At 60.4% G+C, this 454,810-nt stretch carries 404 protein-coding genes, 4 tRNA genes, 11 pseudogenes and 1 riboswitch (2 of these 420 only partly in view); of the genes and pseudogenes, 198 read left to right on the top strand and 221 right to left on the bottom strand.

Annotation, left to right across the window (positions count from 1 at the left end):
* From ACYZTK_RS25720 to ACYZTK_RS25695, 6 genes are all read left to right on the top strand, one after another.
* A protein-coding gene (locus ACYZTK_RS25720; protein ID WP_462012395.1) for an N-acetyltransferase crosses the window boundary here: on the top strand, positions 1 to 177 show its 3' portion. Its footprint begins 510 nt before the window's first position; the window shows 177 of its 687 coding nt (coding positions 511-687); its start codon lies off the left edge, out of view; it ends in the stop codon at positions 175 to 177.
* 4 nt (positions 178 to 181) lie between these two features.
* The gene (locus ACYZTK_RS25715) at positions 182 to 1,507 is read left to right on the top strand and encodes a GNAT family N-acetyltransferase (protein ID WP_462012394.1); all 1,326 of its coding nucleotides are present in this window, start codon (positions 182 to 184) and stop codon (positions 1,505 to 1,507) included.
* Positions 1,479 to 2,270: a ChbG/HpnK family deacetylase gene (locus tag ACYZTK_RS25710; protein ID WP_462012393.1), complete on the top strand. Its 792-nt coding sequence runs from the start codon at positions 1,479 to 1,481 to the stop codon at positions 2,268 to 2,270. The genes ACYZTK_RS25715 and ACYZTK_RS25710 overlap by 29 nt, the downstream gene beginning before the upstream one ends.
* Before the next feature lie 115 nt (positions 2,271 to 2,385).
* Positions 2,386 to 3,078, top strand: coding sequence for an N-acetyltransferase (locus ACYZTK_RS25705; protein ID WP_462012392.1), 693 nt, complete (start codon positions 2,386 to 2,388; stop codon positions 3,076 to 3,078).
* 563 nt (positions 3,079 to 3,641) lie between these two features.
* On the top strand, positions 3,642 to 4,130 hold the full coding sequence (locus ACYZTK_RS25700) for a PaaI family thioesterase (protein ID WP_462012391.1): 489 nt from the start codon (positions 3,642 to 3,644) through the stop codon (positions 4,128 to 4,130).
* Between the two features lie 215 nt (positions 4,131 to 4,345).
* Positions 4,346 to 6,046, top strand: a complete 1,701-nt coding sequence (locus ACYZTK_RS25695) for an amidase (RefSeq protein ID WP_462012390.1) — start codon at positions 4,346 to 4,348, stop codon at positions 6,044 to 6,046.
* A 163-nt stretch (positions 6,047 to 6,209) separates the two neighbouring features.
* On the opposite strand, the gene ACYZTK_RS25690 is transcribed toward ACYZTK_RS25695, so the two are convergent.
* The 3 genes from ACYZTK_RS25690 to ACYZTK_RS25680 are packed head-to-tail and all read right to left on the bottom strand — an operon-like array spanning position 6,210 to position 9,967.
* A complete protein-coding gene (locus ACYZTK_RS25690; RefSeq protein ID WP_462012389.1) occupies positions 6,210 to 7,289 on the bottom strand; it encodes a DUF2955 domain-containing protein in 1,080 nt (359 codons plus the stop codon).
* Positions 7,279 to 8,427: an HlyD family secretion protein gene (locus ACYZTK_RS25685; RefSeq protein WP_462012388.1), complete on the bottom strand. Its 1,149-nt coding sequence runs from the start codon at positions 8,425 to 8,427 to the stop codon at positions 7,279 to 7,281. Before ACYZTK_RS25685 ends, ACYZTK_RS25690 begins: the two co-directional genes overlap by 11 nt.
* Positions 8,420 to 9,967 (bottom strand): efflux transporter outer membrane subunit, encoded by a 1,548-nt coding sequence (locus ACYZTK_RS25680; RefSeq protein ID WP_462012387.1) that lies wholly within the window; start codon positions 9,965 to 9,967, stop codon positions 8,420 to 8,422. Before ACYZTK_RS25680 ends, ACYZTK_RS25685 begins: the two co-directional genes overlap by 8 nt.
* A 138-nt stretch (positions 9,968 to 10,105) precedes the next feature.
* Between ACYZTK_RS25680 and ACYZTK_RS25675 the strand changes: the two genes are divergently transcribed.
* Positions 10,106 to 10,624, top strand: coding sequence for a transporter suffix domain-containing protein (locus tag ACYZTK_RS25675; RefSeq protein WP_462012386.1), 519 nt, complete (start codon positions 10,106 to 10,108; stop codon positions 10,622 to 10,624).
* 4 nt (positions 10,625 to 10,628) lie between these two features.
* Here the strand turns inward: ACYZTK_RS25675 and ACYZTK_RS25670 are convergent, their stop codons facing one another.
* Positions 10,629 to 11,642, bottom strand: a complete 1,014-nt coding sequence (locus ACYZTK_RS25670; protein WP_462012385.1) for a GlxA family transcriptional regulator — start codon at positions 11,640 to 11,642, stop codon at positions 10,629 to 10,631.
* 170 nt (positions 11,643 to 11,812) lie between these two features.
* Here ACYZTK_RS25670 and ACYZTK_RS25665 point away from each other — a divergent pair, with 170 nt between their 5' ends.
* The 3 genes from ACYZTK_RS25665 (at position 11,813) to ACYZTK_RS25655 (ending at position 12,961) form a co-directional block, all read left to right on the top strand.
* The gene (locus tag ACYZTK_RS25665) at positions 11,813 to 12,253 is read left to right on the top strand and encodes a hypothetical protein (RefSeq protein WP_462012384.1); all 441 of its coding nucleotides are present in this window, start codon (positions 11,813 to 11,815) and stop codon (positions 12,251 to 12,253) included.
* 138 nt (positions 12,254 to 12,391) lie between these two features.
* A complete protein-coding gene (locus tag ACYZTK_RS25660) occupies positions 12,392 to 12,646 on the top strand; it encodes a DUF6555 family protein (protein WP_462012383.1) in 255 nt (84 codons plus the stop codon).
* Between the two features lie 75 nt (positions 12,647 to 12,721).
* Positions 12,722 to 12,961 carry a hypothetical protein gene (locus tag ACYZTK_RS25655; protein WP_462012382.1) on the top strand — a complete coding sequence of 80 codons (240 nt, stop codon included), beginning with the start codon at positions 12,722 to 12,724 and terminating at the stop codon, positions 12,959 to 12,961.
* Positions 12,962 to 13,022: 61 nt separating this feature from the next.
* Here ACYZTK_RS25655 and ACYZTK_RS25650 read toward each other — a convergent pair whose 3' ends face one another.
* The 3 genes from ACYZTK_RS25650 to ACYZTK_RS25640 are packed head-to-tail and all read right to left on the bottom strand — an operon-like array spanning position 13,023 to position 14,937.
* A complete protein-coding gene (locus ACYZTK_RS25650) occupies positions 13,023 to 13,871 on the bottom strand; it encodes a DUF3618 domain-containing protein (RefSeq protein ID WP_462012381.1) in 849 nt (282 codons plus the stop codon).
* Entirely contained in the window at positions 13,868 to 14,299 is a 432-nt protein-coding gene (locus ACYZTK_RS25645) for a phage holin family protein (protein ID WP_462012380.1), read from the bottom strand. Before ACYZTK_RS25645 ends, ACYZTK_RS25650 begins: the two co-directional genes overlap by 4 nt.
* Positions 14,299 to 14,937 (bottom strand): hypothetical protein, encoded by a 639-nt coding sequence (locus tag ACYZTK_RS25640; protein WP_462012379.1) that lies wholly within the window; start codon positions 14,935 to 14,937, stop codon positions 14,299 to 14,301. Before ACYZTK_RS25640 ends, ACYZTK_RS25645 begins: the two co-directional genes overlap by 1 nt.
* 209 nt (positions 14,938 to 15,146) lie before the next feature.
* On the opposite strand from ACYZTK_RS25640, the pseudogene ACYZTK_RS25635 reads away from it, so the two are divergent.
* Positions 15,147 to 15,359, top strand: a pseudogene (locus tag ACYZTK_RS25635) (low affinity iron permease family protein); the annotation flags it as partial.
* A 115-nt stretch (positions 15,360 to 15,474) separates the two neighbouring features.
* Here ACYZTK_RS25635 and ACYZTK_RS25630 read toward each other — a convergent pair.
* A complete protein-coding gene (locus ACYZTK_RS25630) occupies positions 15,475 to 15,876 on the bottom strand; it encodes a VOC family protein (protein WP_462012378.1) in 402 nt (133 codons plus the stop codon).
* A gap of 188 nt (positions 15,877 to 16,064) precedes the next feature.
* Positions 16,065 to 16,259, top strand: a riboswitch (cobalamin riboswitch).
* Positions 16,260 to 16,396: 137 nt separating this feature from the next.
* On the opposite strand from ACYZTK_RS25630, the gene ACYZTK_RS25625 reads away from it, so the two are divergent.
* The 3 genes from ACYZTK_RS25625 to ACYZTK_RS25615 are packed head-to-tail and all read left to right on the top strand — an operon-like array spanning position 16,397 to position 19,193.
* Positions 16,397 to 17,410, top strand: coding sequence for an ABC transporter substrate-binding protein (locus ACYZTK_RS25625; protein WP_462012377.1), 1,014 nt, complete (start codon positions 16,397 to 16,399; stop codon positions 17,408 to 17,410).
* On the top strand, positions 17,407 to 18,423 hold the full coding sequence (locus ACYZTK_RS25620; RefSeq protein WP_462012376.1) for a FecCD family ABC transporter permease: 1,017 nt from the start codon (positions 17,407 to 17,409) through the stop codon (positions 18,421 to 18,423). Before ACYZTK_RS25625 ends, ACYZTK_RS25620 begins: the two co-directional genes overlap by 4 nt.
* Positions 18,420 to 19,193 (top strand): ABC transporter ATP-binding protein, encoded by a 774-nt coding sequence (locus ACYZTK_RS25615; RefSeq protein ID WP_462012375.1) that lies wholly within the window; start codon positions 18,420 to 18,422, stop codon positions 19,191 to 19,193. The genes ACYZTK_RS25620 and ACYZTK_RS25615 overlap by 4 nt, the downstream gene beginning before the upstream one ends.
* Positions 19,194 to 19,203: 10 nt before the next feature.
* Here the strand turns inward: ACYZTK_RS25615 and ACYZTK_RS25610 are convergent, their stop codons facing one another.
* Positions 19,204 to 20,304, bottom strand: a complete 1,101-nt coding sequence (locus tag ACYZTK_RS25610; protein ID WP_462012374.1) for a polyamine ABC transporter substrate-binding protein — start codon at positions 20,302 to 20,304, stop codon at positions 19,204 to 19,206.
* Between the two features lie 82 nt (positions 20,305 to 20,386).
* Complete coding sequence (locus tag ACYZTK_RS25605; protein WP_462012373.1) at positions 20,387 to 21,199, bottom strand: carbon-nitrogen hydrolase family protein; 813 nt, start codon at positions 21,197 to 21,199, stop codon at positions 20,387 to 20,389.
* Positions 21,200 to 21,994: 795 nt separating this feature from the next.
* On the opposite strand from ACYZTK_RS25605, the gene ACYZTK_RS25600 reads away from it, so the two are divergent.
* Positions 21,995 to 22,342: a DUF6124 family protein gene (locus ACYZTK_RS25600; RefSeq protein WP_462012372.1), complete on the top strand. Its 348-nt coding sequence runs from the start codon at positions 21,995 to 21,997 to the stop codon at positions 22,340 to 22,342.
* A gap of 63 nt (positions 22,343 to 22,405) precedes the next feature.
* Here ACYZTK_RS25600 and ACYZTK_RS25595 read toward each other — a convergent pair whose 3' ends face one another.
* The gene (locus tag ACYZTK_RS25595; protein ID WP_462012371.1) at positions 22,406 to 23,737 is read right to left on the bottom strand and encodes an aminotransferase-like domain-containing protein; all 1,332 of its coding nucleotides are present in this window, start codon (positions 23,735 to 23,737) and stop codon (positions 22,406 to 22,408) included.
* A gap of 82 nt (positions 23,738 to 23,819) precedes the next feature.
* Here ACYZTK_RS25595 and ACYZTK_RS25590 point away from each other — a divergent pair, with 82 nt between their 5' ends.
* The 3 genes from ACYZTK_RS25590 to ACYZTK_RS25580 all read left to right on the top strand — a co-directional run bounded on the left by ACYZTK_RS25590 (position 23,820) and on the right by ACYZTK_RS25580 (position 26,017).
* Positions 23,820 to 24,716 carry a DMT family transporter gene (locus tag ACYZTK_RS25590; protein WP_462012370.1) on the top strand — a complete coding sequence of 299 codons (897 nt, stop codon included), beginning with the start codon at positions 23,820 to 23,822 and terminating at the stop codon, positions 24,714 to 24,716.
* A 63-nt stretch (positions 24,717 to 24,779) separates the two neighbouring features.
* Complete coding sequence (locus ACYZTK_RS25585; RefSeq protein WP_462012369.1) at positions 24,780 to 25,688, top strand: alpha/beta fold hydrolase; 909 nt, start codon at positions 24,780 to 24,782, stop codon at positions 25,686 to 25,688.
* A gap of 23 nt (positions 25,689 to 25,711) precedes the next feature.
* On the top strand, positions 25,712 to 26,017 hold the full coding sequence (locus tag ACYZTK_RS25580) for an NIPSNAP family protein (RefSeq protein ID WP_462012368.1): 306 nt from the start codon (positions 25,712 to 25,714) through the stop codon (positions 26,015 to 26,017).
* Positions 26,018 to 26,053: 36 nt separating this feature from the next.
* Here ACYZTK_RS25580 and ACYZTK_RS25575 read toward each other — a convergent pair whose 3' ends face one another.
* Entirely contained in the window at positions 26,054 to 26,725 is a 672-nt protein-coding gene (locus ACYZTK_RS25575) for a DUF2268 domain-containing putative Zn-dependent protease (RefSeq protein WP_462012366.1), read from the bottom strand.
* An 81-nt stretch (positions 26,726 to 26,806) separates the two neighbouring features.
* On the opposite strand from ACYZTK_RS25575, the gene ACYZTK_RS25570 reads away from it, so the two are divergent.
* Positions 26,807 to 28,219 (top strand): M15 family metallopeptidase, encoded by a 1,413-nt coding sequence (locus ACYZTK_RS25570; RefSeq protein ID WP_462012365.1) that lies wholly within the window; start codon positions 26,807 to 26,809, stop codon positions 28,217 to 28,219.
* Between the two features lie 3 nt (positions 28,220 to 28,222).
* On the opposite strand, the gene ACYZTK_RS25565 is transcribed toward ACYZTK_RS25570, so the two are convergent.
* From ACYZTK_RS25565 to ACYZTK_RS25545, 5 genes and pseudogenes are all read right to left on the bottom strand, one after another.
* Complete coding sequence (locus tag ACYZTK_RS25565) at positions 28,223 to 28,681, bottom strand: GNAT family N-acetyltransferase (protein WP_462012364.1); 459 nt, start codon at positions 28,679 to 28,681, stop codon at positions 28,223 to 28,225.
* Positions 28,682 to 29,272: 591 nt separating this feature from the next.
* Positions 29,273 to 30,235 (bottom strand): annotated as a pseudogene (locus ACYZTK_RS25560) (sterol desaturase family protein); the annotation flags it as partial.
* A 111-nt stretch (positions 30,236 to 30,346) separates the two neighbouring features.
* Positions 30,347 to 30,880, bottom strand: coding sequence for a cysteine hydrolase family protein (locus ACYZTK_RS25555; protein WP_462012362.1), 534 nt, complete (start codon positions 30,878 to 30,880; stop codon positions 30,347 to 30,349).
* An 83-nt stretch (positions 30,881 to 30,963) separates the two neighbouring features.
* A complete protein-coding gene (ggt, locus tag ACYZTK_RS25550; RefSeq protein ID WP_462012361.1) occupies positions 30,964 to 32,691 on the bottom strand; it encodes a gamma-glutamyltransferase in 1,728 nt (575 codons plus the stop codon).
* A gap of 355 nt (positions 32,692 to 33,046) precedes the next feature.
* Positions 33,047 to 33,493, bottom strand: coding sequence for a hemerythrin domain-containing protein (locus ACYZTK_RS25545; protein WP_462012360.1), 447 nt, complete (start codon positions 33,491 to 33,493; stop codon positions 33,047 to 33,049).
* Between the two features lie 146 nt (positions 33,494 to 33,639).
* Here ACYZTK_RS25545 and ACYZTK_RS25540 point away from each other — a divergent pair, with 146 nt between their 5' ends.
* Positions 33,640 to 34,071: a GNAT family N-acetyltransferase gene (locus ACYZTK_RS25540; RefSeq protein WP_462012359.1), complete on the top strand. Its 432-nt coding sequence runs from the start codon at positions 33,640 to 33,642 to the stop codon at positions 34,069 to 34,071.
* Between the two features lie 126 nt (positions 34,072 to 34,197).
* Here ACYZTK_RS25540 and ACYZTK_RS25535 read toward each other — a convergent pair whose 3' ends face one another.
* Positions 34,198 to 34,548: a hypothetical protein gene (locus tag ACYZTK_RS25535; protein WP_462012358.1), complete on the bottom strand. Its 351-nt coding sequence runs from the start codon at positions 34,546 to 34,548 to the stop codon at positions 34,198 to 34,200.
* A 160-nt stretch (positions 34,549 to 34,708) separates the two neighbouring features.
* Here ACYZTK_RS25535 and ACYZTK_RS25530 point away from each other — a divergent pair, with 160 nt between their 5' ends.
* The 9 genes from ACYZTK_RS25530 (at position 34,709) to ACYZTK_RS25490 (ending at position 39,700) form a co-directional block, all read left to right on the top strand.
* Complete coding sequence (locus tag ACYZTK_RS25530) at positions 34,709 to 34,957, top strand: hypothetical protein (RefSeq protein ID WP_462012357.1); 249 nt, start codon at positions 34,709 to 34,711, stop codon at positions 34,955 to 34,957.
* A 20-nt stretch (positions 34,958 to 34,977) separates the two neighbouring features.
* Positions 34,978 to 35,307 carry a DUF6388 family protein gene (locus tag ACYZTK_RS25525; protein ID WP_462012356.1) on the top strand — a complete coding sequence of 110 codons (330 nt, stop codon included), beginning with the start codon at positions 34,978 to 34,980 and terminating at the stop codon, positions 35,305 to 35,307.
* Between the two features lie 25 nt (positions 35,308 to 35,332).
* A complete protein-coding gene (locus ACYZTK_RS25520; protein ID WP_462012355.1) occupies positions 35,333 to 36,037 on the top strand; it encodes a YoaK family protein in 705 nt (234 codons plus the stop codon).
* Positions 36,038 to 36,234: 197 nt separating this feature from the next.
* Positions 36,235 to 36,627 (top strand): sulfurtransferase complex subunit TusD, encoded by a 393-nt coding sequence (tusD, locus tag ACYZTK_RS25515; protein WP_462012354.1) that lies wholly within the window; start codon positions 36,235 to 36,237, stop codon positions 36,625 to 36,627.
* Between the two features lies 1 nt (position 36,628).
* Positions 36,629 to 36,985: a sulfurtransferase complex subunit TusC gene (tusC, locus tag ACYZTK_RS25510; protein ID WP_462012353.1), complete on the top strand. Its 357-nt coding sequence runs from the start codon at positions 36,629 to 36,631 to the stop codon at positions 36,983 to 36,985.
* Positions 36,985 to 37,278, top strand: coding sequence for a sulfurtransferase complex subunit TusB (tusB, locus tag ACYZTK_RS25505; RefSeq protein ID WP_462012352.1), 294 nt, complete (start codon positions 36,985 to 36,987; stop codon positions 37,276 to 37,278). The genes tusC and tusB overlap by 1 nt, the downstream gene beginning before the upstream one ends.
* On the top strand, positions 37,275 to 37,610 hold the full coding sequence (locus tag ACYZTK_RS25500) for a TusE/DsrC/DsvC family sulfur relay protein (RefSeq protein WP_462012351.1): 336 nt from the start codon (positions 37,275 to 37,277) through the stop codon (positions 37,608 to 37,610). Before tusB ends, ACYZTK_RS25500 begins: the two co-directional genes overlap by 4 nt.
* A complete protein-coding gene (locus ACYZTK_RS25495; RefSeq protein WP_462012350.1) occupies positions 37,607 to 38,608 on the top strand; it encodes a glycosyl transferase family protein in 1,002 nt (333 codons plus the stop codon). The genes ACYZTK_RS25500 and ACYZTK_RS25495 overlap by 4 nt, the downstream gene beginning before the upstream one ends.
* 90 nt (positions 38,609 to 38,698) lie before the next feature.
* The gene (locus tag ACYZTK_RS25490) at positions 38,699 to 39,700 is read left to right on the top strand and encodes a glutathione S-transferase family protein (RefSeq protein ID WP_462012349.1); all 1,002 of its coding nucleotides are present in this window, start codon (positions 38,699 to 38,701) and stop codon (positions 39,698 to 39,700) included.
* Between the two features lie 134 nt (positions 39,701 to 39,834).
* On the opposite strand, the gene cysG is transcribed toward ACYZTK_RS25490, so the two are convergent.
* The 6 genes from cysG to ACYZTK_RS25460 all read right to left on the bottom strand — a co-directional run bounded on the left by cysG (position 39,835) and on the right by ACYZTK_RS25460 (position 47,470).
* Complete coding sequence (gene cysG / locus ACYZTK_RS25485; protein ID WP_462012348.1) at positions 39,835 to 41,229, bottom strand: siroheme synthase CysG; 1,395 nt, start codon at positions 41,227 to 41,229, stop codon at positions 39,835 to 39,837.
* A complete protein-coding gene (serS, locus tag ACYZTK_RS25480) occupies positions 41,230 to 42,510 on the bottom strand; it encodes a serine--tRNA ligase (RefSeq protein ID WP_462012347.1) in 1,281 nt (426 codons plus the stop codon).
* A gap of 15 nt (positions 42,511 to 42,525) precedes the next feature.
* On the bottom strand, positions 42,526 to 42,900 hold the full coding sequence (gene crcB / locus ACYZTK_RS25475) for a fluoride efflux transporter CrcB (RefSeq protein WP_266017139.1): 375 nt from the start codon (positions 42,898 to 42,900) through the stop codon (positions 42,526 to 42,528).
* Complete coding sequence (locus ACYZTK_RS25470) at positions 42,900 to 44,222, bottom strand: replication-associated recombination protein A (protein WP_462012346.1); 1,323 nt, start codon at positions 44,220 to 44,222, stop codon at positions 42,900 to 42,902. Before ACYZTK_RS25470 ends, crcB begins: the two co-directional genes overlap by 1 nt.
* A gap of 147 nt (positions 44,223 to 44,369) precedes the next feature.
* Positions 44,370 to 44,993 (bottom strand): outer membrane lipoprotein chaperone LolA, encoded by a 624-nt coding sequence (lolA, locus tag ACYZTK_RS25465; protein WP_462012345.1) that lies wholly within the window; start codon positions 44,991 to 44,993, stop codon positions 44,370 to 44,372.
* Positions 44,994 to 45,058: 65 nt separating this feature from the next.
* Positions 45,059 to 47,470 carry a DNA translocase FtsK gene (locus ACYZTK_RS25460; protein ID WP_462012344.1) on the bottom strand — a complete coding sequence of 804 codons (2,412 nt, stop codon included), beginning with the start codon at positions 47,468 to 47,470 and terminating at the stop codon, positions 45,059 to 45,061.
* A gap of 466 nt (positions 47,471 to 47,936) precedes the next feature.
* Between ACYZTK_RS25460 and aat the strand changes: the two genes are divergently transcribed.
* From aat to infA, 3 genes are all read left to right on the top strand, one after another.
* Positions 47,937 to 48,617, top strand: coding sequence for a leucyl/phenylalanyl-tRNA--protein transferase (aat, locus tag ACYZTK_RS25455; RefSeq protein ID WP_462012343.1), 681 nt, complete (start codon positions 47,937 to 47,939; stop codon positions 48,615 to 48,617).
* Between the two features lie 56 nt (positions 48,618 to 48,673).
* Positions 48,674 to 49,381 carry an arginyltransferase gene (locus tag ACYZTK_RS25450; RefSeq protein WP_462012342.1) on the top strand — a complete coding sequence of 236 codons (708 nt, stop codon included), beginning with the start codon at positions 48,674 to 48,676 and terminating at the stop codon, positions 49,379 to 49,381.
* A gap of 111 nt (positions 49,382 to 49,492) precedes the next feature.
* On the top strand, positions 49,493 to 49,711 hold the full coding sequence (infA, locus tag ACYZTK_RS25445) for a translation initiation factor IF-1 (RefSeq protein ID WP_002553999.1): 219 nt from the start codon (positions 49,493 to 49,495) through the stop codon (positions 49,709 to 49,711).
* Between the two features lie 263 nt (positions 49,712 to 49,974).
* Here the strand turns inward: infA and clpA are convergent, their stop codons facing one another.
* Positions 49,975 to 52,245: an ATP-dependent Clp protease ATP-binding subunit ClpA gene (gene clpA, locus ACYZTK_RS25440; RefSeq protein WP_462012341.1), complete on the bottom strand. Its 2,271-nt coding sequence runs from the start codon at positions 52,243 to 52,245 to the stop codon at positions 49,975 to 49,977.
* A 30-nt stretch (positions 52,246 to 52,275) separates the two neighbouring features.
* Positions 52,276 to 52,659, bottom strand: coding sequence for an ATP-dependent Clp protease adapter ClpS (gene clpS / locus ACYZTK_RS25435; protein WP_045062280.1), 384 nt, complete (start codon positions 52,657 to 52,659; stop codon positions 52,276 to 52,278).
* 225 nt (positions 52,660 to 52,884) lie between these two features.
* Here clpS and cspD point away from each other — a divergent pair, with 225 nt between their 5' ends.
* Positions 52,885 to 53,151 carry a cold shock domain-containing protein CspD gene (cspD, locus tag ACYZTK_RS25430; RefSeq protein ID WP_462012340.1) on the top strand — a complete coding sequence of 89 codons (267 nt, stop codon included), beginning with the start codon at positions 52,885 to 52,887 and terminating at the stop codon, positions 53,149 to 53,151.
* An 85-nt stretch (positions 53,152 to 53,236) separates the two neighbouring features.
* Here cspD and icd read toward each other — a convergent pair whose 3' ends face one another.
* On the bottom strand, positions 53,237 to 54,493 hold the full coding sequence (gene icd, locus ACYZTK_RS25425; protein ID WP_462012339.1) for an NADP-dependent isocitrate dehydrogenase: 1,257 nt from the start codon (positions 54,491 to 54,493) through the stop codon (positions 53,237 to 53,239).
* Between the two features lie 495 nt (positions 54,494 to 54,988).
* Here icd and ACYZTK_RS25420 point away from each other — a divergent pair, with 495 nt between their 5' ends.
* From ACYZTK_RS25420 to ACYZTK_RS25305, 24 genes are all read left to right on the top strand, one after another.
* Positions 54,989 to 57,214: an NADP-dependent isocitrate dehydrogenase gene (locus ACYZTK_RS25420; protein ID WP_462012338.1), complete on the top strand. Its 2,226-nt coding sequence runs from the start codon at positions 54,989 to 54,991 to the stop codon at positions 57,212 to 57,214.
* Between the two features lie 170 nt (positions 57,215 to 57,384).
* On the top strand, positions 57,385 to 57,831 hold the full coding sequence (locus tag ACYZTK_RS25415) for an NUDIX hydrolase (RefSeq protein WP_462012337.1): 447 nt from the start codon (positions 57,385 to 57,387) through the stop codon (positions 57,829 to 57,831).
* Between the two features lie 59 nt (positions 57,832 to 57,890).
* Complete coding sequence (gene mnmA / locus ACYZTK_RS25410) at positions 57,891 to 59,015, top strand: tRNA 2-thiouridine(34) synthase MnmA (protein WP_462012336.1); 1,125 nt, start codon at positions 57,891 to 57,893, stop codon at positions 59,013 to 59,015.
* Positions 59,012 to 59,635 (top strand): high frequency lysogenization protein HflD, encoded by a 624-nt coding sequence (gene hflD, locus ACYZTK_RS25405; protein ID WP_462012335.1) that lies wholly within the window; start codon positions 59,012 to 59,014, stop codon positions 59,633 to 59,635. The genes mnmA and hflD overlap by 4 nt, the downstream gene beginning before the upstream one ends.
* A 126-nt stretch (positions 59,636 to 59,761) precedes the next feature.
* The gene (gene purB / locus ACYZTK_RS25400; RefSeq protein WP_462012334.1) at positions 59,762 to 61,132 is read left to right on the top strand and encodes an adenylosuccinate lyase; all 1,371 of its coding nucleotides are present in this window, start codon (positions 59,762 to 59,764) and stop codon (positions 61,130 to 61,132) included.
* A gap of 86 nt (positions 61,133 to 61,218) precedes the next feature.
* On the top strand, positions 61,219 to 62,388 hold the full coding sequence (locus ACYZTK_RS25395; protein WP_462012333.1) for a ribosomal protein uL16 3-hydroxylase: 1,170 nt from the start codon (positions 61,219 to 61,221) through the stop codon (positions 62,386 to 62,388).
* Positions 62,381 to 62,806 (top strand): GNAT family N-acetyltransferase, encoded by a 426-nt coding sequence (locus ACYZTK_RS25390; RefSeq protein WP_462012332.1) that lies wholly within the window; start codon positions 62,381 to 62,383, stop codon positions 62,804 to 62,806. The genes ACYZTK_RS25395 and ACYZTK_RS25390 overlap by 8 nt, the downstream gene beginning before the upstream one ends.
* 304 nt (positions 62,807 to 63,110) lie before the next feature.
* Positions 63,111 to 63,872 carry a secretin N-terminal domain-containing protein gene (locus tag ACYZTK_RS25385; protein WP_462012331.1) on the top strand — a complete coding sequence of 254 codons (762 nt, stop codon included), beginning with the start codon at positions 63,111 to 63,113 and terminating at the stop codon, positions 63,870 to 63,872.
* A gap of 475 nt (positions 63,873 to 64,347) precedes the next feature.
* A complete protein-coding gene (aceA, locus tag ACYZTK_RS25380) occupies positions 64,348 to 65,673 on the top strand; it encodes an isocitrate lyase (protein ID WP_461954783.1) in 1,326 nt (441 codons plus the stop codon).
* Positions 65,674 to 66,190: 517 nt separating this feature from the next.
* Positions 66,191 to 66,604, top strand: a complete 414-nt coding sequence (locus ACYZTK_RS25375; protein ID WP_003223812.1) for an NADH-quinone oxidoreductase subunit A — start codon at positions 66,191 to 66,193, stop codon at positions 66,602 to 66,604.
* A gap of 10 nt (positions 66,605 to 66,614) precedes the next feature.
* Complete coding sequence (locus ACYZTK_RS25370) at positions 66,615 to 67,289, top strand: NuoB/complex I 20 kDa subunit family protein (RefSeq protein WP_462012330.1); 675 nt, start codon at positions 66,615 to 66,617, stop codon at positions 67,287 to 67,289.
* Positions 67,290 to 67,361: 72 nt separating this feature from the next.
* Entirely contained in the window at positions 67,362 to 69,146 is a 1,785-nt protein-coding gene (nuoC, locus tag ACYZTK_RS25365; protein ID WP_462012329.1) for an NADH-quinone oxidoreductase subunit C/D, read from the top strand.
* A 2-nt stretch (positions 69,147 to 69,148) separates the two neighbouring features.
* Complete coding sequence (nuoE, locus tag ACYZTK_RS25360; protein WP_461954785.1) at positions 69,149 to 69,646, top strand: NADH-quinone oxidoreductase subunit NuoE; 498 nt, start codon at positions 69,149 to 69,151, stop codon at positions 69,644 to 69,646.
* Positions 69,643 to 70,998, top strand: a complete 1,356-nt coding sequence (nuoF, locus tag ACYZTK_RS25355; protein ID WP_462012328.1) for an NADH-quinone oxidoreductase subunit NuoF — start codon at positions 69,643 to 69,645, stop codon at positions 70,996 to 70,998. Before nuoE ends, nuoF begins: the two co-directional genes overlap by 4 nt.
* Positions 70,999 to 71,136: 138 nt before the next feature.
* On the top strand, positions 71,137 to 73,851 hold the full coding sequence (gene nuoG, locus ACYZTK_RS25350; RefSeq protein WP_462012327.1) for an NADH-quinone oxidoreductase subunit NuoG: 2,715 nt from the start codon (positions 71,137 to 71,139) through the stop codon (positions 73,849 to 73,851).
* Positions 73,848 to 74,855: an NADH-quinone oxidoreductase subunit NuoH gene (nuoH, locus tag ACYZTK_RS25345; protein ID WP_462012326.1), complete on the top strand. Its 1,008-nt coding sequence runs from the start codon at positions 73,848 to 73,850 to the stop codon at positions 74,853 to 74,855. The genes nuoG and nuoH overlap by 4 nt, the downstream gene beginning before the upstream one ends.
* Before the next feature lie 9 nt (positions 74,856 to 74,864).
* Complete coding sequence (gene nuoI / locus ACYZTK_RS25340) at positions 74,865 to 75,413, top strand: NADH-quinone oxidoreductase subunit NuoI (RefSeq protein WP_462014973.1); 549 nt, start codon at positions 74,865 to 74,867, stop codon at positions 75,411 to 75,413.
* Between the two features lie 9 nt (positions 75,414 to 75,422).
* Entirely contained in the window at positions 75,423 to 75,926 is a 504-nt protein-coding gene (gene nuoJ, locus ACYZTK_RS25335; protein ID WP_462012325.1) for an NADH-quinone oxidoreductase subunit J, read from the top strand.
* 2 nt (positions 75,927 to 75,928) lie between these two features.
* Positions 75,929 to 76,237 (top strand): NADH-quinone oxidoreductase subunit NuoK, encoded by a 309-nt coding sequence (nuoK, locus tag ACYZTK_RS25330; RefSeq protein ID WP_010458852.1) that lies wholly within the window; start codon positions 75,929 to 75,931, stop codon positions 76,235 to 76,237.
* Positions 76,234 to 78,087 (top strand): NADH-quinone oxidoreductase subunit L, encoded by a 1,854-nt coding sequence (gene nuoL, locus ACYZTK_RS25325; RefSeq protein ID WP_462012324.1) that lies wholly within the window; start codon positions 76,234 to 76,236, stop codon positions 78,085 to 78,087. The genes nuoK and nuoL overlap by 4 nt, the downstream gene beginning before the upstream one ends.
* 40 nt (positions 78,088 to 78,127) lie before the next feature.
* The gene (gene nuoM / locus ACYZTK_RS25320; protein ID WP_462012323.1) at positions 78,128 to 79,660 is read left to right on the top strand and encodes an NADH-quinone oxidoreductase subunit M; all 1,533 of its coding nucleotides are present in this window, start codon (positions 78,128 to 78,130) and stop codon (positions 79,658 to 79,660) included.
* 7 nt (positions 79,661 to 79,667) lie between these two features.
* Positions 79,668 to 81,131 carry an NADH-quinone oxidoreductase subunit NuoN gene (gene nuoN / locus ACYZTK_RS25315; protein WP_462012322.1) on the top strand — a complete coding sequence of 488 codons (1,464 nt, stop codon included), beginning with the start codon at positions 79,668 to 79,670 and terminating at the stop codon, positions 81,129 to 81,131.
* 214 nt (positions 81,132 to 81,345) lie between these two features.
* A complete protein-coding gene (locus ACYZTK_RS25310) occupies positions 81,346 to 81,777 on the top strand; it encodes a type II toxin-antitoxin system Phd/YefM family antitoxin (protein WP_462012321.1) in 432 nt (143 codons plus the stop codon).
* The gene (locus tag ACYZTK_RS25305; protein WP_462012320.1) at positions 81,774 to 82,151 is read left to right on the top strand and encodes a type II toxin-antitoxin system VapC family toxin; all 378 of its coding nucleotides are present in this window, start codon (positions 81,774 to 81,776) and stop codon (positions 82,149 to 82,151) included. Before ACYZTK_RS25310 ends, ACYZTK_RS25305 begins: the two co-directional genes overlap by 4 nt.
* A 748-nt stretch (positions 82,152 to 82,899) precedes the next feature.
* On the opposite strand, the gene ACYZTK_RS25300 is transcribed toward ACYZTK_RS25305, so the two are convergent.
* Genes ACYZTK_RS25300 through ACYZTK_RS25275 form a run of 6 tightly spaced genes read right to left on the bottom strand, consistent with a single transcriptional unit; the run spans position 82,900 to position 88,837 of the window.
* On the bottom strand, positions 82,900 to 84,642 hold the full coding sequence (locus ACYZTK_RS25300) for an ABC transporter substrate-binding protein (protein WP_462012319.1): 1,743 nt from the start codon (positions 84,640 to 84,642) through the stop codon (positions 82,900 to 82,902).
* 48 nt (positions 84,643 to 84,690) lie between these two features.
* Positions 84,691 to 84,963, bottom strand: coding sequence for a DUF2160 domain-containing protein (locus tag ACYZTK_RS25295; protein ID WP_462012318.1), 273 nt, complete (start codon positions 84,961 to 84,963; stop codon positions 84,691 to 84,693).
* Positions 84,964 to 84,973: 10 nt separating this feature from the next.
* Entirely contained in the window at positions 84,974 to 85,774 is an 801-nt protein-coding gene (locus ACYZTK_RS25290; RefSeq protein ID WP_017339615.1) for a carbohydrate ABC transporter permease, read from the bottom strand.
* A gap of 8 nt (positions 85,775 to 85,782) precedes the next feature.
* Positions 85,783 to 86,649: a carbohydrate ABC transporter permease gene (locus ACYZTK_RS25285; protein ID WP_462012317.1), complete on the bottom strand. Its 867-nt coding sequence runs from the start codon at positions 86,647 to 86,649 to the stop codon at positions 85,783 to 85,785.
* Entirely contained in the window at positions 86,646 to 87,743 is a 1,098-nt protein-coding gene (locus tag ACYZTK_RS25280; protein ID WP_462012316.1) for an ABC transporter ATP-binding protein, read from the bottom strand. The genes ACYZTK_RS25285 and ACYZTK_RS25280 overlap by 4 nt, the downstream gene beginning before the upstream one ends.
* On the bottom strand, positions 87,743 to 88,837 hold the full coding sequence (locus ACYZTK_RS25275) for an ABC transporter ATP-binding protein (RefSeq protein ID WP_462012315.1): 1,095 nt from the start codon (positions 88,835 to 88,837) through the stop codon (positions 87,743 to 87,745). Before ACYZTK_RS25275 ends, ACYZTK_RS25280 begins: the two co-directional genes overlap by 1 nt.
* Positions 88,838 to 89,211: 374 nt before the next feature.
* Between ACYZTK_RS25275 and ACYZTK_RS25270 the strand changes: the two genes are divergently transcribed.
* Positions 89,212 to 91,047: a sigma-54-dependent Fis family transcriptional regulator gene (locus ACYZTK_RS25270; RefSeq protein WP_462012313.1), complete on the top strand. Its 1,836-nt coding sequence runs from the start codon at positions 89,212 to 89,214 to the stop codon at positions 91,045 to 91,047.
* 147 nt (positions 91,048 to 91,194) lie between these two features.
* On the opposite strand, the gene cysS is transcribed toward ACYZTK_RS25270, so the two are convergent.
* Complete coding sequence (cysS, locus tag ACYZTK_RS25265; protein WP_462012312.1) at positions 91,195 to 92,577, bottom strand: cysteine--tRNA ligase; 1,383 nt, start codon at positions 92,575 to 92,577, stop codon at positions 91,195 to 91,197.
* An 18-nt stretch (positions 92,578 to 92,595) separates the two neighbouring features.
* Positions 92,596 to 94,296, bottom strand: coding sequence for a glutamine--tRNA ligase/YqeY domain fusion protein (locus ACYZTK_RS25260; protein ID WP_462012311.1), 1,701 nt, complete (start codon positions 94,294 to 94,296; stop codon positions 92,596 to 92,598).
* A gap of 266 nt (positions 94,297 to 94,562) precedes the next feature.
* Here ACYZTK_RS25260 and ACYZTK_RS25255 point away from each other — a divergent pair, with 266 nt between their 5' ends.
* The gene (locus ACYZTK_RS25255) at positions 94,563 to 95,066 is read left to right on the top strand and encodes a peptidylprolyl isomerase (RefSeq protein WP_462012310.1); all 504 of its coding nucleotides are present in this window, start codon (positions 94,563 to 94,565) and stop codon (positions 95,064 to 95,066) included.
* The gene (gene lpxH, locus ACYZTK_RS25250) at positions 95,063 to 95,815 is read left to right on the top strand and encodes a UDP-2,3-diacylglucosamine diphosphatase (protein ID WP_462012309.1); all 753 of its coding nucleotides are present in this window, start codon (positions 95,063 to 95,065) and stop codon (positions 95,813 to 95,815) included. The genes ACYZTK_RS25255 and lpxH overlap by 4 nt, the downstream gene beginning before the upstream one ends.
* A gap of 124 nt (positions 95,816 to 95,939) precedes the next feature.
* Here the strand turns inward: lpxH and ACYZTK_RS25245 are convergent, their stop codons facing one another.
* The 7 genes from ACYZTK_RS25245 to ACYZTK_RS25215 all read right to left on the bottom strand — a co-directional run bounded on the left by ACYZTK_RS25245 (position 95,940) and on the right by ACYZTK_RS25215 (position 107,093).
* Positions 95,940 to 97,469 (bottom strand): DHA2 family efflux MFS transporter permease subunit, encoded by a 1,530-nt coding sequence (locus tag ACYZTK_RS25245; RefSeq protein ID WP_462012308.1) that lies wholly within the window; start codon positions 97,467 to 97,469, stop codon positions 95,940 to 95,942.
* 137 nt (positions 97,470 to 97,606) lie between these two features.
* Positions 97,607 to 98,809, bottom strand: a complete 1,203-nt coding sequence (locus tag ACYZTK_RS25240; protein WP_462012307.1) for an HlyD family secretion protein — start codon at positions 98,807 to 98,809, stop codon at positions 97,607 to 97,609.
* A gap of 14 nt (positions 98,810 to 98,823) precedes the next feature.
* The gene (locus ACYZTK_RS25235) at positions 98,824 to 100,287 is read right to left on the bottom strand and encodes an efflux transporter outer membrane subunit (protein ID WP_462012306.1); all 1,464 of its coding nucleotides are present in this window, start codon (positions 100,285 to 100,287) and stop codon (positions 98,824 to 98,826) included.
* Positions 100,284 to 100,757: a MarR family winged helix-turn-helix transcriptional regulator gene (locus ACYZTK_RS25230; protein ID WP_462012305.1), complete on the bottom strand. Its 474-nt coding sequence runs from the start codon at positions 100,755 to 100,757 to the stop codon at positions 100,284 to 100,286. The genes ACYZTK_RS25235 and ACYZTK_RS25230 overlap by 4 nt, the downstream gene beginning before the upstream one ends.
* A 221-nt stretch (positions 100,758 to 100,978) precedes the next feature.
* Entirely contained in the window at positions 100,979 to 104,653 is a 3,675-nt protein-coding gene (locus ACYZTK_RS25225) for a translocation/assembly module TamB domain-containing protein (protein ID WP_462012304.1), read from the bottom strand.
* Entirely contained in the window at positions 104,650 to 106,377 is a 1,728-nt protein-coding gene (locus ACYZTK_RS25220; RefSeq protein ID WP_462012303.1) for an autotransporter assembly complex protein TamA, read from the bottom strand. The genes ACYZTK_RS25225 and ACYZTK_RS25220 overlap by 4 nt, the downstream gene beginning before the upstream one ends.
* Positions 106,378 to 106,442: 65 nt before the next feature.
* Positions 106,443 to 107,093, bottom strand: a complete 651-nt coding sequence (locus ACYZTK_RS25215) for a GNAT family N-acetyltransferase (RefSeq protein WP_462012302.1) — start codon at positions 107,091 to 107,093, stop codon at positions 106,443 to 106,445.
* A gap of 459 nt (positions 107,094 to 107,552) precedes the next feature.
* On the opposite strand from ACYZTK_RS25215, the gene xthA reads away from it, so the two are divergent.
* Positions 107,553 to 108,365 (top strand): exodeoxyribonuclease III, encoded by an 813-nt coding sequence (gene xthA, locus ACYZTK_RS25210; RefSeq protein WP_462012301.1) that lies wholly within the window; start codon positions 107,553 to 107,555, stop codon positions 108,363 to 108,365.
* A 180-nt stretch (positions 108,366 to 108,545) separates the two neighbouring features.
* The gene (locus tag ACYZTK_RS25205) at positions 108,546 to 109,886 is read left to right on the top strand and encodes a phosphate ABC transporter substrate-binding/OmpA family protein (protein ID WP_462012300.1); all 1,341 of its coding nucleotides are present in this window, start codon (positions 108,546 to 108,548) and stop codon (positions 109,884 to 109,886) included.
* Positions 109,887 to 109,917: 31 nt separating this feature from the next.
* On the opposite strand, the gene ACYZTK_RS25200 is transcribed toward ACYZTK_RS25205, so the two are convergent.
* Positions 109,918 to 110,436, bottom strand: coding sequence for an ankyrin repeat domain-containing protein (locus ACYZTK_RS25200; protein WP_462012299.1), 519 nt, complete (start codon positions 110,434 to 110,436; stop codon positions 109,918 to 109,920).
* A gap of 97 nt (positions 110,437 to 110,533) precedes the next feature.
* On the bottom strand, positions 110,534 to 112,372 hold the full coding sequence (locus ACYZTK_RS25195; RefSeq protein ID WP_462012298.1) for a long-chain-acyl-CoA synthetase: 1,839 nt from the start codon (positions 112,370 to 112,372) through the stop codon (positions 110,534 to 110,536).
* A 343-nt stretch (positions 112,373 to 112,715) separates the two neighbouring features.
* Between ACYZTK_RS25195 and ACYZTK_RS25190 the strand changes: the two genes are divergently transcribed.
* Positions 112,716 to 112,994 (top strand): DUF3509 domain-containing protein, encoded by a 279-nt coding sequence (locus ACYZTK_RS25190; protein WP_462014972.1) that lies wholly within the window; start codon positions 112,716 to 112,718, stop codon positions 112,992 to 112,994.
* 189 nt (positions 112,995 to 113,183) lie between these two features.
* Here the strand turns inward: ACYZTK_RS25190 and mtnC are convergent, their stop codons facing one another.
* Genes mtnC through aroC form a run of 5 tightly spaced genes read right to left on the bottom strand, consistent with a single transcriptional unit; the run spans position 113,184 to position 117,332 of the window.
* The gene (mtnC, locus tag ACYZTK_RS25185) at positions 113,184 to 113,867 is read right to left on the bottom strand and encodes an acireductone synthase (RefSeq protein ID WP_462012297.1); all 684 of its coding nucleotides are present in this window, start codon (positions 113,865 to 113,867) and stop codon (positions 113,184 to 113,186) included.
* A 4-nt stretch (positions 113,868 to 113,871) separates the two neighbouring features.
* Positions 113,872 to 114,417, bottom strand: coding sequence for a 1,2-dihydroxy-3-keto-5-methylthiopentene dioxygenase (locus ACYZTK_RS25180; RefSeq protein WP_462012296.1), 546 nt, complete (start codon positions 114,415 to 114,417; stop codon positions 113,872 to 113,874).
* Between the two features lie 20 nt (positions 114,418 to 114,437).
* Positions 114,438 to 115,064: a methylthioribulose 1-phosphate dehydratase gene (locus tag ACYZTK_RS25175; RefSeq protein ID WP_462012295.1), complete on the bottom strand. Its 627-nt coding sequence runs from the start codon at positions 115,062 to 115,064 to the stop codon at positions 114,438 to 114,440.
* Positions 115,061 to 116,212: an MFS transporter gene (locus tag ACYZTK_RS25170; RefSeq protein ID WP_462012294.1), complete on the bottom strand. Its 1,152-nt coding sequence runs from the start codon at positions 116,210 to 116,212 to the stop codon at positions 115,061 to 115,063. The genes ACYZTK_RS25175 and ACYZTK_RS25170 overlap by 4 nt, the downstream gene beginning before the upstream one ends.
* A 28-nt stretch (positions 116,213 to 116,240) precedes the next feature.
* Entirely contained in the window at positions 116,241 to 117,332 is a 1,092-nt protein-coding gene (gene aroC, locus ACYZTK_RS25165; RefSeq protein ID WP_099758435.1) for a chorismate synthase, read from the bottom strand.
* A gap of 129 nt (positions 117,333 to 117,461) precedes the next feature.
* Between aroC and ACYZTK_RS25160 the strand changes: the two genes are divergently transcribed.
* A complete protein-coding gene (locus ACYZTK_RS25160; protein ID WP_462012293.1) occupies positions 117,462 to 118,415 on the top strand; it encodes an alpha/beta hydrolase in 954 nt (317 codons plus the stop codon).
* A gap of 99 nt (positions 118,416 to 118,514) precedes the next feature.
* On the top strand, positions 118,515 to 119,306 hold the full coding sequence (locus ACYZTK_RS25155; protein ID WP_462012292.1) for a hypothetical protein: 792 nt from the start codon (positions 118,515 to 118,517) through the stop codon (positions 119,304 to 119,306).
* Between the two features lie 139 nt (positions 119,307 to 119,445).
* Here the strand turns inward: ACYZTK_RS25155 and prmB are convergent, their stop codons facing one another.
* A complete protein-coding gene (gene prmB / locus ACYZTK_RS25150; protein ID WP_462012291.1) occupies positions 119,446 to 120,354 on the bottom strand; it encodes a 50S ribosomal protein L3 N(5)-glutamine methyltransferase in 909 nt (302 codons plus the stop codon).
* A gap of 240 nt (positions 120,355 to 120,594) precedes the next feature.
* Here prmB and ACYZTK_RS25145 point away from each other — a divergent pair, with 240 nt between their 5' ends.
* The 5 genes from ACYZTK_RS25145 to ACYZTK_RS25125 all read left to right on the top strand — a co-directional run bounded on the left by ACYZTK_RS25145 (position 120,595) and on the right by ACYZTK_RS25125 (position 123,377).
* A complete protein-coding gene (locus ACYZTK_RS25145; RefSeq protein WP_462012290.1) occupies positions 120,595 to 121,185 on the top strand; it encodes a cysteine hydrolase family protein in 591 nt (196 codons plus the stop codon).
* Between the two features lie 131 nt (positions 121,186 to 121,316).
* Positions 121,317 to 121,637: a hypothetical protein gene (locus ACYZTK_RS25140; RefSeq protein WP_462012289.1), complete on the top strand. Its 321-nt coding sequence runs from the start codon at positions 121,317 to 121,319 to the stop codon at positions 121,635 to 121,637.
* A gap of 85 nt (positions 121,638 to 121,722) precedes the next feature.
* Complete coding sequence (locus tag ACYZTK_RS25135) at positions 121,723 to 122,280, top strand: Smr/MutS family protein (RefSeq protein WP_162437481.1); 558 nt, start codon at positions 121,723 to 121,725, stop codon at positions 122,278 to 122,280.
* A 77-nt stretch (positions 122,281 to 122,357) separates the two neighbouring features.
* A complete protein-coding gene (gene folE, locus ACYZTK_RS25130; protein ID WP_045059149.1) occupies positions 122,358 to 122,903 on the top strand; it encodes a GTP cyclohydrolase I FolE in 546 nt (181 codons plus the stop codon).
* 102 nt (positions 122,904 to 123,005) lie between these two features.
* On the top strand, positions 123,006 to 123,377 hold the full coding sequence (locus tag ACYZTK_RS25125) for a glutathione S-transferase N-terminal domain-containing protein (RefSeq protein ID WP_462012288.1): 372 nt from the start codon (positions 123,006 to 123,008) through the stop codon (positions 123,375 to 123,377).
* A gap of 158 nt (positions 123,378 to 123,535) precedes the next feature.
* Here ACYZTK_RS25125 and ACYZTK_RS25120 read toward each other — a convergent pair whose 3' ends face one another.
* Complete coding sequence (locus ACYZTK_RS25120) at positions 123,536 to 124,705, bottom strand: aminotransferase-like domain-containing protein (protein WP_462012287.1); 1,170 nt, start codon at positions 124,703 to 124,705, stop codon at positions 123,536 to 123,538.
* Between the two features lie 80 nt (positions 124,706 to 124,785).
* Between ACYZTK_RS25120 and ACYZTK_RS25115 the strand changes: the two genes are divergently transcribed.
* The 7 genes from ACYZTK_RS25115 to ACYZTK_RS25085 all read left to right on the top strand — a co-directional run bounded on the left by ACYZTK_RS25115 (position 124,786) and on the right by ACYZTK_RS25085 (position 137,547).
* The gene (locus ACYZTK_RS25115; RefSeq protein ID WP_462012286.1) at positions 124,786 to 125,229 is read left to right on the top strand and encodes a MarR family winged helix-turn-helix transcriptional regulator; all 444 of its coding nucleotides are present in this window, start codon (positions 124,786 to 124,788) and stop codon (positions 125,227 to 125,229) included.
* A 315-nt stretch (positions 125,230 to 125,544) separates the two neighbouring features.
* Positions 125,545 to 126,894, top strand: coding sequence for an NCS2 family permease (locus ACYZTK_RS25110; protein ID WP_462012285.1), 1,350 nt, complete (start codon positions 125,545 to 125,547; stop codon positions 126,892 to 126,894).
* A gap of 72 nt (positions 126,895 to 126,966) precedes the next feature.
* Positions 126,967 to 127,596: a LysE family translocator gene (locus tag ACYZTK_RS25105; RefSeq protein ID WP_462012284.1), complete on the top strand. Its 630-nt coding sequence runs from the start codon at positions 126,967 to 126,969 to the stop codon at positions 127,594 to 127,596.
* 160 nt (positions 127,597 to 127,756) lie between these two features.
* Entirely contained in the window at positions 127,757 to 131,332 is a 3,576-nt protein-coding gene (locus tag ACYZTK_RS25100) for a calcium-binding protein (protein WP_462012283.1), read from the top strand.
* Between the two features lie 163 nt (positions 131,333 to 131,495).
* On the top strand, positions 131,496 to 133,313 hold the full coding sequence (locus ACYZTK_RS25095; protein ID WP_462012282.1) for a hypothetical protein: 1,818 nt from the start codon (positions 131,496 to 131,498) through the stop codon (positions 133,311 to 133,313).
* Positions 133,314 to 133,402: 89 nt separating this feature from the next.
* The gene (locus ACYZTK_RS25090) at positions 133,403 to 135,229 is read left to right on the top strand and encodes a hypothetical protein (protein WP_462012281.1); all 1,827 of its coding nucleotides are present in this window, start codon (positions 133,403 to 133,405) and stop codon (positions 135,227 to 135,229) included.
* A 53-nt stretch (positions 135,230 to 135,282) separates the two neighbouring features.
* The gene (locus tag ACYZTK_RS25085) at positions 135,283 to 137,547 is read left to right on the top strand and encodes a hypothetical protein (protein WP_462012280.1); all 2,265 of its coding nucleotides are present in this window, start codon (positions 135,283 to 135,285) and stop codon (positions 137,545 to 137,547) included.
* An 83-nt stretch (positions 137,548 to 137,630) separates the two neighbouring features.
* Here the strand turns inward: ACYZTK_RS25085 and uraH are convergent, their stop codons facing one another.
* The gene (gene uraH, locus ACYZTK_RS25080; protein WP_008031462.1) at positions 137,631 to 137,984 is read right to left on the bottom strand and encodes a hydroxyisourate hydrolase; all 354 of its coding nucleotides are present in this window, start codon (positions 137,982 to 137,984) and stop codon (positions 137,631 to 137,633) included.
* A 419-nt stretch (positions 137,985 to 138,403) separates the two neighbouring features.
* Between uraH and puuE the strand changes: the two genes are divergently transcribed.
* The 8 genes from puuE (at position 138,404) to ACYZTK_RS25040 (ending at position 146,580) form a co-directional block, all read left to right on the top strand.
* Positions 138,404 to 139,330 (top strand): allantoinase PuuE, encoded by a 927-nt coding sequence (puuE, locus tag ACYZTK_RS25075; RefSeq protein ID WP_462012279.1) that lies wholly within the window; start codon positions 138,404 to 138,406, stop codon positions 139,328 to 139,330.
* Positions 139,327 to 139,842 (top strand): 2-oxo-4-hydroxy-4-carboxy-5-ureidoimidazoline decarboxylase, encoded by a 516-nt coding sequence (uraD, locus tag ACYZTK_RS25070; RefSeq protein WP_462012278.1) that lies wholly within the window; start codon positions 139,327 to 139,329, stop codon positions 139,840 to 139,842. The genes puuE and uraD overlap by 4 nt, the downstream gene beginning before the upstream one ends.
* A gap of 89 nt (positions 139,843 to 139,931) precedes the next feature.
* Entirely contained in the window at positions 139,932 to 140,927 is a 996-nt protein-coding gene (gene alc / locus ACYZTK_RS25065; RefSeq protein ID WP_462012277.1) for an allantoicase, read from the top strand.
* Between the two features lie 138 nt (positions 140,928 to 141,065).
* The gene (locus ACYZTK_RS25060; RefSeq protein ID WP_162437492.1) at positions 141,066 to 141,569 is read left to right on the top strand and encodes an ureidoglycolate lyase; all 504 of its coding nucleotides are present in this window, start codon (positions 141,066 to 141,068) and stop codon (positions 141,567 to 141,569) included.
* 50 nt (positions 141,570 to 141,619) lie between these two features.
* Entirely contained in the window at positions 141,620 to 142,924 is a 1,305-nt protein-coding gene (locus tag ACYZTK_RS25055) for a urate hydroxylase PuuD (protein WP_462012276.1), read from the top strand.
* Positions 142,925 to 143,118: 194 nt separating this feature from the next.
* On the top strand, positions 143,119 to 144,471 hold the full coding sequence (locus ACYZTK_RS25050; RefSeq protein ID WP_462012275.1) for a nucleobase:cation symporter-2 family protein: 1,353 nt from the start codon (positions 143,119 to 143,121) through the stop codon (positions 144,469 to 144,471).
* A 162-nt stretch (positions 144,472 to 144,633) separates the two neighbouring features.
* On the top strand, positions 144,634 to 145,419 hold the full coding sequence (locus ACYZTK_RS25045) for an outer membrane protein OmpK (protein WP_462012274.1): 786 nt from the start codon (positions 144,634 to 144,636) through the stop codon (positions 145,417 to 145,419).
* Between the two features lie 375 nt (positions 145,420 to 145,794).
* A complete protein-coding gene (locus ACYZTK_RS25040; protein ID WP_462012273.1) occupies positions 145,795 to 146,580 on the top strand; it encodes an outer membrane protein OmpK in 786 nt (261 codons plus the stop codon).
* Positions 146,581 to 146,761: 181 nt separating this feature from the next.
* Here ACYZTK_RS25040 and ACYZTK_RS25035 read toward each other — a convergent pair whose 3' ends face one another.
* Together ACYZTK_RS25035 and ACYZTK_RS25030 are read right to left on the bottom strand one after the other, a co-directional pair.
* Positions 146,762 to 147,919 (bottom strand): patatin-like phospholipase family protein, encoded by a 1,158-nt coding sequence (locus ACYZTK_RS25035; RefSeq protein WP_462012272.1) that lies wholly within the window; start codon positions 147,917 to 147,919, stop codon positions 146,762 to 146,764.
* Positions 147,920 to 147,946: 27 nt separating this feature from the next.
* Positions 147,947 to 148,879 (bottom strand): lipid A biosynthesis lauroyl acyltransferase, encoded by a 933-nt coding sequence (locus ACYZTK_RS25030; RefSeq protein WP_462012271.1) that lies wholly within the window; start codon positions 148,877 to 148,879, stop codon positions 147,947 to 147,949.
* A 118-nt stretch (positions 148,880 to 148,997) separates the two neighbouring features.
* Here ACYZTK_RS25030 and minC point away from each other — a divergent pair, with 118 nt between their 5' ends.
* From minC to ACYZTK_RS24995, 7 genes are all read left to right on the top strand, one after another.
* Positions 148,998 to 149,735, top strand: coding sequence for a septum site-determining protein MinC (gene minC / locus ACYZTK_RS25025; protein WP_045060241.1), 738 nt, complete (start codon positions 148,998 to 149,000; stop codon positions 149,733 to 149,735).
* 202 nt (positions 149,736 to 149,937) lie between these two features.
* Positions 149,938 to 150,750 (top strand): septum site-determining protein MinD, encoded by an 813-nt coding sequence (minD, locus tag ACYZTK_RS25020; RefSeq protein WP_045060222.1) that lies wholly within the window; start codon positions 149,938 to 149,940, stop codon positions 150,748 to 150,750.
* Complete coding sequence (gene minE / locus ACYZTK_RS25015) at positions 150,750 to 151,004, top strand: cell division topological specificity factor MinE (protein ID WP_007944431.1); 255 nt, start codon at positions 150,750 to 150,752, stop codon at positions 151,002 to 151,004. Before minD ends, minE begins: the two co-directional genes overlap by 1 nt.
* Before the next feature lie 180 nt (positions 151,005 to 151,184).
* Positions 151,185 to 151,820: an RluA family pseudouridine synthase gene (locus tag ACYZTK_RS25010; protein WP_462012270.1), complete on the top strand. Its 636-nt coding sequence runs from the start codon at positions 151,185 to 151,187 to the stop codon at positions 151,818 to 151,820.
* Positions 151,821 to 152,065: 245 nt separating this feature from the next.
* On the top strand, positions 152,066 to 153,355 hold the full coding sequence (locus tag ACYZTK_RS25005) for a M18 family aminopeptidase (protein ID WP_462012269.1): 1,290 nt from the start codon (positions 152,066 to 152,068) through the stop codon (positions 153,353 to 153,355).
* Positions 153,356 to 153,388: 33 nt separating this feature from the next.
* Positions 153,389 to 153,565: a hypothetical protein gene (locus tag ACYZTK_RS25000; protein ID WP_462012268.1), complete on the top strand. Its 177-nt coding sequence runs from the start codon at positions 153,389 to 153,391 to the stop codon at positions 153,563 to 153,565.
* Positions 153,566 to 153,642: 77 nt separating this feature from the next.
* Complete coding sequence (locus ACYZTK_RS24995; RefSeq protein ID WP_462012267.1) at positions 153,643 to 155,817, top strand: mechanosensitive ion channel domain-containing protein; 2,175 nt, start codon at positions 153,643 to 153,645, stop codon at positions 155,815 to 155,817.
* Between the two features lie 193 nt (positions 155,818 to 156,010).
* Here ACYZTK_RS24995 and ACYZTK_RS24990 read toward each other — a convergent pair whose 3' ends face one another.
* Positions 156,011 to 157,684, bottom strand: a complete 1,674-nt coding sequence (locus ACYZTK_RS24990) for a DEAD/DEAH box helicase (RefSeq protein WP_045060217.1) — start codon at positions 157,682 to 157,684, stop codon at positions 156,011 to 156,013.
* 432 nt (positions 157,685 to 158,116) lie between these two features.
* Between ACYZTK_RS24990 and ACYZTK_RS24985 the strand changes: the two genes are divergently transcribed.
* Positions 158,117 to 158,908, top strand: a complete 792-nt coding sequence (locus tag ACYZTK_RS24985; RefSeq protein ID WP_462012266.1) for a crotonase/enoyl-CoA hydratase family protein — start codon at positions 158,117 to 158,119, stop codon at positions 158,906 to 158,908.
* A gap of 135 nt (positions 158,909 to 159,043) precedes the next feature.
* On the opposite strand, the gene ACYZTK_RS24980 is transcribed toward ACYZTK_RS24985, so the two are convergent.
* Positions 159,044 to 159,799, bottom strand: a complete 756-nt coding sequence (locus ACYZTK_RS24980; protein ID WP_462012265.1) for a spermidine synthase — start codon at positions 159,797 to 159,799, stop codon at positions 159,044 to 159,046.
* A gap of 135 nt (positions 159,800 to 159,934) precedes the next feature.
* Between ACYZTK_RS24980 and ACYZTK_RS24975 the strand changes: the two genes are divergently transcribed.
* On the top strand, positions 159,935 to 161,281 hold the full coding sequence (locus tag ACYZTK_RS24975; protein WP_462012264.1) for a class II 3-deoxy-7-phosphoheptulonate synthase: 1,347 nt from the start codon (positions 159,935 to 159,937) through the stop codon (positions 161,279 to 161,281).
* 174 nt (positions 161,282 to 161,455) lie between these two features.
* Here ACYZTK_RS24975 and ACYZTK_RS24970 read toward each other — a convergent pair whose 3' ends face one another.
* The 3 genes from ACYZTK_RS24970 to ACYZTK_RS24960 all read right to left on the bottom strand — a co-directional run bounded on the left by ACYZTK_RS24970 (position 161,456) and on the right by ACYZTK_RS24960 (position 163,355).
* Entirely contained in the window at positions 161,456 to 162,685 is a 1,230-nt protein-coding gene (locus tag ACYZTK_RS24970) for a winged helix-turn-helix domain-containing protein (protein ID WP_462012263.1), read from the bottom strand.
* Positions 162,686 to 162,752: 67 nt separating this feature from the next.
* The gene (locus tag ACYZTK_RS24965) at positions 162,753 to 162,989 is read right to left on the bottom strand and encodes a DUF1127 domain-containing protein (protein WP_462014971.1); all 237 of its coding nucleotides are present in this window, start codon (positions 162,987 to 162,989) and stop codon (positions 162,753 to 162,755) included.
* A gap of 144 nt (positions 162,990 to 163,133) precedes the next feature.
* Positions 163,134 to 163,355 (bottom strand): DUF1127 domain-containing protein, encoded by a 222-nt coding sequence (locus tag ACYZTK_RS24960; RefSeq protein ID WP_462012262.1) that lies wholly within the window; start codon positions 163,353 to 163,355, stop codon positions 163,134 to 163,136.
* Positions 163,356 to 163,451: 96 nt separating this feature from the next.
* Between ACYZTK_RS24960 and ACYZTK_RS24955 the strand changes: the two genes are divergently transcribed.
* Positions 163,452 to 164,306, top strand: coding sequence for a LysR family transcriptional regulator (locus tag ACYZTK_RS24955; RefSeq protein ID WP_462012261.1), 855 nt, complete (start codon positions 163,452 to 163,454; stop codon positions 164,304 to 164,306).
* Here ACYZTK_RS24955 and ACYZTK_RS24950 read toward each other — a convergent pair.
* The gene (locus tag ACYZTK_RS24950; protein ID WP_462014970.1) at positions 164,296 to 165,030 is read right to left on the bottom strand and encodes a sulfite exporter TauE/SafE family protein; all 735 of its coding nucleotides are present in this window, start codon (positions 165,028 to 165,030) and stop codon (positions 164,296 to 164,298) included. The two genes, ACYZTK_RS24955 and ACYZTK_RS24950, sit on opposite strands and share 11 nt — an antisense overlap.
* A 122-nt stretch (positions 165,031 to 165,152) precedes the next feature.
* Between ACYZTK_RS24950 and ACYZTK_RS24945 the strand changes: the two genes are divergently transcribed.
* The 3 genes from ACYZTK_RS24945 to ACYZTK_RS24935 all read left to right on the top strand — a co-directional run bounded on the left by ACYZTK_RS24945 (position 165,153) and on the right by ACYZTK_RS24935 (position 167,322).
* Positions 165,153 to 166,109 carry a LysR family transcriptional regulator gene (locus tag ACYZTK_RS24945; RefSeq protein WP_462012260.1) on the top strand — a complete coding sequence of 319 codons (957 nt, stop codon included), beginning with the start codon at positions 165,153 to 165,155 and terminating at the stop codon, positions 166,107 to 166,109.
* A 69-nt stretch (positions 166,110 to 166,178) separates the two neighbouring features.
* Complete coding sequence (locus tag ACYZTK_RS24940) at positions 166,179 to 166,640, top strand: MarR family winged helix-turn-helix transcriptional regulator (RefSeq protein WP_462012259.1); 462 nt, start codon at positions 166,179 to 166,181, stop codon at positions 166,638 to 166,640.
* Positions 166,641 to 166,902: 262 nt separating this feature from the next.
* Positions 166,903 to 167,322 (top strand): organic hydroperoxide resistance protein, encoded by a 420-nt coding sequence (locus ACYZTK_RS24935; RefSeq protein ID WP_027925717.1) that lies wholly within the window; start codon positions 166,903 to 166,905, stop codon positions 167,320 to 167,322.
* Between the two features lie 136 nt (positions 167,323 to 167,458).
* Here ACYZTK_RS24935 and ACYZTK_RS24930 read toward each other — a convergent pair whose 3' ends face one another.
* Together ACYZTK_RS24930 and earP are read right to left on the bottom strand one after the other, a co-directional pair.
* Complete coding sequence (locus tag ACYZTK_RS24930) at positions 167,459 to 168,028, bottom strand: elongation factor P (RefSeq protein ID WP_223483792.1); 570 nt, start codon at positions 168,026 to 168,028, stop codon at positions 167,459 to 167,461.
* 48 nt (positions 168,029 to 168,076) lie between these two features.
* Positions 168,077 to 169,219, bottom strand: coding sequence for an elongation factor P maturation arginine rhamnosyltransferase EarP (earP, locus tag ACYZTK_RS24925; RefSeq protein ID WP_462012258.1), 1,143 nt, complete (start codon positions 169,217 to 169,219; stop codon positions 168,077 to 168,079).
* Positions 169,220 to 169,343: 124 nt separating this feature from the next.
* On the opposite strand from earP, the gene ACYZTK_RS24920 reads away from it, so the two are divergent.
* Positions 169,344 to 169,760, top strand: coding sequence for a hypothetical protein (locus tag ACYZTK_RS24920; protein WP_462012257.1), 417 nt, complete (start codon positions 169,344 to 169,346; stop codon positions 169,758 to 169,760).
* Positions 169,761 to 169,771: 11 nt separating this feature from the next.
* A complete protein-coding gene (locus tag ACYZTK_RS24915; protein ID WP_462012256.1) occupies positions 169,772 to 170,254 on the top strand; it encodes a GreA/GreB family elongation factor in 483 nt (160 codons plus the stop codon).
* Positions 170,255 to 170,261: 7 nt separating this feature from the next.
* On the opposite strand, the gene cysB is transcribed toward ACYZTK_RS24915, so the two are convergent.
* From cysB to ACYZTK_RS24890, 5 genes are all read right to left on the bottom strand, one after another.
* The gene (gene cysB, locus ACYZTK_RS24910; protein ID WP_008148549.1) at positions 170,262 to 171,236 is read right to left on the bottom strand and encodes an HTH-type transcriptional regulator CysB; all 975 of its coding nucleotides are present in this window, start codon (positions 171,234 to 171,236) and stop codon (positions 170,262 to 170,264) included.
* A 112-nt stretch (positions 171,237 to 171,348) separates the two neighbouring features.
* Positions 171,349 to 171,852, bottom strand: a complete 504-nt coding sequence (locus ACYZTK_RS24905) for a universal stress protein (RefSeq protein WP_462012255.1) — start codon at positions 171,850 to 171,852, stop codon at positions 171,349 to 171,351.
* A gap of 94 nt (positions 171,853 to 171,946) precedes the next feature.
* Positions 171,947 to 172,852, bottom strand: a complete 906-nt coding sequence (locus ACYZTK_RS24900; RefSeq protein ID WP_462012254.1) for a 5'-nucleotidase — start codon at positions 172,850 to 172,852, stop codon at positions 171,947 to 171,949.
* A 24-nt stretch (positions 172,853 to 172,876) separates the two neighbouring features.
* A complete protein-coding gene (locus ACYZTK_RS24895) occupies positions 172,877 to 173,833 on the bottom strand; it encodes a putative 2-dehydropantoate 2-reductase (RefSeq protein WP_462012253.1) in 957 nt (318 codons plus the stop codon).
* The gene (locus tag ACYZTK_RS24890; protein WP_462012252.1) at positions 173,830 to 174,216 is read right to left on the bottom strand and encodes a YbbN family protein; all 387 of its coding nucleotides are present in this window, start codon (positions 174,214 to 174,216) and stop codon (positions 173,830 to 173,832) included. The genes ACYZTK_RS24895 and ACYZTK_RS24890 overlap by 4 nt, the downstream gene beginning before the upstream one ends.
* Between ACYZTK_RS24890 and ACYZTK_RS24885 the strand changes: the two genes are divergently transcribed.
* Positions 174,215 to 174,658 (top strand): PilZ domain-containing protein, encoded by a 444-nt coding sequence (locus tag ACYZTK_RS24885; RefSeq protein ID WP_462012251.1) that lies wholly within the window; start codon positions 174,215 to 174,217, stop codon positions 174,656 to 174,658. The two genes, ACYZTK_RS24890 and ACYZTK_RS24885, sit on opposite strands and share 2 nt — an antisense overlap.
* A 128-nt stretch (positions 174,659 to 174,786) precedes the next feature.
* Positions 174,787 to 175,863, top strand: a complete 1,077-nt coding sequence (locus tag ACYZTK_RS24880; protein WP_462012250.1) for a 3-deoxy-7-phosphoheptulonate synthase — start codon at positions 174,787 to 174,789, stop codon at positions 175,861 to 175,863.
* Positions 175,864 to 175,937: 74 nt separating this feature from the next.
* On the opposite strand, the gene ACYZTK_RS24875 is transcribed toward ACYZTK_RS24880, so the two are convergent.
* Positions 175,938 to 176,225, bottom strand: coding sequence for a GNAT family N-acetyltransferase (locus tag ACYZTK_RS24875; protein ID WP_462012249.1), 288 nt, complete (start codon positions 176,223 to 176,225; stop codon positions 175,938 to 175,940).
* 637 nt (positions 176,226 to 176,862) lie between these two features.
* Here ACYZTK_RS24875 and oprI point away from each other — a divergent pair.
* Positions 176,863 to 177,114 (top strand): outer membrane lipoprotei OprI, encoded by a 252-nt coding sequence (oprI, locus tag ACYZTK_RS24870; protein ID WP_003199355.1) that lies wholly within the window; start codon positions 176,863 to 176,865, stop codon positions 177,112 to 177,114.
* Between the two features lie 123 nt (positions 177,115 to 177,237).
* On the opposite strand, the gene ACYZTK_RS24865 is transcribed toward oprI, so the two are convergent.
* The 3 genes from ACYZTK_RS24865 to ACYZTK_RS24855 all read right to left on the bottom strand — a co-directional run bounded on the left by ACYZTK_RS24865 (position 177,238) and on the right by ACYZTK_RS24855 (position 180,231).
* Positions 177,238 to 178,209, bottom strand: a complete 972-nt coding sequence (locus tag ACYZTK_RS24865; protein WP_462012248.1) for a L,D-transpeptidase family protein — start codon at positions 178,207 to 178,209, stop codon at positions 177,238 to 177,240.
* Between the two features lie 1,066 nt (positions 178,210 to 179,275).
* Positions 179,276 to 179,569 (bottom strand): hypothetical protein, encoded by a 294-nt coding sequence (locus ACYZTK_RS24860; protein ID WP_123432651.1) that lies wholly within the window; start codon positions 179,567 to 179,569, stop codon positions 179,276 to 179,278.
* 56 nt (positions 179,570 to 179,625) lie between these two features.
* Positions 179,626 to 180,231 carry an arylesterase gene (locus tag ACYZTK_RS24855; protein ID WP_462012247.1) on the bottom strand — a complete coding sequence of 202 codons (606 nt, stop codon included), beginning with the start codon at positions 180,229 to 180,231 and terminating at the stop codon, positions 179,626 to 179,628.
* A 10-nt stretch (positions 180,232 to 180,241) separates the two neighbouring features.
* On the opposite strand from ACYZTK_RS24855, the gene ACYZTK_RS24850 reads away from it, so the two are divergent.
* Positions 180,242 to 180,925: an ABC transporter ATP-binding protein gene (locus ACYZTK_RS24850; RefSeq protein WP_028619977.1), complete on the top strand. Its 684-nt coding sequence runs from the start codon at positions 180,242 to 180,244 to the stop codon at positions 180,923 to 180,925.
* Positions 180,925 to 183,429, top strand: coding sequence for an ABC transporter permease (locus tag ACYZTK_RS24845; protein WP_462012246.1), 2,505 nt, complete (start codon positions 180,925 to 180,927; stop codon positions 183,427 to 183,429). The genes ACYZTK_RS24850 and ACYZTK_RS24845 overlap by 1 nt, the downstream gene beginning before the upstream one ends.
* Before the next feature lies 1 nt (position 183,430).
* On the opposite strand, the gene greB is transcribed toward ACYZTK_RS24845, so the two are convergent.
* Positions 183,431 to 183,946, bottom strand: coding sequence for a transcription elongation factor GreB (gene greB / locus ACYZTK_RS24840; RefSeq protein ID WP_462012245.1), 516 nt, complete (start codon positions 183,944 to 183,946; stop codon positions 183,431 to 183,433).
* A gap of 284 nt (positions 183,947 to 184,230) precedes the next feature.
* Here greB and ACYZTK_RS24835 point away from each other — a divergent pair, with 284 nt between their 5' ends.
* Complete coding sequence (locus tag ACYZTK_RS24835) at positions 184,231 to 184,896, top strand: GNAT family N-acetyltransferase (protein WP_462012244.1); 666 nt, start codon at positions 184,231 to 184,233, stop codon at positions 184,894 to 184,896.
* 22 nt (positions 184,897 to 184,918) lie between these two features.
* Here the strand turns inward: ACYZTK_RS24835 and ACYZTK_RS24830 are convergent, their stop codons facing one another.
* The 3 genes from ACYZTK_RS24830 to ACYZTK_RS24820 all read right to left on the bottom strand — a co-directional run bounded on the left by ACYZTK_RS24830 (position 184,919) and on the right by ACYZTK_RS24820 (position 187,438).
* Positions 184,919 to 185,227, bottom strand: coding sequence for a class I SAM-dependent methyltransferase (locus tag ACYZTK_RS24830; RefSeq protein ID WP_462012243.1), 309 nt, complete (start codon positions 185,225 to 185,227; stop codon positions 184,919 to 184,921).
* Positions 185,228 to 185,476: 249 nt separating this feature from the next.
* Positions 185,477 to 185,911: a DoxX family protein gene (locus ACYZTK_RS24825; protein ID WP_462012242.1), complete on the bottom strand. Its 435-nt coding sequence runs from the start codon at positions 185,909 to 185,911 to the stop codon at positions 185,477 to 185,479.
* Positions 185,912 to 186,016: 105 nt separating this feature from the next.
* Positions 186,017 to 187,438, bottom strand: a complete 1,422-nt coding sequence (locus ACYZTK_RS24820; protein ID WP_462012241.1) for an MltF family protein — start codon at positions 187,436 to 187,438, stop codon at positions 186,017 to 186,019.
* 222 nt (positions 187,439 to 187,660) lie between these two features.
* On the opposite strand from ACYZTK_RS24820, the gene ACYZTK_RS24815 reads away from it, so the two are divergent.
* Complete coding sequence (locus ACYZTK_RS24815) at positions 187,661 to 188,467, top strand: TatD family hydrolase (protein WP_462012240.1); 807 nt, start codon at positions 187,661 to 187,663, stop codon at positions 188,465 to 188,467.
* Positions 188,468 to 188,577: 110 nt separating this feature from the next.
* Here the strand turns inward: ACYZTK_RS24815 and ACYZTK_RS24810 are convergent, their stop codons facing one another.
* Positions 188,578 to 189,807 (bottom strand): acyl-CoA dehydrogenase, encoded by a 1,230-nt coding sequence (locus tag ACYZTK_RS24810; protein WP_462012239.1) that lies wholly within the window; start codon positions 189,805 to 189,807, stop codon positions 188,578 to 188,580.
* A gap of 175 nt (positions 189,808 to 189,982) precedes the next feature.
* On the opposite strand from ACYZTK_RS24810, the gene ACYZTK_RS24805 reads away from it, so the two are divergent.
* The 3 genes from ACYZTK_RS24805 to ACYZTK_RS24795 all read left to right on the top strand — a co-directional run bounded on the left by ACYZTK_RS24805 (position 189,983) and on the right by ACYZTK_RS24795 (position 192,422).
* Entirely contained in the window at positions 189,983 to 190,912 is a 930-nt protein-coding gene (locus tag ACYZTK_RS24805; protein WP_122839321.1) for a LysR family transcriptional regulator, read from the top strand.
* Between the two features lie 62 nt (positions 190,913 to 190,974).
* Positions 190,975 to 191,373 (top strand): MerR family transcriptional regulator, encoded by a 399-nt coding sequence (locus ACYZTK_RS24800; protein WP_462012238.1) that lies wholly within the window; start codon positions 190,975 to 190,977, stop codon positions 191,371 to 191,373.
* 149 nt (positions 191,374 to 191,522) lie between these two features.
* A complete protein-coding gene (locus ACYZTK_RS24795; protein WP_462012237.1) occupies positions 191,523 to 192,422 on the top strand; it encodes a hydroxymethylglutaryl-CoA lyase in 900 nt (299 codons plus the stop codon).
* A gap of 727 nt (positions 192,423 to 193,149) precedes the next feature.
* On the opposite strand, the gene ACYZTK_RS24790 is transcribed toward ACYZTK_RS24795, so the two are convergent.
* The gene (locus tag ACYZTK_RS24790; protein WP_462012236.1) at positions 193,150 to 194,844 is read right to left on the bottom strand and encodes an AMP-binding protein; all 1,695 of its coding nucleotides are present in this window, start codon (positions 194,842 to 194,844) and stop codon (positions 193,150 to 193,152) included.
* A gap of 325 nt (positions 194,845 to 195,169) precedes the next feature.
* Here ACYZTK_RS24790 and ACYZTK_RS24785 point away from each other — a divergent pair, with 325 nt between their 5' ends.
* The 4 genes from ACYZTK_RS24785 (at position 195,170) to ACYZTK_RS24770 (ending at position 200,847) form a co-directional block, all read left to right on the top strand.
* On the top strand, positions 195,170 to 196,333 hold the full coding sequence (locus ACYZTK_RS24785) for an isovaleryl-CoA dehydrogenase (RefSeq protein WP_462012235.1): 1,164 nt from the start codon (positions 195,170 to 195,172) through the stop codon (positions 196,331 to 196,333).
* Positions 196,334 to 196,345: 12 nt separating this feature from the next.
* Positions 196,346 to 197,953 carry a carboxyl transferase domain-containing protein gene (locus tag ACYZTK_RS24780; RefSeq protein ID WP_462012234.1) on the top strand — a complete coding sequence of 536 codons (1,608 nt, stop codon included), beginning with the start codon at positions 196,346 to 196,348 and terminating at the stop codon, positions 197,951 to 197,953.
* Positions 197,954 to 198,076: 123 nt separating this feature from the next.
* A complete protein-coding gene (locus ACYZTK_RS24775; protein ID WP_462012233.1) occupies positions 198,077 to 198,892 on the top strand; it encodes a gamma-carboxygeranoyl-CoA hydratase in 816 nt (271 codons plus the stop codon).
* Positions 198,892 to 200,847 carry an acetyl/propionyl/methylcrotonyl-CoA carboxylase subunit alpha gene (locus ACYZTK_RS24770; protein WP_462012232.1) on the top strand — a complete coding sequence of 652 codons (1,956 nt, stop codon included), beginning with the start codon at positions 198,892 to 198,894 and terminating at the stop codon, positions 200,845 to 200,847. Before ACYZTK_RS24775 ends, ACYZTK_RS24770 begins: the two co-directional genes overlap by 1 nt.
* A 39-nt stretch (positions 200,848 to 200,886) precedes the next feature.
* On the opposite strand, the gene ACYZTK_RS24765 is transcribed toward ACYZTK_RS24770, so the two are convergent.
* Positions 200,887 to 201,534, bottom strand: a complete 648-nt coding sequence (locus ACYZTK_RS24765) for a S24 family peptidase (protein WP_462012231.1) — start codon at positions 201,532 to 201,534, stop codon at positions 200,887 to 200,889.
* Between the two features lie 131 nt (positions 201,535 to 201,665).
* Here ACYZTK_RS24765 and ACYZTK_RS24760 point away from each other — a divergent pair, with 131 nt between their 5' ends.
* Positions 201,666 to 202,007, top strand: coding sequence for a DUF6124 family protein (locus ACYZTK_RS24760; protein WP_462012230.1), 342 nt, complete (start codon positions 201,666 to 201,668; stop codon positions 202,005 to 202,007).
* A 470-nt stretch (positions 202,008 to 202,477) separates the two neighbouring features.
* On the top strand, positions 202,478 to 203,629 hold the full coding sequence (locus ACYZTK_RS24755; RefSeq protein ID WP_462012229.1) for a M14 family metallopeptidase: 1,152 nt from the start codon (positions 202,478 to 202,480) through the stop codon (positions 203,627 to 203,629).
* Between the two features lie 37 nt (positions 203,630 to 203,666).
* Here ACYZTK_RS24755 and ACYZTK_RS24750 read toward each other — a convergent pair whose 3' ends face one another.
* Together ACYZTK_RS24750 and ACYZTK_RS24745 are read right to left on the bottom strand one after the other, a co-directional pair.
* Positions 203,667 to 204,212, bottom strand: coding sequence for a cytochrome b (locus tag ACYZTK_RS24750; protein ID WP_462012228.1), 546 nt, complete (start codon positions 204,210 to 204,212; stop codon positions 203,667 to 203,669).
* Positions 204,209 to 205,294, bottom strand: a complete 1,086-nt coding sequence (locus ACYZTK_RS24745) for a catalase family peroxidase (RefSeq protein ID WP_462012227.1) — start codon at positions 205,292 to 205,294, stop codon at positions 204,209 to 204,211. The genes ACYZTK_RS24750 and ACYZTK_RS24745 overlap by 4 nt, the downstream gene beginning before the upstream one ends.
* A gap of 136 nt (positions 205,295 to 205,430) precedes the next feature.
* On the opposite strand from ACYZTK_RS24745, the pseudogene ACYZTK_RS24740 reads away from it, so the two are divergent.
* The 3 genes and pseudogenes from ACYZTK_RS24740 to ACYZTK_RS24730 all read left to right on the top strand — a co-directional run.
* Positions 205,431 to 205,526 (top strand): annotated as a pseudogene (locus ACYZTK_RS24740) (RNA polymerase sigma factor); the annotation flags it as partial.
* A gap of 96 nt (positions 205,527 to 205,622) precedes the next feature.
* On the top strand, positions 205,623 to 206,744 hold the full coding sequence (gene zapE / locus ACYZTK_RS24735; protein WP_462012226.1) for a cell division protein ZapE: 1,122 nt from the start codon (positions 205,623 to 205,625) through the stop codon (positions 206,742 to 206,744).
* Between the two features lie 194 nt (positions 206,745 to 206,938).
* Positions 206,939 to 208,252, top strand: coding sequence for a protein kinase (locus ACYZTK_RS24730; protein WP_462012225.1), 1,314 nt, complete (start codon positions 206,939 to 206,941; stop codon positions 208,250 to 208,252).
* Between the two features lie 128 nt (positions 208,253 to 208,380).
* Here the strand turns inward: ACYZTK_RS24730 and ACYZTK_RS24725 are convergent, their stop codons facing one another.
* A complete protein-coding gene (locus tag ACYZTK_RS24725) occupies positions 208,381 to 209,088 on the bottom strand; it encodes a YebC/PmpR family DNA-binding transcriptional regulator (RefSeq protein WP_462012224.1) in 708 nt (235 codons plus the stop codon).
* Between the two features lie 229 nt (positions 209,089 to 209,317).
* Between ACYZTK_RS24725 and ACYZTK_RS24720 the strand changes: the two genes are divergently transcribed.
* Positions 209,318 to 210,676 carry a type VI secretion system Vgr family protein gene (locus tag ACYZTK_RS24720; protein WP_462012223.1) on the top strand — a complete coding sequence of 453 codons (1,359 nt, stop codon included), beginning with the start codon at positions 209,318 to 209,320 and terminating at the stop codon, positions 210,674 to 210,676.
* Between the two features lie 264 nt (positions 210,677 to 210,940).
* On the opposite strand, the gene ACYZTK_RS24715 is transcribed toward ACYZTK_RS24720, so the two are convergent.
* The gene (locus ACYZTK_RS24715; protein ID WP_462012222.1) at positions 210,941 to 211,801 is read right to left on the bottom strand and encodes a LysR substrate-binding domain-containing protein; all 861 of its coding nucleotides are present in this window, start codon (positions 211,799 to 211,801) and stop codon (positions 210,941 to 210,943) included.
* Positions 211,802 to 211,910: 109 nt separating this feature from the next.
* Here ACYZTK_RS24715 and ACYZTK_RS24710 point away from each other — a divergent pair, with 109 nt between their 5' ends.
* The 3 genes from ACYZTK_RS24710 (at position 211,911) to ACYZTK_RS24700 (ending at position 214,737) form a co-directional block, all read left to right on the top strand.
* A complete protein-coding gene (locus ACYZTK_RS24710) occupies positions 211,911 to 213,020 on the top strand; it encodes a 2-aminoethylphosphonate--pyruvate transaminase (RefSeq protein ID WP_462012221.1) in 1,110 nt (369 codons plus the stop codon).
* A 155-nt stretch (positions 213,021 to 213,175) separates the two neighbouring features.
* Positions 213,176 to 214,003 (top strand): phosphonoacetaldehyde hydrolase, encoded by an 828-nt coding sequence (phnX, locus tag ACYZTK_RS24705; protein WP_462012220.1) that lies wholly within the window; start codon positions 213,176 to 213,178, stop codon positions 214,001 to 214,003.
* A 185-nt stretch (positions 214,004 to 214,188) separates the two neighbouring features.
* Entirely contained in the window at positions 214,189 to 214,737 is a 549-nt protein-coding gene (locus tag ACYZTK_RS24700) for a cytochrome b (RefSeq protein ID WP_462012219.1), read from the top strand.
* A 16-nt stretch (positions 214,738 to 214,753) separates the two neighbouring features.
* Here the strand turns inward: ACYZTK_RS24700 and ACYZTK_RS24695 are convergent, their stop codons facing one another.
* The 19 genes from ACYZTK_RS24695 to ACYZTK_RS24605 all read right to left on the bottom strand — a co-directional run bounded on the left by ACYZTK_RS24695 (position 214,754) and on the right by ACYZTK_RS24605 (position 234,575).
* Positions 214,754 to 215,677, bottom strand: coding sequence for a 1-aminocyclopropane-1-carboxylate deaminase/D-cysteine desulfhydrase (locus tag ACYZTK_RS24695; RefSeq protein WP_462012218.1), 924 nt, complete (start codon positions 215,675 to 215,677; stop codon positions 214,754 to 214,756).
* 192 nt (positions 215,678 to 215,869) lie between these two features.
* The gene (locus ACYZTK_RS24690) at positions 215,870 to 217,909 is read right to left on the bottom strand and encodes an oxidoreductase (protein WP_462012217.1); all 2,040 of its coding nucleotides are present in this window, start codon (positions 217,907 to 217,909) and stop codon (positions 215,870 to 215,872) included.
* 204 nt (positions 217,910 to 218,113) lie between these two features.
* Positions 218,114 to 218,287 (bottom strand): hypothetical protein, encoded by a 174-nt coding sequence (locus ACYZTK_RS24685; protein ID WP_462012216.1) that lies wholly within the window; start codon positions 218,285 to 218,287, stop codon positions 218,114 to 218,116.
* Between the two features lie 37 nt (positions 218,288 to 218,324).
* Positions 218,325 to 219,365, bottom strand: a complete 1,041-nt coding sequence (locus ACYZTK_RS24680; RefSeq protein WP_462012215.1) for a Rieske 2Fe-2S domain-containing protein — start codon at positions 219,363 to 219,365, stop codon at positions 218,325 to 218,327.
* Positions 219,366 to 219,545: 180 nt separating this feature from the next.
* Positions 219,546 to 220,922, bottom strand: a complete 1,377-nt coding sequence (locus ACYZTK_RS24675; RefSeq protein ID WP_462012214.1) for a DUF1329 domain-containing protein — start codon at positions 220,920 to 220,922, stop codon at positions 219,546 to 219,548.
* A 105-nt stretch (positions 220,923 to 221,027) separates the two neighbouring features.
* The gene (locus ACYZTK_RS24670) at positions 221,028 to 222,233 is read right to left on the bottom strand and encodes a helix-turn-helix transcriptional regulator (RefSeq protein ID WP_462012213.1); all 1,206 of its coding nucleotides are present in this window, start codon (positions 222,231 to 222,233) and stop codon (positions 221,028 to 221,030) included.
* Between the two features lie 64 nt (positions 222,234 to 222,297).
* Positions 222,298 to 223,506 carry an acetyl-CoA C-acyltransferase gene (locus ACYZTK_RS24665; protein ID WP_462012212.1) on the bottom strand — a complete coding sequence of 403 codons (1,209 nt, stop codon included), beginning with the start codon at positions 223,504 to 223,506 and terminating at the stop codon, positions 222,298 to 222,300.
* Positions 223,507 to 223,513: 7 nt separating this feature from the next.
* Positions 223,514 to 223,984: a MaoC family dehydratase gene (locus ACYZTK_RS24660; RefSeq protein WP_462012211.1), complete on the bottom strand. Its 471-nt coding sequence runs from the start codon at positions 223,982 to 223,984 to the stop codon at positions 223,514 to 223,516.
* Between the two features lie 10 nt (positions 223,985 to 223,994).
* Positions 223,995 to 224,780: an SDR family oxidoreductase gene (locus tag ACYZTK_RS24655; protein WP_462012210.1), complete on the bottom strand. Its 786-nt coding sequence runs from the start codon at positions 224,778 to 224,780 to the stop codon at positions 223,995 to 223,997.
* Between the two features lie 90 nt (positions 224,781 to 224,870).
* Positions 224,871 to 225,749: an SDR family oxidoreductase gene (locus tag ACYZTK_RS24650; RefSeq protein ID WP_462012209.1), complete on the bottom strand. Its 879-nt coding sequence runs from the start codon at positions 225,747 to 225,749 to the stop codon at positions 224,871 to 224,873.
* A gap of 59 nt (positions 225,750 to 225,808) precedes the next feature.
* The gene (locus tag ACYZTK_RS24645) at positions 225,809 to 226,960 is read right to left on the bottom strand and encodes an acetyl-CoA C-acetyltransferase (RefSeq protein ID WP_462012208.1); all 1,152 of its coding nucleotides are present in this window, start codon (positions 226,958 to 226,960) and stop codon (positions 225,809 to 225,811) included.
* Between the two features lie 3 nt (positions 226,961 to 226,963).
* The gene (locus tag ACYZTK_RS24640) at positions 226,964 to 228,022 is read right to left on the bottom strand and encodes an acyl-CoA dehydrogenase family protein (protein ID WP_462012207.1); all 1,059 of its coding nucleotides are present in this window, start codon (positions 228,020 to 228,022) and stop codon (positions 226,964 to 226,966) included.
* 9 nt (positions 228,023 to 228,031) lie between these two features.
* The gene (locus ACYZTK_RS24635; RefSeq protein WP_462012206.1) at positions 228,032 to 229,195 is read right to left on the bottom strand and encodes an acyl-CoA dehydrogenase family protein; all 1,164 of its coding nucleotides are present in this window, start codon (positions 229,193 to 229,195) and stop codon (positions 228,032 to 228,034) included.
* Between the two features lie 9 nt (positions 229,196 to 229,204).
* Positions 229,205 to 229,957, bottom strand: coding sequence for an enoyl-CoA hydratase family protein (locus ACYZTK_RS24630; RefSeq protein ID WP_462012205.1), 753 nt, complete (start codon positions 229,955 to 229,957; stop codon positions 229,205 to 229,207).
* A complete protein-coding gene (locus tag ACYZTK_RS24625; protein WP_462012204.1) occupies positions 229,954 to 231,066 on the bottom strand; it encodes an NAD(P)H-dependent flavin oxidoreductase in 1,113 nt (370 codons plus the stop codon). Before ACYZTK_RS24625 ends, ACYZTK_RS24630 begins: the two co-directional genes overlap by 4 nt.
* Positions 231,063 to 231,971: an enoyl-CoA hydratase gene (locus tag ACYZTK_RS24620; RefSeq protein ID WP_462012203.1), complete on the bottom strand. Its 909-nt coding sequence runs from the start codon at positions 231,969 to 231,971 to the stop codon at positions 231,063 to 231,065. The genes ACYZTK_RS24625 and ACYZTK_RS24620 overlap by 4 nt, the downstream gene beginning before the upstream one ends.
* 15 nt (positions 231,972 to 231,986) lie before the next feature.
* Positions 231,987 to 232,784: a CoA-transferase subunit beta gene (locus ACYZTK_RS24615; RefSeq protein WP_462012202.1), complete on the bottom strand. Its 798-nt coding sequence runs from the start codon at positions 232,782 to 232,784 to the stop codon at positions 231,987 to 231,989.
* Positions 232,785 to 232,796: 12 nt separating this feature from the next.
* Positions 232,797 to 233,672: a CoA transferase subunit A gene (locus tag ACYZTK_RS24610; RefSeq protein WP_462014969.1), complete on the bottom strand. Its 876-nt coding sequence runs from the start codon at positions 233,670 to 233,672 to the stop codon at positions 232,797 to 232,799.
* Between the two features lie 12 nt (positions 233,673 to 233,684).
* Positions 233,685 to 234,575, bottom strand: coding sequence for a VOC family protein (locus ACYZTK_RS24605; RefSeq protein WP_462012201.1), 891 nt, complete (start codon positions 234,573 to 234,575; stop codon positions 233,685 to 233,687).
* 214 nt (positions 234,576 to 234,789) lie between these two features.
* Here ACYZTK_RS24605 and ACYZTK_RS24600 point away from each other — a divergent pair, with 214 nt between their 5' ends.
* Both ACYZTK_RS24600 and ACYZTK_RS24595 read left to right on the top strand, forming a co-directional pair.
* Complete coding sequence (locus ACYZTK_RS24600; protein WP_462012200.1) at positions 234,790 to 235,962, top strand: acyl-CoA dehydrogenase family protein; 1,173 nt, start codon at positions 234,790 to 234,792, stop codon at positions 235,960 to 235,962.
* Positions 235,959 to 237,152: an acyl-CoA dehydrogenase family protein gene (locus tag ACYZTK_RS24595; protein WP_462012199.1), complete on the top strand. Its 1,194-nt coding sequence runs from the start codon at positions 235,959 to 235,961 to the stop codon at positions 237,150 to 237,152. The genes ACYZTK_RS24600 and ACYZTK_RS24595 overlap by 4 nt, the downstream gene beginning before the upstream one ends.
* A 161-nt stretch (positions 237,153 to 237,313) precedes the next feature.
* Here the strand turns inward: ACYZTK_RS24595 and ACYZTK_RS24590 are convergent, their stop codons facing one another.
* The 3 genes from ACYZTK_RS24590 to ACYZTK_RS24580 are packed head-to-tail and all read right to left on the bottom strand — an operon-like array spanning position 237,314 to position 239,471.
* Positions 237,314 to 237,949: a nuclear transport factor 2 family protein gene (locus ACYZTK_RS24590; protein WP_462012198.1), complete on the bottom strand. Its 636-nt coding sequence runs from the start codon at positions 237,947 to 237,949 to the stop codon at positions 237,314 to 237,316.
* Positions 237,949 to 238,722 carry an SDR family NAD(P)-dependent oxidoreductase gene (locus ACYZTK_RS24585; RefSeq protein WP_462012197.1) on the bottom strand — a complete coding sequence of 258 codons (774 nt, stop codon included), beginning with the start codon at positions 238,720 to 238,722 and terminating at the stop codon, positions 237,949 to 237,951. The genes ACYZTK_RS24590 and ACYZTK_RS24585 overlap by 1 nt, the downstream gene beginning before the upstream one ends.
* A 14-nt stretch (positions 238,723 to 238,736) precedes the next feature.
* Positions 238,737 to 239,471 (bottom strand): SDR family NAD(P)-dependent oxidoreductase, encoded by a 735-nt coding sequence (locus tag ACYZTK_RS24580; protein ID WP_462012196.1) that lies wholly within the window; start codon positions 239,469 to 239,471, stop codon positions 238,737 to 238,739.
* 260 nt (positions 239,472 to 239,731) lie between these two features.
* Here ACYZTK_RS24580 and ACYZTK_RS24575 point away from each other — a divergent pair, with 260 nt between their 5' ends.
* Complete coding sequence (locus ACYZTK_RS24575) at positions 239,732 to 240,568, top strand: alpha/beta fold hydrolase (RefSeq protein ID WP_462012195.1); 837 nt, start codon at positions 239,732 to 239,734, stop codon at positions 240,566 to 240,568.
* Between the two features lie 121 nt (positions 240,569 to 240,689).
* Here the strand turns inward: ACYZTK_RS24575 and ACYZTK_RS24570 are convergent, their stop codons facing one another.
* The 5 genes from ACYZTK_RS24570 to ACYZTK_RS24550 form a co-directional block, all read right to left on the bottom strand.
* Positions 240,690 to 241,922: an NADH:flavin oxidoreductase gene (locus ACYZTK_RS24570; RefSeq protein ID WP_462012194.1), complete on the bottom strand. Its 1,233-nt coding sequence runs from the start codon at positions 241,920 to 241,922 to the stop codon at positions 240,690 to 240,692.
* Positions 241,923 to 241,995: 73 nt separating this feature from the next.
* Positions 241,996 to 243,642 (bottom strand): DUF1302 domain-containing protein, encoded by a 1,647-nt coding sequence (locus tag ACYZTK_RS24565; RefSeq protein WP_462012193.1) that lies wholly within the window; start codon positions 243,640 to 243,642, stop codon positions 241,996 to 241,998.
* 24 nt (positions 243,643 to 243,666) lie between these two features.
* Positions 243,667 to 245,283, bottom strand: a complete 1,617-nt coding sequence (locus tag ACYZTK_RS24560; protein WP_462012192.1) for a FadD3 family acyl-CoA ligase — start codon at positions 245,281 to 245,283, stop codon at positions 243,667 to 243,669.
* Between the two features lie 16 nt (positions 245,284 to 245,299).
* Positions 245,300 to 246,322: a 2Fe-2S iron-sulfur cluster-binding protein gene (locus ACYZTK_RS24555; protein ID WP_462012191.1), complete on the bottom strand. Its 1,023-nt coding sequence runs from the start codon at positions 246,320 to 246,322 to the stop codon at positions 245,300 to 245,302.
* A 79-nt stretch (positions 246,323 to 246,401) separates the two neighbouring features.
* Positions 246,402 to 247,589 carry an acyl-CoA dehydrogenase family protein gene (locus tag ACYZTK_RS24550; RefSeq protein WP_462012190.1) on the bottom strand — a complete coding sequence of 396 codons (1,188 nt, stop codon included), beginning with the start codon at positions 247,587 to 247,589 and terminating at the stop codon, positions 246,402 to 246,404.
* Between the two features lie 180 nt (positions 247,590 to 247,769).
* On the opposite strand from ACYZTK_RS24550, the gene ACYZTK_RS24545 reads away from it, so the two are divergent.
* The 4 genes from ACYZTK_RS24545 to dmpG all read left to right on the top strand — a co-directional run bounded on the left by ACYZTK_RS24545 (position 247,770) and on the right by dmpG (position 251,416).
* Positions 247,770 to 248,543, top strand: a complete 774-nt coding sequence (locus tag ACYZTK_RS24545; RefSeq protein WP_462012189.1) for a glucose 1-dehydrogenase — start codon at positions 247,770 to 247,772, stop codon at positions 248,541 to 248,543.
* A gap of 86 nt (positions 248,544 to 248,629) precedes the next feature.
* Positions 248,630 to 249,421 carry a fumarylacetoacetate hydrolase family protein gene (locus ACYZTK_RS24540; protein WP_462012188.1) on the top strand — a complete coding sequence of 264 codons (792 nt, stop codon included), beginning with the start codon at positions 248,630 to 248,632 and terminating at the stop codon, positions 249,419 to 249,421.
* 29 nt (positions 249,422 to 249,450) lie between these two features.
* A complete protein-coding gene (locus ACYZTK_RS24535; RefSeq protein WP_462012187.1) occupies positions 249,451 to 250,377 on the top strand; it encodes an acetaldehyde dehydrogenase (acetylating) in 927 nt (308 codons plus the stop codon).
* A 10-nt stretch (positions 250,378 to 250,387) separates the two neighbouring features.
* Complete coding sequence (gene dmpG / locus ACYZTK_RS24530; protein WP_462012186.1) at positions 250,388 to 251,416, top strand: 4-hydroxy-2-oxovalerate aldolase; 1,029 nt, start codon at positions 250,388 to 250,390, stop codon at positions 251,414 to 251,416.
* 149 nt (positions 251,417 to 251,565) lie between these two features.
* On the opposite strand, the gene ACYZTK_RS24525 is transcribed toward dmpG, so the two are convergent.
* The 11 genes from ACYZTK_RS24525 to ACYZTK_RS24475 form a co-directional block, all read right to left on the bottom strand.
* Positions 251,566 to 252,399: an SDR family NAD(P)-dependent oxidoreductase gene (locus ACYZTK_RS24525; RefSeq protein ID WP_462012185.1), complete on the bottom strand. Its 834-nt coding sequence runs from the start codon at positions 252,397 to 252,399 to the stop codon at positions 251,566 to 251,568.
* A gap of 11 nt (positions 252,400 to 252,410) precedes the next feature.
* Entirely contained in the window at positions 252,411 to 253,178 is a 768-nt protein-coding gene (locus ACYZTK_RS24520; protein WP_462012184.1) for an SDR family oxidoreductase, read from the bottom strand.
* A 90-nt stretch (positions 253,179 to 253,268) separates the two neighbouring features.
* Entirely contained in the window at positions 253,269 to 254,504 is a 1,236-nt protein-coding gene (locus tag ACYZTK_RS24515) for a helix-turn-helix transcriptional regulator (protein WP_462012183.1), read from the bottom strand.
* Positions 254,505 to 254,685: 181 nt separating this feature from the next.
* Complete coding sequence (locus tag ACYZTK_RS24510) at positions 254,686 to 257,112, bottom strand: efflux RND transporter permease subunit (protein WP_462012182.1); 2,427 nt, start codon at positions 257,110 to 257,112, stop codon at positions 254,686 to 254,688.
* A gap of 14 nt (positions 257,113 to 257,126) precedes the next feature.
* Positions 257,127 to 258,113, bottom strand: coding sequence for a WD40/YVTN/BNR-like repeat-containing protein (locus ACYZTK_RS24505; protein ID WP_462012181.1), 987 nt, complete (start codon positions 258,111 to 258,113; stop codon positions 257,127 to 257,129).
* A gap of 303 nt (positions 258,114 to 258,416) precedes the next feature.
* On the bottom strand, positions 258,417 to 259,367 hold the full coding sequence (locus ACYZTK_RS24500) for a bifunctional OB-fold nucleic acid binding domain-containing protein/MaoC family dehydratase (RefSeq protein WP_462012180.1): 951 nt from the start codon (positions 259,365 to 259,367) through the stop codon (positions 258,417 to 258,419).
* Positions 259,368 to 259,371: 4 nt separating this feature from the next.
* Positions 259,372 to 260,583, bottom strand: coding sequence for a thiolase family protein (locus ACYZTK_RS24495; RefSeq protein WP_462012179.1), 1,212 nt, complete (start codon positions 260,581 to 260,583; stop codon positions 259,372 to 259,374).
* 93 nt (positions 260,584 to 260,676) lie between these two features.
* Complete coding sequence (locus ACYZTK_RS24490; RefSeq protein ID WP_462012178.1) at positions 260,677 to 262,344, bottom strand: DUF1302 domain-containing protein; 1,668 nt, start codon at positions 262,342 to 262,344, stop codon at positions 260,677 to 260,679.
* A gap of 67 nt (positions 262,345 to 262,411) precedes the next feature.
* Positions 262,412 to 263,497, bottom strand: a complete 1,086-nt coding sequence (locus tag ACYZTK_RS24485) for an MBL fold metallo-hydrolase (RefSeq protein WP_462012177.1) — start codon at positions 263,495 to 263,497, stop codon at positions 262,412 to 262,414.
* Positions 263,494 to 265,344, bottom strand: a complete 1,851-nt coding sequence (locus ACYZTK_RS24480; protein ID WP_462012176.1) for a long-chain-acyl-CoA synthetase — start codon at positions 265,342 to 265,344, stop codon at positions 263,494 to 263,496. Before ACYZTK_RS24480 ends, ACYZTK_RS24485 begins: the two co-directional genes overlap by 4 nt.
* Positions 265,341 to 266,426, bottom strand: coding sequence for an alkene reductase (locus tag ACYZTK_RS24475; protein WP_462012175.1), 1,086 nt, complete (start codon positions 266,424 to 266,426; stop codon positions 265,341 to 265,343). Before ACYZTK_RS24475 ends, ACYZTK_RS24480 begins: the two co-directional genes overlap by 4 nt.
* Before the next feature lie 247 nt (positions 266,427 to 266,673).
* Here ACYZTK_RS24475 and ACYZTK_RS24470 point away from each other — a divergent pair, with 247 nt between their 5' ends.
* Complete coding sequence (locus tag ACYZTK_RS24470; protein WP_462012174.1) at positions 266,674 to 268,002, top strand: spinster family MFS transporter; 1,329 nt, start codon at positions 266,674 to 266,676, stop codon at positions 268,000 to 268,002.
* An 80-nt stretch (positions 268,003 to 268,082) separates the two neighbouring features.
* Here ACYZTK_RS24470 and ACYZTK_RS24465 read toward each other — a convergent pair whose 3' ends face one another.
* From ACYZTK_RS24465 to ACYZTK_RS24420, 10 genes are all read right to left on the bottom strand, one after another.
* On the bottom strand, positions 268,083 to 269,465 hold the full coding sequence (locus ACYZTK_RS24465) for a DUF1329 domain-containing protein (protein ID WP_462012173.1): 1,383 nt from the start codon (positions 269,463 to 269,465) through the stop codon (positions 268,083 to 268,085).
* A 92-nt stretch (positions 269,466 to 269,557) separates the two neighbouring features.
* Positions 269,558 to 271,240, bottom strand: coding sequence for a class I adenylate-forming enzyme family protein (locus ACYZTK_RS24460; protein WP_462012172.1), 1,683 nt, complete (start codon positions 271,238 to 271,240; stop codon positions 269,558 to 269,560).
* A gap of 145 nt (positions 271,241 to 271,385) precedes the next feature.
* Positions 271,386 to 272,528, bottom strand: coding sequence for an acyl-CoA dehydrogenase family protein (locus tag ACYZTK_RS24455; RefSeq protein WP_462012171.1), 1,143 nt, complete (start codon positions 272,526 to 272,528; stop codon positions 271,386 to 271,388).
* Positions 272,525 to 273,730, bottom strand: a complete 1,206-nt coding sequence (locus tag ACYZTK_RS24450) for an acyl-CoA dehydrogenase family protein (RefSeq protein WP_462012170.1) — start codon at positions 273,728 to 273,730, stop codon at positions 272,525 to 272,527. The genes ACYZTK_RS24455 and ACYZTK_RS24450 overlap by 4 nt, the downstream gene beginning before the upstream one ends.
* A 64-nt stretch (positions 273,731 to 273,794) precedes the next feature.
* Positions 273,795 to 274,964, bottom strand: coding sequence for an acyl-CoA dehydrogenase family protein (locus ACYZTK_RS24445; protein WP_462012169.1), 1,170 nt, complete (start codon positions 274,962 to 274,964; stop codon positions 273,795 to 273,797).
* Positions 274,965 to 274,974: 10 nt separating this feature from the next.
* On the bottom strand, positions 274,975 to 276,153 hold the full coding sequence (locus ACYZTK_RS24440; protein ID WP_462012168.1) for a lipid-transfer protein: 1,179 nt from the start codon (positions 276,151 to 276,153) through the stop codon (positions 274,975 to 274,977).
* 17 nt (positions 276,154 to 276,170) lie between these two features.
* Positions 276,171 to 276,590 (bottom strand): MaoC family dehydratase, encoded by a 420-nt coding sequence (locus tag ACYZTK_RS24435; protein ID WP_462012167.1) that lies wholly within the window; start codon positions 276,588 to 276,590, stop codon positions 276,171 to 276,173.
* Complete coding sequence (locus tag ACYZTK_RS24430) at positions 276,562 to 277,695, bottom strand: acyl-CoA dehydrogenase family protein (RefSeq protein WP_462012166.1); 1,134 nt, start codon at positions 277,693 to 277,695, stop codon at positions 276,562 to 276,564. The genes ACYZTK_RS24435 and ACYZTK_RS24430 overlap by 29 nt, the downstream gene beginning before the upstream one ends.
* Before the next feature lie 8 nt (positions 277,696 to 277,703).
* The gene (locus ACYZTK_RS24425) at positions 277,704 to 278,672 is read right to left on the bottom strand and encodes a bifunctional MaoC family dehydratase N-terminal/OB-fold nucleic acid binding domain-containing protein (RefSeq protein ID WP_462012165.1); all 969 of its coding nucleotides are present in this window, start codon (positions 278,670 to 278,672) and stop codon (positions 277,704 to 277,706) included.
* Between the two features lie 56 nt (positions 278,673 to 278,728).
* A complete protein-coding gene (locus ACYZTK_RS24420) occupies positions 278,729 to 279,511 on the bottom strand; it encodes an SDR family oxidoreductase (protein ID WP_462012164.1) in 783 nt (260 codons plus the stop codon).
* Between the two features lie 152 nt (positions 279,512 to 279,663).
* On the opposite strand from ACYZTK_RS24420, the gene ACYZTK_RS24415 reads away from it, so the two are divergent.
* Positions 279,664 to 280,449, top strand: a complete 786-nt coding sequence (locus tag ACYZTK_RS24415) for an enoyl-CoA hydratase (protein WP_462012163.1) — start codon at positions 279,664 to 279,666, stop codon at positions 280,447 to 280,449.
* Here the strand turns inward: ACYZTK_RS24415 and ACYZTK_RS24410 are convergent, their stop codons facing one another.
* The 4 genes from ACYZTK_RS24410 to ACYZTK_RS24395 all read right to left on the bottom strand — a co-directional run bounded on the left by ACYZTK_RS24410 (position 280,450) and on the right by ACYZTK_RS24395 (position 286,983).
* Positions 280,450 to 282,120, bottom strand: a complete 1,671-nt coding sequence (locus ACYZTK_RS24410; RefSeq protein ID WP_462012162.1) for an FAD-binding protein — start codon at positions 282,118 to 282,120, stop codon at positions 280,450 to 280,452. It lies immediately after the preceding gene.
* Between the two features lie 8 nt (positions 282,121 to 282,128).
* On the bottom strand, positions 282,129 to 283,844 hold the full coding sequence (locus ACYZTK_RS24405) for an FAD-binding protein (protein ID WP_462012161.1): 1,716 nt from the start codon (positions 283,842 to 283,844) through the stop codon (positions 282,129 to 282,131).
* A 60-nt stretch (positions 283,845 to 283,904) separates the two neighbouring features.
* Positions 283,905 to 285,473 (bottom strand): amidase, encoded by a 1,569-nt coding sequence (locus ACYZTK_RS24400; RefSeq protein ID WP_462012160.1) that lies wholly within the window; start codon positions 285,471 to 285,473, stop codon positions 283,905 to 283,907.
* Between the two features lie 73 nt (positions 285,474 to 285,546).
* Positions 285,547 to 286,983, bottom strand: a complete 1,437-nt coding sequence (locus ACYZTK_RS24395; RefSeq protein ID WP_462012159.1) for a coniferyl aldehyde dehydrogenase — start codon at positions 286,981 to 286,983, stop codon at positions 285,547 to 285,549.
* A 198-nt stretch (positions 286,984 to 287,181) separates the two neighbouring features.
* Here ACYZTK_RS24395 and ACYZTK_RS24390 point away from each other — a divergent pair, with 198 nt between their 5' ends.
* The 5 genes from ACYZTK_RS24390 (at position 287,182) to ACYZTK_RS24370 (ending at position 292,423) form a co-directional block, all read left to right on the top strand.
* On the top strand, positions 287,182 to 288,165 hold the full coding sequence (locus tag ACYZTK_RS24390) for a flavin reductase (protein WP_462012158.1): 984 nt from the start codon (positions 287,182 to 287,184) through the stop codon (positions 288,163 to 288,165).
* Positions 288,162 to 289,490, top strand: a complete 1,329-nt coding sequence (locus ACYZTK_RS24385) for a spinster family MFS transporter (protein ID WP_462012157.1) — start codon at positions 288,162 to 288,164, stop codon at positions 289,488 to 289,490. The genes ACYZTK_RS24390 and ACYZTK_RS24385 overlap by 4 nt, the downstream gene beginning before the upstream one ends.
* A 37-nt stretch (positions 289,491 to 289,527) precedes the next feature.
* On the top strand, positions 289,528 to 290,154 hold the full coding sequence (locus ACYZTK_RS24380) for a TetR/AcrR family transcriptional regulator (protein ID WP_462012156.1): 627 nt from the start codon (positions 289,528 to 289,530) through the stop codon (positions 290,152 to 290,154).
* Positions 290,155 to 290,248: 94 nt separating this feature from the next.
* A complete protein-coding gene (locus ACYZTK_RS24375; RefSeq protein ID WP_462012155.1) occupies positions 290,249 to 291,379 on the top strand; it encodes a carbon-nitrogen hydrolase family protein in 1,131 nt (376 codons plus the stop codon).
* Between the two features lie 3 nt (positions 291,380 to 291,382).
* Positions 291,383 to 292,423 carry an AraC family transcriptional regulator gene (locus ACYZTK_RS24370; protein WP_462012154.1) on the top strand — a complete coding sequence of 347 codons (1,041 nt, stop codon included), beginning with the start codon at positions 291,383 to 291,385 and terminating at the stop codon, positions 292,421 to 292,423.
* Positions 292,424 to 292,725: 302 nt separating this feature from the next.
* On the opposite strand, the gene ACYZTK_RS24365 is transcribed toward ACYZTK_RS24370, so the two are convergent.
* From ACYZTK_RS24365 to ACYZTK_RS24315, 11 genes are all read right to left on the bottom strand, one after another.
* On the bottom strand, positions 292,726 to 293,571 hold the full coding sequence (locus ACYZTK_RS24365) for a DUF2242 domain-containing protein (RefSeq protein ID WP_462012153.1): 846 nt from the start codon (positions 293,569 to 293,571) through the stop codon (positions 292,726 to 292,728).
* Between the two features lie 816 nt (positions 293,572 to 294,387).
* Entirely contained in the window at positions 294,388 to 296,259 is a 1,872-nt protein-coding gene (locus tag ACYZTK_RS24360; RefSeq protein WP_462012152.1) for a SurA N-terminal domain-containing protein, read from the bottom strand.
* Between the two features lie 234 nt (positions 296,260 to 296,493).
* Positions 296,494 to 296,766 carry an HU family DNA-binding protein gene (locus tag ACYZTK_RS24355; RefSeq protein WP_002552737.1) on the bottom strand — a complete coding sequence of 91 codons (273 nt, stop codon included), beginning with the start codon at positions 296,764 to 296,766 and terminating at the stop codon, positions 296,494 to 296,496.
* A gap of 149 nt (positions 296,767 to 296,915) precedes the next feature.
* Entirely contained in the window at positions 296,916 to 299,312 is a 2,397-nt protein-coding gene (gene lon, locus ACYZTK_RS24350; protein ID WP_462012151.1) for an endopeptidase La, read from the bottom strand.
* A gap of 228 nt (positions 299,313 to 299,540) precedes the next feature.
* Positions 299,541 to 300,824 carry an ATP-dependent Clp protease ATP-binding subunit ClpX gene (clpX, locus tag ACYZTK_RS24345; RefSeq protein WP_007946893.1) on the bottom strand — a complete coding sequence of 428 codons (1,284 nt, stop codon included), beginning with the start codon at positions 300,822 to 300,824 and terminating at the stop codon, positions 299,541 to 299,543.
* A gap of 112 nt (positions 300,825 to 300,936) precedes the next feature.
* Complete coding sequence (gene clpP / locus ACYZTK_RS24340) at positions 300,937 to 301,572, bottom strand: ATP-dependent Clp endopeptidase proteolytic subunit ClpP (protein ID WP_462012150.1); 636 nt, start codon at positions 301,570 to 301,572, stop codon at positions 300,937 to 300,939.
* Positions 301,573 to 301,664: 92 nt separating this feature from the next.
* Positions 301,665 to 302,975 (bottom strand): trigger factor, encoded by a 1,311-nt coding sequence (tig, locus tag ACYZTK_RS24335; RefSeq protein ID WP_462012149.1) that lies wholly within the window; start codon positions 302,973 to 302,975, stop codon positions 301,665 to 301,667.
* A gap of 386 nt (positions 302,976 to 303,361) precedes the next feature.
* A tRNA-His gene (locus ACYZTK_RS24330) sits at positions 303,362 to 303,437 on the bottom strand.
* 76 nt (positions 303,438 to 303,513) lie between these two features.
* Positions 303,514 to 303,598 (bottom strand) — tRNA-Leu (locus ACYZTK_RS24325).
* A 58-nt stretch (positions 303,599 to 303,656) separates the two neighbouring features.
* Positions 303,657 to 303,732: transfer RNA gene (locus tag ACYZTK_RS24320), tRNA-His, on the bottom strand.
* 32 nt (positions 303,733 to 303,764) lie between these two features.
* Positions 303,765 to 303,841, bottom strand: a tRNA-Arg gene (locus tag ACYZTK_RS24315).
* Positions 303,842 to 304,116: 275 nt separating this feature from the next.
* On the opposite strand from ACYZTK_RS24315, the gene folD reads away from it, so the two are divergent.
* Both folD and pbpG read left to right on the top strand, forming a co-directional pair.
* Positions 304,117 to 304,971 carry a bifunctional methylenetetrahydrofolate dehydrogenase/methenyltetrahydrofolate cyclohydrolase FolD gene (gene folD, locus ACYZTK_RS24310; RefSeq protein WP_462012148.1) on the top strand — a complete coding sequence of 285 codons (855 nt, stop codon included), beginning with the start codon at positions 304,117 to 304,119 and terminating at the stop codon, positions 304,969 to 304,971.
* A 238-nt stretch (positions 304,972 to 305,209) separates the two neighbouring features.
* On the top strand, positions 305,210 to 306,154 hold the full coding sequence (pbpG, locus tag ACYZTK_RS24305; protein WP_462012147.1) for a D-alanyl-D-alanine endopeptidase: 945 nt from the start codon (positions 305,210 to 305,212) through the stop codon (positions 306,152 to 306,154).
* A 114-nt stretch (positions 306,155 to 306,268) separates the two neighbouring features.
* Here pbpG and ACYZTK_RS24300 read toward each other — a convergent pair whose 3' ends face one another.
* From ACYZTK_RS24300 to ACYZTK_RS24290, 3 genes are all read right to left on the bottom strand, one after another.
* Positions 306,269 to 306,475 carry a hypothetical protein gene (locus ACYZTK_RS24300; RefSeq protein ID WP_462012146.1) on the bottom strand — a complete coding sequence of 69 codons (207 nt, stop codon included), beginning with the start codon at positions 306,473 to 306,475 and terminating at the stop codon, positions 306,269 to 306,271.
* Between the two features lie 16 nt (positions 306,476 to 306,491).
* Positions 306,492 to 306,698 (bottom strand): DUF6021 family protein, encoded by a 207-nt coding sequence (locus tag ACYZTK_RS24295; protein WP_462012145.1) that lies wholly within the window; start codon positions 306,696 to 306,698, stop codon positions 306,492 to 306,494.
* 90 nt (positions 306,699 to 306,788) lie between these two features.
* Positions 306,789 to 307,460 carry a peptidase C39 family protein gene (locus ACYZTK_RS24290; RefSeq protein ID WP_462012144.1) on the bottom strand — a complete coding sequence of 224 codons (672 nt, stop codon included), beginning with the start codon at positions 307,458 to 307,460 and terminating at the stop codon, positions 306,789 to 306,791.
* 224 nt (positions 307,461 to 307,684) lie between these two features.
* Here ACYZTK_RS24290 and ACYZTK_RS24285 point away from each other — a divergent pair, with 224 nt between their 5' ends.
* Positions 307,685 to 307,840: a hypothetical protein gene (locus tag ACYZTK_RS24285; RefSeq protein WP_462012143.1), complete on the top strand. Its 156-nt coding sequence runs from the start codon at positions 307,685 to 307,687 to the stop codon at positions 307,838 to 307,840.
* 77 nt (positions 307,841 to 307,917) lie between these two features.
* Here the strand turns inward: ACYZTK_RS24285 and ACYZTK_RS24280 are convergent, their stop codons facing one another.
* Complete coding sequence (locus ACYZTK_RS24280; RefSeq protein WP_462012142.1) at positions 307,918 to 308,667, bottom strand: TerC family protein; 750 nt, start codon at positions 308,665 to 308,667, stop codon at positions 307,918 to 307,920.
* A gap of 27 nt (positions 308,668 to 308,694) precedes the next feature.
* A complete protein-coding gene (locus tag ACYZTK_RS24275; protein ID WP_462012141.1) occupies positions 308,695 to 308,937 on the bottom strand; it encodes a hypothetical protein in 243 nt (80 codons plus the stop codon).
* A gap of 312 nt (positions 308,938 to 309,249) precedes the next feature.
* Here ACYZTK_RS24275 and nhaR point away from each other — a divergent pair, with 312 nt between their 5' ends.
* Positions 309,250 to 310,149 carry a transcriptional activator NhaR gene (nhaR, locus tag ACYZTK_RS24270; RefSeq protein ID WP_462012140.1) on the top strand — a complete coding sequence of 300 codons (900 nt, stop codon included), beginning with the start codon at positions 309,250 to 309,252 and terminating at the stop codon, positions 310,147 to 310,149.
* 4 nt (positions 310,150 to 310,153) lie between these two features.
* Here the strand turns inward: nhaR and ACYZTK_RS24265 are convergent, their stop codons facing one another.
* On the bottom strand, positions 310,154 to 311,308 hold the full coding sequence (locus tag ACYZTK_RS24265) for an MFS transporter (protein WP_462012139.1): 1,155 nt from the start codon (positions 311,306 to 311,308) through the stop codon (positions 310,154 to 310,156).
* Between the two features lie 259 nt (positions 311,309 to 311,567).
* On the opposite strand from ACYZTK_RS24265, the gene sstT reads away from it, so the two are divergent.
* Complete coding sequence (gene sstT, locus ACYZTK_RS24260) at positions 311,568 to 312,800, top strand: serine/threonine transporter SstT (protein ID WP_462012138.1); 1,233 nt, start codon at positions 311,568 to 311,570, stop codon at positions 312,798 to 312,800.
* A gap of 146 nt (positions 312,801 to 312,946) precedes the next feature.
* On the opposite strand, the gene ACYZTK_RS24255 is transcribed toward sstT, so the two are convergent.
* Positions 312,947 to 313,456 carry a DUF1993 domain-containing protein gene (locus ACYZTK_RS24255; RefSeq protein WP_462012137.1) on the bottom strand — a complete coding sequence of 170 codons (510 nt, stop codon included), beginning with the start codon at positions 313,454 to 313,456 and terminating at the stop codon, positions 312,947 to 312,949.
* A gap of 149 nt (positions 313,457 to 313,605) precedes the next feature.
* Here ACYZTK_RS24255 and ACYZTK_RS24250 point away from each other — a divergent pair, with 149 nt between their 5' ends.
* The gene (locus tag ACYZTK_RS24250; RefSeq protein ID WP_462012136.1) at positions 313,606 to 314,799 is read left to right on the top strand and encodes a GAF domain-containing sensor histidine kinase; all 1,194 of its coding nucleotides are present in this window, start codon (positions 313,606 to 313,608) and stop codon (positions 314,797 to 314,799) included.
* Between the two features lie 43 nt (positions 314,800 to 314,842).
* Complete coding sequence (locus ACYZTK_RS24245) at positions 314,843 to 315,487, top strand: YceH family protein (RefSeq protein ID WP_462012135.1); 645 nt, start codon at positions 314,843 to 314,845, stop codon at positions 315,485 to 315,487.
* A 133-nt stretch (positions 315,488 to 315,620) separates the two neighbouring features.
* Here the strand turns inward: ACYZTK_RS24245 and ACYZTK_RS24240 are convergent, their stop codons facing one another.
* Positions 315,621 to 316,439 (bottom strand): shikimate 5-dehydrogenase, encoded by an 819-nt coding sequence (locus ACYZTK_RS24240; protein WP_462012134.1) that lies wholly within the window; start codon positions 316,437 to 316,439, stop codon positions 315,621 to 315,623.
* Between the two features lie 245 nt (positions 316,440 to 316,684).
* Between ACYZTK_RS24240 and ACYZTK_RS24235 the strand changes: the two genes are divergently transcribed.
* The 3 genes from ACYZTK_RS24235 to ACYZTK_RS24225 all read left to right on the top strand — a co-directional run bounded on the left by ACYZTK_RS24235 (position 316,685) and on the right by ACYZTK_RS24225 (position 317,774).
* Positions 316,685 to 317,062: a hypothetical protein gene (locus tag ACYZTK_RS24235; protein ID WP_462012133.1), complete on the top strand. Its 378-nt coding sequence runs from the start codon at positions 316,685 to 316,687 to the stop codon at positions 317,060 to 317,062.
* A gap of 234 nt (positions 317,063 to 317,296) precedes the next feature.
* Positions 317,297 to 317,491 (top strand): hypothetical protein, encoded by a 195-nt coding sequence (locus tag ACYZTK_RS24230; protein ID WP_462012132.1) that lies wholly within the window; start codon positions 317,297 to 317,299, stop codon positions 317,489 to 317,491.
* A 100-nt stretch (positions 317,492 to 317,591) separates the two neighbouring features.
* Positions 317,592 to 317,774, top strand: a complete 183-nt coding sequence (locus ACYZTK_RS24225; RefSeq protein ID WP_462012131.1) for a hypothetical protein — start codon at positions 317,592 to 317,594, stop codon at positions 317,772 to 317,774.
* On the opposite strand, the gene ACYZTK_RS24220 is transcribed toward ACYZTK_RS24225, so the two are convergent.
* Positions 317,771 to 318,832 (bottom strand): AI-2E family transporter, encoded by a 1,062-nt coding sequence (locus tag ACYZTK_RS24220; protein WP_462012130.1) that lies wholly within the window; start codon positions 318,830 to 318,832, stop codon positions 317,771 to 317,773. The genes ACYZTK_RS24225 and ACYZTK_RS24220 overlap by 4 nt on opposite strands.
* A gap of 123 nt (positions 318,833 to 318,955) precedes the next feature.
* Positions 318,956 to 319,819, bottom strand: coding sequence for a LysR family transcriptional regulator (locus ACYZTK_RS24215; RefSeq protein WP_462012129.1), 864 nt, complete (start codon positions 319,817 to 319,819; stop codon positions 318,956 to 318,958).
* Between the two features lie 96 nt (positions 319,820 to 319,915).
* On the opposite strand from ACYZTK_RS24215, the gene ACYZTK_RS24210 reads away from it, so the two are divergent.
* Complete coding sequence (locus tag ACYZTK_RS24210) at positions 319,916 to 320,809, top strand: DMT family transporter (RefSeq protein WP_462012128.1); 894 nt, start codon at positions 319,916 to 319,918, stop codon at positions 320,807 to 320,809.
* Positions 320,810 to 320,848: 39 nt separating this feature from the next.
* Here ACYZTK_RS24210 and ACYZTK_RS24205 read toward each other — a convergent pair whose 3' ends face one another.
* The 3 genes and pseudogenes from ACYZTK_RS24205 to ACYZTK_RS24195 all read right to left on the bottom strand — a co-directional run.
* Complete coding sequence (locus ACYZTK_RS24205; RefSeq protein ID WP_462012127.1) at positions 320,849 to 321,397, bottom strand: hypothetical protein; 549 nt, start codon at positions 321,395 to 321,397, stop codon at positions 320,849 to 320,851.
* 226 nt (positions 321,398 to 321,623) lie between these two features.
* Entirely contained in the window at positions 321,624 to 321,854 is a 231-nt protein-coding gene (locus ACYZTK_RS24200) for a hypothetical protein (RefSeq protein WP_462012126.1), read from the bottom strand.
* An 89-nt stretch (positions 321,855 to 321,943) separates the two neighbouring features.
* A pseudogene (locus tag ACYZTK_RS24195) lies at positions 321,944 to 322,078 on the bottom strand (GntR family transcriptional regulator); the annotation flags it as partial.
* 566 nt (positions 322,079 to 322,644) lie between these two features.
* Between ACYZTK_RS24195 and ampC the strand changes: the two are divergent.
* Positions 322,645 to 323,811: a class C beta-lactamase gene (ampC, locus tag ACYZTK_RS24190; protein WP_462012125.1), complete on the top strand. Its 1,167-nt coding sequence runs from the start codon at positions 322,645 to 322,647 to the stop codon at positions 323,809 to 323,811.
* A 20-nt stretch (positions 323,812 to 323,831) separates the two neighbouring features.
* Here the strand turns inward: ampC and ACYZTK_RS24185 are convergent, their stop codons facing one another.
* On the bottom strand, positions 323,832 to 324,128 hold the full coding sequence (locus ACYZTK_RS24185) for a DUF6429 family protein (RefSeq protein WP_462012124.1): 297 nt from the start codon (positions 324,126 to 324,128) through the stop codon (positions 323,832 to 323,834).
* 106 nt (positions 324,129 to 324,234) lie between these two features.
* Entirely contained in the window at positions 324,235 to 324,771 is a 537-nt protein-coding gene (locus ACYZTK_RS24180; RefSeq protein ID WP_462012123.1) for a DUF4174 domain-containing protein, read from the bottom strand.
* Between the two features lie 230 nt (positions 324,772 to 325,001).
* Between ACYZTK_RS24180 and ACYZTK_RS24175 the strand changes: the two genes are divergently transcribed.
* Positions 325,002 to 325,259 (top strand): GNAT family N-acetyltransferase, encoded by a 258-nt coding sequence (locus tag ACYZTK_RS24175; RefSeq protein WP_462012122.1) that lies wholly within the window; start codon positions 325,002 to 325,004, stop codon positions 325,257 to 325,259.
* A 12-nt stretch (positions 325,260 to 325,271) separates the two neighbouring features.
* Here the strand turns inward: ACYZTK_RS24175 and ACYZTK_RS24170 are convergent, their stop codons facing one another.
* The 3 genes from ACYZTK_RS24170 to ACYZTK_RS24160 form a co-directional block, all read right to left on the bottom strand.
* A complete protein-coding gene (locus ACYZTK_RS24170) occupies positions 325,272 to 326,057 on the bottom strand; it encodes a sulfite exporter TauE/SafE family protein (RefSeq protein ID WP_462012121.1) in 786 nt (261 codons plus the stop codon).
* A 743-nt stretch (positions 326,058 to 326,800) separates the two neighbouring features.
* A complete protein-coding gene (locus ACYZTK_RS24165; RefSeq protein ID WP_462012120.1) occupies positions 326,801 to 328,015 on the bottom strand; it encodes an MFS transporter in 1,215 nt (404 codons plus the stop codon).
* Positions 328,016 to 328,040: 25 nt separating this feature from the next.
* Positions 328,041 to 328,319, bottom strand: a complete 279-nt coding sequence (locus ACYZTK_RS24160; protein WP_462012119.1) for a hypothetical protein — start codon at positions 328,317 to 328,319, stop codon at positions 328,041 to 328,043.
* A gap of 133 nt (positions 328,320 to 328,452) precedes the next feature.
* Between ACYZTK_RS24160 and ACYZTK_RS24155 the strand changes: the two genes are divergently transcribed.
* The gene (locus ACYZTK_RS24155) at positions 328,453 to 329,274 is read left to right on the top strand and encodes an aldo/keto reductase (protein ID WP_462012118.1); all 822 of its coding nucleotides are present in this window, start codon (positions 328,453 to 328,455) and stop codon (positions 329,272 to 329,274) included.
* Between the two features lie 28 nt (positions 329,275 to 329,302).
* Complete coding sequence (locus ACYZTK_RS24150) at positions 329,303 to 329,773, top strand: DUF1810 domain-containing protein (protein ID WP_462012117.1); 471 nt, start codon at positions 329,303 to 329,305, stop codon at positions 329,771 to 329,773.
* Here the strand turns inward: ACYZTK_RS24150 and ACYZTK_RS24145 are convergent.
* The gene (locus ACYZTK_RS24145; protein WP_462012116.1) at positions 329,738 to 332,098 is read right to left on the bottom strand and encodes a DNA polymerase II; all 2,361 of its coding nucleotides are present in this window, start codon (positions 332,096 to 332,098) and stop codon (positions 329,738 to 329,740) included. The two genes, ACYZTK_RS24150 and ACYZTK_RS24145, sit on opposite strands and share 36 nt — an antisense overlap.
* Positions 332,099 to 332,285: 187 nt before the next feature.
* On the opposite strand from ACYZTK_RS24145, the gene ACYZTK_RS24140 reads away from it, so the two are divergent.
* Entirely contained in the window at positions 332,286 to 332,726 is a 441-nt protein-coding gene (locus ACYZTK_RS24140) for a CBS domain-containing protein (protein WP_462012115.1), read from the top strand.
* A gap of 100 nt (positions 332,727 to 332,826) precedes the next feature.
* On the opposite strand, the gene ACYZTK_RS24135 is transcribed toward ACYZTK_RS24140, so the two are convergent.
* A complete protein-coding gene (locus tag ACYZTK_RS24135; RefSeq protein WP_462012114.1) occupies positions 332,827 to 333,450 on the bottom strand; it encodes a glutathione S-transferase in 624 nt (207 codons plus the stop codon).
* A gap of 157 nt (positions 333,451 to 333,607) precedes the next feature.
* Between ACYZTK_RS24135 and ACYZTK_RS24130 the strand changes: the two genes are divergently transcribed.
* From ACYZTK_RS24130 to ACYZTK_RS24120, 3 genes are all read left to right on the top strand, one after another.
* Positions 333,608 to 334,129 carry a DUF3455 domain-containing protein gene (locus ACYZTK_RS24130; RefSeq protein WP_462012113.1) on the top strand — a complete coding sequence of 174 codons (522 nt, stop codon included), beginning with the start codon at positions 333,608 to 333,610 and terminating at the stop codon, positions 334,127 to 334,129.
* Between the two features lie 205 nt (positions 334,130 to 334,334).
* On the top strand, positions 334,335 to 334,913 hold the full coding sequence (locus tag ACYZTK_RS24125; RefSeq protein WP_462012112.1) for a sigma-70 family RNA polymerase sigma factor: 579 nt from the start codon (positions 334,335 to 334,337) through the stop codon (positions 334,911 to 334,913).
* Positions 334,910 to 335,629, top strand: coding sequence for an anti-sigma factor (locus ACYZTK_RS24120; RefSeq protein WP_462012111.1), 720 nt, complete (start codon positions 334,910 to 334,912; stop codon positions 335,627 to 335,629). Before ACYZTK_RS24125 ends, ACYZTK_RS24120 begins: the two co-directional genes overlap by 4 nt.
* A 115-nt stretch (positions 335,630 to 335,744) precedes the next feature.
* Here ACYZTK_RS24120 and ACYZTK_RS24115 read toward each other — a convergent pair whose 3' ends face one another.
* Complete coding sequence (locus tag ACYZTK_RS24115) at positions 335,745 to 336,836, bottom strand: DUF1615 domain-containing protein (protein WP_462012110.1); 1,092 nt, start codon at positions 336,834 to 336,836, stop codon at positions 335,745 to 335,747.
* Between the two features lie 288 nt (positions 336,837 to 337,124).
* On the opposite strand from ACYZTK_RS24115, the gene ACYZTK_RS24110 reads away from it, so the two are divergent.
* A complete protein-coding gene (locus ACYZTK_RS24110) occupies positions 337,125 to 338,660 on the top strand; it encodes an FAD-dependent oxidoreductase (protein ID WP_462012109.1) in 1,536 nt (511 codons plus the stop codon).
* Positions 338,661 to 338,865: 205 nt separating this feature from the next.
* On the opposite strand, the gene hemB is transcribed toward ACYZTK_RS24110, so the two are convergent.
* The 3 genes from hemB to ACYZTK_RS24095 all read right to left on the bottom strand — a co-directional run bounded on the left by hemB (position 338,866) and on the right by ACYZTK_RS24095 (position 341,550).
* On the bottom strand, positions 338,866 to 339,840 hold the full coding sequence (hemB, locus tag ACYZTK_RS24105) for a porphobilinogen synthase (protein ID WP_462012108.1): 975 nt from the start codon (positions 339,838 to 339,840) through the stop codon (positions 338,866 to 338,868).
* 141 nt (positions 339,841 to 339,981) lie between these two features.
* Positions 339,982 to 340,824, bottom strand: a complete 843-nt coding sequence (locus tag ACYZTK_RS24100) for a PhzF family phenazine biosynthesis protein (protein ID WP_462012107.1) — start codon at positions 340,822 to 340,824, stop codon at positions 339,982 to 339,984.
* A 27-nt stretch (positions 340,825 to 340,851) separates the two neighbouring features.
* Entirely contained in the window at positions 340,852 to 341,550 is a 699-nt protein-coding gene (locus ACYZTK_RS24095; protein WP_462012106.1) for a glutathione binding-like protein, read from the bottom strand.
* A 396-nt stretch (positions 341,551 to 341,946) separates the two neighbouring features.
* Here ACYZTK_RS24095 and ACYZTK_RS24090 point away from each other — a divergent pair, with 396 nt between their 5' ends.
* Positions 341,947 to 342,621: a histidine phosphatase family protein gene (locus ACYZTK_RS24090; RefSeq protein ID WP_462012105.1), complete on the top strand. Its 675-nt coding sequence runs from the start codon at positions 341,947 to 341,949 to the stop codon at positions 342,619 to 342,621.
* 229 nt (positions 342,622 to 342,850) lie between these two features.
* Here ACYZTK_RS24090 and ACYZTK_RS24085 read toward each other — a convergent pair whose 3' ends face one another.
* The 5 genes and pseudogenes from ACYZTK_RS24085 to ACYZTK_RS24065 all read right to left on the bottom strand — a co-directional run.
* Complete coding sequence (locus tag ACYZTK_RS24085) at positions 342,851 to 343,558, bottom strand: hypothetical protein (protein WP_462012104.1); 708 nt, start codon at positions 343,556 to 343,558, stop codon at positions 342,851 to 342,853.
* 363 nt (positions 343,559 to 343,921) lie between these two features.
* Positions 343,922 to 344,962, bottom strand: coding sequence for a hypothetical protein (locus ACYZTK_RS24080; protein WP_462012103.1), 1,041 nt, complete (start codon positions 344,960 to 344,962; stop codon positions 343,922 to 343,924).
* Between the two features lie 24 nt (positions 344,963 to 344,986).
* Positions 344,987 to 347,029 carry a lipase family protein gene (locus tag ACYZTK_RS24075; RefSeq protein ID WP_462012102.1) on the bottom strand — a complete coding sequence of 681 codons (2,043 nt, stop codon included), beginning with the start codon at positions 347,027 to 347,029 and terminating at the stop codon, positions 344,987 to 344,989.
* Positions 347,030 to 347,568: 539 nt separating this feature from the next.
* Complete coding sequence (locus ACYZTK_RS24070; RefSeq protein WP_462012101.1) at positions 347,569 to 348,204, bottom strand: contractile injection system protein, VgrG/Pvc8 family; 636 nt, start codon at positions 348,202 to 348,204, stop codon at positions 347,569 to 347,571.
* A gap of 303 nt (positions 348,205 to 348,507) precedes the next feature.
* Positions 348,508 to 348,819, bottom strand: a pseudogene (locus ACYZTK_RS24065) (autotransporter domain-containing protein); the annotation flags it as partial.
* A gap of 10 nt (positions 348,820 to 348,829) precedes the next feature.
* Here ACYZTK_RS24065 and ACYZTK_RS24060 point away from each other — a divergent pair.
* Both ACYZTK_RS24060 and ACYZTK_RS24055 read left to right on the top strand, forming a co-directional pair.
* Positions 348,830 to 349,294, top strand: a pseudogene (locus ACYZTK_RS24060) (histidine phosphatase family protein); the annotation flags it as partial.
* 64 nt (positions 349,295 to 349,358) lie between these two features.
* Complete coding sequence (locus ACYZTK_RS24055; protein WP_462012100.1) at positions 349,359 to 350,414, top strand: permease; 1,056 nt, start codon at positions 349,359 to 349,361, stop codon at positions 350,412 to 350,414.
* Positions 350,415 to 350,444: 30 nt separating this feature from the next.
* Here ACYZTK_RS24055 and tssF read toward each other — a convergent pair whose 3' ends face one another.
* The 12 genes from tssF to selD form a co-directional block, all read right to left on the bottom strand.
* Complete coding sequence (gene tssF, locus ACYZTK_RS24050) at positions 350,445 to 352,211, bottom strand: type VI secretion system baseplate subunit TssF (protein WP_462012099.1); 1,767 nt, start codon at positions 352,209 to 352,211, stop codon at positions 350,445 to 350,447.
* Positions 352,212 to 352,298: 87 nt separating this feature from the next.
* On the bottom strand, positions 352,299 to 355,550 hold the full coding sequence (locus ACYZTK_RS24045; RefSeq protein WP_462014968.1) for an ImcF-related family protein: 3,252 nt from the start codon (positions 355,548 to 355,550) through the stop codon (positions 352,299 to 352,301).
* Positions 355,551 to 355,644: 94 nt separating this feature from the next.
* Complete coding sequence (locus ACYZTK_RS24040; protein ID WP_462012098.1) at positions 355,645 to 356,706, bottom strand: hypothetical protein; 1,062 nt, start codon at positions 356,704 to 356,706, stop codon at positions 355,645 to 355,647.
* A gap of 151 nt (positions 356,707 to 356,857) precedes the next feature.
* Positions 356,858 to 357,388: a DUF3304 domain-containing protein gene (locus ACYZTK_RS24035; RefSeq protein WP_462012097.1), complete on the bottom strand. Its 531-nt coding sequence runs from the start codon at positions 357,386 to 357,388 to the stop codon at positions 356,858 to 356,860.
* Complete coding sequence (locus ACYZTK_RS24030) at positions 357,376 to 357,933, bottom strand: DUF3304 domain-containing protein (RefSeq protein ID WP_462012096.1); 558 nt, start codon at positions 357,931 to 357,933, stop codon at positions 357,376 to 357,378. The genes ACYZTK_RS24035 and ACYZTK_RS24030 overlap by 13 nt, the downstream gene beginning before the upstream one ends.
* Positions 357,921 to 358,442 (bottom strand): DUF3304 domain-containing protein, encoded by a 522-nt coding sequence (locus tag ACYZTK_RS24025; protein ID WP_462014967.1) that lies wholly within the window; start codon positions 358,440 to 358,442, stop codon positions 357,921 to 357,923. The genes ACYZTK_RS24030 and ACYZTK_RS24025 overlap by 13 nt, the downstream gene beginning before the upstream one ends.
* A 28-nt stretch (positions 358,443 to 358,470) precedes the next feature.
* On the bottom strand, positions 358,471 to 360,780 hold the full coding sequence (locus ACYZTK_RS24020; RefSeq protein WP_462012095.1) for a T6SS phospholipase effector Tle1-like catalytic domain-containing protein: 2,310 nt from the start codon (positions 360,778 to 360,780) through the stop codon (positions 358,471 to 358,473).
* The gene (locus tag ACYZTK_RS24015) at positions 360,768 to 361,238 is read right to left on the bottom strand and encodes a DUF3304 domain-containing protein (protein ID WP_462014966.1); all 471 of its coding nucleotides are present in this window, start codon (positions 361,236 to 361,238) and stop codon (positions 360,768 to 360,770) included. Before ACYZTK_RS24015 ends, ACYZTK_RS24020 begins: the two co-directional genes overlap by 13 nt.
* An 86-nt stretch (positions 361,239 to 361,324) precedes the next feature.
* Complete coding sequence (locus ACYZTK_RS24010; protein ID WP_462012094.1) at positions 361,325 to 362,086, bottom strand: DUF4123 domain-containing protein; 762 nt, start codon at positions 362,084 to 362,086, stop codon at positions 361,325 to 361,327.
* Positions 362,087 to 362,091: 5 nt separating this feature from the next.
* Positions 362,092 to 364,488, bottom strand: coding sequence for a type VI secretion system Vgr family protein (locus tag ACYZTK_RS24005; protein ID WP_462012093.1), 2,397 nt, complete (start codon positions 364,486 to 364,488; stop codon positions 362,092 to 362,094).
* Positions 364,489 to 364,860: 372 nt separating this feature from the next.
* The gene (gene mnmH, locus ACYZTK_RS24000; RefSeq protein WP_462012092.1) at positions 364,861 to 365,964 is read right to left on the bottom strand and encodes a tRNA 2-selenouridine(34) synthase MnmH; all 1,104 of its coding nucleotides are present in this window, start codon (positions 365,962 to 365,964) and stop codon (positions 364,861 to 364,863) included.
* The gene (selD, locus tag ACYZTK_RS23995; RefSeq protein WP_462012091.1) at positions 365,964 to 366,998 is read right to left on the bottom strand and encodes a selenide, water dikinase SelD; all 1,035 of its coding nucleotides are present in this window, start codon (positions 366,996 to 366,998) and stop codon (positions 365,964 to 365,966) included. Before selD ends, mnmH begins: the two co-directional genes overlap by 1 nt.
* A gap of 226 nt (positions 366,999 to 367,224) precedes the next feature.
* Here selD and ACYZTK_RS23990 point away from each other — a divergent pair, with 226 nt between their 5' ends.
* Positions 367,225 to 368,181: a nucleoside-specific channel-forming protein Tsx gene (locus ACYZTK_RS23990; RefSeq protein WP_462012090.1), complete on the top strand. Its 957-nt coding sequence runs from the start codon at positions 367,225 to 367,227 to the stop codon at positions 368,179 to 368,181.
* A gap of 476 nt (positions 368,182 to 368,657) precedes the next feature.
* The gene (locus tag ACYZTK_RS23985) at positions 368,658 to 368,885 is read left to right on the top strand and encodes a DUF6555 family protein (RefSeq protein ID WP_045060943.1); all 228 of its coding nucleotides are present in this window, start codon (positions 368,658 to 368,660) and stop codon (positions 368,883 to 368,885) included.
* A 66-nt stretch (positions 368,886 to 368,951) separates the two neighbouring features.
* Here ACYZTK_RS23985 and ACYZTK_RS23980 read toward each other — a convergent pair whose 3' ends face one another.
* From ACYZTK_RS23980 to ACYZTK_RS23970, 3 genes are all read right to left on the bottom strand, one after another.
* Positions 368,952 to 369,119, bottom strand: coding sequence for a metallothionein (locus tag ACYZTK_RS23980; RefSeq protein ID WP_462012089.1), 168 nt, complete (start codon positions 369,117 to 369,119; stop codon positions 368,952 to 368,954).
* 212 nt (positions 369,120 to 369,331) lie between these two features.
* Positions 369,332 to 369,784: a DMT family transporter gene (locus ACYZTK_RS23975; RefSeq protein ID WP_462012088.1), complete on the bottom strand. Its 453-nt coding sequence runs from the start codon at positions 369,782 to 369,784 to the stop codon at positions 369,332 to 369,334.
* Between the two features lie 2 nt (positions 369,785 to 369,786).
* Entirely contained in the window at positions 369,787 to 370,278 is a 492-nt protein-coding gene (locus ACYZTK_RS23970; protein WP_462012087.1) for a DMT family transporter, read from the bottom strand.
* 296 nt (positions 370,279 to 370,574) lie between these two features.
* Between ACYZTK_RS23970 and ACYZTK_RS23965 the strand changes: the two genes are divergently transcribed.
* Complete coding sequence (locus ACYZTK_RS23965; protein WP_462012086.1) at positions 370,575 to 371,510, top strand: LysR family transcriptional regulator; 936 nt, start codon at positions 370,575 to 370,577, stop codon at positions 371,508 to 371,510.
* 65 nt (positions 371,511 to 371,575) lie between these two features.
* Here ACYZTK_RS23965 and ACYZTK_RS23960 read toward each other — a convergent pair whose 3' ends face one another.
* Complete coding sequence (locus ACYZTK_RS23960) at positions 371,576 to 372,892, bottom strand: Na+/H+ antiporter family protein (RefSeq protein ID WP_462014965.1); 1,317 nt, start codon at positions 372,890 to 372,892, stop codon at positions 371,576 to 371,578.
* Between the two features lie 344 nt (positions 372,893 to 373,236).
* On the opposite strand from ACYZTK_RS23960, the pseudogene ACYZTK_RS23955 reads away from it, so the two are divergent.
* Both ACYZTK_RS23955 and ACYZTK_RS23950 read left to right on the top strand, forming a co-directional pair.
* Positions 373,237 to 374,478: pseudogene (locus ACYZTK_RS23955) on the top strand (methyl-accepting chemotaxis protein); the annotation flags it as partial.
* 150 nt (positions 374,479 to 374,628) lie between these two features.
* A complete protein-coding gene (locus ACYZTK_RS23950) occupies positions 374,629 to 375,384 on the top strand; it encodes a methyl-accepting chemotaxis protein (protein ID WP_462014964.1) in 756 nt (251 codons plus the stop codon).
* A gap of 177 nt (positions 375,385 to 375,561) precedes the next feature.
* Here ACYZTK_RS23950 and ACYZTK_RS23945 read toward each other — a convergent pair whose 3' ends face one another.
* From ACYZTK_RS23945 to ACYZTK_RS23930, 4 genes are read right to left on the bottom strand one after another with little or no spacing between them, the layout of a single operon-like run.
* Entirely contained in the window at positions 375,562 to 376,875 is a 1,314-nt protein-coding gene (locus ACYZTK_RS23945) for a sensor histidine kinase (protein ID WP_462012085.1), read from the bottom strand.
* The gene (locus tag ACYZTK_RS23940; protein WP_462012084.1) at positions 376,872 to 377,540 is read right to left on the bottom strand and encodes a response regulator transcription factor; all 669 of its coding nucleotides are present in this window, start codon (positions 377,538 to 377,540) and stop codon (positions 376,872 to 376,874) included. Before ACYZTK_RS23940 ends, ACYZTK_RS23945 begins: the two co-directional genes overlap by 4 nt.
* A 3-nt stretch (positions 377,541 to 377,543) precedes the next feature.
* Complete coding sequence (locus tag ACYZTK_RS23935; RefSeq protein WP_462012083.1) at positions 377,544 to 377,867, bottom strand: PepSY domain-containing protein; 324 nt, start codon at positions 377,865 to 377,867, stop codon at positions 377,544 to 377,546.
* Positions 377,867 to 378,175 carry a PepSY domain-containing protein gene (locus ACYZTK_RS23930; protein ID WP_462012082.1) on the bottom strand — a complete coding sequence of 103 codons (309 nt, stop codon included), beginning with the start codon at positions 378,173 to 378,175 and terminating at the stop codon, positions 377,867 to 377,869. The genes ACYZTK_RS23935 and ACYZTK_RS23930 overlap by 1 nt, the downstream gene beginning before the upstream one ends.
* Before the next feature lie 251 nt (positions 378,176 to 378,426).
* On the opposite strand from ACYZTK_RS23930, the gene ACYZTK_RS23925 reads away from it, so the two are divergent.
* From ACYZTK_RS23925 to tynA, 6 genes are all read left to right on the top strand, one after another.
* Positions 378,427 to 379,506, top strand: a complete 1,080-nt coding sequence (locus ACYZTK_RS23925) for a patatin-like phospholipase family protein (protein WP_462012081.1) — start codon at positions 378,427 to 378,429, stop codon at positions 379,504 to 379,506.
* Between the two features lie 74 nt (positions 379,507 to 379,580).
* Positions 379,581 to 379,937, top strand: a complete 357-nt coding sequence (gene queD, locus ACYZTK_RS23920; RefSeq protein WP_462012079.1) for a 6-carboxytetrahydropterin synthase QueD — start codon at positions 379,581 to 379,583, stop codon at positions 379,935 to 379,937.
* 208 nt (positions 379,938 to 380,145) lie between these two features.
* Positions 380,146 to 380,967: an alpha/beta fold hydrolase gene (locus ACYZTK_RS23915; RefSeq protein WP_462012078.1), complete on the top strand. Its 822-nt coding sequence runs from the start codon at positions 380,146 to 380,148 to the stop codon at positions 380,965 to 380,967.
* 186 nt (positions 380,968 to 381,153) lie between these two features.
* The gene (codA, locus tag ACYZTK_RS23910) at positions 381,154 to 382,398 is read left to right on the top strand and encodes a cytosine deaminase (RefSeq protein WP_462012077.1); all 1,245 of its coding nucleotides are present in this window, start codon (positions 381,154 to 381,156) and stop codon (positions 382,396 to 382,398) included.
* 270 nt (positions 382,399 to 382,668) lie between these two features.
* Complete coding sequence (locus ACYZTK_RS23905) at positions 382,669 to 383,820, top strand: MFS transporter (RefSeq protein ID WP_462012076.1); 1,152 nt, start codon at positions 382,669 to 382,671, stop codon at positions 383,818 to 383,820.
* Between the two features lie 198 nt (positions 383,821 to 384,018).
* A complete protein-coding gene (gene tynA, locus ACYZTK_RS23900) occupies positions 384,019 to 386,295 on the top strand; it encodes a primary-amine oxidase (RefSeq protein WP_462012075.1) in 2,277 nt (758 codons plus the stop codon).
* Positions 386,296 to 386,406: 111 nt separating this feature from the next.
* On the opposite strand, the gene feaR is transcribed toward tynA, so the two are convergent.
* From feaR to paaY, 3 genes are all read right to left on the bottom strand, one after another.
* Complete coding sequence (gene feaR / locus ACYZTK_RS23895; protein ID WP_462012074.1) at positions 386,407 to 387,321, bottom strand: transcriptional regulator FeaR; 915 nt, start codon at positions 387,319 to 387,321, stop codon at positions 386,407 to 386,409.
* An 84-nt stretch (positions 387,322 to 387,405) separates the two neighbouring features.
* Positions 387,406 to 388,329, bottom strand: coding sequence for a phenylacetic acid degradation operon negative regulatory protein PaaX (paaX, locus tag ACYZTK_RS23890; RefSeq protein WP_462012073.1), 924 nt, complete (start codon positions 388,327 to 388,329; stop codon positions 387,406 to 387,408).
* 46 nt (positions 388,330 to 388,375) lie between these two features.
* Complete coding sequence (gene paaY, locus ACYZTK_RS23885; protein WP_462012072.1) at positions 388,376 to 388,972, bottom strand: phenylacetic acid degradation protein PaaY; 597 nt, start codon at positions 388,970 to 388,972, stop codon at positions 388,376 to 388,378.
* Positions 388,973 to 389,343: 371 nt separating this feature from the next.
* Between paaY and paaF the strand changes: the two genes are divergently transcribed.
* The 14 genes from paaF (at position 389,344) to paaZ (ending at position 404,831) form a co-directional block, all read left to right on the top strand.
* Positions 389,344 to 390,117 carry a 2,3-dehydroadipyl-CoA hydratase PaaF gene (gene paaF, locus ACYZTK_RS23880; RefSeq protein WP_462012071.1) on the top strand — a complete coding sequence of 258 codons (774 nt, stop codon included), beginning with the start codon at positions 389,344 to 389,346 and terminating at the stop codon, positions 390,115 to 390,117.
* 45 nt (positions 390,118 to 390,162) lie between these two features.
* The gene (paaG, locus tag ACYZTK_RS23875; protein WP_462014963.1) at positions 390,163 to 390,954 is read left to right on the top strand and encodes a 2-(1,2-epoxy-1,2-dihydrophenyl)acetyl-CoA isomerase PaaG; all 792 of its coding nucleotides are present in this window, start codon (positions 390,163 to 390,165) and stop codon (positions 390,952 to 390,954) included.
* A 3-nt stretch (positions 390,955 to 390,957) separates the two neighbouring features.
* The gene (gene paaH, locus ACYZTK_RS23870; RefSeq protein ID WP_462012070.1) at positions 390,958 to 392,475 is read left to right on the top strand and encodes a 3-hydroxyacyl-CoA dehydrogenase PaaH; all 1,518 of its coding nucleotides are present in this window, start codon (positions 390,958 to 390,960) and stop codon (positions 392,473 to 392,475) included.
* Positions 392,468 to 392,917 (top strand): hydroxyphenylacetyl-CoA thioesterase PaaI, encoded by a 450-nt coding sequence (paaI, locus tag ACYZTK_RS23865; RefSeq protein ID WP_462012069.1) that lies wholly within the window; start codon positions 392,468 to 392,470, stop codon positions 392,915 to 392,917. Before paaH ends, paaI begins: the two co-directional genes overlap by 8 nt.
* Positions 392,910 to 394,121: a 3-oxoadipyl-CoA thiolase gene (pcaF, locus tag ACYZTK_RS23860; protein WP_462012068.1), complete on the top strand. Its 1,212-nt coding sequence runs from the start codon at positions 392,910 to 392,912 to the stop codon at positions 394,119 to 394,121. The genes paaI and pcaF overlap by 8 nt, the downstream gene beginning before the upstream one ends.
* A 99-nt stretch (positions 394,122 to 394,220) precedes the next feature.
* Entirely contained in the window at positions 394,221 to 395,546 is a 1,326-nt protein-coding gene (gene paaK / locus ACYZTK_RS23855; RefSeq protein ID WP_462012067.1) for a phenylacetate--CoA ligase PaaK, read from the top strand.
* 1,233 nt (positions 395,547 to 396,779) lie between these two features.
* The gene (gene paaA / locus ACYZTK_RS23850; protein WP_462012066.1) at positions 396,780 to 397,769 is read left to right on the top strand and encodes a 1,2-phenylacetyl-CoA epoxidase subunit PaaA; all 990 of its coding nucleotides are present in this window, start codon (positions 396,780 to 396,782) and stop codon (positions 397,767 to 397,769) included.
* A gap of 156 nt (positions 397,770 to 397,925) precedes the next feature.
* The gene (gene paaB / locus ACYZTK_RS23845; protein ID WP_003208899.1) at positions 397,926 to 398,207 is read left to right on the top strand and encodes a 1,2-phenylacetyl-CoA epoxidase subunit PaaB; all 282 of its coding nucleotides are present in this window, start codon (positions 397,926 to 397,928) and stop codon (positions 398,205 to 398,207) included.
* Between the two features lie 8 nt (positions 398,208 to 398,215).
* Entirely contained in the window at positions 398,216 to 398,977 is a 762-nt protein-coding gene (gene paaC / locus ACYZTK_RS23840) for a 1,2-phenylacetyl-CoA epoxidase subunit PaaC (RefSeq protein WP_462012065.1), read from the top strand.
* Positions 398,964 to 399,497: a 1,2-phenylacetyl-CoA epoxidase subunit PaaD gene (gene paaD, locus ACYZTK_RS23835; RefSeq protein ID WP_462012064.1), complete on the top strand. Its 534-nt coding sequence runs from the start codon at positions 398,964 to 398,966 to the stop codon at positions 399,495 to 399,497. Before paaC ends, paaD begins: the two co-directional genes overlap by 14 nt.
* Before the next feature lie 33 nt (positions 399,498 to 399,530).
* Positions 399,531 to 400,607 (top strand): 1,2-phenylacetyl-CoA epoxidase subunit PaaE, encoded by a 1,077-nt coding sequence (paaE, locus tag ACYZTK_RS23830; protein ID WP_462012063.1) that lies wholly within the window; start codon positions 399,531 to 399,533, stop codon positions 400,605 to 400,607.
* Between the two features lie 172 nt (positions 400,608 to 400,779).
* Entirely contained in the window at positions 400,780 to 401,088 is a 309-nt protein-coding gene (locus tag ACYZTK_RS23825; RefSeq protein WP_462012062.1) for a DUF485 domain-containing protein, read from the top strand.
* Entirely contained in the window at positions 401,085 to 402,731 is a 1,647-nt protein-coding gene (locus ACYZTK_RS23820; RefSeq protein WP_462012061.1) for a cation acetate symporter, read from the top strand. Before ACYZTK_RS23825 ends, ACYZTK_RS23820 begins: the two co-directional genes overlap by 4 nt.
* Before the next feature lie 30 nt (positions 402,732 to 402,761).
* Positions 402,762 to 404,831, top strand: coding sequence for a phenylacetic acid degradation bifunctional protein PaaZ (paaZ, locus tag ACYZTK_RS23815; RefSeq protein ID WP_462012060.1), 2,070 nt, complete (start codon positions 402,762 to 402,764; stop codon positions 404,829 to 404,831).
* A gap of 91 nt (positions 404,832 to 404,922) precedes the next feature.
* On the opposite strand, the gene ACYZTK_RS23810 is transcribed toward paaZ, so the two are convergent.
* Genes ACYZTK_RS23810 through ACYZTK_RS23800 form a run of 3 tightly spaced genes read right to left on the bottom strand, consistent with a single transcriptional unit; the run spans position 404,923 to position 408,352 of the window.
* Entirely contained in the window at positions 404,923 to 405,774 is an 852-nt protein-coding gene (locus ACYZTK_RS23810) for a helix-turn-helix transcriptional regulator (protein WP_462012059.1), read from the bottom strand.
* 53 nt (positions 405,775 to 405,827) lie between these two features.
* Entirely contained in the window at positions 405,828 to 407,237 is a 1,410-nt protein-coding gene (locus ACYZTK_RS23805) for an aminotransferase (protein ID WP_462012058.1), read from the bottom strand.
* Between the two features lie 32 nt (positions 407,238 to 407,269).
* The gene (locus ACYZTK_RS23800) at positions 407,270 to 408,352 is read right to left on the bottom strand and encodes a polyamine ABC transporter substrate-binding protein (RefSeq protein ID WP_462014962.1); all 1,083 of its coding nucleotides are present in this window, start codon (positions 408,350 to 408,352) and stop codon (positions 407,270 to 407,272) included.
* A gap of 248 nt (positions 408,353 to 408,600) precedes the next feature.
* Between ACYZTK_RS23800 and ACYZTK_RS23795 the strand changes: the two genes are divergently transcribed.
* From ACYZTK_RS23795 to ACYZTK_RS23785, 3 genes and pseudogenes are all read left to right on the top strand, one after another.
* A complete protein-coding gene (locus tag ACYZTK_RS23795) occupies positions 408,601 to 409,383 on the top strand; it encodes an enoyl-CoA hydratase (protein ID WP_462012057.1) in 783 nt (260 codons plus the stop codon).
* Positions 409,380 to 410,561: an acetyl-CoA C-acyltransferase family protein gene (locus ACYZTK_RS23790; RefSeq protein ID WP_462012056.1), complete on the top strand. Its 1,182-nt coding sequence runs from the start codon at positions 409,380 to 409,382 to the stop codon at positions 410,559 to 410,561. The genes ACYZTK_RS23795 and ACYZTK_RS23790 overlap by 4 nt, the downstream gene beginning before the upstream one ends.
* Positions 410,562 to 411,160: 599 nt before the next feature.
* Positions 411,161 to 411,694, top strand: a pseudogene (locus ACYZTK_RS23785) (AraC family transcriptional regulator); the annotation flags it as partial.
* Positions 411,695 to 411,883: 189 nt separating this feature from the next.
* Here ACYZTK_RS23785 and ACYZTK_RS23780 read toward each other — a convergent pair.
* A complete protein-coding gene (locus ACYZTK_RS23780) occupies positions 411,884 to 412,138 on the bottom strand; it encodes a hypothetical protein (RefSeq protein WP_462012055.1) in 255 nt (84 codons plus the stop codon).
* 35 nt (positions 412,139 to 412,173) lie between these two features.
* Positions 412,174 to 412,554: a DUF6124 family protein gene (locus tag ACYZTK_RS23775; RefSeq protein WP_462012054.1), complete on the bottom strand. Its 381-nt coding sequence runs from the start codon at positions 412,552 to 412,554 to the stop codon at positions 412,174 to 412,176.
* Positions 412,555 to 412,994: 440 nt separating this feature from the next.
* On the opposite strand from ACYZTK_RS23775, the gene ACYZTK_RS23770 reads away from it, so the two are divergent.
* Complete coding sequence (locus ACYZTK_RS23770) at positions 412,995 to 413,594, top strand: helix-turn-helix transcriptional regulator (protein WP_462012053.1); 600 nt, start codon at positions 412,995 to 412,997, stop codon at positions 413,592 to 413,594.
* Positions 413,584 to 414,456: a queuosine precursor transporter gene (locus ACYZTK_RS23765; protein ID WP_462012052.1), complete on the top strand. Its 873-nt coding sequence runs from the start codon at positions 413,584 to 413,586 to the stop codon at positions 414,454 to 414,456. The genes ACYZTK_RS23770 and ACYZTK_RS23765 overlap by 11 nt, the downstream gene beginning before the upstream one ends.
* A gap of 53 nt (positions 414,457 to 414,509) precedes the next feature.
* On the opposite strand, the gene queC is transcribed toward ACYZTK_RS23765, so the two are convergent.
* The 3 genes from queC to ACYZTK_RS23750 form a co-directional block, all read right to left on the bottom strand.
* Positions 414,510 to 415,199 (bottom strand): 7-cyano-7-deazaguanine synthase QueC, encoded by a 690-nt coding sequence (gene queC, locus ACYZTK_RS23760; RefSeq protein WP_462012051.1) that lies wholly within the window; start codon positions 415,197 to 415,199, stop codon positions 414,510 to 414,512.
* A 302-nt stretch (positions 415,200 to 415,501) separates the two neighbouring features.
* Positions 415,502 to 420,016, bottom strand: coding sequence for a hemagglutinin repeat-containing protein (locus tag ACYZTK_RS23755; protein WP_462012050.1), 4,515 nt, complete (start codon positions 420,014 to 420,016; stop codon positions 415,502 to 415,504).
* Between the two features lie 89 nt (positions 420,017 to 420,105).
* Positions 420,106 to 421,830 carry a ShlB/FhaC/HecB family hemolysin secretion/activation protein gene (locus ACYZTK_RS23750; protein WP_462012049.1) on the bottom strand — a complete coding sequence of 575 codons (1,725 nt, stop codon included), beginning with the start codon at positions 421,828 to 421,830 and terminating at the stop codon, positions 420,106 to 420,108.
* 274 nt (positions 421,831 to 422,104) lie between these two features.
* Here ACYZTK_RS23750 and ACYZTK_RS23745 point away from each other — a divergent pair.
* Together ACYZTK_RS23745 and ACYZTK_RS23740 are read left to right on the top strand one after the other, a co-directional pair.
* Positions 422,105 to 422,995 (top strand): annotated as a pseudogene (locus ACYZTK_RS23745) (HlyD family secretion protein); the annotation flags it as partial.
* A gap of 34 nt (positions 422,996 to 423,029) precedes the next feature.
* Positions 423,030 to 423,926: pseudogene (locus ACYZTK_RS23740) on the top strand (MFS transporter); the annotation flags it as partial.
* A gap of 197 nt (positions 423,927 to 424,123) precedes the next feature.
* On the opposite strand, the gene ACYZTK_RS23735 reads toward ACYZTK_RS23740, so the two are convergent.
* The 6 genes from ACYZTK_RS23735 to ACYZTK_RS23710 form a co-directional block, all read right to left on the bottom strand.
* Complete coding sequence (locus tag ACYZTK_RS23735; protein WP_462012048.1) at positions 424,124 to 424,444, bottom strand: type II toxin-antitoxin system YafQ family toxin; 321 nt, start codon at positions 424,442 to 424,444, stop codon at positions 424,124 to 424,126.
* A complete protein-coding gene (locus ACYZTK_RS23730; RefSeq protein ID WP_462012046.1) occupies positions 424,383 to 424,700 on the bottom strand; it encodes a type II toxin-antitoxin system RelB/DinJ family antitoxin in 318 nt (105 codons plus the stop codon). The genes ACYZTK_RS23735 and ACYZTK_RS23730 overlap by 62 nt, the downstream gene beginning before the upstream one ends.
* 203 nt (positions 424,701 to 424,903) lie before the next feature.
* Positions 424,904 to 425,344 (bottom strand): carboxymuconolactone decarboxylase family protein, encoded by a 441-nt coding sequence (locus ACYZTK_RS23725; RefSeq protein ID WP_462012045.1) that lies wholly within the window; start codon positions 425,342 to 425,344, stop codon positions 424,904 to 424,906.
* A 184-nt stretch (positions 425,345 to 425,528) separates the two neighbouring features.
* Positions 425,529 to 426,977, bottom strand: a complete 1,449-nt coding sequence (locus tag ACYZTK_RS23720; protein WP_462012044.1) for a mechanosensitive ion channel domain-containing protein — start codon at positions 426,975 to 426,977, stop codon at positions 425,529 to 425,531.
* Between the two features lie 143 nt (positions 426,978 to 427,120).
* A complete protein-coding gene (gene ycaC, locus ACYZTK_RS23715) occupies positions 427,121 to 427,747 on the bottom strand; it encodes an isochorismate family cysteine hydrolase YcaC (RefSeq protein WP_462012043.1) in 627 nt (208 codons plus the stop codon).
* 127 nt (positions 427,748 to 427,874) lie between these two features.
* Positions 427,875 to 428,741, bottom strand: coding sequence for a pirin family protein (locus tag ACYZTK_RS23710; RefSeq protein ID WP_462012042.1), 867 nt, complete (start codon positions 428,739 to 428,741; stop codon positions 427,875 to 427,877).
* A gap of 104 nt (positions 428,742 to 428,845) precedes the next feature.
* On the opposite strand from ACYZTK_RS23710, the pseudogene ACYZTK_RS23705 reads away from it, so the two are divergent.
* Positions 428,846 to 429,753, top strand: a pseudogene (locus ACYZTK_RS23705) (LysR substrate-binding domain-containing protein).
* 537 nt (positions 429,754 to 430,290) lie between these two features.
* Here ACYZTK_RS23705 and ACYZTK_RS23700 read toward each other — a convergent pair.
* The 9 genes from ACYZTK_RS23700 to ACYZTK_RS23660 form a co-directional block, all read right to left on the bottom strand.
* A complete protein-coding gene (locus tag ACYZTK_RS23700) occupies positions 430,291 to 433,536 on the bottom strand; it encodes a transporter substrate-binding domain-containing protein (RefSeq protein WP_462012041.1) in 3,246 nt (1,081 codons plus the stop codon).
* Positions 433,537 to 434,160 (bottom strand): response regulator, encoded by a 624-nt coding sequence (locus ACYZTK_RS23695; RefSeq protein WP_462012040.1) that lies wholly within the window; start codon positions 434,158 to 434,160, stop codon positions 433,537 to 433,539.
* 111 nt (positions 434,161 to 434,271) lie between these two features.
* A complete protein-coding gene (locus ACYZTK_RS23690) occupies positions 434,272 to 434,685 on the bottom strand; it encodes a PleD family two-component system response regulator (RefSeq protein ID WP_462012039.1) in 414 nt (137 codons plus the stop codon).
* 112 nt (positions 434,686 to 434,797) lie between these two features.
* Positions 434,798 to 436,000, bottom strand: a complete 1,203-nt coding sequence (locus tag ACYZTK_RS23685) for an EAL domain-containing response regulator (RefSeq protein WP_462012038.1) — start codon at positions 435,998 to 436,000, stop codon at positions 434,798 to 434,800.
* A gap of 124 nt (positions 436,001 to 436,124) precedes the next feature.
* On the bottom strand, positions 436,125 to 439,730 hold the full coding sequence (locus ACYZTK_RS23680; protein ID WP_462012037.1) for a transporter substrate-binding domain-containing protein: 3,606 nt from the start codon (positions 439,728 to 439,730) through the stop codon (positions 436,125 to 436,127).
* Complete coding sequence (locus tag ACYZTK_RS23675) at positions 439,731 to 440,357, bottom strand: response regulator (protein ID WP_462012036.1); 627 nt, start codon at positions 440,355 to 440,357, stop codon at positions 439,731 to 439,733.
* A gap of 172 nt (positions 440,358 to 440,529) precedes the next feature.
* The gene (mgtA, locus tag ACYZTK_RS23670) at positions 440,530 to 443,232 is read right to left on the bottom strand and encodes a magnesium-translocating P-type ATPase (RefSeq protein WP_462012035.1); all 2,703 of its coding nucleotides are present in this window, start codon (positions 443,230 to 443,232) and stop codon (positions 440,530 to 440,532) included.
* 228 nt (positions 443,233 to 443,460) lie between these two features.
* Entirely contained in the window at positions 443,461 to 444,798 is a 1,338-nt protein-coding gene (locus ACYZTK_RS23665) for a lysine N(6)-hydroxylase/L-ornithine N(5)-oxygenase family protein (RefSeq protein ID WP_462012034.1), read from the bottom strand.
* Between the two features lie 139 nt (positions 444,799 to 444,937).
* Positions 444,938 to 445,420: a sigma-70 family RNA polymerase sigma factor gene (locus ACYZTK_RS23660; RefSeq protein WP_462012033.1), complete on the bottom strand. Its 483-nt coding sequence runs from the start codon at positions 445,418 to 445,420 to the stop codon at positions 444,938 to 444,940.
* A gap of 321 nt (positions 445,421 to 445,741) precedes the next feature.
* Between ACYZTK_RS23660 and ACYZTK_RS23655 the strand changes: the two genes are divergently transcribed.
* From ACYZTK_RS23655 to ACYZTK_RS23645, 3 genes are read left to right on the top strand one after another with little or no spacing between them, the layout of a single operon-like run.
* Positions 445,742 to 446,914 carry an efflux RND transporter periplasmic adaptor subunit gene (locus ACYZTK_RS23655; protein WP_462012032.1) on the top strand — a complete coding sequence of 391 codons (1,173 nt, stop codon included), beginning with the start codon at positions 445,742 to 445,744 and terminating at the stop codon, positions 446,912 to 446,914.
* Positions 446,915 to 448,876: a MacB family efflux pump subunit gene (locus tag ACYZTK_RS23650; RefSeq protein ID WP_462012031.1), complete on the top strand. Its 1,962-nt coding sequence runs from the start codon at positions 446,915 to 446,917 to the stop codon at positions 448,874 to 448,876.
* Between the two features lie 7 nt (positions 448,877 to 448,883).
* Positions 448,884 to 450,278, top strand: a complete 1,395-nt coding sequence (locus ACYZTK_RS23645; protein ID WP_462012030.1) for an efflux transporter outer membrane subunit — start codon at positions 448,884 to 448,886, stop codon at positions 450,276 to 450,278.
* 378 nt (positions 450,279 to 450,656) lie between these two features.
* Here ACYZTK_RS23645 and pvdP read toward each other — a convergent pair whose 3' ends face one another.
* The gene (gene pvdP / locus ACYZTK_RS23640; RefSeq protein WP_462012029.1) at positions 450,657 to 452,285 is read right to left on the bottom strand and encodes a pyoverdine maturation tyrosinase PvdP; all 1,629 of its coding nucleotides are present in this window, start codon (positions 452,283 to 452,285) and stop codon (positions 450,657 to 450,659) included.
* Positions 452,286 to 452,536: 251 nt separating this feature from the next.
* Here pvdP and pvdM point away from each other — a divergent pair, with 251 nt between their 5' ends.
* Both pvdM and pvdN read left to right on the top strand, forming a co-directional pair.
* Complete coding sequence (gene pvdM / locus ACYZTK_RS23635) at positions 452,537 to 453,886, top strand: pyoverdine-tailoring dipeptidase-like protein PvdM (protein WP_462012028.1); 1,350 nt, start codon at positions 452,537 to 452,539, stop codon at positions 453,884 to 453,886.
* 30 nt (positions 453,887 to 453,916) lie between these two features.
* Positions 453,917 to 454,810, top strand: the 5' portion of a protein-coding gene (gene pvdN, locus ACYZTK_RS23630; protein ID WP_462012027.1) for a pyoverdine-tailoring periplasmic protein PvdN. It continues 387 nt past the right edge of the window; the window shows 894 of its 1,281 coding nt (coding positions 1-894); it begins with the start codon at positions 453,917 to 453,919; its stop codon lies beyond the right edge, outside the window.

Raw genomic sequence — 454,810 nt, 5'->3', positions numbered from 1 at the left:
CACAATATCCCGGCGCTGAAACTGCATATCCGCATGGGCTACCGGGAGCAAGGACGGATCATGAATGTGTACAGCCTGTTTGGCCGGCGTTTCTATCGGGAAACCCATTACAGCGGCTCGCGCCTGGATGTCTTGCGCAAGCCGACCCGTGAACCTGTTACAGCATCGGTGACCTGATCCTATGGCGGCACGATTTGAATGGCGTACTTCCCTGTGTGCACCCGACTTCCCGGCAGCGGCTTATGAAGCGCTGCGCCTGCGGGTGGCGGACCACACTCCGTTCAACACACTGGCCTGGATGTGCGCCTCGGAACAGGCGTTGACCGCCGGCTCCGCGGTGCACGTGCTGCTTGCCTGGCAAGGCGATGAATTGCAGTTGTGCCTGCCGTTGGTGGCGTCCGTCGAGCGCTTCGGCGGGCTGCCCTTCAAAGTGCTCCATCATCTGGGTTACCCCCTGGCCGACCGTCTGGCGCTGCTCGCCTGCCTGGACGCCGAGGATGTGCGCAAGGCCCTGGTGGAAGTGCGCCGCAAGCTGCCGCATGCCTTGCTGCAATTGAACGAGCTGGGCGAAGCGGCCGATGCACAAAGTGCTGCCCTGACGCAATGGATGGCCCACAGCTCCACCGGTGAACGGCGCCTGAGCTGCCGGGCGCCGGTGCACCTGATCAGCGAGGCCGATCACCAGGAAGTCTCCGGCGACCCGCGCTACAAACTGCGCCGTGCGCGCAAACGCATCGCTGCCTGTGGCGCCGAGGTGCGGCGGATCATCCCGGATGCCGCGACCATGGGTCCATTGTTGCAGGCCATCAGCGAAGTCGAGGCGGTGAGCTGGAAAGGTGATGAAGGCGTGGGGATTTTTGCCGATGAACGCCACCGCCGATGGATGGACCGCGCCTTTACCGCCCTCGCCGCCCAGGGACTGGTGCGGGTGGTGGTGCTGGAACTGGAGGGGCGTTGCATCAGCTATCGCCTGGGTTTGCTCGAACAGGGGCGGTTGTACGATTACAACCTGGCCTTCCTGCCGCAATACGCCGACCTGGGCAGCGGTCGGGTGTTGCTTGAAGAGTGGATTCGCTGGGGCCTGGAAGACAATTGGCGCTGGATCGATGCCTCGCGCGTCAGCCTGGAAAACTCCAGCCATCAGCTGCACGAACGCATGACCGGGCAGGTGGAGCACTGGCGCTGGAGTTTCTACTCCTGGCGTCCCAGTGGTGTTGCCCTGGGGCTGGCCCTGCGGGTATGGCAGGCGCTCAAGCCGAGGTTGCAGGAATGGAAAGCGCGACGTGCGGCCAAGGCTGCAAAACCGGCGGTGGCGGAGCCGGTAGTGGTTGCTGTGGCTGCTGCTGCTGCTGCTGCTGCTGCCAAGGCTGCCGCTTCTGCTCCATTTGAGCCTTCTGCGCCTAATGCGCCTTCTGCCAAACCAGCTAAACCGGCCAAGCCGGCCAAGGTCAAGAACACCGTCACCCTGGAGGGCGAACATGCCGCGCCAAGTCATAGTCAACGCTGATGATTTCGGGCTCAGCCCGAACGAAAACGCCGTAATCCTCGGTGCGTTCCAGGCGGGCGTGATCAGCTCTGCCACCGCCATGGCCAACATGCCCGCCTTCGAAGCCGCGTGCGTGATGGCCCAGCATCCGCTGCTGACCGGGCGCATCGGCCTGCACTTCAATCTCACTTACGGCCAGCCGTTGAGCCTGGGCATTCTTGCGCGCCCGAACTTCTGCGATAACGCCGGGGTGTTCGACCTCAACCTGCCCCGCCACCGCCTGTGGCTCGGCCGCCAGGATCGCGCGGCGGTGCTGGAGGAACTCGAAGCGCAATGGCAGCGCTGCCTGGACAACGGCGTGCGGCCCAGCCATCTGGATTCCCATCAGCACGTGCACAACATCTGGCCGATCGGCGAGATCGTCGCGCGCTTTGCGGCCCGTCAGGGCGTACCGGTGCGCCTGGCACGCAACCTGGGGCAAAACCTCAGCCTGCCCAAGCGCCTGTTCAAGAATTTGCTTAACGCTCGCCTGCAGCAACTGGCCGGCGCCACCGCCGATTATGTGTGCACCCCAGTCGACCTGCGCAACGAGGCAATGCCGACCGACGGCGTGCTGGAAATCGTCGCCCATCCGAACCAGATCGGTGCGGATTTCGGCGATGCCTACCTGCACCCCGGCGAGTCCCTGACCCAGGTGCTAGAGCGGCGGCTGCAAGGTGTACCGCGGGTTTCCTACGCTGCCGTGAGCGCGGTTTTGGCAGGCGGCGCGACGGCAATGGAATGAGATACACAAGTTGCAACATATTCAAAGCTGGCGCTTTGACATTATTTGTAAGGGTTGATCTATACCCAAATTGAACGTCATCCACTTGATCCTGGCTCCGGCTAAAGAGGGCTTTATGAACGTCATTGACAAGCTTCGCGCACGCATTAAACAGAAGGGTCTGGGCCGCACGTTCAAGACACTGTGGGAACGTTATGTGTTTTTTCATTGGGAGCTGTTGTGGATGGAGCGCGACCTGGTCACACCGGTAGCCCCGCACAAGCTTCGGCCCTATTCCGGTTTGCGGCTGGTGGCGATCACGCCGGAAAACGCCAAGGCGTTCACCAAGCATTTTGGTGATCGCGTCGAGACCATGGCCGAGCTCGCGGCTGAAGGTCATACCGGGCAGATGTATCTGGATGCCGACGACCACGCCGTGGCTTTTATTTGGGGCAGCAAGCGCGATTATCACGATCGGCACTATTACGGCTGCTGGTTTCCAGTCAAGCCTGGAGAGTTTTTCGAGTTCGGCGGTGAGATGATCCGCGCCTATTTCGGGACCAGCCTGTCGGTAGATGCGCAGATCGCCATTTGGGGGGCGATGGCGGCCCAGGGCTGTGACAAGGTGGTGGACGTGTGTGAGACGCACAATATTCCAGCGTTGAAATTGCACATTCGCATGGGCTACCACGAGCAAGGCCGCGTGACTCACGTCTACGGATTGTTTGGCCGCTGGCGGTTTTTCCGCGAGACGCAGTACACCGGGTCGCGCCTGGATCCGCTGCGTAAACCGGGGCGCCCAGTGGTTGCGGATGCGGCCCGGGCTTGACTGGGTTGGCCGATTATCTTGGGGGCTATTGGCTGTGACTTGCGGGTTGTAGGCTAAGGGCTGTGATTTGCGGGCTGTCACCTGTGATTTGAGGGCTAAGGGTTAAAGCTGTGAATTGGGAGTTGTGACCTGTGGGAGCAAAGCTTGCTCGCGACGGCGGCTTTTCAGGTGTACATATCCATTTTTGCGGTGAAGGCTACTATTGGTTCCGCCCTGACGGCGGGTCACTTTGAAAAAGCGCAAAGTAACCAAACGCTCTTGCCCCACCACTCGGCACCTCGCCCAGGCTCGGTGTGCCCTCACTCCGGCATTGCTCCGCGGGCCGCTGCGACGGGCCATCCATCGCCCAACGCAGCTAAACCGGCATCCATGCCGGTTTACCCGCTACGCAATACCTGCGCTCGGCCAGCGTGGTCAACGGGGCGCCCGCAATCAAAAGCCAGGCCGTGGCGGCCTCCGGGCCGACCAAGGCATCAAGCCGGCGCGCTGCGCTTGGTTGATCGTGCACATCCTCTGGTTTCTCCCCCTGTAGGAGCTGCCGAGTGAAACGAGGCTGCGATCTTTTGATTTTGTTGCAAGACAGCGCCGCGCCAGAAGGCGTCTGCTACGGCTGTGGCGGCAAAAATCCCCATGGTCTGCACATCAAGAGCTTCTGGCATGAAGACGGCATTCACGTCATGGCCGAGCACCTGCCCGATGCCCGCTACAGCGGCTGGCCGGATCTGGTGTATGGCGGGCTGATCGCCATGCTGGTCGACTGTCATTCCAACTGGACGGCCATGGCCTATCACTATCGCGCTGAAAACCGCGACGCCAGCAGCCTGCCGCGCATCGACTGCGTGACCGGCAACCTGGGTATCAAATTCATCAAGCCGACCCCGATGGGTGTGCCGCTAAGCTTGCGCGCGCGAGTTGAAGGCGACGTTGGGCGCAAGACCCGGGTGATCTGCGAGGTGTATGCCGATGGAGTGCTGACGGCAGTGGGCGATTCGGTGTTTGTGCGGGTCGATACCGGGCAACTGGCGGCAGCGGCGCATGGCCGCGAGGGTTGATCGCGCGATACCTGCACGTGCGGGTCAGGGCTTTTTTTGATTGGGCTCAGGTGCAAAACGAGCGCTCGGCCGATAAGCTTCGATCCTGTCGCGCAACGCAGTGCAATGAGAAGTTATATGAACAGCCAAATTCAGAAGTGTGATGCCCTCAAGTCCAGGACTTCGCGCGCTGGTCTGCTCCAGCGCATCATCCAGCCAATGTCAGGGGTAGCCGCATGATCGAAGTCACTGAAGTTTCCATTGCCCAACTGCGGGCAGCGCTCGAGTCGGGCCAGACCACTGCTGTGGAGCTGGTCCAGGCGTATCTCGCCAGGGTCGATGCCTATGACGGTCGGGACACGCCTACCGCGCTCAATGCAGTGGTGGTGCGTAACCCTGAAGCCCTCGCTGAAGCGCAGGCATCTGACGAGCGTCGGGCCAAGGGCCAGGTGCTCGGCCCGCTCGATGGCATTCCCTATACGGCCAAGGACAGTTATCTGGTCAAGGGGCTGACGGCCGCTTCCGGCAGCCCGGCCTTTGTCGACCTGGTGGCTTACCGTGATGCGTTCACCATCGAACGCCTGCGCGGCGCCGGGGCGATCTGCCTGGGCAAAACCAATATGCCGCCGATGGCCAATGGCGGCATGCAGCGTGGGGTCTATGGCCGGGCGGAGAGTCCGTACAACGCCGACTATCTGACTGCGCCCTTCGCCTCGGGTTCGTCGAATGGCGCGGGTACTGCGACTGCCGCCAGTTTCGCCGCATTCGGCCTGGCGGAAGAAACCTGGTCGAGTGGTCGGGGCCCGGCATCGAATAACGGCTTGTGCGCCTACACGCCCTCGCGTGGGGTGATTTCGGTGCGCGGTAACTGGCCGCTGACGCCGACCATGGACGTGGTCGTGCCGTTCGCCAGGACCATGGCCGATCTGCTTGAGGTACTCGACGTGGTGGTCGCGGAAGATCCCGACACCCGCGGCGATCTGTGGCGCCTGCAGCCCTGGGTGCCGATTCCGAGTGTCGCTTCGGTTCGTCCGGCGAGTTATCCAGCATTGGCTGCGAACGCAGAAGCGCTGGCTGGCAAACGCCTGGGTGTGCCGCGCATGTATATCAATGCCGACCCCGAGGCCGGCACAGCGGAAGCGCCGGGCATCGGTGGGCCGACCGGGCAGCGGATCATCACTCGCGATTCGGTGATCGGGCTGTGGCAGCAGGCGCGCCAGGCACTGGAAGCTGCGGGCGCTGAAGTGATCGAGGTGGATTTCCCGCTGGTTTCCAATTGCGAGGGGGATCGTCCTGGTGCGCCGACGGTGTTCACCCGTGGGCTGGTGTCGAAGGAGTTTCTGCACCATGAACTCTGGGACCTGACGGCCTGGGCGTTCGATGATTTCCTGCAGGCCAACGGCGATCCTAAACTGAACCGACTGGTCGACGTCGACGGCGCGCTGATTTTCCCGCACGACCCGGGCACCCTGCCCAACCGCGAGGGTGACCTGGTGGCGGGCATGGACGAGTACGTGCGCATGGCCGAGCGCGGCATTACGCCGTGGGACCAGATCAGCACGGTGCCTGACGGCCTGCGCGGGCTGGAGCAGACACGGCGCATCGATCTGGAAGACTGGATGGATCGCCTGGGGCTGGATGCGGTGCTGTTTCCGACAGTCGCCGATGTGGCACCGGCGAACGCTGATTTTGATCCGCGCTCTGCGGATATCGCCTGGAGCAATGGCGTGTGGGTGGCTAACGGCAACCTTGCCATCCGCCACTTGGGCGTGCCGACGGTCACCGTTCCGATGGGTGTGATGCCGGACATCGGCATGCCGGTCGGGCTGACATTTGCTGGGCGAGCGTATGATGATTCGGCGTTGCTGCGCCTGGCTTCGGCGTTTGAATCCACAGGTTCTAAGCGCCTGATCCCGCCGCGTACGCCTGTTCTGTAGGAGTGAGCCTGCTCGCGATTGCGGCAGGCCAGCCAACATCGATGTCGGCTGGTAGATCGCGATCGCGAGCAGGCTCACTCCTACAGGGGATTGGGACAACATGAGAGTGACGGGTTCGGCGCCGGCGATCAAAAGATCGCAGCCTCGTTTCACTCGACAGCTCCTACAGGGGGTTGGGGTTGGGGTTGGGGTTGGGCTTGGGCTTGGGCTTGGGGTTGGGGTTGGCGGCGATAGATGTTGCGCGGCGCGGCTCCAGCAGGTTGACCATCAGGCATGCATACAGCGTGACTGCGATGAACAATCCCATGCGGATGGCAAACGCCGTGTAGACGTCCTTGCCCGCGGCGCTGTCCTGCACTGACTGGCCCAACAGGATGATCATGGTGATCAGGCTGTTGAGCCAGAAGCCCGGACTCAGGCGGGTCGGGGTCAGGCGGTAGAGTTTGCGCGCCAGCAGCAGGCCGAACAGCAGTGTCCACAGGAAGAACATCCACAGGTGCACAAACAGGCTCAGCGCACACCAGAACAGGATGGCCAGCAGGCCACCCAATAAGGTGGAGCCGACCAGTTCACGACCGGCGCTGCGCGCGCTGGTGGTTGAGCTCTGCTGGCCGAGGCCGACCGCCTTGAGGATGATCGGCAGATAACTCGCCGGGTCGATCAATGCCAGCAGGAACGCAGGCATGACGATCAGCGTGGCTCGTAGCGCCACTCGTGCAGTCTCCTCCGGTGGCAAGCCCGGGACGCTCGGCGCGGGTGGCGCATCCGCGGGTTCGGGAAACAGCCAATGGCTGCACGCCACCGCGAGTACTGCCAGCAGCAACCCCTTGACCAGCGCCCCGATCACCATCGCCGCCAGACCGAAGTCAGCCACCCCGGCCGATGAAATCATCGTCAGGCCGATCACCAGGAACGTGACGATCAGGTTATTGCCACCACGCAAGCCGAAGCGGAACACCAGGAACAGACTGAGGCCAATCAACAGCACGCCGCTGACGGGGTAATAACGCAGGACCGGAATCAACAGCAGCCCGCTGCCGGTGGTCAGCAAAGCAGCCAGGGCCAACACCAGCGCCGCTTTGAACGGCAGCGGCCGATTCAGTGTCGCCAGCAGCAACACCGCCAGCACGGGTGCCACGAAAGGGATCGGCAAACCCAGGCCAAAACTTGCCGCCAGGCACAGCGCGGTGCCCGAGGCCAGGCGCAATGCGCGCCGCGCCCGGATCGTCGACTCAGTAGACATACGACAGCCAGCTCATGAACCCCAGGAACACGCGGCCGAGCGGGTTCAGCAGATTGCCTTCACGGGGAAATGCCATGACCTCAGCCTGCCCACCGGCCCGAATCCCGCGACTGTCGCGCAGCTGCTGCTTGGCTTCGGCAGAGAACTCGATGATCACCGGAAAGCGTTGCGCCGGACGCAACCAGTCGCGGCTGTTTTGCACACTGGGCAAGGTCCCGGGTGCCGGCGCCTGACCGACGCTGACCCCGTAACCCACGCTGCGCACGCGCCCCTCCAACACTTCGCCGGGCAGTGCATCCAGGACGATGGCCACCGGCGTATCGAGCTGGACCAGGCCCAGATTGTTCTCGGTCATATCGGCACTGACCCACACATCGTGAATCGCGATCAGGGTCATCACCGGCCCTCCGGCTGCGGCAAACTGTCCGGCGTCAGTGCGCAGGTCCGTGATCAATCCGGGGGATCGGGCGCGCACCTGGGTGTTGGCCAGGTCCAGTTCGGCTTTCGATAAAGCGGTGGCAGCACTACGTAGCGTTGCGTTCTCCGCCTCGCTACCGCCCTCCTGTTCCCGGGCGCGCTGCACTTCGGCGCGGGCGGCGGCGACCTGGCTGAGGGCCTGCTCGCGATTGGCCCGGGAGACTTCCAGCAGGCGCACGGAGATGGTCCCCGGATCGTCCCGGTACAAGCCTTCCAGGCGCTGATTGTCCTGACGCGCCTTGAGTTCGTTGGCCTGGGCCGCGCGCAGATTGGCCTGGGCGGCGGCAATCCCGGCGGTGCCAGCGCCGATCTGTCGACGAGTCGACTCCAGGTCGGCCCGCGCCCGATCAACCGCAATCTGGTAAGGCTGCGGATCGACCTCGAACAGCACATCGCCCGCCTTCACGTCCTGGTTGTTGCGCACATTGACCCGAGTCACCCGCCCCGCCACCTCCGCCGCAACCGGAATCACAAAGGCGCCCACCCGCGCCTGCTGGGTATAGGGCGTGAACCGATCCGCCAGCAGGTACCAGACCAGGCTCAGGACAATCAACAGCAGCACCCACTTGATGCCTTTGCGGCTGGGATCAGCCGCGGGTGCAGGCGCGGTCTCTAGCGGCTCGGTTGAGGTCGAGGTCGAGGTCGGGACGGTATCAGTCATGGGTCTTTACCTCGTTAGCCACGGGGGGTACAGCACCGGCCTCGTCCAGCAGATCGCCCCAGTCGGTGCGCTTTTCCATCAGCTGGCGCGTGGCGGGATCGACGATCGGTTGGGCGCTGTACCAGCCACCGCCCAAGGCCTTGTACAGCGCAATAACATTGCTCACGGCATTGCTGCGCGCCACCAGGTAATTGTCCTGTTGCTCCAGCAGCGCCCGTTGCGCGTCCAGCACCCGCTGAAAGTCCGAATAACCTTCACGATACTGCGCGCTGGCCAGCACCAGCGAGCGCTTGGCGGCCACCTCCGCCTCACCCAGGATCCGCTCGCGCTCGAGGGATCTGATCAGCCCGCCAGCGGCATCATCGGCTTCCCGTGCCGCCTGGCGAACCTTGTCGCGATAGGCTTCGATCAGCTGCTGCAACCGTGCATCCTGCACCCGCACGTTGTTGCTGATCTGGCCATGGTCGAACAGATTCCAGCGCAGGCTCGGCCCTCCGATCAGGTCCAGGCTGCGCGGGGTGCCATCCAGCGAGTCAGCCGACCAGACGATGCTCCCGAGCAAGGTCAGCGAGGGGTAGAAATCGCTCTCGGCCACGCCGATCAGCGCTGACTGCGCTGCGACATTCAGTTCGGCGGCGCGCACGTCGGGGCGTCGCAGCAGCAGGTAGGCTGGCACATCCTGCAGCACCGCACGGTCCACCAGCGGGATCAACCCATGGCTCTCGGCCAACTGCGGCATGCCGCCGGGAGGTTGACCGACCAGCACGCCCAAGGCATTGCGGGTGCGCTGCAACTGGTCTTCCAGATTGGGGATAGTGCTGAGGGTGCCCAAGTACTGGGTGCGGGCCTGCTGCAAGTCCAGTTCGGCACTCTGGCCGCTTTTGAACAGCTTCTCGGTGATCTCGAAATTGCGCTGCTGCTGCCGGGCGTTTTCCCTGGCTACCCGCAGGCGCGCCTCGGTAGTGCGCAACGAAAAATAGGTGTCCGCCACTTGCGCGCGCAACAGCACCAGCACGTCCTCATAGTTGGCCTGCGCGGCGAAATAGCTGGCGTCGGACGACTCGATGGCTCGGCTGAAGCGCCCCCAGAAGTCCAACTCCCAGCCCACGTCGAAGCCCACACTGTGCTGCCAGAAGTGGCTGTCCTGCGGATTGCTGCCGCCGGATTGGCGGCGGTTGAAGTAGAGGCTGTCGGCACTGGCTTGCTGCAGCTGCGGATAACGCCCGCTTTCAGCAATCCCCAGTCGCGCCCTGGCTTCCATCACCCGCAGCCCGGCGATTTTAAGATCCGAATTGTATGCGTCAGCATCAGCTATCAGTTGATCGAGCAGCGGATCGTTGAAGACGTGCCACCACTGCCGGATGTCCGGATTCAGCTCGCGATGGCTGGCCTGCTCAATGGATGGGCTGCTCCACTGCTTGCTCCACGCCTCGCCCGGCGCCTGGAAATCCGGTCCCAGGCGCACGCAACCGCTTAAGCCGAGTACAACCAGAATCAGCAGCTGGGGCGAGCGTTTGAGCAGGACAACACTGATAAGCATGGATGACTTCCACTGCGACGGTCAGTCAAGCATAGCCACAGAAATCCGAAGCCAACGGCCACTTCAGCGATCCTGCTGCTACGCTTTTTCCAGGTGAGCACGCATGTGATCCGAATCCGCCAAAAAGAGGTGAAAACCATGGACTCCGTTCCTCCCACAGCGGCGCCCCATTCGGCCGGCTGGCGATTTAAACTGGGCATCGCGATCATCTGCGTGATGGCGGGTTCCTGGCTGCTGGTGCCGATTCTTGCCGCAGCCGGGGTCCCCGGCTCGAGGATCGCGGCGCTGACTGGGGTGTTGTTTATCAGCAACAAAGTGCTGCTGCTTCTGGTCATTGCAATCATGGGCAAGTCGGGGTTTCAGCAGCTCAAGCGCAGTCTGTTCGGCTACGTGACTTCACTGACACCGAGTATGGACACCGAAGTCGGCACCTGGCGCCATCGCATCGGCATCGTGATGTTTTGCCTGCCGTTGATTTCGGCCTTTCTGGAACCCTACGTCGACAGCATCTGGCCCGGCCTGCGCCCCAATCTGTGGCAGCTGCAGGCGCTGGGTGATGCCATGCTGATTGCCAGCTTTTTCGTGTTGGGCGGCAACTTCTGGGAGAAATTGCGCGCACTGTTCATCAGGACCGCGCGGATTACCAACCCCGGGTGATCAGTCACTTGACCAGACGCTTTTCCTTTGAAGGCCGGTAGCCAAAATAGGCGCTGTAGCACTTGCTGAAATGACTCGGCGACACAAACCCGCAGGCCACCAGCACCTCCACCTGGGACAACTCGGTGTGCTGCAGCAGCCGCCGCGCCTCGGTGATGCGCAGCTCCAGGTAATAACGTTGCGGCGTGGTGCCCAGTTGCTCCTTGAACAGGCGCTCAAGCTGGCGCCGTGACCGACCGGCGTACACCGCCAGTTGCTCCAGCTCCAGCGGCTCTTCGAGATTGGTATCCATGAGTTTGACCACTTCGCGCAAGGGCGCGCTGACGCAGATATTTTCCGTCGGCTTGATCCGCCGGTAACGCGACTCCTCGAACGCCAGGATGTCCTCGACGCCTTCGACCAGGGCTTTGTCGTACAACCCCTTGATCCAGTCCAGGGCCATATGAAACGCCCCTGAAGGGCTGGACGCGGTGAGTCGGTCGCGATCGATGACGTAGGGTTCGCTACTGACCTGGGTCGCCCGGGCAATCTCCGCCAGCGCCGGACGGTGTTCCGGATGGATGGCGCAACGGTAGCCGTCGAGCAGGCCCGCCTTGCCGAGAAACCAGGCACCGTTCCACAATCCTGCGAGCATCACACCCTGTTCTGCGGCGGACTTCAGCAGTGTAATGAATGCTTCATTGGCCTTGAGTTCGGTGCGATAACCGCCACACACCACCAGCAGGTCCAGCGCCTTGAGCGCAGCACAGTCGATACGGGAATCCGGGCGAATAACCAGCCCCAGATCACTGACCACCTCGCTTTCACTCAAGCCAAACGTACGGGTGGTAAATACACCGGGGCGCAGCAGATTGGCAGTGATAAGCGTATCCAGCACCTGAGTGAAGGCCGGTAGCGAGAAATTCTCGAGCAGCACAAAGCCAGTGCGCACCACTTGCGGCGCGGCGCTGGGGTTGTCATTCAGATAACGAAGGTTCTTGCCCTTCACACCTGCGCTGAACTGGCGTCGTTCGATCAATGCTCGACCTGCTGTGTGCCAAAAATCAACACGTTATGGGGTGCGCTGGCAAAGCGCAATGCCTACACCAGCACAAACAACTGCTCTTTCTGCAGGCGTATTCCAATGCTACGCTTTCCAGGCGTCGTTCGAGCTGATGCCAGGTCAGCCACCCAGTCGAGAGTGTTGCCATGAAGCCGATCCTGATAAGTGCAATCACCCTGGCGATGGTCGGCACGCTGACCTATTCCCTGTTGCAGTGGCGCGATGTGCAGAATCACACCCAGGAATTACGCTGCGGTGAAGCCAGGCAAACGTTGAAAGGTATCGAAGTGCGGGCGCGGGCATTGGCGGCGGGACTGTCCGTGGATGCATATGCCAAGGCCGAGGAAGACGACGTGGCCAAACTCGTCGTCGCCCTGGACGCTGCAAAGAGTGATGTCGAGATTGATTCGGTCATGGAGTCCCACGCCTCGGCAATCGGCGCGGAGGACGCGGCGATTGATGCCGAGGTCGATGGCCGGGGGAACCAGGCTTTCCTCGAACAACGCATGCGCAGGCAGCGCATCCCGGTCGACGTCAAACAGGAGCTGGAACGCGCCGCCAAGGCGGTAAAACTCATCTGCAGCTAAGCCTGCCGGCTGCGTCCTCCAGACCTGCAAAAAGTGCATTTTATTTCCTGAAAATAACAGCTTAAGGTCGCTGGTAAATTCGTTTGAATTTTTTCTGACACCGCCACTCCTTTGTCTATGAGCATAAGGAGGGTCCTCATGAACAGCACCGGTCTCTACATCATTGAATACCTGCTCCACGGAGAGCGGAGGTCTTTCATCATCCGGGCAAAAGTGATGAACAACCGCGATGCCTGGCACTGGGCGAGTTGCGATGCCGGCATCGCGCCCATCCCCAAGCCCGGGAGGCCGCCGCTCAAGGTGGTCTCAAGGCCCCAGGCGGAAAAATTCGGAGTGGCCGAAGTGCGTTGGCGCGAGTCGGCCAAGCTGGACTGGACGGAAACGATCGCTTGATGACCGACGGTGAAAAATCTCGAACTCCACCTGCACTGCTGCATCCAATTTGAAAGCCAATGGAGGAATTGCGACATGAGCAGTAACGACCGTTTGAAAGATGGTGAAGCCCGAGTGACACCCAACGCCCCGCCCACAGATACCTCGGGCAAGCCGGTGGATGTGGTGCGCAGGGACATTGAGGACGGGGACGACGATACCCGTGGTGTTGACGAAGTGATCACACCCACTTCAACCCGCACCAGAGAGCAGGATGCCGAAGAGCTGCAGAAGAAAACCGCCGAGATCGAACGCAAAGTGGCCGATGGCAATTGACCACTCGCGAGACGCAAAAAAAGGGAGGCCCATAGCAGGCCTCCCTTTTTCATCTCCGCTGTCAGGAAGTACCCATGCCCCGCGACAAGTCCGCCGGCCCCTCGGACGCCGTACGTTGTTGCCCATTCGGCGTGCTGTTCATCTCCGCCTGGCCAGCCGTTGGCGCATCCGCGTGATCGGTGGTTTTGGTCACGGTATCGCGCACCGCTTCAAACCCTTCCCGGGCGGTTTGCTTGACCTTGTCCGTCAGCCCCGCACTGGTCTTGCCTAGATAGCGTTGCTCTGTCGCGGTCGAGGGAATCGCGGCGCCCAGAAGCGCACCCAACGCGATACCCGCAGCAGCCACCATCAGTGGCTGTTCCTTGAGCAAACGACTGAACTGATCACCCGCCGCCTGTGCGCTGTGCACCAGCCGATCACTGGCGTCATGCATGGCATGGCTGACATTGTCGGTGGCGTTGCCCAAGCTGTCAGTCAGGTGGGCGGCCTTGCCCTTGACCGACTGATAGCCCTCTTTTACCGAATCTGCGGTGTGGTGCATGCGGTCCCGAGCGCTGTCGATGCCATCCGACACGCCATCGACCCATTCACCCACCTTGTTCTGATCCGGCCCGGTCCGATAGCCGACACTCGGGCTGGGAGGACGATTCTGGCTCATCATCAGCCACAGCAAACCGACTGACGTCAGCACCGCAGGCACCGGATTGTTGCGCACGCTAGTGCCCAGGTTGGAGAGAAATGCAGTGCCGTTGCCCTGCATCACGCCCCAGGCCTGGTCGAACATCTGCCCCGGAGTGAACTTGCTTTCCAGGGCATCGACGATGTTGCCGATGCTGGCGCGCTGGGCGTCTATTTCACGCTCGATGGCTTCCGGGCTTTTTTCCGATTCCAGTTCGAATTCGCTTTTCATGAGACTTTCCTCCGCAGCGCTTCCTGGTCCTTGTTCAAGGCGTCCAGGGTGCGATCAGGCTTTAAGTGGGATGGATCGAATTGTTTTTTGCCGGATTGCAGCATGGCGAATCCGATGATCATCACCACCACCCCGACAATCAGCGCCGCGAGCCAGGGCGCCATCACCATCGCCAGCGCGTAAACCGCTGACAGCAGCAGGATAATGAAGCCCGCCAGCAGCACAATTGCACCGCCGGCCACCCCGGCAATCCCGGCCTTGAGGGTGGTGACGCTGGCCTGCAACTCGGCCTTGGCCAGCGCCAGTTCCTTGGTGAACAGCGCTGGCACTTCACGGGACAGCTGGCGCAACAGGCCGACCACCGAAGCGTCGGTTTCAACCACGGGCAGCGGTCTGGTGCCCGGCAGATCTGGGTCTTCTCTGTTCATCACAATGCTCCCTTGAAGTCATTCGAACCTGGAGTCGCTGGGGTCGCGAAGTCCGTTGGGTGGTCCTGCTCGCCGGGAGCGGACGGCGTGATGCCGGTGTCCAGCCCGGCATTTGAGGCCACTGAGGTTTCGTAGGGCCGATGGGCACCGAAACCACCGGATGGGGGCATGGAGCTGCCGCCTGCGGGGTTTTTATCCGGGCTGGCAGTGTAGGCGGCCGTGGTGCCCGCCTTGAGGAATCGCGACAGGCCGAAGCCCAGCGCGACGCTGCCGGCGAGGAAAAGCGCGGGATTGTTGCGCGCCAGGTCGGCGGCGTCATGCAGCAACTGCTCGGCGCTTTTGCCGCGCAGATTGCCGGCCAGCCCGGTCATGGATTCCGCCATGTCGGCCAGGTAGTCGGACATACCCAGGGTGTCCTTGTCCTCGATTTCCGAGACAAAGGATTTGGCCCCTTTGGCCAACGCTTCGATCTGGTCGGCTGCGGTATCACGGTACTGCCCGAACTGCGCATCCGCTTGCTGTCTGGCGTCGCCGATCGCCTCGGTGACGCCCTCCTTCAAATGTTGAAAATCGGCCTCCGGTTTGCCGGAGCCCTGATGATCGTTCTGACCTTCAGTCCTGCTGTCTGGAATATTCATGACGTCCCTCGCCTTTCAAAAAGTGCGTTATCGGGTTCGCCACGACGTATTCGCAGCCCCCCTCAGTTCAGATGACGGAGGTGCATTAACAGGAGTTCCAACAAAATGATGAGCGACGCAATGCGCCCGGATGACTGAACAAGCGGTCTGAAAGGCGCATAAATAAAAAGAATTTAGAGGAATACCCGCGGTCTACGCCTGACTTCCCAATCGTGACCTTCTTAATGGTGTTCCTGATCCAGAACACCCAGAACCGCGACAACGACATTTTGCATCTGAAGATCGATGAGCTGATCCGCGCCACCAAGGAAGCGCAGAATGCGACCTTGTCGCTGGACAAGATGGGCACTCGGGAGCTTAGGAAGTTGCGCAAGCATTACAGCTCGCTGGGGGATGTGGAGGCGATTCAGCTGGATGATTGATCACGGCTGATGTAGCTATCGCGAGCAGGCTCACTCCTACAGGGATTTGGGCCAGGCACAGGTATCGGGCACACCAACGATCCCCTGTAGGAGTGAGCCTGCTCGCGATTGGTTGTCACTCCAACCCATCCGCATGCACAAAGCACAACTTATTGCCCTCCGGATCCCGGCAGTACGCGCCGAAATAATCCGGCGAGTAATGCGCGCGTATCCCGGGGGCGCCCTCATCTGTCGCTCCCCCGGCAATCGCCGCAGACCAGGCGGCCTGCACCTGATCGCGCGAGCGACAGGCAAAGCTGACCTGGGTGCCATTGCCCCAGTTGGCAGGTAACCCGTTGTAGGGCAGCTGGATGAAAAACTGTGGCCAGCTCTTGCCCGGATACTGCCAGCCCGAACCGGGCGGGCCGCCGTCGTTTTCGTCGGGCATGCGCTCCAGGCCCAGGGGTTGCAGGACTGCGTCGTAGAAGGTGGTCATGGCGACGAGATCGCGGGCGCCGATGATGATGTGGCTGAACATGGGGGCTCCTGGGATGGGCTGTTTTTGGGGATCGCGTTCAGTGTGATTAGCTTAGAGGCAAGATCAAAAGATCGCAGCCTCGTTGCACTCGTCAGCTCCTACGGGGGGACGGGACACGTTGCGGTCGCCGCTGCCGGCGATTTTGAGTGGGGGCGCGATCACACAGATTCCCCAAGTACCACCTGATCGACTACCATGCCGCCGCCGGTTTCCACATGGGATTAATAGGGAATCCGTGATGCTCTCGCAGCATCAAACGGAACTGCCCCCGCAACTGTAGGTGCTGAGCCTGCTCCACGACTGCCACTGGGATTTTTCCCGGGAAGGCCGGAGCCAGGTGATGACGCGCCAGTCAGGAGACCTGCCGGCCAAGCAAATTACTAACCGGCGGGGTGTCCGGGGAGGACATCCTTGCCGCGCGCGTCACCTTGGTGACAGGCCTTGCACTGCCCCGGCGGCAGCGTTCGATGATGTGTTTCCAGACCCTGCTACGTGTACGGTTGTTTCTGGAGATCGCCTCATGCTGCTGCCTCGCTTCGCTGCCCTCATCACTGGCCTCGGCCTGTGCGCCCTCGCCCAGGCGACACCGACCCCATATCCCCTGACGGTAGAAAACTGCGGCAGCACGCTGACCTTCCAGCATGCCCCTGCCCGGGCCGTGACCATCGGCCAGGCCGGCACGGAAATGCTCTACGCCATGGGCCTGAGCGACCGGCTGGTGGGAACTTCGCTATGGTTCAACGATGTGCTGGGCCGCTACCAGAGCGAGAACGACCGGATCGAACGCCTGGCCGACAACGAGCCGAGTTTTGAAGCGGTCATTGGCAAGCGCCCTGAGCTGGTGGCCGTCGAGCTGGAGTGGATGGTCGGCCCGCAAGGTGCGGTCGGCACCCGCGAGCAGTTTGATGAGCTGAATATTCCGACCTATCTGATGCCTTCCGACTGCGAAGCCAAGGACAATCTGGTCGGGGCCGACGGCACCCGCCTGGAAGCGTTCCGCATCGACAGCCTGTACAAGAGCGTCCACCAGCTGGCAGAAATCTTCGATGTGCAGGAGCGTGGCCAGCAGTTGACGGCCGAGCTGAAGGCGAGCCTGGCGAAGTCGATTGCCTTGGTCCAGTACAAGGACCTCAAGCACACCAGCGCGCTGTTCTGGTTCTCCAGCGCCAGCCTCGATATCGACCCCTACGTCGCCGGCCACAAGGGCATTCCCGACTTCATGCTCAACACCCTGGGCGTGCGCAACGTGGTGCAGTCCGATGAAGAATGGCCAACGGTGGGCTGGGAAACCATCGCCAAGGCCAACCCGACATTCCTGGTGATTGCCCGCATGGACCGTCGCCGGTTTCCCGCCGACGATCATGAAAAGAAACTGGCGTTCCTGCGCAGCGATCCGGTGACCCGCAACATGGACGCGGTGAAAAACAACCGCATCATCATCCTCGACGCGATGGCGATGCAGGCCAGCCTGCGGATGTTCGATGGCCTGGAAACCCTGGCCACCGCGATCAATGGCTACGACCTGCCAAAATGACCAGGTCGCTGATTCGCACGCTGTTGGCCTTCATGACCTTGCTCTTGGCAGTGGTCGCCGGCGTGGCCATTGGTGAAACGCCGATCGAGCCGGGCGTGGTGTTCAAGGTATTGGCCAACAAATTGTGGGCGGCCGGTCATGTGCTCGACCCGATCGACGAGGGCATCGTCTGGAACTACCGTCTGACCCGGGCGCTGGTGGCCGCGGCGTGTGGTGCGGGGCTGGCAACCTGCGGGGTGATCCTGCAGTCGCTGCTGCGCAATCCATTGGCAGACCCCTACTTGCTGGGCATTTCTGCCGGGGCATCCACGGGTGCGGTGCTGGTGGCGCTGCTGGGTGTGGGCGCCGGGGCGATTTCATTGTCCGTCGGGGCCTTTGCCGGAGCCGTCGCGGCCTTTGTCCTGGTGATTCTGCTGGCGCGGGTCAGCGGTTCGTCCAGTGGCACCGGGCAGATCATTCTGGCGGGCATTGCCGGCTCGCAGCTGTTCAACGCGCTTACGGCATTTCTGATCACTAAATCCGCCAGTTCCGAACAGGCGCGCGGCATCCTGTTCTGGTTGCTGGGCAACCTCAGCGGGGTGCGCTGGCCGTCAGTGTGGTTGTCGGTGCCCGTGGCCCTGTTCGGCCTCGCGGTGTGCCTGTGGCACCGGCGGGCGCTGGACGCTTTCACCTTCGGGGTCGACTCTGCGGCGTCCCTCGGCATTCCGGTGCGGCGGGTCCAGATAGTGCTGGTGGGCTGCGCAGCGCTGGTGACCGCGGTGATGGTGTCGATCGTCGGCTCCATCGGCTTTGTCGGGCTGGTGATTCCCCATGCCGTGCGCCTGTTGCTCGGCACCCGCCATGCGCGACTGCTGCCTGCCAGTGCACTGGGTGGCGCGCTGTTCCTGATTGCGGCTGATGTGTTGTCGCGCACGTTGATCAAGGGCCAGGTGATTCCGGTCGGGGTGATCACCGCATTGGTGGGCGCGCCGGTGTTTGCGTTGATCCTGGTCGGGCGGAGGAATGCGCGATGACGCCTGACGAGGTTGTACTGAGCTGTGCTGGGCTGGGCTTCAACGTGCGCGAGGCGCAGCTGCTGCATGAGGTCGATTTGCAGATTCACCGCGGGGAAACCCTGGGCATCGTCGGGCCGAACGGGTCTGGCAAATCCACTTTGCTGAAGTTGCTTGCCGGGGTGCGCGAGCCTTCCAGGGGCGAGGTGTTGCTGGGTGAGGCGCGCCTCAAGGAGCTGCCGCGCCGAACGATCGCGCAAACCCTGGCGGTGGTCGAACAGCAGGCCGATACCGACGACGCGATCAGCGTGCTGGACGCTGTTTCATTGGGCCGCACGCCCTGGCTGTCAGCGTTGCGCCCGTGGTCGCGGGAGGACGCGCAGATCGTCCGGCAGGCGCTGGTGGACGTCGACGCGGCGCACTTGAAAACCCGCACCTGGCGCGGCCTCTCCGGGGGTGAGCGCCAGCGCGTGCACATCGCCCGGGCGCTCGCCCAGCGACCGCAAATCCTGCTGCTGGATGAGCCCACCAATCACCTCGACATTCAGCATCAGCTGTCTATCTTGCAGGTGGTGCAAGCGCTGCCGGTGACGACGGTGATTGCCCTGCACGACCTCAACCAGGCCCTCACCTGCGATCGCCTCGTCGTGTTGGAACGGGGTCGGCTGGTAGCGCTGGGCGAGCCGCTGGAGGTGCTCACTCCCAAGCGCCTGCAGGACACCTTCGGCGTGCAGGCGCATTACCTGGTCGACCCGTTCGATGGCGCGCAGATCCTGCGGTTTCGCGGTTGAACTGCAGCCATCAGGTTCCACTTTTGACCTTGGTCCAGACCCGGGTGCGGATGCGCTCGGTCTTCAGTGGCAGCGGTTGTCCGGGGAACAACGTGGCCAGGGTCGCGGCCGACGGATAGGCGCCAGGGTTGTTGCGCAGCACCTCATCGACCAGCGGCGTCGCGCTCTTGTTGGCGTTGGGGTAGCCCAGGTAGTTCGAGCTTTTGGCAATCACCTCGGGACGCAGCATGTAGTTGATGAAACGCATACCCTGGGGCAAGTGAGGCGCATCCTTGAGCAGCACCAGGTTCTCCACCCACACCGACGAACCCTCTTTGGGAATGCGATAGACCAACTGGCGCCCGTTGCCCGCCTTTGCCACCGCCACCTGGGCGTCATGCACCCCGCCAGACCAGGCGACCACCGCGCAGATATTGCCGTTGGCCAGGTCGGTGATGAACTTTGAAGAGTCGAAGTAGGTGATGTACGGGCGGATCTTCAGCAACAGCGCCTCGGCCTTGCGATAGTCTTCCGGGTTCTGGCTGTCAGGCGGCAAGCCCAGGTAGTGCAAGGCGATGGGGATGATCTCGCCCGGGGAGTCGAGCATCGCCACGCCGCACTGGGCCAGCTTGGCGATGTTTTCTTCCTTGAAGATCAGGTCCCAGGAATCCACCGGGGCGTCCGCGCCCAGCACTTTTTTGATCTGTTCCACGTCATAGCCGATGCCGGTGGTGCCCCACAGGTACGGGATCGCGTACCGATTGCCCGGGTCGTTGATCGCCACCTTGGCGAGGATTTCGGGGTCCAGATTGGCGCGGTTGCTCAACTGGCTGGTGTCCAGCTCCTGCAGCACCCCGGCCTTGATCAGATTGGGCAATACGTCCGCCGTGACCACCACCACGTCGTAGCCGGTCCGCCCGACCATCAGCTTGCTCTGCATGACTTCGGAGCTGTCAAAGGTATCGAGCACCATGGAGATGCCGCTGTCCTTCTGGAATTCCTTGGGCGCGTCGGGAGCGATGAAGTCGTACCAGTTGTAGAGATTCACGCTCGGGGCATCGGCCCAGCTCGTACCCAGGTTCGAACCGCAGAGCAGAACCAGGCCAACGTGCAGCAATCGCTTGAAATTCATGAGGTGCTCCTGGCTGATCTGTCCTCGAAAAAACACATCAGCAGCTGTCATTGTTTTTATCGTTGAGCTTCGAATCCGCTGTCTAGGGGATCAACCATTCGCGACGACCGTCCGGGTGTTCGAGCAGCTCGCCTGGCAGGCCAAAACGCTTTTCCGTGTGGTAGTCGTACAGCGCGCGGGCCGCAGCAATTCGCGCCATGTCCAGCTCCACCACCTGGCGGCATTCCTGCGCGCCGGCTTCCAGCAGGCGCTGGCCGAAGGGGTCGACCACGGTGCTGCCACCGGCATAGGTTTCGCCATCGCCCTCACCCACCCGGTTGACCATGACCGCAAACACCTGGTTTTCCTGAGCCCTGGCTGCCACCGCAGTGTGATGCACCGGACCGTACGGATGCATGTTGCCGTCGCTGATCAGGATCAGCTGCGCGCCCAGTTCAGCCAGGGCCCGGGCGCTTTCCGGGAACTCGATGTCGTAGCAGATCAGCAGCCCCACGCGCACGCCGCGCCATTGCACCGTGGCGTAGCGGTCACCCGGCAGCACCAGGCCCGGCTCTGACACCCACAGGTGCGTCTTGCGATACCGCAACGCGATGCCTTGCGGGGTGATGAACAACAGGGTGTTGTAGAACTGCTCGCCATCGCGCTCGATCAGCCCCACGACCACCGCGATATCCTGCTCGCGGGCAGCCTGGCAGACCGCCTGGACGCTCGGCCCGGTCAGCGGCTCGGCCAGTGCGGCAATGTTGTCGCGATCGAGAAAGCCGGTGATCTGCGACTCGGGAAAGATCACGATATCGCTGTCGGGCGCACAGGCGGCAATCGCGTCCAGGGTGCGCTGCAGGTTGTGGGCGACATCGCCATCGCGACCCGCCAGCTGTATGAGTTCAAGCTTCATTGTCAGACCTTTGAGGTGAAGTACGTCCCGGCCAGGAAACGGATGACTTTTGCCTGAGGCCAGGCAAGTATGCGGATCGGCAAAAAAATTCCTATCACGCTGAGTGAGTAACCCCAGGGGGTAGACGATGGGCTTGACCCTTGTGCGGACAACTCTGGTCCAATGTAGGAGTGAGCCTGCTCGCGATTGCGGTGGGTCAGCTGACACAAATATTGGATGTGCCGGCCTCATCGCGAGCAGGCTCACTCCTACAGGGAATGTGCGATGGGCGCGGGAGTGGGATGTTTCCGAGACTGGTGTAGGAATTGTTTAGGCTAGCGTTGCTGGGTGACCGGGAAATTTCGGGTCTTGGCCAGCCGCTGGGTAGTTGGTTTAGAGTATTGGCGAGTAGTGTTTACTGGGTGTTAGCGGATAAATGGTCGATTTGATCTGTCGTGAATCTGGAAGCCAGTAACGGCTTGTTTAATTGCCCTGCAGATTACTTCCTGAAAGCTACAGTGCATTGCGCCGTTGCCTACAAGTACGCCAGAATCCGCCGGCTTGTGCGGCCTGGGGTCGGTCGGTAACTTCAGTCGGGTCACTGATTCGCAGTGATCGGGTTTAGTCGCCCGGATAGTTCCCTACGGTTGCACCCCTGTCATCCAGTCAGGTATCTGCCTGCACTTGATGGTGGCTGTGCGCATGGCGTCTTCGGGCGCGCCGGGTTTGGGTACTTTACCGGTCGACTAACTTGCGCATAGCCGCCTCCCTTTCGTTTAGTCGCGAGATGGTAGCGGCCCACTAAGGGAAGTGCCCATGTTCAAAGTTACGCCAAATCCGCCAATCGCTGATCCGGCAGCACCATCCGAAGATCGCGATTTCGTTAATCCCCCTGATGCCAACGATCGCGTACCTACTACGGCCGACATAAAAGCCACGCCACACAAACTCTGCACCCTCTTCACCGTCAACCCCGACCTCGATACCGAAACCCTGCTGGCCTATGCATGCGAGTCGCTGGCGTCGGCCAATGTCATGGCCACTGATCTGGTGGATCACTTGGAGGGCCAATCGCGTAATGCGCTGTTGGGGATTGCGCAGGTCATCATGCTGGGGGAGTTGGTCGTGAATCGGGTGTTGGATCGGGTTGAGGCTGCGGATTAAAAATCAAAAGATCGCAGCCTGCGGCAGCTCCTACAGGGCTGCGATCTTTTGGTCTTGAACCACCTACGAATACAACCCCACCATCCACTTAACTCGCACCAACGCCACCTCAAGCGTTTCGATATCCACCGACCCCAACGCCAACCGAATCGCATGGGGCACATGCACCGATGTAGCAAACGGCTCCGCCGTCGATACAGCGATATTCTCCTCCATCAACGCCTTGGTGATCTGGTCCGCCCGGGCATCTTCGGCCAACGGCAGCCACAGAAAATACGATGACGGATGGCTCACGCAGCGCAACCCATCCAAAGCGCGCAGCGCGACAATCTGTCTGGCCTGCGCGTCCGCCCGCTTCTCGGCTTCCAGCTGCATCACCGTGCCATCGTCCAGCCATGCGCAGGCGATCGCGGTCATTACGCCCGGGGTGTTCCAGGTGGTAGACCTGATCGCTCGCTCAATGGCCGCCACCCTGTCGAGGGGCGCCGCGACGAAACCCACACGCAGCCCGGTGGCGATGCTCTTGGATAAACCGGACACGTACACAGTCCGCTCCGGCGCCAAGGTGAACAGCGGTGGCGGCGGGTTTTCGGCGAGGAACGCGTAGGCCGCGTCCTCGATAATCAGCAGTCCATGCTTGCGCGCAACCCCCACCAACTGCTCACGCTGCCCGGCAGGCATCACCCAGCCTAGCGGATTGTGCAGCGTCGGCATGCTGTACACCGCCCTCACCCGCCGGCTGCGGCAGAGCTTTTCCAGTGCCTCAAGATCCGGCCCATCTGCACCGCAGGGGATTGGCGCGATTTCCAGGTGCAACGCTTCGGCCAGCACCTTGAAGCCCGAATAGGTCAAGGCGTCTGCGGCGATCACGTCACCCGGCTTGAGCAAAGCCATCATCGTCACCGCGAGGCCATGCTGGGCACCGCTGACCATCAGCACCTGATCCGCGTCGACGTTCAACCCGCGCTCGCCCAAATGACGCGCCACCGAAGCACGCTCGTGCAGGCGCCCCGCATGCGGCTGGTAACGCAGCAGTGCCTCCAGATCCCCCCCAGCGGCCAACTGGCGCAACGCACTGCGCAGCATCTCGCCCTGCCCCGGCAACGACGGATAGTTGAAGTTGAGATCGATCATGCCGGCCGCGACGTCCTGCTGATCGATGCCCAGATTCGGTGGCAGCGATGTTTCCCTGACAAAGGTGCCGCGCCCGGTCTCGCCACTGACCAGACCCATGGCTTCGAGCTCGCCGTAGACCCGGCTCGCGGTCACCAATGCCAAGCCTTCGCTCGTCGCCAGTTGGCGGTGAGTCGGCAAGCGAGTGCCCGGCAGCAGGCGACCGGCACGGATATCGGCGGCGAAGGTATCGACCAGAGATTTGTAACGCGAGCGCGGCATGCGAGATGTATCCATGACAATTTTTTGATTGTTCTTGATTCTCGACCCTAGGATGCAATTCTGCAAATGTGAGTGTGACGAAATGGAACGTGCATCGAACCTGCAAAACCCCGGCCTGGAAAAGACCTCCAGCGGCTGGCTCAACGGTTTCATCGGCGTGTTGATCTTCAGCGGCTCACTGCCTGCCACCCGGCTGGCGGTGTTGCAGTTCGATCCTGTGTTCCTGACGGTGGCCCGCGCCAGCATCGCCGGAGTCCTGGCGCTGTGCATGCTGTGGCTGTTCCGGGAACAGCGCCCTGCCCGGCAGCAACTGCTGCCCCTGGCAATCGTTGCGCTGGGCGTGGTTTTGGGATTCCCGTTACTGACGGCGCTGGCATTGCAGTACGTGACGTCCGCCCACTCGATTGTTTTCGTCGGCCTGCTGCCGCTGGCCACGGCGGTGTTCGGCGTGTTGCGCGGCGGTGAACGCCCGCGCCCGGTTTTCTGGTTGTTCTCGATTCTGGGCAGCTCGCTGGTGGTCGGCTTCGCCCTGGCCCAAGACGTGAGCGCCTCGCCCATCGGCGATTTGCTGATGTTGGCGGCGATCCTCGCCTGTGGCCTTGGGTATGCCGAAGGCGCAAAACTGTCCAGGACACTCGGTGGCTGGCAAGTGATCTGCTGGGCACTGGTGCTGTCGTTGCCGGTGATGGCGCCGCTGGCCTGGTGGCTGGCGCCGCCGACCTTCTCGGGCATCACGCCCTCGGCGTGGGTGTGCCTGGGCTACGTGTCGATCTTCAGCATGCTGGTGGGCTTCGTGTTCTGGTATCGCGGGCTGGCTCAGGGCGGCATCGCAGCGGTCGGCCAGTTGCAGTTGCTGCAGCCGTTTTTCGGCCTGGCGTTGGCGGCCACGCTGCTGCATGAGCAAGTCAGCCTGGCCATGCTCGCGGTAACCGTCGCGGTGATCCTGTGTGTGGCCGGGGCGAAAAAGTTTTCCCGGTAACCGGTGCCAGCCTCGGCGGCGCGTCTAAGCTCAAGACTTCCGCCCTCCCTGGAATTTCCCCCTATGCTCCGCATTCTGTTGACCGCTGTTACGTTGTCGGCGCTGAGCCTCACGGCCCAGGCGCAGGTGCCTGCCTTTCCTGCCGGTTTCCAGACCCGGGACATTGCCGTCGAGGGCGTCAAGATGCACGTGCGCGTCGGCGGCAAGGGGCCGGCGGTGGTGCTGCTGCATGGCTTCGGCGATACCGGTGACATGTGGGCGCCGCTAGCCACGGACCTCGCCAAGGATCACACCGTGGTCGTGCCGGACCTGCGCGGCATGGGCCTGTCCTCGATTCCGGAGGGCGGTTACGACAAAAAGACCCAGGCTGCAGACATTCGTGGGGTGCTGGCGGCGCTGGACATCGATCACTCGGTGGTCATCGGCCACGACATCGGCACCATGGTCGCCTTTGCCTACGCCACGCGCTATCCGGAACGGACCGATAAACTGGTGGTGATGGACGCACCGGTGCCCGGCATTCCACCCTGGAACGACATCGTGCGCTCGCCAATGCTGTGGCATTTCGACTTCGGCGGGCCGGATGCGGAACGCCTGGTGGCCGGACGCGAACGTATTTACCTGGACCGGTTCTGGAACGAATTTGCCGGCGATCCGAGCAAAGTGGATGAAGAAACCCGCCAGCATTACGCCAAGCTCTACGCCCGCCCTGGCGCGATGCACGCGGCCTTCGCACAATTTCGCGCGATTCGCCAGGATGCCGTTGACAACGAGGCGTCGATGGCGAAAAAACTGACGATGCCGGTGTTGGCCATTGGCGGGGAAAAGTCCTTCGGCAACAATGAGGCGATCGTGATGCGCAATGCCGCAGAACACGTCACCGAGGCGGTAATTCCTGGCGCTGGGCACTGGTTGATGGAAGAAGCGCCGGGGCCCACGACTAAGGTGATTCGTGATTTCATAGCACCCTGATTGCCAATAACTGAGGAAAAATCGTGGTCACTTGTTATTTAAAATACGTGCTTGATCCCTATCAGCTGAAAGCTTTTGAGTACTACGCGAAGTTGTGGATTCCGCTGGTGGAAAAATTCGGCGGCCAGCATCACGGCTATTTCCTGCCTTCCGAGGGCGCGAACAATATCGCCATGGCGATGTTCACCTTCCCGAGCCTGGCGGAGTACGAGCGTTATCGCCAGGACTCGATGCAAGACCCCGAGTGCATCGCTGCTTTCAAGTACGCCGAGGAAACCAAGTGCATCCTCAGCTATGAGCGGAGTTTTTTCCGGCCGGTGTTTGGCTAAAACTTCGCGCCGTAGCCCGGGCAGGATCAGACGTTCCTAAAGCCCGGGCGACACCATCCCAGCCCCCACTGCCAAATCGATGATGTCACTTGCAGGGACGTTGATCCATGTCACTGCATCGATCTCGCCGGCCGCAGCCAGCCACTTCCCGACCATCTGATGACCCAGGGAATAGCCCAGCCATCTTGGGTGAATTCCCGTTCCGAAAAACCACGCGCTGTGGTCGTAGTGCGTGGCCTCGAGGGCTTGGCGATCGGCCGGAGTGCGCAGCAGCTCGGCACAGTTCACCGCCCTCTCCCAGGGTTCCGCTTCGCTCCCCAGTAAATGCTGCACGAACTGCCCGGCCAAGCCCTCGCTGACCAAAGCCTCGCCAAGCGTCCAACCGTAACCAGGACCGGCCATGCGCAGGCAGTGATGAACCTCATGGATGATCTGCCGGTGCAGCGTGCCGTTGCGCAGGCTCCCTAGAAAATTCGGGTTGGCCGGATCGAGGGTCATCGAGAACATGCTGCTACGGTACGCGCGCCCGAGAATACCCATTTCCGCAATGGTTTCGCCGGGCAGTACCTGGAGCAGAATATCCAGACGCGGCGGCTCCAACAGACGCGAAAGGGTCTGATAAGCGGCAGCGAATTCGCCGGTCAGCTCGGCACGAAACTCGGCCAGATCGCCCGAGGCTTCCAGCCAATGCAGTGTCCACGAGTCCATTCATCTATCCCTCAGGTCATTGTGGAGGCTAAGCTCAGCCAGCCAAGCGGCCAATCATATCCAGCGGAAGCCACTCTGACCATGCGCCTGAGAACTGCAATCTTCGCCCTTGTTAATCTTGCCTTGGTGACCACGGCCAGCGCTGAGTCCCGGCCCGCGCACATGGTGTATTTGCGCACTGTCGATCCCAGCATCGAGCAGGACATCCGCTACGCCAGCGCCCACAATTTCACCGGGCACGCGCTGGATGGCTATGCCGCTGCCGAGTGTCTTCTGTCCCTGGAAACCGCCCAGGCCCTGGCCCGAGTGCAGACAAGCCTGCGCGCCGAGGGTTACGGTTTGAAGGTCTTCGACTGCTATCGCCCCAGCCGCGCGGTAGCCGACATGGGCCGCTTCGCGACGCAGCCGGGCGACCCGCGAAAGGCCGAGTTTTATCCGCAGGTGGACAAGCAGGACTTCTGGCGCCTGGGTTATGTGGCGCGGGTTTCCGGGCATTCCAAAGGCTCAACCGTTGACTTGACGTTGATCGGCCCGGGCGCACTGCCCGCTGCCAAATGGACGCCGGCGGCCACGCCGGTCGACTGCACGGCGCCCGTTGAACAGCGTTGGCACGACGGCGCGGTCGATATGGGCACCGGATTCGACTGCTTCGACGCGCGCGCACACACTGCCAGCACCGCGATCAATGCGACGGCACAAGCCAACCGCCAGCGGCTCACCAGCGCCATGGAAAAGGCAGGTTTTTCCGGCTACTCGAAAGAGTGGTGGCACTTCACCTACGCTGGCGCTGGGGCGAAAAGGGAGGTCATGGATTTTCCTGTCACCCCGCTGAGTACCCGCGAACTGATCGACGCCAGCCGGCAGTTGGTCGTGGTCACGGCCAAAAACTGGGATGACATCCAGGGCTATGCCCAGCGTTATGAACGCGAAGGCGGCAGCTGGCGCAAATCCGGCGAAGCCTTTGCGGTGGTGCTCGGCAAACGTGGTTTAGCCTGGGGCAAGGGTCCGTTCGAACCGGGCGCTGGCCCGGTCAAACGCGAAGGCGACGGCAAGGCTCCGGCCGGTGTATTCACCTTGGGAACGGCGTTCGGGTTCGATCCGACCGCGCCGACAAAATTGCCGTATCTGGCGCTGACACCGTCTACCGAATGCGTGGATGACGGTCAGTCAATTCGCTATAACGAACTGGTCGACGGCGCTGCCGTTGCCAGGGACTGGAACAGCTCCGAGCGCATGCGCAGCGAGGATGTGCTGTATCGCAAGGGTATCTTCATCGATCACAACACCCCGGCGACTGCTGGCGCAGGCTCATGCATTTTCTTCCACATCTGGCGCGGCCCCACTTCCCCGACAGCAGGCTGCACGGCCATGGACACGGCGGACATTTCCCGCCTGTTCAGCTGGCTGGAGCCTGCTCAGGCGCCACTGCTGGTGCAGATGCCCGAGGCGCAATACGAAGAGCTTCGCCCATCCTGGGGCCTGCCGGAACGCTGATGTTCAGCGCTGCTGCAGATCGAGGCAATAGGTGTAGTAACCCGTGTCTCGCACATAGCCCAACGACTCATACAGCCGCTGCGCGCCGAGGTTGTCGGTGGCGGTTTCCAGCACCATGGCTTTGCCGCCCGACAACACGACAAAAGAGCGCGCGGTGTTCATCAGCAACGTCCCCACGCCGCGACCGCGGGCATTGGGTGTGGTGAACAGGTCGCCGAGCAGCCAGGTGCGATGCGCGTCGATGGAAGAAAAGGTCGGGAACAGCTGGACGAATCCCAGCGCCTCGCCTGAGTCGTCCTGGGCGAGGAAAATCACCGATTCGTCCCGGGCGATGCGCTCGGCGATGAAGTCGCGCGATTGCGCCGGATTGGAGGGTTGGCGGTAGAACACGCGATAGGCGTCGAACAACGGAGCGATGAGGTCGAGGTGGCTGGCGTCGGCGCGCAGGGCCTGGAGGGACATGGTGAGTTGTCTCCTTGTGCGTGGATTCAGTATTGTTGGTAGGCAAGGATAGTAGATCAAAAGATCGCAGCCTCGTTTCTCTCGGCAGCTCCTACGGCTTGGCAAATTTCCTACGGCCCTCCTCCTGAAATGGACCTCAAATGAAAACCGACTGGCAACAAATCCGCGACATGATGAACACCGTCATCGACAGCTGTGAACAGCTCGAAGCCGCAGGTTTGCGCGAGGAGCATCGTGCCGCGACCGTGCACATCAACGGCGTCGATTGTACGGTCCAGGAATTCCTGATCAGCGCCTGGACCTTGCCGGAAAATATCCGCTACCAGATCATTCGCGAACGCCACGAAACCAGGGATGACCTGCCCTACGTACCCGAGGCGGCGCGGATTCTGGTGGCCATGGCGCAAGCATGCGCGGAGCTTGTGGGGGCCCGTGAAAGTGCTCCGGCCAAGACTGCCATTGCAGGGATGAATCATTGGTACAAGGCTTACGCGGTGCCCCATATGACGGCAGCCATTGAGCGTGCCACGAAGCCATCGGATGCTTAGTGTCGACGTCCGACATTCCTGCGCTCGATGGACCTGCAACGGGCGCGAATATCGGGCATAGTTTGCGGGCAACTTCCACAAACGGCGTGACTACCAAGCCATAGATCGTTCGGTATTGGCCCTGCCCCGGATCGCCGATACCAAACCGCAACGACTCCGGCTTCGAAGTGGTGACGTAGAGCGTGCCGAACACCCAGTCCCACAGCGACAGGTTTACCCCAAAGTTTTTGTTGAAGTGGCGCGGAGCATCGCTGTGATGAATCTGGTGCTGGGCCGGGCTGTTCAACACATGCTCGATCGCCGGCCCGAACGACAGCCACACGTGGCTGTGACGCAGGTTCGCCGCCAGCGCGTTGAGGATGAACACCAGGTAGGTCACGCCGAACAGGGTGTAGCGGCTGATCTGGCCGCCGCAGGCGTACCAGAACACCCCGGCAAAGGCGCCGACGACCAGGCTTATAGAGAGTTTCTCCAGCACTTTTTCCAGGAAATGCACGCGGCTGGCCGTCGCGGGTACCAGCACTTGCGCCGAATGGTGAACCTTGTGGAAAGCCCAGAGCCAGCGCGTATGAAAGGCGCGGTGAGCCCAGTAATGCGTGAAATCGCGCAATAGGAACACGCCCAGTCCGTAGAGCAGCGACAGTGCGAGGTGTTGCTGCAGTTGCGCGCGGGCGCCCCACAGGTTGGTGAAGAAGCCGACGTAGTCCGCCGAGCGCAGGATGTGCGGATCGACCAGGCCGATGATGGGCAGCACCAGCACCACCTTGAGGATGGCTCGCACGAAGTAGTAGCGATAATCGAGTAAGGCCGAGGGGTGAAAATGCACCCGGTTGCCACCGATGAAGTGCCAGAACGATGGTGCGTCAGTCAAGCAGCGCCGCTGGCGATAACGGAACATGCCGAAGGCGACGGAGTAGGACACGCACAGAAACACCAGGCCGAAGCGACCATTGAGATCGAAGATGCCAAGGAACTGATGAACAACGGGATCGATCACCCACGTCATCAAGTATCCGGAGAGAATCGCGACCACATCCACGACAGGTTCACCTCTGTCAAAGAACAACGTGGAGGAAGGGGCCAGGCAGCAAGTTCAGCCGCAGATCCGACGCCCGCCTCAGGGTTTGATTTTGTCGGCGGTAACGACGTCGATCCGGCCGACCGGGCCCGTCAGGTGGGCCAGGGTCTGGTTGTGTTCGGCGATGATGTCTTCGGCGGTGAGATTGCCGTTATCCACCGTGGAATGTGAATCGGCAGCGAGTACCACGTCGTAGCCCAGGGCGTGCGCCTGGCGGACAGTGGCATTTACGCAGTAATCGGTTTGCAGGCCGCAGATGATCAGGCGATCGACGTCGTGCTTGTCCAGCAACTTTTTCAGAGGGGTCTGGTAGAAGGAATCCCCGGTGGTCTTGCGTACTCGCAGGTCCTGGGGAGAGGTGTCGAGTCCCTTTGCCAGCTGCCAGCCTTCGCAGCCGTGTTGCAGCAGATCGCCCGGTTCTTCGTGCTGGATGAGAACCACCGGGATGCTCGCTTCCCGGGCCTTGCCGCTGAGGGAGTTGATGGTGGATATCACGCGCTGGATGTCGAAACATTCGTACTCGCCGGCGCACAAGGCTTGCTGTACGTCGATGATCAGCAGTGCGGTGGTCATGGGTTTCCTTCCTTGAATTGTCGGTGCTTTTACAAACAAAACGGGGGACAGAAGATAGATCTGTCCCCCTTTAAATACAACCCTCAATAACCGAGCGACAGCCCGGTATTACGCCGCGGATCGTTGGCCCCGTAGAAGCGGTTTTTACCCACCGGTTTGCCTTCCAGCGAAGGTGCGCCGACCAGGATCGCTGCCACGTGGTTGGCGTCTTGTGGCCCGGCGAATTTGTGGCCCATGCTTTCGAGCATCTTAACCGTGTCCGGACTGGTGGTGAAGGTCTCCAGATTGGTCTCTTCCGGCAACCACTGCTGGTGGAAACGCGGGGCATCGACCGCTTCCTGGATGTTCATCCCGTAGTCGATCACGTTGAGGATGGTCAGCAGGGTCGCAGTGATGATGCGACTGCCGCCGGGGGTGCCGACGACCATGACCACCTTGCCGTCCTTGGTGACGATGGTCGGGCTCATCGATGACAGCGGTGCCTTGCCGGGGGCGATGATGTTGGCCTCGCCCTGCACCAGGCCGTACATGTTCGGTACGCCGATTTTCGAGGTGAAGTCGTCCATTTCATCGTTGAGGATGACCCCGGTCTTGCTGGCCATGACGCCCGCGCCGAACCAGTCGTTGAGGGTGTAGGTCACCGAGACCGCGTTGCCCCATTTGTCGACGATGGAGTAATGGGTGGTGTTGCTGCCTTCATGGGGCGCAACGCCGGGCTTGATCTCCCGGGACACGCCGGCTTTTTTCGGATCGATGGCAGCGCGGATCTTGGTCGCGTAGTTCTTGTCCAGCAGGTGCTCGATCGGATTCTTCACGAAGTCCGGGTCGCCCAGATAGCTGTTGCGATCCACATAGGCGTGGCGCATGGCTTCGATCTGGTAGTGCATGCCCTCGGCCGAGCGGTAGCCCAGGTCCTTCATCGGGTAGCCGTCGAGGATGTTCATGATCTCGCAGATCACCACGCCGCCGGAGCTTGGCGGTGGTGCCGAGACCACGTGGTAACCGCGGTAGTCGCACTCCACCGGGGCCAGTTCGCGGGTCTTGTATTTGTCCAGGTCGGCCTGGGTGATGATGCCCTTGTTGGCCTGGCTGGAGGTGACGATGGCGTCGGCAACCCAACCTTTATAGAAGCCGTCAGCGCCCTTTTCGGAAATTTCCCGCAGGGTCCTGCCGAGGTCTTTCTGCACCAGTTTCTGGCCGACCTGCATCGGCTCGCCGTTGCTCAGGAAGATTGAACCCGAATCCTTGATGTCCTTCTTGAAGACGTCGGTGGCGTACTCCAGCATGTCAACGTCACCCGGCTCCAGGACAAAACCGTCTTCAGCAAGTTTGATCGCCGGGGCGATCACTTCCTTGCGCGGCTTGGTGCCGTATTTCGACAGGGCCAGTTCCATCCCCGACACGGTGCCCGGCACGCCGACCGCCAGATGGCCACGGGTGCTCAGGTCCGGAACGACATTGCCCTCTTTATCGAGGTACATGTCGGCGGTAGCCGCCAGCGGGGCTTTTTCGCGGAAGTCGAGGAAGGTCTTGCGCCCGTCTGCCAGCTGAATGGTCATGAAACCACCGCCGCCCAGGTTGCCCGCTGCGGGATACACCACCGCCAGCGCATAACCCACCGCGACTGCGGCGTCGACCGCGTTGCCGCCGTTCTTGAGCACATCGACGCCGACGTGGCTGGCCAGGTGCTGGGCGGTGACGACCATGCCGTTTTCGGCCGCGACCGGGGCGACGGAGGCTGCGTAAGCAGTGAGGCAGCTGAGCGCCAGGGAGGTCGCTATCAGCGATTTGGCAAAGGGTTCGAACTTCATGATTCGGTCTCTTTTTGTTTTGAGGTTCTGTGTAAACAGAGGGAGCGCTGCGAGAGCAGTAGGAAGTATGGTCGCGATTGCGTATTGCGCCTCCCTGGGGGTGGTGAATGGCGGGAATTCGCTTTCGATGGTTGTATCGGGGGATTGGCGAGCTGGGGAAAATGACCGGGTTTACCGGGGGGCTTGAGGCGAAGGCGTTGTTGTTGCGGTGAGGGGTTTCTGAGCTGATACATCACCCTGTAGGAGCTGCCGAAGGCTGCGATCTTTTGATCTTCGGCGGTCTATATGCGCGCTAGAGATCAAGATCAAAAGATCGCAGCCTTCGGCAGCTCCTACGGGGGTGCGGGCGACTATTTCAGGACGCTTGCTTCAACTGTTCGTCGAACTCCTTCAGATACTGCCCCGCCAACGTTTCCTTCTGCTTCTCGCTGAGCAATTTGCCGGCGCTCTGGAAGAATTTCTGCTCTTCTTCCTTCAAGTGATGATGAACCTTCTCGGACAATTTCTTCGCAGTGGCCAGCCAGGCCGGGCTGGACATCTCGGTTTCGTCCAGGGTCTCCATCATCTCGTCCATCTCGTGATGCTCGGAAATCGCGTGGCGGCTGAGGTCGACGCCGTTGTCGAACTCCATCAGCGGGATGTAGAAATGCCGCTCTTCAGCGGTTTCGTGAGCCTGCAGTTCGGCCTTCAGGCGCTTGTAGGCCTCGACCCGCTCCGGGGTATCGCCACTGGTCTGGATCAGCGCATCGGCGTAGGTACGTTGACGTTCGTGGCTTTCGCGCAAGGCTTCAAAAATATTCATGGTAGGTCCTCATCGGCTGCGTTCTCGAATGACGCTGTAAAGCCTAGACATTTGCGCTTGTGCGACAGTTCCCACGGAGAGCTGGATCAACCCAACCCTGCCGCGTTACGCTGCCCGACCTATTCATGGCCATAAGGATTTAGCTGATGACGCTACGCATCGAATCAACGCAAAACCCCACCGAAGATGAACACCAGGCGATTCTACTGCCGCTGCGCGCCTATAACGCCTCGAAAACCGGAATCACCAAACCGGAGCCGATTGCCCTGCTGGTGCGGGACGAAAACCAGCAGATTCTCGGCGGTTTGTATGGCCGGGTGTTTTACCAGTGGTTGTATATCGAGCTGCTGTCGGTGCCGGAGAGCGCCCGCGGGCAGGGCCTGGGCTCACGGCTGATGCAGATGGCGGAAGAGCACGCGCGGGAAAAGGAATGCGTGGGGATCTGGCTCGACACCTTTGAGTTCCAGGCGCCGGGGTTCTACCAGAAGATGGGTTATAGCGAGTTCGGGCAGATTGCGGATTACCCGCCGGGGCATAAACGTTTCTTCTTTCAGAAGCGCCTGATCAATACCGTCTGACCCGCCAGCCCCCTGTAGGAGTGAGCCTGCTCGCGATGCGTAGTGTCAGTCGACACTGATGTCGAATGATCTACCGTCATCGCGAGCAGGCTCGCTCCTACAGGGGTGGAGACGTGACTCCCTTGGTCAGAGACAAGTCGCCAACGCCGCCAACCGGCGCTTGGCCACGAAGTCATCCTGCTGGGCGTAGTAACTCAGCAACGTCCCCGACGCATCCGTGGTCACGTCAACGAACGACTCCGCCGCGCGGGTGTAGACCGTCGACCCGCCCTTCTCGCCCGGCTGCAGATAAGCGCCGGCATCTGCGCCGAACACTGCCTCGTCCTGCCAGGAAAACTGCACGCACTGGGCGACGACTTTTTCCGGTTTGTCCGACTTCAGGGTCTTGTACGGGGTTTTGGTGCGAGCATCGTTCATCACCGAGCCCGCGCAGCCCGCCAGCAAAGTGGCGGCCAGGGCCAGCAGCAGAATTCGCATTGCGTTCACTCATCAGGAAAAAGCCGACTGTATCACCCGGGCACGGCGTATCGTTCTGCTTTACTTCATTTATACCGCGACACCGCGTGACGATTCGCGCACCCTGTCGCGCCATTAACATCGCATTGCCCGATTTGCGGGCGCAATTTCTGGAAAGGTCATGACACCCAACGCCGAATTCTACAAACCCACCGCCGAATACGCCGACAAGCTGATCAGCCAGATCGGCCAGACGCCGTCCTGGATCGCCAAGCGCATCGGCGTTACCGACAAGCGCATTCGCTACATTCTCGACGGCGAACGCACCGTCAAGGGCGAGACCACGCCGATCCAGATGACCTACTGCGAGCAATTTGCCCTCGAATGCCTGGCGGCAGCTGCCAAGGCCAGCAAGAAGCAGACTTCGTAACCTCTTCCCAAGGAGCGACCATGGCGGCAACCGAACAGCAACACGAACGGGCACTGGAAAAATTTCTCGACCAGCGCCCGGAACTGCGAGTCGAGCTCGACCACCTCAACCCATTGCTGGCCCAGGCCAAGGGCGAGACTGCCGCGCACTACCGCGAGGAACGCCTGCACGAAGCCTTTGAAGCCGAAGCCGAACGCCTGAAATTGTTCGCCTGGGAGCTGACCCTGCAACTGACCGCCGCCAGTGAAGCGGACTATCAGGCGCAGCGCCTGGAAGTGCACCGCGAGGTGGCGGAAATGGCGGGCATGGACTGGCTGGAGTATTGCGAGTTATATGGGTTGGGCAAATAACCCTCCCTTAAGGATGCCACCGCCGATGCTGCCTTCGCCCTCTACCAGTCGCGCCAGTGCCGGCCACCTGCACGCTCGCAAATGGCGCGGGCGCATCGGCCTGTCACTGGTTGCCAGCCTCTCGGTGCTCGCTGGCATGACCGACGCCATTGGCTTTATGGCCAGCGGCGATTTTGTCTCGTTCATGAGTGGCAACACTACCCGCCTTGCCGTGGCGATCAGCGATGGCGACCTGGGCCTGACCTTGCGCCTGCTGATCCTGGTTGCCACCTTCGTCGTCGGCAATGCCCTGGGCATTGTCGTCAGCCGTCTCGGCGGCCGCCGGGCCATGCCTCTATTGCTATGCATCGCCACGCTCCTCTGCGGCGCTGCGGCCTGGCCCTATGACGAACAGCTGCCGGCGTTGCTGGCGGCGATCATTGCCATGGGCATGCTCAATGCCGCCGTTGAAGAAGTGAATGGTTTGCCGGTTGGGCTCACTTATGTCACCGGGGCCCTGTCGCGTTTTGGCCGTGGTTTGGGTCGCTGGATCCTGGGAGAGCGGCGCACCGGCTGGCGGGTGCAATTGATTCCGTGGACCGGGATGTTTGTCGGTGCGGTGCTGGGGGCTGTGCTGGAGCACTACCTTGGGCTCAGGGCACTGTATGTGAGCGGGTTGTTGGCGGGGGTGATCGGGGTGGTGGCGATGAAGATTCCGCGGCGTTGGCAGTTGGGGTATATGCCGCGTTGATCTTGTATTGAATGTACGGGCCTCATCGCGAGCAGGCTCACTCCTACAGGGAATGGGGCGAAGCTGCATTCTTCAGCATCACGCGATTCCCGGTAGGAGTGAGCCTGCTCGCGATGGGGCCCGCATTGGCAACATCGATTTAGCCACCCCACCGATAAAGCTTTATCATGCTCGCAGTTTCGCTGATCGAGTCCGTCATGAAGTTCGCCATCGCGCTGTTCTCCGCCGCCCATGCGCCCTCCTCGCGCCGTGCCTTGCTGTTTGCCCAGGCCGCGTTGGCCGGTGGGCATGAGATTGTCCGGCTGTTTTTCTATCAGGACGGCGTTTATAACGCGTCGGGTAGCGTGGTCACGCCGCAGGATGAACTCGACCTGCCCCGGCAATGGCGCGAATTCGTGACCGCGCATCAGCTCGACGGCGTAGTGTGCATCGCTGCCGCCCTGCGCCGGGGAGTGCTGAACGAGGAAGAAGCCAACCGTTACCAGCGCTCGGCTGTCGCGGTCACTGCGCCGTGGGAACTGTCCGGGCTCGGGCAATTGCACGATGGGGTGCAGGACGCCGATCGCCTGATCTGTTTTGGGGGCGCTTGAGATGGCCAGATCCCTGTTGATCATCAGCCGCCAGTCGCCCTGGTCCGGGCCGGGCGCACGCGAGGCGCTGGACATCGTCCTGGCTGGCGGTGCGTTCGATCTGCCCATTGGCCTGTTGTTTCTCGACGATGGCGTGTTGCAACTCGCCCCCAGTCAGGACGCCAAGGCCCTGCAACAGAAAGACCTGAGTGCCAATCTGCAGGCCCTGCCGATGTTTGGCGTTGAAGACCTGTTCGTCTGTGCCGACAGCGCCGCCGTTCGCGGCCTGGGCGGTTTTGCGCTGGAAGAAGCGCAGGCGCTGAGCGCCGCCGAAATCACCGCACTCATTGACCGTTACGACCAGGTGATCACCCTCTGATGTCGACTCTGCATGTGTTGTCTCATTCCCCGTTTGGCGACGATCGCCTGACCAGTTGCCTGCGCATCATCGGCGTCAACGATGGTTTGCTGCTGTCTGGCGATGCTGTGTACGCCCTGCAATCCGGCACCGCACCTTGCAGCGCATTGAGCGCCCGAAGCCTGAAGCTGTTCGTGCTGGCTGAAGACGCCCAGGCCCGAGCGCTGGCCATCCCGGACTGGGCCAGCAGCATCGACTACCCGGCCTTCGTCGAACTGTCGATCCACTACGACAAGGTCAACAGCTGGTTATGAATGCCCTGACAGTCGGCGCCCGCGCCATTGCCCTGGACAAGGACGGCTTTCTGGTCGAGCTCAGCGACTGGTCCGCCGAAGTGGCCAGCGCCCTCGCCGCCGCCGAAGACATCGAACTGAGTCCGGAGCACTGGGAAATCCTCGAACTGCTGCGCAGCTTCTATGCCGAATTTCAGCTGTCCCCGGCCACCCGGCCGCTGATCAAGTACACCGCACTGAAGCTCGGCCCGGACAAAGGCAACAGCCTGCACCTGAACCGACTGTTCAAAGGCACCCCTGCCAAACTCGCCGCAAAACTGGCGGGCCTGCCCAAACCGACGAATTGTTTATGACCGACTACCCAGCGCTGACCCTCGAAACGCCCGCCGAACACCCGTTCGCCCAGTTCGTACGGATTCTTGGCAAAGGCAAGCGCGGCGCCCGCGACCTGACCCGCGAGGAAGCCCGCGATGCCATGGGCATGGTGCTCGACGACCAGGTCGAGGACACCCAGCTCGGCGCGTTTCTGATGCTGCTGCGCCACAAGGAAGAAAGCGCCGAGGAAATGGCCGGCTTTACCGAAGCCTTGCGCCAGCGCTTGCAGGCACCGCAGTTGAATGTGGACCTGGACTGGCCGACCTACGCCGGCAAAAAGCGCCACTTGCCTTGGTACCTGCTGGCGGCCAAGTGCCTGGCGCAGAACGGCGTGCGAATTTTCATGCATGGCGGCGGCGCGCACACGGCCGGGCGGCTGTACAGCGAGCAATTGCTGGCCGAGTTGAACATTCCTTTGTGCCGCGACTGGCAGCAAGTCGGTGCTGCGCTGGATAACGGCGGCCTGGCCTTCATGCCGCTGGTGGATTGGGCGCCGCAACTGCAGCGCATGATCGACCTGCGCAATACCCTGGGCCTGCGTTCGCCGATCCACTCCCTGGCGCGTATTCTCAATCCGCTGGGCGCACGCTGTGGCCTGCAGAGCATCTTCCATCCTGGTTACCAGGCGGTACACCGCGATGCCAGCGGCCTGCTCGGCGACACCGCGATCGTGGTCAAGGGCGATGGCGGCGAAATCGAGATCAACCCGGATGCCGACAGCCACCTGTATGGCACCACTGCCGGCGTGAGCTGGGATGAGGAATGGCCGCAGATGTCTAGCCAACGGCACGTCAAACCGGCCGCGCTTGACCCTGAACATTTGAAGGCGGTGTGGCGCGGCGAAGTGGTCGACAGTTATCCGCAAATGGCCCTGATCGCGACTATGGCCTTGGCCCTGCGCGGCCTCGGGCAACCCCGCGAACAGGCTATGGAAACGGCCCAACAGTATTGGGACGCCCGGAACAGATCGATTTAACCGATCATAACTGCCCAACCTTTGCGCTTTTTGTTCGAACCTATCGGAATAGACTCCTCTCCAACGCTTATTGGTTGAGGAGTCTTGAACATGGGTTTGTTAGTCGAAGGTCGCTGGCATGACCAGTGGTATGAAAGCAGCAAGGACGGCGCGTTCCAGCGTGAACAGGCGCAACGCCGCAACTGGGTGACCGCCGACGGTCAGCCTGGCCCGAGCGGCGTCGGTGGTTTTGCCGCCGAAGCCGGGCGCTATCATCTTTACGTGTCCCTGGCCTGTCCGTGGGCCCATCGCACGCTGATCCTGCGCAAACTCAAGGGTCTCGAAAGCCTGATCGATGTGTCGGTGGTCAGTTGGCTGATGCTGGAAAACGGCTGGACCTTTGACCAGAAACTCGGCTCCACCGGCGACAAGCTCGATCATTTCGAATTCATGCACCAGCGCTACACCGCCGATACCGCCAACTACACCGGCAGGGTCACAGTTCCGGTGCTTTGGGACAAACAGCAGCAACGCATCGTCAGCAATGAGTCGGCGGAGATTATCCGCATGTTCAACAGCGCCTTCGACGACCTGACCGGCAATGATCTGGACTTCTACCCGGCAGCGCTGCGCAGTGAGATCGATGCGCTGAACGAGCGTATTTATCCGGCAGTGAACAATGGTGTGTATCGCGCAGGTTTTGCCACTTCGCAATCCGCCTACGAAGAAGCGTTCGATAAAGTGTTTGCGGAACTGGATCGGCTGGAATCGCTACTGGGTGCTAACCGTTATCTGGTCGGTGAATATCTGACTGAAGCGGATATTCGATTGTTCACCACGTTGATTCGTTTTGATGCGGTTTATCACGGGCACTTCAAGTGCAACCTGCGGCGGATTGCCGATTACCCGAATCTGTCGAACTGGCTGCGCGAGGTGTATCAGTGGCCGGGGATTGCCGGGACGGTGGATTTTGAGCACATCAAGAATCACTACTATGGCAGTCACAAGACTATCAATCCGACGGGGGTTGTGCCGAAGGGGCCGGAGCAGGATTTTGCTGCCGGGCATGATCGGGAGCGGTTGGGTGGGAAAGGGGTTTGGCACAGAGTTTGAGATTCATGTGGATTTTGAGGGCCCCTTCGCGGGCAAGCCCGCTCCCACAGGGTTTTGTGTGATGCCGTAGATTGCAGCTTCATCACAAATTCTGTGGGAGCGGGCTTGCCCGCGAAGGAGGCGACTCGGTCTATCTAGACCTGCGCCTGAGCCCCCTCAAACCACGCCAGCTTCTCGCGCAGCTGCACCACTTCCCCAACAATCACCAATGTCGGCGCATGCACTTCATGCTCCGCCACCAGCTGTGGAAGATCGGCCAGGGTGCCGGTAAAAACCCGCTGATTGACCGTGGTGCCCTGCTGGATCAGTGCCGCCGGGGTATCCGCTGCGCGGCCATGCTTGATCAGCTGCTCACAGATGATCGGCAAGCCTACCAGGCCCATGTAGAACACCAGGGTTTGAGCTGGCGCGACCAGGTCGGCCCACGGCAGGTCGGTGGAACCGTCCTTGAGGTGCCCGGTGACAAAGCGCACTGACTGCGCGTAGTCACGATGGGTCAGAGGGATCCCGGCATAAGCCGCGCAACCGCTGGCGGCCGTGATGCCCGGGACGACCTGGAACGGGATGCCATGAGCGGCCAGCTCCTCGATCTCTTCCCCGCCGCGACCGAAGATGAACGGATCACCGCCCTTCAACCGCACCACCCGCTTGCCTTGTTTGGCCAAATCCACCAGTTGCTGGTTGATCTGATGCTGGGGCACTGCGTGATCGGACCGGCGCTTGCCCACGTAGACCCGCTCCGCGTCGCGACGACACAAATCGAGAATGGCCGGCGCCACCAGGCGGTCGTACAACACCACGTCGGCTTGCTGCATCAGACGCAGTGCGCGGAAGGTCAGCAGGTCCGGATCACCGGGGCCTGCACCCACCAGATACACTTCACCAGTAGCCAGCGTGGCTTCGCCAGCGATTTTCGCTTGCAGCAGGCGCTCGGCTTCGGCGCCCTGCCCGGCCAGCTGCCGATCGGCGATCGGGCCCTGGAATACGTCCTCCCAGAAAGCCCGACGCTGCTGTACATCCGGGAACAGCCCTTTGACCTGACTGCGAAAACGCGCCGCCAGGCCGGCCAGCTGCCCATAGGTAGAGGGAATCCAGGTTTCCAGTTTGGCCCGCATCAGCCGCGCCAGCACCGGCGCGTCGCCGCCGCTGGAGACCGCGATGATCAGCGGCGAACGGTCGACTATCGCCGGAAAGATCACGCTGCACAGCGCAGGCGCGTCCACCACGTTGACCGGCACGCAACGCCGATGGGCATCGGCGGAGACTTGAGCGTTCAGCGGCTCGTCGTCGGTGGCAGCGATGATCAGCCCGCAACCGTCCAGATCTTTCTCGGCATAACCACGCAGTACGCACTCGCCGCCGCTGCCGGCTACCAGTTCGCGCAGTTGCGGTTCGATTTCAGGTGCAACCACGCGCAGTAGGGCACCGGCTTCGGCCAGCAGGCGGGATTTGCGCAAGGCAATTTCCCCCCCACCGACGACCAACACACGACTGCCGCGAAGGTTGTGAAACAGCGGCAGATAGTCCATTTAGCCGATGACCTCGAGGCCACCCATGTACGGCTTCAGCACTTCAGGCACGCGGATCGAACCATCGGCCTGCTGGTAGTTTTCCAGCACGGCAACCAGGGTACGACCAACGGCCAGGCCAGAACCGTTCAGCGTGTGAACCAGCTCGGGCTTGCCGGTTTCCGGGTTGCGGAAACGCGCTTGCATGCGCCGGGCCTGGAAGTCGCCGCAGTTGGAGCACGACGAAATCTCGCGGTACTTGTCCTGGCTCGGAATCCACACTTCCAGGTCGTAAGTCTTGACCGCGCTGAAGCCCATGTCGCCGGTGCACAGCGCCAGGGTGCGATAAGGCAGTTCCAGCAGTTGCAGGACTTTCTCCGCGTTGGCGGTCAGGCCTTCCAGCGCTTCCATGGAAGTCGATGGCTCGACGATCTGGACCATCTCGACCTTGTCGAACTGGTGCTGGCGGATCATCCCGCGGGTGTCACGACCCGAGGCGCCGGCTTCACTGCGGAAGCACGGGGTATGAGCAACGAACTTGATCGGCAGTAATTTCGAGTCGACGATTTCGCCGGCGACGATGTTGGTCAGCGACACTTCGGCAGTCGGGATCAGGTACAGGTCGGCTTCGCCTTCGCGGGCGATCTTGAACAGGTCTTCCTCGAATTTCGGCAGCTGGCCGGTGCCCTGCAGCGCTGGCGCCTGGACCAGATAAGGCGTGTAGGCCTCTTCGTAGCCATGCTCGCTGGTGTGCAGGTTGATCATGAACTGCGCCAGGGCGCGGTGCATGCGGGCGATCGGACCGCGCAGCAGGGCGAAACGCGCGCCGGACAGTTTGGCGGCGGTCTCGAAATCCAGCCAGCCGAACTTTTCGCCCAGGGCGACGTGGTCCTGAACCGGGAAATCGAACGCGGTCGGGGTGCCCCAGCGGCGCACTTCGACGTTGTCATCTTCATCCTTGCCGACCGGCACGGACTCGTGTGGCAGGTTGGGGATGCCGAGCAGGATCGAGTCCAGTTCGGTCTGGATGGTGTCCAGCTCGACTTTGCCGGCGCCCAGCTCGTTGGCCATGCGCTCGACGTCCGCCATCAGCGGCGCGATGTCTTCGCCGCGCTGCTTGGCCTGACCGATGGACTTGGAGCGCGCATTACGTTCAGCCTGCAGTGCTTCGGTGCGGGTCTGGACGGTCTTGCGCTGTTCTTCCAGCGCTTCGATGCGCGCAACATCCAGCGTATAGCCACGGGATGCCAGGCGGTCCGCTACGTCCTGAAGGTTGCTACGTAACAGTTTGGAATCGAGCATGTCGGTCTCTCGTTATCAAAGTTTGGTCAGGGACAGGCCGGCCCAGGTGGCGAGCAGCCCGCCGAATACGCTGATGGCCGCATAGCCCAAGGCTAGCAGCACTTGCCCGCTTTCCAGCAGGCGCACCGTATCCAGTGAAAAAGATGAAAAAGTCGTCAGCCCCCCGAGGAAGCCAACCATCAACCCGGCACGCACCTCAATGGGCACTTCCGGGCGTATCAGAAACAGGCCGTACAACACGCCAATCAGCAGACAGCCCACGATATTAACGGCCAGCGTAGCGGTATAAAAGTGCCGCGGCCAATTTGCGTTGACCCAATTGCCAGTGGCGAACCGCAACAGGGTGCCGGCAATGCCGCCGAGCGAGACACCGATAACCAGTGCAATCACTATTTTCTCCGCTGCCGGGGGCTCAGACGGTCAAGTTGGGCCAGGTGGTTGAGCTTCTCGCCGATCTTCAACTCCAGGCCACGGGGCACCGGTTGGTAGAACGGCTGCGGTTCGAGTTCGTCGGGAAAATAGTCCTCGCCGGCGGCGTAGGCGTCCGGTTCATCGTGGGCGTAACGGTATTCATCACCGTAGCCCAGTTGCTTCATCAGCTTGGTCGGTGCGTTGCGCAGGTGCAGTGGCACTTCCAGGGAGCCATGTTCGGTGGCACTGCGCAGCGCCGCCTTGAAGCCCATGTACACCGCATTGCTTTTCGGTGCACAGGCTAGATAGGTGATGGCCTGGGCCACGGCCAGCTCACCTTCCGGACTGCCCAGGCGCTCCTGCACTTCCCACGCCGCCAGGCACAGGCTCAGGGCGCGCGGGTCGGCGTTGCCGATGTCTTCGCTGGCCATGCGCACCACGCGCCGGGCCAGGTACAGCGGATCGCAACCGCCATCGATCATGCGCGCGAACCAGTACAACGCGCCGTCGGGATTGGAGCCGCGTACGGATTTATGCAGCGCGGAGATCTGGTCGTAGAACGCTTCGCCGCCCTTGTCGAAACGCCGACGGGTATCGCCGAGCAGGCTTTGCAGCAGATCGGTGCCGATCTCACTGTTGTCTTCGGCGAGGTCCGAGGCGTTTTCCAGCAAGTTGAGCAGGCGCCGGCCATCGCCATCCGCTGCGGACAGCAGCATCTGGAAGCCTTCGTCGCTGAGGGTCAGTTGCCGTTTGCCCAGGCCGCGCTCTTCGGTAAGGGCACGCTGCACCAGTTTGCGCAGGGCCGCTTCGTCGAGGCTTTTAAGCACGTAGACCCGGGCCCGGGACAGCAAGGCATTGTTGAGCTCGAACGAGGGGTTTTCGGTGGTCGCGCCGATGAAGATCAGCGTGCCGTCTTCGACGTAAGGCAGGAACGCGTCCTGCTGCGATTTGTTGAAGCGGTGCACTTCATCGACGAACAGGATGGTGCGCTTGCCGTACTGCCCGGCCTGCTGCTTGGCGATTTCCACCGCCTGGCGGATTTCCTTGACCCCGGCAAGTACCGCCGAGACCGTTTCGAAGTGCGCGTCCGAGACTTCCGCCAGCAGCCGCGCGAGGGTGGTCTTGCCAACACCCGGCGGTCCCCAGAAAATCATCGAGTGCAGCGCACCCTGCTCCAGCGCCTCGCGCAAAGGCTTGCCGCGAGCGAGCAGGTGCTCCTGACCGACGTACTCATCCAGGTTGGCCGCGCGCAAACGAGCGGCCAGGGGTTGAGCTATCGGGGCGCTGCTGAACAGGTCCATCACTACCTCTGAAACCTCACTACTTGAGCGCTGCAGGCCCCTGTAGGAGTGAGCCTGCTCGCGATGACGGCATTACATTCAACATCAGTGTTGGCTGACCGGACGCTATCGCGAGCAGGCTCACTCCTACAGGTTTTGCGGCGGCGTTTATTCCTGGATCACGTCGGCACCCTTTGGGATGTCGAACTTGAATTTCGACGCCGGGATCGGCTCGTTCGCCTTTACGCCGGTGAACAGGATATTGGTGCGCTGGCCGACGCTGTCGATCAGCTGCATGTCATTGACCAGGCCATTGCGGAACGACAGGCGCAGGCTGTCGAACAGGGTGTCCTTGGTTTTCGGCTTCAAGGTGAAGTCGATCACGCCGCCGGCTTCCTTGGCGCTGATATCGAAACTCTGGCTGATCTTGGACACATCACCGGACAGCAACAGCGCCGGAGTCTGGGTCAGGCGCTGATCGAGGTTCTTGATGGTGACCTGTTCCAGGTCCGGGTCCCACAGCGAGACTTTCTTGCCATCGGACACCATCAGCTGCTCTTGCGGCGCATCGGTGTGCCAGTAGAACAGGCCAGGACGCTGCAGTGACATCTGCCCGGCAGTTTCCTGCAACTGGGTGCCGCCGCCATCCAGGGTCAGCTGGGAGAAACGTGCGCTCAGGGTCTGGGATTTTTCCAGGAGTTGGGTCAGGCGCGCCACGTCCTTGTCATCGGCGTGGGCCGAGAGCGTGGTCAAAACCAGTACCGGCAGCAACAGCATGCGGATAAGACGCATGGGAGTCCTCTTGATATTCGTGGGAGTGCGGGCGACGCCTGATGGCGGCGCCCTTTCAAAGCAAATCAGTCGCGAACCGGGCCTGGTGCCAGGACTTCACGGGAACCGTTGGTGTTCATGGACGTCACGACCCCGGCCATTTCCATGGCTTCGATCATGCGTGCGGCGCGGTTGTAGCCGATCTTCAGCTTGCGCTGGACCGCAGAGATGGAGGCACGACGGCTTTCCAGCACGAACTGCACCGCTTCGTCGTACAGCGCATCGGTCTCAGCATCGTCATCACCGCCGCCACCGCCGCCATTTTCAAAACCGCTGCCCGCCTCTTCGACGCCGGCAAGGATATCGTCGTTGTATTCCGGCGCGCCGCGCAGTTTCCAGGCTTCAACCACCCGGTGCACTTCGTCATCGGATACGAACGCACCGTGGACCCGGATCGGCAGGCTGGTGCCCGGCGGCATGTACAGCATGTCACCGTGACCCAGCAGTTGCTCGGCGCCGCCCTGGTCGATGATGGTCCGCGAGTCGATCTTGCTCGATACCTGGAACGCCATGCGCGTCGGAATGTTGGCCTTGATCAGACCGGTGATCACGTCAACCGACGGACGCTGGGTCGCGAGAATCAGGTGGATACCGGCCGCTCGGGCTTTCTGGGCGATACGGGCAATCAGTTCTTCAACCTTCTTGCCAACGATCATCATCATGTCGGCAAATTCGTCGACCACCACGACGATGGTCGGCAGCTTGGTCAGCAGCGGCGCTTCGTCATGGATGCTTTCGCGCTTGTACAGCGGGTCGGTCAGCGGCTCGCCAGCGTCCTGGGCTTCCTTGACCTTGGCGTTGAAGCCGGACAGGTTACGTACGCCCATCTTCGCCATCAGTTTGTAGCGACGCTCCATCTCCGCCACGCTCCAGCGCAGCGCGTTGGCCGCGTCCTTCATGTCGGTAACGACCGGGCACAGCAGGTGCGGAATGCCTTCGTAGATCGACAATTCGAGCATCTTCGGGTCGATCATGATCAGCTTGGCGTCTTCCGGGCCGGACTTGAACAGGATCGACAGGATCATCGCGTTCACGCCCACGGACTTACCGGAACCGGTGGTACCGGCCACCAGCAGGTGCGGCATCTTCGCCAGGTCGGTGATGACCGGCTTGCCGCCGATGTCGTGGCCCAGGGCCAGGGTCACCGGCGATTTGAAGTTGTCGTATTCCGGGGTCGAAAGTACTTCGGAGAAGCGCACGATCTGGCGGTCCTCGTTCGGAATCTCAATGCCCACCGTGGTCTTGCCCGGGATCACTTCGACGACGCGCACGCTGGTCACTGCCAGGGAGCGCGCCAGGTCCTTGGCGAGGTTGGAAATGCGACTGACCTTGACGCCAGGCGCTGGCTGAATTTCGTAACGGGTAATCACCGGGCCGGGGTGAATCGAGTCCACCGACACTTCAACCCCGAACTCCTTGAGCTTGATTTCCAGCAAGTGGCCAACCGCAGCCAGGGACTCGGGCGAATAATTGAGTTGTTTCTTTTCCGCAGGGTCGAGGATCGAAATCGGCGGCAAGGTGCCTTCCACGGCGCTGTCGACGAACAACGGCGCCTGTTTCTCTTTTTCCACGCGTTTGCTCGGCGCTGCCGGCTTCGGCGGCGCAGGGGCAATCACCGGCGGCACCTGCTTCTCGCGCTCCGACATGTGCTTGCTCAGGGCCTGCTCGCGTTCGATCAGGCGTTCCTTGACCTTGGCCTGCTCACGTTTGTCGGTGACGGTCGGTGCCACCACGTCATGCACGCGGTCATCGACTTCACGCAATTGCGCGACCAGTTGCTTGCGCTCTACCCGAGCCGCCCACCAGCGATTGGCGGCGCCCTGGAACAGCTCGAACAGGTCGAGGGTGATCTTGCCGGTGACGTCCATCACCTTGAACCACGACAGGTCGGTGAACACCGTCAGGCCGAACAGGAACAGTGCGATCAGCAGCAAGGTGCTGCCCTGGATGTTCAGTGCATTGCGCGCCAGGTCGCCGAGGCTTTCGCCCAGCGCACCACCCGCGCCCGCCGGCAGTCCGGTGGCGGCATGAAAATGGATATGCGCCAGGGCTGCGCCCGACAGTACCAGGAACACCAGGCCGATCAGGCGCCAGGAGAACAGCCAGCCGCTCCATTCCCACGGCTGGTGGCGCTGACGGAAGATCTGGTAGGCCTTGACCGCGAGCAGCAGCGGGAAGATGTAGGCGAAGTAACCCAACACCATGAACAGGATATCAGCGCTGTAGGAACCGGCAGGACCGCCGAAATTCTGCACATCGTCGATCTTGCTGTTGTGGCTCCAGCCCGGATCGTCCTTGCCGTAGGTCAGCAAGGCCATCATCAGGAACAGGCACAAGGCACCGATGGCGATCAATGCACCTTCCTTGAGTCGGTAGTGCAATTGTTGCCGCCAGAGCGGAACGACGACTGTTTTAGGTGCTGCGGTGGATTTCTTCAAAACGCTACTTTTCCTGCGCCTATGGCGCGTCCATCTGTTGAATGACTATAAAACTGCCCAATCCGGGCAGGCAAAAAAAGTTCGCAGGCGCAACCGGGACTACTTTTTAACACTGTACCGAGCGTCTTATAAACACGGCGCACACTCAATATTATGTAACAGCCCCGCATTGTACGGGTTTGTTCGGCCGATGCCATGCTGGCAACTTCAGATTCCAGCATAGTCAACGGCGTGCGACCTGCGGTCCAATTTGAGCATGCATTGTCTTTACTGACAAAGGGTTATGACGGATTCATGTACGACCACATTCACATCGCCAAGTTGCAATGCCTCCGGCGCCATCACGGTGGTTGCAGGGTGATGCAGGATCGGGAAAACTCCGGGGACATTTGCAGCGTTTGACGGCAAACTTGATCGCGGGCCCACCGGCCCGCTACCGCCCTCCCCTTCTGCAAGCCCGGATGCCATGCTGACTTGGTTACAACGCAACTCACTGACCTTCCCGCCGCTGGAACGAGCGATGCGCGACCCCAATGGCCTGTTGGCTGCGGGCGGCGACCTGTCGGCCGATCGCCTGATCCAGGCGTATCGCCACGGCTGCTTCCCGTGGTTTTCCGAAGGCCAGCCGATCCTCTGGTGGTCGCCGGATCCACGCACGGTGCTGTTTCCCGACGAATTGCATGTCTCGCGCAGCCTGGGCAAATTGCTCCGCCAACAGCGCTACCAGGTGACTTTCGACCAGGATTTCGCCGCAGTCATCCAGGCATGCGCCGCCCCGCGGGATTACGCTGACGGCACCTGGATCACCGCCGCGATGCAGGATGCCTACCTCGAACTGCACAAGCGTGGTTTCGCCCACTCGGTGGAAGTGTGGGACCAGGGCGAGTTGGTCGGCGGCTTGTATGGCCTGGCCATGGGGCAGCTGTTTTTTGGTGAGTCAATGTTCAGCCGCGCCGACAATGCCTCCAAGTTTGGCTTCGCCTCCCTGGTGCGCCATCTGCAAGACTCGGGGTTTGTGCTGATCGACTGCCAGATGCCGACCGATCATCTGCACAGTCTCGGTGCCCGGGCGATTCCCCGCCGTGAATTCGCCCGCTACCTGGCCCAGCACCTGGACCAGCCCGGCCGCGCCAGCTGGGTTTGCTGAGCGCCTTTCGCGCGCTTGGCTTACACTTATTTAAAGTTTATCCCCGAGGGTTGATCATGACCGAGTTGGCGCGCTTGAAGTTCTATGCCACTCAGCCCCACTCTTGCAGTTATCTGCCCGAGGAGCAGGCCACAACCCTGTTTCTTGACCCTAGCCAGCCCATGGATGTGCATGTCTACGCAGACCTGTCCGAAATGGGTTTTCGTCGCAGTGGTGATCACCTTTACCGGCCGCATTGCCAGAATTGCAATGCCTGTGTACCGGCGCGCATTCCCGTGGCGCAGTTCGCGCCCAATCGCCAGCAGAAACGCATTTTCAAGCGCAACCTCGACCTTCAGGTACGCCCGGCCAAGCCGCAATTCAGCGAAGAGTATTTCGACCTCTACCAGCGCTACATCGAACAGCGCCATGCCGATGGCGACATGTACCCGCCCAGCCGCGATCAGTTTTCTACCTTCCTGGTGCGCGACTTGCCGTTTTCGCGTTTCTACGAATTTCGCTGCAACGGCCGCCTGCTGGCAGTGGCCGTGACGGACTTGCTGCCCAATGGACTGTCGGCGGTCTACACCTTCTACGAACCGTGCGAAGAGCGCCGCAGCCTGGGGCGCTATGCCATCCTCTGGCAGATTGCCGAGGCCCGGCGCCTGGGACTGGACGCGGTGTACCTGGGCTACTGGATCAAAAACTGCAAAAAGATGAGTTACAAGACGCAATATCGGCCCATCGAACTGCTGATTAACCAGCGCTGGGTTCTTCTAAGTTAGAGCAAACCTTAAACCCCTTGGCGTAAACACCATTTTTCGGGCACAATGCACGCCGCTTTTGCCTGGCGCAGTTGCACCGGGCCATTCATTGGACACCGAGGGCTTTACTGCATGTCGAAAGAAGACAGCTTCGAAATGGAAGGCACTGTCGTCGACACCCTGCCCAACACCATGTTTCGTGTGGAGTTGGAAAATGGGCACGTCGTAACCGCGCATATTTCCGGCAAGATGCGCAAGAACTACATCCGTATTCTTACCGGTGACAAAGTGCGCGTCGAGCTGACGCCCTATGACTTGAGCAAAGGGCGCATCACTTACCGCGCTCGCTAATCAGGTCAATACAAGACGCCCGGCTTATGCCGGGCGTTTTTGTTTGCAGGATTTGGAGCCCTCCCCCTGAAATTGGCTGATGTACTCGGCCAATGTGGGAGCGGGCTTGCTCGCGAAAGCGGCGGGCCGGCTTGCATTGATGTTGAATGTGCCGGCCTCTTCGCGAGCAAGCCCGCTCCCACAGGGTTATGTGGTGACTGGTAGAAATCTGGCAGACAGCAAAAAGGCGCCTCTCGGCGCCTTTTGCTTTGTTGCGGTTAACGTCAGGCCATTTCTGCCGTGGTTTCGAAGTCGAAGGTCAGCTCGCCGTCCTTGAGGTCGATGTGCACCACGCCACCATGGTCGGCCAGTTCGCCGAACAGGATCTCTTCCGCCAGCGGACGCTTGATCTTGTCCTGGATCAAACGCGCCATTGGCCGAGCGCCCATCGCCGAATCGTAACCACTCGACGCCAGCCAGGTACGGGCCGCATCGGTCACTTCCAGCTGCACGCGCTTGTCTTCCAGCTGCGCCTGAAGCTCGGTGAGGAACTTGTCCACCACGCTTTTGATGACCTCATGGCTGAGGCGACCAAACTGGATAATGGTGTCCAGACGGTTGCGGAATTCCGGCGTGAAACTTTTCTTGATCACTTCCATCGCATCGGACGAGTGGTCCTGATGGGTGAAACCGATCGAAGCACGCGCTGCAGTCTCGGCACCGGCGTTGGTCGTCATGATGACGATCACGTTACGGAAATCCGCCTTGCGCCCGTTGTTATCGGTGAGCGTACCGTGGTCCATCACCTGCAGCAGCAGGTTGAAGACTTCCGGATGCGCCTTCTCGATTTCATCGAGCAGCAACACGCAATGCGGCTGCTTGGTGATGGCTTCGGTCAGCAGACCGCCCTGATCAAACCCGACATAACCTGGAGGCGCACCGATCAGACGCGATACGGTGTGGCGCTCCATGTACTCGGACATGTCGAAACGCACCAGCTCGATGCCCAGTGCCTTGGCCAACTGACGCGCCGCTTCGGTTTTACCGACACCGGTGGGCCCTGCGAACAGGAACGAACCGACTGGCTTGTCAGGCGACTTGAGGCCGGCACGGGACAGTTTGATCGCAGTCGACAACGAGTCGATCGCGGCATCCTGGCCAAATACCGTCAGCTTCAGGTCACGCTCAAGATTACGCAGCAACTCTCGGTCGGAGGTGTTGACGTGTTTTGGCGGAATCCGCGCGATCTTCGCGACGATGTCCTCGACCTGAGGCACCTCGATGCGTTTTACGCGCTTCTCGACCGGTTGCAGGCGCTGGTAGGCCCCCGCCTCGTCAATCACGTCGATGGCCTTGTCCGGCATGTGCCGGTCATTGATGTAGCGCGACGCCAGTTCGGCAGCCGCACGCAGGGCCTCATCGCTGTACTCGATGCTGTGGTGCGCTTCGAAACGCCCCTTCAAGCCGCGCAGGATGCCGATGGTGTCTTCCACCGAAGGCTCCGATACATCGACCTTCTGAAAACGCCGGGCCAAGGCACGGTCCTTCTCGAAGATCCCGCGGAATTCCTGGAAGGTGGTCGAGCCGATGCAGCGGATATCACCAGACGACAGCAGTGGTTTGAGCAGGTTCGAGGCATCCATGACGCCACCGGACGCGGCACCCGCACCGATGATGGTGTGGATTTCGTCGATGAACAGGATCGCCTGGGGACGTTTTTTCAGCTCGTTGAGCAGCGCCTTGAAGCGCTTCTCGAAATCGCCACGGTACTTGGTCCCGGCCAGTAATGCGCCAAGGTCCAGCGAATACACCACGCTGTTGGCCAGCAGGTCCGGCACCTGGTTGTCGACAATGCGCTTGGCCAGGCCTTCGGCAATCGCGGTTTTACCCACGCCCGCCTCGCCCACCAGCAGCGGATTGTTCTTGCGACGCCGCGCGAGGATCTGCGCAACACGCTCGACTTCCATCTCGCGACCTACCAACGGATCGATACGACCCTGGCGCGCCAGTTCGTTGAGGTTGCTGGCATAAGCATCCAGAGGATTGCCTGAAGAAGAAGACTCGCCGCCCTCGTCGTCCTGCATATCTTGCTCACCTTCAGAGTGATCGCCGTGCCCTGGCACCTTGGAGATGCCGTGGGCGATGTAGTTGACGACATCGATGCGCGCAACGCTCTGCTGTTTCAGCAGGAACACTGCCTGACTCTCTTGCTCACTGAAGATGGCGACCAGCACGTTGGCGCCGGTCACTTCGCGTTTGCCCGAGCTCTGTACGTGAAACACGGCACGCTGCAGGACGCGCTGGAAGCCCAGGGTTGGCTGGGTCTCACGATCCTCGTCATGCACGGGGATCAGTGGCGTGGTGGAGTCGATGAACTCCTGCAGGTCATGTTTGAGTTTGTCGAGGTTTGCGCCGCAGGCACGCAAAACGGTGGCGGCAGCCTCATTATCCAATAGGGCCAACAGGAGATGTTCGACGGTCATGAATTCATGACGCTTCGAACGAGCCTCCTTGAAGGCTAGATTGAGGGTGACTTCGAGCTCGCGGTTTAACATAGCTTCACCTCATACCCAAGTGGTCGGCGATTAACCGTCCTTCTCGATTTCACAGAGTAGCGGATGCTGGCTTTCCCTGGCGTACTGGTTGACCTGCATGGCCTTGGTCTCGGCGATGTCGCGGGTAAACACTCCACATACTGCCCGTCCTTCTGTATGGACGGCCAACATGACCTTGGTCGCCAGCTCCCGATTCAGGTTAAAAAACACCTCGAGCACTTCGACGACGAAATCCATCGGTGTGTAGTCATCATTGAACAAAACCACCTTGTACATCGGTGGCGCCTGTAATGCAGGCTTTGCCTCCTGAACAGCAATGCCTGCGGAATCGTCGTCGTGGGTCCCCGGACTGTCTTGCTGGAGAACCGGATGATCCTGATTGAATGTTAGTCGAATCTGGCTGATTGCATGCATGGAAAGAAAGGTTCGTCAGTTGTGCGAATACAGTGGTGGGGGCGGCTATGGACGATTTCAACTGCGACTGCCCGGTCACCTTGACTATCGGCAAAACGGTGTTACAACCAATAGAGCCCACAGTGGGTAAAAAAGGTCCGCGGAGTCAATCTTATTTATGGGATTCGACTGCGGATTAACTGGATGATACTCCAGTGATGGAGTCAGTTGCAGAGGGATATGGGTATGTCAGGTGTGAAGGTCAGCGGCAAGGTCAAGTGGTTCAACAACGCCAAGGGGTACGGCTTCATCAATGAAGACGGCAAGAGTGAGGATCTGTTCGCTCATTACTCGGCGATCCAGATGGACGGGTATAAAACCCTGAAGGCCGGCCAGCCCGTGGTGTTCGAGATCATCCAGGGGCCCAAGGGCTTGCACGCGGTGAATATCGGCGCACCTCAGGACACTGTGAAAGTCGTAGCACCCGACGAGCAGCAAACAGTTACTGCATAGTTTTTCGCGCCCACCCTCCAGTTATAAAAAAAACCGCCCCGCTCATCAAATGAACGGGGCGGTTTTTTTCGTTACCGGGTGCTTCTTACATGTGCGAGATCAGCGCATCGCCGAACGCGGACGAGGACAGCAGCTTGGCGCCTTCCATCAGGCGTTCGAAGTCATAGGTCACGGTCTTGGCGGAAATCGCGCCGTTGGTGCCCTTGATGATCAGGTCGGCGGCTTCGGTCCAGCCCATGTGGCGCAGCATCATCTCGGCGGAGAGGATCAGCGAGCCCGGGTTGACCTGGTCCTTGCCGGCGTATTTCGGCGCAGTACCGTGGGTCGCTTCGAACATGGCGATGGTGTCGGACAGGTTGGCACCTGGCGCGATACCGATACCGCCTACTTCGGCCGCGAGGGCGTCGGAGAGGTAGTCGCCGTTGAGGTTCAAGGTCGCGATCACGTCATATTCGGCCGGGCGCAGCAGAATCTGCTGGAGCATGGCGTCCGCGATGGCGTCCTTGACGATGACGTTCTTGCCGGTTTTCGGGTTCTTGAACTGCATCCACGGCCCGCCGTCCAGCAGGGTCGCGCCGAATTCTTCAGCCGCCACTTCGTAGGCCCATTCCTTGAAGGCACCTTCGGTGAACTTCATGATGTTGCCTTTGTGCACGATGGTCAGCGAGTCGCGATCGTTGTCGACCACATACTGCAGCGCCTTGCGCGCCAGGCGCTTGGTGCCCTGCAACGACACAGGCTTGACGCCGATACCGCAGTTTTCGTCGAAACGGATCTTGGTGACACCCATTTCTTCTTTAAGGAACTTGATGACCTTGGTCGCTTCCGGCGAGCCGGCTTTCCACTCGATACCGGCGTAGATGTCTTCGGAGTTCTCGCGGAAGATCGTCATGTCGACGTCGCCTGGCTTTTTCACCGGGCTGGGTACGCCTTCGAACCAGCGCACCGGGCGCAGGCACACATACAGGTCGAGTTGCTGGCGCAGGGCCACGTTCAACGAACGGATGCCGCCACCGACCGGGGTGGTCAGAGGGCCCTTGATGGAAACCACGTAATCCTTGACCGCGTCCAGGGTTTCCTGAGGTAGCCAGGTGTCCTGGTCGTAAACCTGAGTCGCTTTCTCCCCGGCGTAGACTTCCATCCAGGAAATTTTGCGATCGCCGCCGTAAGCCTTCTTAACAGCAGCATCGACAACCTTGATCATGACCGGGCTGATATCAACGCCGATACCATCACCTTCGATGAAGGGGATGATCGGGTTGTTAGGAACATTGAGAGAATGGTCCGCGTTGACGGTGATTTTGTCGCCGACTGCCGGAACCTGAATCTTCTTGTATCCCATGCTGAACTCCATTGTTTGGATTGAACATCTGGCTTGGTTCGAGCGTACCCCAGTTAATTCGGCGCGCAAACCCCATGTTCCACCCATCTGCCGCAAAGCCGTACGGCTGCGGTTCTACAAGCCTGAAAGCAAAGGGAAAAGCGCCAAACTCAAGCACGGTGCAAGACTCTACGCCGCGCACCGCCCTGCGACCTTTAGACCAATGGACGACACACCTTGTGTATGAACCATCGGCAGATTGCCAGCTACCTATGTATAATGCCGCCCGCTGACCACAGAGTCACGACGGCCCGACCTCTCCAGCGCGAGAGCTCCAGCCCGAAAAAGCAGGACCGTTACCGCAGTCCACCCGCTTGCCGCTCGACTGATGCACCCAACATCACCGCGCACAAATCTCGACATTCGGCTCATGGACGACTTTGAACGAACGCGCTTACCCGGCGCCCCTCGAGTTTCTGCGCACGCTTTAGCAAAGAAGAGAGAGTTAATCCGAATATGCCCACCCGCTCGAAGATCATCTATACCTTCACCGACGAAGCCCCAGCCCTCGCCACCTATTCACTGTTGCCTATCGTAGAGGCTTTCACCGCCTCCGCTGATATCGCCGTGGAAACCCGCGATATCTCTCTTGCAGGGCGCATCCTGGCCAGCTTCCCCGAGCAACTGGGTGACAAAGCCGTAGCCGACCACCTCGCCGAACTGGGCGACCTGGCCGTTACGCCTGAAGCCAACATCATCAAGCTGCCGAACATCAGTGCCTCGGTTCCGCAACTGCAAGCTGCGATCAAAGAGCTGCAAGCCCAGGGCTTCGCACTGCCGGACTACCCTGAAACCGTTAGCAGCGACGCCGACAAAGAAGTCAAATCGCGTTACGACAAGATCAAGGGCAGCGCCGTGAACCCGGTCCTGCGCGAAGGCAACTCCGATCGTCGTGCACCGCTGTCGGTCAAGAACTACGCCCGTAAGCACCCGCACAAAATGGGCGCCTGGGCTGCGGACTCCAAGTCCCACATCGCGCACATGAGTACCGGTGATTTCTACGGCAGCGAAAAAGCTGCCCTGATCGACGCAGCTGACGCCGTTAAAATCGAACTGATCGCTCAAGACGGCACCACCACCGTCCTGAAAGAAAAGACCACCGTGCAAGCCGGTGAGATCCTCGATTGCGCAGTCATGAGCAAGAACGCCCTGCGCAGCTTCATTGCTGCCGAGATCGAAGACGCAAAAGCCAAGGGCGTACTGCTGTCGGTTCACCTCAAAGCCACCATGATGAAGGTCTCCGACCCGATCATGTTCGGCCAGATCGTTGCCGAGTTCTATAAAGACGCACTGGCCAAGCACGCTGAAGTGCTGGCGCAGATCGGCTTCAACCTGAACAACGGCATCGGCGACCTGTATGCTCGCATCAAGGCCCTGCCGGCTGAACAGCAAGCGCAGATCGAAGCGGACATCCAGGCGGTCTACGCCGTTCGTCCGTCGCTGGCGATGGTCAACTCCGACAAAGGCATCACCAACCTGCACGTGCCGAGCGACGTCATCGTCGACGCCTCGATGCCGGCCATGATCCGTGACTCCGGCAAGATGTGGGGCACCGACGGCCAGCTGCACGACACCAAGGCAGTGATCCCGGACCGTTGCTACGCGACCATCTACCAGGCCGTGATCGAAGACTGCAAGGTCAACGGTGCATTTGATCCGACCACCATGGGCAGCGTGCCAAACGTTGGCCTGATGGCGAAAAAAGCCGAAGAGTACGGCTCCCACGACAAGACTTTCCAGATCAAGGCCAACGGCGTTGTTCGCGTCACCGACAGCAAAGGCAGCCTGCTGCTGGAGCAAGCGGTTGAAGCCGGCGACATCTTCCGCATGTGCCAGACCAAAGACGCGCCGATCCAGGACTGGGTCAAGCTGGCCGTCAACCGCGCTCGCGCTAGCAGCACTCCAGCGATTTTCTGGCTGGACCCGATGCGCGCCCACGATGGCGTAGTGATCGAGAAAGTTCAGGCTTACCTGAAGGATCACGACACTGCCGGCCTGGACATCCAGATCATGGCGCCAGTCGACGCGATGAAGTTCACCCTGGAGCGTACTCGCGCTGGCAAGGACACCATCTCGGTGACCGGCAACGTACTGCGCGACTACCTGACTGACCTGTTCCCGATCATGGAACTGGGCACCAGCGCCAAGATGCTGTCGATCGTCCCGCTGATGAATGGCGGCGGTCTGTTCGAAACCGGCGCTGGCGGTTCGGCTCCGAAGCACGTTCAACAGCTGCTGGAAGAAAACTTCCTGCGCTGGGATTCCCTGGGCGAGTTCCTGGCCCTGGCCGCTTCGCTTGAGCATTTGGGTGTGACGTACAACAACCCTAAAGCGCTGGTGCTGGCCAAGACCCTGGATCAGGCCACTGGCCAGTTCCTCGACAACAACAAGTCGCCATCGCGCAAAGTCGGCAACATCGACAACCGCGGCAGCCACTTCTACCTGGCGCTGTACTGGGCCCAGGCCCTGGCCGCCCAGACTGAAGACGCAGCACTGCAGGCGCAGTTCGGCCAGCTGGCCAAGACCCTGACCGAGAACGAGGCAACCATCGTTGCCGAGCTCAATGCCGTTCAGGGCAAGCCAGTGGACATCGGCGGTTACTACCACGCCAATGCCGAACTGATCAGCCAGGCCATGCGCCCAAGCAATACTTTCAACGCGGCGATTGCTGCGTTGGTTTAAGGTTGTAAGGAAGCAAAAAAGCCCCGGCCATGTGCCGGGGTTTCTTTTTCCAGCAAAGATCAAAAGATCGCAGCCTTCGGCAGCTCCTACACCGCCCCCCCTGTAGGAGCTGCCGAAGGCTGCGATCTTGGCGATTCTGAATACACTAGAGATCTTATCGAGGAAAACCCATGGACTGGAAACCCCACATCACCGTCGCCACCATCGTCGAAGACAACGGCCGGTTCCTGATGGTCGAAGAATCCAAAGGCGGACGAGCGGTGCTCAATCAGCCGGCCGGCCACCTCGACCCGGATGAAACCCTTACCGAAGCCGCCATCCGCGAGACCCTCGAAGAAACTGGCTGGGACGTCGAACCGACCGCCATCGTCGGCATTTACCTGTACACCGCCCCCAGCAACGGCGTGACTTACCAGCGCGTGTGTTTCATCGCCAAACCGCTGAAACACCACCCCGATTATCAGCTCGACGACGGCATCCTCGGCGCCAAGTGGCTGACACGAGACGAATTACTGGAGCAGCGGGAAAACTGGCGCAGTGAACTGATCATCCGCTGCATCGATGATTACCTGGCCGGCTTGCACTTCGATCTCCAATTGATCCGTCCTTCTCTTTAGCCTTGTGGCCTTGGGCCTGCTAGAATCGCGTCCTTTTTCAAGACACTCATTGAATCCCTATGCGTGATCCAGCCCCTTCTGACACTCAAAAGAAGCGCGTCATTGTCGGCATGTCCGGCGGCGTGGACTCTTCCGTTTCCGCCCTCCTGCTGATCGAGCAGGGTTACGAGGTGGAAGGCCTGTTCATGAAGAACTGGGAAGAAGACGATGGAACGGAATACTGCACCGCCATGGATGACCTGGCGGACGCCCAGGCCGTGTGCGACAAGATTGGCATAAAGCTGCACACCGCCAACTTCGCCGCCGAGTACTGGGACAACGTGTTCGAGCACTTCCTGGCCGAATACAAGGCCGGTCGCACGCCGAACCCGGACATCCTGTGCAACCGCGAGATCAAGTTCAAGGCGTTCCTCGATTACGCCATGATGCTCGGTGCCGACCTGATCGCCACCGGCCACTACGTGCGCCGCCGTGACATCGACGGGCGCACTGAACTGCTCAAGGGCCTGGACGCGAACAAGGACCAGAGCTACTTCCTGCACGCCGTCGGCGGCGAACAGATCGCCAAGACCCTGTTCCCGGTCGGCGAACTGGAAAAGCCCGAAGTGCGCGCGATTGCCGAAAAATACCAACTCGCCACAGCGAAGAAAAAGGATTCCACCGGGATCTGTTTCATCGGCGAACGCCGTTTCAGCGACTTCCTCAAGCAATACCTGCCGGCCCAACCCGGTGAGATCAAGACCACCGAAGGTGAAGTCATCGGCCGTCACCACGGCCTGATGTACCACACCATCGGCCAGCGCCAGGGCCTGGGCATTGGCGGTTTGAAAGACGCGAGCGATGAGCCGTGGTACGTGCTGCGCAAGGATCTGGACACCAACGAGCTGATCGTCGGCCAGGGCAACAACCATCCGTGGCTGTTCTCAGGCGCCCTACTCGCTTCGGAAATCTATTGGGTCAACCCGATCGATCTGAGCCAGCCACGTCGCCTGACCGCCAAAGTGCGTTACCGCCAGGGCGATCAGGGCTGCATCCTCGAGCAAACCGCGAGCGGCTATCGTGCCGTGTTCGACGACCCGCAACGCGCGGTGACGCCAGGGCAGTCGGTAGTGTTCTATGACGGTGAAATCTGCCTCGGCGGCGGCGTGATTGAAGTTGCCGAGCCGTGGAGCGGCCAGGCATGAACCCCACTCAGGAGCAACTGACGGCACTGGGCGGGGTATTTCTTGCCGCTGTGCTGGTCGACCGCATCGCCAAGAGCGGCCAGACCAGCGAAGCAGGCCTGACTTGCATGCTCGGCAGCCTGCTGGTACGCGACCCGAAAGACACCCTGGACGTGTACGGCGGCGATGACCTCAATCTGCGTGAAGGCTATCGCGCATTGATCGGCGCCCTTGAACGCGACCCGAGCACTTTGCAGCGCGAACCCCTGCGCTACGCTTTGGCGATGCTCGGACTGGAGCGTCAATTGGCCAAGCGCAACGACATGCTCGACGTGATCGGCAAGCGTTTGCCGCAGATCCAGTCGCAGGTCGAGCACTTCGGCCCGGCTCACGAAAACGTGATTGCCGCGTGCGGCGCGCTGTATCAGGACACCCTGAGCACCCTGCGCCAGCGAATTCAGGTGCACGGCGACATGCGCAACCTGCAACAACCGAGCAATGCCTCGAAGATTCGCGCGTTGCTGCTCGCCGGGATTCGTTCGGCGCGCCTGTGGCGTCAGCTCGGCGGCCATCGCTGGCAGTTGGTGATCAGCCGGCGCAAGCTGCTCAAAGAGCTATATCCGCTGATGCGCAGCGACTGAATCGCCTGCAGCAAACGCTTTGAAGTCTGTATCGCGTAATACGCCGGTCAGTTGGCAACGGACCGGCGGAATTTTTCATGTATGATACGCGCCCCATTTCGTTGCCCGACTGTCCGAGAACACCCCATGCAGCTTTCTTCGCTCACTGCGGTTTCCCCTGTTGACGGCCGCTACGCCGGCAAAACCCAGGCCCTGCGCCCAATTTTCAGCGAATACGGCCTGATCCGTGCTCGCGTCCTGGTTGAAGTGCGCTGGCTCCAGCGCCTGGCTGCTCACCCTGGCATCAGTGAAGTGCCGGCGTTCTCCGCCGAAGCCAACGCTGTGCTTAACACCCTGGCGGACAACTTCGCTCTGGAGCACGCCGAGCGTGTCAAAGAGATTGAGCGCACCACCAACCACGACGTCAAAGCCATTGAGTACCTGCTCAAAGAGCAAGCGGCGAAGTTGCCGGAACTGGCAGCTGTCAGCGAATTCATCCACTTTGCCTGCACCAGCGAGGACATCAACAACCTGTCCCACGCCCTGATGCTGCGCGAAGGCCGTGATGACGTAATGCTGCCACTGATGCGCCAGACTGCTGAAGCCATCCGCGAACTGGCGATCCGCTTCGCCGACGTGCCGATGCTGTCGCGCACCCACGGTCAGCCGGCTTCGCCGACCACCCTGGGCAAAGAATTGGCGAACGTGGTTTATCGTCTTGAGCGTCAGATCGCTCAAGTCGCTGCCGTGCCACTGCTGGGCAAAATCAACGGCGCTGTGGGCAACTACAACGCACACCTGTCGGCCTACCCGCAGATCGACTGGGAAGAAAACGCCCGCGCCTTCATCGAAGACGAGCTGGGCCTGGGTTTCAACCCGTACACCACGCAGATCGAACCGCACGACTACATTGCCGAACTGTTCGACGCGATCGCCCGCTTCAACACCATCCTGATCGACTTCGACCGCGATATCTGGGGCTACATTTCCCTGGGTTATTTCAAGCAGCGCACCATCGCTGGCGAAATCGGTTCGTCGACCATGCCGCACAAGGTCAACCCGATCGACTTCGAGAACTCCGAAGGCAACCTGGGCATCGCCAACGCATTGTTCCAGCACCTGGCGAGCAAGCTGCCAATCTCCCGCTGGCAGCGCGACCTGACTGACTCCACCGTGTTGCGCAACCTCGGTGTCGGCTTCGCCCACAGCGTGATCGCGTACGAAGCCAGCCTCAAAGGCATCAGCAAGCTGGAGCTCAACGCCCAGAAGATCGCGGCTGACCTGGACGCGTGCTGGGAAGTATTGGCCGAGCCGATCCAGACCGTAATGCGTCGCTACAACATCGAAAACCCGTACGAAAAGCTGAAAGAATTGACTCGTGGCAAGGGCATCAGCCCGGAAGCGCTGCAAACTTTCATCGACGGCCTGGACATGCCTGCTGCCGCCAAGGCCGAGCTGAAACTGCTCACCCCGGCCAACTACATCGGCAACGCTGTAGACCAAGCCAAGCGCATCTGATCGACCGCTGTACCCGTTTGAGACGCCCGGCAGCGCCGGGCGTTTTTATTCCCGTCTGAAAAGTGCTTTTTTTCAATAGGTTACACATGAATCCTGACATTCCTCTTCAACTTCTGGGCGGTATCACGGCGCGCGAATTCATGCGCGACTACTGGCAGAAAAAACCGCTGCTGATCCGCCAGGCGATTCCCGATTTCGAAAGCCCGATCGATGCCGACGAACTGGCCGGCCTGGCGCTGGAAGAAGAAGTTGAATCGCGCCTGGTGATCGAAAACGGCGAGCGTCCCTGGGAATTACGCCGCGGCCCGTTCGCCGAAGACGAGTTCAGCAAACTGCCGGAAAAGGACTGGACCCTGCTGGTTCAGGCCGTTGACCAGTTTGTCCCGGAAGTCGCCGAGCTGCTGGAGAACTTCCGCTTCCTGCCAAGCTGGCGCGTCGACGACGTGATGATCAGCTTCGCCGCCCCCGGTGGCAGCGTCGGTCCGCACTTCGACAATTACGACGTGTTCCTGCTGCAAGGTCACGGCAAGCGCAACTGGAAAATCGGCCAGATGTGCGATTCCGAGAGCCCGCTGCTGCAACATGCGGACCTGCGCATCCTGGCTGAGTTTGAAGCCACTGATGAATGGGTCCTGGAACCGGGCGACATGCTGTACCTGCCGCCACGCCTGGCTCACTGCGGCGTGGCCGTCGACGACTGCCTGACCTATTCGGTCGGTTTCCGCGCGCCAAGTGCCGCTGAAGTGCTGACCCACTTCACCGACTTCCTCAGCCAGTTCCTGTCGGACGAAGAGCGTTACACCGACGCCGACGCCCAGCCGGTCGCCGATCCGCACCAGATTCAGCACGATGCACTTGGCCGCCTCAAAGGCCTGCTCGCCGAACACATGAGCGACGAGCGCCTGCTGCTGACCTGGTTCGGCCAGTTCATGACCGAACCGCGCTACCCGGAACTGGTAGTCGGCCCGGAAGAAATCGAAGAAGACGACCTGCTCGCCAGCCTCGAAGAAGGTGCGGTGCTGATCCGCAATCCAAGCGCGCGCCTGGCCTGGTCCGAAGTCGATGAAGACCTGCTGCTGTTCGCCAGCGGCCAGAGCCGTTACCTGCCGGGCAAGCTGCGCGAACTGTTGAAGATGATCTGCGCCGCTGATGCGCTGCACATTGATAACCTGGGCGAATGGCTGAGCGATGAAGACGGTCGCGGCCTGCTGTGCGAGCTGATCAAGCAAGGAAGCCTGGGGTTTGCCGATGAATAAAATTCACGTACGTGTCGCAGACTGGCAGAAGGACAACGCCGAGATCCGGCGCATTCGTGAGACGGTGTTCATCGCCGAGCAATCCGTTCCGCCCGAGCTGGAATGGGATGCCGATGACGCGACAGCGGTGCATTTCCTGGCCTTCGAAGGTGACTTCCCAATTGGCACTGCACGCCTTCTGCCTGACGGTCACGTCGGCCGGGTGTCAGTGCTCAAGGACTGGCGCGGTTTGAAGGTCGGTGATGCGCTGATGCAGGCGGTGATCGGCGAGGCCGAGGAGCGCGGGCTGAAGCAGCAGATGCTCAGTGCGCAGGTGCAGGCCACGGCGTTCTATGAGCGCCTGGGCTTCAACCTGGTCAGTGAGGAGTTCCTGGAAGCCGGGATTCCGCATGTGGACATGGTTCGCCATTCGGCGTGACACCGAGGTGACCCCTTCGCGAGCAAGCCCGCTCCCACAGAGATTTGTGAGTTGCCGCAGATTGCGGTGGCACCATCAATCCACTGTGGCTCCTACAGAGATTTGTGAGTTGCCGCAGATTGCGGTAACACCAACGATCCACTGTGGGAGCGGGCTTGCTCGCGAAGAGGTCCGAATGAACACCACAAAACGCCCCGCCATCCTCCCCGATGCCGGGGCGTTTTGCTGCGCGGGATTCAACTTGCCCCACCCCGAGCCGACATAATGGCAATATCAACACACCAAAATGGCGGAGATAACGGACATGTCCCTACGCACCCTGCTCACCACGCTGCTGCTGACCTGCAGTTTTTCGCTCAGCGCAGCCACCGAGATCGTGCCATTGAACTACCACACCAGTGCCGACATGCTACCGATGGCGCAGGATTTCATCGGCAAGGATGGCCAGGTCAGCGCCTACGGCAATCAGCTGATTGTCAACGCCGATCAACGCAAGATCGACGAACTTAAGACCCTTATCGGTCAGCTCGACACTGCACCAAAGCGCCTGTTGATCACCGTCGACACCAGCGAAAACAACTTCCAGGGCGATCAGGGTTATTCGATCAATGGCGCCAAGCCAAGCCAGACTCGCATCATCAACCGTAGCACCGCCAGCCGCGACGGTGGTATCCAGCAGATCCAGGCCAGCGAAGGTGCACCCGCGCTGATCCAGGTCGGCCAGAGCGTGCCGCTGACCAGCAGCCAGAGCGATTCCTACGGCGACCTGCGCAGCCAGACCGAATACCGCAACGTCACCCAAGGTTTCTACGTCACAGCCAGCGTCACCGGCGACATCGTCCACCTGGCCATCAGTACCAACCGTGACCGCATGAGCCAGGAACGTCCCGATGTAGTGAATGTGCAAAGCACCGACACAACAATCACGGGCCGCCTCGGCGAGTGGATCAACCTGGCCGGCGTGAATCGCGAGACCCAAGCCGACAAACAGGGCCTGACCCGCAGCTACTCGACCCAGGGCCGGGAAGACATGACCCTGCGGGTGAAAGTCGATACTTTGGACTAAACCCTCGAAAACTGACTGATTAGTCGTATTAGACCAAAGATGTAGTGCCTTAAAAAAAGCACTACAAAACGTTTGACGATCTAAAAAAGCAAAGGCATGATGGCCTCGCTCCCGCTAATCAGGGGCCCTGGCAAGGGCCTTCGAGGCGATGTTCGCACCTACCCCGCGAGCCGCTTCGTGTCTGTACCGCCCATAAGGTGTGTTTGACGAGATTGCCGACTGGAACGAAGTTGTCCCGAGGGACGGAAGCGTAATTAGGTAACCCGGCTCCACACTGAAGTCTGCACCACGGCCCACGATGCCCGAATGCGTTCGCCAGTTCGCCCTTACCTGCTCACTTCCCCTCGAGCCCATCGTTCATCCCGTCGCCAGTCCCGCCGAATCCGACTTGACCACCTAAGCTTCTGGTCGGCGAGCGCATGAATTTTCCACCGCAGAACAACTTTCCGTAAAAGACGCGACGAGGTTTATCTCCATGGCACTGACACGCGAACAGCAAATTGCAGCCCTCGAAAAAGACTGGGCTGAAAACCCGCGCTGGAAAGGCGTGACCCGCGCTTACTCCGCTGCTGACGTCGTCCGCCTGCGTGGCTCAGTTCAACCTGAGCACACCTTTGCAAAACTCGGCGCCGAGAAGCTGTGGAACCTGGTCACCCAGGGTGCCAAGCCGTCCTTCCGTCCAGATAAAGATTTCGTCAACTGCATGGGCGCCCTGACCGGCGGCCAGGCTGTACAACAAGTCAAAGCCGGTATCCAAGCGATCTACCTGTCTGGCTGGCAGGTTGCTGCGGACAACAACTCCGCCGAATCGATGTACCCGGATCAGTCGCTGTACCCGGTGGATTCGGTTCCAACCGTGGTCAAGCGCATCAACAACTCGTTCCGTCGTGCTGACCAGATCCAGTGGAAAGCCGGTAAAGGCCCGGGCGACGAAGGCTACATCGACTACTTCGCACCGATCGTGGCTGACGCCGAAGCCGGTTTTGGCGGCGTACTGAACGCCTACGAGCTGATGAAGAGCATGATCGAAGCAGGCGCCGCCGGCGTTCACTTCGAAGATCAGCTGGCTTCCGTGAAAAAATGCGGCCACATGGGCGGCAAGGTACTGGTTCCTACCCAGGAAGCTGTACAGAAGCTGACCGCTGCTCGTCTGGCAGCTGACGTTGCCGGTACTCCGACCATTATTCTGGCCCGTACCGACGCTAACGCAGCTGACCTGCTGACTTCCGATTGCGATCCGTATGACAAAGAGTTCGTGACTGGCGAACGTACCCAGGAAGGTTTCTACAAAGTGCGCGCTGGTCTCGACCAGGCAATCTCCCGCGGTCTGGCTTACGCGCCATACGCCGACCTGATCTGGTGCGAAACCGCCAAGCCGGATCTGGACGAGGCTCGTCGCTTCGCTGAAGCGATCAAGAAGGAATACCCGGACCAACTGCTGTCGTACAACTGCTCGCCTTCCTTCAACTGGAAGAAAAACCTGGACGACGCGACCATCGCCAAGTTCCAGCGCGAACTGTCCGCCATGGGCTACAAGCACCAGTTCATCACCCTGGCCGGCATTCACAACATGTGGCACAGCATGTTCAACCTGGCGCACGACTACGCCCGCAACGACATGACTGCCTACGTGAAACTGCAAGAGCAGGAGTTCGCAGACGCTTCCAAGGGTTACACCTTCGTGGCTCACCAGCAGGAAGTGGGCACCGGCTACTTCGACGACATGACCACCGTGATTCAAGGTGGCTCGTCCTCGGTTACCGCGCTGACCGGTTCGACTGAAGAAGAACAGTTCCACTGATCTGATTCATGCACTGCTAACGCCCCGACTGGTTCGGGGCGTTTTTTTGCCTGGGATTTCCCCTACACCGCAAACCCGTAGGAGCTGCCGCAGGCTGCGATCTTTTGATCTTGCCTCTCAAAAACAAAATCAAAAGATCGCAGCCTCGTTTCACTCGTCAGCTCCTACGTGCCTCCTACGCAACAACCCCGATATAAGACAACTTCTCAACCCACCACTCGACAAACACTTTAAAAACCCCGGCAAACAATAGTGATTATCATTCATGCAAAACTATGTTCGTTACATTTCATACAAAACAATATTGATGAAAAGCCGGCTAATGCCCGCAACGCATGGCCTCCGGCACCTTTGGCGTAGCCAATGTCCTTATTCCTATAAATAATTTCGCTATAGGAATTTTACTTGCGGGTTGATGTGCCATAAAATCAGCGGGATTGATTGCTGCGACATATCGTCACTGCGTTGTTTCTATTTCAAGCTCAGAGACCTTTGCTCTCTGTTAAGGATTTCCAGCATGCCCGAAGCGACAGGACTCATGGCCCACAACTGGGGCTTTGCCATTTTCCTTCTGGGCGTCGTCGGCCTCTGCGCCTTCATGCTTGGCGTCTCCAGCCTCCTTGGGTCAAAAGCCTGGGGCCGCAGCAAAAACGAACCGTTCGAGTCCGGCATGCTACCTACAGGTGGCGCCCGCTTGCGGCTCTCAGCCAAATTCTATCTGGTCGCGATGCTCTTCGTGATCTTCGATATCGAAGCCCTCTTTCTCTTTGCCTGGTCTGTGTCCGTCCGCGAAAGCGGCTGGACCGGATTCGTCGAAGCTCTCGTTTTCATAGCAATTCTGTTGGCAGGTCTTGTCTACCTGTTCCGAGTGGGCGCTCTTGATTGGGCTCCGGAAGCTCGTCGCAAGCGGCAGGCGAAGCTGAAACAATGAGGCTTTGGCAATGCAATACAATCTCACCAGGATCGACCCCGATGCTCCTAACGAGCAGTACCCGATTGGCGAGCGGGAAACCGTCGCCGATCCGTTAGAAGATCAAGTCCACAAAAACATTTTCATGGGCAAGCTCGAAGACGTGCTTAACGGCACCGTCAACTGGGGGCGCAAGAACTCCCTGTGGCCGTATAACTTCGGTCTTTCGTGCTGCTACGTGGAAATGACCACCGCCTTCACGGCGCCCCACGACATCGCGCGCTTTGGCGCCGAGGTTATCCGGGCATCACCGCGCCAGGCGGATTTCATGGTTATCGCCGGTACCTGCTTCATCAAGATGGCGCCGATCATTCAGCGTCTCTACGAGCAAATGCTCGAGCCGAAATGGGTTATCTCCATGGGTTCGTGCGCCAACTCCGGTGGCATGTACGACATCTACTCCGTCGTTCAAGGGGTGGACAAGTTCCTGCCCGTGGACGTCTACGTGCCTGGCTGCCCGCCTCGTCCTGAAGCTTTCCTGCAAGGCCTGATGCTGTTGCAGGAGTCGATTGGACAGGAGCGTCGTCCGCTTTCCTGGGTCGTCGGTGATCAAGGCGTGTACCGCGCCGAGATGCCTTCGCAAAAGGAACAGCGCCGCGAACAGCGAATCGCAGTCACCAACCTGCGCAGCCCCGACGAAGTCTGATCCAGATCTGCTTCTTTAATAGAACGAGAAACTGGCTTCATTCTTTACGTTGACCGAAAGCGATAAATAACCATGACTACAGGCAGTGCTCTGTACATCCCGCCTTATAAGGCAGACGACCAGGATGTGGTCGTCGAACTGAACAACCGTTTTGGCCCCGAGGCGTTCACCGCCCAGCCGACCCGCACTGGCATGCCGGTGCTTTGGGTTGCCCGCGCCAAACTCTTCGAAGTCCTGAGCTTCCTGCGCAACCTGCCCAAGCCGTACGTCATGCTCTATGACCTGCACGGCGTGGACGAGCGCCTGCGCACCAAGCGTCAAGGCCTGCCAAGCGGCGCTGACTTCACCGTGTTCTATCACCTGATGTCGATCGAACGTAATAGTGACGTGATGATCAAGGTCGCCTTGTCCGAGAGCGACCTCAGCGTACCGACCGTCACCAGCATTTGGCCAAACGCCAACTGGTACGAGCGTGAAGTCTGGGACATGTACGGGATCGACTTCAAAGGTCACCCGCACCTGACCCGCATCATGATGCCGCCGACCTGGGAAGGTCACCCGCTGCGCAAGGACTTCCCGGCCCGTGCCACCGAGTTCGATCCGTTCAGCCTGACCCTGGCCAAACAACAGCTTGAGGAAGAAGCCGCGCGCTTCAAGCCTGAAGACTGGGGCATGAAGCGGTCCGGGGTGAACGAGGACTACATGTTCCTCAACCTAGGTCCGAACCACCCTTCTGCGCACGGTGCGTTCCGCATCATCCTGCAGCTGGACGGCGAAGAGATCGTCGACTGCGTGCCTGATGTCGGTTACCACCACCGTGGTGCCGAGAAGATGGCCGAGCGTCAGTCCTGGCACAGCTTCATTCCGTACACCGACCGTATCGACTACCTCGGCGGCGTGATGAACAACCTGCCGTACGTGCTCTCCGTCGAGAAGCTGGCCGGCATCAAGGTGCCCGAGAAGGTCGACGTCATCCGCATCATGATGGCCGAGTTTTTCCGGATCACCAGCCACCTGCTGTTCCTGGGTACCTATATCCAGGACGTCGGCGCCATGACCCCGGTGTTCTTCACCTTCACCGACCGCCAGAAGGCGTACACGGTGATTGAAGCCATCACTGGCTTCCGTCTGCACCCGGCCTGGTACCGCATCGGTGGCGTCGCCCACGACCTGCCGCGCGGCTGGGAAAAACTGGTCAAGGACTTCGTCGAGTGGATGCCCAAGCGTCTGGACGAATACCAGAAAGCCGCCCTGGACAACAGCATCCTCAAAGGCCGGACCATCGGCGTCGCGGCGTACAACACCAAGGAAGCCTTTGAATGGGGCGTCACGGGTGCAGGCCTGCGTTCGACCGGTTGCGACTTCGACCTGCGTAAAGCGCGCCCGTATTCCGGTTACGAGAACTTCGAGTTCGAAGTGCCGCTGGCGGTCAATGGCGATGCCTACGATCGTTGCATCGTGCGCGTCGAAGAAATGCGCCAGAGCATCAAGATCATCGAGCAGTGCATGCGCAACATGCCGGAAGGCCCGTACAAGGCGGATCACCCGCTGACTACGCCGCCACCGAAAGAGCGCACGCTGCAGCACATCGAGACCCTGATCACGCACTTCCTGCAAGTTTCGTGGGGCCCGGTCATGCCGGCCAACGAATCCTTCCAGATGATCGAAGCGACCAAGGGCATCAACAGTTATTACCTGACGAGCGATGGCGGCACCATGAGCTACCGCACCCGGATTCGCACCCCAAGCTTCCCGCACCTGCAGCAGATCCCTTCGGTGATCAAAGGCAGCATGGTCGCGGACTTGATTGCGTACCTGGGTAGTATCGATTTCGTTATGGCCGACGTGGACCGCTAAGCATGAACAGCACGCTTATCCAGACAGACCGTTTCACCTTGAGTGAAACCGAGCGCTCGGCCATCGAGCACGAGCTGCATCACTACGAAGACCCGCGCGCGGCGTCGATCGAAGCCCTGAAGATCGTCCAGAAGGAACGTGGCTGGGTGCCTGATGGCGCCCTGTACGCCATCGGCGAGATGCTCGGCATTCCGGCCAGCGACGTTGAAGGGGTGGCCACTTTCTATAGCCAGATCTTCCGTCAGCCAGTTGGTCGTCACATCATTCGCGTCTGCGACAGCATGGTCTGCTACATCGGCGGCCATGAATCGGTGGTCAGCGAAATCCAGAGCAATCTGGGCATCGGCCTGGGTCAGACCACCGCCGACGGTCGTTTCACCCTGCTGCCGGTCTGCTGCCTCGGCAACTGTGACAAGGCGCCGGCGTTGATGATCGACGACGACACTTTCGGTGATGTGCAGCCTGCCGGCGTTGCCAAATTGCTCGAGGGCTACGTATGACCCTGACTTCCTTCGGTCCTGCCAACCGCATCCAGCGGTCGGCCGAGACCCACCCGCTGACCTGGCGCCTGCGTGACGATGGCGAGGCCGTGTGGCTCGACGAGTACCAGGCCAAGAACGGTTACGCGGCAGCGCGTAAAGCCTTCGCCGACATGGCCCAGGACGACATCGTCCAGACCGTGAAAGACGCCGGCCTCAAAGGCCGCGGCGGTGCAGGCTTCCCCACGGGTGTTAAGTGGGGCCTGATGCCGAAAGACGAATCCATCAACATCCGCTACCTGCTGTGCAACGCGGATGAAATGGAGCCGAACACCTGGAAAGACCGCATGCTGATGGAGCAACTGCCCCATCTGCTGATCGAAGGCATGCTGATCAGTGCTCGCGCGCTGAAAACCTACCGTGGCTACATCTTCCTGCGTGGCGAATACACCACCGCCGCCAAGCACCTCAACCGTGCGGTAGAAGAAGCCAAGGCAGCCGGCCTGCTGGGCAAGAACATCCTGGGCAGCGGCTTCGATTTCGAGCTGTTCGTCCACACCGGCGCCGGGCGTTACATCTGCGGTGAAGAAACCGCACTGATCAACTCCCTCGAAGGCCGCCGCGCCAACCCGCGCTCCAAGCCGCCCTTCCCTGCCGCCGTTGGCGTGTGGGGCAAGCCGACTTGCGTGAACAACGTTGAAACCCTGTGCAACGTCCCGGCGATCATCGCCGACGGCGTGGACTGGTACAAATCGTTGGCCCGTGAAGGCAGTGAAGACATGGGCACCAAGCTCATGGGTTTCTCCGGCAAGGTCAAGAACCCGGGCCTGTGGGAACTGCCGTTCGGCGTCACTGGCCGCGAGTTGTTCGAAGACTACGCCGGCGGCATGCGCGATGGCTTCAAGCTCAAGGCCTGGCAGCCAGGCGGCGCCGGCACCGGTTTCCTGTTGCCGGAACACCTCGACGCACAAATGTATGCCGGCGGCATCGCCAAGGTGGGCACCCGTATGGGTACCGGCCTGGCCATGGCGGTCGACGACAGCGTCAACATGGTGTCCTTGCTGCGCAACATGGAAGAGTTCTTCTCCCGTGAGTCGTGCGGTTTCTGCACCCCGTGCCGTGACGGTCTGCCGTGGAGCGTCAAGCTCCTGCGCGCGATCGAGAACGGTGAAGGGCAAGCCGGCGACATCGAGACCCTGCTGGGTCTGGTCGGTTTCCTCGGCCCGGGCAAGACCTTCTGTGCTCACGCACCGGGCGCCGTGGAGCCGTTGGGCAGCGCGATCAAATACTTCCGCCACGAGTTCGAAGCCGGCATCGCGCCCACCAGCGCCGCCGTCCCGCCTCTGGCCAGGCCGATCGTAGTCGGCGCGTAAACGCTTAAAAAAGGCGAAGGGTCCGTGCCCTTCGCCTTCTCGTTCGATGACGCCTTTCGAGGCTGTTCTGATTCGCACGAATAACAAGATTCCATTAGCCACGCCCGCTGACACCGGGCCAACGAAGAACTTTGAACCATGGCCACTATCCACGTAGACGGCAAAGAGCTCGAAGTCGATGGGGCAGACAACCTGTTACAGGCATGTCTGTCGCTAGGCCTCGATATCCCGTATTTCTGCTGGCACCCCGCCCTAGGCAGCGTTGGCGCTTGCCGCCAGTGTGCGGTCAAGCAGTACACCGACGAAAATGACAAGCGCGGTCGGATCGTCATGTCCTGCATGACCCCTGCTACCGACGGCAGCTGGATCTCCATCGACGACGAAGAAGCGAAAGTGTTTCGCGCCAGCGTCGTTGAATGGCTGATGACCAACCACCCCCACGACTGCCCGGTCTGTGAGGAAGGCGGTCACTGCCACCTGCAAGACATGACCGTGATGACCGGCCACAACGAGCGCCGTTATCGGTTCACCAAGCGTACTCACCAGAACCAGCAACTGGGCCCGTTCATTTCCCACGAGATGAACCGGTGCATCGCTTGCTACCGCTGCGTGCGCTTTTATAAAGACTATGCCGGCGGCACCGATCTCGGTGTGTTTGGCGCCCACGACAACGTGTACTTCGGTCGCGTTGAAGACGGCACCCTGGAAAGCGAGTTCTCCGGCAACCTCACCGAGGTCTGCCCGACCGGTGTGTTCACCGACAAGACTCACTCCGAGCGTTACAACCGCAAGTGGGACATGCAGTTCTCGCCGAGCATCTGCCATGGCTGCTCCAGCGGTTGCAACATCTCCCCGGGTGAACGTTACGGCGAACTGCGTCGGATCGAAAACCGTTTCAACGGTTCGGTCAACCAGTACTTCCTGTGCGACCGTGGCCGTTTCGGCTATGGCTACGTCAACCGCGAAGACCGTCCACGTCAGCCATTGCTGGCCAACGGCGCCAAGCTGACGCTCGACGAAGCGCTGGATAAAGCCTCCGACCTGCTGCGCGGACGCAACATCGTCGGTATCGGTTCGCCCCGTGCCAGCCTTGAAAGCAACTTCGCACTGCGCGAACTGGTCGGTGCCGAGCACTTCTACTCCGGTATCGAAGCCGCCGAGCTGGATCGCATCCGCTTGGTCATGCAGGTTCTGAAAGACAGCCCGCTGCCGATCCCGAACATGCGCGACATCGAAGACCACGACGCGATCTTCGTCCTTGGTGAAGACCTGACCCAGACTGCCGCCCGTATGGCGCTGTCCCTGCGTCAATCGGTCAAGGGCAAAGCCGAAGACATGGCCGACGCCATGCGCGTTCAGCCGTGGCTCGACGCTGCGGTGAAGAACATCGGCCAGCACGAGATGAACCCACTGTTCATCGCCAGCCTGGCTGAAACCAAGCTCGACGATATCGCCGAAGAATGCGTTCACGCGGCTCCGGACGATCTGGCGCGCATCGGTTTCGCTGTGGCTCACGCCCTCGATGCCAGCGCCCCAGCGGTTGAAGGCCTCGACACTGAAGCCCTCGACCTGGCTCAGCGCATTGCCGACGCCCTGCTCGCGGCCAAACGTCCGCTGATCATTGCCGGCACTTCGCTGGGTTCCAAGGCGCTGATCGAAGCGGCCGCCAACATCGCCAAAGCATTGAAGCTGCGCGAGAAGAACGGTTCCATCAGCCTGATCGTGCCAGAGGCCAACAGCCTCGGCCTGGCCATGCTCGGTGGTGATTCGGTCGACGACGCGTTGCAAGCCGTTATCGACGGCAAGGCTGATGCCATCGTCGTGCTGGAAAACGACCTGTACACCCGCACTGACAAGGCCAAGGTCGATGCTGCCCTGAACGCCGCGAAAGTGCTGATCGTCGCCGACCATCAGAAAACCGCCACCAGCGATCGCGCGCACCTGGTTCTGCCAGCCGCCAGCTTCGCTGAAGGCGACGGTACTTTGGTCAGCCAGGAAGGCCGCGCCCAGCGTTTCTTCCAGGTGTTCGATCCGAAGTACATGGATGCCAGCATCCTGGTTCACGAAGGCTGGCGCTGGCTGCATGCCCTGCGCGCGACCCTGTTGAACCAGCCGATCGACTGGACCCAACTGGACCACGTTACCGCTGCCGTCGCTTCGAGCACGCCGCAACTGGCGCGTATCGTTGATGCCGCTCCATCCGCCGCGTTCCGCATCAAGGGCATGAAACTGGCCCGTGAACCGCTGCGTTACTCCGGTCGTACCGCCATGCGCGCCGATATCAGCGTGCACGAACCGCGTACCCCGCAGGACAACGACACCGCGTTCAACTTCTCGATGGAAGGTTACTCGGGCTCGGCCGAACCACGTCAGCAAGTGCCATTTGCCTGGTCTCCGGGCTGGAACTCGCCGCAGGCCTGGAACAAGTTCCAGGACGAAGTCGGTGGTCATATCCGCGCTGGCGACCCGGGCACCCGCCTGATCGAAAGCAATGGTGATGCGCTGAACTGGTTTGCCGCCGTTCCTCGTGCGTTCAACCCGGCTGCAGGTACCTGGCAGGTCGTGCCGTTCTTCCATCTGTTCGGCAGCGAAGAGAACTCTTCCAAGGCCGCGCCGGTTCAAGAGCGCATTCCAGCCGCCTACGTCGCCCTGGCCAAATCCGAAGCCGATCGCCTGGGTGTCAACGAAGGTGCCCTGCTGAGCTTGAACGTTGCCGGCCAGACCCTGCGTCTGCCACTGCGTATCAATGAAGAGCTGGGTGCCGGTCTGGTGGCATTGCCAGCGGGCATCGCCGGTATTCCACCGGCGATTTTCGGCAAATCCGTTGACGGTCTGCAGGAGGCAGCTCAATGACCTGGTTCACGCCTGAAGTGATTGACGTGATCATCGCGGTCCTCAAGGCCATCGTGATTCTGCTCGCCGTGGTGGTGTGCGGCGCGCTGCTGAGCTGGGTCGAGCGTCGTCTGCTCGCCCTCTGGCAGGACCGTTACGGTCCGAACCGCGTCGGCCCGTTCGGCGCGTTCCAGATCGCGGCCGACATGATCAAGATGTTCTTCAAGGAAGACTGGACTCCGCCGTTCGCCGACAAGATGATCTTCACCCTGGCACCGGTCGTGGCCATGAGCGCCCTGCTGATTGCCTTCGCGATCATCCCGATCACCCCGACCTGGGGCGTGGCGGACATCAACATCGGCATCCTGTTCTTCTTCGCCATGGCTGGCCTGTCGGTCTACGCGGTGCTGTTCGCCGGTTGGTCGAGCAACAACAAGTTCGCCCTGCTGGGCAGCTTGCGGGCCTCGGCACAGACCGTGTCGTACGAAGTGTTCATGGGCCTGTCGCTGATGGGCATCGTGATCCAGGCCGGCTCGTTCAACATGCGCGACATCGTCGAATACCAAGCGCAAAACATGTGGTTCATCATTCCGCAGATCCTCGGTTTCCTGACCTTCTTCATCGCTGGCGTCGCCGTGACTCACCGTCACCCGTTCGACCAGCCGGAAGCGGAACAGGAACTGGCCGACGGTTACCACATTGAATACGCCGGCATGAAATGGGGCATGTTCTTCGTTGGCGAGTACATCGGCATCGTGTTGATTTCGGCGCTGCTGGTGACCTTGTTCTTCGGTGGCTGGCATGGCCCGTTCGGCATTCTGCCGCAGATCCCGTTCATCTGGTTCGCGCTGAAAACCGCGTTCTTCATCATGATCTTCATCCTGCTGCGCGCCGCGATTCCGCGCCCACGGTATGACCAAGTGATGGATTTCGGCTGGAAGTTCTGCTTGCCGCTGACCCTCGTCAACATGCTGGTGACCGCTGCGATCGTGTTGCTCAACACGCCCGCCGTCGCGGCTCAGTGAGGATAGAGAATCATGAAGTACATTATTGACATCGTGCTTGGCTTCTTCACCCAGCTTCGCAGCCTGGTGATGATCTTCGGCCATGCCTTCCGCAAGCGCGACACGCTGCAGTACCCGGAGGAGCAGGTCTACCTGCCGCCGCGCTACCGTGGCCGTATCGTCCTGACCCGCGACCCCGATGGCGAGGAGCGTTGTGTAGCCTGCAACCTGTGCGCCGTGGCGTGCCCGGTTGGCTGCATCTCGCTGCAGAAAGCTGAAACCGAAGACGGTCGCTGGTACCCGGACTTCTTCCGCATCAACTTCTCGCGCTGCATTTTCTGCGGCCTCTGCGAGGAAGCCTGCCCGACCACCGCGATCCAGCTGACACCGGATTTCGAGATGGCCGAGTTCAAACGTCAGGACCTGGTTTACGAGAAAGAAGATCTGCTGATCTCCGGCCCCGGCAAAAACCCTGATTACAACTTCTATCGTGTTGCAGGTATGGCGATTGCCGGGAAGCCGAAAGGCTCCGCGCAAAATGAAGCCGAACCGATCAACGTGAAGAGCTTGCTGCCTTAAGGAAGAAAGATGGAATTCGCTTTCTATTTCGCATCGGGTATCGCTGTAGTGGCCACGCTTCGCGTGATCACTCACACCAACCCCGTGCACGCCCTGCTCTACCTGATCATTTCGCTGATCGCCGTGGCCATGACGTTCTTTGCCCTCGGCGCACCGTTTGCCGGTGTCCTGGAGGTGATCGCCTACGCTGGCGCCATCATGGTGCTGTTCGTGTTCGTGGTGATGATGCTCAACCTTGGCCCGGCCTCGGTTCAGCAAGAGCGCGTCTGGCTCAAGCCCGGTATCTGGCTCGGCCCAACCATTCTTGGCGTGCTCCTGCTGGTTGAACTGCTGTATGTGCTGTTCGCCGATCAGAGCGGCCAGGCCATCGGCCACACCACCGTAGAAGCCAAGGCCGTGGGTATCACCCTGTTCGGTCCGTACCTGCTGGTGGTCGAACTTGCCTCGATGCTGCTGCTTGCTGCAGCCGTCACGGCATTCCACTTGGGCCGCAACGAAGCCAAGGAGCAATGACGATGCCTGCTATCCCCTTGGAACATGGCCTGGCGGTTGCCGGCATCCTGTTCTGCCTCGGTCTGGTCGGCCTGATGGTCCGCCGCAACATACTCTTCGTGCTGATGAGCCTGGAGATCATGATGAATGCCTCCGCCCTGGCCTTCATCGTTGCCGGTAGCCGCTGGGGTCAGCCAGATGGACAGATCATGTTCATCCTGGTGATCAGCCTGGCAGCCGCCGAGGCCAGTATTGGCCTGGCGATCCTGTTGCAGCTGTATCGCCGCTTCCACACTCTCGATATCGACGCTGCCAGCGAGATGCGCGGATGAATCTTCTCTATCTGACTTTCGTATTCCCACTCATCGGTTTCCTGCTGCTGTCGTTCTCCCGGGGACGCTTTTCGGAAAACCTTTCGGCGCTGATCGGCGTCGGCTCCATTGGCCTGTCGGCGATCGTCACTGCTTATGTGATCTGGCAATTCAACGTCGCCCCGCCGGAAGGCGGTCACTACACCCAGGTGTTGTGGCAGTGGATGGCGGTTGAAGGCTTCACGCCGAACTTCGCCCTGTACCTGGATGGCCTGTCGGTGACCATGCTGGGTGTGGTGGTCGGCGTCGGCTTCCTGATCCACCTGTTCGCGTCCTGGTACATGCGCGGTGAAGACGGTTACTCGCGCTTCTTCGCCTACACCAACCTGTTTATCGCCAGCATGCTGTTCCTGATCCTGGGCGATAACCTGTTGTTCCTGTACTTCGGCTGGGAAGGCGTGGGCCTGTGCTCGTATCTGTTGATCGGTTTCTACTACAGCAACCGCAACAACGGTAACGCGGCACTCAAGGCCTTTATCGTGACCCGCATCGGCGACGTGTTCATGGCCATCGGCCTGTTCATCCTGTTCGTGCAGCTGGGTACGCTGAACATCCAGGAACTGCTGGTAGTGGCACCGCAGAAGTTCCAGGTCGGTGACTTCTGGATCGTCCTGGCGACCCTGATGCTGCTGGGCGGTGCTGTTGGTAAATCGGCGCAACTGCCACTGCAAACCTGGCTGGCGGATGCGATGGCCGGTCCCACCCCGGTTTCGGCACTGATCCACGCCGCGACCATGGTGACCGCCGGTGTCTACCTGATCGCCCGTACCCACGGCCTGTTCGCGCTGGCCCCGGACATCCTGCAACTGGTCGGTATCGTTGGCGGTGTGACCCTGGTGCTGGCAGGTTTTGCTGCACTGGTGCAGACCGACATCAAACGTATCCTCGCCTACTCGACCATGAGCCAGATCGGCTACATGTTCCTGGCCCTGGGCGTTGGCGCATGGGATGGCGCGATCTTCCACCTGATGACCCACGCCTTCTTCAAGGCGCTGCTGTTCCTTGCCTCCGGTGCGGTGATCGTTGCCTGCCACCACGAGCAGAACATCTTCAAGATGGGCGGCCTGTGGAAGAAACTGCCACTGGCCTACGCCAGCTTCATCGTCGGCGGTGCGGCACTGTCTGCCCTGCCACTGGTGACCGCAGGCTTCTACTCCAAGGACGAAATCCTCTGGGAAGCGTTCGCCAGCGGCAACCACGGTCTGCTCTACGCAGGTCTGGTCGGCGCGTTCATGACTTCGCTGTACACCTTCCGCCTGATCTTCATCGCGTTCCACGGTGAAGCAAAGACCGAGGCGCACGCGGGTCACGGCATCGCTCACTGGCTGCCACTGTCGGTGCTGATCGTGCTGTCGACCTTCGTCGGCGCGATGATCGTTCCGCCTCTGCACGGCGTGCTGCCGCAAAGCGTCGGCCATGCCGGCGGCGAAGCCAAGCACAGCCTGGAAATCGCTTCGGGCGCCATCGCCCTGGCCGGGATCCTGCTGGCCGCGCTGCTGTTCCTGGGCAAGCGTCGTTTCGTCACTGCAATCGCCAACAGCGGCATCGGCCGCTTCCTTTCGGCCTGGTGGTTCGCTGCCTGGGGCTTCGACTGGATCTACGACAAACTGTTCGTCAAGCCATACCTTGCGATCAGCCACGTACTGCGCAAAGACCCACTGGACCAGACCATCGGCCTGATCCCACGTATGGCCAAGGGCGGCCACAACGCCCTGAGCCGTACCGAAACCGGTCAACTGCGTTGGTACGCGGCCTCGATGGCAGCCGGCTCCGTGCTGGTCATCGGCGCCATCGTGCTGGTAGCGGTCTGAATATGAACCTTGCGAACTTGCGAAAGGAATTGAGCCCGTCATGATTCTGCCTTGGCTAATCCTGATCCCCTTCATCGGCGGCCTGCTGTGCTGGATGGGTGAGCGCTTCGGCGCTACCCTCCCGCGTTGGATTGCGCTGATCACCATGTCCCTGTTGCTTGGCATCGGCCTCTGGCTGTGGGCAACCGGCAACTATTCATTTGCCCCGGCGCCTGGCGCCGATCCGACCTGGGCGCTTGAGTTCAAGCACACCTGGATCCAGCGCTTCGGCATCAGCGTGCACCTGGCCCTCGACGGCCTGTCGCTGCTGATGATCCTGCTGACCGGTCTGCTGGGTATCCTCTCGGTACTGTGTTCGTGGAAAGAGATTCAACGTCACGTTGGCTTCTTCCACCTGAACCTGATGTGGATCCTGGGCGGTGTCGTCGGCGTGTTCCTCGCCCTCGACCTGTTCATGTTCTTCTTCTTCTGGGAAATGATGCTGGTGCCGATGTACTTCCTCATCGCGCTCTGGGGTCACAGTTCTTCGGACGGCAAGAAAACCCGGATCTACGCGGCGACCAAGTTCTTCATCTTCACCCAGGCTTCCGGCCTGATCATGTTGGTGGCGATCCTGGGCCTGGTGCTGGTCAACTTCAACAGCACCGGCGTGATCACGTTCAACTACGCCGACCTGCTGAAAACCAAGATGTCGCTCACCACCGAGTACATCCTGATGCTCGGCTTCTTCATCGCCTTCGCGGTGAAGCTGCCCGTCGTGCCGTTCCACTCCTGGTTGCCTGACGCTCACGCCCAGGCGCCGACCGCAGGTTCCGTGGACCTGGCCGGTATCCTGTTGAAGACGGCGGCCTACGGCCTGCTGCGTTTCGCCCTGCCGCTGTTCCCGAATGCCTCGGCCGAGTTCGCGCCGATCGCCATGACCCTGGGTCTGATCGGGATTTTCTACGGTGCGTTCCTGGCGTTCGCGCAAACCGACATCAAGCGTCTGATTGCCTTCTCGTCCGTTTCCCACATGGGCTTCGTACTGATTGGCATCTACTCGGGCAGCCAACTGGCACTGCAGGGCGCAGTGATGCAAATGCTCGCCCACGGTGTTTCGGCAGCGGCACTCTTTATCCTGAGTGGCCAGTTGTACGAACGCACCCACACCCGCGACATGCGTCAGATGGGTGGCCTGTGGTCGAAGATCGCCTACCTGCCGGCTATCAGCCTGTTCTTCGCGGCAGCGTCCCTGGGCTTGCCGGGAACCGGTAACTTCGTCGGTGAATTCCTGATCCTGATCGGCACCTTCGCCAGCGCCCCATGGATCACGGCGATTGCCACGACCGGCCTGGTGTTCGGCTCGGTTTACTCGCTGATCATGATCCACCGTGCCTACTTCGGCCCGTCCAAGTCGGACGCGGTGCTGCATGGCATGGATGCTCGCGAACTGATCATGGTGCTGGGTCTCGCGGTACTGCTGATTTACCTCGGCGTGTACCCGCAACCGTTCCTCGACACCTCTGCCGCTACCATGCATGGCGTGCAGCAATGGCTCAGTACCGCCTTCACTCAACTCGCTTCGGCCCGGTAAGAGCGCTATGGAATTCACGACTCAACACTTTATCGCGCTGGCGCCGCTGTTGATCACCACCGTCACGATTATCGTGGTGATGCTGGCGATTGCCTGGCGCCGTAACCACTCGCAGACCTTCCTGATTTCCGTGGCAGGTCTGAACCTGGCGCTGCTGTCGATCCTCCCAGCCCTGAAAGTCGCGCCCCTGGCCGTGACTCCGTTGCTGCAGATCGATAGCTTCGCCTGCCTGTACATGGCGCTGATCCTGGTCGCCACCCTCGCCTGTGTAACCCTCGCCCACGCCTACCTCGGCGATGGCGGCTCGGGTTACCCGGGCAACCGTGAAGAACTTTACCTGCTGATCCTGTTGTCCGCCCTCGGCGGCCTGGTGCTGGTCAGCGCGCAGCACCTGGCCGGGTTGTTCATCGGTCTGGAACTGCTTTCGGTACCGGTCTACGGCCTGGTGGCGTATGCCTTCTTCAACAAGCGTTCGCTGGAAGCCGGCATCAAGTACATGGTGCTGTCGGCTGCCGGTTCCGCGTTTCTGTTGTTCGGCATGGCCCTGCTCTACGCCGACTCCGGCAGCCTGAGCTTCGTCGGCATCGGCCAGGCCATCGCCGCTACCGGCCTGCCAAGCTCGCTGGCGCAACTGGGCCTGGGCATGATGCTCATCGGCCTGGCGTTCAAGCTGTCACTGGTACCGTTCCACCTGTGGACCCCGGACGTCTACGAAGGTGCTCCGGCACCGGTCGCAGCCTATCTGGCTACTGCGTCGAAAGTGGCCGTGTTCGCCGTGATGGTGCGCCTGTTCCAGATCTCGCCAGCGGCGAGCAGCGGTGTACTGAGCGACGTGCTGACCGTGATCGCCATTGCGTCGATCCTGTTCGGTAACCTGCTGGCACTGACCCAAAGCAACCTCAAGCGTCTGCTGGGTTACTCGTCCATCGCCCACTTCGGCTACCTGCTGATCGCCCTGGTGGCGAGCAAAGGCCTGGCCGTGGAAGCCATCGGCGTGTACCTGGTCACCTACGTCATCACCAGCCTCGGCGCATTCGGCGTGATCACGCTGATGTCCTCGCCGTACAACGGTCGTGACGCCGACGCCCTGTACGAATACCGCGGCCTGTTCTGGCGCCGTCCGTACCTGACGGCCGTCCTGACCGTGATGATGCTGTCCCTGGCCGGCATCCCGCTGACCGCCGGCTTCATCGGCAAGTTCTACATCATCGCTACCGGTGTCGAGTCGCACCAATGGTGGCTGGTCGGCTCCCTGGTACTGGGCAGCGCCATCGGCGTTTTCTACTATCTGCGCGTGATGGTCACCCTGTACCTGATCGAGCCGAACCTGCGCCGCCACGATGCACAGCTGCACTGGGAACAACGTGCCGGCGGCGTGATGCTGCTGGCCATTGCCCTGGTAGCGTTCTTCCTCGGCGTCTACCCACAACCGCTGCTGACGCTGGTGCAGCAGGCCGTGTTGGCGGGCTGATTGGCTGGTTGATACTCGGTTGAAACAGAAACGGCACCTTCGGGTGCCGTTTTTGCGTTTTAGGGATCTGTAGGATTTTTTACCGCTGCCTTCCCACCGTCCCCGATTTCCGAAATCTCTCGCTGTTTTCCCCGCCTCGTCCTACATCCAGCAATGGGTGTCCGGCTTTATCCTGAGTGGCTTCCTGACTGAGCGTCCAACCTGAGGGTGATCGATGAACCGTGAGATTTTTTCCGAGCTGGTGGAGGGATTTGACTCGTTTATAGCCAACCGCCGGCGCACCGTCGCGCCACGAGCCTACCCAACGAAACAATGCTCTTGGGCACCTGCCATTTGCGAAGAGTCATACACCTTTGCTGTTCGACCAAATTCTGGCTATATTTGTCCAGAATATGGGAGAACTACGATGATCATCGTTCCGTTGGCCGAAGCGAAAAACAATCTGTCCAAACTCGTGGATGAGGCTGCTGCGGGAAAAATCATCACGATTGCCAAGCACGGTCGTGCACTTGCGCGACTGGTTCCAGTGGGGAAATTCTCTGGACAGCGGATCGGTGCGATGAAGGGCAAACTGGTGCTGCCAGCCGACTTCGACGCTCCCCTGCCTGACGATATGCTGGATGCCTTTGAGGGCACGGCGCGATGAGGCTGTTGATCGACACTCACATTTTGCTCTGGACGCTCAGTGATGATCCTCGATTATCTGGCAAGGCCAGAAAACTGATTGAGGGTGCTGCCGACATCTACGTAAGCGTGGCGTCTTTCTGGGAGATGGCGATCAAGGTCGGGATTGGAAAACTGGAAGTAGACCTGGAAGAAATCCGCCAGTATTGCCTCGAGAGCGGATTCATCGAACTGCCAGTGACTTCGGAACATGCCATTACTGTAAAAGACCTCGATCACCACCATCGAGATCCGTTTGACCGGCTAATAGTCGCGACCGCGATGTCAGAGCCAATGAAACTCCTTACCGCCGATCCTGTCATGGCCAAGTACACGGACCTAGCCATTCTGGTCTGAGCTTCATGCAAAAATAATGTCGACCAACCTGACGCCATCGCGAGCAGGCTCGGCTCCTACAGGGACCTGTGGTGCTCGATGGATTTGTGAGCGACACATAGTCCTGTGGGAGCAAGGCTTGCCCGCGATGGCGGTGGGTGGTTCAGCCAGCAATGGTGTTGACTGACCTGACGCCATCGCGGGCAAGCCCGGCTCCCACAATGACTGCGTTGGTGCTCAGGATTTGTGACCGGCGCAAACCCCTGTGGGAGTGAGCCTGCTCGCGATGGCGGTGGTTCAGCCAGCAATGGTGTTGACTGCCATGACGCTATCGCGAGCAGGCTCACTCCTACAGGGACCTGTGGTGCTCGATGGATTTGTGAGCGACACATAGTCCTGTGGGAGCAAGGCTTGCCCGCGATGGCGGTGGGTGGTTCAGCCAGCAATGGTGTTGACTGACCTGACGCCATCGCGGGCAAGCCCGGCTCCCACAATGACTGCGTTGGTGCTCAGGATTTGTGACCGGCGCAAACCCCTGTGGGAGTGAGCCTGCTCGCGATGGCGGTGGTTCAGCCAGCAATGGTGTTGACTGACATGACGCTATCGCGAGCAGGCTCACTCCTACAGGGACCCGTGGTGATCGCTGGATTTGTCAGCGACACATAATCCTGTGGGAGCAAGGCTTGCCCGCGATGGTGGTGGGTCAGTCAACAACAATGTCGACTGACCTGACGCCATCGCGGGCAAGCCCGGCTCCCACAGGGTTCTTTTACTTAGGCGCGTTCGCCCAGGATTTCAGCAGGTCGTTGTAGTTCACAGTTTCGCCTTTAGGCTTCTCGTTCGCCAGTTTTGGTTTCGGAGCGCCAGGCTGATCAAACCAGTACTGGGCATCCCGTTCCGGGTTCATTTTCGGACCGCACACCGGTTGAGCCTTGGAGCGCTCGAGCCGGGTCATGATCGCGTCCTGATCCTTGGCCAGGCCGTCCAGTGCCTGCTGTGGAGTTTTCTCGCCGCTGGCCGCTTCGGCGATGTGGCTCCACCACAATTGTGCGAGGCGTGGATAGTCAGGCACGTTGGTGCCGGTCGGGGTCCATTGCACACGGGCCGGGCTGCGGTAGAATTCCACCAGGCCACCGAGTTTCGGCGCGAGGTCGGTCATGGCCTGCGAGTTGATGTCCGATTCACGAATCGGCGTCAGGCCGACGATGGTTTTCTTCAGCGATACCGTTTTCGAGGTCACGAACTGCGCGTACAGCCAGGCCGCGAGTTTCTGTTTCTCAGGCGTGGATTTCATGAACGTCCACGAACCCACGTCCTGATACCCCAGCTTCATGCCCTCTTCCCAATATGGGCCGCGCGGTGACGGCGCCATGCGCCATTTCGGCGTGCCGTCGGCATTCACCACCGGCAAACCCGGTTTGGTCATGTCAGCGGTAAACGCGGTGTACCAGAAAATCTGCTGGGCGATGTTGCCCTGGGACGGCACCGGGCCCGACTCGGAGAAGGTCATGCCCGCCGCTTCCGGTGGCGCATAGGCCTTCATCCAGTCAACGTATTTCTGCGTCGCGTAAACCGCTGCCGGGCCGTTGGTGTCGCCGCCACGGGTCACGCTGGAGCCGACCGGGTGGCAGTCCTCGACACGAATGCCCCACTCGTCCACCGGCAAACCATTGGGGATGCCCTTGTCGCCGCCACCGGCCATGGAGAACCAGGCATCGGTGAAGCGCCAGCCCAGCGACGGGTCTTTCTTGCCGTAGTCCATGTGTCCGTAGATGCGCTTGCCGTCGATTTCCTTGACGTCTTCGCTGAAAAACTTGGCGATGTCTTCATAGGCCGACCAGTTCACCGGTACGCCCAACTCATAACCGTACTTTTCCTTGAACTTGGCTTTCAGGTCCGGCCGTTCAAACCAGTCGGCGCGGAACCAGTAGAGGTTGGCGAACTGCTGATCCGGCAGTTGGTAGATCTTGCCGTCCGGCGCAGTGGTGAAGGAAATGCCGATGAAATCCTTGATATCCAGGGTTGGCGAGGTGAAGTCCTTGCCTTCGTTGACCATCAGGTCGGTGATCGATTCGGTCTTGCCGTAACGGAAGTGCGTGCCGATCAAATCGGAGTCGTTGACCCAGCCGTCATAGATGCTCTTGTCCGACTGCATCACGGTTTGCAGCTTCTCCACCACATCGCCTTCCTGCAGCAGGTCGTGGGTCAGCTTGATCCCGGTGATCTCGGTGAAGGCCTTGGCCAGTACCTTGGACTCGTATTCGTGTGTAGTCAGGGTTTCCGAGACCACCTTGATATTCATCCCGCGAAACGGCTCGGCGGCCTTGATAAACCACTTCAGCTCTTCGAGCTGCTGCTCCGGCGTCAAGGTGGACGGCTTGAACTCGCTGCCAATCCACTTCTTCGCGGCGTCTTCATAGGCATCAGCCCAGGCGGCAGCGCTCAATCCGCTGAGTGCCAGCATGGCTGCCAATGAAACGCTATGTCGCAGCTTATTGTTTTTGTCGAACATAGAGACCTCCTGTTTGAGTTTTGGAGCAACTTTGCCGAGCGATGTCGACTAGCCCCAGCGCATCACAGCCAACAGCCACACCAGGGACAACGCGGACGCAACCCAGATGCTCCAGTCGGTGGCGCCGATTACCAGCAAATGCAGGTAGGCGCTGCCGAGAAGACCGATAAACAAGCGATCGCCACGGGTGGTGGCAATCGGCAACAAACCACGCCGAAGAATGCTCGGCGAACGCAATTCCCAAGTCGTCATGCCCACCAGAATCAGGCCGATGACGATAAAGAACGCTGCTGTGGGGGTGGTCCAACTCATCCATTCCATCATCAGCTCCTCAAACCCGGCCCAGGGCAAAGCCCTTGGCCACGTGGTTACGGACAAACCAGATCACCAGCATGCCCGGGAGGATGGTCAACACCCCCGCCGCCGCCAGCACGCCCCAGTCGATGCCGGAGGCGGAAACCGTGCGGGTCATCACCGCCGCAATCGGCTTGGCGTTCACCGAGGTCAGCGTGCGTGCCAGCAGCAATTCGACCCAGGAGAACATGAAGCAGAAGAACGCCGTGACGCCTATCCCGGAGCCGATCAGCGGGACGAAGATCTTCACGAAGAACTTGGGGAAACTGTAGCCGTCGATGTAGGCCGTTTCGTCGATTTCCTTGGGCACTCCGGACATGAAGCCTTCAAGAATCCACACCGCCAACGGCACATTGAACAGGCAGTGCGCCAGGGCCACGGCGATGTGCGTATCGAACAGGCCAATCGAGGAGTACAGCTGGAAAAACGGCAGCAGGAACACCGCCGGCGGCGCCATGCGATTGGTCAGCAACCAGAAGAACAGGTGCTTGTCACCGAGGAAACGATAGCGCGAAAACGCGTAGGCCGCTGGCAGCGCCACGCTCAGGGAAATCACCGTGTTCAGGCTGACGTAATACAGCGAGTTGAGGTAACCGGTGTACCACGCTGGGTCAGTGAAGATGACCTTGTAGTTGGCGAAGGTGAAATCCTGCGGAAACAGGGTCAGGCCGCTGAGGATTTCGGTGTTGCTCTTGAAGGACATGTTCAACAGCCAGTAGATCGGCACCAGCAGGAACAGGATATAAATGAGCAATGGGATCAGCTTTCTTTTACTCATGGCAGACCTCAGCGGTTGGCGTCAGAGTGAGTCATGGCGGTGTAGAACAGCCAGGACACCAACAGAATGATCAGGAAGTACACCAGCGAGAAAGCCGCAGCCGGGCCGAGGTCGAATTGGCCGATGGCCATTTGGGTCAGCGTCTGGCTGAGGAAGGTGGTGGCATTGCCCGGACCGCCGCCGGTGAGCACGAACGGCTCGGTGTAGATCATGAAACTGTCCATGAAGCGCAGCATCACCGCGATCAGCAGCACGCTTTTCAACTTGGGCAACTGGATATGCCGGAACACCGCCCAGGCCGAGGCCCGATCGATTCGCGCCGCCTGGTAGTACACGTCCGGGATCGCCCGCAAGCCGGAGTAGCACAGCAGCGCGACCAGGGAAGTCCAGTGCCAGACGTCCATCACCAGCACGGTGACCCAGGCGTCCATGGTGTTCGCCGCATAGTTGTAATTGATGCCCATGGCGTTGAGGCTGGAACCCAGCAGGCCGATGTCCGCGCGGCCGAAAATCTGCCAGATGGTGCCCACCACGTTCCATGGGATCAGCAGCGGGATCGCCAGGATAATCAGCACCAGCGACGACCAGCGTCCCTTGGTCGGCATGGTCAGGGCGATGGCAATGCCCAGCGGAATTTCGATCAGCAGCACACATCCGGAGTAGATGAACTGGCGCAGCAGCGAATCGTGCAAGCGCGGGTCCAGCAGCACCTGCTTGTACCAGTCGGCGCCGACGAAGTAGCGACTGGATTGATCGAAGATGTCCTGCACCGAATAGTTGACCACAGTCATCATCGGGATCACTGCGCTGAACGCCACCAGCAGGAACACCGGCAACACCAGCCACCAGGCCTTGTTGTTCTGCACCTTGTTCATGGCTGCGTCTCCAGCAGGTAATCATCGGCGTAGACCATCAACCACTGGGCCGGAAAACTGATCCAGGCAGTGCCTTGGGGCACCGGTTTGTCTTCGGCCAGGCGCACTTTCAGCGTCGCCCCGTCGAGGTTCAGGGTCATGATCTTGTAGGTACCGAGGTCTTCGACGTGTACGACTTTTGCCTGCATGGCGTCGTCGAACGGTTCGTCCCACACATGGATGAACTCCGGACGGATACCAACCTTCAGGGTGTGCCATTGCGATTCGGCGACTCGTTGCTGTTGCGCTTCGGACAATGGCAGGTGCGTCGAGGCAAACCCGACGCCTCCCGGTTGCGGCTGCACGTCGATCAGGTTCATCCCCGGGCTGCCGATAAAATAACCGACAAAGGTGTGGCTCGGCCGCTCGAACAGTTCCCGTGGCGTACCGAACTGCACGATCTGGCCGCCATACATCACAGCGATCTTGTCGGCGAACGTCGAGGCCTCCAGTTGATCGTGGGTGACATAGACCATGGTGATGTTGAACTGCTCGTGGATCTGCTTGAGCTTGCGCCGCAACTTCCATTTCAGGTGCGGGTCGATCACCGTCAGCGGCTCATCGAACAGGATCGCCGAGACGTCATCACGCACCAGCCCGCGGCCCATCGAGACTTTCTGTTTTTCGTCGGCGGTGAGGTTGCGCGCCTTCTTGCCGAGCAGCGGCTGCAGGTCGAGGACTTCGGCGATCTCCTGCACCTTGCTGTGGATTTTCGCTTCGGCCATGCCCTGGTTGCGCAAAGGAAAGGCCAGGTTATCGAACACCGTCATGGTGTCGTAGACCACCGGGAACTGGAACACCTGGGCGATATTGCGCTTTTCCGGGGTCAGGTCGTTGACCACTTTGCTGTCGAACAACACCTGGCCTTGGGACGGGCTGAGCAGGCCGGAAATGATGTTCAGCAAGGTCGACTTGCCGCAGCCCGAAGGACCGAGCAACGCGTAGGCGCCACCCTGCTCCCAGATGTGATCCATCTCGCGGATTGCGTAGTCCTCGGGACCGGCCGGCGTGCGGGTATAGCTGTGGGCGAGGTTCTGCAAACGGATCTCGGCCATCAGGCAACCCTCGCAATACGGCGTCCGGGAGCCTGGACCAATCGGCCCTGGGCATCGAACACAAACAGTTTATGGGTCGGGATATAGATACGAATCGGCGCGTCGACGTCGTATTCGTGAACCCCGGGCAAGTGCAGTACCAGCAGGAAGTGTTCGTTGCGCACGTGCAGGAAGGTTTCCGAGCCGCTGATTTCCGCGACCTCGACCGTCACGGCCAGCTCCAGGTCATCGTCGTTGCTGGGTACCAGTGAGATATGACTGGGTCGCACGCCGAAGCGGTATTCGCCCTCCCCGACTGGCCGCAGGTCGACGTTCAGCGGAAAGTGCACAAAGTTGGCAAAGCTCACTTCGTTGCCGGCGATGCGCCCCGGCATCAGGTTGATCGGCGGTTCGGAGAACAGCTCGGCCGCCAGCACGCTCTGCGGCTGGTGGTAGACCTCTGCAGACTTGCCGCTCTGGATCACCCGGCCCTCGTGAAGAATGGTCGTGGTACCGCCCAGCGCCAGCGCTTCATTGGGTTCGGTGGTGGCGTAGATGGCGATGGTGTGCCGCGCCTTGAACAGCTCGCGCATTTCCTGGCGCAGCTCTTCGCGCAGCTTGTAGTCGAGGTTGACCAGGGGTTCATCGAACAGGATCAGCTCGGCATCCTTGACCAGGGCGCGGGCCATGGCGGTGCGTTGTTGCTGGCCACCGGAGAGTTCCAGCGGATGGCGCTGGAGGAATTTCTCGATGCGCAGCATCCTGGCGGTTTCCAGCACCTTGCTTTCAATCAACTCCCTGGACACTCCGCCCTGGCGCAGAGGCGAGGCGATGTTTTCGAACACGGTCATGGTCGGGTAGTTGATGAATTGCTGATAGACCATCGACACATTGCGCAGGCGCACCGGGCGCTGGGTGACGTCGACGCCGTTCATGAGGATGCGCCCGCTGTCGGGCTTATCCAGGCCAGCCATCAGGCGCATCAGGCTGGTTTTGCCGGACAGCGTGCGACCCAGCAAAACGTTGAAGGAACCGGGTTCGAAACTCAGGCACGCATCGTCGATCCAGGTCTGGCCCTCGACGGTACGGCTGACGTGCTCCAGGGTGAGTGACATGGCTCGGCCTTTTTATTATTTGGAGTCAAGCGACCGAGGGTGTAGAGCGAGTTTCGTGCCAGTAAATGCAGGTTGTTGATGTGCTTGGGGAAAGATCAAATGTGCAGGATGTCGATTTTCGATGCTGAACAGAAATGAACAACTGCGAGTGAACGATTGAACAGTTGGGCGGTTGACAATGAACAATAGTGAACAACACTCTATGGACCGTTCACGGTCACGTAGGAGCTGCCAAAGGCTGCGATCTTTTGATCTTGGCGCCGGTGGGGTCTATTGAAAATCAAGATCAAAAGATCGTAGCCTTCGGCAGCTCCTACAGGGATTGCGGCCAACTGAAGAACCCATAAAAACAATAACAGCAGAGATCGACCGCCATGGCCGCACCCGCCTTGCCGCTCTCCCACGATTCGATCATCCAGAACTCCTGGTCGCGATGCCGTGCGTTCGGCCTCAATCACCAGAGCACTCCGGCCTTCGATCAACTGCCCGCCGCAGGCATCGCGCAACTGCTGGAGAGCCAGCACTCACTGGTGCAGACCACCCACCAGGAAGTCCTGCCCTACTACGAGAACATCCTCAGTAACTCCAACTGCCTGATCATGCTCGCCGACAATCAGGGCCAGGTGCTGACGTCCTGGGGTACCCAGCGCTTTATCGAGCCAGCCCTGACCCGTGGTTTCAGCGCCGGCGCCAGCTGGAGGGAGCGCTGCAGCGGGACCAACGCGATCGGCACGGCGCTGGCCTGTGAGCAGGCAGTGCACATCGAGCACGATGAGCATTTCCTAAAGGCCAACCGCTTCATGACCGGTTCCGCTGCGCCAATCTTCGATGCCGAGCGCAAGGTGATCGCGGTGCTGGACGTGTCCAGCGACAGCTACCTGCCGCCGTCGCACACCCTGGGCATGGTCAAGATGATGAGCCAGACCGTGGAAAACCGGCTGATCCTCAACCTGTTCCACGGCCAGCACTTTCAGCTCACCTTCAATACCGGCTTGAACAACCTCGACAGCCAGTGGGCCGGCCTGCTGATTTTTGACGAGAGTGGGCAGGTGCTGTCGGCCAATCGCCGGGCCGACAATCTGCTGGGTATCAGCCTGTCGCGGGTCAGCGTTGAAAGCCTGTTCAAGGTGTCGCTGCTGGAGTTGCTGAATCAGCCGGATGATTTGCCGTTCGCCCTGCAGACATCAGGGCGCAATCGCTTCCAGTGCCTGCTGAAACGGCCCAAGCAGGCACCGATCAAGGCACGGGTGTTTGCTGAGCCCGCATTAGCGCAATCAGCAGCCATCAACCTCAACACCCTGCATTTTGGCGACAGCCGGGTGGAAAAAGCCGTGCGCCAGGCCGAGCGGTTGCTGGAGAAAGATATTCCGCTATTGATCCACGGTGAAACCGGCGTGGGCAAGGAGGTATTCGTCAAGGCCCTGCACAAGGCCAGCTCACGCAGCAAACAAGCTTTTATTGCAGTGAACTGTGCAGCGATCCCCGCCGAACTGGTGGAGTCAGAGCTATTTGGCTACGAGAAAGGCGCCTTTACCGGCGCTAACCAGAAAGGCAGCATCGGGCTGATTCGCAAGGCCGACAAGGGCACCCTGTTCCTCGATGAAATCGGCGACATGCCACTGCCGACCCAGGCCCGGCTGCTAAGGGTGTTGCAGGAACGCTGCGTGCAACCGGTGGGCAGCAGTGAGTTGTTCCCGGTGGACATCCGGATTATTTCAGCGACCAACCGTTCGTTGCGCGAACAGGTGCAGTTGGGGCGGTTTCGCGAAGACCTGTATTACCGCATTGGCGGCTTGACCCTGGAGTTGCCGCCCTTGAGAGACCGGAGCGATAAGCAGGAACTGTTCAAGCGGTTGTGGGAACAGCATCGCGAGCCTTCGCAGTGGGCGGGTTTGAGTCGTGAGGTGCTGGAGTTGTTTGGTCGCCATCCGTGGCCGGGGAATTTGCGCCAGGTCAGTAGCGTGATGCAGGTGGCACTGGCCATGGCCGAGGAGCAGCCGGTGCGGCCGGAGCATTTACCGGATGATTTTTTTGTCGATCTGGAGATGGAACCGGTGGATGCGCCGGAGCCGTTGGCGGTGAATCTTGATGATGCCGAAGATCTAAATCGGCAGTTGCAGGCGGTCGGGGGAAATATTTCGCACCTGGCACGGCGGTTGGGGGTTAGTCGTAATACCTTGTATAAGCGGTTGCGTCAGTTGGAAGGTTAATAGCCCAAGATCAAAAGATCGCAGCCTTCGGCAGCTCCTACATTGGAATGCGTACTCCTGTAGGAGCTGCCGAAGGCTGCGATCTTTTGATCTTCAGCCAAACAAAAACCCGCACAAGGCGGGTTTAGTTTTTAACGACGATCGCTATCAGTCAGCCAAACGCCAGGTAGTCCCGCCCTTGCCGTCCTCCAGCACCACGCCCATGGCGGTCAGCTGGTCGCGAATACGGTCCGATTCAGCCCAGTCCTTGCCTGCCCGAGCTGCCAGACGCGCAGCAATCAACGCATCGACTTCAGCGGCATCCACCCGCCCTTCAGCACCGGCCTGCAGGAAGTCATCGGCTTCGAGCTGCAACACACCCAGCACACTGGCCAATTCCTTCAAACGCGCCGCCAGGCCCGCAGCAGCATCGAGATCAGTCTCGCGCAGGCGGTTGATCTCACGCACCATCTCGAACAGTACCGCGCAGGCTTCCGGCGTGCCGAAGTCGTCGTTCATCACCTGGGTGAATCGCTCGACAAAGGCTTCGCCGCCCGCTGGCGCCACGCTCGGCAGGCCTTTCAACGCGTGGTAGAACCGCTCGAGTGCGCCTTTGGCGTCCTTGAGGTTGTCTTCCGAATAGTTGATCGCGCTGCGGTAGTGGCTCGACACCAGCAGGTAACGCACGACTTCCGGGTGGTACTTTTCCAGCACGTCGCGAATGGTGAAGAAGTTGTTCAAGGACTTGGACATCTTCTCGCCATTGATGCGAATCATGCCGCAATGCATCCACGCGTTGGCGTAGGTCTTGCCGGTCGCCGCTTCGCTCTGGGCGATTTCGTTTTCATGGTGCGGGAACTCGAGGTCGCTGCCGCCGCCGTGAATGTCGAATGTCTCGCCCAGGCAGCAAGTGGACATCACCGAGCACTCGATGTGCCAGCCCGGACGCCCGTCGCCCCACGGCGAAGGCCAGCTTGGCTCGCCCGGCTTGGTGGCTTTCCACAGCACGAAGTCCAGCGGATCCTGTTTCGACTCGTCGACTTCGATCCGCGCGCCGATGCGCAGGTCTTCGATCTTCTTGCGCGACAGCTTGCCGTAACCCATGAACTTGGCGACGCGGTAGTACACGTCGCCATTGCCAGGAGCGTAGGCGTAACCCTTGTCGATCAGGGTCTGGATCATGTTCAGCATGCCCGGGATGTGATCCGTGGCACGCGGCTCCATGTCAGGCTTGAGGATGTTGAGGCGCGCCTCATCCTCGTGCATCGCGGTGATCATGCGCTCGGTCAGCGCGTCGAACGGCTCGCCGTTCTCGCGCGCACGGTTGATGATCTTGTCTTCGATGTCAGTGATGTTACGCACGTAGGTCAGGTTGTAACCGCTGAATCGCAGCCAGCGGGTCACCAGGTCAAACGCGACCATGCTGCGGCCGTGGCCAATGTGGCAGTAGTCGTACACGGTCATCCCGCAGACGTACATGCGCACATTGTTGCCATCCAGCGGCTTGAACACTTCTTTGCTCTTGGTGAGCGTGTTGTAGATCGATAGCACTTTAATTGTTCCCTTGAATCACTGGCCCCACGAATCACGCAAGGTCACGGTACGGTTGAACACCGGACGACCTGGTTTCGAGTCCTTGATATCCGCGCAGAAGTAACCTTCGCGCTCGAACTGGAAACGGTCTTCCGGCTGTGCATTGCCCAGCGAGGGTTCAGCACGACAACCGGTGAGCACCTGCAGCGAATCAGGGTTGATGTTGTCGAGGAAACTGGCGCTGTCTTCAGCCTTCTCCGGGTTGGCCGAACGGAACAGGCGATCGTACAGGCGCACTTCGCACTCGATGCTGGCATCGGCCGGCACCCAGTGCACCACGCCTTTGACCTTGCGGCCTTCAGGGTTCTTGCCCAGAGTTTCCGGATCGTACGAGCAACGCAGTTCGACGACGTTGCCATCGGCGTCCTTGATCGCTTCGTCGGCGCGGATCACGTAGCTGCCGCGCAGGCGCACTTCGCCGTTGGGTTCCAGGCGCTTGTAGCCCTTTGGCGGCTCTTCCATGTAGTCATCACGGTCGATGTAGATTTCACGGGCGAACGGCAACTTGCGCACGCCCAGTTCTTCTTTCTGTGGATGACGCGGCAGTTCGAGGTTCTCGACCTGGTCTTGCGGGTAGTTGGTGATCACGACTTTCAACGGATGCAGCACGCACATGGCGCGCGGGGCGTTCTGGTCCAGGTCCTGGCGGATGCTGAACTCAAGCATGCCGAAGTCGACCACACCGTCGGAACGGTTGGTGCCGACCATGTCGCAAAAGTTGCGGATCGACGCAGGCGTGTAGCCACGGCGGCGGAAACCCGACAGGGTCGACATGCGCGGGTCGTCCCAGCCAAACACGTGTTTTTCATCAACCAGTTGCTTGAGCTTGCGCTTGCTGGTGATGGTGTAGTTCAGGTTCAGGCGGCTGAACTCGTACTGACGCGGGTGCGCCGGCACTGGCAAGGCGTCCAGGAACCACTCGTACAGCGGACGATGGCTTTCGAACTCCAGGGTGCAGATGGAGTGAGTGATGCCTTCGATGGCGTCCGACTGACCGTGGGTGAAGTCGTAGTTGGGGTAGATACACCACTTGTCACCGGTCTGGTGGTGGTGCGCGTGACGGATGCGATACATGATCGGGTCGCGCAGGTTCATGTTCGGCGAAGCCATGTCGATCTTGGCGCGCAGTACCCGTGCACCGTCCTGGAACTCGCCGGCTTTCATGCGGGCGAACCAGTCGAGGTTTTCTTCCACGGAACGATCACGGAACGGGCTGTTTTTGCCCGGTTCGGTCAAGGTGCCGCGGTATTCCTTGGCCTGCTCCGGGCTCAGGTCATCGACATAGGCCTTGCCGGCTTTGATCAGCTCGACCGCCCAGTCGTGCAGCTGGTCGAAATATTGCGAGGCGTAGCGCACTTCGCCGGACCATTCAAAGCCCAGCCACTTGATGTCGCTTTCGATCGCGTCGATGTATTCCTGGTCTTCCTTGGCCGGGTTGGTGTCGTCGAAACGCAGGTGCGTGACGCCACCGAATTCCTGGGCCAGGCCGAAGTTCACACAGATCGACTTGGCGTGGCCGATGTGCAGGTAACCGTTGGGCTCAGGCGGAAAACGGGTGACGATCTGCGAGTGCTTACCCGAGTCCAGGTCCGCCTGGATGATCGGGCGCAGGAAATTGACCGGCACGGCAGGGCCGGTCTTGGCATTCGAGGTAGGGTCGACAGTGGGCTTGCTCATAGGATCCTTGAACGTACAAGTGCGCGGCCGCATACGGGGCCTGACAAAACAAAGCCGCTATCATAGCCGATGCCGTGAAGCTGCTGACAGAGCAGGCCGGAAAACGCCTGCATTTAATCGTCTGTAAATGAAAAACAGCCTCGAAATTCGTGCCTGTCGCGCTAAACTGCGCTCCTTGGCCGAAATAAGGCTGAACCGGTTGCAGGCACCCGTGCCCAAAACCAAGAATTCATTGAAAACGCTTTATCTCATAAAGAGTACCGATCATGACCCAAGTCAAACTGACCACCAACCATGGCGACATCGTCCTGGAACTGAACGCTGAAAAGGCACCGCTGACCGTTGCCAACTTCATCGAGTACGTGAAGGCCGGCCACTACGAAAACACCGTATTCCACCGCGTCATCGGCAACTTCATGATCCAGGGCGGCGGTTTTGAGCCAGGCATGAAAGAAAAGAAAGACAAGCGCCCAAGCATCCAGAACGAAGCTGACAACGGCTTGCCGAACGAGAAGTACACCGTGGCCATGGCTCGCACCATGGAGCCGCATTCGGCTTCCGCGCAGTTCTTCATCAACGTGGCTGACAACAGCTTCCTCAATCACAGCGCCAAGACTACCCAGGGCTGGGGCTACGCAGTGTTCGCCAAAGTCGTGTCCGGCACCGAAGTTGTCGACAAGATCAAAGGTGTTTCCACCACCATGAAGTCCGGCCACCAGGACGTGCCAGCAGACGACGTGATCATCGAGAAAGCCGAGATCATTGAGTGATACTGCTGATTTCAGACTTGCATCTGGAAGAGGAGCGCCCGGACATTACCCGGGCGTTTCTGGACTTGCTCGCCGGACGCGCCCGTTCGGCGAGTGCGTTGTACATACTCGGCGACTTTTTTGAGGCGTGGATCGGCGACGATGCCATGACCGTCTTCCAGCGTTCCATCTGCCAGGCCCTGCGCGATCTCAGCGACAGCGGCACGGCGATTTTTCTGATGCACGGTAATCGCGACTTCATGCTCGGCCAGGCCTTCTGCAGACAGGCGGGCTGCACGTTGTTGAAAGACCCGAGCGTCGTGCAACTCGCAGGCGAGCCGGTGCTATTGATGCACGGCGACAGCCTGTGCACCCGCGATGAAGCTTACATGAAGCTGCGTCGCTACCTGCGCAACCCCGTCACCCTGTTTATCCTGCGTCACCTGCCCTTGGGCACCCGCCACAAACTGGCGCGCAAGCTACGCAGCGAAAGCCGGGCGCAGACCCGCATGAAGGCCAATGACATTGTTGATGTCACCCCCGAAGAAGTGCCGCGGGTGATGCAGCAATTTGGCGTGAAGACCCTGATCCACGGGCACACCCACCGTCCGGCGATCCATAAACTGCAGATCGGCGAACAGGCGGCCCGGCGCATTGTGATGGGGGACTGGGACCGTCAGGGCTGGGCATTGCAGGTGGATGAGAATGGATTTGCGTTGGCGCCGTTTGATTTCGGCCCGCCGCCACAACTCGCAGCCCCGACGATCTAACGCCGACCACAAATCCCACTGTAGGAGTGAGCCTGCTCGCGATAGCGGTGTATCAGTCAACGAGTTGTTGAATGTGATACCGCTATCGCGAGCAGGCTCACTCCTACAGTTTGATAGCGTTGGGTCAATGGCCGCTGGCGGCAGGCCCGGCTTTGGCGGCAAACGGTGGTTTCGCCAGCCACACGATCAATATCAACCCCATGAAACCCCAGCCCAGCAACGTGAAGTAATCCACGGTCGAGAGCATGTACGCCTGACTCGTCAGCACATGATCGAGCTGCGCATAGGCCGGGTTGCCCGGGCCGCCCAGGGCATTCAACGCCTCGCGGGTCGCCGGCTCGTAGGTGCTGATGCTTTCGCTCATGTAGGCATGGTGCTGATCCGCCCGGCGGATCCAGATCCAGGTGGTCAGCGACGCCGCGAAACTGCCGCCCAGGGTCCGCAGGAACGTGGCCAGGCCGGCGCCATCGGCGATCTGGTTCGGCGGCAGGTCCGACATCAGGATGCTCAGCGTCGGCATGAAGAACAGCGCCACGCCAATCCCCATGAACAGCTGCACCAGGGCGATGTGCTGGAAATCCACTTCGGTGGTAAAGCCGGCGCGCATGAAGCAGCTCAGGCCAATCGCCAGGAACGCCAAGCCCGCCAGCAGGCGCAGGTCGAACTTATGCGCAAACTTGCCGACAAACGGCGAGAGGATCACCGGCAGAATACCGATCGGCGCCACTGCCAGCCCGGCCCAGGTCGCGGTGTAGCCCATCTGGGTTTGCAGCCACTGCGGCAGCATCAGGTTGATCCCGAAGAACCCGGCATACCCCAGCACCAGCACAATCGTGCCGATGCGGAAATTGCGATGGGCAAACAGCCGCAGGTTGACCACCGGATGCTGGTCGGTCATTTCCCAGATGATGAACACGGCTAGCGCGATCACCGAGATAGCCGCACCGACGATGATGAAGTTGGACTCGAACCAGTCCAGGTCGTTGCCTTTGTCGAGGATCACCTGCAAGGCGCCGACGCCAATGATTAACGTGATCAGGCCGACGTAATCCATTGGTTGACGACTGGTTTCCACCGGGCGTGCCTTGAGTTGCTGGCGCACAACCATCACCGCGAAGATCCCGATCGGCACGTTGATGAAAAAGATCCACGGCCAGCTGTAGCTGTCGGTGATCCAGCCGCCGAGGATCGGACCCGCAATCGGTGCCACCACCGTGACCAGCGCCAGCAACGCCAGGGCCATGCCGCGCCTGGCGGGGGGATAAACCGCAATCAGTAACGTCTGGGTCATCGGGTACAACGGGCCTGCGACCAATCCCTGGACTACCCGGAACAGAATCAGCTCGGGCATCGAGGTGGAGATGCCGCAGAGGAACGAGGCGATCACGAACAGCACGGTCGCCCAGAGAAACAGCTTTACCTCACCGAAGCGCCGGCTGAGCCAGCCGGTCAGTGGCAGCGCGATGGCGTTGCTCACCGCGAACGAGGTGATGACCCAGGTGCCCTGCTCCGAACTCACGCCCAGGTTGCCGGAAATCGTCGGCAACGCCACGTTGGCGATGGTGGTGTCGAGCACCTGCATGAAAGTCGCCAGCGACAGGCCGATGGTGGCGAGCAGCAGGCTGGGCGGGGTGAAAGACGCGTTATTGCTCATCGCGGATCCTTTGGAGCGTTACGGCCCCTGTGGGAGCGGGCTTGCTCGCGAAAGCGGTGATTCAGTCAACTGATATGTTGAATAGAAAACCGCTTTCGCGAGCAAGCCCGCTCCCACAGGGTTGGTGTAATGGCGACTTAGCGTTGCGCGGTCTTGCTGACGGCGGCGCTATTGTCGTGGATCAGTTGGGCGATCATCGCATCGGCTTCCGCCAACTGCCGGTCGTAGACGTTGGTGCTGAACGAAGCCTTTTGCGGCGGCTGTTGCGCCAGCACCGGACCGCTCTGGTCGTGCAGGTTCACATCGACCTGGGTCGACAGCCCAACGCGCAACGGATGTTTGGCCAGCTCTTCGGCGTTGATATGAATGCGCACCGGCACCCGCTGCACGATCTTGATCCAGTTTCCGGTGGCGTTCTGCGCCGGCAGCAGGGCAAACGCGCTGCCAGTACCGGCACCAAGGCTGTCGATGGTGCCGCTGTATTTCACGTCGCTGCCATACAGGTCGGCCTCGATGTCCACCGGCTGGCCGATGCGCATGTCCCGCAGCTGGGTTTCCTTGAAGTTGGCGTCGATCCACAGTTGATCCAGCGGAATCACCGCCATCAACGCGGTGCCCGGCTGCACCCGCTGGCCCAACTGCACGGTGCGCTTGGCCACGTAACCGGTGACCGGAGCGATCAAGGTGCTGCGGGCATTGGTCAGGTAGGCCTGACGCAGTTGCGCGGCGGCGGACATCACCTCCGGGTGCGACGAAACCACGGTGTCATCCACCAGCGCGCTGGTGGTTTTCAATTGCTGGCGGGCGTTGGCCAGGGCGTTTTGCGCCGAGGTCAGGTCGTCGCGAGCGTGGGACAGTTCTTCCTGAGAGATCGCGCCGCCGGCTGCCAGGTTCTTGCGGCGATTGAAGTTGTCCTGGGCCTTTTGCACTTCGGCCTGCTGCGCGTTGACCTGGGCCTTCATGCCGTCGACGTTGCTATACAACCCGCGAACCTGACGCACCGTACGGGCCAGGTTGGCCTGTGCACTTTGCAGCCCGACTTCGGCATCGTTCGGGTCGAAGTTGATCAGCACCTGGCCCTCATGCACCAGGTCGCCATCATCGGCGCCGATGCTGACCACGGTGCCGGTGACCAGCGGGGTAATTTCCACCACGTTGCCGTTGACGTAGGCATCGTCGGTGCTCTCGTTCCAGCGCCCGTAGAATTCGTGCCAGGCCCAGACACCGGCGCCGGCAAGGATCACCACAATGGCTAGAATCACCAGCATGATCTTGCGTTTGCGCGGGTTGCCGGTGTCCTGCGGGGATTGCGGAGCTTGGGTATTTTCGGCGGTGGCCATGACTATTACCTTGATTAGTTGTTCTGCGTGGCTGGGTTGGAGGCCGTCAGGGTTTCACCCTGGAAGCCGCCGCCCAGCGCCTGCATCAGTTGGATCGACAAGTCGATCTGCTCGGCATTCAGGTTGGCCAGCTGACGCTGGGCCTGGAGCAATTGCTGCTCGATGCTGAGCACGTCCAGGTAGTTACCGATGCCGGAACCGTACCGCTGGACCACGGTGTTGTAGGAATCCTGGGCGATGTCGGTGGCGTGCTGCTGCGCACCGATCTGCCGGCCGATATCGCGCAGTTGATTGATCGAGTCGCTGACATCGCCCAATGCTTTGACCAGGCTTTTGTTGTACTGCGCCACGGCGAGGTCGTAGTCGGCGTCGCGAGAGTCAAGGTCGGCACGCAGGCGCCCACCGTCGAATATCGGCAGGGAAATCGTCGGCCCCACATTGAAGAAACGACTGGCCGAACCGAACATCGCATCCCCCAGCAACGACTCGACACCGGCTGCGGCGCTCAGGTTGAGGTTGGGGTAGAAGCGGGTCTTGCCGGCGGCGATATTCTTGCTCGCGGCTTCGACCCGCCAGCGGGCTGCGACCAGGTCTGGCCGACGACCGAGCAGCTCTGCCGGCAATACCGATGGCAATGCCACCGCGCTGGCCTGCAGCACCTTCGGTCGAGCGATTTCATTGGCGCGATCAGGGCCTTTGCCGAGCAGCACCGCCAGGGTAATTTTCGCGCTGTTCAGGCGTTTCTCGGCATCGATCAGGCTGGCTTCGGAGCTGGCCTCCAGGCTTTCGGTTTGCTGATACTGATACTGGCTGTCGATCCCGGAACTCAGGCGGCGCTTGCTCAGGTCGAGCATCTGTCGGGTGCGTTTGAGGTCTTCGCTGGCCAGGTCATGGACGATATGGGCCTGGCCCAGATCGCTGTAGGCTCGGGCAACGTCAGCGGACAAGGTCAACTGCGCGGCCTGCTGGTCGACTTCGGCGGCGCGGGCCTCACCGAGTGCGGCTTCCCAGGCGTCACGCTGGCCGCCCCAGAGATCGAAGTTGTAATTGAAGCTGGCGCCGAGGTTGCGCAGGGTCGCATAGGTCCCGCCCTGCCCGCTCGGATCCTGGTCCCGGGCCAGGCGCGAACGGCTGACGCCGGCACTGGCGTCGAGGGTCGGCATGCGTTCGGCATCGGCGGCGTAGGCAGCGGCGCTGGCCTGATGGGCGCGGGCATCGGCGATCTGCATGTCGGGACTGTCGTGCAGGGCTTCGCGAATCAGGCCGTCGAGTTGCGGGTCACCGAGGCTTTTCCACCAGTCGCTTTTTGGCCAGGCAGCCGGCGACAGGGTGACGCCGCTGAGGGACTGTCCGGCCTGGAGATTTTTCGCATCGAGGCTGACGCCTTCGGTCCCCAGACCGCTGTAGCTGGCGCAGCCGGCCAGGGTCATGGCCACCAGCACCAGGCTCAGGCCGGTGCGCATGGTTTTACTGCTCATTTATCACCCACACGTAGCAAAGTGATCGAGTCACCCGCCGCGATCAAAATTTTCTTCAGGATCTGTTCCAGGGTCGCCAGCTCTTGCTCGGTAATGGCGCCAGCCAGTTCGTTCATCGCGGCAGCGCCGATCTCCGGCAGGCGGTCAGCGAGCTGCTGGCCTTGCACTGTGAGTACAAGCTGCACTTGCCGACGGTCAGATTCGGAACGCTGGCGCACGAGGAAGCCTTTCTGTTCCAGACGATCAAGCATCCGGGTCATCGAGCCGCTGTCCAGGGACAGGTGACGGCACAGCTCGCCGGGGCTGTCGACGCCGTACTGGGCCAGGATGATCAACACCTTGAACTGCGCGGCGGTGATGCCGTGGGGTTCCATGTGGGTGTCGATGATCCGGTCCTTGAGCAGCGCGGCACGGCCGAGCAGGAGCCCGAGGTGGCAGTTCTTGAATTCGTCCGGGGTGAAGTGTTTCATCTGGCCACCGATTAGCTGCCTAGGCAGAGAATGTATGACGAGATGTTACTGCCTAGGCAGCGAATGTCAACATAATAGTTAGGATGCTTTGTATTTTGGTGATAAATGGGGGTTCAAAAGCAAAAGATCGCAGCCTTCGGCAGCTCCTACAGGTGTACACATAACCCTGTAGGAGCTGCCGAAGGCTGCGATCTTTTGATCTTGCTGTTGATCCTTGGTGCCTAAAAATCCCGCTTGTAGAAGATATCCAGCGAACTCGCCACGCCACCCGCCGCTTCCAGGTAGACCTTCTTGCTCAGCTTGTAACGCAGCGCAATGGTATTGGCCGGCTCGAACACCCCCACCCCATAACGCAGACTGAGCTTCTCCGAGATATTGCCGCTGGCAACCACGGAGGTCTGGTCGCCGCTGCCCTGGGTGTCGAGCTGGAAGTCCTGGATGCCGAGGTTCTTTGCCAAGCCGCTGGTCACCCCGGAGCTTCCCATCAATCCCAGGCCGAGCGCCGCCTGGGCGAGCATGTTGTTGTCGCCACCGTCAGTGCTCAGCGGCCGCCCCAGTACCAGGTAGGACAATGCCTGCTCCTGGCTCAACGCAGGTTCCGAGAAGATCTGCGTGGTCGGCTGCTCGGCGCTGCCGCTCAAACGGATGCCGGCGATGACGTCATCGGTCTGGCGAATCGCCTCGATGTCCAGATACGGCTGGTCGAGCGGGCCGGCAAACAGCAACCGCGCCCGGCGCACAGTCAGGCGCTGACCGTAGGCGCGATAGCGGCCATCGTTGAGCCAGAGCTCGCCCCGGGTGTCCATGTTGTCGCCGATGTGCACGTGGCCCTGCAGGTTGGCGGTCAGGCCGAACCCGGCGAAGCTGAGTTTATCGGCGCCAACTTCCACATCAATGTCCATCTTCATCGCCAATGGCGGTTTGCCTTCCTCGGTCTGCTGACCCACGATCACCGTGTCGTCGGAGACCTTGACCGTCGAAGGCGGCAATTCGCGCACGGTGATTTCGCCCCTGGGCACCAGCACCTTGCCGGCCACCGCCAGTTCGTCGCCCTTCATCGAGATCTTCAGGTCCGGGGCGACTTCCAGCTTGGCGTAGGGCTCCACGGTCACCGGCAATTGCGAACCCTTGAGTGCCAGGTCCACCACCAGCGCCTGGCCCCAGGCGATGCTGCCGTTGAGCGTTCCCTGCCCGGTCGTGCCGCTTTTCCAGCCGCCTTTCAACTGCACGCTTTCACCGGCAATCACCGCCTGCAGCTGCAAGGCCTGCAGTTCGATCGGCAGTTCCGGCCCGGACACCTCGCCATCGCTCAACAGCAAATTGCCGTTCACCAAAGGCGCCAGCAGCGTGCCGCCAATGGTGCCGCTGCCATTCAGGCGGCCGCTGATTTTCTCCACCATAGGCACAAATGGCCGCGCCACGGACAGGTCGAGGCCATTGAGGCGGAACGTGCCACTCATGGGCTTGTTCGCCGGCAACGGGTTGATCTGCGCCTGAACCCGCAGTTCGCCGAGTTTGCCGCCGACGAAATTCAGGTCGGTGTCGATGCGCTTGGGCGTCATTTTGCTGGTGAGCAGCAGGGTCTGGTACGGAAAATCCAGCCACTGACCCTTGTCGCGCACTCGCAGGGTGCCGCCGCTGGCATCGATGCTGATCTGGCCGTTCGGACCGCTGGCCGGCAGGTCCAGTTGCAGGTCGGCGTTGAGCGCGCCTTTCCAGGCGAAGTCCTTGGGCAACCACTGCGCCAGGCTCTCGATCGGGAATTGCTTGAGGTGGTAACGCAGTTTCGGCTCAGGCATCAGGCGCTGGTCTTCTCCGCACAGGCTGGCCGGACCGGAGCGCCAGCAATGGGCGCCAAAATTGATTTTGCCATCGGCCAGGCGCTCAAGTTTCGCCGGGGCTTGTAGCCTCCAGTCCTGGCCGCCGGCCTGGATATCGCCAGTGGCCAGACGTCCGCGCCAGTTGCCTTTATCCAGCGCACCGTCGAGTCCGAGGGTGAGTTTGAGCTGCGGGCCTTGCAGATCGAGGTTCAGTTGCTGCTTTTTGATATCGCCCTGGCCGCTGGCGGTCAGCGTGCCCAACGCGGTGTCACCGGCCTGGATGCCACCGCCCTTGAGGTCGATTTTCGCCCGCTGCGCGCTGTCGAGGGTCGCGTCCAGGTTCAGGCTTTGCAGGCGATTGTCCTCGAAGGCCAGTTGCGTGCCTTGCAGGCCGAGCTTGCCTTGCGGCGCGTTGAGCGTACCGGCGACATCCACTCGGCCATTGAGCTGGCCGCGCAGTTGCGGCCACAGCTGACCAAGGCGTGGCATCTTGATATCGATCTGCCCGGCGAGTTTCTGCTGCAGGCTGCCTTTGCCATTGATGCTGTTGTCGCCCAGTCGGATCTGCAGCGCACTGAGGCTCCATTGCTCGCCGCCGCCATCGGCCTTGGCCTGGATCACCGCCGGTTGACCGCGCAGCTTGCCCTTGAGATCAAGGTCGGCGTTGAGGCTGAGCTTTTCATTCTTTATAGCACCGCTGCTGCGCAACGGGCCGGCCAGGGTGCCAGGCAATTCCGCGACCCAATACGCCGGGTTTATCGCCGACAAATCCAGCGCAGTGTCCCAGGCAATGCCATCGGCAAACTGCAGGTTCAGGTGGCCCTCGGCCTTGCCCTGCCCGGCTTCGAGTTGAATCTGCTGCAGGTAAATTTTAGTCAGGTCGCCGGCGAACGGGCTCTGCAGGCTGAAGGCGCCTGCCGGACCATCCAGCGCGGCCTTGAAATTCCCAAGGTATTTGCCGTCGGTGTAGGACACTTCGCCATTGAAGCTGCGCAATGCCACTTCCGGCTCATCGATCAGTGGATAGACGCGGTGCCAGGGGAAGTCCAGCCAGTCGATCTTCGCGTCGGCACTGAGGCCTTTGCTCCAGTCCACTTGCCCGGAGAGCTTGAGGTTCTGTTTGTCGTTCGCACTCAGATCGAGCGTGGCAATCTGCGCGCCCCCGGCGTCGACCTTGCCTTGCAGCGACAGCGCGACCGGGCCCTGTTCAGCTGGCAAGCTGGCCTTGCCGAGCAATTGATAACCGTCTTTCAGGTTGCCGGCACCCGTGAGTTCCAGCTGATTGAGCTGCAAGGTGTCCGGTAAATCGGCGCTGGGTTTGAAGCCGTCAGCGGTGATGCGCACTTTGGCCGGCAGATTCTCCACCAGCGGCTGCAGTTCGCCAGTTAACCGCCCGTTGAAATAGCCGCTGCTGTCGGCTGTAAGATTCAGGGTTTTCAGCAGGTCACCGTCGACCTTCAGGGCAAGCGCCCAGGGACCGGTGCCCGGCGCTGGCAGGGTCAAGGTGCCTTCGGCCTTAAGGGGCCAGTTGCCGCTGGGTTGCAGCAGGCCTGACAGGTTCAGGCTGAGTTCATCGCGCTGCAGCTTTACCGAATCAATCTGCAGCCCCTGGACGGTCCAGTGCGCGGCCAGTTGCAGGCCCTTGAGTTCTTCACTGCCGTTGAACAGCAGGCTGCCAATCTTGACGTCGCCCAGCTCGATGGCCAGCGGCAGGTCAAGGTCTGGCAGGCTGATCGGGCCGCTGCTTTCTTCTTCAACTTCCGGTGGAAATTGCAGGCTGACCTGATCGGCCTGTAGCTGCTCGATGCACAGGGTCCGACGCGCCAGGCACCAGGGTGACCAGGCGAAGATCGCCTTGCTCAGCTCCACCCGACTGGTGTCCTGCTGCCACACCAGATGGTCGGCGCTCCATTGGCCGCCCAGGCGCCCCTGGAAATTCTCCACGCTCAGCCCCGGCACAAAACCCAGTGCCCAGCGACTGCCCGCTGCCGTGCCGAGTACGGTGGAGACGGCCAGGATGATCAGCAGCAACAGGCCGAGGATGACCAGCAGCGTTATCTTCAAACCACGATTCACAACTCGGGCCCCATGGAAAAGTGCAGTCGAATGCCACCGTCGTCATCCAGCGCGTGGGCCAGGTCGAGGCGGATCGGCCCCACTGGCGAGATCCAGCGCACACCGATACCGACGCCGGTCTTGAGGTTCGGCAGTTCGAGCGTATTAAAGGAGTTGCCCTGATCGACGAAGGTCGCGACCCGCCATTTTTCCGCGACCGAGTACTGGTACTCGGCACTCGCGGTGACCATATAGCGGCCACCTATGCGGTCGCCCTCGGAGTTTTCCGGGGACAGGCTCTGGTAGTCGTAACCGCGCACGCTCTGATCGCCACCAGCGAAGAAACGCAGCGACGGAGGCACCGATTTGTAGCCGTTGGTGGCGCTGCCGCCGACCTGCACCCGACCAAGGAAGCGGTGTTTGTCGAACACTGTGGTCAGGCCTTTGACCAGCGCAGTGCCATACAGCAGGTTGTTGTCCGAACCCAACCCTTCCTTGGCCACCTTGGTTTCGAACTGCAGGCGATAGCCGTTGTGCGGGTCGATGCGGTTGTCGCTTTTCAGATAGGAATAGCTGACCCCAGGCATCAGCAAATTGCTGAGCCCAGAGTCGTCGCCCAGTCGATATTCCTCGCGCTGCCACTTCAGCGACACCACGCGCTGCCAACCGCTGGGCAACTTGCTGTGCCACTCCGGGCCTATGGTCAGCAGTTTGCTGAGGGAGTCCTTGTCGGCAATTTCTTCACTCTGGTAACCGCCGGCGAAGCGCAGCTTGTCGGTCAATGGCGGGTCCAGGGGAATGTCGTAGAAAATCCCGACGTTCTGCCGCGGCGCCGATATTTCGGTTTCCCAGCCATAGCTGTGGCCCTGGGGATTGACCCAGTGGCGGGTCCAGTTGGCCTTGACCCTGGGCCCGACGTCGGTTGAGTAACCCAAGCCCAGGCCCATGGTCCGCGGCTTGCGGGTGTCGAGTTTGACATCGACCGGGATCACGTTGTTTTTCGAAGCGGTGGGTGCCGCATCGACCCGCACGCTTTCAAAATAGCCGCTGGACTGCATGGCCTGGTTGAGTTCGGCAATCAGCTCGGAGTCATACGGGGCGCCTTCCTTGAAAGGCACCATGCGCATCAGCAGATCTTCGTCGAAAGGCGTGTCGCCTTCGAAACTGACCTTGCCCATGGAGTAGCGCGGACCGCTCTCGTAGACCAGGTCGATATCGGCGACACCGGCTCGCGGGTCGACTGACAATGTCTGGTGGGAGAAATGCCCGCTGAAATAACCGAAACGCGAAGCCTGGTTCTGGATCAGGCGCTTGGCGTCTTCGTAATTGCCATGGTTAAGTACGGCGCCGGTTTTCAGCGCTGCGCTTTTAGGTACACGAAAGGATTTGAGCGACGCCGCAGGGCCCTGGACCTTGATGGTGACATTGCGCAGGTGAATCGGCTCGCCAGGATCGACGTTGAGAATCAGCCGTGGGCTCTTGCCGCCCTTCACGTCCGACTCGATCTGCGGCTGGTAATAACCCAGGGCCTGGGCGGCCTTGCGCGCCTGTTCCTCGGCACCGCGGCTGAAGCGCAACAAGGCTTCTTCGTCACGATCGCCGAGGCTGCCGATATAGCCCTCTATATTGGCCTTGAGTTCATCGTTGGACGGTTTGACCCGCACATCCAATTCACTTTGCGCCAGCGCCGTGCAGCTGGTTATCAGCATCAGCACGCTACTGGTAATTCTTCCTGGAAACTTCATAGGCGCGGATGCTATCACGAGCTTGGGAGCGTGATAGAGCCTGGTTTGCGCGCAAAGTTCGTCCTTTATGCGGTCGCGGTTTGCAGGACCTGTGGATTGGCGTGGAAAAACACGTGCTCGCGCACTGGCCCGATGGCGACTTCGCCGATTTCCTCATAGCCCTGACGCTTGTAGAACTCCAGATAACGCGGGTTGCCGGTGTCCAGAACCACGCCCTGAGAGTGTTCGTCGACGGCGCACCAGTTGTGCACAGCCTGTAACAATTGTTCGCCGAAGTGTTTGCCCTGGAACTGCGGGTGAACGCCCAGCAACGGCAGCAGGTGCACAGAGTCGGACGGCACGCACGCCATGACCGCATCGTGGTATTCGAGGTAGCGGCGGGTGCAGCGAAATCCGGTGCTGAGGACCATGCGCAGACGCCAGGCCCAGCTCTCGGTAATGCCCAGGCGCCGTTGCGGCGGCGCGATGAGGGCGATGCCGATCAGTCGATCGTTGACCAGCAGGCCGATGGCGGGCAGATCCTGCAGGAAATGCTGCTTGACCAGTTCGCGCACGGTGGCGCGCACCCGTTGCTCGTAGCCGGGACGTTCGGCTTCGAACAGGTAGCTGAACGTCGGCTCATGACGATAGGCCTGATACAGCAGCGAGCGGGCTTCGCGGGAGTAGCCACTGTCGAGCATGTGGATGTCGGCAATGGCGGTCGAGGTGTCGGGCATAACGAAAAATCTCCCCGGGGCACCGCTCAAAATGGCGGCGCTCTTGTTGGTACGAGCCTCTGGGTGTGGGCACAGTTCCTTGCTGGGTTGAAAAACGGCGGTTGCGCTGGGTTTGGTTTATCAATGTATAGACCAAGTGCATAGGATGTGTGCGGGGAGCGCCTGCGATGCTGATGCTGATGTTTGGGACCTGTAGGAGCTGTAGGAGCTGTCGAGTGAAACGAGGCTGCGATCTTTTGATCTTGCTGTGTACATATCCGTTTCTGCGGTCACGGCTGCTTATGGTTTCGCTCTTACAGCGAGTCACTTGGAAAAGCGCCAAGTAACCCGCTGTAAAAGCGGAATCAATGGAAGCCGTTACCGCAGCAACGGATATGTACACAAAGCAAGACCCACCAATGGCTAGCCCCAAACAAGCATGTCAGTTAGCATCGCCCTTTTGCGCCAGGACTGCCGACCATGAAGATCGTCTCCTTCAACATCAACGGGCTGCGTGCTCGCCCGCATCAGCTGGCGGCGCTGATTGAGAAGCACCAGCCCGACGTGATCGGATTGCAGGAAACCAAGGTCCACGATGACCAGTTCCCGTTGGCCGAAGTACAAGCGCTGGGTTACCACGTGTATTTCCACGGGCAAAAAGGCCATTACGGCGTTGCCCTGCTCTCCCGCCAGGAACCGCTGCAGTTGCACAAAGGCTTCAGCACCGATGACGAGGACGCCCAGCGTCGTTTCATCTGGGGCAAATTCGCCGACGCCAATGGCGTGCCGGTGACGATCATGAACGGCTATTTTCCCCAGGGAGAAAGCCGCGATCACCCGACCAAGTTCCCGGCCAAGGAGCGTTTCTACAACGACCTGCAGCAACTGCTCGAAAGCCAGTTCAGCAACGACCAGCCGGTCGTGGTGATGGGTGACGTGAACATCTCTCCCCAAGACTGCGACATCGGCATCGGCCCGGACAACATGAAACGCTGGCTGAAAACCGGCAAGTGCAGTTTCCTGCCGGAAGAGCGCGAGTGGATGGCGCGGTTGAAAAACTGGGGGTTGGTGGACAGCTTCCGCCATCTGAATCCTGAGGTGGCAGATCGCTTCAGCTGGTTTGATTACCGTAGTCGCGGGTTTGAAGATGAACCCAAGCGTGGACTGCGGATTGATTTGATCATGGCGTCCCATGGCTTGCTGCCGCGGGTGAAGGACGCGGGGGTGGACTATGAACTGCGCGGGATGGAAAAGCCGTCGGATCATGCGCCGATCTGGCTTGAGTTGAGCTGAGCCATGTAGGAGTGAGCCTGCTCGCGATGGCGGTCTGACATTCAACATTTTTGTTGGCTGACCCACCGCTATCGCGAGCAAGCTCGCTCCTACAGTGTTCTCACAGCCAGCTACTGTCATCTTTGTGAAACCCTACTGACTTAATCTCCCGGCACTTCCTTTGCTTTGTAGGGTGCCGGCATGCTGCTGCGCGTTTTGTTCCTGTTGATGCTGAGCATCCTGGTACCTGGGTCGGCGTCTGCTGGCGCGTTACCGCTGCCCGACCACGGCCCGGTGTTGCGCATCCAGGGTTCCAACACCATCGGCGCAGCGCTGGGGCCGGCGCTGGTCGAAGGTTTGATGCGCGAGCAGGGATTGCTCAAGATTCACCGCGAGACGCCGGACAAGAGCAACGAATTGCGCATCGTCGGCGAAACCGCACAGGGGCGTCGGGTAGCGGTGGAAATCGCCGCGCACGGGTCCAGTACCGGCTTCACCGCCTTGCAAAGCGCTGCGGCCGATCTCGCAGCGTCCTCGCGCCCGATCAAGGACAGTGAGCTGGCCAGCCTGCAAAACCTGGGTGACCTGAAGAGCCCCGGCGCCGAGCAGGTTATCGCCATCGACGGCCTCGCGATCATCCTGCACCCGCACAATCCACTGAACCAACTGACCACCGAGCAACTGGCAGGCATCTTCAGCGGCGAGACCAAGACGTGGGAAGAAGTCGGTGGCATGGGTGGGACCATTCACATTTACGCCCGAGATGATCACTCCGGCACCTACGATACCTTGAAGGAACTGGTGCTCAGCGGCCGTGGGAAAAATCTCAGCGCCAGCGCCAAGCGCTTTGAGTCAAGCGAGCAATTGTCCGATGCCGTCAGCCACGATCCCCAGGGCATCGGTTTCATCGGCTTGCCTTATGTGCGCCAGGCCAAGGCCGTGGCGATCGCCGACGGTTCGTCCCAGGCGATGCTGCCCCTCAACAATCTGATTGCCACGGAAGATTATCCGCTATCGCGGCGGCTGTACTTTTACCTGCCACTTAACGCAAGCAATCCATGGGCCGAGGCATTGGTGAAGTTTGCCCAGGGCAGCCGGGGCCAGGAGATTGTTGCGGCCAACGGGTTTATCGCCCAGACCGTGCAGGCCATGGCGGTGGTACCCAATGCCCTGATGCCCGAGGGTTATCAGGCCCTCAGTCGCCATGCGCAGCGCCTGACCGTGAACTTTCGTTTCGAGGAAGGCAGCGCCACCCTGGATAACAAGGCCCTGCAGGACCTGTCGCGGGTGCTCGACTATATAAAGCAGCGTGACAAAGCCGATCGGCAGGTGACGCTGGTGGGGTTTGGGGACGCCAAGACTGATCCGGCTCGTGCCGACCTGTTGTCGAAACTGCGGGCCATGGCCGTACGCCGGGAACTGGCCAAGAGCGGCGTGGTGTTTCGCGAGATTCGCGGTTTTGGTGCGCAGATGCCGGTGGCGGCGAACAGCGCGGATGAGGGGCGGATCAAGAATCGGCGAGTAGAAGTGTGGGTGTACTGAGGCGAGCAGGAGCGCTCGCCTCAGCTTCAATTCAGCCCTGTAATTTTTCCAGCTGCGCCGTGGTATCCACCGCGCCCATGGTCTTCGCCGCATCCAGCGCCGACACCCCATTGGCATCCTTGGCCTTCGGGTCAGCACCTTTGCTGATCAGATAGTCGACGATGGCGACGCGGTTGAACATGGCCGCCATCATCAACGCGGTACGACCGTCGAAGGACGAGCCTTCGACCTGCGCCCCACCGTCGACCAGTGCCGTGACCACCGCCAGGTCACCCTTGAACGCGGCGCCGGCAATCGGGCTCTGGCCGTTGTCGTTGCGGATCTCCGGGTCGGCCTTGTGTTCCAGCAGTACTTTTACCGTCTCGACATGGCCATGGTAGGCAGCCAGCATCAGCAAGGTGTCACCCTTGTGATTGCGCAAGTTGGGCGGCAGGCCTTTGGACAGCAACGCTGCCATCATGGCCGCATCGCCCTCGCGTGCCTTGTTGAATACCTGTTCGGCAAATTCAGCGGCTTCTTCGGGGGTCATCTGGCGGCTTTGGTCTGACATGGGGGCTCCACTATCTATGTATTCGCAAAGGGCAACAGTTTCCCGAGCAGCCCGGGCACTGTCACTTCTTTTTTCTGATCAAGGGTCATAGCCACATTCAATAACGGTGTTTGCCGTCGTGAATCTCGGCCAGCACCTGTTCAGTCACCTGCACATAGGTGTGAGTTCCCGGCAGCCAGGCATAAATGGGGTCATCGCCAGTTTTTCCAGGATCAAAGCCTTCGTCCTTGAGCCGGGTTTTCTGGTACTTGAAGGTGCCGGTGGTCTCCATTTTCACTTTCACCCGCAGGAACAACGGCACTGCATACGCTGGCATCTGCTCGCGAGCGAACGCCAGCAGCTCGCTGAAATCCAGGGTTGCCAGGGATTCGGCCGGGGTGATCGCCGCCATCCCGGCGCGCCCGTTGGTGTTGCGTACTTCCACGCCATAGGCCACGGCCTCGGAAATATTCGGGTGCTGCAGCAGGATGTTCTCGACCTCGGTGGTCGAGACGTTTTCACCCTTCCAGCGGTAGGTGTCGCCCAGGCGGTCGACGAACTGCGCGTGACCAAAGCCGATATTGCGCAAAAGGTCGCCGGTATTGAAATAGCGGTCGCCCTTCTCGAACACGTCATGCAGCACGACTTTGGCGGTCTTCTGCGAGTCGGTGTAGCCGTCCAGTGGCGCCTTGTCGTCGATTTTCGCCAGTAACAAGCCCTGCTCGCCCTTGGCCACCTTGCGCATGAAACCGCCGGCGTCACGCAGGGGCTGGCCACTGTCATGGTCATACGCGGCCAACTCCCAGGACATCAGGGAAAAACCGACGGTGTTGTCGAAGTTGAGCACGTTGGTGAAGCCGATATTGCCGTCACTGGCGGCGTACAGCTCGCAGATGTGATCCACCGCGAAACGGCTCTTGAATTCGGACCAGGCGCCGGGGCGCAGGCCGTTGCCGATCATCTTGGTGACCCGGTGCTGGCTGTCATCGACGCTGGGCGGCTGATCCACCAGGTAGCGGCACAGTTCGCCGACGTAGCCGAGGGTGGTCGCGCGGTACTTGCGCACGTCGCCCCAGAACTGGCTGGCACTGAACTTGCGCCGAATGGCGAACCCCGAGGACCCGCTGATGGCCGAACCCCAGCACACGCACAGCCCGGTGGCGTGGTACAGCGGCAGGGTGCAATAGACGATGTCATCCGGGCCCATGTCCAGGGCGATGGTGCCGAAGCTGGCGGAGCTGCGCATCCAGCGCCCGTGCTTGAATACTCCAGCCTTGGGCAATCCGGTGGTGCCCGAGGTGTAAATGTAGAAACACGGATCATCGAGGAAGATTTGCTGGCTGCTCAGCGGATTATCGCCAGGACTGTCGGCGATGGCCGCCATCAGGTTGATGAAACCTTCGGGGGCCATGCCGGGGTGATGGCAGGTGTCCTGATCCGCGACATACCAGGTGCGCGCCGGATCGATTGCCACGCGCTCGCGAACTGCGGTAAACGCCGCCACCAATTCGCCGCCCACGATGATTGCCGCAGGCGCCACCAGGTTCAGGCTATGGGCCAGGGTGTCGCGGGTTTGCGAGGTATTGAGCAGTGCACTGATCGCACCGGTCTTGGCCACCGCCAGGATGCTCACCAGCAGTTCCGGACGATTCTCGATGAACACCGCCACCACATCGCCCTTGCGGATGCCCTGGGCAGTCAGGTGATGGGCGATGCGATTGGCCCACTGGTTGACTTGGGCATACGTGAGCAGCCTGTCGCCCTGAAGCAATGCCGCGCCGTCTGGATTGCGCAGTGTCGCTTGCTCGAAGCTCCAGCCGAGACCACATGATTGGGTCGGGTCCTTGACGTTGGCGGCTTTCATCCCCCTGACCACTCGGAGCAGGGCCCTGGCGATGGCAGGCAGCTTGCGGAGCATCATGCCCCAGGTAATCGTGTCGTTCAGCGCGCGGCTCATGGTTGCTCCCGTTCGATCTTTTTATTGTCGGGTGGCGGTGTCAGAGGGCGAAAGTACGTCAGCGGTTCAGGGCCTGTACACGCGGTTTTTGCAATGTTTTGTATCCGCTATTCAGCTCGGCGCAATCGTGAGCGTGATTCTTGCGATTGGTTCCATTGCAACCGCTGCAATCTTTCAAAATGCAGGATGCACGATGGCCATTCATGCAGATTGCACGAAAGCAAAAATCAGCAGTTTTGTTAACTATATGATTTATAACGTTTTTTTTATTCACAAATGCTGGCACAAAGGCTGCAACTACCTCTTCATGCTTGCCAATCAAGTGCTAACGGAGCTGATAGACATGAGCCTGATCCAAGAAAAATTTACCTCCCTGTTCTCCAACTTCGAAGTGACTACTCAGCCACGCCCGGACGGCGGTATTCTGCTGACACTGCGTGGTCAGGAAGGCAAAGTGTTCAAACGCTCGATCTCCTACCAGCAATTGCATGCTGGCGACCAGTTGTCCTGGGTGATCAGTGCCATTCGCCGTGACCTGGCGGAACAGGCCAGCGAACTGCCACAGATTTCGATGCTGCAGAGCCAGCAGCGGTTTGCTTTGCCGACTTATCATTCCGCGTAAATTGATGCAGAGTTATAAACAGACAGGCCGTGAGCGCTTCCGCTTCACGGCCTGAGTTGTTTCTGGAATACGCAATTTCGGCCACCCATGTGGGAGTGAGCCTGCTCGCGATTACGGTTTATCTGGCGACATCAGTGTTGAATGACGCACCGCAATCGCGAGCAGGCTCACTCCTACAGGGAATTTCCTTCAAAAATTGAAAGTATTGATTCGCGCGAAGCTGCTGACGGTCACGTGACCGGCGAGCTCCCCGCCTTCACGGGCCAGTCCGCAGGTAGCCATGCCGGCCGCACGCGCCGCGTCCAGTTCTTCGACGATATCCGACAGAAACAGAATCTGCGCTGCCTCGATGCCTATGGCCTGGGTGATCCGCTGGTAAGACTGCGCCTCACGTTTGGGCCCTGACGTGGTGTCGAAATAGCCGCTGAACAGTGGCGACAAATCCCCCGCCTCGGAACAGCCGAAAATCAGCTTCTGCGCCTGAATCGAGCCCGACGAATAAACATAAAGTTTAAAACCTGCCTGATACCAAGCCTTCAGCGCTTCAACGGCATCGGGGTATACATGGCCTTTCAACTGGCCGGCCTGATACCCCTGCTCCCAGACCATCCCCTGCAATGCCTTGAGCGGCGTGGCCTTGCGGTCTTCAGCGATCCAGCCCAGCAGAACCTCAATGACACGCTCAACGTCTGCGTCCGGCTCGTTGCTGTCGCGGCGCACGGCGTCCAACTGCTCTGCCACGTCAGCGCGTCCGGCCTGCTGCCTGACGAAATCCGGCATGTGTTTGGCTGCATAGGGAAACAGCACGTCGAAGACAAAACTCACCGCGCTGGTGGTGCCTTCGATATCGGTGAGGATCGCTTTGATCGGCATCGGCTCAGTCCTCCAGTCGCGGAAAGCGGTTAGCGATGTCTTCGCCAGTGAAGTTGGCTACCCAGCCTTCAGGGTTGTTGAACAGGCGGATCGCGACGAAATGCGGATGCTCACCCATGTCGAACCAGTGCGGGGTACCGGCCGGCACCGAGATCAAGTCATTCTTCTCGCACAAGACGGCGTAGACGTAATCGTCGATGTGCAGGGTGAACAAGCCACGCCCGGCGACGAAAAATCTGACTTCGTCTTCCCCATGGCGGTGCTCGTCGAGGAACTTGGCGCGCAGCTCGGCTTTTTGCGGGTGATCGCTGTTCAGGCTGATGACGTCGACGGTGACGTAACCGCGCTCGGTCATCAAGCGGTCGATCTGCTCCTGATAGGCGCCGATCACTTCTTCCTGGCTGGCGCCGGGCTGGATTTTTGCCGCAGCTTGCCAACGGTCGAAGCGTACGCCCTGCTCCGCCAGGGTCGAAGCGATGTCTTCGAAATGGGTCAGCACCTTGTTCGGAATGTCAGGGCTTGAGACGTGGTAAACGGACAGGCTGCTCATCAGGGCAACTCCTTAACGGTTCATGCGTTGCGGTTGGAGAGCGAGCGCATCTTCAACTCGCACTCAAACAAAAATTCGAAAGCCTCGATCTGCCGCAGGGCATCGCTCATGCGCGCGCCCCAGGTGTAGAGGCCATGGCCGCGAATCAGGTAGCCGACGCAATCCGGGTGCGCCTCCAGCCAAGGCTGCACCTTGGCGGCGAGACGCGCAATGTCCTGGTCATTGTCGAAGATCGGCACGCGCACCCGGGATTCGTGGGTCGATACACCGCTGAAGGCTTTCTGCAGTTCGTAATCCTCGAACTCGATGAAATCCTCCGGTGTCAGGCGCGACAGCACCGTGGCGTTGACCGAATGGGTGTGCAGCACCGCGCCGATGTCCGCGCGCCAGCTGTAGAGCTGGGTGTGCAGCAGGGTTTCGGCGGACGGTTTTTTCCCGGGTTCGAGGCTGTTGCCCGCCAGGTCAGTGGCCAGCACATCGTCCGCGCCCAACTGGCCTTTGTGCTTGCCGGACACGGTCAACAGCGCCTCGGTGGACGACAGGCGAGTCGAATAGTTGCTGCTGGTGGCCGGCGACCAGCCGCGGCCATACAGGAAACGCCCGGCATCGATGATTTCCTGGGCGAGGTGTTCACGGGTAAGGCTCATGGCCTGTCCTCTTGCATGCGTGTGGCAATGATAACGGCAGCCGCAAAGGCTGCGAGGCTGGCAATACTAAAGGTCAATGGTGCGCCAAGGGCGTTCCAGCTGTAGCCGGAATAAAGAGCGCCCAATGCGCCGCCGGTGCCGGCCAGGGCGGCGTAAAGCGCTTGGCCCTGCCCTTGCTGGCGCGCACCGAAGCTACGTTGCACGAACTGGATGGCAGCGGCGTGAAAGCTGCCGAAAGTCGCCGCATGGAGCACCTGGGCGAACAGCAGCACCCAGAGAAACTCGGCGAACGAACCGAGCAACACCCAGCGCAGCGCCGCCAGCAGGAAACTGGCCATCAGCACCCGGCGCACCGAGAAGCGCGCCAGAATCCGGCTCATTGCCAGGAACATCAGGACTTCGGCGACCACACCGAGTGCCCAGAGCATGCCGATCAGGCCGCGACTGTAGCCCAGGCGTTCGAGGTGCAAGGTCAGAAAAGTGTAATAGGGGCCGTGGCTCATCTGCATCAGCGCCACGCAGGCGTAGAACGCCAGGACCCCGGGGCTGCGCAATTGTTTGAGAAAACCGTCGCCGGCGATACGTGGTCCCTGCGCCGGCTGGGCATTGGGCACCCACAGGCTGCTGACCACGATCCCGGCCATGATCAAGACCAGTGCCAGCGGATAGATGTCCAGGCTCAGCCACTCGAACAACCGCCCCAGCGCCACCACGGTAATGATGAAACCGATGGAGCCCCACAGGCGAATCTGGCTGTAGCGCGCGGTCTGGTCCTTGAGGTGCGCCAGGGTGATGACTTCGAACTGCGGCAACACCGCGTGCCAGAAAAACGCGTGCAAGGCCATGACCATCGCCAGCCAGGCGTAGGTCTTGCTGACGAAAATCAGCGAAAAGGTCAGCAACGTGCAGACCGCACCGAAACGCACGATCGCCAGGCGCCGACCCGTGTAATCACCGAGCCAGCCCCAGATATTCGGCGCTACGCAGCGCATCAGCATCGGGATCGCCACCAGCTCGCCAATTCGCGCGCTGGAAAAACCCAGGTGGTCGAAGTACAGCGCCAGGAACGGCGCCGTCGAACCGAGCAAGGCGAAATAAAACAGATAAAAGCTGGAAAGCCGCCAGTACGGGAGTGCCACCGCCGTCATCAGACTGCGGCGGCTATGAAGTCAGCCATTAAAGCTGACCCAGCACCGGCGTGCTGACTCGCACATCGGCGTTCTGCCCGCGGTGACGCAGCAGGTGATCCATCAGCACGATGGCCATCATCGCTTCGGCGATCGGGGTGGCACGAATGCCCACGCACGGATCGTGGCGACCCTTGGTGATGACGTCCACCGGGTTGCCGTGGATGTCGATCGAACGGCCCGGCGTGGTGATGCTGGAAGTCGGCTTCAATGCCAGGTGCGCGACGATCGGCTGGCCGGACGAGATGCCACCCAGAATGCCACCGGCGTTGTTGCTGAGAAAACCTTCGGGGGTCATTTCATCGCGGTGTTCGGTGCCGCGCTGGGCGACGCTGGCGAAACCGGCGCCGATTTCCACGCCCTTGACCGCGTTGATGCTCATCAGCGCATGGGCCAGTTCAGCGTCCAGGCGATCAAAGATCGGCTCGCCCAGGCCCGGCATCACCCCTTCGGCCACTACGGTAATCTTCGCGCCGACCGAATCCTGGTCGCGGCGCAACTGGTCCATATAGGCTTCCAGCTCCGGCACCTTGTCCGGGTCCGGGCTGAAGAAGGCGTTGTCTTCCACCGAGTCCCAGGTCTTGAACGGAATTTCGATCGGACCGAGCTGGCTCATGTAGCCACGAATGACAATGCCCTGGGTCGCCAGGTATTTCTTCGCAATCGCCCCGGCCGCCACACGCATGGCGGTTTCCCGCGCCGAACTGCGACCGCCGCCACGGTAGTCGCGCTCGCCGTACTTGTGGTGGTAGGTGTAGTCGGCGTGGGCCGGGCGGAACAGATCCTTGATCGCCGAGTAGTCCTTGGACTTCTGGTCGGTGTTGCGAATCAGCAGGCCGATGGAACAGCCGGTGGTGCGGCCTTCGAATACACCGGAAAGGATTTCGACTTCGTCGGCTTCCTGGCGCTGGGTGGTGTGGCGGCTGGTGCCGGGTTTGCGGCGATCGAGGTCGCGCTGCAAATCCTCCAGGGAAATTTCCAGGCCCGGCGGGCAGCCGTCGACAATGGCGACCAACGCCGGACCATGGCTTTCGCCAGCGGTGGTGACAGTGAACAGCTTGCCGTAGGTATTGCCGGACATGCAGGACGCTCCGTGAATTGAACCTGAATACGTAATGCGCGCCAGTATACGCAGGCTACCCAAGTAGTTCATCCTCGAACCTTATGGGTGCTTGCGAGTCCAACCGGCACCTTTGTGAATGATGGCGTGATGATGCTGCGAGTTCTAGCCTTGAGCCTTACCTTGTTTACCGGATTTGTGCAGGCAACTGTGCTGCAACGTCCCATATCGCTGGATACCGGCAGCGGCGAACTGTTTGGTTCGCTGTTGCTGCCCAAGTCCGAGACGCCAGTGCCGGTGGTGCTGATCATTTCCGGCTCCGGGCCGACCGATCGCGACGGCAACAATCCCGATGGCGGGCGCAACGACAGCCTGAAGCGGTTGGCGTGGGTGCTGGCCAAGCACAACATCGCCAGCGTGCGCTATGACAAGCGGGGTGTGGCCGCGAGCCTGCCCGCCGCCCCGGACGAGCGCAATCTTTCAGTGGAAGGCTACGTAGCCGACGCCGAGGCGTGGGGCCGCAAGCTCAAGGCGGATCCGCGGTTTGGCCAGTTGATCCTGCTGGGGCACAGTGAAGGCGCGCTGATCGCCAGCCTCGCCGCGCCCAGTATCGACGCGGCGGCAGTGATCTCCATGTCCGGCAGCGCCCGGCCAATTGACCAGGTGTTACGCCAGCAACTGGGCAATCGCCTGCCGCCACCCTTGATGCTGCGAGCTAACGAATTGCTCGATACCCTCAAGGCCGGTCGCACCGATGACAATGTGCCGCCGCAGCTGCAGGTGATCTTCCGCCCGAGTGTGCAGCCGTACCTGATCTCGCTGTTTCGCCAGGACCCTGCAGCGGCGTTTGCCAAGCTGAAAATGCCGGCGCTGATCATCCAGGGCGGTAACGATATTCAGGTCGGCGTGGGTGACGCAAAGCTGCTGAAGGCGGCGAAACCGGACGCCGAGCTGGCGCTGATCGAAGGCATGAACCACGTGATGCGCATCGTGCCCAATGACGTGAAGCGCCAGCTGGCCTCCTACAGGGATCCGAATTTGCCACTGGCCGCCGAGCTGGGTGCGCGGATCCTCGGGTTTATTGACGGACTTCGTGCCAGTTAAGCGCTGTTTACCCTCCAGTCCTGCAGAAAACGGCCGATAAGCCGGTGTCGCCAGCATTAAGCCTGGCGACACGCCGAGCTTGGACAGGACCTTGCCGTTATGACTGATACGCAAACTTCACCCGAGATTCCAGCTGAGCAGGACGCGCCGCCAGCGGTCGAGCTGCCGTGGGCTGACGTGCACACTGAGCACCGCAAGATGCTGCGCCTGGCACCGCTGCAGACCGACCGCAACACCGGCGCGCGGCCGCTGCGCTTTGTCGAATTCGGCTATGCCGAGCGCAATGACAAGGAACGCAGCCTGATGCGCATGAGCATCACCCTGCCCGGCCAGCGAGTGCGCAAAGAGCAGAATCTGCTGGATGTGTGGGTCGATCATCTGGATAAAAGCGTGCGATTCGGGCCCGACAGCGGCTTGCAGACCGAACCGGTGAACCGCGGCATCGGCCGCTACATGGCCGCCCACGGGATCGACTGGGCCAAGCAGCGCTGGCCCGGCTACACCGTTCACGGCACCGACCTGAACAACAAGGACGCGCTGAACGAAGACACCCGCCTGCGTCGCGATGATTTTTTAAAGGGCCATGGGTTCGAAGTGGTCTATGCCGACGCCCAGCACCTCAAGGGCAGCATCAAGGACGCGCTGGTGGGCGACTTGAAGACCCGGTGGAACAGCGAGAAGCTGCAGGTGGTAGAGATTCTCGAGGCGGCGCAGATGCTGCAGCAGGCCGAGCAGAACCTGGCCGAGCAGGAAGTGAAACTGAAAAAGCACGAGGAAAAGGTCAGCAAATACCAGCGTGAAGACACGGCGCTGCGGTTTACCATTTCGTGCCTGGTGGCGTTTGCGGTGTTTCAGGCGGGGTTGTTGATCTGGATTGCTACGCACCGGTAACAGTCTGAGACCGAGGCGCGGCCTTCGCGAGCAAGCCCGCTCCCACAAGTATCGGGTGTCGCGCAATATCTGCGCACGACTCAAGTCCCTGTGGGAGCGGGCTTGGTCTGGGCGGCATTCCGACGATGGCGTCACCAGCTTAGACGCGAGAAGCAAACACCGCCTGATGCTCCCGGCACTGCTCGGCCGTCAACATGAACACCCCATGCCCTCCGCGCTCGAAGTCCAGCCACGCGAAGTCGACTTCCGGGTACAACGCCTCGACGTGCACCTGGCTGTTGCCCACTTCGACAATCAACAAACCCTTCTCGGCCAGGTGATCCGCCGCTTCGGCGAGCATCCGGCGCACCAGGTTCAAACCATCGTCGCCGCAGGCCAGACCCAGCTCCGGTTCGTGCTGGTACTCGTCCGGCATGTCGGCAAAATCTTCGGAATCGACGTAAGGCGGGTTGGACACGATCAAGTCAAAACGCTGACCCGGCAGACCATCAAAACCATCGCCCTGCACGGTGTACACACGCTCATCGACGCCATGGCGCTCGATATTCTGGTTGGCCACTTCCAGCGCTTCGAAGGACAGGTCGGCCAACACCACCTCGGCGTTCTGGAACTCGTAGGCACAGGCGATGCCGATGCAGCCGGAACCGGTGCACAGGTCGAGAATCCGCGCCGGCTCGCTGCCCAGCCATGGCTCAAAGCGCTTTTCGATCAACTCGCCAATCGGCGAACGCGGAATCAGCACACGCTCGTCAACGATGAACGACATGCCGCAGAACCAGGCCTCGTTCAACAGGTAGGCGGTCGGAATGCGCTCTTCGATGCGCCGCTGGAGCAAGCGCTGGACGTGGACCAGTTCATCCTCTTCCAGGTTGCAGTCGAGGTAGCTGTCCGCCATTTCCCACGGCAGGTGCAACGCACCCAACACCAGTTGACGGGCTTCGTCCCAGGCGTTGTCGGTCCCATGGCCGAAGAACAGATCCTCCCCATGGAAGCGGCTGACGGCCCAACGGATATGGTCGCGCAGGGTACGAAGTCGGGAAGTGATCACGGGGGCAAACTCTCTGGAAAAAACGACTGGTAATTCTACCAGTCAAAACGACTTGCGACGACGGCATAAATCATCCGGACCGATGTAGGACTTTTCTGTTTTTTCGCTTGGCTATTGAACAATTTGTGAGTATTGACAAGGCTGCGAGCCAATAAACACGGCACCTGCGATGGTAGCGATTCACAGAAGCGCTCAGCCAGAGGACAATGTCGCAAAAGCCCCACCCGAAGGAGCCCCAGAATGTCCGTTCCAAAAACGATGTTTCAACTCAGCGGCCGCGGTTATGCAGCAGCCAACCTGAGTCATGCGACCCTTGTCATCATCGATGCCCAGAAGGAATATCTCAGCGGTCCGCTGGCACTGGTCGGCATGGAAGCTGCCGTCGCGAACATCAAGCAACTGGTAAGCGCCGCCCGTGCAGCGGGCCGGCCGATCGTGCATGTGCGCCACCTCGGTACCGTCGGTGGGCTGTTCGACCCCCAGGGCGAGCGCGGCGAATTCATCCCCGGCCTGGAGCCACTGGCCGACGAAACCATCATCGGCAAACTGCTGCCGAGCGCGTTTCACGGCACAGAACTGCTGGAGCGCCTGCAGAATCTCGGCTCGCTGGACCTGATCGTGTGCGGCTTCATGAGCCACTCCAGCGTCAGCACCACGGTACGCGCAGCGAAGAACCTGGGCTATCGCTGCACCCTGGTCGAAGATGCCTGCGCCACCCGCGATCTGCCATACAAGGGCACCGTACTCAGCGCCGAACACGTGCAACAGACCGAAATGGCGATCATGGCGGACAACTTCGCCACCCTCGCCCTGACTCACGAACTGATTTGATCGGAGCCTGGTGAGCGGCACATACCGCCGCTCATCCGCAAAAGCCTCTCATTGCCTATAATTGTTTTAGCCTCAGGAACATCCCGGTCAACTCCCGGTCGAAGGGCCGATACCCATTGAGGAAGGTCGGAATGAAGTTATCCGATGGTTTTGACGCTCGCCGCCTGCGGCCCAAAGGCCAGAGCAACTGGCGTTTTCGATTTGGCGCCGCGTTTGCCGCGTTGCTGTCTACCTGTGGCGTGCTGCTCGCCATGGCCGGTGCCGCCAGCCTGCTTGGCCGCCCACCGGCGCTGGGCGAATTGAATGCAAGCCCCCTGGGCTCGGCAATTATCCTGGCTGTCGGCCTGTTCGTGCTGTACATCGGCGTTTGGCTGTGGCGCCGTTGCCGCCGTCGTGCGCGCCAGTCACGGCAACTGAACATGTCGCCGCACCTGATGAAAAAACACGATTGAACAAAGGCCCGGCATTCGACGGGCCTCAATTGTTATGGCTAAAGCCTCGACTTGGGTAAACTGGCCGCCCTTCGCGGAGGCTGACATGCAAGACGACGATTTTTCCCTGTTCAAAAGTGCGATCCAAGGCGTCAAGCCGATCAAGCACGATCGCGCCGAAACCGGCAAACCCAAAGCTGACCGCGCGCAAATCGCCAAGCTGCGCCAGGCGGCTACCGTGCGCACCGATGCCACCACCGTGGATGGCCTGTCTGACCAGTTCGTGATCGATGTCGGCCCCGAAGACGAGCTGATGTGGGCCCGTGACGGCGTGCAGGAAAGCCAGATGCGCAAGCTCAAGGTCGGCCAGATCCCGTTCGAAGGCAGCCTCGACCTGCATGGCATGAACGTGGAAAAAGCCCGGGAAACCCTATGGGCCTTCCTCGCCGAAGCAACCAAATTCGAAATCCGCTGCGTGCGCGTCACCCATGGCAAGGCCGTGCGCCTGGACGGCAAGCGCCCAATGATCAAAAGCCACGTCAACACCTGGCTGCGCCAGCATTCCCAAGTGCTGGGCTTCACCTCGTGCCAGGCCAGGCACGGCGGCGCCGGAGCGGTTTATGTGATGCTCAAACGGACCATGATGGAAGGTCGCGACGAGTAAACCTGTCGCTTCGCGCTTGCAGCGCCGTGTCCGCCACCGTACCCTTGCCCTTTGCGTAAAATCCCACAGGTAGTTTCATGTCCCTGGAACAGAATTACACCGCGATTCTCGGCCAACTGGGCGAGGACGTTTCCCGCGAGGGCCTGCTCGACACGCCAAAGCGTGCCGCCAAAGCCATGCAGTACCTCTGCCGCGGCTATGAACAGACACTGGAAGAGGTCACCAACGGTGCCTTATTCAGCTCCGACAACAGCGAGATGGTGTTGGTCAAGGACATCGAGCTTTACTCCTTGTGCGAGCATCACCTTTTGCCGTTCATCGGCAAGGCGCACGTCGCTTACATTCCCAGCGGCAAGGTATTGGGGCTGTCAAAAGTCGCGCGGATCGTCGATATGTACGCACGCCGCCTGCAGATCCAGGAAAACCTCAGCCGCCAGATCGCTGATGCGGTGATGGAAGTCACGGGCGCCCTGGGCGTTGCAGTGGTGATCGAGGCCAAGCACATGTGCATGATGATGCGCGGTGTGGAGAAACAGAATTCGTCGATGATCACTTCGGTGATGCTGGGTGAGTTCCGCGAAAACGCAGCGACCCGCAGCGAGTTTCTCAGCCTGATCAAGTAGTACGCAGCACGAAGAAAACCGGCATTCATCGCCGGTTTTTTTTCGTCCGGCAAAATTCAGGTAAGCTGCGCGCCTTCCGCTTGCCCCTGTGAGGCTTATACCGTGTTCGTAAAAGCGCTTCGTGTCGGCTTAGGCCAACTGATCATCTTCATCGACTTCATCACTCGCCCCGGCAAAAAACAGCGCCCGGCTGAGGTTCAGGCCCAGGTCAACACGGCCGCCAAGGGGCTGACCCTGTATCAGTTCCACGCCTGTCCGTTCTGCGTGAAAACCCGTCGCACCCTGCGCCGGCTGAATGTGCCAGTGGCGTTGCGTGATGCGAAGAACAACGAACAGGACCGCCAGGCGTTGCTGGAGCACGGCGGCAAGATCAAGGTGCCGTGCCTGCGCATTGAAGAGAATGGGCAGACGACGTGGATGTATGAGTCCAAGGTGATTATTGATTATCTGGATAAGCGGTTTGCTGCGGCCTGAACCACTGCGTTGTCTGGCCTGACGTCATCGCGGGCAAGCCTTGCTCCCCTGCTCCCTGTGGGAGCAAGGCTTGCCCGCGATGAGGCCAGCACATCCAGCACAAATCCCAGACAAAAAAAACCGGCCCTCGCGCCGGTTTATTTGTTTCTGCCCTGCCCTCAAGCCGCCACAGCCGCCCCCTGGGCCTCCCGCACCACCGCTGCCAACCTCCTCAGTCCCTCATCCAACCGCGCCGGATCAATGTGGCTGAAGTTCAGCCGTAGATGTCCGTGATGCTCATCCGGCTGTGGAAAGAATGGCTCCCCCGGCATGAACGCGACATCCGCCGCCAGCGCCGCCTGGAGCAACGTGCGAGTGTCCAGTGGCTGCTTGAGCGTCAACCAGAAAAACAGTCCACCTTGCGGCACTTCCCAGTCCGCCAGGTCGCAGAAATGCTGTTGCAGCGCTGACTGGAAGGCATCCCTGCGCACACGGTAAAAATCGCGCAAGTCACTCAAGTGCTGCTCGAACTTCTCGGTGCCGATCCATTGCAACGCTTGCCACTGCCCTATCCGGTTGGTGTGCAGGTCCGCCGATTGCTTGAGCTTGAGCAGATGAGGAAACAGGTCCGGGCTGGCGATCAGGTAGCCGACCCGCAGGCCGGGCAACAGAGTTTTCGACACGGTACCGGTGTAGATCCAGCTGCTTTTGCGCAAGCGACTGACGATGGGCGTGGCGCTACCGCCATCAAAAGTCAGTTCGCGGTATGGCTCGTCCTCGATCAGCGTCACGCCGAATTCGTCGAGCAACGCGGCCACCGCATCGCGCTTGGCCTCGCTGTAGCGCACCGCCGAAGGGTTCTGGAAAGTCGGGATCAGGTAGATGAACGCGGGTTTGTGCTGCTCCAGCCGGGAGCGTAACTGGAGCAGATCCGGACCGTCTGCCTCCAGCGGCACGGTGATGCAGTCGGCGCCGAACAGCTGAAAAATCTGCAATGCGGCCAGATAAGTCGGGGCTTCGAGAAGGATCTCGGTGCCTTTGTCGATGTATAACTTGGCCGCCAGATCCAGCGTCTGCTGCGAACCACTGACCACTAATACCTGGCTCGCCTCGCAAGGCACCCCCAGCGCCCGGGCCTGCGCTGCCAGTGCCTCGCGCAGTGCCGGCTCGCCTTCGCTCATGCCGTACTGCCCCATGGCTGTCGGCATATCGGCCCATTCGACTGGCGGCAGCATTTCCTGCGCCGGCAAGCCGCCAGCGAATGACATCACTTGCGGACGCTGGGCTGCGGCGAGAATTTCTCGAATCAAAGAACTTTTAAGGCGCGAGACACGTTCGGAAAAAGCCATGGGTCACCGGTAGCGAGGGCAGAGGAAAATGAGTCAAACTGGTTGACTGAAATTACGCCACTCCGAACGGATACGTCAATATGCTTGACCTTAAAAATCCCGGCACCCAGCAGCAGGCCATGGAAGCGTTTTTCTTTGGCTACCAGGCCTTCACCGCCAAGGCTGATGAAATGCTTGAGCGTCGCGGCTTGAGCCGGGTGCATCAGCGCATCGTGTTTTTCATCGCCCGCTATCCGCACCTGAGCGTCAAGGAGCTGCTGGAACTGCTGGGCGTGACCAAGCAGGCGCTGAACATGCCTCTGCGGCAGTTAGTGGAAATGCATCTGGTGGGAAGCGTTGCTTCCGAGTCCGACAAGCGCAAGCGGCTGCTGAAATTGACGGCTGATGGGGCTCGGTTCGAGCAGTCGTTGCGGCGTGAGCAGGTGAAGTTGCTGGAGCGGGTGTTTGCCGAGGCTGGGGAGGCGGCGGTGAATGGGTGGTTGGCGGTGAATCTGGCTTTGGGTGGGGGCCACATGGAGGACTGAGTTTTGCCTGCGGGTTATGGATTAGGCAATCTGGCCCCATCGCGAGCAGGCTCACTCCTACAGTGGACCGCGTTGAACCTGTGGGAGTGAGCCTGCTCGCGATGAGGCCCGGACAGGCGATATACTCCTATCTACAAACTTTTCGTCTACAAACGCTAAAACAATATTTGCTTTATTTGTACACAAAAGCATAATCCACTTCGTGCGAGTTCCTGACCAAGCGGTCAACAAATTCGCAAGTGCCTCAAAGGACCGCTGCCGCCCTCATGGGTCCGGTCCTGGAAATAACAATAAAACTCTTGAGGAGTACTCGCTGTGGAAAGCCGCAAATCCGAAGCATCGACGCTGGATCTCTCGCCGCCTGCCCCCACTGGCTGGCTGGAGCGCATCTTTAAACTCACCTTGCATGGCACCACGGTGAAGACCGAGCTGATTGCCGGTCTGACAACCTTCATCACCATGGCCTACATCATCTTCGTCAACCCCAACATCATGGCCGATGCCGGGATTGATCACGGCGCCGCGTTCGTTGCCACCTGCATCGCCGCCGCGCTGGGCTGCCTGCTGATGGGCCTGTACGCCAACTGGCCAGTTGGCCTGGCACCGGGCATGGGTCTCAATGCATTCTTTACCTACACCGTGGTCGGCACGATGGGCTACAACTGGGAAACCGCGCTGGGCGCGGTATTCGTGTCCGGCGTGCTGTTCATGTTCCTGACTTTCTCGCGAATCCGCGAATGGCTGCTCAACAGCATTCCAGTCAGTTTGCGCTACGCCATGGGCGCCGGCGTGGGCTTGTTCCTGGGGCTGATCGGCCTGAAAACCGCCGGCATCGTCGTCGATAGCCCGGCCACCCTGATCAAACTCGGTTCCCTGCGCGAACCCGGACCGCTGCTGGCGGCCATCTGCTTCCTGATGATTGCGATACTCAGTTATCACAAGGTGTTCGGCGCGATCCTGATCAGCATCATCACCGTGACCCTGGCCGGTTGGGGCCTGGGCCTGGTGCACTATGAGGGCATCATGTCGGCCCCGCCGAGCCTGGCCCCGACCTGGATGGCGATGGATGTTGCCGGCGTGTTCAACGTGAGCATGATCAGCGTGGTGCTGGCCTTCCTCTTCGTGCACATGTTCGACACTGCGGGCACTTTGATGGGTGTGGCCCAGCGTGCAGGCCTGGTGAACGCCGATGGCAAGATCGAAAACCTCTCCCGCGCCCTGAAAGCCGACAGCGCTTCCAGTGTATTTGGTGCCGTCGTCGGTGTTCCGCCTGTTACCAGCTATGTGGAAAGTGCCGCTGGCGTTGCCGCTGGTGGTCGGACTGGTCTTACCGCAGTGACCGTAGGTGTGCTATTTATTGCTGCGATGTTCTTTGCACCGCTGGCCGGAATGATCCCCGCCTACGCCACTGCCGGCGCGCTGATCTATGTGGCAATGTTGATGATGGGCGGCATGGCCCATATCGAGTGGGATGAGGCGACCGACAGCATTCCGGCGATCGTCACCGCGATCATGATGCCCCTGACCTTTTCGGTCGCTGACGGTATCGCGCTGGGTTTCATCACCTACGTCGCACTGAAGGCCGGTACCGGCAAGTTCAAGGACATTTCCGTCAGCCTGTGGGTGCTGTGCGCGATCTTTATCGCCAAGTTTGTTTTCTTGTAAACGTTACGCAGAAAGCGTTTCGAACCAGCCTCACCCCGTCGGGTGGGGCTTTTGCGCAAATGGAGGAAAGTGATGAGTCTGGAAACCTGGCTGCTGTTCAGCGGCGCTGCACTGGTGGTAATCCTGATCCCGGGACCGCTGTCTCTGCTGATGATCAGCAACAGTCTGAATTACGGTTTGCGTCGATCCTACCCGGCGTTCCTCGGGGGCGTGATTGCCTCGATCTGCCTGCTCAGTGCTTCCGCGCTGGGCCTGGGCGCGCTGCTGCTGGCCTCGGAACAGCTGTTCAGCGCGCTGAAGATCGTCGGTGCGCTGTACCTGTTTTACCTCGCCTGGCAAAGCTGGCAGCAATCGCGTCAACCTTCCAAAGGCGCCGAAGTGCCGCAGGCGGCGCCAGTGCCGCGCTTTCGCGCCTTGTTCGGGCGCGCGTTTGTGTTGGGTGCGAGCAATCCGAAGGACATCCTGTTCTTTGCCGCTTTCCTGCCGCAGTTCCTCAGCGCTGAGCAACCGTTCCTCCCGCAATTGCTGGTGATGATTGCCACCTGGACCGTGCTGGACCTGCAGTGCAAGCTGGCCTACGGGCTCGGAGCGCACGGTGCCGCGAGGTATCTGCGCAGCGGCAGGGGCCAGAGCTGGTTCAACCGCATCAGCGCCGGATTGTTCGGCGGCGCGGGGGCTGCCTCGCTATTGAGCAGCCATTGATTTTCTGACTGCAAACAGGCTTGTCGCCACGGATGGCGACAATTGCAGCCCGTCGCGTAACAGCCCGAAACACGCGATATAGATATGTATACTTGCCCTCTTTGAAGCTTCCCTAACATGACGTGGTGTTCCCGCACACCTGTCACGATAAGGAAATCCAATGGCAACTGCTTATGTCACCTCCGAACCAGACCAATACGCTACCGTCGAAATTACCGACATCCGTCTTAAAACCCGCCCACACCTGCCCGCCTCCATCAGCTTTGACAGCGACAGTGGCGCGCCCGCCTCTGCGGCAAACAGGTCCCAGCGCAATCAGCTGAAAGTGGTCGATGAGCTTTTCGGGCCCATCGCAATTGGCAACTATTCAATCAGCCGTCGGGCCCTGGACTCGCTTGGGGCAACCTCCAACGGTGAACGCTTAAACGGCCAGAATACGTTCTTCCGTCACGCCAGACGCTCATTCATCAACTCCATTCAGCTTGACCCTCTGCAGGTCGAAGCGCGAATGCGCACCTGCACAACAGGCGATGATTATTCACTGCCATCCCTGCTATTCGAGATGGCGAGTAGACGCCCCCTTACCGCTCCACCGCTGTTGAATGATGTTTCAACTTCATTGGCAGACTCCGAAAAGTACCAACGCAAACTGGATAAATTGCTGAAATCTGCACAGAAACTCGATGTCCACCGCAACCACATGCCCAAGCACACCCCGCACTGGATCAGCCGGGTGAAAAGCAGCAGCATGCTCGGCGTGGGTGTCGGCCTTCAGGCATTCGGCATCTACAGCGGTTTACGCGGACTGCAGGACGCAGTGGCGCGCAAGGATGAAGGTGAAATCATCTTTAACAGCCTGAGCATTGGAGGGGAAATCACCTCACTGGGCGTTGAGGTCGCGGTTACCAAACAGGCGAAATACATGATCAACGCCGGCCAAAAAGCCTACAGCGACTTTGCCCGGACCAGCATGGGAGTGCGGCTGGCGCGCGGGGGTGGATTGATAGCGGCCGCTGTGACACTGCCTTTCGATATTATCAGCGCAGTAAAATCCTTCAATAACGCGGCCAATACCACAGCTAAAGAAGCGATGGACCATTACGTCAGCGGCGGCATGAGCGTTGCCAGTGCCGTGATGTCCATTGTATTGGGTGTTGCTGCGCTGGCCGGCTTTTCCATGGCCGGCCCGGTGGGGCTGGCGGCTGGACTGCTATTGGTCGCCGGCTCTCAGGTCTACGCGGCAGTACGGGTGGTGGATGAGATCGACGACTACATCGAGCTCAGCACCCAGGAGCGTCTGCGCACCGGTTGGTTCACCTTTTGGGGCATAAGCCCTGACGTGAGCATCGAGGACCGACTGGCGATTGCCAAAGCCACGGCGGCGCATTCCAGGCTTCTCCAGGCCACGGCCAGGGAATTGCTGGAGGGGAAGTTGAAGGACCGCATGGAAGTGATCGTCAATGGAAAATTCGATGTCGAGCTTAAGCCCACCCAGGTGCGTTACTACGATTGGGGCGCGCAGCAGGATGGCCATAGGATAGAAAAGAAACCGCAGATCCTCGATGGCGACGACAACATCGATGCCCGTTATGGCGTACCCGTTGACACCCCCGGCGCGACCTTCGGCACAGAAGGTTTGGCCAAGGGAGTCGCGTGGTTTATCGGTGGCGGTAACGACAACGTTCGAGGGGTCAAGAACCGGCCCAACAGTTTTTACTTTGGCGCAGGTAACAAGCAGCTGGAGGGCGGCATAAAAGATGATGTATTCATCTTCGAATCGGCCTCGAACACCCCGCCGCAAAACTATGCCCGATCGCCCGGGAGCACGCTCAAAGGTGGGGAAGGAAACGACACCCTTGTCCTGTCCGGCAAGCTTGGGCAATCCGAACAGCAGCACCCCGGATACCTGATCGACCTCGAGAATGAAACGCTTGAAACCATGCCTTCCACCCAGCAACGTGGGCGCATCCTGGCTAGTCTGGAAAGCATCGAGAGCGTTGAGACACTCGCCGGTACCCGCAGTCGGGTAATCGGTTCGGAAGATGCCAATACTCTGGTTTCCCACGGCAACGATCACCTCCAGGCAGGGGCTGGTGATGACCAGATATCCATGCTCAGTGGTAACGGCATCGCCGATGGCGGGGCGGGCGAGGATCGCTATTTTATTGCGCACAAGCCCGGCAAGGTCATCGTTGTCGAAGATGGCCTGGAAGGCAGCGTTATCGTATTGGGCTGGAAACTGGGCCTGATCGACAACTGGCGCATCGTCGCGAACGATCTGGAGATCACCACGAAATTTGAAACGGATGATCACTTGAGGCACAAGCTGGTCATAGAGGAAATCTACAAGAACCAAGGTGCCGAGCGTCGGTTGCACAATAGACTGCTGACTTTTATCACCGATGACGGCTTCCACTTGGTACCGGATTGCCCCGAGACCATTAAAGATGGTTTCCCGCTGTACATCGACGCGATCATTACCCAGCCAGGCAAAGTAAAACAACCAAGAATTATAAATATAGCTGCCATTGACGTCACAGCGGAGGGTAACAAACAATATTTTGTCGCCGCCCATCGGGCTCGAACAACGCTCAATATAAAAACCGAAAACGAAACTGCCCTCGGTACTGTGTACATCGATCTAGCCAGCACTGACCTGACATCCGTCGAGACACACTACTCGATGGGTCTGCAGGTTCAGGCTCACAAAGAGAACCCCCTCTATAAAAGTTGTAGTCTTTATCTCAACTTTGGCAACAAGTGTGTCGTCATCGCCAACCTGGCCAGCTCCCACGACGCCGGTCATGTGCTGCTGACAGGCAAGCGCACACGGCCCACTCTGGAGCTCAATCATCAGTTCATTGTCATCATGAACGACGGAGTTTCCTGGCGCCTGCGCCCCCACGCGCTGGCCGACAGCACCATTGCGCAGATGAACCAGTTTGGACACGTAGAGGAAACGACTCCTGCAGCGATTTTTCTCAGGTCCGGCCGCTATGATTTCATCCAACCAGAGGAAAACGAAGGTTACGCCCTGGGGGCAAGTGACAAGTGCGTAAATCTCACGCCGCCTCACGAACAAACGGCCATTGAAGTGCTGGAAGGCGCGGGGGCCAGGTACCTGATTCACCTCAGTGCCGGCATGACGCTGCGCATCACCACACCGGGTGCTTATGCCAGCGCAAGTGCCAGATCACCTTGCGCGTCGACCTGGGAACTGGATGCCACCCAACTGGGTGCAGTTGCCGTGAATCTGGCTAACAATCAGCTGGTGATCGGCTCCACCACTATTCAACTGCCGCGCTATGACAGCCCCAACGATTTGATTGACCCAATTCGCGTCATTGCAGCAGACGGCATTGTGTACGTAGTGGATCTCGCATTCGACGCTCTTTATGTTGACGAATTGGATGGCAGGTATTTCAACGCCCAGCCTTCATCTGAAGCAGTTCTGCTAAATGAACTGGTTGCCAACAATAAAACAGCAATCAGTGTACGAAATATCGCAATGAAAGATGGCACTGCAGGATCGCTGTCCTACAACCCTTTCGAACGGCGCTGGATACTGGACACAGATAAGTCGCGCCTCATTAATCATATGGACTTGCGCCAGCTCAACCGCTGCGCACACCAGGCAGAGCATTGTTATGCACTAATAAAGTCCACAGTGATCACCGAGCCAGCAACCAGTGCGGCCGACCTGGAATTACAACTGCACACCTGTCTTTTGAAATGAACCGACCGTAACAAACTTGATGCACCCGTATAAATATGCAGTGCACGCAAGCATTCAAATTATCAAACACTGAATAACACTACGCATGACGCAAGCCCGTTATTTTGCGCCTGCCTAGATTTTAATCAAAACAACTAACGTGTTATTGACTGGATAAACAATCATGGCCAAACCCCCCATTAATCCCGGGATCAAGCCCAACCCCAGCGGTCCCGCCCGAGTCCCAACACCTGACGACCCGTTGACTGGAGTCAACATTGGCCGGCCTGGCTCGCCACCTCGTGACGGGGGCGCGACACCAGGCACTTCAACTACCGAAGCCCTGCCAGGCCAACCTGCTCGACAGCCAGTTGTGGTGACCGACATGCCCTCAGGGGGCACCCAACCCTCCTTCACTCTGGACGCCATGGTGTCCTGGCCCCGTGAACAGGTTGACCAGTTGATCCGGGTCGGCGACACCGGCCTGTTCATGAGCAAAGACGGGGAGTTGTACGCCGACATGGGTAACGCGGGTATCGCTCGTGCCCAGCCTGATGGCCAGGGCAACTATCAAGTCCACTTGCGCGGTGCCACGAGTGAGGCAGGGCCGACACTGAGGAAAGTCGAAGGCAGACCTGCATGGCAGATCCTGCAACCCGTGATGACCATGCCCGCAGGGCCTTCCAGCACAGCGACCTCAACTAACACGCTGCCAGTGAAACTGGTCAATCCTCAGGTGGCGCAGCGACTACCCGCCGCCAACGAGGCCGGCATTCGCTGGCATAACCTGAGAAGTTACGTCGAGCTGAAAGATGAAGGCATGGTGCAAATCGTCAGAAACACCGACGGCGAATATCAGGTGACCCACGGCCAGGAATGGGAGCCATCAGGCCCGGTACTTGAAAGAGTCGGGCATACCACGCAGTGGCAAAGGAAAGTCGCGGACACCGATGGTGCTCCAGCCAAACGTCCGCGCCTGGAGGGGAATGATGAGCCGGCCAACCCAGACGCCCGGGGTGACGATTCTTTTTCCCTTTCCAGCAGTCACCCTGCCAGTGAAAATCCTTACTTATGGGTTTCATGGGGCAAGGTGGACGAACCTGTTGCCGTGGACTCCATTCCCATCGGCGGGCTGCATTACCGGACCGTGCCAACCGGTACAAAAAATCGCCAATTCGTCGTCTATCTGCAGCATCCGGATTTCCCGCTGGCTGGTTTTGATGGCTTTGAGCAAATGTTGCACTCCAGACCCTGGATGCAGCCTTTGCCCATCATTCCAGGCGGCGGAGTAGATGCCACTCACCGCATGTTCGCCAAACCCATGGTCGAGTCGGTGGCGGAAGCCTTTCCGGATTTTTCGCCGATCACCGCACGGGCAGTCGCCAGGCAACTGTACGAACTGTCCAGCGATTCCCCGGTGATGAATCGGGACGGTTTATACACCACCGCTTTGACCCTTCGCCACTGGAAGGAGAAAGCCGGCATTTTCGACCCGGACTTTGAAAACCCGATCGATCTTTTACCCGTCGCACCGCGCGTGGTCTCCGACAACCGCGTCATCGACATGGCGCCACCGCTACCGGGTGAGTCGTTGCGCAGGCTGGACTTCAGCATCGCCAATGTGCGCACGGCATGGGACACCTACGCCACAGCACCGTCAGATCATGCCCTCAAATTGCTGGTCGCCTATGTTCTGGCCCGAAATGGATACGAGATATTCCCCCTGCAGAACCACCACCGCCCCCCCAAGCTGGTCTTCAGGCGCAAAGGCCATGAAAAGGTGTACTACCTGAAGCTTGGGGTTGCGGAGAACAATGCCATCGCCGTCAACCCTGCCCCTGTGCCAGAACTTGCCGACCCGTCTTTACCGGCCCATGTCGGCGTGGACGCCGTGCTGGAACTGGCGGCTGCCAATGCCAGGAACAATGTGGTCTGGCTGCTGGGCGGTATCCACACCTCCCCGACTGGGTGGCAATCGATTTTCATTATGAAAGAGCGTTGATCCGTCCTGTCGGCGAGCGGTTGACACACGCTGGCCGACAGCCTTGAGCCTCATCAAATCAACCATCGACATATTTAAGGTAAATCGACATGGCCAGACCACCCAAACCTGTCAAACCCTCGAGCAACACTGACACCCCATCGAACACCCTCAAGCCTTCGGTAAATGATCCAAGGGAACGAGGGGACGGCTCAGCAAACATTCCGCGAACACTGCCAGACACCGATCGCCCCTCCGGCTCTAATGGCTCGAACACTTCTGGCGAGTCAGCGGGCGCCCTGCCCCATCGTGCGGTGGTGGTTACCGATATGCCAACCTCGGCGATCAATACGGCAGAGGCGATTGGCATGATTTCCTGGCCCCGGGACCAGGTCGATCAACTGTTCCAGATCGACAACACCGGGTTGTTCATGGATAGCCAGCAGCAACTCTATGCAGATGTCGGGGCAGAGGGCATCTTTCGCATCGAGACCAACGCCCACAATGAATTTCAGATCCCCCTGCCGTTTGCTCCGGGGCAAGCGGGGCCGATATTGATGAAAGTCCCGGGGCAACCGCAGTGGCGAATCGCCCGCCCTGGCCAGACTGCGCCCACCGACCTGCCTACGTCCCCGACTGCGCTTGAGATCATTCCACGACACCTCACGCACAAACTGACAAAACCCGACTCGAACGGCCTTCGCTTCGACAAGCTGAAAAGGACCTACGTCGACCTTATAGACGGTGGCACCGTGCTGGTCCGCAGAAACGCGCAAGGTGACTACCAGGCCTCCTCGGCGAATGAAACGACACCCTCGGGACCGGTGCTGGAGAGCATGGAGGGAATGACGCTGTGGCAACGCAAGTCGCTGGATTCGCCGCCCTCGGAAGAACCCGGCCCCGGCCCGAGCAAAAAACCTCGCTTGGATAAAGAGGCACAAACATCCCCTGGAGCGGGCGTTGCAGCCAGCATAAATCCCTATTTATGGGCATCTTGGGGCAAAATCCGCAAACCTGAGACAGGGGAATTTATCCAGATAGGGCAGCTGTATTATCCAATTGTGCCCAAGGGTCCGTTGACCGACCGTTTACCGTTGGTATTCCTTCAGCACCCGAACTTTGCGCCCGCGCGCTTCGAAGCGTTCGAAAGCATGTTGCTGCACACGCCTGACCTGCAGCCGGTGATCGGTTTCCGTTCGATGCCGCAGGTTGTCAGCAGTGCCATCCGCCCGTTTGCAAAACCACTGACAAAGCATGTTGGGGACGCATTCACAGGCTTTACCGAAAACACCTCCCGCGCCGTCGCCAAGCACCTGTTCGATCTCTCCAGCGGTTCACAAGACATCGATGGCAGCGGCCTGGCGCGCATGATGCAAACATTGCGTCACTGGGAGGGCACATCGGACGTCGCCGTCAAGGGCTTCGGCGATCCACTGGATATGTTGCCCGCCGCCCTGGGTAGTGGAGAAGCCAGCCGGATAGTTCCCCTGCACTCTGCGGATTCGCTGATGCACTTGCAGCAGCTGAACTTCAACCCCGAGTTGTCTTCCGTGTGGAATCTTTACAAAGATGCGCTCGACGCACCGGGTCGGATTTCGTTGCTGCTCTCCAGCTTGCTGAGCAAAAGCAACTACAAGGTATTCCTTCCCCGTAAAGCCGAACACCTTAAGTTCAACCCGCCGACGCTGGTATTCAAGAGGAACAACCACGCCAAAGTCTATTTTCTGAAACTGGGCTATATCGAGACTGACGCCATTAAAATCAGGCCGCCGACCATGCCCGAACTGCGCGACCCGATGCTACACATGCGCATGAGTGCCGAAGGCCATCAGGCACTTCTGGGAGCAGAAGTGCGTGGCGATGTGGTCTGGCTGATCGGCGGTGTTCAGCACCTGCCTGGGCGGGAACCAGCGATTTTTATCATCAAGGAACGCTAACGCAGGTGCCCATGCACTTCGCCGTTAACGATATCTGCAGGAGCAGGAATATTATGGCTAAACCTCCAATCAAGATTAAAATACCTGCCGCTGATACATCCGGAACAATTCCAAGGCCTGGATCGGAAGGTATTCAACCGCCAGGTGGCCAGGGTACTGTCAACCTCCCTGACGTTAATTTGCCAGGCACAGATAGAACTCCCGGCACAACTGCTTCGAAAGGGACGCCTGACAACAATTCGCCAGTAGACCCGGTAGTCGTTGTTACGGATCACCCGGTGGTTGCGCGTTCGACCCCAGAACTCCCTGAAGATACTCGTCTCTTCGATCCAGCCATGGACGGGGAACTGACCTTTGCCGGCAAACCCGGTATCTTGCGCAGCACCACAGGCACGCTTTTTGCGCGACTTGAGCACATTGGGGATGTAGCAATACAGATTAACTCCAACGGACAATATGAAATTTCGACTGCGACACAACATCGCATGGTGCTGGAGCAGATAGAAGACAAACCACTCTGGAGGAGGAAAATATCCCGTCCTGACTCACTAAGTAGGGGCGAACCGGTTTCAGGTTCCGATCAACCCTTACCCCTCGATAGACTTTTCATTCCCATTCCATCCGCCAAGCGTTTAACCGCGCCCGACGTCGACGGATTTCGCCGAGACATACACGGGCGAAGATACGTCTATCTGGAAAACAGCCGCACCGTCATGGTCGTGCCCATCGACGGCGGGAAATTCCAGGCAACGCTCGCCAGTGTATTGACCCCAACCGGGCCCATTCTTGAACGAGTTGGACTTACTGCAGTGTGGCGAATCGAGCAAGATGGACCGGGACCAAGCAAGCGCCCGCGTATCGAAGAACCCGACGACTTACTACCTGTGCCTCTGGAACCGGCAACAGTATGGAACGGCAGGTGGCAGCCAAATAGAGAAGCAATTCAGCCTTTCGCGTTGCGACATTCCAGGCACGCCGCAAAATTCAGGTGGGATAGCATGTCCTGGACTTCCCTCAACCCGTTGTACCCATTTACTGCCGGGCGGGGTCAGCGCAAAGATTATATAAGTCTGCTCGCACAAGGTCCTGCCACATTGAAAGCCGAACCCAGCGCTGCCAACATCAAACAGAGAGTAGAAGCATTCACACAATGGGGCCTGAAAATTGATCTGCATGCGCTACGCTTTTTCAGGGTGCCCGGCCAGGTTTCTACCGAAGTACTGGACATAAATGGCGGACTGATAGGAGACCTTATCAACAGAAAAAAAAATGGCCAGCCTGCTATTCAACGCATCATAGAACCCATGGCTGGATCAGGCTTTTATAGCAATTACGCCAGAGCTGTCGGCTTCGAAGGACACCTCATCATAAATGATATTAATCCATTGTTCGCCTGGACTCAAAAAGAAATAATCCGCCAGCCCGACAAGGTAAATCTCTATATAAACGATATCAAGAACGATCTGATCGAGCTAGCCAGCCAGTACAATATTGAACTCGACCGTCGCGCTTTATCCTTAAAACTAGCCAGCCCCCAAGCCAGCAAGGAATATGTCAAATCCGAGAACGTCAAAAATTTCCGTGACGCAGTAAGAAATTATTTCAACGAAGTGGTTGATGTCGTCGTTGAAGTGAAAGACGGACATATCGCCATCAGCCACCCGGCTCCTGAGCGACCTTCAGTTATCGTCAGAGCGCAGGGCGACCGGATAATTGTCAGCTCTCCCCCAGACTCTGATAACGGAAAAGCATTTCTCGCCGCAGTCGTTTATATCGCCCAACACAACACTTCACGCAACTTCGGCATAATTGAAATAAGACAGCTGATCAATGGCGCTTATAGCCTGAACTTTCCCATCGCCATGATGATGACGGAAGGACCAATAGTAAAGCTATTTAAAAGTGGGTTACTCAACAACGGCCACATCAACTTCGTCAGCTACCTGCACACCAACGCCAAACAGCCGACTCAAATCTTGAATGAAGACGGCTGGCACTTGCTGGATACGCTTCGCGACACTGACAGTGAGACGAACAACAAAGGCGACTTGATTATATTAAGTGGTCACTTCAGCGATACGTATCTGGCCGAGCCGGACTTCTTCAAAAAAATCACCGAGCATGTCGTTCCACTTAGCGAAAAAGGTGCAAGTGTCATAATCACCAACTCTTACTCTCAGTATAAAGAGACTTCATATAGCACCCTCGGATTCTACACCTTCAAAAAAACCAGGGACGGTAACGATAAAGCCATGGGAGATTATCTGCTGGCACTCAACGGGCACGCCATGCAGGCAGCTCTGGACGCAACACCATAAAAAAAGCCCGCAGTGTGAGCGGGCGAAAGACCAAAGAAGCTATATGCGCAGTTGCTTCCAGGTTACGGCAGCTGCTTGGGGGCTCAGCTGCCGCGATACGTGGAATAGCTGTAAGGCGAAATCAGCAGCGGCACGTGGTAGTGATCCTGTTCTGCAGAGATGCCGAACCGCAGCACTACCACATCCAGGAATGCCGGCTCCGGCAGCTGCACGCCACGGGCGCGGTAGTAATCGCCTGCATGAAACTGCACCTGGTAAACCCCGGTACGGTAGTCATCGCCTTGCAGCAGCGGTGCATCGACACGGCCGTCGCTGTTGGTTATCGCGCTGGCGACCAATTCCAGCTGCGAACCTTCAACGCGGTACAGCTCGACCTTGATCGAGCTGCCCGGGCAACCGTGTGCTGCGTCCAAAACGTGAGTAGTCAAACGTCCCATTGATTCTGCGCGCCCGCCTGCTTTTAGCAGTCAAGCCTCGCGCCTCCCGAAGTCAGTTGAAAAGGAGACCGCACCGGTTCGGGGCACGAAACGCTGCGGCGAGGAACTGATTAAGACACTTTTCAAAAAAATTGTACACAATAAAAACGACATTTTTCGTATCGTTCCCGCCAACCGGCGATTCACGTCGCAACACCCTCCTGTGCAGACGTGTAGAGGACCTTCCATCCATTAGCTGACCAATCAGGCAGGTTTCTTGCACTACCACGTGCAGATGACAGCGGGTGAAAAATGCGAAAATTCAGACTTACAATGTGCGCTTAAAGTTGTATACAATCACTCCATCGCTGTGACGCCAGCCTGAGATTGCACAGCCAGGCCGCCACACAAACTGTCAACGAACAAGAAGGAAGACTGCAGTGAGCGCTGACTACCCACGCGACCTGGTCGGTTACGGCAGTAACCCTCCACACCCACACTGGCCGGGCAACGCCCGTATCGCCTTGTCCTTCGTACTCAATTACGAGGAAGGTGGCGAGCGCAACATCCTGCATGGCGATAAAGAGTCTGAAGCCTTCCTCTCGGAAATGGTCTCGGCGCAGCCGCTGCAAGGCGCGCGCAACATGAGCATGGAGTCGCTCTACGAGTACGGCAGCCGTGCCGGCGTGTGGCGGATCCTGAAACTGTTCAAGGAATTCGACATTCCACTGACCATCTTCGCCGTGGCCATGGCTGCCCAGCGCCACCCGGACGTGATCCGCGCCATGGTCGATGCCGGCCACGAGATCTGCAGCCACGGCTATCGCTGGATCGACTACCAATACATGGATGAAGCCGAGGAACGCGAGCACATGCTCGAAGCGATCCGCGTGCTGACCGAAATCACCGGTGAACGCCCGCTGGGCTGGTACACCGGCCGCACCGGCCCGAATACCCGGCGCCTGGTGATGGAAGAAGGCGGTTTCCTCTACGACTGCGACACCTACGACGACGACCTGCCCTACTGGGAGCCGAACAACCCGACCGGCAAGCCGCACCTGGTGATCCCGTACACCCTGGACACCAATGACATGCGCTTCACCCAGGTCCAGGGTTTCAACAAGGGCGACGATTTCTTCGAATACCTCAAGGACGCCTTCGATGTGCTGTACGCCGAAGGTGCCGAGGCCCCGAAAATGCTGTCGATCGGCCTGCACTGCCGCCTGATCGGCCGTCCGGCGCGTCTGGCCTCGCTCAAGCGCTTTATCGAATACGCTAAAAGTCATGAACTGGTGTGGTTCAGCCGTCGCGTCGACATCGCTCGCCACTGGCACGAAACCCACCCGTACCAGGGGGCCGCCAAATGAGCACCTTTCAAACCCTCAAGCCATCGACCCTGAGCCGCGACGCCTTCGTCAACGCCTTCGCCGACATCTACGAACACTCGCCATGGGTGGCCGAAAAGGCCTTCGACCTGGGCCAGGACGCTTCGATCGACCAGATCGAAACCCTGCACCAGCGCATGAGCGACATCCTGTTGAGCGCCGATCACGCCAGCCAGCTGGCACTGATCAACGCTCACCCGGACCTGGCCGGCAAAGCTGCCGTCCAGGGCCAGTTGACCGAAGCCAGCACCAATGAACAGGCTGGCGCCGGTATTCACCAATGCACGGCCGAAGAGTTTTCTCGCTTCACCGAGCTGAATGACGCCTATAAGGCCAAGTTCAAGTTTCCCTTCATCATGGCGGTAAAAGGCAGCAACCGGCATCAGATCCTCGCGGCGTTCGAAACGCGCATCAACAACTCGGTCGACACCGAATTCAAATGCGCGCTGGCGGAAATCAACAAGATCGCCCTGTTCCGATTACTGACCCTATAAGCGCGCCTGGCTCTGGTGTTTTCAAACGCAAATAGCACCCAGAGCCTTGCAAGCATCCCAAGCCAACTTATTAAAGGCAGACAAGAAGAATGAAAGCTTACGCCGTACCTTTCGAGAAGTTCGTCAACCTGGCCGACGCCCGCCTGGGCACCAAAATCATCTCGGTCACCGATGACTGGTTCGCCGACGCCAACCGTCTGTTCCAGCCGACCCCGGCCGTATGGAAGGAGGGCGTGTTCGATGACAACGGCAAGTGGATGGACGGCTGGGAGTCGCGCCGCAAGCGCTTCGAAGGCTACGACAGCGCTGTGATCCGCCTGGGCGTACCGGGTTCGATCAAGGGTGTGGACATCGACACTTCATTCTTCACCGGCAACTTCCCGCCGTCGGCCTCCCTGGAAGCCTGTTTCCTGGCCTCGGGCGAGCCGGACGAAAATACCCAATGGACTGAAGTGCTGTCGGCCGTCGAGCTGCAGGGCAACAGCCATCATTTCCATGAAATCAACAACGACCAGTCGTTCAGCCACCTGCGCTTCAACATCTACCCGGATGGCGGCGTGGCCCGTCTGCGCGTGTATGGCATTCCGTTCCGCGACTGGTCGGCGATTGGCGACAACGAACAGGTTGACCTGGCTGCAGCCCTCAACGGCGGCCGCGCCCTCGCCTGCTCCGACGAACACTTCGGTCGCATGAGCAACATCCTCAACCCGGGCCGTGGCATTAACATGGGCGACGGCTGGGAAACTGCACGTCGTCGTACGCCGGGCAATGACTGGGTGATCGTCGCGCTGGGCCACCCTGGCGAGATCGAGAAAATCATCGTCGACACCCTGCACTTCAAGGGCAACTACCCGGACACCTGCTCCATCCAGGGCGCGTTCGTGAAGGGTGGTACTGACAGCCAGATCGAAACCCAGTCGCTGTTCTGGCGCGACCTGTTGCCGGCGCAGAAGCTGGAAATGCACGCCGAACACACCTTCGCCGAGCAGATCAAGGCGCTGGGCCCGATCACCCACATCCGCCTGAACGTATTCCCGGATGGTGGTGTGAGCCGCCTGCGCGTTTTGGGCAAGGTAGCGAAGTAATGCTGAGACCGTAGGAGCTGCCGCAGGCTGCGATCTTTTGATCTTGATCTTAAATGCAAAATCAAAAGATCGCAGGCTTCGCCAGCTCCTACAGGGAATGCAGTGAATCGAACATAATTTGAAGACAAGAAGAACAGCATGCGCACACTGACGATTGAACCGCTGACCAAAGAAGCCTTCGCCCCTTTCGGTGACGTCATTGAAACCGATGGCAGCGATCACTTCATGATCAACAACGGTTCAACCATGCGCTTCCATAAACTGGCGACGGTGGAAACCGCCAAGCCAGAGGACAATGCGATCATCAGCATCTTCCGCGCCGATGCGCAGGACATGCCCCTGACCGTTTGCATGCTGGAGCGCCATCCGCTGGGCAGCCAGGCTTTCATTCCGCTGCTCGGCAACCCTTTTCTGATCGTGGTCGCGCCAGTTGGCGATGAACCTGTATCAGGCTTGGTCCGCGCCTTCGTCACCAACGGCAGGCAGGGCATTAATTACCATCGCGGCGTTTGGCACCATCCGGTGCTGACGATCGAAAAGCGGGATGACTTCCTGGTGGTTGATCGCAGTGGCACAGGCAATAACTGCGATGAGCATTTTTTCAAAGAGGATGAGCGTTTGATCCTTGCCCCCCACCAATAAGAGAAGGTCTGATCACTCGACAACAGAGTGACAGGCGAGAGGTAAAGACTGTGGAAGCACATCTGTATGAATGGCTGAACCTGAGCGTGCGCTGGGTTCACATGATCACTGGCGTGGCCTGGATCGGCGCGTCGTTCTATTTCGTCTGGCTGGAAAACAACCTCAATCGGGTCAATCCGAAAAGCGGTCTGGCGGGCGATCTGTGGGCGATCCACGGCGGCGGTATCTACCACCTGGAAAAATACAAACTGGCTCCACCGACCATGCCGGACAACCTGCACTGGTTCAAGTGGGAAGCCTACTTCACCTGGTTGTCGGGGATCGCGCTGCTGTGCGTGGTGTTCTACTCCAACCCGACGCTCTACCTGCTGGCTCCCGGCAGCAGCCTGACCGGCCCTGAAGGGGTCGCACTGGGCATTGCCTCGCTGTTCGTCGGCTGGTTCGTCTATTCCTTTCTCTGCGACTCGGCCCTGGGCAAACGCCCTGCCCTGCTGGGTTTCATCCTGTTCGTGCTGATCATTGGCGCCGCCTACGGCTTCAGCAAAGTGTTCAGCGGTCGTGGTGCTTACCTGCACGTCGGCGCGATCATCGGCACCATCATGGTCGGCAACGTGTTCCGCATCATCATGCCGGCGCAACGCGCACTGGTAGCGGCAATTGCGGAGAACCGCACGCCCGATCCGGCACTGCCGGCCAAAGGCCTGTTGCGTTCGCGACACAACAACTACTTCACCTTGCCGGTGCTGTTCATCATGATCAGCAACCACTTTCCAAGCACCTACGGCAGCCAGTACAACTGGCTGATCCTGGCCGGGATCGCGGTGCTGGCGGTGTTGGTGCGTCACTACTTCAACACCCGTCACGACAGCCACAAGTTTGCCTGGACACTGCCGGTGGCGGCGGTGGGCATGATTTGCCTGGCCTATGTGACTGGCCCGAAACCGATGTCCAGCGCGCCTGAAGTCGCCAAGGCAGCTAACGCCATCGAGTACCAGCCGCTGCCGGAAACCGCCCTGGGCGGCGACAAGAAGCCGGCCGAGGTTGCACCGGCGGCTGCTCCTGAAACAGCACCAGCCCAGGCATCGAATGCCGGCCCGGGTTTTGACAAGGTGCACAACGTGATTCAGGAACGCTGCACCGTCTGCCACTCCGCCAAGCCAACCAGCCCGTTGTTCAGCGCAGCCCCGGCGGGCGTGATGTTCGACACCCCCGACCAGATCCGCCAGAACGCCCCGCGTATTCAGGCGCAAGCGGTCACCAGCCAGATCATGCCACTGGGCAACATCACCCAGATGACCCAGCAGGAGCGTGACCTGATTGGCGCGTGGATTGTGCAGGGAGCATCCACCAATTAACCGCTAAAAGCATCGCGGGCAAGCCTTGCTCCCACAGGATTCACTGGAACCCTGTGGGAGCAAGGCTTGCCCGCGAATGCGTCGGGTCAGTCAACAGATATGTTGAATGTAATGGCCCTTTCGCGAGCAAGCCCGCTCCCACAGGTTTGCCAGATGCACAAAATCACAAGAATAAAAAAGATCCGAGGTGTTGCATGTCCGAGCTATCCGAAGCGCGCATCCCCGACGCACCCGCTATTCAGCGCTTGCCCCTGTTGCAACTGATCCTGGTCGGGCTGCAACACGTTCTGCTGATGTACGGTGGCGCCATTGCGGTGCCGCTGATCATCGGACAGGCCGCTGGCCTGAGTCGTGAAGAAATCGCCTTCCTGATCAACGCCGACCTGCTGGTCGCCGGGATCGCCACCATCGTGCAATCCCTGGGCATCGGCCCGATGGGCATTCGCATGCCGGTGATGATGGGCGCCAGTTTCGCTGCAGTCGGTAGCATGGTGGCCATGGCAGGCATGCCTGGCATCGGCCTGCAAGGCATCTTTGGCGCGACCATTGCCGCCGGGTTCTTCGGCATGATCATCGCCCCGTTCATGTCCAGGGTTGTACGCTTCTTCCCGCCCCTGGTGACCGGCACGGTCATCACCTCCATTGGTTTGTCGCTGTTCCCCGTTGCCGTGAACTGGGCTGGCGGCGGCGCTGGCGCCACGCAATTCGGCTCACCGATCTACCTGGGCATCGCTGCCCTGGTGCTGGGCACCATCTTGCTGGTGCATCGCTTCATGCGCGGTTTCTGGGTGAACATTTCGGTACTGATCGGCATGTGCCTGGGCTACGTGATCTGCGGGCTGATCGGCATGGTCGACCTCAGTGGCATGGCGCAGGCGCCGTGGGTACAGATCGTCACTCCACTGCACTTCGGCATGCCGAAATTTGAACTCGCGCCAATCCTGTCGATGTGCCTGGTGGTGGTGATCATCTTCGTCGAGTCCACCGGGATGTTCCTCGCCCTGGGCAAGATCACCGGCCAGGAAGTTTGCCCGCGGATGCTGCGGCGCGGCCTGCTGTGCGACGCCGGTGCTTCGTTCTTCGCCGGTTTCTTCAACACGTTCACCCACTCCTCGTTCGCCCAGAACATCGGCCTGGTGCAGATGACCGGCGTGCGCTGCCGCTCGGTAACCATCGTCGCCGGCGGCTTGCTGATCCTACTGAGCCTGCTGCCAAAAGCGGCTTTCCTGGTGGCGTCGATTCCACCGGCCGTGTTGGGCGGTGCAGCCATTGCGATGTTCGGCATGGTCGCGGCGACCGGGATCAAGATTCTTCAGGAAGCGGACATTGGTGACCGACGCAACCAGTTGCTGGTGGCGGTGAGCATCGGCATGGGTTTGATCCCGGTGGTGCGCCCGGAGTTTTTCGCCCACCTGCCCTTGTGGATGAGCCCGATCACCCACAGCGGCATCGCCATGGCGACCTTGAGTGCGCTGTCGCTGAACCTGCTGTTCAACATCCTGGGCGGCAAGGAACGCGCCGCGATCAACGACTGCCACGCGCACTAACAGGCGAATACGCGCCCACCCCCCTGTGGGAGTGAGCCTGCTCGCGATGACGTTATCAGGCTCAACGCTTCATTGACTGATGCACCGCCATCGCGAGCAGGCTCACTCCTACAGGGTTGGTAACCCTGCGCCTTGAACAATAAAAACAAGAGGGAGCAACAGATGTTTAGGACTCAGACAAACCTGCTGTTGAGCGGCGGTCTTCTCGCCGCCAGCCAAGCCATGGCCGGCGATCTGCTGCTGTGGCAAACCAACAGCCTCAGCTATCTGTACGGCAAGAATTTCGCGATCAACCCGTCGATCCAGCAGACGGTGACGTTCGAGCATGCCGACAAATGGAAATACGGCGACAATTTCCTGTTCGTCGACAAGATTTTCTATAACGGCAAGGAAGACCGCAACAAGGGCCCCCACGCCTTCTACGGCGAATTCAGCCCGCGTTTTTCCTTCGGCAAGATCTTTGACCAGCGCCTGGAATACGGCCCGATCAAAGACGTTCTGCTGGCCATGACCTACGAGTACGGCGAAGGCGACAGCGAGGCCTACCTGATTGGTCCGGGCTTCGACCTTGCGGTACCGGGCTTCAACTATTTCACCCTGAATTTCTATCGCCGCCAGACCGAAGGCCCACGCCCCGGTGATGGCGTCTGGCAAATCACCCCCGCCTGGTCCTACAGCATCCCCCTGGGCAATTCCAACCTGTTGTTCGACGGCTACCTGGACTGGGTGGTGGATAACGACCAGAACTCCCGCGGCACCTACCACGCCAACCTGCACATCAATCCACAGCTCAAATATGACTTGGGCAAGGCCATGGGCTGGCGCGAGAAGCAGGTCTATGTCGGCACTGAATACAGCTACTGGAAGAACAAGTATGGGGTCGAAAACAGCTCGAACCTGGACACCAACCAGAACACCGCCAGCCTGCTGGTGAAGGTGCACTTCTAAGATGACCCGCAACTGTGCGCCTGCCCTGTCGTCGGTGCGCCGTTGCGGGGCACTTGAGCCTTGGCCCGGGAGTCAGTATTCTCCGCGGCCGCCCGAATCTGGTCTAAAAAAAAGCCCGGATTTAATTCCTGACCGAAAAGCCAACTTATCCCGGCGCCGGCCAGTTTCAAGGCATTCCAAAAACCCTCTCAATCGACTGCTCCTGAGCCGCCGAACGGGAGTTTTTGTGCTTTTTGAAAGCCTTGGCTCAGCTCTTGCTAACAGCACTAAAGCTGACCGAATGGATGAATTTTGCAGCGACAGAATAAGGCGCCACACCAGAGCGCCGTTCTAGACAAAAAAAACGTGGAACACCTACTTTTTGGGAGCAACCGAATGAAACGTACGTGCACTAGCCTGATGCTTGCCGGATCCTTGCTGGTTGGGGGCCAAGCGCTGGCCGGCGACTTGTTGCAGTGGCAGGACAACAGCCTGTCCTACCTGTATGGCAAGGAATTCAAGGTCAACCCGGCGATCCAGCAGACCGTCACCTTCGAACACGCCGATGGCTGGAAGTATGGGGATAACTTCTTCTTCATCGACAAGATCTTCTACAACGGTGACAAGGATTTCAACAACGGTCCGAACACCTACTATGGCGAGTTCCAGCCGCGCATTTCCTTAGGGAAGGTGCTGGACCAGAAGATCGAGTTCGGTCCGATCAAGGACGTGCTGCTGGCGATGACCTACGAGTTTGGCGAAGGTGACACCGAGTCCTACCTGGTCGGCCCAGGCTTTGACCTGGCGATCCCCGGCTTCGACTACTTCCAGCTGAACTTCTACCAGCGCCACACCGAAGGCTCGCGCGCCGGTGACAACGTCTGGCAGGTCACGCCGGTTTGGTCCTACACCATCCCTGTCGGCGATTCGAGCATCCTGATCGACGGTTACATGGACTGGGTGATGGACAACGACTCGAACTCCAAGGGCGACTACCACGCCAACCTGCACTTCAACCCGCAGGTTAAATATGACCTGGGCAAGGCGCTGAATTTCGGCGCCAAGCAGTTGTATGTGGGTGTTGAGTACGACTACTGGAAAGATAAGTACGGGATTGATGACACCAACGCGTTTACCACCAATCAGAACGTGACGAGCTTCCTGGTGAAGGTGCACTTCTAATCAGGCGATAAACTTGAGGCCGCCATCGCGGGCAAGCCTTGCTCCCACAGGTTCTGGGGTGTTCATGAAATGTGTGAACACCACAAACCTGTGGGAGCAGGTTCTGGGGTGTTCATGAAATATGTGAACACCACAAAACCTGTGGGAGCAAGGCTTGCCCGCGATGGACGCGCCGCCGATCTCAATCTTTCAACCCCAGAAACCGACACAACTCCCCCCGCTTGGCCAACGCATCCCGCCGCCCCAGGTCGATCAATTCGCTGCAATACCCCGCCTCGAACAGCAGATAACTCAACACCCCCGCCCCACTCGTCTTGGTCGCTCCCGGACCGCGCAAGAACAGGCGCAGCGCCGCCGGCAATTCCTGGCGATGGCGCGCGGCAATCTCGTCGATCGGCTGGCTCGGGGAAATCACCAGCACATCCACCGGAGCTACCCCCAGGGCACGGGTCGGTGTCCCATCGGGTAGCAGATGACTGAACTGGTTCAAGCGCTGCAGCAATTCGATATCGCTTTCCAGGCTGTCAATGAACGTGCTGTTGAGCATGTGCCCGCCGATCTGCGCCAAGGTCGGCTGCTGGCCGGTGTAGGCGCGTTGCAGCGGTTGCTCGGGGTCGACGCCACGCGGATTGCCGCTGACGCCCACTACCAGTACGCGGCTGGCGCCCAGGTGCAGGGCCGGGCTGATCGGTGCCGATTGGCGGACTGCGCCGTCGCCGAAATACTCTTCGCCGATTTTCACTGGCGCGAACAGCAGCGGAATGGCGGAGCTGGCGAGCAGGTGTTCGACAGTTAACTGCGTCGGCACGCCGATCCTTCGATGACGCAACCATGAGTCGATGGTGCCGCCGCCCTGGTAGAACGTCACCGCCTGACCGGATTCATAACCGAACGCGGTGACCGCGACGGCCTGCAACTGTTTCTGCGCAATGGCTTCAGCGATCCCGGACAACTGCAGTTTGTCATCAAGCAGCCCGCGCAACGGCGAGCTGTTGAGCAAGGCCACCGGCACCTGGGCACCAATCCCGAGCAGGCTGTGCCCGACAAAGCGGCTGGCCTGTTGGATCACGCCCGGCCAATCGCTGCGCAGCACCAGGCGACTGCGAAAGCCTTGCCAGAAAGTGGTAAGGCGTTCGATGGCACCACGAAAATCCATCGCGCCACTGGCCAGGCTAACTGCATTGATCGCCCCCGCCGACGTACCGACGATCACCGGGAATGGATTGCTCGCGCCCTCCGGCAGCAGCTCGGCGATCGCCGCCAGCACCCCCACCTGATAGGCCGCCCGGGCCCCGCCGCCGGAGAGAATCAAGCCTGTAACCGGTTCAGCAGGACTCATCGCAACGCTCCAGGGTGCCGATTATTTTCAACCGCGTTTGGCGTACAGCTTGGGTTCGCCGGGTGGCCGGCTCTTGAAGCGACGATGCGCCCACAGGTATTGCTCCGGACAGTCGCGCAACACACCTTCGACCCATTGATTGATGCGAAGGCAATCGGCTTCCTCGGACTCGCCCGGAAATCCTTCGAGCGGCGGGTGGATCACCAGACGATAGCCGCTGCCGTCCGCCAGCCGCTCCTGGGTGAACGGTACCACCAGCGCCTTGCCCAGCCGCGCAAACTTGCTGGTGGCGGTCACGGTGGCCGCCTGGATGCCAAACAGCGGCACAAAGATGCTCTGCTTGGCGCCGTAGTCCTGATCCGGCGCATACCAGATCGCGCGCCCGGCACGCAGCAGCTTGAGCATGCCGCGTACGTCGTCACGCTCCACCGCCAGGGAATCGAGGTTGTGGCGCTCGCGACCCAGGCGCTGGATATAGTCGAACAGCGGGTTCTTGTGTTCGCGGTACATGCCGTCGATGGTGTGCTGCTGGCCCAGTAAGGCCGCGCCAATCTCCAGCGTAGTGAAATGCACCGCCATGAGGATCACGCCCTTGCCTTCGCGCTGGGCTTTTTGCAGATGCTCCAGACCTTCGACATGCGCCAGCTGGGCCAGGCGCTCGCGGGACCACCACCAGCTCATGGCCATTTCAAAAAAGGCGATGCCGGTGGAAGCGAAATTTTCCTTGAGCAGGCGTTTGCGCTCGGCGGCGGATTTTTCCGGGAAACACAGTTCAAGATTGCGCTTGGCGATGCGCCGTCTGTCGCCGGCCAGGCGATACATTGCCGCGCCCAACAGCCGACCGATGAACAGCAACGCCGGATAAGGCAGCTGGACAATCAGCCACAACAGCCCCAGGCCACACCACAGCGGCCAGAAACGCGGGGAAAGAAATGCTCTTCGAAAACGCGGGCGATCCATTAAAGGTTCCGTCAAGACAATGGCCGCGCATTCTACATCGTTAGACCCGGCTTGCGGCCCGCGGGCGTTCTCGTTATAAGTCTCGGCACTTTTAGTGACAAGTCGTTGTATGCCGACCATGAGCCAAACCGAACCGCTAGACAAAGATCCCGTGTTCCAGTTGAAGGGCAGCATGCTCGCCATTACGGTGTTGGAGCTGGCCCGTAACGACCTCGAGAACCTCGATCGACAACTGGCCGCCAAGGTCGCCCAGGCGCCTAACTTCTTCAGCAACGCGCCCCTGGTGCTGGCCCTGGACAAACTTCCACCGGGCGAAGGCGCCGTCGATTTGCCGGGCCTGATGCGCGTGTGCCGCCAGCATGGCCTGCGCACCCTGGCGATCCGCGCCAGCCGCATCGAAGACATCGCCGCCGCCATCGCGGTCGATCTGCCGGTGCTGCCGCCGTCCGGCGCCCGTGAGCGGGCACTGGACCCGAATGAAGGCGTGGTGGTGAAAAAACCGGAAAAACCACCGGAGCCGACGATCAAGCCGACCAAAATCATCACCTCACCGGTGCGCGGTGGCCAGCAGATCTACGCCCAGGGCTGTGATCTGGTGGTGATTTCCTCTGTCAGCCCGGGGGCGGAACTTCTCGCCGATGGCAACATCCATGTATACGGCCCGATGCGCGGTCGCGTGCTCGCCGGGGTCAAAGGCGACACCAAGGCCAGGATTTTCTGTCAGCAGATGAGCGCTGAACTGGTCTCGATTGCAGGCCACTACAAGGTTTCGGAGGATCTGCGGCGCGACCCTTTATGGGGTTCGGGCGTCCAGGTCAGCCTGTCGGGCGATGTGTTGAACATCATTCGTCTTTAACGGATACTGCCGCATTTTCCAAGCATCTCTAAAACGTAGCGAAAACGGCTTGAACGAAGTGGGGAAATGGCCAAAAAACAGTGTTTACCGAAGGTAAACGCCGTTCAGGGCCGGATTCCAGCCAAGGCTGTCCGACTGCAGTAGTTTTCCAGAGATGTTTTTTCAGGGGCTAAATGTCCTTTTTCCTTAGGGGTGAAACACCTTGGCCAAGATTCTCGTGGTTACATCCGGCAAGGGTGGTGTGGGTAAGACCACCACCAGTGCCGCTATCGGTACCGGCCTCGCACTGCGCGGCCACAAGACAGTGATCGTCGACTTCGACGTGGGCCTGCGTAACCTCGACCTGATCATGGGTTGCGAGCGCCGCGTGGTGTATGACTTCGTCAACGTCGTCAACGGCGAGGCCAACCTGCAGCAGGCCCTGATCAAAGACAAACGCCTGGAAAACCTGTACGTACTGGCCGCCAGCCAGACCCGCGACAAAGACGCGCTGACCGTCGAAGGCGTGGAAAAAGTCCTGATGGCGCTGAAGGAAGACTTCGAATTCGTGGTCTGCGACTCCCCGGCCGGCATCGAGAAAGGCGCTCACCTGGCGATGTACTTCGCTGATGAAGCGATCATCGTGACCAACCCGGAAGTCTCCTCGGTACGTGACTCGGACCGCATGCTGGGCCTGCTGGCCAGCAAATCGCGCCGCGCTGAGAAGGGCGAGGATCCGATCAAGGAACACCTGCTGCTGACCCGCTACAACCCGCAACGGGTGAACGACGGTGAAATGCTCGGCGTCGAAGACGTCAAGGAAATCCTGTCTGTCACGCTGCTGGGCGTGATTCCGGAATCCCAGGCTGTACTCAAGGCCTCCAACTCGGGTGTACCCGTGATTCTCGACGACCAGAGCGATGCCGGTCAGGCATACAGCGATGCAGTCGATCGTCTGCTGGGCAAAACCGTGGAGCATCGTTTTCTCGATGTCACGAAGAAGGGATTCTTCGAGCGCCTGTTTGGAGGTAGGTAATGAACATTTTTGACTTCTTTCGAGCCAACAAGAAGCCAAGCACAGCCTCGGTAGCGAAAGAGCGTCTACAGATCATCGTGGCGCATGAACGCGGCCAACGCAGTACACCGGACTACCTGCCAGCCTTGCAGAAGGAACTGGTGGAGGTGATCCGCAAGTACGTCAATATCGGGTCCGATGACGTGCATGTCGCTCTGGAGAACCAGGGCAGCTGCTCGATTCTGGAACTCAATATCACCCTGCCTGATCGCTGAGTCGATCCGGCTGGAGCCACGGCGGCTCAGGCCCTTGAAGCCTTTGTAGGAGCTGCCGCAGGCTGCGATCTTTTGATCTTGTTTTTTAAAGCCAGATCAACAGATCGCAGCCTGCGGCAGCTCCTACATTGGACACTGAGGGCCTGAGTCGCCGTTGGCGTTTGTTACGAGGCTGTTTTAATGCCGTTGTCCAATATCCAGATCATTCACCAGGACGCCGGCGTCCTGGTGGTGAACAAACCGACCTTGCTGCTCTCCGTCCCTGGCCGGGCCGATGACAACAAGGACTGCCTGATCACCCGCCTGCAGGAAAATGGCTATCCCGAGGCGCGGATCGTCCACCGTCTGGATTGGGAGACGTCCGGCATCATCCTGCTGGCCCGCGACCCCGACACTCATCGTGAGTTGTCCCGGCAGTTTCACGACCGCGAAACCGAAAAAGCCTACACCGCACTCTGCTGGGGCCAACCGGAACTGGACAGTGGCAGCATCGACCTGCCCCTGCGCTACGACCCACCGACCAAACCCAGACATGTGGTGGATCATGAATTCGGCAAAAATGCGCTGACCTTCTGGCGGGTGCTGGAACGGTGTGGCGACTGGTGCCGGGTCGAACTGACACCGATCACCGGGCGCTCCCACCAGCTGCGCGTGCACATGCTCTCCATCGGCCACCCGCTGCTGGGTGACGGGCTGTATGCCCACGAACAGGCGCTGGCCGCCTGGCCGAGGCTGTGCCTGCATGCAAGCATGCTGAGCTTCACCCATCCGCAAACCGGTGAACGGTTGCGGTTTGAGTGTACCGCCCCGTTTTAGGCAGTTGCCCAACACCGCCAATCGCGGGCAAGCCTTGCTCCCAAAGGCCTGTGCGGATCGCACAAGCTCCGAACAACTGAAAACTGTGGGAGCAAGGCTTGCCCGCGATGGCGGTCCGTCAGTCGACATCAACGCTAGCCACCAGTCCGCCTTTCCGAGCAATCCTGCTCCCACAGGTATCCGGCCCGTAGGCACAATCGCGGCCCAATACGTTAAACTGGCGCCACTGCTGTCTGGAGCTTTTTATGCGCGAAGAGTTGAACCAAGGCCTGATCGACTTTCTCAAGGCCTCCCCTACCCCCTTTCATGCCACTGCCAGCCTTGTACAGCGCCTGGAAGCGGCGGGCTATCAGCGCCTTGACGAGCGCGATGCCTGGATCACCGAGCCGAACGGTCGCTACTACGTCACCCGTAACGACTCTTCGATCGTCGCGATCAAGATGGGCCGTCATTCGCCGCTCAATAGCGGCATTCGCCTGGTGGGCGCCCACACCGACAGCCCGTGCCTGCGCGTCAAGCCGCAGCCGGAGCTGCAGCGTCAGGGTTTCTGGCAGCTGGGCGTCGAAGTCTACGGCGGCGCTTTGCTCGCGCCCTGGTTCGACCGCGATCTGTCACTGGCCGGCCGCGTGACGTTCCGCCGCGACGGCAAGGTCGAAAGTCAGCTGATCGATTTCAAGCAGCCGATTGCCACCATTCCCAACCTGGCCATTCACCTTAATCGTGAGGCCAACATGGGCTGGGCGATCAATGCCCAGACCGAACTGCCGCCGATCCTCGCGCAGTTTGCCGGTGACGAGCGCGTGGACTTCCGCGCGGTGCTGACCAACCAGCTGGCCCTGGAACATGGCTTGAACGCCGATGTGGTGCTCGACTACGAGCTGAGCTTCTACGACACCCAGAGCGCAGCGATCATCGGCCTGCACGGCGATTTCATTGCCGGCGCGCGCCTGGACAACCTGCTGTCGTGCTACGCCGGCCTGCAGGCGCTGCTCACCACCGAGACCGACGAAACCTGCGTGCTGGTGGCCAACGATCACGAAGAAGTCGGCTCCTGCTCGGCCTGCGGCGCCGATGGCCCGATGCTTGAGCAAACCCTGCGCCGCTTGCTGCCGGAGGGTGACGAGTTCGTGCGCACCATCCAGAAGTCCCTGCTGGTGTCGGCCGACAACGCCCATGGCGTGCACCCCAACTACGCGGACAAACACGATGCCAACCACGGCCCGAAACTCAACGCCGGCCCGGTAATCAAGGTCAACAGCAACCAGCGCTACGCCACCAACAGCGAAACCGCCGGGTTCTTCCGCCATCTGTGCATGGCTGAAGAAGTTCCAGTGCAAAGCTTCGTGGTGCGCAGCGACATGGGTTGCGGCTCGACCATCGGCCCGATCACCGCCAGCCACCTGGGCGTGCGCACCGTGGACATCGGCCTGCCGACGTTCGCCATGCACTCGATCCGCGAGCTGTGCGGCAGCCATGACCTGGCCCACCTGGTCAAAGTGCTGGGCGCGTTCTACGCCAGTCACGAGTTGCCATAAAACCACGTAACCCTTTTCTGACAAGGCTTCGCCATGATCACAATGCAATCCTTCCACGCCATGCTGATCCCGATCCTCACTGGCATGATCCTGCTGGCCATCGGCTTCAATTTCCGCGACAAGAATGCCGGTGTGTTCGCGATGTGGATCGGCATGCTGACGATCCTCGCCACCGTGGTGTTCAAGATCCTCGCCAAACTCAACGAATAAATACCCGCCCCGGCTCGCATTGATTTTGGCGGGCTCGTACACTCGGTCAATCTGTTCTCCGCAAGGTTGACCGCCTAGTGTTTGCTCGTTTGTTTGTCCTGCCGTATTTCCTCCTCGTCTGCCTCATGACGCTGCTGCCGCTGGCACCTGCCCAGGCGGTCGGTTTGCCGGGCCTGCTCAATGGCTCGGCGAAACCCCAGCCGGAGGCGCAAGAACCTCTAGGGCAGTCCCTGGACGAAGTGATCAAGTCGCTGGAGAACGATCAGCAGCGCAGCAAATTGCTGGCCGACCTGAAAAAACTTCGCGATGCCACCAAGCAGGCCCAGCCCGCTGCGGAACAGGGCGTACTCGGACTGATTGGCGGCACGCTGGCCAGTTTCGAGAAGCAGTTCTCCGGTGCCGACAGCCCGATCACTCGCTGGTCTGAAGAGTACGACCTGGCCAAGGAAGAGCTGCAGGCCTTGATCCTGCCGGCCAACGAATGGCTGCCGATCATCTTTGCCTTTGCCATGATCCTGATGGTCTGGAGCCTGCTCGCCGCCGTGCTGATCTGGCTCGGCCACAGGGTGCGCATGCGCTTCGGCCTGACCGAAGAGCTGCCCCAGCACCCCAAGGCGCTGGACATGTTGCGTTTCGCCCTGCGCAAACTTGGGCCCTGGCTGATCGCCCTGGTCATGACCGTCTACATGACCTACGCCCTGCCCTCGTCCCTGGGCAAAAGCCTGGCCATGGTCCTGGCCTATGCACTGGTGGTCGGCACCTTATTCTCGGCGATCTGCGTCATCGCCTTTTCCGTCCTCGACGGCCCGCACCGGCACCGCGCCTTGTACATCCTGCGCCACCAGGCCTTCCGGCCATTGTGGCTGATCGGCAGCTTTGCCGCGTTCGGTGAAGCGCTGAGCGACCCGCGCCTAGTCGAAAGCCTGGGCAGCCACCTGGCGCACACCGCCGCGACGATTGCCAATGTCCTGGCAGCACTGTCCACTGGACTGTTCATCCTGCGGTTCCGCCGGCCTATCGCGCATTTGATTCGCAATCAGCCACTGTCACGCCGCCTGACCCGTCGTGCGCTCAGCGACAGTATCGATATCCTCGGCACCTTCTGGTACGTGCCGGCGCTGGTACTGGTGGCGATCTCGCTGTTCGCCACTTTCGTCTCCGCTGGTGATACCAGCACCGCCTTGCGCCAGTCGCTGATCTGCACCGTGCTGCTGGTGTTGTGCATGGTCATCAATGGCCTGGTGCGGCGCCACTCGCTTAAGCCGCAACGCGGGGTGAAGCGCCATGCCCTGTATTCGGATCGCCTGAAAAGCTTCTTCTACACCTTGGCCCACCTGGTGGTCTGGCTGGTATTCATCGATCTTGGCCTGCGTGTGTGGGGCATGTCGCTGATTGCCTTCACCGAGGGTGAAGGGCACGAAGTCAGCGTCAAACTGTTCAGCCTCGCCGGGACGCTGATTTTTGCCTGGCTGATCTGGATTCTCAGCGACACCGCCGTGCATCACGCCCTCACCCGCTCGCGCAAAGGCCTGGCGAATGCCCGCGCGCAGACGATGATGCCACTGATTCGCAACGTGCTGTTCGTGGCGATCTTCATCGTTGCGCTGATCGTCGCCCTGGCGAACATGGGCATGAACGTCACGCCGCTGCTGGCGGGTGCCGGCGTCATCGGCCTGGCCATCGGTTTTGGTGCGCAATCGCTGGTCGCCGACCTGATCACCGGCTTGTTCATCATCATCGAGGACTCCCTGGCCATCGATGACTACGTGGACGTCGGCGGGCACCTGGGCACCGTCGAGGGCCTGACCATCCGCACGGTGCGCCTGCGCGACATCGACGGCATCGTCCACACGATCCCGTTCAGTGAAATCAAGAGCATCAAGAACTACTCCCGGGAGTTCGGCTACGCGATTTTCCGGGTGGCCGTGCCGTCCAGCATGGACATCGACGAAGCGATCAAACTGATGCGCGACGTCGGCCAGAAAATTCGCACCGACCCGCTGCAGCGACGCAATATCTGGTCACCGCTGGAGATCCAGGGCGTCGAAAGTTTCGAGTCGGGCAACGCGATCCTGCGCGCCCGGTTCAAGACGGCTCCGATCAAGCAGTGGGAAGTGTCCCGGGCGTTCAACCTGTCGCTGAAGCGGCACCTGGATGAGGCCGGGCTGGATCTGGCGACGCCGCGGATGAGTGTGCAGGTGGTCACGGCGGGTGGCGGCCCGATAGTGCAAACGACCTCGAATCCTGACTAACCGCAACCGTAGGAGCTGCCGCAGGCTGCGATCTTTTGATCTTGATCTTGTGCAATTAAAGATCAAAAGATCGCAGCCTGCGGCAGCTCCTACAGTGGGTTCGAGCAGCGGCAGCGGGCACGTATTCACGGACAAAAAAATCCCCGAACCAGTCGGGGATTTTTTATGTTCGATCAATCAACCCAAGGGCGGATCAATCTTCGCGATAGCGACGCAGCTTCAACTGCTTGCCCGCAACGCGAGTGTCCTTCAGCTTGGTCAGGAGTTTTTCCAGACCATCTTCCGGCAGCTCAACAAGGCTGAAGCTGTCACGCACCTGGATGCGACCGATGGCTTCACGAGCCAGACCGCCTTCATTCAGGATAGCGCCCAACAGGTTCTTGGCAGCGATACCATCACGCGCGCCCAGCGCGGTACGGCAGCGAGCACGGCCTTCGGCCAATGGAACCGGAGCACGACGCTCACGATCACCACGGTCCGGACGATCACCGGTACGCTCTGGACGATCGCCACGCGGTGCGTTGTTCGGCACCAGTGGACGTTCTTTCTCGATTGCAGCCAGGGTCAACGCCTGAGCGTTGGTTGCCTTGCGCAGCAGAGCAGCAGCCAGTGCACGCGGAGTGCAACCGATGTCTGCGGTCAGGCGATCGAGCAGATCACCGTGGGTCGATTCGGCATCAGCTACCAGAGGCGACAGGCTGTTGGTCAACTTCTTGATGCGAGCATCGAGAACAGCTTGTGCGTCCGGCAGGCGAACTTCGGCAACCTTCTGACCAGTTACACGCTCGATCACTTGCAGCATGCGGCGCTCACGCGGAGTCACCAGCAACAGCGCACGACCTTCGCGACCGGCACGGCCAGTACGGCCGATACGGTGAACGTAGGACTCTGGATCGTACGGCATGTCAACGTTGAACACGTGAGTGATGCGCGGAACGTCCAGGCCACGAGCGGCAACGTCGGTCGCCACAACGATGTCCAGACGACCATCCTTGAGGGAGTCGATGACGCGCTCACGTTGGTTCTGGGCAATGTCACCGTTCAGCGCAGCGGCTTTGTAGCCTTTGGCTTCCAGGGCGCTGGCCAGGTCCAGGGTCGCTTGCTTGGTGCGCACGAACATGATCAGGGCGTCGAAGTCTTCGACTTCCAGCAGGCTCAATACAGCCGAGGTCTTCTGGTCAGCGTGAACCAACAGGTGAGCCTGTTCGATCGCGGTAACGGTCTGAGTCTTGGTCTGGATCTTCACGTGTTGCGGATCGCGCAGATGGCGTTCAGCAATGGCACGGATCGACTGTGGCAGGGTAGCCGAGAACAGTACGGTCTGACGGGTAGCTGGCAGAGACTTGAAGATAACTTCGAGGTCGTCCATGAAACCCAGTTTGAGCATTTCGTCCGCTTCGTCGAGAACCAGGTGGTTCACGGTCGACAGGACTTTTTCGTCACGACGCAGGTGGTCGCACAGACGGCCCGGAGTGGCGACAACGATCTGTGCGCCATTACGGATTGCTTTCAGTTGTGGGCCCATAGGCGCGCCGCCGTAAACGGCCACAACGGTAACGCCCGGCATTTGCTTGGCGTAGGTTTCGAAAGCGGTTGCTACTTGCAGCGCCAACTCACGGGTTGGCGCCAGGATCAGGGCTTGCGGTTCGCGCTTTGCAGGATCGATGCAATGGAGAATTGGCAGTGCGAACGCGGCGGTTTTACCCGTACCGGTTTGCGCCTGACCGATCATGTCCTGGCCGGCCATGATGATCGGGATCGATTGCTGCTGAATAGCCGAAGGCTCTTCGTAGCCAGTCGCGATGACGGCTGCAAGAATGTTCGGATTAAGATTAAAAGCGGCGAATCCGCCGGTTTCCTGGGTCATGGGTCTGCCTCTAAGTGCATCCGCAAAGACCCATGCTCCAAAGCTGCGCATGCCGTGTAAGACTCTAGAGTCGCCCTGGCAGCTTTGTCGGCGGGGATTTGCGAAAACGAATGAATGAAAAAGATTCGTCAAGGGAGAGTCCGCTGTGCGGACATGCAGCCGAAGCTGACTTCGGGGAATTGCGCTACCTAAACGCGGCCCGGTTAAAGGCCGGCGCGCACTATACCGGAATTCGGCCGAAAAGGGAGCATTATTTGTCGGAAAACTGACGTATACACCGTTGTGTCACAGCCTTTGCGGATAATCCAGACAGGGTCTATTTTTCAAAGGCCCGGCCCTGCTGGGGATGGCGCTAAAACGGTTCATCTTGCCGAACCGCGCCTGCGCTCCCGGATATCTTGTCCCGCCCCTTCCCGTTCGAGGAATTGCTCCATGAATCAGCCCTGCACCCGTCGAGTCAGCCGCGAACGCCAAGGTCATGTGTTGCTGATCGGCCTGGACCGGGTGGCCAAGCGCAATGCGTTCGATCTCGACTTATTGAACGAACTGAGTCTGGCCTATGGTGAGTTCGAAGCCGACGGTGAAGCGCGAGTGGCAGTGGTGTTCGGCCATGGCGAGCATTTCACCGCCGGGCTTGATCTGGTCAGCGCCAGCGCCGCCCTGGCTGAAGGCTGGCAGGTGCCACCTGGCGGATGCGATCCCTGGGGCATATTGGCCGGTCCGCGAGTGACCAAACCGGTGATCGTTGCCGCCCAGGGCTACTGCCTGACCATCGGCATCGAGCTGATGCTGGCCGCCGACATCAACCTGTGCGCCAGCAACACCCGCTTTGCCCAGAAAGAAGTGCAGCGCGGGATCTTCCCCTTCGGCGGCGCCACCCTGCGCCTGCACCAGGTGGCGGGCTGGGGTAATGCGATGCGCTGGTTGCTGACAGGCGATGAGTTTGATGCCCATGAAGCGTTGAAGCTGGGGTTGGTTCAGGAAGTCATGGCCAGTGAGGATTTACTGCCGCGGGCACTGGAGTTGGCTGAACGAATCGCCCGGCAGGCGCCGCTTGGGGTGCAGGCGACATTGTTGTCGGCACGGCAGGCCCGGTATGAAGGGGAAACGGTGGCGGCGCAGGGGTTGGCGCCGCTGGTGAAGAAGTTGCTGGGGAGTGAGGATGCCAAAGAGGGGGTGCGGTCGATGATCGAGAAGCGGCCCGGCATTTTCAAAGGGTTGTAAATTGGTGTTGGTTTCAAGGGCCTCTTCGCGGGCAAGCCCGCTCCCACAGAGACCGGGTTGTTCACAAGTTATGTGACTCACTCCAAACCTGTGGGAGCGGGCTTGCCCGCGAAGAGGCCCGCGCCGACAACGCACTTATGTAGCCGGGCGAATCGCCTTGATCAGCGACTGCAACGAATACCCCAACTGCGGCGCCAGCCCTTCGGCGCGGGCGATCAGGCCGTGCATGTCCAGCTCCTGATCCAGCTCCGACGGCACCAGCAGAATCACATTGCCCTCCTTCACCGGCAGCTCCCAGTAATGCCGGTGATAAAGCCCCCGCAACAGCGCAGCACCCAGCGGCTTGCCGTCGTCGGTGGCCCATTGATTGATCACCAGCCAGCCACCGGGATTAAGGCGCTTCTGACAGTTTTCCAGGAAACTCCAGGCCAGGTGGCCGACCCCAGGCCCGACATCGGTGTACAGGTCGACGAAGATCAGGTCGGCAGGCTCAGCGGTATCGAGCAACTCCAGCGCATCGCCGACCCGGATATACAGCCGGGGATCGTCATCCAGCCCCAGGAACTCAATGGCCAGGCGTGGCACGTCGGGACGCAACTCGATGGCCTCAACGTCTTCCAGCGGGAGGAATTTCAAGCAGGCCTGGGTCAACGTACCGGCGCCCAACCCCAGGAACAGCGCACTTTCCGGCTGTTCATGGCACAACGCACCAATCAGCATGGCGCGGGTGTAATCGTATTCGAGCCAGCTCGGATCGGCGGTGAACACGCAGCTCTGTTCGATGGCATCACCGAACTCGAGAAAACGGTAATCGGCGACTTCCAGCACGCGAATCACGCCGAACTCGTCCTGTACCTCGGCGAGCAGATGCTCGACGCGCTCCTCAGTCATTTCGTCTCCAGATCGTCACGGGCCACGCCGCAACACAAAGCGGCAAGGGCGCGATTGTCCGCGAAGCAACGGGAACAGGTCACGCACTAATTGCTGATAACATGACGCTCCGAGCGTAAAACTACCGAGACCGTGATGAGCCAACCCTGGAGCCCTGACAGCTGGCGCGCCCTGCCGATCCAGCAACAACCCGTCTACCCCGACTCGGCGCACTTGCTGCACGTCGAGCAAACCCTGGCCAGTTATCCGCCGCTGGTGTTTGCTGGTGAAGCACGGGAGCTGCGCCGGCAGTTTGCCGAAGTAACCCAGGGTCGGGCGTTTCTGTTGCAGGGTGGGGATTGCGCCGAAAGTTTTGCCGAGTTCTCCGCCGCGAAGATTCGCGACACCTTCAAGGTGCTGCTGCAAATGGCGATCGTCATGACCTTCGCCGCCGGCTGTCCGGTGGTCAAGGTCGGGCGCATGGCCGGGCAATTCGCCAAACCCCGTTCGGCCAACGACGAAACCATTGACGGCGTGACCTTGCCGGCCTACCGCGGCGACATCGTCAACGGTATTGGCTTCGACGAGAAAAGCCGCGTGCCGGACCCGGAGCGCCTGCTGCAGTCGTACCACCAATCCACCGCCACCCTGAACCTGCTGCGTGCCTTCGCCCAGGGCGGTTTTGCTGACTTGCACCAGGTGCACAAGTGGAACCTGGACTTCATTGCCAACTCGGCGCTGGCGGAAAAGTACAGTCACTTGGCCGATCGTATCGACGAAACCCTGGCCTTCATGCGCGCCTGCGGCATGGACAGCTCTGCGCAGCTGCGCGAGACCAGTTTCTTCACCGCCCACGAAGCGTTGTTGCTCAATTACGAAGAAGCCTTCGTCCGTCGTGACAGCCTGACCAACGACTACTACGACTGCTCGGCACACATGCTGTGGATCGGCGACCGCACCCGCCAGCTGGACGGTGCCCACGTAGAGTTCCTGCGCGGGGTGAACAACCCGATCGGGGTCAAGGTCGGCCCGAGCATGAACCCTGACGACCTGATCCGCCTGATTGATGTGCTCAACCCGGACAACGATCCGGGTCGCCTGAACCTGATTGCCCGCATGGGTGCCAACAAGGTCGGCGATCATCTGCCGGCATTGATCCGCGCCGTGCAGCGCGAGGGCAAGCAGGTGCTCTGGAGCTCCGATCCGATGCACGGCAACACCATCAAGGCCAGCAGCGGCTACAAGACCCGCGACTTTGCGCAAATCCTGGGCGAGGTGAAACAGTTCTTTCAGGTGCACCAGGCCGAAGGCACTTATGCGGGCGGGATTCATATCGAGATGACCGGGCAGAATGTCACCGAGTGCATTGGCGGCGCGCGGCCGATTACCGAGGACGGGTTGTCGGACCGGTACCATACCCACTGCGATCCGCGGATGAATGCGGACCAGTCGCTGGAATTGGCGTTTTTAATTGCCGAGACGTTGAAGCAGGTTCGGCGGTAAGTCTGCATGATTTGTATTGCCTGAGAGGCAGCCATCGCGGGCAAGCCTTGCTCCCACAGGAGCTGTGTCCACCACAGATAATGTGAATGGCTCAAAACCTGTGGCAGCTCAGCCACAGCTAATGTGAATGGCTCCAAACCTGTGGGAGCAAGGCTTGCCCGCGATGGCGGTATTTCAGGCACCACCAATCCCAGCCAATGCCACCCGCAACCGCCCCGCACTCTCGCGTTGGCAATTCAACTGCACCCGCTCCAGACCCAACCAATCCGCCATCTGCCGCAAATTCAGCGCCAGCGCGAACATTCCCTGGTCATCCAGCCCCGGCACTTCTTCGTGCACAGCGTGTACTGCCAGCCGCCCCAGCGCCCGTTCGGCACGCAGATCCACTCGCGCGGCAATCCGCTCGTTGTGCAGGAACGGCAGCACGTAATAGCCGTACACGCGCTTGGCTTGCGGTGTGTAAATCTCCAGGCGGTAACGAAAGTCAAACAGCCGCTCGGTGCGACTGCGCTCCCAGATCAGTGAATCAAAAGGCGAAAGCAGCGCGCTGGCTTCGACCTTGCGCAACACCTTCGCCTGCGGCAAGCAGTAGGCCGGCTGCTTCCAGCCCTGAACCTCGCAAATTAGCAACTCTCCCGCCTCGGCCAGCTCCGCCAATCGCGGGCGAGCATCAGCGCGATTGAGTCGAAAATAATCACGCAGGTCCTTTTCGGTCGCCACACCCAGTGCAGTGGCTGCGTGCTTCAACAGTCCGCGCTGAGCCTCGGCTTCTGAAAGTTGTGGTTGCTGGAGGATCGCCACAGGAATCACTCGCTCCGGCAGGTCATACAGCCGCTCGAACCCGCGCCGTCCGGCGACGGTGACTTCACCGGCGGCAAATAACCATTCCAGTGCGTGTTTTTCCGCGCTCCAGTCCCACCATGGCCCGGCCCGCTCTTCGCGAGTTGAAAGGCTGCCCGCGCCCAACGCGCCCAGCTCCTGAACCGAGCCCAGCACCCGGCGAATGGTTTCCTGGTGCTCGCGACCGAAATGCGCCAGCTGCTGATAGATATCTTCGCCGCGAGTAGCCCGCAACATCCGCCAGCGCATCAAGGGGTACATCGACAGGGGCAACAACGAGGCTTCATGCCCCCAATACTCGAACAGCGTGCGGCGCCGCCCCTTGCTCCAGGCGGCCTGGTCGAGCAAGTCGGACGAGTAATTGCCCAGCCGGGAAAATAGCGGAAGGTAGTGCGAACGCACCAGGGCATTCACCGAATCGATCTGCAGAATGCCCAGCCGTTCGATCAAGCGATTGACCTGGGTCGATTTGACCAGCGCCGGTGGCTGACGACCGCCGAAACCTTGGGCGGTCAACGCCAGGCGCCTGGCCTGCAGCAAGGAGAAGTGCGAGGAAGTAGGCATTCAACGACTCGTCTCAAGGTCTTGACCCACCTTAGCGGTCTGCGCACTAAACGCCAATGATGCTGTTTCATCGCTTGAGTGGATCATCCCAGAAGGGTCTGGCCGACTCACGCCGGACATCACATCGACTCAAGCCGATATCCCGCAGGCGATCATCACTCAAACTCGCGATTTCGGCGCGCTCCCTATGCAACTGGCGCCAGCGTCCGATTTGCGCAAATGCATCGTTCAGTGCGCGAGCAATAGAATTGAAGGTACTGCTTCCTGTGGTAGACATCCTTTCCATGATGGTGCTCCTCAACATCGAGGCAACAGTCTTCAGCAGGCGCCCTTCACGCTCCAGCGAATGAATATGACCGTCTATTACCACCCATGAAAAACCCCATTTCCCGGGCTCTCGCCGCGCGTCATGGGGTTGTGACCAAGCATGTACCATGGCTGTTGAGCATCATTTACCGTTGCCCATCGGGTCCTGCCAGAAGTGCCGCTCAGCTTCCTGCGCAACATCTGCGCGACTCAGGCCGATGTCTTTCAGCGCCTCATCGCTCATGCCCGCCAGCATCTCCCGTTCGCGGTGCAGTTCAAACCAGCGGGTCAGCTTGTGCAGCAGATCCGATACGACGTGGATGGAGTGTTTTTCTACCGGCTTGACATCGATTTGACCTTTCATCTTGTTGCCCTCCGTTTGGGATGGCTCAAGTGTCGCGCTGGGGCTAAGATCAATCCAACGAATGTTTCTTATGCAATACATCTCGGAGATTGATGTATGCCTGCCTACCCGAGTATCGATACCGAAGTGCTGCGCACCTTCGTCGCGATCGCTGACCAAGGCGGCTTCACCCGTGCTGGCGAACAGGTCAATCGCACCCAGTCTGCGGTCAGCATGCAGATGAAACGGCTTGAAGAAGACGTGCTGCAACGCCAGCTGTTTCAACGGGACGGGCGCCAGGTACGGTTAACCGCCGAGGGCCAGGTGCTGCTTGGTTATGCCAGGCGCATCCTCAAGCTGCACAGCGAAGTGTTCAACACCCTGCGCGAACCGCACATGGTCGGCATGGTGCGGATCGGCACGCCGGACGATTATGTGATGCGTTTCCTGCCGGGGATCCTGCGCCGCTTTGCCCAATCCTATCCGCTGATCCAGATCGAAGTGCACTGCGAATCATCCAAACAATTGCTGCAGCGCCAGGACCTCGACCTGTCCATCGTCACCCGCGAACCCGGCAACGAGATCGGCCAGATGCTGCGCAAGGAGCGGTTTGTCTGGGCCGAGGCGCAATGCTTCAATGCCCACGAGCAGACGCCTTTGCCCCTGGCGATGTTCAACAGCGATTGTTTCTGCCGGTTGTGGGCCTGCAATGCGCTGGATGCCATGGGGCGCGATTATCGCGTGGCGTATAACAGTTCCAGCCTGTCGGCGATCATGGCGGTGGTCAGCGCCGGCCTGGCGGTAACCGCGCAACTGGAAAGCCTGATCACCCCCGATATGCGCATTCTCGGCGAGGCCGAAGGGCTGCCCGTGTTGCCCGAGGCCAGCATTATGCTGGTGCGCAACCTGCACAACCCTTCGCCGATCACTGAGTGCCTGGCGGAACATATCGTCGAAGGCTTCAAACTTTAAACGCGAGCATCACCGCACACAGCACCAGGAAGCCGCAGAACAGCCCGCGCAGGAGTCGCTCGGGCATCGCGTGGGCAATCTTCACCCCCCAGCTGATGCTCAGCAGACCGCCGATGGCCAACGGCACGCCGATCATCCAGTCCACCTGGTGGTGCACGGCATAGGTCACCAGCGTGACGCCGGTGCTGGGCAATGCCAACGCCAGGGACAAACCTTGGGCAACCACCTGGGTAGTGCCGAACAGACTGGTCAACACCGGCGTTGCCACCACTGCCCCGCCGACGCCGAACAAGCCGCCCATGGTCCCTGATGCTGCACCGAGTACGCCTAGCCATGGCCATGAGTAGCGCATCTGCGCAGAAGCCGGAGCATTGGTGGTGAACATCCGCACCAGGTTATAGGCCGACAAGGCCACCAGGAATGCGACAAAGCCTAGTCGCATGGATTGCGCATCAATGCCCACCGCCCAGATCGAGCCGATCCAGGCGAAACAAAAACCCATCACCGCCAGCGGCAGAGCATGGCGCAATTCGATGCGGTTGCGCTGGTGATAACGCCACAACGCCAGCATCACGTTAGGCACCACCATGACCAGCGCCGTGCCCTGGGCAATTTGCTGGTCGAGCCCGAACAACACGCCCAGCAAAGGGATCGCGATCAACCCGCCGCCAATGCCGAACAACCCGCCCAAGGTGCCAAGGGCGGCGCCAAACACCAGGTACATCAAGAACTCAATCACGGTTACATTCCCATCGACGCCAGAGCCTCATGCTACGCAATCGTGGCTGGCAGTGAAACGCACAGCAACGCACAATGGCTGTGCCAACTTCGCATAAGCGCATTGCCATGAATCCCAATCAATTAACCGAGCAGCTTGGGCTGTTTCTTGACGTACTGGAAACCGGCAGTTTTTCTGCCGCCTCGCGCCGTCATCCACTCACGCCCTCTGCTGTGGCCAGGCGAATCGATAGCCTGGAAAACGCCATGGGCAGCCAACTGTTCATCCGCAGCACCCACGCGGTGCGCGCGACGCCGGCGGGCCTGGCATTTGCCGAACGGGCGCGGCGGATCGTCGCGGAATTGCGTCTGGCCAGGGCTGAGGCGGTTTCCCTGAGCAGTGCCCCGGAAGGACTGATCCGCATTGATGCGCCTGCCGCATTTGGACGCCGGCACCTGGCGCCGGTGATTGCCGACTTTTTGATGCTTTACCCGGGGCTGGATGTGCAGTTGCATCTGATCGACAGTTTTGTCGACATGCAGGGCCTGAATCTTGGAAAAGTCGACCTGGTACTGCGCGCCGGGCAAATGGCCGATACCCGGCTGGTCGCTACGCCACTGGCACGTATGGTGCGCATCGCCTGCGCGAGTCCCGGCTATCTCCAGCGCCGTGGCGTGCCGGCCGAGCCGGCGCAACTGATCGAGCATGATGGCCTGGACTGGGACGGCCTGGCCCCGCCCTTCGCCTGGCGCTTTGAACGGGATGGCCAGATGCAGTTGCACCGCCCCGCGCGCATCCGCATGAGCGCCAACAATGCCGAAGCACTGGTGTGCGGTGCGCTGGCCGGGCTGGGTATCGCCCATTTGCCGACCTGGCTGGCCAGTGAATACCTGCTGCGCGGCGAACTGCAGCCGCTGTTTTGCGACGGTGGCCTGCCGCAACCGGAAAGTACCGGGATCTACGCGCTGCGCCTGGAGCAGCAACCCAATCCACGTAGCCGCTTGCTGCTGGAGTACCTGAAGACGCGCTTCAGCCCGATCCCACCGTGGGACCTGGCGCTTCAGAACAACCTGGGACGGCACTAGCCACGAATTATCTGGCGCATTAAAGATTCGCCCACTAGATTGATGACGATGACTGATCAAGGTTTTGACATGACTGACAAGCGCGACACCCCGGATAACTGCGACCACCTGCTGCTGGACAATCAGGTGTGCTTCGCCCTGCACTCCACTTCACTGATGATGACCAAGGTCTACAAGCCGCTATTGCAGGCTTTGGGGCTGACCTATCCGCAATACCTGGCGATGCTGGTGTTGTGGGAACGCGATGGTTTGACTGTGGGCGAAATCAGCACCCGGCTGTTGACTGATCCCGGCTCGCTGACGCCGCTGCTCAAGCGTCTGGAAGTCGAGGGACTACTAAGCCGCACCCGCAGCCGTGAGGATGAACGGGTGGTGATTGTCGAGCTGACCAAGCAGGGTCGCGCCTTGCGGGACAAGGCTCGGGATATTCCACAATGTATTTTGGGTGCGAGTGGGCAGACGCTGGAGCGATTGCAGAAGCTGCAGGCGCAGTTGCACGAATTGCGTGGGCATTTACAGGGGAGCCTCTGATACCGCATCAAAATCTGTTCGCCGTCTTGATACTTCCAGACGCGATTCTTGTGGGAGCGGGCTTGCTCGCGAAAGCGGTGCGACAGTCGACATAGATGTTGAATGAGACACCGCTTTCGCGAGCAAGCCCGCTCCCACAGGATTTGGTGGCGTTCAGAATATTTATCTTGCGGGCTAACTATTTGCGCGGTACATTCATCTCGCACTTACTTAGCGCGCAAACAGTTTGCGCAAACTATTAAAATCTGGCGAGGCCAACATCATGCAAACTCTCTACACCGCAATCGCAACCTCCACTGGCGGCCGTGACGGTCGTGCGGTTTCCAGCGACAACATCCTCGACGTCAAACTGGCCACGCCAAAAGAACTCGGCGGCGCTGGCGGTGCGGCGACCAACCCTGAACAGCTGTTCGCGGCCGGTTACTCCGCCTGCTTTATCGGCGCACTGAAATTTGTTGCCAGCCAGACCAAGCGCACTATTCCCAACGATGCATCGATCACTGCCCATGTCGGCATTGGCCAGATACCTGGTGGTTTCGGGTTGGATATCGATCTGCATATCAGCCTGCCAGGCCTTGAACAGGCCGATGCGCAGTCGTTGGTCGATGCGGCTCACCAGGTTTGCCCGTATTCGAATGCAACGCGGGGTAATGTTGATGTGCGTTTGCATGTGACCGTGTAAGTGCCATGAAGCAAAGATCGCAGCCTCGTTTCACTCGACAGCTCCTACGGAGTGAAACGAGGCTGCGATCTCTTAATCTGACAGACACAAAAAAGCCCGACTCAATGGTCGGGCTTTTTCATTCCTGAAGCTGTGCTTATTTAGCACGGCCTTTGTAGGAACCGCCTTCGCGGGTATCGATTTCGATTTTGTCACCGATTTCGATGAAGTCAGCCACTTGCAACTCAGTACCGTTGCTCAGCTTGGCAGGCTTCATTACTTTGCCGGAAGTGTCACCGCGAGCGGAGCCTTCGGTGTAGTCAACTACGCGCACGATAGTGGTCGGCAGTTCTACGGAAACCAGACGCTCTTCGAAGAAGATCGCTTCGCAAACATCGGTCATGCCTTCTTCAACGAAAGGCAGAACGGCTTCGATGTCTTCAGCGTTCAGCTCGTACATGGTGTAGTCAGTGGTGTCCATGAACGTGTAGGAGTCGCCGCTGATGAAGGACAGGGTCGCTTCTTTGCGGTCGAGGATCACGTCGTCCAGTTTGTCGTCGGCGCTGTAAACGATCTCGGTCTTGTAACCGGTCAGCAGGTTTTTCAGCTTGGTCTTCATGATCGCGCTGTTACGACCCGACTTGGTGAATTCAGCTTTCTGAACCAGCCAAGGATCGTTTTCGAGACGGATCACCATCCCAGGTTTCAGTTCTTTACCAGTTTTCATTACGAATATCCGAATTTGGATGGGATTTACAAAAATCTAGGCCGCGTATCATATCCAATTTACATAAAACTGTACCAGCGCCGCGGCAAGATCATCTTGCAAGGCCTGTTCCAGACACCACGCCTCGGCGTGCTGCTGCAGTTCTGGCGCGTGTTTTTGCGTGGCCTGCCAGTGGTCGGTCATTGTTGCACCGCTATTCCAGGCTCGCCATAGACCGCTGATCGCCTCGCAGGCCGGCGTTGATAGGCCTTTGGTGTACAGCGCGAGGAAGGCATCGAGCTTGTCCAGATGGATATCTTCGTCCTGGCGATAGATGTGCCATAGCAGCGGGCGCCCCGCCCATTGCGCCCGCACGAACGAGTCTTCGCCGCGTACCGCATTAAAATCGCAGCTCCACAGCAACAGGTCGTATTGATCTTGCCGGACGAATGGCAGCACCTGCACGGTTAAGCCACCGCGCACGTGCAAATCGCCCGCAGCCAGCCCTTCGACACCTAGCCAACGCTCGACGTCGCCAAGGATCCGCCCCTCAGGCACCAGCATGTGCGAGGGCGTCGAATCGCCCGCCAGGCAATCAAGCCAGCTGGCCAGTCCGGCATTTTCATAGGCGAATAACGAGATCAGCTGGCTGCCAGGAGCCCGATCAATTCCCAGGCCCTGAAGGAATTCGCGCTGCGCTTCGGCGTCCTGCTGGAACTGCCGACGCCGCTCGAGCAAGCCGCGCTCGCGCAGCAACCCGCCGGTACCCTGGCGAAACCCCGGGAAGAAAAAGTATTTCTGCACGTTCCGATACTTGACCGACGGCAGGCCGTGGCAGCCGATCACCCAGTCTTCCGCACTCAGGTAATCGAGGTTCAACCACAGCGGCGGTTTGTCCCGCGCGGCCATGACATCCATATAGGACCCTGGCAATTGACAGGCGAAAGCGGCAATCACCACCTCCACAGCATCGACTGCTGGCCAGTCCGCCGGCCAGTGCCGCACCTCGACGCCTTGCTGCGCTTGTTGCGCCAGGTGAATGTCGATTTCCGGACACAGGCGCTCGAAGGCGCGCAAGTCATCGACCCACAGGCGCACGTGCACCGAGTGCTCGGCCACCAGTTGCCGGGCCAGGCGCCAGGTCACCCCGATGTCGCCAAAGTTGTCGACTACGGTACAAAAAATATCCCAGCGGGTGTTCGTTTCAGGCATTCCAGGCTCCCGTTGGCAAAGGTGGCGATTGTCCGCATAAATTACCCCGCGCAGAAGAGCCGACGGCGATTAATCTTCATGCGACAATCGCCCCTCGCCCGTTACCACCCGCCAGGAAGCCGTCATGCCCTACCGTTCCAACCCGCGCCGCGCGCTAGCCGTAAGGCTCAACGCACTGCAGCTGAGTCTCAGCATCGCCTTCGGTCTGTGGCTTGGCTTCCTGGCCATCGCGCTGACCTGCTGGCTCGCCTCGCGCCTGTTGTTCAGCGAGCAGCTGGCACCCGTGGCCTCGGCGGGGGAGCAGTTGGCCAGGCCAGCAGTGCCGGAGCAGGTAAATTCGCGGCCGGACATCCCGCCGCAAAGCCCGTTGTTCGAGCAGTACGAAGATAACCTGCGCAAGGACGAGCAACAGCAGCGACTTGACCAGGCCCGTGGCAGCAGCCGCAACCTGGCCAATCCGAAATGTCAGTTCTGGCTGCAACAGGATCAGAACGCACCGAGTGAAAAAAGCCGCGCCAACGTCCAGCAATTTTGCGATTGATGAAACCAGCCATGCACAAGCCCACCGTCCACCAACTGATTCTCGACAAGTTGCGCATCGATCTTGACGTCGCCGAACGCGCAGCGCAGACCGCCTACGAAACCGCGACTCACGAAGAGAACATCGCCGAAAACAAGTACGACACTCTCGGGCTGGAGGCATCCTATCTGGCTGCTGGTCAGGCCCGGCGCGTGGAGGAAATCAGGCAGTCACTCGCCCTGTGCCAGAACCTGGCCCTGCGCCCTTACGACGAGCAACGCGGCATCGAAATCGGCGCGCTGCTGGGGCTGGAAGATGAGAGCGGTCGGGAACAATGGCTGTTCCTCGCACCTGACGCGGCCGGGCTGAAGATCGATATGGTCGGGCAGATGATCACCGTCATCACCCCCCGCTCGCCCCTGGGCAAAAGCCTGTTGGGCAAGTTCGAAGGGGACGCAGTGGAAATCCTGGTGGCGGGAACCCGGCAACAGTTTGCTGTTACCGAGGTGATCTAGACGGGGATCAATGCACCGGCAGTTCGACTCCGTCGAACAGCTCCTCCAGCTCCTGCTTGTTATGGCACTGGATGGCCTTGGCCATGACTTCGCGGGTCAGGTGCGGCGCGAATTTTTCGATGAAGTCGCACATGAAGCCACGCAGGAAGGTGCCGCGACGGAAGCCGATCTTGGTGATGCTGGATTCGAACAGGTCGCTGGCGTCGAGCATCACCAGGTCGCTGTCGAGCTTGGCGTCGACGGCCATCTTCGCCACGATGCCTACGCCCAGACCGAGTCGTACATACGTCTTGATCACGTCGGCATCGGCCGCGGTGAACACCACTTTTGGCGTCAGGCCACGGTGACTGAACGCTTCGTCGAGCTTGGAACGACCGGTGAAACCGAACACGTAAGTCACGATCGGGTATTCGGCCAGCGCTTCGAGGGTCAGCTTCGACAGCTTGGTCAGCGGGTGGCCCTGGGGTACGACCACACAACGGTTCCAGCGATAGCACGGCATCATCACCAGGTCGCCGAACAACTCCAGGGCTTCGGTGGCGATGGCGAAATCGACGGTGCCGTCAGCGGCCATTTCGGCGATCTGCATCGGCGAACCCTGGTGCATGTGCAGGGCCACGTCCGGATACTGCTTGATGAAATTGCTGATCACCGGCGGCAGCGCGTAACGTGCCTGGGTGTGGGTGGTGGCGATCGACAGGGTGCCTTTTTTCTCGTTGGAGAATTCCTGGGCAATCTGCTTGATGCTTTCTACCTTGCGCAGGATCTCGCCGGCGGTGGTAATAATACGTTCGCCTGCCGGGGTCACGCGGGTCAGGTGCTTGCCGCTGCGGGCGAAGACCTCGACGCCCAGTTCGTCTTCCAGCAGGCGGATCTGTTTACTGATGCCCGGCTGTGAGGTGTAGAGGCTTTGGGCTGTAGCCGAAACGTTGAGGTCGTGGTGCGCCACTTCCCAGATGTAGCGCAATTGTTGAAGCTTCATATGAATCCCTCAAAGCAGGTAGACGCCACGGGCATCAGCGACGGTATATAACTATATTAATGGTTTGAAGAATAAATCTAGAACTTTTTATCAGAATGCCACTAATCGTGTCCTAGCGATCCCCTTGGCGCCGACGCTCAACCAGCGGTACCAGGTAGACCGGTACCCTCGACAGTTGTAAAACTCGCGCAGCGGTGCGGCCCAACGGTGTTTCCGCACCCGTCCTGTGGCTGTGACTACCTACGATCAGCAAATCCACGGAGAGTTTCTGCGCCTGGTCGAGAATCACCTGCGAGGGGTCGCCCTGAATCACCCGCACTGCCTTGATACGCGCCAGGTCCTGGTCCCCCTCTTCGCCCAGTTCCTCGCGAAAACTGTCGAGCACCCGCTGCTCGATGCTCGCGATCACCGTGCTCAGGCCCTGGCTGTGAAAATCGTTTAGCGCCTGTTCATCAAGGTAGCTCTGCAATACCGACTCGGCGAACAGCCCCATGGGTTCCACCGCATGCACCACGTACAGGTCGGCATCGAAGGTGCGGGCCATCGCCAGGGCATGCTGCATCACCAGCGGTGCGTACAGGCCGAGGTCAGTGGCATACAGCATCGACCGAATCATATGACCTCCTCGAGTGCCAACATGGCGGAGCTTGATTCAGCTTAGCAGTGCCTTGGCGAGTACGACGTTTGGCGTAACGCGTTGAACGGCGGGCTTAAACTTTTTGCTCGTTGCTTATGCCATGGGGCACATGTCCGGTGGCAACTACTTCCCGGGCCAACTCGCAGTGCCCGGCCTGATCGTCAAAAAACACATCGGCGGCGAAGGCTTCGAGAAAAGCCGACTTGGTCAGTCCGCCGAGGAACAGCGACTCATCGAGGCGAATATCCCACTCGCGCAGCGTGCGAATCACCCGTTCATGCGCCGGCGCCGAGCGTGCTGTCACCAGCGCGGTACGGATCGGGCAGGCGTCATCCGGGAACTCGCGCTGCAACAGATTGAGCGCGGCGAGGAAGCCCTTGAACGGCCCGCCACGCAGCGGCTCGCGAGCCGACTCGCGCTCGCTGGCCTGGAAGGCTTCAAGGCCACCAGCTTGATACACCCGCTCGGATTCATCGGAGAACAGCACCGCGTCACCGTCGAAGGCGATACGCAATTCATCGCTGGCGGCGCGGCTCGCACCGCCGGACAAAATGGTCGCTGCAGCGAAGCCGGCATCCAGGGCGCTACGCACGTCTTCGGCGTGGGTCGACAGGAACAGGTCGCAGCCAAACGCTTTGAGATAGGGGTACGGACTGCGACCGCCGACAAACGCCGCACGGGAGATGGCCAGGCCGTAATGGTGGATGGAGTTGAACACTCGCAATCCGGTGTCGGCACTGTTGCGCGACACCAGGATCACCTCGACCCGGGCACGCCCGAGGCTGGAATTGAGGTTGAGGAGCTTCTGCACCAGCGGAAACGCATCGCCGGGTTCGAGGATTTCGTCTTCGTGTTCGATCTGATACTGCCGATAGGCTTCAACCCCACTGGCCAGATACACCTTGTGGCTTTCACTCAGGTCGAACAGCGCCCGCGAGGAAATCGCCAGCACCAGCTTGTCATCGATAGTCTTCGCCATACCTTTCCTCTCTTTTTGACCGACTCAGGCTTGACGTCGATCGATAAAAGCCAAACTGCGAAACAGGGCCTCGATTCGCGGCATTTCACATCCCGCAGCCTTCGCGGCCGCCAGGGGCCGGGCATAAATCGCCTCCAGTTCCAGCGGTCGCCCGTGCAGGTGATCGTGATACATGCTCGGCCAATAGTCGGGCATCTTCTCGGTCATCATGAACAGATGCTCAGCATATCCTGCGGGCACCAGATGCCCGCAGGCAGCGGCGCCCTGCACCACTTCGGCCATCAACGCCTTGATCAGTTCCCGGCTGTCGGCGTCGGCCATCAACGGCGTGGTGCTCGCGCGCAACAGCACGGAAAGTCCGTTATAGGGGATATTCCACACCAGTTTCTGCCAGCGCGCCTGGTGCAGGTTGGGCATGGCCTGGGAATCGATGCCGGCGGCGCGGAACAGTCCGGCGCCCTCCTCGACTATTGCCTGGCGAGTCTGGGGATCGGCGGCAGGGCCGCTGTGGTAGCCGATATGGACCGCGCCAAGGGCCTGATGCGTGATGACTCCGGGCGCCTCGCGATGCACGCAGATATAGCAAAGACCGCCTAGCACGTGCAGCGAATCCGGGAGCGATTCGCGCAGGCTGTCTTCGACATCCAGGCCGTTTTGCAACAGGAGCACCTTGGCGTCCGGCGCACCGGCGCGAACGATAGTGGACGTCAACTCGGCGTTGCTAGTGGTTTTTGTCCCGACCAGCAGCCAGTCACAGGGCGGCATGTCGTCGGCCGAAGAATAGGCCTGGACCGGGTTTACCGTCAGCGCCCCATGTTGCGCACTGCGCACTTGCAGGCCGTGCTCGGCCACCGCATGAAACTCGCTGCGCAACAGAAAATGCACGTCGAAACCGGCATGTGCCAGCATCGCTCCATAAAATCCACCGATCGCGCCGGTGCCGATAATGCCGATTGTCGGCTTGGCTACTGCCCCCATCATGGCAACTCCTCTGCTGTTCTTGTCAGCGCCTCGGCCACCGCTGCATTGAGCTCGGCAACCTCGATACGCGAATTCGCTGCCCCGAAGAACTCACCGTCGCGCACCACAAACAGCGCCGGCAGGTGAAAGACCTGGTAGCGCTCGACCACGCCGCCGTTGCTGCCGGCATCAATCCAGCACAATCGGTCGACGGCCAGTTCCATCCCGGGCAAGCGGGTTCGGGCGTAGCGGCAGCTGGCGCAGCCGACACTGGTGAAAATCACCAGCGAAACGCCCGGCATCGCCAGTAGCCGTTGGTCGGCATCAAAATCGGTCAGCTCCGATTCGACCACTATACTGGGGGAAACACTGTCAGATGACCGACACATGGAGTCCGTGTTCATGGGACGTTTTCTTCCTCACCCTGACGATGTGCCCGTTGAATTAACGTTGCTCAAACATGAATGCATATCACGGCAACGGCTGCACACTATCAGCCTCGGGGGCATGGCTTGCAATTACCACCGCGCCTGGCGCCATGGCACGGCGCTCGAAGTGCGCATGCCGACCCTGAACCCGGACCTGCGCTACCTGGGCTATGTGGCCTGGTGCCTGCGGCGCAAGCGCGGTTATCTGGTAGGCATTGCCTTCGTCGACGAGCAGATGCTGTTCAGCGCCCGCATGGGTGAGCAGATTTGCCAGATCGACCGGTATTGTCGCCTGCACGAGCCGCAAAGCGAGCGTCAGGATAATCAGGCACTGGCGCTTGAGTGGGTCCAGCAGCATGCCGACGAGTTCTCCCACGACACGGTGTACAAGGCTTTTGCACAGCCTGTGCTGGATTAAAGCGTTGTCTGCCCATTGTCGAGCCACGGTGTAACGCGCTAAGGTTCCGCTCCCCGACGCGCTTAATTTGCTGTGCTCCGCCGCGCGGGTTCGCTGGCGGCCGGCACCCGTGACCTGACGAGTAAACGATGGCTGATTTACCGATCAACGACCTAAACGTCGCCTCCAACGAGACGCTGATCACTCCTGACCAGCTCAAGCGTGATATTCCCCTGAGCGACGTTGCCCTGCGCACCGTCACCAAGGGTCGCGAAGTCATTCGCAACATTCTTGACGGCACTGATCACCGCCTGTTCGTCGTGATCGGGCCTTGCTCGATCCACGACATCAAGGCTGCCCACGAATACGCCGAGCGCCTCAAGGTGCTCGCCGCCGAAGTGTCCGATACTTTGTATCTGGTCATGCGCGTGTATTTCGAGAAGCCGCGCACCACCGTTGGCTGGAAAGGCCTGATCAACGATCCGTACCTGGACGACTCCTTCAAGATTCAGGACGGCCTGCACATTGGTCGTCAATTGCTGCTGGACCTGGCCGAAATGGGCCTGCCAACCGCGACCGAAGCCCTGGACCCGATCTCCCCGCAGTATCTGCAGGACCTGATCAGCTGGTCGGCCATCGGTGCGCGCACCACTGAATCCCAGACTCACCGTGAAATGGCTTCGGGCCTGTCCTCGGCCGTCGGCTTCAAGAACGGTACCGATGGCGGCCTGACCGTGGCGATCAACGCGCTGCAGTCGGTTTCCAGTCCGCACCGTTTCCTCGGCATCAACCAGGAGGGTGGCGTGTCGATTGTCACCACCAAGGGCAATGCCTACGGTCACGTGGTCCTGCGCGGTGGCAACGGCAAGCCGAACTACGACTCGGTCAGCGTCGCCCTCTGCGAGCAAGCGCTGAACAAGGCGAAGATCCAGCCGAACATTATGGTCGACTGCAGCCACGCCAACTCCAACAAGGACCCGGCCCTGCAGCCGCTGGTGATGGAGAACGTCGCCAACCAGATCCTCGAAGGCAACCAGTCGATCATCGGCCTGATGGTCGAGAGTCATCTGAACTGGGGTTGCCAGGCGATTCCAAAAGACCTCGCCGACCTGCAATACGGCGTATCGGTCACCGATGCCTGCATCGACTGGTCTGCCACCGAAACCACCTTGCGCAGCATGCATGCCAAACTCAAGGATGTGCTGCCTAAACGCGATCGCGGCTGATCGCGGCCAGGCTGGCCAGTAAAATTCGCGCATAAAAAAACGCCGGGGCAGCCCGGCGTTTTTTTGCGTTGCGTTTACTGGCTCAGCTTGGCGGCATGCCGCTGGTGACGCTCCATGTAGCGCTCCACGTAGGAGCACGAAGGAATCACCGTGTAGCCCATTTCGTCGGCGTACTGCAACGCCTGTTCGGTCAGCGCCGCAGCGATACCGCGACCACGCAGCGCATTTGGCACAAACGTACGATAAATATCCAGGGTCTGTTTACCCAGGTCCATATAGGTCAGGTAGGCACGATGACCGTCCACATTGGTCTCGAACTGATGACCAGCCTGGTCATGGTGGATGGACAACGCCTCGCTCATCACTACTCCTCGCGGGTCTGGAATTCTGACCCCTACCTTACCGATGTTTTTCCGGCGAAGGAACATCTACGCCACCCCGTGCCTGAATGGACACCGAGAAGAGCCGCACCAATCTCGCGCAACCGGGCACGTACAAATAGTAGGCACCATTGGCGAAAATGCTCAAGGTACGCTCGTCATCGCGCCCATTGGCGGGTGCTGCTCCGGGTGATGCAGCGACTTCCCGGCCAGGGATTTCCCGGGGCCGATAACCTGAACATTGCCGGATGTTGAGACTTAAGACGAGCGCCCGTTGTTAAAGTCACCTCAACTAGCAGAAAGATAGGTGACGCGCTGCGCAAATCCCGAACAAAAGAGTAGACGAAATCATTTGAACAGACTTTACCCTAGACCTTGAAAACAGCGCTGCGGCTCGGGAACTTTTTCCGGTCGGCTCGCTCAGATCGGGGCTTGCAGCTGGGTATTTTTTAAACAATGCAGTTAAAAGTTGCTCGAAAAAGAATCAACGCCTACAATTTTTTATGCTTCTTGCTACACGTCAGTTTACTTACTACAAGTAATGGGTAGTATGTACGCCGGCTATTTCCTCACTCTGAGGAGACAGCTACTTAATAGAAAGTCCTTGAAGGGGAACACGATGAACAACGTTCTGAAATTCTCTGCTTTGGCCCTGGCCGCAGTTCTGGCTACCGGTTGCAGCAGCGCATCGAAAGAAACCGAAGCACGTCTGACTGCTACTGAAGACGCAGCAGCTCGCTCCCAGGCTCGTGCAGACGAAGCTTACCGTAAAGCTGATGAAGCTCTGGCTGCTGCTCAAAAAGCACAACAGACTGCTGACGAAGCTAACGAGCGCGCTCTGCGCATGCTCGACAAAGCTAGCCGCAAGTAATAATCCCTCGGGATTGTTATCAAGCCGACCCATTTATGGGTCGGCTTTTTTATTGCCTGGATTTCCCTTTAGGCAATAAAAAACCCGCCGACGCGGCTAGCGTTGGCGGGCTCTCTGAAGGCCTTACTGCTGCAGATCGATCGGCGCACTGCTGACCATCGGCGCTGACCCATTGGGTACGGCGATTTCTACTGGCAGGCCATCTTCGGCAGCGACCACGTCCCGCACCACGTCCCAGTTCATGCGCAGGTTGTTGGTGATGTCCTCACGCTTGAGCATCGCGTTGATCACTGCCGTGTGCTTGTCGACCACGGACGGGTTGCCGTTGTCGTCCAGCGGCGTATGCGCCTCGAGGTAGACCTTGCCGCCGCTCACGCCGAACTTGTATGGGTCGTTGATGATGCGCACGGAGGTTCCCACCGGCACCATGCCCGCCATTTCCAGGACGTTGTTGTTGAACATGCGGAAGCAACCGTGACTGGTGCGCATGCCGATGCCGAACTTTTTGTTCGAGCCGTGGATCAGGTAGCCCGGGGTGCCCAGGTTGAACTTGAACGGACCCAGGGGGTTGTCCGGACCGGCCGGCACGACGTTAGGCAACGGATCGCCATCAGCCAAGTGCTCGGCCTTGATCGACGCAGGTGGCGTCCAGGTCGGGTTGGGTGTCTTGGCGGTGATGGTGGTGTGGGCAATCGGCGAGCCCCAGCCTTCACGACCGATACCCAGCGGGAAGGTGTACACCACGTTCCGGCCTTTGGGGTAGTAGTAGAGGCGGTATTCGGCCAGGTTGATGACGATGCCTTCGCGCGGCCCCGGCGGCAGGATGAAGCGCGTCGGCAAGATGATCTCGGTGCCGGCGCCCGGCAGCCAGGCGTCGACGCCCGGGTTGGCCGCGACCATTTCCGAGTAGCCCAGGTCGTAGGTGGTACCAAGGTCGGCGAAGGTATCTTCGTATTTGGCCTTGATCACTTGTACCTGGCCAATGATGTCTTCACCGGGTGGCGGAAGAGGCAACTCCAAGGCTGCCACGGGACCCGCAGCACAGAGCGCGGCGAGAGTCAGGCAGCGGGTGACGGCGGGAAAGCGCGGCAACATCCGGAAAATCCTTCGCATGATCGACAAGGGTATAAGAACGCGATTGTACACTGGCGCCTGGGTATTCGGGGAGACGCACCGATAGAGCGCGCATTGGCCTCAGGGGCTTGCTGGGTGGGGGTTGGGGGGTTGTGGTAATCCTTGCTAACGAATTTCACCTGCCCCGGTGGTCTGCACCCGTAGGAGCTGCCGAAGGCTGCGATCTTTTGATCTTGCTGTGTACATATCCTTTTTTGCGGTAACGGCTTCTATTGGTTCCGCCCTTACGGCGGGTTACTTGGAAAAGCGCCAAGTAACCAAGCGCTTTCTGCCCCACCACTTGGCACCTCGCCTAGGCTCGGTGTGCCCGCACTCCGGCATTGCTCCGCGGGCCGCCGCGATGGCCCATCCATGGGCCAGCGCGGCTAAACCGGCATCCCTGCCGGTTTACCCGCTACACAATGCCTGCGTTCGGCCATCGTGGTTAACGGGGCGTCCGCGATCAAGAACCGGGCCGTGGCGGCCTTCGGGCCGACCAAGGCATCAAGCTGGCGCGCTGCGCTTGTTTGGTCGTGCACCTTCCCTGTATTTGAAATGAGGACCTGTGGGAGGTGACATTTTGTGGGGTGCAGACCACACCTGTGGGAGCAAAGCTTGCTCCCACCGGGGGCCACAGGGGTACTTACATTCGAGGGTGTTCCATTCGCGCTGATACTGCGCCGAACTCCCGGTCAGGTCGGCTCTCAGGCCGCCTCGGCCTGGTTCTTGATCGCGGACGCCCCGTTAACCACGATGGCCGAACGCAGGTATTGCGGAGCGGGTAAACCGGCAAGGATGCCGGTTTAGCTGCGTTGGGCCATGGATGGCCCGTCGCGGCGGCCCGCGGAGCAATGCCGGAGTGCGGGCACACCGAGCCTAAGCGAGGTGCCGAGTGGTGGGGCATGAGCGCTTTGGTTACTTTCGCGCTTTTCGAAAGTGACCCGCTGTAAAAGCGGAACCAATGGAAGCCGTTACCGCAGAAACGGATGTGTACCAAGGCAAGATCAAAAGATCGCAGCCTCGTTTCACTCGACAGCTCCTACAGCTCTTACAGCTCGAACCGCAACTCCGGCCAAATCGGCGACGTCCCGCGCTTCTGCGATTCCAGAATCGCCCTGCACAAGGAGCACAGGCGCTGGTCCTGGAATACTCGGCGCTCTACGCTCGACCAACGCGGCTGAGCCGGCAGCAGGCTGCCACACAGCGTTCGGTCAGCCGAGCCGCCGAGCTCCAGCTGGCGGGTCACCAGATGCACCCGCACTTCCTGGCAGGCGAACAGATCCAGCTGCTCGTCAGGCTCGATCAGTTGATAGGCGAAAAGTGACCAGGCGGGACGCGGCATCGGGGGCTCCAAATCGGGGGCGCCACCTTAGCCGAAACGCGGCCACTAGAAAAGCGTCAAAGCAGCGGTTTCAGCGTCGGCCAGACATTTTCCAGCAACTGGCCCTGAGCCCCGGCCGCCGGGTGCAGGCCGTCGCTTTGCATCAGGTCCGGATGCCCGCCCACACCGTCGAGAAAAAACGGTACCAGAGGGATTTTTTTCTCCTCGGCGACATTGCCATAAACCTCGGCAAAAGCCTTGGTATAGCGAGCCCCATAGTTAGGGGGTAGTTGCATGCCCAGCAGCAGCACTTTCGCGCCGGTGGCCCGGGAGCTGTCGATCATTGCCGCAAGGTTTTGTTGCAATTGCGTTGGGAGCATCCCGCGCAAGCCGTCATTGCCACCCAACTCCAGGATCACCAGCGCCGGCTTGTGCTCTGCAAGCAGCGCTGGCAGGCGCGCCTGGCCTCCGGCACTGGTGTCGCCGCTGATGGACGCATTGACCACCTTATCGTCGAAACCTTCGCGCTTGAGCCGCTGCTCAAGCAAGGACACCCACCCCAAGCGGGTATCCAGGCCGAAACCCGCGCTGATACTATCGCCAACGATCAGGACTGTACCCGCCGCTGCGTTCTGGGCCATGCACATCAAGGCCAGGCCAGCACTCAAAAACCACACTCGCATCGGATTCTCCATGGGCGCAAGCATTCTCACCGCGAAGAACCTCAGCAAAGTGGTACCCAGCGCGGAAGGTGAACTGACTATCCTGCACGAACTCAGCCTGGAACTGAACAAGGGCGACAGCCTGGCGATCGTCGGCGCCTCCGGTTCGGGCAAATCCACCCTCCTCGGCCTGCTCGCCGGCCTCGACCTGCCGAGCAGTGGCGAAGTCACCCTGGCCGGCCAGGCCCTGAGCAATCTCGATGAGGACCAGCGCGCGCGCATTCGTGCCGAGCATGTCGGCTTCGTGTTCCAGTCGTTCCAGCTGCTCGACAGCCTCAATGCCCTGGAAAACGTCATGCTGCCGCTGGAACTGGACGGCCGCAAGGATGCCCGCGAACGAGCCACGCAGCTGCTGCAACGGGTTGGCCTGGGCCAACGCCTGACCCACTCGCCGCGCCAGCTCTCCGGTGGCGAACAGCAACGCGTGGCGATTGCCCGCGCCTTCGCCGCCGAACCCGACGTGCTGTTTGCCGACGAACCCACCGGCAATCTGGACAGCCACACGGGTGAGCGCATCAGCGACCTGCTGTTCGAACTCAACAAGGAACGCGGCACCACCCTGGTGCTGGTGACCCATGACGAACGCCTGGCACATCGCTGCCGGCGCCTGATCCGCCTTGAAGCCGGCCTGCTGGTCGCCCCTCTGGAGCCTTGATGGCACGCCTGCCGCTATTGCGCCTGTTCAGCCTTGCCCTGCGCCAACTGCTGCGTGACGCCCGCGCCGGAGAGCTACGGGTATTGTTCTTCGCCTTGCTGGTGGCCGTGGCCGCGAGCACTGCCATCGGTTACTTCGGTGCCCGCCTGAATGGCGCCATGCTGTTGCGCGCCACCGAGTTCCTTGGCGCCGACCTGCTGCTCGAAGGCAGCTCGCCGGCGCGACCGGAACAGATCAGCAGTGGCATCGAGCTCGGACTCGAACACGCCCAGGTCGTCGAATTCTCCAGCGTGATCGCTACCGACAACGGCATCCAGCTGTCGAGCATCAAGGCCGCCGATGCCGTCTACCCACTGCGCGGCGAGCTGAAAAGTGCGCCGGCACCTTTCGCCCCGGAAGAGTCGGGGGGCGGCCCAACACCCGGGGAAGCCTGGGTTGAAGCGCGACTGCTGACTGCCCTGGACCTGAAGATGGGCGACAGCATCGACGTCGGCATGAAGACGTTGAAACTCGCTCGCGTACTGACCTATGAACCCGATCGGGCGGGAAATTTCTACAGCCTGACGCCCCGGGTCATGATCAATCTCAGCGACCTTGAGGCGACTGGCGTAGTGCAACCCGGCAGCCGGGTCAGCTATCGGGAACTCTGGCGCGGCAAGGCCGAGGCCCTGGAACACTATCGGCAACAGGTCACGCCCAGCCTCGCGGCGAACCAGCGGCTGCAGGATGCTCGCGATGGCAACCGGCAGATCGGTGGTGCGCTGGGCAAGGCCGAGCGTTACCTGAACATGGCCAGCCTGGTCGCGGTGCTGTTGTCTGGCGTGGCGGTGGCGTTATCGGCGACGCGCTTCGCCACTCGCCGTTTCGATGCCAGCGCACTATTGCGCTGCCTCGGCCTGTCACGCCGGGAAACCCTGATGCTGTTCGCCTTGCAGCTGACAGTCCTGGGCCTGCTGGCCAGTATCAGCGGCGCGGTGATCGGTTGGCTGGCGCAGCTCGGGCTGTTCGCCTTGCTGCATGATCTGTTGCCCACTGACGTCCCACCTGGCGGCCTGTTCCCGGCCATCGCCGGGATCGGCACCGGGCTGGTGGCGCTGGCCGGTTTTGCCCTGCCGCCCCTGGCTGCATTGGGTCGGGTGCCACCGTTGCGCGTACTGCGACGAGACATGCTGCCGATTCCATCCAGCACCTGGATGGTCTACGGCGCAGCGTTGGGCGCGCTCGGGCTGATCATGTGGCGCCTGAGCCTGGACCTGGTACTGACCTTCGCCCTGCTCGGTGGGGGCGTGATTGCCGCGCTGGTCCTCGGCGGCTTGCTGTTGCTGCTGCTCAAAAGCCTGCGGCGCATGCTGGCTCGCGCCTCCCTGCCCTGGCGCCTGGGATTGGGCCAACTGCTGCGCCATCCACTGGCCGCTGCGGGGCAATCCCTGGCTTTCGGCTTGATCCTGTTGTCCATGGCGCTGATCGCCCTGCTGCGTGGTGAATTACTGGATACCTGGCAAAATCAGTTGCCGAAAAATGCACCCAACTACTTTGCGCTGAACATTCTGCCGGCAGACAAGCAGGCGTTCACCGATCGGCTGGTCGCACTGTCGGCCCAGGCGGCGCCCTTGTACCCAGTGGTGCCGGGGCGTCTGATCAGCATCAATGGCGAGCCGGTGCAGCAGATCGTCAGCAAGGATTCAGCGGGGGATCGAGCCATCCAGCGCGACCTGAGCCTGACCTGGGCCGCCGACTTGCCACCGGGCAACAAGCTCACTGCGGGCAACTGGTGGACCGAACAGACTCCCGACGAGATTCCCGGTGTATCGGTTGAGGGCAAAGTGGCCGAAAGCCTCAAGCTGAAACTGGGCGATCATCTGGTCTTCACTGTCGGTGGGGTCAATCGTGAGGCGAAGGTCACCAGTTTGCGCGACATCAACTGGGACAACTTCCAGCCGAACTTCTTCATGATCTTCCAGCCTGGCACCTTGAAGGACCTGCCGGCCACCTACCTCACCAGCTTCTACCTGGCAGCCGGGCATGATCAACAGATCGTCGACCTGTCTCGCAGCTTCCCGGCGGTGACCATCCTGCAAGTCGAAGCCTTGCTTGAGCAATTGCGCAGCATCCTTGCCCAGGTCACCCTGGCAGTGGAATACGTGCTGCTGTTCGTGTTGGCTGCAGGCATGGCGGTACTGTTTTCCGGGCTGCAGGCGACCCTGGATGAACGCATTCGCCAAGGCGCGCTGCTGCGTGCACTGGGGGCGGAACGACAGTTGCTGGTCAAGGCCCGGCGGATCGAATTTGGTTTGCTGGGGGCAGTCAGTGGTTTGCTCGCAGCGCTAGGCTCGGAACTGGTCAGCCTGGTGCTGTACCGCTACGCGTTCGACCTGCCCTGGCAGCCGCACCCATGGCTGCTGGTGTTGCCGTTGATTGGTGCGCTGCTGATTGGCGGTGCCGGCGTGTTCGGGACTCGTCGGGCGTTGAATGCCAGCCCGCTAACCGTACTGCGCGAGGGTTGATTCACCCGCTTGAGCGGTCGTCCGGTGCAGGGCGATCGCTTGGCGGTTGCCCGTAGGAGATGGAGTTGATCCACCACAGCACTTCTCCCCCCGGGGTCTGCACCACCGCCTCGTCGCCCACCTGCTTCTTCAGCAATGCGCGCGCCATCGGTGAATCGATCGAGATGTAATCGTTTCGCCCGTAGATTTCGTCATAGCCCACCACGCGAAATTTTTTCACCTCTCCTGCCTCGTTCTCAATCTCGACCCAGGCGCCGAAAAACACTTTTCCTTCTTGCTCCGGCGAATACTCCACCACCCGCACGTCTTCCAGCCGCTTGCGCAGGTAACGCACCCGCCGATCAATCTCTCGCAGCAGCTTCTTGTTGTACTGGTAGTCGGCATTCTCGCTGCGGTCACCCAGCGACGCGGCCCAGGTGACCTTGCGCGTGGTGTCGGGACGCTTCTCTCGCCACAGGTAATCGAGCTCCTGTTTCAGCGCGTCATGACCTTCCTTTGTGATGATGTTGGTACTCAAATCGGGTGTCTCCTCAAGCGAATCACCCATTGGCGGCACTGAAAAAAAGAATTCTCTCTTCTGCGCAAGCGGGCGAGCAATGAAATTCTGATGTCTCAAATAGATAGCCGCGACTGCTCAATTGTTTCTATCTTAGCGCCGAGGATCACCGATAGTTTTATGGCGTTTTCGCAGGCAAAAAATAATTACCTAGCTAACATGTTGTTACTAAGGCCAATAAATTGGCATTTGGTTGTCACGCCAACCCCCCTTTTCAACACCCTGACATCTGGTGGGAGGACGCCATGATCGTGCAGCAGCTGCTTCAGAAAAGCCAAACGAAGATTCGCCAGAATGGATTATCCAACGCGGTTCACCAGCTGTTGTTGAAGACGGTCAACGTCTTCATGCTGTTCAAGATTCTGCGCGGGGTGACCCTGCAGAAAGTCGAAGACAAGTTTCTCGACTATCCCTCGAATTTCAAGCCGATGTTTCTCAGTGAACAGACGTTGCGCCACTACTCCCGCGATCCGGTGAACGAAATGTCCGAGAGCTTCATCGACGAGTCACTGGCCAAAGGCGACCAGTGCTACGGCATATTCGATGGTGGCGTACTGGCCTCCTATGGCTGGTACTCGCAACAACCAACCCATATCGATCCACCGGAACTGTTCCTGCACTTCAGCCCATCCTTCGTCTACATGTACAAGGGCTTCACCCATCACGAATACCGTGGCCAGCGTCTGCACGCCATCGGCATGAACCTGGCGCTCAAGCACTACCTCGAAAAGGGCCACAAGGGCCTGGTCTCCTATGTCGAGTCGAGCAACTTCGATTCGTTGAAGTCCATCTACCGCCTGGGCTATTTGAACGTCGGCTCGATCTACCTGGTGCGCCTGTTCGGCCGCTATCAGAGCTTTACCAGCAAAGGCTGTGAACCCTACGACCTGGCGTTGAAGGGGCTGGCCTGAGCAGTCGATAATGCGCCGGAATTCAGCGTCGGGTAATCAGCCCCTGGCGGGCCACCCGGGTTAACTGCGCGATCACTTCGACCGCGTCTGCCAGGCTCGGCGACTGGATCACTGCCAGGTCGAAGCTGTCACTGGAGAAACGCGCCAGTGATTCCCCGTCTTCGACAAACTGGATCAGGAAAGCTGCGGGACCACCGGTGCGACGGGGCCAGCCATCGAGATAACGCAGGAGCGTCGGCTGATGTTTGCCGCCAAGCAGGATTTTTGGATTGCGCTGGGTGAGGTGTGCCGTGATCGGCGCGGGGCGTACAACGGGGCTTAGTGCATTCATCGTGTCGTGTCTCTGCCTCAAAGGTCTGCATGGCAGGTGAGAGGCAACACCGAACCAGCGCTTTAGCGGAATTTCGAAGCCTGTTTCCAAGCTTCTATCGGTGACTGATCGAGTCACCTGGCGCCCCGCAAGTAGCTGTTTAAATCGGCGCATGAGCAGCATCCTAGAGAAGCTGACTAGCCAGTGTCAAGAATGACGCGCAACAAAATAGGCCCGCAGTAGGCGGGCCTTTTCGTTGAGCCAGAGCGGTTAGCCGGCGATGGCGCGGTCTGCCGAGAGCTTGCCGGCACCTTCGATCAGGACGGCGATGCTACCGCCGAGCAGAGCCAGGGCAAATTCATAACCGTTGTTGGCCATGAACAGGCCATTGCTGATGTGCACGCTGAAGATCGCGACCAGCGACAGGAACGTCAGGCCCAGTGCTGCCGGCCGCACCAGCAGGCCGATGATCAATGCCAGGCCGCCGAAGAACTCGGTGCCCCCGGCCAGCGTGGCCATCACATAACCCGGGGTCAGGCCCAGGCTTTCCATGTACTGCGCAGTGCCGGCCAAACCGTAACCGCCAAATGCGCCAAACAGCTTTTGCGCGCCGTGGGCCGCGAAGATGATGCCGACGAAGATCCGCAGGACAGTCAAGCCGTAGCCGGCGCGGGTAAACAGTACCTTGTTGATCAGTGAGTTCATGCTGTGTCATCCATTCTTGGTTTGAGTGTTGGTTGGCCGCCATATTAATCAACTAAATTCATGATAAAAGCGGAATTATTCCACCATATCAATCAGTTTAGTCGATCATTTGCGCACGGCAACTTTTTGCCCCTGGGGCTCCAACGACTCCCGCTCCCGATCGAACGCCAGGTAATACTTGTTCACGCTATTAACATAGCTGACAGGGCCCATTCCGACCTGCTCCATGGCAATGCGCTCGACCTGGAAAAACCACTGGTTGGGATTCAGGCCTCGGCGCCGAGCCTCGGCGCGCATGCCCTGGACCCGCTCCGGCCCGATGTTGTAAGCCGCCAGCACAAACGCCATGCGCTCACGTTCATTGAGCTTGGGGCTGGCAAAAAATTTGCGGCGGATCATCGCCAGGTACTTGGCCCCTGCCAGCACATTGGCATCGAGCTCCTGGATGTTGTTGACGCCTACCCGCTGCGCCGCCGCAGGTGTTATCTGCATCAGCCCGGTGGGGCCGCTGCCGCTGCGGGCATTGGGCTGCAGGCCGGATTCCTTGAACGCCAGCGCCGCCAGGTTCAACCAGTCCATGCCCTGGGCATCCGCGTGCTTCTGCAACACCGGGCGCAACTTTTCCAGGCGCTGACGATTGGCCTTGGCCAGCGGGTAGTGCACCTGATACAGGCGCCGATAGATCCGCAGGAATGCCACGTCCTGGTCCGACGGCGTCTTGTAGGTCAGCAGGAACCGGTCGATGCTCGCCCGCAACATCGAAGCATCGCGCCGCACAAACCAGAACTCTTCCCCGGGATCGCTGATCTGCACCTGCCGGTCGAGGCGTAGCTTGGGCAGGATCTTGCCCCAGCGCTCGGCGATCGGTTGTTCGACGATGGTCAGATGGAAGATGCCGCCCTGGACCATTTCCAGCACGTCCTCGACCGCGAGGCTGGGATCGACCCACTCGACGTTCACCGGTGGCAATTTATGCAGCGCGAGCTTCTGGTTGATCTGACTGACCGCATCGCCGGCGGCGCTGCCCGTGGGCAAGGCCAGGGTCTTGCCGGACAGTTGCTCCAGGCGGGTGTAGCGCCGCTCGCCCTTGATCCCCACCAGAACCAGCGGGATATTGCTGGCAATCGGTTCGCTGGTGCTGATGGCATGACCGGGTTGCAGATCCAGCAATTCCCCCGGTGCCACCAGGTCACCCTCGCCGCGCTGCAATGCGCCGATCAACTGATCCTTGCCCTTGGGGATGATCTTGAGGGTAATTTCCTGGCCGTCACGGGCGTGCCCATTGAGGTATTGTTCAAAGGCGCGCAGGCGATGGTATTCGACGCCGATGGCTTGGCCCTCGACTTCCCCGGAGCTGTTGCGACTCTGATTGACCAGCACGCGCAACACCCGGCTGCTGCGGATCTCCGCCAGGTCACGGACCTTGGCCGCGGGCACGGCCTGCAGCGGGCCGGCCAGACGTGCAACCGCCGGCATCGGCAGCAGCAACGACAAACACAGCAGTAGCAACACCGAGGGACGGGTCATCCACTCTCCGGAAAGAATACTGGGCCGATTTCAAGGAATGAGGGAAATCGAACGTCAGAAAAACAGCTGACAAAGCGCGCAAACCGGCAGCGAACGGGTCAACCGACCTGCACGACCTGCCTCGCGGCATCAAGAGACAGCTATAACTGTTTGTAGTTCTTGGCTTTTCTTATAAATCTGGAGCTCTGATATGCTTTCCGGCCTTTGGTCCGAGGTAGCACCATGCAACTCATCGATATCGGCGTCAACCTGACCAACCCCAGTTTTGCCGACAAACACCAGGCGGTACTGGATCGCGCCTATGCGGCCGGCGTCTGCCAACTGGTACTCACGGGAACCAGCGTTGAAGGCAGCGAACAGGCTCTGGAGCTGTGCCAGCAACTCGACGAAAGCGCCCAGCGCCTGTTCGCCACTGCCGGTATCCATCCGCACTCCGCCAGCGACTGGAACGCCGACAGCGCCCGGCGCCTGCGCAGTTTGCTCAAGGAACCGAACGTGGTGGCCGTGGGTGAATGCGGGCTGGATTTCAATCGTGATTTTTCGCCACGCCCACAACAGGAAAAGGTCCTGGAGGAACACTTGGCCATGGCGGTTGAACTGCAGTTGCCGGTGTTCCTCCACGAACGCGATGCCAGCCAGCGCCTGCTGGATATCCTGCGCGACTACCGCGACCAGTTGCCGGCCGCAGTGGTGCACTGCTTTACCGGCGAGAAAAAAGCCCTGTTCAGCTACCTCGACCTGGATTTGCACATCGGCATAACCGGGTGGATCTGCGATGAGCGCCGGGGCACGCATTTGCACCCACTGGTCAAGGAGATCAAGCGCGGACGGTTGATGCTGGAGAGTGATGCCCCGTACCTGCTCCCGCGCAGCTTGCGGCCGAAGCCGAAAAACGGCCGTAACGAGCCGGCGTATCTGACTGAGGTTTTGCGTGAGGTGGCGTTGCATCGCGGGGAAAGCGAGGAAGACCTGGCAGCGCACAGCACCGCGTGTGCGCGGGCGTTTTATGGACTGCCGACGATCGGCTGACGACTGCAACCCCTGTGGGAGCGAGCCTGCTCGCGATGACGGATTCACATTCAAAATACTTTTTGACTGATAAAACCAATCGCGAGCAGGCTCGCTCCCACAGTGGATCCTTATTGACCGCTACGCATCATCTCCTTCGGCACATACTTGCCGATCTCGAATTTGCCAATCGCCGCACGGTGCACTTCGTCCGGGCCGTCGGCCAGGCGCAAGGTGCGTTGCATCGCATACATGTAGGCCAGCGGGAAATCGTTGGAAACCCCGGCGCCGCCGTGGATCTGGATCGCCCGGTCGATCACGCGCAGCGCCACATTGGGTGCCACCACCTTGATCTGCGCGATCTCGCTCTTGGCCACCTTGTTGCCGACGGTGTCCATCATGTACGCCGCCTTCAACGTCAGCAGGCGCGCCATGTCGATTTCCATCCGCGAATCGGCAATCTTGTCGATGTTACCGCCCAGGCGCGCCAACGGCTTGCCGAACGCGGTACGGCTCACCGAACGTTTGCACATCAGTTCGAGCGCCCGCTCCGCCATGCCGACTGACCGCATGCAGTGGTGAATCCGGCCCGGGCCAAGACGACCCTGGGCGATTTCAAACCCGCGGCCCTCGCCCAGCAGGACGTTTTCAAACGGTACCCTGACGTTTTCAAACAGCACTTCGGCGTGGCCGTGAGGTGCATCGTCGTAGCCGAATACCGGCAGCGGACGGAGGATTTTCACGCCCGGGGTATCTACCGGTACCAGGATCATCGAGTGCTGGGCATGCCGCGGTGCGTCGGGATTGCTCAGGCCCATGAAGATCAGGATCTTGCAGCGTGGATCACAGGCACCCGAAGTCCACCATTTCTTGCCGTTGATCACCCACTCATCACCGTCACGCACGGCGCGGGCCGCCATGTTGGTCGCGTCGGAGGACGCCACGTCCGGTTCGGTCATCGCAAATGCCGAACGAATCTCGCCACGCAGCAGAGGTTCGAGCCAGCGCTGTTTCTGTTCTTCGTTGGCATAGCGCACCAGCACTTCCATGTTGCCGGTGTCGGGCGCCGAGCAGTTGAACGGCTCTGGCCCCAAGAGCGAGCGGCCCATGATTTCCGCAAGAGGCGCGTATTCGAGGTTGGTCAGGCCGGCACCGAGTTCGGACTCAGGCAGAAACAAATTCCACAGCCCCTCAGCCTTGGCCTTGAGTTTGAGTTCTTCCATGATCGCGGTCGGCTGCCAGCGATCGCCTTCGGCGACCTGACGCTCGAACACGGCTTCAGCAGGGTAAACGTAGGTGTCCATGAACGCGGTCACGCGCTCACGCAGTTCTTGCACCTTGGGCGAATAAGCGAAATCCATGGGCAGCTCTACCTTTTAACGGGGGTTTCGATGAGTTGTTCAGGTCGTGAAATTGATGCTAGAACAGTGACGAAAATTTACCTAGCCTATTCTCGGCGTGTATTAACATTCATCACCGATATATGATCCACTGATCGTCAAGGCCATCGAGCCCACACAATAAGAGTGCAGCGCAATGAATCTGAGCAAGGTCGACCTCAACCTTTTCATCGTCTTTGACGCGATCTACACCGAAGCCAACCTGACTCGCGCCGGGCAGATCGTCGGCATCACCCAACCGGCGGTCTCGAACGCCCTGGCCCGCCTGCGCGAGACCTTCAACGACCCGTTGTTCGTGCGCACCGCCCAGGGCATGGTCCCGACCCCTATGGCGCAAAACATCATCGGCCCGGTGCGCAATGCGCTGTCGCTGCTGCGCGTGTCCGTACAGGAAAGTCGCATTTTCAACCCGCTGCAGGCGGTCAAGACCTATCGCATCAGCATGACCGACCTCACCGAGGCCGTTATCCTGCCACCGCTGTTCCAGCGCCTGCGCCGCCTGGCGCCGACCGTTATCATCGAAAGTTTCCTGTCCAAGCGTCGTGAAACCACTAAGGAACTGGCGGCCGGACGTCTCGACTTTGCGGTCGATGCTCCGCTCAATACCGATCCGCAGGTTCGCCACGTCAAATTGATGGAAGACCGTTACGTGTGCGCCATGCGCAAGGGCCATCCGCTGGCGAACAAGGAAAAGTTCAGCCTCGATGACTACCTGTCCCTGACCCACATTCATATTTCCAGCCGTCGCAGTGGCCTGGGCCATGTCGACCTGGCATTGGGCAAGATGGGCATCCAGCGCAAGATCGCCCTGCGCTCGCAGCACTACCTGATGGCTTCACAAGTGTTGCAGCAGACCGACATGGTCATGACCGTGCCGGAGCGCTTCGCCCGCCGCAACGACCTGCATGCCTTCAGTTTGCCGGTGAACGACGTGCCGCCGGTGGAAACTCACCTGTACTGGCATGAGAGCACCGACCAGGACCCGGCGAACCGCTGGATGCGCGAGCAGATGATCGAGTTGTGTCAGCAGGTGACTGCGCATGAGAAGAAGCTGGATAAGGTGTAGGCCCTTGACGTAAACGTCAACCTGCCATTAGCTTAGCGCCATGCCCCTTTTCGAGCGCGCCCATGAGCAGCCAGACCTACAGCATCTCCGACCTCGCCCGCGAGCTGGACATCACCACCCGGGCGATCCGCTTTTACGAGGAGCAAGGCCTGCTCAGCCCGGAGCGACGCGGCCAGGAACGCGTCTACTCGCCCCGGGACAAGGTCAGCCTGAAGCTGATTCTGCGGGGCAAGCGCATCGGCTTTTCGCTGGCCGAATGCCGCGAGCTTATCGAACTTTACGACCCGGCCGGCGGCAACCAGAAACAGCTGCAGACCATGTTGAACAAGATCGCCGAGCGGCGAGATCAGCTTGAACAGCAGATGCTCGACATCGAACAGATGAAGCTGGAGCTGGACACCGCGCAGGAGCGTTGTACCCAGGCGCTGGAACAGACGATCAAGAGCCAGCAGGCAGTGTAGGAACCCAACTACCCACCCTGTGGGAGCAAAGTTTGCTCGCGATTGAGGGCATCTGTTTCAACAGTGATATTGCCTGACAGGCCGCCATCGCGAGCAAGCTTTGCTCCCACAGAGTTTTCTGAACATATAGACAAAACAGGTCGATTCCCATGTCCCTACCCTCTCACGTGCGCCTGGTCGAAGTCGGTCCTCGCGACGGCCTGCAGAACGAAGCCCAACCCATCAGCGTCGCCGACAAGGTGCAACTGGTCGACGCCCTGAGCGCCGCCGGCCTTGGCTACATAGAAGTCGGCAGCTTCGTTTCGCCTAAATGGGTGCCGCAGATGGCCGGTTCTGCAGAAGTCTTCGCGCAGATCCAGCGCAAGCCCGGGGTGACCTACGGTGCACTCGCCCCCAACTTGCGCGGGTTCGAAGACGCCATCGCCGCTGGAGTCAAGGAAGTCGCGGTCTTTGCCGCCGCCTCCGAAGCCTTCTCCCAGCGCAACATCAACTGCTCGATCAGCGAGAGCCTTGATCGTTTTGTCCCGATCATGGACGCCGCCCGGCAACACGGCGTGACCGTGCGCGGCTACGTGTCCTGCGTGCTGGGCTGCCCCTATGAAGGCGCTGTAGCCCCCGAGCAGGTCGCACGGGTCGCTCGCGAGCTATACGCGATGGGCTGCTACGAGGTCTCCCTCGGCGACACCATTGGCACCGGCACTGCGGGCGCGACTCGGCGGATGTTCGACGTGGTATCGGCCGATGTGCCCCGGGAAAAACTGGCCGGGCATTTCCACGACACCTATGGCCAGGCCATGGCCAACATCTACGCCAGCCTGCTGGAAGGCATTTCGACCTTCGACAGCTCGATCGCCGGCCTCGGGGGTTGCCCCTATGCCAAAGGCGCCAGCGGTAACGTCGCTACCGAAGACGTGGTGTACCTGCTCAACGGCCTGGGCATCGACACCGGAATTGACCTGCAAGCCCTGATTCTCGCTGGCGAGCAGATCTGCAGCGTGCTGGGCCGCTCTACTGGTTCGCGAGTTGCCAAGGCGCGTAGCGCACAGTGAGCGGTCGGTTGTGTCGGGGTGTTACCGCCACCCCGGAAGCGTGGGCACAAACGAGTAACACGGAAACAAAATGTGCGATTCAGGTGTCACGCCAAAACCTCATAAATATCTAAGTACTTGTATTTAAAGGATTTTAAAAAGTTGGCACGGCTCCTGCTATCTCTATGGCATAACAAGAATAAAAAGCAGCAAACCAATAAAAATAAGACGTAACGACTCTGACATAACAAGAACAACACGGCAGAGACGCAGCTAACAGATTTTTTTGGAGAAGATGTGCTTTTCAGGGTGCTTCTCGGAGTAACCCGCAACCGGGCAGAGAACAATAAAACTACCTTCAGGTAGCTCCCGAACTGGTTGGATCGCTTGGCGAAAAAGCAGATCAGCGCTCAAAAAAATACGTTTGCTCTTGATCCCGGATGGGGATCGACAAAAACAGCGGTAAAGGGTCACGGTTACCAAAAACAACAACAGACCGCCCCTCAATAATAAAAAAAGAGCACGCGCAACGACAAATTAAAGGGGAGCATTGGCTCCCCTTTGTGCTGTCTGGCATTTAGAAAAACCGACTCCTGCAGGAGCGAGGCTTGCCCGCGAAAGCGATTTTCCATTCAACCTCGTTGTCGACTACCCCTGCACAAGTCCCCTGTAGGAGCCGGCGCAGCCTGCGATCTTTTGATCTGAACCTTCTGCGCCAAGCTCAAAAGATCGCAGCCTTCGGCAGCTCCTACGGTATCGCTTTGAGCTCCTCGATACTGATCTCACGCATGCGGAATTTCTGGATCTTGCCGGTTACCGTCATCGGAAACTCTTCCACGAACTTGAAGTAACGCGGCGTCTTGAAGTGCGCGATGCGCTCTTTGCACCAGGTCTGCAGTTCCTGCTCGGTCGCGCTGTGGCCTGGATGGAATTTGATCCAGGCGACGATTTCTTCGCCATAGCGCGAACACGGAATGCCGATCACCTGCACGTCGGCCACGGCCGGGTGAGTGAAGAAGAATTCCTCCAGCTCACGCGGGTAAATGTTCTCGCCGCCACGGATGATCATGTCCTTGTTGCGCCCGGCAATGCACACGTAACCCTCGTCATTCATGCTCGCCAGGTCACCGGTGTGCATCCAGCCCGCCTGGTCGATGGCCTCTGCCGTGCCTTGCGGATTCTTCCAGTAACCGAGCATCACGCTGTAACCGCGAGTGCACAGCTCTCCGATGGTGCCACGGGGTACCAGGTTGCCCGCCTCGTCGATGATCTTGCTCTCCAGCTGCGGCTGGGTGCGCCCGACAGTGGTCACACGCAATTCCAGTTCGTCCGAAGGGCCAGTCTGCAAGGACACCGGACTGGTTTCCGTCATGCCGTAGGCTATCTGCACCTCGCTCATGTGCATCTCGCTGATCACCCGACGCATCACCTCAATCGGACAGGTCGCGCCAGCCATGATGCCGGTGCGCAGGCTCGACAGGTCGAATTCCTGGCGCCTTGGCTGATCAAGCATGGCAATGAACATGGTCGGCACGCCGTAGAGTGCGGTGGCCTGTTCTTCCGCGACAGTGGTCAGGGTCAGCAGCGGATCGAAGCCATCGTTGGGGTAGATCATGGTGGTGCCATGGGTGATGCACCCCAGGTTGCCCATGACCATGCCGAAGCAATGGTAGAGCGGCACCGGGATCACCAGCCGATCTGCCGCAGTCAGGCCCAGGCTTTCGCCGACCATGTATCCGTTGTTGAGAATATTGTAATGACTGAGGGTAGCGCCCTTGGGGAACCCCGTAGTGCCCGAGGTGTACTGGATGTTCACGGCTTGATCGAAGTTCAGGCTGTCCTGGCGTTCGTGCAGCTGTTGAGCAGACACGCTGGCCGCAAGATCCGCCAGTTGCGACCAGGGCAGGAAACCTGAAGGGGGTTGCGCGTCCAGGCTGATCACCCCGCGCAACTCTGGCAGGCGCTCACTGTGCAATTTGCCGATGGATTGCTCGGCCAGCTCGGGCAACAGCCCCTGGAGCATTTCGTGATAGTTGGAGGTCTTGAAGGCGCCGGCGCAGATCAGCCACTGGCAGCCGGATTGCTTGAGCACGTATTCCAGTTCGGAGCTGCGGTACGCCGGGTTGATGTTGACCAGAATCACGCCGATTTTCGCGCTGGCGAATTGACTGATGCACCACTGGGCGCAGTTGGGTGCCCAGATGCCGAGCCGGTCGCCTGCCTGCAAGCCTAGCGCCAGCAGCGCCCGGGCGTGCAGGTCGACGGCGGCAGACAGTTGCTGCCAGGTGTAGCGCAGCTGTTGATGGCGCACCACCAGCGCCTCCCCTTCCGGGTAACTGGCGACGGTGTTGTCGAACGCCTGGCCCACGGTCATCGCCAACAAGGCTTTGTCCTGGGAGCCGCGGGTATAGCTGCGCTGCGGGCTTGCACTGGGTTGATCCATGACGACCCCTATTGTCTTTATTTATGGGTTGCCGACGCTTACCTGGAGGAAGTGGGACCTGTGGGAGCAAAGCTTGCTCGCGATCGCGGTATAACAGTCGCCATCAAAATGGATGCTAATCCGTCATCGCGAGCAAGCTTTGCTCCCACAGGTTTCACCATCCTCAGGGCTGGTCTGCTTTCTATCTGATCTGTCCCTACTGTCGCTCAAGTTGACGTTAACGTAAAGGGTGATTGACAGCCATTCGTCACAGGCTTACGTTAACGTAAAGGTGAGTGCCGTCACGCCACTCTCCCCATCCTACAAAAAAGCCAAAAGGTGACCCATGAGCTACCCATCCCTGAACTTTGCCCTCGGTGAAACCATCGACATGCTGCGCGATCAGGTTCAGTCCTTTGTCGCCAAGGAGATCGCCCCGCGCGCCGCCCAGATCGACATCGACAACCTGTTTCCCGCTGACCTGTGGCGCAAATTCGGCGACATGGGCCTGCTCGGTGTCACCGTCGCCGAGGAATACGGTGGCGCTGGCCTGGGTTACCTGGCCCACGTGGTGGCGATGGAGGAAATCAGTCGCGGCTCGGCCTCGGTCGCCCTGTCCTACGGTGCGCACTCCAACCTCTGCGTCAACCAGATCAATCGCAACGGCAACCATGAACAGAAAATCAAGTACCTGCCCAAGCTGATCAGCGGCGAGCACATCGGCGCCCTGGCCATGAGCGAGCCGAACGCCGGTTCCGACGTGGTATCGATGAAACTGCGCGCCGACAAACGCGGTGCCCACTACGTCCTCAACGGCAGCAAGACCTGGATCACCAACGGTCCCGACGCCAACACCTACGTGATCTACGCCAAAACCGACCTGGAAAAAGGCGCCCACGGCATCACCGCGTTCATCGTCGAGCGCGACTGGAAAGGCTTCAGCCGCAGCAACAAATTCGACAAGCTCGGCATGCGCGGCTCCAACACCTGCGAGCTGTTCTTCGACGACGTCGAAGTGCCGGAAGAAAATATCCTCGGCGTGCTTAACGGCGGCGTCAAAGTGCTGATGAGCGGCCTCGACTACGAGCGCGTCGTGCTGTCCGGCGGCCCGACCGGAATCATGCAGGCCTGCATGGACCTGATCGTTCCCTACATCCACGACCGCAAGCAGTTCGGCCAGAGCATCGGCGAATTCCAGCTGATCCAGGGCAAGGTCGCCGACATGTACACCCAGCTCAACGCCAGCCGCGCCTACCTCTACGCAGTGGCCCAGGCTTGCGAACGCGGCGAGACCACACGCAAGGACGCCGCCGGCGTGATCCTCTACAGCGCCGAACGCGCCACGCAGATGGCCCTCGACGCGATCCAGATTCTTGGGGGCAACGGCTACATCAATGAATTCCCGGCCGGACGCCTGCTGCGTGACGCCAAGCTGTACGAAATCGGCGCGGGCACCAGTGAGATTCGTCGCATGCTCATCGGTCGTGAACTGTTTAACGAAACCCGCTAACCGGAGTTGTCCATGGCTATCCTGCATACCCAGCTCAACCCGCGCTCGGCGGAGTTCGCGGCCAACAGCGCGGCGATGCTCAAACAGGTCGATGCCCTGCACACCCTGCTCGCCCAAGTCCAGCAAGGTGGTGGCCTGAAGGCGCAAGAGCGCCACACCTCCCGGGGCAAATTGCTGCCTCGTGAGCGCATCAACCGGCTGCTCGACCCCGGTTCGCCGTTCCTCGAAATCAGCCAGCTGGCCGCCTACGAAGTCTACGGCGAGGAGGTTCCAGCCGCCGGGGTGATCGCCGGGATCGGTCGCGTGGAAGGCGTCGAATGCATGATCGTCGCCAACGATGCCACGGTCAAAGGCGGCTCGTATTATCCGCTAACGGTAAAAAAACACCTGCGCGCCCAGACCATCGCCCAGCAGAATCGCCTACCGTGCATCTACCTGGTGGATTCCGGCGGAGCCAACCTGCCGCGTCAGGATGAAGTGTTCCCGGACCGCGAACACTTCGGCCGGATTTTCTTCAACCAGGCCAACATGAGCGCCATGGGTATCCCACAGATTGCGGTGGTCATGGGTTCCTGCACCGCGGGCGGAGCCTATGTACCGGCCATGGCCGACGAGGCGATCATGGTGCGCAACCAGGCGACCATCTTCCTCGCTGGCCCGCCACTGGTGAAAGCCGCGACCGGTGAAGTGGTGAGCGCCGAGGACCTGGGCGGTGCCGATGTGCACTGCAAGATCTCCGGCGTCGCCGACCACTACGCCGAAAGCGACGAACACGCCCTGGCCATCGCCAGGCGCAGCATCGCCAACCTCAACTGGCGCAAGCTCGGCGAAGTCCAGCAACGTACGCCGATCGCCCCGCTGTATGCCAGCGAAGAACTCTACGGCGTGGTATCGGCTGACGCCAAGCAACCTTTTGACGTGCGCGAAGTCATCGCACGGTTGGTGGACGGCTCGGTGTTCGACGAATTCAAGGCGCTGTTCGGGACTACGCTGGTGTGCGGTTTTGCCTACCTGCACGGTTACCCGATCGCAATCCTCGCCAACAACGGCATCCTCTTCGCCGAGGCCGCGCAGAAAGGCGCGCACTTTATCGAACTGGCGTGCCAGCGTGGTATCCCGTTGCTGTTCCTGCAGAACATCACCGGCTTCATGGTCGGCCAGAAATACGAGGCCGGCGGCATCGCCAAGCACGGCGCCAAACTGGTGACCGCCGTGGCGTGCGCCAAGGTGCCCAAGTTCACCGTGATCATTGGCGGCAGTTTCGGCGCTGGCAACTACGGCATGTGCGGACGCGCCTACGACCCACGCTTCCTGTGGATGTGGCCGAACGCGCGGATCGGCGTAATGGGCGCCGAACAGGCTGCCGGCGTGCTGGTGCAGGTCAAGCGCGAGCAGGCCGAGCGTGGTGGGCTGGGTTTCAGCGCCGAACAGGAAGCCGAGATCAAACAACCGATCCTCGACCAGTATGAACAACAGGGACATCCCTACTACTCCAGTGCCCGACTGTGGGACGACGGCGTCATCGACCCCGCGCAAACCCGTGATGTGTTGGCCCTGGCGTTGTCGGCAGCGCTGAATGCCCCGGTCGAACAAAGCCACTTCGGCGTGTTCCGGATGTGATGTTTTCTGTAGGAGCTGCCGAAGGCTGCGATCTTTCGATCTTGGCGATCTGCCGAACAAACAAAATCAAAAGATCGCAGCCTTCGGCAGCTCCTACACGATGAGTTGTGGAGACGGACAGATATGAGCGACTTCAATACCCTCGAGCTTCAGACCGACCCCCGGGGTTTCGCCACTTTGTGGCTCGATCGCGAAGACAAGAACAACGCGTTCAACGCGCAAATGATCCGCGAGCTGATCCTCGCCCTGGACAAGGTCTCGGCTGATAGCAGCCTGAGATTCCTGCTGCTGCGCGGGCGTGGCAAGCATTTCAGCGCTGGCGCCGATCTGGCGTGGATGCAACAGTCGGCCGACCTCGACTACCACACCAACCTCGATGACGCCCGGGAACTGGCGGAGCTGATGTACAACCTCGCCAAGCTGAAAATTCCGACCCTGGCCGTGGTGCAAGGCGCGGCGTACGGCGGCGCACTCGGCCTGATCAGTTGCTGCGACATGGCGATTGGCGCCGACGACGCGCAATTCTGCCTGTCGGAAGTGCGCATCGGCCTGGCCCCTGCCGTGATCAGCCCGTTCGTAGTGCAAGCCATAGGCGAACGCGCGGCGCGGCGCTACGCCCTGACCGCCGACCGCTTCAGCGGCCAGCGGGCGCGGGAAATCGGCTTGCTGGCGGAAAGCTATCCGCTGGCTGAGCTGGAAGCGAAGGTCGACCAGTGGATCGACAATCTGCTGCTCAACAGCCCGGCCGCCATGCGCGTCAGCAAGGATCTGCTGCGCGAAGTCGGTAACGGTGCGTTGACCCCGGCACTGCGCCGCTACACCGAAAACGCCATTGCGCGCATCCGCGTCAGCCCCGAAGGCCAGGAAGGCTTGCGCGCCTTTTTGCAGAAACGGGCGCCGAACTGGCTTGCCACCCCGACCACCAAGGAGCCGCGTTGATGAGCACGCCCGTCATTACCACTTTACTGGTGGCCAACCGCGGCGAAATCGCCTGCCGGGTGATGCGCACCGCCAAGGCCCTGGGCCTGACCACCGTGGCCGTGCACAGCGCGACAGATCGTGATGCCCGCCACAGTCGCGAAGCCGACATTCGCGTCGACCTGGGCGGCAGCAAGGCCGCCGACAGCTACCTGCAAATCGACAAGCTGCTGGCCGCTGCGACAGCCAGCGGCGCCCAGGCGATCCACCCAGGCTACGGCTTCCTCTCGGAAAATGCCGGGTTTGCCCGGGCCATCGAGAATGCCGGGCTGATCTTCCTCGGCCCACCGGCCTCGGCGATCGATGCCATGGGCAGCAAATCCGCGGCCAAAGCCTTGATGGAAACAGCCGGCGTGCCTTTGGTGCCGGGTTATCACGGTGAAGCCCAGGATCTGGAAACCTTCCGCGCTGCCTGTGAGCGCATTGGCTATCCGGTGCTGCTCAAGGCCACGGCAGGGGGCGGCGGCAAAGGCATGAAAGTCGTCGAGGACGTCAGCCAGCTGGCCGAAGCCCTGGCCTCGGCGCAACGTGAAGCGCAATCGTCGTTCGGCGATTCGCGGATGCTGGTGGAAAAGTATCTGCTCAAACCACGGCATGTGGAAATCCAGGTCTTCGCCGATCAGCATGGCAATTGCCTGTACCTCAACGAACGCGACTGCTCGATTCAACGTCGCCATCAAAAGGTCGTCGAGGAGGCGCCGGCTCCAGGCCTGAGTCCGCAACTGCGGCGCGCCATGGGTGAAGCGGCCGTGCGCTCGGCGCAGGCGATTGGTTACGTTGGCGCGGGCACCGTGGAATTCCTGCTGGATTCGCGCGGCGAGTTTTTCTTCATGGAGATGAACACGCGCCTGCAGGTTGAACACCCGGTAACTGAAGCCATCACCGGGCTCGACCTGGTGGCCTGGCAGATTCGCGTGGCCCGTGGTGAAGCGTTGCCGATGACCCAGGAGCAGGTGCCGCTGATCGGTCACGCCATCGAAGTGCGCCTGTACGCCGAAGACCCGGGCAATGATTTCCTGCCGGCGACCGGACGCCTTGAGCTGTATCGCGAATCGGCCGAAGGCGCCGGGCGTCGGGTCGACAGCGGAGTCGAGGAAGGCGATGAAATCTCGCCGTTCTACGACCCGATGCTGGGCAAGCTGATTGCCTGGGGTGAAGACCGCGAACAGGCGCGCATGCGACTGTTAAGCATGCTCGACGAGTTCGCGATTGGCGGCCTCAGAACCAACATCAACTTTCTGCGCCGGATCATTGGCCATCCTGCCTTCGCAGCCGCCGAACTCGATACCGGGTTTATTCCACGTTACCAGGAACAGCTGCTGCCAAAGCCGGCCCAGCTAGGTGATGACTTCTGGCAAGCGGCCGCGCAGGCATTTGCCCAAAGCCAGCGCGCAACTGCACGCATCGACGACCCGGCTTCGCCTTGGGCCAAGGGCAACGGTTTTCGTACCGGGCTGCCGGCGGAAATTACCTTGCACCTGAGTTGCGAAGGCCAGGATCGCGCGCTGACCCTGGGCACCGCCAACGCGGGCACTGCACAGCTCAAGGGCGAGCAGCTGTTGACCGAACACGCCGGCGTGCGTCGCCAGCATCGGGCAATCCGCCGCGACGGCGTGGTGTATCTGCAATGGGAAGGTGAGTTGCGCCGCATCGAGTCCTACGACCCGATCAGTGCCGTGGAAGCCAGCCATAGCCATCAGGGCGGCCTGACTGCCCCCATGAACGGCAGCATCGTGCGAGTGCTGGTCGAGGCTGGGCAAACAGTTGAAGCCGGGGCGCAACTGGTGGTGCTGGAAGCCATGAAAATGGAACACAGCATTCGCGCGCCACACGCTGGAGTGATCAAGGCCCTGTATTGCCAGGAAGGCGAAATGGTCAGTGAAGGCAGCGCGTTGGTCGAGCTGGAAGAAGCCTGAAACCAGGATCGGTCCTACTGGAGGGTAGGACCGATCCGATCAGAACTTGGCGACGGCCTGAACCACCACGCCGATGATCCGGCAGTCGGCGGCGAACAAGGCTTTCGGATAAGTCGGATTGAGCGGCAGCAGGTACCGCTGACCGCCCTCCTCGATCAATTTGCGAAAAGCGGCACCGGCACTGCCCGGCCATTGGGCGATTACCAGTTTGCCAGGCATCGCTTCAACGTCGGGGTCCACCAGAATCAGCATGTCTTCGGCGATACTCGGGCCGGTGGGTGCCGTCATCGCGTCACCCTCGACCCTCAACCAGAAAGCCCTGCCCCGGGCGTGATAGTCGGACTGCTCGAACTGCGTCGCACCGTATACCTGCAACTCGCCATCGCGCAGCAGCTCTGCTCCTCGCCAGTCACTGACCGGGTAGCGGAAGTAGGGGTTGTACTTTTGCGCAAGCGACAGATCATCATCCCCGGAAAACTCGACTTCCCTGAGCACCAGCGCCACTTCGAGAAAATCCAGGCCCAACGCTTCCAGCACACGGTTCATGTCTTCGACACCAGGCTGACGACGCTTGTTCAGCCAGTGCCCAACACCACCCTGTGACATCCCTAGACGGTCTGCGAGTATCTCCTGGGTGATGTTTAGCTCACCCATCTTGGCCTTGACCAAATCAATCCATTTATCCATGTCCGGCACGATACGCGGGCTCCTACCTGCGCTCAAAACACAAGCTGTATTATTTCAATTGTCGAAACAAATACACTTTGTACTAAGCTCTTTTTTACGGATCTGAAAATCAAAAAAGGAGTTTAAAAACGATGGCAATCACCAGCAACGACTTGCCCGACGAACCAATCGACACCTCTCTTACCTCGCCCCAGGGCTTCGCCGCAGCGCAGCGCGCGCTCGATTACTACTTGAAACCAGCTGTGTCAGCAGAACCCGGTGAAACGCGTTTTTTCGAGGTGAATCACAATGTCAGCTCTGAAGAGGCACTGGTGCACGCCTCAGACCTGATGCGTTGCGCGGCAACCATTGCTTATGAATCGGCAGTTAATCTGCAAGGCACTAGCCGGCATCTTGCTCTGTCGACGGTACACCTGATCGATATGGCGAGGGCCATGGTCGACAGGTCACTGAAAGAGGGTCAAAAAGGCTGAAAAACTAAGACGCCAGGAAAGAGTTTTCCTGGCAGGCAGCTAAAAACATTTGACTTGTAAACGAGAATGATTATTATTGCATCAGCTGGTCGCGAGATCAGTCGATGGACCAGAAGGCCTTAGGTCGGCCTCCTGGACTGTCTCCTCATCAGGCTAATCACGGTTTTTGACCCGGCTTTTTGCCGGGTCTTTTTTTGCCAGTTGTTCTGGCTTTTGGCTTCAGGCTAATGAAGTCTTTGGTGACTGCAAATTCGATGGCGCGAATGATATCAAAAGAATATCTGTTGGCAAGAGAAGCCCGACAACATTGGGCCAAACTAATGAAAATTAGCACTTGAGAATCAATCGCACAGTCTCTAAGCTGCGTCGGCGTCAAGGAGGACGCCCCCCGATTTCCCGGCAATTTCCCCGATCCCCCCTTCCCTGCGTGTAAAGTAACAGCCATAAAAAATCATATTCAGGAATCGACTATGACCGCGGCTAAATCCTCTTTCGACATCAGCGCAAATTTCGACAGCGGCAATATCGAAGTGCTCGATATCAGCAATCCACTGCAAGCGCTGCTGGCGATCCGGCCCGATACTCGCAGCCCGCATTTCCAGTGGTTTCATTTCAAGGCCAGCGGCCTGCATGTCGGACAGGAGCACTGGTTTCGACTGAGCAACGCCAGCAAGTCCTCCTATAACAAGGCATGGGACGGTTATCAGGCCGTCGCTTCATATGACCACGTCAACTGGTTCCGGGTACCGACCATCTTCGAAGGCGACTGCCTGCGCTTCAGCCTCGAAGCCACCGCTACCCATGCCTGGTTTGCCTATTTCGAACCCTACAGCCGCGGGCGTCACGACTGGCTGATCGAACAAGCGCTAACCAAGGCTGGCACCGAACTGTTGGCTACGGGGAAGAGCGTCGAAGGCCGGGACATTCAGCTGTTGCGCAAAGGCACCGGCGCTGAAGGTCGGCGCAAAGTGTGGATGATTGCCCAGCAACACCCGGGCGAACACATGGCCGAATGGTTCATGGAAGGCGTGATCGAACGCCTGGAACATCACGATGACCCGGTCCTGAACAAGCTGTTGGCTGACACCGATCTGTATCTGGTGCCGAACATGAACCCCGACGGCGCCTTCCATGGTCACCTGCGTACCAATGCCATGGGCCAGGACCTGAACCGCGCCTGGCAGAGCGCCAGCCAGGAGATCAGCCCGGAAGTACTGTTCGTGCAGCAGCAGATGGAGCACTACGGAGTCGACCTGTTCCTCGACATCCACGGCGATGAGGAAATCCCCTACGTGTTCACCGCCGGCTGCGAAGGCAACCCAGGTTACACGACACGGCTGGCAAAACTCGAAGAGCATTTCCGCAGCCACTTGAAGCACCTGACCAAGGACTTCCAGACCAAGCACGGCTATACCCTCGACGAGCCCGGCAAGGCCAACATGACCCTGGCCTGCAACAGCGTCGGCGAAAAATACGACTGCCTGTCACTGACCCTGGAGATGCCGTTCAAGGACAACAACGATGCGCCGAATCCACTGACGGGTTGGTCCGGCAAGCGTTCGAAGCAGCTCGGCAAGGACGTATTGACGACCATTGCCGACATGACTGACGTCCTGCGCTGATCGGTTGCAGCCGCAGCTTTCACTGCGACTGCCACGGTCAACCGCGATCCTTGCCCCGCAGCATGCTGTCCAACACGTCGTCGCGGCGCACCCATCCGTGGAACAGTGCCGCCGCCAGGTGCAGCAGCACCGTCAGGAACAGCAGGTAGGCGAGGTAACCATGGGCCTTGCGCAGGAAGGCGAACACTTGCGCATTGGCCGGGATGATCGAAGGCAACTGCAGCGAGCTGCCGAGCATCACCGGGTCCCCCGCCGCAGAGATCATTGCCCAGCCCAGCAGCGGCAACATCAGCATCAACGCGTACAGCAACAGGTGCGAGGCTTTCGCCGCGAGCACCTGCCAGCCCGGCAGGTCAGCGGGTAGTGGCGGTTGTCGGGTGGAAAATCGCACAACAATGCGCACAACCACCAGCAATAGAATCGCGATCCCCAGCGGTTTGTGCAGGTGAATCAGCCACTGATGGCGCTCGGACACCGAGGCGACCATTCCGGCACCGATAAACAGCATGGCGATGACCATCAGCGCCATCAGCCAGTGCAGCAACCGCGCCAATGGCGCGAAATGATTCGGTTGATTGCTCATGGGTGAGCCTCCTGGCCGGCAGTGGGCAACTGGCTGACTTCGCTGGTGCGGCGCAGGTAGGAACTGGCATACCCGGCTGAACGAGCAGCGAGCAGTGGATCAGCCGAGCCTTCGATACCGGCAGGCAATACCAGCGGGTCATAATTGATGTCCCGACACTCGCCATTGAGCTGCGGCTGGGTGCTTTCGAGCACCAGCATCCCGGCATTTACTACTTTGCGCCCTGCGGGCCAGGCCTTGCTGGCGTCGTCGACCGGATCGCCGGGATCGGCCAGGGTAATGTTCAACTGCCAGCGCAGCGGCCCTGCGGCTATCCGCTGGACCAGGTCTTTTTCGAGAAAATTGCCACCCTCAGGCGCCGTTGCACCGGGCGCATCCTGCGCAACCGGCACCATGCTCCAGCGCACCGCGTGCCGCTGGCCTGCGGCGTTGACCAGGTAAAACGCGTTCACGCTGTTGTAGGTTTCAGTCACATAACTGGCCGAAGGCTTGGCAGTCTTGATCCACGCCAGAAATGGCGCAGCTTCCGGATGGGCGCCGAAAAATGCCGGCACCGCTGCAGGATCGGGCTTGCCGGTGGCGGGCACTGGCGACTGGGCTTGTTGCAATTGATAGAAGGCTTCGGGAGTGCCCACCGGGAACACCGGCATGCTGTTCATCCCGGTGCGCCACTGTTGACCATTGGCCTGGGTGAAGCGCAGCGCCATGCTGCGGATCGGCACACTACTGTCCGGCGCATAGGGATTGCCGGCCGGCAGTGCGAAACGCCCCACGACCGGGGTTTTTGCCTGGCTGAACACCTGGGCGCTGGAGTAGTTGCGCGCCTGATCGCTGCTCTCGAAGTGCCCGATCACGCACACGCCCTTGGAGTGATTGCGCCGAAACCCCGGATGCACACCATTGTTGGTTTCCAGCACGTTGATCAGTTTCTTTGGCGTCAGGCGCTGTGGGTCAAGTGTGCCGTTGACGTAGGCAAACGTCCCGGCAACAACTGCGACCACCAGGGCGATACCGCCAAGGCGCAGTACCACGCTGGTGCTACTCAGCGGCGGCCGGCCGGGCGGTGATGAGCGATCTACCATGAAGAACTCCAGGGCCAGCGGCCACAGGTGAGAAGAACCAAGCAGACTCCGGGGCGGTTTATTCCATCACCGGGTGTTTATTTTTGCAGGCGTGGAATAACCGCGAAGGCCGGGCGTCTTCCTAGTCCACAGCGTAGTGACTCGTCAGAACTTCATGAACGATATCGGCGAACAGTTGAGTGAAACCATTCCCAGGTTGCGCCGCTTCGCGCTATCGCTGACGCGCAACCCGTAAGCCAATCAGCGCTGGAATCAAAACTACCCGATTGGTTAAACTGTGCCGCCGTCGCTCGGGGCGACGGCTTGAAGATCTCGGGGTGACATTCCAGTGACCGCTCGACCGCCCAACCGTTCGCGATTCACCCCACGCTGGCCGGCGTTGCGCCGCCTGTTCGCCAAGCCGTCGGCAATCCCCACCACCAGCGCCCGGTTGATTCACGACTATTTTCGCCAGCAGGCGCATGCCCAGGGCTACACCCTCAGCCACAGTCAGCAACGCGTCATCGATTGCATGGCGCAGTACGCCGCCGTGCTGCCAGGTTCCCCCGCGAAAATGCCCCCCGGCCTGTACTTGCATGGCGCTGTGGGACGGGGCAAGAGCTGGTTGCTCGACGGGTTCTTCCAGGCCATCCCGATCACGCAAAAACAGCGGCTGCACTTCCACGAATTCTTCGCCCGCCTGCATCAGGGTATGTTCAGCCATCGCGGCCAGCCGGACGCCTTGGAGCTGACCCTCGATCAACTGCTGGACGATTGCCGGGTGCTGTGTTTCGACGAGTTTCACGTCCACGACATCGGCGATGCGATGCTCATCAGCCGCTTGTTCCAGGCCTTGTTCAAACGCGGGATCCTGTTGCTGGTCACCTCCAATTATCCGCCGGAGGGGCTGCTGCCCAATCCGCTTTACCATGCTCGGTTCAAACCGGTGATCGACCTGATCAGCTCGGAAATGCAGGTAATGGAGGTCGGTGGGCCGCATGATTATCGCAGCCAGGCGCGGACCCACTCCCAGCAGTTGTTCACCCGGGGACGGTTCCTCTGGCCGGACACACCGGCGCAGCGCCGGGCGTTGAGTTTCCCCGAGGGTGATGCACCGCCCCTGCCATTGTCCGTCGGCACCCGGCAGTTGCAGGTTCGCTATTGCGATCGGCGCACCATCGGGTTTACCTTCGCTGACCTGTGCGAGTGCCCCACGGCGGTGATGGATTATCTGGAACTGTGCCGGCAATTCGACCACTGGATCATCGTTGACCTGCCCCGGCTCACCGACACTTCCATCGCGGCACAGCAGCGCTTCATCAACCTGGTGGATGTGCTTTACGACCAGGACAAGCACCTGATGCTGGTGGGTCAGAATTCGTTGCGCGAGAGCCTGGAGGGAGATGCCATTGATCTGGCGCGAACCCGCAGCCGGTTGGGGCAGTTGGTGGAAACGTGCGTTTCCCCGTAGGTGCTGAGCCTTGTGGGAACTCTGCCCTGTGGGAATTCAGACCTGTGGGAGCAAAGCTTGCTCGCGATGGCGGAGTACCAGGCACCACCAATGTTGAATGCAGATCCGCCATCGCGAGCAAGCTTTGCTCCTACAGGGGGAGGCGTGCCGGTATCATGTGTGCGCCTTCCATTGACCAACAGCGAAGCCATTCCATGGACACCCTTGCCCAACTGCGCGCCGGCCAACTGGCGGGCAGCACCCGCCTCGACCTCGCCTGCGGCCTGAGCGAATTCCCACGGGAAATCTTCGACCTGGCGGACTCCCTCGAAATCCTCAACCTCAGCAACAACGCGCTGACCTGCCTGCCGGATGACCTGCATCGACTGACTCGCCTGCGGGTGCTGTTCTGCTCGGACAATCTGTTCACCGAACTGCCCGCCTGCATCGGTCAATGCAGCGCACTCACCATGGTCGGCTTCAAGGCCAATCGCATCACGCAGGTGCCCGGGGTCGCGCTGCCGCCGCTGCTGCGCTGGCTGATCCTGACCGACAACTGCATTAGCGAACTGCCAACTGAACTGGGTGAGCGCCCGCATCTGCAAAAACTCATGCTCGCCGGCAATCAGCTGCAGCGCTTGCCCTCGAGCCTGCAATATTGCCATCAACTTGAGCTGATCCGGGTCGCCGCCAACCAACTCAGCGAATTGCCCGAATGGCTGCTCAACCTGCCGAGCCTGACTTGGCTGGCCTACGCCGGTAACCCGCTGGAAGCCGAAGCGGACACTGCGGTGCTGGGATCCACTACTGCTATCCCATGGCCGGCCCTGCACCTGGAACAGCAACTGGGCGAAGGCGCCTCCGGGGTGATCCATCGAGCAACCTGGACCCAGCCAGGTAAAACGGAGCAGCGCGTCGCGGTCAAGCTCTACAAAGGTGAGATAACCAGCGACGGTTCGCCGTTGCACGAAATGAGCGCCTGTATCACTGCCGGTACTCACCCGAACCTCATCCGGGTCGAGGGTCGGATTGTAGATCATCCTCAGGCACAGGACGGGTTGGTCATGGAGCTGATCGAGCCAAGCTTTCGCAACCTGGCCGGACTGCCGAGCCTGGCCTCCTGCACGCGCGACGTGTATGCCGATGACACAGGTTTCAGCGCCGACGTGGCCTTGCGCATCGCTGGCGGTATCGCCTCAGTGGCCGAACATCTGCACCAACAGGGCATTACCCACGGCGACCTGTACGGCCACAATATCCTTTACAACGCTCATGGTGATTGTCTGCTGGGAGACTTCGGCGCGGCATCTTTCCACACGACGGCTGACAGCTTCGAAAGCGGTGCCTTGCAACGACTGGAAGTGCGGGCGTTCGGGATTTTGCTGGGGGAATTGCTGGAGCAGATCAACTCCGGGTTGAGCAAAGAGCGTCGGGGCCAGCTGGAAGATTTGCAGCAGCGCTGCTGTCAGCCGCAGGTGACGGCGCGGCCGGGGTTCACAGAGATTGTGCAGGTGTTGGAAAATTTGTGACCGCTACGCGGTCAATCGCGAGCAGGCTCACTCCTACAGAGACCTTGTGTTACACACATTTATATGTACAACACAAAACCCTGTAGGAGTGAGCCTGCTCGCGATAGCGGTATCACTGGAAAAACAAATTAACCCGCCAACCCGACAAACATATCCTGCACATCATCATGGTTGTCCAGCCCTTCGAGGAAGGCTTCGACTTCAGCCATCTGCTCGTCGCTCAAACCACTCACCGGATTCTTCGGCTGGTAACCCAGCTTCGCCGCCAACACCGTGAAACCTTGCTCTGGCAGGGCTTTCTGCACGGCATCAAGGTCCGCAGGCTCGGTCAGGAACAGGGTCGTGCCCTCTTCTTCACCCGGCTCGAAATCCTGTGCGCCGGCTTCAATCGCGGCCATTTCCGGATCGGCGTCGGGGCTGTCCGGGGACGCTTCGATCATGCCGACATGGTTGAAATCCCAGGACACCGAACCCGAAGCCCCCAGTTGCCCTTTGCGAAACGCCACGCGAATCTCGGCAACGGTACGATTGATGTTGTCGGTCACGCATTCAACGATCAACGGCACCTGATGCGGGGCAAAGCCTTCGTAAGTGACGCGATGGTATTGCACGGTTTCGCCGAGCTGGCCGGAACCTTTCTTGATCGCGCGTTCCAGGGTCTCACGAGGCATGGACGCCTTCTTCGCCTGTTCCACCACCAGGCGCAAGTGCGCGTTGGTTGAAACATCGGCACCGTTGCGCGCAGCAATGGTGATTTCCTTCACCAGCTTGCCGAAGATCTTGCCCTTGGCATTGGATGCCGCTTCTTTGTGTTTAACCTTCCACTGTGCGCCCATTACTCACTCTCTTGTCTGTGGCGCCGAAACATCTATTGGCCGACGCTTTGTGCAAGTTTATACGGCCTAAAGTTGGCAATCGACCAAAAATTCCATCGGCGTGGTCGCCGTGACGAATAGGCATCTTCACCAATGGTTGTAGGCCGATTCTGAAAATACATATGCGCTGTTCCCAAGTAGTTGTGGTTTCGTACCCTCTGCGTCCCCTCTCCCAGCAGAAGCGCGCCCGATGCACAACAACAAGGAAAGTCCGTTCAGCCTGACCCTCCTCGAGGGTGACCTGCACTTGCAGGTGTTGCAGTTCAGTGGCCACGAAGCCCTGAACCAACCCTATCGATTCGAGATTGAAGTCATCGCCCTGGCACCAACCATCAACCTCGGCCAGTTGCTGCACCAGCAGGTCTTCCTCGACCTGGGCAATGGCAACGGCATTCACGGGATCATTCACTGTGCCACGGGTGAGCATCGTGGCCTGTGCCGGATCGCCTCAGTGACGGTGGTGCCGTTGCTGCAAGCGCTGGATCAAGGCCGCGTTCGCCGGGTATTTCATCACCTCGGCGTGCCGGACATCCTGCTGCAGCTGCTGACGGAACATGGCCTGCCCACCAGCAGCTTTCGCCTTGAACTGCAGGGCCAATACCCACCCCGCCCCTTCACCATTCAGTACGAGGAGAACGACCTGATCCTGTTGCAACGGCTATGCGAAGAAGAAGGCATTCATTTTCATTTTGAGCACAGCCGCGAGGGACATGTGCTGGTGCTGGCCGATGACAGCTTGAGCCTGCCCCAGGCGCCTGTGCTTATGCCGTTCCGCCCGGTTACGGACCCTCATTGTCAGCTGCCGAAAATCAGCCAGTTGTATCAACGCCACAATGCCCGGTCTTGGCCGCCTCGGCCGGACGCCCGGGACAGAAGCACTGCAGTGTCTGCCGAAAGCGCGGCCAACCACGCCTTTGCAAGCGCACCCGCAACGCCAGAAGCCCAGCGCAGCCTGCGGCAACTGGAACGCCTGCGTTGCCTCTCTCGACAGGTCCAAGGTCGCAGCAACCAGAGCACGCTGCGCAGTGCGCACATTGTCCAGGTGGCGGAGCATCCGGTCCCGGAGTTCAACGATCAATGGCTGCTGATCGATATCCGCCATCAAGGCCGGCAGACTTCGATTCTGGCCCAGGACAGCGATGTTTCGGAGTATCACAACGAGTTCACCGCCATCCCCTGGTCGACAGTGTTCCGACCATCCCTGGACCAGCCCAGGCCGAACATTGCGGCTCCCCAGCCGGCACGAGTTGTTGGGGAGTCAGGCAAGCCGGCCACCCTGGATGATCAAGGACGAATCCAGGTCTGGTTATGGCCGCAATCCACTGCGGATGCAGAATACGGGATCAGGGTGCCCGTCGCCTGCACCACGGCAAATCAGCACCCCGACACCCTGCCAGTAGCAGGCAGCGAGGTGGGTATCAGCTTTCTCGATGGGGATCCGGATCGGCCGATATTCTGCGCCAGCGGGCTTGAGTCGCAACAGTCGCGCTCCGCAGCACGACCCGGCACGCATACCGGCCTGTTACTCGATTGGTTGCTGGAAATATGAGTCAGCACTCGACTGCGAAAGCCCAAGAGGCTGGGGCCGCCGCAATGGACCCATCGCGAGCAGGCTCACTCCCACATTGGATGGATGTGGAGGCACACTATCTGATCTTCGCAGATCTCCTGTGGGAGCGAGCCTGCTCGCGATGGCATCCTCAAAATCGCCATCGCAGGCAAGCCAGCTCCACAGGGTTAGATGCAGCCACAAATCTTGCTTTCACCGCAAACCCCGTGGGAGCGAGCCTGCTCGCGATGGCCGCGCCTCGGTTTATTTGCCCGGTGCCAAAGCTAAAAATGCCTGGATCAAGCGCAAATCCCGCCGCCGCTCCATACACCCGATCATGTGCCGATTCACCAACCCCTCGCCCATGATCGGCACCGCCGCTACCCGCGGGTCATGGCTGACTTCCACCGATGACACCACCCCCACCCCCAATTGCGCCGCCACCGCTTCAGTGACCGCCTCACGACTGTCCAGCTCCAGCAGCACCCGCGGACTGACCTTGGCCCGGGTACAAGCCTGATCGAAGGTGCGGCGGGTGATCGAACTCGGTTCACGCAACACCATGATCACCTGGTCCAGTTCACTCAGCGACACCTTCAGCCGTTGCGCCCAGGGATGATTTTCCGGGACCAACGCGCAGATCCGCGACTCGCTCAACGGTTGCAGATGCAAACCCTTGCGCGGCTCGACTTCGGTGAGCACCGCCACGTCCGCATGCTCGGACAATAACGCCGCCAGCGTTTCCTGGGCATTGCCCAGGCGCAGGTTTACGGTGATCCCCGGGTAACGCGCGCGCAAGCTGGCGAGCATCGGCATGACCATGTGCGGCCCGTCCGCCGCCACCTCTAGACGCCCGGTGAGCAACTGCCGGTTCGCCTCGAGCATCACCTGGGCCTCTTCCGCCAGGCCAAACATCGCCCGGGTAATCGCCGCCAGTTTGGTGCCCTCCTCCGTCAGCTCCACCCGTCGCGCGGTGCGCCGCAACAAGGTGATCTGGTAATGCTCCTCCAGCGCCTTGATGTGCCCGGTAACCGCCGGCTGGCTGATGAACAGCCGCGCCGCCGCCCGGGTGAAACTGCCTTCGCGGGCCACGGCATCGAAGGCACGGAGCTGGAACAGATTCATGAATAACTCTCACTGATAGTTGGCATAACAACAAACAATTTGATTGATAGCACGGCAAATTGCAATTTAAGTCCCGTAGCTTCATCCCATCGATTGCGAGGACACGTGAATGAGTACTGCCGAACCCATCCTGCTCACCCCCGGCCCGTTGACGACTTCGGCCCGCACCCGCCAGGCGATGATGGTCGACTGGGGTTCATGGGATGACCGCTTCAACGAGCTGACCGCCAGCCTCTGCGAACAATTACTGGCGATCATCAACGGCGGCAACAGCCACCACTGCGTGCCTCTGCAAGGCAGCGGCACCTTTGCGGTCGAAGCGGCAATCGGCACACTGGTGCCCCGTGACGGCAAGGTGCTGGTGCTGATCAATGGCGCCTACGGCAGACGCCTGGCGAAAATCTGCGAAGTGCTCGGCCGCTCCTTCAGCACCTTCGAGACTGCTGAAGACGAGCCCACCACCGCCGCCGACGTCGACCGCCTGCTGCGGGCCGACGCCAGCATTACCCACGTCGCGCTGATCCATTGCGAAACCAGCACCGGCATCCTCAACCCGCTGGCGGAAATCGCCCAGGTCATCGCGCAGCACGGCAAACGCCTGATCATCGACGCCATGAGCTCTTTTGGCGCGCTGCCGATCGACGCACAGCAGGTGCCGTTCGACGCCTTGATCGCCGCCTCGGGCAAATGCCTGGAAGGTGTACCGGGCATGGGCTTCGTCTTCGCCCGCAAGGACTCCCTGGCAAATGCCGCCGGTAATTCCCATTCGCTGGCGATGGACCTGTTCGACCAGCACGCCTACATGGCCAAGACCGGCCAGTGGCGCTTCACCCCGCCGACCCACGTGGTCGCGGCGCTGCATGAAGCCCTGCTGCAATACAACGAAGAAGGCGGCCTGCCGGCCCGGCACCAGCGCTATGCCAACAACTGCCAGGTGTTGCTCGATGACATGGCCAGGCTGGGCTTGCGCAGCTTCCTGCCCGCCGCCATCCAGGCGCCGATCATCGTCACCTTCCACGCGCCAAAAGATCCGCGCTACCAGTTCAAGGAATTCTACGAACGGGTCAAGGCCAAGGGTTTCATTCTCTACCCCGGCAAACTGACCCAGGTCGACACTTTCCGCGTCGGCTGCATCGGCCACGTCAACCAGGCCGAGATGCACGCGGCGGTGGCGGCGGTGGCTGAGGTGCTGAGGGAAATGGAAGTACTGGATATTTAGATGACCTGTAGGAGTGAGCCTGCTCGCGATGACGACCGATCAGTCGACACATCGTTGAATGAAAGACCGCTATCGCGAGCAGGCTCACTCCTACAAAAAGTTAATCACCTGAACCGAATTATCTGAACATTGTGCTCACATAGGAATTTGTCACCATGAACTACACCAACCCAACCAAACTCCAAGCCGCCATCCTCGACTGGGCCGGCACCGTCGTCGACTTCGGCTCGTTCGCGCCCACGCAGATTTTCGTCGAAGCCTTCGCCGAGTTCGATGTCCAGGTCTCCATCGAAGAAGCCCGCGGGCCGATGGGCATGGGCAAGTGGGATCACATCCGCACCCTGTGCAATCAGCCGCAGGTTGCCGAGCGTTACCGCGCCGTGTTCGGTCGCACGCCGACCGACGATGACGTCACCGCCATCTACAAACGCTTCATGCCGCTGCAGATCGAAAAGATCGCCGAGCATTCGGCACTGATTCCCGGCGCACTGGACACCATCGCCAACTTGCGCCAGCAAGGAATCAAGATCGGTTCCTGCTCCGGCTATCCAAAGCAGGTCATGGACAAAGTGGTCGAGCTGGCAGCCACCAATGGCTACGTCGCCGACCACGTGGTCGCTACCGATGAAGTCCCGAACGGGCGCCCATGGCCCGCCCAGGCACTGGCCAACGTGATTGCACTGGGCATCGACGACGTCGCGGCCTGCGTAAAAATCGACGACACGGTGCCCGGCATTCTCGAAGGACGTCGCGCCGGCATGTGGACGGTCGCGCTGATCTGCTCAGGCAACGCACTGGGCCTGGACTACGAAGGGTATCGTGCACTTGGCAGCGATCGCCTGGACAGCGAACGCCAGCGCATTCACGCGATGTTCGAAGGTTCACGCCCGCACTACATGATCGACACCATCACCGACCTGCCGCGAGTGATCGCCGACATCAACAAGCGCCTGGCCAACGGTGAAATGCCCCAGGCCAGCTGATCACGCTGCTGTCGTTCGCCAAAAAGGCGCCAGTCCCGGCAGGGGCTGGGTTTTTTTGACTATCGATTGACCCAGAACATTTAAAGCCCACTGGCTTAAGGTAAACCAAAGGAAACCGGCTTACAGTTAACCCACACCGTCAGGCACGAACGGTGAACCTGCAAACCGCCCGTGAGGAACCCTATATGCCCTGGAAGAGCTCTGAATCGCGTTACAGCACCGTCTCCATCACCCTGCACTGGTTGATGCTGGTACTGCTGGCGCTGGTGTACGCCTGTATCGAATTTCGCGGAATCTTTCCCAAAGGCAGCGGCGGCCGGACGTTGATCACTGAATCGCACTTCATGCTCGGCCTGACAGTCTTCGTCCTGGTGTGGATTCGCCTGATCGCGCGCAGTGTCGGGCCGGCCCCGCTGATCTTTCCAGCGTCGCCGCGCTGGCAAACCGTGCTCGCCAAGGCGATGCATTGGGCGCTGTATATTTTCATGATCGCCATGCCGATGCTGGGTTGGCTGACGACCAGTGCCAAGGGGCACCAGGTGATGTTCTACGGCTTTGACCTGCCTTTGCTGATCCCGGAAGACAAGGCGCTGGCCAAACAGATCGAGGGCTGGCATGTGCTTGGCGGCACGATCGGTTACTGGCTGATCGGGCTGCATGCCCTGGCGGGGATTTATCATCATTACGTGGTGCGCGATAACACGCTGCTGCGGATGATGCCCAAGCGCGGGTGAGGCGAACGCTCGGCTTTTATTTGAGCGCAAATCCGCGCCGGCCCTGCAGGCCGCCGGTGTGGATGAAGATCAGGCGTGAGCCTTGTTTGAGTTTTCCGGCTTCAATGTGCTGTTTCAGTGCCAGCAGTGCTTTGCCGGTGTACAGCGGTTCGAGCGTAATGCCGCTGGCCTGCTCGGTCTGTTCGATGAATTCAAGTAACTGCGTATCGACCTTGGCAAAGCCGCCACGGCTGGCGTTTAGCAGTTCGTAAGCTGTTTGGGGCGAGCGCGCTTGCTGCAGGATCGATTCGACCTGCTGCGCCACGCCATGATCATCCGGCACTGCCAGCGCGCCGTAGACCGGATGCGCGCCCGCTTCGGCCAGCACCAGGCCGGCCAGGGTAGTGCCGGTTCCGCAGGCCAGCCACCAGCCGTCGTAGTCGTGCCAGCCCAAGCCGCTCAGTTGCCCGCGGACCATCGACTGCAGTTGCATGCAGCCCTGTGCCCCGGGCAACCCACCGCCACCTTCCGGCACCGCAAACAACTGTGGGTACTGCGCCCGCCAGGGCGCCCAGAAACCCGCGTCATGCCGCGCCCGATAGCCGCCATAACCGAGCCAATGCAACTGCATGCCGAAGGTCTGCAGGTCTTGCACCGTCGGGGTTTGCTGTGGATGACCGCGCAGCAATCCCACGGTGCTGAAACCGAATCGCTTGCCTGCTGCGGCTAATGCGTGGAGATGATTGGAGTGGGCTCCGCCGAGGCTGATGATGCCTTTGGCCCCGGCAAGGTCTGCGGCCTTCAGGTGCTCGGTGAGCTTGAACCATTTATTGCCGCTGATCAGAGGGTCGATCTGGTCGAGGCGCAGGATGGCGACTTCGATGCCTGATCGGGATAGCCAATCAAGTTGAAGGGGTTCGAGGGGGGCTTTAGAGAGCCAGTCGCAGGGGTGAAAAAACATTGATGCCGGCTCTGGATAAAGAGCCGGCATCTTAGCAGCCTTGAGACCGCCATCGCGGGCAAGCCTTGCTCCCACAGGATTGGTGTCCAACTTCTGGGGTGTGGATCATCCTGTGGGAGCAAGGCTTGCCCGCGATGGCCATCCTGTGGGAGCAAGGCTTGCCCGCGATGGCCATTGGCACGCTGAACCTGCTTACAACTGCGCAGCCAATCGCGAACCCTGGTTGATTGCACGCTTGGCATCCAGCTCTGCCGCGACATCCGCACCACCGATCAGATGCACGTTCTGCCCCGCTGCAACCAGTCCATCGTGCAGCTCACGCAATGGATCCTGCCCGGCGCAAATCACAATATTGTCTACCGCCAATAACTGCGGCTCGCCGGTTTCGCCGATGCGGATATGCAAACCCTGGTCGTCGATCTTCAGGTACTCGACGCTGTTAAGCATCTGCACCTGCTTGTTCTTCAACCCGGTGCGGTGAATCCAGCCGGTGGTCTTGCCCAGGCCATCGCCGACCTTGGATTTCTTGCGTTGCAGCAAGAACACTTCACGGGCCGGCGCATGCGGCTCAGCCTTGATCCCGGCCACACCGCCGCGAGCCTGCAGCTGAGTATCGATGCCCCACTCCTTCCAGAATGCATCGCGATCCAGGCTGGTCGACACGCCCTGGTGCACGAGGAACTCCGACACGTCGAAGCCGATACCGCCCGCACCGATCACCGCCACTCGCTTGCCCACCGGCTTGCGCTCCAGGATCACATCCAGGTAGCTCAACACCTTGGCATTGTCGACGCCCTCGATAGCCGGGGTTCTCGGAGCGATCCCGGTGGCAAGAATGATCTCGTCGAAATTGCCATCAACCAGTTGAGCAACATCGACCCGGGTATTCAGGCACAGCTCCACATTCGTGGTCTGCAGCTTGCGAGCGAAATAGCGCAGGGTTTCAGAGAACTCTTCCTTGCCCGGCACGCGCTTGGCAATGTTGAACTGACCGCCGATCTCGCTGGCCGAATCGAACAGGGTCACCTGATGCCCGCGCTCCGCCGCTACAGTGGCCGCCGACAAGCCGGCAGGACCCGCACCGACCACGGCAATCTTCTTGATCTGCTGCGCTGGCAGGTAGTTGAGCTCGGTTTCGTGGCACGCCCGCGGGTTCACCAGGCAGCTGGTCAACTTGCCGCCGAAGGTGTGGTCCAGGCATGCCTGGTTGCAACCGATGCAGGTGTTGATTTCATCAGCGCGGCCAGCAGCCGCCTTGTTGACGAAGTCGGCGTCGGCGAGGAATGGACGCGCCATCGACACCATGTCGGCATCGCCTTCAGCGAGAATCTGCTCGGCGACTTCCGGCGTGTTGATGCGGTTGGTGGTGATCAGGGGAATGCTCACCGAACCGCGCAGCTTGGCCGTGACCTTGCTGAATGCACCGCGCGGCACCTTGGTGGCGATGGTCGGGATCCGCGCTTCGTGCCAGCCGATGCCGGTATTGATAATGGTTGCACCAGCTTGTTCGATGGCCTTGGCCAGGGTGACGATTTCTTCCCAGGTGCTGCCGCCTTCCACCAGGTCGAGCATCGACAGGCGGAAGATAATGATGAAGTTCGGGCCTACGGCTTCACGCACGCGACGGACGATCTCGACCGGCAGGCGCATGCGATTTTCGTAGCTGCCACCCCAGCGATCGGTACGGTGGTTGGTGTGGGCCGCGAGGAACTGGTTAATGAAATAACCTTCGGAGCCCATGATTTCGACGCCGTCGTACTCGGCTTTCTGCGCCAGGGTCGAGCAGGTGACAAAATCGCTGATCTGTTTTTCGATGCCTTCCTCGTCCAGTTCCTTTGGCTTGAACGGGTTGATCGGGGCCTGGATCGCGCTTGGGGCAACCTGCTTCGGGCTGTAGGCATAACGACCGGCGTGAAGGATCTGCATGCAAATCTTGCCGCCCGCCTCGTGCACCGCACGGGTAACGATCTGGTGCTTGAGCGCCTCTTCCTCGGTGGTCAGCTTGGCGGCGCCGGAGTACACCCCGCCCTCGTCGTTCGGGCCAATACCGCCGGTGACCATCAGGCCGACGCCGCCACGGGCACGCTCGGCAAAGTAAGCCGCCATGCGCTCGAACCCACCCGGCTTCTCTTCAAGACCGGTGTGCATCGAGCCCATCAGGGTACGGTTGCGCAGCGTGGTAAAACCCAGGTCCAGCGGGGCCAACAGGTGCGGGTAATGGGCGGCGGTCATCGGTAACTCCACATCGAACGATCACGGGTAATGCGAGAGCTCTACGGCCCTCGTCAGTCATGTTCGTCAGACTAAGAGTCAGGACGCAGCCACTCAATGACCATAAGTGACAACTTAATGATCCAAATGAGCAACTGCAGGTGCAATGCTGTGCCTGAGGCGAGGGAGTTTGCTCCCCCGCCGCAGAATTTTTCTTACGCGGGCCTAGCGAAAGTTCAGAAAAGTCGGAACGCTCGCACTCATCGCCACACAACTCGCGTAGCGCTTGCAGGCCATGACGCTGGCCGATTCCGGGGGCACCGAAAACTGCACGGTCAATACCAGCAATACAAGGAACAACAACAGAACGTAGTAGCCGAGAAGACTTTTTATTTTCATTGTCTGTGCTCTCATCACTGTTAAAGCGGACCTGCTGTCAGCGCTCGTCGACGGTAATGAACTCGCGACGCAGCGCCATGAACTCGGGCACGCTGTCTTCATCGGTGAAGAACTGCTCGTACCATTCGCGCAACTGGTAGACCGGGCCGTCGGTTTCCGCCAGCACCGGCTTGTCGATACGGATCTTGTGCTTCCAGATCACCACGTCCTGATAAAACGAATCGCGGTTGCCCTGCACATAAGCCCTGGCCACTTCGAGGTTCTGTTCTTCAGTCCAGCCCGGCACGCGCTTGACCATGCAACCGAAGCGCAGGTCGAAACTGTTGGGGCTCACCGGGACGTGGCTGTTGAGCAGGATGGCGTGGATACGTGCATCGCCGAACATCGAGCTGATGTGCGTGAAATGGGTGGCAGGCCCGTAGTAAGCCGATGGCGCGATCAGGTCGCCGCCCAGGCGCTCGGAATCACCGTGGAAGATCTGATGACCGATGTGGCCCTCGAAGACGTTGGCAAAATACTTGGTCGGCGTACCGTGCACCGGCCCGAAATGCTGGGCATCCACCAGGTTATCGACCAACTCCCGCGGGTTGGTTTCGATGTGCATGGTGTCGATGTTCCAGTCGTGGATCCAGTCCGCATCGTCCATCTCCGGCAGGTGCGGGATAATCACGTTGTCTTTCGGCGGGCGGCCTTCAGGGTTGTTCCAGACGAACAGCAGATTGTTCTCCTCGCAGGCCAACCAGCTGCGAGTCTTGGCCTTGGGTGGAATGCGCTTGCAGTAAGGAATCTCCACACATTTGCCGCCGGTGTCGTACTTCCAGTGGTGGAACGGGCACACCAGCCGGTCGTTCTCAATGGTGCCCTGGGACAGGTCGGCGCCCATGTGCGGGCAGTAGGCATCCAGGATACTGATGGCGCCCTGGCTGTCGGCGAAGGCTACCAGGCGTGTGCCAAACACTTCCAGGGTATGCGGCTTGCCATCGCGGTAATCATTGGCATTGCCAAGACAGTGCCAGCCACGGGCGTAACGGTGGGTACGCTGGGCGTTCTCGATGTTGATTTCAGCGAGTTTCGTCATTGTTATTGTTCCTCGATTGCAGACTTCGGGGCCGGCTCTAACCCAAGAAATACAGGGGCCAAGAAATACAGGCCCCAAGAAATACAGGTTGATCCCATGTCAAACATCATTGAGCAGCCGCGCAAGATCCGCATCGTTCACTTGGACTAGATCAAACGCGAGCCGCTCTCGACAGCAGGTCTACTGGCCGAAACGGCGAGCGGCTTCCGGACCGAAATCCTTTGGACTGAACCCGGGCTTGTTCAACATGTAGCCGTTGCGTTGCTCGTTGATCAGGTTGAACGCCAGGTAGCTGCCGGCATTGAGGTCGTAGTACAGGCCTACGCCGGCTTGCAGTCGCTGGGTTTCATAGGCGTAGAAAAAGTTGAGCATCGAGGTGCGCCACAGCTCGCCACGGTTGTCGTAGTTGTCCGCGAGCATCGGGTACCAGGTGTCTTCGTCGATGTACAACTTGCGCTTGCCATAGAGGTGGCGATAGCCCGGCTTGAGGGTGCCTTCCAGCTCCCACACCCGATGGCGTTCGAAGCGCAAGGCCTCCGGGTTGATGTGGCCAGGGGTCAACAGGTCAGCGTATTTGAGGTTGGCCGCATGCAGGCGATAGGTGTTGTAGGGAATGAACATCTCGCGCTTGCCGACGATCTTCCAGTCGTAGCGCTGGCCCGAACCGTTGAACAGACGCACCTCGTCCACGGTCAGCGAACCTCCGCTGCCGGGGAACGACATGTCGAAGCCATAACCCGGCGACTGCCGCACCCGTCGCGTGCCTGGATCGTAACGCCAGGACTGGCGCGGCTCGGTCTTGTCGTTCCAGAACTCGGTGCCGGTGTTGATCTCGCCCTTGTCCCGTTGTGGTAACAGGGTTTCGTTGAGGTAGAACGAAGAGTTGCCAGTGGTTTCGCCGATCTTGCCCGGTTCCAGCGCCGGCGCCAGGTTACGCGAATGCACGCGACCCCAGTTGATGTTGCCGTCCTTGAGCACGTAAGCGTTGTCGGAGGTGTACTCTTCGGTCCAGGCGCGCAGGGTGAAAGTCGAGGCGTTCTTCAACAACTCCAGACCGCTGCGCGGTACCGGGAATGGTGTACCGCCGGTTTTCCCCACCACCCCTTCACCCTCGTCCACCAGACGCGCGAGGCTAGCGTTTTCGCGGGTGGCTTTGCACACTGTGTCGTCCATGCGGAAGTCGCGGTGCGAGGGATAGACCGGCATCTTGTAGGTGTTCGGGTACAACTTGAACAAGGCTTGTTGCCCGTCGGACAGCTGATCGGCGTATTGCGCCATGTTCTGCGCGGTAATCACGAACAGCGGTTTTTCGTCCGGGTACGGATCGATCGGATGGTTGCCGGTGCCCTTGAAATCAACATGGGGCGGCACGCCCAGCCATTTGCCGCCGAACGCCGGGATGCTGCCGTCGGCATTGCCAGCCTTCTGCGCGCCCAGGCAGGTCAAGTCGGTGCCTAGGCGTGCGACGTCTTCCGGTGCGGCGTGCGCCATGCCAATGGCACAGCATCCCACTAACAAAGCCAAAGCCCGGCCGGGGAACTCATTACTGCCGATCATTTTTATTCTCCTTATCAAGGTTCGACATCGGTTTCCCAGTATCGACAGGCCATGATCCCGGCAGCATCGTCCGCACGGACTAACGCATATTGGCGTGGGTCGCCATCACATCCGTGACGCCGCTGGCTGCTGCGGCGCGCCCAGTGCCACTACGCTGTTGAGCATGATCCGCACCAGTTCGGTCTGGCGCCGCACACCGGTCTTGGAAAAGATCGAACGCAGGTGGGCTCGGGCGGTATTGCGGCGAATATTCAGAGACTCCGAGGCCTCCTCCAGCGACAGGCCGTTCGCCAGTTCCAGCGCCAATGCGGTTTCCGCCGGCGTCAGGTTGTACAGTTGCGAGGTCAGTACCGAGCTCACCAGCGACTTGCCCACCGCATCGCGCACATACACCACCACCGTGGGTTTGCCGTGACCTTCGAGCAGTTCCTGAGACGGAATCAGCTCCACCACCACGCCCAGGCTGACCTGGCCCGACGGACGGGAAATCGACGTTGCCTCGGCGACCTGCACACCTGTTTCCGCGCCCTGCCTGGCGCGCTGGAAGGCGTTACGTACCAGCCGCGAAAGCTCCCGATTGTCACTGGGGTACGTCGCCTCCAGTCGCCCCCCCACCACTTTGAGGCCGTCATGGCTGTCGAGAATTTCCCGGGCCACCGGATTGAGTTGCACCACAGTGCCGTTTTCATCGAGGACGATAGTCGCCACCGCGAGGCGATTGATCGTCTGCGAATACAGGCTGCCCAGTGACTCGCTACGGTCGAGCAAAGCGTGCATGTGCAGGGCCCGGCGCAAATGTGGCAACAACATCGCGCACATAGCGCGCTCGGTGTCACTGAAACGCGGATGACTCTGAGGCCGGTTGATGCGAAACCGCACGGTGCCGCCATCCGGCATGCGAATATCGGCACCGAGCATGTGGTAGCAACCGTAGGGCTCGCAATACAGCAGATAGAATGCCGAGCGGACCCATTCGGCATCGCTCACCAGTTCATCGATCGTGAACACCTTGTCGGTGACCAGGCCGTCGAACAGGGAGGATTTGGGGTAGTAGGCGTAATGGTTGATTCCGCCCTCCCCCAGCTCGACATCGCCTGCGACGACCATCGGCGACAGCAGCGGCTCTTCCTGCTCGCGCAGGATCAAGGTGACGTAATTGGCCTTGAACAACGACCGCACCTGGTGAAGCGAAGTATTCAGGCAGCGGGTATCCATCGCCGAGTCATAGATATTGCCGATGATTCGTTCGTACTCGGCCAGTTCCAGGCCCATTTGCGCCAGGACTTGTGCATTGGGCAGACAACTTTGCATAACCATTCCCCAGCAGAGGGCCCGACCAGTAGGCCCCCATGGTTTCAGTTGAAAGTGCGATGCTTCACGGTAATTCGAATAACCCGGCGGCCCCCATGCCGCCACCGATGCACATGGCGATCACTACATAACGCACACCACGACGCCGACCTTCCAGCAAGGCGTGGCCGACCATCCGCGCGCCGGACATGCCAAACGGATGACCGATGGCTATCGCCCCGCCGTTGACATTCAGGCGATCGACTGGGATTTGCAGGGCATCGCGGCAATGCAACACCTGGCTGGCGAAGGCTTCGTTGATCTCCCACAAACCGATATCCGCCACGCTCAGGCCAAACCGCTTGAGCAACCTGGGAATTGCGATGACCGGGCCGATGCCCATTTCTTCAGGCGCACAACCGCCTACGGCAATACCGCGGTAAATGCCCAACGGCGTCAAGCCACGGCGCTTGGCCTCGGCACGACTCATCAGCAGGCTGGCCGCGGCGCCGTCGGAGAACTGCGAAGCGTTGCCAGCGGTGACGAATTCACCTTGCTCGATCCACTTGCCGTCCTTCCATACCGGTTTTAATGCCGCCAGATCTTCCAGGCGTGTACTTGGCCGATTGCACTCGTCACGCAACACCTGCACGCGCTCATGACCGTTGGGCTGGCCATCGGCGGCGAACAGTAGCTTGTCCACGCTCAGCCCGACAATTTCCTCGTCGAACAGACCGTCCCGCTGTGCGGCGGCAGTGCGCAGCTGGCTTAGCAGGGAATACTCATCCTGGGCAACACGGCTGATGCCATAACGGCACGCTACGATCTCGGCGGTTTCGATCATCGGGATATAGGCGCTGGGCATGACTTGCAGCACCGCTTCGGACTGGGAGCGGAAGGTGTTCTTGTGTTTGGTCTGGGTCAGCGACAACGACTCCACTCCGCCGCCGATGGCGATGTTCATTTCGCCGGTCATGATGCCCTTGGCAGCCACGCCGATGCTCATCAGTCCAGAGGCGCACATCCGGTCCAGGGCCATGCCCGGTACGCTGTCGGGCAGGCCACCGGTGTAGGCGCAGAGCCGACCGATGTTGTAGGCCTGGGTGCCCTGCTGCACCGCTGCGCCCATGATCACGTCTTCCACGTCAGCGGGGTCGATGTCGGCGCGCTCGACCACGGCGCGCACCACGTGCCCGCCTAGTACTGGAGCTTCGGTATCGTTGAACGATCCGCGAAACGACTTGGCCAGCGCGGTACGGGCGGTGGCGACGATAACGACTTCATTCAGGTCCATAAGCAGCTCACTCGGATATTGGATTGAAGGTGTAGCGGCTGATGGTGTCGATCACACAGCCAGGACGGGCCTGGCCCTCGACTTCCATGGTCATGCGCACCACCAGTTGTACGGCGTCGCCCAGTTGTTCGGCGCGCAGGATCAGGCCGCTGCCGCGCACCCGCGAGTCGACCCTGACGGGCGCCGGGAAGCGCACCCGGTCGCTGCCGTAATTGACGCCCATCGCCATGTTTTCGAGGATCAACAACTGCGGCATGAACAGATTCGCCAGGGACTGTGTCAGGTAGCCATGGGCAATGCAGGCGCCGAACGGGCCGCTGGCAGCGCGCACCGGATCGACATGAATCCACTGGTGATCACTGGTGGCTTCGGCGAACAGATCGATGCGCTGCTGGTCGATGGTCAACCAGTCGGTATGGCCCAGCTCCAGACCCTCTGCAGCCAGCAGATCCTGGGCGGTGCGAAACACGTGACTCATGAATGAACCCTCACGCCTGTTGCGAACTGACGGACAGCACTTCGCCAACCATGTAGGAGGCGTAGTCGCTGGCGAGGAACATCATCACGTTGGCCACTTCCCAGACTTCGGCGGCGCGGCCGAATGCCTCGCGCCCCGCGAGGCTGGCGAGCAGCTCTTCGCTGGACGCTTTCTTGAGGAAATCGTGCAACGCAATCGATGGCGAGACTGCGTTGATGCGCACCCCGAACTCGGCCGCTTCCAGGGCACTGCAGCGGGTCAGCGCCATGACTCCGGCCTTGGCGGCGGCGTAATGCGCCTGTTCCTTCTGCGCGCGCCAGCCGAGCACCGATGCGTTGTTGACGATGGCACCGGCACCGCGCTGCTGCATGTGCGGCAGCATCGCCCGGGTCATGCGGAACGTACCGGTGAGGGTGACGTCCAGCACCCGCAGCCATTCTTCGTCGGTCATGTCCACCACGCGCTTCTGACCGCCGAGTCCGGCGTTGTTGATCAGCACATCGACGCCGCCCAACACTTCTTCTGCTGCCGCTACCAGCGCCTGCACTTCGTCCTCGACGGTGACATTGCACAACTGGCCATAAATCGCCCGCAGGCCGGTCTCGGCCTTGAGGCGCTCTACCGCCTCTTCCAGCCGGCGCGGATGGACGTCGGAAATCATCAGCGCCCGGCAACCCTCCTCGGCACTGCGCCGGGCCGCCGAATAACCGATGCCGGCACCGGCTGCAGCGGTAATCAACACCGACTTGCCAGCCAGCAATTGATGTCCGGGAACATAAGGGGGGGCTTGTTTCACAGCGTCTACCTCCGAAGAAATGTATACGCTGCATTTGTACGCAAGGGGCTGGCCGGGCGCATCGTCAAAATGGGGTAGAAAGGCCCCCTCTCAGCTCCCCCAGACCTTCTGTGCCTTTGGCGCTTCGGCGAGGATTGCATCCACCACAGCACCGATTTCTTCGACCTGCCACATGGCACCCTTGTCGCGAGTGACGCCGGTGCGCCAACCGTCACCGAGGGAGATTCTTCCGCCCTGGCTTTCAAAAATCTGGCCATTGACATGGGCCGACGCCGGGCTGCCGAGCCACACCACCAACGGCGCGACGTTTTCTGCGGCCCAGGCATCGAAGCTGCCGTCCTCGGGTTTTTTCACCATGTCGGGCATCGCGCTTTCGGTCATCGAGGTGCGTGCAGCTGGCGCCAAGGCGTTGGCAGTGACGCCATAGCGAGCCAGTTCCGCCGCTTGCACCAGGGTCAGCGCCGCGATGCCGCCCTTGGCCGCCGAATAATTGGACTGCCCCACCGAGCCTTGCAGCCCGGCGCCGGAGCTGGTGTTGATGATGCGCGCGTCAACCGGCGTACCGGCCTTGGCCAGGTCGCGCCAGCGCCGACCGAGAATGTTGGCCAGGCAGTAATGCCCCTTGAGGTGCACGCGCATGACCATGTCCCAGTCTTCTTCACTGAGGCTGATGAACATGCGGTCGCGCAACACCCCGGCGTTGTTGATCAACACATGCACTTCACCAAACGTCGCCAGCGCGTCATCGACAATGCGCTGGGCGGTGGCGAGGGTGGTAATGTCATCGCTGTTGGCGATGGCCTGACCACCGTTGGCGCGGATCTCCCCCGCCACATCTTCGGCAGCCTCGGCGCGGATATCGTTGACTACCACGTTGGCGCCTTGCGTGGCGAATGCCAGGGCATAAGCGCGACCGAGCCCTCCACCGGCCCCGGTGATGATCACGGTGCGGTCTGCACACATCGTCATGTTTGACTCCTCAGGTTTTTTAGTCGGCCGCTCACTCGCAGCGGCGGCTCGCAGGAAAACTACAAGCGTTCGATGATGGTCACGTTGGCCTGGCCGCCGCCTTCGCACATGGTCTGCAGGCCATAACGACCGCCGCTGCATTCCAGCTCGTTGAGCAGCGTGGTCATCAAGCGTGCCCCGGTTGCGCCCAGCGGATGCCCCAGAGCAATCGCGCCGCCATTGACGTTGGTACGCGCCGGGTCGTAATCCAGCTCCTTGGCCCAGGCCATCACCACCGAAGCGAACGCTTCGTTGATCTCCACCCGGTCGATGTCGGCCATGCTCAGGCCGCTCCTAGCCAGGGCCCGGCGGGTAGCGGCAATCGGCGCGGTGAGGTGCCAGATTGGATCGTCACCCAGCACGGTCAAATGATGAATCCGCGCCCGTGGCGTCAGGTCATAGCGCTTGAGCGCGGCTTCCGACACCACCAACAGCGCGGCCGAGGCGTCGCATGTCTGGCTCGACACCGCCGCGGTGATCGAGGGGAATTGCGGGTCCACCGGCTGCAACTCGGACATCTTCGCCAGGCTGCTGTGACGCGGCGTTTCATCTACCGCCAGCCCTTGGCAGGCGACGATTTCCCGGGCGAAGCGGCCACTGGCGATAGCGGCCAAAGCCCTCTCGTGGCTTTGCAGGGCAAACTCCTCCATTTGCTCGCGGCTGATCTGCCAGTGATCGGCAATCCGTTGCGCAGCGTAGAACTGGTTGACTGGTTGTTGACCAAACCGCGCCTGCCAGCCGACGCTGCCCGAGAATGGATCGGCAAAGCCCAAGGGCTGACCGGCGAGCATCGCCGAGGAAATCGGAATCTGGGTCATGGTTTGCACCCCGCCCACCGCGACCACATCCTGGGTCCCGCTCATCACCGCCTGCGCGGCAAAATGCACGGCCTGTTGCGACGAACCGCACTGGCGATCCACGGTGGTACCGGGCACCGTCAGCGGCAAACCGGCGGCCAGCCAGCTGGTGCGGGCAATGTCACCGGCCTGTGAACCAATGGTGTCGACGCAACCAAATATCACGTCGTCGTAATCCTCGGCAGGAATCACATTGCGCTCAACCAGCGCCTTGAGCACATGGGCACCGAGATCAATGGCATGGATCTGGCTCAACGAGCCCTTGCGCCGGCCGGTCGGGCTGCGCAGTGCATCAACGATATAGGCTTGGGCCATGGGTCATTCCTCGAAAGTGTGCCCCGGCCCCAGGCCGGTGGTGTCGGCGAACAGGTAGTCGCTGACACGGGTTTTGTGAAAGCCGCGATCACCCCAGGATGCATCGAGGGCCCAGGCACGTTTCATGAACATCTGCAGATCCACTTCCCAGGTGTACCCCATCGCGCCGTGGACCTGGATGCCTTTGCGCGCGGCGATCCAGCTCGCTTCGTTTGCCGCCAGACGCGCCTGGGAAACCCAGACGCCGGCGTTCGCATCGCCCCGGGCGATAGCATGGGCGGCGCGGTACAGCACGGGCTTGGCCTGTTCGATGTAGCGGGCAACATCGGCCAGGTGATGCTTGACCGCCTGAAAGCTGCCGATCGGCTTGCCAAACTGTTTGCGCTGGGCGACATAGTCCACCGACAGGTCGAGCATGCGCTGTGCCAGCCCGAGCAATTGCCCGGCTACCGACAGCGCACCACGGTTCAGTACGCAGGCCAGCAAGGCACGCCCCTGTTCACCACTGGCGATGCAGGTCGTCGGCGCAGGGGTCCAGGTCACCAGGCCCAGACGCCGCGAGGCATCGATGCTTGGCTGGTTTTGCACATCCACCTGGGCGCGGGGCACCACATGGATGTCATCGCCGTCGCTGAGGATCAGCACTTCGGCCGAATGCGCATCGCTGACCCGGGCATTGACCGGATGACTGATCGCCAGGCGCAGGCTGCCGTCGGCAATCCGTGGCAGCAACGCGGCGCGGGCCGGATGCTGCGCCGGCAGACCAGCAAGCAGGCCGCAGGCGACATAAGCGGTATCGGCCAATGAGTCGGGAATGGCGTAGTAGCCCAGTTCCTGGGTCATCAACGCCCAGGTCACGTCATCCAAGCCCAGGCCACCCTCAGCCTCGGGTACCGACAGCGCCGTCAGCCCCTGCTCGGCAATTTTGTTGCGCAAATCCCGGGAACGCCCGACGTCGGTCTCCCAGATTTCCCGGAGCATCTCCGGGGCGGCTTCGGTCATCAGGAAGCGACTGATGGCTTCGCGGAACGCCAGCTGGTCATCGTTGAAAGTGAAGTCCATGGCGGTTCCTTATTTCGGCAAACCGAGCATGCGCTCGGCAATGATGTTGCGCTGGATTTCGTTGGTCCCGGCATAGATCGGCCCGGCCTGGGCAAACAGGAACCCCTCCAGCCAGCCCGCTGCATCGCCCGCCTGCGCGCCTTTTGCCAACAGCTCGGCGCGCGTACCGAGAATGCGCATGGCGGTCTCGTGCATTTTCAGGTCCAGCTCCGACCAGATGATTTTGTTGATGCTCGACTCGGCACCGATCTGCTCGCCGCGGCTCAAGCGCCCCACCGTGTGGTAGGCCGACAGCGCATAGGCTTGAGCAGTCATCCAGGTGTCCAACACCGCATCGCGCAGGCCCGGATCACGGTCGGCACTGGCGCGGTTTGTTTTGTACAGCTCGACCAGTTTGCGGGCCGGAGCCAGGAAACGTGCAGGCGAACGCAGCAGCAGACCGCGCTCGAAACCGGCGGTGGCCATCGCCACATGCCAGCCTTGCCCTTCAACGCCAATGCGGTTGGCGACCGGCACGCGCACGTCGTCAAAAAATACCTCGGCGAAGGACTCCTTGCCGTTGAGGGCCTTGATCGGGCGAATGCTGACGCCCGGCGTATCCAGCGCCACCATGACAAACGACAAGCCGTGGTGACGGGTCGATCCCGGCTCGCTGCGAAACAGGCCGAACAGCCAGTCAGCAAAAGTCGCCCGGCTCGACCAGGTTTTCTGCCCGTTGATCACGTAGTGGTCGCCATCGAGCACGGCCTTGCTGGTGATCGCTGCCATGTCGGAACCGGCATTGGGCTCCGACCAGCCTTGCGCCCACATGTCCAGGCTGGCGGCCATGCGTGGCAGAAAGCGCTGCTTCTGCTCCTCGGTGCCGAACTCCATCAGGGTCGGCCCCAGCAGTAACTGGCCGTTCTGGTTGATGCGCATCGGCGCGTCCGCACCGTAATACTCTTCTTCGAAAATCAGCCACTCGATCAAGTCGCAACCACGACCGCCGAGATCGGCCGGCCACATCACCATCGACCAGCGGCTCTCGAACAGCTTGGCCTCCCAGGCGCGGTGCTGTTCAAAACCCTCGCGGGTGTCGTAACTGGCCAGCGGTTCGCGTGGCAGGTTGGCCGCCAGCCAGGCGCGGACTTCGGCGCGGAAGGCGTTTTGCTTGGGGGTGTAAGTCAGGTCCATGGCGTTATCTCAGAACTTGGCGTCGCGTTTTTCGACGAAGGCCCGGCGCGTTTCCGCAGAGTCCGGGCTGCTGTAGGCCTGCATGGTGAAGCCCTGCTCCCAGCGGTATTTGTCTTCCAGGTTGCCGTCTTCGATGCCGTTCAAGGCTTCCTTGGCGATGCGGATCATCCCCGGGCTTTTTTCAGCAATTTTCTCCGCGATACCCAACGCGGTTTCGCGCAATTGGTCCCTGGGCACGATGCGCTCGATAAAGCCGTATCGCAGCGCATCCGCGGCGCTGATGGTGTCGCCGGTAAAAAACAGGTAGCGGACTTTTTGCACCGGGAACAGACGCTGCAGGTGCGCACCGCCACCCATGGCACCCCGGTCGACTTCCGGCAGGGCGAAGGTCGCGCACTCCGAGGCGACGACGATGTCCGCCGCGCCGGTGATGCCGATGCCACCGCCGAGGACAAAACCATGCACCGCGACAATCACCGGCACCGGGTTGCGGTGCACGGCCTTGAACGTGGCGTAGTTACCCGAGTTGACCTGGACGATGCGCTCCGGGTATTTGTCCAGTTCCTTGATGTCGACCCCGGCGCAAAACCCGCGACCTTCGGCGCGAATCACGATCACCCGCACTTCGGGGTTGGCGCCCAGGGCCTCTATCTGTTGCGCCAGCGCGTGCCATTCGCAGCTGTCGAGGGCGTTGACCGGAGGTTTGGCGATCACCAGTTCAGCGATCCCCTGATTGAGTTGTGTGGTAAATGCCTGGTTCACAGGGGTTCTCCGAGACTGGCGGGATGAGTTGAGGTGGGCGACTGACTGCGTGCCAGGAGCGCATCCAGGCATTGCCGGGCTTCGCTGGCGATGCTTTCGATCACTTCGCCACAGGTGAGCAATTCGCCAATGGCCGCCGCGACCTGGCCGCTGGACAAAATGCCTTCGTCCGGGACGCCATCGACCATCGAGCGCTGCAACAGCACCGGCTGGTTGGCCGCCATGACGACTTGCGACAGTTGCGAGGGGTCTTCACGTAAGGCCCGGATAAACACTGAAGCCATGTGACCCAGGCTCATGCCGGTCTGCTGCTTCCATTGCCAGGCGCTACCCAGGGCAATGCGCAGGCGTCCGAACGAGCCGGCACGCTCCAGTTGATTGATGAAGCGGTTTTCGATCATGCGGTGGCGCATGCCGTCCACCGCCGTGGTCACGCGGACCTGCTGCGGATCGTTGACCTTCAGGTAGCGTTCCAGCGTGGCGGCCGGTGTCGGCGATTCGCGGGTCATGAGAAACCGCGTACCCATGGCAATCCCGGCGCCGCCGGCGGCCAGCACCGACGCCAGGCCGCGACCGGTGGAGAAACCACCCGCCGCGATCACTGGCACCTTGACCGCCGCCAGCACCTGGGGCAGCAGGATCGAACTGGGTACGCCGCCGGTATGGCCGCCGCCTTCGCCGCCCTGCACGGTGATCATGTCCGCGCCCAGTTCGACGGCCTTGAGCGCATGCTTCAAGGCGCCGACCGTCGGGATGCACAACACGTTGGCCGCCTTGAAGCGCGCGATGGTCTGTTTGTCGGGGCCACGGCCATAGCTGACGGCACGCAGGCGGTATTGAATCGCCAGGTCGACGCACTGGGCGGCGTTGTCCTGGAACATATGGAAGTTGAGGCCAAAATTGCTGCCGCCGGTGGCGTCGACCACCTTGCGGATTTCATCTTCCAGTTCATCGGCGGCAATGGTCGCCCCGGCGAGGAAACCGAAGCCCCCGGCTTGGGTGGTGCCGATCACCAGGTTAGCGTCGGCGACCCAGCCCATGGCGGTTTGAATGATCGGGTAACGGCAACCCAAGGCTTCGGTCAGCGGCGTCTCCAGCCAGCGGTTCATTGGCTTTTGTCCTCGGCCTGCTTGTTGGCGCGGGCCATGCCCTTGGCGTCGAAGCCGCCCAGCTTGTCGCCGGACAACAGCTCGTTATGGGCGTGGGCAAAGTGGTGCCAGGCGAACACCGCATCCATCGCCGTGCGCTTGCCTTGCAAGTCTTCGACGTGGTTGATCGCCTGCTTGGTCAGGGCCAGGCCCATGCGGGGTTGACGGGCGATGCCGGCGGCCAGGTCGTAAGTGGCCTGCTCCAGTTCTTCGCGCGGGACCATGCGGTTGACCATGCCCACTTGCCAGGCGCGGGTGGCGCTCATGCGGTCACCGGTGAAGAGGAATTCCTTGGCAATACGCGGGTTCATTTCATAGGGATGGGCAAAATACTCCACCCCCGGAATGCCCATGCGCACCACCGGATCCTGGAAAAACGCATCGTCACTGGCGACGATCAGGTCGCACACCCAGGCCAGCATCAGCCCACCGGCGATGCACGCGCCATGGACCATGGCGATGGTCGGCTTGGGCAGTTCGCGCCAGCGCCGGCACATGCCCAGGTACACCTCTTGCTCGCGGGCATACAGTTGCTCACCGCCGGGCTTATTGGTGTGGTCCCACCACAGGTGTGCACGCTCGAACGGCTTGTCGATATCCCGTCCCGGCGTGCCGATATCGTGGCCCGCCGAGAAGTGTTTGCCGTTGCCGCGCAGAACAATGACCTTGACGTTGTCATCGTTAACCGCCTCGCGGAACGCGGCGTCGAGGGCGTAGGTCATCTGCGAGTTTTGCGCATTGTTGAAGGTCGGCCGGTTCAGCGTCAGCGTGGCGATGCCCCCGGCCACGCTGTAGAGCACCGGGGTGTCCGTCTCATAGACGGCGTTGTCCTGGCGGACGATGAACTCACTGTCGCTGCTGTGCATGCTCGCCTCCTTGGGTCAGGCCGTACGGATGCCGGACGGGTTGCCCTTGATCGCCGCGGCGCGGTAATCGTGGGGGTCGAGTCGACGGATATGTGCCAGCTGTTCCGTCGTCGGGTGCACGGTTTGATGCAGCTGCGCCGACTTGAGCAACGGGAATCCGGTGTTGTCCTGGACCTGTTCGAAGCTCACGCCGGGGTGCAGCGAGCGCACTTGTACAGCGCGCTCGGGGCCGTCGAAATCGAGGACACACAAGTCGCTGACCACACACCGGATGTCCATCAAGTCGCGGCGCGCGCCTGCAGGCCAGCGATCGGCCTTGAAGCCGACGCCGGAGACCATGTCCACTTCGCCGCTGACGAACACCCGGGTGTTGTGGCTGGGCACGAAGAACGAATTGAGGTGATTGATGCTGTTGCCGGGCAAGCCGCGCACGCCGAGAATCGCAGTCTTGGGCTTTTGATAATCACCGACACACGACAGGTTGGTCTGGCCCCAGCGGTCGATCTGGGTCGGCCCGATCATCGCGTGACGACGACCGCCCCACACGCATTCAAAAACCCGCTCGAACGACATGTAGCCGGAATAACGCGGCACATAGTCGCCACGCGGGCCCAAGGGGATAGGCTCTTCGACCAGGAACGCCTCGCTGTCGGTCATCAGCAGTTCCGGGCTGTGGGTCAGTTTGGCCAAGCTGGCGCCCAGGCGCGGAATCACGCCCAGGCCGGAGGCAATCACTTCACCGTTGCCGCGCCAGGCTTCGCAAGCGGCGACGATCATCAGTTCAGCCAGGGTGAAATCACAGGTTGCAGACATAATCGATATTCCTCAGAACACGGGAAGGGGCAAGGCGCCCATGGAGTCGGCACCGCCGTTCTGTGCCTGATAGGCCTGCTCGCCACCGGCGACGTAGGTCTGCACATAGTCTTGCCAGCCGTTTTCAGCCTGGCTGCTGGCGACGTAGTTCTTCAGGTGCTTGATGTCCCAGCCGTAATCCGGGGCGCAGAGCGTCGGGTGTGCACCAAGGGGCGCGTGCACCACGCCACTCACCAGGTAACGCTCGAACGTGTTGAAGCGGGCCATGTCGGGACTCAGCTGCAGGCGATCTTCCAGGCGTTCGCAAGAGACAAAACACTGGTTGGCAGCACGCGCGAACAGGTGATCGAAATACGGGTCCGGCCCGGTCACCAGGCAGTTGCCCAGGCGGTCGGCCACGTTCGCATGCAGGAACGCCACGTCGAGGTTGAGCGCCGGCATCGCCAGCAGCACTTCGCCATCGGCATAGGGCGACTCGATGGTCTTGATTTGCGGATTGAGGCGCGCCACATCGGTGGCCAGGCCGCAGCGCGTCGGCAGGAATGGCAAGCGCATGCCGGCGGCACGCAGGCCCCACTGGAACATGCCTTCGTCGAGTTCCATCAGCTCCAGCTCACCGGCTTCGCGGGCCTTGCGGTAGTAGGGTTCCAGTGGAATGGCGTCGAGGGTGGCGAAGCCGAACACGAGTTTTTTGACCTTGCCGGCTGCACACAGCATGCCCACTTCCGGGCCGCCATAGGCCACCACGGTCAGGTCCTTGACCGGCGACCGGAGGATCTCGCGCACGATGGCCATCGGCTTGCGCCGCGGGCCCCAGCCGCCGAAACCGATGGTCATGCCGTCGCGCAGTTGAGCGACCGCATCGGCCGCTGTCAGTTGTTTATTCATCATGACAATTCCTTACCGTTGGCCGACCGAAAAGTCGTGCCCCCAAATGCTCACGCGGGTGAACTCGAATGCCGAGTGCTCGGACCAGTCGACCTGCAACCCGCCGAAGCCGTATTCCAGATCGAAACCGGACGGCGTCTTCATGTAGAAGCTGGTCATGCGGTCGTTGAGGTGTTGCCCCAGGGTCGCCGAGAGGTTCACGTCATGGGCGTGCAGACGGTCGTGGGCACGCCCGACTTCAGTCATCGAATCGACCTCGACCATGACGTGCACGCAGCCTGACGGCGCCGGGTATTCGGCCAGCGCCAGGCTGTGATGGCGGGCGTTCTGGCAGTGCAGGAAGTGGATCCGGATCGGGGGCGCCGACGGGTCGGGACGAAAGTTGAAAATGTCTGACAGTTCGAAACCGAGCACATCCTTGGCGAAAGCCAGCGTGGCGTCGAAATTCGGCGCCGGCAGCACGGTGTGACCCAGGCCCATGTCGCCGGTGATGAAGCGCGGCACGCCTTGCGGCGAAACAAACGGCAGGCAATCGGAGCGATGCCCCCAGCTCAACTCATGGCTGTTGCCCGAGGGGTCAGTGAGTTTGACCAGCGCCTGCACGCCGCGCTGGTCGATCTCGGCGGCAGTGCCCGTTTGCCACTCGATACCGGCAGCGCTCAAATGCTCAAGCGCCGCCTGAAACGCACGCTCATTGGCCAGCTCCCAACCGGACGCCAGATACTTCGCCTCGCTGCCTTCGACGATGAGCATACGAAACGGACGCTCGTCCATTTTCACGTACAAACCACCGCCCGGTGCTGGCTGCACTTGCATACCCAGCACATCTTCGGCGTAACCCTGCCAATGGCTGAGGTTCTCGATCTGCGAGACGAAATAGCTCAAACCGCGAATGTCGATCATGCCTGGGTCCTCGTTGGCTGAAAGGCTTACGTGGCTGGCATTGTGCAAAGCGCTGACCAAGGCTTCATCGTCCGTTGAGACTAACCACCCTGTAGAAGCGCGGATTGCCGGCCTGGAACGATGGCGCGCCGGTTCTAGTCCGTTTTAGTGATTCGAACACCGGCCCCCAGCCCCAGACTTTGCGCACCCATCCGCCTTGCAGAGAAAGCCCCCCATGGAGTTCGCTTTTACCGAAGAACACCTGATGATTCGCGACAGTGCCGAGCGTTTTCTCGCCCAGGTCAGCGACACACACGCCGTGCGCGCCGCGATGATTCATCCGCACGCCCATGACCCCGAAGTCTGGCGACGGATCAGCCAGGAACTGTACTGGCCAGCCCTGATGGTGCCCGAGCGTTTTGGCGGCATGGGCCTGGGATTCGTGGAGCTGGCGATCCTGCTGGAACAAAGCGGTCGCTACCTGCTCGGTTCGCCACTTTTTGCCACGGCGTGCCTGGCCACGCCGGCCCTAATGCTCGGCCACAACGAGGCGGTGCAGGAACACTGGCTGGGGGCGATTGCCGCTGGCGAAACCCGCGCCACCCTGGCCTTCGCCAGCGTTCCCGGACTGCAAGCCAACAGCGTGCAAACTGTCGCCGAACCGCAGTCGGGAGGCTGGACGCTTGACGGTCAGTATGCCCAAGTCATCGATGGTGCCTCGGCCGACCTGCTGATCGTCGCCGCCCGTGCCCCCGGTTCCCGGGACGAACACGGCATCAGCCTGTTTGTCCTGTCGGCCGATACGCCGGGAGTGGTGCGCAGTCCGCTGGCCACCCTGGACCAAACTCGGCGCCTGGCTCGCATCGAATTGCATCGGGTGCAGGTTAGCGACGCACAACAACTCTGCGGCCCTGTTCACGGTTGGGCGGTGCTGCGCGACACCTTGCTGATAGCTGCCATCGGCCTCGCCGCCGAGCAGACTGGTGGAGCCCAACAGGCCCTCGATCTGACCCTGGCGTACATTGCCGAGCGTCGCCAGTTCAAACGTACCATCGCCAGTTTCCAGGCGATCAAACACCGCTGCGCCGACATGATGCTGCAAGTCGAATGCGCTCGATCGGCGGCGTACTACGCGGCCTGCGTGGCCCAGGAACGTCTGGACCCGCAGGGCGATGCGAAGGTAGCCGAAGAGCTTGCGCAAGCCGCAGCAACGGCGAAGATCCATGCCAGCGAGGCGTTTTTCCACTGCGCATCGGAGTCGATTCAGCTGCATGGCGGCGTCGGATTCACCTGGGAATACGATCCACACCTGTACTTCAAACGCGCTCGCGCCAGCGAGCAACTGCTGGGCAGCCCGGCGCTGCACCGTGAGCGCCTGGCCGCGCATCTTTTGGGAGAGCAAGCATGAAAATCGGTTTCAGTCGTGCCGACGAAGCGTTCCGCGAAGAGGTCGCCCAGTGGATGACCGAACACCTCTGTGGCGAGTTTGCGCCCTTGCGTTTTCGCGGCGGGCCGGGGGATGAGCACAGCTTTCCCGAAGAGCGCAAAGCCTGGGAACGCGAGTTGGCCGCTGGTGCCTGGATCGGCGTGGGCTGGTCCAGAGAACACGGCGGCCGTGGGCTGTCGATCAGCCAGCAGGTGATTTTCCACGAGGAATATGCCCGCGCCGGCGGCCCCGGACGCATGGGTCACATCGGCGAGGGCCTGGTCGGGCCGACGCTTGCCGCATTCGGCACGCCCGCCCAACAGCGGCGACTGTTGCCCGGCATTCTCGACGGCAGCCAGTTCTGGTGCCAGGGCTACTCGGAGCCGGGGGCGGGTTCCGACCTGGCCAATGTGCAAACCCGGGCGAAACTGGACGAAAGCGGCGAGCACTGGCTGATCACCGGGCAGAAAGTCTGGACTTCCCTGGCCCACGAAGCTGACTGGTGTTTTGTACTGGCGCGAACCGAGCCTGGCAGCCAGGGCCATCACGGTTTGTCGTTCCTGCTGGTGCCGATGGCCCAGGACAGCATCCGCGTGCAACCAATCCAGCAACTGACCGGCACCAGCGAGTTCAACGAAGTGTTCTTCGAGCAGACCGCCACCCACGCCGACAATCTGATTGGCCAACCCGGCGACGGCTGGAAGATCGCCATGGCGCTGCTGGGTTTCGAGCGCGGCGTATCGACCCTGGGCCAACAGATGCAGTTTCACAACGAACTCGACGAAATCATCCGTATCGCCCGCGCCAACGGTGCCTCCCGTGATCCGCTGTTGCGCCAGCGCATCGCCCAGGCCTGGGCCGGGCTCAAGGTACTGCGCTACAACTCGCTGCGCATGCTTTCCGGTCCGCAGGACGGCAACCTGGGGCGTGAAGCGATGATCTACAAACTGGCCTGGTCTACCTGGCACAGCGACCTGGGCAAGCTGGCCATGGATGTGCTGGGTGATGAAGCGGAAATCCTCGACGCGGCGCCGTATCAACTCAGTCGCCTGCAGTCGCTGTTCCTGTTCACCCGCGCCGATACCATCTACGGCGGCAGTAATGAAATCCAGCGCAATGTGATTGCCGAGAGAGCGTTGGGGATGCCGCGGGAGCCACGCATTACGAATTAACCACCCCGCCCTTTGTGGGAGCCTGCTCGCGATGGTCGTTAACGAATCCGCGTTTCTGCTGGATAAACGCGGTGTTCTGTCTTCCATCGCGAGCAGGCTCGCTCCCACAGTTCTGTGAGCCTGCCTGCAGTTCCCACAGTTCTGTGAGCCTGCCTGCAGTTTCAGCGCACGCGGATTTTCGGGGTGTCCGCCCCTCGGCGCAGGGTGTTGAGAAAGCCCTCCAGCGGCGCCGGTTCGGCGATCTGCGGCAAGGCGTCCTTGTCCGGCCGCTGTGCCCAGAACGCATCCCACGAAGGGAACAACTCATGAAAGCTGCCCGCGTAGGGCTCGCGACCTGGCCAACGCATTTTCAGACCGCCAATCGGTGGTTTGTTCAGGTCCGTTGCATACCAGTAGCACGGCAGGCGACGGCGAAAACACCAGCGCCCGTCGATGCGCTCGTAGTCATCCCAGTACAGCATCTGCATGATCACCCACTCGGGCCCGGTCTCATGCTCGTTCTTCGAATAAACCACGCCGGTGGCGTGATCGGCATCGCTGAACTCGATGATGTGCTGGCCCAGGTGATGGGCAGTACCGTGAAACTGCTTGCGCATGGTTTCATCCAGCCAGGCCTTGAGGTGCGCACGACCACTTTTGTCGCGACCCACGCGCACGTCCGGGGCAAAGCAGTTGGCCATGGCATCCATGTCGCGCATGTCCAGGGCCAGGGCGTATTTTCCGGCCAGTTGGCGGATCGCGTCCAGCGACTCCAGGCGGTCGATGCGCCCCAGCAAGGCGCTGCTGTCCTCGCCCATCACTCGAACACCGTGTACAGGTCGGAACCGCGTCCGCCGTCCACCGCGAGGCTGGCGCCGGTGACATACGAAGCTTCGTCGCTGGCCAGGAACAGAATCGCGTTGGCCAACTCCACCGGCAGGCCGACCCGTTTCATCGGGATGACTTTTTCGGTGTTGGCGCGCGCCTTGGCATCGCCAAGCATGCCGGCAGTGGCCGGGGTGTCGACCACGCCCGGGATGATCACATTGCAACGGATGTTGTGCGGTGCGCCTTCACTGGCCGCCGCCCGACTGAAGTTGATCACTGCGGCCTTGGCCGCCGAATAACCGGCCATCGACGCCGTGCCGAACACGCCGCAGATGGACGCGATGTTGACGATGGACCCGCCACCCTGCGCCTTCATCAACTGCATGGCGGTGCGGGTGCCCCAGAAGGTACCGTCGACGGTGGTGGCGAAGTTGGCGTGCCAGTCAGCGGTGGTCATCGAGTCGATGCCACCCCAGGTGTAGGCCATCGCATTGTTGACCAGGATGTCCAGGCGTCCGTGACGCTGCGCAGTGGTTTGCAGCGCGTCGACATAGGCCTGCTCATCGCTGACATCGGCGACGGCGATCTCGGCCTGGCCGCCCAGGGCGTGGATTTTTTCCTGCACACCTTGCAGGGGTTCAATGCGACGACCACAGAGCACCACCGTGGCGCCCTCTTCGGCGAATCGCAGGGCCGTGGCTTCACCGATGCCGGAACCGGCGCCGGTGACGAAGGCGATTTTTCCTTGCAGACGTTTGCTCATGAGTGTCTCCCTGATCAGATAAAGGCCATGCCGCCGTTGACGGCGATGTTCTGCCCGGTCATGAAACTGGCGTCTTCGCTGGCCAGGAATACCGCAACCCTGGCGATCTCGTCGGTTTCACACATGCGGCCCAAGGGCACGTTTTTCAGCAGCGCTTGCATGTAGTCATCCGGGATGCCAGCCATCATCGGCGTGTTGGTCGGCCCCGGCACCAGGGTGTTAACGCGAATGCCGCTGGCGGCCAGTTCGCGGGCGATCGAACGGGTCAGGCCCATGACGCCAGCTTTGGACGCGCAGTAGTGGCTCGGGCCGTCGCCGGTCAGCGCGGCGGTGCTGGACAGGTTGATGATTGCGCCTTTGCGTCCGCCCTTGACCATCAGCTTCGCGCCCTCACGGCAGCACAGGAACGTGCCGCCCAGGTTTACGCCGATCACTCGCGCCCAGCTCTCGTCCGGTGTGTCGAGGAAGCTGTCCAGCGCCCCCACGCCTGCGTTGTTGACCAGGATGTCGAGGCCACCGAAGTGCTGCTCGGCCTGGCCCATGGCATCGGCCACCGAAGCACCGTCAGCGACATTGCAGGCCACGGCCAGGACCTTGTGGCCCAGGTCGGCGAGGGTTTTGGCCAAAGCGGCCTGGTCCAGGTCGACCGCCACGACCCTGGCGCCTTCAGCAACGAAACCGCGAACGATGGCCTGGCCCATGCCCTGCGCTGCGCCGGTCACAAACGCCACTTTGTTGAGTAACTTCATTAGTAATCTCCAAATGAGCAAACACCTTGCGACCTGCTGCCCATGCAGTAGCGCCGCTTCCTGAATGATTAGCGGCAAGTGCCCTGGTACACATCGTCCGATGGGACTACCGCGACGTGGTCTGAACGGACGATGCCGGCATCCCCCCGCGCGCCCAGCATTGGCAAGTGCACGTCCCGTCAGGTGCAGCGTTCCCCTTCAACTCGCTGGCGCGCCTGACGCGGCAGTGCCTTACGAATCCGCAGAAAATGGAGAACCCCATGAACCAACCCGTAGACCTGCCACTGCCCGTCGGCCATTACGCCACGCTGCCCAACAACGGCTTGCGCCTGCACTACCTGGATGAGGGCACCGGCCCCGTGGTGCTATGGCTCCATGGCAGCGGGCCGGGCGCCAGTGGCTTCAGCAACTTCAAGGGCAACTACCCGCAGTTCGATGCCGCCGGGTATCGCAACATCGTGCTCGACCTGCCGGGTTTCGGCCGTTCGGACAAGCCCGAGGACGTGCAGTACAACCTGGATTTTTTCGTCGATTGCGTGGCCGCGTTCCTCGAGTCAATCGGCGTGCGCCGTTGCACGATCCTCGGTAACTCCCTCGGTGGCGCGATTGCCCTGGGCCTGGCCCTGCGTCTGCCGCAACTGCCGCAGAGCCTGATCCTGCTGGCACCGGGCGGTGTCGAGGAGCGGGAAACCTACTTCAAGATGGAAGGTATCGTGCGCATGGTCAGTCTGTTCGCCGCCGGCCCTATCGGCATGAGCGAAATGCGCAGCATGATGAGCCTGCAATTGTTCGATCCCTCGATCCTGCCGGAAAGCCTGCTGCAGGAGCGGGTGGCGGTTGCGCTACTGCAACCCAAGACGCTGTTCAGCACGATGATGGTGCAGAACATGGAAGCGCGCCTGGGCGAGATCCAGTGCCCGATTCTTGGGTTCTGGGGCAACAACGATCACTTCAATCCGGTCAGCGGTGCCCAGCGCATTATCGACGGGGCACCGAATGCGCGGTTCATTATCTTGAACCGTTGCGGGCATTGGGTGCAGGTCGAGCATCGTGAGTTGTTCAACCGTAGTTGCGTCGAGTTTCTGCAACACGGGTGAAACACTGCAGCCCTTTGCAGGAGCGAGCTTGCTCGCGAAGGACTCGAGGACAACGCGCTCATCCAGCAAACACGCGTTATCGTTAACGACCTTCGCGAGCAAGCTCGCTCCTACAGGGAGGTTAGCGCCCAGCCGCCGGCTGGCTGTTCAACTGCGCATCCCCTGGCTTACCCAGCACGCAAGACGTCCCACCAGGCGTATACATCATCGCCACACATCGGTTGCAAGCCGTGCAGATTGAATCACGGCTGGCGCCACTGGCCAGCTTGTTGACGTAGTCGTTTTCCGCCAGCAACACCCGTCCCATGGCGACCAGGTCAAATCCCTCGGCCATGATCTGCTCGATGCTCGCCAGGCTCTTCGCACCGCCCAGATAGGCCAGTGGCATCTTCACCGCCGCACGCACCTTGCGCGCATGCTCCAGCAAATACAGCTCGCGGAACTCTACCGTCGGCTCCTTGCGGCGCTGGATAGCCATGGCCAGGGCGATGATCTTGTTCTTCTGCTGCACGCGGTTCTCCTTGGGAAAGGAAGAACCAAACATGGTGGTGATTGACTCGGCGTTCATCCCGGCGCTGAGCACCAGCAAATGTGCACCCTCCTCCTCCAGCATGCGCGCAATCTGCGCCCCGTCCTCGGCGCTGTTGCCGGCTCTCACGCCCTCCGTAACGCTGTATTTGCAGATCACCGCCATTTCCTGGCCGACTGCATCGAGCACCGCACGAAGCACCCGGCGCGGAAAGCGCAGACGATTTTCCAGGCTGCCGCCGTACTGGTCTCCGCGCTTGTTGTACATCGGCGAAATGAACTGGCTCAGCAGGTAGCCGTGACCCATGTGGATTTCCACCGCATCAAAACCGGCCTGGCGGGCCAGCCGCGCGCCTTGCGCGAAGTCGCGCACGACTTGTTGCATGTCGGCTTCATTCATCGCCTGCTTGAGCAACATGCCGCTCATCAAGCCGATCTTGTTGAAGCCACCGCTGGCGGACAGCGGCCGCTTGGTCGAGCGCTCACGAATAAACGTAAAGCAGCCACCATGGGTGATCTGCGCACTGGCCAGACCACCGGCCTGATGGACGCCGTCGGTCAGGGCCTTGAAGTGCGGCAGGCTGGATGGGTTCAGGGTCAGTTGATTGGGCAATGTGCGGCCATCATCGCTGACCGCACAGTAGGCGACCGTGGTCAGGGCAATACCACCGGCCACCAGGTCCGAATGCAACCGCACCAGTTGCCTGGAGGGCACGCCTTGCACACTCATGCCCTCGTTGGTGGCGGCCTTGATAAAGCGGTTTTTCAGGGTCAGCGGGCCAATCGCGACAGGGCTGAACGGCGACGGGGTCGGACGAGGATTCATGACAGGCCTCTCTTTATTGTTATCAGGCTACAAAAGGCGGCTGCGTCGCCAGATCGCCACGCAGCCAGGATCATCAGAAGGTGTACTTGGCGTTGAGCGACAGGTAATCGCGATCCGCCAGCGAGCGGCCCTGGGCGACATCCGGCGAGCTCAGGTAGGCGACATAGGTCATGCCGACCTGGAAGTTGCCCAGGTACTTGAAGTCGCCACCGACGGTCAGGCGTTTCTCGTCGCGACCCAGCCCTTGATAGGCACTGCCGTCGAGGTTCTGCGTCCACACCACTTTGGTGCTCAGGTCCAGGCCGGTGGCGATGGACGGGTAGTCCAGGTAGGCGCCGATGCCCAGCAGCGTCGAGCCACGGGTCTGGGTCTTCGATTCGAAGTTATCGAACGTGCCGTCCACGCCAGGCCCGCCGCCGGTGATCGTCAAGCTGTCCACGCCGGCGATGTGTTGATGCACCACTTCGCCCACGAACGTGGTCTGTTGGGCGAGGATGCTGGGGCCGAGGATGTAGGAGGCGTTGAGGTTGCCTTGCCAGATTTGCCCGGTGGTCGGTGCGCCGTTGTCGAGGTAGACCGAGGCACCGTCGCGGTAGCTCAGGTCACCGGCGTACTGCACCGAGTCGCCGACTTTCGAGCTGAAACTGACGCCGGTCAACTCGACGTCCTCGAAGTAGCCCATGCGATAAGACAGCGCCTGTCCGGTGTGGCCAATACTTTTCATTGACGAATATTGGGTGGCGCCGCTGAAGTCGAAAAACAGCGAACCAACACGCTCGTTGTAGCGGTAATGGAACAGCCCGACTTCAGTGTTTTCGGTGATCCGGTAGCGCGCACCCAGGCCCCACTGACCGCTGTCGCTGGCGTCTGTCTCACCGGCATAGGCAACCGCAGCACCATTGGGCAGGCTGCGGACCGGGCCGCTGCCGAGACGGAAGAACTGCGCGCCCGGACCGAAGGTGTCGCTGCCGAAATAATCACCCACTGGGTTGAGCTGGGTCTTGTCCCACTCGTACTGGTAGTAGCCCACCAGCGCGAGATCTTCATTCAACGACCACGACGCCGAAACCTGGCCCACCGGCAGGTACGAATCCTTGGCCTCGGTACCCGGCACGTTGAACTTGGTGGCATCGACCGGCGCCTGACCCTGGCTGATGTTGGACCAGAACAGGCTCTCGCCCCAGGCCACCAGATGCCGACCGGCCTTGAGCGACAGGTACTGGGTTTCGCCCACATCGAAGTTGCCATACACATAGGCGTCAAGCAGGCGTGCGGTGCCGCCGCTGAGCTGGCGGGTCTTGTCGCTGAAACCGTCGTTGTGCCCGAGCTTGTTCACCGTGTCCGGCGAGTCGTTGGCGTTGCGCTGATGATAGGCGTCGTCATAGAAGTCACTGCCGCGCACCACCGCCCCGAGATTGTCGTGCTTGAGCTGCAGTTCGCCAAACAGGCTCAGGCGATTGTTGATTAACGAGCCGCGCTTGAAGTTACGGGTGCCGTCGTCGTTGTTGGGGTCGCCGAGGTACTGGTTCGCCTGCTTGGCGGTACGCATCGAGGCGGTGTAGTTGACCGTCAGCGACGAATCCAGCGTGGTGTTTTCCCCCAACTGAATGGTCGGCGCGGCGTAGGCCGTGGCACTGCCGACGGTGATGGCCGTGGCCAACAGTTTACGGCTGGCGATCAGGCGCCCCGACTGGCGCGCAACAGTGTTTCGCATAAACATGCTCCTCTCCTTTTTTGTTGTTTTTCACGGGTGCCGTTCATTGGCTACTGCGGCACGCAGTTCGTTTTTTGCCACCTTGCTCGACGGGTTCAGCGGCAAGGCGCTGAAGAAGCGCACCTGGCGCGGCACTTTGTAATTGGCCATCTGCTCGCGGCTCCAGGCGATCAGTTGCGCCTCGTCGAGCACTTCACCTTCGCGCAACACCACGCAGGCACAGCCGACCTCGCCCATGCGTTCATCGGCGATGCCGACCACCGCCACCTGGGCAATGGCCCGATGCCTGATCAGTGCGGCTTCTATTTCCGCCGGATAGCAGTTGAAACCGCCAACGATGAACATGTCTTTCAGGCGGTCGGTGATGATCAGGTTGCCGGCCTCGTCCAGGCGCCCGACATCACCGGTGTGCAACCAGCCTTCGCCGTCAATTGCCTCGCGGGTCGCTTGCGGGTCCTGGAAATAGCCCTGCATGATGTGAAAGCCACGCAGGCAGATTTCGCCGGTCTGCCCGGCGTGCAGTACCTGGTTTTGCGCATCGCGGATGCTCACTTCGGTGCCTGCAATCGGACGGCCGCTGGTACCGGCGATCACCTGCGCCGAGTCTTGCGGATCGCAGATCGTCGCCAGCCCACCGCATTCGGTCAGGCCATAGGCGGTGGTCACCACGGCAAACCCCAACTCGCTGCGCATGCGCTCGATCAGGCTCGGCGGAATGCTTGCCGAGCCTGTCACCGCGATGCGCAGGCTCGACAGGTCAGTCTGCTTCAGCTGCGGATGGGCCAGCAGTGACAGGTACAGCGTTGGCGCGCCGGGCAGCACGCTGATGCGCTCGCGGGCAATGCGCTGGAACACCTGTTCGGCATCGAACACCGCGTGAGGGAGGATGGTCGCTCCCCCGATCAGGCAAGTCAGCCAGCCGGCCTTGTAGCCGAAGGCATGGAAAAACGGATTGACGATCAGGTAGCGGTCGCCCGGCACCAGGCCGATGATCTTGACGTATTCGCTGAAGGCCCGCAGGTTCTGGGCATGGCCGCTCATCACCCCTTTGGGTTTGCCGGTGGTGCCGGACGTGAACAACAGATCGCACATGGCCTCAGGACCGATCGCCATGGCGCGGCGCTTGACGCTCTCGCCATCGATGGTCGCGGCGCCATACAAGAACTGGGATAACGTCAGGTCTGCGGGCAACCCGGGGGTGTCGCCATCGATAATCACCAGATGTTCAAGGCTGGCCGGGCGATGCGCGGCGAGCAGCGCCGGATAATCGGTGTCGAGAAAACGCTGTTGGATAAATAACAATCGGCAGCCGCTGCGCTCCAGCACATCGGCGGCCTCAAGGCCTTTCATGCGCGTGTTGATTGGCACCAGCACCGCCCCGGCGCACTGAATACCCAGCGCAGCGAGGATCCAGTCGCCACTGTTCGGCGCCCAGATACCGATGCGGTCGCCGGCCTCGATCCCCAGCGCCATCAAGCCCCGGGTGAACGCCATGACGCGCTCGGGCAACTGCGCGAAATCGAGGCATTCGCCGTTTTCCTCGATGGCAGTGCGCCCGGCAAAACGCTCGGCGCTGCTGAAGACCAATTGGGCCAGGGTGACAGGCGCTGCGCTCAATGGCGCGGCAAGGTTCAGGCTCTGATTCATCGTGGGCTCGGGCTCATCATTCGGGAAAGCGGATACGCAGTTGCGCGCTGGTGGGCACCGCCTGACAGGCCAGAATCCAGCCCTCGGCCAGTTCGCCCGCATCCAGCGCGTCGTTGTGCAGCAACTCGACATCGCCGCTTTCCAGCGTGCACATGCACGAGGCGCAACCGCCGACCCGGCAGGCGCTGGGTGGCTTGAGGCCGGCACGTTCCATGGCGGCCAGCACGGTTTCGCCGCTGTCGCAGGGCAATTCGAATTCTTCGCCATCCAGGCGCACCGCCAGCTGCGCAGCCATCGCTGCCTCGCTGCTGGTCACCAATGACTGCTCGCCTTCGCCGGGCAGCGAGACGAAACGCTCGACATGCACCCGCCGGTCCGGCATGCCCAGACTTCTGAGCGCGCTGACGGTCGCGTCCATGAACGAACCCGGCCCGCAAATGAATGCCTGGGCATCCATGAATGGACGTGCCAACTCGGCCAGCTGCCCGACACTCGGGATGCCCTGAACCGAATCGAGCCAATGGACGATCTGCAGACGTTGTGGATGAGCGCTGGCCAGGGACTTAAGTTCATCCTTGAAAATCACCGAGCCTTCATCGCGGTTGGCGTAGATCAACAAGACCCGACCGGTGCCGGCGAGCAACGCCGAACGCAGGATCGACAGCACCGGGGTCACGCCACTGCCGGCGCCGAACAGCAACAGATCGCCGTCGAGACTGCGCGGCACGAACACCCCGGCCGGTGGCAGCACCTCCAGGGTCTGGCCGGCCTGTAACTCTTCGCATAGCCAATTCGAAGCGCGCCCGCCTTGCACTCGCTTGACCGTGACCCGCAAGGGCTCGTCCAGCAGCGGTGTGCTGGACAACGAATAACAACGGGGCAGCCAACCGTCCTCGAACGGCACGCGCAGGGTCAGAAATTGCCCGGGTTGATAGCGAAAGCGTTCGCCCAGATGCTCCGGCACGTCGAACACCAGGGAACGCGCATCGGCGGTTTCCTCGATCACTCGCGCCACGCGCAGGGCAAGATAATTGTTCATAGGTGAGGTACTCATGACCACCTGCCCGCGCATCACGGGCAGGTGGGAACCCAAGGACTTTGAAACGGACGCCAGGGCCTCAGACATAGGGGTCCGGGTTGGGCAGACCGAGCATCACCGCGCCATAACTGCGTCCATAAGCCATGTAGTTGTTGGCGATGTGGCCGCGTGCCTGATGCAGGTCGCGGAACAGTCGGGCCACCGGGTTGGTGTTGTACAAGCCTGAGGCCGCCATGCTGCGCAGCAGGTCGTTAGCCCGTTCGGCGCAGATGTTGGTGACATAGGCCGACTGGTAGCGATACAGCAGGCGCGTCTCGGTATCCGGGTATTCGCCGGCACGGGCCAGGCTCATCAGGTGTTCGTAGTTGCGCTCCAGCACCAGGCGCAGGCTGTCGACCGTGATCATCGCTTCGGCAATCGCGGTCTGGGCTACCGGGTCTTCAGCGGTGCGCGCACCGTGCTTGCCGATATGTCTGGCGGCGTTGTCACGAAACTCGTTGATCGCACCTTGCAGGGCGCCGATCGCCGAGGTCGAGACGGCGCGCGAGAACACCTGGGCGAACGGAATGGCGTAGATCGGGTTGGTGTTGACCTGCCGCCCCGGTGTCGCTTCGAGGCTGAAGTTATTGGTACGCTGCACGCGGTGGGCCGGGACGAATACGTTCTCGACCACGATGTCGTGGCTGCCGGTGCCACGCAGGCCCATCACGTCCCAGTTGCGTTCGATCTGATAGTCGCTACGCGGCAGCAGGAAAGTGCCGTGTTCGGCAGCCAGGTCGCCATCGGGTGGCAGGATGCCGCCGAGAAACGCCCAATGGCAGTGTTCGCTGCCACTGGAGAAACCCCAGCGCCCGCTGATGACGTAACCGCCCTCCACCACCGTGACCTTGGCCGCCGGCATGTAGGTCGAGCAGATCAACGCGCTGTGGTCATCCGCCCAGACTTCGCGCTGCGCTTCAATCGGGTAACGCGCCAATTGCCAGGGGTGAACCCCCATGACGCCGTAAATCCACGCCGTGGACATGCATCCTTCGGCAAGGATGGTCTGGATTTCAAAGAAGGTGCGCGGGTCGACTTCGTAGCCACCGAACGCCCTTGGCTGCAAGGCACGCAACAAGCCGGCGGACTGCAACTCGACGATGCTCTCCACGGGCACTTTCAAGTCCTTGTCGGCCTGCGCGGTACGCGCCTTGAGTGCCGGTACCAGACGCCGTGCACGTTCCAGCAGATCACGCTCGTCCTGGGTCTTTTCTCGCAAGCTGTGCATCACTCAATTCTCCCGATCTCACTGCGCCACTGCGCGAGGTGTGATGGATCATCGGTTTGAGCGAGCAATCATTCATCGTCAAAGCGGACTAGGGGGCGCTAGTCCATTGAGACGATGCTGGCGGCAGCCCTTGCGGCGATATTGAGTGCATCGACAATCGACCCCACGGAGCAAGGGCCCATGAGTATTTTGCAGCGTTTCCAGTTGCACGGCAGCGTCGCCATCGTCACCGGCAGCGGGCGTGGCATTGGTCGGGCGATTGCCCTGGCTTATGCCGAAGCCGGCGCGGACGTGGTGTGCTCGGCGCGCTCGCTCGACGATGTACAGGCAGTGGCTGAAGAGGTTCGCGCACTGGGCCGGCGCGCCGTGGCCTTCGCCTGTGACGTCAATGATGCCGAACAGCGCCAGGCGCTGGTGCGTCACAGTGTTGAACAGCTGGGCCGTATCACTCATCTGGTCAATAACGTCGGCGGTGGCGGGCCCAATGATCCGTTGAGCATGACACCTGAAGAGTTTGCCCAGGTGCTGAACTTCAATGTCGCTACCAGCTATGCCTTCTGCCAGTTGTGCGTGCCGCTGATGCGCGAGGCCGGTGGCGGCAACATCATCAATATCAGCTCGGTAGCGGCGCGTTATGCCCAGCGTCACTTCAGCGCCTACGGTGCGGCCAAGGCCGCCCTCAGCCATCTGACCCGCTTGCTGGCCCAGGACTTCGCGCCGCAGATCCGGGTCAACGCCGTCGCACCCGGCCCGACCCTGACCGAAGCGCTCAACGGCGTGATGCCCGCCGCCATGCGCGAAGTCATGGAAGCCAACACCCCGCTCAAATGCCTGGGCACCCCGCAGGATATCGCCGCCGCTGCGCTGTATCTGGCAAGCCCCGCCTCGGCCTGGGTCACCGGCAAGATCATCGATGTCGATGGTGGCGCCGATTCATCGGTTTGGCCTGGCTGACCGACTCCTTCAGGCTCGCCCCTGATGATGTTTGGGCGGGCCTTTTTTCTTCCCATACGCTTTGCGATCCATCTGGAGCCCTCGCCATGGACACCCACTTGATCAATGCGCTCGGCGACGAACTGTTCAATGCCCTGCGCACCCGCCAGACACTGCCACCCCTGACCCGCCGCTACCCTGAAATCACGCTGCAGCAGGCCTACCAGATTTCTCTGCAATTCCTGCAACGCCGTGAAGCGCTCGGCGAACAGGTGATCGGCAAGAAAATCGGAGTCACCAGCCGCGTCGTGCAGGAGATGCTTGATGTTCACCAGCCTGACTTCGGCTTCCTCACCAACGCCATGCAGGTAGAGGACGGCAGTGATGTCAGCCTGGCTCACTACAACCTGATCCAGCCGCGGGCCGAAGGCGAAATTGCCTTTATCCTCCGCGAAGATTTGCACGGTCCGGGCATCAGTGCCGAGGACGTGCTCGCCGCCAGTCAATGGGTGGTGCCGTGTTTCGAAATCGTCGATTCGCGGATCGATGACTGGCAGATCCGCATCCAGGACACTGTGGCGGACAACGCCTCATGTGGCGTGTTCGCCCTCGGCACCCAACGCATTGAGCCACGATCCGTGGACCTCGCCGCCGTGCACATGCAATTGCTCAAAAACGGCCAGCCGGCAGGCTCGGGCCTGGGCTCGGCTGTGCAAGGTCATCCCTGCGCGGCGGTGGCGTGGCTGGCCAACACCCTGGGCGAGCTGGGCATCCCTTTTCGCCGCGGCGAAATCATTCTCTCCGGTGCCCTGGCACCACTGGTGCCCGTGGTCGCAGGCGACCGGATCAGCCTGTCCATGAGCGGGCTCGGTGAAGCCAGCCTGCGCTTTGTCCCTTGATTTCCCTTTCTCCCCTGGAGCCAAAGAGCATGAGCAAAAAGATCAAATGCGCGCTGATCGGGCCGGGCAACATCGGCACCGACCTGCTGTACAAACTGATGCGCAGCGAAGTGCTGGAGCCGGTGTGGATGGTCGGCATCGATGCGACCTCCGAAGGGCTGGCGCGCGCGCGTGAACTGGGCCTGAAAACCACAGCCGATGGGGTTGACGGTTTGCTGCCCCACGTACTCGATGACGAGATACAGATCGCCTTCGACGCCACTTCGGCCTACGTGCACGCGCAGAACTCGCGCAAGCTCAATGCCCTGGGCGTGTTGATGATCGACCTGACCCCGGCGGCCATCGGCCCGTATTGCGTGCCACCGGTCAACCTCAAGGCGCAACTGGGCCTGGGCGTCATGAACGTCAACATGGTCACCTGCGGTGGCCAGGCGACCATTCCGTTGGTAGCGGCTGTGTCCAGCGTGCAACCCGTGGAGTACGCCGAAATCATTGCCACTGCGGCCTCCAAATCGGTCGGCCCCGGCACCCGCAAGAACATCGACGAATTCACCCGCACCACCTCCCGCGCCGTGGAAAAAGTCGGCGGCGCGAAAAAGGGCAAGGCAATCATCATCATCAACCCTGCCGAGCCACCACTGATCATGCGCGACACCGTGCATTGCCTGACGGTCAGTGAACCTGACCAGCCGGCGATCACCGCCGCCATTGAGGCCATGATCGAGCAAGTGCAGCGCTACGTGCCCGGCTACAAGCTGGTCAACGGTCCGGTATTCGACGGCAATCGCGTGTCGATTTTCATGGAGGTCGAAGGCCTGGGCGACTACCTGCCCAAATACGCCGGCAACCTCGACATCATGACCGCCGCCGCAGCACGCACCGCCGAGATGTTCGCCGAGGAAATCCTCAAGGGCGAGCTTGTTCTGCAGGCCACTGCCCAAACCGCCAACGCATAAGGAGCCAACCATGGATCTTCGCGGCAAAAATATCACCGTTCACGACATGTGCCTGCGCGATGGCATGCACCCCAAGCGTCACCAGATCAGCCTGCAACAGATGAAAGACATCGCCTGCGGCCTCGACGCCGCCGGCGTGCCGTTGATCGAAGTCACCCACGGCGATGGCCTGGGTGGCAGCTCGGTGAACTATGGTTTTCCGGCGCACACCGATGAGGAATACCTGTCGGCAGTGATCCCGCTGATGAAAAAAGCCAAGGTCTCGGCGCTGCTATTGCCGGGGATCGGCACGGTTGACCACCTGCAGATGGCCCATGAGTTGGGAGTCAACACGATTCGCGTGGCCACTCACTGCACCGAGGCCGACGTCAGCGAACAGCACATCTCTCACGCCCGCGGCCTGGGGATGGACACCGTCGGGTTCCTGATGATGGCCCATATGAACAGCCCCGAAGGCCTGGTCAAGCAGGGGCTGCTGATGGAAAGCTACGGCGCCAATTGCATCTACCTGACCGACTCGGCGGGCTACATGCTGCCCCACGACGTCAGCGCAAGGGTGCAAGCGATGCGTGCAGCCCTGAAGCCGGAAACCGAGATCGGTTTCCATGGTCACCACAACCTGTCGATGGGCGTGTCCAATTCGATCGCCGCGATCGCCGCCGGGGCCAACCGTATCGACGCCGCCTGTGCCGGGCTTGGTGCCGGCGCGGGTAATACGCCGATGGAAGTGCTGGTAGCGGTATGCGACCGCATGGGCATCGATACGGGCGTCAGCGTGTTCGGCATCCAGGACGTGGCGGAAGATCTGGTGGTGCCGATCATGGACTTCCCGATCCGCAGTGACCGCGATGCGCTGACTATGGGTTATGCCGGGGTCTATGGCTCGTTCCTGTTGTTCGCCAAACGTGCGGAGAAAAAGTATGGCGTGTCGGCCCGGGAGATCCTCGTGGAAATGGGACGCCGCGGCATGGTCGGCGGGCAGGAAGACATGATCGAAGACACCGCCATGACCCTCGCCCGCCAGCGGCGCCAGGCGTAACCCTCAGGCTCTCGCCCTCGGAAAACATTACCCCCTGTAGGAGCGAGCCTGCTCGCGATTGCGGTATGTCAGTCACCAGATGTGTTGACTGATTTACAGCAATCGCGAGCAGGCTCACTCCTACAGGGGGTAGCGTCAATTGATGGGTATCAGCGCCAGTCCGCGACAATCCCCTGTTCCAGCGCAAACGGCTGCGCCGCAATGGTCCGGCGTTGAAACGCTGGCGCCTGTTCGGCAGTGGCGAGCCACAACATCACCGCCGCCGGAACATGCGGTGGCGCGCTGCCCGCACGCAAAGCGATCAGGCCTTTGTCACCGATGGTGGCCTTGAGCGCTTCGGTGGTGACAACTCCCGGGTTCAGGGTATAAGCGCGTACGCCGTCCGCGCCCAGTTCCGTGGTCAGTACCCCGGACAGTCGCGACACTGCGGCCTTGCCCGCACCGTAGGCATACCCCCAGCCACCCTTGCCCGCAGCCACGGGCGGATCGCTTTCGCCAGCGCCGGAGGTGACATTGATCACCACCCCGCCACCGCGCTCCACCATGTGTTCGGCCACTGCCCGAGTCAGCAGGAACGGCGTGAGGATGTAACCCTGGAACATCCGCTCCAGGGTTTGCGCCTGCAGATCCATGAACCCGGCGTTGAGGTCACTGCCCTGGTAGATCGCATTATTGATCAACACATCGATGCGCCCGTACTCGGCAAGCACCGCTGCGCAGGCGGCCAAGGCCGAGTCGCTGTCGAGCAGGTCCATCGGCACCACGAGCACCCGACAACCGAGCTCGCGCAACGCCTGCGCCGTGCCGTTGAGACTGCCAGCCAACGGCGCCCCGGTCGCGTCGCGCAGGGCATGCTCGTGTTGCTCACCCTCATTGAGCGTGCGGGCGCTGATCGCCACGTCAAAACCGGCGCGGGCAAATGCCAGCGCCGCCTCGCGACCAATCCCACGGCTGGCGCCGGTAATAAATGCCACTTTGTTCATGCTGATTTCCTTCAGAAACGCGCGGCGCGAACCATGGCGTCGATGCCACCGTCGACGAACACTACGCTGCCATGGACGAAAGATGCTTGTGGCGACTGCAGGAAAGCGACCACTGCAGCGATCTCGTCAGGACGCCCGGGGCGACCCAGAGGCGCGACAAAATCGCGGGTCGCCTGGCCAAACCGTGCATCGTCCAGTGACGCCTGGTGCAACGGCGTTTCCACCGCGCCGGGCGCCACCACGTTCAAGCGCAGGCCCTGCTTGCCCCAGCTCACCGCCAGATTGCGGGCATGCAGGCTGATGGCATATTTGGAGGCTGCATAGGCTACGTGCGGCTGGCCCAGGCTATTGGCCAGTGCCAGGGCCTGGACTTCGTCGCCATCTAGCATCGCTTCGACCATGGCCTGGCCGTCCGGCCCGGAATGCGTCGCCGCCACCGAGCCAATCACCAGCGCCGCCGCTTGTTTGCCTCGGGCCAACGCCCCTTGCAGACCTTCGAGCAACTGACTGACACCAAAGTAATTGACGGCCAGGACCAGGCCGCAGTTAGGCGCCGTGACTCCGACCCCGGCGCAGCAGACCAGTCCGTCAAGAACCCCGCCGCTGAGCTCCAGCACTTGCCTGATGGCCGCGTCCCGACCTTGCGGGCTAGACAAGTCGGCGATGACTTCGGCGTTGCTGCGATCGATACCGATAACCTGGTGCCCAGCATCACGCAGGGCGGCGCAAACAGCAGCGCCGATTCCCGAGGCACTGCCGCTGATGGCTGTAATAGGCATTGTTGTTCTCCATGGAAGGTCCGCGCAGTATCGGCAGAGCGATACTGCGACGGCATCGTCTGAGCGGACTAAAAACGTTGCGGGCAACAATCAGGCGTGGCGATACACCGGAACGGCAAGGCGTGGCGGCGGGATGCGAATTTTATCGGACACTTTAAGGGCCACCTTAGGTTTACCCAGGGCTACCACGCTGTTGAGCATGATGCGCACCAGTTCGGTCTGGCGACGCACACCGGTTTTCGAGAAGATCGAGCGCAGATGCGCGCGCGCCGTGTTACGCCGGATATTCAAGACCTCGGCGGCTTCCTCCAGGGACAAGCCGTTGGCCAGCTCCATGGCCAGCGCTGTTTCAGCCTTGGTCAGGTTGAACAGCTGCTTGGTCACCACTTCGCTGGCCAGCGACTTGCTCGATGCATCGCGGATATACACCAGTGCCGCCGGCTGGCCCTTCTCTTCCGCCCAATCCAGGGAGGGAATCGATTCGACGACCACGCCGAGATTGACCAGCCCGGATGGCCGCGTCACCGACATCGCCTCGGCGCTCTTCGGTGCATCCGGGTCGAATGCGCTGCGGATCAAGCGTTGCAACTCGCGGTTGTCGCTGGGATAAGTCGCCTCCAGGCGCCCGCCTACCAGCTTCAAACCATCGGAACGGGCCAGGATCTCCTCGGCCACCGGGTTGATTCGCAACACGCTGCCGCCCTCATCGAGCACCAGGGTAGCGACCGACAACCGGCTGATGGCCTGCGAATACAGATCGCTCAGAGATTCGCTGCGGTCCAGCAGGTTGTGCAGCTGCGAGGCACGCCGCAGATGCGGCAGGAAGCTGGCGCAGAGCGCCCGTTCGTGGGCATTGAAATTCGCGGCGTGCTTGGGCCGAGTCATACGAAAACGCAGCTTGCCGCCATCCGGGGTGGAAATGTCGGCACCCATCAGGTGATACACGTCGAAAGGGCCGCAGAACATCTTGAAGTAGGCGTGATGCTCCCACTCCCTGGAGCTCATGATGTCGTCCACGGTGAATACCTGGTCCAACGGCTGATTGGCGAATGGGGTATTGGTTTGCGGGTAGGTCATGTAGTTGACGTCACCGGCGCCTTCGATATCGCCGACGAGAATCATCACCCCCGTGTCCGGTTCGTCCGGCACCCGCAAAATCAGGGTGACGAAATTGGCCTCGTAGAGCTTGAGAAAGCTCCTGAGGGCGCGAGCCATCAACTTCGGATCGAGCGCACCTTCATAGATCTCGCCTACCAACTCACTGTAACGCGTAAGGTCCAGGCCAACGCTGGCCAAGGTTTCCTGGGTCAAGACAACATCGTGCATAGTCTTCTCCTGGCGCGGGTAAGGACTGGGTCCTTCCCTTATTATTTTTATAATTTCGGCTGGGGCGAGCCCCGAGGCTCGCCCTTTTTGACCGCTACCTGCCAGCGCAATCCAGCAGCTGGACCGGCTTCAGTTTCTCCGCCACCTGCGCACTCCACAATAGGCCCGGCAGGTTTATTTTCTACTCCCGGGAATCACGTGCAGCCGGGCTGTTTTGCGGGCGAAACTGACCTTGTGCCGGCAATGGCTGGCGGGCCCGTTCGGTGACCAGCGGGCGCCCGCGGTTGAACCAGGCAGCCAGCGCCGGCAGGAGAAAAATCGCCCCCAGCACGTTGACCAGGAACATGAACGACAGCAGTACCCCCATGTCAGCTTGAAACTTCAGCGGTGCGAACGCCCAGGTGCACACACCAATCGACATGGTCACGGCCGTGAACACCGCCGCAGTGCCGCGTTGGCACATGGCCTCGTAGAACGCCTCGCGCAGGTTCGCGCCGCGCAGCATTTCGTGCTGGATCCGTTCGTAAAGGTAAATGCCATAGTCGACACCCACGCCGACACCCAACGCCATCACCGGCAAGGTGGCGACTTTCAGGCCGATCCCGAGCATGGTCATCAACGCATTGCACAGGATCGCCACGATCGCCAACGGCACCAGAATGCACAGCACCGCGCGGATCGACAGGAAGGTCATCCAGCAAAACAGCGCCACCGAACCGAACAGCGCCCCGAGCATGATCACTTCTGCACGCTTGACCGCCTCGTTCGAAGCCGCCATCACCCCGACGTTGCCGCCGGCCAGCAGGAATTCGACTTGCGGCGTACTGACTTCAGCAATGATCCGCTTGGCTTGCTCGATGGCATGGCTGACAGTGCTGCCCTCGTGGTTGGCGAGGAACACCAGGATCTGCATCTGCTGACAACCGTCGGTGACCAGGCCGTCATCCGGCATGTAGGCCCGTGCGCCCTGGCTCAAGCCACGGGGCGAACCCGGGATCGCTGCCCAGCGCGGATTGCCTTCATTGTTGCCGGCGATCACGCGCTTGCCCATGTCCGCCACACTCTGGATCGACTGCACGCTTGCGACCGTGCGCATGCGGAAGTCGAAGGCTTCCACCGCACGCATCACGGCAGGCGACAGGCAACCTTCGTCGACACCCTTGACCTGGACGAACACCGACATCACATCGAGGCCGATGGAGTAGCTGTTGATGATCTTTTCGTTATCCAGGTTGTAGCGGGAGTCGGCCCGCAGCTCTGGAGCGCCAGCGCCGATATCGCCCACCGCCAGGTCGCGAGCCTTGTAGGCCCCGGCCGCCAGCAGCAATAGACTGACCACGAACACCCCGACGGCTGGCCCCGGTTCGGCCAGCGCCGACAACCGCCACCACAGGCGGTGCCTGCCCGCCGGCCGGGATTGCGCTCGGCGCAGCAACGCAGGTTCCAGGCGCAGGTAGGAAATGATGATCGGCAACATCAATTTGTTGGTGATGATCATCAGCATCACGCCGATGCAGGCAGTCACCCCCAGTTCGTGGACGATCGGGATGTCGATCATCATGATCACCGCAAACCCCAAGGCGTTCATCAGCAAGGCCAGGGAGCCGGGGATGAAGATCTTGCAGAACGCCGAGCGTGCGGCCTCCATCGAGGAACTGCCGGCCAGCACGTCCTGTTTCCAGGCATTGGTCATCTGTACCGCATGGGACACGCCAATGGAGAAAATCAGGAACGGCACCAGAATCGACATCGGGTCGATGCCCAGCCCCAACAGCGGCAACAAACCCAGCAACCAGACCACCGGCAGCAAGGCAACCAAGAGCGCCACCACGGTCAGGCGCAATGAGCGCGAATACAGCCACAGCAGCAAACCGGTAATGACGAAGGCCACGACGAAGAAGCCGATCACGGTGTTCAGCCCTTCGACCACGTCGCCCACCAGTTTGGCGAATCCAACTATGTTGATCTCGATATCAGGGCTGTTGTACTTGCCGCGGATTTCCTCCAGGCGCTTGGCGATGTCGACATAGGACACCGGTTGGCCGGTCTTCGGATCCGTGTCCTGAAGGTCGGCACGCACCATCGCCGATTTCAGGTCGTTGGCCACCAGGCGGCCGACCTGGCCGGACGCCGCGGTGTTGCTGCGCACCTGCGCCAGGTCTTCGGGGCTGCCACTGAAGCGTGGCGGCACCACCACGTCGCCAAAGAAGCCTTCCTCGGTGATCTCGATATAGCGCACGTTGGCGGTGAACAACGACGTCACGCTGGGACGACTGACACCCGAGATGAAAAACACGTCGTCGGTGACCTTGCGCAAGGTCTCGAGGTACTCGGTGTTATAGATGTCACCCTCGCCTTTCCAGCGCACGCTGACCAGAAACCGGTTGGCGCCAGTGAAGTAGCGACTGAACTTGAGAAAATTAACCATATAGTCATGGCGCACCGGGATCTGTTTGTTGAACCCCGGGTCGAGCTGTGTGTGGGTAGCGCTGTAGCCCAGGCCCAGCGTCACCAGAACGAATAGCAAGAGCAATCCCTTGCGCCAGGCCATCAGCAGGTCCGCGCCTGTGTCGACGCAGCGCGTCACCCAGTGTTTAGCTTGATTCATTACCTGCCTCTCATTTACTGGGTGGCCTGTGTGGCCACTAGGGCAGCGACGCTGCCACCTGAACCTTGCAAGACCCCACGCTCGCCCCCTACCAGCAGGCGCGAGCCAACCATGGTCGCCGAGGTCAACGTGCCGAGCCCGGCCAGGCGCCCGACGCCGACCAGTTGACCTTTCGCGTCCAGGCGCACCACCGAGCTGCCCGCACCGACGATCACCAGCCCCGATTGACCCGGCAGCACTACGTGGCCGTACAGCGGCAGTTGATTACCAACTTTGATCTGGGACCAGGTGTCACCGAAGTCATGGCTGACGAATACGTGCCCGCGCATGCCGTAGGTCACCCAGTTGTCCGCGCTCAGGCGCACGATGCCGAACAGCGAGCCGCTGTAGAACGCCGGCAAGGTCTGCCAGTGTTGGCCGCCATCGGTGGTGCGCAACACCAGCCCCTGCTCGCCCACCAGCATGCGCCGGCCATCGGTGCCGCCGTCCATGCTGTTGAGGTGGGCGCTGTCTATATCCAGGGTTTGCGGCGACCAGGTCTTGCCGGCATCGAGGGACTGGTAGAACTTGCCGAAGCTGCCAAAGGCCATGACGTTGTCGCCACCACTGGTCCAGATGCCCAGCAGTGGTTCGCCGAGATCGCTGTCGTAACGAATCTCCTGCCAGCTGCTGCCGGCATCTGCGGAACTCAGGATCCAGCCGTCATGCCCGACTGTCAGCAAGCGCTTGTCATCGAGTGCGACGACAGCGGTCAGGGTGGCGTTGCGCTGAGTGGCGACACTGGCTGGCTGCCAACTGACACCCTGATCATCGCTGAGCAGAATGCTGCCCCGCTCGCCCACCGCGACCACGCGTGAGCCAAGATTGAGCAGGCCGTTGATCTGCACCCGGTCTGGGCGAGTGGCAACCGCTTCGGCTGGCGGGAGAGTTTTCGGCGAAAAGGTGTAGCCAATGGTCAAGGCGACCACTAGGCAGACTGCGTAGCCGATCACAGAGCGCATACACAATGCTCCTGTTCTGGACACGCGTGCGTAGGGCAGGTCATAGGGCCAATCCTCTTGTTCTTGTCAGGCACCAAGGCAGGTGAAGCAATCGAAACGAGCGATGCTCCTGAAGGGATATTCAGCGCATGGCCGGGGGTACACATCGTCCAAATGGCTTATGTATTGGCAGGAATGGCATGGCGGAGGGGTTTTGCGGGTGATGCGGGCTTGGGTTGGCGGCATATCCGTTGAGGCAGGCTTGCTCCCTCTGTGGGAGCGAGCCTGCTCGCGATAGCGGCCTCACAGCCGCCCCATCAACCATCAAGCGATATAAAGAATCACCAGGTCATTGATCACCGACGGCCGATCCTGCCCGACCACATGGGTGTTGAGCTCCAGGGTCAACTGGGTCCCCCGAGGCATGATCTCGACCTTTTTCACCCGGGCTCGGGAATGAATACGCGACCCCGCCGGCACCGGCGCCGGGAAGCGCAGGCGATCGGAGCCATAGTTGATCTGGGTGGTGAAACCGCTGATCTCATAACCCAGGTCCAGCTTCATCCGCGACTGCAGCACCTGCACCAATGCACCATGGGCGATGGTGCCGCCGAACGGACTTTGCAGGCGCGCCCGCTCAGGGTCGGTATGAATCCAGTAATCGTCCCCCGACAACAGGGCGAAGGCATCGATCAGCGCCTGGTCGACGACAACGACATTACTCCAGCCGCTGTACTCCTCGCTGACCAGCGCCTGCAGCGCCGGCCCATCATTAAGGTCAATCTGCCGCACAGGCACTGAGCCGGAGGCAGCGGGCGCCGGTTCGCTGTCCTGCGCAGGCAGCGATTCGAGACTGAGCGCATCCTTGTCCACGCCGGTAAAGCGCAGCAGACGGTTACCCTTGGCGTCGACTTCAGCAAACACCGCCTGCAGCGGCATGCCAATGCTGATTTCATTTTCTTCCAGGCCGACCAGATTGGTGTTGATGCGCACGCCCTGAGCCAACTCGATCACCGCCAGCTTCTGCGGCATCTCATCGATAAAGTCGGGCAGGGTCGCGATGCGCGTCACGGTGTAGCTGTACAGCGTTGCGCTACCGTCGACTTCGCGCCAGGCCAGGTCGTGTTCAAGGCAGGCCGTGCAATGGCGACGCGGGTAGAAATTCCAGTGCGCACAGGCGTTGCACTGCTGGATCAGCAGGCGCCGGGCCTTCAGGCCTTCCCAGAATGGCGCGGAGATTTGCGTCGGGACCGGCATCGGTTTGTTGTTGGACATGTGCTTATGCTCCCTGAAGTATCAATGCGCCCTGCTCGCTCATCACGCCGCCGGTACCGGAGACATAGACGTTGTCGCAAAGCCCCAGTTGACGTTCACCGGCCGCGCCGGCGATCTGTGTCACCGCCTCGATCACCTGGCTCATGCCACCGGCCGAGGCCGACTGGCCGAAGCTGAGTTGCCCGCCATGGGTGTTCATCGGGAAATCGCCACGCCAGGTCAGGTCGTGTTCGCGCACGAACGCCATGCCCTCGCCCTTGCCGCAAAAACCGGCATCTTCCAGGGTCAGCAGCGTGGTGATGGTGTAGCAGTCGTAGATTTGTGCAGCGTGGACGTCCGCCGGTTTAAGCCCGGCCATGGCAAAGGCACGCTGGGACGCCGGACCGATCGGGGTGTTGAGCATGTCTTCGGCATAGGACGGCGACTTGAAGGCCAGATGTTCGCCAAAACCGGTAATGAAGGCAGGACGTTTGCGCGAGCGCGCCGCCACTTCCTTGCTGGTGATGATCATCGCCGCGCCACCGGCCACCGGCATGACGATCTCCAGGACGTGCAACGGGTCGGCGACCATTTTGCTCGCCAGTACCTGTTCGATGGTCAACGGTTGGCCGTAGAACATGGCCTGCGGGTTGGCCAGGGCGTTGGTGCGCTGATCGACGGCAATCTTGGCCATCGCTCGCTGGTCATAGTCGTACTGCGCGGCATAACGCTGGGCGATCATCGCGTAGCCGGTGTTCTGGCCCATGTGCCCGTAAGGCAGGTCGAACTCCGCTTCGGGCGCACCGAATGCGGTGCTGTGGCCACCGAAGCGCATGGACCGGGCCATCCAGCCCGGATCCTCGTCGGGGCCGAACGGCGCCATGCGCGCGGGGATCACGCACAGCACTGCCTGGCACAGCCCCAGCTCGATGGCCGCCGCGGCACGCCAGACCATGCCCACCGAGGTGCAGCCGCCCAGGTCCACCACTTCGGCGAAGTTCAGGCGCAGGCCCAGGTACTCGGCGGCCATCGCCGGTACGAATACTGAAGCTTCGTGAAAGTGCGGGCCGTTGATGACCAATCCGTCGAGGTCCGAGGCTTTGAGCCCGGCATCACGCAGAGCCTGGGCCGCCAGATCGGCGACTTGCTCAAGATGGAACATCCTGGGCGCGGTGGCGTACTTTTCCGGTTTGTATTGTGCGGTGCCAACAATGGCCGCATGCCCTTTGAGCCCCATAGTGCCTCCATGTCGAAGCGTTGGGCTTCGACCGTTTTGAGTTTGTGTTGAAGGCCCGGCACCGTGCTGGACGGCCCGGACCTGTGGCGTCGATCAGAAGGTGTATTTCATCGAGAACGTGGCGTAGTCGCGGTCGGCGAAGGGACGATCGACAGGGTCCGCTTCACCCAGGTAGGCGATGTATTTCAAGCCGACTTCCAGGTTGCCGAGGTATTTGAAGGTGGTGCCCATACTCAGGCGTCGGTCGCCCGCGACGCCGGAGATGCTCCCGGCCATGGGCGTCGATCCGCTGAAGACGTTGGAGAAACTGAAGGGCACTTCCAGATCCCAGCCCTGGAAAACTCCCGGATAACTGAACGATGCGCCCACGGTGTAGGCGCTGGATGATTTGGTGCGATAGCCTGCGGCGGTGCTGTAGGTGAAGTCATCGGAAGATGCCACTAGAGGTGCCACGGAAGGCAACAGGTTCAAACCTTGCAGGTTCGGCGCGGCCGAAGTGGATTCGACGCTATCGACCTGCACGCGGATGACTTCGGCTGTCAGCGAAGTCTGGCTGGCCCAGGGACGGTCCCCCAGAATACGCACGGCCGACAATTGCATTTGCTGGCCCTTGCCCTTGGCCGGTATAGCGCCAAGTCCGGTATTGACCATGACCGGCGCACCATCGCGGTACGACCATTCGGCGCCGACCTGGGTGTCGCCGATCTTGGTCGTGGCACTGATGCCGGTGAGCTTGATGTCTTCGAAATACTTGATCCGGTAACCATTGAGGGCGAAGGCGTTAAGGCCACCGCCCACCGGCAGCGGGTCATAGCCAACCAGGGCAGTGGCCGGGTTCTTGTCGTGGTAGTTGACGTGGAACAGTGACAATTCGACGGCAGGTACCGGGCGGTAGCGCATTTGCACGCCCCACTGGCCGCCATCGCGCGGCTCGTCGGTGCCCAGGTATTGGACCTTGCGGCCGTTGGCGTAGATGAACTCGCGCCCCGGTCCGACCACGTCGCTGCTCGACAGGTAGCTGCCCACTGGCGGCAGTTCGGTGCCCTTCCATTCGTATTGCACGTAGGCACCTAAGGTCAGTTGAGGGTTCAGTCGGAACGAGCCGGAGAACTGGCCCACCGGCAAGAGTATTTCCTTGACCTCAACACCCGGCTGCGAGGCTTTTACCGCGTCAGACGGGTTTTGTACGCCGTTCACACCTGGGTAGAACAGGCTCTCGCCCCAGGATTCGATGTGCCGTCCGGCCTTGACGTCAAGCATGGTGTCGTTGTCGAAGCGCCAGCCGCTGAACACATAGGCATCCAGTAGTTTGCTGCGACCGCCGCTGTAGTAACGGGTGTCACTGGTGAACTCGTCGTTGCTGCCGTTCTTGTTCACGGTGGCAGGAGAATCGTTATCGTTCTTGCGGTGATAGACATCGTCGTAAAAGGTACTGCCCCGCACCACGGCGCCGTAGTTGTCCTTGCGCAGGATCATTTCCGCCAGCGCGCCGACGCGGTTGGTGGTCAGGCTGCCACTGTCGAAGTTGCGGTTGGCATCGTCGGCGTTGATCGTCAGCAAGCGATCGCTCTGACTGCCGGTGCGCACGCCGAGGCCATAGCTGGTGGTCACCGACCAGTCGATGGTCGCGCCGTTGTCGAACTCGAAGGTTTCACCGGCCCATACTGGTGTAGACACCAGTGCTAACGCCGCCGCCAGGCTGCTGACCTGAAATGTGCTCGAAGCCATGACCGTAGCGTTATTTTTGTTGTTGTTGATCACACAGACTCTCCTGAAGGGCAACCGGTTGGCTGCCTGGAATGTTCAACACTGCTGCCGTGTCGTCCGCTCAAAACACCTTAAGCGGATTAACTGCGCACGCTCCCCTTACAGCGCACCGGTAGCGATATCGCCCCCGGTCCTCTTCCCGCTCCAGCGACCCTTGAGCCACGAGGTAATTGGCATGGGCCAACGTTTCGCCAAGCGCCATCAATTCGTCGAAATGACCCGACAACCTGGGAAACAACACGGCCATCAGTTCGAGCACGGTGCACGGCTCGTGACAGCTGGCCAGCATCAGCGCCAGATGCCCTTTATGGTGGGCCTCCAACTGATCCAGGCGCTGATGCAGATTGAAGAACGGGCGTTCGTGCGCCGGCAGGACCAGCACGCTGTCCGGCAATGAACGCAGGTGTTCGATGGAGTCCAGCCAGTCACCCAACGGGTTGGCCAAGGGTTCCGTGGCATGCACGCCGACGGTCGAAGTGATGCGCGGCAGCACCTGGTCGCCGGAGATCAGCAAGCCGTCATCGGCGGCATACAGACAGGCATGCTCCGGCGAGTGACCGCGGCCAATGACCACCTGCCAGGTACGGCCGCCGATATCCAGCAGGCTGCCTTCCTGTAGACGGCGGTAGTGATTCAGTGGCGCTGGCAGGAAGTGTGCGTTGCTCATCACCGCAAACATCTCGCTGCTTTGCTCGTCAGCCACGCCGGCCTTGCGGTAGAAATCGAGGAAGTCCCAACCCGGTGGCTGACCGGCGGGAAACTTGACGTGCAGCGACTGGAACTCGCTGGCAGTCATGTACACCGGGCACTGAAAACGCTCGCTAAGCCAGGCGGCCACTCCGGCATGGTCGGAGTGAAAGTGGGTGCACACCACCGCTACCACCGGCAAGCCAGCGCACACTTCACTCAACACCCGATCCCATACTTCCCGGGTCTGCTCGGTGTTCATGCCGGTGTCGACCACCACCCAGCCATCGGTGTGACGTAACAGGTACAGGTTGATGTGATCCAGGCGAAACGGCAGCGGCATGCGCAACCACCACACACCCGCCGCCACTTCACGAACCTGCCCGGAATCCGGCGCCTGCGGCCAGGGATAACGCAGGCCGCTGCGCAGTTCGTGACCGTTGGCATCGAGGTCTGTCATGGCTGGGTCACCACGAAAGGTGCGAGGCCGACGCGTGTCAGGACCTGCGCCGAATAGGGCACATAGGTGCCGGCCTGTTCGTCGCGAATGAACAGCGGGTCGTTGCACCGTGTCGGGCAATAACCCTGACGCTGCAGGTCGACCTTGCGCAGCTTGTAGCTGGCGGTCAGGTCTGCCGCCTGGGTCACCCGCACAAATACCGGGGCGGCATAACGCGGCAACCGCGCTTCGGTCAACGCAAACAGCGCCTGTGGATCGAACGCCCGGCCCTCCTGCATCAGCACTGCGGCCATTCCGGCCCGTCCTTCATGACCGGGGACCTGGACGCCATAGATGTTGATCAGCTCCAGTCCTGGCAGATCGCTCAACGCATTGGCCACTTCCAGGGTCGACACGTTCTCGCTCTTCCAGCGATAGGTATCGCCGATGCGATCGATGAAATAGCAGTAGCCGTCGGCATCCACACGCAGCAAGTCACCGGAACTCCAGTAGGCGTCGCCCTCGCGGAACACATTGCGGCGAATTTTGCTCTCGGTGGCTGCGGCCGAGGTGTAGCCCTCGAAGCGACCACCACCAATGTCTGGATGGTCAACGATAAAGCCCATGACCTCGCCAATTTCACCGACTTCGCAGAGCTGATAAAAACCGTTTTCGTTCCGTGGATGGCAGTCGTTTTCAACGTCGTAACGCACCAGGCGCACATTGGTCTTGTTCCAGTCCGGAACTCGCCCGCAGGAACCGAAATAGTTGTCGACGTTGATGATTGCGGCGTTGGCTTCGGTAGCCCCCCAGCCCTCGAACACCTGGATCGGGCCGAAGCGGTCGAGCCAGCGTTGCCAGGAATCGGCTGACAGCCCGGCGCCGAGCATGCAGCGCAAACTGTGGTCACGCTCGCCCTGCCGCACCGGTTGATTGAGCAGATAACGACAGATTTCGCCGATGTACTGGAAGATGCTGATCTTGTGACGCGCCACGTCGTTCCAGAATTCGCGCACACTGAACTTGCGCCGCACCACGATGGACGCACCGGCGGCCAGCGCAGTAGAGGTGACCGAAGTAGCGGCGGCGCCGTGGTACAGCGGCAGGCAGCAATAGAACACATCGTCGCGAGTGATCGGCAGGGTCACTTCCATTGCATCACCCGAAGACATCCAGCGCATGTGGCTGTAGCGCGCAGCCTTGGGCAGACCCGTGGTGCCCGAGGTAAAAATCAACAGGGTGGTGGTCTGAGCATCGATGTGCGCCCGGATATCCCGGGGGAACGGCGTGCGCGGAGCCTTTTCCAGGCGCGCAGCGAAATGTCCGTCGATGCCTTTGGGCAACGGCCCGGCCCAGGGATTTTCCGCATCGCGGATCAGCCAGCACGGCAGGCCCGGGAAGTCTTCGGTAGCCTGCACGCTGGCCAGGCATTCTTCACCAATGACCAGCGCCTTGGCGTCGGTGGTTTGCAGTGCATGCAGCAACGGGCGACCGCTGACTTGGGTGTTAATGAACGCCACCACCACCCCGAGTTTGACCAGACCGAACCAGGTGCAGAAGAACTCCGGGCGATTTTCCATGGCCAGGGCGCAGACATCGCCGGCACGCAGGCCGTTTGCGTAAAATGTGTGCGCCATTTGATTGGCCCGGGTATCGACCTCCCGGTAGCTCCAGGTCAACTCACCGTAGATCAGGAACGAGCGTTCGCCATGCTCTCGCGCCTGATGTTCCAGGCGATCAGCCATGGTGTAGAGGTCGCGCGGCTTGATCTTCGCGACGGCAACGGAGCGCCGGTCGAGCAGCGCCTGAGTCTGTTCGCGAGGTACCGGCTGAGATGGCAGCACATTCGGCAAGTCGTTAAGGTTCATGGCGCCACCTCCTGGGCACTGGTTTGATAGGTGGGATAGTCCGAGTAGCCAGTCGCACCCGGTGTATACAGGGTCTTGCGATCAAAGCGACTCAGCGCCAGGCCATGCCTGAGGCGTTCCACCAGATCAGGGTTGGCAATAAAGTGACGGCCAAACGACACGGCAGCCCCCTCGCCCGACGCGAGAGCGGCACTGGCCGAAGGGCCGTCGAAACCATCGTTGAGGATCAACGCATGCGGGCTGTGCCGGCGGGCCAGGGCAAAGGCATCGAGCCCCTCGAGCGGCGAGCGCATGATGTGCAGATAGGCCAGGGACAACGGCGCGACCGCCTCACATAAGGCTGCTGCGGTGGACGCCGGGTCGGTGTCGTCGATGTCGTTGTAGGGGTTACCAGGACACAGGCGAAAACCGACTCGACCGGCGCCGATTGCACTGGCCATTGCCTCGAGCGTTTCCTTGGCAAAACGTACCCGCCCGGTCACATCGCCACCGTAGGCATCGCTGCGCAGGTTGCTGCCTGAGGCCATGAACTGCATCGGCAGATAACCGCTGGTGCAGTGCAGCTCGACTCCGTCGAAACCGGCCTGGCGCGCGTTGAGTGCAGCCTGGCGATAGTCTTCGATAACGCCGCTGATGCCTTGCAGGGTCAGCGCTTGCGGCTCGTCGGTGTCGACCAGACCATGGCTGTCGCTGAACACTTGCGTGCGTGCCCGCAACGACGAAGGTGCGACCGTGGCCGCGCCCGACGGTTTGTTGTGCCGGCTGGCGGCGCGGCCAACATGCATCAACTGCAGGACGATGCGCCCGCCCTCCGCGTGTACCGCCTCGGTAACCCGCTGCCAGCCGGCCATTTGTTCGGCACTGTAAATTGCTGGCGTGCGGCAATAACCCAGGCCACTGGCGGAGGGTGCGGTGCCTTCGGCGACGATCAGCCCCGCACCGGCTCGCTGGCGGTAGTACTCGACCATATCGCTGCCGGGTATCGCATCGACGAGCGCACGGCTGCGGGTCATGGGCGCCATGACAATACGGTTGGCCAACTGCAGCTCGCCCAGGGCGATCGGCTCGAACAAGACGCTCATTGCAATTCCTCAGCTTCTTATTGTTTTCAGGCTGCCGTCGGTTTGCCGTTGCATGGGCAAGTGCCGGGGCCTGCGAATATGGGCTGAATGATTGACCTTGAGCGCGAGCGAAACATCGTCCGTCAAGACTAGGTCGGTTATCGTCCGTTCAGTCCGCCGACGACCCAAAATGGTCTGAACGGACGATGAGAAAAACCCATGGTGGCCTGAGCATCAGATAACCAGAACAAAACCGGGAGCACCCGCAGTGAATCAATCCAACCCCGTCACATGGCGAACGCACTACGCGCTGTTCATGCTCGCCACGATCTATGTCTTCAACTACATCGACCGTCAGTTGATGGCCATTCTGATCGAGCCGGTAAAGCTCGAATTCGGCATTTCCGATACGCAGATCGGCTTGCTGTCGGGGGTGACCTTCGCGGTGTTCTACACCGTGTTCGGCTTCCCGCTGGGGCGCCTGTCTGATCGCATCGGGCGCAAGCCGGTCATCGCGTTCAGTTGCATTGCCTGGAGCTTGATGACGATGCTTTGCGGCATGGCCGGCAATTTCCTGACCCTGGTGCTGGCGCGTATTGGCGTCGCCGTCGGCGAGGCAGGCGGCACGGCGCCGTCGGTGGCCATGGTCTCGGATCTGTACCCGGCGAACCGCCGCTCCACGGCCCTGTCGGTGCTGATGCTCGGTTCCAGCCTGGGCGCGATTGTCGGACTGGGCCTGGGTGGCTGGATCGCCCAGCACCACGGCTGGCGCTACGCCTTCGTGCTGGTCGGCGCACCCGGCATCTTGCTTGGCCTGATCTTGCTGCTGACGGTGCGCACCCCCAAACCGGTAGTCCCGGTGAGCAGCGTCGCACTGCTGCAGGACGGCTGGCTGAAGACGCTCGTCGAGCTGTTTCGCATGCCCTCCTTCGTATTGCTGGTGCTGACCGGCGGCGCAGCGGCAGTTGCCGGGTACGCCATCGGCACCTGGAGCCCGAGCTTCCTGATCCGATCCCACAGCCTCAACATGCAGGAGGCCGGATTCCTGGTGGGCGTGGTGGGTGGCAGCGGCGCGACTATTGGCACCCTGTGTTGCGGCATGCTCACCGACCGCTTGGCGCGGCGTGATGTCGGCTGGCAAATTGGCGTCCCTCTGCTGGGCACGCTGATCAGCATCCCCTTTGCCCTCGCTTATTTCCTCTGGCCCCAAGGCACGGCATTCCATATCGGCAGCATTGCCGTGCCGCAAGCGTCGCTGTTCTACAGTGCGTTCGCATTCTTTGGCGTGTGGTGGGCAACGCCGTGCCTGAGCGCCATTACCCACCTGTTCCCGGCTACGCGCCTGGCGCAGGCGACCGCGATTTTCGTGATGTCCATGACCCTGCTCGGCGTTGGCGTCGGCCCATTGTTCGTGGGCATGCTCAGTGACTTTTTCGTACCCACACTGGGCACTGAATCCCTGCGTTATGCCCTCGCCTCATCCGTGTCGATGCTGGTGCTGGCCAGCGTATTCCTGACCCTGGCACTGCCCCGTTATCGCCAGCAGATGAAGCACCCGGCCCCACTTGCCACAACGGTCCACGCCGCCACCGCCTGATCTGCTTCATAGTTTGAGAAGCAAAAAAAGCCTCGCCGTGAACCGGCGAGGCTTTTGCTTTTGGTGAGTACTGAAAGCGCTTAACGCCCTATCGCACGTGCCGCATCGGCGGTGTACTGGTCGGGAGTGAACTTGCCTTCGTTGAGAATCGGGCCTTTCTTCGATTCGTTGGTCATGCCGTAGCCGGTGTACTGGCCGGAGTTCAGGTCCATGAAGAACTGTGAACCGGCCTGCCAGCCGCTCATGTCAGGGTGGTAGTAGTAATTGACCATGGCATGTTTCCACAGCTGCCCACGGGCATCGTAGTTGTCGGCCATGACCGCGTGCCAGGTGTCTTCGTCAATGAACATCACGCGCTTGCCATAGACATGGCGATAGCCTTCCTTCAAGTCGGCCTCCAGTACCCACACGCGGCGCAACTCATAACGCATGAAGTCCGGATTGGGATGGTTAGGCGTCAGCATGTCAGCGTACTTGACGGCCGCAGTGTTGGCCTTGAACGCGTTCGCCGGTGTGTAGATCTCGCGCTTGCCGATCAGTTTCCAGGTGTAGCGCTCCGGTGAGCCGTTGAACAAGCGATCTTCGTCAACGGTCATGGTGCCGTTGGTGCCAATCATTGGCTGATCGTAACCATAGCCAGGCAGTTGCCGCACGCGCCGGGTCGACGGGCTGTAGGACCAGGCCTGACGCGCATCCGTGCCGTAGTTGTAGGGTTCATGGGCAATGCTGAGAGTACCGTTGTCACGGGCCGGCTTCAGGGTCATGTTGTTGCTCATGGCCGAAAGCTTGTCTTCGGTCCGGGGGTCGTTGTTGGGTGAGTTGGCCATCGACAGGTTACGAGCGTAGGCACGTCCCCAGCCGATGCTGCCGTTAGGCAGGACCGAGGCCAGGTCGGACGTTTTTTCCTCGGTATAGGCTCGCGCCGGCAGTTGGTGATTCCACAACACTTCAGTACCGTTTTTGGGGATCGGGAACGGCACCTGGCCCATCCCGGTGAAACCTTCCCCGTCGTTGACCAGCTTGGCGTGCAGGGCGTTGTCCATCGCGCGGCGGCACACATAATCCGGGTAGCGGAAATCCCGATGTCCTGGGTAAATGTTCATCTTGTAGGTGGTCGGGTATTTCTTCAGCAGCGCTTTCTGACCTTCGGTCAGGTGCGACTCGTATTGGCTCATGTTGGCCGCAGTAATGACCAGAATCGGCTTCTCTGACGCGTAGGGGTCCACCGGCTGGTCGCCGGAAAACTTCACGTGATTCCAGCCCGGCACTTCTCCCAGATACTTGCCGGTGTACGGCGGAATAGTACCTGCGGCGTTACCTGCCTGCTCGGCGCCGACACAGGTCAGCTCCTTGCCCAGTTTGGCGGCTTCCTGGGGTGACACCTCAGCGTGCGCATAACCCATCAGCCCGCTATTGGCTGTGACTGCGACCGTGAGCATGAGACCAGTTCTTGTTATTTTCATGTGATGCCTCCTTCGCTGATAAGGCTTTATGGTTTGAAGCCATTGTTCGTGTTCTGCCGGCCCCGACATCGTCCGGAAAGACTACCCAGTCGCTATGCGCCCAACTTTCCCTGCAGTTGTGCCTTGAGCACCTTGCCGGTGGCATTGCGTGGCAGGGGTTCGAGTGAGCGATACACCCGTGCCGGCACTTTGTAGCCGGCCAGGCGCTCGGCGATGAACGCGCAAACTTGCACCTCCTGAGGCAGCGATGAAGCCTGGCCATGGACGGCCAGCCCCACCACTTCACCCAACAGTGGGTCGGCAATGGCGAATGCGGCCGCTTCCAGGACGCCTGGCATATCGAGGACACAGGTTTCGATTTCAGCGGCGGAGATCTTTTCGCCACCGCGGTTGATCAACTCTTTGATCCGCCCAGTGATGCTGAGGAACCCTTCGTCGTCGAGGTAGCCGATATCGCCGGTGTCGAGCCAGCTGTTGCGCAGGCTTTGCGCGGTGGCTTCGGGCAGATTCCAGTAGGTGCTCATCAGGGTCGGCGAGCGCAGCCAGATCAACCCGCGAGTGCCGACTGGCTGTGGCTGATCGGGGCTTTCGCCGATGCGAATATCAACAATCGGCAACGCCCAACCGCAGGTCGCGGGTTTGTACGCGAACTGATCGCCACCCTGCGCAGCGCCTATGCCGTTGCTTTCGGTCAAGCCGTAACCAACGCCGCCGATGGCCTCGGGTTTCAGCCTGAGCATGGTGTCGAGCACGCCGGCGGACGACGCTCCGCCGCCCAAACCCAGGCCGGACAGACTGGCGGTCTGCTCAGTGGCAAACCGCGGCGAGGCGAGCAATTGCTGCATCATTACCGGTGCGCCGTTGAACTGAGTGCAACGCTCGTCGCGAATCAGATCGACAGCCTGTTCAACGTCCCACTTGTACATCAGCATCAACCGCCGACCTGCGCGCAACGCCGACAGGAACTGCGCATGCAAGCCGCTGACATGGAACAGCGGAACAGCCGCCAGGGTGGTAGGCGCGAAGCCGCTGTTGATCACCGCAGCAATGCGTTCGGGTGAACTCATGGCGCAAAACGCGCTCTGGAATTCCAGGGCACACAGCGCCTGGCAGATGGCCCGGTGCGAGGACACTGCACCCTTGGCGCGACTGGTGGTGCCCGAGGTGTATAGGATCATTGCCGGCGAGTGCGGGTCGATTTCCATGGCAGGAAGCGGTGATGCCGGAGCGTTGATCACGTCTTCGTAAGGCAGGCAGTATTCGGGCAACGTTGCTTGCTGGCTGCCGACGACAATCGTCGCCTGCTGCTCACGGGCCAGGTCTTCGCGCAAGGTGTCGAGACGCGCTTCGTCACACAGCAGCAGGCACGCACCACTGTCCTGCAGCGCGTATTGCAACTCGTCGCGCAGCCCCCAGCTGTTGAGCGGCACACACACCGCACCGCAGCGCAGAATCGCCGCGAAGGCCACCAGCCACGCCGGCTGGTTGCGCATGGCGATCGCCACCCGCTCGCCGGGTTTCACGCCGAAACGGACGACCATCTGCTCGGCGAGCCGATCTACCTGCTCGTAATATTGGTTGAAGGTCAGGCGCTGCGTTTGCCAGACCAGGAATTCGCGCTCGCCATGGACACGCCCGGCGTCCAGCACCTGCAGCAGGTCGTGGGCAGCGTGACGAAAATAGCGTGGTTGGCCGTCATCAGGCGTCACCATTTCAAACGGCGCACCGGGGGCGATCAGATCGCGCCACGCGGTTTGCCAGCGTTCAATGCTCATGTTTGTTTTCTCCAGGACAACCGGTGTAGCGCCCTCTCTGTAGGAGCGAGCCTGCTCGCGATGGCGGCGTGTCAGTCAATATTGATGTCGACTGACACGCCGCCATCGCGAGCAGGCTCGCTCCCACAGGACAGCAGCAGTGCTTTTAAGCGTTGGCCCAATAGCGTTCGCAATGGAAATCCCGGTCACCCAGGCAGCTCTGGGCGACGCGCACACGCTTGAGGTACAGGCCCACATCCAGTTCATCAGTGACACCAATCCCGCCGTGCATCTGCACCGCTTCGTTGGCCACTTTGATGGCTGTGTCGCCGGCCTTCCATTTCGCCAGGCTGACCAGTCGAGCACGGGTGCTGGCATCCTGCTCAGCCTGATCAAGCGTCGCCAGCGCAGCCATCAGCGCACTGCGACTCAGCGCCAGGTCGATGTAAAGCTTTGCGGCACGATGCTGCAGGGCCTGGAAGGTGCCAATCTGCGTGTCGAACTGCACGCGGGTCTTGAGGTAATCCAGCGTGGTCTCGAACAGCTGCTCGGCCATCCCCAGCAGTTCCGCTGCCAGGCAGGTGCGGCCACGATCCAGCGCGGTTTCGAGTGCAGCCCAGCCATCGCCCAAGGTGCCGAGCAAGGCTTCGCCGCCCACTTGCACCTGATCCAGTTGCAGGCGTGCGCAATTGCGCGAATCAATCAGCGGCAAGGCACTCACCGTCAAACCCGGCGCATTGGCCGGCACCAGGAACAGGCTGATACCTTGCGTGTCACCCGGTTGCCCGCAGGTGCGTGCGGCCACCACATAGGCATCGGCCCCGAGACCATCGACCACCCAGAATTTGTCACCTTGCAGGCGATAACCGTCAGCGCTGGCCACCGCTTCAAGCGCGACGCGACTCGGGGCGTGACGGGCACGCTCGTCCACCGCCAGCGCCAGGCGCCGTTCGCCAGTGATGATTGCTTGCAACCAGTGCGCCTGCTGTGCCGGGTTTCCCGCCAGGTGCACCAGCGAACCGGCGAGCACTACGCTGGACAACAACGGAGTAGCCGACAGGTTACGCCCCATGGACTCGAAGATCGGACCGAGGCCCTGGCAACCGAAATCCAGGCCGCCGAAGTCTTCGGGAAACGGGATCGCGCTCCAACCCAGCTCAACGGCGTCACGCCACACTTGCGGATCGAAGCCGGGGGCCGCAGGCTCATCACGCAGTCGCCGCTGGGCGCTGACCGGGCTGCGGGCAGCCAGGAAGTCCCGGGCGCTGTCGGCCAGCAAACGCTGTTCATCGCTATAACGCAGGCTCATGGGTTGACTCCTTTTTTTGCGTCGGGCAAGCCCAGCACGCGCTTGGCGATGACGTTCAACTGGACTTCCGAGGACCCTCCGGAAATGGTCAGCGCATAGCTGTTCAACCAGGAACGGGACACCGTCAGCTGCTGTTCGCTGAACACTTCGTTGTCCCAACCGAGGGCATGCCCGGCCATGGCATCGAGCAGCACTTCGAATTTGTCGCGCTCCTGTTCGGTATGCACATACTTCATGATCGACATCAGGCCACTGATGTCATCACCGGCCCGTGCCTCCTCGCCCATGCGCTGCACGGTCAGGTTGTAGGCATGCTCGTTCATTGCGCATGCCGCCGCCCGTGCGTGCAATGCGTGTTCGCTCTGGCTCTGTGGCGCCGGTATGTACTCGCGCATCAGCCCAGGCAGATCGACATGCGATGGCAGGCTGAATTCGCCAAATTTCGACATCGCCTTGCGTTCGTGCTGCAACAGGTACTTGGCCAGGTTCCAGCCACCGTTCAACGGCCCGATCAACTGGCTCTTGGGTACTTTCACACCGTCGAAGAACACCTGGCAGAACGCCGATTTGCCGCTGATCAGATCGATCGGCTGCGGCTTGACCCCAGGGCTGCGCATGTCCAGCACGATCAGACTGATGCCTTCATGTTTCGGCATGCTGAAATCAGTCCGAACCAAGGCATACATCCAGTCGGATTTGTCGCCGTAGGAGGTCCAGATCTTGCTGCCGTCCACCACGAAATGATCACCGGCATCGCGGGCGGCCATTTTCAGGCTGGCCAGGTCGGACCCCGCGTTCGGCTCGGAGAAGCCCTGGCACCAGCGCACTTCACCGCGTGCGATAGGCGGCAGCAGATCACGTTTCTGCTGCTCGCTGCCGTAGGCCAACAAGACCGGGCCGAGCATCCAGGCACCGAGGCTGATCTGCGGCGGCCGGCACTTGATGCGGCGCATTTCGCTTTCCAGCACAGCCACCTGTTGGTCATTCAGTCCGGCGCCGCCGTACTCCTCGGGCCACTCGGGGCAGAACCAGCGCTTGTCGCGCATGCGTTCAAACCACAGGCGTGCGTCCTCACAGGGAAACTGCGGGTTCTGGCTGCCCCACACCACATCGCCTTCGGCCATGCCAGTGCGCATCGACGGCGGGCAATTAGCTTCCAGCCAGGCACGGGTGTCCTGGCGGAATTGCTCGATAGTGCTCATGAAAGTCCCCTTCGACTCGCCCCGGATTCGGGGCGAGTGCGTTGTTGTTTTTGATGGACGAACGTCAGCGCTGGGTGCGCGGCATGCCAAGGCCAAACTGGGCGATCAGCTCGCGCTGGATTTCATTGGTGCCGCCGCCAAAGGTCAGGGTCGTGGACGAGCGCGTTTCGTATTCCAGGTCACCCTGCAACAGCGTCGCCGCCGAACCGCTGCGCATCGCGCCATTGGCACCGACGATCGCCGACAGCTTGCGCAGGATCTCGATGGCCGACTCGGAGCCGTAGACCTTGGTGGTCGAACTCAGCGCGACACTCATGCGGTCGAGCTCGAGGTCGGCGGCGATGCGCATGTTGATCAAGCGCATGGTCTCCAGGCGTGCGTAACACTCGGCCAGGGAGCTGCGCACCCAGGCTTTATCCATCGCTCGACGGCCCTGTTCATCCCGGGCCCGCGCCCACAGATAGACCCGGCGGAACAGCGCCACAACCTTGTCCGACCAAGTGCCCAGGCCGAGGCGCTCGTGGTTCAATTGCGAGGTGATCAGCTTCCAGCCACCGTGCAACTCACCCACCAGCATTTCCTGGGGCACACGCACGTTGTCGTAGTAAGTGGCCGCAGTTGGAGTGCCGACGGTGCGAATCAGGGTGTGAGAGAAGCCCGGCATCGTGGTATCGACGATCATCACGGAGATGCCCTTGTGCCGCGCCTGGGTTGGGTCGGTACGGGCTGCCAGCCAGATGAAGTCAGCAGATTCGGCACCTGAGGTCCACAGCTTGTTGCCGTTGACCACAAAGCCTTCAGCGTCCTGACGAGCACTGGTTTTCAGCACCGCCAGATCGCTGCCCGCACCCGGTTCGGAGTAGCCGATGGCGAACATGATCTCGCCTGCGGCGATGCCCGGCAGGAAGCGTTCTTTCTGCAACTCGCTGCCGTGCGTCATCAATGCCGGGCCGACGGTGCTGATGGTCACGAACGGCAGCGGCGCCCCGGCAATGTTGGCCTCTTCGAAGAAGATCAGCTGTTCGGTGGCGGCATAACCCTGACCGCCATGGGCCTTGGGCCAGCCGACCGCGAGCCAGCCGTCGCGACCCATCTGGCGGATGGTCTGGCGAAACAGCTCGCCGCCTTCCTTGCCGCGCAATTCGTCGCGCTTGTCTGGGGTCATCAAAGCCTGGAAGTAATCCCGCACCTTGAGGCGCAGGGCATGTTGTTCGGGGGTGAGGTCAACGAACATGGTCTGCTCCTTAGGCTGCGCCGAGTATCAGGCCGCTGGTGGGTACGCCGGTACCGGCGGTAACCAGTACATTCTCTACATCCGCCACCTGGTTGACCGCGGTACCGCGCACCTGGCGCACCGCTTCGGCGATGCCGTTCATGCCATGGATATAGGCTTCGCCCAGTTGTCCTCCATGGGTGTTGATCGGCAGTTTGCCGCCACGGGCGTGGTGTCCGGCGCGGATGAATTCCTTGGCTTCGCCGCGTTTGACGAAGCCGAATTCCTCCAGCTGCGGCAACACAAACGGGGTGAAGTGGTCATAGATCACGGCGGTCTGGAAGGACTCGGGGCCAAGGCCGGACTGGCGGTAGAGCTCGCGAGCAACCACGCCCATTTCCGGAAGCCCGGTAATATCCTCGCGATAAAACGAAGTCATGCTTTGCTGGCCATGGCTGATGCCCTGGGAGCCCGCCTTGATGGTCACCGGTTTTTGCCGCAAGTCACGCGCACGCTCGGCAGAGGTGATGACCAGCGCCACGGCGCCATCGGACTCCTGGCAGCAATCGAGCAGGTGCAACGGTTCGCAGATCCAGCGCGAGGCCTGGTGTTCTTCGAGGGTAATGGGCTTGCCGTGGAAAAACGCCTGGGGGTTGGTCGCGGCAAAATCCCGCGCTGCCACGGCAATCCGGCCGAAGTCTTCACTGGTGGCGCCATAGGTGTGCATATAGCGCTGGGCGAACATCCCGACCCAGGCTGCCGGCGTATGAAAACCATGGGGCATGTACCAGCCGTAGTTGACGTTATCGAAGGTCGGCGTCGAGGCGAAGCCGTAGGCGCCGGTGCCAAAGCGATACCACGAGCGCTCGTTCATCGCGCGATAGACCACGACCACCTTCGCCACCCCCGTCGCCACTGCCATGGCCGCGTGCATCACCGGCCCGCAGGCGGCGCCACCGCCATGGGGCACTTGCGAGAAAAACTTCACGTCCTTGCAACCGAGCAGGCGGGCAATTTCGTATTCCGGCACCTTGTCCACCGAGTAGGAACTGAAGCCGTCGACCTCACTTGGATCGATGCCGGCATCCTTGAGCGCGCTCAGGGTGGCCTCCAGGGCCAGGCGCAATTCGGTGCGTCCGGAGTTCTTGGAAAATTCGGTCGCGCCCAGACCAACGATTGCGGCACGCCCGGAAATCGATGAATCAGTCATCTGTGTATCTCCGGCTGTCAGGGCAGGACCAGCGTGACCGTACCGGTCACGTGGTTGCCCATGGAATTTTTGCCGCTCAAGGTGATTTCCACCGAGCGGGTGTCCGCATCAACACCGGTGACGCTGCCATTGAAGGTCATGCAATCGCCGGGATAATTCGGCGCACCGAGCTTGATTTTCAGCGCGGTGAACTGCGCAAGCGGCCCGGCCCATTGCTCGATGAAACGCTGAACCAACCCGTTGGTGGTGAGGATGTTCATGAACACATGGGGCGAGCCCAGGGTACGTGCAGCCTCTGCGTCGTGGTGCCCAGGAAAGTAATCACGGGTGGCAATCGCACCGCCGTTGATCAGGGTCACCGTGACCGGCACCGCCAGCTCCGGCAAAGCTTCGCCGGGGCGCACGTCGTCAAAGCGCTTGGTGTTCTTCGAGGTCATATTTCCATCCCAGCTTGTCGTTATCGTTGAGCCAGTCGCCCAGCCGTTCCAGGTTTGCCGCCGCACCACCCAAGGCCAGGCCGAGGCCACGGCTCCAGTAGAGAAAACGGTGGATCGGATACGTCAGGTCGACGCCGATGCCGCCATGCACGTGCTGCGCGAGATGGCCGATGCGGTGCCCTGCTTCACAGGCCAGCCAGGCAGTGGCCATCGCTTCGCAGGGCGCGAGCAAACCGGCATCGATGCGGTAGACCAGTTGCCACAGCGCTGTGCGCAAGGCTTCAACGGCGATATGGTTGTCGGCCATGCTCATCTGTACAGCCTGAAAACTGCCGATGCTGCGCTCGAACTGCTGGCGCTCGCTGACATACAACACCGTGCGGCGGATCTGCTCTTCGCTGACCCCCAACTGCAGGGCGGCCAGCGCCGCCACACTGCGCAGTTCCAGCCAGGCGACCGCCTCGGTCGGCAACAGTGCCGCAGCGTCCACGGTCAAACCTTCTATGCGCAGATCGGTGACTGCTTCGCCGTGGGTCAGCACCGCCGAGATCCGTTTAATCTCGGGCGCGGACAGGTCCAGCAGCAACAGACGCGGAACGCCCTCGGCCTGTACCAACACCAGTGCGGCCCGGGACTGATCCCCCAGCGACAACGCCGCAACCCGGCCGCTGATCGTCCAGCCTTCGGCCGTCGAGTGCGCCAGCAACTCAATGCCCAGCGCACTGTTCAAGCCATCGAGAGACAGGCTCAACAGCGCCTCGCCGGAGGCCGCTTTGGCGACCCAGCCTAAACTGTCGCTGGCATCGAAACGGGCCAGCGTCGCGGCGGCCAATTGATGACGCCACAACGGCACCTGAGCCAGGGCTTTGCCTTGGGCCTGCAACACCAGCATCAGATCGGTCATGCCGAGCCCGCTGCCGCCGTGCTCTTCGGGAATGGCCAAGGCATGCAGCCCGGTCTCGATGCACAGTGCCCAGAGGGGCGCCATCATCGGTTCACCGCTGGTGTCCCATTGGCGCATGTAGTCGTCATGGCAATGGTCGACAAACAGTCCGTCGGCCATTTGCGCAATGGCGCGCTGGTCTTCGCTGAATTCGAAATCCATAGTGGCTCCTATGCCTCTACCGGCCGGAACATCGGCAGGGTCAACTGATCATCGAAGGTCTGGAACTCGACCTGTAATGGCTGGCCGATGCGGATCTGGGCGCGCTCGATACCCACAAGGCCGGCGATCAGGCGCACGCCCTCAGCCAACTCGATCAGACCGATGGGGTTCGGGTAATCGAACGGCGGTACTTCGGGGTAATGCATCACCACGAACGAATACAACGAGGCGCGGCCGCTGGCCTGCACGGTGTCCCAATCGAAGCTGTGGCAGTCGATGCACACCGGCGCCGGTGGATGCCGCAAGGTCTGGCAGGCGGTGCAGCGCTGGATCAGCAATTGCCCCTTGGCGCAGCCCTCCCAGAAGAACCGCGTGTCATCACTGATACCCGGCAGCGGACGCTTGGCTTTGACCGCTGCGGTTTCCACCTTGGTGGGCGCCTGGGCATTGGCCGCACGGAACTTGAACACCCGAAACAGCAACTCGCCCACGGGTTCGTCGCCAGTGGCTTTTTCGACGAAATGGCTCATGACCAGCGTGACGAAGAAACCGGTGCCCAGAGCGGTGGTTTTCTCATCGCTGACCGCGTCCAGACGCGTCGTGTAGTAAAGCTTTTCCCCGACGCGCAGCGGCCGGTTGAACGTCAGCTCGGAGTTCACGGCCACCGTGGACAGGTAGCCGTGCGCTTCCATGATCTTGAGCACTTCATACGGGTTTTCGTCAGTTGAGCCCGGCGGATAGTTGTTGGCGTGCAAACCTTCCATGGTCCATACCTGCAACATTGCTGGCGGCGCGATCAGCCCTTCATGCGCGGTGCCCAGGGCAAAATCGCGATCGGTGTAGACCGGGTTGTCCACGCCCATGACTTCGCACCATTGGCGAATCATCGGCGCGTTGACCTCATCCCAGGCGTACACGCGGCCGTATTGGCGCCCCACCAGGGCGCGCGCATCGGATAGCAGTTGTGGATCAGCCAAAGTCGTCTCCTTCACATTGAAGGCGGCCACCGAAACCGGTCGCCGCAATAGGTCGATCAGGTGGGCAGAAGCGCGGCACCGAGGAATGCCGGGCGTTCACCACCGCCATGCAACAGCAGGTTGCAGCCACTGGCGTAGCTGGCCAGCGGTGATGCGATGAAGAGGCAGGCATTGGCGATGTCCTCGGCCACTGCCATGCGTGCAGCCGGAATACCCGCCGCGACGGCGGCTATGCCGGCCTCTGTGCCGTAGTGCAGGTGCGCCTGTTCGGTCAGCACCAATCCCGGGCTGACCGTGACCACCCGCACCTTCGGCCCCCACTCCACCGCCAACGATTGCACCAACGCCAACACCCCAGCCTTGGCCGCGCCATACGCGGCGGTGCCCGGCGAGGAACGCAGCGCACTGATGCTGCCGATAAAGACGATGCAGCCGCCCTGCCCCTGGGCCTGCATCAGCCGGTTGGCGTGCTGGGCGACGTTGAGCGGCGCGATCAGATTCAGACCGATGATGCTTTCGTGAAATCGCGGAGAGGCCGTGGCCGCCTCGGCGGCAGGGCTGCCGCCGGCATTGTTGACCACCACATCGAGACGGCCGAAGTCGCGCTCGATAGCGGTGAACAGGCGTTGCAGGGAATCGTGGTCACGCACGTCGGCAGCGATGAAAGTCGCGCGCTTGCCACCGAGTGTCGGCACCTGTTCCGGTTCACGCCGGGCACAAACGATCACCCGTGCATTCGCAGCCAGGAACCCCAATGCGATACCCGCGCCGATGCCTTTGGTGCCACCGGTGATCAGCACCACCTTGCCGCTGTAATCAAGACCCGAATGCAGCTCCATCATGTGCTCCTTTTCTACTGACAAGGATCACTCTAGGGACGAACTGCGGGCCAAACTACGTCTGAACGGACGATGAAAATTCATCCCCGTGAGCAGGACACTGCCATTGTTCTTTTGTAGGAGCCCACCTTGTCGTGTCTTCGAGGCTGCCCATGTCCGACTCATCCGCTGCACCGGTTCTGCTCGAACGTCCACTGCCTGGGGTGGCGCTGCTGCGACTCAATCGCCCGCAGGCGACCAACGCCTTGAGCCTGGAGTTGCAGGCGCTGCTGTCGCGTTATTTCAGTGAACTGGCGATTGATCCCGATGTGCGTTGCATCGTGCTGACCGGTGGCGACAAGGTGTTCGCAGCCGGCGGCGACATCAACAGCATGGCCGGGGTCGGCGCCATCGATATCTACAAGCGACACACCGAACGTGTCTGGGGGCCGATCCAGCATTGCCCCAAACCACTGATTGCAGCGGTCTGCGGTTACGCCTACGGCGGCGGGTGCGAATTGGCGATGCACGCCGACCTGATCGTCGCCGGGCGCAGTGCGCGCTTCTGCCAGCCGGAAATCCGCATCGGCATCATGCCCGGCATCGGCGGCACCCAGCGACTTGTACGCGCGGTGGGCAAGGTCAAGGCCATGCGCATGGCGCTGACCGGACAGCCCATCAGTGCCGAGGAAGCCTGGGTGGCGGGGTTGGTCAGTGATCTGGTGGACGATGACCAGGTACAGGCCCATGCGCTGGAACTGGCGCGGGTCATCGCTGCAATGCCGGCGCTGGCTGCAGAGCAGATCAAGGAAGTGATTCTGGCCGGGATGGATGCACCGCTCGAAGCTGGCCTGGCGCTGGAACGCAAGGCCAATGCGCTATTGTTCGCCTCGCGGGATCAGAAAGAAGGGATGCAGGCGTTTATCGACAAACGCCCGGCACAATTCGAAGGGCATTGATTAGTCGTCACCAGACTGTCGGAGCGCGCTAGCTCGACCGGCGCGCCGGCCGGAAAACACGCAGTCAGCCAGGGACAGACCGCTGATGTACAAGTGCGAAGGAATCCCCAGTGCAGCGCGTCCGGCCGCGTATAAACCAGCGATGGCCTGGCCTTGCTCGTCCAGTACGGCGCCGCTGCGCTCATCCACCCGCAGCCCGCCGAGGGTCAACGCGCCCAGCGGAAACACCGGGTTGGTCACCGAAATATCGCAGGCATAAAAGGGCCCCTGATTGAGCACCTGGCGCCCGCCTTCGGATTTTCCAAACGGCTCCGGCGCCTCGCCACGGGCGGCGGCGTTGGCCGCCAGCACCGACTCACGCAGCACCGCCGCATCCATTGAAGTGGCGCTGGCCAACTCGCTCAGGCTCTTGCCCTTGCACACTTTGAACAGCATCAGCGCCAAGGCTGGGAAACTCTGGAACCACCAATAGCCACCGAACAGCGCCTCTCGGATGGCTTTTTTGCGCAAGGGCGCATCCAGCACCAGCCAGGCTTTGCCGCCCTGCTCTTCCATCAATGGCTGACCCAACGTGGCGCCATACACTTCCTCATTGCAGAAGCGCCGACCTTCGCGGTTGACCACAATACCTTTTTGCCAACTGTAGGGCGGGTTGAGGAAGCGCCATGCCGATACCCGTTCCAGCCCGTGCCCCTGGCCGCCGACGCTGGTACCCAGGCGCAAACCGCTGCCATCGCAGCCGGTGGCGCCGACCTTGAAGTTGCGCCGAAACTTCGGCGCATGCTGCTCAAGCAGCTGGCGATTGAAGATAAAGCCGCCGGTGCTCAGGATCACTGCGTTGCGCGCCTGCACCCGCCGTGGACGGGCAAAATCGCGTTCGAGCTGGCAGACCTTTACCCGCAGTTTGTTGCAATAGCCTGGCGCGAAGTTCTGCAATCGTTCGGCCCGGGCCGCCAGTCGTGCATGCAGCTGCGCTTCTTTGCTGCCTTCGGGCAGACACCAGAACTCGACACCGAGCACACGCCCCTGCTTATTGGTCACCAGCCGTCGCGCCGCCGCGTGCAGCAGAGGACGAGCCCCGGCTTTCAGGCACGCGGCCTTCAGATGGGAATACAGCACTGCTCCGCCCTGGCCTTTGCCGACGGTGCGATGACCGCGTGGTGCGGGAGGCAAGGGACCACCATGATCGGGCACCAACTCATTGCCCGAGTAGTACAGGAAATAGCCGTCTTGCGGGTATGACGTCTTGCCTCCCGGCGGCATCTGGTGTGCGTAGGGGGCGCCGTGGCTTTCCAGCCATTCAAGATTGCTGACGCTATCGGCGCAGAACCGTCGCAGGGTATCGTCGCTGATTACGTTTTGCGTTTCGTGCCTGAGATAATCAAACATCGCTTCAGGACTGTCGTTGAAGCCAGCCGCCTGCTGATGACGGGTGCCGCCACCGGCGTACACGACCCCGCCGCTCTTGACGCTGGCGCCGCCACCGGTGAAACGGTCGGCGATCAGTACATCGGCGCCCTGGGCGCGAGCTTCCAGTGCGGCGCAGGCACCGGCCGCGCCCCAGCCAACGACCAGCACATCGCAGTGATCGTCCCAGTGCACGCTTTCGCCCTCGGCTACTTGCAAGGGCGGCAACACATCGGTGCTGGGGAGGTCATCGAACATGGACATCGGCACTCCTAGGACTTGCGGGCTAAGTGGTTGGCAGCGACATAAGCGAAGGTCATCGCCGGGCCCAGCGTGCCGCCGGCGCCCGGATAGCTGGTGCCCATCACCGACGCCGAACAGTTGCCGATGGCGTACAACCCGGCGATGGCCGTGCCGTCTTCGCGGACCACCTGAGCATGCTCATTGGTCAGCAAACCGCCCTTGGTGCCAATGTCCCCGGCATCCAGGCGCATGGCGTAGTACGGCCCCTTGCGTAGCGGCGCCAGGCATGGATTGGGTTTGATGTTGCTGTCGCCGTAGTAACGGTCAAACACGTTGCCGCCCCTCGCGAAGTCGAGGTCCACGCCTGAATCCGCGTAGCCGTTGACCTTGTTTACGGTGGCTTCCAGACCCGCACTGTCAACGCCGATCTGTCGGGCCAGGCCCGCCAGGGTGTCGGCCTTCCAGTACAGGTTGTTCAGCCACTCCTTGCGCAGGCGGCTGTCGGGCATGATCTGGCCGGGCATCAACGGCCCCATGGCATAGTTGAACCGGAAATGGCCATCGAAGATCACCCAGGCCGGCACCGACTTTCCGCCGGTCATCCCGTTATCCCGATGCATCGCATCGACGAACTCCAGGTACGGTGCCGCTTCGTTGACAAAGCGTTGACCGAGGCCGTTGACCACGATCGCACCAGGGAACGCGCGCTCGGCAAAAATCCCCCGAGGTTTGTCTTCCCCGGGTACGGCAATGGTCGGCGCCCACCAGGCCCAATCCAGCAGCGCCGTAGCCGCCCCTTGCTGCATGCCGGCGATGAGCGCCGCGCCGGTGTTGTTGCCCGGCGGCGTCGCGCTCCAGGCCTTGCGGCTTGGCTTGGGCAGATACTGATCGCGCAACTCCTGGTTTTGTTCGAAACCGCCGGAGGCGAGAATCACGCCGTGGCGCGCATGCAATTGCCGTTCGCTGCCGTCACGCTGCACGGTGATGCCGGTCACCCGCCCGTTGTCGGTGATCAGCGCGGAAAAATCGGTGTTGAGCCACAGCGGTACGTTGCGGTCCATCAGCGAGCGGCGCAACGAAGCCACCAGCGAACTGCCCAGGGAGGCGCGACGATCGATTTTGGTCTTGCTCTTGCGCCGCCAACTGAAGTCCAGCTTGTAACGCAGCATCAATTTCATGATCAGCAGGCGCCAGCCGAAACTGCGCGCCATGACCTTGTGCGCGTCTCGCGCAGTCCAGGCAATGCATCCCATCAACAGGGTGGAAGGCGACGGTTTGCGTAAATTCACCAGTTCGTCGCCCAACAGGCTGGTGTCGAACAGTTCCGGGTCCAGCGTTCGCCCGCCAGCAAGCGAGCCCGGCAGGTGCGGATAGTAATCAGGGTATTTGGCTGCAACCGCATAGCGCACCCGACTGATGCGAGTGAGCGCTTCGATCATCTTCGGCGCATTGTCCAGGTAGGCACGCAGACGCACCTCATCCACATGTTCGCCTGCTGCGGCTTTCAGGTAGGTCAGCGCCGAGGCATAGCTGTCGTTGCCGCTCATGCGGGAAAAGTAGTGGTTATTGGGTATCCAGATGCCACCCCCGGAGATCGCCGAGGTGCCGCCGTACTGATTGCTTTTTTCCACTATCAGTACGCTTAAACCCTGGTCGGCGAGGAACACCGCCGAAGTCATCGCACCTGCGCCCGAGCCGACGACGATTACGTCGTAGTGGGTTTGAGACTGAACTTGAGCCGTCATTGTTGTTATGCCATTAGCTGAGGTCAGAAAAAAACCGCTGTCGACGCAGCGGGGTTTGGATCAAACAGTGGCGCGGTTGCCGGCCCATGGGTGGGCCTGCTCCAACTGGCTGGCCAGGCGCAGCAAAACGTCCTCCCCGCCCAGGCGCGCGGTGAACATCATGCCCACCGGCAAGCCGGTGTCGCTCTGGCCCAGAGGCAGGGAAATGGCTGGCTGGCCGCTGACGTTGGCCACCACAGTGAAACCGGCGCTGCCCATGGCGTGGTAGGCGTAACTGTCCCAGGGTTGGTCAAGGGACAGCAGGCCGAGTTTGGGAGTCAGGCTGCCGGTGACGGGTGACAGGATCACGTCAAACCGCTCGAAGTGCTGTTCCATGGTGGCGCTGACACTTTCAAACGCTTGCCGCGCGCGGAACAGGTCTTCACCGCTGGTGCCTTTGGAGCGATTGAGGTTGACCAGGGTGACCTTCTCCAGATCCTCGGCAGTCACCGCCCGCCCAAGTACCTGTTCACGATCGTGAATTTGCACCCGTAATGCCGTACCAAGCGCCGTGCCATGGGCGCCGAACAACTGGCGCGGATCGACGTCCAGGTTCAGTTCCTCAAGCTCATGCCCAAGGGCGAGCAGTTGCCTGATGGTCTGTTCGAGAGTGGCGGCAATTGCCGGCTCCAGTGGCGCACCGGTCAGTGATTGACGCACCACGGCCACGCGCAGCTTGCCCGGATCGCGCTGAAGTTCTTCCACATAGGGCCTAATCAGCGGCGGGCACCAATAAGCACTGCCCGCCTCATGTCCTTGGCCCGCATCGAGAAACAGCGCGGTATCGCGTACGGTGCGCGACACTACATTGGCCACGCTGGCACCAAATGCGCTTTCAAAATGCAGCGGTCCGCTGGGGGTGCGATAACGGCTGGGCTTGAGCCCGACCACGCCGCAGTACGAAGCCGGAATCCGGATCGAACCGCCACCATCGGTGGCATGCGCCACGGGCACAATCCCCGCCGCCACTGCAGCAGCCGAGCCACCGGAAGAGCCGCCGGCACTCATGGCCAGGTTCCAGGGGTTGTGCGTCTGGCCCCAGGCCAGGGATTCGGTGGTAGTGGTCAAGCCGAACTCAGGGGACGCGGTCTTGCCGAACGGCACCGCCCCCGCCTGTTGGTAGCGGGCGATCAGGGTACTGGTGCGGGCAGAGGGTGGTGAGTCCTTGAACAATCGGCTGCCGTTACTGGTGATCGTACCCTGCAGCGAAGTGTTCAGGTCCTTGAACAGCAACGGCACACCCGCGAGGGGGCCCTGGTTGTGGGTGCCGGCAGCGCGGCGCTGCGCCAGCAAAGTGCGTGCGTAGGCCTCATGCAGCATGTTCACGGCGTTGACCTTGGCATTGACCTCGTTGCAACGGTACAGCGCCGCCGCCAACAGATCTTCGGCACGCAACTCGCCACTGCGGACGGCCTGGCTCATGGCCCAGGCATCCATTGACTGGTAGTCGCTGGCCGCAAGCTCCTGCGCGCGGGTATCGGCAAAACGCCCCAGAAGCCCGACGCCGATCGCGACGGCACCCGCCTTGAGCACACTGCGGCGCGGCCAGTCGGTGGTGGAATTGAGTGGTGCGGACTCGTGGTTATCCATGGTAATGCTCGCGTCCTGGTTAATTATTATTTTTGCGATATGCACTGTTGCTGCACAAACCCCCGCGCTGGCATCAGTCGCGGGTGACACCGGCCAGCATGGCTGCCAGGTAGTGTTCGCCGTATGGCGGCAACAGCCCCCACTCGCGGCGCGGGTCATGGGCCGACGCCTTGAACACCGTGCGCATGTGACTGAATTCGAGAAAGCCTTCGCGGCCATGGTAATGACCCATGCCCGAGGCCCCGACGCCTCCGAATGGCGCGTCATGCAGGGCGGCGTGCATCATCACGTCGTTGATGGTGACCCCGCCGGACACGGTGTTTTCCAGCACGTGACGTTGTTCCTGTGCATCCTCACCGAAGTAGTACAAAGCCAGGGGACGTGGTCGTGCGTTGATCTCAGCGATGACCTGATCAAGGTCGTCATAGCCGAGCACAACCATGGCCGGGCCAAAGATTTCCTCTTGCATGATCAGGCTGTCCGGGACGGGATCAACCACCACCCGCAACGGGCGCCGACGGTCGTGTATATCCACCGGCAACGGTTCTGGCAGGCACTCGATGCGTGCACCGCGTGTCTCGGCGTCCCGCACCAGGCTCTCGACCCGATCCAGATGGCGCTGATTGACGACCGCGACCACGTCCGGATTGCCGGCCACCGTGGGGTTTAGGTCGCGGTAAGCCCCGCGCAGGGCCTCGATCAACGATTCAAGCTGGGCTTTGGGCACGTACACCAGGTCCGGGTTGATGCAGATTTGCCCACCATTGGTGGACTTGCCTGCGGCGATGCTGAGTGCAACCTTATTCAGGTCGGCAGTGGGCGAAACGATGACCGGTGACTTGCCACCCAGTTCCAGAGTGACCGGTACCAGGTTTTTCGCGGCGTTGGCCATAATGTGCCGGCCAATCGCCGTGCCGCCGGTGAATACCAGGTGGTCGAACGCCTGGCTGCTGAACGCTTCGCCCAGCGCCTGCCCACCATTGACCACCGCCACCACCAGCGGATCAAAGTGCCGGGCACACAGTTGCGCCACCAGCTCAGCGGTGCGCGGCACCACTTCCGAAGGTTTGAGAATGGCCCGGTTACCGGCGGCAAGCGCCGAGGCCAGCGGGCTGAACAAGGTGTACAGCGGCGCGTTCCAGGTCCCCATGATGCCCACGGTGCCTTTGGGCTGATGCATCACCCAGGCCCGTGCGCCGAGCTGGTCATAGGGAGAAAACATTTCGCGGGGCTCGTCCTGCATCCACTCTTGCAGATGGTCACGGGCGTACTTGAGCGAAGCGAGGGAACCCAGCACATCATTCATCAAGGAAAAACCGGCAGGCCGTCCGCCAAAGTCCTCATCGATAGCCGTCGTCAGAGCCGCATGATTGTCGACCAACAGGTCGATGACTTGCTGCAGGCGCTGGCGCCGGGTTTCGGCGCTGACGCTGCCAGCCCTGGCAAAGGCGACTTTCTGTTGCGCCAGCAGGCTGGAAAGGACTTGGACAGAAGACGTATCTGAACTCATTGTTATCCCCTTGCAGGTTGGCTCGATGGCCGGTGAGCGCCCGATGCGCCTGGCGTCACCCTAGCGTTGGGGACTGCGGCCGCGCCTCGTCCAATCGGACGAGGTTGGTGCATTAGTGTTAGTCCGTTGAGACGATGTTCGGCGCCCGCCTTCGCTCAATACTGGCCATACGAAAATCCCCACTCCATGAGGCCAGTCATGGCAATGCAAAACACCAGCTTCGACCCCCAGGCATTTCGTGCCGCGCTCGGCACGTTCACGACCGGGGTCACGATCATCACCACCCAGACCGAAGACGGCTCGCCCGTAGGCATCACCGCGAACAGCTTCAATTCGGTGTCACTCAACCCGCCACTGGTGCTCTGGAGCCTGTCCAAACAAGCGCGTAGCCTGCCGGTTTTCAGCAGCGGCAAGCACTGGAATGTGCACGTGTTGTCCACCGAACAGGAGAATCTGTCGGGACGCTTCGCCACCCAGGGTGAAAACAAGTTCGCCGAAATCGAACTGGACCATGGCGTCAGCGAAGCACCGTTGCTGCAGGATTGCACGGCGCGTTTCCAGTGCCGTACGGCGTTCCAGTACGAGGGTGGCGACCATGTGATCTTTGTCGGCGAAGTCCTCGCTTTCGATCACAGCGACCGCGCTCCGCTGGCGTTCCAAAGCGGTCAATACGCCCTGGCCACGCGCAAACCACGCAGCGAACTGCGCCTGGCGACCACGCCGCCGCCACCGGAATGCAGCTACACCGAGGACTTGCTCGGCTACCTGTTGGGGCGCGCCCACTACCAGGCACTCAACGCGTTGCGGCAACTGTTGAACAGTCAGCAACTGGACGAACAAACGTTTTTTGTCCTGTCGATCCTGTGTATTCGCGACAACATGACGCTCAAGGAGATCAACACCTTCGTGACCTACACCGGTCGCGAAGTGACGCTGGCCAGCATGCGTTTCCTCGAACGCCAGCGTCTGGTGGCGTTCGAAGGTTCGGCTGAGTCGCTGCGGTTCGTCCTCACGGCTCAGGGTCGCGAGGTGTCGCTGCATCAACTGGCGCTGGCCAAGGCCGTTGAAGAAGACCTCTCGGCCAAGCTCGGTGCGGCAGATGCGCAAGCCCTGAAAGTCTTGCTCAAGCGGGCGATCGTCGTCAGCGATCCCGGTTTGCCGGATTTGTGGGCGCCGCGATGACAGCTCGCGCAGGCGTGCTGCCGCCAGCCACAGTCGGCTGGGGCAGCCACGGCTTGTTGGCCCTCTTGGCCCTGGTGTTTGCCGACAACTTCGTCGGCAGGCAAATACTCGCGGTCATGGTCGAGCCGATCAAATCCGAATTCGGCATCAGCGATACCGCCATCGGGCTGATCTCGGGCCTGGCGTTTGCGTCGGTCTACGCGATCGTCGGTTTACCAGCGGGCCGACTGGTCGATCGCATGCCGCGCACGCGCCTGCTGGCAATGTCTTGCCTGCTTTGGGCTGTGGCGACCATGGCATGCGGGCTGGCGGGCAGTTTCCTGGCGCTGGCCGTCGCACGGATGCTGGTGGCTGTCAGCGAATCACCGACGACATCAGCGTCGCTGTCGTTGATTGCCGATCTGTACCCGCCACAACGGCGCTCTTTCGCCATCAGCTGCTTCACCGCGGCACCGACGTTTTCCTCGATCATCGGGTTGAGCATTGGTGCCTGGGTGGTTCAGCATTATGGCTGGCGCAGCGGATTCATTGCGTTGGCCCTGCCGGGCCTGGCGTTCAGCGCTATCCTGGGGTTTTGTGTGCGCGAGCCCAAACGTGGCCGTTGGGACCTTGCCCCACGTCCCCCTATGCAACCTGTGCTGCTTGGCATGGGCGCCGAAGCCCGCAAGCTGTGGGCCTTACCTGCATACCGCTGCCTGATTCTCGCCGGTGGCCTGACCACGCTGAGCGCCTACGCGATTGCCATGTGGAACACCAGTTTCCTGATGCGCTCTCACGGATTGTCGCTGCAATACGCCGGACTGCTGGTGGGCGTTGTCTGCGGTATCAGTGCCGGAATAGGCGGTCTGTTCAGCGGCTGGTTCAGCGATCGCCTCTGTCGTCGCCATCCACACTGGCAAGTGTCGATACCGATACTGGGCCACCTGCTGGGCCTCTGCGCGCTGGCACCTTATCTGCTGTGGTCCGATGCCCTGCTGATGCACCTCGGCGACGTGCCTATTCCCGTGGCCATGCTCTGGTGTGCCCTGTATGCCTTTTTCGCCGTGTGGTGGGTCGCACCCTCGTACAACCTCGCCACCCAGTTGGTACCGGCAGATCGACGGGGTACCGCCATGGCGTTGCAAACCATCATCAGCACGCTTTTAGGGGTTGGTGTCGGGCCGCTGTTGACCGGGTTGTTCAGCGACCTGTTACAACCGGTGTTTGGCCTGGAATCACTTCGGTATGCGCTGTTGCTGGTGAACCTGCCGGTGATCTGCTCGGTGTTCCTGCTGATGCGTACCGCGCACCACGCGCGCGCAATGGGCTATCGCCATGTGGAGTGATTTCCACACTCCGTTATTTCTCCAGTGACGAATTCATATGCCAGCCACGTTAGCCAATCCCGTACATAGCGCCCGCGACCGACTGCTGGACGCGGCACTTGAACTCTTCGCCACGCGTGGCTTCCAGGCAATAGGTTTGCGCGATCTGGCCAGCCATGTGGGGCTGCATGCCGGATCGCTTTACCATCACATCGAAAACAAACAGTGCCTGTTATTCGAATTGATGGAGTCCGCGTTATCCGATTTATTGTCCGATACTGTGAGCCGAATGAAAGGAGCACGAAGTCCTGGTAAACGCTTGCACCTGTTTATCCAAGCCTTCAGCGCTTTTAACCTGAATGAAAAATACCGCCTGGCACTTGTTACCCGCGAGTTTGCAAACCTTGATGAAGAACAGCAGCTGCGGATCACCCAGCTGCAAAACAAATACTCATCCTTGCTGAGCACCATCATCGCTGATCATGACCGCAGCGCCTGCGGGCCTGCTGCGGGCGCCTTCACCGCCAGCAGTGCAATCATTTTGATTTTATTTGGCCAGTCACATTGGTATGCCCCGCAAATAACCGAACCGCAGCTTGCAGAGACACTCATGAATATTGCTACCTGCATTATTTCAAATAACAAAAAGGCCCAGACAAACCTGACCTCACGACGAAACTGTTGAGATCAGTATTTTTCACGACGGTATTTACGGTAGAACCGATCTGCTTATTGCTGCAGAATCATGAACCTGTTCGCGGTTGTTGACTGTTTTCCCCATGCGCAAACTTCTGTACCTGACCTTATCCATGGCGTTGATTGCCGCCCTGACGACCTACGCAATGTGGGCCGCAGACCGTCCGGTGGGGCATTATCTCTCCGACCTGCGGATCGATCTTGCCGTTGACCAAGGCACTCCCGCTGATCGCGGCAACCTGCTGGGCATTCAGCCCGAGCTTTTTCCCACCGACTATCAAAGCCCGGCGCGCCTGCATCGTAAACTCGCGGCCTATCTGCAGAAGGCCCAGGAACAAGGGCTGCTCAACGATAAAACCATCGTGGTGTTGCCGGAACATGTCGGCACCTGGCTGATGGTGAGCGGTGAAAAGGACGAGCTGTACCAGGCCACCAGCCTGAACGAGGCGATGAACTGGCTGGCCGCGAGTAACCCCTTGAAGTTTGCCAAGGCTTGGATCAGCGCCAAAGGCGCCAATCGCCTGGACGACGCGCATCTGCGGATGAAGGCCAAGGGTATGGCCAAGGATTACCAGGCGCTGTTCGGCGGCCTGGCCAAAGAATTTCATGTGACCCTGGTGGCCGGCTCCATCGTATTACCTGAACCGAGCATCATCGACGGCAGGCTGAAAATCGGCAGCGGCGCGCTGTTCAACAGCAGCGTGGTGTTTGGACGCGACGGATTGCCAATCGGTCAGCCGCAACGGCAGATCCACCCGGTGTTTGATCAAAGTGATGTGATCGCCGCCAATGGCGAACATGCCATGAATGTCGTCGACACGCCGGCCGGACGCCTGGGCGTGTTGATCGGCAGCGACAGCTGGTACCCGGACAACTACCGCAAGCTTAACGAACAGGGCGCGCAGCTGGTTGCGGTGCCGGCCTATGTGATCGGCAGCGGTGCGTGGGACAAGCCATGGCGCGGCTACAAAGGGCTGGCGACGCCAAGCTCGGTCAGCCTCAAGGCCGGTGAGCTCAGCGAAGGCCAGGCATGGCAGCGCTTGACGCTCACCGCACAGCCTCCGAGCAGTCAGGCCATCGCCGGCATGAGCGTGTTCCTGCGCGGCCAGTTCTGGGACAAGGGCAGCGCCGGCCATAGCTTCCTCAGCAGCAACGGACAGCATTACGCGGACGGCGACGCCCGGGGCGCGCGCCTGCTGAACCTCTGGTTGTAGGCCATGAAACCGCTGCCGATGCGCCTTGGTGACCTCTCGGTGGGTTTTGTCCACAGCCTGGCCGATGCGGTGCGCAGTCATGACCTGGACCCGCAACCGTTGCTCGACCAATACGGCCTGGACGCGGCACGGTTGAGCGAGGCCGGTGCCCGGCTGTCGATCCCGCGCTACATGCGCCTTGGCCATAGTGCCATTCAGCTGACGGGAAATCCCGCACTGGGCCTGCGCATGGGCGAGCTTAGCCGTCTGAGCCAGGCCGGCCTGGCAGGTATCACGGCCGCCCAGGCGCCGACGGTGCGTGAGGCGGCCCGGTGCCTGATTCGCTTCGAAGCCCTGTACGGCTCCAACTACCGCGGGCAGTCGAGCTTTCACGAAGATGCCCACGGCGCATGGTTGCGGTTCTACTCCATCAGCCCCTACAACAGCTACAACCGCTTTGTGGTGGATTCGATCATCAGCGGCTGGTTGCACCAGTTATCCAGCCTGGGTCCTGCCCCATTGCGTGCCGAACGCATCGAAGTCGAGTTCGATACGCCGGATTACGCCGAGGCCTATGCACTGCTGGGTGACTGCCCGATCCAGTTTGGTAGCGAGCACAATCAGCTGCGCCTGAGTCTCGCCAGCCTCGGCCAGCGCAATCCGGAACACTGCCCCAGTACCTGGCGGCACCTGCTGCAGCTGTGTGAGCGGGAACTGGAACAATTGACCCGCACTCGCAGCCTGCGTGAACGCATCACTCAGCTGCTGGGGCCGTTGTTGAATGGTGGCCGGGAACCCGACCTGGAAGAAGTGGCGGCACGCCTGAAACTGCCGACCTGGACCCTGCGCCGCAAGCTAGCCGAGGAAGGCACGCAATTTCGCGCAATCCTCAACGACACTCGTCGCGATTTGGCCATGACCTACATTCGTGACACCGAACTGGCGTTCGGGGAAATCGCCTATCTACTGGGCTTTGCTTCAGCCGAAGCCTTTCAACGGGCATTCAAGCGCTGGAGCGGCCAGACCCCGGGTGAGTTTCGCCGAAGCCATCGCCAATCAGCCTGAGGCTTATAGCTCGGTAGCGTCTTCTGCAGGCTCCAGCGGGTCCAGTTCAAATGCCTGGTACTCGAGCAGTTCTTCTTGATACTCGTCCATTGTTGAATCCCTCACTGCTCGTTAAAAAATTGCCTGAATAGATGACCAGCGCCTTGAGCATAAAGTGCCCACGTGAAAGAAAAATGACGCAGGTACGCCGCTCAGCGGCTACTGAATAAAACGTAGCAGGCACCAAGGAATTTATCACAGGATTTTTTCAAGACAGGCCGCAGAACTGCGGCCTGGGTGACGCGGATCAAGTTTACCGGATGTTACTGGGGCATGGCCGGGATCGGTTCACTGGGCGGCGGCAGGTCCGATTGAGGCGGCGGCGTGACGGTTTCTGTAGTTGTCGGAGCAGGTTCGGACACTTCAACCGGAGTGATCGGGGCGGCTTCGGCGGGTGGCGCAACTGGCTCGGAAGCTGTCGGGGCGGTCTCAACCGGGGCTGGAGCAGGCTCGGCCGCAGGCGCAGGAGACGGGGTCGGGGTCGGGGTCGGGGTCGGAGCCAATGTAGCCGGGGCGGCTTTGGTTTCAGGCATGCCCAGATCGGTTTTCGGCTTTTCCTGGATATGCGCGGCTTTTTTCGCTTCCGGTGGCAGGAACAACTCGACCAGGGCAAAAAAGCGCTCGTAGAACTTGGCGGACGACACGGTTTCGCTGGCCACTTTGACCATCGAATCATCCGACGAACCGATCGGCATCGACACCGAGCCCAACACACCGACGCCCAGGCTGGCGGAGTTGTTGGTCTTTTTCAACGCATAACGGTCCTGCAAGGCGTTAGCGAACATGGTCGCGTGGTGCCCTTCGCTGCCGTCATCGGCACAGACCACACTGAAGCTGATCTCCATGTGGGTTTCGCCGGTTTGTTGGAAGCTCTTGTGACCACTCACCAGTTTCGGATCGCTGCTGGTAATGATATAGCCCTGGCTCAGCAGAGCCCGACGAGCGGCTTCGCAGCTTTGCGCATCTGTCACCGGGTAATTGCGGGAAAACGTTCCGGAGTCATCGAAGTTCTCATGCTCGTAGATGGCGGGTTTCTTCGACGAACAACCGGCAGCAGCGCCCAGCACCAACGCCAGCCCGACAACACGCATGGGAAATGATCTAAACATTGAACATCCTGAGGGAAACGGTTCGGGGCGTATTGTGCAACAGATCGATGCTTAGCGTCGCATCGATTGCGTCTTGTAACAATTACAGGCGCGCAGTGTTGCCTGGAGTGGCCCCATCGCGAGCAGGCTCACTCCTACAGAAATTGTGATGCTCACAGACCTGGGCACCATCACAGATCCCTGTTGGGGGCCGAGCTTGCTCGCGATTGCGGTCATCCAGCCAGCACATACATGCCTGACACACCGTCATCGCGGGCAAGCCCGGCTCCCACAGGTTTTGCGGCGAGCCCATTGTAGGAGTGAGCCTGCTCGCGATTGCGGTCTGGCAGTTAACATCGATGTCGCCTGGAAGGGCCCTATCGCGAGCAGGCTCACTCCTACAGAAATTGTGATGCTCACAGACCTGGGCACCACCACAGATCCCTGTGGGGGCCGAGCTTGCTCGCGATTGCGGTCATCCAGCCAGCAAATAAATGCCTGACACCACGTCATCGCGGGCAAGCCCGGCTCCCACAGGTTTGGCGGCGAGCCCATTGTAGGAGTGAGCCTGCTCGCGATTGCGGTCTGGCAGTTAACATCGATGTCGCCTGGAATGGCCCTATCGCGAGCAGGCTCACTCCTACAGAAATTGTGATGATCACATACTTGGGCACTACCACAGATTCCTGTGGGAGCCGAGCCTGCTCGCGATAGCGGTCATCCAGCCAGCACATACATGCCTGACACACCGTCATCGCGGGCAAGCCCGGCTCCCACACATAAAAAAACCCCAGCCATTGGGCTGGGGTTTTTTTTAGCATGAAGCCTGCTCAGCCATCAAAAACGCTTGATGTCTGCAGCGCTTTCCAGCTGCTTGCGATACGCCGCAAAGTCTTGCTGGCCAAGGCGCGAGGCGAGGAAGCGACGGTATTGAGCCTTCTCTTCTTCGGTCGGTGCCGCAGCTTCATTGACGCCGTTCAGGCGCACGATCACCAGGCTACCATCAGCCAGGGTCACGCTGCTGTAGGTCGGTTGGTCCTTGGCCGCCGGCTTCGGCATGCGGAACAACGCCTGCAGCACAGCCGGGTCTACCCCTTCCTGGACGCGGGTCGCGGCTTCGATGACTTTCCAGCCCTGACCGTCGATAGCCTTGTCCGCAGGCGCCTTGCCTTCGCGCAAGCTGGCGATCAGCTCGTCAGCCTTGGTCTTGGCGGCAGCACTGGCGTGCTCCTTGGCCAATTGCGAGCGAATGCTGGCATTGACGCTTTCCAGCGGCAGCTGCGCAGGCTTCAGGTGTTCCTTGGCGCGCAGCACGATGACGGTCTCGGCATCGAGCTCGATGGCGGTGCTGTTGGCACCTTCATCCAGCACTTCGGGGCTGAACGCTGCAGTGAGCACAGCGCGGTTGGCTGTTACGCCTTCGCCACCTTCACGGCCAAATGGCTTGGAGGTGTGCACGGTCAGTTTAAGGTCCTGCGCCGGCTGGGCCAGGTCAGAAGCCTCGAACGACGAATCTTCGAGCTGCTTGGTAGCCTCGACGAAACGCTGCTCAACCTGCTGGGTTTTCAGCTCACGGGTCAGCTTGTCTTTCAGGCTGGCAAGTGTCGGCACTTCAGGTGCTTCCACGCCCAACAGCTTGATCAGGTGGAAACCGTAGTCGGTGCGAACCGGTGCGGAAACCTGATCCTTGGCCAGTGCGTACAGAGCTGTCTCGAACGCCGGATCGTAGACACCCGGGCCTGCATAGCCAAGGTCACCACCATTGCTCGCCGAACCTGGATCCTGGGAGAACTCCTTGGCCAGTGCCTCGAACTTCTCGCCCTTGGCCAGACGCGCCTGGACTTCCTCGATCTTCGCCTTGGCTTGCGCCTCGGTGACCTTGTCATTCACTTCGATCAGAATGTGCGCAGCCCGACGTTGCTCGGACAGGTTGGCGATTTCTTTCTGATACGCCGCCTGCAGGTCCTCGTCCTTGACGCTGACCTGATCGAAGAAAGAGGACTTCTTCAATTCGATGTAATCGATGACCACCTGATCCGGCGTCATGAATTCCTTGGCGTGCTCGTCGTAGTAAGCCTTGACCTCTTCGTCAGTCAGCTTCACAGCCGCCGGATCGGCCTTGACATTCAAGATCGCGAAATCGCGGGTCTGTTTTTCCAGGCGAGCAAATGCGAGCACTTGGGCATCGGTGACAAAACCGCTACCCGCCAGGCCTGCACGCAATTGGCCGATCAGCATTTCCTGAGTCATCATCTGACGGAATTGCATCCGGCTGTAACCCAGTTGGCGGATCACTTGGTCAAAGCGCTCGGCGCTGAACTTGCCATCCACCTGGAATTCAGGCGTCTGCAGGATCACCTGATCCAGAGCAGCTTCGGAAAATGCGAACTTCGAGTCCTGCGCGCCTTGCAGCAGCAGCTTGCGGTCGATCAGGCCCTTGAGGGCCGATTCGCGGAGCATTTTCTCGTCGAGCAGCGAAGCGTCGAAATCCTTGCCCAGCTGTTGCATCAGCTGACGGCGTTGCATGTCGACCGCCTGGCTGAGCTCGTTCTGAGTGATTTCTTCACCGTTGACCTTGGCCGCGTCCTGGCTGTTACTCGTAGCCTGGAAAATGGCCTCGACACCGGTAAACGCCATCAGAACAACGATGATCCCGATGATGGTTTTGGCAATCCAGCCTTGTGAATTGTCCCTGATATTCTGCAGCATGCGTCCCCCAGAAACGGTTGAACTTCAAAATTAGGCAACCGTGGAGCGTGGGTAGAATCCGGATAGAAGAAAGGCGCATCCGAGGATGCGCCTTCTCGTAACTGGCGGAGCGGACCGAGGGGATCGAACGTGCGACCCTCGGCGTCTCGGACCGGCAACTCGCCGACTGGACTACCGCTCCGCTGCCAGGTCAGGCATGACCCCGACCCGGATAGGCAAAAACCTGAATCGAACTTAGTTGACAGCTTCTTTCAGCGCTTTACCGGCTTTGAAACCTGGTTTTTTGGCGGCTGCGATTTCCAGCGTCTTACCGGTCTGTGGGTTACGACCGATGCGAGCTGGACGATCAGTGACGGAGAAGGTCCCGAAACCAACCAGAACAACGGAGTCGCCGGCCTTGAGAGCGCCAGTGACGGATTCGATTACAGCGTCCAGCGCACGGCCAGCAGCAGCTTTCGGGATATCAGCGGATGCAGCGATAGCATCAATCAGTTCCGACTTGTTCACTCTAAGTCCCCTTATATCTATTTGAGTATGATTCTAAGTTTTTTGGTGAAAGCAAAAACGAGTGCTGAATGGCCTACAGACACTATAAGAGCCGCTTTATAACAAGGGCTCTAAAAAGCTGTCAAGGAAGCCCCCCAGGCAAATGCGTATTAATGCGTGCTAATTCTTTCCTTAGAGTCAGACTCGCGTTTTTCGTCCTTCGCGACAATCTCCGGAGCCACATCCGGCAAGGGCTCCGGCGCGTATTGCAGCGCAATTTGCAGGACTTCGTCAATCCATTTAACCGGTTTGATCTGCAGATCCGCTTTAATATTGTCAGGAATTTCCTTCAGGTCGCGTACGTTCTCTTCAGGAATGATCACGGTCTTGATTCCGCCGCGGTGTGCCGCGAGCAGTTTTTCCTTCAGACCGCCAATCGCCAGCACCTGGCCACGCAGGGTAATTTCACCGGTCATGGCGACATCCGCACGTACCGGAATGCCGGTCAGTGCCGACACCAGGGCCGTGCACATGCCTACACCAGCGCTAGGGCCGTCCTTCGGGGTCGCCCCTTCCGGCATGTGGATGTGCGTGTCGCGCTTCTCGTGGAAGTCCAGGGGAATCCCCAGGCTCTTCGCCCGGCTGCGCACGACCGTCAATGCCGCAGTGATCGACTCGACCATCACGTCACCCAGGGAACCCGTCTTGATCAACTGGCCCTTGCCGGGAACCACCGCCGCCTCGATGGTCAGCAACTCACCACCCACCTGGGTCCACGCCAGCCCGGTCACCTGACCGATCTGATCCTGGGATTCGGCCAGGCCGTAGCGGAATTTCCGCACGCCCAGGAAGTGTTCCAGCATGTCGGCAGTCACCTTCACCGAGAAGCGTTTTTCCAGCGCATGCTCTTTGACAGTCTTGCGGCAAACCTTGGCAATCTGGCGCTCAAGCCCCCGTACACCGGCTTCGCGGGTGTAGTAGCGGATGATGTCGCGGATCGCTTCGGCGTCGAATTCCAGCTCGCCTTTCTTCAGGCCGTTGGCAGTTATCTGCTTAGGCGAGAGGTACTTGACGGCGATGTTGATCTTCTCGTCTTCGGTGTAGCCCGGCAGACGGATCACTTCCATCCGGTCCAGCAGCGCCGGCGGAATGTTCATCGAGTTGGAGGTGCAAAGGAACATCACATCGGACAGGTCGTAGTCGACTTCCAGATAGTGATCGTTGAAGTTGTGGTTCTGCTCGGGGTCGAGCACTTCCAGCAACGCCGACGCCGGGTCGCCACGCATGTCGCTGCCCATCTTGTCGATTTCATCGAGCAGGAACAGCGGGTTGCGAACGCCAACCTTTGTCATCTTTTGAATCAATCTTCCTGGCATCGAACCGATGTAAGTACGGCGATGACCACGGATTTCCGCTTCATCACGCACACCACCGAGGGCCATGCGCACGAATTTACGGTTGGTCGCATGGGCAATCGACTCTGCCAGGGAAGTTTTACCCACCCCAGGAGGTCCAACCAGGCACAACACCGGACCGCGAATTTTCTTCACGCGCTTCTGCACGGCGAGGTATTCGAGGATCCGCTCTTTGACTTCTTCCAGACCATAGTGGTCGGCATCAAGAATGTCTTCGGCGCGAGCCAGGTCCAGGCGTACTTTGCTCTGGGCCTTCCACGGCACTTGCACCAGCCAGTCGATGTACGAGCGCACGACGGTGGCTTCGGCAGACATCGGCGACATCTGCTTGAGCTTGTTCAGTTCGCCCTGGGCCTTGGCCAGCGCATCTTTGGGCAGGCCGGCGGCATCGATACGCTTTTTCAGCTCTTCGATTTCGTTGTGGCCTTCGTCGCTGTCGCCGAGTTCCTTCTGAATGGCCTTCATCTGCTCATTCAGGTAGTACTCGCGCTGACTGCGCTCCATTTGTTTCTTGACGCGACCACGAATGCGTTTCTCGACCTGCAGCAGGTCGATCTCGGCATCCAGCAGGGCGAGCACGTGCTCGACCCGGGCCGACAGATCGATGATCTCGAGAATTTCCTGCTTCTGCTCGATCTTCAGGGCCATGTGTGCGGCCATGGTGTCGACCAGGCGGCCTGGTTCGTCGATGCTGTTGAGCGACGACAGGACCTCAGCCGGGACTTTCTTGCCCAACTGCACATATTGTTCGAACTGGGCCAGCAGGCTGCGAACGAAAACTTCCGATTCGCGCTCCGGGGCGTCGACTTCGTCGATCAGGGAAACTTCTGCACGGCAGTGGCCGTCCACTTCGCTGAAGCGTTCGACAGCACCGCGCTGCTCGCCTTCGACCAGAACCTTGACCGTGCCATCAGGCAGCTTCAGCAGCTGCAGGACGGTCGCGATAGTACCTACGCGATAAAGTGCATCTTCACCGGGATCGTCGTCAGCAGGGTTTCTCTGGGCCAGCAGAAGGATCTGCTTGTCGCCCGTCATCGCTGCCTCGAGGGCTTCGATGGATTTCTCGCGCCCCACGAACAGCGGGATAACCATGTGCGGATAAACCACAACATCACGCAATGGCAGGAGAGGCAATTCGATGGTGGTCTTCATGATTTCGCCTCTACGGCGGCCATAAGGCCGTAAACAGATGGAAGTAAGCTTGAAACCAAGATGGGGGCTGCTTTGGAAAAAAACAAGCGGATAAAAAGAACTCTTGGAGAACACAGGCTTGGACGGCTTCAGAGCAGAGTCGTCCGTCAGATCGCTTTCGCAGGCAAGCCAGCTCCCACAAAAGCAAAGGGGCCCGAAGGCCCCTTCTTTATTCCAGCTGCGTGACGCTTAAGCGTCTGGCGCGGCCTTGGCAGCCGGCTCACTGTTTTCGTAGATATACAGTGGCTTGGACTTGCCTTCTATCACGCTTTCATCGATCACCACTTTGCTCACCTCTGACTGCGAGGGGATTTCATACATGGTGTCGAGCAGTACACCTTCGAGAATCGAGCGCAGTCCACGGGCACCGGTCTTGCGTTCCAGGGCACGTTTGGCGACCGATTTCAGCGCGTCAGCCCGGAATTCCAGGTCAACACCTTCCATCTCGAACAGCTTGGCATACTGTTTGGTCAGAGCATTTTTCGGCTCGGTGAGAATCTGCATCAGCGCAGCCTCATCAAGCTCGTCCAGCGTGGCAAGTACCGGCAGACGACCGACGAATTCAGGGATCAGACCGAACTTGACCAAATCGTCAGGTTCGACTTCACGCAGGGACTCGCCCACCTTCTTGCCTTCTTCCTTGCTGCGCACTTCGGCGTTGAAGCCGATGCCACCTTTGGTGGAACGGTTCTGGATGACTTTTTCCAGACCGGAGAACGCACCGCCACAGATGAACAGGATGTTACGGGTGTCGACCTGCAGGAATTCCTGCTGCGGATGCTTGCGACCACCTTGAGGTGGAACGGAAGCGACCGTGCCTTCGATCAACTTGAGCAGTGCCTGCTGCACGCCTTCACCGGAAACGTCCCGGGTGATCGACGGGTTGTCGGACTTGCGCGAGATCTTGTCGATCTCATCGATGTAGACAATGCCCATCTGGGCCTTTTCCACGTCGTAATCGCACTTCTGCAACAACTTCTGAATGATGTTCTCGACATCTTCACCTACGTAACCCGCCTCGGTGAGGGTGGTGGCGTCGGCGATGGTGAATGGAACGTTCAGCAAACGGGCAAGTGTTTCGGCAAGCAGGGTCTTACCCGAGCCTGTCGGGCCGATCAGCAAGATGTTGCTCTTGCCGAGTTCGACGTCGTCATTCTTCTTGTCGCGCTGGTTCAGCCGCTTGTAGTGGTTGTACACCGCTACGGCCAGAACCTTCTTCGCACGCTCTTGACCAATCACATACTGATCAAGGATGCCGCTGATTTCTTTAGGCGATGGCAATTTATGCGCGCTGCTTTCGGCCTGGGCTTCCTGCACCTCCTCACGGATGATGTCGTTGCACAGGTCGACGCACTCGTCGCAAATAAAGACCGAGGGACCGGCAATCAATTTGCGCACTTCATGCTGGCTTTTGCCACAGAAGGAGCAATAAAGCAGTTTGCCGTTGTCCTCGCCGTTGCGGGTGTCAGTCATTCGATCGATCCAAATCCGATAGGCTTGCAACACAAGATGAAGGCTATTGCGGGCTTTTTCAAGTCCGCAAGTGATCGAACAGGCCGACCAGCCTTATTTTGAGCCGCTTAATTTAAGCTGGGCGCTGGGCGATCACTTCATCGATCAGCCCGTACGCACGCGCGGCTTCCGCACTCATGAAGTTATCGCGGTTGGTATCGCGCTCGATTTCTTCAAGAGTGTGCCCGCTATGCTTGGCCATCAGCGTGTTGAGGCGCTCGCGAATGAACAGGATTTCCTTGGCATGGATTTCGATGTCCGATGCCTGGCCCTGGAAACCGCCCAGTGGCTGGTGAATCATCACGCGCGAGTTCGGCAGGCAGAAACGCTTGCCTTGAGCACCGGCCGTCAGCAGGAATGCGCCCATGCTGCACGCTTGTCCGATGCAGGTAGTCGACACGTTCGGCTTGATGAACTGCATGGTGTCGTAGATCGACATGCCTGCAGTCACAGAACCGCCTGGGGAGTTGATGTAGAGATGGATGTCCTTGTCCGGGTTTTCCGCTTCAAGGAACAGCAGCTGCGCGCAGATCAGGTTGGCCATGTAGTCTTCTACCGGGCCGACCAGGAAAATCACGCGTTCCTTGAGGAGACGCGAGTAGATGTCATAGGCGCGCTCGCCACGAGCGGATTGCTCGACAACCATCGGGACCAGGCCGCCTGCGGCCTGGATATCAGAGTTCTGCTGAATATAAGAATTACGGAACATGCTCTGCAGTCGCTCCCAAATAGTTATGTCTTGAATACACATAAGCCAGCACGAAGGCTGGCTTATGTGTGTACTTCTTAGCGCAAAAACGATCAGTCGGCTTGTGCAGCTTCTACCGGCTTGACTGCTTCTTCGTAAGAGACCGATTTGTCGGTCACGTTAGCCTTCTGCAGAACAGTATCCACAACTTGTTCTTCCAGCACAACCGAACGAACTTCGTTCAGCTGCTGGTCGTTCTTGTAGTACCAGGACACAACCTGCTCAGGTTCCTGGTAGGCCGAAGCCATTTCCTGAATCATTTCGCGGACGCGGGTTTCGTCAGGCTTGAGGTCGAATTGCTTGACCACTTCAGCGACGATCAGACCCAGTACTACGCGGCGCTTGGCTTGCTCTTCGAACAGCTCGGCCGGCAGTTGGTCAGGCTTGATGTTGCCGCCGAATTGCTGAACAGCCTGCACGCGCAGACGGTCAACTTCGTTGGACAGCAGGGCCTTTGGCACTTCGATCGGGTTGGTGGACAGCAGACCGTCCATTACCTGGTTCTTGACCTTGGACTTGATGGCCTGACGCAGCTCGCGCTCCATGTTCTTGCGAACTTCGGTGCGGAAGCCTTCCAGACCAGTTTCCTTGATGCCGAATTGAGCGAAAAATTCTTCGTTCAGCTCTGGCAGTTTTGGCTCGGAAACAGTGTTCACGGTAACGGTGAACTCGGCGGTCTTGCCGGCCAGGTCGAGGTTCTGATAGTCCTCTGGGAAGGTCAGGTTCAGAACGCGCTCTTCGCCGGCTTTAGCGCCAACCAGACCGTCTTCGAAACCAGGGATCATGCGACCGGAACCCAGCACCAGCTGAGTACCTTTGGCGGAACCGCCAGCGAACACTTCGCCGTCGACCTTGCCAACGAAATCGATGTTCAGCTGGTCATCGGTCTGAGCAGCGCGATCGGTTTCTTCAAAGCGGGTGTTCTGCTTGCGCAGCACGTCCAGCATCTTGTCCAGATCAGCGTCAGTTACGTCAGCGCTCAGGCGCTCGACCGCAATGCCTTCGAAACCGGCAACGGTGAACTCAGGGAACACTTCGAAAATGGCTACGTATTCCAGATCTTTGCCAGCTTCCAGCGATTTCGGCTCGATCGAAGGCGCGCCAGCCGGGTTCAGCTTCTGCTCAACTACGGCTTCGTAGAAGGAAGACTGGATCACGTCGCCAACAGCTTCCTGACGGGCATCAGCACCAAAACGGCGCTTGATTTCGCTCATCGGCACTTTGCCTGGACGGAAGCCAGCAATCTTGGCCTTTTGGGCAGTCTGCTGCAGACGCTTGTTGACCTGAGTCTCGATGCGCTCAGCCGGCACGGTGATGCTCATGCGGCGCTCAAGAGCAGAAGTATTTTCAACAGAAACTTGCATGGATATTCCTCGTTGCACAGACGTTGGCCGGCCGTTTCCGACCCCAGAATCAAGGGCATGCATTCTAGTAGGTCAAACTCAAGAAGTCACCCTACTGAAAACGGGTAAAAACGCTGCAGGCAATTTATAGGGGCGAATGCACCAATGCATCTCGCCCCGATGGCAAATACAGTCAATCTCGCCAGGGCTCTGCGCCAACCCTTCTATATATAGAAGCGGTTGCCAGCCAGATCCCCGGCAGCCGATCCCGCAAGCAAGATCGGCGGACAGCGCGGCATCATCGAGAAACATAAATACGACGAAACGCCCCGCTGCTGCGGCCCGCAACCTGCAGCCGCCAAAACAAAAAAGGCGCCAGACTGTTAAATCTGGCGCCTTTCGAAATATGGGGTGGACGAAGGGGATCGAACCCTCGACAACGGGAGTCACAATCCCGTGCTCTACCAACTGAGCTACGCCCACCATGTAGCATGACAAGCAAGCCGAAGCTTTTTTGTCGAACCCCACTCAAGCCAAGGGGCCTGACTGAAGCTTTATTTGGTGCGGATGAAGAGACTCGAACTCTTACGCCTCGCGGCGCTGGAACCTAAATCCAGTGTGTCTACCAATTCCACCACATCCGCGGGTTAAAGCTGTTAAAGCAAAGGCGCCAGACTGTTAATCTGGCGCCTTTTTCAAATATGGGGTGGACGAAGGGGATCGAACCCTCGACAACGGGAGTCACAATCCCGTGCTCTACCAACTGAGCTACGCCCACCATATCGCGCTACTTGTGCCAAAGCTGCCTAATGGCGCACCCGGCAGGACTCGAACCTGCGACCATCCGCTTAGAAGGCGGATGCTCTATCCAGCTGAGCTACGGGCGCCTTGTTAATCTGTATTCTTGGACGACTACAAACTAAGTGCTTTCCAGTCTTGCAGAATCGCAACTCCGCTCAACCTTCTTAACCAGTGCTAGGCTGTGCCCGACAAGTGCGACGAATAGTATAGACCGCCCCCAAGGCCGTCAAATCCTTTTTAAAAAAAATTCATTTAATTAAAGGGGTTAGGGGAATTTGCAGACCAAGCGCCTTTGCCCTCACCTCATGACATGCGAGAATGCGTTCTCTTTTTTTCCCCTCTCGATGGTTAATCACGCGCAATGACTGCACAACTAATCGACGGCAAATCGATCGCCGCCAGCCTGCGCCAGCAGATCGCCAAACGCGTCACCGAGCGTCGCCAGCAAGGCCTGCGCACGCCCGGTCTCGCGGTGATCCTGGTCGGCAGCGATCCTGCCTCTCAGGTTTATGTCTCGCACAAGCGTAAAGACTGTGAAGAGGTCGGCTTCCTTTCCCAAGCTTATGACCTGCCTTCAGAAACCACCCAGGAAGCCCTCACCGATCTGATCGATCGGCTGAATGACGACCCGGCAATCGACGGTGTACTACTGCAGCTGCCGCTGCCAGAGCACCTGGATGCTTCCAAATTGCTGGAGCGCATTCGCCCGGACAAGGACGTCGACGGTTTCCACCCTTATAACGTCGGCCGCCTGGCCCAGCGCATCCCGCTGCTGCGCCCCTGCACGCCCAAGGGCATCATGACCTTGCTGGAAAGCACCGGTGCCGACCTGTACGGCATGGACGCAGTCGTAGTCGGCGCATCGAACATCGTCGGCCGCCCAATGGCCATGGAATTGCTCCTGGCCGGCTGCACCGTGACTGTCACCCACCGGTTCACCAAGGACCTGGCGGGCCACGTCGGTCGTGCCGACCTGGTGGTAGTTGCCGCCGGCAAGCCGGGACTGGTCAAGGGCGAGTGGATCAAGGAAGGCGCGATCGTGATCGACGTCGGCATCAACCGTCAGGATGACGGCAAGCTGGTCGGCGACGTCATCTACGAAACCGCCCTGCCCCGCGCTGGCTGGATCACTCCGGTCCCGGGTGGCGTGGGTCCGATGACCCGAGCATGCCTGCTGGAAAACACGCTGTACGCGGCGGAAACCCTGCACGGCTGATCCTGTTCGGCGCCCCGCTGGTTACACAAACAGACCCCGCCAAGTGCGGGGTTTTTTGTGCCCGGCGCCCGGAACCAACCGTTCGCCGGAAACCCGCTGTTTTGTGCGGCTTTTCAAGGACTTTCACCTGTTATTTGATCAACCATCGACAGTTCTTCAGCCATACTCCTAAAATGCGTCGGTTTTAAGAAATAGTCCGTTACAAAACGGCTTATCAACCTCTTATGAGTCTGCCAGCGTGAAAATCCGTCTTTCCATCCTGACCCTGGTTTTTGCAGTTGCAGTTACAGGGACTTTCATCACGCCAACGGTCAACGCCGCCGAAACCACCTCCGCGCCTCGGGATGCCACCCAACTGAAGATCGCCTCCGGCAGCGCCCTGCTGATGGACTTGCAGACCAACAAGGTCATCTACGCCAGCAATCCGGACGTGGTAGTGCCGATCGCCTCCGTCAGCAAGCTGATGACCGGCCTGGTAGTGGTTGAAGCGCGCCAGAACATGGACGAGTACATTTCCATCAACATCAGCGACACGCCGGAAATGAAAGGCGTGTTCTCCCGGGTCAAGCTCAACAGCGAAATGCCCCGCCGGGAAATGCTGCTGATTGCCTTGATGTCCTCGGAGAACCGCGCCGCAGCCAGCCTCGCCCATCACTATCCTGGCGGTTACGTCGCGTTTATCGCCGCGATGAATGCCAAAGCCAGGGCGCTGGGCATGTCCAGCACTCACTTCGTCGAGCCCACCGGCCTTTCGCCGCGCAACGTATCGACCGCCCGCGACCTCAGCAAGCTGCTGGTGGCCGCGCACAAGTACCCGCTGCTGACTGAACTCAGTACCACCAAGGAAAAAACCGTGTCGTTCCGCAAACCCAACTACACCCTGGGTTTCCGCAACACCGACCATCTGGTGAACAAGCCGAACTGGGATATCCGCCTGACCAAGACCGGATTCACCAACCAGGCCGGACATTGCCTGGTGCTGGTGACCATCATGGGCAATCGCCCGGTCGCCCTGGTGATCCTCGATGCGTTCGGCAAGTACACCCACTTCGCCGATGCCAGCCGGATCCGCAGCTGGGTCGAGACTGGCAAAGGCGCCAACGTGCCGTCGGTGGCCTTGCAGTACAAATCGGAAAAGAACCTGAAGAATCGCCAGAGTGGCGTGGTTGAAGCTTCCAAGTAACGTAGGAGCGAGCCTGCTCGCGAAGAACTCCAAGACACCGCGTGTTTCCAGTATTCACACGTTATCGTTGACGTTTTTCGCGAGCAGGCTCGCTCCTACAGAGTCGGAGTTTGTTCAGTCATTAGGCAGCGGCATCTGGTCATCATCGGGAATGCCATCTCCCCCGCTGGAACCCTTGGGATGCTCGGTCGGCGTTACCAGCGGGCGAGCCATGGGATCGCGCATCGGGCTGTCCGGATCCATGACCGGGTCTATGTCGTCCTCGGGCGTGGTCGGAACGCTGTCCGGACGTTTGTCGTTGAAACTCGAATCGGTAGACATACGCACCTCACAAAAGTCAGGGTTTCAGGTCACCTAGCGGGTCATAAGGTTTTGCCGGAGCCTTTTCGTCCGTGCCTGGTTTCTTATCCAGCGGCGCAATGGCGGGCCCAACAGGATCGACCTGGGGATCAGCAACGTCAGGCGAGTCAGGGTCGAAACCCAAATCTTCACCAGATGAGTGTTCGGATGAATGCGGGCCGGCGGGAGTGTTGGAATGTGCCATGGGGGCCTCCTTGGTCTGGCCCGGAAAACCCGGGCCCTGTACTTCAGAGGCCAGCGACATGCGACCGTGCCCGGCAGATGACGAACGGGCCTACTGCGCGCCCAGTGCCTTCTTCGCCCGATTCGCGGCTTGTTCCTGACCGGCCTGGGCCAGGTCATTTGCCGCCTTCAGCCAGCGCTGCTGATCGACATTGGCAGGCAACTGGTTAGGCTTCTGGATCAATACCGCCCAACTGCCTCCGTCCTTGAATGCCGACTCGAACGAACTGAAGCTCATCAGCGTCCGCCGGTTCATACCTGCACGCAGCAGCACCGTCTGCTTCTGCGAGTTGTAACCGGACAAAATGGCGTAGCGCGGTTCAGCCCAGAAGGCCGAGCCTTCGGTGAACCGCACCATCACCGGATATCCGGCGGCCACCTGAGCGAGCAAAGCCGGCAGCGCAGCGTCCAGCGGGTAAACGACCATGCCGTATTCACGAGCCAGGTTGAGCATGTTCTGCTCCAACTGGGCTTCGGCACCCGGCAGATGCAGGGGCTTGTCGAGCAACCCGGGCGTGATCGAGATGCCCTGCTGCGACAGCAGGCTGGCCAACACCTGCGGACCACTTTGATGGGTCTGCCCGCGGTAGAAGGTGCCGCTGAGCTCAACCCGTTCCGGCAACCGCTTGATCTCTGGCGAGACACTCCCGGCGCAACCCGCCAGCCCGGCGAGGCTGCCCGCAACCAGTGCTGCACAAAGAATTCGAGAAAATACCCGTACCATCATCACTCTCTTGTTCAGGCGCCGGCAATCGAGCGACCGGCTTGGGCCTCGATGATAGGGTGCGAAGCGGTCAGGGTATAGCCTCAAAGTAGCAGTTGCCGCACTTCGATAGAGCGAACTGGTTGGTGACAGGCGACCTTTGGTCAATAGCCTGCAACATGGCAACGACTAGACTGTCATTTAGCAAGAGCGGGCGCCCGAGGCAGGGCAAAGAGGAGGCACTGATGAGCCTGGCAATGATCATACTGATGTTGGTGACCGGTTGGCTGGCCGTAGCAGCCGCCATGCTGTGGGGCGTGCTGCGCATTGCCCGCCGCCATCATCACCCGGTGCAATCCGCACCGGAAGCGCAGACTGGCAAAACTGTGTCCGCGCACTGACACCGACGCTGTTTAAAAGCACAAACAAAAACGGCCGCCTGATCTCCAGGCGGCCGTTCTATTTGTCTTACTTAAAATTAAGCTTCAGCAGTGACACGCTTCTGCCTGGCCCGCCGCGACATCATGTTCAGGCACTCGATCGTTGCCGAGAACGCCATCGCCGCATACACGTAGCCTTTAGGTACATGGGCGCCGAAGCCTTCGGCGATCAGCGTCATGCCGATCATGATCAGGAAGCCCAGTGCCAGCATCACCACCGTCGGGTTGTCGTTGATGAACTTGGCCAGGGGATCAGCCGCCAGCAACATCACCAGTACCGACACCACCACCGCGATGATCATGATCGGCAAGTGCTCGGTCATGCCGACAGCGGTGATGATGCTGTCGATGGAAAACACCAGGTCCAGCAACAGGATCTGCCCGATCGCTGCAGCGAAGCCAAGCGTCACGGTTGAAGTCGCCGACTTCGGATCTTCCGGCGCCGGGTCCATGCTGTGATGGATCTCGGTCGTCGCCTTCCACAACAGGAACAGGCCGCCTGCGATCAGGATCATGTCTTTCCAGGAGAACGCGTGGCCGAAAAGCTCGATCACTGGTGCTGTCAGCTGGACGATGAACGCGATGGTGCTCAACAGTGCCAGGCGCAAGATCAACGCCATGCCAATACCGATGCGACGCGCTTTCTGCCGGTGCTGCTCGGGCAATTTGTTGGTGAGGATCGAAATGAAGATCAGGTTATCGATACCGAGCACGATCTCCATCACCACCAATGTAGCCAGGGCGACCCAGGCGGTAGGGCTTGCAGCAAGTTCTAAAAGATATTCCATGGGTCAGTCCTGACTCGTTGAGACGGTTTAGATTTCCTGGGACGAAGATTCGGTGTCGTCTTTATCTTCGGCCGATGGTTCTTTCTTGCTGATCAAACCGCCAGTAGCGTCACTGATCGCCTGCTCGGCAGCCTTGTGCGTATCGTCGATAGCCTGCTTGGCGGTTTCTGCCGCCTTGCCCATCAACTGTTGGGCGCTTTTTTCGGCCTGGTCGCAACCGGCCAGTACCAGTAAAGACGCGATCAGCAGCGCCGTGGATTTAAGCTTCATGATGTTTCCTCGTTAGAACAAACGCGACCGCTACAGTGGCCCGTTGATAGCGATGCATTCTAGGGACGGAAACAGTTCAGGAAAATTCGTATTTTTAGCGGTTATACTTCGGTTTTTACGAATCCGTGGGAATTTTGTGTATGTGGCGGACCTTTCCGAAATGCCAATCTCTGTAGGAGCTGTCGAGTGCAACGAGGCTGCGATCTTTTGACTTTGAAGGCATCACCGAAAACAAGATCAAAAGATCGCAGCCTCGTTGCACTCGACAGCTCCTACGCATCTCCCACAACTGCAAGCGAGGAAAATCGAAGAATGCTCAATTACCGTCAGCTGCATTATTTCTGGGTCGTCGCCAAGACTGGCAGCATCGTGCGCGCCTGTGAACAGCTGAACCTGACGCCGCAGACTATCAGCGGGCAGATCTCGCTGCTCGAACAGACCTACGGCATCGAGTTGTTTCGGCGAGTGGGCCGGCAGCTGGAACTTACCGAAGCCGGCCGTCAGACCCTGCCCTTCGTCGAACAGATGTTCCAGCTCGGCGGTGAACTGGAACTGATGCTGCGCGCGCAGCCCAATGAGCAGCAGATTCTGTTTCGCGTGGGAGTCGCAGACGTGGTGCCAAAATCCATCGTCTATCGCCTGATCGCGCCGACCATGGAATTGAGCGAGCCAATGCGCATCACTTGCCGCGAAGACAAGCTTGAACGCCTGCTCGCCGACCTGGCGATCCAGCGCCTGGACTTGGTGATCTCCGACAGCCCCATGCCCTCGCACCTCGATATCAAGGGCTACAGCCAGAAACTCGGAGAGTGCGGCATCAGTTTCTTTGCCACTGCGCAATTGGCAGCGCAATACGGCCAGGACTTTCCCCGCAGCCTGCACGGCGCGCCGCTGCTGATCCCCGGGCCGGAAACCGTAGTGCGCAGTCGTTTGCAGCGCTGGTTCGCCGAGCAGCAGATCCAGCCACGTATCGTCGGCGAGTTCGATGACAGCGCGCTGATGCAAGCCTTCGGGCAATCGGGGAGCGGGATTTTCATCGGCCCCAGCGTGATTGCCGATGAAGTGAAGCGCCAGTATGGCGTGGAGCTGATCGGCCAGACCGACGCCGTCACCGAGTCGTTCTACGCGATCTCGGTGGAGCGCAAGGTCAAGCACCCAGGCATCGTTGCGATTACCGAAGGGGCTCGACGCGAGCTGTTTACCGCCGTTTAAAACCTCAGGCGCAGACTTCCCGAGGCTTGAAGGTCATCAGCGCGATGGCCAGCAGGATCGACGCGAGGATAAATGCCGCCCCGGCAAAACCCAGGCCCTGCAGGCCGACGCTGTCGATCACGCGGCCGCCGACCATGGCACCCAGGCCGATGCCGAGGTTGGCCCCGGCAATGTTCAGCGACGCGGCAAACGCCGGCGCCTCAGGCGCGGCTTTCATCAGGCGCACGTGGCTGACCAGGAACAATGCCGCCTGGGTCACGCCCCAGATCCCCATCGCCGCCGCCAGGCCCATGGGTGAATGAATGTTAGGCACCAGCGTCACCATGCCGGCGATCAGGAAGGCGCAGAACATCACAGATGCAATCAGCGGATGCCGATCCACGGCACGGCCACCCAGGGAGTTGCCGATCAGCCCGACTGCGCCGAAGCCCATCAGGCACCAGCCGACCAGGGTGCCGTTGAAGCCGGCGAGTCGTTCGAGGATGTCGGCCAGATAGGTGTAGGCGGTAAACATGCCGCTGAACACCAGGATCGACAGCAGCACATGGCCGATCATCAACGGGCTGCGCAGAATCTTGAATTGCGAACGGAAACTTACCTGATGCTGATGCAGGCTGGTTTTCGGCAGATAGATAAACAGCAGCAGCGCCTTGGCAAACGCGATCACCGCCAGAATGCCGAACGCACTGCGCCAGCCAAACGCATCGGAAATCAGCGTGCCCACTGGAATGCCGAACACTGTGGCGCAGACGATACCGAAGCCGATCTTCGCGATCGCCCGCCCGGCGAAGTCAGGCCCGACGATGTCTACCGCAGTTTCACTGGCCAGTGCCCAGAACACCGGCAGGCCAAGTGCCGGCACCAGGCGCGCGGCGGCCATGACCCAGATGTTCGGAGCAAATGCGGCGAGAGTGTTGGCCAGGCCAAACATAATCAACACCGAGATAAACAGCTTGCGCCGTTCGAACCGGGCGAAATAGGCGGTCAGGAACGGGCCGAAGGCTGCAACGGTGAAGGCGAACAAGGTCACCAGCAAGCCCGCTTGCGGAACGGTAACGGCCAGGTCTCGAGCGATCGCCGGCAACAGGCCGACGATGATGAATTCCGTGGTCAGCACGGTAAAACCGGCAGCCGACAACAAAAGAATGGGCAACAGCATGCAGAACTCCAGGAAAACGACGACAGCAGCGATAGCCCGGAGGCCCACTGGCAGAACTTGAAAATGAGGATGGGCCATCCTAACAGAAGTGCTTGCGCGCCGGGTTGCACGAACCTGCAAATCCCGTTGAACATCCGGGTGGCAGATCGTCACAGGTCTGAAGGATCCAGCCTACGCTGTGATAAAGTCCGCGCCCCGCGATACGTACACCCTATTCATCGGCCAGCCCGCACCCAAAAAAATCAGAGATGCCCGCTTTATGACCGCCTCATCCCCTTCCCTGCTGCAACGCCTGAAAAGCACCGGCCTGGTCACGCAAATCATCATCGGCCTGATCGCCGGGATTGCCTTGGCGTTGCTCGCGCCGGACGTGGCGAAATCCACCGCATTCATCGGCAAGGTTTTCGTCTCGGCGCTGAAAGCTGTCGCGCCGATCCTGGTCTTTGTGCTGGTCATGGCGTCGATCGCCAACCACAAGCACGGCCAGGAAACCCACATTCGGCCGATCCTGTTCCTTTATCTGCTGGGCACATTCGCCGCAGCGGTGGTGGCCGTGGTTGCCAGCATGATGTTCCCGTCGAGCCTGGTGCTTGCCACACACGACGTCGCCGTGACCGCACCGGGCGGCATCAGTGAAGTGCTGCAAAGCCTGCTGCTGAGCGTGGTGGATAATCCGGTCAGCGCGTTGATGAACGCCAACTTCATTGGCATTCTGGCCTGGGCGATCGGTATGGGCGTGGCCATTCGCCATGCCGGCGACGCCACCCGGGAAGTGCTGGGGGACCTGTCCAACGGCGTCACGGTGATCGTGCGCCTGGTGATCCGCTTTGCACCGCTGGGGATCTTCGGCCTGGTGGCCTCGACCCTGGCCACCTCCGGTTTTGGCGCGCTGCTCGGCTACCTGCACTTGTTGGCCGTACTGCTCGGTTGCATGCTGTTCGTCGCACTGGTGATGAACCCGGCCATTGTTTATTGGAAATTGCGGCGCAATCCGTATCCGCTGGTGCTGATGTGCCTGCGCGAAAGCGGGATCACCGCGTTTTTCACCCGCAGTTCGGCAGCGAACATTCCGGTCAACCTGGAACTTAGCAAGCGCCTGGGCCTGCACGAGGACACCTATTCGGTGTCGATTCCGCTGGGTGCGACGATCAACATGGCGGGCGCAGCGATCACCATCACTGTGCTGACCCTGGCTGCCGTGTATACGCTGGGGATTGCCGTGGATATTCCAACGGCGATTCTGCTCAGCGTCGTCGCGGCGATCTGTGCCTGTGGCGCCTCAGGTGTGGCGGGTGGTTCGCTGCTGCTGATTCCGCTGGCCTGCAGCCTGTTCGGCATCCCGAGCGAGATCGCCATGCAGGTGGTGGCGGTCGGTTTTATCATCGGGGTGATTCAGGATTCGGCAGAGACTGCGTTGAATTCTTCGACTGATGTGTTGTTTACGGCGGCGGCTTGTTTGGGCGAGGAAGAGAAGGCTCAGCGCCTGGCCTAGCAGTTGCCCCTGTAGGAGCGAGCCTGTGGGAGCAAGGCTTGCCCGCGATGAACGATGACGCGGTAGACCGAGCCACCAAGTCGCCTGCATCGCGAGCAAGCTTTGCTCCCACAGAGGCTCGCTCCTACAGGATTTGCCTGGGCGGCTTAGAACGCGCCCATGTAATCGCGCTTGCCTACTTCCACGCCGTTATGACGCAGCAAAGCGTAAGCAGTCGTGACGTGGAAGAAGAACTGCGGCAAGCCGTAAGTCAGCAGGTAAGCCTGGCCAGTAAAGCGCTTCTCTTTAGGCGTGCCCGGACGGGTGACGATCTCGATGCCTTCCTGGCCATTGATCTGCTCTGGCTTGATCTCGCCGATGTAGCCCAGAACCTTGGTCAGCAGCGCTTGCAGCTCGGCGAAGGTGGTTTCGGTATCTTCGTATTTCGGCACTTCGATCTCGGCCAGGCGCGAGGAAACGCCCTTGGCGAAATCTACGGCGATCTGCACCTGGCGCACCAGTGGGAACATGTCCGGGAACAGGCGAGCTTGCAGCAACGCGTTCGGGTCAATGTTTTTGGCGGTGGCGTGGGCTTCGGCCTCATTCAAAACGTCGCTCAGGGCGGTGAGCATTTGCTTGAAAACCGGGATGGAAGCGTCGTACAGGGAAATGGTCATGGCAGTCTCGTGTGGTGACGGGAGGAAACGTGGGGCGATTATAGCCTTGGAACGGATCGACACGCTGATGTGCCTGCGTGCGTGTCCATTGGCCACTTCGTCCAATTAGGGATAGTCTCTGCACACATTCCCGCGCGGTCCGCAGGCTCATGACCCACCCGGATTTCACCACAGACATAGACGCCATCCGCAGCATCGATGCTGTGCCTGTTATTCTGAGCATGGTCAAGCACCTGACGGGCATGCGTTTCGCAGCGATCGCACGGGTGACTGAAGAAAAGTGGATCGCCTGCGCGGTCGATGACTCCATCGACTTCGGCCTCAAACCCGGCGGCGAACTGGTGCTGGAATCAACCATTTGTCACGAGATCCGTCAGCACCGCAATCCGGTGATTTTCGGCCATGCCAGCGCGCACCCGATTTTTTCCCTGCACCACACGCCCCGCACCTATGGCCTGGAAAGCTACATATCCATCCCTATCGTGAAGGCCAACGGCGATTTTTTCGGCACCCTGTGCGCCATCGACTCGGTCCCGGCGAATCTCGACGAGCCGGCGATCGCCAAGACGCTCACCCTCTTCGCCCAGCTGATTGCGATGAGCCTTGATTCTCAGAGTCATCTGGAAGTCACCAGGGAGGCGTTGGTCGCCGCTCAGGAGCATGGCCGGCTGCGCGAGCAATTCGTCGCCGTGCTGGGGCACGACCTGCGCACTCCGCTGAGCGCCATCCGCATGAGCGCCGATCTGCTGGAGACCAAGGTTGAAGACAAACGCTCCCTGAGCCTGATATCTGCGATCCGCAACAGCTCTACGCGCATGGGCGTGCTGATCGAAAACGTCCTCGATTTTGCCCGGGGCCGCATGGGTGGCGGGATTCCGGTCAAGCGCCAGTTGCTCGATGACCTTGGGCGTACGGTGAAGCTGACACTGGAAGAAATCCAGGCTTCGCACCCCAAGGCACAGCTGATCCATTCCCTGGAAATTCCGGGCGGGGTTTATTGCGATGCGTTGCGCATCAGCCAGTTGTTATCAAACCTGCTGGGCAACGCGGTGACTCACGGCAGCGCCGCCGCCCCGATCAGCGTGCGGGTCTACGCCGAGGCCGATGAGCTGGTGATCTCGGTGACCAACCAGGGCCCGCCGATTCCGCAGGCCTTGTTGCCATTGCTGTTCGAGCCGTTCACCCGCGCCGAAGCCGGACAACGGGGCGAAGGCCTGGGATTGGGCCTCTACATTGCTTCGCAAATCACCACCGCACATAACGGAAACCTGAGCGTCACTTCGACGCTGGAATCGGGGACCTGTTTTACCGCAAGATTCCCGGCTCGATTCAAATGGGTATGAGTCGAGGTTCGCCGACCCGACTGTCAATTAGGGATAGAAAACAATGACTGAACAAGAAACCACCTTCGATGAGCCAAGACTCAACAGCACGGAAATCCGCATCCTCGGCTCGTTGATCGAAAAACAGGCTACCAGCCCGGAAACCTATCCGCTGACGCTCAATGCGCTGGTGATTGCCTGTAACCAGAAAACCAGTCGCGAGCCCGTGATGAACCTGACCCAGGGCCAGGTCGGCCAGAGCCTGCGCGCCCTGGAGGGTCGCGGTTTCACCAAACTGGTGATGGGCAGTCGCGCCGACCGCTGGGAACATAAGGTCGACAAGGCGCTGGAGCTGGTACCGGCCCAGATAATCCTCGCTGGGCTGTTGTTTCTACGCGGGCCGCAGACGGTCAACGAACTGCTGACCCGCAGTGGCCGCATGCATGATTTCGAAGACGCCGAACAGGTGGTGCATCAACTGGAGCGCCTGGTCGCGCGAGGGCTGGCTTTGCTGATTCCGCGCCAGGCGGGACAGCGTGAAGATCGCTACATGCATGCGTTGGGCGATCCGGCGGATATCGAAGTGATCCTCGCCGCGCGGCATAATCCTGCGGAGCGCAGCTCGGGCAGTGGCGTTTCGGTGGAACGGATCGAAGAGCTGGAAGCGCGGATTGCGGCGCTGGAAGAGCGTTTGGCGCGCCTCGAGTAACCACCACCCCGTAGGAGCTGCCGAAGGCTGCGATCTTTTGATCTTGCGTTTGTTAAAATCAAAATCAAAATCAAAATCAAAAGATCGCAGCCTTCGGCAGCTCCTACGGGGGGATATTCGGTGCAATCAAATATCAGCTACGAGCGAATTCTACCGCCTGGTGGAACTGTTCTTCCGTCGGCCTTACGCCGGTGTACAGCACGAACTGCTCCAGTGCCTGGATCGCGATCACTTCCAATCCGGTGATCACTCGTTTGCCCTCAGCACGGCCACGCACGATCAGCGGCGTTTCCGAGGGGATCGCTACTACATCGAAGATAGTCTCCGCATTTTCGATTACATCCGCCGCAAAGGCCAACTGCTCGGCTTCCGGCCCGCCCGTCATGCCGATCGGCGTCACGTTGATCAGCATTTGCGGGCGTTGAATGCCCAGCTCTGCTTGCCATTCGTAACCCAGGGACTGGGCCAAAGCCCGCCCAGCCTGTTCGTTGCGGGCGACGATCAGGCCGTTGCTGTATCCACCATCACGCAGCGCACTCGCCACAGCCTTCGCCATGCCGCCGCTGCCGCGCAGGGCGAAACTCGAATCTTTGGGGACCTGATGGGTTTCCAGCAGTTGGGCAATGGCGATGTAGTCGGTGTTGTAGGCCTTCAGATGGCCTTCGGTGTTGACGATGGTGTTGATCGACTGGATGGCCGCAGCCGACGCGTCCAATTCATCGACCAGGGCGATGCAGGCCTCCTTGAATGGCATGGACACGCCGCAACCGCGAATGCCCAGGGCGCGGATGCCGCCCACTGCACCCGGCAGGTCCTGACTGCTGAACGCTTTGTAGTAAAAATTCAGCCCCAGCTGTTCGTACAGATGATTGTGAAAACGCAGGCCAAAATTCCCCGGGCGCCCGGAAAGGGACATGCACAGCTGGGTATCTCGGTTGGGGTTCATCTGCATGAAAAAATCTCCATCAAGTGCACTTTCAGATGGACGGGATTAGCCATTCCATCCTGTTCTGTTCGATCATAAACGCCCGCGTTTACTGGCGGACGCGAGCGTCGGCGAGCCGCTACAGACCTTACACAAAATTTACCCAGTGGCTGTGCTGATTTTGCAAAAACTGCTGTCTTAGATGTATCCCCGCGACAATCCTTGGGTCTATTGCAGACGCAAGCGCCGGGTCGAAGAACCGAGGAATTATCATGATCCGTAAAATCTCCACAGTGGCCTTGCTGATCGGCGCTCTCGCTGTCACAGGGCAATCACAGGCCCATGGCGGTGGTGGCGGTTGGCAAGGTCCAGCGGTATTTGGTGCGATCGTCGGCTCGGCCATTGTCGGTTCGGCCCTGATCAACGCCAACCGGCCGGTGTATGTGCAGCAGCCGGTCTACGCACAGCCGCAGCCGGTTTATGTGCAACAACCGCCCCCGGTTTATTACCAGCCAGCGCCGGTTTATGTGCAACAACCAGTCTATTACCAGCCGGCACCGGTGTATTACGGCCCACCCCGTGGTTACTACGGTCCACCGCGTGGGTATTACGGCCCGCCCCGTGGTTATTACGGCGGCCCGCACTACTGACAGCCGCTTCAGGCCCCGCCTAAAAAACGGGGCTTTTTCACGTCCGCTGGTCGGTGAGCGTCTGGATCGATCTCGCCAAGGTCGCTGTCGGGACAGTCTCTAAAGGCAAAATTGGCAAGATGGACTCGAACTTCTTCCCCCGCGTTGGGGAAAACGGTCATATTTATGTCACGACAGGTGAGCAAGCTTGGGCCTGTCCGCCAATAACAGGTTGATAACAACAAGGACGACCGCATGCCTACACAGAATCCGCACCGCAATGTCGGCCTGTGCACCTCAAGCAAGGTGTATGACACGCTGACCGAACTCAAGCACCTGGAAGGTCACCGCAATGCCAAGTTCCTCTCGTTGCTGGCCGAGAACCTGGTGCGTAAAGGTGTGCTCAACGAGCAGGAAGTGGTGCACATGCTCGACCTGGTAGTCGACTGAGGCCCACACTCACCGGCATCAATGACGACTATCGAGAGCGTTGATTGTTCCTGTCGACGCCGGGTCCGTAAGGTAGCTCCATCGATTGATGGAGGTATTTATGTCCCAGGTCCAGATCATGTCCGTAATTGGCAGCGCAGTCCCCGCCCCCCTGAGAGAGCTGGGTCTGCTGGCTTGTTGGTACCTTGTGCAGGACGGCGAACCGATCAGCGGCCCGCTCACCTCGCTGCCGGCCGCCCAGGCCCTGTCGCAACGTATCGACCAGGGCCGCCTCAGCGCTTAAGGCAATTGCACCCGCGGCTTGGTTTCACTGAAGATCCCCCAGCTCGACATGAACAGTGCGGCGATCAGCGGCCCGATTACAAAGCCATTGAGGCCGAACACCGCCATGCCCCCCAGGGTGGAGATCAGAATCATGTAGTCGGGCATCTTGGTGTCCTTGCCCACCAGGATCGGGCGCAGCACGTTGTCCACCAGGCCGATCACGAAAATTCCAAATAAGCCCAGGACTACCCCCTGCCAGATCGCCCCGGTCAGCAGGAAAAAAGCCGCCACCGGAGCCCAGACGATCCCCGCCCCCACCGCTGGCAACAGCGACAGAAACGCCATCAGCACCGCCCAAAGCAACGCGCTCGGGATATCCAGGAACCAGAAGATCAGCCCGCCCAACGCGCCTTGCGTGACCGCCACCAGGAGGTTGCCCTTCACCGTGGCGCGCACCACGCGGTTGAACTTGAGCTGCAACCGGCGCTTCTGGTGTTCCTCCAGCGGCACGGCGGCCCGAACCTTGCGAGCCAGCTCAGGGCCATCGCGCAGGAAGAAGAACAGCAGGTACAGCATGATGAAAAAACTCACGATAAATTCAAACGTACCCTGGCCAAAACTGAAGGCCTGGGTTGCCAGTACCTGGCCGCCAGTCATCGCACTCTTCACCAGTTTTTCCCGCAGGCCGTTCAACTCGCCCATACCGGTGCGGTCGAGCAGGTGCTGGAAATACATCGGCAGGCTGTGCTTGAACTGCGCCACATAGGCCGCGATATCCAGTTCGCCGCTTTCCACACTCTTGTAGAACACCGCGCCTTCCTGGACCAGCAAGGCACTGATGATGATCACCGGCAAAATCGCGATCACCAGGCATACGCCCAGAGTGCACAGCGAGGTAACATTGCGCTGCCGGCCAAACTTGATTTGCAGGCGTCGCTGCAAGGGCGCAAAGACGATCCCCAGGATCACCGCCCAGAACACCGCACCGTAGAACGGCAGCAGGATCCAGATGAAGGCGGCGGTCACCACAAACAGCAATATCACCAACGATTTGTTCTGTAGCGTCTTTTCGTTCATGTCCGATCCATGTCAGTCCACAGGCCGCAAGTTCGCGACCTGATGCTTAGTCCGCCACGGTTCGCGCGAGTGCCATCCGTTTGTTGATAAAGCATAGATCGGGATTGCGCGAGCCCGGGCGCGTCACGCGAACTCTTCGCGCAACATCCCCACAAATGCCTCCCGCGCAGGATGCACCCCAGCGTTTTCGTGCCAGTAGAACAGGTTGTCCACCGCCGTCAGCTCGGCAAATTCGTACCCCGCGCACCCGGCCCCCTTGGCGTATTGATCAAATACCCCCTTGGGCACCAATGCCACCCCCGCCCCGGCGCTGACGCACCCGACAATCGCGCCATAGCTGGCCAGGCTGACAATCGGCAGAGCCAGCCCCTGGCGTAGCAACCAGTGCTCCAACGCCGCGCGATAAGGACAGCCTTGAGGCCACATGAATACGGTTTTGTCCTGCAGATCGGCGGCACTGCGCACCGGTCCGAGTGAAGTCGAGGCAATCAGCAACAAATCCTCTCGGTACATCGGCGTGCGCCTGAGCTGCGAGCGCTCGACGTCCACAGCGACGATCGCCCCATCGAGCCGGTGACTCAGCGTGTCATCGAGCAGCTGGCTCCAGGTCCCGGTGGTCAACTCCAGCGCAACCGCGGGGTAACGCTTGTGGAACTTGGCCAGCAATCGCGGCAATCGTCCGGTGGCGGAAGATTCGATCGCGCCAATGCGCAGCGAACCGGAGGGCTCAGCCGAAGGGTCCACCGCGCGTTTGGCTTCAGCTGTCAGCGCAAGAATTTTCGCCGCATAAGTGAGGAATGTCTGGCCGGCCGGGCTGATCCGCAGCCCACGCCCCTCGCGCAGAAACAAGGCAACGCCCAGTTCGGCCTCCAGCGCTTTGATCCGCGCCGTGATGTTCGAGGGCACGCAATGCAGCAGCTCGGCCGCCCGGGCAATGCTGCCGACCTCAGCGACGGTTTTGAACATGCGAATCTGTGACAGCTCCATACATCACCATAAGTGAACGATAAGGCCAGTATAAGTCAGTTGTGGCGAATGGTCTGGGTCCCGATACTCAGCGCGTACCCCCACAGGTTGACCGTCATGAAGCCCCCTGCTCACGTCTTGAAAATCCTGTCGTCGATAGCATTCGTCGTCGCCTGCTGGGGTTACTCGCCGACCGGGATTCATATCGGTCTGCAAGCCTACGACCCAGGGCATCTGGCCCTGCTGCGATTTCTGCTGGCCTCGGCATTCATGGCGGTGGTTGCAGCATTCAAGGGTATTCGCCTGCCGCGGGTCCGGGACTTGCCGCTGCTGATGGTCCTCGGATTTTTCGCGGTCAACCTGCACCACGTCGCCTTGAACCTCGGCCAACAATATGTCAGCGCCGGCGCCTCGAGTGTGCTGGCACAGACGACGCCGTTGTTCAGCACACTGCTGGCGCGTTTCGTACTAAAGGATTCGGTCAGTGGCTGGCGCTGGGGATGTGTGCTGCTGGGCCTGGCCGGCGTGCTTATAGTGGTGGGCGGTGACCACGGCCTGGGCGGCCTCGACGCTCACGCCCTGCTGATTCTGTTGGCCGCGCTGTCCTGGAGCTTTTACTTCGCCCTGCAAAAACATCACGCCCTGCGCTACGACGGCCTGACGCTGGTGTGCTACACGGTCTGGCTTGGCACTCTCCTGCTCCTCATCTACCTCCCAGGCTTGAAGGATCAGGTCATGGCGGCGCCGATTGACGTGCAGATTGCGGTGCTGGCGCTAGGGATTTTTCCTAGTGCGCTGGCCTATCTGGCCTGGGCGTATGTGTTGAGTCAGATCGACTTGAGCCGGGCGACCATGACGCTGTATCTGATACCGCCGACGGCCATGGCGATTGCTTCTTTTACCTTGGCAGAGCGACCTACCACGATGGTGGTGGTTGGATCGATGATAGTACTTGCCAGTGTGTTGGCTTTGAATATGGAGCGTAAAGTCGCCGTTGTTGCCAGTACATGAACCCCGCCTGATGGAGACGGGGTTTGCACAACAGAAATGTTAATCAATTTCCCGTTTTTTAATATTCAAGATGATATGGGAGGGTGGCGGATTGTAGCTGAGCGGTTTGGATACCCAAGCGTCTTCCACCATTGCCAGATAGGTGCCGTTACCGCGGTCTTTCTTGGTAACCGCATGCAGAAAGTTATACAGCACGTCTTGGTCATCAAATGCGCTAACCGCCTCCAGCCGCTGCTGCACATACCAGCCTGATATAGTTTGCAAATGAATGATCGACACCTCGGAGTCCAATTCATGCAGCGTAAGATTGGCCCCATGTACTGATTTCAAACTGAAGGTATTTGGCGAATCGCAAATCTGAAGTGCGCCTTCACTGTCCTTGATGCCGATCCATTTTCCTTTGTGTTGGCCTTCATCCACCTGGATCTGATAACCGCCCGCCACATGGTGATAAAACCGAAATTGCATCGGCTCGGTTTTTTTTAACTGGGTAGCCACCATTGCCGGGCCGGTGTGACCCGATACTAGAGCCACCGGACGACTACTGATAGTCATAGTTGCCGTAAAAGATAGAAACTTATCGAACATGATTAACTTCCTTGTATGAATTAATAACGCCATGCACTGAATGCGCAGACAAAAATAACAGCTTTGGCACATAGGACTGGAACTCAAATAAAAAAAAATGTAACAGCACTTAAGCCTTGCAACATCACGATTATTCAACGGGCGATAGAATCGCTAATAAAAAAAGCCTGACATTCAAATTTGCCAGGCTTTCAGCTTCATCTATCGACGTTTCAGCCAGGATTAATTACCGCCTATCATCCGACAGCGGAGTAGGCTCATCCGCCGGCGGCATATCGTCATCCGCAGTCGGGTCCTTCCAGTCATCAGGGCGATCTTCACCTGCTTCGGCCGGGTCCCGAGACGGGTCCATGCCTGGAGGTGCATCGTGATCCATCGACGGCTCGTCTGTGCCGGGCATCGGTCTGGTGGGGGCGGTATCGGGGGTTCCGCCGGGGAAAGTTGATTCGTTAGCCATGACGCACCTCATTGATGAGGTCCAGCAAATCTGGGCCGTACTAGTTGGAAGCGGGCGCGTGGCAGGCGTGCTGTCGGCAAGACGGACGGTCAGGCGTGATCGGCGAGGAAGCGATCGCGGCTGTTGGTCAGGTGCAGCCACATGGCCGCCGGGGCCGCATCCTGGCACTTGATCCCACTGAGAATTGCCTCGTGCTGCAGATTGGCCAATTGCCCGTAGGAGCTGTCGAGTGAAACGAGGCTGCGATCTTTTGATCTTGCTGTGTACATATCCATTGCTGCGGTAACGGCTTCTATTGGTTCCACCCTTACGGCGGGTCACTTTGAAAGCGCAAAGTAACCAAACGCTTGTTGCCCCACCACTCGGCACCTCGCCTAGGCTCGGTGTGCCCTCACTCCGGCATTGCTCCGCGGGCCGCTGCGACGGGCCATCCATGCCCCAACGCAGCTAAACCGGCATCCTTGCCGGTTTAGCCGCTACGCAATACCTGCGTTCGGCCATCGTGGTTAACGGGGCGTGCGCGATCAACAACCGGGCCGTGGCGGCCTTCGGGCCGACCAAGGCTTCAAGCTGGCGCGCTGCGCTGATTTGGTCGTGCACCTGCCTGAATTGGAAATGAGAATCTGTGGAGGTGACACCTGTGGGAGCAAAGCTTGCTCGCGATGGCGAGTTAACATTCAACATTGTCATCGACAGGCATGATGCCATCGCGAGCAAGCTTTGCTCCCACACGGGTCATTCCACAAACAGCAGGTACACTGTCCAAAACTCCATGGACACTCTTCTTCTCATGCCCACCATCCGCCTCAGCAAAACCCTGGCCTGCAGCGCATTCGGACTCCTCCTCGCCACAACTCACTGCATCGCCGCCGCCCCCACCGATCGACAGATCGAAGCGACCGTGAAAAACGCCGTCACTCCAGTCATGCAACAACAGAACATCGCAGGCATGGCAGTCGCCGTCACCTACAAAGGCCAGGCGCACTACTTCAACTACGGAGCGGCCTCCAGGGAAACAGGCAAACCGGTCACCGAGAACACCCTGTTCGAGATCGGTTCGGTCAGCAAAACCTTCACCGCGACCCTCGCTGCCTACGCCCAGGCCAGCGGCAAACTGTCCCTGTCGGACAAAGCCAGCCAGATTCTTCCGGCATTACGCGGCAGCGCCTTCGACAACATCAGCGTATTGCAACTGGGCACCTACACCGCCGGGGGCCTGCCATTGCAGTTTCCCGAAAACGCCGACTCGCCCGACAAGATGCTCGGCTATTTCCAGCAGTGGAAACCGACTTACACCGCAGGCAGCCATCGACTCTATTCGAACCCGAGCCTCGGGCTGTTTGGCTACCTCGCCGCGCAAAGCATGGGCGCGCCGTTCGACCAATTGATGGAAAAAACCTTGCTGGCAAAGTTGGGCCTTTCCCACACCTGGCTCAAGGTCCCGAAGGCTGAAATGGGGCTGTACGCCCAGGGCTACAACAAAGATGACAAGCCGGTCAGGGTCGGGCCGGGCGCGCTGGATTCAGAGGCGTACGGAGTGAAAACCAGTGCCGCCGACATGCTTGGCTATGTGCAGGCGAACCTGCAGCCGACGAAGCTGGAAGCGCCGTTGCAACAGGCGATTGCGACTACTCACACCGGCTATTACAGCGTCGGCAACATGACCCAGGGCCTGGGCTGGGAGCTATACGGCTACCCCATTGCCCTTGAACAATTACTGGAGGGGAACTCCACGAAAATGGCGATGCAGGCGCATGAAGTGCGCTGGCTCAACCCACCACAATCACAGCCTCAAAACGTGCTGATCAACAAAACCGGCTCGACTGGCGGCTTTGGCGCTTACGTTGTGTTCGTGCCCTCCAGGGACATCGGCATCGTAATCCTGGCCAATAAAAACTACCCCAATGCGGAGCGGATCAAAATCGCCCACTCGATTTTGAGCGCATTGGCGCCCTGATCGAAAACGACCATTTGGTCTTAACAAAAATGGGCGACCTGTGGAGATCGCCCATTTTTTTGTTTGCGCAGATTCGTAACCAGGTTAATTGCTGCCAGCCCTAAACAACCGGTCAGCAATCTGCCGACCTCGCTCAAGCCCTTCCTGGTCAACCCTATCGATTTGTTCTTGTTCACCGGATCACTGATGAGATCCTGCTCATGCAGGCGGTTCATGACTTCGAAGTCGAACCCTTTCCACGCATGACCGTTGTCGGAACTGAACGTTGCCAGGAGGGCAAGCACGGCTTCTTCAATGAGTTTATCGTCGTATTTCATGGTTGCAGGTCCGCTCATATTCAGCTGCCTGAAATTGCTTTGGCCGGGGGATAACAGGGTCGCTTCGCGTCCCGACGCAGGCTTCGCCAGCTGCTACAGGTTGTTTTCAGTCGTCTGGCATTTCAGGTGGTTTGGTGGGTTTGGCAGGTTTTGCGCCCTTGGCGCCCTTGACTGGTTCCGCTACCGCTGGCGTCGTAACGGTCGCAGCTGCAGCTTCCTTCTCAGCCATCGGCATGGCATCGATAGTGCTGAAAATTTCCTTCAGATCAACCTTACCCAATTGCTCAAGTTTCTTTTCGCCATCCTTGCCCACCAAAATGACCTTGGTCTGCGCCCCGGCTCCCATCTTGAGCGCGCGGATCAATGCCATCGTGCTTTGCGGGTCCAGGTCTTTGCCTTCGCGTTGGCCCATGGTGTTGATCACCGAATACAGCACCATGTTGCGTTCGGTGAAAGCCTGTTTGTTGGCAGGCTCTTCCAGGGACTTCTTCAGGCTGACCCACGTCGGGTCCACCGTGCTGGGCGCGATCACGATCAGTGGTCGCGACCTGCCCTTGTCCATGTCCAAGGGTGAATCGCCATCGGCGAGCAAGGGGCCGGCAAGTACCAGCAAGGTAGTCAGGGTCAAAGACCTGATGAGCATGCGCATCTCCTTTTGTAATCCACGCACTAATGATTGCGCATCGCGGTGATTGTTCCGGGTGACTTACCGCAATTATTTTTCGCTTAAGCCAAAGCTTAGGTCAGGGCGGTCATTGCGCAACCGCGATCCTAGGCGCGATTGATTCACGCCAGCGGACGCTTTATCGTCGACCAACGACTCGTCAGCGCCATGAAAAGGAGCTTCATCCGCCATGCAAATCGACTACCTGTGTGACCACCCGGCGCTCATTGACGCCCTGGCTCGCCGGGGTCTACGTGAAGGCCGAGTACCGCGGCCGGGGCATTGCCTCGAAGCTGGTGAACCGCATCGTCGACGAAGCGGCCGCACTGGGCATTGCCGAACTGTATCTCTATACCGACCAGGCCCAGTCGCTCTACGCCAGTCTGGGCTGGGAGGTCGTCGAAGACACAGTGGATGACGAGGGCCTGGAGATCACCGTGATGAAACGACAGGTCCCAAAGGCTTGACGCTTATTGTCCTCAGAACGCGAGTTTGTAACCGATTAATACCAGCATCGTCGCCAGGCAAGGTCGCAGCACTTCATCAGAGATACGCCCGGTCAGGTGACTACCCAGCCAGATCCCCGGCAAGGAGCCGATCAACAAGTAACCCAGCACGTGCCAGTCCATGTTGCCCATGCTCGCGTGGCCCAGGCCGGCAACCAGGGTCAGCGGCACGGCGTGGGCGATCTCAGTCCCGACCAGGCGCCGCGTCGGCAACAGCGGATAGAGGATGAACAACGCCACAGTGCCGAGCGCACCCGCGCCGATGGACGTCAGTGCGACCATGGTACCCAGGATCAGACCGGTGATGACGGTCATCACATTCAGCCGCGGACCGTTGGGGTTGTAGTTGCCACCAGCGCGTTTGTGCGCGAAATCGAGCAGGCGCTTCTTGAAGAAAATCGCCAGTGCGGTGGCAAACAGCACAAAGCCCAGGGCCTGCTTGATGACGGCGTTCATCGCATCGGGCGAGTTGTGCAGCGTACTCAGGAACCACAGGGTCATCAGCACCGCCGGGACACTGCCCAGGGTCAGCCAGCCAGTGATTGCCCAGTCGATATTGTTGTTTTTCCGGTGAACCAGGACGCCGCTGGATTTGGTGATGGCGGCGTACAGCAGGTCGGTACCGACCGCCGTGGCGGGGTTGACGCCGAACCACAGCAGGATCGGGGTCATCAACGAACCACCACCGACACCCGTCATGCCTACGATAAAACCGACTACCAGTCCCGCAACGACTAACCCGAGGTTTCCGAATTCCATAAACCGTCCACACAAACCGCAGGAAAAAACTGGCCCGCAGCATAGCGATTTTTCTTATAACTACTTATATCGATGCGGACTATCGTTATACCCGAACACGCTTGCACCGTAGATGCGAGCCTGGGCTGGACGGTTCCGGCTATGGGCGATAACGATGACGCGGGCAACAGGATAGCCGACGCGACCTCCAGACCATCGCGAGCGGGCTCGCTCCCACAGGGGGGGTGGCGTCCATTTGGGGAGTGCGCGTTATCGTTGGCGTCCATCGCGAGCAAGCTTTGCTCCCACAGTCATCACCCTCCCACAGGTCCTGGTTCCGACTCAGAGAAGGTACACGACCAAACAAGCGCAGCGCGCCGGCTTGATGCCTTGGTCGGCCCAGAGGCCGCCACGGCACGGTTGTTGATCGCGGACGCCCCGTTAACCACGATGGCCGAACGCAGGTATTGCGTAGCGGGTAAACCGGCAAGGATGCCGGTTTAGCCGCGCTGGGCCAGGGAGGGCCCATCGCGGCGGGCCCGCGGAGCAATGCCGGAGTACGGGCACACCGAGCCCTAGCGAGGTGCCGAGTGGTGGGGCAAGAGCGCTTGGTTACTTGGCGCTTTTTCAAGTGACCCGCTGTAAAAGCGGAACCATTTGAAGCCGTGACCGCAGCAATGGATATGTACACAAAGATCAAAAGATCGCAGCCTCGTTTCTCTCGACAGCTCCTACAGGGAAATCAGTGTCAGCGCAGAAATGGGTCAGTGGGACCGCCGCCCCGGCTTGAAGCTGTGATGGCGATTAACAAACACCGTGGCAAACGCCACCAGCGACAAAATCAGCAGCGCCCAGGGAAACGACATCGCCCCCACCCGGTCCAGCAACAGGCCACCAAACAGCCCCCCTCCGGCGATCGCCACGTTCCATGAAGTCGTCAGCATCGCCTGCACCACATCCACGTTCTCACCTGCAGAATCCGCCGCCGCCGTCAGCAACAACGTTGCCGACCCGCCAAACGACAGGCCCCACACCGCCATGCAGGCATAGACCACCCAAGGCGACGAGGCCGCCAGTGCCAGCACCAGCGCCGTCAGCGCAAACACCGCCAGGCTGATCAGTGCCAACTGGCGCAGCCAGCGGTCCACCAGCAGACCGATGATCCAGATGCCCAGCAGCGAACTGACGCCAAACACCAGCAGCACCAGGTCCACCCGCTCACCCAGGCCGGCCTGCGTCAGAAACGGATCAATATAGGTATAAAGAATGTTGTGCCCGAGCATCCAGGTCAGCACCACAAACAGCACCGGGCGCACGCCCTTCATGCTGAACACCTTGGCCAGTGGCAGGCGCTCGGTGTCAGGCTGACCCGGCCGGTCCGGCACCGCCACCATGATCCACGCAGCCAGCAACAGCGCCATGGCCGACATGATGCCGAACGAAGCGCGCCAGCCGATCAGGTTACCCAGCCAGGTCCCCGCCGGTGTGCCGAGCGACAGCGCGACCGGGGTGCCGAGCATGGCAATTGCCAGGGCTCGGCCCTGCAAACGCGGCGAGACCAGCCCGCGTGCGTAGCCCGCCATGATCCCCCAGGACAACCCCGCTGCCATGCCCGCGAGAAAACGCGACACCAGGGTCAGGCCATAGTGGCTGGAGAAGGTGGTCACCGTGTTGAACAGCACAAACCCGCACACCGTCATCATCAATACCCGCCGCCGACGCCAGCCGCGAGTCGCCACCGTCAGTGGAATAGCCGCCATGATCGAGCCCAGGGCATAAAGCGTCACCAACTGGCCGGCCCACACTTCGCTGACCTGCAACCCGGCGCCAATCTGCGTCAACAGCCCGGCCGGCAGGGTTTCGGTGAGGACGGCGATAAAACCGGTCATGGCAAACGCCAGCAAGGCGGCGTAAGGCAGCTTTTCGCTGGCAGTCGAGTGTTGGTTGAGCGTGCGCTCGACGGTGGCCTGGTCAGTCATGACGGTTGACGCTCCCTTCAATCAGCTACTGATTGTATACAATTTCACACTGTAACTGACTCGGATCATTGCACCGGTAAAAAATAACGCTGGTCTGGAGGAATTCCTGGGGTTTGCCTTCGCGGAACTGGGAGATGACGTCCCGCTCCTGCTGCTGGCTGCAACCGCTGACCAACAGCAGCGCCAGGCAGGCCAGCAGCCGGCGTTGACAACGAATTTGCGCGGTAATGAGGGACAACAATCGGGCCATGAATTCTGGGACTTGGGCATGCGCCGGCGGTGGGGATCGCCGCAGGCTGGCCATGGATAGAACCGCGAATGCTGAAAAAGTGCAGTGCCGACGGTCCATAAGCCCGCGCCCCCCGGACGCTGCCGCACTGAACCTCATGCCATTCATGCTGCCCAATACACACAACCCTATCTACCAGGAGGTTTGCATGCGCAGTTTGCAATTGGCCGGCGTTGAAGTACCGGTCATCGGTCAGGGCACCTGGCGCATGGGCGAAGATTCGTCGCAGCGCACCGGCGAAATCGCCGCCTTGCGCCAGGGCATCGAGCTCGGCATGACCCTGATCGACAGTGCCGAAATGTACGCCGAGGGCGGTGCCGAGGAAGTGGTGGGCGAAGCGATCGCCGGTCAGCGCGACAAGGTGTTCCTGGTCAGCAAGGTGTATCCGCACAACGCAGGTCGTCAGGGTATTCCCCAGGCCTGCGAGCGCAGCCTGAAGCGCCTGGGCACTGATTACATCGATCTGTATCTGCTGCACTGGCGCGGCCAGTATCCGCTTGAGGAAACGGTCGAAGCCTTCGAGCGCCTGCGCGAAGCTGGCAAGATCGGCCGCTGGGGTGTGTCCAATTTTGATCTGGATGACCTGCACGAACTGGCCAACCCGGCCTGTGCTACCAATCAGGTGTTGTATAACCTGGAAGAGCGCGGCATCGAGTTTGATTTGCTGCCGTGGTGCCAGCAACAGCGGCTGCCAGTCATGGCCTACTGTCCGATTGGCCAAGGTGGGCATATGCTGGCCCAGGCCACGCTCGCACAGGTGGCAGCCCGTCATCAGGCGACACCGGCGCAAGTAGCGCTGGCGTGGATTCTGCGGCAGGACGGGGTGATCGCCATTCCCAAGGCGGTGCGGCTCGAGCACGTAACACTCAATGCCCGAGCCCTGGACCTACAGCTTGAGCCGGGGGATCTGGAGGCGCTGGACCAAGCGTTTCGAGCGCCACAACGCAAACAGCGACTGGCCATGGTCTAGGCCATCGGTTGCATCAGAGGGCTTCTACATGAGAAGCACCGATCCGCTGGACTCGTTTAACCTGGATCGATTTATCCAGGCCCAGGACCCGGTGTTCCATCACGTCCTCGAGGAACTGGGTGCCGGGCATAAACGCCGGCACTGGATGTGGTTCGTCTTCCCGCAGATCGCCGGGCTCGGTGGCAGCGAGATGTCCCGGCACTTCGCCATCCAGTCGGCGGCGGAAGCTGCGGGCTACCTGGCGCACACAGTGCTGGGCCCGCGGCTGCGAACCTGCACTCAATTGGTGCTGGATATCAGGCATCAGTCGCTTATCGATATTTTCGGTCATCCCGACGACCTGAAGTTTCACTCCTCGATGACCCTGTTCGCGCAGTTCAGCCCCCCGGACAGCATCTACCATCGGGCGCTTAACCGTTATAACCATGGCATTCCGGACGGATGGACCCTGTCGCTGCTCGACTCAAAACAGGCCCAGCTGCCCACCAATCAGGGTTGAAAAGTCATCGTTCACAAACGGCAGAATGGCGTCCGCGATCGGTTGCAGCTGCCGGGTGACGTAATGGTCGTAGTCGATGGGCGCGCTGCGCACCTCCAGCGGTTCGGGCCCGGCCACCGTGATGAGGTAACTGATCCAGCCGCCGTTCTGATACTGCCGGGGTCGGCCCTGCTGGTCGTTGTAGTCGTCGGCGATCCGCGCAGCGCGCACATGGGGTGGCACGTTTCGTTCGTAGTCGTCGAGGGTGCGGCGCAGGCGCTTGCGGTAGACCAGGCGCTCGTCGAACTCGCCGGCCAGGGTCTTGCGCACGTAATCGCGCACGTAATCCTGGTAAGGCTGGCGATGGAAGATCAGCGAGTACAGCTCCTGCTGGAACTGCCGAGCCAGCAGCGACCAGTCGGTGCGCACCGCTTCCAGGCCCTTGTACACCATCTCGTCAGTGCCATCGGCGCGACTCACCAATCCGGCATAACGCTTCTTGCTGCCCTCCTCCGCTCCGCGAATGGTCGGCATCAGGAACCGCGTGTAGTGGGTTTCGTACTGCAGTTCGAGCACGCTCTGCAGTCCATACTCCTGCTGCACGTGTTCGCGCCACCACTGGTTCACATGGTCGACCAGGGCGTGGCCGATCTGCGCCGCTTCCTCGCGGCCATGGGCGCGGCGCAGCCAGACGAAGGTCGAGTCGGTATCGCCGTAGATCACCGTGTGACCCTGGGCTTCGATCAGCTGGCGCGTGCGCAGCATGATTTCATGCCCGCGCAAGGTGATCGACGATGCCAGGCGCGTGTCGAAGAACCGGCAGCCGCTGGACCCGAGCACGCCGTAGAAGGCGTTCATGATGATCTTCAGGGCCTGTGACAGCGGCGCGTTGTGTTCGCGCTTGGCGGTTTCCCGACCTTCAGCGACCCGCGAGACAATTGCCGGCAGGCAATGCCGGGTTCGGGAAAACCGCGCACCACGGAAACCGGGCACCGAGTCCTGGTCGTCGGGATGCTTGAGGCCTTCGATCAGACCGACCGGGTCGATCAGGAACGTGCGGATGATCGAGGGGTAAAGGCTCTTGTAGTCGAGAACCAGCACCGATTCGTACAGCCCGGGTTGCGAGTCCATGACAAACCCGCCAGGACTCGCCTCGGGAGGACGGCCACCGAGGTTGGGCGCGACAAAACCCTGGCGATGCATCAGCGGCATATACAGGTGGGTAAACGCCGCCACCGAGCCGCCGCTGCGATCCGCCGGCAGACCAGTGACGCTGGCGCGCTCCAGCAGGAAGGTCAACAGCTCGGTCTTGGCAAAAATCCGCGTGACCAGTTCGCAGTCCTTAAGGTTGTATTTGGCCAGCGCCGGTTTGTCCTCGGCGAACATGCGGTTGATTTCGTCCATGCGCTGGTAGGGCGTGCTGATCGCCTTGCCCTCCCCAAGCAGGGTCTGTGCGACGTTTTCCAGGCTGAACGAGGGAAAACTCCAGGTCGCCGAGCGCAGGGATTCGATGCCGTCGATGATCAACCGGCCAGCGGCGGCGGCGAAATAGTGATTGCGGCTGCCATGCTCGCGCCACTGCATTTCTTCGCCGCCACGCCCCAGCTTGAGCGGCACCGCCAGGCGTCGGGCGTGTTCATGCAGCACGCGCAAATCGAACTGCACGACATTCCAGCCGATGATCGCGTCGGGATCGAAGCGGGCGAACCATTCGTTGAGTTTCTTCAGCAACAAGGTGCGCGACTCGCAATACTCAAGCTGGAAGTCCACTTCGCTGTGGTCACCGTTCGGTGGGCCGAGCATGTACACCTGCCGCTCGCCGCAGCCTTCCAGGGCAATCGAGTACAGCTCGCCGCGGGCGGTGGTTTCAATGTCCAGGGACACCAGCCTGAGTGTTGGCCGGTAAGCGGGGTCGGGTTTCATCTGCGCATCAAGCAGCAGGCCATCGGCGTTCGGCGTGCCACCGAAGATCACCGGCGCGGTGATGAAGCGCTCCATCATGTAACGTTCCGGCGGGCGCACGTCGGCCTCGAACATTTCGACGCCGGCCTTGCGCAGCGCGGTTTCCAGGCGCATCAGCTGGCCGTGCTGCTGACAGTACAGGCCGAGCACCGGGCGATGCTCGAAGTCCAGCAGCGCCAGCGGCCGCAGCTCAACGTTTTTCTCGCCTTGCAGCAGCTGTTCCGCCTGTTCGCGCTGCTCTGCCGGGATAAACGCCACCGACGTTTGATGAGGCAGGCGAATACGCTGGGGCCCGTCATCGGTCGCCAGCCAGAACTCGACTTCCGTACCGGCCGGGGTGTCGCGCCAATGCCGGGTCAGGACAAAACCCTGCTGTAGATCCACCGCTGCAACCTCGATATCTGATTCAGGTGGGGATTCTACGCGTAACCTTGCTACGGGGTTGAGCGCCGAATTTGCTAAAAAATCTGCAAAATGACGTTTTTTGTATGATATCCGCCGCTTTGCGCCTTGCCCTCGGCGCCCGGGTCTATGATTCTTCTAGAACAACGACAACACCAGAGTACACACCATGAAAACCGTCGCCCAACTGCTCAAGTTGAAAGATCAGAAGAATCAGGAAGTGCACCAGATCAAGCCCGACCACATGGTGCTCGAAGCGTTGATGAAGATGGCCGAAAAGAACGTCGGCGCCTTGCTCGTGGTGGAAAATGACCAAGTGGTTGGGATTATCAGTGAACGGGATTACGCGCGAAAACTAGTGCTGCATGGTCGTTCCTCAGTCGGAACTCCGGTGCGCGACATCATGGTGGCGAATGTAATCACCGTGGACACCCACCAGACCGTCGACACCTGCCTTGGCATCATGTCCGACAAACGGCTGCGCCACTTGCCGGTGGTCGAGGACGGCAAGTTGATTGGCTTGCTGTCCATTGGTGACCTGGTCAAGGAAGCGATTGCCGAACAGGCGGAGCTGATTCGGCAGTTGGAGCAGTATATTCGCGGGGAGTGACCACATTCCCTGTGGGAGTGAGCCTGCTCGCGATGGAGTGTCAGCCGACATCAAGTTTTCTGACACTCCATCGCGAGCAGGCTCACTCCTACAGACGTGTTCACGTCGGCCAATGCCGGGCAAACACCGGTGCCAAGGTCGGATGCCGGTCTATGCGCTCCAGCCACGCATAAAACCCCGGACGGGCGCTACGCAGATGTTCGCGGCTGCCCGCCCAGCGACTCACCACGGCGGCCAGCACATCCAGCGCGCCCGGCGCCTCATCTCCCAGGTACAACTCCCCGGAAAACTGGTCGGCGAATACCTCCCAGCTCCAGTGCAACCGCTGGCGGGTTCCGCTGATCAGGTTCTGTCGGGATGCTTCGTCGGCCTCGGCCAGCCAGCGCTCGGGGTAATCGATGATGCCGATCGCCGCATAACAATTGCTGACGATGAACGCCAGGCCGCGAATGGCCTGGTCACGCTCGGCGACATCGTCGGGCAGCAGATTCGAACCGGGAAACGTCAGCCCGAGGTGAATCAGGATCGCCGCGCTCTCGGTCAGAATGCCGCCATCGGGCAATTGCAGGGTCGGAATCTGCTTGAGCGGGTTGAGTTTCTCCAGGGCTTTCGCCGATTCCGGGGACGCCTCGACATCGATGAAGCGATAGGGGATCTCGCAGAGTTCCAGCGCCGCCTCAATCGCCGCAGCGCCGGAGTTCTTGTGTCCGTAGAGCTGGTACATACACACCTCCTTTGCAGTTCTCTCTTTGTAGCAGCTGACTCTGGTGCCGCGGGAAAATTTCTTTTTTCGTCACTGCATCCAAATCGCTTTCTGGCGGGTAGTACCTGTAGCAGCCCTGATGCTGCACAGCGCATTACTCATTTTCGGAGAGCTATCGATGAACGCCAAACAGCTGATTTGCCTTGCCGGTTTGCTTGCGACCGTCCCCGCCGCTTTCGCTCAGACAGCCTTGCCGGACAGCATCAAGGTGCCAGACGGGCACAAGGTCGCCATGGAAACCACCGGGGTCGGCGAGATCACTTATGAGTGCCGCGACAAGGCTAATGCCGCCGGCATGACCGAATGGGTGTTCGTAGGGCCTAAAGCGGTGCTCAACGATCGCAGCGGTAAACAGGTCGGCACCTACTTCGGCCCGCCGGCGACCTGGCAGGCCCAGGACGGTTCGAAAATCACCGGCACTCAACTGGCAGTCGCGCCATCGACTCCGGGTAACCTGCCCTATCAACTGGTCAAGGCCAACCCTGCCGAAGGCAAAGGCGCGATGAGCGGCGTCAGCTATATCCAGCGTGTGGCCCTCAAGGGCGGCGTGGCACCGGCCACTGCATGCACGACTGCCAACAAGGGCAAGCAGGAAGTCGTGAAGTATCAGGCGGATTATATTTTCTGGGCTGCGAACTGACACGAACACCTGGAACACTGCAGGAACTGCAGGAATTGCATTAAGTACAGTTCCTGTGGGAGCAAGGCTTGCCCGCGATGGCGTCCAGTCAGGTAATCCAATGGCAGATGGCAAAATGCAATCGCGGGCAAGCCTTGCTCCCACAGGCCTTGCTCCCACTGGCCTTATTCTTACAGCCTTTCCCGCAGCCTTCTTCCCACAGGAGATGCGTTTGTTTGCTAGATTGCATGCCAGGTCCCATCAACGGCTGAGCACAGTGTCCTTGCCCGAACCTCTCTTTGATTATGAAACCCACCTGGCCGCCTGCGGGCGTGGCGAGCGGCAGTCCTTGCGGGCTTTGTACGTGCAGGAAAGCCCGCGCCTGCTGGGCGTGGCCAAACGCCTGGTGCGCGATACAGCCCTGGCTGAGGACATCGTCCACGACGCCTTCCTGAAAATCTGGAGCGGCGCCGCGCACTTCGATCCGGCGCGCGGCTCGGCCCGGGGCTGGATGTACAGCGTGACCCGGCACCTGGCGCTGAATTTCCTGCGCGATCACCGCCGTGAACTCCACGATGAGACCGATGTACAGGACATGACTGAAGCCTTCGATGACCAGGTGCATTCCGGGCGCATCCACCACTGCCTGGAGCAATTGGAGCCGGCCCGGCGCAGCTGCATTGTGCACGCCTACGTCGACGGTTATTCCCACGCCGAGATATCACACAAGCTCGGCACCCCGCTGGGCACGGTCAAAGCCTGGATCAAGCGCAGCCTCACGGCGTTGCGGGAGTGCATGGGATGATCAGCAGACCCTCAAACGAAACCCCGGACGAACGCGATGAACTGGCCAGCGAATACGTATTGGGCACTCTCTCGGCCGAGCTGCGCGAAGAGGTCCGACTGCGCCTGCAGGATGACGCGCAATTGCGTATAGCAGTCGACAGCTGGGAACGGCGCCTGCTCGGCTTGACCGACCTGGTCGAACCCTCACCACCCTCTGCCCAGTTGTGGCCGCGCATCGAGCGAAGCGTGCAGGCCCTGCAGCCGAAACCCCGGGCACCTGCGGTACACGCGTCATCCTGGTGGAACCTGCTGCCGTTATGGCGCGGGCTGGCGGGTGCCGGATTGGCGGCGAGCCTGCTGCTCGGCGCATTGCTGTTGACTCAGACCACGGCCAAGCCAAGCTACCTGGTGGTGTTGGTCGGCCCTCAGGACAAGGCGCCGGGGTGGGTGATTCAGGCGAGCAACCCGAGGGAGATTCAGCTGATCCCGCTGGGCGTGGTGGAAATTCCAGCCGACAAGGCACTGGAGTTCTGGACTAAGGCCGACGGCTGGCAAGGCCCGGTGTCACTGGGCCTGGTCAAACCGGGGCAGACCTTGTCGGTGCCGCTGGACAAACTGCCGGCCCTGGTCCCCGATCAACTGTTCGAGCTGACCCTGGAAAACCCCAATGGCTCCCCGATCGGCAAGCCGACCGGACCAATCCAGTTTATCGGCCGAGCAGTCAAAGTCATTTGATGGAGGCAACCCTGTAGGAGCGAGCCTGCTCGCGATGGCGTCGGTTCAGCTGACATCATTGCTGGCAGAGCTACCGTAATCGCGAGCAGGCTCACTCCCACAGCGGCCTGCCTATTCACCGCGCCCGGGCCATACAACGCTGATACCGCTCATCCACCCGCTTGGCAAACCAGGCCGTAGTAAGTTTGCGAGTAATCTTCGGGCTCTGCAGCACGATTCCCGGCAACACCGCCCGGGGCAATGACCTACCTTCAGCTTGCTCCGCCAATTCAAAGACCCTCTGGTAAAGCTTGGTCTCCTCGAACTCCAGGCTCTTACCCTTCTCCAGTTGATCGCGAATCGTCGGGTTGCGCATGTCCAGTTGCTTGCCCAGGCTGCGCACCGCCAGTTCAGTGGTCCCCGGCATGATCGCGTCGTAGCGCACCAGGTCACCGTCAAGCGCCAGCGGGATGCCCGAAGCACGGCTCACGGCGTTCTGGAATGCGGCATTGCGGCTGGCGTACCAGCCGGCGTTGAAATCGGCGAAGCGGTACAGCGGCTGCTGGTAGCTCACCGGGTAACCCAGCAGGTGCGCAATACCGAAATACATGCCGCCGCGACGACTGAATACCTCACGGCGAATCGTGCCATCTACCGGGTAGGGATATTCCTTCGCGTGTTGCTCGGCGAAGTCGATGCTGACCTGCATCGGCCCACCGGTATGCACCGGGTTGAAGCCGCCAAACAGCGTCTGCCCCATCGGCACTATGCCGATAAAATCATCGAAGATCGCACTGAGCTCCTTTTCGCTGCGTGCGGCATTGAGTCGGGTGCTGTAGCTCTTGCCGTTGGGCGAGCTGACTTGCAGCGCCCCGCTGACCAGCAGGCTGGGGATATGCACCTTGGCGGCCCGGCGGTCGATCTCTTCACGAGCGATCTTGCCCAGGCCCGGTACCGGTGGGTCCACTTGAAAAGTCGACTCCTGCTCGGTGACCGCAAGCACTGAGCAGAGGTTTTGCGTGCTTGGGTAGATGCCCTGTGCGGCAAACGCCGCGTAGATGTCCGTCGCCCAGCCGTCGCGGTTGGCTGTTTTTGCCGGCAGCAGGCGCAACAGTTCGGCCTTCACCTCAGCGGGTTTGCGTGCGGGCGGCTCCTGCGGCCGTTCGGTGGCGCAACCGGCCAGTACCAGCAGCGTGGCGACGCTTATGATCAATCGATTGGCTTGCATGGTGCTCCATCAAATCCTTGGGACGGTTAACCATACGATCAATGGCATGGCGCAGGCTATGACTGTCACTGGCCCTGACTGTTCCGTAGGAGCTGTCAAGTGAAACGAGGCTGCGATCTTTTGATCTGGGCATTCAAAAACAAGATCAAAAGATCGCAGCCTCGTTTCACTCGGCAGCTCCTACAGTGCATCCAGAGGAGCACGGGGTTTTCCGTTTGGCGGGGGGACCTGGACGCAGTTGCGCGCTGGACCATACTTGAAAGCCACACTCTCGAAGAAGTCAGGCCCATGAATCGACGCGACGTGTTGATCGTCGGCGCCGGCCCGACCGGGTTAGTCCTGGCGCTGTGGTTGAGCAAGCTCGGAATCCGGGTGCGGATCATCGACAAGACCTCGGCGCCCGGCACCACTTCCCGGGCGCTGGCGGTGCAGGCGCGCACCCTGGAACTGTACCGTCAGCTCGACCTCGCCGACGCCGTGGTGGAACACGGCCATCGCGTCGCTGCGGCGAACTTCTGGGTCAAGGGCGGCCCGGTAGCGCGCCTGCCGCTGACTACTGTTGGCGAAGGCCTGACGCCCTACTCGTTCCTCGAAATATTCCCCCAGGACCAGCACGAACGGCTGTTGATAAGTCGTCTTGAGGCCTTTGGCATTCACGTCGAGCGCAGCACCGAACTTGAGAGTTTCGAGGAAACCGGCGATGGCATCAGCGCGCAACTACGCCTGCCGGATGGCCAGCAGGAGACCTGCCAGGCCTGTTACCTCGCGGGGTGCGATGGCGCCCGGTCGGTGGTGCGCAAGGCTCTGGACACTGATTTTCCCGGCGGCACCTACCAGCAGATTTTCTACGTCGCCGACGTGCACGCCCGCGGCGAGGCGCTCAACGGCGAATTGCATGTGGACCTGGATGAAGCCGACTTCCTGGCAGTGTTTCCCATGGCCGAGCAAGGTCGTGCGCGGCTGATCGGCACAGTGCGTGATGAGCGCGCCGAGCACCCGGAAAACCTGCGGTTCGAGGACATCAGCAGTCACGCGATCCAGAGCATGAACGTGCAGATCGAGCAGGTGAACTGGTTCTCGACCTACCGTGTGCATCATCGCGTGGCGGATCACTTTCGCCGCGGGCGCGCGTTTCTTCTCGGCGATGCGGCCCACGTCCACAGCCCTGTCGGCGGCCAGGGCATGAACACCGGGATCGGCGACGCGATCAACCTGGCCTGGAAACTGGCGGCGGTGGTGAACGGCGGTGCCGAAGCCAGGCTGCTAAACAGTTATGAACCGGAACGTATCGCTTTTGCCCGCAAGCTGGTTGCGACCACCGACCGGGTATTCACTTTCGCTACCGCCCAGGGCCCGATCGCCGATCTGCTGCGCACCCGCCTGGCGCCGTTGCTCATTCCGAAAATGGCCTCGTTCGAAACGTCCCGCGAGTTCCTGTTCCGCACGGTGTCGCAGATCACCCTGAATTATCGCGCGATGGCATTGAGCACCGGGGTGGCCGGGCACGTTCATGGGGGGGATCGACTGCCATGGGCGCACGATGGCGAGGGCGACAATTATGAATCACTCAGGCACCCGACCTGGCAGGTGCATGTGTACGGCGACACCAGCGACGAAATGATCGCCTGGTGCGCGGAACATCGGTTGCCGTTGCAGGTGTTTGCCTGGCGACCGGCGTTCGAAAGCGCAGGACTGGGCCGCAACGGGTTCTACCTGTTGCGGCCGGATACCTATGTGGCGATTGCCGAGAACAGTTCGGATCCGAAGGTGATCGAACGCTACTTCCGCGACCACGGGATCCGTCCGTACTTCGGTTCTCCCTGACGCCCCACACATCAGACATGCTGGAGATAAAACCTGTAGGAGTGAGCCTGCTCGCGATAGCGGCCTGTCTGCCAATGCAGGTGGAGCCTGACCCACCGCTATCGCGAGCAGGCTCACTCCCACAGGATTGTGCCAATGCAGGTGGCGCCTGACACACCGCTATCGCGAGCAGGCTCACTCCTACAGGAGGGGTATTGGGTGATGGTCAGATGCCTGCCAGTGCCAAATCCATCGCGAAGTACGTGAAGATCAGGTCCGCCCCTGCACGCTTGATCGCCCCGAGGCTTTCGCGGACCACGCGGTCTTCGTCGATCGCCCCGGCCTGGGCGCCGAACTTGATCATCGCGTACTCGCCGCTCACCTGATACGCCGCCAGCGGCAGGCGCGAGGCCTCGCGTATGTCGCGGATGATGTCCAGGTAGGCGCCGGCCGGCTTGACCATCAGCGCGTCGGCGCCTTCCTGTTCGTCCAGCAAGGATTCGCGCACCGCTTCGCGGCGGTTCATCGGGTTCATCTGGTAGCTCTTGCGATCGCCCTTGAGCGCGCTGCCACCGGCTTCGCGGAACGGACCATAAAGCGCCGAAGCGAACTTGGTCGAATAGGCCATGATCGGCGTCTGGGTGAAACCGGCGGCATCCAGGGCCCGGCGGATCGCCTGGACCTGCCCGTCCATCGCCGCCGACGGCGCGATCACATCAGCACCGGCCTGGGCGGCCGCGACGGCTTGGCGGCCAAGATTGATCAGGGTCTGGTCGTTGTCGACTTCATGGTTGTGCATCACGCCACAATGACCGTGGTCGGTGTATTCGCAGAAGCAGGTGTCGGACATCACGATCATGTCCGGCACAGCATCCTTGGCGATACGCGACATCCGCGACACCAGGCCATTCTCGTTCCAGGTGTCGCTGCCGCTGCTGTCCAGGTGGTGGGACACGCCGAAGGTCATCACCGAACGAATGCCGGCACGGGCGTAACGCTCGATCTCCCCGGCAAGTTTCGACTCGGGAATGCGCATCACCCCGGGCATGCTCTTGATCGGCACGAAGTCGTCGATTTCTTCTTCGACGAAGATCGGCAGCACCAGGTCATCAAGGCTGAACTCGGTTTCCTGGAACAGGCTGCGCAGGCTCGCATTGCGGCGCAGACGGCGTGGACGTGCTTCGGGGAACTGACTGGACATGGGGTTTCCTGGGACAAGACGAAAGTCGTAGGGGGCGAGAGCTTATGCGCTGTGCGGCGTGGCGCACAAACGCTTGTTGACCAAGAGAGCGTTACCGGTCCGGCAATAATCGCCGCCAGGACCGGTAACGCCGCGCTGGCGCTAGAGGCGCAAAGTGCCGCTGATGCAGGTGACCACAGGGCCGCCGACCCAGATTTCGTCCCCCACCTGCTCGACCTGGATGCGTCCGGCGCGACCCATGGTCACACCCTGGCTGACCACGTACGACGACGGCGCCAATCCCTCCTTGAGCAGCCACTGCGCCAGCCCGGCATTAAGGCTGCCGGTGGCCGGGTCTTCCGGCATGCCGTCACCGCTGATAAAGGCCCGCACCTCGAACTGCGCAGCATCGCCATCGCGCTCCGGATGCCAGGGCGCTACCACCCCGACGGCGAGGCCAAGCATTTGCGCATGGTCGGGTTGCAGGTCCAGCACTTGCTGGCGGTCTTCGAGCATCACCGCCAGCCAGTCGGCGCCGTTATCGACCCACTGGCTACGCACTATCGCGCCGGGTTCCAGCCCCAGTCCCAGGCGCACACGCTCTACCAGCTCCGGCTCGACCGGCCCGGTCCTGATCAGCGGTGGTGCGAGGAACGCCAGCTCCGCGCCTTGACGACGGATCCGCACCAGCCCGACTCCGCACTCCTGAATCACCTCCTCGCCCTTGGGCTGCCCGCCAGCTTCCAGCCAGGCATGACAGGTGCCCAGCGTCGGATGCCCGGCGAACGGCAATTCCTTGAGAGTGGTGAAAATCCGCACCCGGTAGTCGGCCCGCGGGTCCTGTGGCTGGAGGATGAAGGTGGTCTCACTGAGGTTGGTCCAGGCGGCAAACGCCGCCATGCGCTCGTCGCTCAGTTCATCGGCAGCCAACACCACCGCCAGAGGATTGCCCTTGAGCGGAGTGCGGCTGAAGACATCTACCTGTTTGAAATCGAATGAATGCATGGCCTTTCCCTGGTCTGATCGAGTGGGTTACTTCGGAATTTCCAGCCCGCGCATCACTGCCGGTCGTGCCAGGAAGCGTTCGAGCACCCGGGTGACGTTCTTGAAGTCCTTGATGCCCACCAGGTCGCCCGCCTCATAGAAGCCGATCAGGTTGCGCACCCAGGGGAAGGTGGCGATATCGGCGATGGTGTAGCGCTCGCCCATGATCCAGTCCCGGCCCTCAAGCCGAGTATCGAGGACCTTCAGCAGGCGTTTGCTTTCATCGACATAACGGCCCAGCGGGCGCTTGTCCTCGTATTCCTTGCCAGCAAATTTGTTGAAGAAGCCGAGCTGACCGAACATTGGCCCGATACCGCCCATCTGAAACATCAGCCACTGAATCGTCTCGTAACGTGCCGCCGATTCCTGGGCCAGTAGCTGCCCGCTCTTGTCAGCAAGGTAGATCAGAATCGCCCCGGACTCGAACAGCGCAAGCGGTTGATCGCCAGGACCATGGGGATCAAGGATCGCCGGGATTTTGTTGTTCGAGCTCAGCGAGATGAACTCCGGGGACAGCTGGTCATTGGTTTCGAAACTGACGCGATGGGGCTCATAGGGCAGCCCGATCTCTTCCAGCATGATCGAGACCTTGACGCCATTGGGGGTCGGCAGCGAATACAGCTGGATCCACTCAGGGTACTGCGCGGGCCATTTTTGCGTGATCGGAAACGCGGACAAATCGGTCATGGGGGCATCCACAGGGAAATGTACGCCGATCATAATCCGTAGGAGCTGCCGAAGGCTGCGATCTTTTGGCATTTTCGAGTCGTACACCCAAAGATCAAAAGATCAAAAGATCAAAAGATCAAAAGATCAAAAGATCAAAAGATCAAAAGATCGCAGCCTGCGGCAGCTCCTACGACGAGTTGTAACATCCTGTTGGTAACTTTTCCTACATCCGAGAAAGCATCCCGGTAGAGTGCAGCGCACCTGTCAGGATCGAACCAAATGGGCCTGAGACACTCTGATCTTTGCCCTTCGGAAACGGACCGGCTCAACGACATGGAAATCACCCGACGCTGGATGCTCGCGGTGTAAAGGTTTGTCAGCCTTAACCGAATGCGCTGAAGAACTCCTTATTCGATGATGAATATTTTGAAATTTGCCACTCGCTTCAAGCATCGTGCCTATCTGTTCCTGCCGGCGTTGCTCGCCACCAGCGCCGTGTTGCTGTCGCTGGAATCCAGCGAAAGCCGCGCCCAGCCGGCGGATGGCACCCAGACCCTGGTGTTCCTGCGCCACGCGGAAAAACCTGAAGGCGGCCTGGGCCAGCTCAACTGCCAGGGCTTGAATCGCGCCATCGACCTGGCGACCCTGCTCCCGGAGAAATTCGGCAAGGCCGACTACGTGTTCGCCGCGAACCCGACGCGCAATGTCGAGGAAGGCGAGCTGGACAATTCCTATAGTTACATTCGTCCCCTGATGACCATCAGCCCCAGCGCGATCAAGCTCGGTTTGCCGGTGAACATCAAATTCTCGGCCAACGACACCAGCGACCTGGCCGATGAGCTGCTCCACGACAAGTACCATAACTCGGTGATCTACACCGCCTGGTCCCATGGCTACCTGCCGGAACTGATCAACAAGGTGGCGGGCGATGCCGTCGGCAAAAAGCAGAAGATCACCGAAGACTGGGAATCCAGCGACTTCGACTCGTTGTACGTGCTGACCCTGACCTGGCACAACGGCAAGGCCAGCCTGGAAAGCCACACTTACAAGCAGGGCCTGGATAACGGTCGCCAGACCTGTCCGACGTAAGTGAAGGCGTGCCTCGCGGCAGATAACCACAGCATCGGCGCCTCCATTCGGGCTGGGGCGCCCTAGAGGGCGCCATCGTCCATGGGCTTTCAGCCGCGAATACAGAATTTCAGGTCGTGCAGTCCAACAACAATGCTCATCACCATAACCGCTCGGGAAACTCAACCTTTCTTAGAGGAAGCGCACTTTCTGGTATTGGATGCGTAAGCCCTTTAACCCCGATCTTCCCTTAAAATTTTTCGCCGTTGTTGCCGAAAATACGATAAGCGTAAGAAGTTAAACTATTCCCCCATTCATCCACCACAGCATAGCGCCCATAACCAGACATCTCCTTTTCAGGCAGTAGTTCGGGAAGTAACTGCGGACGTCGGCCTGGACATCGCGAGTAGTACCTCGGCGAAAAACAATACGAAACGCGGCCCGTTCGGATAGTTTGGAGCTTATAGTAATCAGGCCGCGCTTGACTCTGGGCCACTACACTGCCATCGGGATATGTAAACCTTATAAAATCTCCGACCTTATGAACTTTCGGTGCTTGAGACGTTATAAGAAAATCGGAATACAGGATAGGTTCAAAGTATATCTTTCGTGCGCTTGAAGCTCTATACATTGAATAGATGTACCCCACACCAGCAAGATTGATACGCCTCCTATAACCACCAAGATAACTTTCATGCAACCATGGATAATATTCCTTTTTGATCACTACATCTCCATCAATCTCAATATCTGCGCCTCCACGTGGCGAGTTGTTGTGATCGAATATCACTACCACCCCGCCACCTCCTCCATATTTGGTGGACTCACCAAATATGGCCGGATCTGCATAGGCCACACCAAACGTCACATTCGCCAGATGCCAATTGCAGTCACCACCGCCATCCTTAGGCACGTCGGCCGCGTAGAAGTCAGTGTTTCCTTGACGTTGCAGTTGCATATCGATGCCGTGACGCCCATCTATTTCAACTCGCTGCCCGCTAGCCCCATGAGTTATGCGCTTGCAAGTAGCTGAGCGATACATCACTTAGAGAGTCTCTACCTCTAACTCCTTAGGCACCTTTACAGTGATATTGATTTTCTCACTATCCGCAGGTGGAGCCAAGCTGTAGTCCTTCGTGCAACCACCCAAGACAACGATTATGAGCAGCAGCGACATGTTGTTAACGCGCTTCATCGTTTCGTACCCCACTCTCCTCAAGGAAGAGTTTTCTATTCAAGATAGAACCTGCTATAGCTGTTAAGCCACGCACACCTATATCAGAACAACAAATTAGGTTGTGCAGTGCAGAAACAGTGCTCCTCACCATAAGCGCTCGGGAAACTCAACCTTTCTTAGAGGGAGCGCACTCTCTGGTATCGGATGTGTAAGTCCTTTAAGCCCGCTCTTCCCTTCAAACTTCTCGCCGTTCTTGCCGAAAAGGCGATAAGCGAAGGAAGTCAATTCGTTACCCCACTCATCTGCCACTGCATAGCGTCCATAGCCGGGCATCTCCTTTTCAGGCCGCAGTTCGGGAAGCAACTGCGGACGACGGTCTGGACATCGCGAGTAGTACCTCGGTGAAAAACAATAAGAAACGCGGCCCGTTCGAATGGTTTGTAATTTATAGTAATCCGGCCGCGCCTGACTCTCTGCTACTACACTGCCATCGGGATAAGTGAATTTTATAAAACTCCCTATTTTGTGTATTTTAGGTGCTTGAGAGGCAACTAGAAATTCAGAATAAAGCACGGGTTCAAAATAGATTTTTCTAGCACTCGATGCTCGATACTTTAAATAGATGTGCCCTATCCCTGCAAGATTAACTCGTTTCCGGTAGCCACCCAGATAACTCTCATGCACCCAGGGGAAATATTCTTTTTTTATCGCCACATCTCCATCAATATTTGTGCCCGCGCCTCCTCGCGGCGAATTATTCTGATCGAACATCACTACAACTCCCCCACCCGCCCCATATTTTGCAGACTCACCAAACTTCGTGGGATTCGCATACGCGACACCAAATGTCACGTTCGCCAAATGCCATCTACAGGCGCCACCGCCATCCTTGGGCACGTCGGCCACATAGAGGTCAGTGTCACCTTGACGTTGCAGTTGCATATCGATGCCATAATGCCCTTCTGTTTCAACACGCTGTCCGCTGGCTCCATGTGTTATGCGCTTACAGGTAGCTGAGCGATACATCACTTCGAGAGTCTCTACCTCCAACTCCTTAGGCACCTTCACAGTGATATTGATTTTCTCGCTATCCGGAGGAGGTGCAAGGCTTCTGTCCCTCGAGCTGGCGCACCCGCTCAGGCTGAAACACATACAAAGGAACATGATTTGAATTTTTAGAGTCATGGTTGTTTCCTCCGCGTCTAAGGCTTAACCCCAAGTTTTCTCGTAATAGGCCAAAGGATCGGCCACTGCATCGAAACGCAGTAGCGCCTCGGCACCACCGTCCAGCTGCCGGGTTGACTGCAACGCCTGCCCCATCAAGGTCTGCAAGTGAAGAAACACCCGATTGCGGGAATGCTCATCCTCGGGAATGTTTGCAGCATGCTCTCTCAGTTGTTGCTCGAACTTCTGACGTTGCCCCTGTCGTTCCAGCAAAGGCTCACGTTCAGGATTGATCGACTCAAGCAGTTGGTTGTGGATGTAGGGCTGGTACTCCGACATAAAGTGGTTTCCGAGGCCCAGTAAACGGCCGGACTTAGGATTACCCTGAGGAGGGAAATATTTGGCCCGATTGACATTGTCCAGCGAACCGATCAAGCGCCCCTGAGCCTGTTCGGCCTGCTGGTCATCATCTGGACTAAGACTGGGCACCAGGTATAACTTGGCCTTTTCGGGCAGGCGGCGGGCAATCGTGTTGTGATACGGAGCGCCCAGACCGTCTTTGTTGCGAAAAGCTGGATAATCCGAGCCACGAGTCTGCAGGTGCTGCTCGGCCTTGAAGAACATGGCGATTTCGCCATGATGACAAAACGGATCGCCGCGTTTAATTAGAATATTAGTCGTCAGCTGCAGCATCGACCATGAGAAACCCAAAGTCGTACCCAACGGGCCATACAGGTCATATAAATAGTTATCCAAAGCGGCTTCCGGAGGTACGCTGGGGATAAGGTCAGTATCGTTGACATGTCGAAAGTGCATTATTCTATCGAGCGATGGCATCGCCTTTAAAGTGAAAGTCCGAGGCATGCCATAGGTGTAGAGCAAAGGTGTTTTTTCTTTAAGCGAGGCGGCATGAATTAGACCCAACGCTCCCCCAAGGCTGTGCCCACAAATAAACAATTTTTTGACATCCGCATCTTTAGATATGTAGTCTTCCAGTTCTTTCGCATACTTTCGCCTAGCTATCTTGAAAGCATCGCGAAAACCTAAATGAACGCTACCTTTCGACACCAGATCGGCACATGTTACTTTGTCTTCGCAGTTAACTGAAACCTTGGGTTTAACTGGCCGAAAGGTTACATCGGTACGCAAATCAGCAATGCCGTCCATTTCAGTTCCCCGCCATGCCACCAACACCTGTGATGCGCTAATGGCGTAGCAGAATTGAGTATGCCCTTCTGGCGGATTTGCCCGCGCTGTGTCCAATGATTCGGCAATGGTATAGCGGTCATTGAAAGGGACATCGTTCACGACACAAGGCCAAGCCTGGCCGTTATCCCAAACCCGTGGTGTCCGCGATAAATCCAGACACTGCTGATAAAAAAATTCTTCGACCGCACCGAGCTCCGAATTAGGGAGGTTGCTGTATGCCAATATACTCAGCAGACCCAAGTTGTAAGCATTAACAAGGCTGTACTCCGACTGATGATGCAAGACCATCGACCAAGCCCGAAACGGACAAACTTCAAGAACATGCTGCCGATTCAATTGTTCGTCGCTCACAGTGAAGCCTTGAAAATTCTGATCAGGAAAATGGAACAGGTACTCTTGACTTGCATCATCTAGTGAAGGAGTGAAACCTGGTTCCCGATCGCACAACTGCCCAATACGCAGATAGTGATACCCCTTACCCGCAGCCCGCGCCTGTAATTCGATCGGTGAGAATTCCGCACGTTGAGGGCCATACAGCGGCGTAGCATCACCCAAACCAGGGCGGCGCGGCTCCGGCCGCGCCGCACGTAATCGACGATTCTGCAGTTGCTCCGCCAGTGGATCAGCTTCCAGCAGCAGGGTAATGGCTAGCGGGTGCAGGTCTTCAATCCGAATAAGACCTTGAGCGTCACTTTGTCCAGTGTACTCAGGCACCATAGCTTCGCGAGTAGCCTCATTGGTTGCCCGGTATGGCATGTGCGCAAGCGGATCGCCCTGCTCGTCCAACAGCTGGAATTCAATCCAGTATTTTTTAGAAGCACCTGTCTGATAATTCTTACGTGGATTAAGCGTATCTGTCCGATGTGATGCGTCGTTCATGCCTGCCCCTTGATATTGATTGATTTAACAACTGCGGCGCAGTCGGTTATTCCAAAATGAACAAACGACAAGCACGAATAATTCGAATGCTCAGGCATCGCCTGAAACTTGGGAGTGTCAGCCCCGTTGTGGCTTGCACGCCCAAAACGTTGATAAAACCTTTGTAGCTTCTGAGAACAGTACAAGACCTGGTAGGACAATTACTAAAGCCACTTCCCCGTACTTCACAAACATCGGTATAAATGCCCGCGAAGGCACAGCTATTAAGAGTCTCAGCGGCGCCTGCAAGCACACCAGATGCCGGAGATAATTCGTACAGCGAAAGAACATAACCATCGAAATCACGATAGAAATATTCAGGAAAAGCGGAAGAGCCAAAAGTACACCAGAAACCCATCCATGCTCCGCACTCAACTGGACGTAAGACTGTATATCGCTATACAACGGAACCCTCTCCTCTGAAAAATTCAGGAAGCACACCCACGGGATATCCAAAAAATCCGCCCCATCCAAAAACACATATACATATCGGACTTTCATTAACTGATCCCTTTCAGCTCATTGACGGTGTCCGCGACCGCAGGCCGCCAGTGCCACGACTTGCCACCCGCCCAGACGTCATCGCCTTTGAGAAAAGTTTGAGCAAATAGGCTTCTACCGCCATAAGGATGGTGGGCGGATTGCGCTGCGATATGTTCATCGGCATCTTCGAGAAAGCGCTGCCATTCCTGAACTCTGTCGCGTCGGGTATTGGCGTCTACCGACTGGGGTGTGTAGATGCGGTACTGCTGGCCGCGGTCCAGCAGCGCCAGACGGGGCTGCAAGGTAACTTCGTAGCGAGCTGCGTTAATCGACGCAGACAGGCGATTGAAACCGGTGATCAGACCGTAAACGGTGCGTAGCGGATTGAACTCGGGGATGTTGAATCCACGCACAATCTTCGGTTTGCCGGCAGAAAAGAGGCTGAAGCTAGCTGTGCGATTGAGTATTTTTTTAGCTGCGAGGTCGAGGTCTACGGCGGTGAATTCGATGCAATAGGTGAAAGGCTGGCTGAGCTGCTCATCGCCGTGGAAGCACAGGGCGGCGAGGTAGGTGTCTAAGTCGTTGACGGACAGAGTGCAGAGGTTGTGATCGAAGGTGTGGACGTCGTATTCATTGGTGAATTTGGTAGACATGATCAGGCCTTCCTAGTCTGGATTGGACGGACAGGAAGGGCTTCGCTTCCACCCTGGTCCTAGGGTTTGGAAGCTTTGGCTAAGGCGGGTCGAAGAGGAATAGGACGTTTCTGGCGGGCGCGTAGGAAACTTCGTTATTTGCTAAAAGCGAAATTTCCTACTCGCTGCAAATACTGTTCTTACAGATAAACCTGTCCGAGATACCGCTGTTTTGCGGTGGCTGCGCAGTATTGGCAAGCTGTGCTTCCTCAGGCTCTCAAAAAAAAACCGCCCTTGCGGACGGCTAAAGTACTTCGACCGCGTTCAGAATCCGAGGCTGAAGCTGATCGTCATCGCGTGATCCTCGTTTTTGCTCGACACCTGCCCCGAATAACCGAGACCGAGCTTGCCGGTCGGGCGATCGAGTTTGGCGCTGTTGCTGTCGCCATCCATCTCGCGCCAGGCGCCGAGGACGCGCATCCAGCCGACGATTTCACCGTGGCAGCCACCGCTGCTCAGGCGGTTATCGCTCGGTGCCAGGGCACGACGCGGATTATCCGGGCCTCTGCAGGAGGGTTGGCGCATCTGGTCATTGACCGCATCGCGGACGTAGCGCGAGTCTTCGAGGATGGCGCTGCAGTACTGGCGCGCCATCGATCTCGCAACCCTGCTCCCGGAAAAATTCGGCAAGGCCGACTACGTGTTCGCCGCGAACCCGACGCGCAATGTCGAGGAAGGCGAGCTGGACAATTCCTATAGTTACATTCGTCCCCTTATGACCATCAGCCCCAGCGCGATCAAGCTCGGTTTGCCGGTGAACATCAAATTCTCGGCCAACGACACCAGCGACCTGGCCGATGAGCTGCTCCACGACAAGTACCATAACTCGGTGATCTACACCGCCTGGTCCCATGGCTACCTGCCGGAACTGATCAACAAGGTGGCGGGCGATGCCGTCGGCAAAAAGCAGAAGATCACCGAAGACTGGGAATCCAGCGACTTCGACTCGTTGTACGTGCTGACCCTGACCTGGCACAACGGCAAGGCCAGCCTGGAAAGCCACACTTACAAGCAGGGCCTGGATAACGGTCGCCAGACCTGTCCAACGTAAGTCTCTGTGCCGGGCAGGAGCTGGGCTATCATGACCCCTCTCCTTCTTGCCCCGGAACTTCTCCATGCCGCTCTCATCCGCAACTGCCCCCGCCCGGGGCTGGTCGTTCTGGTGGAAACCTGCGCTGTTCCTGCTGGTCGCCTGCATTGGCCTGTACTACGTCAAATGGTCGCCCTACTACGCCAAGGCCTTCCTCGCCGCAGATAACCACAGCATCGGCGCCTCCATCCTCAACGACGCCCAGACCGCGCCCCTGGCCGCTGCGCTGACCTACGCCAAGGTGTATTTCCTGGCGATCTGGAAAGCTGCCGTGCTGGCGGTGATCCTCGGTTCTCTTCTTCAAGTATTGATCCCCCGCGACTGGCTGTTGCGCCTGTTCGGCCGCGCCGGATTTGCCTCGACCGTGCGCGGTGGCCTGTTCGCCCTGCCGGGGATGATGTGCTCGTGCTGCGCAGCGCCGGTGGCCGCAAGCATGCGCCGCTCCAATGTCTCGGTAGGCGCCGCGCTGGCGTTCTGGATCGGCAATCCCGTGCTCAACCCCGCCACGCTGGTGTTCATGGGCTTCGTACTGGGCTGGGGCTTCACCGCGCTACGCCTGGTGGCGGGCATCGTGCTGGTGTTCGGCGTGTCGTGGGTCGCGCAGCGGATGTCCGGGCCGCAGGTACTGCCGGAAGCGGCTGTCGAAGCGGTGACCGAAGCCAGTACCGCGGACTCACAACCGTTCCTGGTGCGCTGGGGCCGCACGCTGTGGCAACTGTTCTGGAGCACCATCCCGGTCTACATCCTGGCAGTGCTGGTGCTGGGCGCGGTGCGGGTCTGGGTGTTTCCGCACATCGATGGCGCGATGGCCAACAGCCTGATGTGGCTGCTGCCGCTGGCGATCATCGGCACTCTGTTCGTGATTCCCACGGCGGCGGAAATCCCGATCGTGCAGACCATGATGACCCTTGGCATGGGTACGGCGCCGGCGGTTGCCCTGCTAATGACCCTGCCGAGCATCAGCCTGCCGTCGCTGCTGATGCTGCGCAAGGATTTCGATGCCCGCGTGCTGATGAGCGTGGCGCTGATGACCATGGGGATTGGGGTGGTGAGCGGGTTGATCGGGGCGGCTTTGTTGTAGATTTTGTGGTGCCCCTGAGGGCGCAAGCTTTCAGCCGGGAATACGCTGACTGTGGTTCTCGCTCCAGCGCAGGCACTTCCCGGTAGGTTGAAGGATCAGCGTGAGCTGGTTGAACAGGTGGATGTCGGCGTACAAAGCAAAGAAGCGATTGAGCATTTCGCCGAACAGGCAGATATCGCCCTCGCCGCTGAAGCCGTTGGTATCCACCGTCACTTCGATGTCTACGCCGCGCAGCAGGAAGCCTTTTTCGAAGCGTTCCAGCAGATGGTGGCTGACCTCGACGATGGCCGCCAGACGGCGCCGGTTCAGTTCGCAGCCGGTCCAGTCGTACAAGGCCAGCGTGCCGCGCAGGACTTCAGCGTTATCGAGCATTGGCAGGAAATTCGAGCCAAGGTGGCTGAGGACTCGCCAGTGGAATCGGTCGCGGTTGGGTGGATAGCACGGCAGGGTCGGGGCGCACAGGTTACGTACGCGCAGACCGGTGGTGGAGGCGCTGGCCAGCGTGTCGAGCAAGGTGCTTTGCACTGCCTTGCGGGGGAGTTGGCCGTGGGTGCCGGTAAGACGCAGGGACAGGCTTTTGTCGCCACGTACCAGGTCAGCATTGAAGCCTTCGCCGCCGAGGATCAGCCAGGTGTCATGCAAGCCATTGGCGCCGCGCTTCAAACGCGTGTGAAAGTAGCGCTCGGGTGCTTCGTCACGGAGCATGCCACCCTTGTGGCGAAAGCTGCTGAAAGGTACGTATTCCTCCTCACCGGCAACACTGATAGCGCTGACCTGATCCACCGAATAAATTTCGGTGTGGCCATCCTGCAAACACATCGGCCGCAGCAGGTAGTCGGTTTGCAGCGGCGCCAGCTCCAGCGGGTCGGCTTCCAGCGCAAACAGATTGATGACCGGTACCGCATGCAAACGAATATGTTCGGCGGTCAGAGTAAACGTCTTTGGCCACGCCTCACGCAACACTACTTCAAGCTCGAACCAGGTTGCCGTCGGCGCGAGCCTGACATGCTCCAGACCGCACAGGTTCACGAACATGAATTTCTCACGGAAGCTGAAGTACTCCAGCAGCAACTGATAACCACTGAAAGCGCTGTCACCCTTGGGCCAAAGTCGGTCCTCGTCGCCAAACCCTTTGGGCCCAAAGTAACCCTCGAAGAAGCGGCGCTCTTCCCCTTCCTGACGTATGTAGAGAGCCTGAGTATTCAGTGTCAGCGCATGATGCAGCGCGCTGGCGAATGGCGCATCTGCGTTCAAATACAGCGGCAAACGACTGAGGTCGATATTACTCCACGGGCACAAAGCCCCACGGGTGAAGCGCAGCCGCAGCAGCGAACGTCCGTCCGCTTGGTGCGCCAGGCCGACGGATTCCAGAGCAATCGGGCGTAACTTCAGGTCCTGGGTGGTGGTATAGCGGCAGCGCGTCTGTTGTGGTCCGACCGGTTGCGACAGCACTTCGAAGCCCGAGGCGAGCACCTCTTCGGTCTTGAGCAAGGCGATATCCGGCGCCAGCTCGACAATCGACAGCGATGGAATGGTGCGTAGGTAATGCGGCCACAACAGGCTGACCAGGCCCTCGGTCAGCTCTGGCAAATCATCGTCGAGTTTCTCGCGCAGGCGGCCCATCAGGAAGGAAAAACCCTCGAATAGACGCTCCACGGAAGGATCGGGAGCGCCCGGTTTGTCCAGGTTCAACTGCGCGGCACGGTCGGGAAAGGCTTGCGCGAATTCCTTGGCGGCTTCACGCAGATAGCGCATCTCGGCGTCGTAGTAATGCAGTGTCAGGTTGTCGTCGCTCACAATTAAAATCCTTATGCCTTATGAATGAGGTTCAGCCGCGGAGCACTGCGGCGGGTAATGGATCCGGGGCGATCAAGGCTCGCAGGCTCATTGGCTTTTCCTCTTTTTCACAGTGGGTTGCCGATGATCGTTTTCACTTAGAAAAATCTGCGTGGGCAGCGTGAAGTTTCTTAGCTTGAGCAGCGCCAACGGCCCCATCCCCAACTCGGTGCGCAGATTCCAGGTCAGGTCCAGGCCGTCCGGAGCCCTGAGTTGCAGCCTGTGCAAACTGTCGCTGTCGTTAAGCGGCGTAACTCGCGCCTGCTCCAGCAACCGGATCAATCCCCAGGTGCCTTCGTAATCGCCAAATAACCGCTGGTTGGCGATTACGCTGACCCAGCTCAACCGCGTCCCCGGATGACTGGTGAAGCCCGGCCAGCTGAAGCGCTGCCAGCTCTCCTTCTGGTTGAAGTAATCGTGTTTTTCGCCGTTGAGTACGAAGATGGTCTGCACCACGTCGCGCACCGGTTTGCCCCGCAGTTCGAAGCTGATACCCATGCCGCCATCGGTGTAGAGCACGTCCGCGAGGTGGCTGAGCTGATTGATCGAGGCGAGGAATTGCGGGTTGAAACGCAGACCCTGGCTGTGGCGCGGATCGGCTACCCAACGACTACCTTCCTTGCGCAGGACGCCACCGAGTTGCTGCTGCAAGAACTGTTCGATGCGGCCGGAATCAGCGCGGATCATCTGCCCCAACATCGGCAGAGACGAATCGCTGGCCGTTGCGGCGAAGGGATAACGCCCGGCAAAAGCGGCATGCCAGTCGCTGACAATTGCGCGCTGCCACTGCTGGTTGAGGCTGGCGGCTGAAGGTTGCAGCACCCGTTGCCAGGCTTGCTCCAGCGGTTGCACAAACAGCGTCTCACCCACCCTGCCCCACTCCGCACCGAGGCTGGCGGCAACCAGGCTGCCGTAGGATTGGGTGTCGGTGAGGTCAACGTTCTGGCCTTGGAACACGGTTTGCGCCAAGGCTTGGGTCATGGCTTGAGGGTCTGGCGCGGTGCTGACCTGCTGCAGCTTCAGGCGTACGCGGGTGACGCGGTTGAGGAAGGCTTGCAGGTTCAGGCGGTCACCCTGGTTTTCTTCCTTTCCAAGCAGAGCGAGCAGCGGGCCGAAAGTCGCGTCGAGGGGGCTGGTGCTAAATGGAGCCTGTTGATCGATCACCGGGATCTGATCCTGATTCATCAACTTCTGCGCGGACTTCACCAGCAATTCCGCCAAAGCTGGGCCTCGCACGCCCGCCTGGCCTTGATAGGACAGCGTATTCATCAGGGCAATCAGCGGCGACTGGCGTACATCACTCATCAACGTCAGCTGATCAATCACCGCACCCAGGCTGTCGACGTTCTGCCAACGCAGGCTGTTGAGGAAATCCAGCCAGGCGCTGGCGTAGTCATGGAAGTAACGCTCGGTCAGGCGCTGCTTGAGCACGTCCGGGGTCAGTTCGGCGGCGAGGTCCTGGGGATGGTCGCTGAGCACCCAGTCGATTTCCTCGCGTCTGGCTTCGGCAATGGCGTCGATGGCTTGGCGTACCTGGCCTTCCCAGGCCTGGCGGGTGAATACGCCGGGGATGCTTTTTCGGGTGCTGAACAAGGCCTGGGCGTCGGTGTCGTTGACCATCTGGTTCAGGGTCAGGTCGGGGTAATGGTTGGCCACGCCGTCGAGGACTTTTTGGTACAGAGTGGTCTCGGCATTTCGCTGGCCCATCTGGCCGAGCAGCACGCGTCTGGTCTGGGTGACCAGCGTGGGATCCGCCTCAATCCGCCATTCGGGATGCGTGGGTAATTGCTCGGCGTAGAACTTCCATAAGGTGGGTGACAATGCAAACCACAACCCCGGGGACATGCCTTCGCGCTCGGGCTGGGCATTGATCAGGGTCTTGCTCAGAAAGGCCGCGTCGGCTTTTTCCGGCCGAGCCATCATCAGGTAGGCCTTGAGTTGATCGTAAGCCTCACCGGCTCGTTTGCCACGCTCGGGGCTGTCGGGGGGCAGCTTGATCAGGGCGTTGAGTTTGGCTTGAAGGTTGGCCGCAGCCGGGTCTCGTAGCAGGCGGTTGTTGGCTTCGACGTAGATCGGCCAGACCACGTCGGAGAGGTTTTGATTCTGGTTGAGGCCGAAGCGTTGGTGCCATGGCGAACCGTGTTCGGCGCGGTAATCCAGGCGGGCTAATTCACGCACCAGTTGATCGAGGGCCTGCAATTGCGCGTCACCTTGGGCCGACTCGTGCAGGGTCGTCAGGGAGGTTTGCACTTGGGCGATCTGGGTGCGGTTGCTGAGGTAGGACAAGACCAATCCTGCGCTCCACACCAGCGCCACGCACACGGCGATTTTGGCACCCATCTGGATCGGGTGTCGGCTCAAGCGACGATTGTAAAAGGCCCTGTCGTCGATCACGCCCTGCCAGGCGGGGTCAACGGGCCAAAGGTGATTTTTGTAATCCTGGTGCTCCGGCAACGGCAGGCTGAACCACAACCCGCGTAACGGTAATCCCCGTGAGAACTCACCGAACAACGGCAGCAGCGCCTGGCGCCAGCGGGCAATGCCCTCGACTTGCAGGTCGCGGGACAGGCGCAGCATGAAGTCGTGTTTCATGTCCGTTTGCAGCTGCACCCAGCCACCGTCGTGGAGAGGTTTGATCAGTTGCTCAAGGCTGGTCTCCAGTTCCAACGCAGTGGCGTTCGCAGACAACAGGCAGCCGACCGGTTGCGATGGACGTTGGGGCTGGGGCCACTGGCTGTCGCAGACTTGCCACAGGTACAGGGGCAGTTGCCATTTCAACACATGAGCCAGCTCTTGCAGGTGGCGAGCGCCGGTGCCCATGGCGGCCGAGTCTGTGGTCTGCGCTTGATTAACCGCCCAGATCACACCATCCAGCGCGCGCCACCGGCTTAGGCAGCGGTATTGTTTCAGCTGGGCTTCGACCGGTTTGACCGCGATGCTGCCACCCCATACCAGGACGGTATCCTGGCCTTCCAGCCAGTGGTTGGCGGCAAGGCCGGGAGCGATGGCTTGAATCTGGTCGGATTCACCGACGACAAGCAGAAGGCGAATTTTGTAGCGCCAAAGATGGCCATGGCGTTTTTGCAGAATTGTTCTGATGTCGGCGAAAAATTGCGCCTGATTATCGGGCTTAGCAGCAACAATCGATGGCAAGAGGTGAGAAGTGCCAACCAACTGCTGAATGCCCCTTTGCACGGTTTGCCACGCCAGAAGCGCCACTACAAACAAAGTTGCCCACAGCAACGATCCTTTCAAGACTGCATCTTGGATCTCGTCGCGGCTGAGAGGTCGAGCCTCCATCCACAACCACCAGACCGCAGCACCTGAAGCCACAACTACAGCGAGGATCACAGCCAGCAATAGCGTCGTACGCCAAGCGGCGATTTTCGGAGATTCAAAGAGTTGAGTCATCGGGTTCCACAATTCCAAGAGTCAAGGTGTGATGAGGATCGTTAGCCAACCAGGCGCAAGGCACTTGATGCTGTTCGACATAGGAGGCAGCCAGGGTCTGCGCGACCATGCCCTCCATCCTCTCCAGAGCGCCAAAGTTGGCGTCTTGCAAGTACTGACTGATGTTCCAGCCTTGAGTAGGAAGACCCGGCTCATCAGGCTGGGAGAACGACACACAGAACTGAGGAGGCGCTTGCAGGTCACTCTGCTGTTGGGCGCGCCCTGCCACGGTAGGCAGAAGTTCAGAACTCGCATCGAACCATTCGCCTCGGGAGAAACGCACGCCGCCTTGCGGAGCGATCAACCAGAGCAACGCCACCTCTCCGGCCGGCAGACGGCTGCCCAATCCAGCAGGTGAACAGTGGCTTCCGGCACAGAGAATGCGAGCGTCTGCGGGAGCACCCTGCAGGCGATGTATGATTGAATTGAGGCTCTGGATTCCAAGCCACGGCTCGGGCTCGTCGGGCAACTGTACCTGGGCGAAACACTTCGCCATCTGCTCCACAAAGGCTTGCCAAGCCGGGAGGGATCCCTGCCAGTAACAAGCCAGTGGCTGCAACGCGACTGGTTCCTTCCGTTGTACCCGCCACTGCAAAACCAACAGCATCGCCAGTTGCTTCTCGCGCTCGGCGGTTTCATCACCAAACACCTGAAGCAGACGGATCGCGGCGCCTGCCTCCGTACTTTGGGGCGTAGGAGGTTGGTGGTCCGGACTGAACAAATGTTTCCTGTGTTCAGGACTGCTGCAGGCGCCACCCACCAGCACTGCTTCACTGAGCGAAACTGTCTGGCGATGGCTTCCCCACCACGCGTCCTCTACTTGTCGTGCCGTTTCGGCATAGCACTGCGCGTTATGTAGATTGAAATGGGAGAACAGCATGCGCAGTAAAAACGCGAGCAGCCATAGAACCGAAATACCTGCCACGCCTACAACCACGAAAAAATTGCTCAGCTCCAGTTTTTCTGAAAGCAGCGACAGAACGGCACCGCTACCTGCGATGAGCATTGCTCCCCTGGCTATCCATTGTGAGTGGTTCGGCGCCGCCTTGAGGGGATAAGGATCGAACCTTGGAGCCGGGATCATGAGGACACCCAGATACAGTGGCGCATGCTGCCTTGATCCGGAATTTGTGGCAGGCACGGATGAGACAGGATGCTTATTTTGGACATGACTGAGGCTCCGGCAACTGCAGCGGTGTCTTGATCGGGTATCCGGGACTGCCGTAGGCGTAGCAGGAGGTGCTTAACTCGATTTCGTCGCAGGGCAGGAAATGGACGGTAATGCCGCAGACTTTTTGGCCGGTATAGTCGGGAATCGGTACTACCTGGCTGTGGATACGCGTTTGCGCATCGATTTTGTCAAGCCAAGCTCGGTATTTGACCCTGTCAGCAAAGCCTGGAAAATCTATCGAGCTGCCGGTGCCCGTTTCCCAGTCGACCCGCACGGTCATCCCTGGTTTCCAGCGCGATGGAGCGATGTAACAACAACCTCCGCCTCCCCCTTGGTAAGGACCAATCGCATCAAGACCTGAGCGACCATCAACACTGAAATGGTTGATGGCCCAGTGCGTGTGGTTGATAGCCTCGATGGTGCTGGCCTGGACGTCTTGCGCTAAAAACAATGCGACGAGGCCGCGTAAAAGGCGGGGTAGTGACTGGGATAGAGAGAGGTCGATCACTTGGGGCATGATTGAGGCTCCGGCAATCGCAGCAGTGTCTTGATCGGGTATTCGGGACTGCCGTAGGCGTAGCAGGAGGTGCTGAGCTCGATTTCGTCGCAGGGCAGGAAGTGCACAGTGATGCCGCAGACTTTTTGGCCGGTGTAGTCGGGCACAGTGACTAGCTTGCTGTGTTGAGTTTTCTGGCTGTTCACCTTTATCTTCCACGCAAGATACTTGGGCCGGTCAGCAAAACCGGGAAAGTCATCGGAGTAAGCCACACCTGTTTCCCAATCCACTCGCACTGTTATCCCGGGCTTCCAGCGCGATGGCGCGATGTAACAACAACCTCCGCCTCCCCCTTGGTACGGACCAATCGCATCCAGGCCTGAGCGACCATCAACACTGAAATGGTTGATGGCCCAGTGCGTGTGGTTGATGGCCTCGATGATTCCCGCTTGTACGTCCTGCGCAAAAGAGGTCAAAGCGAGACTGCAGAGAAGACCGGCACGCGCGGGTAAGGCTCCTCCCACCCAGTTGAGACACGAAAGAACAGCGCGCTTTATTTCGGACATGATTCAGGCTCCGGCAATTGCAGCGGTGTCTTGATCGGGTATTGGGGACTGCCGTAGGCGTAGCAGGAGGTGCTCAGCTCGATTTCGTCGCAGGGCAGGAAGTGCACAGTGATGCCGCAGACTTTTTGGCCGGTGAAATCGGGGACATTGACTAGTTTGCTGTGTTGAGTTTTCTGGCTATTGACCTTGTTCTTCCACGCTAAATATTTGGGCCAATCGCCGAAGCCAGGAAATCCTTTCGATCCTGCCACGCCGGTCTCCCAGGTCACGAGCACTGTCAGGTCCGAATGCCATTTTTTCGGGGCAATGTAACAGCAACCTCCCCCGCCACCTTGAAATGCACCGATAATATCGAGGCCTGAGCGGCCATCGACGGCGAAACTGTTGATGGCCCGGTGTGTGTGATTGATGCCCTCGATGGTGCTGGCCTGCACGTCGTACACTTGAAATGTCGCAACTAAACCGAGCAAGACGGCGGGGAGTAAACGAGACAAACGCGTGGCATTCATTGCCTGCGATAGACAGCGCTCAGCAGACTTAGACTTGCGCATCATTCACCCCCAGACGCTTGGCGTAATAAGCCTCCCAAATCTCATCGATGGCTTCCTGTGCTTGCGCCAGACGCTCGGCGTCCATCGGTGGCGGCTGAGTTGGGAGGGCTGGAGCAATGGCAGGACGAACGGCTAGCATGGCTGCGCCATCCTCTCCATATAACGCTAAATCCCGTCGCCCGGCGTTACCGAAGAACACCATGCGTTCGCTGAAATAGTGGCCCCCCAGTTCACGCCCCATCGAGTAAAGAAACCAGGCGCGCGAATCGTGCACCTGATCGTCGAACAGAGCGCGCAACAAACCCTCGGGCTTGTCGGCGTTCAGGCTTTCGTCCACAAGCCCTCGAGTCTCTTCGTCTTTATGGTTGCCCCAGTCGCTGGTCGGCGGGAACAAGAGACTGACCTTGGCTCGTCCCGCCGCTTTCATGCGCAAACGCTCAGCTCGTATCAGCTCGCTCATCTGATACGGATGTTGAACTAGTGCCAGCAGCGCCACGCGCACTGCAATGGAATCGAGCCATCCGGGACCGCGATAGGCTGACGCAAACTCCTCGGCTGCTTCGCGCAGCTGGGTTTGGGTCATGTCTGCATCGAAGTCCTTCACTCCGGGTTCCAGCGGTTTTTTTGTTTCTTTCTTAATATACTCAACAGCGAGTTGCGCTCTACGATTCGCCTCGACGCTCATCTGCGCCGTGTCACGAGCGTGCTCAGCGTTTTTGCGTACTAGCTTGTCTGCTTGGGTATCGGTTGCTTGAAGATAAAAGTCTTGTTGCAAGAGACTGGCAAATGCATAGCGATCGATACGCCATGCCGTGATCCAACCCATTTGTGCGCTTAATGCGGCTTCGAGGCTTTCTGCGGCAGGCATTGGCAGGTAGCTTTCGACTTGATCGATCGATAGAGGTCGGAGTGCGGGATCAAGACCGAGGGTTACCTGACGCCAGGCGTTGAAGCGACTAACCAAACTTGGACCAGCTTCAAACTCCTGCGCCAATTCGCTATCCATCACCCGATGATGCTCACGTACCAACTCTCTGGACAGAGCATCCTCGGGCACTTTCAACGGTGCGCCATGGGCAAAAGCATCGGCGTACATATCGTTCAGCGCGATCTGCGATAGCAGTAGAGCATCCCCTACTCCTGAGTTGCGGCTAATCCCCTTCCCCTGATCCCCCGGCGGGTACCCCCCTCCTACATCTGAATGCACCCCCGGATAGATCACCTCGACACTGTTCCCGGGATAACCGCCACCCTCCCCTCGAATGGATTCCAATGGGAAACACAACCGCTGCTCATGACTGGCCACCAGGTGCAGACATCGCTTGACCAAACTGCCGCCGGGCAATTGCTGATTACCATCGGCCCAGCTCATATGGCCCTGGGCGCCCGGGATGATGTCGGCGATGCCCACCGAAGCCACGGTATCCAACAGCCCCAGATACTCCACACTCACGGGTAATTTCAGGTCGACCAGCGTCAGGCTAGGGGTCGACCCGGAGAGCAATTGATTCAGCCAGCTGACAAAAGCCCGTGCTGCCGCTGCCCCCCGGGAAAATCCGTACACATACAGCTTGAGCCCCAGCAGTTTCATTTGGCCGGGTTGCGGCTGGGTCAGGGCAATACGCAGCGGTTTGGCCAAGGCAGCCAATTGCTTGTTAACTTCGCGACTCCGGTTGGCGAAACCGGTCGGCCATTCCAGCCCCGGCAGGGTGCCCATGGCCTTCACCGCAGCGCGCATGCTCGCGTTGTCCAGCCGAGGCTGGGCCAGCGTGCGACGCAGGGCGTCGATGATCATCATCAACGCCCAGTTGATACGCTCTTCGCCATATTTGGCGAAGGCCAGCCCAAAGGTGCCGTAGTCCAGATCGCCGACTTCGGTAAAGGGCGTGCCCACACCCGGCATGTAGTACTTGAAGAACTGGCCATTGCCGGTGCCCGCCTCATCGGTCAAACCTTCTGCGCTACTGCTGGCGTGGGCGGTGCCGCCTACATGGCCGGCGCCAATGCTGGCGCGGAATAAACGGGCGATATTGGTCGGGTGTTTAGGGTCCGAGAGGTAGAGGTCGTTGTTGAGGTTATTACCGGTGCCGTCGAAGAACAGGCTGATGTGCACAGTCTTGCAGCAGGGCGCCATCACCCGCCGTCCGGCGGCTATTGACAGGGCATCGTGGTAATCACTTTCCTGGCTGCGCTGGAGCCGATGGTTCTGGTAAACCTGAGCGGGACGGCTGGGCAAGCGACCCTGGGTAGGGAACTGTGGCGGGTAACAAACAGCGGCGTTTTTTACTTCGGACATGACTGAGGCTCCGGCAGTTGCAGAGGGGTCTTGATCGGGTATTCGGGGGTGCCATAGGCGAAGCAGGAGGTACTGACCTGAATCTCGTCACAGGGCAGGAAGTGCACGGTGATGCCGCAGACTTTTTGGCCGGTGTAGTCGGGGACTGGAAATACTCGGCTGTGTTGACGTTTTTGAGACTCTATTTCTTTTTTCCACTTTAAGAATTTCTCCCAATCACCAAAACCCGCAAATCCTGCTGAGCTCCCAGCCCCAGTCTCCCAATCAACCCGCACAGTCATCCCAGGCTGCCAGCGCGAAGGCGCGATATAACAGCAGCCTCCCCCGCCACCTTGGTAGGGACCGATGATGTCCAGACCTGAGCGGCCATCGACCTTGAAATGATTGATAGCCCAGTGCGTGTGGTTTATGCCTTCGATGGTGCTGGCCTGCGCGCTCTGCCCGAACACAGTCACCATCAGTGCGCAGACCAGGACAGCGAAATTCACAGGCGTTGAGCAACCGGGCACAGCGCTGAACAGACGTCCTTTCTTATTCAGCATATTCATTCGCCCCGTAACCTGTTCCAGGCGAAGGCTTCACGCTCAGGCCTGGAAAGCAACCCAACACGCGTGGCTTCAAGCATGGCGACGTATTGCGCGATAAAGCCCTGCTCGGCGCTCAATCCGGATGGCAGTGCCTCGTTGGGGTTGCCCAAGGCTAAGGTGGCGTCGCTGGCGCAGCCCAGGGTGTCAAGCTGGCTGTCGCTGAGTTCGATTGGGACGAAGCCGTCGGGACTGTCTGGAGTGTCCGGTGCCCCAAGCAGGCGATGAGGCACGCCATCACGATCAAGCCAGCTCCAGAACACGGCCGGTCGCAACAGCTGTTGCTGCTGGTCGGGCTCAAGAACATGGCTGAACAACAGAGGGAACAAGCGCGGATCGTAATAACGCAACAACCCCAGGCACCCGCCATTGCCAGCTTCCAGGCAGCGACCAAGGTGCTCGGACAGGTTTTCGAACGGCCAGTGGGAGGCCAACACCAACAGTTGCGAGTTCCCGCCCAGCACTTGTATCAGGCCCAGGAGCCATTGCCGTTGCAGGGGCTGCGCCAGGTCTGTACGTACCAGCAATGGGCCCAGTTCGTCCGCAGCCGACTCCGGCAGCCCAGTGAACAATGAGTACCAGGGCATTGCGGGTTCGACGCTGAGAACACTGGGGAGCAACGGAACCTTGCTGCCGGCCTGGTCGATAATGATGTCCAAGCAGGTTGTAGACGCCTGCTCGCACGAGATTTCCAGCAAATCCAACCAGGCTTTGAAGTTCACAGACATCATCCTCGTGGCTCCCTGAGTAAAAATCCGACGGCCTCGGCCTGGGCCTTTTTCAGGCACTCCTTGCACACCGATCCGGGCAATTCGGGAAGCGGAAAATTTCCTCCAGCCGGTGGGCTTTGCTTGTACTGCCCTTTAACGCAGATCAAATTCGGGCCATGAATCTGGATCTCGCCCTGAGCTGTAATGCGGATGTAGGCACCGCCGCAGCCCAGGGTGATCCCGTTCTTGGCCGTCAACTGCAGGTGGCCCTGCACCGACTGCATGGTGATGTCCTGCTGGGCAATCAGGTTCAGCAAGTCGCCATGGGATTCGATTTCCAACGGCCCCTTGCCGGACACCAGGCGCATCCCCTCCTGTTGCGCCAGCAGTGAAATGCCCTGATTGGCGTGGGCAGACAGTCGATGGGCAGCGGCCAGGTTGATCTCGTCGTTGCTTTGCAGGTAGAGCGCGTTGCCGCTTCTGAGCAGCAGGCTGGCGGGGGTGAGCACGCCAATGCCTTTGGGAGCGCTGAGCAGGATGGCCGGGGCCTTGAGGTCGTCTGCATCAGTCTGGAACTGTCGCAAGCCTTGAATATCCGGCGGGCGGCTGTGGTGTGCTTCGGCGGTCACCTGGCAGTCAGCGATTTGCTGTTTCGCGCCTTCGATCGACAGGGTTGCCGGCTGCATGGCGAGCACGTTGCCCAGGGCCTTGGTTTGCTCATCGGCACTGATGAACACGCCCTTTCCACCTCGAAGGGTTCCCCAGCCATCCGTGCGCAGCTCAAAGCCCTCGCCACGCTTCTGTTTCTTGGCATCCACCAAATGGCCAAGATTGAGCTGGCTCTTACCACTGTGTTCCGTACTGAGCTTGATGTGCTCCACACCCCGGTCATCCTCCATCCGGAGCTTGTTATTCGCCGGGGTGCGCAGCACATTGCGTCGGTAGTCGCTTCTGGCTAGCGTCACATGATCGGGGTGTTGGTCATCGTGCAGCGCATGAGCAATGTAGGGCCGGTCCGGATCACCCTGCTCAAACGCCACGGCCACTTCCGTGCCTGGAATCAACGGAAAATGCAGGCCATAGGTATCGCCGGCATAGGGCCGCGCCAACCGCAGCCACATGCTTTCCGCCCCGGCTTTCCAGGTGTCGCGGTCGAACATGAAGCTGACCCGGTAGCGACCCGTCATGTCGATCTCCGAGTACGGGTAATTGGCTTGGGGGCTGGTCAGTCGAGCCGGGATGGTGCCGGCCATTTTTGGCTTGGGTGGCACGGGTGGGCGAAAGCACACGTGGCCTGACCAGGGGATGGCCTGGAAGCGCGCCTCGAAGGTGCGCCCGCGTGCGGCGCGGGTGCTCAGGTGGGTGATCACGGCACCCGGGGCAAAGGATTTGAGTGGTTTGCCGTCGACGTTTAACAAGCCGCCCGGCATCAGGGCGGCGCTGCTGCTGACGCCGCTCAGGCGGGTCTGGTCGTTGAGGTAACGTTCGTGGCGCAGGCGCGCGAAGTAGATGCCGGTTTCCGGGGGCAGGTCCTTGTAGAACTGGTAGCGGTCGCCGAGGGCGGTGTAGGGCTCGGCGTAGTGATAGGCCTCGCCGTAGGTGGTGCTGGCCCCGCGCGTCTGGTCGATCTCGCCGTCCAGATAAGTGCGGATATTGCGCGGGTCATAGGCGCGGATATTGACGTGTTTTTCCACTACTTTATGGCTTGTTTGCAGGTCCCACACGGCATCCTCGTGGTTGCTGTTGAGGCCACTGGGGGTGTGGCTGGGCAGATCGACGATAGGCTGGCAGTGGAACTGATTGTCATAGAACTCCACCACGCCAACCTTGTACTTTTCGCTGCTGGTGAAGCGATAAAAGATTCCGACTTCGGCCAGCAGGCGGTCGATGAAGACCCCGTCGCTCTCGCCGTATTGCATGACCTGCTCACGCCTTGGGTATTCTCGCAAACGATCGAAGTTGAACTCGCTGTTCTGGAATCTATGGCGAGTGCGCAGGATGCTTTTGACGATTTCCGGGACCGATTGATTCTGGTAGATGCGGTACTGCTGGCCGCGGCCAAGCAGGGCCAGGCGGGGCTGCAGGGTCACTTCGTAGCGCGCTTCGTCGATTGAAGCGGACAGGCGTTTGAAGCCGGTGATATATCCGTGCACGGTGCGCAGTGGCTTGAATTCGGGGACGATGAAGCCGCGCGGCGTGAAGGGTTTTCCGGTGGGGTAAAGGCTGAAGCTGGCCGGGCGTTTAAGCATGGTTTCGGCAGCGAGGTCGAGGTCGCTGGCGGTGAATTCGACGTTGTAGGTGAAGGGTTGGCTGAGCTGTTCTTCACCCTGGAAGCACAGGACGTCGAGGTGGGTGTCTACGTCGTAGACGGACAGGGTGTAGAGGTTGTGGTCGTAGGTGAATTGCTCGGACATGGTCAGGACTTCCTGGTCTGGGTGGGACGGTCAGGAAGGGTTGTGCTTCCACCCTGGTCCTAGGGTTTGGAAGTTTTGGTGAAGGCGCACCTGGGTGGGAATAGGACGTTTCTGATGGTGGCGTAGGACGTTTCGGTATTTGCGCGAAACGAAATTTCCTACTTGCTGCGGGGTAATTTTCTTACCGATATAGCTGTCCGATATAGGCTGTTTTGCGGCTGCTGCGCAGCCGAACGCGGGCTTCGCCCGCTGCTACAGGGGATGGGTTTGGTTGGGGTGCTGTGTTGGGGTGGAGGTTTTTTTAGATCAAAAGATCGCAGCCTGGTTTCTCTCGGCAGCTCCTACAGGGGACCGAGGCGGGCAGGAACGACATTAATTTTGGCGAGCAGCTCTTTCGCGCAGATACTCGAGCACCGCATCGCGCTCTCCAGCGAACTCGATCCGGGCGCCCTTTTTCTCGCGCTGAAAGGCATACATCGGGTCGTAATACTCGCTCAGCAAGCCTTCGATCCAATCCCGGTGCAGGTCCACCGAGCCGCTGCGTGCCTGTTCTTCCAGAGCCTGTTCCATCAGCACCAGCATGCGCCGATGCCGCTCGCCACCCAGGCGTTTCTGCACGTTGTTCAGGCTTTCCAGCAACCGCTCGGAGAACAGCGCGAACCCTTCATCACCATGCACGCTGATGAATTCGGCGCACAGGTCCACCACGTAATCGCGCAAAATCCGCTCGACCCGCCCTTGCAGGCTGTCTTCCAGCCAGACCATCGGGTACTGCTGCATGCCCTGGTACAGCGGCAGCGGCAAGGCGCAGCTGCCGACTGTGCGGCTCTCGTCTTCCAGCACGAAGCGCTCGATGCCCGAGGCGCGTTTCTTCAGCATGTCCACCGCCAAGCGGTTCTCAAAATCGATGTTGGAGGGCTGGCCCGTGGCGCGTTTGCCGAAGCTGGAGCCGCGGTGATTGGCATGGCCTTCCAGGTCCAGGCCGTTGCTCAATTGCGTGAGCACCTCGGTCTTGCCGGTACCGGTCATGCCGCCCAGCAAGACAAAATCACACTGCGCCACTGTCTGGTCGACCGTGTCCAGCAGGAATGTGCGCATGGCCTTGTAGCCGCCACCGACTCGCGGGTAATCGATGCCCGCCTGGTCCTTGAGCCACTGCTGGACCAACTGCGAGCGCAGGCCGCCACGGAAGCAGTACAGATAGCCTTCAGGATGCGCCCGGGCAAAATCGGCCCAGGCCTGGATGCGTTCGGCCTTGATCGCCCCGGACACCAGTTGATGCCCGAGGGTGATCGCCGCCTGCTGCCCGTGCTGCTTGTAGCAGGTGCCGATGCGCTGGCGCTCGTGATCATTCATCAGCGGCAGGTTGACCACGCCGGGGAATGAACCCTTGGCAAATTCGACCGGAGCGCGGGCGTCGAGCATTGGGCTATCGTTGAGAAAAATGCTGCGGTAGTCGGTGCAGTCGATCGACATCAGAACACCTCGACCGCGTGGGTCTGTCGCTCGACCAGTTCGCCGATGGGTTCAAGTGTCAGCCCCAGTTCGGCGGCCACTTCGAGGAACTGCTGGTTACCCTCAGGCGTGACTGCGATCAGCAGGCCGCCGCTGGTTTGGGGGTCGCAGAGTACGCGCTTGTGCAGTTCCTGCAGGCGCCCGAGTTTGCTGGCATAGCTGTCGAAATTACGCAGTGTGCCGCCGGGCACGCAGCCTTGTTCCAGGTAATACTCGACCCCGGCCAGGCGCGGCACGCGGGCGTATTCGATGCGCGCGGTGAGGTGACTGCCGTCGGCCATTTCCACCAGGTGCCCGAGCAGGCCGAAGCCGGTGACGTCGGTCATCGCGGTTACGCCTTCAAGCTTGCCGAAGCGGCTACCGGGCTTGTTCAGGGTGCACATCCAGTCCCGGGCCAGGCCGATATCAGCCGGGCGCAACTTGCCCTTTTTCTCGGCGGTAGTGAGGATGCCGATGCCTAGGGGTTTGGTCAGGTACAGCAGGCATCCGGCAGTCGCGGTGTCGTTGCGCTTCATGTGGCGTTTCTGCACCAGCCCGGTCACGGCCAGACCGAAAATCGGTTCGGGCGCATCGATGGAATGTCCGCCAGCCAGGGGAATTCCCGCTTCATCGCAGATCGAACGGCCGCCACGGATCACTTCCCGGGCCACCTCCGGGGCGAGCACATTGACCGGCCAGCCGAGGATCGCGATCGCCATCAGGGGGTCGCCGCCCATGGCGTAGATATCGCTGATGGCGTTGGTGGCGGCGATGCGGCCGAAGTCGAAGGGGTCATCAACGATCGGCATGAAGAAGTCGGTGGTGGACACCACGCCGCGTTCTTCGTCGATGGCATAGACCGCGGCATCATCGCGTGAGGCATTGCCGACCCAGAGATTCGGATCGAGGTTCTGCGCCCCGCTGCCAGCCAGGATCACTTCCAGTACCTGGGGGGAAATCTTGCAGCCACATCCTGCGCCGTGGCTGTATTGGGTCAGACGGATCGGCTCGCTCATGGGGGCACCTTGTGTAGTCAGGTTGATGATCCTACAGCAAACGCCGGGTTCGATTTGCTTACTGAAGCTCGACAGATCGTGCACATGTGCAGGCAGTTGCAGCTCCGCTTTCGAAACTGGTATGTCTTATGCAAACGTTTGCGAGCTGCTGATAACAGCGTGTTCGACCCATAACAATGAGGGCCCGGAGCACCGGGCACCCGCTGGATTTAGAAAGGGATTTTCAATGATTGGCACATTCAGCCTCGTAACAGGCACTCGCAATTTTTCTGTTTCCTTACTGCTCGCCGGCGTTACAGGACTACTCAGCGGCCACCTCGCCGCGCAAACTGTCACCGCCGCTGAATCCGCCCAGGGCGAAACACTCAGCCCCGAAGCCAGCCCGCTGAAAAAAGGCGCTTACCTGTCGGACTGGTTCAATCAGGACCTGATGCTGATAGGCAGCAAGGACATCAGTTTCGGCCCGCAACCAGCCGACGATATCTACCTGGAATACGAGTATTTCGGACGCAAGGGACCGTTCGAGCTGTACGGCTACATCGACATTCCGAAGATCTTCAACATCGGCAACAGCCACGACAAGGGCGTCTGGGACCATGGTTCACCGGTGTTCATGGAGCACGAGCCGCGGATTTCCATCGACTACCTGGCCGGCCGCAGTCTGGCCATCGGGCCGTTCAAGGAATGGTACGTGGCGTTCGACTGGATCTACGACCACGGCAGCAACAGCGCCAACCGCGCCAATACGCTGTACAGCGGATTGGGCACGGACATCGACACGCATTCGCGGGTCAATTTGTCGGCGAACTTCTATGGGCGTTACCAGTGGGAGAACTATGGCGCCAGCAATGAGTATTCGTGGGACGGTTATCGTGCGCAGTTGAAATACATCGTGCCGATCAGCAATTTCAGCAATGGCGCGTCGTTGACTTACATTGGTTTCACCAACTTCGATTTCGGCTCGGACCTGCACAAGGACAACCCGGCCCGCACGGCCAATGCGACGGTGGCGACTAATGTGTTGCTCTACTCGTTCACGCATCTGCGCTTTATGCTGGTGGGGCGCTATTTTCACAACGGCGGGAATTGGCAGGATGGCAGCGAGTTGAATTTTGGCGATGGGGATTTCAGGGCTCGATCGGATGGGTGGGGGTATTACGCGGGGGTTGGGTATCAGTTTTGAGGGCTCGCGCCGCAGGGGCATGTGTACATATCAATTTCTGCGGTGACGGCTTTTATTGATTCGCCCCTACAGCGTTTGGGATTCCTTGTAGGAGCTGTCGAGTGAAACGAGGCTGCGATCTTTTGATCTTGCTGTGTACATATCCGTTGCTGCGGTCATGGCTTCTATTGGTTCCGCTTTTACAGCGGGTCACTTGGAAATGGCTGCGCGCCCCGGCCCCAAGTAACCCGCCGTAAGGGCGGAACCATTAGAAGTCGTTACCGCAATAACGGATATGTATACGGCAAGATCAAAAGATCGCAGCCTCGTTTCACTCGACAGCTCCTACAGGGGAAAGAGGGGAAAGAGGGGAATTCAAACGCCGTAGCAGCTATTGCCGCAGGAATGGCTGAGCAATTGCCACCGTCCGACAATCCGACTGAATTTTCCGCCCCGCTGACGATCCTTCTATTACCACAGGGAGAATCACGGGCTTTATGAACAACGCAAAATTATTCGTCATTGAATACACCCTTCATGGCGCCCCCAAGTCCTTCATTATCCGCCTGGACAAGATGGATAACGCAGAGGCCTGGCATTGGGCGAGCTGTGACGCCGGCGTGGGTCGGATCCCGCGTTTTGGCCGGGAGAAAGTGCAGAAGACCAGCAAGCCGATGGCGGAGAAATTCGGTGTCGAGAATGTGACCTGGCGACCGGCCGGCTGAAGTGTCCGCAGTTGATTCAAAACCAGAGTGGAGCCTGAAAAGGCTCCACTCTGTTTGCGTGGCCAGTCAGCTGTGGGCGCACTTGCAGCCTTTGGATGAGCACTCTTCGCCATGCTCATGGTGCTTGGCGCAGGCTTCGCAGCAGTAATGCTTGCCGTGTCGCGCGATCGGGTGATCACCCAGCTCGCATTTGCATTTGGGGCAGTCGCAGGTATCGGTCTTGGTTGCGGGCATGATCTGACTCCATGGTTATGGTCGTCCGGGTGCAACGGATGCGCACCCGTCTCCACAGTGTAGGAGCTGCCGCAGGCTGCGATCTTTTGATCTTAAAAAACAGATCAAAAGATCGCAGCCTGCGGCAGCTCCTACGGGACCATCAATCATCCACAAATCCGCCAGCAGCCAGCAGCCAGCAGCCAGCAGCCAGCAGCCAGCAGCTTTCCTGATTAAGCCTGCCGGGTATTACTCCGATACATAAACAGCAACGCCAATGCCAGGCACACCATCGCCAGTATCCGGCTACCGGACAACTCGATCGCCGGATTGCCCAGCCACCCGAAGTTGTCGATCAGCATGCCCATGCCCAACTGCCCGACGATCACCGCCACGGTGGCCACCGCCGTACCGACCCGTGGCACCGCGCCGACCATGACCATCATGTAGACCACGCCAAACAGCGCACCGCTGAGCTGCCATTTCGGCACGTCCAGGAGGCTCACTGCATGGGCCGGTTCGAAAAACAGGATCAGCAAACCCGTGACCACAGCGCCGACCACGAAGGTCAGGAGGCTGCTGCGCAACACGCCCACCGTTTCCCCGAGGCGCCCATTGATCGCCGCTTGCACACTCAATACCGCACCGGCGGCCACGACCACTGCCAACAAGATAAACAGACTCATCATCAACCCCTGGCAATCAGAACAAGTGCCACAACAATCAGCAACAAGGCCAGCCAACGCTCACCGTTGACCTTTTTTCGCGCTGCACCAAACCAACCAAAATGGTCGATCAGCACGCTCTTGCCGACCTGCCCGGAGAGGATCGCAATCATCGTCATGGCGATGCCGATATGTGGAGTGGCCAGCGTCAGCACGATCACGTACACCGGCCCGAGAAAACCGCCGATCAATTGCCAGCGCGGCAAGGTGTTCAAGGCCGGTCCCTGCTGCGGGCCGCTCAATAACAGCAGCAAAAACAGAATGGCCGAGCCGACGCCAAAAATGCTCAAGGTCGCCCACAGATGCCCGACCTGCACTCCAAGCGGTCCAAGCAACCCGGCCTCCACGGAAAGCCCCATGCCAGCCAGGATCACCAGCGGCAGCAGCAACAGCCGCAGGCCCGGTTTGGTGGCAGGCGCCGAAACGGCGTCTACCTGTTCGATAGAAGATTGCATGACCAGCACCTCGCGCTCCCCCTTGACTTACCGAACTGCCGGACCGCCGGATCGTAGGAGCTGCCGAGTGCAACGAGGCTGCGATCTTTTGACGCTGCCTGTCAAAACAGGATCAAAAGATCGCAGCCTCGTTGCACTCGGCAGCTCCTACAGGCCTATTTTCCATCCAGGTCGGCATTTAAAGCGGGAGTGAATTGTCGTTGAGAAACAAGTGCGCATTATCGGCTGGCGCCTCTTTGCGATAAATGAGAGCATCCAGACAACACTTTTGCGTATCACGCACAGCAGGATTGGCCATGCACGGTCTCAACGAATTCAGTTTCAAGGCGCTTCGGCTATTTGTCGCGGTGCTCGACCATGGCAGCTTTTCCGAGGTAGCCCGACGCGAGGGCCTGGCGCCCTCCTCCATTTCGCGGCAGATTCAGCTGATGGAACAGGCCCTCAACCAACAACTGCTCTACCGCCACACCCGCGCCGTCACCCCCACCGAAGCCGGGCGCATGCTCGGACATCACGCGCGGCTGGTGCTGGTGCAGCTCGAAGAAGCCGAACAGGCGTTGCAGGAGCAGCAAAGCGAGCCCAGCGGACTGGTGCGAATCAACGCCCCGGTAGTGTTCGGGCAACGCCATCTGACGCCCTGGCTGGGCAAGTTGTGCGCGCGCTACCCGAAGCTGCAGCTGGATATCCAGCAAACCGACAGCTACGTCGACCCGCTGCAGGAAGGCGCCGACCTGCTGTTTCGCATCGGCCCGCTACACGATTCCAGCATGCAGGCGCGCATTCTGGCGCCCCATCGTTTCCAGGTGGCGGCCAGCCCGGCGTATCTGCAGCGTCGCGGTACACCGCAACATCCCGACGATCTCGCTGAACATCAGTGCCTGGCTTATAAAGGTGTAGCCGGTCAGCAGCGCTGGTTTTTCCGCAAAGGTCAGCTGGACTGGGCGCCCTACTCGGTCAAGGGGCCGATCACCGGCAATCACGCCGACACCCTCACACAAGCCGCCGAGCAAGGCCTGGGGCTGGTGATGTTTCCTTCGTGGTTGATCGGTGAAGCGGTGCGCAACGGCACCCTGGTGCCGGTGCTGGGGGAGTATCAGGTGTCCAACAGCCTCGAACCGCAACAGATCGCCGTGCTCTGGCCCGGCAGCCGTCGTTTGTCGGTGAAGGTCAGGACGGTGATCGATTTTTATCTCGAGTGCTTCGGCGCGATCCCCTATTGGGACCGGCCATAGCAACGTGGAGTGAGCATCGCAGCGCCTGGATCGCGGGCAAGCCTTGCTCCCACAAGGGACAACGGCTACAACACCATCGCCGCTACCCAACCGAACGCCAGCAACGGCAGGTTGTAGTGCAGGAACGTCGGGACCACGGTGTCCCAGATATGGTGGTGCTGGCCGTCGATGTTCAGGCCGGAGGTCGGGCCGAGGGTCGAGTCCGAAGCCGGAGAACCGGCATCGCCCAGGGCGCCGGCGGTGCCCACAATGCTGACAATCGCCAGCGGGCTGAAGCCCAGCTGCACGCATAGCGGCACGAAAATCACCGCGAGGATCGGCACGGTAGAGAACGACGAACCGATGCCCATGGTCACCAGCAAGCCCACCAGCAACATCAGCAGAGCACCGATGGCCTTGCTGTTGCCAATCCACGAGGCCGACGTTTCGACCAGCGACTGCACATCCCCGGTGGCCTTGATCACTTCGCCAAAGCCCGAGGCGGCGATCATGATGAAACCGATCATCGCCATCATCTTCATGCCTTCGGTGAACAGGTCGTCGGTATCACGCCACTTCACAATCCCCGACACCGAGAAAATCAGGAAGCCTGCCAGGGCGCCAATGATCATCGAATCCAGCAGCAACTGAATGACGAATGCCGCGACGATGGCCAGGCCCGCAACGATCAGGCTCAGCGGGTTGTACTGCACCGCGACCTGCTCGACCTGCTCGATCTTGTTCAAGTCGTAGACGCGTTTCTTGCGGTAGCTGATGAACGCCACCGCCAACCCAAACACCATACCCAGCGCCGGAATGCCCATGGCATGGGTGACGTTGATGCCGCTGATGTCTACGCCGCTGCGAGCGACGTTGGCCAGCAGGATTTCATTGAGGAAAATGTTGCCGAAGCCCACCGGCAGGAACATGTACGGCGTGATCAGGCCGAAGGTCATGACGCAGGCGATCAGTCGCCGATCCAGTTGCAACTTGGTCAGCACGTACAACAGCGGCGGCACCAGCAACGGGATGAACGCGATATGGATCGGCAAGATGTTCTGCGAAGCGATGGCCACGACCCACAGTAGGCCGATCAGCAGCCATTTGACCCGGCCACCACTGCTGGCATGCTGGCGATCGACCATCGCCAGGGCCTTGTCCGCCAGGGCATGGGCCATCCCCGACTTGGCAATCGCCACCGCAAACGCCCCCAGCAATGCATAGGACAGTGCCACGGTAGCGCCGCCACCGAGGCCGCTGTTGAAGGCTTTGAGCGTGGCGTCGATGCCCAGGCCGCCGGTCAGACCACCGACCAGCGCGCCCACGATCAGCGCGATCACTACGTGCACGCGGGACAGGCTGAGTATCAGCATGACGCCGACCGCAGCAATTACTGCATTAATCATCGTTACCTCAAGGCAAGCGGAATGAGCTCAGCCGGCAGTCTGCGAAGAGCCGCCAGCGGATTGAAGAATGGGTTTTATTAGAGGGCGCGCACTGTGAATGAAGCAGCTGCAAGCTGCAAGCTTCGGGCAGCAAGTCGACGCGAAAAAAACCCTGTAGGAGCTGCCGAAGGCTGCGATCTTTTGATCTTTAGCATTACTGATGACGCTGGAAGATCAAAAGATCGCAGCCTTCGGCAGCTCCTACGGGTTCAGGGTCGATATTCGGTGAATACCATCAAGAATCCCCAATCACGGCCGATACAGTGCAATGCCGCAGATATTTATCGAATAAGGACGTCTCCATGTCACTCAGACAACTCTCCATTCAATGGAAAATCACCCTGCTGGCCGGGCTTTGCCTGGCGGGTATCGTGACCCTGCTGGTGGGTCTTTCGCTGTATCGCATGGAGCACAGTTCCGCCCTGGTGAAGGCCTCGAGCATGGAGATGCTCACCGAAGCCGCCCAGGCGCGCATCGAATCCCAGGGTGAAAACCAGGCGCTGGTGATTCGCCAGCAGTTCATGGACGCCTATCAATACGGCCACGGTTTTTCGCGCCAGGTGCTGTTCCTGCGCGACCAGGCGGAAAAACGCTTCCTCGATGCCTTCGACTTGCGTGAAGACCTTACCCGCCAGGTCAAGTCGGCGCTGCAAGCCAACCCTGAACTGCTCGGCCTGTCGCTGGTGTTCGAAGCCAACGCGCTGGACGGCAAGGACGAACTGTTCGCCGGCCAGGCCGAGCTCGGCAGCAATGACAAGGGTCGTTTCGCCCTGTACTGGTCGCAGCCTACTCCAGGCAAGGTGACCTCGATGGCGCTGCCGGAAAGCGACATGGCCGACACCAGCACCGGCCCCAGCGGCGAACCGGCCAACGCCTGGTTCACCTGCCCGCGCACCTCGCTCAAGCCGTGCGTGATCGAGCCATATTTCTACATGATCGACGGTCAGAACGTGCTGATGACCAGCATCGTCTTTCCGCTGATGGTCAACGGCAAGGTGATCGCCTCGCTGTCGGTGGACATCAACCTCAACAGCCTGCAGACGATCAGCCAGGTCGCGAGCAAGAAACTCTACGACGGCCAGACCAACGTCAGCATCATCAGCCCGGTGGGCCTGCTGGCCGGCTACAGTGCAGACGCGGGCAAGCTCAGCCAGCGCCTGGACAGCGTCGACAAAACCAGCGGCGCCGAGCTGATTCGTCTGCTGGCGGCCAGCGACAAAACCGCCAGCCTGCACGCTGACCAGCAGCTGAAAGTACTCGCGCCGTTCGAGCCGATCCCCGGTGGCAAGTCCTGGGGCGTGTTGCTGCAGGTGCCGGAACAGGTCCTGGTCGGCCCGGCCGAAGCCCTGGAAAAACAACTCGACGAGAGCAACACCGCCGGCACCCTGGTCGAACTCGGCCTGGGCGTGCTCGCTGCATTGATCGGCCTGTTGCTGGTCTGGTTGATGGCACGCAGCGTGACCAAGCCGATTCTCGGCGTGGCACAGATGCTCGAAGACATCGCCAGCGGCGAAGGCGATCTGACCCGTCGCCTGGCCTACGACAAACAGGATGAGCTGGGCCAGTTGGCCGGCTGGTTCAACCGATTTCTGGATAAGCTGCAACCGATCATCGCCGAAGTGAAACGCTCGGTGCAGGATGCGCGCAGCACTGCGGACCAGTCCTCCGCCATCGCCACCCAGACCAGCGCCGGCATGGAGCAGCAATACCGCCAGGTGGATCAGGTCGCCACCGCGTCCCACGAAATGAGCGCCACCGCCCAGGACGTTGCCCGCAGCGCAGCGCAAGCGGCCCAGGCCGCGCGCGACGCCGACCTCGCGACTCGCCGAGGCCTGACCGTGATCGACCAGACCACCACCAGCATCGACAACCTCGCCGCCGACATGAGCGCGGCGATGGTGCAGGTCGAAGGCCTGGCCGCCAACAGCGAGAAAATCGGTACGGTGCTGGAAGTGATCCGCGCGATCGCCGAACAGACCAACCTGCTGGCCCTCAATGCTGCCATCGAAGCGGCCCGCGCCGGTGAAGCCGGACGCGGTTTTGCCGTGGTCGCCGACGAGGTGCGCAACCTGGCACGGCGCACCCAGGAGTCAGTCGAGGAAACCCGCCTGGTGATCGAACAGCTGCAGAGCGGCACCCAAGAGGTGGTGGGCTCGATGAGCAACAGCCATCGCCAGGCCCAGGGCAGCGTCGAGCAGGTCGGCCAGGCCGTGACCGCTTTGCGCCAGATCGGCGATGCGGTGACGGTGATCAGCGACATGAACCTGCAGATCGCCAGTGCGGCGGAAGAACAGAGCGCCGTGGCGGAGGAGATCAACAACAACGTGGCGACGATCCGGGACGTTACTGAGTCGCTGTCGGGGCAGGCCAATGAGTCGGCGCGGGTCAGCCAGTCGCTTAATAGCCTGGCCAATCAGCAGCAGAGCTTGATGGATCAGTTTCGGGTGTAACCCATTGCAGAGGCCATTGGATATCCAATTTGGATGATCCAGTGTGGATGTTTCAGTGTGGGAGTGAGCCTGCTCGCGACTGCAGAGTATCAGGCGACAGATGTGTCGACTGATGCACCGCTATCGCGAGCAGGCTCACTCCTACAGGGGGGGGGTGTGGCGGGGTTTGGATTTTGGTCAACGTTTGGGCAGTTTGATCACCACTTTCAACCCACCCCACTCACTCTCCTCCAACCGCAACTCCCCGCCCCACGTATCAACAATATCGCGCACAATCCCCAGCCCCAAACCATGCCCATCAGTCTGCTCATCCAGCCGGGTGCCGCGGCTGAATACCTGGGCGCGTTGTTCCTCGGGGATTCCCGGCCCGTCATCCGCCACACTCAATTCGAACCCGGTGGCCGTCTCGACCACCCTCAAGCGCACCTCGGCATCCGCCCATTTGCAGGCGTTATCCAGCAGGTTGCCAAGCAGTTCCAGCAGGTCTTCTCGGTCCCACGGCAGCTGCAAACCCTCGGGCGCGTCGTAGCTCAGGTCCAGGTGTTCACCGTGGATCATATTCAAAGTGGCCAGCAAACCCGGCAACTCCGCAGCACAATCGAACAAGGCGCCTGGCAGCGCGTCGCCGGATAAGCGCGCGCGGTTGAGTTCCCGGTTCAGCCGGTTTCGGACCTGTTCGAGCTGCTCCTTGAGGACCTTGCGCAGCTGCGGATCGGCGTCGAATTTCTCGCTCGATACCAGGCTCAACAACACCGCCAGCGGTGTTTTCAGCGCGTGGCCAAGGTTGCCCAGGGCATTACGTGAACGCTTGAGGCTGTCCTCGGTGTGGGCGAGCAAATGGTTGATCTGCGCCACCAGCGGCTCCAGTTCCACCGGCACCTGGTCATCCAGTTGCGAGCGCTGACCCTGCTGCAACTGCGCGATCTGCTCGCGGGCTTTTTCCAGCGGGCGCAAGGCCCGGCGCACGGTCACCCGTTGCAGCACCAGAATCAGCAGCAGCCCCGCCAGCCCCAGGCCAAGACCGACCTGCTGCATGCGCAGGAAACTCTCGCGCACCGGGGTGTAGTCCTGGGCCACGCTGATGGAAATCGATTGCCCCAGGCGCCGATAGTCCGAACGCAGCACCAGCAACTGCTGGCCCTCGGGGCCCAATTGCAGGTTGCTCTGCAGGCCGGGTTGGGTGAGCTGCGGGAATTCCTGGTCCCACAGTGAACGCGAGCGCCAGTGTTTATCGGCGAAATCGATGCGGAAGTAGTGCCCGGAAAACGGCCGCTGATAGGCCGGAGACAGGTGCCGCTCCTCCAGTTGCAAACCCTGTGGCCCGCGCACCAAGGCCACCAGCAGACTTTCGCTGTCGTTGCGCAGGCCCGCTTCCAGGTAACGCTGCAAGCCCATTTCGAACAGCCACAGGCTAGTCTGCGCCAGCACCAGGCCGACGATCACCATCACGCTGATAAGGCCCAGGCTCAAGCGGCGCTGGATTGATCTCACTTCGCCGCCCCGCCGAACAGGTAACCCTGGCCGCGGCGGGTTTCGATCACGCTGCGGCCGAGCTTGCGGCGTAGGTGATTGACGTGGACTTCCAGCACGTTGGAGTCGCGCTCGGTTTCGCCGTCGTAGAGGTGCTCGGCGAGGTGACTTTTCGACAGGATCTGCTCGGGGTGCAGCATAAAATAGCGCAGCAGGCGAAATTCCGCAGCGGTGAGCTGGATATCAGCGCCGTCGCGAGTCACGCACTGGCGACCTTCGTCCAGATGCAGGCCGGCAGCCTTGAGCGTTGGCTGATTGGAATGGCCGTGGGAGCGGCGCAACAACGCCTGGATGCGCAGGTGCAGTTCTTCCGGGTGGAACGGTTTGGTCAGGTAATCGTCGGCACCGGCCTTGAGTCCCTCAATGCGTTCGGACCAGGAACCGCGCGCCGTGAGGATCAGCACCGGCGTGGCCAAACCGCCGGCACGCCATTGGGTCAGCACCTCAAGCCCGGGCAAACCGGGGAGGCCGAGGTCGAGGATGATCAGGTCATAAGGCTCGCTGCTGCCCTGATACACCGCGTCGCGGCCGTCAGCCAGCCAGTCCACGGCATAACCCTGGCGATTGAGGCCGGCCATCAGTTCGTCGGCCAGGGGCACGTGGTCTTCCACGAGGAGCAAACGCATCGGTCAATCTTCCTTGTCTTTCAATAACTGGCCAGTAGTGGCGTCGAGGTCCAGTTCGCGGACCACGCCTTCGGCGGTCAGCAGTTCGACTTCATAAATGTAGACGTCGTGTTTTTCTTCCAGCTCGGCTTCCAGCAGTTTAGCTCCGGGATAGCGGTCCAGCGCCTGCTGCAACAGCTGCTCCAGCGGCAGGATCACCCCTTGCTGGCGCAGGCGCAGGGCTTCGTCCTGATCCAGGTCACGAGCCATCACCACCGAGCAGAACAGCAGCAGCACCAGGCCCAACCGCTGGCTGGCGCGCCCACCTGAAAACAAATGCACCTTCATTACGTATCCTGATGATCCTTGAGAACCTGCCCGCTGACGGCGTCCAATTCCAGGTCCCAGTCGAGGCCCTGAGGGTCACGCATTTCCACTTGGTAGATGTACTTGCCGTACTCTTCTTCCAGTTCGGTTTCGGTGATGGTGGAACCTGGGTGCTTTGTCAGCGCGGTAGCATTGAGCTTCTCGAAAGACACAATGGTACCAGCGTCGCGCAGGCGCAGGGCTTCATCGGGACCCAGGTCGCGGGCATGGGCGACACTGGCGGTCATGGCGATGAGGGAAGCAGTGAACAGGGCAGTCAGGGTTTTCATGGGTGTCTCCGTATTTTTTATGTGTTGCCTAGGGGAGCCACTTTAAAGGGGTGAACTTAATTGAAACTGAATGGCCAGCACGCACGCTTCCCGTAGGAGCTGCCGAAGGCTCGGGCCGCGATCGGACGATCTTTTGATCTTGCTCTGTTGGGCCTTCAAGATCACAGGAAAGATCAAAAGATCGCAGCCTTCGGCAGCTCCTACGGGGGGCAACATTGAAATCTTTTATAGTCGCAACTTAGAGACCCGGTATGACCGCCATCCACATCAAATTCCCCTCCCTGACCCTCAAGGCCGGGCCACGTGCTTTTGCGCGCATTCGTGAGCAAGGGCTGAGCGCCGCCGACGTCGGTACGCTGCCCGGCGCCGCCGGTGGGCCCAAGGCGTTGGGGATTCAGGGGCTGGACCTGGCATTGTTCGGTGAGTGGTTGCCGGCCGCGCAACGGGAGCGCTCGCTGATCGGCGCCTCGGTGGGCTCCTGGCGCTTTGCCAGCGCCTGCCTGCCGGACGCGGCCGAAGGCATCCGCCGTCTCGGCCAGCTGTACACCGAGCAGAACTTCAACAAGGGCGTGACCATGGCGCAGGTCAGCCAGAGCTCGCGGCGCATGCTCGAGGAACTGCTCGACGGCCGCGACTCGGCGATTCTCGACAACGCGCACTATCGGTTGAACATCATGGTGGTCAAGAGCCACGGCCGACTTGCCCAGGACCATCGCGGTCACCTCGGCCTGGGGCTGTCGTCGGTGATCGCCGACAACCTGCGCAGTCGTTCGCGACTGTCCCGGCACTTCGAACGGCTGATCATCCACGATCCACGCCTGGCGCCACCGGTGCACCCCCTCACCGACTTCCCGTCGCGCTTCGTCGAGCTCAACAGCGCCAACTTGCGCCAGGCGCTGCTCGCGTCCGGTTCGATCCCGATGGTCATGGAAGGTGTACGTGACCTGCCGGGCGCCGGCGCCGGGACCTATCGCGACGGCGGTCTGCTCGACTACCACCTCGATCTGCCCTACAGCGGCAACGACATCGTGTTGTACCCGCACTTCACCGACCGGATCATTCCCGGCTGGTTTGACAAGACTTTGCCCTGGCGCCGGGCCTGCACCACGCGGCTGCAAGACGTGCTGTTGCTGGCGCCGTCGAAGGACTACCTGGCGCGCCTGCCCTTCGGCAAACTGCCGGACCGCAACGACTTCAAACGCTTCATGGGCGATGCGCCGAGTCGGCAGAAGTACTGGCGCGCAGCAATGGAAGAAAGCCGCCGGCTGGGCGACGAGTTCCTCGAACTGGCCGCCAACGGTCGCCTCGGCGAACGCTTGCTGACCCTTTAGTCAGGACAAGCTGTTAAACTCGCCGCCTGCCCCTATCGCTGCGGCGATCGCCACCTGACAGAGCTCAAGACACTGTGGAAATCTTCAAAGAGTTTACCTTCGAATCCGCCCACCGCCTGCCCCACGTCCCGGACGGCCACAAGTGCGGTCGCCTGCACGGCCACTCGTTCAAGGTGGCGATTCACCTGAGCGGCGATATCGATCCGCACACCGGCTGGATTCGCGATTTCTCCGAGATCAAGGCGATCTTCAAGCCGCTGTATGAGCAATTGGACCACAACTATTTGAATGACATTCCAGGTCTGGAAAACCCGACCAGCGAAGTGCTGGCGAAGTGGATCTGGAACGAGTTGAAGCCGCTGTTGCCGGAACTCAGCGCGATCCGTATCCACGAAACGTGCACCAGTGGTTGCATCTATCACGGCGAATAACCGGATGGACACATCTCCCCTGTAGGAGTGAGCCTGCTCGCGATAGCGGTCTGTCAGTCGCATCAACTCTTTATGTGCCGACGCCATCGCGAGCAGGCTCGCTCCTACATGGGGGGGGATGCGTTTCGTCAGTGATACAAAAAACAGCCTCCAAGGCTGTTTTTTTATGCCTATGCTTTTTGCCTCTCCCTACCCAGAGGACAGGCGCATGACTGACTGGCCCCTCCCCCAGACCTACCGCTTCAACGGGCACTCCATCCGCTTCGCCGTACGCGGCGACGGCCCACCGCTGGTGTTCGTCCACGGCACGCCCTTCTCCTCCCATGTCTGGCACCGCATAGCGCCGCATTTTATCGCCACCCACCGGGTGCATTATTTCGACCTGCTCGGCTACGGGCAGTCGGACAAGATCGATGGTGATGTATCCCTCGGTGTACAGAACGAATTACTGGCCCGACTGCTGGAGCACTGGGGCCTGGATCGTCCCGATGTGGTCGCCCACGATTTCGGCGGCGCCACTGCCTTGCGTGCGCACCTGCTCAACGCCAAGGATTATCGCAGCCTGACCCTGATCGACCCGGTGGCGCTGACGCCCTGGGGTTCACCGTTCGTGCAGCATGTGCGCCAACATGAAGCGGCGTTCAGTGGCTTGCCCGATTACATCCAGCGCGCCATCGTCCCCTCCTATATTCGCGGAGCGATCAAGCGCGACATTCCCGACGACGAACTCGCGCCCTATGTACAGCCATGGCTGGGCGATCCGGGGCAGGCGGCGTTCTATCGCCAGATCGCGCAGATGGACGAGCGTTATACCCGCGAAGTCGAACACCTGTACTCGAGCATCCGCTGCCCGGTGCAGATCCTCTGGGGCGAGGACGACCAATGGATCCCCATCGAGCGCGGGCGGGCACTGCACCAGATGATCCCTGGCTCGCAGTTTCATCCGGTGCCCAATGCCGGGCATCTGGTGCAAGAGGATGCGCCCGAGGCGATCGTCGCGGCGCTGTTGCGATTCCTGCCATCCCCCTGAAGAAACCCGATCCCCTGTAGGAGCGAGCTTGCTCGCGAAAACTTCCGGCCGACGCGTTCATCCAGTGAGCACGCGTCATCATTGACGTCCATCCCGAGCAAGCTCGCTCCTACAAAGGAGTATCGTTGTGCGCTAACGTATGTGCTATTGACCAGCCGCCAACGTCCCTCTAAAAGGATTCGCCTGATGCACATCATCAACGCCCGCCTGCGCAACCAAGAAGGCCTGCATGAGTTGCACCTGGAACACGGCCTGATCAGCAGTATCGCCCGGCAGACCGAGGCCCCGACCCTGGGCCCCAACGACCTGGACGCTGGCGGCAACCTGGTGATCCCGCCCTTCGTCGAGCCGCACATCCATCTCGACGCGACCCTGACCGCTGGCGAGCCGCGCTGGAACATGAGCGGCACGCTGTTCGAAGGCATCGAGTGCTGGAGCGAGCGCAAGGTCACCATCACCGAAGAAGACACCAAGACTCGCACGCGCAAGACCCTGCAGGCCCTCGCCGCCCATGGCATCCAGCATGTGCGCACCCACGTCGACGTTACGGACCCACAGTTGACGGCATTGAAGGCAATGCTCGAAGTGCGCGAGGAAAGCCGCCATCTGGTCGACATGCAGATCGTCGCGTTCCCTCAGGAAGGCATCGAGTCCTATCGCAATGGCCGCGAATTGATGGAAGAAGCGATTCGCATGGGTGCCGATGTGGTAGGCGGCATTCCGCATTTCGAGTACACCCGCGATCAGGGTGTGAGTTCGGTGAAGTACCTGATGGACCTGGCCGAGCGCACCGGTTGCCTGGTCGATGTGCATTGCGATGAAACCGACGACCCGCACTCGCGCTTCCTCGAAGTATTGGCCGAAGAAGCCCGCAGCCGCGACATGGGTTCACGGGTCACGGCCAGTCACACCACGGCCATGGGTTCGTACGACAATGCCTACTGCGCCAAGCTGTTCCGCCTGCTCGGGCATTCGGGGATCAGTTTCGTTTCCTGCCCGACCGAGAGCATCCATCTGCAGGGACGCTTCGATAATTTCCCGAAACGCCGCGGCGTGACCCGGGTCAACGAACTGCTCGAGGCGGGCATGAACGTGTGTTTCGGCCAGGACTCGATCGTCGATCCGTGGTACCCGCTCGGCAACGGCAATATCCTGCGCGTGCTGGAGGCCGGGCTGCATATCTGTCACATGCTCGGTTATCGCAACCTGCAAAGCGCGCTGGACCTGGTGACCGACAACAGCGCAAAGGCGATGGCCCTGGGTGACCGTTACGGCCTGGAACGCGGCCGACCCGCGAACCTGCTGATCCTGTCGGCGGACAGCGACTACGAGGTGATCCGTAGCCAGGGGTTGCCTCTGTATTCGATTCGCGATGGCAAGGTGTTGATGAAGCGGACCATGCCGGAGGTTGAGTTTTTTGCTCAGCGTTGAGTGATGGGTTGATTGCACTGGCCTCATCGCGAGCAGGCTCACTCCTACAGTGGATCGCAGTGAACACACATTTCGTGTACGCCACCGATCTACTGTAGGAGTGAGCCTGCTCGCGATGACGATCTGATAGTCACCGCAGCACCCACTACCAATATCACTCAACATCTCGCGATCCCCCCACCGCCTGTGCAAGCATGTCACCCTGCTCCACAGAACCCCACGGGACACTCACTGTCCCTTGGGGACGCGACATTTTTACCAAGGATTGATATGAGTAACCTCAACACCCCCACTACCTTCGTCCCCGGACGCCTGGAACAGATGTCCACGCGGGTGGCTTTTTTCATTGCCGGCTTTGGTATTGCCGCCTGGGCGCCGCTGGTGCCCTACGCCAAGGCACGGGCCGGGCTGGATGAGGGCACGCTGGGGCTGTTGCTGTTGTGCCTGGGTGTTGGCTCGATTCTCGCCATGCCGATGGCCGGGATTCTTGCCTCGCGCTTTGGCTGTCGGCGAGTCGCCGTTGGCGGCACGTTGTTGATCTGCGCGGCGCTGCCGTTGCTGGCGACGGTGTCGTCGATCCCGGCGCTGATCGCGGCCCTGTTCATGTTTGGCGCGGGCCTGGGCACGGTAGATTCGACCGTCAACCTGCAAGCGGTGATCGTCGAGCGCGCCAGCGGCAAGACCATGATGTCCGGGTTCCACGGGCTGTTCAGCCTTGGCGGGATCGTCGGTGCTGCGGGTGTGAGCGCCCTGCTCGGCTTTGGCCTGTCGCCGCTGATGGCGATGCTGGTGGTCGTGGTGATGCTGCTGGTCGCGCTGTGCAAGGCGGCGCCAAACATGCTGGCGTATGGCAGCGAAAGTGCCGGCCCGGCGTTCGCCATACCCCATGGCATTGTGCTGTTCATTGGCGGGATGTGCTTTATCGTGTTTCTTGCCGAAGGCGCAGCGCTGGACTGGAGCGCGGTGTTCCTGGCGCAGGAACGTGGCATCGACACGGCGTATGCCGGGCTGGGTTATGCGGCGTTTGCGCTGACCATGACGGTCGGCCGACTGACCGGCGACCGCATTGTCCGTCGCCTCGGCGCAACCCGGGTGATTGTGTTCGGTGGCTTGACGGCTGCAGCGGGGTTGTTTCTGGCGACCTTTGCACCCAGCTGGGAGCTGGCCCTGGTCGGATATGCGCTGTTGGGCGCGGGGTGTTCGAACATTGTGCCAGTGCTGTATACCGCCGTCGGCAAGCAGACGGTGATGCCCGAGAGTGTCGCGGTGCCGGCTATCACTACCTTGGGTTATGCAGGGATTCTTGCAGGGCCGGCGCTGATCGGGTTTATTGCGCATGGCAGCAGTTTGAGTTTTGCTTTTGGGTTGATGGCGGTGTTGTTGGTGGCGGTGGCCATTGGCGGAAAGGTTTTGAAAGTTTAGTTGTCACGGCGTGGCGCTGGTTGCTTGGACACACCCAACGAGCTAAAGCAATCCTCCCGTGGGAGCGGGCTTGCTCGCGAAAAACCTGAGAATGCCGCTGGGTGTCAGGCTTGCCGCGTTATCCTTGACGTCCATCGTCGGAACGCCGCCCCGAGCAACCTCGTAACGCTGGTGGCCTGGTCCCCAAGGAATTCAGACATGTTCTCCCCGCTCTCGCTGAAAACAACAGCCCGACTCGCCCTGGCCTGCGCCATCAGCGTCACCGCCCTGCCCGGCTGGATCCCCCAGGCCAGTGCCCACGGCGGGCATGCCGAAATGGTGCCGCTGCAAGCGGGCCTGGAAGAATTCGGGGCCACGGTGAAGTGGGACGACTACGCCAACCTGTTCGTGATCGCCCGGGACGGGGTCTACCTCAAGGTCAAGCCGGACAGCAAGGTGGCGATGCTCAATGGCAAGCGCATCGAGTTGACGGTGCCGGTGGTGTTCAAGGGCAACACCGCCTACATGTCCAAAGACTTCATCAATCAGGTGTTCCAGTCCGGTCTGGACAAGACGTTCGTGGTCGAGACCCGCCCCAACCCGCTCAACCCACTCAGTGCAGATGAGATCACCCGGGCGGTGGATATCGTCCGGCAGTCCGAGCACTACAAGCCCGGCTTTCGTTTCACCGAAGTGTCCATCCACGAGCCGCCCAAGGATCAGGTGTGGAATTTCGCCCTCACTGGCCAGGCTGTCGCGCAGCCGCGTCAGGCCAATGTCGTGGTGCTCGATGGCAAGCATGTGATCGAAGCGCTGATTGATCTCGACAGTCGCACCCTGCGGTCGTGGCAACCAGTGGAAGGCGCGCATGGCATGGTCCTGCTCGACGATTTTGCCACCGTGCAGGCGGCCGTCGAGGCCAGTCCCGAGTATGCGCAGGCGCTGGCCAAGCGTGGCATCAACGATGTGAAGAAGGTGGTGGCGACGCCATTGACTGTGGGTTACTTCGACGGCAAGGACGGCCTGGCCCAGGACAAGCGGCTGCTGAAAATCGTCAGCTACCTCAATACCGGCGACGGCAATTACTGGAGCCATCCCATTGAAGGCCTGGTGGCGGTGGTCGACCTGGAACAGAAAAAGCTGATCAAGATCGAGGACGGCGGGGTGATTCCGGTGCCAATGAAGCCCACGCCCTACGACGGCCGCGGACGTCAGGGCGTGGCGGTCAAGCCACTGGAAATCACCGAGCCGGAGGGCAAGAACTACACCATTACCGGCAACAGCATTCACTGGCAGAACTGGGACTTCCACGTGCGCCTCGACTCGCGAGTGGGGCCGATCCTGTCGACGGTCACTTACGACGACAAAGGCAAGAAGCGCAAGATCCTCTACGAAGGCTCACTCGGCGGCATGATCGTGCCCTACGGCGATCCCGACGGCGGCTGGTACTTCAAGGCGTATCTGGACTCGGGGGATTACGGCATGGGCACCCTGACCTCACCGATAGCCCGGGGCAAGGACGCGCCCGCCAACGCCGTGCTGCTGGACGCGACCCTCGCCGACTACACCGGCAAGCCGACCACTGTGCCGCGGGCCATGGCAATTTTCGAGCGCTACGCCGGGCCGGAATACAAACACCAGGAAATGGGCCAGCCCAACCTCAGCACCGAGCGCCGTGAACTGGTGGTGCGCTGGATCAGCACGGTCGGCAACTACGACTACATCTTCGATTGGGTGTTCCAGCAGAACGGCACCATTGGCATCGATGCCGGTGCCACCGGAATCGAAGCGGTCAAGGGCGTGAAATCCAGCACCATGCGCGACGCCACCGCCAAGGACGATACCCGTTACGGCACGCTGCTGGATCACAATATTGTCGGCACCACGCACCAGCACATCTACAACTTCCGCCTCGACCTGGATGTGGACGGCGAGAACAATTCGCTGGTCGAAGTGAACCCGCTGGTGGCGCCCAACGACCGCGGCGGGCCGCGTACCAGCACGATGCAGATCGAACAGCACGTGGTGGGTACCGAGCAGCAGGCTGCGCAGAAATTCGACCCGTCGACCGTGCGCCTGCTGAGTAATTTCAGCAAGGAAAACAAGGTTGGCAACCCGGTGTCGTATCAGCTTATTCCGTATGCGGGCGGCACACATCCGGTGGCCAGAGGCGCCAATTTTGCCAAGGACGAATGGCTATATCACCGCCTGAGTTTCATGGACAAACAGCTGTGGGTGACGCGCTATAACCCGGATGAAAAATACCCGGAGGGCAAGTACCCGAACCGTTCGGACAAGGACTCCGGGCTTGGGTTATTCACCCAGGACAACCAGGCGATCGACAACACCGACAATGTGGTGTGGCTGACCACCGGCACCACTCACATCGCCCGCGCGGAAGAGTGGCCGATCATGCCGACGGAGTGGGTGCATGTGCTGCTCAAGCCGTGGAATTTCTTTGATGAGACGCCGACGTTGAATCTCAACGCCAAGTAACCAGAAAAACCTGTAGGAGTGAGCCTGCTCGCGATAGCGGTGGGTCAGATAACGATGATTTGATTGACCCGACGCTATCGCGAGCAGGCTCACTCCTACAGGGGATCGCATTCAGGCGTGCTGTTTGCGGTACTCTCCGGGTGAAATCCCGAAGCGTGATTTGAACGCTGTGGAAAAATAGCTCGAATCGGAAAACCCCCACGAATAACCCAGCACTGCCAACTTCTGCTCGGTGCGCGCCTGGCGCAAGGATTCAGCGCACAAATCCAGCCGCCGGTTCTTGATATACCGCGCCACCACCAAACCCTTCCTGGCGAACAGCCGATACAGCCCGCGAGTGGACATGCCGACTTCCCGCGCCAGCCATTCGGGGCAGAGCTCTTCGCAGCGGATGTGCTGGTCGATGAACGCCAGGGTCCGGCGGAAGGTGCGCTCGTGCCCATCGATACACTCGTCGGCCTGGCTGATCGCCGGGCGCAGCAGACTGACAATCGCCTCCAGCGTCGCTTCACTTTCCTGACGGCTCAGGCATTTCTGGCGGGTGGCGTCGAGGATCAGGCGCTGGGACAACTTCGCGATCGGCGAGCTCGCGGCGATCCGGTGCCCGCAGCGCACCTGACTGAAGCGCAAGGTGTGCTCGACCAGCTGCGCCGGCAGGATCAACGACAACTGCCGCGAGTTCTCGCTGTAGGTGAAATCGCTGGGGCGCGAGGCGTCGATCAGGGTGATGTCACCTGCCGACAGCAGCACCTTGTTGTCGCCCTGGGCCATGCCGGCGGTGCCGTCGAGCTGGAACACCGCGAAGTATTTTCCACCCTCGCCCGCCGCAACTTCCAAGGGAGTGCGATACAGGCGCGCCTGGCGGACGTCGACAAAACTGAGCTTCAGCGCGCCGTCCTGGTGCTCCTGGATCTGCCCGGCAAACTCGCTGCCCAGGGGCTGAGCATTGAAGGCACCACAGATCTGGTTGATCTGGTGAATCCACTGGTCGAACCCGTCACGGCGCTGTGCAATCGAAGAAATCATGTGGGGCCTCACGCAGGCTTGTTTTTATTATCCACGCCAATCCACGGATCCTCCCTGACCATCATGCTCCTGGACTTTGGTGGACTATTTCAGCCCGCCAAAGCGCCGATAGAAACTCTCACCGACGTCGGGCAACGGTCCATCGGCCGTTTCCAGCGCAGTGTTCAGCCACTCCTCGGCCTTGGCGTAAATCAAACGATAAATGTTGCGGCACAGCTGCCGTGCGGCGCGGCCTTCCCAGTCGCCGGGGAGCAATTCGTCCGGCAGTTGCGGGTCGCGCAGCAGCAATTTGCGGTACTCGTGAATAAGCAGAACCCGTGCCAGGAAGCAGTCCGACGGCTGCAGGTTTTCCTGCTCGCGAAGTGCCTGCCAGAGCGGTCGGAACAGCTGGATAAACTCGCTGTAATGGGTCGCCAGCTCCTCGATGTTCCAGCTCTCGCGCACCTGCAGGCGCAGGGCCTTGGAGGCCAGTACGTCCTGGGCCGTGGTCTCGAAAACGATGGTTTCTTCCTGGGCGCCGAGGTCGAGCAAGGTGGCATTCAGATCACTGCGGTCGCTGCGCGGGCAGGCCAGCACCGCCGGCGAGATCGCACCATAACCTTGCCATTCGAGTTCTTCGCGCACCTGTTTGCGCTTGTCCTGGGTCAATTGCGTGAGCATCACCAGGCTCCACGAGCCATCCCACGCCGGCACCGTAGAGCTGTAGACCCGCTTGAACGCCTTGTCGAAACGCCGGCGACCGGTGCCGGTCAGGCTGTAATAACTGCGCCGCCCAACCTTCTCGGCGGTCAGCCAGCCTTCCTTGGTCAGGCGGAAGATCGAGGTGCGGATCAGCCGCTCATTGATGCCGATGGGTTCGAGCAACTGGATCAGGCTACCCAGCCACACCGTGCCGCCATGGGGTTCGATGGCGTCGCCGTACAGCGTGATGATCAGGGAGCTGGCGCGAATCGGCGTCTGTTCCTGGAAGCGGGTGATCAGGTGGTTCAGGGGAATCAGGGACGACATGGGCGTACCGGGTTGAAAAAAGAAAAGGAATATACCGGTTTGGCGGTCATTGTTGCGCGCTCTTGGGCCGCAGGCCGCTGTCGCTGATGCGTGGGCGATCGGGTTCGGGCTCGGCCAGCGGTTCGCAGGCATGCATCTGTTCCAGGCAACGCTTGGCCAGTTGCTGATACTCGCGAGTGCCGGCCTGCTTCCAGGCCACTTCTTCATCGCTGAGGCTGCGTTTGACGCTGGCCGGCGCGCCCATCACCAGTGACTGCTCCGCGCACTCGAAGCCGGCTTTGACAAAGGCGGCTGCCGAAACGAAGGAACGCGGGCCGATCCGCGCATTGTCCATCACCACCGCGTTCATCCCCACCAATGCATCGGCGCCGATCCGGCAGCCGTGCAGCACTGCGCCGTGGCCGATATGACCATTGCGCTCGACCACCGTATCGCTGTCCGGGAAACCGTGCATCACGCAGGTGTCCTGCAGATTGGCGCCCTCCTCCAGCACTATTCGGCCAAAGTCGCCCCGCAGGCTGGCCAGGGGACCGACGTAGCAATGGCGGCCGATGATCACGTCGCCGATCAATACGGCCGACGGGTGCACATAAGCAGTGGGATCGACCACTGGGGTCAGGCCATCGAGGCTGTAGCAGGTCATGGAACGTTCCTTCTGGCGCGGGACAGGGCGTGCTTGCAAAGCGATGCCGATATGGACGTGTTTTGTATCACATCGTTTTTATCAGCACAAAGGCAAAAAAACGTATCGCTTGTTTCAACGCCTTCGAGCGCCGCTGAACACTCCAAAAAAAACCTTAGAAAAACCAATGATCACTGGGGTTAAAGCGAAGACCGGCTCGTATGTCCTATCGCATCCAAAAACCACCAACCAACCAATAAGACACGTTATTTCAGTTTTATATTTGCATTTGCGTATCACGTTGTAGATATACTCCGACAAAACCGGCCCACCGCGCCGATCCAATAATGAGCCGGCATCACAGCCGAGCGTGCACCGTGAGGGCATCCGCCATGCCTCTAACCCTTGCTGTCGAGTTCATCGAGCCGGGCGTCCGTCTGATTACCCTGCAGCGCCCGCAAGCGCTGAACGCCCTGACCACCGAGTTGCTCGGCGAACTGGCCGATGAACTGCTGGCTGCGCAGGCCGATGCCGACACCCGCGTGGTGGTCCTGACTGGCAGCCGCAAAGCCTTCGCCGCCGGCGCCGACATCAAGGAAATGGCCGAACGCAACCTGGTCGGCATCCTCGACGACCCGCGCCAGGCGTCGTGGCAAACCATCACCCGCTTCAACAAACCACTGATCGCCGCCGTTAACGGCTTTGCCCTCGGCGGTGGCTGTGAACTGGCGATGCACGCCGACATCATCATTGCCGGTGAAGACGCGCGGTTCGGTCAGCCGGAAATCAACCTGGGGATCATGCCTGGCGCCGGCGGCACCCAACGCCTGCTGCGCGCCGTGGGCAAATCGATGGCGATGCAGATGGTCCTGACCGGCGAGGCAATCACTGCCCGCCAGGCGCAGCAGGCCGGCCTGGTGAGTGAAGTGACCCAGCCGGAATTCACCGTCGAACGCGCGCTGCACATTGCCCGCAGCATCGCCGCCAAGGCGCCGCTGGCGGTGCGCCTGGCCAAGGAAGCGCTGCTCAAGGCAATGGACACTGACCTGGCCAGCGGCCTGCGCTTCGAGCGCCACGCCTTCACCGTGCTGGCCGGCACCCGCGACCGCGACGAAGGCATCCAGGCCTTCCAGGAAAAGCGCACGCCGACCTTCACCGGGCAGTAAGCCGGTCACTCCCCGAATTCGAACCTCCCAGAGAGCGCCATGACCATGAACTTCGAACATATCCTGTTTTCCATCGAGGCCGGTGTCGCCCTGCTCAGCCTCAATCGGCCAGACCAGCTCAACAGCTTCAATGCGCAGATGCACGGCGAAGTGAAGGAAGCACTGAAACAGGTTCGCCAGAACTCGGACGTGCGGGTATTGCTGCTGACCGGTGAAGGCCGCGGCTTCTGCGCCGGGCAGGACCTCAGTGATCGCAACGTGGCGCCGGGCAGCGCGATACCGGACCTGGGCGAGTCGATCGAAAAGTTCTACAACCCGCTGATCCGTCAATTGCGCGACCTGCCGCTGCCGGTGATCTGCGCAGTGAACGGTGTGGCCGCCGGGGCCGGCGCGAATATTCCGCTAGCCTGCGACCTGGTGCTTGCGGCGCGCTCGGCCAGCTTTATCCAGGCTTTCTGCAAGATTGGCCTGATCCCCGATTCCGGCGGCACCTGGACCCTGCCGCGCCTGGTCGGCATGGCTCGCGCCAAGGCCCTGGCCCTGCTCGGCAATCGACTGAGCGCCGAGCAGGCCGAGCAATGGGGGTTGATCTACCGCGTGGTGGACGATGCCGAGTTGCGCAACGAAGCGCTGACCCTGGCCCGTCATCTGGCCACCCAACCGACCTACGGCCTGGCGTTGATCAAACGCAGCCTGAACGCGAGCATGAGCAACAGTTTCGACGAGCAGCTGGAGCTGGAAAGAGACCTGCAGCGTCTGGCCGGGCGCAGCGAGGATTACCGTGAAGGCGTCGGCGCGTTCATGGAAAAACGCAGCCCAGTGTTCAAGGGGCTCTGAGTCATGACCGCACTCAACAGCACTGCGCGCATCGCCGTGATCGGCGCCGGAGCCATGGGCGCCGGGATTGCCCAGGTCGCGGCACAGGCTGGCCATCCGGTGCTGCTACTGGACAACCGTGCGGGGGCGGCAGCGCAAGCCATCAATGGCATCGACCGGCAGCTGGGCAAGCGAGTCGAGAAAGGCAAGCTTGCGGACTCGGCGCGGATAGCAACGATCGCCCGCCTGCAGGCTGTGGACAACATCGAGGCGCTGGCCGACTGCGCGCTGATCATCGAAGCTATCGTCGAAAATCTCGAGGTCAAGCGCGCGCTGTTCCGCCAGCTGGAAAGCATTTGTGGTGAGCACTGCATTCTGGCGAGCAACACCTCGTCGCTGTCGATCACCAGCATTGCCGCGCAGCTCGAACAGCCACAACGCCTGCTCGGCCTGCACTTCTTCAACCCGGCACCGGTAATGGCGTTGGTGGAAATCGTCTCGGGCCTGGCCAGCGATCCGGTCTTGGCCGAGTGCCTGTACGACACTGCCAAAGCCTGGGGCAAGCAACCGGTACACACCCGTTCGACGCCGGGCTTTATCGTCAACCGTGTCGCCCGTCCGTTCTACGCGGAAAACCTGCGCCTGCTGCAGGAAGGCGCTGCTGACTGCGCGACCCTGGACGCGTTGATGCGCGATGCCGGCGGTTTCGCCATGGGCGCGTTCGAGCTGACCGACCTGATCGGCCATGACGTCAACTACGCGGTAACCTGCTCGGTGTTCGACGCCTATTACGGCGACACGCGCTTCCTGCCTTCGCTGATCCAGAAAGAGCTGGTGGATGCGGGTCGCCTGGGACGCAAAAGTGGCCAGGGGTTTTATTGTTATGCCGACGGCGCCACCCGTGCGCAGCCGGGCGAGGTCAGCAGCGACACCGCGGTTGAGACCTGCATCGTGGAAGGCGATCTCGGCATTGCCAACGGGCTGCTTGCGCGCCTGCGCGAGCACGATGTGCACGTCATCCAGCGCGATGGCCAGGGCCTGCTACGGGTCGGCGACGCGGTGCTGGCCTTGAGCGACGGACGCATGGCTTGCCAGCGTGCCCGCGAAGATGGCTTGCGCAACCTGATCCTGCTCGACCTCGCTTTCGACTATGGCCAGGCCAGCCGGATCGGCATCAGCTGCTGCGCCGATATCGACCCTGCGGCCCTGGAGCAAGGCGTCGCCCTGCTGCAAAGGGCCGGCCTCAGTGTCAGCCAGCTCACCGACAGCCCGGGCCTCGCCGTTTTGCGCACCGTCGCAATGCTCGCCAATGAGGCCGCCGACGCCGTGCTGCAAGGGGTGGCCTCGGCCGCCGACGTCGACCTGGCCATGCGCGCCGGGGTCAATTATCCCCAGGGCCCGCTGGCCTGGGCCGATGCCATTGGCCTGGCGCACATCCTGCGCGTCCTGGAAAACCTGCAGGCCGGATATGGCGAAGAACGCTATCGCCCGTCGCTGCTGCTGCGGCGCCGGGTCGCCGAAGGGAGCACCTTGCATGACTAATCACCAAGCGATGAACCTGGCCAGCGCCTGCGCGCAAACCATGCTCAAGCGCGATGCCGCCAGCCTCGGAATGGGCATGCGCCTGCTGTCCGCCGCGCCAGGCTGCGCCCGGGTCGGCATGAGCGTGCGCGCCGACATGATCCAGGGCCACGGCACCTGCCACGGCGGCTACCTGTTCGCCCTGGCCGACTCGGCGTTTGCCTTTGCCTGCAACAGCTACAACGACGCCACGGTCGCGATCGGTTGCAGCATCGACTACATCGCCCCGGCGCACCTGGGCGACACGCTGACCGCCGATTGCATCGAGCAAAGCCGTTCCGGTCGCACCGGCAACTACGACGTACGCATTGAAAACCAACAGGGCCAGCTGATCGCGCTGTTCCATGGCAAATCCTATAAAGTGCGCGGCACGGTGCTCGCGCAGGAGAACCCGAATGAATGATGCCTTGATCATCGACGCGGTGCGGACCCCGATCGGCCGCTATGCCGGCGCCCTGAGCAGCGTGCGTGCCGACGACCTCGGCGCGGTGCCGTTGCGCGAACTGCTGCGCCGCCATCCGCAGGTCGACTGGGCGGCGGTGGACGACGTGATTTACGGCTGCGCCAACCAGGCCGGTGAAGACAACCGTAACGTCGCGCGCATGTCGGCACTGCTCGCCGGGTTACCGGTGAGCGTTCCTGGCACCACTCTCAATCGCCTGTGCGGTTCCGGCCTGGATGCGATCGGCACTGCGGCTCGGGCGATTCGCTGTGGCGAGGCCGGGCTGATGCTGGTCGGCGGCGTCGAATCGATGTCGCGGGCGCCCCTGGTGATGGGCAAGGCCGAGCAGGCCTTCTCCCGAGATGCGCACATCTACGACACCACCATCGGCTGGCGCTTCGTCAATCCGCTGATGAAAAAAACCTTCGGCATCGACTCCATGCCGGAGACCGCCGAGAACGTCGCCGAGCAATTCAATATCTCCCGCGCCGACCAGGACGCCTTCGCCCTGCGCAGCCAGCAATGCGCCGCTGCGGCTCAGGCGAGCGGTCGCCTGTCACGGGAAATCGTCGCGGTAGAGATTCCCCAGCGCAAAGGTCCGGCGAAACTCGTCGAGCACGACGAACACCCCCGTGGCGACACCACGCTTGAGCAGTTGCAGAAACTCGGCACGCCGTTTCGCGAAGGCGGCAGCATCACCGCCGGTAACGCATCCGGGGTCAACGACGGCGCCTGCGCGTTGCTGCTGGCCAGCCCCGAAGTCGCCAGGCGCCATGGACTCAAAGCCCGTGGCCGGGTCGTCGCCATGGCCACTGCCGGCGTCGAACCGCGCATCATGGGCATCGGCCCGGTCCCGGCCACACGCAAGGTGCTGGAACTGGCGAACCTGAGCCTGGCCGACATGGACGTGATCGAACTCAACGAAGCCTTTGCCGCGCAAGGCCTGGCGGTGCTGCGTGAACTCGGCCTCAGCGACACCGACCCACGGGTCAACCCCAACGGTGGCGCGATTGCCCTCGGTCATCCGCTGGGCATGAGCGGCGCGCGCCTGGTCACCACCGCCCTGTACGAGCTTGAGCAACGCAATGGTCGTTATGCCTTGTGCACCATGTGCATCGGCGTCGGCCAGGGCATCGCGCTGATCATCGAGCGCCTGACCGACTAAAGAACCGCGATTCCCGAGGAGCCGAGAGGTATCCTTGGGGCATGCACTCAAAGCCCTTGCGTGAAAGGGTTGAAACACAAAAACAATTCGAGTGAAATCATGAACATGCCAATTGCCAACGCCGTGCTTGATCCACAGCTGGACCCGCTGGAAACCGCCAGCATCGACGAACTCCGTCAGCACCAGCTGGATCGCCTGCGCTGGAGCCTGAACCACGCCTACAACAATGTGCCGCTGTACCGCCAACGCTTCGACGCGCTGGGCGTGCACCCGGACGACATCAAGTGCCTGGAAGACCTGGCCAAATTCCCCTTCACCACCAAGACCGACCTGCGCGACAACTACCCCTACGGCATGTTCGCCGTGCCGATGCACGACGTGGTGCGCCTGCACGCCTCCAGCGGTACCACCGGCAAGCCGACCGTGGTCGGTTACACCCAGAACGACATCGACACCTGGGCCAATGTGGTTGCGCGCTCGATCCGCGCCGCCGGTGGTCGCCGGGGCGACAAGGTGCATATTTCCTACGGCTATGGCCTGTTCACCGGCGGCCTCGGCGCCCACTACGGTGCCGAACGCCTGGGCTGCACGGTGATCCCGATGTCCGGTGGCCAGACCGAGAAGCAGGTGCAGTTGATCAAGGATTTCCAACCGGACATCATCATGGTCACGCCGTCCTACATGCTCAACATCGCCGACGAGATCGAGCGCCAGGGCATCGACCCGCACAAGCTGGCGTTGCGCCTGGGTATCTTCGGCGCCGAACCGTGGACCGGTGAACTGCGCAACGCCATCGAGAATCGCCTGGGCATTACTGCGCTGGACATCTACGGCCTCTCGGAAATCATGGGCCCGGGTGTCGCCATGGAATGCGCCGAGACCAAGGACGGCCCGACGATCTGGGAAGACCACTTCTACCCGGAAATCATCGACCCGGTCACCGGCGAAGTGCTGCCGGACGGGCAGATGGGCGAACTGGTATTTACCTCCCTGAGCAAGGAGGCCCTGCCAATGATCCGCTACCGCACCCGCGACCTCACGCGCCTGTTGCCGGGTACGGCACGGCCGATGCGGCGCATCGACAAGATCACCGGACGCAGTGATGACATGCTGATCATCCGCGGGGTGAACGTGTTTCCGACGCAGATCGAGGAGCAGGTGCTGAAGATTAAACAGCTTGCAGAGTGTTATGAGATTCATCTGTATCGCAATGGCAATCTGGACAGCGTTGACGTGCACGTCGAGCTCAAGGCTGAGCATCAGCATTTGAGTGATGATCAGCAGAAGGCTGTCTGTGGCGAGTTGAGTCGGCATATCAAGACGTATATCGGGATCAGTTCGCGGATCGTTTTGCAGCCGCTGCATTCGATCAAGCGTTCTGAGGGCAAGGCTTGCCACGTGATGGACAAACGCCCGAAGGCATGACTGCTGCACCCTTTTTTGCCCCGCTATTGCGGGGCTTTTTTTTGAGTGCGAGGTGAACGTTCCGCCCTTACGGCGTTTGGAATTTCCTGTAGGAGCTGTCGAGTGAAACGAGGCTGCGATCTTTTGATCTTGCTGTGTACATATCCATTCCTGTGGTCACGGCTTCCATTGGTTCCGCTTTTACAGCGGGTTACTTGGAAAAGCGCCAAGTAACCAAGCGCTTTTTGCCCCACCACTCGGCACCTCGCCAGGGCTCGGTGTGCCCTCACTCCGGCATTGCTCCGCGGGCCGCTGCGACGGGCCATCCATGGCCCAACGCAGCTAAACCGGCATCCCTGCCGGTTTACCCGCTGCGCAATGCCTGCGTTCGGCCAGCGTGGTTTTACGGGGCGTCCGCGATCAAAAACCGGGCCGTGGCGGCCTTCGGGCCGACCAAGGCATCAAGCCGGCGCGCTGCGCTTGTTTGGTCGTGCACCTTCCCTGAGTTGGAAATGAGCACCTGTGGGTGGTGATAACTGTGGGAGCTGATAATTGTGGGAGTTGATAACTGTGGGAGTTGATAACTGTGGGAGCTGATAACTGTGGGAGCTGATAACTGTGGGAGCAAAGCTTGCTCGCGATGACGGCGTACCAGTCACCATCATTGTCGAATGCCAATCCGTAATCGCGAGCAAGCTTTGCTCCCACAGGAGGTCCTGCGTCGAACTACCAGCCAGGTCGGCTCTCAGGCCGCCGCGGCCGAGTTCTTGATCGCGGACGCCCCGTTAACCACGCTGGCCGAACGCAGGTATTGCGTAGCGGGTAAACCGGCAAGGATGCCGGTTTAGCCGCGCTGGCCCATGGATGGGCCATCGCGGCGACCCGCGGAGCAATGCCGGAGTGCGGGCACACCGAGCCTGAGCGAGGTGCCAAGTGGTGGGGCAAGAGGCCCTTGGTTACTTGGGGCTTTTCCAAGTGACCCGCTGTAAAAGCGGAACCAATGGAAGCCGTTACCGCAGCAACGGATATGTACACAGCAAGATCAAAAGATCGCAGCCTCGTTTCACTCGACAGCTCCTACACAGCTCCTACACAGCTCCTACGCAGCGCCCCAGACAACCCACAGATAGACACACGGCACCCAAAGCGATACAAAAAATACAACCGACACGATATTCTGTGTTTGATATTAATTTCTGTATCGCTTATAAAGTTCTCCATGCCATCAAACAGATTCGCGGCGGGAGACACCCCATGTACGCACAGCTAGTAGAAACAGGCGTAAAGCGCATAAAGGACCTGTCGGAAATGTCCGATGAGGAACGCGCATTCCAGAAAAAAATCGATTCAGAAATCAAGATCGAAGCCAAGAGCTGGATGCCAGACGCCTATCGCCAGACCCTGATCCGGCAGATTTCCCAGCATGCGCATTCGGAAATCGTCGGCATGCTGCCCGAGGGCAACTGGGTCACTCGCGCGCCATCGCTCAAGCGCAAACTGCAACTGATGGCCAAGATCCAGGACGAAGCCGGTCACGGCCTGTACCTCTACAGCGCCATGGAAACCCTGGGCGCCGATCGCGATGAAGAGATCGCCAAACTGCACAGCGGCAAGGCCAAGTATTCGAGCATTTTCAACTACCCGACCCTGAACTGGGCCGACATGGGCGCAGTGGGCTGGCTGGTGGATGGCGCCGCAATCGTCAACCAGGTGGTATTGCAGCGCACCTCCTATGGCCCCTACTCCCGGGCCATGGTGCGCATCTGCAAGGAAGAAAGTTTCCACCAGCGCCAAGGCTACGAAATCCTCCTGACCATGATGCGCCACGGCAACCAGGCGCAAAAAGACATGGTCCAGGACGCGATCAACCGCCTGTGGTGGCCCTCGCTGATGATGTTCGGCCCAAGCGACGAACACTCACCCAACAGCGCGCAATCCATGGCCTGGAAAATCAAGCGCCAGAGCAACGACGAACTGCGCCAGCGCTTCATCGACCAGACCATCCCGCAGCTCGAGCTGCTGGGCTGCACCTGCCCCGACCCGGACCTGAAGTGGAATGCCGAACGCGGTCACTACGACTTCGGCGAAATCCAGTGGAGCGAGTTCTACGAGGTGCTCAAGGGCAACGGCCCGTGCAACCAGGAACGCGTCGCCACCCGTCGCAAGGCAATAGAAGACGGTGCCTGGGTCCGCGAAGCCGCAGTCGCCCATGCCCGCAAAAAACACAACAAGAACGCCGCCTGATTCGGCCCGACAAATCCCGCGTAGGAGCTGCCGAAGGCTGCGATCTTTTGATCTGGATCTTCGGTGATTTCACAGCCGCCAAAAGATCGCAGGCTGCGCCAGCTCCTACAGGAGCGGTCCGCCGGCGTTAATACGAACAAACGTGGAGTAAACAACATGTCCGAATGGACCCTTTTCGAAGTCTTCGTGCGCAGCAAGCACGGCCTTAACCACAAGCACGTCGGCAGCGTGCATGCCGCCGACACCACCATGGCGATCGAGAACGCACGCGAGTTGTACACCCGTCGCAGCGAAGGCGTGAGCCTGTGGGTGGTGCCGTCGGCGCTGATCACCGCGTCCTCGCCGGACGAGAAGGACCCGCTGTTCGACCCGGCCGACGACAAGGTTTATCGCCACGCCAGCTTCTACGAATTGCCGGCCGAAGTCGGGCACATGTGAGGTCGACCATGAACTCCAAGACTGATCTGATCGAATACCTGCTGCGCCTCGGCGACAGCGCCCTGATCCAGGGCCAGCGCCTGTGCCAATGGTGCGGCAAGGCGCCGGCGCTGGAAGAAGAGCTGGCGCTGATGAACGTCGGCCTCGACCTCGTCGGCCAGGCCCGCAACTGGCTGGAATACGCTGCCGAACTGCTGGACGACGGCCGCGACGCCGATGACCTGGCGTTCCGCCGTGACGAGCGGGCATACCGCAACCTGCTGCTGGTGGAACAACCGAACGGCGATTACGCGGTAACCATCCTCAAGCAATTCCTCTATGACGCCTGGCATTTGCAAGTGCTCAGCGGCCTGAGCCAGTCCAGCGACGAACGCATCGCCGGCATCGCCGCCAAAGCCGTGAAGGAAGTCACCTATCACCTGCGCCGCTCCGGCGAGTGGGTCGAGCGTCTGGGCGACGGCACCGAGCACAGCCACCAGCGCATGCTCGCGGCTATTCCCGAGGTCTGGCGCTTCACCGTCGAACTGACCAGCGCCGACGACAGCGAACAACGCCTGTGCGCCGCCGGCATCACCCCGGACGCCGCGCAAATCGCTGCCGCCTGGCAAAAAACCGTCAGCGCGATCTTCACCAGCGCCACCCTGCCCGTGCCAGAAGCACCGAGCTATTTCTACCTGGATGCACGCAAGGGCCTGCATTCCGAACACCTCGGCATCCTGTTGGCCGAGATGCAATTCCTGCCACGAGCGTACCCCGATGCAACCTGGTGAGCTGATCGCCAGCGACCTGGGCGCACGGCCGGCGCAACCGGCCGACCTGGCGGCTGCCTGGGCGACCCTGGCGCAGGTCATGGACCCGGAAGTGCCGGTGGTCAGCGTGGTTGACCTGGGCATCGTGCGCGATCTGGCCTGGCAGGCCGGGCACTTGCACGTGGTGGTCACGCCGACTTACTCCGGCTGCCCCGCCACCGAAGTGATCGAGAGTGACATCCGCGACGCGCTGGAACGGGCCGGGTTCAGGGCGCCGCAGCTGGAGCGCAAGTTGACCCCGGCCTGGACCACCGACTGGATCACCCACAGCGGCCGCGAACGCCTGCGTGCCTACGGCATCGCACCGCCCAATGGCAGCACCAGCAAACGCAGCCTGCTGGGCGAAAGCCCGGTGATCGCCTGCCCGCAATGCGGCAGCGCGCACACCGAAGTGCTCAGCGAGTTTGGTTCCACTGCGTGCAAAGCCTTGTATCGGTGCCGCGACTGCCTGGAACCGTTCGACTATTTCAAGTGCATCTGAGCGGCGCTCGGCCGTCCCAGCTGGAGAACAATAATGAGCAAGTTTCACAGCCTGACCATCAAGGACGTACGCGCCGAGACCCGTGACGCGGTGTCCATCGCGTTCGAGATTCCGCAGCACCTGCAAGACAGTTTTCACTTCACCCAGGGTCAGCACCTGGTGATGCGCACCCAGATGGACGGCGAAGAAGTGCGCCGCTCCTACTCGATCTGCACCGGGGTGAATGACGGTGAGTTGCGCATCGCGATCAAGCGCGTGGTCGGCGGGCGTTTCTCGGCCTTTGCCAATGAGCAGTTGAAAGCCGGACACAGCCTGGAAGTGATGCCGCCCGCCGGGCATTTCCATGTCGAACTTGACCCGGCGCGCCACGGTAATTACCTGGCGGTCGCCGCCGGCAGCGGTATCACGCCGATCCTGTCGATCATCAAGACCACCCTGCAAACCGAACCGCATAGCCGCGTGACCTTGCTGTACGGCAACCGCTCGAGCTCCGGCGCGCTGTTCCGCGAACAGCTGGAAGACCTGAAAAACCGCTACCTGCAGCGTCTCAACCTGATCTTCGTGTTCAGTCGCGAGCAGCAGGATGTCGACCTGTACAACGGCCGCATCAACTCGGAGAAATGCGAGCAGCTGTTCTCCCGCTGGCTCGACGTCAAGGCGCTCGACGCCGCGTTTATCTGCGGCCCGCAGGAGATGACCGAAACCGTGCGCGACAGCCTCAAGGCCAAGGGCATGCCGGCCGAGCGCATTCATTTCGAACTGTTCGCCGCTGCCGGCAGCCAGCACAAGCGCGAAGCGCGCGAGGCGGCTCGCCAAGGGGATGCTGCGGTGAGCCAGATCACCGTGATCAGCGACGGCCGCGCCCTGGCGTTCGACCTGCCCCGCAATAGCCAAAGCATCCTCGACGCCGGCAACGCCCAGGGCGCGGAACTGCCCTACTCGTGCAAGGCAGGCGTGTGCTCGACCTGCAAGTGCAAGGTCATCGAAGGCGAAGTGGAGATGGACAGCAACCACGCCCTGGAGGACTACGAAGTGGCTGCCGGTTATGTGCTGTCGTGCCAGGCGTTTCCGGTGAGCGACAAGGTGGTGCTGGATTTCGATCAGCTTTGAACACAATCCCATACAAAACCTTGTGGGAGCGAGCCTGCTCGCGATAGCGATGGATCAGTCACCAACAATGTTGTTTGGAATGACCGCATCGCGAGCAGGCTCGCTCCTACAGGGGGCCGGGCGTACCCGAAGTTTGCTTCACCCCACAACAAAAACAACAAGGAGAGCCGTTATGACACCCCAAGACATCGACCTCATCCGCCAACACCCCGACTTCATCCAGCTGGTGCGACGCAAGCAGAATCTCTACTGGTCGCTGTCACTGATCATGCTGGTGATCTACTTCGGTTTCGTCCTGCTGGTGGCTTTTTCTCCGGCGACGCTGGGCCAGTCCCTGAGCGGTGGCGTGACCACCGTGGGCATGCTGGTCGGAGTGGTGATCGTGGTCACGGCGTTTGCGCTGACCGGTTTCTACGTCTATCGCGCCAACCACGTGATCGACCCGCTCAACGAAAAACTCAAGCAGGAGTGCACACGATGAGCCGGCGCCTGGCTTTGCTTACGCTGCCTCTGGCAGCGGTGTCTGACCTTGCGATGGCCGCCGACGTGGCGTCTCGTCCATTGAACTGGAACGCCATCGGCATGTTCCTGGTGTTCGTCCTGTTCACCCTCGGCGTGACCCGCTGGGCCGCCTTGCGTACCCGCTCCGCTAGTGATTTCTATACCGCCGGCGGCGGCATGACCGGTTTTCAGAACGGTCTGGCAATTGCCGGCGACATGATCTCGGCCGCCTCCTTCCTCGGCATTTCCGCGATGATGTTCCTCAACGGCTACGACGGCTTGCTCTATGCCCTGGGCGTGTTGGCCGGCTGGCCGATCATCCTGTTTCTGATTGCCGAACGCCTGCGCAACCTCGGCAAATACACCTTTGCCGACGTGGTGTCGTACCGCCTGGAACAGACCCCGGTACGCCTGACCTCGGCGTTCGGCACCCTCACCGTGGCGCTGATGTACCTGGTGGCGCAGATGGTCGGCGCCGGCAAATTGATCGAACTGCTGTTCGGCATCGACTACCTGTACGCGGTCATGCTGGTCGGCGTGCTGATGGTGTTCTACGTGACCTTCGGCGGCATGCTCGCGACCACCTGGGTGCAGATCATCAAGGCGGTGATGCTGCTGGTCGGCACCACGTTTATGGCCTTCATGGTGCTCAGGCATTTCGGTTTCAGCACCGAGGCGATGTTTGCCGGCGCCACTGCGGTGCACGCAAAGGGCAACGCCATCATGGCCCCGGGCGGGCTGTTGTCGAACCCCATCGATGCGATCTCCCTGGGACTGGGCATGATGTTCGGCACCGCCGGCCTGCCACATATTCTGATGCGTTTCTTCACCGTCAGCGATGCCAAGGAAGCGCGTAAAAGTGTGTTTTATGCCACCGGTTTCATTGGCTACTTCTACCTGCTGCTGATCATTGTCGGCTTCGGCGCGATCGTCATGGTCGGCACCGACCCGGCATTCCGCGACGCCAATGGCGCGATCATCGGCGGCGGCAATATGATCGCCGTGCACCTGGCCCAGGCAGTGGGCGGCAACCTGTTCCTCGGCTTCATTTCGGCGGTGGCTTTCGCGACCATCCTCGCGGTGGTTGCCGGGCTGGCCCTGTCCGGGGCGTCGGCGGTGTCCCACGACCTGTATGCCTGTGTTATGCGCAAGGGCCAGGCCACCGAGCAGCAGGAGATCCGCGTGTCGCGCATTGCCACCCTGTGCATCGGCGTGCTGGCGATCATTCTCGGCCTGTTGTTTGAATCGCAGAACATCGCCTTCCTCTCCGGCCTGGTGCTGGCCATCGCGGCCTCGGTGAATTTCCCGGTGCTGTTCCTTTCGATGTACTGGAAGGGCCTGACCACTCGCGGCGCAGTCACCGGCAGCCTGGCGGGCCTGGTCTCGGCGATTGTCCTGCTGGTACTGAGCCCGGCGGTGTGGGTCAACGTGCTGCATTACGACAAGGCGCTGTTTCCTTACTCCAACCCGGCGCTGTTCTCGATGAGCCTGGCGTTTTTCAGCGCCTGGCTGTTTTCGGTCACCGACTCCTCACCCCGTGCAGCCCTTGAGCGCGGCCGCTACCTGGCGCAGTTCATCCGCTCCATGACCGGTATCGGTGCCTCTGGCGCCAGCAAACACTAACTGTCCATTTGATCATCAGGAGCCTCCGTGATGTCCTCTACACCTACACAGCACGCCCCTACCCTGCAAAGTTTCATCGCCGGTCGCTGGATCGGTCAACACGGTGCCCAGATACTGCGCAGCGCTATCGACGGCCATGAAATTGCCCGCACCCACGAGGAACGTCCGGACTTCGCCGAAGCCGTGGAGCACGGCCGTCGCGAGGGCATCAGCGGGCTGATGGCGCTGGATTTCCAGCAGCGGGCCCAGCGCCTCAAGGCCCTGGCCTTGTACCTGAGCGAGCGCAAGGAACAGCTCTACGCGATCTCCCACCACAGCGGCGCGACCCGTGCCGACAGCTGGATCGACATCGAAGGCGGCAACAGCACCCTCTTCACCTACGCCAGCCTCGGTTCGCGGGAATTGCCGTCGGGCAACATCGTCCACGAAGGCCCGGCGATGCAACTGAGCAAACTCGGGACCTTTGCCGGCACGCATATCCTCGTGCCTCGCGGCGGCCTGGCAGTGCATATCAACGCCTTCAACTTTCCGATCTGGGGCATGTTGGAAAAGTTTGCACCGAGTTTTCTCGCCGGCATGCCGTGCATCGTCAAACCGGCCAGTGCCACCAGCTACCTGACTGAAGCCGTGGTGCGCCTGATGGACGAGTCCGGCCTGCTCCCGGCGGGCAGCCTGCAACTGGTGATCGGCGGCACCGGCGACCTGCTCGACCGCCTGCAAGGCCAGGACGTCGTGACCTTCACTGGCTCCGCCGACACTGCGGCCAAGCTGCGGGTCAACCCGAGCCTGATCCGCAACTCGGTGCCGTTCAATGCCGAGGCCGACTCGCTGAATTGCGCGATCCTCGCCCCGGATGTCACTCCGGATGATGAAGAGTTCGAGCTGTTCATCAAGGAAGTGGTCCGGGAGATGACCACCAAGGCCGGGCAGAAATGCACCGCCATCCGCCGCGCGATCGTTCCGGCCAAACACATCGATGCGGTGGCCACCCGGCTGCGCGAGCGCTTGCGCAAAGTCGTGGTCGGCGACCCGTCGGTGGAAGGCGTGCGCATGGGCGCGCTGGCTTCCCACGATCAGCAGAAAGACGTCGCCGAGCGCCTGGAAAGTCTGCTGCAAAGCAGTGACTTGCTGTTCGGCGCCAAGGACGGTTTTGAACCGCGTGGGGAGAACGTTGATCAGGGCGCGTTTTTCGCGCCGACCCTGCTGCAGGCCCGCGATCCGCACGCCGAAGGTGGCGCGCATGACATCGAGGCGTTCGGCCCGGTCAGCACCCTGATGGCTTACGACGATCTGGACGAAGCCCTGGTCCTGGCGGCTCGCGGCAAAGGCAGCCTGGTCGCCAGCCTGATCACCAAGGACCCGCACATTGCCGCCAAAGCGATTCCGGTGGCAGCCGCCTGGCACGGTCGCCTGCTGGTGCTGGACCGCGAATCCGCCGCCGAATCCACTGGCCACGGTTCACCCCTGCCACAACTCAAGCATGGTGGTCCTGGCCGGGCTGGCGGTGGTGAGGAACTGGGTGGCCTGCGCGCGGTGAAGCACTATCTGCAACGCGCGGCAGTGCAAGGTTCGCCAACCATGCTGGCGGCGGTTACCGGTGAATATGTGCGGGGCGCCAAGGTCATCGAAACCGAGGTGCATCCGTTCCGCCGGTTCTTCCAGGACCTGCAGATCGGTGAGTCGTTGCTGACCCACCGCCGCACCGTGACCGAGGCGGACCTGGTGAACTTCGGCTGCCTGTCCGGCGATCACTTCTACATGCACTTCGACGACATCGCCGCCAAGGAATCGCAATTCGGCAAGCGCATCGCCCACGGTTATTTCGTGCTGTCGGCGGCAGCAGGCCTGTTCGTTTCCCCTGCGCCGGGGCCGGTGCTGGCCAACTACGGGCTGGATACCTTGCGCTTTATCACTCCGGTGGGGATTGGCGACACGATCCAGGCGCGCCTGACTTGCAAGCGCAAGATCGACCAGGGCAAGAAGAGCCCGCAGGGTATCCCGCAAGGGGTGGTGGCGTGGGATGTGGAGGTGACCAACCAATTGGGTGAGTTGGTGGCCAGCTATGACATTCTGACCCTGGTGGTAAAACGCGAGGATTGAGTTTCAAGATCAAAAGATCGCAGCCTTCGGCAGCTCCTACAGGGATACACGGTCACCGTAGGAGCTGCCGCAGGCTGCGATCTTTTGACTTTTAGTGCCCCCGCAACCACTCGATAAACAAGGCAAACAACTCCGACTGCGAGCCCACCTCCAGCTTCAGGTACAGATTCTTGCGATGCATGCGCACCGTCTCCGGTGAGATCCCCAATTCGCTGGCCGTGGACTTCACCGAGTGCCCGCGCAGCACCATGTGCGCCACCTCGCGCTCGCGTTCGGTCAGCAGGTCGCAGCCGAAATGCTCGAATGCCGATTGCACCCGCAGCTTGAGATCATCCCGCAAACCCGCATCCTGCGGCATCTGCACCGCAGCAATGCGCTGCATGCCCCGCAAGCTGAACTCACTGATGAACTCACGCACCAGCGGCTCCACCGCGCGCAGCAGATTCAGCTGGTCGCCGCGCAGGCTTTCCCCGCCGAAGCCCTGGAACAGGCTGACCGAAATCTTCGTCGCGTTACCCGTATCGACAATGTAGTAACTGTCCTCCGAACACCCGGCCTTCAGGTAATAAGTGCGGTAATACTCGCTGTCGAAAAAATCGTCCGGGGCGATTTCCTCCAGATGGTAAAAACCCTGCGCCAGGCCCTGCTCCACCGCCAGGCAGAACGGATCAAGCAAGTAGCCGCCGGAAAAATAGCGATCAAGAATCGACACCTGATACTGCTGCGCAATGCCCCGCTGATACAGCAACTGCGGCGGCCGGTCGCGATGTTCCAGACTGATCATCACCGATTCGATGCCGACCAGGTGTTCCAGGGCCGACGCCAGGTAATGCAGCGCATCAGCGGCATCGACATGCGCAAACGCCTCGCGCATTTGCTCGTGCCATTTGTGCAATGCCCCGAAGGGCAATGCGATCAGCGTGTCGTCGTGTGGTTTGCTCATGCCCCGCAGTCTAGCGGGTGAGCCGGCTCCCGGTAACAGCCTGTTGGGTAAAATCATTGGCCCTGGTACTGCCCGCTCGCCTGCAGTTCGGCCGCCACTTCAAGAATGCATTCGCGCAGGGTCTCGACGATTTCATCAACCTGGGCGCAGGTCAGGATCAACGGCGGCGACATGACGTTGAGGTGCATGATCGGGCGCACCAGCAAGCCTTTGGACTGCGCCCGAGAGTGAATCCGCTCGCCAATGTTGATCTCGTCGGCAAACAGCGCCTTGGTGCGCTTGTCCGCCACGAACTCGACGCAGGCCATGAACTTCAGGCAGCGTACATCGCCCACCAGCGGCAGGTCAGCGAGGGTTGCCAGGCGCTCCTCCAGATACGCGCCAACCACGTCGACGTGTTCCAGCAGCTGCTCGCGCTCGATGATTTCGATGTTCTTCAGTGCCGCCGTGCAGCACACCGGATGCCCGCTATAGGTAAAACCGTGGCTGAAGCAACGGCCCTTGCCCGGCTCGGCGATGACTTTCCAGATGCGCTCGGAAAAGATGCAGGCACCCAGCGGCAGATAGGCCGAGGTCAGGCCCTTGGCGGTGGTGATGATGTCCGGCTGCACCTCGAACAGGTCCCACGAAGCAAAGAACTTGCCCAGGCGCCCGAACGAGGTAACCACTTCGTCGGCGACAAACAGGATGTCGTAGCGCTGGCAGACTTCCCACATGCGCTTGAGGTAGCCCTTGGGCGGAATGATCACCCCGCCCGAGCCCATGATCGGTTCGGCGAAAAATCCCGCCACCTGGTCCGCGCCAATAGAAAGGATCTTGTCTTCGAACTCCTTGACCAGGAACTCGAGGAACTGCGCCTCGTCCATGCCGTCCGGTGCGCGGTAGGGATTGGGGTTGGACACGTGGTGGATGCGGTCGTGGGCGTAGTCGAATTCCGGAACGCGGTCGGCGGCTTTGTTGCCGATCGACATGGTCAGGGTCGTCGAGCCGTGATAGGCGTTGTAGCGGGCGATGATGTGCTTTTTTTCCGGCTTGCCGCGGCAGTTCTGGTAGTACTGGATCAGCCGATAAGCAGTGTCCACCGCGGTGGAGCCGCCAGTAGTCAGGAACACATGATCGAGATCACCGGGCGCCAGGCTGGCGAGCTTCTCGCATAGCTGGATCGCGACGTTGTTGGACATGTCGCAGAACGGGTTCGAATAGGCCAGCTGGCGCACCTGATCGGCGATCGCCAGGGCCATTTCCTCGCGTCCGAGACCGATGTTGGTGCACCACATGCCGCCCACGGCGTCGAGAAAGCGATTGCCCTGGGTGTCAAAAATGTACGCGCCGTCACCGGCAACAATGTTCAGTGAACCCTGCTCGGCGTGTTCGTCGAACATGTGATAGCCGTGCATGTAGTGGGCCTTGTCGGCCTTGACCAGCCGCGACTCTTCAGCGGCGGACAGAATCTGCTTAGCCATAGTTAAATCCTCAAACCGAATAGTTGAACGAATCAAATCCCGCTTTTTACCGTGCTCCAGACCCGCGTCATGGCGCGCATGTCCTTGGCGTCCTGGGTCTTCTGCGGAAACAGGCGCTCGCGGGTGGCGTCATCGGGGTAGATCGCCGGGTTGTTACGCACCTCGGCGTTCAACAGCGGCGTGGCAGCCGCGTTGCTGTTGGCGTAGTGGATATAGTCGGTGACGTCGGCCATGACCTGGGGCTGCATCAGGTAGTCGAGGAACTTGTGCGCGTTAGCCACATGCGGCGCGTCAGCCGGGATGTACATGTTGTCGAACCAGATCAGCGAGCCTTCCTTGGGAATGAAGTACGCCAGGTTGATCTTGAGCTTGGCCTCTTCGGCGCGGGCCATGGCCGTGGCGTAGTCGCCGGACCAGGTCATGGCCATGCACACATCGCCATTGGGCAGGCTGGTCAGGTAGTTGACCGAGTCGAACTTGCGAATGTAGGGGCGCACCGACAGCAGCAGCTCCTGCGCGGCCTTGAGGTCAGCTGGCGCGGCACTACGCGGGTCGCGGCCAAGGTACTTCAGGGCCAAGGGAATCACTTCGGTCGGTGCATCCACCAGGGTCACGCCGCAGTCGGCGAAACGCGAGACGATCTTCGGATCGAAGATCATCGCCAGCGAGCCGATCGGCGCGTCCGGCATACGCTCCTTGATCTTGTCGACGTTATAGGTGATGCCGTTACTGCCCCAGGTGTAGGGCGCGGAATACTGGGTGCCGGCATCATAGCCCTGCAAGTCCTGCAGGACCTTGGGGTCGAGGTTGGTCCAGCCCGGCAGTAATTTCTTGTCCAGCGGCTGGAACACTTTGGCCTGGATCAACGGGGGCGCGAGGGACGCGTTGAGCACCACCAGGTCATACCCGGAATGCCCGGTAAGCAACTTCGCCTGGACCGTTTCGTAGGCGTCGAAGGTGTCGTAGATGACCTTGATGCCGCTGGCCTTTTCGAAGTCGGAAATGGTTTTTTCGCCAATGTAATCCGCCCAGTTATACAACCGCAGCGTTTTGGCACCATCGACTTCGGCGCCATGGACGCTGAGTGACAAAGGAACAAGGAGCACACTGAACATCAACTTGAAAGCCTTGCGCATGGCAAATTCACCTTATCAAGCGGGTTCCGTTCTGAATGACCGGATGAATCCACTATCGAGCGATTTGCCAAAGTGCACCATACCCCGAATGGGTGTGTGGCGACCCTGGCGGCCCTGATGACGCCAAAACATGGCAAAAAGAAGCAGATTCGTTGACCCGTTTTGTCATAGCTGCGCGCACGTCCCGCGCTTAGAGTGATCAATGCACCGATCAACCAGAGCCGCTCATGAACGACTTGATCCAGCAGGACCGCAGCGCCGGCGTACTGACGCTGACGTTTGCCCGTCCCGACAAGCTCAACGCCCTGAATAACGCCATGTATACGCAGCTGGCCGACCTGTTGCTGGCCGCAGACGAGGACCCCGCTGTCGGGGTGGTCATCATCACCGGCGGCGACCGCTGTTTCACCAGCGGCAATGACCTGGTGGATTTCCTGCAGAACCCGCCGACTCATCTGGACGCCCCGGCGTTTCGCCTGATGAAAGTCGTCACCCACCTGCAGACTCCGTTGATTGCGGCGGTGTGCGGGGCGGCCATCGGCATCGGCACCACTTTGCTGCTGCACTGCGATCAGGTATTGGTCAGCCGCAGCGCCAAGCTGCGCATGCCATTCGTCAACATCGGCCTGTGCCCGGAATTTGGCGCCACCCTGCTGCTGCCGCGCCTCCTAGGCCACGCCCGGGCCGCCCGGTTGCTATTGTTAGGTGAAACCCTGTCCGGTGCCGAAGCCGTGCAGTGGGGCCTGGCCAATGAATTGTTCGACGATGGCGCGCAATGCCTGACCGCCGCCCGGCAACTGGCCCAGCACCTGCTGGCGTTGCCCCAAGGGGCGTTGCGGCAGTCCCGGCAACTGCTCAAGCAGGCCTCGCAGGCGGAATTGCAAGCCACCATTCACCAGGAAAACCTGCTGTTCATCGAACGCCTGAATACTCAGGAAGCGCAAATCGCGCTGAACGCACTGCTCAATCGCAGCACTGATAAGAATCCGTCCAAAGGAACCGCCTCATGAACACTCCAGAAGTTTTTGTCGTCAGCGCCGCCCGCACCGCCATTGGTACCTTTGGCGGATCGCTGAAGGACGTGCCGCCGGCCGATCTGGCGACCACTGCGGTCAAGGCCGCGTTGCAACGGTCTGGCGTCGATCCGGCGCAGGTTGGCCACCTCGTGATGGGTAACGTGATCCCGACCGAAACCCGCGACGCCTACATTTCCCGGGTCGCGGCGATGAACGCCGGCATCCCCAAGGAGACCCCCGCCTACAACGTCAACCGTCTGTGCGGCTCCGGTTTGCAGGCGATCATCAGCGCCGCGCAGACGCTGTTGCTCGGCGATGCGGAAATCGCCATCGGCGCTGGCGCCGAGTCCATGAGCCGTGGGCCGTACCTGCTGCCGTCGGCACGCTGGGGCGCGCGCATGGGCAATGTGCAGGCGATCGACTACATGCTGGGCATCCTGCATGACCCGTTCCATGGCATTCACATGGGCATCACCGCCGAGAACGTCGCGGCGCGCAATGGCATCACCCGCGAGATGCAGGATGCCCTGGCGCTTGAAGATCAAAAACGCGCGGCGTTTGCGATTGCCAATGGTTATTTCAATGAGCAGATTGCTGCGGTAGAAATCCAGGGGCGCAAGGAAACCAAGCTGTTCAATGTCGATGAACATCCGCGCGCGACGACTCTGGAGCAGCTGGCGCAGATGAAGCCGGCGTTCAAGAAGGACGGTTCGGTGACGGCGGGCAACGCTTCGGGGTTGAACGACGGTGCGGCGGCGTTGGTGATGGCGACGGGTGATGCGGTTCAGCGCAACGGCCTGCGTCCCCTTGCGCGGTTGGTCAGCTATGCCCACGCGGGTGTGGAGCCGGAGCTGATGGGCCTGGGACCGATTCCTGCGACGCGTCTGGCGCTCAAGCGTGCAGGGTTGTCGGTGCAGGATATGGATGTGGTTGAGGCCAACATTGCCTTCGCCGCCCAGGCTTGCGCGGTCAGCCAGGAGCTGGATCTGGATCCGGCCAAGGTTAATCCCAATGGTTCGGGGATTGCGCTGGGGCATCCGGTGGGCGCGACGGGGGCGATTATTGCGACCAAGGCGATTCATGAGTTGCACCGGATCAACGGGCGCTATGCGTTGGTGACGATGTGCATTGGCGGTGGCCAGGGGATTGCGGCGATTTTCGAGCGGGTTTGAAGATTGGCCTGGCGGTGTGCCTGATTTGATCTGCGGGAGCAAACCTGTAGGAGCTGTCGAGTGAAACGAGGCTGCGATCTTTTGATCTTGGCTTTGTGTACATATCCATTTCTGCGGTCACGGCCTCTACTGGTTCCGCTTTTACAGCGGGTCACTCCGTTTCCTGTAGGAGCTGTCGAGTGAAACGAGGCTGCGATCTTTTGATCTTGCTTCTTCGTGCATATCCATTGCTGCGGTAACGGCTTCTATTGGTTCCGCTTTTACAGCGGGTCACTTGGAACAGCCCCAAGTAACCAAGGGCTTCTTGCCCCACCACTCGGCACCTCGCCTAGGCTCGGTGTGCCCTCACTGCGGCATTGCTCCGCGGGCCGCTGCGACGGGCCATCCATGGCCCAACGCAGCTAAACCGGCATCCTTGCCGGTTTACCCGCTCCACAATACCTGCGTTCGGCCAGCGTGGTTAACGGGGCGTCCGCGATCAAAAAACGGGCCGTGGCGGCCTTCGGGCCGACCAAGGCATCAAGCCGGCGCGCTGCGCTTGTTGATCGTGCACATCCCTTGAACTCGATTGAGCCCCTGTGGGAGCGAGCCTGCTCGCGATGCAGCAGAGCGTCGATTACCGCTCGATTTACCTGAACCCGGACGTGTGCGCCAAGCTGCGACAGCAGGTGTGCGTGATTGAGGTCAGCCCGCTGCTCAGGGCAGTTCTGGAGCCGATCGCGTTTGCGGATTTCGACACCGATTGGCATGAGGGGAAGTACGTTCATCTGCTTGGCCTGTGCCTGGGTGAGATCCGCGATGCCGTGCGCCAGCCCATGCTGTTGCCATTGCCCTGGGACAAACGCCTGGCGCCGCTGCTGACAAACATGGAACAACTGCCGCCCGAACTTCAGGTGTTGCAGACGCAGATAGGTGCCAGCAGCCGCACCATTGCGCGGATCTTCCAGCGCGAGACCGGCATGAGTTATCAGCAATGGCGTCAACAGTGGCGCCTGATGCGCGCCATGGAATTGCTGTCGACGGGGCGCAATATTGGGTATTACTGCTTTGAGTTGGGGTTTGGCAGTGATAGTGCGTTTATTGCGTTTTTTCGGGAGATGGCCGGGGTGACGCCGGGGCGTTGGGTGCAATAGATCAAAAGATCGCAGCCTCGTTGCACTCGGCAGCTCCTACAGTGCGGCGCGCCACCAATCGGTGGGAGCAAAGCTTGCTCGCGATGGGCGCAAACGATAACGCGTGCATCCTGGCTAAACCCAGCGCATTTGAATTCATCGCGAGCAAGCTCGCTCGCGCTAATGAGCGCACGCCAAAAGGCGCCCGTTTTAGACGCAAACCTGCCCCTGCAGCCGACGACCGACAACATCCAGCAAATCACAGCCGTCGCGCAGCGATGTCACTAACACTCGTGCCAGCTCGCTGTGCACACCCTCACCGAACGCAATGCTTTCCAGCAGTTGCGTCGCGGTCCGAATGCGATAAGCAGCAGTTTGATGCAGCACGTCCAAGGGCGCTTGAGTGTCGATCAGCAACGATGGGATGAGGCAATCGATGCCGGTGACAGGCATGTATCGATCCATGATGAAAAACCTCCATAGGTATGGGAACGCAACATTCAGCGTTGACGGTTGGCTGGTGTTTCAGACGACCCCACCGGCGGATGCAGGTTGTCCAGCGCGCGGTTGACCAGTAGTTCGCTGAGTGCGGACAGCTGTTGGATGGCCAGAATCACATGGCGTCTTGGGCCTTCGAGCTCTCGGGCGAGGTCAGTGGCCATTACGCTGAGTGAGGCCAGGGTTTCCGAGGCGTGACAGAGCATGGACTCGGTATCAACATCCGGAACCACGGCGAAGAAATGGCTGGCTGGTTCGGGGCGGGCGGGATTGCGTAGGGGCACGCTGACCAGTTGTTCCGAGACTTTTGTGGGTTTGGACAGACCGGCGGCGTCAGCTGGAAGATCTAACGTCTTGTTTACGGTTGGAATGGCCTTTTTCATGCCGTAGCTCCTTGCAAGGTTGAGACAGTGCCAGTCTCTCGCTATCAACTCATATCGGATTGACGGCCGTACGTGGCTTACAGGTAGATTTATTACCAGAAAAATCACTTTAATTAATCAAAAAACTGAACATCTGTGTAATTAAATGATTCACACCTGAGCAATCATTGGGCGCCCAGACTTTACTAAATACGATTGCAAACCAGAGATGGTTTCGCACACCTTCAAAACCTCTGTCAGAAACTTCACCAAACGTTGTAGGAAGCATCTTACGCCCGACCACTTGCACCTACCAACAACAGCTGAAAAACTTCCACCGCAATTCCACCCCTATGAAAATTACCTTTTTTGTTTCTCAAGTAAGTGTGTAGGATGCCGCACTCAAACCAATCATCACTTACGCTCGGCTTACGACAGCAACAAAAAATGGTAAACATCTAATGCACAAGAAAGATAGAACAGAAAAGCTAAAAAATAACATCAAGTACCTGATCAAGAGTCGTGGAGAAACGCGGCTTTCATTGTGCAATTCCAGCGGATTAACCCGTACGACTATTTACAACATACTGGAAGGCAGGGTTGTAAACGTACAGCAATCCACTATTCGTAAAATATCGGATTTCTTCGGCGTTTCGTACAAAGAGATAGAAACAATAGATTTTCAAGAAAAGGAAATAGTCGAAAGCAGCGTGGCACCCCATGGGAATATGAACCCAGCCGCAGTGCCTATTATCAAAGAAAGCTCACTGATTCACAGCCTGGACAAGAGAATCGGTGAATTGACCATCACGCATCCGCTGACCTATTACTTCGGTACAGCCTGTAACGTGATAGGGGTGCTCCTCGAGAAATCTATTTCAGGAGTCTACGAACCTGGAGATATCTTGATCATCAGACGCGGCTCAACCAGTGGACAAGTGGAGATGCTCACCTGCAACAAAACCACCAAACTACTCAACATAACACAAAGCAGCCATTGCGAATCTGGCTCTGATTTCATTATCGGAGATATTCTTGAGGAGCGGTTCAATGATTATTGAAGCTGAAAACAGTAAATACAAGCTATTAGGTTTTGAAAAACCGAAAAATCTGGTCATAGTGATGGTAATGTCTACCGGGAAAATTCTGAAAATAAAGATTGGCGAAATATTGAGAAGCGAGATCATTGACAATCTAAACAAGCAAGAAGTCAAGGACATATACAGAAAGTATTATTCAGGCGGTTCTGCACTCACCACCTATGAGATCACTGGTCGCCACGAAAGATCGTGGATGACCTACGTTGGACTTAATCTGCTACTTTTCGCGCTTTTCATATTCACGAACATTGCCGCGACCAAACTGGTATTTATAGAGCCCCTGGATATCGTAGTTACACCGGGAGTATTTTTATACCCTTTGACCTTTCTGGTGGTCGACATTCTGAACGAGTCTTACGGGCTTAGACTTGCACGGCGTGCAATCTGGTTCGCCTTTGCGAGCAATGCATTCATTATCCTGCTGCTAAGCGCAACCAGCTTTCTTCCGGGTCTACCCGATTGGAAACTAGACGAACCCTATACCGAAGTAATCTCACATGTTTCATCAGCACTAGTAGCTTCCTGCATCTCTTTCCTTTTTTCTGAATACGTAAACTCATATCATTTATGCAAAATAAAAGAACTGACCAACTCAAAATTTCTATTTTTACGCGTGTTCTTCAGCACGGTTTTCGCTGCAACAATAGACAGCTTCATTTTCTGTTTTATTGCATTTCACGGCGCAATGGAAAACAGTGACATCCTGAAAATCGCATATGTCCAGATAGCTATAAAAATGTGCTTCGCTATTTTCAATATTCTACCTGCGTACTGGGCAAGGTCTTTATTCAAAAGGTTTTTATCCAGCCCAGAGCCTGCATAACATCAGAAAAAAGGTGTGACGTCGCCTGGTTGCGATCACACCTCATATCAAACCTATAGATCCAATTTTACTGTTAATCTTCTTGCATGATTTTCTCTATCCGATATATATGCGCTCAAACCATTTGCACGCAAATGACACGAGTCGCATTCACCGCATCCACCCCCGACAATGCCATTGTAACAAGTCAGCGTTTGATCACGCACCAGCTCCAACTGCCCATAATAGTCGGCCAAAGCCCACGTCTCCGCCTTGTTGAGCTTCATCAATGGCGTCTCAATCCGAATTTTATAGTCCATACCCAACTGAATAGCACTGTTCAAAACCCTGACAAATTCTTCACCGCAATCAGGATAACCAGAGCTTTCTGCTTCACTTACACCTGTGATGACAGCCTCAGCTCCCACCTGATAGGCATAAATTGAAGCCAGAGTGAGAAACAGGATATTCCTGCCCGGTACAAACGTCTCGGGCACACCGCATCCTGTGCTTTTTGCAATCGGTATATGGTCACGCGTCAAACTGCTGATTGCCAATTCATTTAGAAGTGAAGTGTCTAACACCTTGTGTATTGTTATTCCGAAATGCCTGGAGAGCTGTTGCGCCACCGCAATTTCGGCGCGATGCCGCTGGCCATAATCAAAGGTAATGCAGTGAATTTCATCGTACATCGGCAGGGCATGAATCAAGCAGGTGGTTGAGTCTTGTCCACCGCTGAATACGATAACGGCCTTTCTGGTCATGGTTCGCTCGTCCTTGGAGGTGCCTTCAGCGGGATGCTGGGCGGATGTAGACCCTACCGGGAGATTTGGGGTGTTTGGGTGGGATATTTCTGAAATGATTGTGGGAGATTTCCCAATGTTTCAATTCTTTGCTGGATGCAGGCGAGATCATTGGATCTGAACGGGATTGCGAGTACTTCGTCCTCGGACGCAGGCTTCGCCAGCTGCTACAGGGCGGCGTTCTTAAGAGTGGGGTTGGGACGACATCCCTGTCGTTTTCAACTCCGCCATCGCGAGCAAGCTTTGCTCCTACAGCGCGCGGGTTAGAGGTTGCCCTCGTCAACGCCCGCCTGCAGCGACTGGGTGTCGAATCGGCTGCCTACTGTGGCTGGGCCGAAAGTGAGGGTTTGCAGGTCGCTGGTTGGCAGCTCGGGTTTGACGCCTTCGGTTGCCGCTTTTTGTGGCAGTTCCAGGCCGGCCTTGATCCGGTGATCGAGGTTGCTCAAGGTCGTGGTGCCGACTTTGGAGTCGCCCAGATCAACGCGACCTTCTGGCGAGGCGATGCGCGCGCCCGTCAGTTGCGTCGCGCCGCTTACGGCTAGGTTTACGCCCTTGGTGCTGTTGATGCCGGATGCCTGGCCAACGCTGTCCTTGTAGGCGTACTCGCCGTCAAACTTGAGGGTCGGCTTGTAGTCGAAGGCCTTGGGGGTGGCGTTTGCCGCGAGGCTGTCGGGTTCGACCGGCGCGGGTTTCGTGCCGGTCAGGCTCAGGTCAACGTCGAAGCGCTTGTGGTTCAGTTGGTCCTGTCGGCTTTGCACCTTCAGGTCACCGCCCACTTTGCCACTCACCGCGTCGGCATCGATCCGGGCGCCGGCCAGTTGCACATCACTGGCGCTTTCCAGCACCACGCGATCGGCCTTGGTCAGGCTGTTCTGCGCAGTGTTGTTGCGCAGGTTATCGATCCCCACCTTGACCTTACCGTTGAAGCCGTAATCACTGGACGCGACTGCGCCCGGTTCGGCGGCGGCGGTCGGCGTACTGCCGCTCAGGTTGCCACCGCCCTTGAGCTCGACGTTCCAGTTGTCACGGGTCTTGCTCGTCTGGGCCGATTCAAGATTGATCCCGCCCTCCCCGGCGATGAAGTTCACGTCCGGCGCGGTGGGTTGCGTACCTTCCAGGCGAATCGATTCGCCGCTCAGAGTGATTCGTTCCCCGCTGGCGAGCTTGCCGCCTGACAAGGTGCGCGTCGTTTCATTGACCCGGCCGGCATTCAGGTTGGCGTTGAACAGGCCTTTGCGCTCGTTGCTCGCCTCGGCATTGGTTTTACTGCCGCCCAGGTTGAGGCCACCGCCCAAGTTGAGCCCGCTGGTGTGCTCGGTGTCGGTGGCCGCTTGCAGATCAAGCTTGCCGTTGCTGATCAGCTCGATCGGGGCTGCCGTCTCGATGCTGGTGCCCTGATGAACCTGATCACCCTCGCTATTCAATTGCACCGGACCGGCACCCTTGATGCTGGCGACACGGGCCTGGCTGGTGTCGGTGTTGATATTTTTGTAGTCGAGTTGAGCGCCACCGCCTACATCGACGTTGGTGCCCTCGGCGCCGGGTAATGTGCCGACTTTCAACCAGGCGCTGCCACGCGTGCTGGAGTCTTCACTGCGTTGACGGTCATTGGCCTGATTCATCGCCAGGGTGCCGCCAGTTTCGACCTTGACGCCGCCCTTGCCACCATCCAGTTCGCTGCCTTCGAAGCGAGCGTTCCCCCCCGTAGTGATATTCACACCCTGGTCGCCGGAGTAACGCCCGACTACCGCCGTGGATGTGTCCTTGAGGACGCGTTTGTTGCCGCCCTCACCGTTAGCGTTGACGTTCACGTCTTCGCCAGTGGTGGTGTAGACGCGCACGTCGAGATTGGCGTCCAGCGCCCGATCGGTACGCTCGTGGGTGTTGCTAGCCGCGTCGGCGATCAATTGCTCGGCGCTGATGTTCAACGGGCCGTTGTTTGCATCCCACCGCGTCCCCTGGTCCCGCAGTGTGTTTTTGACATTGACGTCCACGCCGTTACCGGTGAACTGACTGACCAGTGCGTTGCGGTTGTGCTCATCGAAGCTGCTGTTTTTGTGGTTCAGGGCAACGTCGATCCCGAGGTTAGGCTTGCCCAGATCGGCCAGTGACCCCACGTCCGGCAGTTTGCCCGTAAGCACATCCTTGACGACCTCTAGAACAGGACGGGCGATGTTCTTGACTTCAACGTTGATACCAGCGTCGAGCGCGGATTTGCTCTCCGAGCGCATGCTGCTGTCAGTATTCTCCGCCACCCGATTTTCAACCTCGTCAGCATCCAGTTTCACGCCCTTGTTACCCGTGACCTGTGCGCCTTCAGTGACCAGCTTGACGGCGTTGATGTTGACCTTGCCGCTGCTCTCAACCGAAGTGGTTTCGGCGATGGATTTACTGGAGGTGTCCTTCGACGTTGAATGCCCGATCTCCGAGCCACTGCCGACGCGATCAAGGCCGCCGGTAACGTACATACCGCTACCGGTGGTGCTGGTTTCGGTCGAGTCGCTGCGGTTGCGGTGATCCGCCAGCAGTTCAACGTTGTTTCCGTTGAGTGTCACATCGCCTGCGGTGGATTCAAGTTCGGCGCCTTTTACCTTCAGGTCACCGCCAGCATTAACCAGTAGTTCGGCGCCACTGAGGGTGGATTTTTCATTGCGGGTTTCACTGAGACGCTCGGTCTTTGCATTGGCCGCATACCGCACACCGGCACGGTATTGACCGGCGCCCGGTGCATTTTCTTCGGCGTAGAAGCCAAAGCCGCGATCCTTGGTAACGTCTGTGCGGTTGGTCTTTTCCTGCGCCGAGCCCACATTCACATCTTCCTGCGCATCGGCGACCAGCTTGCCGCCCGCCTTGAGGGTCGAACCGAATACCTCGATATCCTTGCGGCTCTTGACTGTCAGGTTGGTGTCGGAGCTCAACTTGCTGCGCAGGGTGGTGCTGTTGTCGCTGCCACCGCGTGTCTCTTTTTGCACGATACCGAGGAATTTATTGTCCTTCCTGTAGGTGGACGAACGGGACGTTTGCTCTACCCCATCGATCACCAGCGAGCCAACGTCGGAGATCACTGCGGAATCAACCGCACCGCGAGCCTGACTACCCGTCACGTGGACGTCGTCGGCCTTGATGAGCAGACGACCCGATGCGTTGATTGCGCTGCCCTGGTGCCAGGTTCCCTGTTGACCTTTCTCGTCCTTCTCACCGAAAAAAGCCCCCCCGACCAGATCACCGCTGTAACGATCGTCCTTCTTGCTATTGGTACGACTGGTGGTGGTGATCTCCACCCGCTCTGCGGCCAACTGGATATCGTGATCACTGTCGAGCTTGGCCCCTTCAGTGCGCATCAGATTCCCGGCCGTCAACTTGATGTTGTCGCCCTGCAGTTCGGTGATGACGCTGTTTTGCTGCTCCTCCCGCGACTCCCAATTTTCCTTCCAGAGGAACTTGCGATGCTTGCCCTGATGGGTATCCGTCACGCTTTCGGTGGCGGCGGTGAGGCGCAGGTTGCCGGCACTTTGCGCCTGCAAGTGCTGCCCGGCCTTGACCTTGGAGGCCTTGATTTCCATGTCGGCACCCGACGACAGTTGCACGTCGCGGCTGCCGGTGACCCGATTGCCGTGATGACGTTGTTCGGTGTGGGTCTGCTTCTCCTCGAAGGTCTGCCAGGTGATGCCGAGCGGCTTTTTCTTAAAATCGTTGCCAGTTTCGTGAATCATCTGGCTTTCTACCGTCGTCAGCGTCAGGTTGCGTCCAGCATGAGCCTCGATATCACGGGCGGACACATCAGTGGCAGCCAACGTGAGGTCTTTGCTGCTGTTCAGAACGATATCACCCTGACTACTGCTGAGACTGGCTCTAATGATCCCACCCGGAATACCCGCAGCCTCACCACTGATGACCAGATCCCCAGCCGAACGAATCTGCACGCCATCCCGACCATCGACCTTGACCGCCCCCACCCGCACACCCGCCCCATCAGCGGTACTGACAATGTTGATGCGACCTGCCTGCATCGCGCCGAACAACTTCGCATCAATGCGCCCGTCACCGCTGTGCCCGTTGGGGTCGATATAGGTCAGTCGCCCACTGGGGTAATCCAGCGAATTGCGCCCAACGGTGACGTTCAACTGATCCCGCGCGGCAATCCTGCCGGTACTGTCGATGCGCGGCGCGATCAGGTTGATCGAGCCTTCGTTGTTGTGCAGGCCGGCGCCTTCAATCGCCAGTTCGCCGCTGACATTGCGCGTGCTCAAGGACTGCAGCTGGCCGTCGATGACTTCCGGACGCCCGACCACCAGGTGCGCGTTCGGCGTGTTGATGAAGCCCCCGCCGTTGACCGACAGGCCATTGGGATTGGCCAGCACATAGTCGGCGGCACGGCCGAAGATTTCCTGGGTGCCATTGATGGTCGAGGCGTTGCGGCTGATCACCTCGTTGAGAATCACGCTCGCCGCCTGCCCCTGAAATTGCGGGTTGGCCGCCAGTTGCCCGGCCAGCTGCGACACGCCGGCCTGCAAGCCGTTGTTCAGCACCACGCCTTGGCGCTCGACGTTGTAGTCGAGGAACTGGTTATGCGACAGGCCCGAACCGTTTGGCGCAACGATGTTGACGATCGGCACGCCGTTGGCTGTTTGCAACTGCGCGATGCCGCCCGGCCCTGGAGCAACCACGATGCCCTCGGCCAGCACGTTGGGCAGGGGCGCGACGAGCAGCAGGCTGGCAATGGCCCAACGCAGCTGGCCTCTTGGCGATAGATGGAAGGCAAATCTTTGTACAGGCATAAAAACCTCTCAATTGAAGTGCAGTGTCACGGCGCGTGGGGAGGACTGCCGTGGCTGGCGCGCACAGGACCATCGGCAGTTTTTGGTGCTCATAGCTGCAACCCGACGCGCATCAACCAGGTCGCCGGCTCGGCCTTGAAACCGTCAGGCGTGTTGAGGCTGCGCTGGTAATCGACGTCCACTTGCAGGTTTTTCCAGGCGAGGTTGAGCCCCAGGCCGGCGCCATTCAGGCGTTGGCTGGGTGCTTCGCGATCGGGTTTGATCCAGCCGCTGTCCAGGCTCATGCGCGGGGTAATCCGCAGGGGTTGATCGGCGCTCAGCGGCAGGCGCAAGGTATTGCGCCAGACGGCGCCACTGGCACCGGATGCACTGTTGACCCGATAGCCGCGCACCGCTGAATCATCGGTGCCCAACAGTTGTTCGATGGCCGGCAGCGGGTCCGGGCTGTACTGCAGGTTGAGCTGGCTCTGCCACTGCCATGCCTGCTGTCGGAGCTGGCCGTTGCGCCACTGGCCGAGGCTGGCGCGGTACTTGCGAAACTGCGCCTTGGGTTCGCGCGTGCGGCGCCGGTCGGCGTCGTTGTCGGCGCCAAACCAGCGCAGACCCTGGGCGTAATTGACGTCCAGGTTCCACACCGCGCTGTCGAGCCAGAACAGGTTCAACCCGGCTTCGGCCACGGTCAGGGTCGGGCTCTGAATAGCCAGGCGGGCGTCTTCCAGGTAACTGTCGACATCCTTGTGCGCCAGCTGCAGGTTGGCGCTGAGTTGATGGCTTTGGCCACGCCACAGCACCCGATCGGCGCGCAGGCTCAACTGGTCGGTGCTGCCGGTGCTGTTGAGGCGCAGCCAGGCGAGTTTGAACGGCGCCCGGTATTCGCCATGGCTGGCCGCAACGCTCCAGGTCCAGTAGCCGTACGGCACGGCGTAATACAGGCTGGCGCTGCGGCTGAACCGATCGCCGTGGTTGAGCGTGTCGCTGAACCCCAGGCTAAACACATCGTTTAACTGCAGCGGCGAATCCACCACCAGGCTCAAGGTGCCGCGCTCGCGTCCGGTGCTGGCACCGCCAAGGTTGTCCTGGCCCAGGTTCAATGCCCAGCGCGACTCACCGCTAGTACGTGAGCGCAGGTTGATTCGCGACGCGCCGGGCTGGCCGCCGGGGACGATGTCGGCGCTCAGGTCGAAGGAGCGCAGGCGGTTCAACTGGTCCAGCCCCTGCTCCAGATCTCGCAGGTTCAGCGCCTTGCCGAGCATTCCGGGGAACGCCCCGCCGAGGGCAATGGGCAGGCTCTGGTCGGCCAGCTCGATGGATTCGACATAGCCTTCGTCGATCAAAATATCCAGGGATTGCCCCGCTTCTGGCGGAGCGCTCAGGTACGGACGGCTGGCGATGTAACCCGCTTGCACGTAGAGCTCGGTGATGGTCGCCAGCAGCCGGTTGATCTCGCTCGGCCCCATGCACAGGGACAATAACGGGGTGATGCGCTGGTCGAGCGTGCGCTGATTGATCAGCGTCGCTCCCCCGACGCGCACCCCGGCCACGACCCAGCAACGCTCATTCACGGCAACGCTCTGGGGCTTTGCTGACGCAGCTGGATCGCCACTGAAGCTGCCGCGCTGCAGCTGCCGATGACGTTGTTCCAACTGCAGTTGCTGCAGATCGCGCTGCTGCTGTTGCTGCTGGCGCAAGACCTCCTGACCTGGGGCGGAAGACTCGGCGACGCACAGCGGCGAAATACTCAGGCCCAACAGCAATGCCGAAATGGGCGAGCGTGGACGGGGATGACGAGGTACAGCGCGAATGAAATTCGGCACCTGACTTCCTGACGTTTCTGAAAAGGCGAGATGCCCGTTCGTCTATGTAATCCATCGTCAGGGGACCGTCCGGGCTTATGCAATATCGCGATTACACTTCTTAAACACATCTAACATTTTGTATAACCTGACCTGTACGCCCTGCGTTTTTTCTTCTTTTTTCCTACGTCGTCTCCACGAATTCCCCTACGCGCGGCAGCGTCCATCTGACAGTCGGTAGGAAAAACAAATCGCGGTAAAATATTATATACATCATATTGCAATCGTAATAATTATCCGCTGCCACTCGCGGGACTACCGCGCCAGCCTGGCCAAGGCCGAAGGTGCAGTCGCCGCCGAACAAGCCTTGCTGGCCAACCTTGATGCCACCGAACAACTGCAGCACGCAGTGATCGGCCAGGCACGCGCCGGGATCGATGCCACCAGCGCCGAAACCGCGCGCTCGCGCGATGACAACCTGCGCTACAGAAGGCTGGTGAGCAGCAACGCGGTGTCAGTGGAAAGCGCCCAGCGCGTCGACGCCTCGTTTAAAACGGCGCAAGCACTCGGCGCCCGGGCCCAGGCCGAATTGCTCGCTGCGCAACGCCAACTCAATGTCATCGAAACCCAGAAACAGCAAGCCCGCGCTGCCTTGATCCAGGCCCGTGCCGAACGTGATCTGGCGCAACTGAATGTGGGCTACACCGAATTGAAGGCGCCGGTAGATGGCGTGGTCGGCAATCGTCGGGCGCGGACCGGCGCTTATGCCCAGGCCGGTTCGCAACTGCTGTCGGTAGTGCCGGCCAGCGGGCTGTGGGTGGATGCCAATTTCAAGGAAGACCAGCTGGCGCACATGACACCCGGCCAGCGCGTGGTCATCCATGCGGACGTGCTCTCGGACCGTGATTTCCATGGCCGTCTGGACAGCCTCGCGCCGGCCAGTGGCTCACAGTTCAGCGTGCTGCCCCCGGAGAACGCCACCGGCAACTTCACCAAGATCGTGCAGCGGGTGCCGGTGCGCATCCTGCTCGACCCGGCCGACGGCGTGCTCGGCCATCTGCGCCCTGCGTTGTCGGTGCGGGCCGAAGTGGACACCCGTGTTGAACCGGTTACACCCGCCGTGGCCAGCGCACCAAGAGCCGGGCCCTCGCCGCTCCCGCGCAGCCATTCGATGCCGCCGCGATGACCACGGCGACCAAGGTCTTTGCCTTCGCCAGCCCGCGACCATCGGTGCAGTGGCGTCCCTGGCGCCCACACTGGGCCCGGTGATTGGCGGCTACCTCACCGATATTTCATCGTGGCACTGGCTGTTCTACATCAACCTGGTTCCGGGAATATTCGTCGCCGTGGCGGTGCCGATGCTGGTGAAAATCGACCAACCGGAACTGTCGCTGCTCAAGGGCGCCGACTACCTGAGCATGCTGTTTCTCGCGCTGTTCCTCGGCCGGGTGCGCGGCTACGGTGCGCTGGACATCGGCCTGGCGGTGTTCTCCACGGGAGTGTTTCAGGTGTTGGCCATTCCGCTGTACGCCTTCCTCGCCAACCGCATCGACCTGCGCTGGATCATGATGACGGGGCTGGGCCTGTTCGCCCTGTCGATGCGGGATTTTAGCCCGATCACCCACGACTGGGGCGCCAAGGAACTGATGCTGCCGCAAGCCCTGCGCGGCATCGCCCAGCAACTGGCGGTGCCCCCTGCCGTAACGCTGACCCTCGGCGGCCTGGCCCCGGCGCGACTCAAACATGCCTCGGGCCTGTTCAACCTGATGCGCAACCTCGGCGGCGCCATCGGCATCGCCGCCTGCGCCACCATCCTCAACGACCGCACCAACCTGCACTTCACCCGCCTGGCGGAGAACCTCAACAGCACAAACGAGGCGTTGAATCAGTGGCTGTCTCAGGTTGGTCATAACTTTGCCGCCTTGGGCCAGAGCGGGGATATTGGCGTGACGGCCAGTTTGCGGCAGTTGTGGTTGCTGACGTACAGGGAAGCGCAGACGCAGACCTATGGGGATGCGTTTTTGATGATTATGGTGTGTTTTGTGATTGCGACGGCGATGGTGCCGTTGATGCGCAAGGTGCAGCCAACGGCGGCGCCTTCGGCGGATGGGCATTGATAGGGTTGGAATGCCCGACATCATACCTATTCGAATTCAGGGTTCGGACGCCGCCTGCTAATTACCAGGCTCCATGTGTTCTTCGCGATTACAAAAAAGCCCTCACACTGGATAGTGTGAAGGCTTGAGTGATTTAGAGCACATATCCCAAAGGCTGTGAACACGCGCCTACCGGGTGTCTTAAGGATCAACCAACACTACTTAAACAGCTCAGCATGACTGCCCAGCTCGATAAATATCACATCGTCCTTTTTCACCGAATAAATCAGCAAAAAATCACCACCGATATGGCACTCACGGCATCCGGCCCATTCGCCATTCAGCTCATGATCGACGTATTGAGGGGGAAGCACCTCGCCCATCCACAACAGCCGCATGACTTCGCGGACTTCCTGCATATCGCGGCGGCCGGCGCGGTTGTAGCGCTCCCACGACTTCTTGAATTCAGCCGTGCAATCAGTCCGCTTTGGGAGCGGCGCGCGTTTTTCGTTTGCCTGCGGGTTTTTCGACTTCGCCATCGAGATCCTTGAACAGCTCGTCTATCGAATCGAACCGACTACGGATTTCGGCAGCCTGCGTTAAAGCACGGGCAGCTTTTTCCGTAGGGACACGCACCTCGAAAGGCAGCCCTTGCGTTGCAACAACCTGGCGGAGAAAAAGGCGCATAGCGTCGCTGAGACTCAGGCCACACGCCTTGAGCACATTAGTGGCGCTTTCCTTTAAATCCTCCTCAATGCGGCAACGCACATCAGTGGTTTTCAGTACTGCGGCCATGGTATCACCCTTCTGCTAAAATGTAGCTACGTTGTTACTACGGCATAGTATCAGTATACCCATTACACCAAGCAACTTTTTCTCGGAAGTGCGGCTATCGGCAATGATGGCCAAATGTCATTCACACCACCTCCAAGCAAAAAGCCCACCGGAGTGGGCTTTGCGCAATGGGCAGGTTCAATCCTGTGATGGCCGGACGCTGATCAGTCCTGCGGCATCTTGCGAAAGCCCACCGCCAAACGGTTCCAGCTGTTGATGGTGGTGATCGCTACGGTCAGGTCGACCATTTCCTTGGCGCTGAACTCGGCGGCCAGTTGTTCGTAGTCTTCGTCTGGCGCGTGGGTCTGGCTGAGCAGGGTCAGGGATTCGGTCCAGGCCAGTGCGGCGCGTTCGCGCGGGGTGAAGAAGGGGGTTTCGCGCCAGGCGGACAGGGTGTAGAGGCGGCGTTCGGCTTCGCCGCCTTTACGGGCGTCGGCGCTGTGCATGTCGAGGCAGAAGGCGCAGCCGTTGATTTGCGAGGTGCGCAGTTTGACCAGTTCGATCAGGGTTTTTTCCAGCGGCAGTTTGGAGACGGCGGTTTCCAGGGCGATCATGGCTTTGAGTGCGTCTGGGGAAGCGGTGTAGAAATCGATGCGAGGTTGCATTTTGGGGTCCGGGTACAAGTGGGTGTGGAGCTACGTTAGTCTTGTCTTGGGTTGTTACAAATAGCCAATATTTCAGAAGTTGGGTAGGCCATTGGGGGTGCTTGTTTGGGTTTGCGGTGGTTTTGATGGACTCATCGCGAGCAGGCTCACTCCTACAGGGGGTGGGGCGGCTGCACGGGCTTGGCTAGGCTTCGTTGCGGCGGCGTAGCCATTGCAGGAAGCCTTTTTTCTGTGGTGCTTTTGGGGTTTCCTGGGTCAGGGTCCGGGCCTTGTTCAGGCGGTAGTCGAGCAGCGCCGTCATTGCTTCGCTGATGTCGTGGCGGGCATCCAGGCAGGGTTTGAGGTAGTCCTTTTCGATGCGGTACAGGCTGCAGAAGGTCTTGGCGGTGAAGTCTGCCGGCAGTGCGGTGTCGGAGAGAATTCCGCCCTCGCCGATGACCTCGCCGGGGCCCATGCGTCCGGACTCGAACTTGACCCCGTCGCGGCTGAGCTCGACGGACACTACGCCCGATTCGATGATGAACAGATGATCACTGACCTCCCCTGCGGGCAAGATCAATTCGCCGGCGCGAAAGTTATGCAGTTTCATGTTCTGGCTGAAGGTTTCTTTCTCTTCCTGGCGCAAGGTCGAGAAGATGTTCGAGCTGTCGAGCAATGCCAGTGGTCGCGACAGGCTCGCCGGAGCGTTGGGTTCGACGCTTGACAGCAGGCTCACACCGGACGCCTGCAGGTGCCGGAACGCCAGGTCGAAAAGCTGATTGCGCACCATGCGTTTCTGGTCCATCGACACCACAAAACCGCTGATTTCGTACTCCGCACCCGTTGCGTTCGAACCTTTGAGGGCCACGCAGGGTGCCGGTTTGGCCAACAGGTAACGGCAGCCCTGCATGGCTCGCTCCAGGGCATCGATGACTTTTTGCGGTCGCGCATGCGGGCTCAGTTGCAGGCTGATCGAGACGCCGAAGATGTCGCTCGGCCGGCTGAAGTTGATGATTTTCGCCTTGGCCGCCAGCGAGTTGGGAATCACCGCCATGCTGCCCTGGGCTGTCTGCAGGCGAGTGGCGCGCCAGTCGATATCGGTGACCCGGCCTTCGGTGCCGTCGATGGAGATCCAGTCATCCAGTTGATAAGGTTTGGTGGTGTTGAGGACGATCCCGGAGAACACGTCGCTCAAGGTGCTTTGCAGCGCCAGGCCGACGATGATCGCCAGGGCGCCGGAGGTTGCCAGCACGCCCTTGACCGGCAGATCGAGGACGTAGGCCAGGGCGGCAATGATTGCGATCAGGAAGATTACGGCACCGAGCAAGTCCTGAAGCAGGCGCCCGGTGTGCCCTACCCGCTGCATCATTGCGGCGCCGATCAATACCGTCAGGGTCCGTGCGCCGAATAGCCACCAGCCAATCTGCAAGCCGGTTGCGGCCAGGTGCAGCGGCACGTTATCGGCCCAGGGAGCAGGTTCGAGCGGGTTCAGGCCTTCGTTGAACAGCAGGGCGCTGAACAGCGAGAAGATCACCAGCCGCACCATCAGTTTCCAGTTGCTGCCATTGGCACTGATCAGGCGCCACAGTCCCAGGTCGATGAGGATCAGGGCCAGCGCACAGTACAGCGGGTGATCGGTGAGCAATGACAACATCGAGGAGCTCCGGCAAGGACTCGTTGAAGCAAACATCGCACGCAATGTAGGAGCTGGCGAAGCCTGCGATCTTTTGAGATCTGGAAAGATCAAAAGATCGCAGCCTTCGGCAGCTCCTACAAGGGGCGATGTGCGTGCCGGGCTTATTTGTTATTGGTCAGCGTGTTGTAGCTGGTCATCAGGTTGCGGTAGTCCGGGATGTGGTTGGAGAACAGGGTGCCCAGGCCTTCCACGTCGTTGCGCCAGTCGCGATGCAGCTCGCAGGCCAGGCCGAACCAGGTCATCAGTTGGGCGCCGGAGGACGACATACGGTCCCAGGCGGATTGACGGGTCAGCTCGTTGAACGTGCCCGAAGCGTCGGTGACCACGAACACTTCAAAGCCTTCTGCGAGGGCCGACAGCGCCGGGAACGCCACGCACACTTCAGTCACCACGCCGGCAATGATCAGCTGCTTCTTGCCAGTGGCCTTGATCGCCTTGACGAAATCTTCGTTGTCCCAGGCGTTGATCTGGCCGGGACGGGCGATGTACGGCGCATCAGGAAACAGCGCCTTGAGCTCGGGCACCAGCGGGCCGTTCGGGCCGGTTTCGAAACTGGTGGTGAGGATGGTTGGCAGCTTGAAGTACTTGGCCAGGTCGGCCAGGGCCAGCACGTTGTTCTTGAAACGATCCGGATCGATGTCGCGCACCAGGGACAGCAGGCCCGCTTGATGATCCACCAACAGAACCGCGGCGTTATCCTTGTCCAGACGTTTGTAGGAAGTAGTCATGGGGTATTCCTCGCTATTTTTCGATGCCGATCAAGCCGGCGCAGTGATTTCGGTTTTTTTGAATCAATCGCGGCCAGGCAAGCGTAGTCACCCGAGCCGGCCGCGCCACAGCGGTGCAGCAATCAGTTCAACCGCTCATCCGGCCAAAGCGGCCTGATTGGAAGTCGGCGAAGGCCTGGTGGATTTCCTGCTCGCTGTTCATCACGAACGGGCCATGGCCGACGATGGGTTCGTCGATCGGCTCGCCGCTGAGCAGCAACACCACCGCGTCGTTGTTGGCTTCCAGCGTGAGCTGGTGGCCATCGCGTCCAAACAGTGCCAACTGCCCTTCGCGCACCAGCTCCAGGCCGTTGACCTTCACCGTGCCACGCAACACAACCAGCGCCGTATTTCGGCCTTCGTGCAGATCCAGGGTGAGCAACTTGCCGCCTTTGAGGCGCAGGTCCCACACGTCGATCGGGGTAAAGGTGCGCGCCGGGCCAGTGTGGCCATCGAATTCCCCGGCAATCAGGCGCAGGCTGCCGGCGTCGTTCTTCAGCGCGATGGTCGGGATATCGTCGTCGAGAATCGTCTGGTAGCCGGCGTCGGCCATTTTGTCCTTGGCGGGCAGGTTGACCCACAGCTGCACCATCTCCAGAGTGCCGCCGCTCTTGGCAAAACCTTCGGAGTGAAACTCTTCGTGGAGGATGCCCGACGCTGCGGTCATCCATTGCACGTCACCCGGGCCGATCTTGCCGCCGCTGCCCGTGGAGTCGCGGTGTTCCAGTTCGCCCTTGTAGACGATCGTCACGGTTTCGAAGCCGCGGTGCGGGTGCTGACCAACGCCACGGCGGGCCGTGGTCGGGGTGAATTCAGCCGGACCTGCGTGATCGAGCAGCAGGAACGGGCTGATGTGCTTACCCAGGTTGTCGTAGGAAAACAGCGTACGGACCGGAAAACCGTCGCCGACCCAATGACTGCGCGGGCTGGTGTAAATACCGATGATATTTTTCATGAGGCCTCCGAAACTGTGGTTTGACGCGATGGATAAAGCTTAAAACCGCAGCCTTTGCTGCGCTAGACTGCAAAAATCAGTCATAGCGTTCTATTTGGAGAACGATGGTGGAAGATCTCAATACCCTCTACTACTTCACTCAGGTGGTGGAGCATGGTGGTTTTGCTGCCACAGGACGCGCGCTGGACATGCCCAAGTCCAAGCTCAGCCGGCGATAGCCGAGCTTGAAGAGCGCCTCGGCGTGCGCTTGCTGCATCGCACCAGCCGGCACTGTTCGCTGACCGAAATCGGCCAGGCCTATTACCAGCGTTGCCTGGCCATGCGGGTGGAAGCGGAAAGCGCTGCGGAACTGATCGAGCGCAACCGCTCCGAGCCCCAGGGCCTTGTGCGCATCAGCTGCCCGACCGCCCTGCTCAACTCCTGGGTCGGACCGATGCTGACTCGCTACATGCTCAAGTACCCGCTGGTGGAGTTGTTCATCGAGAGCACCAACCGCCGGGTCGACCTGATCCACGAGGGGTTCGACGTTGCCTTGCGCGTGCGCTTCCCACCGCTGGAAAATACCGACATGGTGATGAAGGTGCTGGGCAACAGTACTCAGTGCCTGGTGGGCAGCCCAAAGTTCGCCGAACGGCTGTCGTCCCCCGCTACGCCGGCAGACCTCAGCGGACTGCCGAGCGTGCACTGGGGTGCGGCGCAGCGCGAATATCAGTGGGAGCTGTTGAGTGCCGAGGGCGCCAGCGCGCTGATCCGGCACGCGCCGCGCATGGTCACCGACGACCTGTTGGCGCTGCGCCACGCAGTACTTGCGGGGGTGGGCGTGGCGCACCTGCCGAGCGTGGTGGTGCGCGATGACATTGCTGCGGGGCAGTTGGTGGAGCTGGTGCCGGGGTGGGCGCCGAAGTGCGGGATTGTGCATGCGATCTTTCCGTCACGTCGGGGGCTGCTGCCGTCGGTGCGGGCATTGATTGATTTTCTGGGGGAGGAGTTTAGTTATGCGGATATTGCGTAAGTGTCTGTAGCGACGAGTGTGAAGGCGCCGAGGGGTGTCAGGTTTCCAGCGTTATCGTTGACGTCCATCGCGAGCAAGCTTTGCTCCCACAGGTGTCTGGCCTGTGCAGGTGCCCATCGCAAATCAAGGGGGATGTGCACGACCAGAAAAGCGCAGCCCGCCGGCTTGATGCCTTGGTCGGCCCGAAGGCCGCCACGGCCCGGTTATTGATCGCGGACGCCCCGTTAACCACGCTGGCCGAACGCAGGTATTGCGTAGCGGGTAAACCGGCAAGGATGCCGGTTTAGCTGCGCTGGCCCATGGATGGGCCATCGCGGCGGCCCGCGGAGCAATGCCGGAGTGCGGGCACACCGAGCCTAAGCGAGGTGCCGAGTGGTGGGGCAAGAAGCGCTTGGTTACTTGGCGCTGTTCCAAGTGACCCGCTGTAAAAGCGGAACCAATGGAAGCCGTTACCGCAGGAATGGATATGTACACAGGGCGAGGTCAAAAGATCGCAGCCTCGTTTCTCTCGACAGCTCCTACACAGCTCATACAATTTCAAGAGGACCCCAGGCTGAGTTCCAGACGGCGCATGGTCTGCTGCAGCTGCTCGACTGCCTCGTCGATCAGCTGTTGGCTGCCATCCCGACAGGCACTCTCCAGCTGCTCGCAGCGCTCGACCAGGTTGCCCGCCCGGACCATCAGCGCGCCGCCCTTGATGCGGTGCGCCAACACCCGCAGGGCCTGTTGATCGCGACTGGCATGAGCCACCAACAATTCGTCCCGATCACAGCGATTGGTCACCAGCACCTCCTGCAGCAACTGGTCGATCAACTCTCGATCGGCTCCGACAAACCGTTCCAGCCCTCGCAGGTCGATCTCGCAATTGCCCGGTGAGTCGACAGCGCCAGGCGCAACGCCAAACCTCGACGCCAGCCATGCATTGAGGTCGGCCAGGCAGATGGGTTTGAACAGGCAGTCATCCATGCCCGCCTCCAGGCAACGCGCCCGTTCTTCTGGCTGGGCATTGGCGGTAAAGCCGAGAATCAGCGTCGGTTCTACCCCGTGCGCACGTTCCTCGTCACGTATCGCCCCTGCCAGTTCGTAACCACTGAGCAGCGGCATGTTGCAGTCGGTGATGAGCACGTCGAACTCATGTTCACGCCATTGCGCCAGCCCCTGCGCGCCATCCTCCGCCAGCAATACCTGGTGCCCCAGATAGCCCAGCTGCCGCGACAGCAACAGGCGATTGGCCGGGTAATCATCCACCACCAGGATCCGCAGGGCCCGGGTCGGCGCACGCACAACAGGGCTGATCGCGCTGGCGGGCTGGGGTTGCAACTTCAGCAGATCGAGGCTGACGGCGATCCGGGTGCCGCGTCCCAACGCACTGTCGAGCAACAGTTGGCCGCCCATCCTCTCGCACAATGTACGACTGATCACCAGCCCCAAACCAGAACCCTGACGCCCCGAGTGTGGGTTATTGCCGGCCTGCACAAACGGACTGAACAGTCGCTTCTGATCGAAGTCGCTGATGCCGATGCCACTGTCTTCGATGCGTACACTGACTGCCAGATGCCCGTCGCGAGCAGGTTGCACTCTCAGCGCCAGGCTGACGCCACCTGCAGGAGTGAATTTGATCGCGTTGCTCAGGAGGTTGGACAGCACCTGTTTGAAGCGGGTTGGATCGATCATCACGTCGCAGTCGCTGCCCGGGTCCAGCTCGACCTGCCACTGCAGGTTTTTCTGCCGTGCCAGGCCTTCGAATACCCGGCACACCGACTCGACCAGACTGCGCAGATTCGCCCGCTCGGGGCTCAGCGACAGGTGCCCGGACTCGATCCGCGCGATGTCGAGGATGTCGCCGATCAACGCCAGCAACTGCTGCGCCGCAGTCGACGCCACCTCGATTGCCGAGCGGTCGGCGACACCCTGCTCCGCGCGTTTCTGCGCCATTTCAAGCATGCCGATCATGGCGTTCATCGGCGTACGAATTTCATGGCTCATGGTCGCCAGGAACGTCGTTTTCGCCCGGTTTGCATCGTCGGCGGCGTCCTTGGCTTCCTGCAGTTGTTGCAACAGTTGCTGGCGCAAGCGAATCTGCCGGCGCTGCCAGACGATCCACGCCAGGGCCAGCAACAGCAAGGCCGCAGCGGCCGCGAACCCCTGGAGAATGTCCTGGCGATGGCGCAGCCAGTAACTGGGTTCGATCATCAGGTCGTTGCGCCAGTATTGGAGCATATCCTCGAGCTCTTCTGGCGAAATACTCAGCAGCGCCTTGTCGAGGATCGAGTGCAGCTCCGGTGAGTCAAGACCGGTAGCCAGCGTACTGCGTGCCGGGTCGGTACCCACGGTGCTGGTGATTTTCAGCCGCCCCGGGTATTCCCGGGAGATCATGTAGCGTGCGCCGATAAGCGAATTGATCGCGCCCTGGGCGACGCCCCGATTGACCAGGTCCATGGCTTGCGCAGTCAGGGCCGCGTCCATCAGTTTGATCTGCGGATAATGATGGCGAATGAACTCGGCGCTGCTGTTGCCCTGGGTTACGGCCAGTGTTTTGCCGGCCATCTCGTCCAGCGTCGCGGGACTCCAGGGTGCATCACGAACCACCAGCACGCTAGGACTGTTCATGAATGACCGGGTGAACAGCAGATCGCCCTCGCGCTCGCTGCTGGGGCTGATTCCGCCGATCAGGTCGACCTGGCCAGACTTGATCTGCTGGATCATCTCGGCCACCGACTTCACCGGTCTGGCGTCGAATTTCAAGCCGGTGCGCACGCTGATCTTGCTCAGGACATCAGCGGTGATCCCCCTGAACTGACCCTCGCCGTCGGTGAAGGATATCGGCATGAGATTGTCATTGATCGCTACGTTCAAGCGCGGATGGGCATCGAGCCAGCGTTGCTCTGCCACAGTGAAATGCAGCGGTTGCGTGCCGGCAATGGAAGGCCCGCTCGCGCCCCAGCGCCGCAGGATGTTCAGGCGCTCGTTGATCGGCACGGCTGCCAGTGCCCGGTTGACGATGCGCTGCAATTGTTCGTTGTCGCGTTTCATGGCGAAGGCGAAACGCCCGGACTCCAGCCGGGAAAAGTCCGCCAGCTGCACGTTATTGATGTAGTTTTCGCTGATCAGGTAATGGGTACTGATGGCATCGCCCAGGTACACGTCGGCCTGCCCAAATGCCACCGCCCCCACGCCGCCCAGCGTTGAAGGGAACAGCTGTACCTGAGCCTGGGGATAAAACGCCTGCACGGTATTTTCCGGCAGGTAGTGATAGAGCATCGCCAGCCGCTTGCCGGCCAGCTGGGGGTCGAGGGGCTGCGAGGAGCCCGCGCGAGTCACCAGCACCGGTTGATCCACCGCGTAGGCGCTGGACATTCGCAGCTGCGGATCCTGAGCTTCATACCGGTTGGCGGTGCCCAGCAGATCGGCTGACCCCTGCTTGATCGCGAGTACCGCTGCCGCGCGGGATGGGTAGCGCCGGACTTCGATGTCCACGCGCAACAGTTGCTTGAGCAACCCGGCGTAGTCGGCAGTCAGCCCTTCAAGAGAATTGCCTGTGGTGGTGATATCGAACGGCGGATAGTCCGGAGCCGAGACCGCGAGCACCAGGCGCCCCTTTTGCTTGAGCCAGCCTGCATCGCTCGCGGTTAGTCCAGCACTGTAGCCGGCAACCTCCGAGCGACATAGCAGCGCCAGGGTTTGCACCTGCGCAGGGTCCTGCGCGTGGGCGAAGCTGATCCCGAACCATTGGCTCAGCAGCAATACGGCAATCAGGCACCACCGGCGCAATGAGGCGCTCATTTAGATCAGACGGTTACGCAAGGCCAAATCCCTCAGGTAGACCGCCGACTTGACGTCGAGTTTTTCAACCAGGCGCGTCTTGTAGGTGCTCACAGTCTTGTGACTCAGGTGCAACCTTTCGGCAATTTCCTTGTTGGTGATGCCCATGGCCAAGTAGCGAAAAATCGTCAACTCACGGTCGGACAGGTGATCGATACGCTCCTTTTCACTGCGTTGCAGCGCACTCAGCGACACCGAGTTTGTGAGCTGGGCGAAATAGGTATAGCTGGCCATCACCGCGTGAATGGCTTTGTGCAAATGCTGCAGGTCGTTGGATTTGGCGACATAGGCGGCGGCGCCGGCGCGAATGCAGCGATCCTGAAAGAACATCGCTTCGTGGGAGGAAAACACCACCACCCGGCAGCGCTCCCCGCTGTCGTGGATGCGTGCCAGTACTTCCAGCCCATCGAGTCGAGGAAGGGAGATATCCAGTACCAGCAGGTCTGGCTGGTGTTCGCGGATCATCGGCATGACCTCGTTACCGCAACTGGCCTCGTAAATTCGCTGGAATCCTTCCTGGCGGAGAACAATTTTGACTGCGGCGATAACCACCGGATGATCGTCCGCAATCAATGCTGACTTCATGAAAACTCCATGTACAAAAAACTCGACGATTGAGCAACGAATGCTCACGGGACACGCCCGGATGATACGCAGCAGCTGCGCGAAAATTCTGACATGGGCAACTAGGGGAAACTACCTGACAGAAATGACAGTCCCGACGGACGGTACACGCGGATCTACCTGTGCCATCAACCGCTGAATCGATGCCAGATCCGGTAACGCAGAGTGACTGACCTGGATTTTCTGCTGCTCGCAGGCCGGAATCGACGGCAACTTCGCGTGCTGAGCGTCATAGATGAACGCGTGGCGAACCTGGGCGTTGTCACGGAAAAAATCCAGCAGGTCCAAGGCCTCACCGGCCATCGATGCGTTGATCACTACCAGATCGAAAGGCTCGCAGCCGTAGTCGACCAGGGTCTGCAATTCCTCCAGGCTGTGGACAGGAGCTACCCGGTAGTAATTGAGCTGATTGAACAGGCGTTCGATTCGCATGCGCTGAAAATGCTGCTCGTCGGCAATCAGGATACGCAAGGCTTTGTTCGACAAAGGAGGCCCCCAGCAGGGTGTCAAATTCGAGATGGCGCAAGGCTACGCATGAGCGACGGACGTTTCTGTAGGACTTTTCCTAAATAGCGCGGCCATTTGTCCGTCCAGTGCATCAGCCGGTCGGGGATTCGCCACGCAGTTGCAACCAGGCGAGCAGATCCTCGCCGCTCATGGGCCGTGCATACCAGTATCCCTGGCCATGGGTGCAACCCAGAGAGATCAGCTGCAGACGCTGCGCATCGGTCTCGATGCCTTCGATGACCACCGACATGCCCAGGGTTTCCCCCAGTGCCAGGGTGCTGCTGATGGCCGCCCGACAGCGCGGTTCGTGGGCCAGGGTGCGGACAAACTCGGCGTCGAGCTTGATTTCGCTGAAGGGCAGCTTACACAGGCGTTGCAACGAGGAAAAGCCGGCGCCGAAGTCGTCGATGGACAACCGGCAGCCCATCATGCGCAGGCGCACCAGGTTTTCCAGGCTGGTGGCCGGCGCCTCCAGCAAGCCGCTCTCGGTGAGTTCAAAGGTCAGGCCGGAACCTGGCGCGGCATGGCGCACCAGAATGCGGCGGATGGTTGCCGTCAGCTCGCTGCTGGCGAGCTGCGCCGCCTGCAGGTTGAACGCCATGTTCAAGGCAAACCCACGGCTTGCGGCCTCCTGCTGCAAGCTCAACGCCTGCTCCAGCTGGGTAAACAGCAACTGATCCATGTGCCCATAGCGTTCCAGAATCGGCAGGTACACCGCCGGCGACAGCACACACCTGACCGGGTGCAACCAGCGGCTGAGCACTTCAACGCCACAGACCTGGCCTGTCTGCAGATGGAATTTTGGTTGATACCAGGACTGGATCTGGCCTCCATTCAGCGCAGCGCTCACCTCTTCTTCACTGGCGAGTTGCGCAGGCAATGGCGGCGCAGGTTGTGCAGCAGGCGCGTTGAGGTGCTTGTCGAGCAACTGGCGCAGCACGTGAGGGTGCAGGGGCTTGCCGACATCCCCGAGCAGTTCGAGGCCCCGCAGCGAGACAATCTGGTGCACCGCCCGGCGCAGATCCGCCGACAGCGAACTGCTGATGATGACCGACCTGACCTGCCCGCCGGCCCCCAGCCGCCGAAAGAATTCCAGGCCGTCCATGCCCTCCATCTGCAAATCGCACAGGGCGATATCCACCGGGCCGACCTCCTGCAAAACCGCGAGCGCCTGCGCGCCGTCACTGGCTTCAAAGACCTCAAGGCAGCCTGCCTGCTTGAGCATACTGACGGCCACGGAACGTTGGAAGGCATGGTCTTCGAGCACCAGGACACGCAGGGGCAGACTGGTCATCAGATATCGGCTCATCGGTGAAGGGAGCTCGATTATCCAGAAAGGCCGGTGAATGCTATTTAGGAAATTTCCCAAACTTCGTAGGAAATTTCCCAAATATTTGCTCAGCAATAGCGGATAGCTGTCACTCCAACCGCTGGGCCAATAGCTCCATTGCCTGATGCAACTGGTCAACGGCCTCGGTCAGTTGCTCCGGATGCACGCAGTCGCACGCCGCTTCCAGCTGTTCGCAGGCTGCGATCAAAGCTTGGGCCTTGATGATTCGCGCGCCGCCCTTGATCCGATGAGCCAGGTTTGCCAGCCCCGGCACGTCGTGTTGTGTGAACAACCGCATCAATTTCGCCATATCGTCATCGTTGCTGGACGCCAGGTCATCCAGCAACCGCTTGATCGAGGACTCGTCCCCTCGGGTCAGTTGCTGCAGGGCGCTCAGGTCAATGTCGTCCGTGGGAATCGAGTCTGCCTGCGCGCTACTCGGGATCAGGCTGGCCAGCCTTGCGCCCAGGTCCTCGAGGCTGATCGGTTTGAACAGGCAATCATCCATCCCGGCGAGTCGGCAGCGCTGTTTTTCCTCGGGCTGCGCATTGGCGGTGAAGCCCAGGATCAGGCCGGAGACAAGTCCGCGGGTGCGCTCTTCCTCGCGGATCGCCCGGGTCAGTTCGTACCCGGTCATGAGCGGCATATTGCAGTCGGTGATGACCACATCGAAGGCCTGACTGCGCCAGGCGCGCAAACCCTGCACGCCATCCTCGGCGTCCCGGACCCGATGGCCCAGGTAGCTCAGTTGCTGGGACAGCAGCAAGCGATTCGCCGGGTAATCGTCGACCACCAGGATGCTTAACGCGCGATGCGCCGATGCCGGTTCCGGCGGCGCGATCACCGGCGCGTCCAAAGGTTGCAGCGTGGGCAGGTCGAGGCTGACTTCGACCTGCGTACCCTGGCCCTCCAGGCTGCTCAGGGTCAGTTGGCCGCCCATCATTTCGCACAGGGTACGACTGATCACCAGCCCCAGGCCGGAACCACTGCGACCCGACTGGCGATTGTTGCTGGCCTGGGTGAAGGGGCTGAACAGGCGTTGCTGGTCCTCATTGGAAATGCCGATGCCGGTGTCCGCGACCTGCAGGCGAAGGCTCAGGTGATCGTCAGGCCCGGGCTGTACCCTGACCCGCAGATGCACCTCGCCCGCCTCGGTGAACTTGATCGCGTTGCTCAACAGATTGGAAACGATTTGCTTGAAACGCAGCGGGTCGATCAGCACTTCGCAATGCACGCCAAGGTCCATCTCCAGTATCAGGCGCAGCTGTTTCTGCCGCGCCAGGCCTTCGAAAACACGTGCGACGGCGGTGACCAGCTCGCCCAGGTTGGCGCGCTCCGGCGTCAGGCTCAGGTGCCCGGATTCGATGCGCGAGACATCCAGAATGTCGCCGATCAGGTCCAGCAGACTGCGCGCAGCGCCCGATGCGACTTCGATTGCAAAGCGGTCCGTCACGCCCTGGTCGGCCTTCTTCATCGCCAGTTCGAGCATGCCGATCACCGCGTTCATCGGCGTGCGGATCTCGTGGCTCATGGTCGCCAGGAAGGTGGTCTTGGCCCGGTTGGCGTCGTCGGCCTCGTCCTTGGCTTCATGCAGCGCCTGCACCAGGCGCTGGCGTTCACTGATGTCGATCCAGCCACCAATCAGGCCGCTGACTTCGCCATTGCTGGCGCGGTACGGCAGCATCCAGTGGTAGATGGTCAGCACGTTTGCACCCAACGTCAGCTGGCGATCCTGGACCCGTGGCTGGCCGTCCTGCATCACCTGCAAGTAGTCCTGGTGATAGACCGCCGCTTCCTGCACATTCTTGAACATGCCCTCGATCACGGTCTTGCCGACCACCACGTCGCGCTCGATGCCAAATACGTCGAGGTAGCCCGAATTGCAGATCAACAGTCGGGCCTGGCGATCGCGCACGTAGATCGGGTGCGGCGTGCCGTCGATCAATACGCGCATGAACTCCAGCTGGTCGCTGAGGGCCACTTCGGCCTGCTTGCGCTTGGCGATCAGCTGGCGCAGATAGGCAATCCAGCCCAGCGCCAGCAGCAATAACACGGCTGCCAGGGCAAAGCCCTGAATGATCACCGCGCGGTGGCGCAACCAGTAGCTGTCGTCCACCACCACTTCGCTGCGCCAGCGATTGGACACTTCGTCCAGTTCCTCCGGGGGGATGCTCAGCAGTGTCTTGTCGAGGATCGAATACAGTTCGTTGGCATCCCGGGCGGTGGCGAAGCCCAGCCGCGCGGAGGTGGTGCCGACCGTACTGGTGATGCGCAACCGGTCACGATACTGCCGGGAAATCATGTAGCGCGCGGTGATCAGCGCGCTGACGGCGGCATCGGCGCGACCGTTGGCCACCAGGGTCATGGCGTGCTCGGCATTGTCGGCATCGATCAGTTCAATGCGTGGGTACTGCTCGATCAACTGGTCGCGCACCGGTGTGCCGCGAATCACCGCCAGGCGTTTGCCGACCATCTCGTCCAGGGTCGCGGGGCTGGTGCCGGACGTTCGGCTGACCAGCACGTACGGGGTGCTGAGATAAGGACGGGTGAAGCGCAACGACTGCTCGCGCTCGGCACTGGGGGTCAGGCTGATCAACAGGTCGGCCTGGCCAGATTCGACCTGCCTGATTAACTCGGGGACGGTATGCAGGCGTTGAATGTCGAATTTCAACCCGGTGCGCAGCGCCACCTTGGCCAGGACATCAGCGCCCAAGCCACGGAACTTGCCGTCCTGGCCATAAAACGACAGCGGCAGGAAACTCTCGTCGATGGCCACCTTGACGTGGGGATGCTGCTCCATCCAGCGCTGTTCGGCGCCACTGAACTGCAGCGCGTGCAGCCCGCTCATGTTCGCCCCGCCCGCGCTCCAGCGGCGCTGGATGGTCACCCGCTCGCTGGCGGGGATCACCGCCAGCGCGGCATTGACGATGCGCAGCAGACGCGGGTTGCCCCGGGGCATGGAGAAGGCGAAGTCGTTGACGCTGGTATCGAGGACAGCCGCCAACTGCACGTTGTTCAGGTAGTTCTTGTTGATCAGGTAATTGGCACTGATGGAGTCGCCCAGATAGACATCCGCGGTGCCGAATGCGACCGCACCTATCGCACTCAACGTCGAGGGATAGAGTTGCAGGCGGGCGTTCGGGAAGTGCTTGGTCACCGCTTCCGGGGGCAGGTAGTGGTAGAGCATTGCCACCTGTTTTCCGGCCAGGTCCGGCGTGGCGTTCTGGCTGTCGCCGATGCGCGTCACCAGGGTCGGCTGGTCCTCGGCGTAGGCACTGGACATGATCAGCTGCGGGTCCGCCGCCTCGAAATCATTGGAGGTGCCGAGCAGGTCCACCTCGCCCTGCTTGACCGCGTGCACCACATCGGCCCGGGACGGATAACGCCGGACCTCGATGCGCACCTGCAGCAGTTCGGCCAGTAGCGCCGCGTAGTCCGCTGTCAGGCCCTCATAGTCGCGTCCGGTGCCAGTGATACCAAACGGCGGATAGTCCGGTGCCGAAGCGCCCAGCACCAGCACGCCCTTGTCGCGCAGCCATTGCCGGTCGGGCTCATCGAGCGCCACCTGGTAGCCATCGACCTGCGATCGCCCGAGCACCCGCAGGTTTTCCACAGACGCTGCTGCGGCCCATGCTACATGAACGCTGCCCGACAACAGCAACACCACCAGCCATTTTCCAAGGCGCGGGCTCATTCAGATCAACTGATTGCGCTTGGCAAAATCGGCGAGGTACACCACGGATTTCACGTTGAGTTTTTCGATCAGGCGGGTCTTGTAGGTGCTGATGGTCTTGCTGCTCAACAGCATGGCTTCGCCGATCTCCTTGTTGCTCATGCCGGTGGACAGTTGCTGCAGGATTGTCAGTTCACGGTCGGACAGGCTCTGGATCAGTTCCAGGTCGCTGGCCTGGGCATCGCTGCGCCGTACCGAACTGGAGGCCAGGTTGGGGAAAAACGTATAGTCGCTCAGCACCGCCTTGATCGCCTTGATCAGCTCCCCGAGGTCATCGGTCTTGGAGATGAACCCGGCGGCGCCGGCCTTCATGCAGCGCATGGCGTAGAACAGCGCCGACTGGGAGGTGAGCACCACGATTTTGCAGCGCGGCTGCTGCGTGACAATCCGGGTGATGACTTGCAGCCCGTCGAGCCGGGGCATGGCGATGTCCAGCACGATCAGGTCCGGCGCGTGCTCGCGGGCACGCTGCACCGCATCGGCACCGTTATCCGCCTCGGCGATCACTTCGATGTTTTCCTGTTGCAGGAGCATTGTGACCGATGCCCGAATGAACGGGTGATCGTCTACCACCATTGCTTTGACCATAGGAACCTCTGCAAGACATGGCGGGCATTGTAGCGAGGGTAATTGCCTGGTAGGAGATGATTTTCTATTCCCTGTAGGAGCGGGCTTGCTCGCGAAAGCGGTGTGCCAGCCAACAGTGATATCGACTGACCCACCGCCTTCGCGAGCAAGCCCGCTCCCACAGGTTTTGACGTTACTGCCAGCCAAACCGGCGGATGTAAAACCCTTTCACCGCCTGCGTCAGCCCCATGTACGCCAGCAGGATCACCGGCAGGAACACGAAATACAGCGACGGCAACGCCTGCAATTTGAAGTAGTGCGCCAGCGGCCCCATCGGCAGGAAGATGCCGACGGCCATGATGATCAGGGTCATGAGCATCAACGGCATGGCCGCACGGCTTTGCAGGAAAGGCACCTTGGGGGTACGGATCATGTGCACGATCAGCGTCTGGGTCAGCAGCCCGACCACGAACCAGCCGGACTGGAACAGGGTCTGGTGATCCGGGGTCCTGGCGTCGAACACATACCACATCAACGCGAAGGTGGTGATGTCGAAGATCGAACTGATCGGCCCGAAAAACAGCATGAACCGCCCGACGTCCGCCGGCTGCCAACGCTGGGGTTGCCTGAGCATTTCCTCGTCGACGTTATCGAACGGAATGGCGATCTGCGAAATATCGTAAAGCAGGTTCTGCACCAGCAGGTGCATCGGCAACATCGGCAGAAACGGGATGAACGCGCTGGCCACCAGCACCGAGAACACGTTGCCGAAGTTCGAGCTGGCGGTCATCTTGATGTACTTGAGCATGTTGGCGAAGGTCCGGCGCCCTTCCAGCACGCCCTCCTCCAGCACCATCAGGCTTTTTTCCAGAAGGATGATGTCTGCCGCTTCCTTGGCGATGTCCACGGCGCTGTCCACCGAAATGCCGATGTCCGCCGTGCGCAGGGCCGGCGCGTCGTTGATGCCGTCGCCCATGAAACCGACCACGTGACCGTTGCCCTTGAGCAACCGGACGATGCGTTCCTTGTGCGAAGGCGTGAGTTTGGCGAACACGTTGCAGGCCTCTACTGCAAGCGCCAGCTCGGCATCGGTCATGCGCTCGACGTCGTTGCCCAGCAACAAGCCCTGCTGTTCAAGGCCAACCTCGCGGCAGATCTTCGCCGTGACCAGCTCGTTGTCGCCGGTCAGTACTTTCACCGCCACACCATGGGCTGCCAGCGCCTTGAGGGCTGGCGCGGTGCTGTCCTTCGGCGGGTCAAGAAAGGCCACGTAGCCGATCAGGGTCAATTCCTGCTCGTCGGCCAGACTGTAGGTGTCGCGGCCTTCGATCATCGGCCGCGCCGCGACCGCCACCACCCGCAAACCTTCGCCATTGAACGACGCAGTCACCAGGCGGATGCGCGCCAGCAGTTCATCGGTGAGCGCCTCGTCGACCACGCCATGACGGACCCGCGAGCACACCGACAGCACCTCTTCCACCGCGCCTTTGCAGATCAGCAGGTGCGCACGATCATGTTCGGCCACCACCACCGACATGCGCCGGCGGGTGAAATCGAAGGGAATCTCGTCGACCTTGCGAAACGCGGTGCCGACTTTGAGTTCGCGGTGGATCTCGACGTGTTCCAGCACCGCCACGTCCAGCAGGTTCTTCAGGCCGGTCTGGTAGTAGCTGTTAAGGTAGGCCATTTCCAGCACGTCGTCGCTATCAACGCCCCAGACATCGACGTTGCGCGCGAGGAAAATCCGGTCCTGGGTCAGGGTGCCGGTCTTGTCGGTGCACAGCACGTCCATGGCGCCGAAGTTCTGGATGGCATCAAGGCGCTTGACGATGACTTTCTTGCGCGACAGGAACACCGCGCCCTTGGCCAGGGTCGATGTAACGATCATCGGCAGCATTTCCGGGGTCAGGCCCACGGCGATCGACAGCGCGAACAGCAGCGCCTCGGTCCAGTCGCCCTTGGTGAAGCCGTTGATGAACAGCACCAGCGGCGCCATGACGAACATGAAGCGAATCAGCAGCCAGCTGACTTTGTTGACCCCTGTCTGGAACGAGGTGGGTGCGCGATCGGTAGCACCGACGCGCTGGGCCAACGCACCGAAATACGTGCTGTTGCCGGTGGTGAGAACCACCACTGTCGCGGTGCCGGACACCACGTTGGTGCCCATGAACAGGATGTTGTCGAGGTCCAGTGGATTGAGGCTGTCGTTGTCCTGCTGGCGCGGAAATTTTTCCACGGGCATCGATTCACCGGTCATCGCCGCCTGGCTGACGAACAGGTCCTTGGCCCCCAGCACCCGGCAATCGGCGGGAATCATGTCGCCGGCGGACAATACGATCAGGTCTCCCGGTACCAACAGTTTGATCGGCAGTTCGATCCGCGGCAGGTCACGGCGCAATACCGTGGCCGTGTTGCTGACCATCGCCTTCAGCGCGTCGGCGGCCTGGTTCGATTTGCTCTCCTGCCAGAAGCGCAGCAAGGTCGAGAGCACCACCATGGAGAAGATCACCACGGCGGCTTTGAGGTCTTCGGTCAGCCATGAAATCACCGCGAGCAAGGTCAGCAGCAGGTTGAACGGATTTTTGTAGCAGTGCCACAGGTGGATCCACCACGGCAAGGGCTGCTCGTGCTCGACTTCATTGAGCCCGAATTGCTCACGCAGCGTTGCCGCCTGCAGTTCGTCGAGACCGTCAGGGTGGCTGCCGAGGGAGTCGAGTAAGTGCACGGTGTCGCAATTGGCAGCGCTCACCAGGGTTTGCGCCAGCGTTGGCGGTACTTCGCGGCTGACGCTGGTGTCGGTGAAGTTTTCCAGCAACGCCAGCCGACGAAAATGCCGGGCGATATGGCGGGTGCGCAGGAATCCGGCGAAGATTTCCTTGAGCAGGGTCAGGTTCATGGCAGGTCTCCCAGGGTCAGCCGGGAGAGGAGCTTGCGCCGGCGTTTATGGGAAGTAAACGCGATATGCGGGGTGTTTCAGAGTTCTTCAGGGACGGTTCAGGATTGTGGTTTGTGGGGTCTGCGAGGGCCTCATCGCGAGCAGGCTCACTCCTACAGTTTGTCCTGCATACACAGTTCAATTGTAGGAGTGAGCCTGCTCGCGATGCGGCCTCCCGGCACCCCGGAATCAGCTGGCTGTAGCCAACAACAAATCCACCACCGACCGGCTATGCCCGCGGTTCTTGCCATGCTCATACAAAGACCCGGCAATCTCGTCCGCGCGAATCGGCAGGATCGACAGCAAGGTATCGCTCAAGCCGTGGCTCGCCTGGCAGAAGCCCTGCATGTAGATGCCGGCCTTGCAGCGGTCGTCGGTGATCAGCTTGTAGTTGCGATCCACCTCGAAGTCGCCCAGGTACTGCTCCAGCGGCGCCAGCAATTTACGGTGCATCTGCCGTTCGTAACCGGTGGCCAGCACCACCGCGTCATAGCGCCGAACCGTCACTTCACCGGTGGCGTTGTTGCGCACCGCCAGTTCGATGCCGCGTTCGGTGGCGGTGGCCTGCTCGATGGTGGTCAGGGTGCGGAACGCATGGCGGGCGACGCCCGAGACTTTCTGGCGGTAGAAGATTCCGTAGATACGTTCGATCAGGTCGATGTCCACCACCGAATAGTTGGTGTTGTGGTACTCGTTGACCAGCCGCTCGCGCTCGCTGCTGGCCTGCTGGAACACCAGGTCGGTGAATTCCGGCGAGAACACTTCGTTGACAAAGGGGCTGTCATCCGCCGGCTTCAGGGCCGAGCCGCGCAGGATCATGTCTACCTGCACGGTCGGGAAGCTGTCGTTCAAATCGATGAACGCTTCTGCCGCACTCTGCCCGCCGCCGATGATCGCAATGCTCATTGGCTGGTTATCAACGCAAGGCTGCCTGGCCATCTGCGCCAGGTATTGCGAGTGATGGAACACGCGGTTGTCGCCCTTGAGCGCCTTGAACGCCTCGGGAATGCGCGGAGTACCGCCGGCGCTGACCACCACCGAACGCGTAGTGCGCAAGTGCTGCTGACCCTGGGCATCGCGGGAGATCACCCGCAGCGCCTCGACCTGCTGGTTGTGCAGCACCGGCTCGATGGTCAGCACTTCTTCACCGTAACGGCTTTGGGCCTGGAACTGCGCGGCGACCCAGCGCAGGTAATCGTTGTACTCCATGCGGCACGGGTAAAACGTGCCGAGGTTGATGAAGTCCACCAGGCGCCCGTGGTGCTTGAGGTAATTGACGAACGAGTACGGGCTGGTGGGGTTGCGCAGGGTCACCAGGTCCTTGAGGAAGGAGATCTGCAACTCGCTCTGGGTGACCAGGGTATTGCCGTGCCAGCGGTAGTCAGCCTGCTTGTCCAGAAACAGCACATCCAGTTCGCCGAGGCTGGCGCCGCGTTCTTGCAGGGCGATGGCCAGTGCCAGGTTCGAAGGGCCGAATCCGACGCCGATCAGGTCGTGAACGATGGGCGATGCAATTGCCTGTGTCATTTCCAGTGTCCTCTGGATGTACCCCTCAACAGCGGGGAGGAAAGCCGGGTGACCTGAACATCGCGTGCCAGGTCGTCTGTTGTGAATGAACGAGGACAATGAAACAAAATTTAATACTTACTTTGCGTGGCACTCAGGATCAATGCGCATCCCACTGGCGCATCCGCACCCGACAATGTTTCATCGCATTGACGATGTGCTTTTCCACCAGTGCCCGGGAAATGCCCAGGTGTTCGGCGATCTCCGGGTGGGACAGGCCATCGATCTTGCGCAGCAGGAAACTCTCGCGACACAGGCGTGGCAGTTCCGCCAGGGCGCGCTGGAGCATGTCCAGGCGCTGGCCGTGGTCGAGGCTGTTGTGCGGGGATGGGGTGAAGAAGCGCTCCTCGTTATCGAGCACTTCCAGCGACTCGACCTGACGCAGGGCGTTGCGCCGATGGTCATCGATCACCAGGTTGAGCGCGGTGCGATAGAGGAAGGCCCGGGGTTGTTCGATCGGCGTGGTGCTGGAGCGCTCCAGTACCCTCAGATAAGCGTCATGCACCACATCTTCGGCCACCTGACGGTTGCCCAGCTTGGCGTTCAGGAAACACACCAGCTCACGATAGTAGTTCTCCAACATGACTCCCGTCCGCACGGGTGCGGATTCCTTCCTTGAGCCACTCTTTGGACCGCCAAAATGGGCAGTGGCAAGATAGTGGCAGAGCGAGGCGTGTAATTTATAGTAATTCTCATATAGATTTAAAGTATTGCGTCGTCTTGCCCGAAAAATAGTCTTGGTCTATATGTGTGCCCACATGTGTCCGTGGCTAAATTCGCCGCAGCATTTCTCGTATTAAGGACAGCTCCCCGTCTCTGCCGGCATACCGGCAGCGCTCAATTATTGCCGGATATTTTCCGGTAGAGCGCACGACGGGTCGATTTCCATTGGCCGGAACCCTGCATGAAACGTCCCCGACACACCCGACGCGCCCTGCTTGCAGCACTGTGTCTGATCCCCGTTATCGCTGTTGCCGCCTGGCAGATGATCCCGCCTGGTCGGGACAAGTTCGCCACCGTGCAGGTCTCCCGTGGCGACATCGAAAGCAGCGTTACGGCGTTGGGCACCCTGCAACCGCGACGCTATGTCGACGTCGGCGCCCAGGCGTCCGGGCAGATCCACAAGATCCACGTGGAAGTCGGTGACGTGGTCAAGGAAGGCCAATTGCTGGTGGAAATCGATCCGTCCACGCAACAGGCCAGGCTCGACGCCGGACGCTATTCCATCGAGAACCTCAAGGCGCAGCTGGAGGAGCAACGGGCACAGCACGAGCTGGCGCGGCAGAAATTCCAGCGTCAGCAGCACCTCAAGGCCGGCGGCGCCACCCGTGAAGAAGACGTGCAAACGGCCCAGGCGGAACTGCGCGCCACCCAGGCGCGCATCGACATGTTCCAGGCGCAGATCCGCCAGGCCCAGGCCAGCCTGCGCAGCGATCAGGCCGAACTCGGCTACACGCGGATCTATGCGCCGATGGCTGGCACCGTCGTTGCCCTCGATGCCCGGGAAGGCCAGACGCTCAACGCGCAACAGCAGACTCCGCTGATTCTGCGCATCGCCAAGTTGTCACCGATGACCGTCTGGGCCGAGGTGTCGGAGGCCGACATCGGTCACGTCAAACCCGGCATGCAGGCCTGGTTCACCACCTTGAGCGGCGGCACTCGACGCTGGAGCAGCACCGTGCGGCAGATTCTGCCGGTGCCACCCAAACCCCTCGACCAGACCAGCCAGGGCGGCGGCAGCCCGGCCAGCTCAAGCAAAAGCGGCAGCGCGCGGGTAGTGCTGTACACGGTGTTGCTCGACGTCGACAACGCCGACAATGCGTTGATGGCGGAGATGACCACCCAGGTTTTTTTCGTCTCCGATCAAGCGAAGAATGTCCTCACCGCCCCCATCGCCGCCCTGCAAGCCGGCACTCAAGCCGATCAGCAGATCGCCCGGGTAGTCGCCGAAAACGGCAGCCTGCAGCAGCGGGAAGTGCGCACCGGTATCAGCGATCGCCTGCGGGTACAGATCCTCGACGGCCTGCAGGAAGGCGACCACCTGCTGATCGGACCGGTCGACGGGAGTGGCGGCTGAATGCTGACGCCCCTGATCGACCTGCAGGACATCCGCAAATCCTACGGCGGCGGTGACGCCCCGCAAGTGCACGTGTTGCGCGGCATCGACCTGGCGATCCATGCCGGCGAGTTCGTTGCGATCGTGGGTGCGTCGGGCTCGGGCAAGTCGACCCTGATGAATATCCTCGGTTGCCTCGACCGCCCGACCTCGGGTGAGTATTTGTTCGCCGGGCAGAACGTCGCCGGCCTCGACAGTGACGAGCTGGCCTGGCTGCGGCGCGAAGCGTTCGGGTTTGTGTTCCAAGGTTACCACCTGATCCCCTCCGCCTCGGCCCAGGAAAACGTCGAGATGCCGGCGATCTACGCCGGCACCCCTGCCGCCGAGCGCCACGCCCGCGCCGCGGCCCTGCTGGAGCGCCTGGGCCTGGCCTCGCGCACCGGCAACCGCCCGCACCAGCTGTCCGGCGGCCAGCAACAACGGGTGTCGATTGCCCGCGCGCTGATGAACGGCGGCCACATCATCCTCGCCGACGAACCCACCGGCGCCCTCGACAGCCACAGTGGCGCCGAGGTCATGACCTTGCTCGACGAACTGGCGAGCCAGGGTCACGTGGTGATCCTCATCACCCACGACCGCGAAGTGGCGGCGCGGGCCAGGCGCATCATAGAAATACGCGACGGGCTGATCATCAGCGACAGCGCCCAGGTCCAGCTTGAGGCCAATCCCCGGGCACTGCAGGCGGTGGACTTGCGCAAGCGCCTGACCGAGGGCGCCGAAGCCTCCGGTGCCTGGAAAGGTGAACTGGTGGATGCGGTGCAAGCGGCCTGGCGGGTGATGTGGATCAACCGCTTTCGCACCGCGCTGACGCTGCTGGGGATCATCATCGGCGTGGCCTCGGTGGTGGTGATGCTCGCCGTCGGTGAAGGCAGCAAACGCCAGGTGATGGCGCAGATGGGCGCGTTCGGCTCCAACATCATTTACCTCAGCGGTTCCTCGCCGAACCCTCGAACTCCGTTGGGCGTCGTCACCCTGGACGAGGTCAAGGCGGTGGGCAGCCTGCCCCAGGTGACGCGGATCATGCCGGTCAACGGCCAGGAAGCCGGGGTGCGCTTCGGCAATCTCGACCACTTGAGTTACGTCGGCGGTAACGACACCAACTTCCCTGCCATCTTCAACTGGCCCGTGGTCGAGGGCAGTTACTTCACCGAGGCGGATGAACAGAACGCCGCAGCCGTCGCGGTGATTGGCCACAAGGTGCGGCAGAAACTGCTGAAGAATGTCGCCAACCCGATCGGCCAGTACATTCTCATCGAAAACGTGCCGTTCCAGGTGGTGGGCGTGCTCGCGGAAAAAGGCGCCAGCTCCGGCGACTCCGACAGCGACGACCGCATCGCCATCCCTTACTCGGCCGCCAGCGTGCGCCTATTCGGCACCCACAACCCGGAATACATCGCGATTGCCGCTGCCGATGCGCGCAAGGTCAAGGAGACGGAACAGGCCATCGAACAGCTGATGCTGCGCCTGCACAATGGCAAGAAAGACTTCGAACTGACCAACAACGCGGCGATGATCCAGGCCGAGGCGCATACGCAAAACACTCTGTCGCTGATGCTCGGCTCGATTGCTGCGATCTCGCTGCTGGTGGGCGGCATTGGCGTGATGAACATCATGCTCATGACCGTGCGTGAACGCACCCGCGAGATCGGTATTCGCATGGCCACCGGCGCTCGTCAGCGCGACATCCTGCGCCAGTTCCTGACCGAAGCGGTGATGCTCTCGGTGGTCGGCGGGTTGGCGGGGATTGCCCTGGCGCTGATTGTCGGTGGTGTGCTGATGCTCAGCGAAGTCGCTGTGGCGTTTTCCCTGATAGCGGTACTTGGTGCCTTTGGCTGCGCCCTGGTCACCGGTGTTGTCTTCGGCTTCATGCCGGCCCGCAAAGCTGCCCGACTCGACCCGGTCACGGCCCTTACCAGTGAATGATCGACTTATGAAGCCGCAACTCAGTCTGTTGACGCTCTGCCTGTTGCTCGGCGCCTGTGGCAGTCCCGCTCAGCGACCGGACAGCGGCCTGCAGCCGCCGGCCGCCTGGCAATCACCGCACAGCGAAGGCGCCAGCCGCAGCAATGTGCAGTGGTGGTCGCAGTTCGGCAGCCGTGAGCTGGACCGTTTAGTCGAGCAGGCCAGGCTCGGCAGTTTCGACCTCGCCGCAGCGATGGCCCGGGTGCGTCAGGCCCAGGCCGAGACGATCGTGGCTGGCGGCTCGCAATTGCCGGAGATCAAGGCCGGCCTGAATGCCAACCGGCAGAAACTCCTGCGGGGCAATGGCTACAGCCAGCTCGATGCTGACAGCAGCAACAAGGCGGTGGATTACTTCAACGCTAACCTCAGCGCCAGCTACGAGATCGATTTCTGGGGCGGCCAGCGCGCGTCTCGGGACAGTGCGCAGTTCGCGCTGCAGGCCAGCGAGTTCGATCAGGCGACGGTGGAGTTGACCCTGCTCAGCGGCGTCGCCAACGGATACGCGCAAACCTTGTCTTTGCAGGAACAACAGCGCATTGCCGAGTTGAACCTGGCCAATGCGCAAAACGTGCTGAACCTGGTCCAGACCCGGTATGACTCGGGCTCGGCGACGGCCCTGGAGCTGGCTCAGCAGAAGAGCCTGGTGGCCGCGCAGCAGCGTCAGCTGCCGTTGGTGCAGCAGCAGGCGCAAGAGGCGCAGATCAGCCTCGCCGCTCTGCTCGGCCGGCCGGTGCAACAGCTGTCGCTGGGTCAGGAGCGTTTTGCCCAGCTGTCATGGCCGACCATCGCGGCCGGCGTGCCCAGCGAACTGCTCACCCGTCGGCCGGACATTGCCCGGGCGGAGGCGCAACTGGCCGCTGCACAAGCCGACGTCACAGTGGCCCGAGCGGCCATGCTGCCCAAGGTCACCCTCAGTGCCGAACTGGGTTCCGGCGCCGACCGCGCGGCGGATATTCTGCGCAACCCGTTCTACAACCTCAGTGCCGGATTGCTCGCACCGGTGTTCAACAATGGCCGCCTGGGTGCCGAACGCGACAAGGCCACGGCCCGCCAGGAAGAACTGCTGGAGACGTACCGCGGGGCAATCATCAATGGTTTTGCCGACGTGGAAAAAGCGCTGAACAGCATTCGCGGGCTGGATCAGCAGCGGCAGTGGCAAGGGGAAGAATTGAATCAGGCGCAGACCGCATTCGACATTGCGCAGAATCGCTATGAGGCAGGGGCGGAGGATTTGCTGACGGTGCTGGAGACCCAGCGCACGCTGTATGCGGCGCAGGATTTGAATGTGCAGCTGCGGCTGGCGCGGTTGCAGGCGAGTATTGCGTTGTACAAGGCGTTGGGTGGGGGGTGGCGGGCGCTGTGATTGGCGGCGTCGCTCAGGACGCCATCGCGAGCAGGCTCACTCCTACAGTGGTCCGGGTTCACAAAGCCAATGTAGGAGTGAGCCTGCTCGCGATGAGGCCGGCCAAGCAAACATAAGTGTCGCCTGCCAGAAAGTCATCGCGGGCAAGCCCGGCTCCCACAGGTTTCATGGATGCCACATGATTGAGGCACCAAACAAAACCTGTAGGAGTGAGCCTGCTCGCGATGAGGCCGGCCCAGTCGACATAAGTGTCGCCTGCCAGAAAGTCATCGCGGGCAAGCCTTGCTCCCACAGGTTAAAGGGGTGCGGCCCAGTCATGCGGCACAACACATTACCTGTGGGAGCCGGGCTTGCCCGCGATGAACGATAACTCGGTCTTCAAGCCTGACTCTGTTTAGCCCTCAAATGCCGCGCATACCAGGGCCGCTGCGGCACCTTGCGGAACAAATCCGCCAGCTTCTGTTCATCCTCGCCAAAGGTGATCCGCAACGCCAGCTTCATGGTTTCAGGGTCCATCTCCACCGACTTGCCCGCCTGCAACCCCGGCGTGGTACTGCAACCATGAGTCCCCGGCCCCAGCCACGGATCATCCACCTCAACCCATCGCCCCGGTGCAAACCACTCCACGCCATTGACCTCCAGGCGACTCACCTGCCCCGGATGAAAACGCTCGTGGGCGCGAAACCAGTCTTCCAGGCGATCATCGATCCAGCCGTGAAAGTGCCAGAACACCGGGCTCACGTGCGAGGAAAACGGATCACCGAGAAAATCGTTTTCCGCAGCAAACCAGCGCGCCGAAAAGTCTGAGGGATCCCGGGCGAACGGCACCGGCTGGCCGTTGGAAGGGTCACGCGGCACCGAGGCCCAGCGCATGTGCAGCCAGTCGTGCAACCCCAGTTCCACCTCGGAACCGAACTGCCCCAGCGTCAGCTTCGACAGGTAACGCGGGTCGCGATAGCGCGACTCCCACACCTGGAAATTGCTGTGGTAGGTCTCGGCGGTCTTGATGTCAGCGACCCACTGCGAGTACTCCGCATCGTCGTCGGCCAGCCAGGTCGGCGGCAACGCGGTGCCGTCATGATTATCGAAATAACGGGCGAAGGCGACCCGATCACGGGCCAGCTCCGGTTGCGGCAACGGGAAGTGCGGCCAGGACGGCAGGTCCTGCATCGAACGCGCCGTGCCGAGCATGTGTCGGTGCATGAAGAAAAAATCCACCCCGGAACCGTTGCGATCCTTGCGCGCGCCTCGGGCATCGCGCTCCTTATCCCGAGGCCCGGGCTGCCAGCCGATGCCGCGCAGGGCTTCGCGTTTGTCTTGGGGCAGCGTATGCCACTTGTCCCGGGAGGCATGCCAGAGCTGGTGGAACAATCGATGCTCGGGAGAGATCAACCAGGCCAGCAGCGTCGGGTTCAGACCGGTACGCTCGCGGGCTTCCGGGAGCACGCGCTTGAGCGCAACAAAGCGATGGTCCTGAGCGGTCATCATCAAGGGTCGATCCAGACTCAACACCCGGCCGCTGAGCGTGCCGCTGCCGGCATTGCCGAAACCTGCCCAGACTTCGTCCAGGGACATGCTGAATTCGTAATTCGGGGTGTCTTGAGCCGCATTGGCGCTGATCAAACGCCAGGTTAGCTCAGCGGGTTTGGCATCCGCCAGATCACCCAGCACCCGGTAACGCGGAGGTTCACTTGCGCGCAGGCGTTCGGCGGTGTCGAGGAAGCCGGTCAGGCCGCGGCCCTTGTGGCCGACGTCGAGAAACACTTCCAGGCCGTCCCGGGGCAAGCCTGCGATACCGGCATCGCGGCCCTCGAAGCGGATCTGCCAGACGCCACGCAGAGTGTTGGCCAGGTGCTGGCCGGCGACGTCTGCCACGTCGAATGTCGCTTCGCCGGGGGTGATCGTCGGATCCGGCCGGGTCCATTGGCGATGCCCATAAAAAGCTGCAGGCACAGCGGCGCCGGTCAGCGCCAGGCCTGCCATGAACCATCGTCGAGAAATCGTCATTGCCCTACCTGTGTCAGCCATGAAGCAGGCTTTATCCAAGCTAGGACGTTTGTTGGGTCGGGAAATTTATGGTGCCCCCAAAAGATCGCAGCCTCCGGCAGCTCCTACAGGGGACGGCGTACACCCGTAGGAGCTGCCGAAGGCTGCGATCTTTTGCGGACAACCTAAATTCCAGGGTCAATCACTCGTTCTACCCAGATAGCAAACCCCCCTGCGCCCGCACCGGGGCGGTGAACCTGACTGAGATGGCTATGACAAAACCACGTTCGAAAAAGGCTCTCTACATCGGCCTGCCGCTGGCGCTGGTTATCAGCGCCGGGGTCGGCTTTGCGGCCTGGGATTTCTGGTTCAAGGACAACTCCGGCTACCCGGTGAAGGTGATGAAGCAGGCCGAGGAACTGCAGGAACGCATCCTCACCTTCGACAGCCACGTCACTGTCCCGCTGGACTTCGGCACCGCCGGCAACGAGGCCGACAAAGACGGCAGCGGCCAGTTCGACCTGGTCAAGACCGGACGCGGACGTCTGTCCGGCGCGGCCCTGACCATCTTCGGCTGGCCGGAAATCTGGAACGGCGACAACGCCCCCCACCGCCCCACCGCAGGTTTCGTCGACGAGGCACGGTTCGAGCAGGAAACCCGCTACAAGATCATCACTACCCTGGTGCGCGACTTCCCTAACCAGGTCGCCATCGCCTACACCCCAGACGACTTTCGGCGCCTGCACGGCGAAGGCAAGTTCGCGATTTTCATCAGCATGCTCAACGCCTATCCACTGGGCAACGATCTGAACGCCCTAGACCAATGGGCCGCCCGCGGCATGCGCATGTTCGGCTTCAGCTACGTGGGCAACAACGCCTGGGCCGATTCCTCGCGGCCGCTGCCGTTCTTCAATGATTCGCGCGACGCCCTCGGCGGTCTGTCGGACATCGGTCAGCAAGCGGTGCATCGTCTCAACGATCTTGGGGTGATCATCGACGTGTCGCAAATGTCGACCAAGGCCCTTGAGCAGGTCGCAAAGCTGAGCCGCACGCCCATGGTCGCCTCGCACTCGGCGCCCCGGGCGCTGGTGGACATTCCGCGCAACCTCAGCGACGAAGAAATGCAGCTGATCAAGCACAGCGGTGGCGTGGTGCAAATTGTCGGCTTCCCGACCTACATTCGCCCGCTCAGCCAGGCTACCCGAGACAAGCTCAACGCGCTGCGCGCCCGATTCGACCTGCAACCCTTGCAAGGCCTGGAAATGGCCCTGATGCCAGGCGATCCGATCATCACGGTCTGGTCCGCGCAGCGTTTTGGCGAGTATGCCAGCCAGCTCTACGCGATCGTCGATGAAGAACCCAAGGCCACGCTCAAGGACTATGGCGACGCAATCGACTATGCGGTGAAAAAAATCGGCATCGACCATGTCGGCATCAGCTCCGATTTCAACGACGGCGGCGGCCTGGATGGCTGGAAGGACGTCAGTGAAGCGCGCAACGTGACCGCCGAACTGATCAGTCGCGGCTACAGCGAAGCCGACATCGCCAAGCTCTGGGGCGGTAATTTCCTGCGGGTGTGGGACCAGGTACAACAGTCGTCGAAACCGCTGGCGAACAACTGATTTTTTCTTTTGCAAAAGCGAACCGAGCTCATGACCAACCGACGTTCATTCCTCAAGCAGGCCGGGATTCTTGCCGCCGGCCTGCCCCTGGGTGTCGCTGCCACCCTGCCCGCTCTGGCCGCCAACCCGGCGCCGCTGCCGAGGGACAAATGGGCGCAGTTGCGTCAGCTGTTCAATCAGGACCCGGACTATCTGCACTTCGCCAACTTCCTGGTGACCTCGCACCCCCGGCCTGTGCGCGAGGCGATCGAGCGACATCGCGCCAACCTCGACCGCAACCCCGGCCGTGCCATGGACTGGGACCTGGGGGAAACCGAGAAGCGCGAACAGGAAGTGCGGTTGTGGGCCGGGCGTTACCTCAAGGCCAAGCCTGAGCAGATCGCTCTCACCGGCAGCACCACTGAAGGCTTGTCGCTGATCTACGGCGGCATTCACGTGCGCCCGGATCAGGAAATCCTCACCACCGAGCACGAGCACTACGCGACCCACTACGCCCTGGATTACCGCCAGCAGAAGGACGGGGTGAAGATCCGCAAACTCAAGCTGTTTGACGACAGCCGCGAGGTGTCGGTGGATGAAGTGCTGGCCTCGATTGCCCAGGGCATTCGCCCGAACACCCGGGTGCTGGGCATGACCTGGGTGCACTCGGGCAGCGGCGTGAAACTGCCCATTGGCGAAATCGGCAAGCTGGTAGAAGAGCAAAACCGCGCGCGCGAGGACAAGGACCGCATCCTGTATGTGGTCGATGGGGTGCATGGTTTTGGCGTGGAAGCCCTGGAATTTCCCGACATGCGCTGCGACTTCTTTATTGCCGGCACCCACAAATGGATGTTCGGCCCGCGCGGCACCGGGATCATCTGCGCCCGCTCCGCCGAGCTCAAGGACGTCACGCCGACCATCCCGACGTTCTCCGAAGCCACCGCC

This window comes from Pseudomonas sp. LB3P31 (assembly GCF_054897945.1).
This window is presented reverse-complemented; position numbering and strand designations above follow the sequence as displayed.

What these genes read in the sequence shown, in the direction of transcription:
- ACYZTK_RS25715 (WP_462012394.1), top strand. Translation starts at nt 182, where the DNA reads ATGGCGGCACGATTTGAATGGCGTACTTCCCTGTGTGCACCCGACTTC.
- ACYZTK_RS25710 (WP_462012393.1), top strand. Translation starts at nt 1,479, where the DNA reads ATGCCGCGCCAAGTCATAGTCAACGCTGATGATTTCGGGCTCAGCCCG.
- ACYZTK_RS25705 (WP_462012392.1), top strand. Translation starts at nt 2,386, where the DNA reads ATGAACGTCATTGACAAGCTTCGCGCACGCATTAAACAGAAGGGTCTG.
- ACYZTK_RS25695 (WP_462012390.1), top strand. Translation starts at nt 4,346, where the DNA reads ATGATCGAAGTCACTGAAGTTTCCATTGCCCAACTGCGGGCAGCGCTC.
- ACYZTK_RS25690 (WP_462012389.1), bottom strand. Translation starts at nt 7,289, where the DNA reads ATGTCTACTGAGTCGACGATCCGGGCGCGGCGCGCATTGCGCCTGGCC.
- ACYZTK_RS25685 (WP_462012388.1), bottom strand. Translation starts at nt 8,427, where the DNA reads ATGACTGATACCGTCCCGACCTCGACCTCGACCTCAACCGAGCCGCTA.
- ACYZTK_RS25680 (WP_462012387.1), bottom strand. Translation starts at nt 9,967, where the DNA reads ATGCTTATCAGTGTTGTCCTGCTCAAACGCTCGCCCCAGCTGCTGATT.
- ACYZTK_RS25675 (WP_462012386.1), top strand. Translation starts at nt 10,106, where the DNA reads ATGGACTCCGTTCCTCCCACAGCGGCGCCCCATTCGGCCGGCTGGCGA.
- ACYZTK_RS25665 (WP_462012384.1), top strand. Translation starts at nt 11,813, where the DNA reads ATGAAGCCGATCCTGATAAGTGCAATCACCCTGGCGATGGTCGGCACG.
- ACYZTK_RS25660 (WP_462012383.1), top strand. Translation starts at nt 12,392, where the DNA reads ATGAACAGCACCGGTCTCTACATCATTGAATACCTGCTCCACGGAGAG.
- ACYZTK_RS25655 (WP_462012382.1), top strand. Translation starts at nt 12,722, where the DNA reads ATGAGCAGTAACGACCGTTTGAAAGATGGTGAAGCCCGAGTGACACCC.
- ACYZTK_RS25650 (WP_462012381.1), bottom strand. Translation starts at nt 13,871, where the DNA reads ATGAAAAGCGAATTCGAACTGGAATCGGAAAAAAGCCCGGAAGCCATC.
- ACYZTK_RS25645 (WP_462012380.1), bottom strand. Translation starts at nt 14,299, where the DNA reads ATGAACAGAGAAGACCCAGATCTGCCGGGCACCAGACCGCTGCCCGTG.
- ACYZTK_RS25640 (WP_462012379.1), bottom strand. Translation starts at nt 14,937, where the DNA reads ATGAATATTCCAGACAGCAGGACTGAAGGTCAGAACGATCATCAGGGC.
- ACYZTK_RS25630 (WP_462012378.1), bottom strand. Translation starts at nt 15,876, where the DNA reads ATGTTCAGCCACATCATCATCGGCGCCCGCGATCTCGTCGCCATGACC.
- ACYZTK_RS25625 (WP_462012377.1), top strand. Translation starts at nt 16,397, where the DNA reads ATGCTGCTGCCTCGCTTCGCTGCCCTCATCACTGGCCTCGGCCTGTGC.
- ACYZTK_RS25620 (WP_462012376.1), top strand. Translation starts at nt 17,407, where the DNA reads ATGACCAGGTCGCTGATTCGCACGCTGTTGGCCTTCATGACCTTGCTC.
- ACYZTK_RS25615 (WP_462012375.1), top strand. Translation starts at nt 18,420, where the DNA reads ATGACGCCTGACGAGGTTGTACTGAGCTGTGCTGGGCTGGGCTTCAAC.
- ACYZTK_RS25610 (WP_462012374.1), bottom strand. Translation starts at nt 20,304, where the DNA reads ATGAATTTCAAGCGATTGCTGCACGTTGGCCTGGTTCTGCTCTGCGGT.
- ACYZTK_RS25605 (WP_462012373.1), bottom strand. Translation starts at nt 21,199, where the DNA reads ATGAAGCTTGAACTCATACAGCTGGCGGGTCGCGATGGCGATGTCGCC.
- ACYZTK_RS25600 (WP_462012372.1), top strand. Translation starts at nt 21,995, where the DNA reads ATGTTCAAAGTTACGCCAAATCCGCCAATCGCTGATCCGGCAGCACCA.
- ACYZTK_RS25595 (WP_462012371.1), bottom strand. Translation starts at nt 23,737, where the DNA reads ATGCCGCGCTCGCGTTACAAATCTCTGGTCGATACCTTCGCCGCCGAT.
- ACYZTK_RS25590 (WP_462012370.1), top strand. Translation starts at nt 23,820, where the DNA reads ATGGAACGTGCATCGAACCTGCAAAACCCCGGCCTGGAAAAGACCTCC.
- ACYZTK_RS25585 (WP_462012369.1), top strand. Translation starts at nt 24,780, where the DNA reads ATGCTCCGCATTCTGTTGACCGCTGTTACGTTGTCGGCGCTGAGCCTC.
- ACYZTK_RS25575 (WP_462012366.1), bottom strand. Translation starts at nt 26,725, where the DNA reads ATGGACTCGTGGACACTGCATTGGCTGGAAGCCTCGGGCGATCTGGCC.
- ACYZTK_RS25570 (WP_462012365.1), top strand. Translation starts at nt 26,807, where the DNA reads ATGCGCCTGAGAACTGCAATCTTCGCCCTTGTTAATCTTGCCTTGGTG.
- ACYZTK_RS25565 (WP_462012364.1), bottom strand. Translation starts at nt 28,681, where the DNA reads ATGTCCCTCCAGGCCCTGCGCGCCGACGCCAGCCACCTCGACCTCATC.
- ACYZTK_RS25555 (WP_462012362.1), bottom strand. Translation starts at nt 30,880, where the DNA reads ATGACCACCGCACTGCTGATCATCGACGTACAGCAAGCCTTGTGCGCC.
- ggt (WP_462012361.1), bottom strand. Translation starts at nt 32,691, where the DNA reads ATGAAGTTCGAACCCTTTGCCAAATCGCTGATAGCGACCTCCCTGGCG.
- ACYZTK_RS25545 (WP_462012360.1), bottom strand. Translation starts at nt 33,493, where the DNA reads ATGAATATTTTTGAAGCCTTGCGCGAAAGCCACGAACGTCAACGTACC.
- ACYZTK_RS25540 (WP_462012359.1), top strand. Translation starts at nt 33,640, where the DNA reads ATGACGCTACGCATCGAATCAACGCAAAACCCCACCGAAGATGAACAC.
- ACYZTK_RS25535 (WP_462012358.1), bottom strand. Translation starts at nt 34,548, where the DNA reads ATGCGAATTCTGCTGCTGGCCCTGGCCGCCACTTTGCTGGCGGGCTGC.
- ACYZTK_RS25530 (WP_462012357.1), top strand. Translation starts at nt 34,709, where the DNA reads ATGACACCCAACGCCGAATTCTACAAACCCACCGCCGAATACGCCGAC.
- ACYZTK_RS25525 (WP_462012356.1), top strand. Translation starts at nt 34,978, where the DNA reads ATGGCGGCAACCGAACAGCAACACGAACGGGCACTGGAAAAATTTCTC.
- ACYZTK_RS25520 (WP_462012355.1), top strand. Translation starts at nt 35,333, where the DNA reads ATGCTGCCTTCGCCCTCTACCAGTCGCGCCAGTGCCGGCCACCTGCAC.
- tusD (WP_462012354.1), top strand. Translation starts at nt 36,235, where the DNA reads ATGAAGTTCGCCATCGCGCTGTTCTCCGCCGCCCATGCGCCCTCCTCG.
- tusC (WP_462012353.1), top strand. Translation starts at nt 36,629, where the DNA reads ATGGCCAGATCCCTGTTGATCATCAGCCGCCAGTCGCCCTGGTCCGGG.
- tusB (WP_462012352.1), top strand. Translation starts at nt 36,985, where the DNA reads ATGTCGACTCTGCATGTGTTGTCTCATTCCCCGTTTGGCGACGATCGC.
- ACYZTK_RS25500 (WP_462012351.1), top strand. Translation starts at nt 37,275, where the DNA reads ATGAATGCCCTGACAGTCGGCGCCCGCGCCATTGCCCTGGACAAGGAC.
- ACYZTK_RS25495 (WP_462012350.1), top strand. Translation starts at nt 37,607, where the DNA reads ATGACCGACTACCCAGCGCTGACCCTCGAAACGCCCGCCGAACACCCG.
- ACYZTK_RS25490 (WP_462012349.1), top strand. Translation starts at nt 38,699, where the DNA reads ATGGGTTTGTTAGTCGAAGGTCGCTGGCATGACCAGTGGTATGAAAGC.
- cysG (WP_462012348.1), bottom strand. Translation starts at nt 41,229, where the DNA reads ATGGACTATCTGCCGCTGTTTCACAACCTTCGCGGCAGTCGTGTGTTG.
- serS (WP_462012347.1), bottom strand. Translation starts at nt 42,510, where the DNA reads ATGCTCGATTCCAAACTGTTACGTAGCAACCTTCAGGACGTAGCGGAC.
- ACYZTK_RS25470 (WP_462012346.1), bottom strand. Translation starts at nt 44,222, where the DNA reads ATGGACCTGTTCAGCAGCGCCCCGATAGCTCAACCCCTGGCCGCTCGT.
- lolA (WP_462012345.1), bottom strand. Translation starts at nt 44,993, where the DNA reads ATGCGTCTTATCCGCATGCTGTTGCTGCCGGTACTGGTTTTGACCACG.
- aat (WP_462012343.1), top strand. Translation starts at nt 47,937, where the DNA reads ATGCTGACTTGGTTACAACGCAACTCACTGACCTTCCCGCCGCTGGAA.
- ACYZTK_RS25450 (WP_462012342.1), top strand. Translation starts at nt 48,674, where the DNA reads ATGACCGAGTTGGCGCGCTTGAAGTTCTATGCCACTCAGCCCCACTCT.
- infA (WP_002553999.1), top strand. Translation starts at nt 49,493, where the DNA reads ATGTCGAAAGAAGACAGCTTCGAAATGGAAGGCACTGTCGTCGACACC.
- clpA (WP_462012341.1), bottom strand. Translation starts at nt 52,245, where the DNA reads ATGTTAAACCGCGAGCTCGAAGTCACCCTCAATCTAGCCTTCAAGGAG.
- clpS (WP_045062280.1), bottom strand. Translation starts at nt 52,659, where the DNA reads ATGCATGCAATCAGCCAGATTCGACTAACATTCAATCAGGATCATCCG.
- cspD (WP_462012340.1), top strand. Translation starts at nt 52,885, where the DNA reads ATGTCAGGTGTGAAGGTCAGCGGCAAGGTCAAGTGGTTCAACAACGCC.
- icd (WP_462012339.1), bottom strand. Translation starts at nt 54,493, where the DNA reads ATGGGATACAAGAAGATTCAGGTTCCGGCAGTCGGCGACAAAATCACC.
- ACYZTK_RS25420 (WP_462012338.1), top strand. Translation starts at nt 54,989, where the DNA reads ATGCCCACCCGCTCGAAGATCATCTATACCTTCACCGACGAAGCCCCA.
- ACYZTK_RS25415 (WP_462012337.1), top strand. Translation starts at nt 57,385, where the DNA reads ATGGACTGGAAACCCCACATCACCGTCGCCACCATCGTCGAAGACAAC.
- mnmA (WP_462012336.1), top strand. Translation starts at nt 57,891, where the DNA reads ATGCGTGATCCAGCCCCTTCTGACACTCAAAAGAAGCGCGTCATTGTC.
- hflD (WP_462012335.1), top strand. Translation starts at nt 59,012, where the DNA reads ATGAACCCCACTCAGGAGCAACTGACGGCACTGGGCGGGGTATTTCTT.
- purB (WP_462012334.1), top strand. Translation starts at nt 59,762, where the DNA reads ATGCAGCTTTCTTCGCTCACTGCGGTTTCCCCTGTTGACGGCCGCTAC.
- ACYZTK_RS25395 (WP_462012333.1), top strand. Translation starts at nt 61,219, where the DNA reads ATGAATCCTGACATTCCTCTTCAACTTCTGGGCGGTATCACGGCGCGC.
- ACYZTK_RS25390 (WP_462012332.1), top strand. Translation starts at nt 62,381, where the DNA reads ATGAATAAAATTCACGTACGTGTCGCAGACTGGCAGAAGGACAACGCC.
- ACYZTK_RS25385 (WP_462012331.1), top strand. Translation starts at nt 63,111, where the DNA reads ATGTCCCTACGCACCCTGCTCACCACGCTGCTGCTGACCTGCAGTTTT.
- aceA (WP_461954783.1), top strand. Translation starts at nt 64,348, where the DNA reads ATGGCACTGACACGCGAACAGCAAATTGCAGCCCTCGAAAAAGACTGG.
- ACYZTK_RS25375 (WP_003223812.1), top strand. Translation starts at nt 66,191, where the DNA reads ATGCCCGAAGCGACAGGACTCATGGCCCACAACTGGGGCTTTGCCATT.
- ACYZTK_RS25370 (WP_462012330.1), top strand. Translation starts at nt 66,615, where the DNA reads ATGCAATACAATCTCACCAGGATCGACCCCGATGCTCCTAACGAGCAG.
- nuoC (WP_462012329.1), top strand. Translation starts at nt 67,362, where the DNA reads ATGACTACAGGCAGTGCTCTGTACATCCCGCCTTATAAGGCAGACGAC.
- nuoE (WP_461954785.1), top strand. Translation starts at nt 69,149, where the DNA reads ATGAACAGCACGCTTATCCAGACAGACCGTTTCACCTTGAGTGAAACC.
- nuoF (WP_462012328.1), top strand. Translation starts at nt 69,643, where the DNA reads ATGACCCTGACTTCCTTCGGTCCTGCCAACCGCATCCAGCGGTCGGCC.
- nuoG (WP_462012327.1), top strand. Translation starts at nt 71,137, where the DNA reads ATGGCCACTATCCACGTAGACGGCAAAGAGCTCGAAGTCGATGGGGCA.
- nuoH (WP_462012326.1), top strand. Translation starts at nt 73,848, where the DNA reads ATGACCTGGTTCACGCCTGAAGTGATTGACGTGATCATCGCGGTCCTC.
- nuoJ (WP_462012325.1), top strand. Translation starts at nt 75,423, where the DNA reads ATGGAATTCGCTTTCTATTTCGCATCGGGTATCGCTGTAGTGGCCACG.
- nuoK (WP_010458852.1), top strand. Translation starts at nt 75,929, where the DNA reads ATGCCTGCTATCCCCTTGGAACATGGCCTGGCGGTTGCCGGCATCCTG.
- nuoL (WP_462012324.1), top strand. Translation starts at nt 76,234, where the DNA reads ATGAATCTTCTCTATCTGACTTTCGTATTCCCACTCATCGGTTTCCTG.
- nuoM (WP_462012323.1), top strand. Translation starts at nt 78,128, where the DNA reads ATGATTCTGCCTTGGCTAATCCTGATCCCCTTCATCGGCGGCCTGCTG.
- nuoN (WP_462012322.1), top strand. Translation starts at nt 79,668, where the DNA reads ATGGAATTCACGACTCAACACTTTATCGCGCTGGCGCCGCTGTTGATC.
- ACYZTK_RS25310 (WP_462012321.1), top strand. Translation starts at nt 81,346, where the DNA reads ATGAACCGTGAGATTTTTTCCGAGCTGGTGGAGGGATTTGACTCGTTT.
- ACYZTK_RS25305 (WP_462012320.1), top strand. Translation starts at nt 81,774, where the DNA reads ATGAGGCTGTTGATCGACACTCACATTTTGCTCTGGACGCTCAGTGAT.
- ACYZTK_RS25300 (WP_462012319.1), bottom strand. Translation starts at nt 84,642, where the DNA reads ATGTTCGACAAAAACAATAAGCTGCGACATAGCGTTTCATTGGCAGCC.
- ACYZTK_RS25295 (WP_462012318.1), bottom strand. Translation starts at nt 84,963, where the DNA reads ATGGAATGGATGAGTTGGACCACCCCCACAGCAGCGTTCTTTATCGTC.
- ACYZTK_RS25290 (WP_017339615.1), bottom strand. Translation starts at nt 85,774, where the DNA reads ATGAGTAAAAGAAAGCTGATCCCATTGCTCATTTATATCCTGTTCCTG.
- ACYZTK_RS25285 (WP_462012317.1), bottom strand. Translation starts at nt 86,649, where the DNA reads ATGAACAAGGTGCAGAACAACAAGGCCTGGTGGCTGGTGTTGCCGGTG.
- ACYZTK_RS25280 (WP_462012316.1), bottom strand. Translation starts at nt 87,743, where the DNA reads ATGGCCGAGATCCGTTTGCAGAACCTCGCCCACAGCTATACCCGCACG.
- ACYZTK_RS25275 (WP_462012315.1), bottom strand. Translation starts at nt 88,837, where the DNA reads ATGTCACTCACCCTGGAGCACGTCAGCCGTACCGTCGAGGGCCAGACC.
- ACYZTK_RS25270 (WP_462012313.1), top strand. Translation starts at nt 89,212, where the DNA reads ATGGCCGCACCCGCCTTGCCGCTCTCCCACGATTCGATCATCCAGAAC.
- ACYZTK_RS25260 (WP_462012311.1), bottom strand. Translation starts at nt 94,296, where the DNA reads ATGAGCAAGCCCACTGTCGACCCTACCTCGAATGCCAAGACCGGCCCT.
- ACYZTK_RS25255 (WP_462012310.1), top strand. Translation starts at nt 94,563, where the DNA reads ATGACCCAAGTCAAACTGACCACCAACCATGGCGACATCGTCCTGGAA.
- ACYZTK_RS25245 (WP_462012308.1), bottom strand. Translation starts at nt 97,469, where the DNA reads ATGAGCAATAACGCGTCTTTCACCCCGCCCAGCCTGCTGCTCGCCACC.
- ACYZTK_RS25240 (WP_462012307.1), bottom strand. Translation starts at nt 98,809, where the DNA reads ATGGCCACCGCCGAAAATACCCAAGCTCCGCAATCCCCGCAGGACACC.
- ACYZTK_RS25235 (WP_462012306.1), bottom strand. Translation starts at nt 100,287, where the DNA reads ATGAGCAGTAAAACCATGCGCACCGGCCTGAGCCTGGTGCTGGTGGCC.
- ACYZTK_RS25230 (WP_462012305.1), bottom strand. Translation starts at nt 100,757, where the DNA reads ATGAAACACTTCACCCCGGACGAATTCAAGAACTGCCACCTCGGGCTC.
- ACYZTK_RS25220 (WP_462012303.1), bottom strand. Translation starts at nt 106,377, where the DNA reads ATGAAGTTTCCAGGAAGAATTACCAGTAGCGTGCTGATGCTGATAACC.
- ACYZTK_RS25215 (WP_462012302.1), bottom strand. Translation starts at nt 107,093, where the DNA reads ATGCCCGACACCTCGACCGCCATTGCCGACATCCACATGCTCGACAGT.
- xthA (WP_462012301.1), top strand. Translation starts at nt 107,553, where the DNA reads ATGAAGATCGTCTCCTTCAACATCAACGGGCTGCGTGCTCGCCCGCAT.
- ACYZTK_RS25205 (WP_462012300.1), top strand. Translation starts at nt 108,546, where the DNA reads ATGCTGCTGCGCGTTTTGTTCCTGTTGATGCTGAGCATCCTGGTACCT.
- ACYZTK_RS25200 (WP_462012299.1), bottom strand. Translation starts at nt 110,436, where the DNA reads ATGTCAGACCAAAGCCGCCAGATGACCCCCGAAGAAGCCGCTGAATTT.
- ACYZTK_RS25195 (WP_462012298.1), bottom strand. Translation starts at nt 112,372, where the DNA reads ATGAGCCGCGCGCTGAACGACACGATTACCTGGGGCATGATGCTCCGC.
- ACYZTK_RS25190 (WP_462014972.1), top strand. Translation starts at nt 112,716, where the DNA reads ATGAGCCTGATCCAAGAAAAATTTACCTCCCTGTTCTCCAACTTCGAA.
- mtnC (WP_462012297.1), bottom strand. Translation starts at nt 113,867, where the DNA reads ATGCCGATCAAAGCGATCCTCACCGATATCGAAGGCACCACCAGCGCG.
- ACYZTK_RS25180 (WP_462012296.1), bottom strand. Translation starts at nt 114,417, where the DNA reads ATGAGCAGCCTGTCCGTTTACCACGTCTCAAGCCCTGACATTCCGAAC.
- ACYZTK_RS25175 (WP_462012295.1), bottom strand. Translation starts at nt 115,064, where the DNA reads ATGAGCCTTACCCGTGAACACCTCGCCCAGGAAATCATCGATGCCGGG.
- ACYZTK_RS25170 (WP_462012294.1), bottom strand. Translation starts at nt 116,212, where the DNA reads ATGACGGCGGTGGCACTCCCGTACTGGCGGCTTTCCAGCTTTTATCTG.
- aroC (WP_099758435.1), bottom strand. Translation starts at nt 117,332, where the DNA reads ATGTCCGGCAATACCTACGGCAAGCTGTTCACTGTCACCACCGCTGGC.
- ACYZTK_RS25160 (WP_462012293.1), top strand. Translation starts at nt 117,462, where the DNA reads ATGATGCTGCGAGTTCTAGCCTTGAGCCTTACCTTGTTTACCGGATTT.
- ACYZTK_RS25155 (WP_462012292.1), top strand. Translation starts at nt 118,515, where the DNA reads ATGACTGATACGCAAACTTCACCCGAGATTCCAGCTGAGCAGGACGCG.
- ACYZTK_RS25145 (WP_462012290.1), top strand. Translation starts at nt 120,595, where the DNA reads ATGTCCGTTCCAAAAACGATGTTTCAACTCAGCGGCCGCGGTTATGCA.
- ACYZTK_RS25140 (WP_462012289.1), top strand. Translation starts at nt 121,317, where the DNA reads ATGAAGTTATCCGATGGTTTTGACGCTCGCCGCCTGCGGCCCAAAGGC.
- ACYZTK_RS25135 (WP_162437481.1), top strand. Translation starts at nt 121,723, where the DNA reads ATGCAAGACGACGATTTTTCCCTGTTCAAAAGTGCGATCCAAGGCGTC.
- folE (WP_045059149.1), top strand. Translation starts at nt 122,358, where the DNA reads ATGTCCCTGGAACAGAATTACACCGCGATTCTCGGCCAACTGGGCGAG.
- ACYZTK_RS25120 (WP_462012287.1), bottom strand. Translation starts at nt 124,705, where the DNA reads ATGGCTTTTTCCGAACGTGTCTCGCGCCTTAAAAGTTCTTTGATTCGA.
- ACYZTK_RS25115 (WP_462012286.1), top strand. Translation starts at nt 124,786, where the DNA reads ATGCTTGACCTTAAAAATCCCGGCACCCAGCAGCAGGCCATGGAAGCG.
- ACYZTK_RS25105 (WP_462012284.1), top strand. Translation starts at nt 126,967, where the DNA reads ATGAGTCTGGAAACCTGGCTGCTGTTCAGCGGCGCTGCACTGGTGGTA.
- ACYZTK_RS25100 (WP_462012283.1), top strand. Translation starts at nt 127,757, where the DNA reads ATGGCAACTGCTTATGTCACCTCCGAACCAGACCAATACGCTACCGTC.
- ACYZTK_RS25095 (WP_462012282.1), top strand. Translation starts at nt 131,496, where the DNA reads ATGGCCAAACCCCCCATTAATCCCGGGATCAAGCCCAACCCCAGCGGT.
- ACYZTK_RS25090 (WP_462012281.1), top strand. Translation starts at nt 133,403, where the DNA reads ATGGCCAGACCACCCAAACCTGTCAAACCCTCGAGCAACACTGACACC.
- ACYZTK_RS25085 (WP_462012280.1), top strand. Translation starts at nt 135,283, where the DNA reads ATGGCTAAACCTCCAATCAAGATTAAAATACCTGCCGCTGATACATCC.
- uraH (WP_008031462.1), bottom strand. Translation starts at nt 137,984, where the DNA reads ATGGGACGTTTGACTACTCACGTTTTGGACGCAGCACACGGTTGCCCG.
- uraD (WP_462012278.1), top strand. Translation starts at nt 139,327, where the DNA reads ATGAGCACCTTTCAAACCCTCAAGCCATCGACCCTGAGCCGCGACGCC.
- alc (WP_462012277.1), top strand. Translation starts at nt 139,932, where the DNA reads ATGAAAGCTTACGCCGTACCTTTCGAGAAGTTCGTCAACCTGGCCGAC.
- ACYZTK_RS25060 (WP_162437492.1), top strand. Translation starts at nt 141,066, where the DNA reads ATGCGCACACTGACGATTGAACCGCTGACCAAAGAAGCCTTCGCCCCT.
- ACYZTK_RS25050 (WP_462012275.1), top strand. Translation starts at nt 143,119, where the DNA reads ATGTCCGAGCTATCCGAAGCGCGCATCCCCGACGCACCCGCTATTCAG.
- ACYZTK_RS25045 (WP_462012274.1), top strand. Translation starts at nt 144,634, where the DNA reads ATGTTTAGGACTCAGACAAACCTGCTGTTGAGCGGCGGTCTTCTCGCC.
- ACYZTK_RS25040 (WP_462012273.1), top strand. Translation starts at nt 145,795, where the DNA reads ATGAAACGTACGTGCACTAGCCTGATGCTTGCCGGATCCTTGCTGGTT.
- ACYZTK_RS25035 (WP_462012272.1), bottom strand. Translation starts at nt 147,919, where the DNA reads ATGAGTCCTGCTGAACCGGTTACAGGCTTGATTCTCTCCGGCGGCGGG.
- ACYZTK_RS25030 (WP_462012271.1), bottom strand. Translation starts at nt 148,879, where the DNA reads ATGGATCGCCCGCGTTTTCGAAGAGCATTTCTTTCCCCGCGTTTCTGG.
- minC (WP_045060241.1), top strand. Translation starts at nt 148,998, where the DNA reads ATGAGCCAAACCGAACCGCTAGACAAAGATCCCGTGTTCCAGTTGAAG.
- minE (WP_007944431.1), top strand. Translation starts at nt 150,750, where the DNA reads ATGAACATTTTTGACTTCTTTCGAGCCAACAAGAAGCCAAGCACAGCC.
- ACYZTK_RS25010 (WP_462012270.1), top strand. Translation starts at nt 151,185, where the DNA reads ATGCCGTTGTCCAATATCCAGATCATTCACCAGGACGCCGGCGTCCTG.
- ACYZTK_RS25005 (WP_462012269.1), top strand. Translation starts at nt 152,066, where the DNA reads ATGCGCGAAGAGTTGAACCAAGGCCTGATCGACTTTCTCAAGGCCTCC.
- ACYZTK_RS25000 (WP_462012268.1), top strand. Translation starts at nt 153,389, where the DNA reads ATGATCACAATGCAATCCTTCCACGCCATGCTGATCCCGATCCTCACT.
- ACYZTK_RS24990 (WP_045060217.1), bottom strand. Translation starts at nt 157,684, where the DNA reads ATGACCCAGGAAACCGGCGGATTCGCCGCTTTTAATCTTAATCCGAAC.
- ACYZTK_RS24985 (WP_462012266.1), top strand. Translation starts at nt 158,117, where the DNA reads ATGAATCAGCCCTGCACCCGTCGAGTCAGCCGCGAACGCCAAGGTCAT.
- ACYZTK_RS24980 (WP_462012265.1), bottom strand. Translation starts at nt 159,799, where the DNA reads ATGACTGAGGAGCGCGTCGAGCATCTGCTCGCCGAGGTACAGGACGAG.
- ACYZTK_RS24975 (WP_462012264.1), top strand. Translation starts at nt 159,935, where the DNA reads ATGAGCCAACCCTGGAGCCCTGACAGCTGGCGCGCCCTGCCGATCCAG.
- ACYZTK_RS24970 (WP_462012263.1), bottom strand. Translation starts at nt 162,685, where the DNA reads ATGCCTACTTCCTCGCACTTCTCCTTGCTGCAGGCCAGGCGCCTGGCG.
- ACYZTK_RS24965 (WP_462014971.1), bottom strand. Translation starts at nt 162,989, where the DNA reads ATGTTGAGGAGCACCATCATGGAAAGGATGTCTACCACAGGAAGCAGT.
- ACYZTK_RS24960 (WP_462012262.1), bottom strand. Translation starts at nt 163,355, where the DNA reads ATGAAAGGTCAAATCGATGTCAAGCCGGTAGAAAAACACTCCATCCAC.
- ACYZTK_RS24955 (WP_462012261.1), top strand. Translation starts at nt 163,452, where the DNA reads ATGCCTGCCTACCCGAGTATCGATACCGAAGTGCTGCGCACCTTCGTC.
- ACYZTK_RS24950 (WP_462014970.1), bottom strand. Translation starts at nt 165,030, where the DNA reads ATGTACCTGGTGTTTGGCGCCGCCCTTGGCACCTTGGGCGGGTTGTTC.
- ACYZTK_RS24945 (WP_462012260.1), top strand. Translation starts at nt 165,153, where the DNA reads ATGAATCCCAATCAATTAACCGAGCAGCTTGGGCTGTTTCTTGACGTA.
- ACYZTK_RS24940 (WP_462012259.1), top strand. Translation starts at nt 166,179, where the DNA reads ATGACTGACAAGCGCGACACCCCGGATAACTGCGACCACCTGCTGCTG.
- ACYZTK_RS24935 (WP_027925717.1), top strand. Translation starts at nt 166,903, where the DNA reads ATGCAAACTCTCTACACCGCAATCGCAACCTCCACTGGCGGCCGTGAC.
- ACYZTK_RS24930 (WP_223483792.1), bottom strand. Translation starts at nt 168,028, where the DNA reads ATGAAAACTGGTAAAGAACTGAAACCTGGGATGGTGATCCGTCTCGAA.
- earP (WP_462012258.1), bottom strand. Translation starts at nt 169,219, where the DNA reads ATGCCTGAAACGAACACCCGCTGGGATATTTTTTGTACCGTAGTCGAC.
- ACYZTK_RS24920 (WP_462012257.1), top strand. Translation starts at nt 169,344, where the DNA reads ATGCCCTACCGTTCCAACCCGCGCCGCGCGCTAGCCGTAAGGCTCAAC.
- ACYZTK_RS24915 (WP_462012256.1), top strand. Translation starts at nt 169,772, where the DNA reads ATGCACAAGCCCACCGTCCACCAACTGATTCTCGACAAGTTGCGCATC.
- cysB (WP_008148549.1), bottom strand. Translation starts at nt 171,236, where the DNA reads ATGAAGCTTCAACAATTGCGCTACATCTGGGAAGTGGCGCACCACGAC.
- ACYZTK_RS24905 (WP_462012255.1), bottom strand. Translation starts at nt 171,852, where the DNA reads ATGATTCGGTCGATGCTGTATGCCACTGACCTCGGCCTGTACGCACCG.
- ACYZTK_RS24900 (WP_462012254.1), bottom strand. Translation starts at nt 172,852, where the DNA reads ATGGCGAAGACTATCGATGACAAGCTGGTGCTGGCGATTTCCTCGCGG.
- ACYZTK_RS24895 (WP_462012253.1), bottom strand. Translation starts at nt 173,833, where the DNA reads ATGATGGGGGCAGTAGCCAAGCCGACAATCGGCATTATCGGCACCGGC.
- ACYZTK_RS24885 (WP_462012251.1), top strand. Translation starts at nt 174,215, where the DNA reads ATGGGACGTTTTCTTCCTCACCCTGACGATGTGCCCGTTGAATTAACG.
- ACYZTK_RS24890 (WP_462012252.1), bottom strand. Translation starts at nt 174,216, where the DNA reads ATGAACACGGACTCCATGTGTCGGTCATCTGACAGTGTTTCCCCCAGT.
- ACYZTK_RS24880 (WP_462012250.1), top strand. Translation starts at nt 174,787, where the DNA reads ATGGCTGATTTACCGATCAACGACCTAAACGTCGCCTCCAACGAGACG.
- ACYZTK_RS24875 (WP_462012249.1), bottom strand. Translation starts at nt 176,225, where the DNA reads ATGAGCGAGGCGTTGTCCATCCACCATGACCAGGCTGGTCATCAGTTC.
- oprI (WP_003199355.1), top strand. Translation starts at nt 176,863, where the DNA reads ATGAACAACGTTCTGAAATTCTCTGCTTTGGCCCTGGCCGCAGTTCTG.
- ACYZTK_RS24865 (WP_462012248.1), bottom strand. Translation starts at nt 178,209, where the DNA reads ATGTTGCCGCGCTTTCCCGCCGTCACCCGCTGCCTGACTCTCGCCGCG.
- ACYZTK_RS24860 (WP_123432651.1), bottom strand. Translation starts at nt 179,569, where the DNA reads ATGCCGCGTCCCGCCTGGTCACTTTTCGCCTATCAACTGATCGAGCCT.
- ACYZTK_RS24855 (WP_462012247.1), bottom strand. Translation starts at nt 180,231, where the DNA reads ATGCGAGTGTGGTTTTTGAGTGCTGGCCTGGCCTTGATGTGCATGGCC.
- ACYZTK_RS24850 (WP_028619977.1), top strand. Translation starts at nt 180,242, where the DNA reads ATGGGCGCAAGCATTCTCACCGCGAAGAACCTCAGCAAAGTGGTACCC.
- ACYZTK_RS24845 (WP_462012246.1), top strand. Translation starts at nt 180,925, where the DNA reads ATGGCACGCCTGCCGCTATTGCGCCTGTTCAGCCTTGCCCTGCGCCAA.
- ACYZTK_RS24835 (WP_462012244.1), top strand. Translation starts at nt 184,231, where the DNA reads ATGATCGTGCAGCAGCTGCTTCAGAAAAGCCAAACGAAGATTCGCCAG.
- ACYZTK_RS24830 (WP_462012243.1), bottom strand. Translation starts at nt 185,227, where the DNA reads ATGAATGCACTAAGCCCCGTTGTACGCCCCGCGCCGATCACGGCACAC.
- ACYZTK_RS24825 (WP_462012242.1), bottom strand. Translation starts at nt 185,911, where the DNA reads ATGAACTCACTGATCAACAAGGTACTGTTTACCCGCGCCGGCTACGGC.
- ACYZTK_RS24820 (WP_462012241.1), bottom strand. Translation starts at nt 187,438, where the DNA reads ATGACCCGTCCCTCGGTGTTGCTACTGCTGTGTTTGTCGTTGCTGCTG.
- ACYZTK_RS24815 (WP_462012240.1), top strand. Translation starts at nt 187,661, where the DNA reads ATGCAACTCATCGATATCGGCGTCAACCTGACCAACCCCAGTTTTGCC.
- ACYZTK_RS24810 (WP_462012239.1), bottom strand. Translation starts at nt 189,807, where the DNA reads ATGGATTTCGCTTATTCGCCCAAGGTGCAAGAACTGCGTGAGCGCGTG.
- ACYZTK_RS24805 (WP_122839321.1), top strand. Translation starts at nt 189,983, where the DNA reads ATGAATCTGAGCAAGGTCGACCTCAACCTTTTCATCGTCTTTGACGCG.
- ACYZTK_RS24800 (WP_462012238.1), top strand. Translation starts at nt 190,975, where the DNA reads ATGAGCAGCCAGACCTACAGCATCTCCGACCTCGCCCGCGAGCTGGAC.
- ACYZTK_RS24795 (WP_462012237.1), top strand. Translation starts at nt 191,523, where the DNA reads ATGTCCCTACCCTCTCACGTGCGCCTGGTCGAAGTCGGTCCTCGCGAC.
- ACYZTK_RS24790 (WP_462012236.1), bottom strand. Translation starts at nt 194,844, where the DNA reads ATGGATCAACCCAGTGCAAGCCCGCAGCGCAGCTATACCCGCGGCTCC.
- ACYZTK_RS24785 (WP_462012235.1), top strand. Translation starts at nt 195,170, where the DNA reads ATGAGCTACCCATCCCTGAACTTTGCCCTCGGTGAAACCATCGACATG.
- ACYZTK_RS24780 (WP_462012234.1), top strand. Translation starts at nt 196,346, where the DNA reads ATGGCTATCCTGCATACCCAGCTCAACCCGCGCTCGGCGGAGTTCGCG.
- ACYZTK_RS24775 (WP_462012233.1), top strand. Translation starts at nt 198,077, where the DNA reads ATGAGCGACTTCAATACCCTCGAGCTTCAGACCGACCCCCGGGGTTTC.
- ACYZTK_RS24770 (WP_462012232.1), top strand. Translation starts at nt 198,892, where the DNA reads ATGAGCACGCCCGTCATTACCACTTTACTGGTGGCCAACCGCGGCGAA.
- ACYZTK_RS24765 (WP_462012231.1), bottom strand. Translation starts at nt 201,534, where the DNA reads ATGGATAAATGGATTGATTTGGTCAAGGCCAAGATGGGTGAGCTAAAC.
- ACYZTK_RS24760 (WP_462012230.1), top strand. Translation starts at nt 201,666, where the DNA reads ATGGCAATCACCAGCAACGACTTGCCCGACGAACCAATCGACACCTCT.
- ACYZTK_RS24755 (WP_462012229.1), top strand. Translation starts at nt 202,478, where the DNA reads ATGACCGCGGCTAAATCCTCTTTCGACATCAGCGCAAATTTCGACAGC.
- ACYZTK_RS24750 (WP_462012228.1), bottom strand. Translation starts at nt 204,212, where the DNA reads ATGAGCAATCAACCGAATCATTTCGCGCCATTGGCGCGGTTGCTGCAC.
- ACYZTK_RS24745 (WP_462012227.1), bottom strand. Translation starts at nt 205,294, where the DNA reads ATGGTAGATCGCTCATCACCGCCCGGCCGGCCGCCGCTGAGTAGCACC.
- ACYZTK_RS24730 (WP_462012225.1), top strand. Translation starts at nt 206,939, where the DNA reads ATGGACACCCTTGCCCAACTGCGCGCCGGCCAACTGGCGGGCAGCACC.
- ACYZTK_RS24725 (WP_462012224.1), bottom strand. Translation starts at nt 209,088, where the DNA reads ATGGGCGCACAGTGGAAGGTTAAACACAAAGAAGCGGCATCCAATGCC.
- ACYZTK_RS24720 (WP_462012223.1), top strand. Translation starts at nt 209,318, where the DNA reads ATGCACAACAACAAGGAAAGTCCGTTCAGCCTGACCCTCCTCGAGGGT.
- ACYZTK_RS24715 (WP_462012222.1), bottom strand. Translation starts at nt 211,801, where the DNA reads ATGAATCTGTTCCAGCTCCGTGCCTTCGATGCCGTGGCCCGCGAAGGC.
- ACYZTK_RS24710 (WP_462012221.1), top strand. Translation starts at nt 211,911, where the DNA reads ATGAGTACTGCCGAACCCATCCTGCTCACCCCCGGCCCGTTGACGACT.
- phnX (WP_462012220.1), top strand. Translation starts at nt 213,176, where the DNA reads ATGAACTACACCAACCCAACCAAACTCCAAGCCGCCATCCTCGACTGG.
- ACYZTK_RS24700 (WP_462012219.1), top strand. Translation starts at nt 214,189, where the DNA reads ATGCCCTGGAAGAGCTCTGAATCGCGTTACAGCACCGTCTCCATCACC.
- ACYZTK_RS24695 (WP_462012218.1), bottom strand. Translation starts at nt 215,677, where the DNA reads ATGTTTTTTCACCCCTGCGACTGGCTCTCTAAAGCCCCCCTCGAACCC.
- ACYZTK_RS24690 (WP_462012217.1), bottom strand. Translation starts at nt 217,909, where the DNA reads ATGACCGCCGCCCATTACCCGCACCTGTTGGCCCCGCTGGACCTGGGT.
- ACYZTK_RS24685 (WP_462012216.1), bottom strand. Translation starts at nt 218,287, where the DNA reads ATGAAAATAAAAAGTCTTCTCGGCTACTACGTTCTGTTGTTGTTCCTT.
- ACYZTK_RS24680 (WP_462012215.1), bottom strand. Translation starts at nt 219,365, where the DNA reads ATGACGAAACTCGCTGAAATCAACATCGAGAACGCCCAGCGTACCCAC.
- ACYZTK_RS24675 (WP_462012214.1), bottom strand. Translation starts at nt 220,922, where the DNA reads ATGATCGGCAGTAATGAGTTCCCCGGCCGGGCTTTGGCTTTGTTAGTG.
- ACYZTK_RS24670 (WP_462012213.1), bottom strand. Translation starts at nt 222,233, where the DNA reads ATGCAAAGTTGTCTGCCCAATGCACAAGTCCTGGCGCAAATGGGCCTG.
- ACYZTK_RS24665 (WP_462012212.1), bottom strand. Translation starts at nt 223,506, where the DNA reads ATGGACCTGAATGAAGTCGTTATCGTCGCCACCGCCCGTACCGCGCTG.
- ACYZTK_RS24660 (WP_462012211.1), bottom strand. Translation starts at nt 223,984, where the DNA reads ATGAGTCACGTGTTTCGCACCGCCCAGGATCTGCTGGCTGCAGAGGGT.
- ACYZTK_RS24650 (WP_462012209.1), bottom strand. Translation starts at nt 225,749, where the DNA reads ATGACGATGTGTGCAGACCGCACCGTGATCATCACCGGGGCCGGTGGA.
- ACYZTK_RS24645 (WP_462012208.1), bottom strand. Translation starts at nt 226,960, where the DNA reads ATGGCCCAAGCCTATATCGTTGATGCACTGCGCAGCCCGACCGGCCGG.
- ACYZTK_RS24640 (WP_462012207.1), bottom strand. Translation starts at nt 228,022, where the DNA reads ATGGACTTCACTTTCAACGATGACCAGCTGGCGTTCCGCGAAGCCATC.
- ACYZTK_RS24635 (WP_462012206.1), bottom strand. Translation starts at nt 229,195, where the DNA reads ATGGACCTGACTTACACCCCCAAGCAAAACGCCTTCCGCGCCGAAGTC.
- ACYZTK_RS24625 (WP_462012204.1), bottom strand. Translation starts at nt 231,066, where the DNA reads ATGAACCGCTGGCTGGAGACGCCGCTGACCGAAGCCTTGGGTTGCCGT.
- ACYZTK_RS24620 (WP_462012203.1), bottom strand. Translation starts at nt 231,971, where the DNA reads ATGCACAGCAGCGACAGTGAGTTCATCGTCCGCCAGGACAACGCCGTC.
- ACYZTK_RS24615 (WP_462012202.1), bottom strand. Translation starts at nt 232,784, where the DNA reads ATGTCTGCAACCTGTGATTTCACCCTGGCTGAACTGATGATCGTCGCC.
- ACYZTK_RS24610 (WP_462014969.1), bottom strand. Translation starts at nt 233,672, where the DNA reads ATGAATAAACAACTGACAGCGGCCGATGCGGTCGCTCAACTGCGCGAC.
- ACYZTK_RS24605 (WP_462012201.1), bottom strand. Translation starts at nt 234,575, where the DNA reads ATGATCGACATTCGCGGTTTGAGCTATTTCGTCTCGCAGATCGAGAAC.
- ACYZTK_RS24600 (WP_462012200.1), top strand. Translation starts at nt 234,790, where the DNA reads ATGGAGTTCGCTTTTACCGAAGAACACCTGATGATTCGCGACAGTGCC.
- ACYZTK_RS24595 (WP_462012199.1), top strand. Translation starts at nt 235,959, where the DNA reads ATGAAAATCGGTTTCAGTCGTGCCGACGAAGCGTTCCGCGAAGAGGTC.
- ACYZTK_RS24590 (WP_462012198.1), bottom strand. Translation starts at nt 237,949, where the DNA reads ATGGGCGAGGACAGCAGCGCCTTGCTGGGGCGCATCGACCGCCTGGAG.
- ACYZTK_RS24585 (WP_462012197.1), bottom strand. Translation starts at nt 238,722, where the DNA reads ATGAGCAAACGTCTGCAAGGAAAAATCGCCTTCGTCACCGGCGCCGGT.
- ACYZTK_RS24580 (WP_462012196.1), bottom strand. Translation starts at nt 239,471, where the DNA reads ATGAAGTTACTCAACAAAGTGGCGTTTGTGACCGGCGCAGCGCAGGGC.
- ACYZTK_RS24575 (WP_462012195.1), top strand. Translation starts at nt 239,732, where the DNA reads ATGAACCAACCCGTAGACCTGCCACTGCCCGTCGGCCATTACGCCACG.
- ACYZTK_RS24570 (WP_462012194.1), bottom strand. Translation starts at nt 241,922, where the DNA reads ATGAATCCTCGTCCGACCCCGTCGCCGTTCAGCCCTGTCGCGATTGGC.
- ACYZTK_RS24565 (WP_462012193.1), bottom strand. Translation starts at nt 243,642, where the DNA reads ATGTTTATGCGAAACACTGTTGCGCGCCAGTCGGGGCGCCTGATCGCC.
- ACYZTK_RS24560 (WP_462012192.1), bottom strand. Translation starts at nt 245,283, where the DNA reads ATGAATCAGAGCCTGAACCTTGCCGCGCCATTGAGCGCAGCGCCTGTC.
- ACYZTK_RS24555 (WP_462012191.1), bottom strand. Translation starts at nt 246,322, where the DNA reads ATGAACAATTATCTTGCCCTGCGCGTGGCGCGAGTGATCGAGGAAACC.
- ACYZTK_RS24550 (WP_462012190.1), bottom strand. Translation starts at nt 247,589, where the DNA reads ATGCACAGCTTGCGAGAAAAGACCCAGGACGAGCGTGATCTGCTGGAA.
- ACYZTK_RS24545 (WP_462012189.1), top strand. Translation starts at nt 247,770, where the DNA reads ATGAGTATTTTGCAGCGTTTCCAGTTGCACGGCAGCGTCGCCATCGTC.
- ACYZTK_RS24540 (WP_462012188.1), top strand. Translation starts at nt 248,630, where the DNA reads ATGGACACCCACTTGATCAATGCGCTCGGCGACGAACTGTTCAATGCC.
- ACYZTK_RS24535 (WP_462012187.1), top strand. Translation starts at nt 249,451, where the DNA reads ATGAGCAAAAAGATCAAATGCGCGCTGATCGGGCCGGGCAACATCGGC.
- dmpG (WP_462012186.1), top strand. Translation starts at nt 250,388, where the DNA reads ATGGATCTTCGCGGCAAAAATATCACCGTTCACGACATGTGCCTGCGC.
- ACYZTK_RS24525 (WP_462012185.1), bottom strand. Translation starts at nt 252,399, where the DNA reads ATGAACAAAGTGGCATTTATTACCGGCGCCAGCCGTGGGATTGGTCGC.
- ACYZTK_RS24520 (WP_462012184.1), bottom strand. Translation starts at nt 253,178, where the DNA reads ATGCCTATTACAGCCATCAGCGGCAGTGCCTCGGGAATCGGCGCTGCT.
- ACYZTK_RS24515 (WP_462012183.1), bottom strand. Translation starts at nt 254,504, where the DNA reads ATGCACGATGTTGTCTTGACCCAGGAAACCTTGGCCAGCGTTGGCCTG.
- ACYZTK_RS24510 (WP_462012182.1), bottom strand. Translation starts at nt 257,112, where the DNA reads ATGAATCAAGCTAAACACTGGGTGACGCGCTGCGTCGACACAGGCGCG.
- ACYZTK_RS24505 (WP_462012181.1), bottom strand. Translation starts at nt 258,113, where the DNA reads ATGCGCTCTGTGATCGGCTACGCAGTCTGCCTAGTGGTCGCCTTGACC.
- ACYZTK_RS24500 (WP_462012180.1), bottom strand. Translation starts at nt 259,367, where the DNA reads ATGTCCAACAACAAACCGATGCCGGTCCCGACGCAAATCTCCGCGCCA.
- ACYZTK_RS24495 (WP_462012179.1), bottom strand. Translation starts at nt 260,583, where the DNA reads ATGGGGCTCAAAGGGCATGCGGCCATTGTTGGCACCGCACAATACAAA.
- ACYZTK_RS24485 (WP_462012177.1), bottom strand. Translation starts at nt 263,497, where the DNA reads ATGACAGACCTCGATGCCAACGGTCACGAACTGCGCAGCGGCCTGCGT.
- ACYZTK_RS24480 (WP_462012176.1), bottom strand. Translation starts at nt 265,344, where the DNA reads ATGAACCTTAACGACTTGCCGAATGTGCTGCCATCTCAGCCGGTACCT.
- ACYZTK_RS24475 (WP_462012175.1), bottom strand. Translation starts at nt 266,426, where the DNA reads ATGAGCGTCTTGTTCGAGCCGATCGCCCTGGGCGAGCTGCAGTTGGCC.
- ACYZTK_RS24465 (WP_462012173.1), bottom strand. Translation starts at nt 269,465, where the DNA reads ATGAAAATAACAAGAACTGGTCTCATGCTCACGGTCGCAGTCACAGCC.
- ACYZTK_RS24460 (WP_462012172.1), bottom strand. Translation starts at nt 271,240, where the DNA reads ATGAGCATTGAACGCTGGCAAACCGCGTGGCGCGATCTGATCGCCCCC.
- ACYZTK_RS24455 (WP_462012171.1), bottom strand. Translation starts at nt 272,528, where the DNA reads ATGAGCCTGCGTTATAGCGATGAACAGCGTTTGCTGGCCGACAGCGCC.
- ACYZTK_RS24450 (WP_462012170.1), bottom strand. Translation starts at nt 273,730, where the DNA reads ATGAGCACTATCGAGCAATTCCGCCAGGACACCCGTGCCTGGCTGGAA.
- ACYZTK_RS24445 (WP_462012169.1), bottom strand. Translation starts at nt 274,964, where the DNA reads ATGTTCGTTGACCTCACCCCCGAACAACATGCCCTGCGCCTCAAGGTG.
- ACYZTK_RS24440 (WP_462012168.1), bottom strand. Translation starts at nt 276,153, where the DNA reads ATGACTGATTCATCGATTTCCGGGCGTGCCGCAATCGTTGGTCTGGGC.
- ACYZTK_RS24435 (WP_462012167.1), bottom strand. Translation starts at nt 276,590, where the DNA reads ATGACCTCGAAGAACACCAAGCGCTTTGACGACGTGCGCCCCGGCGAA.
- ACYZTK_RS24430 (WP_462012166.1), bottom strand. Translation starts at nt 277,695, where the DNA reads ATGGATTTCGAATTCAGCGAAGACCAGCGCGCCATTGCGCAAATGGCC.
- ACYZTK_RS24420 (WP_462012164.1), bottom strand. Translation starts at nt 279,511, where the DNA reads ATGGAGCTGCATTCGGGTCTTGATTACAGCGGCAAGGTGGTGCTGATC.
- ACYZTK_RS24415 (WP_462012163.1), top strand. Translation starts at nt 279,664, where the DNA reads ATGTCCGACTCATCCGCTGCACCGGTTCTGCTCGAACGTCCACTGCCT.
- ACYZTK_RS24410 (WP_462012162.1), bottom strand. Translation starts at nt 282,120, where the DNA reads ATGTCCATGTTCGATGACCTCCCCAGCACCGATGTGTTGCCGCCCTTG.
- ACYZTK_RS24405 (WP_462012161.1), bottom strand. Translation starts at nt 283,844, where the DNA reads ATGACGGCTCAAGTTCAGTCTCAAACCCACTACGACGTAATCGTCGTC.
- ACYZTK_RS24400 (WP_462012160.1), bottom strand. Translation starts at nt 285,473, where the DNA reads ATGGATAACCACGAGTCCGCACCACTCAATTCCACCACCGACTGGCCG.
- ACYZTK_RS24395 (WP_462012159.1), bottom strand. Translation starts at nt 286,983, where the DNA reads ATGAGTTCAGATACGTCTTCTGTCCAAGTCCTTTCCAGCCTGCTGGCG.
- ACYZTK_RS24390 (WP_462012158.1), top strand. Translation starts at nt 287,182, where the DNA reads ATGGCAATGCAAAACACCAGCTTCGACCCCCAGGCATTTCGTGCCGCG.
- ACYZTK_RS24385 (WP_462012157.1), top strand. Translation starts at nt 288,162, where the DNA reads ATGACAGCTCGCGCAGGCGTGCTGCCGCCAGCCACAGTCGGCTGGGGC.
- ACYZTK_RS24380 (WP_462012156.1), top strand. Translation starts at nt 289,528, where the DNA reads ATGCCAGCCACGTTAGCCAATCCCGTACATAGCGCCCGCGACCGACTG.
- ACYZTK_RS24375 (WP_462012155.1), top strand. Translation starts at nt 290,249, where the DNA reads ATGCGCAAACTTCTGTACCTGACCTTATCCATGGCGTTGATTGCCGCC.
- ACYZTK_RS24370 (WP_462012154.1), top strand. Translation starts at nt 291,383, where the DNA reads ATGAAACCGCTGCCGATGCGCCTTGGTGACCTCTCGGTGGGTTTTGTC.
- ACYZTK_RS24365 (WP_462012153.1), bottom strand. Translation starts at nt 293,571, where the DNA reads ATGTTTAGATCATTTCCCATGCGTGTTGTCGGGCTGGCGTTGGTGCTG.
- ACYZTK_RS24360 (WP_462012152.1), bottom strand. Translation starts at nt 296,259, where the DNA reads ATGCTGCAGAATATCAGGGACAATTCACAAGGCTGGATTGCCAAAACC.
- lon (WP_462012151.1), bottom strand. Translation starts at nt 299,312, where the DNA reads ATGAAGACCACCATCGAATTGCCTCTCCTGCCATTGCGTGATGTTGTG.
- clpX (WP_007946893.1), bottom strand. Translation starts at nt 300,824, where the DNA reads ATGACTGACACCCGCAACGGCGAGGACAACGGCAAACTGCTTTATTGC.
- clpP (WP_462012150.1), bottom strand. Translation starts at nt 301,572, where the DNA reads ATGTTCCGTAATTCTTATATTCAGCAGAACTCTGATATCCAGGCCGCA.
- tig (WP_462012149.1), bottom strand. Translation starts at nt 302,975, where the DNA reads ATGCAAGTTTCTGTTGAAAATACTTCTGCTCTTGAGCGCCGCATGAGC.
- folD (WP_462012148.1), top strand. Translation starts at nt 304,117, where the DNA reads ATGACTGCACAACTAATCGACGGCAAATCGATCGCCGCCAGCCTGCGC.
- ACYZTK_RS24300 (WP_462012146.1), bottom strand. Translation starts at nt 306,475, where the DNA reads ATGTCTACCGATTCGAGTTTCAACGACAAACGTCCGGACAGCGTTCCG.
- ACYZTK_RS24295 (WP_462012145.1), bottom strand. Translation starts at nt 306,698, where the DNA reads ATGGCACATTCCAACACTCCCGCCGGCCCGCATTCATCCGAACACTCA.
- ACYZTK_RS24290 (WP_462012144.1), bottom strand. Translation starts at nt 307,460, where the DNA reads ATGGTACGGGTATTTTCTCGAATTCTTTGTGCAGCACTGGTTGCGGGC.
- ACYZTK_RS24285 (WP_462012143.1), top strand. Translation starts at nt 307,685, where the DNA reads ATGAGCCTGGCAATGATCATACTGATGTTGGTGACCGGTTGGCTGGCC.
- ACYZTK_RS24280 (WP_462012142.1), bottom strand. Translation starts at nt 308,667, where the DNA reads ATGGAATATCTTTTAGAACTTGCTGCAAGCCCTACCGCCTGGGTCGCC.
- ACYZTK_RS24275 (WP_462012141.1), bottom strand. Translation starts at nt 308,937, where the DNA reads ATGAAGCTTAAATCCACGGCGCTGCTGATCGCGTCTTTACTGGTACTG.
- nhaR (WP_462012140.1), top strand. Translation starts at nt 309,250, where the DNA reads ATGCTCAATTACCGTCAGCTGCATTATTTCTGGGTCGTCGCCAAGACT.
- ACYZTK_RS24265 (WP_462012139.1), bottom strand. Translation starts at nt 311,308, where the DNA reads ATGCTGTTGCCCATTCTTTTGTTGTCGGCTGCCGGTTTTACCGTGCTG.
- sstT (WP_462012138.1), top strand. Translation starts at nt 311,568, where the DNA reads ATGACCGCCTCATCCCCTTCCCTGCTGCAACGCCTGAAAAGCACCGGC.
- ACYZTK_RS24255 (WP_462012137.1), bottom strand. Translation starts at nt 313,456, where the DNA reads ATGACCATTTCCCTGTACGACGCTTCCATCCCGGTTTTCAAGCAAATG.
- ACYZTK_RS24250 (WP_462012136.1), top strand. Translation starts at nt 313,606, where the DNA reads ATGACCCACCCGGATTTCACCACAGACATAGACGCCATCCGCAGCATC.
- ACYZTK_RS24245 (WP_462012135.1), top strand. Translation starts at nt 314,843, where the DNA reads ATGACTGAACAAGAAACCACCTTCGATGAGCCAAGACTCAACAGCACG.
- ACYZTK_RS24240 (WP_462012134.1), bottom strand. Translation starts at nt 316,439, where the DNA reads ATGCAGATGAACCCCAACCGAGATACCCAGCTGTGCATGTCCCTTTCC.
- ACYZTK_RS24235 (WP_462012133.1), top strand. Translation starts at nt 316,685, where the DNA reads ATGATCCGTAAAATCTCCACAGTGGCCTTGCTGATCGGCGCTCTCGCT.
- ACYZTK_RS24230 (WP_462012132.1), top strand. Translation starts at nt 317,297, where the DNA reads ATGCCTACACAGAATCCGCACCGCAATGTCGGCCTGTGCACCTCAAGC.
- ACYZTK_RS24225 (WP_462012131.1), top strand. Translation starts at nt 317,592, where the DNA reads ATGTCCCAGGTCCAGATCATGTCCGTAATTGGCAGCGCAGTCCCCGCC.
- ACYZTK_RS24220 (WP_462012130.1), bottom strand. Translation starts at nt 318,832, where the DNA reads ATGAACGAAAAGACGCTACAGAACAAATCGTTGGTGATATTGCTGTTT.
- ACYZTK_RS24215 (WP_462012129.1), bottom strand. Translation starts at nt 319,819, where the DNA reads ATGGAGCTGTCACAGATTCGCATGTTCAAAACCGTCGCTGAGGTCGGC.
- ACYZTK_RS24210 (WP_462012128.1), top strand. Translation starts at nt 319,916, where the DNA reads ATGAAGCCCCCTGCTCACGTCTTGAAAATCCTGTCGTCGATAGCATTC.
- ACYZTK_RS24205 (WP_462012127.1), bottom strand. Translation starts at nt 321,397, where the DNA reads ATGTTCGATAAGTTTCTATCTTTTACGGCAACTATGACTATCAGTAGT.
- ACYZTK_RS24200 (WP_462012126.1), bottom strand. Translation starts at nt 321,854, where the DNA reads ATGGCTAACGAATCAACTTTCCCCGGCGGAACCCCCGATACCGCCCCC.
- ampC (WP_462012125.1), top strand. Translation starts at nt 322,645, where the DNA reads ATGCCCACCATCCGCCTCAGCAAAACCCTGGCCTGCAGCGCATTCGGA.
- ACYZTK_RS24185 (WP_462012124.1), bottom strand. Translation starts at nt 324,128, where the DNA reads ATGAAATACGACGATAAACTCATTGAAGAAGCCGTGCTTGCCCTCCTG.
- ACYZTK_RS24180 (WP_462012123.1), bottom strand. Translation starts at nt 324,771, where the DNA reads ATGCTCATCAGGTCTTTGACCCTGACTACCTTGCTGGTACTTGCCGGC.
- ACYZTK_RS24170 (WP_462012121.1), bottom strand. Translation starts at nt 326,057, where the DNA reads ATGGAATTCGGAAACCTCGGGTTAGTCGTTGCGGGACTGGTAGTCGGT.
- ACYZTK_RS24165 (WP_462012120.1), bottom strand. Translation starts at nt 328,015, where the DNA reads ATGACTGACCAGGCCACCGTCGAGCGCACGCTCAACCAACACTCGACT.
- ACYZTK_RS24160 (WP_462012119.1), bottom strand. Translation starts at nt 328,319, where the DNA reads ATGGCCAGCCTGCGGCGATCCCCACCGCCGGCGCATGCCCAAGTCCCA.
- ACYZTK_RS24155 (WP_462012118.1), top strand. Translation starts at nt 328,453, where the DNA reads ATGCGCAGTTTGCAATTGGCCGGCGTTGAAGTACCGGTCATCGGTCAG.
- ACYZTK_RS24150 (WP_462012117.1), top strand. Translation starts at nt 329,303, where the DNA reads ATGAGAAGCACCGATCCGCTGGACTCGTTTAACCTGGATCGATTTATC.
- ACYZTK_RS24140 (WP_462012115.1), top strand. Translation starts at nt 332,286, where the DNA reads ATGAAAACCGTCGCCCAACTGCTCAAGTTGAAAGATCAGAAGAATCAG.
- ACYZTK_RS24135 (WP_462012114.1), bottom strand. Translation starts at nt 333,450, where the DNA reads ATGTACCAGCTCTACGGACACAAGAACTCCGGCGCTGCGGCGATTGAG.
- ACYZTK_RS24130 (WP_462012113.1), top strand. Translation starts at nt 333,608, where the DNA reads ATGAACGCCAAACAGCTGATTTGCCTTGCCGGTTTGCTTGCGACCGTC.
- ACYZTK_RS24125 (WP_462012112.1), top strand. Translation starts at nt 334,335, where the DNA reads ATGCGTTTGTTTGCTAGATTGCATGCCAGGTCCCATCAACGGCTGAGC.
- ACYZTK_RS24120 (WP_462012111.1), top strand. Translation starts at nt 334,910, where the DNA reads ATGATCAGCAGACCCTCAAACGAAACCCCGGACGAACGCGATGAACTG.
- ACYZTK_RS24115 (WP_462012110.1), bottom strand. Translation starts at nt 336,836, where the DNA reads ATGCAAGCCAATCGATTGATCATAAGCGTCGCCACGCTGCTGGTACTG.
- ACYZTK_RS24110 (WP_462012109.1), top strand. Translation starts at nt 337,125, where the DNA reads ATGAATCGACGCGACGTGTTGATCGTCGGCGCCGGCCCGACCGGGTTA.
- hemB (WP_462012108.1), bottom strand. Translation starts at nt 339,840, where the DNA reads ATGTCCAGTCAGTTCCCCGAAGCACGTCCACGCCGTCTGCGCCGCAAT.
- ACYZTK_RS24100 (WP_462012107.1), bottom strand. Translation starts at nt 340,824, where the DNA reads ATGCATTCATTCGATTTCAAACAGGTAGATGTCTTCAGCCGCACTCCG.
- ACYZTK_RS24095 (WP_462012106.1), bottom strand. Translation starts at nt 341,550, where the DNA reads ATGACCGATTTGTCCGCGTTTCCGATCACGCAAAAATGGCCCGCGCAG.
- ACYZTK_RS24090 (WP_462012105.1), top strand. Translation starts at nt 341,947, where the DNA reads ATGATGAATATTTTGAAATTTGCCACTCGCTTCAAGCATCGTGCCTAT.
- ACYZTK_RS24085 (WP_462012104.1), bottom strand. Translation starts at nt 343,558, where the DNA reads ATGCAACTGCAACGTCAAGGAAACACTGACTTCTACGCGGCCGACGTG.
- ACYZTK_RS24080 (WP_462012103.1), bottom strand. Translation starts at nt 344,962, where the DNA reads ATGACTCTAAAAATTCAAATCATGTTCCTTTGTATGTGTTTCAGCCTG.
- ACYZTK_RS24075 (WP_462012102.1), bottom strand. Translation starts at nt 347,029, where the DNA reads ATGAACGACGCATCACATCGGACAGATACGCTTAATCCACGTAAGAAT.
- ACYZTK_RS24070 (WP_462012101.1), bottom strand. Translation starts at nt 348,204, where the DNA reads ATGTCTACCAAATTCACCAATGAATACGACGTCCACACCTTCGATCAC.
- ACYZTK_RS24055 (WP_462012100.1), top strand. Translation starts at nt 349,359, where the DNA reads ATGCCGCTCTCATCCGCAACTGCCCCCGCCCGGGGCTGGTCGTTCTGG.
- ACYZTK_RS24045 (WP_462014968.1), bottom strand. Translation starts at nt 355,550, where the DNA reads ATGGAGGCTCGACCTCTCAGCCGCGACGAGATCCAAGATGCAGTCTTG.
- ACYZTK_RS24040 (WP_462012098.1), bottom strand. Translation starts at nt 356,706, where the DNA reads ATGCTCATCGCAGGTAGCGGTGCCGTTCTGTCGCTGCTTTCAGAAAAA.
- ACYZTK_RS24035 (WP_462012097.1), bottom strand. Translation starts at nt 357,388, where the DNA reads ATGCCCCAAGTGATCGACCTCTCTCTATCCCAGTCACTACCCCGCCTT.
- ACYZTK_RS24030 (WP_462012096.1), bottom strand. Translation starts at nt 357,933, where the DNA reads ATGTCCGAAATAAAGCGCGCTGTTCTTTCGTGTCTCAACTGGGTGGGA.
- ACYZTK_RS24025 (WP_462014967.1), bottom strand. Translation starts at nt 358,442, where the DNA reads ATGAATGCCACGCGTTTGTCTCGTTTACTCCCCGCCGTCTTGCTCGGT.
- ACYZTK_RS24020 (WP_462012095.1), bottom strand. Translation starts at nt 360,780, where the DNA reads ATGTCCGAAGTAAAAAACGCCGCTGTTTGTTACCCGCCACAGTTCCCT.
- ACYZTK_RS24015 (WP_462014966.1), bottom strand. Translation starts at nt 361,238, where the DNA reads ATGGTGACTGTGTTCGGGCAGAGCGCGCAGGCCAGCACCATCGAAGGC.
- ACYZTK_RS24005 (WP_462012093.1), bottom strand. Translation starts at nt 364,488, where the DNA reads ATGTCCGAGCAATTCACCTACGACCACAACCTCTACACCCTGTCCGTC.
- mnmH (WP_462012092.1), bottom strand. Translation starts at nt 365,964, where the DNA reads ATGTCGATCGACTGCACCGACTACCGCAGCATTTTTCTCAACGATAGC.
- selD (WP_462012091.1), bottom strand. Translation starts at nt 366,998, where the DNA reads ATGAGCGAGCCGATCCGTCTGACCCAATACAGCCACGGCGCAGGATGT.
- ACYZTK_RS23990 (WP_462012090.1), top strand. Translation starts at nt 367,225, where the DNA reads ATGATTGGCACATTCAGCCTCGTAACAGGCACTCGCAATTTTTCTGTT.
- ACYZTK_RS23985 (WP_045060943.1), top strand. Translation starts at nt 368,658, where the DNA reads ATGAACAACGCAAAATTATTCGTCATTGAATACACCCTTCATGGCGCC.
- ACYZTK_RS23980 (WP_462012089.1), bottom strand. Translation starts at nt 369,119, where the DNA reads ATGCCCGCAACCAAGACCGATACCTGCGACTGCCCCAAATGCAAATGC.
- ACYZTK_RS23975 (WP_462012088.1), bottom strand. Translation starts at nt 369,784, where the DNA reads ATGAGTCTGTTTATCTTGTTGGCAGTGGTCGTGGCCGCCGGTGCGGTA.
- ACYZTK_RS23970 (WP_462012087.1), bottom strand. Translation starts at nt 370,278, where the DNA reads ATGCAATCTTCTATCGAACAGGTAGACGCCGTTTCGGCGCCTGCCACC.
- ACYZTK_RS23965 (WP_462012086.1), top strand. Translation starts at nt 370,575, where the DNA reads ATGCACGGTCTCAACGAATTCAGTTTCAAGGCGCTTCGGCTATTTGTC.
- ACYZTK_RS23950 (WP_462014964.1), top strand. Translation starts at nt 374,629, where the DNA reads ATGGAGCAGCAATACCGCCAGGTGGATCAGGTCGCCACCGCGTCCCAC.
- ACYZTK_RS23940 (WP_462012084.1), bottom strand. Translation starts at nt 377,540, where the DNA reads ATGCGTTTGCTCCTCGTGGAAGACCACGTGCCCCTGGCCGACGAACTG.
- ACYZTK_RS23935 (WP_462012083.1), bottom strand. Translation starts at nt 377,867, where the DNA reads ATGAAGGTGCATTTGTTTTCAGGTGGGCGCGCCAGCCAGCGGTTGGGC.
- ACYZTK_RS23930 (WP_462012082.1), bottom strand. Translation starts at nt 378,175, where the DNA reads ATGAAAACCCTGACTGCCCTGTTCACTGCTTCCCTCATCGCCATGACC.
- ACYZTK_RS23925 (WP_462012081.1), top strand. Translation starts at nt 378,427, where the DNA reads ATGACCGCCATCCACATCAAATTCCCCTCCCTGACCCTCAAGGCCGGG.
- ACYZTK_RS23915 (WP_462012078.1), top strand. Translation starts at nt 380,146, where the DNA reads ATGACTGACTGGCCCCTCCCCCAGACCTACCGCTTCAACGGGCACTCC.
- codA (WP_462012077.1), top strand. Translation starts at nt 381,154, where the DNA reads ATGCACATCATCAACGCCCGCCTGCGCAACCAAGAAGGCCTGCATGAG.
- ACYZTK_RS23905 (WP_462012076.1), top strand. Translation starts at nt 382,669, where the DNA reads ATGAGTAACCTCAACACCCCCACTACCTTCGTCCCCGGACGCCTGGAA.
- tynA (WP_462012075.1), top strand. Translation starts at nt 384,019, where the DNA reads ATGTTCTCCCCGCTCTCGCTGAAAACAACAGCCCGACTCGCCCTGGCC.
- feaR (WP_462012074.1), bottom strand. Translation starts at nt 387,321, where the DNA reads ATGATTTCTTCGATTGCACAGCGCCGTGACGGGTTCGACCAGTGGATT.
- paaX (WP_462012073.1), bottom strand. Translation starts at nt 388,329, where the DNA reads ATGTCGTCCCTGATTCCCCTGAACCACCTGATCACCCGCTTCCAGGAA.
- paaY (WP_462012072.1), bottom strand. Translation starts at nt 388,972, where the DNA reads ATGACCTGCTACAGCCTCGATGGCCTGACCCCAGTGGTCGATCCCACT.
- paaF (WP_462012071.1), top strand. Translation starts at nt 389,344, where the DNA reads ATGCCTCTAACCCTTGCTGTCGAGTTCATCGAGCCGGGCGTCCGTCTG.
- paaG (WP_462014963.1), top strand. Translation starts at nt 390,163, where the DNA reads ATGAACTTCGAACATATCCTGTTTTCCATCGAGGCCGGTGTCGCCCTG.
- paaH (WP_462012070.1), top strand. Translation starts at nt 390,958, where the DNA reads ATGACCGCACTCAACAGCACTGCGCGCATCGCCGTGATCGGCGCCGGA.
- paaI (WP_462012069.1), top strand. Translation starts at nt 392,468, where the DNA reads ATGACTAATCACCAAGCGATGAACCTGGCCAGCGCCTGCGCGCAAACC.
- pcaF (WP_462012068.1), top strand. Translation starts at nt 392,910, where the DNA reads ATGAATGATGCCTTGATCATCGACGCGGTGCGGACCCCGATCGGCCGC.
- paaK (WP_462012067.1), top strand. Translation starts at nt 394,221, where the DNA reads ATGAACATGCCAATTGCCAACGCCGTGCTTGATCCACAGCTGGACCCG.
- paaA (WP_462012066.1), top strand. Translation starts at nt 396,780, where the DNA reads ATGTACGCACAGCTAGTAGAAACAGGCGTAAAGCGCATAAAGGACCTG.
- paaB (WP_003208899.1), top strand. Translation starts at nt 397,926, where the DNA reads ATGTCCGAATGGACCCTTTTCGAAGTCTTCGTGCGCAGCAAGCACGGC.
- paaC (WP_462012065.1), top strand. Translation starts at nt 398,216, where the DNA reads ATGAACTCCAAGACTGATCTGATCGAATACCTGCTGCGCCTCGGCGAC.
- paaD (WP_462012064.1), top strand. Translation starts at nt 398,964, where the DNA reads ATGCAACCTGGTGAGCTGATCGCCAGCGACCTGGGCGCACGGCCGGCG.
- paaE (WP_462012063.1), top strand. Translation starts at nt 399,531, where the DNA reads ATGAGCAAGTTTCACAGCCTGACCATCAAGGACGTACGCGCCGAGACC.
- ACYZTK_RS23825 (WP_462012062.1), top strand. Translation starts at nt 400,780, where the DNA reads ATGACACCCCAAGACATCGACCTCATCCGCCAACACCCCGACTTCATC.
- ACYZTK_RS23820 (WP_462012061.1), top strand. Translation starts at nt 401,085, where the DNA reads ATGAGCCGGCGCCTGGCTTTGCTTACGCTGCCTCTGGCAGCGGTGTCT.
- paaZ (WP_462012060.1), top strand. Translation starts at nt 402,762, where the DNA reads ATGTCCTCTACACCTACACAGCACGCCCCTACCCTGCAAAGTTTCATC.
- ACYZTK_RS23810 (WP_462012059.1), bottom strand. Translation starts at nt 405,774, where the DNA reads ATGAGCAAACCACACGACGACACGCTGATCGCATTGCCCTTCGGGGCA.
- ACYZTK_RS23805 (WP_462012058.1), bottom strand. Translation starts at nt 407,237, where the DNA reads ATGGCTAAGCAGATTCTGTCCGCCGCTGAAGAGTCGCGGCTGGTCAAG.
- ACYZTK_RS23800 (WP_462014962.1), bottom strand. Translation starts at nt 408,352, where the DNA reads ATGTTCAGTGTGCTCCTTGTTCCTTTGTCACTCAGCGTCCATGGCGCC.
- ACYZTK_RS23795 (WP_462012057.1), top strand. Translation starts at nt 408,601, where the DNA reads ATGAACGACTTGATCCAGCAGGACCGCAGCGCCGGCGTACTGACGCTG.
- ACYZTK_RS23790 (WP_462012056.1), top strand. Translation starts at nt 409,380, where the DNA reads ATGAACACTCCAGAAGTTTTTGTCGTCAGCGCCGCCCGCACCGCCATT.
- ACYZTK_RS23780 (WP_462012055.1), bottom strand. Translation starts at nt 412,138, where the DNA reads ATGGATCGATACATGCCTGTCACCGGCATCGATTGCCTCATCCCATCG.
- ACYZTK_RS23775 (WP_462012054.1), bottom strand. Translation starts at nt 412,554, where the DNA reads ATGAAAAAGGCCATTCCAACCGTAAACAAGACGTTAGATCTTCCAGCT.
- ACYZTK_RS23770 (WP_462012053.1), top strand. Translation starts at nt 412,995, where the DNA reads ATGCACAAGAAAGATAGAACAGAAAAGCTAAAAAATAACATCAAGTAC.
- ACYZTK_RS23765 (WP_462012052.1), top strand. Translation starts at nt 413,584, where the DNA reads ATGATTATTGAAGCTGAAAACAGTAAATACAAGCTATTAGGTTTTGAA.
- queC (WP_462012051.1), bottom strand. Translation starts at nt 415,199, where the DNA reads ATGACCAGAAAGGCCGTTATCGTATTCAGCGGTGGACAAGACTCAACC.
- ACYZTK_RS23755 (WP_462012050.1), bottom strand. Translation starts at nt 420,016, where the DNA reads ATGCCTGTACAAAGATTTGCCTTCCATCTATCGCCAAGAGGCCAGCTG.
- ACYZTK_RS23735 (WP_462012048.1), bottom strand. Translation starts at nt 424,444, where the DNA reads ATGGCGAAGTCGAAAAACCCGCAGGCAAACGAAAAACGCGCGCCGCTC.
- ACYZTK_RS23730 (WP_462012046.1), bottom strand. Translation starts at nt 424,700, where the DNA reads ATGGCCGCAGTACTGAAAACCACTGATGTGCGTTGCCGCATTGAGGAG.
- ACYZTK_RS23725 (WP_462012045.1), bottom strand. Translation starts at nt 425,344, where the DNA reads ATGCAACCTCGCATCGATTTCTACACCGCTTCCCCAGACGCACTCAAA.
- ACYZTK_RS23720 (WP_462012044.1), bottom strand. Translation starts at nt 426,977, where the DNA reads ATGTTGTCATTGCTCACCGATCACCCGCTGTACTGTGCGCTGGCCCTG.
- ycaC (WP_462012043.1), bottom strand. Translation starts at nt 427,747, where the DNA reads ATGACTACTTCCTACAAACGTCTGGACAAGGATAACGCCGCGGTTCTG.
- ACYZTK_RS23710 (WP_462012042.1), bottom strand. Translation starts at nt 428,741, where the DNA reads ATGAAAAATATCATCGGTATTTACACCAGCCCGCGCAGTCATTGGGTC.
- ACYZTK_RS23700 (WP_462012041.1), bottom strand. Translation starts at nt 433,536, where the DNA reads ATGAGCGCCTCATTGCGCCGGTGGTGCCTGATTGCCGTATTGCTGCTG.
- ACYZTK_RS23695 (WP_462012040.1), bottom strand. Translation starts at nt 434,160, where the DNA reads ATGAAGTCAGCATTGATTGCGGACGATCATCCGGTGGTTATCGCCGCA.
- ACYZTK_RS23685 (WP_462012038.1), bottom strand. Translation starts at nt 436,000, where the DNA reads ATGACCAGTCTGCCCCTGCGTGTCCTGGTGCTCGAAGACCATGCCTTC.
- ACYZTK_RS23680 (WP_462012037.1), bottom strand. Translation starts at nt 439,730, where the DNA reads ATGAGCCCGCGCCTTGGAAAATGGCTGGTGGTGTTGCTGTTGTCGGGC.
- ACYZTK_RS23675 (WP_462012036.1), bottom strand. Translation starts at nt 440,357, where the DNA reads ATGGTCAAAGCAATGGTGGTAGACGATCACCCGTTCATTCGGGCATCG.
- mgtA (WP_462012035.1), bottom strand. Translation starts at nt 443,232, where the DNA reads ATGAACCTGACCCTGCTCAAGGAAATCTTCGCCGGATTCCTGCGCACC.
- ACYZTK_RS23665 (WP_462012034.1), bottom strand. Translation starts at nt 444,798, where the DNA reads ATGACACAGGCAATTGCATCGCCCATCGTTCACGACCTGATCGGCGTC.
- ACYZTK_RS23660 (WP_462012033.1), bottom strand. Translation starts at nt 445,420, where the DNA reads ATGTTGGAGAACTACTATCGTGAGCTGGTGTGTTTCCTGAACGCCAAG.
- ACYZTK_RS23655 (WP_462012032.1), top strand. Translation starts at nt 445,742, where the DNA reads ATGAAACGTCCCCGACACACCCGACGCGCCCTGCTTGCAGCACTGTGT.
- ACYZTK_RS23650 (WP_462012031.1), top strand. Translation starts at nt 446,915, where the DNA reads ATGCTGACGCCCCTGATCGACCTGCAGGACATCCGCAAATCCTACGGC.
- ACYZTK_RS23645 (WP_462012030.1), top strand. Translation starts at nt 448,884, where the DNA reads ATGAAGCCGCAACTCAGTCTGTTGACGCTCTGCCTGTTGCTCGGCGCC.
- pvdP (WP_462012029.1), bottom strand. Translation starts at nt 452,285, where the DNA reads ATGACGATTTCTCGACGATGGTTCATGGCAGGCCTGGCGCTGACCGGC.
- pvdM (WP_462012028.1), top strand. Translation starts at nt 452,537, where the DNA reads ATGACAAAACCACGTTCGAAAAAGGCTCTCTACATCGGCCTGCCGCTG.